The 325,754-nt window shown below is 68.0% G+C and carries 324 protein-coding genes, 4 tRNA genes and 2 pseudogenes (1 of these 330 running past the window's edge); 168 read left to right on the top strand and 162 right to left on the bottom strand.

Annotated features, from left to right (window positions below; all coding sequences use genetic code 11):
* Positions 1–290 (bottom strand): annotated as a pseudogene (locus BUB76_RS02850) (transposase); the annotation flags it as partial.
* Between the two features lie 37 nt (positions 291–327).
* Between BUB76_RS02850 and BUB76_RS02845 the strand changes: the two are divergent.
* Positions 328–687 carry an SLC5/6 family protein gene (locus tag BUB76_RS02845; protein ID WP_073126440.1) on the top strand — a complete coding sequence of 120 codons (360 nt, stop codon included), beginning with the start codon at positions 328–330 and terminating at the stop codon, positions 685–687.
* Positions 688–836: 149 nt separating this feature from the next.
* Positions 837–2,009: a mechanosensitive ion channel family protein gene (locus BUB76_RS02840; protein WP_084140504.1), complete on the top strand. Its 1,173-nt coding sequence runs from the start codon at positions 837–839 to the stop codon at positions 2,007–2,009.
* A 132-nt stretch (positions 2,010–2,141) separates the two neighbouring features.
* Here BUB76_RS02840 and BUB76_RS17860 read toward each other — a convergent pair whose 3' ends face one another.
* Genes BUB76_RS17860 through BUB76_RS02820 form a run of 5 tightly spaced genes read right to left on the bottom strand, consistent with a single transcriptional unit; the run spans position 2,142 to position 7,507 of the window.
* Positions 2,142–2,297, bottom strand: a complete 156-nt coding sequence (locus BUB76_RS17860; protein WP_175550256.1) for a hypothetical protein — start codon at positions 2,295–2,297, stop codon at positions 2,142–2,144.
* Positions 2,294–3,517, bottom strand: a complete 1,224-nt coding sequence (locus BUB76_RS02835; RefSeq protein WP_073126438.1) for a formate dehydrogenase subunit gamma — start codon at positions 3,515–3,517, stop codon at positions 2,294–2,296. The genes BUB76_RS17860 and BUB76_RS02835 overlap by 4 nt, the downstream gene beginning before the upstream one ends.
* Positions 3,514–4,110 carry a formate dehydrogenase FDH3 subunit beta gene (gene fdh3B, locus BUB76_RS02830; protein ID WP_073126436.1) on the bottom strand — a complete coding sequence of 199 codons (597 nt, stop codon included), beginning with the start codon at positions 4,108–4,110 and terminating at the stop codon, positions 3,514–3,516. The genes BUB76_RS02835 and fdh3B overlap by 4 nt, the downstream gene beginning before the upstream one ends.
* Positions 4,098–7,298 (bottom strand): formate dehydrogenase subunit alpha, encoded by a 3,201-nt coding sequence (locus BUB76_RS02825; RefSeq protein ID WP_073126433.1) that lies wholly within the window; start codon positions 7,296–7,298, stop codon positions 4,098–4,100. The genes fdh3B and BUB76_RS02825 overlap by 13 nt, the downstream gene beginning before the upstream one ends.
* 14 nt (positions 7,299–7,312) lie before the next feature.
* Positions 7,313–7,507: a hypothetical protein gene (locus tag BUB76_RS02820; RefSeq protein WP_073126431.1), complete on the bottom strand. Its 195-nt coding sequence runs from the start codon at positions 7,505–7,507 to the stop codon at positions 7,313–7,315.
* A 163-nt stretch (positions 7,508–7,670) separates the two neighbouring features.
* Here BUB76_RS02820 and BUB76_RS02815 point away from each other — a divergent pair, with 163 nt between their 5' ends.
* The 4 genes from BUB76_RS02815 to BUB76_RS02800 are packed head-to-tail and all read left to right on the top strand — an operon-like array spanning position 7,671 to position 11,732.
* Positions 7,671–8,675, top strand: coding sequence for a cytochrome ubiquinol oxidase subunit II family protein (locus tag BUB76_RS02815; RefSeq protein WP_175550255.1), 1,005 nt, complete (start codon positions 7,671–7,673; stop codon positions 8,673–8,675).
* Entirely contained in the window at positions 8,672–10,780 is a 2,109-nt protein-coding gene (locus tag BUB76_RS02810) for a cbb3-type cytochrome c oxidase subunit I (protein ID WP_073126426.1), read from the top strand. Before BUB76_RS02815 ends, BUB76_RS02810 begins: the two co-directional genes overlap by 4 nt.
* Entirely contained in the window at positions 10,777–11,394 is a 618-nt protein-coding gene (locus BUB76_RS02805) for a cytochrome c oxidase subunit 3 (RefSeq protein ID WP_073126423.1), read from the top strand. Before BUB76_RS02810 ends, BUB76_RS02805 begins: the two co-directional genes overlap by 4 nt.
* Entirely contained in the window at positions 11,391–11,732 is a 342-nt protein-coding gene (locus BUB76_RS02800) for a cytochrome o ubiquinol oxidase subunit IV (protein ID WP_073126420.1), read from the top strand. The genes BUB76_RS02805 and BUB76_RS02800 overlap by 4 nt, the downstream gene beginning before the upstream one ends.
* Positions 11,733–11,801: 69 nt before the next feature.
* Here BUB76_RS02800 and pedA1 read toward each other — a convergent pair whose 3' ends face one another.
* The gene (gene pedA1 / locus BUB76_RS02795; RefSeq protein ID WP_073126552.1) at positions 11,802–12,962 is read right to left on the bottom strand and encodes a lanthanide ABC transporter ABC transporter substrate-binding protein PedA1; all 1,161 of its coding nucleotides are present in this window, start codon (positions 12,960–12,962) and stop codon (positions 11,802–11,804) included.
* Positions 12,963–13,098: 136 nt separating this feature from the next.
* Here pedA1 and pedF point away from each other — a divergent pair, with 136 nt between their 5' ends.
* The 6 genes from pedF (at position 13,099) to BUB76_RS02765 (ending at position 19,126) form a co-directional block, all read left to right on the top strand.
* Positions 13,099–13,791: a cytochrome c-550 PedF gene (pedF, locus tag BUB76_RS02790; protein WP_073126549.1), complete on the top strand. Its 693-nt coding sequence runs from the start codon at positions 13,099–13,101 to the stop codon at positions 13,789–13,791.
* Positions 13,788–14,690, top strand: coding sequence for a substrate-binding periplasmic protein (locus BUB76_RS02785; RefSeq protein ID WP_073126418.1), 903 nt, complete (start codon positions 13,788–13,790; stop codon positions 14,688–14,690). Before pedF ends, BUB76_RS02785 begins: the two co-directional genes overlap by 4 nt.
* Before the next feature lie 79 nt (positions 14,691–14,769).
* On the top strand, positions 14,770–15,306 hold the full coding sequence (locus tag BUB76_RS02780) for an SRPBCC family protein (protein ID WP_073126415.1): 537 nt from the start codon (positions 14,770–14,772) through the stop codon (positions 15,304–15,306).
* 35 nt (positions 15,307–15,341) lie between these two features.
* Positions 15,342–15,827 (top strand): (2Fe-2S)-binding protein, encoded by a 486-nt coding sequence (locus BUB76_RS02775; RefSeq protein WP_073126412.1) that lies wholly within the window; start codon positions 15,342–15,344, stop codon positions 15,825–15,827.
* Between the two features lie 69 nt (positions 15,828–15,896).
* Entirely contained in the window at positions 15,897–18,263 is a 2,367-nt protein-coding gene (locus BUB76_RS02770; RefSeq protein ID WP_073126410.1) for a xanthine dehydrogenase family protein molybdopterin-binding subunit, read from the top strand.
* A gap of 74 nt (positions 18,264–18,337) precedes the next feature.
* Positions 18,338–19,126, top strand: coding sequence for an FAD binding domain-containing protein (locus BUB76_RS02765; protein WP_073126407.1), 789 nt, complete (start codon positions 18,338–18,340; stop codon positions 19,124–19,126).
* Between the two features lie 137 nt (positions 19,127–19,263).
* Here the strand turns inward: BUB76_RS02765 and BUB76_RS02760 are convergent, their stop codons facing one another.
* Together BUB76_RS02760 and BUB76_RS02755 are read right to left on the bottom strand one after the other, a co-directional pair.
* Positions 19,264–20,121 carry an FAD:protein FMN transferase gene (locus BUB76_RS02760; RefSeq protein ID WP_073126405.1) on the bottom strand — a complete coding sequence of 286 codons (858 nt, stop codon included), beginning with the start codon at positions 20,119–20,121 and terminating at the stop codon, positions 19,264–19,266.
* Positions 20,118–22,241 (bottom strand): 4Fe-4S binding protein, encoded by a 2,124-nt coding sequence (locus BUB76_RS02755; RefSeq protein WP_073126402.1) that lies wholly within the window; start codon positions 22,239–22,241, stop codon positions 20,118–20,120. The genes BUB76_RS02760 and BUB76_RS02755 overlap by 4 nt, the downstream gene beginning before the upstream one ends.
* Before the next feature lie 88 nt (positions 22,242–22,329).
* On the opposite strand from BUB76_RS02755, the gene BUB76_RS02750 reads away from it, so the two are divergent.
* Both BUB76_RS02750 and BUB76_RS02745 read left to right on the top strand, forming a co-directional pair.
* Positions 22,330–23,115, top strand: a complete 786-nt coding sequence (locus tag BUB76_RS02750; protein ID WP_073126400.1) for an ABC transporter permease — start codon at positions 22,330–22,332, stop codon at positions 23,113–23,115.
* Positions 23,116–23,345: 230 nt separating this feature from the next.
* Entirely contained in the window at positions 23,346–23,573 is a 228-nt protein-coding gene (locus BUB76_RS02745) for an EF-hand domain-containing protein (protein ID WP_073126398.1), read from the top strand.
* Between the two features lie 41 nt (positions 23,574–23,614).
* Here the strand turns inward: BUB76_RS02745 and ilvN are convergent, their stop codons facing one another.
* Both ilvN and BUB76_RS02735 read right to left on the bottom strand, forming a co-directional pair.
* Positions 23,615–24,172 carry an acetolactate synthase small subunit gene (ilvN, locus tag BUB76_RS02740; RefSeq protein ID WP_073126395.1) on the bottom strand — a complete coding sequence of 186 codons (558 nt, stop codon included), beginning with the start codon at positions 24,170–24,172 and terminating at the stop codon, positions 23,615–23,617.
* A gap of 87 nt (positions 24,173–24,259) precedes the next feature.
* A complete protein-coding gene (locus BUB76_RS02735; protein WP_073126393.1) occupies positions 24,260–26,014 on the bottom strand; it encodes an acetolactate synthase 3 large subunit in 1,755 nt (584 codons plus the stop codon).
* 387 nt (positions 26,015–26,401) lie between these two features.
* Here BUB76_RS02735 and BUB76_RS02730 point away from each other — a divergent pair, with 387 nt between their 5' ends.
* The 4 genes from BUB76_RS02730 to BUB76_RS02715 all read left to right on the top strand — a co-directional run bounded on the left by BUB76_RS02730 (position 26,402) and on the right by BUB76_RS02715 (position 31,926).
* Positions 26,402–27,259 carry a YihY/virulence factor BrkB family protein gene (locus BUB76_RS02730; protein ID WP_175550254.1) on the top strand — a complete coding sequence of 286 codons (858 nt, stop codon included), beginning with the start codon at positions 26,402–26,404 and terminating at the stop codon, positions 27,257–27,259.
* Between the two features lie 184 nt (positions 27,260–27,443).
* Positions 27,444–28,535 (top strand): TRAP transporter substrate-binding protein, encoded by a 1,092-nt coding sequence (locus BUB76_RS02725; protein WP_073126388.1) that lies wholly within the window; start codon positions 27,444–27,446, stop codon positions 28,533–28,535.
* A 120-nt stretch (positions 28,536–28,655) separates the two neighbouring features.
* Complete coding sequence (locus tag BUB76_RS02720; protein ID WP_073126386.1) at positions 28,656–29,570, top strand: TRAP transporter small permease subunit; 915 nt, start codon at positions 28,656–28,658, stop codon at positions 29,568–29,570.
* Position 29,571: 1 nt separating this feature from the next.
* A complete protein-coding gene (locus BUB76_RS02715) occupies positions 29,572–31,926 on the top strand; it encodes a TRAP transporter large permease (protein ID WP_073126383.1) in 2,355 nt (784 codons plus the stop codon).
* Positions 31,927–32,211: 285 nt separating this feature from the next.
* On the opposite strand, the gene BUB76_RS02710 is transcribed toward BUB76_RS02715, so the two are convergent.
* The 4 genes from BUB76_RS02710 to BUB76_RS02695 form a co-directional block, all read right to left on the bottom strand.
* On the bottom strand, positions 32,212–33,045 hold the full coding sequence (locus tag BUB76_RS02710; RefSeq protein ID WP_073126381.1) for an arginyltransferase: 834 nt from the start codon (positions 33,043–33,045) through the stop codon (positions 32,212–32,214).
* A gap of 79 nt (positions 33,046–33,124) precedes the next feature.
* Positions 33,125–33,568 carry an RDD family protein gene (locus BUB76_RS02705; RefSeq protein ID WP_073126379.1) on the bottom strand — a complete coding sequence of 148 codons (444 nt, stop codon included), beginning with the start codon at positions 33,566–33,568 and terminating at the stop codon, positions 33,125–33,127.
* 65 nt (positions 33,569–33,633) lie between these two features.
* Complete coding sequence (locus tag BUB76_RS02700) at positions 33,634–34,044, bottom strand: DUF2852 domain-containing protein (RefSeq protein WP_073126376.1); 411 nt, start codon at positions 34,042–34,044, stop codon at positions 33,634–33,636.
* A 101-nt stretch (positions 34,045–34,145) separates the two neighbouring features.
* The gene (locus tag BUB76_RS02695) at positions 34,146–34,631 is read right to left on the bottom strand and encodes a YbaK/EbsC family protein (protein ID WP_073126373.1); all 486 of its coding nucleotides are present in this window, start codon (positions 34,629–34,631) and stop codon (positions 34,146–34,148) included.
* A gap of 79 nt (positions 34,632–34,710) precedes the next feature.
* Here BUB76_RS02695 and BUB76_RS02690 point away from each other — a divergent pair, with 79 nt between their 5' ends.
* Positions 34,711–37,482, top strand: a complete 2,772-nt coding sequence (locus BUB76_RS02690; protein WP_073126371.1) for a [protein-PII] uridylyltransferase family protein — start codon at positions 34,711–34,713, stop codon at positions 37,480–37,482.
* 9 nt (positions 37,483–37,491) lie between these two features.
* Positions 37,492–37,767 (top strand): hypothetical protein, encoded by a 276-nt coding sequence (locus BUB76_RS02685; RefSeq protein ID WP_073126369.1) that lies wholly within the window; start codon positions 37,492–37,494, stop codon positions 37,765–37,767.
* Positions 37,768–38,014: 247 nt separating this feature from the next.
* On the opposite strand, the gene eda is transcribed toward BUB76_RS02685, so the two are convergent.
* Positions 38,015–38,656, bottom strand: coding sequence for a bifunctional 4-hydroxy-2-oxoglutarate aldolase/2-dehydro-3-deoxy-phosphogluconate aldolase (gene eda, locus BUB76_RS02680; protein ID WP_073126367.1), 642 nt, complete (start codon positions 38,654–38,656; stop codon positions 38,015–38,017).
* A gap of 25 nt (positions 38,657–38,681) precedes the next feature.
* Positions 38,682–40,487, bottom strand: a complete 1,806-nt coding sequence (edd, locus tag BUB76_RS02675; protein WP_073126365.1) for a phosphogluconate dehydratase — start codon at positions 40,485–40,487, stop codon at positions 38,682–38,684.
* A gap of 110 nt (positions 40,488–40,597) precedes the next feature.
* On the opposite strand from edd, the gene BUB76_RS02670 reads away from it, so the two are divergent.
* Entirely contained in the window at positions 40,598–41,809 is a 1,212-nt protein-coding gene (locus BUB76_RS02670) for an RSP_2647 family RNA methyltransferase (RefSeq protein WP_073126363.1), read from the top strand.
* Complete coding sequence (locus tag BUB76_RS02665) at positions 41,806–42,357, top strand: RSP_2648 family PIN domain-containing protein (protein ID WP_073126362.1); 552 nt, start codon at positions 41,806–41,808, stop codon at positions 42,355–42,357. Before BUB76_RS02670 ends, BUB76_RS02665 begins: the two co-directional genes overlap by 4 nt.
* 104 nt (positions 42,358–42,461) lie before the next feature.
* Here BUB76_RS02665 and BUB76_RS02660 read toward each other — a convergent pair whose 3' ends face one another.
* Together BUB76_RS02660 and BUB76_RS02655 are read right to left on the bottom strand one after the other, a co-directional pair.
* Entirely contained in the window at positions 42,462–43,145 is a 684-nt protein-coding gene (locus tag BUB76_RS02660; RefSeq protein WP_073126360.1) for a M48 family metallopeptidase, read from the bottom strand.
* A 150-nt stretch (positions 43,146–43,295) separates the two neighbouring features.
* Complete coding sequence (locus BUB76_RS02655) at positions 43,296–43,724, bottom strand: OsmC family protein (RefSeq protein ID WP_073126358.1); 429 nt, start codon at positions 43,722–43,724, stop codon at positions 43,296–43,298.
* A gap of 188 nt (positions 43,725–43,912) precedes the next feature.
* On the opposite strand from BUB76_RS02655, the gene BUB76_RS02650 reads away from it, so the two are divergent.
* A complete protein-coding gene (locus tag BUB76_RS02650; protein WP_073126356.1) occupies positions 43,913–44,389 on the top strand; it encodes a MarR family winged helix-turn-helix transcriptional regulator in 477 nt (158 codons plus the stop codon).
* On the opposite strand, the gene BUB76_RS02645 is transcribed toward BUB76_RS02650, so the two are convergent.
* Complete coding sequence (locus BUB76_RS02645; RefSeq protein WP_073126354.1) at positions 44,353–44,565, bottom strand: helix-turn-helix domain-containing protein; 213 nt, start codon at positions 44,563–44,565, stop codon at positions 44,353–44,355. The two genes, BUB76_RS02650 and BUB76_RS02645, sit on opposite strands and share 37 nt — an antisense overlap.
* Positions 44,562–45,104 (bottom strand): hypothetical protein, encoded by a 543-nt coding sequence (locus BUB76_RS02640; protein ID WP_139250755.1) that lies wholly within the window; start codon positions 45,102–45,104, stop codon positions 44,562–44,564. Before BUB76_RS02640 ends, BUB76_RS02645 begins: the two co-directional genes overlap by 4 nt.
* Before the next feature lie 67 nt (positions 45,105–45,171).
* Between BUB76_RS02640 and BUB76_RS02635 the strand changes: the two genes are divergently transcribed.
* Positions 45,172–45,753 carry a hypothetical protein gene (locus BUB76_RS02635; RefSeq protein ID WP_073126350.1) on the top strand — a complete coding sequence of 194 codons (582 nt, stop codon included), beginning with the start codon at positions 45,172–45,174 and terminating at the stop codon, positions 45,751–45,753.
* Between the two features lie 7 nt (positions 45,754–45,760).
* Here the strand turns inward: BUB76_RS02635 and BUB76_RS02630 are convergent, their stop codons facing one another.
* The 7 genes from BUB76_RS02630 to BUB76_RS02605 form a co-directional block, all read right to left on the bottom strand.
* Positions 45,761–46,057, bottom strand: coding sequence for a chorismate mutase (locus BUB76_RS02630; protein ID WP_373280043.1), 297 nt, complete (start codon positions 46,055–46,057; stop codon positions 45,761–45,763).
* The gene (locus BUB76_RS02625) at positions 46,054–47,238 is read right to left on the bottom strand and encodes a vWA domain-containing protein (protein WP_073126348.1); all 1,185 of its coding nucleotides are present in this window, start codon (positions 47,236–47,238) and stop codon (positions 46,054–46,056) included. The genes BUB76_RS02630 and BUB76_RS02625 overlap by 4 nt, the downstream gene beginning before the upstream one ends.
* Entirely contained in the window at positions 47,239–47,403 is a 165-nt protein-coding gene (locus BUB76_RS17855; protein ID WP_091843791.1) for a hypothetical protein, read from the bottom strand.
* Positions 47,400–48,776: a DUF2927 domain-containing protein gene (locus BUB76_RS02620; RefSeq protein WP_073126346.1), complete on the bottom strand. Its 1,377-nt coding sequence runs from the start codon at positions 48,774–48,776 to the stop codon at positions 47,400–47,402. The genes BUB76_RS17855 and BUB76_RS02620 overlap by 4 nt, the downstream gene beginning before the upstream one ends.
* On the bottom strand, positions 48,773–49,210 hold the full coding sequence (locus tag BUB76_RS02615; RefSeq protein WP_073126344.1) for a GNAT family N-acetyltransferase: 438 nt from the start codon (positions 49,208–49,210) through the stop codon (positions 48,773–48,775). The genes BUB76_RS02620 and BUB76_RS02615 overlap by 4 nt, the downstream gene beginning before the upstream one ends.
* Positions 49,210–50,109 carry an AEC family transporter gene (locus BUB76_RS02610; protein WP_073126341.1) on the bottom strand — a complete coding sequence of 300 codons (900 nt, stop codon included), beginning with the start codon at positions 50,107–50,109 and terminating at the stop codon, positions 49,210–49,212. The genes BUB76_RS02615 and BUB76_RS02610 overlap by 1 nt, the downstream gene beginning before the upstream one ends.
* A gap of 76 nt (positions 50,110–50,185) precedes the next feature.
* A complete protein-coding gene (locus BUB76_RS02605) occupies positions 50,186–51,025 on the bottom strand; it encodes an AAA family ATPase (RefSeq protein ID WP_073126339.1) in 840 nt (279 codons plus the stop codon).
* A 178-nt stretch (positions 51,026–51,203) separates the two neighbouring features.
* Between BUB76_RS02605 and dksA the strand changes: the two genes are divergently transcribed.
* Together dksA and BUB76_RS02595 are read left to right on the top strand one after the other, a co-directional pair.
* Complete coding sequence (dksA, locus tag BUB76_RS02600) at positions 51,204–51,626, top strand: RNA polymerase-binding protein DksA (RefSeq protein ID WP_073126337.1); 423 nt, start codon at positions 51,204–51,206, stop codon at positions 51,624–51,626.
* Between the two features lie 72 nt (positions 51,627–51,698).
* Positions 51,699–52,832 (top strand): FAD-dependent monooxygenase, encoded by a 1,134-nt coding sequence (locus BUB76_RS02595; RefSeq protein ID WP_073126335.1) that lies wholly within the window; start codon positions 51,699–51,701, stop codon positions 52,830–52,832.
* On the opposite strand, the gene tpiA is transcribed toward BUB76_RS02595, so the two are convergent.
* The gene (tpiA, locus tag BUB76_RS02590) at positions 52,829–53,575 is read right to left on the bottom strand and encodes a triose-phosphate isomerase (RefSeq protein WP_073126332.1); all 747 of its coding nucleotides are present in this window, start codon (positions 53,573–53,575) and stop codon (positions 52,829–52,831) included. The two genes, BUB76_RS02595 and tpiA, sit on opposite strands and share 4 nt — an antisense overlap.
* Before the next feature lie 108 nt (positions 53,576–53,683).
* Here tpiA and BUB76_RS02585 point away from each other — a divergent pair, with 108 nt between their 5' ends.
* A complete protein-coding gene (locus tag BUB76_RS02585) occupies positions 53,684–54,613 on the top strand; it encodes an isopenicillin N synthase family dioxygenase (RefSeq protein ID WP_073126544.1) in 930 nt (309 codons plus the stop codon).
* Positions 54,614–54,619: 6 nt separating this feature from the next.
* Here the strand turns inward: BUB76_RS02585 and BUB76_RS02580 are convergent, their stop codons facing one another.
* Positions 54,620–55,357 carry a DsbA family protein gene (locus BUB76_RS02580; protein WP_073126542.1) on the bottom strand — a complete coding sequence of 246 codons (738 nt, stop codon included), beginning with the start codon at positions 55,355–55,357 and terminating at the stop codon, positions 54,620–54,622.
* A 158-nt stretch (positions 55,358–55,515) separates the two neighbouring features.
* On the opposite strand from BUB76_RS02580, the gene BUB76_RS02575 reads away from it, so the two are divergent.
* The 4 genes from BUB76_RS02575 (at position 55,516) to prfB (ending at position 61,806) form a co-directional block, all read left to right on the top strand.
* Complete coding sequence (locus BUB76_RS02575) at positions 55,516–56,655, top strand: pyridoxal phosphate-dependent aminotransferase (RefSeq protein ID WP_073126330.1); 1,140 nt, start codon at positions 55,516–55,518, stop codon at positions 56,653–56,655.
* A 92-nt stretch (positions 56,656–56,747) separates the two neighbouring features.
* Complete coding sequence (locus tag BUB76_RS02570; RefSeq protein ID WP_084140500.1) at positions 56,748–57,998, top strand: N-acetylmuramoyl-L-alanine amidase; 1,251 nt, start codon at positions 56,748–56,750, stop codon at positions 57,996–57,998.
* A 108-nt stretch (positions 57,999–58,106) separates the two neighbouring features.
* Positions 58,107–60,602, top strand: coding sequence for a penicillin-binding protein 1A (locus BUB76_RS02565; protein ID WP_073126326.1), 2,496 nt, complete (start codon positions 58,107–58,109; stop codon positions 60,600–60,602).
* 76 nt (positions 60,603–60,678) lie between these two features.
* Positions 60,679–61,806 (top strand): peptide chain release factor 2, encoded by a 1,128-nt coding sequence (gene prfB, locus BUB76_RS02560; RefSeq protein ID WP_073126323.1) that lies wholly within the window; start codon positions 60,679–60,681, stop codon positions 61,804–61,806.
* 4 nt (positions 61,807–61,810) lie between these two features.
* Here prfB and BUB76_RS02555 read toward each other — a convergent pair whose 3' ends face one another.
* The 8 genes from BUB76_RS02555 to BUB76_RS02525 all read right to left on the bottom strand — a co-directional run bounded on the left by BUB76_RS02555 (position 61,811) and on the right by BUB76_RS02525 (position 70,022).
* The gene (locus BUB76_RS02555) at positions 61,811–63,991 is read right to left on the bottom strand and encodes a spermidine synthase (protein WP_073126321.1); all 2,181 of its coding nucleotides are present in this window, start codon (positions 63,989–63,991) and stop codon (positions 61,811–61,813) included.
* An 86-nt stretch (positions 63,992–64,077) separates the two neighbouring features.
* A complete protein-coding gene (locus BUB76_RS02550) occupies positions 64,078–65,328 on the bottom strand; it encodes a glycosyltransferase (protein WP_073126319.1) in 1,251 nt (416 codons plus the stop codon).
* A gap of 256 nt (positions 65,329–65,584) precedes the next feature.
* The gene (locus BUB76_RS02545; protein ID WP_073126317.1) at positions 65,585–66,157 is read right to left on the bottom strand and encodes a bactofilin family protein; all 573 of its coding nucleotides are present in this window, start codon (positions 66,155–66,157) and stop codon (positions 65,585–65,587) included.
* Complete coding sequence (locus BUB76_RS02540; RefSeq protein ID WP_175550253.1) at positions 66,147–67,457, bottom strand: M23 family metallopeptidase; 1,311 nt, start codon at positions 67,455–67,457, stop codon at positions 66,147–66,149. The genes BUB76_RS02545 and BUB76_RS02540 overlap by 11 nt, the downstream gene beginning before the upstream one ends.
* 182 nt (positions 67,458–67,639) lie before the next feature.
* Positions 67,640–68,458 carry a ferritin-like domain-containing protein gene (locus BUB76_RS02535; RefSeq protein WP_073126312.1) on the bottom strand — a complete coding sequence of 273 codons (819 nt, stop codon included), beginning with the start codon at positions 68,456–68,458 and terminating at the stop codon, positions 67,640–67,642.
* Between the two features lie 41 nt (positions 68,459–68,499).
* On the bottom strand, positions 68,500–68,958 hold the full coding sequence (locus BUB76_RS02530; protein WP_073126310.1) for a peroxiredoxin: 459 nt from the start codon (positions 68,956–68,958) through the stop codon (positions 68,500–68,502).
* A gap of 56 nt (positions 68,959–69,014) precedes the next feature.
* Positions 69,015–69,155, bottom strand: a complete 141-nt coding sequence (locus tag BUB76_RS17850) for a hypothetical protein (RefSeq protein ID WP_175550252.1) — start codon at positions 69,153–69,155, stop codon at positions 69,015–69,017.
* A 117-nt stretch (positions 69,156–69,272) separates the two neighbouring features.
* On the bottom strand, positions 69,273–70,022 hold the full coding sequence (locus BUB76_RS02525; protein WP_073126308.1) for a hypothetical protein: 750 nt from the start codon (positions 70,020–70,022) through the stop codon (positions 69,273–69,275).
* Between the two features lie 174 nt (positions 70,023–70,196).
* On the opposite strand from BUB76_RS02525, the gene BUB76_RS02520 reads away from it, so the two are divergent.
* The 6 genes from BUB76_RS02520 to BUB76_RS02495 all read left to right on the top strand — a co-directional run bounded on the left by BUB76_RS02520 (position 70,197) and on the right by BUB76_RS02495 (position 78,326).
* Entirely contained in the window at positions 70,197–70,457 is a 261-nt protein-coding gene (locus tag BUB76_RS02520; protein WP_073126305.1) for a hypothetical protein, read from the top strand.
* Between the two features lie 70 nt (positions 70,458–70,527).
* The gene (locus tag BUB76_RS02515) at positions 70,528–73,872 is read left to right on the top strand and encodes a YhdP family protein (RefSeq protein ID WP_073126303.1); all 3,345 of its coding nucleotides are present in this window, start codon (positions 70,528–70,530) and stop codon (positions 73,870–73,872) included.
* Positions 73,873–73,888: 16 nt separating this feature from the next.
* Positions 73,889–74,941: a tRNA preQ1(34) S-adenosylmethionine ribosyltransferase-isomerase QueA gene (queA, locus tag BUB76_RS02510; protein ID WP_073126301.1), complete on the top strand. Its 1,053-nt coding sequence runs from the start codon at positions 73,889–73,891 to the stop codon at positions 74,939–74,941.
* Between the two features lie 92 nt (positions 74,942–75,033).
* Positions 75,034–75,687: a protein-L-isoaspartate O-methyltransferase family protein gene (locus tag BUB76_RS02505; RefSeq protein WP_073126299.1), complete on the top strand. Its 654-nt coding sequence runs from the start codon at positions 75,034–75,036 to the stop codon at positions 75,685–75,687.
* Entirely contained in the window at positions 75,684–77,108 is a 1,425-nt protein-coding gene (locus tag BUB76_RS02500; protein WP_073126297.1) for a TolC family outer membrane protein, read from the top strand. Before BUB76_RS02505 ends, BUB76_RS02500 begins: the two co-directional genes overlap by 4 nt.
* 105 nt (positions 77,109–77,213) lie before the next feature.
* Entirely contained in the window at positions 77,214–78,326 is a 1,113-nt protein-coding gene (locus BUB76_RS02495) for a hypothetical protein (protein ID WP_073126295.1), read from the top strand.
* Between the two features lie 6 nt (positions 78,327–78,332).
* Here BUB76_RS02495 and BUB76_RS02490 read toward each other — a convergent pair whose 3' ends face one another.
* Complete coding sequence (locus BUB76_RS02490; protein WP_073126293.1) at positions 78,333–79,793, bottom strand: cobyric acid synthase; 1,461 nt, start codon at positions 79,791–79,793, stop codon at positions 78,333–78,335.
* 58 nt (positions 79,794–79,851) lie between these two features.
* On the opposite strand from BUB76_RS02490, the gene BUB76_RS02485 reads away from it, so the two are divergent.
* Complete coding sequence (locus BUB76_RS02485; protein ID WP_073126291.1) at positions 79,852–80,415, top strand: hypothetical protein; 564 nt, start codon at positions 79,852–79,854, stop codon at positions 80,413–80,415.
* 86 nt (positions 80,416–80,501) lie between these two features.
* Here BUB76_RS02485 and BUB76_RS02480 read toward each other — a convergent pair whose 3' ends face one another.
* The gene (locus BUB76_RS02480) at positions 80,502–80,819 is read right to left on the bottom strand and encodes a DUF6280 family protein (RefSeq protein ID WP_073126289.1); all 318 of its coding nucleotides are present in this window, start codon (positions 80,817–80,819) and stop codon (positions 80,502–80,504) included.
* A 217-nt stretch (positions 80,820–81,036) separates the two neighbouring features.
* Between BUB76_RS02480 and efp the strand changes: the two genes are divergently transcribed.
* A complete protein-coding gene (gene efp, locus BUB76_RS02475) occupies positions 81,037–81,600 on the top strand; it encodes an elongation factor P (protein ID WP_073126287.1) in 564 nt (187 codons plus the stop codon).
* Here efp and BUB76_RS02470 read toward each other — a convergent pair.
* Together BUB76_RS02470 and ygfZ are read right to left on the bottom strand one after the other, a co-directional pair.
* Positions 81,597–82,403: a fructosamine kinase family protein gene (locus BUB76_RS02470; protein ID WP_073126285.1), complete on the bottom strand. Its 807-nt coding sequence runs from the start codon at positions 82,401–82,403 to the stop codon at positions 81,597–81,599. The two genes, efp and BUB76_RS02470, sit on opposite strands and share 4 nt — an antisense overlap.
* On the bottom strand, positions 82,396–83,127 hold the full coding sequence (ygfZ, locus tag BUB76_RS02465; RefSeq protein WP_073126283.1) for a CAF17-like 4Fe-4S cluster assembly/insertion protein YgfZ: 732 nt from the start codon (positions 83,125–83,127) through the stop codon (positions 82,396–82,398). The genes BUB76_RS02470 and ygfZ overlap by 8 nt, the downstream gene beginning before the upstream one ends.
* Before the next feature lie 133 nt (positions 83,128–83,260).
* On the opposite strand from ygfZ, the gene BUB76_RS02460 reads away from it, so the two are divergent.
* Entirely contained in the window at positions 83,261–84,466 is a 1,206-nt protein-coding gene (locus BUB76_RS02460) for a pyridoxal-phosphate-dependent aminotransferase family protein (protein WP_073126281.1), read from the top strand.
* 142 nt (positions 84,467–84,608) lie between these two features.
* Here BUB76_RS02460 and BUB76_RS17570 read toward each other — a convergent pair whose 3' ends face one another.
* From BUB76_RS17570 to BUB76_RS02450, 3 genes are read right to left on the bottom strand one after another with little or no spacing between them, the layout of a single operon-like run.
* Complete coding sequence (locus BUB76_RS17570; protein ID WP_139209926.1) at positions 84,609–84,782, bottom strand: histidinol phosphate aminotransferase; 174 nt, start codon at positions 84,780–84,782, stop codon at positions 84,609–84,611.
* A gap of 36 nt (positions 84,783–84,818) precedes the next feature.
* Positions 84,819–85,928 (bottom strand): pyridoxal phosphate-dependent aminotransferase, encoded by a 1,110-nt coding sequence (locus tag BUB76_RS02455; protein ID WP_073126279.1) that lies wholly within the window; start codon positions 85,926–85,928, stop codon positions 84,819–84,821.
* Positions 85,925–89,074 carry a valine--tRNA ligase gene (locus tag BUB76_RS02450; RefSeq protein WP_073126276.1) on the bottom strand — a complete coding sequence of 1,050 codons (3,150 nt, stop codon included), beginning with the start codon at positions 89,072–89,074 and terminating at the stop codon, positions 85,925–85,927. Before BUB76_RS02450 ends, BUB76_RS02455 begins: the two co-directional genes overlap by 4 nt.
* A 141-nt stretch (positions 89,075–89,215) precedes the next feature.
* On the opposite strand from BUB76_RS02450, the gene BUB76_RS02445 reads away from it, so the two are divergent.
* Both BUB76_RS02445 and BUB76_RS02440 read left to right on the top strand, forming a co-directional pair.
* Entirely contained in the window at positions 89,216–91,519 is a 2,304-nt protein-coding gene (locus BUB76_RS02445; protein WP_073126274.1) for a xanthine dehydrogenase family protein molybdopterin-binding subunit, read from the top strand.
* On the top strand, positions 91,500–92,639 hold the full coding sequence (locus BUB76_RS02440) for a T6SS phospholipase effector Tle1-like catalytic domain-containing protein (protein ID WP_073126272.1): 1,140 nt from the start codon (positions 91,500–91,502) through the stop codon (positions 92,637–92,639). The genes BUB76_RS02445 and BUB76_RS02440 overlap by 20 nt, the downstream gene beginning before the upstream one ends.
* Here BUB76_RS02440 and BUB76_RS02435 read toward each other — a convergent pair.
* Positions 92,617–93,102, bottom strand: a complete 486-nt coding sequence (locus BUB76_RS02435) for a PaaI family thioesterase (protein ID WP_073126270.1) — start codon at positions 93,100–93,102, stop codon at positions 92,617–92,619. The two genes, BUB76_RS02440 and BUB76_RS02435, sit on opposite strands and share 23 nt — an antisense overlap.
* 67 nt (positions 93,103–93,169) lie before the next feature.
* Entirely contained in the window at positions 93,170–94,033 is an 864-nt protein-coding gene (metF, locus tag BUB76_RS02430) for a methylenetetrahydrofolate reductase [NAD(P)H] (protein WP_073126268.1), read from the bottom strand.
* A 93-nt stretch (positions 94,034–94,126) separates the two neighbouring features.
* Here metF and BUB76_RS02425 point away from each other — a divergent pair, with 93 nt between their 5' ends.
* Together BUB76_RS02425 and BUB76_RS02420 are read left to right on the top strand one after the other, a co-directional pair.
* Entirely contained in the window at positions 94,127–95,059 is a 933-nt protein-coding gene (locus tag BUB76_RS02425; protein WP_073126266.1) for a LysR family transcriptional regulator, read from the top strand.
* 148 nt (positions 95,060–95,207) lie between these two features.
* Complete coding sequence (locus BUB76_RS02420; RefSeq protein ID WP_073126264.1) at positions 95,208–95,996, top strand: inositol monophosphatase family protein; 789 nt, start codon at positions 95,208–95,210, stop codon at positions 95,994–95,996.
* Positions 95,997–96,029: 33 nt separating this feature from the next.
* Here the strand turns inward: BUB76_RS02420 and BUB76_RS02415 are convergent, their stop codons facing one another.
* The 3 genes from BUB76_RS02415 to putA are packed head-to-tail and all read right to left on the bottom strand — an operon-like array spanning position 96,030 to position 100,685.
* On the bottom strand, positions 96,030–96,764 hold the full coding sequence (locus BUB76_RS02415) for a rhomboid family intramembrane serine protease (RefSeq protein ID WP_073126261.1): 735 nt from the start codon (positions 96,762–96,764) through the stop codon (positions 96,030–96,032).
* Between the two features lie 31 nt (positions 96,765–96,795).
* Positions 96,796–97,296 (bottom strand): GNAT family N-acetyltransferase, encoded by a 501-nt coding sequence (locus tag BUB76_RS02410; protein WP_073126259.1) that lies wholly within the window; start codon positions 97,294–97,296, stop codon positions 96,796–96,798.
* The gene (gene putA, locus BUB76_RS02405) at positions 97,293–100,685 is read right to left on the bottom strand and encodes a bifunctional proline dehydrogenase/L-glutamate gamma-semialdehyde dehydrogenase PutA (RefSeq protein ID WP_073126256.1); all 3,393 of its coding nucleotides are present in this window, start codon (positions 100,683–100,685) and stop codon (positions 97,293–97,295) included. The genes BUB76_RS02410 and putA overlap by 4 nt, the downstream gene beginning before the upstream one ends.
* A 111-nt stretch (positions 100,686–100,796) precedes the next feature.
* Between putA and BUB76_RS02400 the strand changes: the two genes are divergently transcribed.
* On the top strand, positions 100,797–101,276 hold the full coding sequence (locus BUB76_RS02400; RefSeq protein WP_073126253.1) for an Lrp/AsnC family transcriptional regulator: 480 nt from the start codon (positions 100,797–100,799) through the stop codon (positions 101,274–101,276).
* Between the two features lie 53 nt (positions 101,277–101,329).
* The gene (locus BUB76_RS02395; RefSeq protein ID WP_073126539.1) at positions 101,330–101,872 is read left to right on the top strand and encodes a tetratricopeptide repeat protein; all 543 of its coding nucleotides are present in this window, start codon (positions 101,330–101,332) and stop codon (positions 101,870–101,872) included.
* A 38-nt stretch (positions 101,873–101,910) separates the two neighbouring features.
* Here BUB76_RS02395 and BUB76_RS02390 read toward each other — a convergent pair.
* A tRNA-Ile gene (locus BUB76_RS02390) sits at positions 101,911–101,987 on the bottom strand.
* A 158-nt stretch (positions 101,988–102,145) separates the two neighbouring features.
* On the opposite strand from BUB76_RS02390, the gene purM reads away from it, so the two are divergent.
* From purM to rnd, 3 genes are all read left to right on the top strand, one after another.
* On the top strand, positions 102,146–103,195 hold the full coding sequence (gene purM / locus BUB76_RS02385; RefSeq protein ID WP_073126251.1) for a phosphoribosylformylglycinamidine cyclo-ligase: 1,050 nt from the start codon (positions 102,146–102,148) through the stop codon (positions 103,193–103,195).
* Positions 103,192–103,785 carry a phosphoribosylglycinamide formyltransferase gene (gene purN / locus BUB76_RS02380; protein ID WP_073126249.1) on the top strand — a complete coding sequence of 198 codons (594 nt, stop codon included), beginning with the start codon at positions 103,192–103,194 and terminating at the stop codon, positions 103,783–103,785. The genes purM and purN overlap by 4 nt, the downstream gene beginning before the upstream one ends.
* A gap of 77 nt (positions 103,786–103,862) precedes the next feature.
* Complete coding sequence (gene rnd, locus BUB76_RS02375; RefSeq protein WP_073126247.1) at positions 103,863–105,020, top strand: ribonuclease D; 1,158 nt, start codon at positions 103,863–103,865, stop codon at positions 105,018–105,020.
* On the opposite strand, the gene BUB76_RS02370 is transcribed toward rnd, so the two are convergent.
* Positions 105,017–105,469, bottom strand: a complete 453-nt coding sequence (locus tag BUB76_RS02370) for a hypothetical protein (RefSeq protein WP_073126245.1) — start codon at positions 105,467–105,469, stop codon at positions 105,017–105,019. The genes rnd and BUB76_RS02370 overlap by 4 nt on opposite strands.
* A gap of 129 nt (positions 105,470–105,598) precedes the next feature.
* Between BUB76_RS02370 and BUB76_RS02365 the strand changes: the two genes are divergently transcribed.
* Both BUB76_RS02365 and BUB76_RS02360 read left to right on the top strand, forming a co-directional pair.
* The gene (locus tag BUB76_RS02365) at positions 105,599–106,012 is read left to right on the top strand and encodes a SufE family protein (RefSeq protein WP_073126242.1); all 414 of its coding nucleotides are present in this window, start codon (positions 105,599–105,601) and stop codon (positions 106,010–106,012) included.
* 71 nt (positions 106,013–106,083) lie between these two features.
* The gene (locus tag BUB76_RS02360) at positions 106,084–107,844 is read left to right on the top strand and encodes an ABCB family ABC transporter ATP-binding protein/permease (protein ID WP_308417655.1); all 1,761 of its coding nucleotides are present in this window, start codon (positions 106,084–106,086) and stop codon (positions 107,842–107,844) included.
* Between the two features lie 57 nt (positions 107,845–107,901).
* Here the strand turns inward: BUB76_RS02360 and BUB76_RS02355 are convergent, their stop codons facing one another.
* On the bottom strand, positions 107,902–111,657 hold the full coding sequence (locus BUB76_RS02355) for an efflux RND transporter permease subunit (RefSeq protein WP_073126240.1): 3,756 nt from the start codon (positions 111,655–111,657) through the stop codon (positions 107,902–107,904).
* Positions 111,654–112,871 carry an efflux RND transporter periplasmic adaptor subunit gene (locus BUB76_RS02350; protein ID WP_073126238.1) on the bottom strand — a complete coding sequence of 406 codons (1,218 nt, stop codon included), beginning with the start codon at positions 112,869–112,871 and terminating at the stop codon, positions 111,654–111,656. Before BUB76_RS02350 ends, BUB76_RS02355 begins: the two co-directional genes overlap by 4 nt.
* Before the next feature lie 231 nt (positions 112,872–113,102).
* On the opposite strand from BUB76_RS02350, the gene BUB76_RS02345 reads away from it, so the two are divergent.
* The 3 genes from BUB76_RS02345 to der are packed head-to-tail and all read left to right on the top strand — an operon-like array spanning position 113,103 to position 116,588.
* Positions 113,103–113,756, top strand: coding sequence for a tetratricopeptide repeat protein (locus tag BUB76_RS02345; protein WP_073126235.1), 654 nt, complete (start codon positions 113,103–113,105; stop codon positions 113,754–113,756).
* 19 nt (positions 113,757–113,775) lie between these two features.
* Positions 113,776–115,077 carry a PQQ-like beta-propeller repeat protein gene (locus tag BUB76_RS02340; protein WP_073126233.1) on the top strand — a complete coding sequence of 434 codons (1,302 nt, stop codon included), beginning with the start codon at positions 113,776–113,778 and terminating at the stop codon, positions 115,075–115,077.
* A 47-nt stretch (positions 115,078–115,124) separates the two neighbouring features.
* Entirely contained in the window at positions 115,125–116,588 is a 1,464-nt protein-coding gene (gene der, locus BUB76_RS02335) for a ribosome biogenesis GTPase Der (protein WP_073126231.1), read from the top strand.
* Positions 116,589–116,733: 145 nt separating this feature from the next.
* Here der and BUB76_RS02330 read toward each other — a convergent pair whose 3' ends face one another.
* The gene (locus tag BUB76_RS02330) at positions 116,734–117,429 is read right to left on the bottom strand and encodes a TspO-related membrane protein (protein ID WP_073126229.1); all 696 of its coding nucleotides are present in this window, start codon (positions 117,427–117,429) and stop codon (positions 116,734–116,736) included.
* Between the two features lie 71 nt (positions 117,430–117,500).
* Here BUB76_RS02330 and BUB76_RS02325 point away from each other — a divergent pair, with 71 nt between their 5' ends.
* Genes BUB76_RS02325 through BUB76_RS18325 form a run of 3 tightly spaced genes read left to right on the top strand, consistent with a single transcriptional unit; the run spans position 117,501 to position 119,024 of the window.
* Positions 117,501–118,565, top strand: a complete 1,065-nt coding sequence (locus tag BUB76_RS02325; RefSeq protein ID WP_073126227.1) for a DUF262 domain-containing protein — start codon at positions 117,501–117,503, stop codon at positions 118,563–118,565.
* Between the two features lies 1 nt (position 118,566).
* A complete protein-coding gene (locus BUB76_RS17565) occupies positions 118,567–118,869 on the top strand; it encodes a hypothetical protein (RefSeq protein WP_139250754.1) in 303 nt (100 codons plus the stop codon).
* Complete coding sequence (locus tag BUB76_RS18325; protein ID WP_373280042.1) at positions 118,821–119,024, top strand: hypothetical protein; 204 nt, start codon at positions 118,821–118,823, stop codon at positions 119,022–119,024. The genes BUB76_RS17565 and BUB76_RS18325 overlap by 49 nt, the downstream gene beginning before the upstream one ends.
* On the opposite strand, the gene serS is transcribed toward BUB76_RS18325, so the two are convergent.
* The gene (gene serS / locus BUB76_RS02320; protein WP_073126225.1) at positions 119,021–120,289 is read right to left on the bottom strand and encodes a serine--tRNA ligase; all 1,269 of its coding nucleotides are present in this window, start codon (positions 120,287–120,289) and stop codon (positions 119,021–119,023) included. The genes BUB76_RS18325 and serS overlap by 4 nt on opposite strands.
* Positions 120,290–120,394: 105 nt before the next feature.
* Positions 120,395–122,092, bottom strand: a complete 1,698-nt coding sequence (locus BUB76_RS18045) for a pentapeptide repeat-containing protein (protein ID WP_073126223.1) — start codon at positions 122,090–122,092, stop codon at positions 120,395–120,397.
* 146 nt (positions 122,093–122,238) lie between these two features.
* Between BUB76_RS18045 and yajC the strand changes: the two genes are divergently transcribed.
* The 10 genes from yajC to BUB76_RS02265 all read left to right on the top strand — a co-directional run bounded on the left by yajC (position 122,239) and on the right by BUB76_RS02265 (position 129,138).
* Positions 122,239–122,562: a preprotein translocase subunit YajC gene (gene yajC / locus BUB76_RS02310; RefSeq protein WP_073126221.1), complete on the top strand. Its 324-nt coding sequence runs from the start codon at positions 122,239–122,241 to the stop codon at positions 122,560–122,562.
* A 45-nt stretch (positions 122,563–122,607) separates the two neighbouring features.
* The gene (secD, locus tag BUB76_RS02305) at positions 122,608–124,269 is read left to right on the top strand and encodes a protein translocase subunit SecD (RefSeq protein ID WP_073126219.1); all 1,662 of its coding nucleotides are present in this window, start codon (positions 122,608–122,610) and stop codon (positions 124,267–124,269) included.
* A 1-nt stretch (position 124,270) separates the two neighbouring features.
* On the top strand, positions 124,271–125,239 hold the full coding sequence (gene secF, locus BUB76_RS02300) for a protein translocase subunit SecF (protein WP_073126217.1): 969 nt from the start codon (positions 124,271–124,273) through the stop codon (positions 125,237–125,239).
* A gap of 7 nt (positions 125,240–125,246) precedes the next feature.
* Complete coding sequence (locus BUB76_RS02295) at positions 125,247–125,999, top strand: TSUP family transporter (protein WP_073126215.1); 753 nt, start codon at positions 125,247–125,249, stop codon at positions 125,997–125,999.
* 12 nt (positions 126,000–126,011) lie between these two features.
* Positions 126,012–126,368 (top strand): Mth938-like domain-containing protein, encoded by a 357-nt coding sequence (locus tag BUB76_RS02290; protein WP_073126213.1) that lies wholly within the window; start codon positions 126,012–126,014, stop codon positions 126,366–126,368.
* Positions 126,365–127,000 carry a heme ABC exporter ATP-binding protein CcmA gene (gene ccmA, locus BUB76_RS02285; protein ID WP_073126211.1) on the top strand — a complete coding sequence of 212 codons (636 nt, stop codon included), beginning with the start codon at positions 126,365–126,367 and terminating at the stop codon, positions 126,998–127,000. The genes BUB76_RS02290 and ccmA overlap by 4 nt, the downstream gene beginning before the upstream one ends.
* Entirely contained in the window at positions 126,997–127,653 is a 657-nt protein-coding gene (gene ccmB / locus BUB76_RS02280) for a heme exporter protein CcmB (protein WP_073126209.1), read from the top strand. The genes ccmA and ccmB overlap by 4 nt, the downstream gene beginning before the upstream one ends.
* A gap of 72 nt (positions 127,654–127,725) precedes the next feature.
* Complete coding sequence (locus BUB76_RS02275) at positions 127,726–128,454, top strand: heme ABC transporter permease (RefSeq protein ID WP_073126535.1); 729 nt, start codon at positions 127,726–127,728, stop codon at positions 128,452–128,454.
* On the top strand, positions 128,454–128,603 hold the full coding sequence (gene ccmD, locus BUB76_RS02270; protein ID WP_373280041.1) for a heme exporter protein CcmD: 150 nt from the start codon (positions 128,454–128,456) through the stop codon (positions 128,601–128,603). Before BUB76_RS02275 ends, ccmD begins: the two co-directional genes overlap by 1 nt.
* Positions 128,596–129,138 (top strand): DsbE family thiol:disulfide interchange protein, encoded by a 543-nt coding sequence (locus BUB76_RS02265; RefSeq protein ID WP_073126204.1) that lies wholly within the window; start codon positions 128,596–128,598, stop codon positions 129,136–129,138. The genes ccmD and BUB76_RS02265 overlap by 8 nt, the downstream gene beginning before the upstream one ends.
* A 452-nt stretch (positions 129,139–129,590) precedes the next feature.
* On the opposite strand, the gene BUB76_RS02260 is transcribed toward BUB76_RS02265, so the two are convergent.
* Genes BUB76_RS02260 through BUB76_RS02250 form a run of 3 tightly spaced genes read right to left on the bottom strand, consistent with a single transcriptional unit; the run spans position 129,591 to position 131,651 of the window.
* Entirely contained in the window at positions 129,591–130,385 is a 795-nt protein-coding gene (locus BUB76_RS02260) for a metal ABC transporter permease (protein ID WP_073126201.1), read from the bottom strand.
* Positions 130,385–131,185 (bottom strand): metal ABC transporter ATP-binding protein, encoded by an 801-nt coding sequence (locus tag BUB76_RS02255; protein WP_073126199.1) that lies wholly within the window; start codon positions 131,183–131,185, stop codon positions 130,385–130,387. The genes BUB76_RS02260 and BUB76_RS02255 overlap by 1 nt, the downstream gene beginning before the upstream one ends.
* A complete protein-coding gene (locus BUB76_RS02250) occupies positions 131,175–131,651 on the bottom strand; it encodes a Fur family transcriptional regulator (protein ID WP_073126196.1) in 477 nt (158 codons plus the stop codon). Before BUB76_RS02250 ends, BUB76_RS02255 begins: the two co-directional genes overlap by 11 nt.
* Before the next feature lie 83 nt (positions 131,652–131,734).
* Here BUB76_RS02250 and BUB76_RS02245 point away from each other — a divergent pair, with 83 nt between their 5' ends.
* Positions 131,735–132,781 carry a zinc ABC transporter substrate-binding protein gene (locus BUB76_RS02245; RefSeq protein ID WP_073126194.1) on the top strand — a complete coding sequence of 349 codons (1,047 nt, stop codon included), beginning with the start codon at positions 131,735–131,737 and terminating at the stop codon, positions 132,779–132,781.
* 29 nt (positions 132,782–132,810) lie between these two features.
* Here the strand turns inward: BUB76_RS02245 and BUB76_RS02240 are convergent, their stop codons facing one another.
* The 5 genes and pseudogenes from BUB76_RS02240 to BUB76_RS02230 form a co-directional block, all read right to left on the bottom strand.
* Positions 132,811–133,887 (bottom strand): ABC transporter substrate-binding protein, encoded by a 1,077-nt coding sequence (locus BUB76_RS02240; RefSeq protein ID WP_073126192.1) that lies wholly within the window; start codon positions 133,885–133,887, stop codon positions 132,811–132,813.
* The gene (locus BUB76_RS18110; protein WP_236737841.1) at positions 133,884–134,441 is read right to left on the bottom strand and encodes a sensor histidine kinase; all 558 of its coding nucleotides are present in this window, start codon (positions 134,439–134,441) and stop codon (positions 133,884–133,886) included. The genes BUB76_RS02240 and BUB76_RS18110 overlap by 4 nt, the downstream gene beginning before the upstream one ends.
* Positions 134,442–134,583: 142 nt before the next feature.
* Positions 134,584–134,856: pseudogene (locus tag BUB76_RS18385) on the bottom strand (sensor histidine kinase); the annotation flags it as partial.
* Positions 134,829–135,236, bottom strand: coding sequence for a sensor histidine kinase N-terminal domain-containing protein (locus BUB76_RS18100; RefSeq protein WP_236737839.1), 408 nt, complete (start codon positions 135,234–135,236; stop codon positions 134,829–134,831). The pseudogene BUB76_RS18385 and the gene BUB76_RS18100, both read right to left, overlap by 28 nt.
* Positions 135,229–135,900 carry a response regulator transcription factor gene (locus BUB76_RS02230; protein WP_073126190.1) on the bottom strand — a complete coding sequence of 224 codons (672 nt, stop codon included), beginning with the start codon at positions 135,898–135,900 and terminating at the stop codon, positions 135,229–135,231. Before BUB76_RS02230 ends, BUB76_RS18100 begins: the two co-directional genes overlap by 8 nt.
* A gap of 162 nt (positions 135,901–136,062) precedes the next feature.
* On the opposite strand from BUB76_RS02230, the gene BUB76_RS02225 reads away from it, so the two are divergent.
* The 11 genes from BUB76_RS02225 to BUB76_RS02175 all read left to right on the top strand — a co-directional run bounded on the left by BUB76_RS02225 (position 136,063) and on the right by BUB76_RS02175 (position 147,184).
* The gene (locus BUB76_RS02225; RefSeq protein WP_073126187.1) at positions 136,063–137,055 is read left to right on the top strand and encodes a Bug family tripartite tricarboxylate transporter substrate binding protein; all 993 of its coding nucleotides are present in this window, start codon (positions 136,063–136,065) and stop codon (positions 137,053–137,055) included.
* A gap of 63 nt (positions 137,056–137,118) precedes the next feature.
* Positions 137,119–137,622, top strand: coding sequence for a tripartite tricarboxylate transporter TctB family protein (locus tag BUB76_RS02220; protein WP_073126185.1), 504 nt, complete (start codon positions 137,119–137,121; stop codon positions 137,620–137,622).
* 1 nt (position 137,623) lies between these two features.
* Positions 137,624–139,165, top strand: coding sequence for a tripartite tricarboxylate transporter permease (locus tag BUB76_RS02215; RefSeq protein ID WP_073126182.1), 1,542 nt, complete (start codon positions 137,624–137,626; stop codon positions 139,163–139,165).
* A 243-nt stretch (positions 139,166–139,408) separates the two neighbouring features.
* On the top strand, positions 139,409–139,744 hold the full coding sequence (locus BUB76_RS02210) for an NADH-quinone oxidoreductase subunit A (protein WP_236737838.1): 336 nt from the start codon (positions 139,409–139,411) through the stop codon (positions 139,742–139,744).
* Positions 139,741–140,643, top strand: a complete 903-nt coding sequence (locus tag BUB76_RS02205) for a condensation domain-containing protein (RefSeq protein ID WP_073126180.1) — start codon at positions 139,741–139,743, stop codon at positions 140,641–140,643. Before BUB76_RS02210 ends, BUB76_RS02205 begins: the two co-directional genes overlap by 4 nt.
* A complete protein-coding gene (locus tag BUB76_RS02200; RefSeq protein WP_073126178.1) occupies positions 140,640–141,503 on the top strand; it encodes a complex I subunit 1 family protein in 864 nt (287 codons plus the stop codon). The genes BUB76_RS02205 and BUB76_RS02200 overlap by 4 nt, the downstream gene beginning before the upstream one ends.
* Before the next feature lie 11 nt (positions 141,504–141,514).
* On the top strand, positions 141,515–142,111 hold the full coding sequence (locus BUB76_RS02195; protein WP_236737837.1) for an NADH-quinone oxidoreductase subunit J family protein: 597 nt from the start codon (positions 141,515–141,517) through the stop codon (positions 142,109–142,111).
* Positions 142,108–142,413 carry an NADH-quinone oxidoreductase subunit NuoK gene (gene nuoK, locus BUB76_RS02190; protein WP_073126174.1) on the top strand — a complete coding sequence of 102 codons (306 nt, stop codon included), beginning with the start codon at positions 142,108–142,110 and terminating at the stop codon, positions 142,411–142,413. The genes BUB76_RS02195 and nuoK overlap by 4 nt, the downstream gene beginning before the upstream one ends.
* Positions 142,410–144,314 carry an NADH-quinone oxidoreductase subunit 5 family protein gene (locus tag BUB76_RS02185; RefSeq protein ID WP_073126173.1) on the top strand — a complete coding sequence of 635 codons (1,905 nt, stop codon included), beginning with the start codon at positions 142,410–142,412 and terminating at the stop codon, positions 144,312–144,314. The genes nuoK and BUB76_RS02185 overlap by 4 nt, the downstream gene beginning before the upstream one ends.
* A 4-nt stretch (positions 144,315–144,318) precedes the next feature.
* Positions 144,319–145,791, top strand: coding sequence for a complex I subunit 4 family protein (locus BUB76_RS02180; protein ID WP_073126170.1), 1,473 nt, complete (start codon positions 144,319–144,321; stop codon positions 145,789–145,791).
* A 1-nt stretch (position 145,792) separates the two neighbouring features.
* Positions 145,793–147,184, top strand: coding sequence for an NADH-quinone oxidoreductase subunit N (locus tag BUB76_RS02175; RefSeq protein ID WP_073126169.1), 1,392 nt, complete (start codon positions 145,793–145,795; stop codon positions 147,182–147,184).
* 49 nt (positions 147,185–147,233) lie between these two features.
* Here BUB76_RS02175 and BUB76_RS02170 read toward each other — a convergent pair whose 3' ends face one another.
* From BUB76_RS02170 to BUB76_RS02135, 10 genes are all read right to left on the bottom strand, one after another.
* Entirely contained in the window at positions 147,234–147,512 is a 279-nt protein-coding gene (locus tag BUB76_RS02170; RefSeq protein WP_073126167.1) for a copper-binding protein, read from the bottom strand.
* A 16-nt stretch (positions 147,513–147,528) separates the two neighbouring features.
* The gene (locus tag BUB76_RS02165) at positions 147,529–147,951 is read right to left on the bottom strand and encodes a cupredoxin domain-containing protein (RefSeq protein ID WP_084140507.1); all 423 of its coding nucleotides are present in this window, start codon (positions 147,949–147,951) and stop codon (positions 147,529–147,531) included.
* 88 nt (positions 147,952–148,039) lie between these two features.
* Entirely contained in the window at positions 148,040–149,410 is a 1,371-nt protein-coding gene (locus tag BUB76_RS02160; RefSeq protein WP_073126163.1) for a multicopper oxidase family protein, read from the bottom strand.
* Complete coding sequence (locus BUB76_RS17555; RefSeq protein WP_139250753.1) at positions 149,407–149,736, bottom strand: hypothetical protein; 330 nt, start codon at positions 149,734–149,736, stop codon at positions 149,407–149,409. Before BUB76_RS17555 ends, BUB76_RS02160 begins: the two co-directional genes overlap by 4 nt.
* A gap of 17 nt (positions 149,737–149,753) precedes the next feature.
* Positions 149,754–150,527 carry a TolC family protein gene (locus BUB76_RS17550; protein WP_139250752.1) on the bottom strand — a complete coding sequence of 258 codons (774 nt, stop codon included), beginning with the start codon at positions 150,525–150,527 and terminating at the stop codon, positions 149,754–149,756.
* Between the two features lie 140 nt (positions 150,528–150,667).
* Positions 150,668–150,994, bottom strand: coding sequence for a hypothetical protein (locus BUB76_RS17545; RefSeq protein ID WP_139250751.1), 327 nt, complete (start codon positions 150,992–150,994; stop codon positions 150,668–150,670).
* Positions 150,995–151,047: 53 nt separating this feature from the next.
* On the bottom strand, positions 151,048–151,425 hold the full coding sequence (locus BUB76_RS02150; RefSeq protein WP_073126162.1) for a hypothetical protein: 378 nt from the start codon (positions 151,423–151,425) through the stop codon (positions 151,048–151,050).
* 130 nt (positions 151,426–151,555) lie between these two features.
* Positions 151,556–152,257: a TVP38/TMEM64 family protein gene (locus BUB76_RS02145; RefSeq protein ID WP_073126160.1), complete on the bottom strand. Its 702-nt coding sequence runs from the start codon at positions 152,255–152,257 to the stop codon at positions 151,556–151,558.
* Positions 152,254–152,688, bottom strand: a complete 435-nt coding sequence (locus tag BUB76_RS02140) for an ion channel (RefSeq protein WP_073126158.1) — start codon at positions 152,686–152,688, stop codon at positions 152,254–152,256. Before BUB76_RS02140 ends, BUB76_RS02145 begins: the two co-directional genes overlap by 4 nt.
* A 173-nt stretch (positions 152,689–152,861) precedes the next feature.
* Positions 152,862–153,119 (bottom strand): EF-hand domain-containing protein, encoded by a 258-nt coding sequence (locus BUB76_RS02135; protein WP_073126156.1) that lies wholly within the window; start codon positions 153,117–153,119, stop codon positions 152,862–152,864.
* A 152-nt stretch (positions 153,120–153,271) separates the two neighbouring features.
* On the opposite strand from BUB76_RS02135, the gene BUB76_RS02130 reads away from it, so the two are divergent.
* Genes BUB76_RS02130 through BUB76_RS02110 form a run of 5 tightly spaced genes read left to right on the top strand, consistent with a single transcriptional unit; the run spans position 153,272 to position 157,142 of the window.
* Positions 153,272–153,730, top strand: a complete 459-nt coding sequence (locus BUB76_RS02130; protein ID WP_073126154.1) for a c-type cytochrome — start codon at positions 153,272–153,274, stop codon at positions 153,728–153,730.
* 26 nt (positions 153,731–153,756) lie between these two features.
* Entirely contained in the window at positions 153,757–154,071 is a 315-nt protein-coding gene (locus BUB76_RS02125; protein ID WP_139250750.1) for a hypothetical protein, read from the top strand.
* 43 nt (positions 154,072–154,114) lie between these two features.
* Complete coding sequence (locus tag BUB76_RS02120; RefSeq protein ID WP_073126151.1) at positions 154,115–154,729, top strand: c-type cytochrome; 615 nt, start codon at positions 154,115–154,117, stop codon at positions 154,727–154,729.
* A gap of 2 nt (positions 154,730–154,731) precedes the next feature.
* Positions 154,732–155,685, top strand: a complete 954-nt coding sequence (locus BUB76_RS02115) for a c-type cytochrome (RefSeq protein WP_073126149.1) — start codon at positions 154,732–154,734, stop codon at positions 155,683–155,685.
* Between the two features lie 56 nt (positions 155,686–155,741).
* Positions 155,742–157,142, top strand: coding sequence for a multicopper oxidase family protein (locus BUB76_RS02110; protein ID WP_073126148.1), 1,401 nt, complete (start codon positions 155,742–155,744; stop codon positions 157,140–157,142).
* A 249-nt stretch (positions 157,143–157,391) separates the two neighbouring features.
* On the opposite strand, the gene BUB76_RS02105 is transcribed toward BUB76_RS02110, so the two are convergent.
* A tRNA-Ser gene (locus BUB76_RS02105) sits at positions 157,392–157,481 on the bottom strand.
* 151 nt (positions 157,482–157,632) lie between these two features.
* Here BUB76_RS02105 and BUB76_RS02100 point away from each other — a divergent pair.
* The 8 genes from BUB76_RS02100 to BUB76_RS02065 all read left to right on the top strand — a co-directional run bounded on the left by BUB76_RS02100 (position 157,633) and on the right by BUB76_RS02065 (position 164,817).
* A complete protein-coding gene (locus BUB76_RS02100; RefSeq protein WP_236737836.1) occupies positions 157,633–158,460 on the top strand; it encodes a DUF2059 domain-containing protein in 828 nt (275 codons plus the stop codon).
* A 187-nt stretch (positions 158,461–158,647) separates the two neighbouring features.
* Positions 158,648–159,364 (top strand): 50S ribosomal protein L21, encoded by a 717-nt coding sequence (locus BUB76_RS02095; RefSeq protein WP_073126144.1) that lies wholly within the window; start codon positions 158,648–158,650, stop codon positions 159,362–159,364.
* A gap of 13 nt (positions 159,365–159,377) precedes the next feature.
* Positions 159,378–159,647 (top strand): 50S ribosomal protein L27, encoded by a 270-nt coding sequence (gene rpmA / locus BUB76_RS02090; RefSeq protein WP_073126142.1) that lies wholly within the window; start codon positions 159,378–159,380, stop codon positions 159,645–159,647.
* Positions 159,648–159,738: 91 nt separating this feature from the next.
* Positions 159,739–160,347: a GNAT family N-acetyltransferase gene (locus BUB76_RS02085; RefSeq protein ID WP_084140497.1), complete on the top strand. Its 609-nt coding sequence runs from the start codon at positions 159,739–159,741 to the stop codon at positions 160,345–160,347.
* A gap of 4 nt (positions 160,348–160,351) precedes the next feature.
* A complete protein-coding gene (locus BUB76_RS02080; protein ID WP_073126140.1) occupies positions 160,352–161,398 on the top strand; it encodes a GNAT family N-acetyltransferase in 1,047 nt (348 codons plus the stop codon).
* Positions 161,395–162,432: a GTPase ObgE gene (gene obgE / locus BUB76_RS02075; protein ID WP_073126139.1), complete on the top strand. Its 1,038-nt coding sequence runs from the start codon at positions 161,395–161,397 to the stop codon at positions 162,430–162,432. The genes BUB76_RS02080 and obgE overlap by 4 nt, the downstream gene beginning before the upstream one ends.
* Positions 162,420–163,538, top strand: a complete 1,119-nt coding sequence (gene proB, locus BUB76_RS02070) for a glutamate 5-kinase (RefSeq protein WP_073126137.1) — start codon at positions 162,420–162,422, stop codon at positions 163,536–163,538. Before obgE ends, proB begins: the two co-directional genes overlap by 13 nt.
* Positions 163,539–163,551: 13 nt before the next feature.
* The gene (locus BUB76_RS02065) at positions 163,552–164,817 is read left to right on the top strand and encodes a glutamate-5-semialdehyde dehydrogenase (RefSeq protein WP_073126134.1); all 1,266 of its coding nucleotides are present in this window, start codon (positions 163,552–163,554) and stop codon (positions 164,815–164,817) included.
* Positions 164,818–165,071: 254 nt separating this feature from the next.
* Here BUB76_RS02065 and BUB76_RS02060 read toward each other — a convergent pair whose 3' ends face one another.
* Entirely contained in the window at positions 165,072–165,668 is a 597-nt protein-coding gene (locus BUB76_RS02060) for a histidine phosphotransferase family protein (protein ID WP_073126132.1), read from the bottom strand.
* A 45-nt stretch (positions 165,669–165,713) separates the two neighbouring features.
* On the opposite strand from BUB76_RS02060, the gene BUB76_RS02055 reads away from it, so the two are divergent.
* The 3 genes from BUB76_RS02055 to olsA all read left to right on the top strand — a co-directional run bounded on the left by BUB76_RS02055 (position 165,714) and on the right by olsA (position 167,623).
* Positions 165,714–165,887, top strand: a complete 174-nt coding sequence (locus BUB76_RS02055) for a DUF3553 domain-containing protein (RefSeq protein WP_373280044.1) — start codon at positions 165,714–165,716, stop codon at positions 165,885–165,887.
* Positions 165,888–166,043: 156 nt separating this feature from the next.
* Positions 166,044–166,808: an L-ornithine N(alpha)-acyltransferase gene (gene olsB / locus BUB76_RS02050; protein WP_236737835.1), complete on the top strand. Its 765-nt coding sequence runs from the start codon at positions 166,044–166,046 to the stop codon at positions 166,806–166,808.
* Positions 166,805–167,623, top strand: coding sequence for a lyso-ornithine lipid O-acyltransferase (gene olsA / locus BUB76_RS02045; RefSeq protein WP_073126125.1), 819 nt, complete (start codon positions 166,805–166,807; stop codon positions 167,621–167,623). The genes olsB and olsA overlap by 4 nt, the downstream gene beginning before the upstream one ends.
* Here olsA and BUB76_RS02040 read toward each other — a convergent pair.
* Entirely contained in the window at positions 167,615–168,229 is a 615-nt protein-coding gene (locus BUB76_RS02040) for a thiamine phosphate synthase (protein WP_073126122.1), read from the bottom strand. The genes olsA and BUB76_RS02040 overlap by 9 nt on opposite strands.
* A 99-nt stretch (positions 168,230–168,328) precedes the next feature.
* Here BUB76_RS02040 and BUB76_RS02035 point away from each other — a divergent pair, with 99 nt between their 5' ends.
* From BUB76_RS02035 to BUB76_RS02025, 3 genes are read left to right on the top strand one after another with little or no spacing between them, the layout of a single operon-like run.
* Entirely contained in the window at positions 168,329–169,075 is a 747-nt protein-coding gene (locus tag BUB76_RS02035; protein WP_073126529.1) for an RNA methyltransferase, read from the top strand.
* A 56-nt stretch (positions 169,076–169,131) separates the two neighbouring features.
* Positions 169,132–170,280 carry a heme A synthase gene (gene ctaA / locus BUB76_RS02030; RefSeq protein ID WP_073126120.1) on the top strand — a complete coding sequence of 383 codons (1,149 nt, stop codon included), beginning with the start codon at positions 169,132–169,134 and terminating at the stop codon, positions 170,278–170,280.
* Positions 170,277–171,746: a carboxypeptidase M32 gene (locus BUB76_RS02025; RefSeq protein ID WP_073126117.1), complete on the top strand. Its 1,470-nt coding sequence runs from the start codon at positions 170,277–170,279 to the stop codon at positions 171,744–171,746. The genes ctaA and BUB76_RS02025 overlap by 4 nt, the downstream gene beginning before the upstream one ends.
* Here BUB76_RS02025 and BUB76_RS02020 read toward each other — a convergent pair.
* From BUB76_RS02020 to BUB76_RS17540, 5 genes are all read right to left on the bottom strand, one after another.
* Positions 171,734–172,495: a glycerophosphodiester phosphodiesterase family protein gene (locus tag BUB76_RS02020; protein ID WP_073126115.1), complete on the bottom strand. Its 762-nt coding sequence runs from the start codon at positions 172,493–172,495 to the stop codon at positions 171,734–171,736. The genes BUB76_RS02025 and BUB76_RS02020 overlap by 13 nt on opposite strands.
* Positions 172,492–173,784 (bottom strand): HlyC/CorC family transporter, encoded by a 1,293-nt coding sequence (locus BUB76_RS02015; RefSeq protein ID WP_073126113.1) that lies wholly within the window; start codon positions 173,782–173,784, stop codon positions 172,492–172,494. Before BUB76_RS02015 ends, BUB76_RS02020 begins: the two co-directional genes overlap by 4 nt.
* Before the next feature lie 73 nt (positions 173,785–173,857).
* Positions 173,858–174,784 carry a tyrosine recombinase gene (locus BUB76_RS02010; RefSeq protein ID WP_073126111.1) on the bottom strand — a complete coding sequence of 309 codons (927 nt, stop codon included), beginning with the start codon at positions 174,782–174,784 and terminating at the stop codon, positions 173,858–173,860.
* Positions 174,781–176,289 carry a hypothetical protein gene (locus tag BUB76_RS02005; RefSeq protein WP_073126108.1) on the bottom strand — a complete coding sequence of 503 codons (1,509 nt, stop codon included), beginning with the start codon at positions 176,287–176,289 and terminating at the stop codon, positions 174,781–174,783. Before BUB76_RS02005 ends, BUB76_RS02010 begins: the two co-directional genes overlap by 4 nt.
* Positions 176,279–176,524, bottom strand: a complete 246-nt coding sequence (locus BUB76_RS17540) for a hypothetical protein (RefSeq protein WP_139250749.1) — start codon at positions 176,522–176,524, stop codon at positions 176,279–176,281. The genes BUB76_RS02005 and BUB76_RS17540 overlap by 11 nt, the downstream gene beginning before the upstream one ends.
* 23 nt (positions 176,525–176,547) lie before the next feature.
* On the opposite strand from BUB76_RS17540, the gene BUB76_RS02000 reads away from it, so the two are divergent.
* Positions 176,548–177,102: a shikimate kinase gene (locus BUB76_RS02000; protein ID WP_073126106.1), complete on the top strand. Its 555-nt coding sequence runs from the start codon at positions 176,548–176,550 to the stop codon at positions 177,100–177,102.
* On the top strand, positions 177,099–178,211 hold the full coding sequence (aroB, locus tag BUB76_RS01995; protein ID WP_073126104.1) for a 3-dehydroquinate synthase: 1,113 nt from the start codon (positions 177,099–177,101) through the stop codon (positions 178,209–178,211). The genes BUB76_RS02000 and aroB overlap by 4 nt, the downstream gene beginning before the upstream one ends.
* On the opposite strand, the gene BUB76_RS01990 is transcribed toward aroB, so the two are convergent.
* Complete coding sequence (locus BUB76_RS01990; protein WP_073126102.1) at positions 178,208–178,804, bottom strand: LysE family translocator; 597 nt, start codon at positions 178,802–178,804, stop codon at positions 178,208–178,210. The genes aroB and BUB76_RS01990 overlap by 4 nt on opposite strands.
* 79 nt (positions 178,805–178,883) lie before the next feature.
* Positions 178,884–179,399: a single-stranded DNA-binding protein gene (gene ssb, locus BUB76_RS01985; RefSeq protein ID WP_073126099.1), complete on the bottom strand. Its 516-nt coding sequence runs from the start codon at positions 179,397–179,399 to the stop codon at positions 178,884–178,886.
* Positions 179,400–179,558: 159 nt separating this feature from the next.
* On the opposite strand from ssb, the gene BUB76_RS01980 reads away from it, so the two are divergent.
* Complete coding sequence (locus tag BUB76_RS01980) at positions 179,559–180,158, top strand: lytic transglycosylase domain-containing protein (protein ID WP_073126526.1); 600 nt, start codon at positions 179,559–179,561, stop codon at positions 180,156–180,158.
* On the opposite strand, the gene BUB76_RS01975 is transcribed toward BUB76_RS01980, so the two are convergent.
* From BUB76_RS01975 to miaA, 4 genes are all read right to left on the bottom strand, one after another.
* Positions 180,155–180,994, bottom strand: coding sequence for a DUF1206 domain-containing protein (locus BUB76_RS01975; RefSeq protein WP_073126098.1), 840 nt, complete (start codon positions 180,992–180,994; stop codon positions 180,155–180,157). The genes BUB76_RS01980 and BUB76_RS01975 overlap by 4 nt on opposite strands.
* A gap of 60 nt (positions 180,995–181,054) precedes the next feature.
* Complete coding sequence (locus BUB76_RS01970; protein WP_073126096.1) at positions 181,055–182,719, bottom strand: ABC transporter substrate-binding protein; 1,665 nt, start codon at positions 182,717–182,719, stop codon at positions 181,055–181,057.
* Positions 182,720–182,833: 114 nt separating this feature from the next.
* Positions 182,834–183,637: a helix-turn-helix transcriptional regulator gene (locus BUB76_RS01965; RefSeq protein ID WP_073126094.1), complete on the bottom strand. Its 804-nt coding sequence runs from the start codon at positions 183,635–183,637 to the stop codon at positions 182,834–182,836.
* 87 nt (positions 183,638–183,724) lie between these two features.
* Positions 183,725–184,612, bottom strand: a complete 888-nt coding sequence (miaA, locus tag BUB76_RS01960; protein ID WP_073126092.1) for a tRNA (adenosine(37)-N6)-dimethylallyltransferase MiaA — start codon at positions 184,610–184,612, stop codon at positions 183,725–183,727.
* Positions 184,613–184,690: 78 nt separating this feature from the next.
* Between miaA and pyrH the strand changes: the two genes are divergently transcribed.
* The 13 genes from pyrH to lpxB all read left to right on the top strand — a co-directional run bounded on the left by pyrH (position 184,691) and on the right by lpxB (position 196,775).
* Positions 184,691–185,419 (top strand): UMP kinase, encoded by a 729-nt coding sequence (gene pyrH / locus BUB76_RS01955; RefSeq protein WP_073126090.1) that lies wholly within the window; start codon positions 184,691–184,693, stop codon positions 185,417–185,419.
* A gap of 95 nt (positions 185,420–185,514) precedes the next feature.
* Positions 185,515–186,078 carry a ribosome recycling factor gene (gene frr, locus BUB76_RS01950; RefSeq protein ID WP_073126088.1) on the top strand — a complete coding sequence of 188 codons (564 nt, stop codon included), beginning with the start codon at positions 185,515–185,517 and terminating at the stop codon, positions 186,076–186,078.
* A 30-nt stretch (positions 186,079–186,108) separates the two neighbouring features.
* On the top strand, positions 186,109–186,843 hold the full coding sequence (gene uppS / locus BUB76_RS01945) for a polyprenyl diphosphate synthase (protein ID WP_073126086.1): 735 nt from the start codon (positions 186,109–186,111) through the stop codon (positions 186,841–186,843).
* Positions 186,840–187,634, top strand: coding sequence for a phosphatidate cytidylyltransferase (locus BUB76_RS01940; protein ID WP_073126083.1), 795 nt, complete (start codon positions 186,840–186,842; stop codon positions 187,632–187,634). Before uppS ends, BUB76_RS01940 begins: the two co-directional genes overlap by 4 nt.
* Positions 187,634–188,797, top strand: a complete 1,164-nt coding sequence (gene dxr, locus BUB76_RS01935; protein ID WP_073126080.1) for a 1-deoxy-D-xylulose-5-phosphate reductoisomerase — start codon at positions 187,634–187,636, stop codon at positions 188,795–188,797. Before BUB76_RS01940 ends, dxr begins: the two co-directional genes overlap by 1 nt.
* Positions 188,798–188,831: 34 nt before the next feature.
* Positions 188,832–190,184 carry an RIP metalloprotease RseP gene (gene rseP / locus BUB76_RS01930; RefSeq protein WP_073126079.1) on the top strand — a complete coding sequence of 451 codons (1,353 nt, stop codon included), beginning with the start codon at positions 188,832–188,834 and terminating at the stop codon, positions 190,182–190,184.
* Positions 190,185–190,282: 98 nt separating this feature from the next.
* Positions 190,283–190,408 (top strand): hypothetical protein, encoded by a 126-nt coding sequence (locus BUB76_RS18245; protein WP_269085812.1) that lies wholly within the window; start codon positions 190,283–190,285, stop codon positions 190,406–190,408.
* 146 nt (positions 190,409–190,554) lie between these two features.
* Positions 190,555–192,867: an outer membrane protein assembly factor BamA gene (gene bamA / locus BUB76_RS01925; RefSeq protein WP_236737834.1), complete on the top strand. Its 2,313-nt coding sequence runs from the start codon at positions 190,555–190,557 to the stop codon at positions 192,865–192,867.
* Positions 192,821–193,510 (top strand): OmpH/Skp family outer membrane protein, encoded by a 690-nt coding sequence (locus tag BUB76_RS01920; protein ID WP_084140493.1) that lies wholly within the window; start codon positions 192,821–192,823, stop codon positions 193,508–193,510. The genes bamA and BUB76_RS01920 overlap by 47 nt, the downstream gene beginning before the upstream one ends.
* 79 nt (positions 193,511–193,589) lie before the next feature.
* Complete coding sequence (gene fabZ, locus BUB76_RS01915) at positions 193,590–194,036, top strand: 3-hydroxyacyl-ACP dehydratase FabZ (protein ID WP_073126077.1); 447 nt, start codon at positions 193,590–193,592, stop codon at positions 194,034–194,036.
* The gene (gene lpxA, locus BUB76_RS01910) at positions 194,033–194,830 is read left to right on the top strand and encodes an acyl-ACP--UDP-N-acetylglucosamine O-acyltransferase (RefSeq protein ID WP_236737833.1); all 798 of its coding nucleotides are present in this window, start codon (positions 194,033–194,035) and stop codon (positions 194,828–194,830) included. The genes fabZ and lpxA overlap by 4 nt, the downstream gene beginning before the upstream one ends.
* On the top strand, positions 194,827–195,654 hold the full coding sequence (locus tag BUB76_RS01905; protein WP_073126074.1) for an LpxI family protein: 828 nt from the start codon (positions 194,827–194,829) through the stop codon (positions 195,652–195,654). The genes lpxA and BUB76_RS01905 overlap by 4 nt, the downstream gene beginning before the upstream one ends.
* Positions 195,651–196,775 (top strand): lipid-A-disaccharide synthase, encoded by a 1,125-nt coding sequence (gene lpxB / locus BUB76_RS01900; protein WP_073126072.1) that lies wholly within the window; start codon positions 195,651–195,653, stop codon positions 196,773–196,775. Before BUB76_RS01905 ends, lpxB begins: the two co-directional genes overlap by 4 nt.
* A 123-nt stretch (positions 196,776–196,898) precedes the next feature.
* Here lpxB and mnmA read toward each other — a convergent pair whose 3' ends face one another.
* A complete protein-coding gene (gene mnmA, locus BUB76_RS01895; protein ID WP_073126069.1) occupies positions 196,899–198,035 on the bottom strand; it encodes a tRNA 2-thiouridine(34) synthase MnmA in 1,137 nt (378 codons plus the stop codon).
* A gap of 135 nt (positions 198,036–198,170) precedes the next feature.
* On the opposite strand from mnmA, the gene sciP reads away from it, so the two are divergent.
* The 4 genes from sciP (at position 198,171) to recG (ending at position 203,734) form a co-directional block, all read left to right on the top strand.
* On the top strand, positions 198,171–198,449 hold the full coding sequence (gene sciP / locus BUB76_RS01890; RefSeq protein WP_073126067.1) for a CtrA inhibitor SciP: 279 nt from the start codon (positions 198,171–198,173) through the stop codon (positions 198,447–198,449).
* A gap of 101 nt (positions 198,450–198,550) precedes the next feature.
* Positions 198,551–199,264, top strand: a complete 714-nt coding sequence (gene ctrA / locus BUB76_RS01885; RefSeq protein ID WP_073126064.1) for a response regulator transcription factor CtrA — start codon at positions 198,551–198,553, stop codon at positions 199,262–199,264.
* A gap of 82 nt (positions 199,265–199,346) precedes the next feature.
* A complete protein-coding gene (gene ligA / locus BUB76_RS01880) occupies positions 199,347–201,653 on the top strand; it encodes an NAD-dependent DNA ligase LigA (protein WP_084140492.1) in 2,307 nt (768 codons plus the stop codon).
* Complete coding sequence (gene recG / locus BUB76_RS01875; RefSeq protein WP_073126062.1) at positions 201,650–203,734, top strand: ATP-dependent DNA helicase RecG; 2,085 nt, start codon at positions 201,650–201,652, stop codon at positions 203,732–203,734. Before ligA ends, recG begins: the two co-directional genes overlap by 4 nt.
* A 605-nt stretch (positions 203,735–204,339) precedes the next feature.
* Here recG and BUB76_RS01870 read toward each other — a convergent pair.
* Positions 204,340–204,789 (bottom strand): iron-sulfur cluster assembly scaffold protein, encoded by a 450-nt coding sequence (locus BUB76_RS01870; protein ID WP_073126059.1) that lies wholly within the window; start codon positions 204,787–204,789, stop codon positions 204,340–204,342.
* A 67-nt stretch (positions 204,790–204,856) separates the two neighbouring features.
* On the opposite strand from BUB76_RS01870, the gene hisI reads away from it, so the two are divergent.
* Entirely contained in the window at positions 204,857–205,216 is a 360-nt protein-coding gene (gene hisI / locus BUB76_RS01865; RefSeq protein WP_073126058.1) for a phosphoribosyl-AMP cyclohydrolase, read from the top strand.
* Here the strand turns inward: hisI and gluQRS are convergent.
* Genes gluQRS through BUB76_RS01850 form a run of 3 tightly spaced genes read right to left on the bottom strand, consistent with a single transcriptional unit; the run spans position 205,197 to position 207,992 of the window.
* Positions 205,197–206,042 (bottom strand): tRNA glutamyl-Q(34) synthetase GluQRS, encoded by an 846-nt coding sequence (gene gluQRS / locus BUB76_RS01860; RefSeq protein WP_073126515.1) that lies wholly within the window; start codon positions 206,040–206,042, stop codon positions 205,197–205,199. The genes hisI and gluQRS overlap by 20 nt on opposite strands.
* 7 nt (positions 206,043–206,049) lie before the next feature.
* Positions 206,050–207,408, bottom strand: coding sequence for a methylenetetrahydrofolate--tRNA-(uracil(54)-C(5))-methyltransferase (FADH(2)-oxidizing) TrmFO (gene trmFO / locus BUB76_RS01855; RefSeq protein WP_073126055.1), 1,359 nt, complete (start codon positions 207,406–207,408; stop codon positions 206,050–206,052).
* Between the two features lie 47 nt (positions 207,409–207,455).
* Entirely contained in the window at positions 207,456–207,992 is a 537-nt protein-coding gene (locus BUB76_RS01850; RefSeq protein WP_073126053.1) for a DoxX family protein, read from the bottom strand.
* A gap of 197 nt (positions 207,993–208,189) precedes the next feature.
* Here BUB76_RS01850 and BUB76_RS01845 point away from each other — a divergent pair, with 197 nt between their 5' ends.
* On the top strand, positions 208,190–208,699 hold the full coding sequence (locus BUB76_RS01845) for a BLUF domain-containing protein (protein WP_073126051.1): 510 nt from the start codon (positions 208,190–208,192) through the stop codon (positions 208,697–208,699).
* Here the strand turns inward: BUB76_RS01845 and gyrA are convergent.
* The gene (gene gyrA / locus BUB76_RS01840) at positions 208,639–211,416 is read right to left on the bottom strand and encodes a DNA gyrase subunit A (protein ID WP_073126048.1); all 2,778 of its coding nucleotides are present in this window, start codon (positions 211,414–211,416) and stop codon (positions 208,639–208,641) included. The two genes, BUB76_RS01845 and gyrA, sit on opposite strands and share 61 nt — an antisense overlap.
* Before the next feature lie 197 nt (positions 211,417–211,613).
* On the opposite strand from gyrA, the gene BUB76_RS01835 reads away from it, so the two are divergent.
* Positions 211,614–211,877 carry an usg protein gene (locus BUB76_RS01835; protein ID WP_073126046.1) on the top strand — a complete coding sequence of 88 codons (264 nt, stop codon included), beginning with the start codon at positions 211,614–211,616 and terminating at the stop codon, positions 211,875–211,877.
* A gap of 7 nt (positions 211,878–211,884) precedes the next feature.
* Here the strand turns inward: BUB76_RS01835 and speE are convergent, their stop codons facing one another.
* The 3 genes from speE to speD all read right to left on the bottom strand — a co-directional run bounded on the left by speE (position 211,885) and on the right by speD (position 213,828).
* Positions 211,885–212,736 carry a polyamine aminopropyltransferase gene (speE, locus tag BUB76_RS01830; RefSeq protein WP_073126044.1) on the bottom strand — a complete coding sequence of 284 codons (852 nt, stop codon included), beginning with the start codon at positions 212,734–212,736 and terminating at the stop codon, positions 211,885–211,887.
* Positions 212,733–213,239 (bottom strand): 2'-5' RNA ligase family protein, encoded by a 507-nt coding sequence (locus tag BUB76_RS01825; RefSeq protein WP_073126041.1) that lies wholly within the window; start codon positions 213,237–213,239, stop codon positions 212,733–212,735. The genes speE and BUB76_RS01825 overlap by 4 nt, the downstream gene beginning before the upstream one ends.
* A 100-nt stretch (positions 213,240–213,339) precedes the next feature.
* Complete coding sequence (gene speD, locus BUB76_RS01820; protein ID WP_073126039.1) at positions 213,340–213,828, bottom strand: adenosylmethionine decarboxylase; 489 nt, start codon at positions 213,826–213,828, stop codon at positions 213,340–213,342.
* 387 nt (positions 213,829–214,215) lie between these two features.
* Between speD and rplM the strand changes: the two genes are divergently transcribed.
* The 4 genes from rplM to BUB76_RS01800 all read left to right on the top strand — a co-directional run bounded on the left by rplM (position 214,216) and on the right by BUB76_RS01800 (position 216,836).
* Positions 214,216–214,680 (top strand): 50S ribosomal protein L13, encoded by a 465-nt coding sequence (gene rplM / locus BUB76_RS01815; RefSeq protein ID WP_073126037.1) that lies wholly within the window; start codon positions 214,216–214,218, stop codon positions 214,678–214,680.
* Positions 214,680–215,168 carry a 30S ribosomal protein S9 gene (gene rpsI, locus BUB76_RS01810; protein WP_073126034.1) on the top strand — a complete coding sequence of 163 codons (489 nt, stop codon included), beginning with the start codon at positions 214,680–214,682 and terminating at the stop codon, positions 215,166–215,168. The genes rplM and rpsI overlap by 1 nt, the downstream gene beginning before the upstream one ends.
* Positions 215,169–215,267: 99 nt before the next feature.
* Positions 215,268–215,486, top strand: coding sequence for a tautomerase family protein (locus BUB76_RS01805; protein WP_073126032.1), 219 nt, complete (start codon positions 215,268–215,270; stop codon positions 215,484–215,486).
* Positions 215,487–215,552: 66 nt separating this feature from the next.
* Positions 215,553–216,836, top strand: a complete 1,284-nt coding sequence (locus BUB76_RS01800; protein WP_073126029.1) for a PQQ-dependent sugar dehydrogenase — start codon at positions 215,553–215,555, stop codon at positions 216,834–216,836.
* Here BUB76_RS01800 and trpE read toward each other — a convergent pair.
* From trpE to hemB, 4 genes are all read right to left on the bottom strand, one after another.
* On the bottom strand, positions 216,833–218,344 hold the full coding sequence (gene trpE / locus BUB76_RS01795; RefSeq protein ID WP_073126027.1) for an anthranilate synthase component I: 1,512 nt from the start codon (positions 218,342–218,344) through the stop codon (positions 216,833–216,835). The two genes, BUB76_RS01800 and trpE, sit on opposite strands and share 4 nt — an antisense overlap.
* The gene (locus tag BUB76_RS01790; protein WP_073126025.1) at positions 218,344–220,209 is read right to left on the bottom strand and encodes a peptidyl-prolyl cis-trans isomerase; all 1,866 of its coding nucleotides are present in this window, start codon (positions 220,207–220,209) and stop codon (positions 218,344–218,346) included. Before BUB76_RS01790 ends, trpE begins: the two co-directional genes overlap by 1 nt.
* Before the next feature lie 87 nt (positions 220,210–220,296).
* Entirely contained in the window at positions 220,297–220,854 is a 558-nt protein-coding gene (locus BUB76_RS01785) for a lipid-binding SYLF domain-containing protein (RefSeq protein WP_073126023.1), read from the bottom strand.
* A 133-nt stretch (positions 220,855–220,987) separates the two neighbouring features.
* Complete coding sequence (hemB, locus tag BUB76_RS01780) at positions 220,988–221,980, bottom strand: porphobilinogen synthase (RefSeq protein ID WP_236737832.1); 993 nt, start codon at positions 221,978–221,980, stop codon at positions 220,988–220,990.
* A 118-nt stretch (positions 221,981–222,098) separates the two neighbouring features.
* Between hemB and BUB76_RS01775 the strand changes: the two genes are divergently transcribed.
* The gene (locus BUB76_RS01775; RefSeq protein WP_073126019.1) at positions 222,099–222,626 is read left to right on the top strand and encodes a component of SufBCD complex; all 528 of its coding nucleotides are present in this window, start codon (positions 222,099–222,101) and stop codon (positions 222,624–222,626) included.
* Positions 222,627–222,643: 17 nt separating this feature from the next.
* On the opposite strand, the gene BUB76_RS17845 is transcribed toward BUB76_RS01775, so the two are convergent.
* The 4 genes from BUB76_RS17845 to hpt all read right to left on the bottom strand — a co-directional run bounded on the left by BUB76_RS17845 (position 222,644) and on the right by hpt (position 224,787).
* Positions 222,644–222,820: a hypothetical protein gene (locus BUB76_RS17845; RefSeq protein ID WP_175550251.1), complete on the bottom strand. Its 177-nt coding sequence runs from the start codon at positions 222,818–222,820 to the stop codon at positions 222,644–222,646.
* A complete protein-coding gene (locus BUB76_RS01770) occupies positions 222,817–223,713 on the bottom strand; it encodes a cytochrome c (RefSeq protein WP_073126017.1) in 897 nt (298 codons plus the stop codon). Before BUB76_RS01770 ends, BUB76_RS17845 begins: the two co-directional genes overlap by 4 nt.
* A gap of 10 nt (positions 223,714–223,723) precedes the next feature.
* Positions 223,724–224,188 carry a c-type cytochrome gene (locus BUB76_RS01765; protein ID WP_073126015.1) on the bottom strand — a complete coding sequence of 155 codons (465 nt, stop codon included), beginning with the start codon at positions 224,186–224,188 and terminating at the stop codon, positions 223,724–223,726.
* Positions 224,189–224,250: 62 nt separating this feature from the next.
* On the bottom strand, positions 224,251–224,787 hold the full coding sequence (gene hpt, locus BUB76_RS01760; protein WP_073126013.1) for a hypoxanthine phosphoribosyltransferase: 537 nt from the start codon (positions 224,785–224,787) through the stop codon (positions 224,251–224,253).
* 64 nt (positions 224,788–224,851) lie between these two features.
* Here hpt and BUB76_RS01755 point away from each other — a divergent pair, with 64 nt between their 5' ends.
* The 3 genes from BUB76_RS01755 (at position 224,852) to BUB76_RS01745 (ending at position 226,522) form a co-directional block, all read left to right on the top strand.
* Positions 224,852–225,295: a type II toxin-antitoxin system RatA family toxin gene (locus BUB76_RS01755; RefSeq protein ID WP_073126010.1), complete on the top strand. Its 444-nt coding sequence runs from the start codon at positions 224,852–224,854 to the stop codon at positions 225,293–225,295.
* A gap of 149 nt (positions 225,296–225,444) precedes the next feature.
* Complete coding sequence (locus tag BUB76_RS01750; protein WP_139250748.1) at positions 225,445–225,981, top strand: hypothetical protein; 537 nt, start codon at positions 225,445–225,447, stop codon at positions 225,979–225,981.
* A gap of 115 nt (positions 225,982–226,096) precedes the next feature.
* Positions 226,097–226,522 carry a hypothetical protein gene (locus BUB76_RS01745; protein WP_073126007.1) on the top strand — a complete coding sequence of 142 codons (426 nt, stop codon included), beginning with the start codon at positions 226,097–226,099 and terminating at the stop codon, positions 226,520–226,522.
* 80 nt (positions 226,523–226,602) lie between these two features.
* Here the strand turns inward: BUB76_RS01745 and BUB76_RS01740 are convergent, their stop codons facing one another.
* From BUB76_RS01740 to BUB76_RS01725, 4 genes are all read right to left on the bottom strand, one after another.
* The gene (locus tag BUB76_RS01740; RefSeq protein ID WP_073126006.1) at positions 226,603–227,781 is read right to left on the bottom strand and encodes an ammonium transporter; all 1,179 of its coding nucleotides are present in this window, start codon (positions 227,779–227,781) and stop codon (positions 226,603–226,605) included.
* Between the two features lie 156 nt (positions 227,782–227,937).
* Entirely contained in the window at positions 227,938–228,414 is a 477-nt protein-coding gene (locus BUB76_RS01735; protein ID WP_073126004.1) for a CinA family protein, read from the bottom strand.
* The gene (locus BUB76_RS01730; protein ID WP_073126002.1) at positions 228,411–228,902 is read right to left on the bottom strand and encodes a phosphatidylglycerophosphatase A family protein; all 492 of its coding nucleotides are present in this window, start codon (positions 228,900–228,902) and stop codon (positions 228,411–228,413) included. Before BUB76_RS01730 ends, BUB76_RS01735 begins: the two co-directional genes overlap by 4 nt.
* On the bottom strand, positions 228,899–230,071 hold the full coding sequence (locus BUB76_RS01725) for a bifunctional 2-C-methyl-D-erythritol 4-phosphate cytidylyltransferase/2-C-methyl-D-erythritol 2,4-cyclodiphosphate synthase (protein WP_073126000.1): 1,173 nt from the start codon (positions 230,069–230,071) through the stop codon (positions 228,899–228,901). Before BUB76_RS01725 ends, BUB76_RS01730 begins: the two co-directional genes overlap by 4 nt.
* A 206-nt stretch (positions 230,072–230,277) precedes the next feature.
* On the opposite strand from BUB76_RS01725, the gene dusB reads away from it, so the two are divergent.
* The 10 genes from dusB (at position 230,278) to hflX (ending at position 243,002) form a co-directional block, all read left to right on the top strand.
* Positions 230,278–231,252 (top strand): tRNA dihydrouridine synthase DusB, encoded by a 975-nt coding sequence (gene dusB / locus BUB76_RS01720; RefSeq protein ID WP_073125998.1) that lies wholly within the window; start codon positions 230,278–230,280, stop codon positions 231,250–231,252.
* Complete coding sequence (locus BUB76_RS01715; protein ID WP_073125997.1) at positions 231,249–232,328, top strand: two-component system sensor histidine kinase NtrB; 1,080 nt, start codon at positions 231,249–231,251, stop codon at positions 232,326–232,328. The genes dusB and BUB76_RS01715 overlap by 4 nt, the downstream gene beginning before the upstream one ends.
* Positions 232,329–232,331: 3 nt before the next feature.
* On the top strand, positions 232,332–233,702 hold the full coding sequence (locus BUB76_RS01710; protein ID WP_073125995.1) for a response regulator: 1,371 nt from the start codon (positions 232,332–232,334) through the stop codon (positions 233,700–233,702).
* Between the two features lie 112 nt (positions 233,703–233,814).
* Complete coding sequence (locus BUB76_RS01705) at positions 233,815–236,097, top strand: sensor histidine kinase NtrY-like (protein WP_073125993.1); 2,283 nt, start codon at positions 233,815–233,817, stop codon at positions 236,095–236,097.
* Positions 236,097–237,497, top strand: coding sequence for a nitrogen assimilation response regulator NtrX (gene ntrX / locus BUB76_RS01700; protein WP_073125991.1), 1,401 nt, complete (start codon positions 236,097–236,099; stop codon positions 237,495–237,497). Before BUB76_RS01705 ends, ntrX begins: the two co-directional genes overlap by 1 nt.
* Positions 237,498–237,504: 7 nt before the next feature.
* Positions 237,505–238,350 carry an alpha/beta fold hydrolase gene (locus BUB76_RS01695; RefSeq protein WP_073125990.1) on the top strand — a complete coding sequence of 282 codons (846 nt, stop codon included), beginning with the start codon at positions 237,505–237,507 and terminating at the stop codon, positions 238,348–238,350.
* Between the two features lie 84 nt (positions 238,351–238,434).
* Positions 238,435–239,811, top strand: a complete 1,377-nt coding sequence (gene trkA, locus BUB76_RS01690) for a Trk system potassium transporter TrkA (RefSeq protein WP_073125988.1) — start codon at positions 238,435–238,437, stop codon at positions 239,809–239,811.
* A gap of 43 nt (positions 239,812–239,854) precedes the next feature.
* Complete coding sequence (locus BUB76_RS01685; RefSeq protein WP_236737830.1) at positions 239,855–241,324, top strand: potassium transporter TrkG; 1,470 nt, start codon at positions 239,855–239,857, stop codon at positions 241,322–241,324.
* A gap of 123 nt (positions 241,325–241,447) precedes the next feature.
* Positions 241,448–241,687, top strand: a complete 240-nt coding sequence (gene hfq, locus BUB76_RS01680) for an RNA chaperone Hfq (RefSeq protein WP_073125984.1) — start codon at positions 241,448–241,450, stop codon at positions 241,685–241,687.
* A gap of 61 nt (positions 241,688–241,748) precedes the next feature.
* A complete protein-coding gene (gene hflX / locus BUB76_RS01675) occupies positions 241,749–243,002 on the top strand; it encodes a GTPase HflX (protein ID WP_073125982.1) in 1,254 nt (417 codons plus the stop codon).
* 219 nt (positions 243,003–243,221) lie between these two features.
* On the opposite strand, the gene BUB76_RS01670 is transcribed toward hflX, so the two are convergent.
* A complete protein-coding gene (locus BUB76_RS01670; RefSeq protein ID WP_073125980.1) occupies positions 243,222–244,007 on the bottom strand; it encodes an enoyl-CoA hydratase in 786 nt (261 codons plus the stop codon).
* Between the two features lie 59 nt (positions 244,008–244,066).
* Between BUB76_RS01670 and BUB76_RS01665 the strand changes: the two genes are divergently transcribed.
* Complete coding sequence (locus BUB76_RS01665) at positions 244,067–244,489, top strand: PaaI family thioesterase (protein WP_073125977.1); 423 nt, start codon at positions 244,067–244,069, stop codon at positions 244,487–244,489.
* Here BUB76_RS01665 and ocd read toward each other — a convergent pair.
* The 4 genes from ocd to BUB76_RS01645 are packed head-to-tail and all read right to left on the bottom strand — an operon-like array spanning position 244,486 to position 247,505.
* Positions 244,486–245,535 carry an ornithine cyclodeaminase gene (ocd, locus tag BUB76_RS01660; protein WP_073125976.1) on the bottom strand — a complete coding sequence of 350 codons (1,050 nt, stop codon included), beginning with the start codon at positions 245,533–245,535 and terminating at the stop codon, positions 244,486–244,488. The genes BUB76_RS01665 and ocd overlap by 4 nt on opposite strands.
* A 4-nt stretch (positions 245,536–245,539) precedes the next feature.
* Positions 245,540–246,457, bottom strand: a complete 918-nt coding sequence (gene rocF / locus BUB76_RS01655) for an arginase (RefSeq protein ID WP_073125975.1) — start codon at positions 246,455–246,457, stop codon at positions 245,540–245,542.
* A complete protein-coding gene (locus tag BUB76_RS01650; RefSeq protein ID WP_073125972.1) occupies positions 246,454–246,930 on the bottom strand; it encodes a disulfide bond formation protein B in 477 nt (158 codons plus the stop codon). Before BUB76_RS01650 ends, rocF begins: the two co-directional genes overlap by 4 nt.
* Complete coding sequence (locus tag BUB76_RS01645) at positions 246,927–247,505, bottom strand: YqaA family protein (RefSeq protein WP_073125970.1); 579 nt, start codon at positions 247,503–247,505, stop codon at positions 246,927–246,929. The genes BUB76_RS01650 and BUB76_RS01645 overlap by 4 nt, the downstream gene beginning before the upstream one ends.
* Positions 247,506–247,612: 107 nt before the next feature.
* On the opposite strand from BUB76_RS01645, the gene ypfJ reads away from it, so the two are divergent.
* Entirely contained in the window at positions 247,613–248,467 is an 855-nt protein-coding gene (gene ypfJ, locus BUB76_RS01640) for a KPN_02809 family neutral zinc metallopeptidase (protein ID WP_073125968.1), read from the top strand.
* Between the two features lie 28 nt (positions 248,468–248,495).
* Here the strand turns inward: ypfJ and BUB76_RS01635 are convergent, their stop codons facing one another.
* The gene (locus BUB76_RS01635) at positions 248,496–248,927 is read right to left on the bottom strand and encodes an NUDIX hydrolase (RefSeq protein WP_073125966.1); all 432 of its coding nucleotides are present in this window, start codon (positions 248,925–248,927) and stop codon (positions 248,496–248,498) included.
* An 80-nt stretch (positions 248,928–249,007) separates the two neighbouring features.
* On the opposite strand from BUB76_RS01635, the gene BUB76_RS01630 reads away from it, so the two are divergent.
* The 5 genes from BUB76_RS01630 (at position 249,008) to BUB76_RS01610 (ending at position 252,435) form a co-directional block, all read left to right on the top strand.
* A tRNA-Leu gene (locus BUB76_RS01630) sits at positions 249,008–249,093 on the top strand.
* 29 nt (positions 249,094–249,122) lie between these two features.
* Positions 249,123–249,209 (top strand) — tRNA-Leu (locus BUB76_RS01625).
* Between the two features lie 250 nt (positions 249,210–249,459).
* The gene (locus tag BUB76_RS17840) at positions 249,460–249,873 is read left to right on the top strand and encodes a trypco2 family protein (protein ID WP_073125964.1); all 414 of its coding nucleotides are present in this window, start codon (positions 249,460–249,462) and stop codon (positions 249,871–249,873) included.
* Between the two features lie 64 nt (positions 249,874–249,937).
* Positions 249,938–250,324, top strand: coding sequence for a hypothetical protein (locus tag BUB76_RS17530; protein ID WP_139250747.1), 387 nt, complete (start codon positions 249,938–249,940; stop codon positions 250,322–250,324).
* A gap of 557 nt (positions 250,325–250,881) precedes the next feature.
* Entirely contained in the window at positions 250,882–252,435 is a 1,554-nt protein-coding gene (locus BUB76_RS01610) for a restriction endonuclease (RefSeq protein ID WP_139250746.1), read from the top strand.
* A 407-nt stretch (positions 252,436–252,842) separates the two neighbouring features.
* On the opposite strand, the gene BUB76_RS01605 is transcribed toward BUB76_RS01610, so the two are convergent.
* From BUB76_RS01605 to BUB76_RS01590, 4 genes are all read right to left on the bottom strand, one after another.
* Positions 252,843–253,436, bottom strand: coding sequence for a recombinase family protein (locus tag BUB76_RS01605; RefSeq protein ID WP_073125958.1), 594 nt, complete (start codon positions 253,434–253,436; stop codon positions 252,843–252,845).
* Between the two features lie 440 nt (positions 253,437–253,876).
* A complete protein-coding gene (locus BUB76_RS01600) occupies positions 253,877–254,608 on the bottom strand; it encodes an abortive infection family protein (protein WP_073125956.1) in 732 nt (243 codons plus the stop codon).
* Positions 254,609–254,924: 316 nt separating this feature from the next.
* On the bottom strand, positions 254,925–255,116 hold the full coding sequence (locus BUB76_RS01595) for a hypothetical protein (RefSeq protein WP_073125954.1): 192 nt from the start codon (positions 255,114–255,116) through the stop codon (positions 254,925–254,927).
* Between the two features lie 4 nt (positions 255,117–255,120).
* Entirely contained in the window at positions 255,121–255,654 is a 534-nt protein-coding gene (locus BUB76_RS01590; protein WP_073125952.1) for a hypothetical protein, read from the bottom strand.
* 195 nt (positions 255,655–255,849) lie between these two features.
* Here BUB76_RS01590 and BUB76_RS17835 point away from each other — a divergent pair, with 195 nt between their 5' ends.
* On the top strand, positions 255,850–256,020 hold the full coding sequence (locus BUB76_RS17835) for a hypothetical protein (RefSeq protein WP_175550250.1): 171 nt from the start codon (positions 255,850–255,852) through the stop codon (positions 256,018–256,020).
* Between the two features lie 91 nt (positions 256,021–256,111).
* Here BUB76_RS17835 and BUB76_RS17525 read toward each other — a convergent pair whose 3' ends face one another.
* The 10 genes from BUB76_RS17525 to guaA form a co-directional block, all read right to left on the bottom strand.
* Positions 256,112–256,717 carry a hypothetical protein gene (locus tag BUB76_RS17525; protein WP_139250745.1) on the bottom strand — a complete coding sequence of 202 codons (606 nt, stop codon included), beginning with the start codon at positions 256,715–256,717 and terminating at the stop codon, positions 256,112–256,114.
* 268 nt (positions 256,718–256,985) lie between these two features.
* Positions 256,986–258,275 (bottom strand): tyrosine-type recombinase/integrase, encoded by a 1,290-nt coding sequence (locus BUB76_RS01580; RefSeq protein ID WP_175550249.1) that lies wholly within the window; start codon positions 258,273–258,275, stop codon positions 256,986–256,988.
* A 282-nt stretch (positions 258,276–258,557) separates the two neighbouring features.
* Positions 258,558–259,175, bottom strand: coding sequence for a TetR/AcrR family transcriptional regulator (locus tag BUB76_RS01575; protein WP_073125946.1), 618 nt, complete (start codon positions 259,173–259,175; stop codon positions 258,558–258,560).
* A complete protein-coding gene (ppk2, locus tag BUB76_RS01570; RefSeq protein WP_073125943.1) occupies positions 259,168–260,049 on the bottom strand; it encodes a polyphosphate kinase 2 in 882 nt (293 codons plus the stop codon). The genes BUB76_RS01575 and ppk2 overlap by 8 nt, the downstream gene beginning before the upstream one ends.
* 161 nt (positions 260,050–260,210) lie before the next feature.
* On the bottom strand, positions 260,211–261,191 hold the full coding sequence (locus BUB76_RS01565) for an alpha/beta fold hydrolase (RefSeq protein ID WP_084140490.1): 981 nt from the start codon (positions 261,189–261,191) through the stop codon (positions 260,211–260,213).
* The gene (locus BUB76_RS01560; protein WP_073125941.1) at positions 261,166–262,083 is read right to left on the bottom strand and encodes a homoserine O-succinyltransferase; all 918 of its coding nucleotides are present in this window, start codon (positions 262,081–262,083) and stop codon (positions 261,166–261,168) included. Before BUB76_RS01560 ends, BUB76_RS01565 begins: the two co-directional genes overlap by 26 nt.
* 59 nt (positions 262,084–262,142) lie before the next feature.
* A complete protein-coding gene (locus tag BUB76_RS01555) occupies positions 262,143–263,009 on the bottom strand; it encodes an ATPase (protein ID WP_073125939.1) in 867 nt (288 codons plus the stop codon).
* Between the two features lie 106 nt (positions 263,010–263,115).
* Positions 263,116–264,291: an OmpP1/FadL family transporter gene (locus BUB76_RS01550; protein WP_073125936.1), complete on the bottom strand. Its 1,176-nt coding sequence runs from the start codon at positions 264,289–264,291 to the stop codon at positions 263,116–263,118.
* 115 nt (positions 264,292–264,406) lie between these two features.
* The gene (locus BUB76_RS01545) at positions 264,407–265,312 is read right to left on the bottom strand and encodes a DMT family transporter (protein ID WP_073125935.1); all 906 of its coding nucleotides are present in this window, start codon (positions 265,310–265,312) and stop codon (positions 264,407–264,409) included.
* 150 nt (positions 265,313–265,462) lie between these two features.
* The gene (gene guaA / locus BUB76_RS01540; protein WP_073125934.1) at positions 265,463–267,049 is read right to left on the bottom strand and encodes a glutamine-hydrolyzing GMP synthase; all 1,587 of its coding nucleotides are present in this window, start codon (positions 267,047–267,049) and stop codon (positions 265,463–265,465) included.
* A 148-nt stretch (positions 267,050–267,197) separates the two neighbouring features.
* On the opposite strand from guaA, the gene BUB76_RS01535 reads away from it, so the two are divergent.
* Positions 267,198–268,745: a trimethylamine methyltransferase family protein gene (locus tag BUB76_RS01535; RefSeq protein ID WP_073125933.1), complete on the top strand. Its 1,548-nt coding sequence runs from the start codon at positions 267,198–267,200 to the stop codon at positions 268,743–268,745.
* Here BUB76_RS01535 and BUB76_RS01530 read toward each other — a convergent pair.
* Positions 268,738–269,031, bottom strand: a complete 294-nt coding sequence (locus BUB76_RS01530) for a DUF6477 family protein (RefSeq protein WP_073125932.1) — start codon at positions 269,029–269,031, stop codon at positions 268,738–268,740. The genes BUB76_RS01535 and BUB76_RS01530 overlap by 8 nt on opposite strands.
* Positions 269,032–269,535: 504 nt before the next feature.
* On the opposite strand from BUB76_RS01530, the gene BUB76_RS01525 reads away from it, so the two are divergent.
* From BUB76_RS01525 to lipA, 3 genes are all read left to right on the top strand, one after another.
* Entirely contained in the window at positions 269,536–270,369 is an 834-nt protein-coding gene (locus BUB76_RS01525; RefSeq protein ID WP_236737829.1) for a DUF6456 domain-containing protein, read from the top strand.
* A gap of 120 nt (positions 270,370–270,489) precedes the next feature.
* Positions 270,490–271,584, top strand: a complete 1,095-nt coding sequence (locus BUB76_RS01520) for a histidine kinase dimerization/phosphoacceptor domain -containing protein (RefSeq protein WP_084140489.1) — start codon at positions 270,490–270,492, stop codon at positions 271,582–271,584.
* Positions 271,585–271,705: 121 nt separating this feature from the next.
* Positions 271,706–272,659: a lipoyl synthase gene (gene lipA / locus BUB76_RS01515; RefSeq protein ID WP_073125931.1), complete on the top strand. Its 954-nt coding sequence runs from the start codon at positions 271,706–271,708 to the stop codon at positions 272,657–272,659.
* Between the two features lie 290 nt (positions 272,660–272,949).
* On the opposite strand, the gene mepK is transcribed toward lipA, so the two are convergent.
* Complete coding sequence (gene mepK / locus BUB76_RS01510) at positions 272,950–273,495, bottom strand: peptidoglycan L,D-endopeptidase MepK (RefSeq protein ID WP_236736939.1); 546 nt, start codon at positions 273,493–273,495, stop codon at positions 272,950–272,952.
* A gap of 364 nt (positions 273,496–273,859) precedes the next feature.
* On the opposite strand from mepK, the gene BUB76_RS01505 reads away from it, so the two are divergent.
* Genes BUB76_RS01505 through BUB76_RS01490 form a run of 4 tightly spaced genes read left to right on the top strand, consistent with a single transcriptional unit; the run spans position 273,860 to position 278,067 of the window.
* Complete coding sequence (locus BUB76_RS01505; RefSeq protein ID WP_236737828.1) at positions 273,860–275,446, top strand: L,D-transpeptidase family protein; 1,587 nt, start codon at positions 273,860–273,862, stop codon at positions 275,444–275,446.
* Positions 275,447–275,474: 28 nt separating this feature from the next.
* The gene (locus tag BUB76_RS01500) at positions 275,475–276,566 is read left to right on the top strand and encodes a UDP-3-O-(3-hydroxymyristoyl)glucosamine N-acyltransferase (protein ID WP_073125928.1); all 1,092 of its coding nucleotides are present in this window, start codon (positions 275,475–275,477) and stop codon (positions 276,564–276,566) included.
* A gap of 29 nt (positions 276,567–276,595) precedes the next feature.
* The gene (locus tag BUB76_RS01495; RefSeq protein WP_073125927.1) at positions 276,596–276,862 is read left to right on the top strand and encodes an acyl carrier protein; all 267 of its coding nucleotides are present in this window, start codon (positions 276,596–276,598) and stop codon (positions 276,860–276,862) included.
* On the top strand, positions 276,859–278,067 hold the full coding sequence (locus BUB76_RS01490) for a beta-ketoacyl-[acyl-carrier-protein] synthase family protein (RefSeq protein ID WP_073125926.1): 1,209 nt from the start codon (positions 276,859–276,861) through the stop codon (positions 278,065–278,067). Before BUB76_RS01495 ends, BUB76_RS01490 begins: the two co-directional genes overlap by 4 nt.
* A 121-nt stretch (positions 278,068–278,188) precedes the next feature.
* Here BUB76_RS01490 and BUB76_RS01485 read toward each other — a convergent pair whose 3' ends face one another.
* Positions 278,189–278,824 carry an invasion associated locus B family protein gene (locus BUB76_RS01485; RefSeq protein WP_073125925.1) on the bottom strand — a complete coding sequence of 212 codons (636 nt, stop codon included), beginning with the start codon at positions 278,822–278,824 and terminating at the stop codon, positions 278,189–278,191.
* Positions 278,825–279,239: 415 nt separating this feature from the next.
* On the opposite strand from BUB76_RS01485, the gene BUB76_RS01480 reads away from it, so the two are divergent.
* Both BUB76_RS01480 and BUB76_RS01475 read left to right on the top strand, forming a co-directional pair.
* Positions 279,240–280,778 carry a helicase HerA-like domain-containing protein gene (locus tag BUB76_RS01480; RefSeq protein ID WP_175550248.1) on the top strand — a complete coding sequence of 513 codons (1,539 nt, stop codon included), beginning with the start codon at positions 279,240–279,242 and terminating at the stop codon, positions 280,776–280,778.
* 9 nt (positions 280,779–280,787) lie between these two features.
* Entirely contained in the window at positions 280,788–281,492 is a 705-nt protein-coding gene (locus tag BUB76_RS01475) for a VIT1/CCC1 transporter family protein (RefSeq protein WP_073125924.1), read from the top strand.
* Here the strand turns inward: BUB76_RS01475 and BUB76_RS01470 are convergent.
* Complete coding sequence (locus tag BUB76_RS01470; RefSeq protein ID WP_073125923.1) at positions 281,489–283,960, bottom strand: penicillin acylase family protein; 2,472 nt, start codon at positions 283,958–283,960, stop codon at positions 281,489–281,491. The genes BUB76_RS01475 and BUB76_RS01470 overlap by 4 nt on opposite strands.
* Before the next feature lie 99 nt (positions 283,961–284,059).
* Between BUB76_RS01470 and BUB76_RS01465 the strand changes: the two genes are divergently transcribed.
* Positions 284,060–284,929 (top strand): NAD(P)-dependent oxidoreductase, encoded by an 870-nt coding sequence (locus tag BUB76_RS01465; RefSeq protein WP_073125922.1) that lies wholly within the window; start codon positions 284,060–284,062, stop codon positions 284,927–284,929.
* 79 nt (positions 284,930–285,008) lie between these two features.
* On the opposite strand, the gene BUB76_RS01460 is transcribed toward BUB76_RS01465, so the two are convergent.
* The gene (locus BUB76_RS01460; RefSeq protein ID WP_139250744.1) at positions 285,009–286,187 is read right to left on the bottom strand and encodes a type III PLP-dependent enzyme; all 1,179 of its coding nucleotides are present in this window, start codon (positions 286,185–286,187) and stop codon (positions 285,009–285,011) included.
* A 258-nt stretch (positions 286,188–286,445) separates the two neighbouring features.
* Between BUB76_RS01460 and mfd the strand changes: the two genes are divergently transcribed.
* The gene (gene mfd, locus BUB76_RS01455; RefSeq protein WP_073125920.1) at positions 286,446–289,928 is read left to right on the top strand and encodes a transcription-repair coupling factor; all 3,483 of its coding nucleotides are present in this window, start codon (positions 286,446–286,448) and stop codon (positions 289,926–289,928) included.
* On the opposite strand, the gene BUB76_RS01450 is transcribed toward mfd, so the two are convergent.
* The 6 genes from BUB76_RS01450 to BUB76_RS01430 all read right to left on the bottom strand — a co-directional run bounded on the left by BUB76_RS01450 (position 289,925) and on the right by BUB76_RS01430 (position 294,953).
* On the bottom strand, positions 289,925–291,130 hold the full coding sequence (locus tag BUB76_RS01450) for a multidrug effflux MFS transporter (RefSeq protein ID WP_073125919.1): 1,206 nt from the start codon (positions 291,128–291,130) through the stop codon (positions 289,925–289,927). The genes mfd and BUB76_RS01450 overlap by 4 nt on opposite strands.
* Complete coding sequence (locus BUB76_RS01445) at positions 291,130–291,669, bottom strand: methyltransferase family protein (protein WP_073125918.1); 540 nt, start codon at positions 291,667–291,669, stop codon at positions 291,130–291,132. The genes BUB76_RS01450 and BUB76_RS01445 overlap by 1 nt, the downstream gene beginning before the upstream one ends.
* An 88-nt stretch (positions 291,670–291,757) precedes the next feature.
* Positions 291,758–292,414, bottom strand: a complete 657-nt coding sequence (locus BUB76_RS01440; protein ID WP_073125917.1) for a DsbA family oxidoreductase — start codon at positions 292,412–292,414, stop codon at positions 291,758–291,760.
* A 175-nt stretch (positions 292,415–292,589) separates the two neighbouring features.
* Entirely contained in the window at positions 292,590–292,937 is a 348-nt protein-coding gene (locus BUB76_RS01435) for a CsbD family protein (protein ID WP_073125916.1), read from the bottom strand.
* Between the two features lie 68 nt (positions 292,938–293,005).
* Complete coding sequence (locus BUB76_RS18240) at positions 293,006–293,134, bottom strand: hypothetical protein (RefSeq protein WP_269085811.1); 129 nt, start codon at positions 293,132–293,134, stop codon at positions 293,006–293,008.
* The gene (locus BUB76_RS01430) at positions 293,124–294,953 is read right to left on the bottom strand and encodes an extracellular solute-binding protein (RefSeq protein WP_073125915.1); all 1,830 of its coding nucleotides are present in this window, start codon (positions 294,951–294,953) and stop codon (positions 293,124–293,126) included. The genes BUB76_RS18240 and BUB76_RS01430 overlap by 11 nt, the downstream gene beginning before the upstream one ends.
* A 330-nt stretch (positions 294,954–295,283) precedes the next feature.
* On the opposite strand from BUB76_RS01430, the gene BUB76_RS01425 reads away from it, so the two are divergent.
* Entirely contained in the window at positions 295,284–296,057 is a 774-nt protein-coding gene (locus tag BUB76_RS01425) for a 3-hydroxybutyrate dehydrogenase (protein WP_073125914.1), read from the top strand.
* 92 nt (positions 296,058–296,149) lie between these two features.
* A complete protein-coding gene (locus BUB76_RS01420) occupies positions 296,150–297,184 on the top strand; it encodes a patatin-like phospholipase family protein (RefSeq protein ID WP_073125913.1) in 1,035 nt (344 codons plus the stop codon).
* Here the strand turns inward: BUB76_RS01420 and BUB76_RS01415 are convergent, their stop codons facing one another.
* The 3 genes from BUB76_RS01415 to BUB76_RS01405 form a co-directional block, all read right to left on the bottom strand.
* Positions 297,185–297,886, bottom strand: coding sequence for a DUF502 domain-containing protein (locus BUB76_RS01415; RefSeq protein WP_073125912.1), 702 nt, complete (start codon positions 297,884–297,886; stop codon positions 297,185–297,187). It lies immediately after the preceding gene.
* A 61-nt stretch (positions 297,887–297,947) separates the two neighbouring features.
* Positions 297,948–298,883 (bottom strand): pseudouridine-5'-phosphate glycosidase, encoded by a 936-nt coding sequence (locus tag BUB76_RS01410; protein WP_073125911.1) that lies wholly within the window; start codon positions 298,881–298,883, stop codon positions 297,948–297,950.
* Complete coding sequence (locus tag BUB76_RS01405; protein WP_073126503.1) at positions 298,880–299,767, bottom strand: PfkB family carbohydrate kinase; 888 nt, start codon at positions 299,765–299,767, stop codon at positions 298,880–298,882. The genes BUB76_RS01410 and BUB76_RS01405 overlap by 4 nt, the downstream gene beginning before the upstream one ends.
* 235 nt (positions 299,768–300,002) lie before the next feature.
* Here BUB76_RS01405 and rpsB point away from each other — a divergent pair, with 235 nt between their 5' ends.
* Both rpsB and tsf read left to right on the top strand, forming a co-directional pair.
* Positions 300,003–300,863, top strand: a complete 861-nt coding sequence (gene rpsB, locus BUB76_RS01400; protein WP_073125910.1) for a 30S ribosomal protein S2 — start codon at positions 300,003–300,005, stop codon at positions 300,861–300,863.
* A 78-nt stretch (positions 300,864–300,941) separates the two neighbouring features.
* A complete protein-coding gene (gene tsf, locus BUB76_RS01395) occupies positions 300,942–301,817 on the top strand; it encodes a translation elongation factor Ts (protein ID WP_073125909.1) in 876 nt (291 codons plus the stop codon).
* Between the two features lie 89 nt (positions 301,818–301,906).
* Here tsf and aroQ read toward each other — a convergent pair whose 3' ends face one another.
* The 12 genes from aroQ to BUB76_RS01335 all read right to left on the bottom strand — a co-directional run bounded on the left by aroQ (position 301,907) and on the right by BUB76_RS01335 (position 313,244).
* Positions 301,907–302,341, bottom strand: a complete 435-nt coding sequence (gene aroQ / locus BUB76_RS01390; protein ID WP_073125908.1) for a type II 3-dehydroquinate dehydratase — start codon at positions 302,339–302,341, stop codon at positions 301,907–301,909.
* 323 nt (positions 302,342–302,664) lie between these two features.
* Positions 302,665–303,357 (bottom strand): phosphate regulon transcriptional regulator PhoB, encoded by a 693-nt coding sequence (gene phoB / locus BUB76_RS01385; RefSeq protein ID WP_073125907.1) that lies wholly within the window; start codon positions 303,355–303,357, stop codon positions 302,665–302,667.
* 2 nt (positions 303,358–303,359) lie between these two features.
* Complete coding sequence (gene phoU, locus BUB76_RS01380) at positions 303,360–304,070, bottom strand: phosphate signaling complex protein PhoU (protein ID WP_073125906.1); 711 nt, start codon at positions 304,068–304,070, stop codon at positions 303,360–303,362.
* A gap of 3 nt (positions 304,071–304,073) precedes the next feature.
* A complete protein-coding gene (gene pstB, locus BUB76_RS01375; protein WP_073125905.1) occupies positions 304,074–304,871 on the bottom strand; it encodes a phosphate ABC transporter ATP-binding protein PstB in 798 nt (265 codons plus the stop codon).
* Positions 304,872–304,883: 12 nt separating this feature from the next.
* The gene (gene pstA / locus BUB76_RS01370; RefSeq protein WP_073125902.1) at positions 304,884–306,242 is read right to left on the bottom strand and encodes a phosphate ABC transporter permease PstA; all 1,359 of its coding nucleotides are present in this window, start codon (positions 306,240–306,242) and stop codon (positions 304,884–304,886) included.
* The gene (gene pstC / locus BUB76_RS01365) at positions 306,239–307,702 is read right to left on the bottom strand and encodes a phosphate ABC transporter permease subunit PstC (protein WP_073125900.1); all 1,464 of its coding nucleotides are present in this window, start codon (positions 307,700–307,702) and stop codon (positions 306,239–306,241) included. Before pstC ends, pstA begins: the two co-directional genes overlap by 4 nt.
* 89 nt (positions 307,703–307,791) lie before the next feature.
* Positions 307,792–308,838 carry a PstS family phosphate ABC transporter substrate-binding protein gene (locus BUB76_RS01360; RefSeq protein WP_073125897.1) on the bottom strand — a complete coding sequence of 349 codons (1,047 nt, stop codon included), beginning with the start codon at positions 308,836–308,838 and terminating at the stop codon, positions 307,792–307,794.
* A gap of 107 nt (positions 308,839–308,945) precedes the next feature.
* Complete coding sequence (locus BUB76_RS01355) at positions 308,946–309,983, bottom strand: sensor histidine kinase (RefSeq protein ID WP_073125895.1); 1,038 nt, start codon at positions 309,981–309,983, stop codon at positions 308,946–308,948.
* A 3-nt stretch (positions 309,984–309,986) separates the two neighbouring features.
* Entirely contained in the window at positions 309,987–311,162 is a 1,176-nt protein-coding gene (locus BUB76_RS01350; RefSeq protein WP_073125893.1) for a trans-sulfuration enzyme family protein, read from the bottom strand.
* Entirely contained in the window at positions 311,159–311,695 is a 537-nt protein-coding gene (locus BUB76_RS01345) for a gamma carbonic anhydrase family protein (protein ID WP_073125892.1), read from the bottom strand. The genes BUB76_RS01350 and BUB76_RS01345 overlap by 4 nt, the downstream gene beginning before the upstream one ends.
* Positions 311,692–312,342, bottom strand: coding sequence for a guanylate kinase (gmk, locus tag BUB76_RS01340; RefSeq protein ID WP_073125891.1), 651 nt, complete (start codon positions 312,340–312,342; stop codon positions 311,692–311,694). Before gmk ends, BUB76_RS01345 begins: the two co-directional genes overlap by 4 nt.
* A gap of 8 nt (positions 312,343–312,350) precedes the next feature.
* Positions 312,351–313,244 (bottom strand): YicC/YloC family endoribonuclease, encoded by an 894-nt coding sequence (locus BUB76_RS01335; protein WP_073125890.1) that lies wholly within the window; start codon positions 313,242–313,244, stop codon positions 312,351–312,353.
* A gap of 158 nt (positions 313,245–313,402) precedes the next feature.
* Between BUB76_RS01335 and BUB76_RS01330 the strand changes: the two genes are divergently transcribed.
* Complete coding sequence (locus BUB76_RS01330) at positions 313,403–314,077, top strand: PAS domain-containing protein (RefSeq protein ID WP_139250743.1); 675 nt, start codon at positions 313,403–313,405, stop codon at positions 314,075–314,077.
* Positions 314,078–314,107: 30 nt separating this feature from the next.
* On the opposite strand, the gene BUB76_RS01325 is transcribed toward BUB76_RS01330, so the two are convergent.
* Positions 314,108–315,478, bottom strand: a complete 1,371-nt coding sequence (locus BUB76_RS01325) for a class II 3-deoxy-7-phosphoheptulonate synthase (RefSeq protein ID WP_073125887.1) — start codon at positions 315,476–315,478, stop codon at positions 314,108–314,110.
* 163 nt (positions 315,479–315,641) lie between these two features.
* Between BUB76_RS01325 and BUB76_RS01320 the strand changes: the two genes are divergently transcribed.
* The 4 genes from BUB76_RS01320 to BUB76_RS01310 all read left to right on the top strand — a co-directional run bounded on the left by BUB76_RS01320 (position 315,642) and on the right by BUB76_RS01310 (position 318,804).
* Positions 315,642–316,634 (top strand): GlxA family transcriptional regulator, encoded by a 993-nt coding sequence (locus BUB76_RS01320; RefSeq protein WP_073125884.1) that lies wholly within the window; start codon positions 315,642–315,644, stop codon positions 316,632–316,634.
* Positions 316,635–316,742: 108 nt separating this feature from the next.
* Complete coding sequence (locus tag BUB76_RS01315) at positions 316,743–317,939, top strand: ABC transporter substrate-binding protein (protein WP_073125882.1); 1,197 nt, start codon at positions 316,743–316,745, stop codon at positions 317,937–317,939.
* The gene (locus BUB76_RS18320) at positions 317,869–318,033 is read left to right on the top strand and encodes a hypothetical protein (RefSeq protein WP_373280040.1); all 165 of its coding nucleotides are present in this window, start codon (positions 317,869–317,871) and stop codon (positions 318,031–318,033) included. The genes BUB76_RS01315 and BUB76_RS18320 overlap by 71 nt, the downstream gene beginning before the upstream one ends.
* 171 nt (positions 318,034–318,204) lie before the next feature.
* Positions 318,205–318,804 (top strand): nucleotidyltransferase family protein, encoded by a 600-nt coding sequence (locus BUB76_RS01310; protein ID WP_073125880.1) that lies wholly within the window; start codon positions 318,205–318,207, stop codon positions 318,802–318,804.
* Positions 318,805–318,816: 12 nt separating this feature from the next.
* Here the strand turns inward: BUB76_RS01310 and BUB76_RS01305 are convergent, their stop codons facing one another.
* The 5 genes from BUB76_RS01305 to BUB76_RS18095 all read right to left on the bottom strand — a co-directional run.
* Positions 318,817–319,248, bottom strand: coding sequence for a hypothetical protein (locus BUB76_RS01305; protein ID WP_073125878.1), 432 nt, complete (start codon positions 319,246–319,248; stop codon positions 318,817–318,819).
* 65 nt (positions 319,249–319,313) lie between these two features.
* Positions 319,314–319,883, bottom strand: a complete 570-nt coding sequence (locus BUB76_RS01300; RefSeq protein WP_073125875.1) for a Hint domain-containing protein — start codon at positions 319,881–319,883, stop codon at positions 319,314–319,316.
* 412 nt (positions 319,884–320,295) lie between these two features.
* Complete coding sequence (locus BUB76_RS01295; protein WP_175550247.1) at positions 320,296–320,934, bottom strand: Hint domain-containing protein; 639 nt, start codon at positions 320,932–320,934, stop codon at positions 320,296–320,298.
* A gap of 444 nt (positions 320,935–321,378) precedes the next feature.
* Positions 321,379–322,521: a Hint domain-containing protein gene (locus tag BUB76_RS01290; protein ID WP_073125871.1), complete on the bottom strand. Its 1,143-nt coding sequence runs from the start codon at positions 322,519–322,521 to the stop codon at positions 321,379–321,381.
* A gap of 229 nt (positions 322,522–322,750) precedes the next feature.
* Positions 322,751–325,754 carry the final stretch of a DUF7467 domain-containing protein gene (locus tag BUB76_RS18095; protein WP_084140487.1) on the bottom strand. The gene runs 3,311 nt beyond the window's last position, so 3,004 of the gene's 6,315 nt are visible here — the last part of the coding sequence; its start codon lies beyond the right edge, outside the window; the stop codon is at positions 322,751–322,753.

Genomic DNA, 325,754 nt, shown 5'->3' with positions numbered 1-325,754 from the left:
ACGCGAGGGGCTCAGAAGTTTCCCCGGGCGGCCTCGCTCAGGATCATCTTGTCGAGGGTCAGGTCGGAGACAGCACGCCGGAGCCGCTGGTTCTCTGTCTCGAGCTCCTTGAGTCGCTTCAGCTGATCGCGGCTCATGCCGCCATACTGCCTGCGCCACCGGTAGTAGCTCTGCTGCGTGATGCCGACCTGGCGCACCGCATCACCGACCGACAGCCCTTGGCCTTGCAGCACCTCAACCTGCCGCAGCTTCAGAACGATGTCTTCGGGCTTCTCTCGCTTCCCAGCCATTCTCTGGTCCTCTCCATGACGGGATCATTCTATCCCAGTGGGCGGACCACTTCAGAGGGGGCATTTCACGTTCTGGACGATCCTGTTCGGGCTCGTCGTCGGAATTCCGATCTTCATCACGAAAGAGGTTTACAACATCTGGTCCAATCTCGGGCTGCCCGAGATCCATTACACGGTGATGTCGTCGATCATGATGCTGATCGCGATCGGGCTTCACCTGGGGATTTCGGCGGCCACCCGTCAGTCGCCTGAAGAAAACACCACGGACCTGGTCTGGAACTCCGGCGAGGCCCGGGAGGAATTGTTTCGCCTGGAAAGCCCGATCTACCTGGACCGGACGCTGCTTTCGGTCCTCCTGATTCTTTGCATGGGCGGGATGATCTGGTGGTTCTGGTAAACGAGTGCCGCGCCGACGCGTGATGCCCGGCCTGCGGCCGGGAGGTTCACGCGGGCGGCGCGTTCATCGCCCGCGTCAAGACCTTTCGTCGCGAACCCGCCCGTCACGATGAACCGGTCAGGGGACAGCGACTTTGCAGGAGCATTTCGATGGATTTCGATCTCAGCGAAACTCTGACATCGGCCTTGCCGGAGCAGTGGGCCCTGCATCTGACCGACGGTGTCAGCGCCCTGATCGTCCTGTCGCTCGCGGCCTGCGCGGCACTATTGCTACACGCGCTGTTGTACCGGGTGCTGCTGGCGCGCATCGAGAAGCGGTTCGGCATGACACGCTCGCTTTTGCGGCGGGCCCGCCGGCCGCTCAGCGTCGCCTTCGTCCTGGCCTCGCTGATCTTTACCGTGCCGCGCACCAACCTGGACCGGCAAGTGGAAGACGTGATCGAACACGCGGCGCTGGTCCTACTGATCGTCCTGGTCGGTTGGCTGCTGATCGTGCTGACCAATCATTTCGCAGACCGGTCCACGCGCCGCTTCAACCTCGACGTCGACGACAACCTCGGGGCGCGCAAGCATGTGACCCAGCTGCGCCTGCTGAAGCGGACAACGAATATCATCATCGTCCTGGTGACCGCGGGCGCCGCGCTGCTGACCTTCGAGGGGGTTCGGGAATACGGTGTCAGCCTTTTCGCATCCGCCGGCGCGGCCGGTCTGGTCCTGGGTCTCGCGGCGCGGCCGGTTCTCACCAATCTGATCGCCGGCATCCAGATCGCGATCACGCAGCCGATCCGCCTCGAGGATGTGGTGATCGTCGAGGGCGAGTGGGGCTGGGTCGAGGAGATCTTCGCCACCTTCGTCGTGGTGCGGGTCTGGGACAGGCGCCGCATGGTCGTGCCGCTGTCCTATTTCATCGAGCAGCCCTTCCAGAACTGGACCCGGGAAAGCGCGCAGGTGATCGGGGCCGTGACATGGAACCTCGACTACACCGTGCCGGTGCAGAGGATGCGCGACAAGCTGAACGAGTTCCTGGAAGAAAGCAGCCTCTGGGACCACGATGTTGCCAACCTGCAAGTCGTCGAGACCGGCGAGAAAAGCGTCAAGATCCGCGCCCTGATGACCGCGCGCACCTCGCCCCGGGTGTGGGACCTTCGCTGCGAGGTGCGTGAAAAGATGCTCGAATGGCTGCGCGATGCGTATCCGCAAGCCCTGCCGCGGATGCGCGGCGAGCTGGAGGTCGATGATGCGCGGCAGTCGGGCGAGACGCCGTCCGATGGCGGGCAGGACAGGAACGAGACGCGCGATCAGCAGTCCGAGCGTTCCGCCTGATCCGTTACAACGCCATCATCCCGCGCGCCGGCCAGCGAGGGGCCTGCTGCGGTTTGACAAGGACCCGTGGCCGGGCGGTGGTGACGGAAAAACGGCCGCGACCGCCGTGTCGGCGGACGCGGCGACGCGTGATCAGTGCGAGCTCGTGTACCGGTAGTCGAGATCGCCCACGTTCAGGGACGGGTTGTTCACCCTCTCGATCGAGGTGACGGAAAAGGTCGTCATGGCGATGTAGGTCCCGACCGCCAGGACCGCCGCGATTGTCGTTCCGGACAGGAAGCCGATCATTTCGAAGCCCTCCCTTCGACCTCGTCGAGCCACAGGTCGTGGTGTTCCCGGGCCCAGTTGCGGTCGACCTCGCCGTTCCACATGGCCCAGAAGGCGCCCTGCATGCCGACGCTGCCGATATAGATGTGACCGATGAAGATCGCGATCAGCAGCACGGCGAAGACCGCGTGCAGCAGCATCATCCAGCTCATCGCCTCGAGCCCGAGGAAGTAGAACGGGAACAGCAGAAAGAAGCCGGTCACGATCATCGCGCCACCGCCGAGGATCGCCGACCAGAAGATGAGCTTCTGGCCCGCGTTGAACTTGCGGGCCGACGGATGATCGGGCGTGTCGCTGAAGAACCCGCCACCGCGCTTCAGCCAGGCAATGTCGAGTTTCGAGGGAATGTTCTTGCTCACCCACATGACGAACATGATCGCCAGCCCCAGGACGAAGGGCGTCACGAAAAGCGCATGCCCCCAGGTCGCCAGCCAACCGACCGCCCCCAGGACATCGTGGCCGAAGGGACGGATCAGGGTGTCGCCGTAGGCGATGGAGATGCCGGTCAATGCCAGCAGGATGAAGGACGCCGACGTCATCCAGTGGGTCGCGCGTTCGACGATGTTGAAACGCTTGACCTTCTTGCCGGACTTGCCCTCCGCGATGGGCACCCGCCCGCGGATCGCCAGGAGCAGGGCGAGCATCAGGGAAAACCCGAGGATCGCGAAGGCCCCGATATGCGTCGCCACGTCGGCCAGGCCGAACCGCCAGTCACGGGCGAAGGGACGCTCGAACAGGTTGGCGTTCACGTAGGGCAGGGACGAGACGCCGATGACACGGTCCGACTGGCGCAGGATGGCCGCGGTCTCGTCGCTGGGAATACGCCAGCTTTCGGTCAGGATGCTTTCCGGGTCGTCCATCTCGACACTGTCCAGCAGCACCTCGGGCCCGATCTTGAATGTCTCACCGGGGCCGTCGGGCGACGGGCCGGTCAGGAAGCGTTCGTTCTGCAGGCGCGTGCGGTTCTGCAAGAGCTGCGATGCCAGGGCGCTGCCGCCGTTTTCCTCGGCATTGACGCCCCATCGCACCTCGGGGGAGGTCCGGTTGAAGCCGTCGAACAGCATCCAGACCTGCACCGCCAGCGCGATTATCAGCAGCACGGCCGCGATCGCGCCCGCGATACGGTAGCCCGTGAAGTCCTGCCCGCGCACGCGGACCGGTTCGCTCTCGTAGACGCTCATGACCGCTCCTCGGGATAGTATGCCGTCTTCCAGCCCCAGGCGCCGGATCCGTAGCCGCGCGAGATCACGCGCTCCTTGAAGATCTCGCCCACGACCTCGGCGTCGCCGGCCAGCAGCGCGCGGGTGGAACAGACCTCGGCGCAGATCGGCAGCTTGCCCTCGGCGATCCGGTTCGAGCCGTACTTGCGGTATTCCTCCTCGGATCCGTTCTCTTCCGGGCCCCCGGCGCAATAGGTGCACTTGTCCATCGTGCCACGCGATCCGAACAGCGTGGACTTGGGGAACTGCGGCGCACCGAACGGACAGGCGTAGTAGCAATAGCCGCAGCCGATGCAGGTATCCTTGTCATGCAGCACCACGCCGATATCGGTCTGGTAAAGGGTCGAGACGGGGCAGACCGCCACGCAAGGCGCGTCGGTGCAGTGCATGCACGAGATCGCCACCGACTTCTCGCCGGGCTCACCGTCGCCGATGGTCACGACGCGGCGACGCACCATGCCCCAGGGCACTTCGTGTTCGTTCTTGCAGACCGTCGCGCAGGCATTGCACTCGATGCACCGGTCGGTGTCGCAAAGGAATTTCAGTCGGGCCATATTGCCATTTCTCCGGTTGGTCGGATGCGGCACAGGGAGCACTTGGTTTCCTGCATCTGTGTCACGACGTCGTATCCGTAGTTCCAGATCGTGTTCGCCGCTTCGCCCGAGACGTAGGGGGCCGCACCTTCGGGATAGTTCCCGGTCAGGTCCTCGCCCATCCACATGCCGGCGAAGTGGAATGGCAGGAACACCGTCCCCGAGCCGACGCGGCGGGTCACGAGGGCCGCCACGCGGATCGCGCCCAGCGGGTTCTCGATCCAGACGAACTGTCCGTCCTCGATGCCCGCCGCCTCGGCGTCCGCGGGATTGATCTCGGCGAACATCTGCTGCTGGAACTCGGCCAGCCACTTGTTCGACCGCGTCTCGTCGCCGCCGCCCTCGTACTCGACCAGGCGGCCGGAGGTCAGGATCAGCGGGAACTCGTCGGCGTGGTTCACTTCCTGGATCGACTCGAACAGCATCGGCACACGCCATTTTCGCCGATCCGGGTAGGTCGCGTATTCCGGAAGAAGGTCGCGGCGGGTGGTGTAGAGAGGCTCGCGATGCAGCGGCACCGCGTCGGGGAAATTCCAGGCGACCATGCGCGCCTTGCCGTTGCCGTAGGGGGCCAGGCCGTGCGCCAGCATCACGCGCTGGATCCCGCCCGAAAGGTCGGTCTTCCAGTTCACCCGGGCGATCTTGTCCTGCAGGCTCAACTCGCCCTCTGGGTCGCTGCCCGGGTTGTTTTCCAGGTAGGCCTCGATCGCGGTCAGGGCGTTCTCGGGATAGTCGGGGAAGCGTTCCGGGACCGGCGCACGATCCTCGCTGTTCGAGCTGTTACCGCCGCCGGCCTGCCAGGCCTCCTCGATCTGGCCGCTCTCGGATCCGCCGGACAGGGCGTCGAAGGCGCGGATCGGGTTTTCGCCCTGGCGTGCCAGTCTTTCGGCTTCGCGCTCGAGGTCGCGGAAGGCGGTCTGTGCCTCGTCCTCGGGCATGTCGAGCAGCCGGAGCGAGAACCGGTCGGCCCCGACCGCCGCGATGACGAGCTTTTCGCGCGAGGTCAGTTCCGACGCCCAGCCAAGCGCGTCGAGCATGCCAACCGTGCCTTCGGGATAGCCGTCGCGGATCTCGGACCCGACGGTGAAGCTATCCTCGGCCAGCAGGTTCGCACCCTCGTGTTCAACGCCCCAGCGCGCGCGGAAGGGCAGGCCGCCTTCGCTCACGGGTTTCGAGGTGTCGTAGAGCAGGGGCGTGCCGCAATGACTTTGCTCGGGCGTGCCCCAGGCGGGCCAGGGCAGGCAGTAGTACTCGCCCTTGACCGGTTCTTCCTTGCCGAGCAGGGTGATGCTGTCGAACTTCTCCTGGTGCTTCATGTGAAGCTTCAGCCGTTCGGGCGACTGGCCGGTGTAGCCGATGGTCCAGGTGCCCTTGTTCAACTCGCGCAGGATGTCCTCGGCCACGGGCTCGGTCCCCTCGACCGCGATGTTGCGGAACATGCGGGCCTCGAAGCCCAGGGCGCGGGCCAGCAGGTAGGTGATCTCGTAGTCGGTCTTCGACTCCCACAGCGGTTCGAACACCTTGTCGCGCCACTGCACCGAGCGGGACGAGTTCGTGACCGAGCCGTGCATCTCGGCGGTGGTCGCGGCGGGAAGCAGGTAAAGCCCGTCGGTCTTTTCCGACATGATGGCCACCTGCGTCGGGTGCGGATCGATGACGCAAAGCAGTTCGGCGGTATCCAGCGCCTTGCGCTGGTCGGCCCCGCGCGTGATCGAGTTGGCGGCGTGGCCCCAGAAGATCATCGCCTTGACCGGGTGCGGCTGGTCAAGCGCTTCGGGGTCCTCGGTGATCGCGTCCATGTAGCGCGACAGCGGCATGCCGGGACGCTCCATCAGCTCCCGGTCCACGAAGCGGGATTGCAGCCAGTCGTAGCTTTCGCCCCAGACCCGCGACCAGTGCTTCCAGGCGCCCTGTTCCAGGCCGTAATAGGCCGGAAGCGTGTCGCAGGCGACGCCGAGGTCGGTCGCGCCCTGCACATTGTCGTGGCCGCGGAAGATGTTCGCGCCCCCGCCCGAGACGCCCATGTTGCCAAGGACAAGCTGCAGGATCGTCGCCGCGCGGGTCATGGACGACCCGATCGAGTGCTGCGTCAGGCCCATGCACCAGATCAGTGTTCCGGGCCGGTTCTCGGCCAACGTGCGCGCAAGGTTGCGAAGCTGTTCGGCGGGGATGTCGGTGACGCGCTCGACTTCCTCGGGCGTCCACTTGTCGGCCTCGGCGCGGACTTCTTCCAAGCCGTAGACGCGCTGGTCGATGTATTCCTTCGCCTCCCAGCCGTTCGCCAGCACCTCGCGCACCAGGCCCATCAGAAGGGCCACGTCCGATCCGGGACGGATGCGGACGTATTCGTGGGCGTGGGCCGCGGTGCGGGTGAAGCGCGGATCGACCACGATCATCTTCGCGCCGTTTTCCTTCGCGTTCAGCAGGTGCAGCAGCGAAACGGGGTGGGCTTCGGCCGGGTTGCCGCCGATGATGAAGATCGATTTCGACTTGCGGATGTCGTTGAAGGTGTTGGTCATCGCGCCGTAGCCCAACGTGTTCGCCACGCCGGCCACGGTGGTCGAGTGGCAGATGCGCGCCTGGTGATCGACGTTGTTGGTGCCCCAGTAGGCGGCGAACTTGCGGAACAGGTAGCTCTGCTCGTTCGAGAACTTGGCCGACCCCAGCCAGTAGGCGCTGTCGGGCCCGTACTCGTCGCGGATCGACATGAGGCGCTCGGAGATCTCGGAGATCGCCTGCTCCCACGAGATCCGGACCCATTCGCCGCCCTCTTTCTTCATGGGATACTTGAGCCGCCGCTCGCCCAGGCTGACCTCGCGCATCGCCGCACCCTTGGCGCAGTGGGTGCCCTGGTTGATCGGGCTTTCGAAAGACGGCTCCTGGCCCAGCCACGCGCCATTCTCGACCTCGGCCCACATGGAACACCCGACCGAGCAGAACTGGCAGATGGTCTTGTGGTAGGTGCGTCCCGTCGGCGCCGGCGTGGACTGGTCCTGCGCCTGCACCAGCCCCGCGGGCGTCCCCGAGGCCGCCAGCCCGCCGATGGTCAGGCCGGCGCCGCGCAGGAACCCCCGCCGATCTATGCCCGACGTGTCGACGGAAGGGGGAACCTTGCGGGTCGGGCGGGCGGTGGTCTTGCGCTTCAGCATGGTGGTCTCGTCTTTCAGCCCTTGGCGCTGTCGTAGTAGGCGCGGATATGCGGCGTGTCCTGCAACCGGACTTGCCGATGATCGGTGATCTCGGTCGGCGCTTCGGCCCGCGCGGGTCCCGAGGCCGCCAGCGCGGGCGCGGCCGCCCCGGCCATCAACAGCGACCTTCGGGTCAGGCCATTGCGATCATTGTCTTTCTCGGATGTCATGGTGCGGTCCCCTTCCGATGCCGGGAGCGCGACGTTTCGGCGCACTTGCAAGGGAAAGACATGGCGGTTCCCAACGGTTCCGAAATTCATCGGCAATTCTGAAAACCGACGGAACCCATTGCCGGCCCGCGCTTTCGGCAACAGCAATGAAGACGGCCGGGTGATGACAGTACTTTCCGAAATTCCGGCACGGATGCGTCGACCGTCCAGCGGGCATCGCATTGTTATTGCGATATTTTCCCTGGGGCTGCTCGCCGGGTGCATGGACAGCCCCGATGTGAATTTCCTCGATCCCGAAGGCTATGTCGCCCAGCAGCAGCGCGTGCATTTCTGGCGCATCGTCGCTTTGATGGGCCTGGTGGTGGGGCCGATTCTGGTCCTGACCCCATTAATCGCATATCGATATCGTTTCAGCGGAAATTCCACATATACGCCGGATTGGCATTTCTCGTGGATTTGGGAAGCCGCGATTTGGGGCGGGCCGATCGTGATCGTCACGATCCTGAGCTATTTCCTCTGGCAGAACACCACGGCCCTGGATCCGTTCGAGCCGCTGCCCATCGACGGTGAGCCGGTGCGGGTCCAGATTGTGGGCTACGACTGGAAATGGCTGTTCATCTACCCCGACCACGGCATCGCCACCCTGGACGAACTGGTGTTCCCCGAGGGCCGCCCGCTGAACCTGGAACTCACCTCGGAGACAGTCATGCAATCCTTCCACATCCCCGTTCTCGGGGGGCAGGTCTACGCGATGGAAGGGATGATTTCGAAACTGCACCTCGCCGCGGACCGTCCCGGCGTGTTCCGCGGGCGCAACACGCAATACAACGGCCACGGCTTCCACCGGCAGCAATTCGTCGCCCGGGCCCTGCCGGAGACCGCCTTTTCCGCCTGGCTCGACACGACGTCGACCGACGCCCGTCCGTGGAGCGACGCAGTCCACGACCGCATCGCCGAAAGATCGACGCTGCAAGAGATGACCGAGGGCGATGATACCGGCGCCGCCTTCCGCGACGTGCCCGGGGATCTCTTTTCCGGCATCGTCGGACCCATGGACCGCGACCCCGACTGGCGCAGCCGCGATCGGCGAGACGCGTCCGTCGAAGCCGGCCCGGCGGACGGACCCGTCGCGACCGCGACAGGCCAGGCCGCGGATCCCGCCCGATGAGCCTGACCGATTTCATCGACGCCCTGACGGGACGCATGACGCTCGAGGCGCTTCCGTTCTGGAAGATGGTCCAGAACCCGACGCCGGAAAACATCGTCAACGGCGCGATCGCGACCGGGGTCGCCGCCATTCTCGTGCTCGCGGCGATCGCCGTGCTGGCGCTGCTGACCTATTTCCGGCTCTGGCGCACGGTCTGGTTCGATTGGCTGACCACCGTCGATCACAAGAAGATCGGCATCATGTACATCGTCCTGTCGTTCGTGATGATGCTGCGCGGCGTGGTCGAGGCCAATTTCATGCGGGCCAACCAGGCCGTGGGCTTCGACGGGGGGTTCCTGTCGGCGGACCATTTCGGCGAGCTTTTCACGACCCACGGCACGATCATGATCTTCTTCGTGGCGATGCCGTTCCTGTCGGGGGTCATCAACTACGTCTTGCCGCTCCAGATCGGGGCGCGGGACATGTCGTTCCCGGTCACCAACGCAATCGGGCTGGCGCTGACGGCGTCGGGCGCGATGCTGGTGATGGCGTCGCTGCTGTTCCTGCCGTTCTCGATCGGCGGCTGGACCGGCTATCCGCCGTTCACGGGCAAGGAATACAGCCCCGACGTGGGACCCAATTACTGGATCTGGGCGGTGACGCTGTCGGGCCTGGGCACCACGCTGACCGGCATCAACGTGGCCTGCACCGTCTACAAGAAGCGCTGTCCCGGCATGGATTTCTGGAAGATGCCGATGTTCGTCTGGGCCTCGGTCACCACCGCGATCCTGATGATCTTCGCGCTGCCGCCGCTGACGGTGGCGACCGCCATGCTCGCGCTGGACCGCTACCTGGACTTCCACTTCTTCACGACCGATGCCGGCGGCATTCCGATGCTGTACGCGAACCTTTTCTGGCTGTTCGGCCATCCCGAGGTCTACATCCTGGTCCTGCCCGCCTTCGGTGTCTGGTCCGAGGTCTTTGCCACCTTCTCGGGCAAGACGCTCTATGCCTACCGGACGCTGGTCTGGGCGACGCTGTCCATCGCCGTGATCTCGTTCCTGGTCTGGGTGCACCATTTCTTCACCATGGGGCAGAGCGCCGGCATGAACGCGGTCTTCGGCATCGCCACGATGCTCGTGGGTGTGCCCACCGGCGTGAAGATCTACGACTGGCTGCTGACCATGTATCGCGGGCGTGTGCGGATCACGACGCCCATGGTCTACGCGCTGGGCTTCGTCATGCTGTTCGTCATCGGCGGCGCATCCGGCATCCTGCTGGCCAACCCGACCATCGATTACCAGGTCCACAACTCGGTCTTCCTGGTGGCGCATTTCCATAACATGGTGATCCCGGGCACGCTGTTCGGGATGCTGGGCGCCTACAGTTTCTGGTTCCCCAAGGCCTTCGGCTTCATGCTGGACGACTGGTGGGGCAAGCTGGGGGCATCGCTTTGGATCGTTGGGTTCATGCTGGCGTTCTTCCCGCTTTACGCCGTGGGTCTGCTGGGCCTGCCGCGCCGGTCGGTCGCCTATTCCGAAGCGGCCTATACGCCCTATACCGTGGTCGCCATGCTGGGGGCGCTGGTCGTGCTGGCCGCGCTTGGCGCGATGTTCTGGCAGCTTTACGTCAGCATCCGCAACCGTGACGCGCTGAACGTCTACGCGGGCGATCCGTGGGATGGACGCACGCTGGAATGGTCGATCTCGTCGCCGCCGCCGGTCTACAACTTCGCCGTCGGTCCCGAGGTCTTCGCGCGTGACGCATTCTGGGAAGAGAAGCGGGCCGGTCATGCCTACCAGATCCCCGATCAATGGGAGGATATCGAGCTGCCCGCCAATTCCTGGCTGGCGCCCATCCTGTTCTTCTCCAGCTTCACCCTGACGTTCGGATTGGTCTGGCACATGTGGTGGCTCGTGATCCTGTCGCTTCTCGTCGTCGTGGGGGCGCTTGTCGCCCGCAGCTTCGTCATCGACCGGGAGCGCACCATCCCGGCGGACGTCGTCCGCGAGGAGCACCTGCGCTGGCTCAAGGCCGTGCGCGAGGCCCCGAGCGCGCCGCGCGAGCTCGAGGTCGCGCCGGGCAACTGGGGCCGCCCCCAAAGCGAAGCGGGGGTTCCGGAATGAGCCAGGCACGTCACCCCGGCCTGAAGCTCGGCCACGAACACGATCCCGGATCGGGCGAGGTCGAGGCCCTCGTCTTCGGCTTCTGGATCTTCATGATGAGCGATCTGCTCATCTTCGGCTGCGTCTTCGCCACCTATGTCGTCATGCTGCCGCAGGTCGCGGACGGCCCCAGCGCCGCCGAGCTGTTCCACCTGCGCGGACCGCTGATCGAGACCACCCTGCTGCTGGCCTCCAGCGTCACCATCGGGTTCGCCTTGCTGGAAACGAAGCACCGGGCCGACAAGCGCCGCACAACGCTGTGGCTGGCGGTGACCTTCCTGCTGGGGGCGGGGTTCCTCTTCAGTTCCACGCATTCGCTGCTGGGGCACCTGGAAAACGGCGCGGGCCCGTCGCGCAGCGCGTTCCTGTCCGCCTACTGGCTACTGGTCCCGCTGCATGCGCTGCATGTCGCCATCGGGTGCCTGTGGATCGCCGTGGCGGCGGCACAGGTCCGGATTCGCGGGTTCGACTGGGTCACCACCGGCGGCCTGCTGCGCCTGTCGATCTACTGGCATTTCCTGGACATCGTCTGGATCGGCATCCTGTCCGTCGTCTACCTGGGAGCGATGATATGAGCCACATGGACAAGATCGACGAGTCGGGCGGCCAGATGGAAAGCCGCGCCGACGAGCGGTCATCCTATCTCAGGGGCGGCATCGCCAGCGTCGTCCTGACGGTGATCGCGGTTCTTGCCGTGGTGTCCGATGTCCTGCCGGACTGGGCCGCCTGGACGACCATTGCCGTGGCCGGCATCCTTCAGGCGGTCGCGCAGCTGCACTGGTTCCTGCATATCCGTCTTCATGGCCAGGCGTGGGAAGACCTGCAACTGATCTTCTTCACGATCCTGATCCTGGTCCTGATGGTGGGCGGCACGATCTGGGTCATGGGCGACCTGACCGCGCGCATGATGTGAGCGCCGGGATACCGGCCGATTGGCCAGGATATGCGTTCTGTCGCCTGTCCGGGAACGCCGGCTTATGGCTCAATCGGCGAAGGCGGTGCATTGGCTTTCGGGGGCGTCGCGGCCCAGCGTGTCCAGCTCGGTCACCGGGTGCAAAAAGCCGTCGAGCGGGGCCTGCGCCACCAATCCACGGGGATGGACCAGCGGGATCGGCTGACGCATCTGGCCGTTCCACGTGCGAAAGCTGAGGGGCCGGCCCAGGAAGCCGCCGAGCTCGAAATCCGGGCCCAGGATGTAGTCGCGCAGTGCCTCCGGCTCGGCTGAACCAGTGCGCGTGGCGGCTTCGCCGAGGGTCCGGATGGCAGCCCAGGCAGCATAGTCGCGCGGCTGCATGGCGCGGCCCGCGATCTCGAGGAAGCGGTTCTGCAACTGTCGCGCGCCCCACTGCTCGACCACCGGGTGCCAGCCCGTGGGCACCAAGCCTTCCGAGCCCACGATCGGCCGCGGCTCCCACGTGTTGTACAGCATGTAGCGGGCGAAATCGTGGATCTCGTCGGCGACGATCAGTGCATCGTAGCGGCCGAACTCCTGGGTGAAGAGCGGCATCTCGGTCGTGGCGGCGCGGCGGATATCGGTGTCGTAGCGCCAGTCCTTCCTGTCGCCGACGCGCAGCCCGAATTTCCCTAGCGATTGCTCGATGCTGGCCGCGAAGGCCTGGTCCGCCGGGTCGCCGCCCGTCACCATCGGCAGCTCGTCCCATCGCCGCAGCACCAGGAATTGCGCCAGCGCGTCGGTGCGCATGGCCGTGGAGGGCAGGGCGTGCAGCATGTTCGCGCGGCAGTCGTCCTCGCGCAGCCGATTGTCCGGCGCGGCGACATTGAAGACCAGCGCGTCGGCGGCGGCGGGCAGGTCCGTGACCGACAGCAGCCCGTCTGCGGGCGCGTCGACCAACAGCAGGTCCGTCCGCTCCAGAAGCGGCCCGGCGGCGGTCGCGATGTCCTCGCCCGGCGCGATGTCGACGAGGTCGAGCGCATAGGTCTGGCCGGTGAAGCGGCCGGTCGTGGCGTTGTCCTCGATCCCCAGGCGCGCGCCGGCAATGCCCAGGTCCGGCGGCGGCAGGTCCAGGTCCGACACGGTGGGCGGCGGCGTTTCCTGCAGGCGCAGGTAGCCGATGGTCAGGTCCTGCGCCCATGCCGGCGCGGCAAGAAGGGCGAGGGATACGGCCAATGAACGAAATTTCATCATCCGCTCAGCGTATGGTGCGCCGCGGGTCGGGGAATTCGACTTTGGTGCAGGCAGGCGAAGGTCGCATGGAGCGGAGGCGCCCGCTGCAGTAGCCATGGTGCCAACGCAGACCATGCAAGTGGAGGAGCAGATCATGCGGACCACATCGAAATTCGCCGTGGCGCTGACCGCCTTGGGGCTGGCCACCATGGCGTACGGCCACGGGGATGTCGCCCCGCAGGCCGTGGACACCGCCGGCCTGCCCGAGGTGGGCGAGGAATGGCTGACCGAGAACCCCTATCGCGTGGACGCGGCGGGCGAGGAGGTCTGGTTCAAGGCCATCCAGATCGGCGATTCGGGCTACAACCAAAACTGCGCCCGCTGCCACGGCCTGGGCGCCGTGTCGGGCGGGCTGGCGCCGGACCTGCGGTATCTCGAGGCCGAGGAATACGGCGACGAATGGTATGTCGAACGCTTCCGCCACGGGTACACCCAGAACGGCACCACCAAGATGCCGGCCTTCGGCGAGCTTCTGGGCCAGGAGGCCGCCTGGGCCATCCGCACCTATATCGAGACCCGGCCGGACGGCGAACAAGTGGCCGAGCACTCGGACACGCTGCGCAGCATCCGCGACCAGCTTGCGGCCTGGGCAGAGGGCAACGGCGACGCGGACCCCGACGCGGCCAAGGCCGAGCTCGACGCCATCGCGGCCGATATCGAGACCCTGTCCTATGCACCGGTGGCCGACTCGATCGCCTGGCGCGCGAGCCGCCAGATCGACGGCACCGACGCCGGCTACAGCACCGCCGCCGACACGCTGACCGTCGGCCTGTCCGCCGCGCAATGAGCCTGCGCGCCGTCCTGGCGGCGGGACTGATCTGCCTTGGGCTGTCGCTGCCGGCGGCGGCCCAGGACCCCTGCGCCGACTACGTCCCGCAGCCCAAGCCGCAGAATACTGGCCGGGACGAGGTCGGGCAGGATCTCGAGACGATCTTGGAGCGCGGGTTCATGACCTTCGCGCTCTACGAGGATTATCCGCCCTACAGCTGGGAAGAGGGCGGCCAGCCCCGCGGCGTCGATGTCGAGATCGCCAGGCTGATCGCCGAATACGTGGGCGTCGACCCGCAGTTCCGTTTTGTCGCGGCGGGCGAGAACCTGGACGCCGACCTGCGCAACAATGTCTGGAAGGGTGGCATCGTCGGCGGGGCGGTGTCGAACGTGATGATGCGCGTGCCTTACGACAGCGCCTTCGCCTGCCGCCACGAGCAGGTCGTCTTCACCGGGCAATACAGCGTCGAGCGCGTGGCCATCGCCTATCGCGAGGCGGAATATCCCGAGGAAAAGCCGGTGCCGGCCTATTTCCGCTTCGACACCGTCGCCGTCGAGAACGACTCGATCTCCGACTTCTACCTGTCGGCCTTCGCGGGCGGGCAACTGGCCCAGGGCGTGCGCCGCTTTCCCGACATGGAGGCCGCGATGGATGCCCTGGCGGCGGGCGAGACGATGGCGGCCATGGGGCCGCGCGGACAGCTGGAATGGGGCCTGACCGACGGGCTCGGGCTGCACGAGCCGCCCTTGCCGGGCCTCGCGGTCGGCGACTGGACGCTGGGCGTGGCGGTGAACTTCCGCTTCCGGCCGCTTGCCTATACGGTTGACGACGCCATCCGCGACGGGCTGCAATCGGGCGCGATCGCCGGGATCTACGAGTCCTACGGGCTGAGCCTCGAGACGCCCGCCTACCGCTGAGCGCGCAAATTGGCCATTGGTCCTATAGGCGGGGCCGGGCGCCGCGCCTAGCGTAACCAACATAAAGGGAGACCCACCCATGGAAATGACCGGAAGCCGCACGATCGAGGCGCCACGCGACGCGGTGTGGGACGCGCTTCTCGACCCCGAGGTGCTGAAGCAATGCGTGCCGGGCTGCACCGAGATGTCGGGCAACGCCGACGAGGGCTTCGAGGCCACGGTGGTGCAGAAGGTCGGCCCGGTGAAGGCGACCTTCAAGGGCGCCGTGACGCTTGACGACAAGGTGCGCCCGGAAAGCCTGACCATATCGGGCGAGGGCAAGGGCGGCGCCGCGGGCTTCGCCAAGGGCGGCGCCGATGTCACCCTGCGCGAAGAAGGCGACGCCACGGTGCTGGACTACCGGGTCGAAGCCAAGGTGGGCGGCAAGCTCGCCCAGCTGGGCAGCCGCATCATCGACAGCTTCGCCTCCAAGATGGCGGACCAGTTCTTCAACAGCTTCAAGGAGGCCGTCGAGGGACCATCGGCGCCCGAGGGCGAGGCCGACGATGCCGCCGCGCCCGTGGAGGCGCAGAAAGAGAAAAAAGGTTGGTTCGGCCGAAAGAAGGCCGCAACCTGACCGCGACGAAAATCGGACTATCCAGGGAGAGAGACATGAATTCCATCAAGCTGCGCGTGAACGGCAAGGAGGTGACCGGCCAGGTCGAGGGCCGGACCCTTCTGGTCGACTTCCTGCGCAAGGACCTGCGCCTGACCGGCACCCATGTAGGCTGCGACACCACCCAGTGCGGCGCCTGCGTGGTGCACGTGAACGGCGAGCCTGTGAAGGCCTGCGCGATGCTGGCGGCCGAGGCCGACGGCGCCGAGGTCGCCACCATCGAGGGCCAGGCCAATGCCGACGGGTCGCTGTCGGTCGTTCAGCAGGCGTTCCAGGACCACCACGGCCTGCAATGCGGCTTCTGCACGCCGGGCATGGTGATGGCGGCGACCGCGCTGCTGAAGGAGAACCCCAAGCCCTCCGAGGCCGAGATCCGCGAATACCTGGACGGCAATATCTGCCGCTGCACCGGGTACCACAACATCGTGAAATCCATCATGGCGGCCTCCGGTCAGGACGTGCCCGCCATGGCGGCCGAGTAATCCAGAACATCGTTTCAGGGGCCGGGATGTCGCGACGCGAGATCTGACCCCGCAGGGAGGAGATTCCACATGCCAAAAGACGGCGGCATCGGCAGCAGCACCAAACGGCGCGAGGACGTACGCTTCCTCAGCGGCACGGGGCGCTATACCGACGACATCAACCTGCACGGCCAGCTCTACGCGCATTTCGTGCGCTCGGACGTGGCCCACGGCAAGATCAACGGCATCAACGCGGACGCGGCCATGGCCATGCCCGGTGTGGTGCGCGTGTTCACCGCGAAGGATTTCGAAGGCGTGGGCGGCGTGCCCTGCGGCTGGCAGATCACGTCCATCGACGGCAGCCCCATGCAGGAGCCCAAGCACCCGGTCCTGGCCGAGGGCAAGGTGCGCCACGTGGGCGACCCGATCGCCGTGGTCGTGGCCGAAAGCCTGGGTCAGGCCCGCGACGCGGCCGACGCGCTCGAGATCGATATCGAGATGCTGCCGGCGGTCATGGACATGAAGGAAGCCATCAAGGACGGCGCGCCCAAGGTGCATGACGACCTGAGCTCGAACCTCTGCTACGACTGGGGCTTCGTCGAGGACAACAAGGATGCCGTCGCCAAGGCCATCGCCGATGCCGACCACGTCACCACGCTGGAGCTGGTCAACAACCGCCTCGTCGCCAACCCGATGGAGCCGCGCGTGGCCGTCGGCGACTACGACATGGCCAATGACGAGCACACGCTCTACACCACGTCGCAGAACCCGCACGTGATCCGCCTGCTGATGGGCGCCTTCGTGCTGGGCATCCCCGAGCACAAGCTGCGCGTGGTCGCCCCCGACGTGGGCGGCGGTTTCGGCGCCAAGATCTTCCACTACGCCGAGGAAGCGTTCTGCACCTTCGCGGCCAAGCAGCTGCGCCGCCCGGTCAAGTGGACGTCCTCGCGCTCGGAAGCGTTCATGTCCGACGCCCACGGTCGCGACCACGTGACCAAGATCGAACTGGCGATGGACAAGGACAACAACTTCACCGCCATCCGGACGGAAACCTACGCCAACATGGGCGCCTACCTGTCCACCTTCGCCCCGTCGGTCCCCACCTGGCTGCACGGCACGCTGATGGCCGGCAACTACAAGACGCCACTGATCTACGTGAACGTGAAGGCCGTCTTCACCAACACGGTGCCGGTCGACGCCTACCGCGGCGCTGGCCGCCCCGAGGCGACGTTCCAGCTGGAGCGGGTCATCGACAAGGCGGCGCGCGAGCGTGGGGTCAGCCCCATCGAGCTGCGGCGCCAGAACTTCATCACCGAGTTCCCCTATGCCACGCCCGTGGCGGTGGAATACGACACCGGTGACTACCACGCGACCATGGACCGCGTGCTCGAGATGGCCGATCACGCCGGCTTCGAGGCGCGCGCCGAGCAAAGCAAGAAGAACGGCAAGCTGCGCGGCTTCGGCATCGCCCACTACATCGAGGCCTGCGGCATCGCGCCGTCGAACCTCGTGGGGCAGTTGGGTGCCCGGGCCGGTCTCTACGAATCCGCCACCGTCCGGGTGAACGCCACCGGGTCGATCAGCGTGATGACCGGCAGCCACAGCCACGGGCAGGGGCACGAGACCTCGTTCGCACAGGTGGTGTCCGAGATGATCGGCATCGACGCCACGCAGGTCGACATCGTCCACGGCGACACCTCGAAGACGCCCATGGGCATGGGCACCTACGGCTCGCGCTCGATCGCGGTCGGCGGCTCGGCCATGGTCCGCGCCACCGAGAAGATCATCGCCAAGGCCAAGAAGATCGCGGCCCACCTGATGGAGGCCAGCGAGGGTGATATCGAGCTGAAGGACGGCCAGTTCACCGTCGCGGGCACCGACAAGTCGGTCGCCTGGGGTGACGTGACGCTGGCGGCCTACGTGCCCCACAACTACCCGCTGGAGGACATCGAGCCGGGGCTGGAGGAAACCGCGTTCTACGATCCGGCGAACTTCACCTATCCGAGCGGTGGCTATGCCTGCGAGGTCGAGGTCGACCCGGACACCGGCAAGGTCGACGTGCTGTCCTTCTCGGCCGCGGACGATTTCGGCAACGTCATCAACCCGATGATCGTCGAAGGCCAGGTCCATGGCGGTGTGGCGCAGGGCTTCGGCCAGGCGATGATGGAAAACTGCGCCTACGACGCGGACGGCCAGCTGATCTCGGCCAGCTACATGGACTATGCCATGCCGCGCGCGACCGATCTGCCGATGTTCAAGGTGGACCATTCCTGCCAGACGCCCTGCACCCACAACCCGCTGGGCGTGAAGGGCTGCGGCGAGGCCGGTGCCATCGGCTCGCCCCCGGCCTTCGTCAACGCGGTCATCGACGCGCTGCACCGGGGCGGCCACAAGGTCGAGCACATCAACATGCCGCTGACCCCCGACCGGGTCTGGACCGCCATCCAGAACAGCTGAGGCCCAGGAACTGAAGGCGGACCCCCGCGCGTGACCCGCGCGGGGGCAACCCGACCCAACAGGAGACAGAGAGAATGCAGAATTTCGAATTCGTCCGGCCCACCAGCGTCGCCGACGCGGTCGCGGCCCTGAAGGGCGACGAGGCGCAGCCCATGTCGGGCGGCCAGACCCTGATGCCCACCATGAAGGCCCGGCTTGCCGCGCCCGAGATCCTGGTGAGCCTGACCGCCATCGACGAGATGAAGGGCGTCCGCAAGGACGGCGACCAGATCTGGATCGGCGGCGGCACCACCCACGCCACCGTCGCGCGCGAGACCGCTGAAAGCTACCCGGCGCTGTCGTCGCTGGCGGGACGCATCGGTGATCCCAGCGTGCGGTCGCGCGGCACCATCGGCGGGTCCATCGCCAACAACGACCCCTCGGCCTGCTATCCGGCGGGCGCACTGGGGTCGGGCGCCACCATCGTCACCGACCGGCGCGAGATCGCGGCCGACGACTTTTTCCAGGGCATGTTCATGTCCGCGCTGGACGAGGGCGAGATCGTCACGGCGGTGAAATTCCCGGTGCCGCAGAAGGCGATCTACCAGAAGTTCATCCAGCCCGCGTCGCGCTTCCCGCTGACGGCCGTGTTCGTCGCCCATTTCGGCGACACTGTCCGCGTGGCCGTGACCGGGGCGTCGTCGGACGGCGTGTTCCGCTGGACCGAGGCCGAGGAGGCGCTGCAAGGCAACTTCAGCGCCGACGCGGTGTCGGGGCTGAGCGTGTCGGCCGCCATGATGATCTCGGATCTGCACGGCTCGGGCGCCTACCGCGCGCAGCTGACCAAGGTCATGACACAGCGGGCGGTGGCCGCGCTGGCCTGATCCCACGGGTGAGACAGGATCGGACGCCCCGCTGGAAACGGCGGGGCGTTTCGCGTTGCGCCCTCATGTGGACGGCGCGCGGGTCGAAAGCGGCTCGCCGAGTATTTGAAGACCAGTGATGCGATGGGCGTGGCGCGTCAGATCCGGCGGTGGCGGCCGTTGGCATCGACCGTGTGGATGGCCGTGGCGCCGGCGCCTTCCAGCAGGCCGGAAAGCTCCCCGGGCGCCATGAACAGCGCGGCGGTCGACAGGGCGTCGGCCAGGGTGGCGTCCGGCGCCTCGACCGACACCGTGGCGTGGCGGGACGCCCTGCCATCGGGCGCGATCAGGTGCGGCGCCGCGCTGGTGGTGGCGATGGCGCCACCGGTGAGGGTCGTCCGGGCGACGAGGCCGGCGGCGGGGTCGGCGATGCCCAGCTGCCAGGGGCCGCCAAGCGCCGCGAATTCCCCCATGTTGACCAGGATCTCGCCCAGGCCCAGCGCGGCGAGACGCGCGCGCACCCTGTCGGTGGCGAAGCCCTGGGCGATGCCGTTGAAGGTCAGCGACTGGCCCCGCTGCAAGGCCACGGTCCCGGGCGCGCGGTGGACGCGGTGCCACCCCACCGCGGCACGCGCGGGCGCCGGGTCGCGGCCTTGCGCCAGGGCCGCCCAGACGGCTTGAACGGTCGGGTCGAACACACCGCCGGTCAGCGCGTGCGCGCGGTCCACATGATGCGCGAGTTCGGTGAACAGCGGCGAGGGCCGCAAGATGCCCGAGGTGTTCAGCCGCACGAGCTCGCTGTCGTCGCGGTAGAGGCTGAAGGCCCGTTCGACGGTCTCGATCTCCTCGCGGGCGGCGGCGATGGCGTCGCGGGCGAGCGCCGGGGGCGCGCGCAGGGTCATCGACAGCTCGGCCCCCAGCCCGAAGCCGCGCCAACGGGTCTCGGGCCAGGCCGGGGTCGCGGCGGGCGCGGCCAGCGCCGCGGCGCTGAGGGCGAGGAAACGGCGGCGTCTCATTCGGCGGGCACCGGGCCGGCGTTGGGATGCGCGGCGGTCGCGCGGGCCCGCCGCTTGGCATCCACGATCAGCGGCACGCATTGGCGCGGGTCGTCGTGGATCGTCACGCAGTCGAGGCACTGGAAACATTCGGAATAGTCCACGCGGCCCGATTTCTCGATGCTGCCATAGCGGCATTTCACCCGGCAGAGCTGGCAGGGCGAGCCGCATTCCGCCCGCCGCGCGATCCAGTCGCGCCCGCGCAGGACGCCGCCGATGGCCATGAGCGCGCCCAGCGGGCAGACATAGCGGCAGAACCCCTTGAAGAGCGTCATGGACAGCACCAGCCAGAAGACGGCGTAGGCCACGTAGTACCATTCGCGCACGAAGAAGGTGGTGATCGCGGTCTTGAACGGCTCGACCTCGGCGGCCTTGTCGATGCGGGCGGGTGCTGTGAAGACGACGACAACCAGCGCCAGCAGCACCGCGTATTTCAGCCATTTCAGCCGCGCGTCCCACCGCGCCGATGGCTCGACCTGCGGCACGCGCAGCACGCGGCCCAGATGCGCGGCGAATTCCTGGAGCGCGCCGAAGGGGCAGAGCCACCCGCAGAACAGGCCGCGCCCCCAGGCCACCAGCCCGGCGATGGCCACGGCCCAGATCACCAGCGAGAAGGGGTCGTAGGCCAGGAACATGAAACTGCCGCCCTCGACGCCCGCGCGCAGCACGCCCATGGCCGTGACGATCGACAGCTGCCCCTGTCCCCACCAGCCGATGAAGACCGTGACGAAGGCCAGGATACCCAGCCGGATCGCCGTGAAGTGGCGATGCCCGGCCAGCCGGTTCATCGCCCCGCCCAGCAGCATCAGCAGCAGCGTGAGGAACAGGCCCAGCACGACCAGGTCGGGCGCACGGGTCTTCAGCGCCTCGAGCCAGGGCGGCGCGGGCTTGCGCAGCTCGGGCCTGTTGAAGAACCGTTCGGGCGTCGATTGCGTGCTGCTGAGCGTGACGGATCCCACCTCGGGCTTGAACATGCCGTGTTCGCGCACCGCCTTCACGTTCAGCGTCCAGTCCGACGCCGGGTCGAAGCCCAGACGCCGGTCGGTACGCAGGATCAGGGCGGATCCGAAATCCACCGCGTCGTGCAGCGCGTCGGGCACGTCGTCGGCCAGCGAGAACAGCAGGTCCGCATCGCGCAGCGCCACCGGGAAGCCGCCCTGCTCGGCGCTGATCCAGTCGGGCGACGTATTGCGCGTGAACCCGTCCGAAACGAGGCCGTGGCGCGCGGTCTCGGCCACGAGGATCGGCTCGTCGTCGTTCGAGATCTCGAGGAAGGACTGCAGCGCCGCGAAGCCATCCTCGGACAGCACGGCGCGGGCGATGGCGGGCGGGCCGAGGTCGACCACCCACAGGTCCATGTAGGGCGCGTCGGGGTCGTCGCGCGCGGCGGGGTCGTCATCCGCCCAGACGGTGCCCGCGAATTCCGCGTCGATCTCGGCATTCGTCACCGTCAGGCGCCGCACGATGCCCTGTTCGACCAGGTCGGCCCAGCTCAGCGCCTCGTCATGGGTCGGGTCGGGATAGGCGGGCGGGCCGCTGCTGATCCCGCCCATCTTCTCGCGCGCGATCTGCAGCGTGGCGGCCAGAAGCGACTCGTGCGCGATCCGGACCGAGGCGGTGGCCTTGGTCACCCCGTCCAGGTAGACCAGCGCGCTGCTCTCGTCCGCCTCGCCGTAGGGGTTGCCCACCACCAGCGTGTCCGAGATCGACAGCCCGCGGTACTGGTCGAAGAAATCGTAGAACAGGTGCTCGGGCAGGCCAGAGACGAAGATCGGCTCGTTATGGTCCAGGAGCCGGACGTCCAGGAACCGGCCGTCGAGATCCAGCACCACCAGCACGTTCACCGGCGCGCCGGAGAAGCCGGGCAGGGGGGCCATGGGCCGCGTCTCGAACACGTAGCCCGCCGCCGCGCCGCCCGAGTTCAGAAGGCTGTAGACCCCCTGGTCGTTCAGCGCCGGGCCCAGCTCCATGGGCGCGCGGATATGGGCGGCGATCTCGTCGCGCGGCGTGACCTCGGCGCGGGCGGCATGGGCCGCCACGGCCAGAGCAAGGGCAAGGATCAGTGACAGCACCCGCGACATGCGCCAACGCTACGTCCGCGCCGCGCGCGGTCCCATGCGACGAAGGTCGGGATGCGTTGCGCAGCCCCCACGGGCGAATGTCGGACCCATGCACCAGCACGCCTCCTCCGACCGCAATCCCGGCCCCGTGACCATCGCGGTGTCGCTGCTGGCGCTGGTCGTTGCGTGGGCGCTGGCGGCGCGGATCTCGGGCGACCCCGAGATCCTGCCGGGCCCGGTCGAGGTCTGGCGCATCTTCACCTCCGAGGTCGCGAAGGGCGCGCTGCAGTTCCACGTGGCGGCCACGCTGGCGCGGGTGGCGGCGGCCTTCGCCATCGCCATGGCGGCGGGCGTCGCGTTGGGGCTGGCGCTAGGACTGGTACCACGGCTGAACCGCTGGCTGGGCCCGTGGGTAGTGGTGGCGCTGAACGTGCCCGCGCTGGTGGTGATCGTCCTTTGTTATCTCTGGATCGGCCTGAACGAGGTGGCGGCGATCACCGCCGTCGCGCTGAACAAGACCGCCATGGTGACGGTAAACATCCGCGAAGGGATCTGGGCGCTGGATCCCCGCGTGTCCGAGATGGCGCGCGCCTTCCGCATGTCGCCCGCGGCGCGGCTGCGCCACGTGATCCTGCCGCAGCTCTGGCCGTTCCTGGCGGCCAGCACGCGCAATGGGCTGGCGATCATCTGGAAGATCGTTCTGGTGGTCGAGTTCCTGGGACGCTCGAACGGGGTCGGCTTCCAGATCCACCTGTATTTCCAGCTGTTCGAGGTCGGCTACGTCCTGGCCTACGCCTTCGCCTTCGTCGCGGTGATGCTGCTGATCGAGTACGCGTTGCTGCAGGGCTGGGAACGGCGGACCACCGCCTGGCGCAGGGCCGCCGTCACCGGCTGATCCATGCGCGGCCCGCCGCCGCTTGCCGGTGGGACCATCGGTCAGAACCCGCCTCAGGTAAGGGCGCCTCTCGAAGCGCGCGATACGGCGCCGAGCCAATCGCGGCATCGCGGCACGGCACCGCCGGAAGCGCTGCCGCAATCCCGTTATCGCTGACCGGGCGGCGCGTCCGGTCAAGACTGGGCTGTGACCGGGCGTTCCGCACAACGCCCCTTTGACCGGAGCCCCCCATGACCAGACGTCTCACGATACTCGCCGTCGCCGCGCTCGCGGCGGGCACCGCCGCCGCGCAGGAAATCGACGCCGACGGCGACGGCCTGCTGAGCCTGCGCGAGGCGCAGATCGCGATCCCCGGGCTGACCGAAGAGGTCTTCCTGCTGGCCGATACCGACGGCAACGGGCTGCTCAGCCAGGCCGAGCTCCTGTCGGCCAACGAGCGCGGCCTGCTGCCCGGCTGACCGGCCGGACCCCGTCCGCCGCCCGGCCGGCGGGCACGGGCCTAGCCGCGCGCCAGGGCCGCGACGCCGGTCCGCGCCATCTCGACCAGGCCCAGCGGGCGCATCAGGTCGGCGAAGGCGTCGATCTTGCCGGGCGCGCCGGTGATCTCGAAGGTGAAGTTCTCCAGCGTCGAGTCGACCACGCTGGCGCGGAAGATATCGGCCAGGCGCAGCGCCTCGACCCGCTTGTCGCCGCCGCCGGCCACCTTGAACAGGGCCAGCTCGCGCTCGACCGAGGCGCCCTCGACCGTCAGGTCGTGCACCTCGTGGACCGGCACGATCCGGCCCAGCTGCGCCTTGATCTGCTCGATGATGGCGGGCGTGCCGGCCGTCACGATGGTGATGCGCGAGGTGTGGCCGGTGTGGTCGATCTCGGCCACGGTCAGCGACTCGATGTTGTAGCCGCGTCCCGAAAACAGGCCGATGACGCGGGCCAGCACCCCCGCCTCGTTGTCGACGATCACGGCCAGCGTGTGCCGTTCGATGACGTCCGCATGCGGGTCGCGCAGGTCGTAGGCCGAATGCTTCGACGTGCCCTTCTTGATCTTCAGCGTGCTCATACTGTCCTCCGGCGCGCCGGCGCCTGCTTCATCTTTCCAGAAATACCTCGGGGGGCGCGGGGGGCTGGCCCCCCGCATCCCGGCGTCTCAGACCAGCACCGCGCCCGGGGCGGTGATCTGGCCCTGGGTCTCGGCGTTGGCCAGCAGCATCTTGTTGTGCGGCTCGCCCGACGGGATCATGGGGAAGCAGTTCTCGTGCTTCTCCACCAGGCAATCGAACAGGACCGGGCCGTCATGGGCGATCATCTCGCGGATGGCGTCGTCCAGATCGTCCGGGTCGCTGACCTGGATGCCCTTCGCGCCGAAGGCCTCGGCCAGCTTGACGAAATCGGGCAGCGCCTCGGACCAGCTGTGGGAATAGCGCTCGCCGTGCAGCAGCTCCTGCCACTGGCGCACCATGCCCAGGCGTTCGTTGTTGAGGATGAACTGCTTCACCGGCAGGCGGTACTGCACCGCGGTGCCCATCTCCTGCATGTTCATCAGCCAGGACGCCTCGCCGGCCACGTTGATGACCAGGGCATCGGGATGGGCCAACTGCACGCCGATCGAGGCCGGGTGGCCATAGCCCATGGTTCCGAGGCCCCCGGACGTCATCCAGCGGTTGGGATCCTCGAAGCCCATGTACTGCGCTGCCCACATCTGGTGCTGGCCCACCTCGGTGCAGACATAGCGGTCGTGGTCCTTGGTCAGCGCCTCGAGCCGGGCCAGCGCGTGCTGGGGCTTGATGGTCTTGGCCGAGGGATCGAAGGCCAGGCAGTTCACGGCGCGCCATTGGTCGATCTGCTCCCACCACTTGGCGATAGCCTCCTGGTTGGTCTTGCGGCCCTTGGCCTTCCAGATGCGCAGCAGGTCCTCGAGCACATGCGCCACGTCACCGAGGATCGGCATGTCCACGTGGATCACCTTGTTGATCGAGCTCGCGTCGATATCGATATGCGCCTTTTTCGAGTTCGGGCTGAAATCCTGGATGCGGCCGGTGATGCGGTCGTCGAACCTCGCGCCGATGTTGATCATCAGGTCGCAGCCATGCATCGCCAGGTTGGCCTCGTAGAGACCGTGCATGCCCAGCATGCCCAGCCAGTTCTTGCCCGACGCGGGGTAGGCGCCCAGCCCCATGAGGGTCGAGGTGACGGGGAAGTCGGTCTCGGCCACCAGCTCGCGCAGCAGCTGCGACGCCGCGGGCCCCGAGTTGATGACGCCGCCGCCCGAGTAGATGATCGGGCGCTTGGCCTTGGCCATGGCGTCGGCAAGCTCGGCGATGATGTCGGGGTCGCCCTTCACCTGCGGCTGGTAGCGGCTGACATTGGCCTTCTGCTTGGGCGTGTACTTGCCCGCGGCGAATTGCACGTCCTTCGGGATGTCGATCAGGACCGGCCCCGGGCGGCCCGAGGCAGCCACGTGGAACGCCTCGTGCAGGACACCGGACAGGGCGTCGGTCTCCTTCACCAGCCAGTTGTGCTTGGTGCAGGGGCGGGTGATGCCGACGGTGTCGGCCTCCTGGAAGCCGTCCGTGCCGATCATGAAGGTCGGGACCTGACCGGTCAGCACGACCAGCGGGATTGAATCCATCAGCGCGTCGGTCAGGCCGGTCACCGCGTTGGTGGCGCCCGGACCCGAGGTCACCAGCGCGACACCGACCTTCCCGGTGGAGCGCGCGTAGCCTTCGGCCGCGTGAACGGCCGCCTGTTCGTGGCGGACGAGCACGTGGCGGATGTCGTTTTGCAGGAAGATCTCGTCATAGATTGGCAGGACCGCGCCGCCGGGATAGCCGAAAACGACCTCGACCCCCTGGTCCCTCAGCGCCTGAACCACCATCTTCGCGCCTGTCATCGGCTTCGTCATCGTCCTGGTCTCCGCAATTCGCGCCATCTTCGGCGCATAAAAAAGCCCCCGAGGGTCAATCGAGGGCGCGTCCTTCCGTGATCGGGTCCGGCTACCGGTCCCTGCGCCCTGTCGGTCTGCGTACGACGTCAATAAGCGGCATCACGATCTCGATCCTTTCATCGGTCCTGAGCCTGATAGTCAGAGCCGAACGGAGGGTCAACCGCCTGTCGGGGAAAACATGTCCTCGAATTGCATTTTCTTGAACTTTTGTTGCGCGGCAGGGCTCGCTCATGAACTTTTGCGAAATACCGGCCAAGGGAGCGGCGTTTTTCCCGGTGTCGGAACGGCCCCGGCTCCCACGCGTTCGCAATTTGAGAGAAGGGGTGCCACGAGATGACGGACACGATGACACACAGCAGGGCCCGCCCGCAGGGCGTCATCTGGCTGGCCAAGGGCGTGAAGGCCGAGGCCGACCGGATGAAGCTGACGCTCGTCGGCGCCGGCGTCGCGTTCTTCGGCCTGCTGGCGCTGTTCCCCGGCATCGGCGCGATGGTCGCCATCGCCGGTTTGCTGGTCGATCCCGCCATGGTCGTCGACCAGATGGAGACCCTGTCGTCGGTCCTGCCAGCGGCGGCGGCCGAGATCATCGTCGGGCAGGCGCAGGAGGTCGTGTCGAACCGGTCCGGTGGGCTGGGGCTGGCGGCGGCGGCCGGCCTGCTCCTGTCGCTCTATTCCGCATCGAAGGCGATGCAGGGGATCATGGACGGGCTGAACCTGGTCCACGGGGTCGAGGAACAGCGCGGGCTGATCCGCGCGACAGTTCTGAAGCTGTCCCTGACGCTGGGCCTGATCCTCGGTGTTCTCGTCTGCGTCGCGGTGGGGGCGGTGGTGCCCGCGGTCCTGGCGTGGTTGCCGCTGCCCGCGGGGCAGGAAACCTTGATCATGCTCGTGCGCTGGCCGCTTCTGCTGATCATCGCCGGGGCCGGCATCGTGCTGACCTACCGCGTCGCGCCCGCGCGGCGGTTCCCGAGCTGGTCCATGCTCGTCCCGGGCGCGGCGCTGGCCTGCGTGCTCTGGATCCTCGGCAGCATCGGCTTCGCGATCTACGTGCGCAGCTTCGGATCCTACAACGAAACCTTCGGCGCCATCGGCGGCACGATCATCCTTCTCATGTGGATGTGGCTGTCGGCCTGCATCGTCCTTCTGGGGGCCGTGGTGTCGAAACTCCTGGAAGAGCGATCGGAGAAGAGCGACACAACCTGACATGGATTGACCTCTCGGCAACCTGAGCTTGCCGCCCGAAATCGAGACGACTGCGCAATAAAACTGCGCTGGCCTGTCGCGATTCGGTATTTATTCCTCTCGCACCCTTGGCTAGGGTCCGCCCACTGCAACCGATCCGGGCGGGGCGCCAAGACCCCGTGCCGATATCCTTGGGAGGAATGTAATGGATCGTCGCTCTTTTCTGAAAAAGTCCGCTCTGGGCGGCTCGGCCGCCGCCGCCGCCTCGACGCTGGCCGCGCCGCTCTACGCGCAGGGCAACCGGACGTTGACCATGGTGACCTCGGTGCCGGACGGCTTCGCGATCTTCGATGACGCCGCGCAGCTGGCCGCCGACTATATCACCGAAATGACCGACGGTCAGGTGACCATCCAGAAGAACCCCGCCGGTTCGCTGGTCGGCGCGTTCGAAGTGTTCGACGCCGTGTCCGCCGGCCAGGCCGACCTGTATCACTCGGCCGACTACTACTTCCTGAACCAGCACCCGGGCTTCGCCTTCTTCACCGCCGTGCCCTTCGGCATGACCGGCCAGGAAATGGCGAACTGGTACTACCAGCGTGGCGGCCACGAGCTCCACAACGAGCTGGCCAGCCTGTTCAACCTGAAGTCGTTCCTCGCCGGCAACACCGCCATGCAGCCCGGCGGCTGGTTCAACCGCGAAATCACCTCGGCCTCGGACCTGCAGGGCCTGCGCTTCCGCATGCCGGGCCAGGGCGGCCAGGTGCTCAGCCGTCTGGGCGCGTCGGTGCAGAACATCCCCGGTGGCGAAATCTACCAGGCCCTGTCGTCGGGCGCGATCGAGGGCGCCGAGTGGATCGGACCCTACGCGGACGAGCGTCTGGGCTTCCAGGAGATCACCAAGATCTACTACACCGCCGGTTTCCACGAGCCGGGCTCGGCCCTGACCATCGGCATGAATCTCGACGTGTTCAACAGCCTGACCGCCGCCCAGCAGAAGATCGTCGAGGTCGCCTGCGCCGCGGTGCACCAGCACAACTTGTCGCTGTCGCTGGCCGAGAACGGCGCCGCGCTTCAGCGTCTGCAGGACCAGGGTGTCCAGGCCAAGCAGTTCCCCGATGACGTGTGGGATGCCTTCGGCCGCGCTTCGGCCGAGGTCCGCGAGGAGAACATGTCGGACGAGCTGTATGCGAAGATCGCGAACAGCTACTTCGAGTCGATGAATGAATCCGCCAGCTGGGCCGACATCGCCGACAACGAGTACGTGCGTCAGCGCAACCGCGTGAACGCCAGCATGTAAAACCGGAGCCCGGGCCATCGTGGCCCGGGATCTTTGGACGCGGCGCTGCTCCCGATGGTTCGGGGGCAGCGCCTTTCCGCGAAACCGGCAACCATGGCCGGGCGCTGGAGGAGGGGCAAAATGTTGGACGCGCTCGTCTGGTTCGTCAGCAATGTCGGGCTGGGCTTTTACAACTTTCTGTATGCGATCACGCATCCCGCATCGTGGCTTGGCTGGGCCGACCGCGAGGCGCTGGTGCGCTTCATCTATTACGGCGCATCGGTCGAATTCTTCTTCGTGGTGTTCGACATCGTGCTGGTGCTGACGGCGATCGGGATCTGGCGGCAAAGGCTGCTCTGGGCCGGGGTGGTCACGCTCGAAGCGATTTCCAACGGGCTCGGCCGGGTGGTCGCCTGGGCGGGCCTCATCATGGTGCTGCAACAGATCGTCATCGTCTTCGTACAGCGGATCTTCGCGACCTCCAGCATCACGCTGGGCTTCGGCACGTCGGTCACCTTCGACATCAGCTGGTGGGCCGAGGGGCTGAAGTTCTACAACGCCCTGATCGTGGCGCTCTGCGTGTCCTACACCTTCGTCCAGCGCGGCCACGTGCGGGTCGACATCATCTATGCCGCGATCTCGTACCGCGCGAAGCGGATCATCGACATCATCGGCGCCATCATCTTCATGGTGCCCATCGTCGTGCTGATCTGGCTTTACAGCTGGTTCTTCATGTGGCGTCACCTGATCGTGCCCGCGCCCTCGGCGTCGGATACGCTCGACCGCCTGATCCAGCGCTCGCAGATCCTGCGCTGGAACGTCGAGACCACCGGCTTCGCGCCGCAGGGCTTCTCGGCCTATTTCCTCTTCAAGATCCTGCTGGTGCTCTTCGCCGCGCTGGTCTTCCTGCAGGCGGTGACCGTCATCTGGCGCGCCATCGCCGAGCTGCGCGAAGGCCCCGAGGGCGAAAACAAGTACCTGGATCTCGACGTGCTGGAAGACACGACCGCCGGCACGCCCCCCACTGAAAAAGAACTCCAGTCAGGAGCGAACTAAGATGCCATTCGGTCTGGACGGGGTCGAAGTCGCCCTGATCATCACCTTCCTGTGCCTATTCGGCGGGATCCTCTCGGGCTTCCCGGTGGCCTTCGCCATCGGCGGCGCGGGTGTCATTTCCTTCGGTATCGTCGCGGTGCTCGACAACGCGGGCCTGCTCATCCACCAGGCCATCGATACCAGCTCGGCCGAGTATACCGCGCTGGTGGCCGAGGGGGTCGCCCGCGATGCCATCTCGACCTTCCGATACCCCGACCTGCCACGGGTGAACGAGGCGATCTTCCCGCAAGGCTGGGAAGTCGCCATGGACCGCAACCTGTCCTTCGTGGTGAACCGCATCAACGAACGCGTGCTGGCGGGCCAGTCGATCGAGACGCTGCTGGCGGTGCTGATGTTCGTCCTGATGGGCATCACGCTGGAACGCTCGCGCATTGCCAACGACCTGCTGACCACCATGGCGCGGGTCTTCGGCCCGCTGCCCGGCGGTCTCGCCGTTTCGGTGGTCGTCGTGGGAGCGTTCCTGGCGGCCTCGACCGGCATCGTCGGCGCGACCGTGGTGACCATGGGCCTGCTGTCGCTGCCCACAATGCTGCGCAACAACTACTCGCCGGAACTGGCGACGGGCGTCATCGCGGCGTCGGGGACCCTGGGCCAGATCATCCCGCCTTCCATCGTCATCGTGCTGCTGGGCACGCTCGCGGGGGACCTCTACGCCACCGCGCAAGAGGCGCGGGCCCAGGCGCTGGGCTGCCGCGACGCGCTGACCCTGCTGGGCGAGGCGGCCGTGGTTTCGGTCGGCACCCTGTTCCAGGCCGCGCTGCTGCCGGGCATCTTCCTGGCGTTCCTCTACGGCGCCTACGCCTTCGGCTATGCCGTCCTGAACCCGCGCAAGGCGCCGCCGGTCGTGGTCGACGGCGGCTCGGGCGAGATCATCACCCGCAACGAGGCGCTGACCTGGTTCCTGGGCGTGCCCGTCGCGCTGATCGTCGGGCTTTTCGTGCTCAGCGGGGCAGGGATCATCGGCACCCAGACCCTCGGTGATCCGACGCAGGACACGACGGCCTCGGCATCGCTGCGCACCAACGTCTCCGAGCAGTGCCAGGCCTCGATGATCGAGCTGCACGGCCAGGACGCGTGGGACCGCGCGGTCGCCGAACAGGCGGCCATCTCCGAGGCCAGTTCCACCGCGACCGAGACCGCGGCGCCGACCGACGAAGAAGCCGCCGCCGCCGAAGCCGCGCGCATGGCCGATCTCGCCCCCATGGGCACCGGCATTGCCATCGGCCTTCTGCTGGCGGGTCTCGTGCTGGCCCTGGCACGGGGCGTGGCGCCCACCGCGGACCACCGTCCGCTGGCCGTGGGTGCGCTGGGTCTGGTGCTGATCGCCCTGTGCGACCTGGTCTTCGTGGCCCCCACGACGACGCCGGGCGTGACCTTCCTGATCGTCCTGCTGCCGCTCCTGCTGGTCCTCTACGGCCTCAAGGGCGCCGCGGGCCTTTTGGGCAAGAACGACCTGGTGCGCGTGGTCTTCCCGCCGCTGGTGCTGATCATCGCGGTGCTTGGCTCGATCCTGGGGGGCATCACCAACCCGACCCCGGCCGCCGCGCTGGGGGCGGGCGGGGCCATCATGCTGGCGGCCTATCGCCGGCTGCAGGAGGACGGGAAATCCGGCCGCATCATCCTGTGGACGACCTATGCCATCGTGCTGATGATCCTGATCGGGGTGAATTTCGATCTGCGCGTCAACGTGGGCGATGCCGGGTTCGAAACCTGGACGGCCTACATCCTGGCGCAGGCCGCGTATCTCTTCGCGATCTTCGGGATGCTCTACGCCTGCGCGGTGCTGTGGTTCGGCGGCGTGCTGCCGGCCGTGGTGCGCGAGACGGCGAAGGTCACGTCGATGGTGTTCACCATCCTCATCGGCTCGCAGCTGCTGAACCTGGTGGTGATCTCCTACGGGGGCGAGCACTATATTCAGCAGTTCCTGCGCAGCTTCGACAACGAGATGGTCGTCTTCCTGATCGTGATGCTGGTGCTGTTCTTCCTGGGCTTCGTGCTGGACTTCCTCGAGATCATCTACATCGTCATCCCCATCGTGGGCCCCGTCATCTACGGCGGCACCATGGACCCGAAATGGGTGACGATCATGATCGCGGTGAACCTTCAGACCAGCTTCCTGACGCCGCCCTTCGGGTTCGCGCTGTTCTACCTGCGCGGCGTTGCACCGAAGGAGGTCACGACGGGCCACATCTACCGTGGCGTGCTGCCCTTCGTGCTGATCCAGGTGATCGGCCTGGCGCTGCTCTGGACCTTCCCGGGCATCGTCACGCTGGTGCCGTCGCTGTTCCCGAACTGATCCCGGTGGCCGCGCCTTGCGCGGCCCCCGATCTCCGAAAGACAGGGGGCGCGCCGGAGAAATTCCGGCGCGCCCCCTTCCTTTTGCGGCACTGAAAGATGCCGACGCCAGCGAACCGGACCTGTCCGTACGAACAGCGGGGACCGCGTCTGTCCAGGGGCGCGCCCCGCCACATCACTGGTCTTCAAATACTCCGATCCGGCCATCTGCCGTCCGCAGACGATCGCCCGGATGGAAAGCCGAGGCTGCCTTGACGGCCGCCCGCGCGGAACGCGAGCAGGGTCGTCAGTCGCGCCCGTTCATCGTGTCGGGCAAGTCGATCCGGGCCACCTGTTCGGCGATGGGATCGGTCGACAGGGGCTGGGTCTTGGCCGAGAACGCCTCGGGCGAGGTCAGCGTCTGCCAGCGCCGGTCGGCATAGACCTCCAGCGCGTCGAACTTGGCCTTGTAGCCCATCTTGGGGCTGCCCGGCACCCAGTAGCCCAGGTAGACATAGGGCAGGCCGGCCTCGCGCGCGATCTCCACGTGGTCGAGGATCGCGAAGGTCCCCAACGAGTCGCCCGCCAGGTCCGGGTCGAAGAACGAATAGACCATGGACAGCCCGTCATCGAGCACGTCGGTCAGGCATACGGCTGCAAGGTCCGAGCTGCCGTCATTCGCGTCGGTCGCGGCGTATTCCACCACGCGGCTGCGAATGGGCGTCTCCTCGATCATCGCCGCGAATTCGAAGATATCCATGTCGGCCATGCCGCCATCGGCGTGGCGGCTGTCCAGATAACGGCGGAACAAAGCGTATTGATCTTCGGTCGCCCAGGGTGCGTTGGCCCGGCGGCTCAGATGCGCATTGCGCTTGAGAACCCGGCGCTGGGTGCGCGATGGCTTGAAATCCGCCACCCGGATCCGCGCCGACAGGCAGGCCGAGCATTCGGCGCAGCTGGGCCGGTAGAGCACGTTCTGCGACCGGCGGAAGCCCTGTTTCGACAGGCTGTCGTTCAGCAATTGCGCCTCGTCGCCCTGCAGGGACGTGAACAGCTTACGCTCCATGCGGCCCGGCAGATACGGACAGCTCTGGGGCGCCGTCACGTAGAATTGCGGCGCAAGTGGTAACGAATGACGCATGCGATCCCCTGGGCAGACGAACCAGAGCCTAGCAACGCATCATCTGCACGCCAAGCCCCGCCGTGGTCGCGTTTTCCGCTCAGCCCGCCGCGCGATTGATCGCCGCCGTGCCGATCACGTGGTCGGTCAGACCCTGCGCCCGGGGGGTGGCCAGCATCATCACGCCCGAGACCAGCTGCAGCGGGAAGACCGCCATCGAGGCCGCGTAGCCGGCCGTGTGAAGAAATGCCGCGGTCAGGTCCAAGGGAAGGCCGCGATGGTCACGGATCTCGATCGCCATGAGGCGCATGCCCCAGGTCGCCGATCCGCGTGCGAGGGTTGCCGTGCGATAGGCGAAGCCGACGCAGGCCGCGAAGAACGGGAAGTAGAAGATCGAGGTGAACAGCGTCAGCGGCGTCAGGACCAGCGACAGCGCGAAGATCGCGCAGATATCCACCAGCCACGCCAGGGCGCGCTTGGTCGGCACGCCCGCGTAGAACGCGTCGTGCAGGTCCGGGTCGGGCAGGCCGGGATGGGGCGTCATGTCGGGTCCTTCAACGGGGCGCCGCCCCTCGAGGGGGGCGGTGTCGCTTGTCTGGGTGATCGGGGTCATGCGTCTTCCGATTCACGCTGGTCGTTGTCGCGCTTCTTGGCGCGTTCGTCCATGAACTGGTCGAACTCGGCCTTGTCCTTCGCTTCGCGCAGGCGCTTGAGGAACTTCTCGAAGGCCTCCTGCTCGTCTTCCAGCCGGCGCAGCGTCTCGGTCCGGTAGGCGTCGAACGCGGCGTTCCCGCTCGACCCGTGCGCGGTGAACCGGGCCCGGCGCGTGGCGCAGCCGCCGCCCTGGAACTTGCCGCGGAACAGCATGAACGCCAGCAGCGCGAGGCCCACGGGCCAGAACAGGATGAAACCCAGCACCATGGCCGCAATCCAGGCGCCCTTGCCGCGGGCGTCGAGCCAGGCTTCGGTGCGCGACAGGTAACTGCCGGTCTGCTGCGGGACGTCTGCGAATGTGGTCATTGTCTTCGGTCCTTTCCGAATTGCCGTGAATGTAAATTCCTTTCACATCACTCCAGATGCGCATCCGGGGTCGACCCTGCAAGGGTCCATGTGAAAACAATTTACATTTCCGGTGAAGGACCCGCGAAATCAGCCACTTGCAGGCCGAATTTTTCGACCAGGACACCCGGCGCAATGGGGAAATTGTGGCGCGGGGTGCCGGCGGCGCACCAGATCACGTCGAAATCCAGCAACCGGCGGTCCAGAAAGGCCGGGCAGGGCGACAGGTGGCCCACGGGCGCGACCCCACCGATGGCGAAGCCCGTCTGCGCGCGGATCAGCGCCGCATCGGCCTTGCCCAGCGGCTCGCCCACCAGGGCAGCGGCGCGGTCCGGATCCACCCTGTTGCCGCCCGCGGTCAGGAACAGGACGGCCCGGTCGCTGTCCTCGGCGCGGAAGATGATGGATTTGCCGATCTGGTCGGTTTCGACCCCCAGCGCGGCGGCGGCCTCGGCCGCGGTGCGGGTCTGGGTCGTGGCCTCGGTCGGGGTGACGTCGAGACCGGCATCGGACAGTGCGCGCATCACGCGTTTCAGGCTTTTGCTCATGGCGCCAAGTGGTGCCAGCAGGCCGCACGGGCCGCAAGGGTGCTTGACCATTCCGGCCGGGCAGCGTCACGGTCGCCCCATGGATTTCGCCAGCCGCCTGTCCCGACAGCCCCGCCCCTACGACACCGACCGCGCCGCCGAGGCCGCGGCGCTGTTCGACGACCAGGCGCCGGTGCTGCGGGACCTTCTGTCCGGCACGGCGGGCTGCAGCCCGTACCTGTGGGGGCTGATGACGCGCGAGGCCGAGTGGCTGCGCGCGACGCTGGCGGGCAGCCCCGAGGCCGCGCTCGACCAGACGCTGGCCGCCATCGACGGTGACCTGTCCGTCGCGTTGCGGGTGGCCAAGCGGCGGGTGGCGCTGATTGCCGCGCTCGCGGATATCGGCGGGATCTGGAGCCTCGAGGACGTGACCGGCGCGCTCACGCGCATGGCCGATCGGGCGACGCACCTGGCGCTCAGCAGCGAGGTCGGCCGCCTGATCGACCGGGGCAAGCTGCCCGGCTTGATGGAGGCGGATGTCGAGACTGCGGGCGGGCTCACGGCGCTGGCCATGGGCAAGCAGGGCGCGTTCGAGCTGAATTATTCCAGCGATATCGACCTTATCGTTCTGTTCGACGACGACCGTTTCGCGCGCGACGACATCCCAGACGCGCGGGCGGGCTTCGTCCGGGCGACCCGCGCCGCCTGCAAGCTGCTGAGCGAGCAGACCGCCGAAGGGTACGTCTTTCGCACCGACCTGCGGCTGCGCCCCGATCCCAGCGTCACGCCCGTGGCCATGGCCATGTCGCGGGCCGAGCGGTACTACGAGTCGCTCGGCCGCACCTGGGAGCGGGCGGCCCATATCAAGGCGCGTCCCTGCGCGGGCGATCTCGTCGCGGGGCAGGGGTATCTCGACCGGCTGCGCCCCTTCGTGTGGCGGCGGCACCTGGACTTCGCCGCGATCCAGGACGCCCACGACATGCGCCTGCGCATCCGCGACCACAAGGGGCTGGGCGGGCCGATCACGCTGCCCGGGCACGACATGAAGCTGGGCCGTGGCGGGATCCGCGAGATCGAGTTCTTCACCCAGACCCGGCAGATCATCGCGGGGGGGCGCGATCCGTCGCTGCGGGTGCGCGGCACGCTCGAAGGATTGGCGCGGCTGGTCGACGCGGGCTGGATCCCGTCCGAGATCGCGGACGAGTTGACCGGGCACTACCGCTTCCACCGCACGGTCGAACACCGGCTCCAGATGGTCGCCGACGCGCAGACCCACGCGCTGCCCGATAGCGACGAGGGCTTTCACCGCCTGGCCGCGATGATGGACCGCGACGTGGACGCGCTGCGGGGCGAGCTGCGCGACCGGCTGCACCGCGTGTCCGAGCTGACCGAGGGCTTCTTTGCCGGCGACGACCGCGCCGTGGCGCAGATGCCCGAGCTGAGCGCGCAGCAGGAAGAGATGATGGAGGCCTGGCGCGGTCTGCCGGCCCTGCGCTCGGAACGCGCGCTGGACATCTTCGACCGGATCAAGCCGGCGCTGCTGCGCCGCCTGCTGGGCAGCGCACGGCCCGACCAGGCGCTGGCGCGGTTCGACGATTTCCTGCGGGGCCTGCCGGCTGGCGTGCAGCTGTTCTCGCTCTTCGAGGCCAACCCGCAGCTGATCGACCTGATCGCCGACATCGCCGGCACGACGCCCGACCTCGCCGGGTATCTGTCGCAGAACTCCTCGGTGCTCGACGCGGTGATCGGCGGGGCGTTCTTCGCCGACTGGCCGGGGCAGGCCGCGCTGGAGACCGCGCTGGCCCGCGCGCTGACCGAGGCCGACGATTACGAGGAACGGCTCGACGCAGCGCGGGCCTGGGCGCGCGACTGGCATTTCCGGGTGGGTGTGCATCACCTGCGCGGTCTCATCGACGGGGCCGAGGCGCAGCGGCAATACACCGACCTGGCCCGCGCGGTCGTGGCACAGATCTGGCCGGTGGTGATCGCCGATTTCGCCACCCGCCACGGCGCGCCGCCGGGGCGCGGGGCCATGGTGCTGGGCATGGGGTCGGTGGGGGCCGGGGCGTTGAACGCGCGCTCGGACCTGGACCTGATCGTGATCTACGATGCCGACGGGCAGGAGTCCTCGGACGGGCGGCGCCCCCTGGGCGCGCGGGTTTACTACACGCGGCTGACCCAGGCGCTGGTGACCGCGCTGCAGGCGCCCATGGCGCAGGGGCGGCTTTACGAGGTCGACATGCGGCTGCGGCCCTCGGGGCGTCAGGGGCCGGTGGCCGTGTCGCTGGCGTCCTTCCGCAATTACCAGCGCGACGAGGCCTGGACGTGGGAGCACCTGGCGCTGACCCGCGCGACGCCTCTGGCGGGCCCCGAGCCCCTGTGCCGCGCCGTCGACGAGGTGCGCGACGCGGTGCTGGCGCAGGATCACGCCCGGGCCGATGTCGCGCGTGACGTGTCCGAAATGCGCCGCCGCCTGCACGACGCCCGCCCCCGCGCGGCGTGGGAGGCAAAGGATGGCCCGGGCGGGTTGCAGGATATCGAGCTGCTGGCGACGGCGCTTGGCCTGCTGTCCGGCGCTGGCGGTCGCGACGTGGCGGGACAGGTGCAGGCGGGCCGCGCCGCCGGGCTGATTCCGCACGACCCGGCGGACGCCCTGCTGGCGGCCCACGCCACCCTGTCGGCGTTTCGCATGGCGGCAAGGCTGCTGGGCCCCGCCGCGCCCGATGCCGAGACGACCGGCAGCTCCGGCGAGGCGCTGATCCTGCGCGCGCTGGGGAAAGACAGCCGCGCGGAGGCCGGGCGAGAGCTGGTGACGTTGCAGGACAGCGCCGCACGCATCATCGAGGATTGCCTTGCGGGCTGGGCGGAATAAGACTTGGGCATGCGCCGTGACCCCGACCCCATGGACCCAAAGGGCCTGATCCGCGAATCCTTCGCGATCGAGGGAATCAGCCTGCCGGAATGCCGGTCGATCCTGATGGATTGGGCGCTGTCGCTGCCCGACGACATGCCGCCCGAACGCGCGATCCGCGCGTTGCTGTCACGCCACCAGGGCGCGCCCCGCGATCACCCGATGCAACAGGTCCTGCGCGAGGGGCTCAACACCCCGCCGGCGCCCCGCCGCCGGGGCGGGCGGGCCGGACGGCTGTCGAACTGATCCAGCGTCTTGACCGCGGCGAGCGGTCCGCCGTGAGTATTTCCGGACCAGTGATGCGGAGGGACGGCGCCTTCTTCGGGCGACGCTCCAAGACGCCGAAGTCGCGCCTGCTGTATCCGTCTGGATCAGGGATTTGGCAGACCAGTGATGCGGGACGCGCGGCCCGTCTCATCACTGGTCTTCAAATACTCCTGCCGGAGGGCCGCAACCGGTGCTTCGACCGAACCTTTCGCGCTTGCGGGGGCGATCAGCGCGCCAGCGCGGCGGCCTCGCGGGCCAGCTCGGTGATGCCGTCCCAGTCGCCCGCCTCGACCTTGTCCTGCGGCGCGACCCACGAGCCGCCCACGCAGAGCGTGTTGGACAGGCCAAGGTAGTCCGGCGCGTTCTTCAGGCTGACGCCGCCCGTGGGGCAGAACCGGATCTGCGGCAGCGGCGCCCCGATGGCCTTCAGCGCGGGCGCCCCGCCGTTTGCCTCGGCGGGGAAGAATTTCTGCACGGTATAGCCCCGCTCGAGCAGCGCCATCGCCTCGGTCGAGGTCGCGGCGCCGGGCAGCATCGGCAGCTCGGCCTCTTCGGCCGCATCCAGCAGCTTGGCGGTCGAGCCGGGCGAGACGCCGAAGCGCGCCCCGGCCTTCACCGCCGCCGAAACGTCCGCCGGGGTGAGCAAGGTGCCCGCGCCGACCGTGCCGCCCTCGACCGTGGCCATCTCGGCGATGACCTCGAGCGCGGCAGGGGTGCGCAGGGTGACCTCCAGCGCTGGAAGGCCGCCCGCCACCAGCGCGCGCGCGAGCGGCGCGGCGTGGGCGGGGTCGTGGACCACCAGCACCGGGATCACCGGCGCCAGGCGGCAAATCTGTTCGGCCTGGGCCGAGGCTTGGCTGGGGTTCATGCTCTGCTCTCCTGGTTGTCCTGTCTCAAACGACGGTGCCCGCGCCCTGGCTGGCCAGGCCCACGTTCTGGCGGAAGACCTCGAACAGTTCGCGGCCGACGCCGTGGCCGTTGTCGCTCAGGTCCGCCGTGGCGACCTCGCGGCTGTCGAGATCGACGTCCAGCACGTCGAGCGTGCCCTTGGTCGCGTCCACTCGCACCACGTCGCCGTCGCGCAGCCTTGCGAGCGGGCCGCCGAGCGCCGCCTCGGGCGAGACGTGGATGCAGGCGGGCACCTTGCCGCTCGCCCCCGACATGCGGCCATCGGTGACCAGGGCGACCTTGAGCCCCTTGTCCTGCAGGTTCGCCAGCAGGGGGGTGAGCGAATGCAGCTCGGGCATGCCGTTGGCGCGCGGCCCCTGGAAGCGGACGACGACCACAGTGTCTTCCGTGATCTCGCCCGCGCGGCACGCGGCCTTGACCTGTTCCTGGTTCTCGAAGATCCGGCAGGGCGCCTCGATCACGTGATACTCGGATTTCACCGCCGAGATCTTCATCGCGCCGCGGCCGAGGTTGCCCTTCAGATCCGCCATGCCGCCCGTGGGCTGGAACGGGTCCGACACGGGGCGCAGGATCTTGTCGTTGTGGGTCGTGCGGTCGGCATCTTCCCAGACGATGCGGTCGTCCTTCAGCTTCGGCTCTTTCACGTAATCCTTCAGCCCGTCGCCCATCACAGTAAGCGTGTCACCGTGCAGCAGGCCGCCGTCGATCAGCTCGCCGATCATGTAGGTCAGGCCGCCCGCGGCGTGGAAGTGGTTCACGTCCGCAAGGCCGTTGGGATAGACCTTCGCCATCAGCGGCACGACGGACGAGATGTCGGCGAAATCCTGCAGGTCCAACTGCACGCCCGCCGCCCGCGCCATGGCCGGCAGGTGAATGAGCAGGTTGGTCGACCCGCCCGTGGCCATCAGCCCGACGATCCCGTTCACGAAGGCCTTTTCATCCAGCACCTGTCCCGCGGGGCGGTAGTCGTTGCCCATCTGGGTGATCTGCGTCGCCCGTTCGACCCCGGCGACGGTCAGCGCGTCGCGCAGCGGCGTGTTGGGATTCACGAAGCTGGCGCCGGGCAGGTGCAGCCCCATGAACTCCATCAGCATCTGGTTGGAATTGGCGGTGCCGTAGAAGGTGCAGGTGCCCGGCCCGTGATAGGACGCCATTTCGGCTTCCATCAGCTTGTCGCGACCGACTTCGCCGGCAGCGAATTGCTGGCGCACCTTGGCCTTCTCGTCGTTGGGCAGGCCGCTGGTCATGGGGCCCGCCGGCAGGAAAATCGCGGGGATGTAGCCGAAGGTCGCCGCGCCGATGACAAGGCCCGGCACGATCTTGTCGCACACGCCCAGGTACAACGCCGAGTCGTAGCAGTTGTGCGACAGCCCCACGCCGGTGGCGAGCGCGATGACATCGCGCGAGAACAGCGAAAGCTCCATCCCCACCTGGCCCTGGGTGATCCCGTCGCACATGGCCGGGACCCCGCCCGCGACCTGCGCCGTGGCGCCGAAGTTGCGCGCCGCCGTGCGGATCAGGTCGGGGAACCGCTCGAACGGCTGGTGGGCCGACAGCATGTCGTTATAGGCGGTGATGATCCCGATATTGGGCTGGTTCTCGGTGGCGAGCCTGTCCTGGTCCTGTCCCGCGCCGGCGTAGGCGTGGGCCTGGTTGCCGCAGGTCAGGTGCGCGCGGCGGGGGCCTTCCTCGGCGGCGCGGGCCATGCGGTCGAGATAGGTCGACCGGCTGTCCTTCGAGCGTTCGACGATGCGGGCGGTGACGTCTGCGATCGTGGCGTTCAGGGGCATGGGAATCCTCCTCTGTCGGCACTGTGCGTCCGTCGGGGCGACGGCTCAACAGCATTCCAGATAGCGCTATCATGGAATGCGCCCGCTTTCCAAGCCCCGGCCCATCGCCTATGGCCGATGCCATGAACAGCGCCATCGATCCGCCCATCATCCGCCTGCGCCCCAAGGCCAACGCCCGCGCGATCCGCCATGGCTTTCCGTGGGTTTACGCCAACGAGCTGGTCGTCGACCGCCGCACCGGCAAGCTGCCGGCCTGGACCATCGCCCGTCTGCAGGATGCCGACCGCGCCGACCTGGGGCTCGTGGCGCTCAGCCCCGGCTCGCAGATCATCGCCCGGATGCTCGACCGTGATGCGGATGCCCGGATCGACGGCGACTGGCTGGCGGGCAAGGTGCGCCGCGCGCTCGCCCATCGCGACCGGCTCTACGACGCGCCCTTCTACCGCCTGATCCACGCCGAGGCGGACGGCCTGCCGGGCGTGGTGGTCGACCGCTTCGGCGACACGCTGGTGGTGCAGCCCAACGCCGCCTGGGCCGAGGCGTTGCTGGATCCGCTGACCGAGGCGCTGCGTGCCACCACCGGCGCGACCTGCATCGTGAAGAACGCCGCCAGCCGGGGCCGCGCGCGCGAGGGGTTGGACGATGTGACGAAGGTGATCCTGGGCGAGGCGCCCCGGGCGCCGATCCCCGTGCCCATGAACGGGGCGACCTACATGGCCGACATCATGGGCGGCCAGAAGACCGGGCTGTTCTTCGACCAGCGCGACAATCACCGCTTCGCCGCCGGTCTGGCCCGGGGCGGCCGGGTGCTGGACGTGTTCAGCCACGTGGGCGGCTTTGGGTTGGCCTGCCTCGCCGCGGGCGCCGAAAGCGCTTTGGCCGTCGACGGCTCGGCCCCGGCGCTGGAGCTTGCCGCGGCGGGCGCGGCGGCCTCGGGCCACGGCGACCGCTTCGCCACGCGCCAGGGCGACGCCTTCGCGACGCTCGAAGCGCTGGCCGAGGAGGGGGCGCAGTTCGACACTGTCATCTGCGACCCGCCCGCCTTCGCGCCGTCGAAATCCGCGCGCGAGGCGGGGTTGCGCGCCTACGAACGGGTGGCGCGCCTGGCCGCGCCGCTGGTGGCGCCGGGGGGCTACCTGGGGCTGTGCTCGTGCTCGCACGCCGCGGACCTTGCCGCGTTCCGCGGCGCCAGCGTGCGCGGCATCGGGCGGGCCGGTCGGGCGGCGCAGCTGATCCACACGGGCTTTGCCGGGCCGGATCACCCGCAGCTGCCGCAGCTGGCCGAGACGGGCTATCTCAAGGCCCTGTTCTTCCGGCTGTGAGGGTCTGTCTCGACGCCTGCGTGCTGTTTCCCACCGTCCTGCGGGAATGCCTGACGGGCTGGTCGGCGGCGGGGCTGTTCACGCCGATTTGGTCGGATCGCATTCTCGAGGAATGGGCCCGCGCCACGGTCAAGCTCGGCCCGGGGGCCGAGGACGTGGCCCGCGGCGAGATCGCGATGTTGCGCCAGGCCTTCCCGCGCGCCGGGGTCAGCCCCCGCGCGGGCGACATGGCGCGGCTGCACCTGCCGGACCCGAACGATATCCACGTTCTGGCCGCCGCCATCGCCGGGTCCGCCGACCTGATCTGTACCTTCAACGCGCAGGATTTCCCGCGCGCCGCGCTGGCCGAAGAGGGGATCGAGCGTGTGGATCCCGACCAGCTCGCCCGGCGCCTGCACGACCGGGATCCCGACACGGTCGCCGGGGTGGTCGGCCGCGTCCACGCGACCGCCGAGCGCTTGTCGGGCGAGACGCTGGACCTGCGCGCCCTGATGAAGCGCGCGCGGCTGCCCCGGCTGGGCAAGCGGCTGGCGCCCCCCGCATCCTAGGCCCCTACGCGCGCCGATCGGGCCGCGCGAGGACAGGCTGCATCACTGGTCGAAAAATACTCCTTGCCGACCGGTGCCGCCGCCGCCACGCCGGCCTGGCGCGGTCAGACCCGCAACCACTTCGCCTCGTTGGCCTCGATGGCGGCGACGCGGTCGGCCGTCTTCGGGTGACTCATCAGCCAGGCGGGCGCGCGGCCGGTGGACCCGGTCAAGGCGTCGAGCTTCGCGAACAGCGATTTCTGCCCCGCGGTGCCGATTCCGGACTTGATCAGAAGGGCCGAGGCATAGGCGTCGGCCTCGTATTCATCGCTGCGCGACAGGCCCGCGGCCAGAAGCGAGGCCAGGGCATTGGCGATCATCACCCCGATCCCGGGGATGAACCGCCCCAGGATCATGGCCAGCGCGGTGCGCAGCGCGTTCTGGCCCGAGAAGTCGATCATGCGCCGCCGCGAATGGCCCAGGGCCACGTGGCCCAGCTCGTGCGCGATCACCGACGCCATTTCCTCACCCGTGACCTCGCCGGCGCGGTACTTGTCGTAGAAGCCCCGGGTGATGAAGATGCGTCCGTCGGGCGCGGCAAGCCCGTTCACCGGGTCGATCTCGTAGATATGCACCTTGATCCGCTCGAGATCGAGCGCCTGCGCCATCCGGTCCGTCAGCTTGCGCAGGGCCGGATCGGCCAGCTCGGTCGATTTTGAATCCAGCTCCTTCGACGTGCGCCAGACCGAGAAGCGGTACATCGCCAGCGCGTAGAGGATGGCCAGCAGGATCGGGGTGAATTTCAACATGTATCGAAGATGGGGCGTGGTGCGCCCGCTTGCAATCGTCCGGACGGGCCCGCGCGGCGCTTGGCCGCGTGGCGCCGCACCGGAAACGACGAACGCCGGCCCATTCCGGGGCCGGCGCCTGCGTACTCCAGTTACTCGTCAAGTACCTTGTCAGGACATCTTGGCGTCCATCGTGATATCGGCACCGGCCAGCACCTTGGACACCGGGCAGCCTTCCTTGGCGGCGATGGTCGCGGTGTCGAACTGTTCCTGCGTGGCGCCCGGAACGCTGGCCGTCACGTCCAGGTGGATCTTGGTGATGGCGAAGCCGCCATCGACCTCTTCCAGGCTGACGGTGGCCTTGGTGTCGATGTTGTCGGCCGTCAGGTCGTGCTGGCCCAGGATCATCGACAGCGCCATGGAATAGCACGCGGCATGGGCGGCGCCGATCAGCTCTTCGGGGTTGGTGTTCGTCCCGCCTTCGAAGCGCGAGTTGAAGCCGTAGTTCTGGGCGTCCAGCACCTTGGTCTGGGTCGAGACCGTGCCGTTCCCGTCCTTCAGACCACCTTTCCAGTTCGCGGATCCGTGCTTCTTGATCATGTATCCTCCTTCGTCCGGTCGACCGGACGGCGTGTGTGTCGAGTCCCGAAACGCAAGAACGCGGTGTTCGTTCCTGCCGCTACGGGCGCCACCCGCATCTATCGCGGGCGATCTTGTCGTGGACGATGTAATTCCGCGGGCGGCGTGTCAAGCTTGCGACAAGATCGTGTGCGATCTAATGGTGCAGGATGAACGTGAACCTGCCCGACCCCTGCCTCACGCCCGAGGACATGCTGTGCTTCGACGTGCACGCGCTGAACCAGGCGTTCGGCCGGGTCTACAAGCCGCTTCTGGCGCCGCTGGGCCTGACCTACCCGCAATACGTGGTGATGTCGGTCCTGTGGGACGCCGCGCCGCTGGCCGTGGGCGGGATCGGCCGGCGCACGGGGATGGAGACGTCGACCCTGACCCCGCTGCTGAAGCGTCTCGAAGCGCAGGACCTCGTGACCCGCACCCGCGCGCGCGAGGATGAGCGCCGGGTCGAGATCGCGCTGACCGAGGCCGGGCAGGCCATGGCCGCGCGCACCGCCCACGTGCCGGAATGCGTGGGCCGCGCGACGGGCATGACCGAGGCCGAGATCGCCGGGCTGCGCGCCACGCTCGGCCGACTGCGCCGCGCGCTCGACGCTCAGTCCGGCGCGAATTCCAGCAGATCGGCGGGCTGACACTCCAACTCCGCGCAGATGCGCGCCAGCGTCTCGAACCGCACGCCGCGCACCTTGCCGGATTTCAGCAGCGACAGGTTCTGTTCGGATATCCCGATCCGCGACGACAATTCGCGTGACGTCATCTTGCGCCGCGCAAGCATCACGTCCAGCCGGACGATGATCTGTCCACTCATACGATTTCGCGCTGATCTTCCCAGAGGTCCGCCATCATCCTAAGCACCACGGCGAGAAAGGCCACCACCACAGTGGCGATCAGGCCCACCGCGTGCGCCGGGCTGATCCCGATGGCGATCATGCGCGACCCCGGTTCGGCCCCGAGCGTGGCCAGCAGCGACAGCGGCACTTGGCCCACGATGAAAAGACCCAGGGCCACCGACACCCAGAAGGTGGCCCGCGCCGCCGCCCGGGCGGGGGCCTGCGGGTCCTGCACCGTCCATCCGGCCGCGTCGAACAGGCAGGCCAGCGTCCCGAGCGCCGCCAGCCATGCCGCCAGGATCGCGGCCGTCACGATGACGATGCCCGCGCTCGCCATTCCCGAGATCGGATGCGCGGGATAGCCGAAGAACCGGGCCAGCCAAGCGCCGGTATAGGCGGGCTCGAGCATGGCCGAGATCACCATGAGGGCAAGAACGGCACCGAGCCCGAGAAAGAGGGCTTGCAACACCACGCGGCACAGGCGGGCACGGCGGAACAGGGAGGTCGGGTCTTCCATCTTGGGCTCCACGAGTTTATTGTTTTACGATAAATGATTCATGTTTTGATAAGGAGCCTTCAACGCCATGTCCATCCCCTTTGCTCTCGCGCGCCCCATGGCGGTCCTGTGCCTGCTGGTGCTGGCGGGCTGCGGCGACGTCACGCCGCGCGGCCTTCTCGCGGCGGCCCGGCTCGACCCGTTGGGCACCGACCCCGGGGCGATCGCCGCCGCGCTGGAGGTGCCCGAGATGCTGCGCCTGCGCTCGGGCGACGCGGTCCTTCGGCTGACCTTCCGCGATGACGACGACGCGCTGCGGATCGACGAGGCGGTGGAACTCGGCGTGGAGGAGGGGGCGCGTGGCCTGGCGCCCGCAGAGGGGACGCGGCTCTTCACGGCGACGATCGCCCCCGGGGACCGTGCCCGGTTTGCCGATGCGCAGGCGGCGATCCGGCGCCTGCGGGCCGAGGGCACGCGCGGCGCGGGCAGCCTGTCGGTCCGGGTCACGGGTGGGTGCCTGCAAGCGCCGCTCGCGGCGGGCCTTCCGGTCCGCACCTTCCTGTCGGTCGACGGTGGGGCCTTCGTTCCGCTGACCCGCCGTGCGAACCTGTTCGACCGGCTGAGCGCGGACGAAGCCCGCGTCTTGCGGGACCGGCTCGCGCCCTGCTGAAACGCGGTCAGTCGATCTCGCGCCGTTCGCGGGCGATGGACCATTCGATCAGTTCGGACCACAGGCGTTCCGCCAGATCGGGGTCCAGGTCGCGCGCTTGGGCCAGCGCGCGCACGTTCGCCACGACCTCGGCCACCCGGTCCTCGGCCCGGGCCCTGATGCCTTCGCCGGGCTTCAGGGCGATGGCGCGGTCGATATAGGTCGCCCGCTCGGCCAGCAGCGCGATCAGCTCGGCGTCCAGCGCGTCGATCTGGGTGCGCAACTCGGCCATGGTCGCGCAGTCATCGGCGGGGGTGCGGGTCACGTCAGCGCCTTCATTCCCTGGCTCAGGCCTTGCAGAGTCATGGGCACCATCCGCTCGGACCCGAAGATCTGCCGGATCATCTGGATCGACTGGGTATAGCCCCAGTATTTCTCGGGCGTCGGGTTGATCCAGAGATGGGCGGGCCACTGGTCGCGGGCGCGGGTCAGCCAGGTCTCGCCCGACTCGGCGTTCCAGTGCTCGTTCGCGCCGCCGGGATAGGCGACTTCGTAGGGGCTCATCGACGCGTCCCCCACGAAGATGCAGCGCCATTCCGGGCCATAGCGGTGCAGGATGTCCCAGGTGGGGGTCTGCTCGGTCCAGCGGCGGCGGTTGTCGCGCCAGACACCCTCGTAAAGGCAGTTGTGGAAATAGAACTGCTCGAGATGCCGGAACTCGGACTTGGCGGCCGAGAACAGGTCCGACACCGCGTGCACGTGGTCGTCCATGGACCCGCCCACGTCCAGGAACAGCAGCACGCGCACGGCGTTGCGCCGCTCGGGCCGTGTCTTGACGTCGAGGTATCCCTGCGACGCGGTCGAACGGATGGTGCCGGGCAGGTCGAGCTCTTCCGCCGCGCCCTCGCGCGCCCAGCGGCGCAGGCGCTTCAGGGCGACCTTGATGTTGCGGGTGCCGAGTTCGCGGTCGTCGTCGAGATTGCGAAACTCGCGCTTGTCCCAGACCTTCACGGCGCGGCGATGGCGGCTTTCGTGCTGGCCGATACGCACGCCCTCGGGATTGTAGCCGTAGGCGCCGAAGGGCGAGGTGCCGGCGGTGCCGATCCACTTGTTGCCGCCCTGGTGCCGGCCTTCCTGTTCCTTCAGCCGCTCGCGCAGGGTCTCCATCAGCTTGTCGAAGCCGCCCAACGCCTCGATCTCGGCGCGCTCCTCGGGGCTCAGGTGCTTCTCGGCCATCTTGCGCAGCCAGTCGCCGGGCAATTCCATCGCCTCGACCACCGCTTCGGGCGGGATGGACTCGATCCCCTTGAAGGCGGCGGCGAAGGCCTGGTCGAAGCGGTCCAGGTGGGCTTCGTTCTTCAACAGCGCGGTGCGCGCCAGGTAATAGAACCCGTCCACGTCGTAGGTGACGATGCCGGTCTTCAGAACCCCGAGGAAATCCAGGAATTCCCGCAGGCTGACCGGCACCTTGTGGCTGCGCAGCTGCTGGAAGAACGGCAGGAACATCTAGATCGACTTCTCCAGGATGATGGTCAGGATCAGTCCCAGAAGGGCGCCGGCGATGGCGGCGGCGGCGGCGTATTGCGCCATGTCCTTGCGGTTGCCGCCGCGACGGCGGGCCGTGGTGATGCCCCAGGCGATGCCGATGAGAACTCCGGCCAAAACGATCATGCGGGTGGTCCCTCGCGGTTGCGTGGCGATATGGCGACGATCTCGGCCAGGCGCTGGCGCACCTCGTCGTCCGAGCCGAACCCGTATCGCGCCCAGCCCAGACCCTCAAGCCGGAGGCGGGCCGCCTCGGCGTCGCGGTCCAGAAGCTCCAGCGCCTCGGCCTTGACGAGCAGCAGGGTGGCCAGCAGCGCCGCGTTCTCGGCGGCCATCACGGCGTCGGTGTTGGCGTCCACGATGCGCAGGGCCTGTTCGGCCTGGCCGGCCGACAGGGCGAAGGCGGCCAGTTGCATGGCGATATGGGCCTCGTGCACCTGGGTCGACGGGTCGGCGGCATAGATGCTGGCCGCTTGCAGGAAGCTGCCCAGGGCGAGTTCCGGCTCGGCCCCCAGCGACAGGCGCCCGAGCGCGAAAAGCGAGAAGGCAAGGCGGTTGTCGTTCCACCCGCTGGCCCGCGCGATGGCCACCGCGCGCTTGGCCGCCGCGCGCCGCGCGTCGAGCCCCGCCCGCGGCCCCAGCGCGCGTTCGACCTGGTCGATCCAGGCGCGGCTGGTTGCGGTCCGCCCCCGGCTGCCCCGGCCTTCGCCGGCCGGGTTCAGCCGGGCCAGGATGCCGGGCAGCCGTGCCGCCACCTGCGCGCGGGTCATGCCGTTGGACAGCTCGGGCGCGTAGTAGACCCGCAGGATCAGCATGTCGAAGCCGGTCAGCACGGTGTGGAAGTTGTCGTCGTTGAAGACCGAATCGGTCAGACGATAAAGGTCGTTCAGCGGACCCAGCGCCTGGGCCAGTTCCTCGTGCAGGCAATCGCGCAGCTCCTGCGGGGGCACGTCGCGGGGGATGAAGATCGCCAGCGTCTGCCGCTCGGTCAGGGTGGTCCAGTCGGTGACGCCGCCGCGGCGATTGGCGCGGAATTCGTCCCAGCTGGACACGCGGGGCACCACGAAGCAGGCCGCCTCGGGGACGGCGCGACGCAGCTGGGTGCGCGGGATCGTCTGGATGGTGACGTTGGCGCGCTGTGCGGCGGGCACGCGGCGGATGGTGATCTGCGCCTCGTCCCGCAGCCGCCCGAGCAGGCGCTCCAGGTCCCGGTCCAGCGACGGGGTGTTGCCCAGCACCCGCAGGCTCACCGGTTCGCTGAAGCGGGTGAAGACGGGCAGGGTGCGGCCCGACTCCAGCTGGAAGCTCAGGTCAAGGAAATCCTGCGCGATGTCGCGGTTGGACCGGGTGGGCCGGGTCACGCGCGGCCGCGCGAAGACCTTCATCGGCGGCAGCGCCACGCGCGTGGCTTCCGGCGCGCTGGCGGGGCGCGTGTCGACGGCGGCGCAGGCGGTCAGCCCGAGCGACAGCGTCAATGCGAGGAGGGAGCGGATGATCATGCCCTTTGATACTTGATGAAGGGCGTGCATTTGCCAATGCGGTCATAGAGCCGGCGGGCCACGTCGTTGTGCTCCTGCGTCATCCAGTACACATCGGGGCAGCCGTGGGCATCGGCGCGGGCATAGACGGCCTCGATCAGCGCGCGGCCCGCACCGGTGCCGCGCAGGTCGGGACTGACGAACAGGTCCTGCAGGTAACAGACGCGGGTCAGCTTCCAGCCGTGGACGTGGAAGTGGTAGTGAACGAGCCCGCGCGGCGCGCCGTCGACCTCGAGCAGCAGGCCCCGCATGGTGGTGTCGTCGTCGGACATCAGCCGCGCCCACTGCGCCTCGAAGATCTCGGGCGGCAGGGTGGTCTCGTAGAAGGCAAGATAGTCGCGCCAGAGCGCGTCCCATGCGGGGCGGTCTTCGGGGGTCGGGGGGCGGATATGCATCAGGCGAGCCAGGCGAGCGAGAACAGGGACAGGACCGAGGTCCAGACGATCACCGGAGCGATGGTGTCGGTGCGCACGCCGTAAAGCAAGGCCAGCGCGAAGGGCATGGCGCCCGACGGCCCGGCGGCGGTCAGCACCATCTGCGCCGACCAGTCCGACCCGGGCGCCAGCAGCGCCGCCAGCCCGAAGACCAGCGCCGGGAACCCCAGCAGCTTCAGCCCCGCGATGCCGGCGATGGCGGGGGTCGGCGCCAACGCGGTGCCTGACAAGATGACCCCCAGGGCGAACAGGGTCATGGGCGCGGCGGCGGGACCGGCGAAAGCCAGCGCGTTCAGCACCGGCTGGGGAAGGGGCACGCCGCCCACATTGACCAGTGCGCCCACGGCGATGGCCAACAGTACCGGGTTCAGCGCGATTCGGCCCAGGGTCGCCTTCCAGGCCTTGCCGCCCGCCATGACCTCCATGGAGAGGATGAAAAAGGAGAAGAAGATCGCCGTGTCGAGCAGCACCACCGCGGTGACCGGCAGAACGCCGTCCGCGCCGTAGATCAGCACCGTTATGGGCCAGACATAGAGCAGCGAGTTGACGAACATCGTCGCCATGCCCAGCAGCCAGGCCTCGCGCAGGTCGCGGCCGAAGACGCGGCGCGCGATGGTGAAGGCCAGCACGAACATCAGCACCTCGCCCAGCGCGTAGGCGGCGAGCGGGCGGGGCGCCACGCCGCTCAGGTCGGCGCCGGCCATGAGCGGGAAGATCAGCGCGGGCTGCAGGACCAGGAAGGACACGCGGTTGACCGCCCGCGCCTCGACCGTGCCCACCACGCCGCCGCGCCCCATGGCGAAGCCCAGCGCCAGCATGGCGAAGACCGGCAGGATGTCGTGGGTAAGGATATGGATCATCGACGGGACCAGCGGGGGCCAGCCCCCGCACCCCCGAGGTATTTCCCGAAAGATGAAGAGGCCGCGTCGGGCGGGATCATCCCTGTCGGCGGGCCATGAAGGCCAGGCGTTCGAACAGGTGGACGTCCTGCTCGTTCTTCAGGAGCGCGCCATGCAGGCGCGGCAGGGCCGCGGCGCCGTCGCGCTTCAGGTCCTCGGCGCTCAGGTCCTCGGCCAGCAGCAGCTTCAGCCAGTCGAGCACCTCGGAGGTCGAGGGCTTCTTCTTGAGGCCCTGCTGTTCGCGCAGCTCGTAGAACTGCGTCAGCGCGGCCGTCAGCAGCTGCGACTTGATGCCTGGGTGATGCACCTCGACGATCTTCTTCATCGTCTCCATGTCCGGGAAGCGGATGTAGTGGAAGAAGCAGCGGCGCAGGAAGGCGTCGGGCAGCTCCTTCTCGTTGTTGGAGGTGATGATGACGATGGGGCGCTGGCGCGCCCGCACCGTCTCACCGGTCTCGTAGACGTGGAACTCCATCCGGTCGAGTTCCTGCAGCAGGTCGTTGGGAAACTCGATATCGGCCTTGTCGATCTCGTCGATCAGCAGCACGCAGCGGTCGTCACGCTCGAACGCTTCCCACAGCTTGCCGCGGCGGATGTAGTTGCGCACGTCGTGCACGCGCGCGTCGCCGAGCTGGCTGTCGCGCAACCGGCTGACGGCGTCGTATTCGTAAAGGCCCTGCTGGGCGCGGGTGGTGGATTTGACGTGCCACTCGATCATGGGCAGGCCCAGCCCCGCGCTCACCTGTCGCGCGAGTTCGGTCTTGCCGGTACCCGGCTCGCCCTTTACCAGAAGCGGGCGTTCCAGGGTGATGGCAGCGTTCACGGCCAGCGTCAGGTCTTCGGTGGCGACGTAGCCGTCGGTCGATTCAAATTTCATCGCTGATGCGTCCCGGATGCCAGAATTTCGCGGACCATAGGTGTGGCAGAAAGAAGCCGCAACCGATGCAACATGAAGCGTGACAAGCATTTGTCCATGGGATAAGTCCCGCCGCAGGAGTAGCCAACGATAAGCGGTGCGGTGGTGGTCATCCCGCACCCGGTAGGGGAGAACGGGGATGAAATTGGATACCATTATTGCGGACGAGTACACGCCGAGTGACGACGAGCCGTTCATGAACGCACGGCAGACGGAGTATTTCCGTCGCAAGCTCATCGCGTGGCGCAACGATCTTCTGGACGAGAGCCGCAGCACCATCAACGGGCTTCAGGACGGCACCCGCAACATTCCCGACGTGGCCGACCGCGCCTCCGAGGAAACCGACCGCGCGCTGGAGCTGCGCACCCGCGATCGCCAGCGCAAGCTGGTCGCCAAGATCGACGCCGCGCTGCGCCGCATCGAAGAGGGCGAGTACGGCTATTGCGAGGTCACGGGCGAGCCCATCTCGCTCAAGCGGCTGGATGCGCGCCCCATCGCCACCCTCAGCCTCGAGGCACAGGAGCGGCACGAGCGGCGCGAGAAGGTGCATCGCGACGACTGAGGACGCGCCCATCGCGGGCCGATTGATGAACCGGGGCCCTCACGCCCCGGTTTTTCTTTGGAAAGGATCTCCATGGGCGAAGCGATCACCATCGTGGGCGGCGGGATCGGCGGGTTGACCGCCGCGATCGCGCTGGCCCGTCGCGGTTTTGCGCCGACGGTGATCGAGCGCGCGCCGCGGATCGCCGAGGTCGGCGCCGGCGTTCAGGTCAGCCCGAACGGCTTTGCCGTGCTGCGGGCGCTGGGCCTTGGCGACGCGCTGGGTGCCGTGTCCGTGCCGAGCGAGGCCGTGGCGCTGATCGACGGTCCCAGCGGGCGGCCCATCGCGCGCATGGACCTTGCGGGGCGCGACTATCACATGGTGCACCGGGCTGCGCTGATCGACCTGCTGGCGGGCGCCGCGCGGGAGGCCGGTGCGACCTTGCGGCTGGGCGACCGCGTCACCGGGGCCGAGGACGGGGCCGGGTGCCGGTTATCGTTCGGCGACCGCAGCGAGCAGCACCCGTTCGTGGTCGGCGCGGATGGCCTGAATTCCGTCCTTCGCGGCGCGCTGAACGGGGCGGACTCGCCGTTCTTCACCGGGCAGGTGGCATGGCGGGCCATCGTCCCGGCCGAGGCGCCGCCGCGCGCAACGGTCTTCCTGGGGCCGGGCCGGCACCTCGTGGCCTATCCGCTGGGCCAGGGCCGGCTGAACCTCGTCGCGGTGGAGGAGCGGTCCGACTGGGCCGAGGAAGGCTGGCACATCGCCGGAGACCCCGACGCGCTGCGTCGTGCCTTCGCCGGGTTCGGCGGGGCGGTGCCGGACTGGCTGGCGCGGGTCGAGACCTGCCACCTGTGGGGGCTTTTCCGTCACCCCGTGGCGCCGCGCTGGCACGGGCGGTCCATGGCGCTGCTGGGCGACGCGGCGCACCCGACGCTGCCGTTCCTGGCGCAGGGCGCGAACCTCGCGCTGGAGGACGCGTGGTGCCTGGCGCGGGCGCTGGACGCGCCGGACCGCGCGGCGGCGTTGGCGGCCTACCAGGCGCAGCGCGAGCCGCGGGTGACGCGCGCCATCGCCGCGGCCAACGCGAACGCCCGGAACTACCACCTGCGCGGTCCCGCGCGACTGGCCGCCCACGCGGCGCTGCGGGTCGCGGGGCGCGTCCCGGGTATGCTGCTGGGCCGGTTCGACTGGCTCTACGGCCACGACGTGACCGCCGGGGCCTAGCCCTCCAGCGCCGCGATGATCCCGCCGAAATCGTCGGCCTTCAGCGACGCGCCGCCCACCAGGGCGCCGTCGACCTTGTCCACCGCGAAGATCTCGGCCGCGTTCGAGGGCTTCACCGATCCGCCATAGAGCAGGGCGATCGCGTCGCCCGCATCTCCGAACCGCTCTTTCAGGCGGGCGTTCATGTGCGCGTGGACCTCGGCGATCTGCTCGGTCGTCGGGACCTTGCCGGTGCCGATGGCCCAGACGGGCTCGTAGGCGATAACGACGGTGTCGCCCGTGGCGCCATCGGGCACCGATCCGGCCAGCTGGGTGTCGATCACGTCCAGCGTCCGGCCCCCCTCGCGCTCGTCCAGCGTCTCGCCCACGCAGACGATGGCGACCAGGCCCGCGCCGATCGCGGCCTCGGTCTTGGCGCGCACGTCCGCGTCGGATTCGCCGTGGTCGGCGCGGCGCTCGGAATGGCCGGTGATCACGTGGCTCGCGCCCGCGTCGCGCAGCATGCCGGCCGAGATGTCGCCGGTATGCGCGCCCTTCTCGGCGGCGTGGCAATCCTGCCCGCCGACGGCGATCTTGCCGCCCGCGCGTGCGACCATGGGCGCGATCAGCGTGGCGGGCGGGCAGATCAGCACCTCGCAGCCCGCGTCGCCATGGGCGGCGACCAGCGCGTCGATCTGCGACAGCTCGGCGGTGGTGCCGTTCATCTTCCAGTTGCCGGCGGCAAGCTTGCGGCGATCGGCCATGGGGGATCCTTCCTGCTGTGGTTCCTGTCCGTTGCGCGAAAAGCTAGCGTGTTTGCGTGCGGGTCAAAAGACCACCATATGCAGGGCGTCGCCCCGAAGGAGTTCCGCATGATCCCCCGTATCGACGCCGCCCGCCTCGCCGACCCGGACGACCCGTCCCATGCCGCGCTGCTGCAGGACATGGCGCACGCCGCGACCGAGACGGGGTTCCTGACGGTCCACAACACGGCGCTGTCGGGGGAGGACGTGCGCGCGGTGATCGAGGCCTATCGCGCCTTCTTTCACCTGCCGGCCACCCGCAAGGCGCGGATCGACATGGCGGCGACGGGATCGAACCGGGGCTGGGGCGCGCCGGGGGCCGAGCGCGTCGATCCGAACGCCAATGCCGACTACAAGCAGGTGTTCGACATGGGGTTCGAGCTTGCGGCGGATGACCCGCTGGCGCGGCACGGGCTGAAATATTACGCGCCGAACCACTGGCCAGAGGGGCTGACGGGGTTTCGCGAAACGCTGGAGGCGTATTACGCGCAGTCCATGGGCGTGGCGCTGGATCTGTTGCGCGGGCTGGCGCGCAGCCTGCGCGCACCGCACGATTTCTTCGACGACAAGTTCGACCGGCCCATGGCGCTGTTGCGCGGGAATTTCTACCCCGAGCGGCCCGCCTGGGCGACCGAAAAGGATTTCGGGATCGGCACCCACACCGATTACGGCTGCCTGACCCTGCTGGCCACCGACGGCACGCCGGGGCTGGAGGTGCGCAAGCGGGGCGGTGGCTGGATCCCGCTACAGGCGCCGCCGGGCGAGTTCATCGTCAATTTCGGCGAGATGCTGGAGATGTGGACCGGCGGCCGCGTCCGCGCGACGCCGCACCGGGTGGTGGGCACCGCGGCCGAACGGATCTCGGTCCCGCTGTTCTTCAACCCGAATTACGACACCAACGTCGCGCCCATGGGCTCCGGCAAAACGGTGCTGGCGGGCGATCATCTGTCCCGCCGCTACGACGAGACGTATCTGCATCTGGCGAACGGAACGGGGTAGGGCGGTTCAGCCCTCGTCCCGCTCTTCGGCCACGATCTGGCGCATGGCTTCCAGGGGCACGTAACCGCGCACCATCTGGTCGCCGAAGACGAAGCTGGGCGTGCCCGAGATGCCCATGGTCTGCGCCAAGGCATAATTCTCGGCGATCTTGGCGTCGATCTCGGGCGTGCCCATGGCGCCCATGATGGCGGAACCGTCCAGCTCCAGCTCATCGGCCAGAGCGCCCAGGCTGTCGGCGGTAATGTCGCCGCGCATTGTCATCAGGGCATCGCTGACCTCGCCATAGGCCTCGCTGCCCGCGACCTCGAGCGTGGCCATGGCAAAGCGCGAGGCGAGGACCGACTGCTCGCCCAGGATCGGGAATTCCTTCACGACCAGGCGGATGTTGCCGTCGCTTTGCAGAAGCTCCGCCACCTCGGGATGGGCACGCTTGCAGTAGCCGCAGCGGTAATCGAGAAACTCGACCACGGTCACGTCGCCCTCGGGATTGCCGCCGACCCAGTCGCCTTCGGCCCGGAACAGCGCATCGGCATTGTCGGCCACCAGCTGGTTGTCCTGCGCGGCCTGCGCCTCGGACTCCTGCGCCTCGAGCGCGGCGACCGCCTCCATGATGACCTGCGGGTTCTCCATCAGGTAGGCGCGGACCCGCTCGCCGAACTCGGCATCGCTCATCTGCTGGGCCAGCGCGCCCTGGCCCATTGCCAACGCGGGGGCGAGGACGGCGGCGAGAGTGAGGGTCTTCATGGCATGGCTCCGGCGCTTGAAATTGTCGCGCGCATACTCGCAGATCGGGCCGCCGGCGCAACCGGCCATGACCCCAATGTGAAAGGCCCGCGCGGCTTGACGCCACCTTGGCTTCGCGCCAGTCAGGCGGCGGAAATCCGAAGACGGGAGAAGCTTTCATGCGGGTGTCGAAACGCGGCGCGGTCGATCCATTCCTGGTCATGGACGTGATGGAGCGGGCCCGCGCACGCGAAGAGGCCGGCCACCGCGTCATCCACATGGAGGTAGGCCAGCCCGGCACCCCCGCGCCCGAAGGTGCCCGTGCGGCCCTAAGTGCCGCGATGGCGGCCGGGCCGCTGGGCTATACCGTCGGCCTGGGCCTGCCCGCGCTGCGCCAGCGGATCGCGCGCCACTATGGCGAGACCTACGATGTCGATCTCGACCCGGGCCGCGTGGTGGTGACGGCGGGCGCGTCGGGCGCGTTCATCCTGTCCTTCACCGCGTTGTTCGAGGCGGGCGACAAGGTGGCGCTGGGGCTGCCGGGATACCCGTCCTACCGCCAGATCCTGCGCGCGCTGAGCCTTGATCCGCTGGGAATCGAGACGCGGATGGAAGACCGGTTCCAGCCGGTGCCGGACCAGATCCCCGCGGAGGCCCAGGGATTGATCGTGGCGAGCCCCGGCAATCCCACGGGCACCATGCTGGACCGTGCGGCGCTGGGCGCGCTGTCGGACGCCTGCGCCGCGCGCGATGTCGCCTTCATCTCGGACGAGATCTATCACGGGATCGATTACGACATGCGCCCGGTCTCGGCGCTGGAGCTCACCGACGACGTGCACGTGGTCAATTCGTTTTCCAAGTATTTCTCGATGACGGGCTGGCGCGTGGGCTGGATGGTGGTCCCCGAGGATCACGTGCGGATCATCGAGCGGCTGGCGCAGAACCTGTTCATCTGCGCGCCCCACGCCAGCCAGGTGGCCGCGCTGGCCACCTTCGACTGCCGGGACGAGCTGGATCGCAACCTATCCGTGTATGCGGCCAACCGGAAGCTGATGGTCGACGGCCTGCGCGCGGCGGGTTTCACCGCCTTCGCACCGCCCGACGGCGCCTTCTACATCTATGCCGACGTGTCCGACCTGACCGACGACGCTCTGGCGCTGTCGGCCGAGATCCTCGACAAGGCCGGGGTCGCGGTGACGCCGGGTCTGGATTTCGACCCCGGGCGCGGGGGGCGAATGCTGCGGTTCTCCTACGCCGGGTCGACCGAGGACATCACCGAGGGGCTGTCGCGGCTGAAGGCGTGGCGGCACAATCGATAGGCGATTTCGTCTTTCCCCGACCCCGGTCTTCGCGCTAGGCTGACCCCACAGAGGGGCGCAAAGCCCCCGGAGCAGGCGAAGCGAGGCACCAGATGGTCATTGCACGGGCCTTTCGAACAGTCGTGGCGCTTGGCGCCTTCACCTTCGCGATCGGGGCAGCGGTACCGGCTGCATCCTCCGAACCCGCGCAGCTGACCGCCCTTGCGCGCATCGACACCGAGACCAGCCGCATCGCCGATTTCGGATCCGATCTCCAGATCGAACTCGCGCTCAGCCAGCCGGTGCCGTGGCGCGTCTTCACCCTGTCCGATCCCAGGCGGCTCGTGGTCGATTTCGGCGAGGTCGATTTCACCGGCAGCGACCTGGCCGGGATCGTCGCCTCGGACGGGATCGAGGATCTGGGCCACGGGCGGATGCGTGACGGCTGGTCCCGTCTTGTCGTCACCTTGGCCGAGCCCATGGCGATCGAGACGGCGGGGCTGGTCATCACCGAAAGCACGGGGCGCGCGGTGTTGAAACTGTCGCTGGCGCCCAGCACGGACAAGGCGTTCGCCGCCGCCGCCGGTGCGCCCGAGTCCGGGCTGTTCGCCTTGCCCGAGCCGGCCGCGATGGACGCGCCGCTCACCCGGCAGACGGGGGACCGCCCGTTGCGCGTGGTGCTGGACCCCGGGCATGGCGGGATCGACCCCGGCGCCATGTCCGAAGGGTTGACCGAGGCCGACGTGATCCTGGGCATCGCCCACGAGCTTGGCGACGCGCTGCGCGCCGCCGGTCACGAGGTGACCCTCACGCGCGAGGATGACAGCTTCGTCTCTTTGGAGCGCCGGGTCAGCATCGCCCGCGCGGCCCGCGCGGACCTGTTCATGTCCCTGCACGCCGACGCCCTGACCGAAGGCCGCGCCTCGGGGGCCAGCGTCTACACGCTCAGCGACCGGGCCTCCGATGTGGCGTCGCAGAAGCTGGCCGAACGGCACGACCGCAGCGATCTTCTGGCCGGGCTGGACCTGCACAGCCACGACGACGAGGTCGCATTGGTGCTCATGGACCTGGCCCGGCGGGACACCGCGCCGCGCAGCGACCGGCTGGCCGCGCGGCTGGTGGACGGGCTGGCGAGCTACACGGGCGACCTGCACAAGCGGCCGCGTTTGCAGGCGGGGTTCTCGGTGCTCAAGGCGCCTGACATCCCGTCGGTGCTGGTCGAGCTAGGGTTTCTCAGCAGCGCGCGGGACCGGGCGAACCTGACCGATCCCGAGTGGCGGGCGCAGGCCGTCGCGGGCATCGTGCATGCCGTCGATGCCTGGGCGGCCGAGGACGCGGTCGAGGCGCGCGGCCTGCGGCAATGACCCGCCGGGCGCCGCGTTTCGTGAACCGGACGTCGCGTCAGTTCTTTTGATCTTTATCCCCGGCCAAGATAAGACGGGGCACCCGACGCGTACGAAGGCCCCCAGCCCATGATCCGTTTCATCCTGTCCATTTTCGGCGGTTTTTTCACCCTGGTGACCATGGGTGTGCTCGCCGTCGCGCTGACCATCGGGGCGGTGTTCTGGATGTACGGCGCGGACCTGCCCGACACCGATCAGCTGAGCCAGTACCAGCCGCCGACGATCAGCCGGATCTATTCCGGCGAGGGGCGGATCATCGACGAATTCGCCGAGGAGCGACGCCTGTTCACGCCGGCCAGCGATATACCCGACCTGGTGAAGCACGCCTTCATCTCGGCCGAGGACAAGAACTTCTATACCCATGCGGGCTATGACCCCCGCGGAATGGTCGCCGCGGCGATCGATGCGGCGCGTGGCCAGGGCGTGCGCGGCGCGTCGACCATCACCCAGCAGGTGATGAAGAACTTCCTTCTGGGCGGCGAACGCAGCGCCGAGCGCAAGGTGAAGGAACTGATCCTGGCCAGCCGGATCGAGGAGTCGCTGAGCAAGGAGAAGATCCTGGAGCTCTACCTGAACGAGATCTTTCTCGGCCAGAACTCCTACGGCGTGACGGCGGCGGCGCAGAGCTATTTCAACAAGCCCCTGGCCGCACTTCAGCCGGAAGAGGCCGCCTATCTCGCGGCGCTGCCCAAGGCGCCGTCGACCTATCACCCCGTCCGCGAGAAAGAGCGCGCGATCTCGCGCCGCAACTTCGTTTTGCGCGAGATGTTCGAGAACGGTTTCCTGGACGAGGACGATTACCGCGCCGCCCGGGTCGCGCCGTTGCAAACCGTGCAGAGCGGCGATTTCGACAGTTTCCGCTCCGAGATCCCGCCGCGCGACTACTTCACCGACGAGATCCGCCGCCAGCTGAGCCGCGACTACGGCGAGGGCGAGTTCCTGTCGGGCGGCCTGTCGGTTCGCGCCACCATCGACCGCGAGCTTCAGACCGTGGCCGCCCACAGCCTGCAGCGCGCGCTGGAGGATTACGACCGCTCCACCGGCCGCTGGCGCGGCACGGGCGAGACGATCGATCCGGCCGAACTGGACAACTGGGAAGAGGCGCTGGCCGGCACCGACGTGCCGCGCGACATCGACCTGGACAACCAGTGGTACCCGGCCGTCGTCCTGGACATCGCCGACCAGTCGCTGACCGTCGGCGTCGAGGGCGAGGGCGAGCAATCCGTCCCGCGCGACGATATCGCCTGGCTGCGCGGCGACTTCTTCGACAACTTCGAACGCGGCGACGTCGTCCATGTGCGCCGCATGACCAACGATAGCGACGGCAGCCTGATCCGCTGGAGCCTGCGCCAGGTCCCCGAGGTGCAAGGCGCCTTCATGGCGATGGACGTGGATACGGGCCGCGTGCTGGCGATGCAGGGCGGCTTCTCCTACCAGGACTCGGTCTTCAACCGTGCCACGCAGGCCACCCGGCAGCCGGGATCGAGCTTCAAGCCCTTCGTCTTCGCCGCGGCGCTGGATTCGGGCTTCTCGCCCGCGACGATCGTCGTGGACGCCCCGATCGAGATCAACACGCCGCAGGGCCTGTGGCGGCCTAAGAACTATTCCAACCGGTTCTACGGCCCCACGCCGCTGCGCACCGGGATCGAGCAGTCGCGCAACCTGATGACCGTGCGCCTTGCGCAGGAAGTCGGGATGGACGTGGTGGCGAGCTATGCCGAACGCTTCGGGGTCTACGACCGGATGGGCGGCTACCTGTCGGCATCGCTCGGGTCCGAGGAAACGACGCTCTACAAGATGGTGGCGGCCTACTCCATGTTCGCCAATGGCGGCGAGCGGGTGGAGCCTACGCTGGTCGACCGGGTGCAGGACCGCTACGGGCGCACCGTCTACCGTCACGACCAGCGCGAGTGCCTGGATTGCGACACCGCGCAGCTCGAGCCCGGATACGGGCCACGCATCGCGTCCGACCGCGAACGCGTCATGGACGCGATCACCGCCTATCAGCTGACATCCATGATGAAGGGCGTGGTCGAGCGCGGCACGGCGCGCGGCCGCGTCAACCTGAACGTGCCCGTCGCGGGCAAGACCGGCACCACCAACGACGCCAAGGACGTGTGGTTCGTGGGCTTCACGAGCAACATCGCCGCCGGCTGCTATATCGGCTTCGACCAGCCGCGCAGCCTTGGCAGCGGCGCCTCGGGTGGTGGCATGTGCGCGCCGGTCTTCGACCGCTTCATGCAGGAAGCCACGGCAAAATACGGTGGTGGTCCGTTCGACGTGCCGCCGGGCGGCCATTTCATCAAGATCGACCGGTTCACGGGCGCGCGCCTTTCGGACGGGGCCAGCGGCGACAACGTCGTGGCCGAGTATTTCCGCCTGGGCGAAGAGCCCGTCTTCGGCGTGGCCTTCGACGGCGGCTTCGCCATGGGCGCGAACCTTCCGCTGTTCGAGGAGGCGGCCGGCGGCGGCACGCAGCGCGTACGCAATGCCGACGGCTCGACAGCGACAATTCCGCAGAAGAAGGCCACGTTCGGCACGCTCAGTTCCGGCGGGCTCTACTAGCCGGGACGTCCCGACGCGGGCCGTTGCGGGCGGGCGGCGGCGTTGCTATCTGGTGCGCTGACAGGAAAGGCACCCAATGCGCGCAGAAACCCAGAACACCGTCGACGCCATCGAGAAATCGCTGGACCTGCTGCGCCAGCGCATGGATTGGGAGACGGCGTCCTACAGGCTCGAGGAATTCAACGCGCGCGTGGAGGATCCGACCCTGTGGGACGATCCCGACAACGCCCAGAAGCTCATGCGCGAGCGGCAGGCACTGGTCGATGCCATGGACCGCTACAAGGCCATGGCGCAGGAGCTTTCGGACAATATCGAGCTGATCGAACTGGGCGAGATGGAAGACGACGCCGAGGTCGTGGCCGACGCCGAGAAAGCCCTGGCCCGCCTGAAGGACCGCGCTGCCGCCGCCGAGATCGAGGCTTTGCTGAACGGCGAGGCAGACGCCAACGATACCTTCCTGGAAATCAATGCGGGCGCGGGCGGGACCGAGTCCTGCGACTGGGCGTCCATGCTGGCGCGGATGTATGTCCGCTGGGCCGAGAAGAAGGGCTACAAGGTCGAGCTTCAATCCGAATCCGCCGGCGACGAGGCAGGGATCAAGTCGGCCTCCTACAAGATCAGCGGCCACAACGCCTATGGCTGGCTCAAATCAGAATCCGGCGTGCACCGTCTGGTGCGGATTTCGCCCTACGACAGCGCCGCGCGCCGCCACACCTCGTTCAGCTCGGTCTGGGTCTACCCGGTGGTCGACGACAATATCGAGATCGAGGTGAACCCGGCCGATATCCGTGTCGATACCTACCGCTCGTCCGGCGCCGGCGGCCAGCACGTGAACACCACCGACTCGGCCGTCCGGATCACCCACGAGCCCACGGGCATCGTCGTGACCAGCTCCGAGAAGTCGCAGCACCAGAACCGCGATATCGCCATGAAGGCCCTGAAATCGCGGCTCTACCAGATGGAGCTCGACCGGCGGACCGCCGATATCAACGCCGCGCACGAGGCCAAGGGCGACGCGGGGTGGGGCAACCAGATCCGCTCCTACGTCCTTCAGCCCTACCAGATGGTGAAGGACCTGCGGACCAGCGTGGAAACCTCTGACACGCAGGGTGTGCTGAACGGCGATCTCGACCGGTTCATGGCCGCGACGCTGGCGCAGGACGTGTCCGGCAAGTCCCGCGCCGAGGCCAGCGCCGAGGACTGACGCCTCAGCGCAGCAGCAGCCCCAGAAGGTTGGCGTGATCGTCGGTCCACTCGCGGCCGCCGTCGTCCACCAGCGCCTGCCAGTCGGAGGCCGCCGTCGCCGACGCCAGCGTCCTTGGATCGCGGGCCAGTGCCACGACCGAGCTGGCATGGGCGTTCAGCTCGTCCTCTTCGGGCCGGTCGTAGCGATGCGCACCCGACAGCCCCAGCGCGCTGGCCGAACGGCCCAGCGGCACCGTCAGGTCGTAATAGCGGTTCGAGACGTGGTAGATCAGCAGCCCGCCGGGGTTCAGCCGGTCGAGGTAAAGCTGCATGGCCTCGGTCGTGGTCAAATGTACCGGCACGGCGTCCGATGAATAGGCGTCGATCACCAACACGTCGTAGGTCTGGTCCTGCCGCTCCAGCACCATCCGCGCGTCGCCCAGGTGAACGGGCGCGTCGGGGGTGCAGTCCGACAGGTAGGTGAACAGGTCCGGGTCGGTGGCGATGCGGGCCACGACCGGGTCGATCTCGTAATACTGCCAGTTCTGGCCGGGGGCGGCGTGGCAGGCCATGGCGCCCACGCCCAGCCCCACGATCCCCACGTCCCGCGCGGCGCGGCCCACAGACGAGGTCACCAGCTCGGCCAGCGGCAGGCCTTCGTGGTAGTAGCTCAGCGGTGTGGGCTTGCCCGGCTCGTCCAGGATCTGCGCCCCGTGCAGCGTCGTGCCATTGGTATAGCTGCGGGCGAACCCGTCCTCGTCGACCTTGTGCACGCCGAAAAAGCTGCGGTCGCGGAAGACGGCTTTGTCCGGCAGGCTTTGCATCGCGGGCCAGGTGAAGGCGGCCAGCGCCAAAAGCGCGGCGCCGATCCGCGCGCGCAGGGACAGCAGCAGCACCAGGGCCGTGACCAGCAGCAGGCACTTCGCGACCAGCTCGGGCTGCGGGGCGACGCGCGACAGGAGCAACAGCGCGAACCCGGCCAACGAGCCGAGGATCCAAGCCAGCACGGCACGGCGGCGGCGGATTGCGAAGGCCCGGGGGCTGAGCAGCAACGCGGCGGCCACGGCCAGCGTGACCGGCCCCTCGGCCAGCGTGTCGAACAGCGCGGGCGCGAGGACCGAGTTGAACAGCCCGCCCAGTGCGCCGCCCACCGACATGGCAAGGTAGAAACCCGTCAGATGCGCCCCCTCGGGCCGCGCTTCGTAAAGCCTGCGATGGGCGAAAAGCGCCACCGCGAAGAAGGCCGCCGCCATGGCGATGATCATGCCCAGCTTCTGGTGGCCGCCGGTCACGCCCAGGAACACGGCCCCCAGAAGGGCCAACGCCCCGATGGTGGCCAGGCGCAAGGCGGGCAGGGGCAGGACGGGCCTGGCGCGGAAGGTCAGCACGAAGGACAGCAGGTAAAGCGACAGCGGCACCGCCCAGACCAGCGGGATCGCCCCGATATCGGTGCTGATCTTGGTGGTGACGGCCAGCATCAGCGACGAGGGCACGAAGGCGAGAACCAGCCACAGCCCGATCCGCCGCCACGGCAAGGGGGTGGACGATGCGCGGGCGACGCGCCGGGCCTCGCCCCGCGCCATCAGCCCGGCGGCCAGCAACCCGGCGCCCAGAACGGCATAGCCCGCCGCGAACCCGGCGCCGATGCCGCTGGTGCCCCAGACCGGCTCGGCGACCAGCGGAAAGCCCAGCAGCGCGATCAGCGACCCGAGGTTCGACGCGCCGTAGAGGAAATAGGGATCATCTGCGGCCGCGCCGCCCGACCGGGCGTACCACGCCTGGATCAGCGGCGCGTTGGCCGACAGGGCCGCGAAGGGCACGCCCACACCCAGCGCGAACAGGGTCAGCGTCTGCCACGCGGCGGGTTGCCCGGGCGTCCAGGTCCAGCCCTCGGGAATCGCCAGCGGCAGGAAGAACAGGCCCAGCCCCCAGACCCCCAGGTGCACCGCCACCTGCGCACCCACCGGCAGGTAGCGCGTGATCAGGTGGGCATAGAGATACCCCGCCAGCAGCACCGTCTGGAAGAACAGCATCGCCGTGGTCCAGACCGCCGCCGCGCCGCCGATCTCGGGCAGAACGATCTTGGCGAAAAGCGGCTGCACGAAGAACAGCAGCCCCGCCGACAGGAAGATCGTGGCGGTGAAGACCACGGGCGCCACCCGGGTCAGGCCGGGGCGGTGGGACAAGGTGTCGGTCAGGGACATGGAGTTGCGGCTCTCGGATGGCGTGTCGCGGCGACAATCCCCGGGCAATGCGCCGATTGTTGGGCGAGATGGCGGTCTTTCGGGCTTCAAAACCGTGACATCATCAGGTCCGCCGCCCGGGCCGCGCCGTCCGGGATCAGCCGCGCGGCAACGGCTTGCGCGACGTCCGCCCGTTGGCACATGGCCTTAAGATCTTCCACCGCCTTCGGGCCGTCCACCTGCCCGCGCAAGCGGCGTGCCACGCCCAGACGTTCGGCCCGCGCTGCATTGTCCGGCTGGTCCGCGCCCAGCGGCAGGATCAGCTGCGGCACGCCCGCGTGCAGCGCCCGGCCCAGCGTGCCCATGCCGCCATGGTGCAGCACCACGCCCGCCCGCGCAAAAAGCGGCGCGTGGGGCGCGAAGGACAGGGCGAGGATATCGTCCCCCTGCGGGGCATCGACCGGCCCCGACAACAGGACTATCCGCATCCCGGCCGCGCGGCCCAATCGCACGGCCCGGTCCCAGAAGTCGCGCCCCGCCAGCCGGTGGGACACCGACCCCAGCGTGACCACGAAAGGCGGTGGCCCGGCATCGAGAAATTCCCGCAAGCCGACGGGCAGCGCGCCGTCATCCGGCAGCGCCGAGAACCCGGTGACCTCCACCGCCGCCGCGTCCTTTGGCGGCGTACCCAGCACGGGATCCCACAGTCCCAGCCGCAGCGCCGGCTCGAGCGCGTGGCCGAAGAACGGGACGGCGTTGGTCGGGGGAAGGCCCAGTTCCTTGCGCACCCGTGCCTGCGCCCGTCCGTGGCGGCGCCGCATTTCCAGGTCGACGATGCCCAGCCATATCCTGTTCCAGCCCACCGCCAATCGACCCCCGGGGCGCGGGATCATGGGCGGCACGAATCCCCGCAGGCGGGGCGGAGCGAGGGCCGAGCGCATGAGCATCGGCTGCAACAGGATCGGCACGTGCGGCACGCCCTCGAGTTCGGCCGCCAGCGGGGCCGCCATGGCCAGCGCGGTCCAGCCCACGGCCCGGCAGCCGCGCACGTGAGGCTGCATCTCGCGCGCGAGGTCGGCCAGCATCGGGTAGGTCGCGCGCCGCAGGATCGGCGACGGGTCGCGGAACACCTGCCGGGCGATGGCGTCGCGGTCCATCCCCAGCCGCGCGGCCACCGTCGCGCTGTCCGGTCCGAAAGTGGTCGCCTCGATCCCCAGGCCCGCCGCCGTGTCCCGGTCGTCGGGGCCGAGAAGAAGGCGCACGGGCTGGCCGCGCGCCCGCAGCGCCCGGGCCAGCGCCAGCGCCGGGAAGAGGTCGCCCAGGGAGCCAACCGTGCTGAGCAGGATCGGCGCCGTCATGCGGTGATGTCCATGGTGCCCCCGTGCGTTGGCCGGGCGCCGCTTGCGTCCCGGCCCGCGTTACCACATGCGGTGGCGGCGGGTCAGGGCAAGCCCGGGGATGTCCCACAGCACGCACTCGCACGGTCACCGGGACGCCGCGCGGATGCGCCGAAAGCGTGGCGACCCTTGATGGGGGTGCAAAAGAGAAAGGGCACCGCGACCTGCTGCCGCGATGCCCTTTCATGAAAGATATATGGCGCGACGCGCCCGACGATCAGCCCTTGCTGTCGCTGCCGCCGGATCCCGAGCCGGACGCAGAGCTTGCGGGGGCCGAGGATTGCGACGACTGCGCCGGCGCCGACTGCTGCGCGGGGCGCTGGCCGCCACCGGTGGTGTTCAGCGGATCGTCGCGACGGGCCACCGAGCCTTCGAAATGGGCGCCGGATTCGATCGCGATGGTCTTGTGGATGATGTCGCCCTCGACCCGCGCGGTCGAGGTCAGGCGCACCTTCAGGCCGCGCACGCGACCGACCACGCGACCGTTCACGACCACGTCGTCGGCCATGACTTCGCCCTTGACGGTGGCGCCTTCGCCGACGGTCAGCAGGTGGGCGCGGATATCGCCTTCGATGGTGCCTTCGATCTGGATGTCACCGGTCGTCTTCAGGTTGCCCTTGATGGTCAGGTCGGACGACAGGATCGACGCCGGCGGCTTCGATTTCGATCCGGGGCCGGGGGCGTCGGTATTGGTCTTGGGTGCGTTCATGGGACTCTCGCTTGTGGGTCGGGTCACAGCCTCGCCGCCCTGTTTGGGGCCGGGCTCGTTGATCTTGCTCTTAGAAAACATCTTGCGCTGCCTTGATATAGGTCATCGGATTGACGGGCTTGCCGCCGACGCGCACCTCATAGTGCAAATGCGTCCCGGTCGAACGTCCGGTATTTCCCATATCACCGATACGCTCACCGCGCGATACCCTTTGGCCGACTTTCACCCGTGCGCGAGACAGGTGGGCATAGCGCGTCTCGATGCCGAACTCGTGCTTGATCTTCACCAGGATTCCGTAGCCGGACAGCCGGCCGGCATGGGTGACGACGCCGTCGGCGGTGGCGTGGATGGGGGTGCCGTGGGCGCCGGCGAAATCGGTGCCGTTGTGCATCCGGCCCCAGCGCGGGCCGAATCCGCTGGTGAAGCGGAACGAGCCGTGGACCGGCAGGGCGAAGGGGGCCTTCTGCGCCGCCAGCCGGTAGAGGTTCATGCGGTCGAGCTTCTCGAGGATCGAGTTGGCGCGCTGGCCGTCGGCGTCGATATCGCCGCCCTTGGTCGAGAACGAGATCGGCGTCAGCGGACCGCCCTGGCCAGAATAGCCCCGCTTGACCTGGTTCAGCAGCGTGTCGGTGTTCAGCCCGGCCGAACGGAACATCTTGTCCAGCGGCGCGACCGAGATCGTCAGGGCGTCTTCCAGCTGGCTGAAGATCTGGTCGTTGCGGTCTTCCTTGAGCTTCGCCTCGTAGATCATCTCCTCGGCGAAGGTCTCGGCCTCCTGCGCTTCGAGAGCCATGGCGTCACGTTGACCGGCAGCGGCGGTCAGGGCCGAGGCCAGCAGGTCTACGGTGTCTTCCATCTCGTCCAGGCGCGCGATGTCGGCGGCGCCTTCGCCGTCGCCTTCGACCAGGGCGGCCAGGTCCTGTGCCTTGGCCTGCGCCGCGTCGCGCGCCAGCACGACTTCGCGCAGCTTGTCGTGGGTCACCGACATGCCGCGCTGAAGCTCGGTCAGGTCGGCCTCGGCCCGCAGAAGGTCGGATTGCATGCTGCTGACCTGGCGAAGCGCCGCGCTGAACCGATCCTGCGCGGCGCTGGCGTCCTGCAGCGCGGCGTCGCGTTCGGCCGACAGGGCGTTCAGCCGCTGTTCGTAAAGCGCCTGTTCGCGGGCGGCCTGGTCGCGGGACTGGTCGGCGCCGATGCTGTCCATCAGCAGGACGGCCGAGGCGATGATGCTCCAACCCACCACGGCGGCGACCCCGGTCACGGCGCACAGCTGCGTGCCGGGGGTCAGACGGACGTATCGGGTTTCGGTGTCGGACCGCAAGAACAGCCGTTTCTCGGGGAAAGCACGAGCCAGCGCCGCACTGAATAAACTCAACCGCATTGCTGTCAAAACGCTGTCCCTTCCGCTGTGTCTGCCATTTGCGCCCGATCTGCCGTGGGCGTCATATTGTTTCCAAGGTGCCTAGCAACCCAAAAACCACACCGCAACAATTTTGCCCTGCATTTGTGTGGTGGTTCCGGAAGCTGCCGGAAATCGGCGAGAATCTGCCGACTTCCACGGGGTTAGCGGTCGGCGCCCTCGGCGAGCGGCCAGTAGAAATCCGGTGGCAACCCGGCATCGGCGCGCTTCTCGACGTTGAAGGGCGGCTTCAACGCGCCGAGGAAATAGCGCCGGACGAGGTCGTGAAAGGTCGGCGTGGGGTCCAGGTTCCCGCGCCCGCAGAGGAAGTGGAACCACTTCGATCCGTAGGCCACGTGGGTCACCTCCTCGCCGTAGATGACCTCGAGCGCGGCGACGGCGTCCTTGGCGCCCGCGCGGCGGAAGATCTCGATCATGCCCGGCGTCACGTCGAGCCCCCGCGCCTCCAGCACCATGGGCACCACCGCCAGCCGACCCATAATGTCGTCCATCGTGTCCTCGGCGGCGCGCCACATGCCGGCATGGGCGGGCAGGGCGCCGTAATGGCTGCCCATTGCCTCCAGGCAGTCGCAGATCAGGTTGAAGTGTTTCGATTCCTCGTCCGCCGCCTGCACCCAGTCGTCGTGGAAGCCGGGCGGGAAATCCAGGTGCCCGAACCGCGCGACCATGTCCCAGTGCAGATCGACGGCGTTCAGCTCGATATGCGCGACGGCGTGCAGCATCGCGATGCGGCCATCGGGCGATCCGGGCTTGCGGCGGGGCACGTCGCGCGGGTCCACCAGTTCGGGCCGCGCGGGACGGGCGGGACGGTCGGGCGGCGCGCCACGTCCCACCGCCTCGCGGCCTGCGCCTTCGGCGCGCATCTCGCGCCAGCGGGCGGCATGGGCGTGGGACAGGGCGGTCTTCTCGCGGCCATCGGCGCAGGTCAGAACCTCGCAGGCCATCTGGGTCAGGGATGTCATGGCCCTTGGGTGACCCGACGCCGCCGCCCCGTCAACCGCGACTAGAGCGCGCGCGCCGCCTCCAGCACTTCGTCGACGTGGCCCGGCACCTTCACCTTGCGCCATTCACGCTTCACCGTGCCGTCTGCGCCGATCAGGAAGGTCGCCCGCTCGATCCCCATCGACGTCTTGCCGTACATCTTCTTCTCGACCCAGACGCCGTAATCCTCGCAGACCGATCCGTCTTCGTCGGCCAGTAGCGCGATCTTCAGCCCGTGCTTGTCGCGGAACTTTTCGTGCTTGGCCACGGTGTCGCGGCTCACGCCCAGCACGGTCACGCCCGCGCTAGCGAAATCCTCCACGGCCTCGGTGAAGCCCACGGCCTCTTTCGTGCAGCCCGGCGTGTCGTCGCGCGGGTAGAAGTAAAGCACCACCGGCCCATCGATGGCCGACAGCGTGACGGTCTCGCCGCCGTCGCGGGGCAGGGTGAAATCGGGGGCTTTCTGGTCCTGAAGGCTCATTCGGTCGCTCCTGTCGATGTCTCAGATCGGGACAGATAGGCCGCCGCGGCGCGATGTCAGATGTCCGATCGCCGCGTCTTGGGTGGCAGCAGCCGCGAGGTGGCGGGCACCTGTCCGAACCACGTCCCCTTGCCGGTCGTCGCCACCCGGAGGCCCGGCGTGGCCGCTTTTACCAGGCCGTAGGGCACCCGGCACATGGTCGCCGGGACCGGGCCCGCGGCGACCCTGAGCGACCGCCCGCAGCCCGTCCGGTCGTCGAAATCCGGGTCAACGCCAACGATCGTGAAGACATCGGTCCGAACGCTGCCACCGATCTACGCGGCCACCCACGGCACAGTGTGCGACAGCGCCCCGTGCACCGCATAGATCGACAATCCGAACATGACGACAGCCGGCCCCGCCACCTTCGGCAGCAGGCGCAGCCGCGCACCGGGTTCTGCGCCCGCCATGAAGACGGCTCCCACAGCCATCGCGGTCAGCGACGAAGCGGCGAAGGCCGGCAGCGGAACGATCGCGGCCCAGTCCGGCGCGGCAAGCGCCCTTGGCCCGAAGATGACGGGAAGTCCCAGCGCGAACGGATGCAGGGCCAGGACGGAAAGAGCCGCCCGGGTCACGGGGCGCTCCCTAAGCCGTGCGCGACCGCGCTCTCCGAGCTCATGCAGGGTCGGCGTGGGGTTGGACGGAGCGATCCCGGCGATGGCGCGCCCGGGCAGAACGAACAGCACCAGCAGCGGCAGGCAGACGGCGATCATCACCCAGGGCGAGACGCTCTGCGACAGGGTGCTGACCATCGCGCTCAGAAGCAGCAGCACGGCCAGTATGACGCGCGCGGCATTCGGGCCGACCTGCGCGGTCAGCGCCCTGACCAGCCGCAGGCCCCGTGACGGTCGGATCATCACCAGCGCGAAGGTGGCCACGATCAGGATGGAAACGACACGCAGGACATCGGCCACAGGCTCTACCCCGAGGTAGAAATAGGTGACGCGCAGCGCCTTGGCGGCGACGTAAAGGGCGACGACGCCGAATACGGCGATGAGCGGCGGGGCAAGGCGATCACTGGACATGCTCAAGCAGGTGACCCCGCAATGCGGTCGGAATGGGGCGACGCCGGCGCATCGTCGGGTCAACGCCCGGCGGCCGACGACATTATTTTCAGGGGCATCTTGCGTGGGGTCACGGCGGGGCCATTTACGCCGCACGCAATCTCGCGTGGCCCTTTTTTTGCAAGGCACTCCCCCATGACCCGTATCGGTCTTCTCTCCCTCTCCGCCGCCCTGTTCGCAGCCCCCGCTTTCGCCGACACGGTGACGGGCACCGTCCTGGCCTTCGACCGGATGGCACAGGTGATCGTCCTGGACGACAGGTCCGTCTGGTCGCTCGAGGATGGCGGCGCGACCGCGCCCGTGGGGCTGGTGGCCGGCGACACCGTGACCATCGATTTCCAGACCGTCAGCGACAACGGCCTCGGCAAGATCCTGGGCATCGCCGTCGCCGGGTAGCGCGGGTTCGTGATCGGCGTCACCGGGAAACCGGCTGGCGTGACCGCGCGGGTTGGGAAATAAAGTCCACATGACCGACCCCGCGGCCGATCCGACAGCGCCCGGCGGCCCCAAGCCGCCCAGGCCGCCCAAGCGCTGGCGGTCGCATGCCCGCCGCGCTCACGCCGTGGCCTGGGGCTGGGTCGCGGCCCTGTCCATCATGGCGGTCTTCCTCGTCTTCGCCCTGGCGTTGAGCGAGGCGCGCCTCACGCTGCCCGACAGCGTCGCGCGCGCGGTCGAAACGCGCGTGGCCCGCGCGCTGCCGCAGACCCGGCTGGAGATCGGCGGGATCGAGGTCGGGCTGGACCGGCGCGCGGTGCCGCGGGTCTGGATCACCGAGGCGCAGCTGGCCACGGATGCGGGCCAGCAGCTGGCGCAGATCGCGCGTATCGGGCTGGCCTTCGACCCGGGCGCCGCGCTGCGCGGGCGGCTGGCGCCCCGCGGGCTGCGCGTCTCGGGCGTGACGGTGACCCTGCGCCGCGACCGCCAGGGCGCGTTCCAGATCGCCTTCGGAGGTGGCGGCGTGCAACTGGGCGGCGGGTTGGCCGGTGTCCTGGCCGCGCTGGACGCCGCACTGGATCGCGCGCCGCTGGACCGGGTGGACCGGGTCGAGCTCGAGGCCGCGACGATCAGCGTCGAGGATGCCCGCACCGCGCGCGTGTGGCAGTTGACCGATGCCGGGGCGCGGCTGGCCCGTGACGCGGAGGGACTGGGCGGCACGCTGTCGGCCGACATCTTCAACGGCACGGACAGCCTCGGCCGGGTCGAGATCAGCGCGACCGCCCTGCCGGAAGCGGGCGGCGCGACGGCCTCGCTGCGGCTGTCGAACGTCCAGGCCCGCGATATCGCGCTGCAAAGCCCGGCGCTCAGTTTTCTCGGGGTGCTCGAGGCGCCGCTGTCCGGCGCGCTGCGCCTGTCGGTCGATGGCGAGGGCGCTTTGGAGGACCTGGCCGGCACGCTGGATATCGGCGCTGGCCGGCTCGCGCCGAGGGCGGGCGCGCAGCCGCTGTCCTTCGACCGGGCGCAGGCCTATTTCACCTTCGATCCGGCGGCGGGCCGTCTGCGGTTTTCGCAGGTCTCGGCCGACGGCGCCCTGGGATCGGGCACGCTGACCGGCCACGCCGACCTTGCCGATATCGGGCCCGACGGCTTCCCCCGCGCGCTGGTGGCGCAGATGACCGTGGACGCGTTGGACCTGGGCGCGCCCGAGCTTTTCGACGCCCCCCTGTCGCTCAGCCGTGGGCAGATCGACATGCGCCTGCGCCTCAACCCATTTGTGGCCGAGTTCGGCCAGATCGCGCTGCCCGACATGGGTGGCGCGCCCGGTCGCGACCTGATGCTGTCGGGGCGCGCGGCGCCGGGTGCCGACGGCTGGCGCGTCTCCGTCGACGGACAGGCGCAGAGCCTGGGGATCGACGCGCTGCTGCGGCTGTGGCCGCGCCCGATCTCGCCGAAGGCGCGGCAATGGCTGGTGGACAACATCCAGGCCGCCACCGCCCGCAATGTCGACGCGGCCCTGCGCTATGGACCCGGGGACGAGAAGCCACAGCTGAACCTGACCTTCGTTTTCGACGAGGCGCGGGTGCGGGTGATGCGCGACGTGCCGCCGGTGCAGGATGCCTCGGGCCTCGGGTCGATCATGGATCACCGGCTGGTCATCGACGTGGCCGCCGGAACCCTGCCGGTCGAAGGACGCGGCGCGCTGGACATCGCGGGCTCGACCTTCGTCATCCCCGACGGCCGGATCAAGCCCAGCCCGGCCGAGATCGCCCTGCGGGCGGACGGCCCGCTGCCCGCGCTGCTGGCGGTGCTGGACGGCCCGCGCTTCAACCTGCTGTCCCGCAGCGGTCGCGATGCCGACCTGGCCCAAGGCCAAGTCAGTGGGACCGCGCGGATCGACCTGCTGCTGCGCAAGGGCAACCGCCCCGAGGATATCGATTTCGCGGTGGACGCGACGCTGAGCGACCTTACCTCCGACCGGATCGTGCCGGGCCGGTCCCTGACCGCCGACAGCCTGGCGCTGACGCTCGAGGACATGGTTCTGCGGGCCGGCGGGCAGGCGACGCTGGACGGCGTGCCCTTCGACGGAGCCTGGCAGCTGTCGCTGGCGGGCGAGGACCGGGGGCAGGGCGAAGTCGCGGGGCAGGTGACGCTGGGCCCGGAGAGCCTGCGCCGCTTCGGCGTCAGCCTGCCCGACGGGTTGCTGTCGGGCCGGACCCGCGCGGACCTGGCCATAGACCTCGCCCCCGGAGCCCCGCCACGCCTGCGGCTGGCGTCGGACCTGGTTGGCGCGGGCCTGAGCATCGGCGCGGTGGCGTGGTCCAAGCCCGCCGGCACGCCCGCGGATTTCGACCTGACGATGGACCTTGGCGACACCCCGCGGGTCGAGCAGCTGTCGCTGAGCGCGCCCGGCCTGTCGGCGCAGGGCAGGGTGCGGCTGGCGCCCGGTCCGCGCTTCGAGGCGCTGGAGCTGTCGCGCGTGCGGCTGGGCGGTTGGCTGGACGGCGCGGTGACGGTGACCGCGCAGGGGCAGGGAGAGCCCCCCGCGATCCGCGTGACGGGGGGCGAGATCGACATCCGCCGCGCGAACCTGGGCTCGGGCGGCGGTGGCAGTGCTGCTCCGCGCGGGCCGGTCAGCCTGCGGCTCGACCGGCTGGTGGTGACCGACACCCTGGCCCTGAACGGCTTCGCCATGGATCTCGACCCCGGCCGGGCACTGGCCGGCGGGTTCCGGGGCGCGCTGAACGGTGGCGTCCGGGTGGCGGGCACCCTTGCGGGCACCGCGCGCGGCCCGGCGATCCGGGTGCAGGCCAATGACGCGGGCGCGGTTCTGCGCGATGCGGGCCTGTTCCGCGACGTGCGCGGCGGGACGATGGACCTGATCCTGCGGCCCACCGGGCAACGCGGCGAATACGACGGCACGCTGAGGGTGCGTGGCCCGCAGCTGCGCAACGCCCCCGCGCTGGCCGAGCTTCTGTCGGCGGTGTCGGTCGTGGGCCTGCTCGAACAGCTGAACGGCCAGGGCATCCCCTTCGAGGAGGTCAGCGCCGAGTTCCGGCTGTCGCCCTCGCGCATCACGCTCTACCGGTCGTCGGCCACGGGCAACGCGCTTGGCCTGTCCATGGACGGCCTCTACGACCCCAGGGCGCGGGTCATGGACATGCAGGGCGTGCTGTCGCCCGTCTATCTCTTGAACCGGGTGGGCGAGGTGTTTACCCGGCGCGGCGAGGGGCTGTTCGGCGTGAACTTCACCCTGCGCGGACCCGTGCGCGACCCGTCTGTGGGGGTGAACCCGCTGTCGATCTTCACGCCGGGCATGTTCCGCGAGATCTTCCGCCGCGCGCCGCCGGAGCGTCCCGCCGCGCGCGCCAACTGAGTTCGAGGAGAATTCGATGCGCTTGTCGGAGTTCGATTTCGACCTGCCCGAGGACCGGATCGCGGTGCGCCCGGCGCGGCCCCGGTCGTCCGCGCGGATGCTGGTGGCGCGCGGCGACCGCATCGACGATGCCGTGGTGCGCGATCTGCCCGACTGGCTGGCGCCCGGCGACCTGCTGGTGCTGAACGACACCAAGGTGATCCCGGCGCGTTTGTCGGGGCAGCGGACCCGCCACGGCGCCGAGGGCGAGACCACCGCCCGGATCGAGGCCACCCTGCTCGAGCCGCGCGCCGACGGCACATGGTCCGCCCTGCTGAAGCCCCTGAAGAAGGTGCGGGACGGCGAGGTCGTCGTCTTCTCGGACCAATTGTCGGCCGTCGTCGAGGGGCGGTCCGACGGCACCGCGCACCTGCGGTTCAACCTCGCGGGCGACGATTTCGACGCGGCGCTGGCGCAGGCCGGTGCCATGCCGCTGCCGCCCTATATCGCGGCCAAGCGGCCCGCCGATGCCCAGGATCACGAAGATTACCAGACCATCTGGGCGGCCCGCAGCGGCGCCGTCGCGGCGCCCACCGCCTCGCTGCATTTCGATCCGTTCCTGATGGAACGGCTGGCCGCGCGCGGGATCGAGATCGCCTATGTCACCCTGCATGTCGGGGCCGGGACCTTCCTGCCGGTCAAGGTCGATGACGTGAGCGAGCACAAGATGCACGCGGAGTGGGGCGAGGTGTCGCAAGGCGCGGCCGACGCGATGATGGCGACGCGTGCCCGGGGCAACCGGGTCATTCCCGTGGGCACCACCGCGCTGCGGCTCATCGAGACGGCGGCCACGGGCCGGGGCGAGATCGCGGCGTGGTCGGGGGACACCGACATCTTCATCACGCCCGGCTTCGACTTCCGGATGGCCGACGCGCTGGTGACGAATTTCCACCTGCCGAAATCCACCCTGATGATGCTGGTTTCGGCCTTCCTTGGGGCGGACCGGATCCGTCGCGTCTACGATCACGCGATCGCGAACGATTACCGTTTCTTCAGCTACGGTGATGCATCACTGCTGATCCCCGAGTGATTCTGGCCAGCGCGCCCCTATCCGGCGTTGCCCAGCCGGGGAGGCTGTGGCAAGCCTTGAAGACGGATGAACGAACGTAACGGTCGAGTACGATGGCAGATTACACTCAGCGCAGGCGCATGATGGTCGACACCCAGATTCGCCCGTCGGACGTGACCGAATTTCCCATCATCGACGCCATGCTGAATGTCCCGCGCGAGTTGTTCGTGCCCCAGGCCCTGCGCGAGGCCGCCTATTCGGGCGAGCATCTTCCGCTGGGCCAAGGCCGGGTCATCATGGACCCGCGCATCCTGGCCAAGCTGCTGGACGCGCTGGATATCACGCCCCAGGACCTGGTGCTCGACCTGGGCACCGGCATGGGTTACTCGGCCGCGATCCTGGCGCGGCTGTCGCAGGCCGTGGTCGCCGTCGAATCCGAGCCGGCCCACGTCTCCGAGGCGCAGGCGGCGCTGGTCGAGGTCGGCATCGACAACGCCACCGTGAACGAGGGCGCGCTGGCCGAGGGCGCCCCGGAATACGCGCCCTTCGACGTGATCCTGGCGCAGGGCGGGGTCGAGCAGGTGCCCGATACCATCATCGACCAGTTGGCCGAAGGCGGGCGCATCGGCTGCATCTTCATGGAACGGGCCAACGGCACTTGCCGTATCGGCCACAAGATCGACGGCCGGATGAACTGGCGTTACGCTTTCAACGCCACCGCACCCGTTCTGCCGGGTTTTGCCGCCAAACGGAGCTTTGCGCTATGATCGTCACGAACCTGTTCCGCTCCGCGCGCCGCCTGAGCGCCGCCGCCCTGTTGGCGCTGGGCACCGCGCTGCCCGTGCAGGCCGAGACGCTGGCCGATGCGCTGGTGTCGGCCTACCGCAATGCCGGGCTCATCGACAAGAACGCCGCCGCCCTGCGCGCCGCGGACGAGGACGTGGCCCAGGCGCTGGCCGCCCTGCGCCCGATCATCGACTACACCGCGTCGATCACGCGGACCTGGCAGTTTCCCAACGATCGCACAGTGAACACCGCGACCGGCCCCCAGCGGATCGAGAATACCGCCGAGACCTCGACCTCCATCGGGATCAGCGCGAACCTTCTGTTGTGGGATGGCGGCGCCACCCGGCTGCGCGGCGACGTGGCGCGCGAGCTGGTGCTGGCCACGCGGCAGGGCCTGATCAACGCCGAGCAACAGGTGCTGCTGAACGGCGTGTTGGCCTATCTGGGCGTGCGCGAGGCGATCGCCTTCGTGAACCTGCGCCAGAGCAACGTTCAGCTGATTTCCGAGCAGCTGCGCGCGGCGCAGGACCGTTTCGAAGTGGGCGAAGTGACCCGCACGGACGTGGCGGTGGCCGAGGCGGCCCTGGCCTCGGCGCGGTCGAACCTCGCCCTGGCGCGGGGTGACCTGGAACAGGCGCGCGCCGATTTCGTGCGTTTCGTGGGCCGCCAGCCGGGCCAGCTGCAGGATGTCTCGGCCCCCGCGCCGGCCGCCGGGTCGCTGGACGCCGCGCAGCGCGTGGCGCGGCGGTCGCACCCGCTGATCCGCCAGCAGATGCGCCTGGTGACGGTGGGCGATCTGAACGTCCTGCGGGCCGAAGCGGCGATGAAGCCGTCGATTTCCGCCAACGCGCGGGTCTCGGTCGCCGACGAGTTCGGAGAGCAGGCCTCGGTCGGCGTCACCATGACCGGTCCGATCTACCGCGGCGGCCAGCTGTCGTCGCTGTATCGCCAGGCGGTGGCCAACCGCGACGAGACCCGCGCCGACCTGCACATCACCACCGACGACGTGCTCCAGCGGGTGGCGCAGGCCTGGGCGCAGCTCACGGTGTCGCGGGCGCGGATCCAGGCCAGCCAGCTCGAGGTGCGGGCCGCGACCCTCGCGTTCCGGTCGGTCCAGGAAGAAGTCCGCTTCGGCACGCGCACCACGCTGGACGTGCTCGACGCCGAACAGGACCTCCAGGATGCCCGCGCGAACCTGATCTCGAGCCGCATCGCCGAGATCCGCGCCTCGTACCAGTTGCTGTCGTCCATGGGATTGTTGACGGTCGAGCACCTGAACCTGCCCGTGGTCACCTATGATCCCTCTGCCTACTACAACGCCGTCAAGACCGCGCCGGTGCGCAAAGTGTCCCCACAGGGCGAGAAACTGGATCTCCTGCTGAAATCGCTGGGAAAAAATTAAGTCCCGCGTGCCAGGCTGAAGAGGGGTCGCGCACGCGAACGTTGTGCGGCGCCCTGCAAGCGGCTAACCTCGTTGAAAAGGCACGAGCGACAAAGAGGCAGGTAAATGTCCGACCCAGCGAAAACGCCCGAAATCGAAGACGTGCTGGCTTCGATCCGCAGGCTCGTCTCGATCGATTCCCAGTCCGGTGGTGGCAGGCCTCGTCCCGCGACCCGGGCGCCGGCCTCGAAACTCGTCCTGACCTCGGATCAGAGGGTGGGTACGCACGGGTCCGGCGATGCCGCCCCGGCCAACCGCGCCTTCGCCAACGGGGTCGGTCGCGATGCCGGAGCGGAGCCCGGCGATGCCGCGGCCCGGAGGCTGGAGGATGATCCGGCCGGTGCGCTGCGTGACACCCTGGATGACACCGCCCACGATCGGCCGACCCGGCAAGACGCGCGTCGGGTGACTGAGCACGAGACGCCCGCATCCGCCGGCGCGCGTCCCGCGGCCCGGTCCCTCGATGACATCGCGCTCAGGCTCGTGGGCGACGGACGCTCCGGCGGATCGTCCAGTCTCGAGGATCGTATCGCGCAGTTGGAAAGCGCCGTCTCCTCCGGTGCGGATTTCGAGCCTGACGGCAGCGAAGACCAGAAGCAGCATATCCCCACCGCTTATCCCAGCTTCCGCACCCGGAGCGGTGCGGGCGCCGCAGACTCCGCGTCGATCGAGGCGCTGGTGCAGCAGGCCGCGTCGCAATCCGATGGCGCGGATGCGCTGTCCGGTGACGAGCTGGGTGTGGCGAACGATGACCACGCCGAAACCGGGTCGTCCCTTGAGACACCCGAGACGTCCGACCCGACCCCGGCCTTCCGCCATCGCGCCATGCAGGGCAGCCGGTCCCACGGCGCCGAGGCGACTTACCGCGACTCCGGCCCGGCGGACCCGTTCGCCGGGACCGAGGATCAGGCCGACATCGACGACGCGCCCGATGACACCTTGCGCGCGGAAGGCCGCGCCCGGCCGCAAGCCGAGCCCGCGTCCGATGCGCCGAACGGGTTCGAGGACGACGACATGGCCGAGGATGGCATCCTGGACGAATCCGCGCTGCGCGACCTCGTGGCCGAGATCGTGCGCGAGGAATTGCAGGGCGCCCTGGGCGAACGGATCACCCGCAACGTGCGCAAGCTGGTCCGGCGCGAGATCATGCGCGCCATCACCGTCCGCAATTTCGAGTAATCCGGCCTAGCCGACCGTCGCCGCCAGCGACAGCAGGCGGTCGAGGTCCATGTGCCGTTCCAGATGATCCGCCAAGGCGTCCAGCGTGGCGTCGACCCCGTCGTCGAAGCCGACCTCGGACGGGGCAGCGCCCAGACGCTGTAGATACCAGCGCCGGAAATCGTCCCCGTTGAACAGCCCGTGCAGGTAGCAGCCCAAGACCCGCCCGTCGGGCGAGGCCGCGCCCTCGGGCCGACCGTCCAGCCGCAGCCAGGCCCGGTCGCCGTCCGGACCCTCGGTATGGCCCAGGTGGATCTCGTAGCCGCTGACCGGCAGGCCGGTGTCGGCGTGGGTGGCGTGCGAGACCGACAGGCGCTTCTCGGGGCGCATCCGCGTGACCACGTCCAGGTGACCCAGCCCGTCGACGCCACCGGGCGGGCCCTCGATGCCGTCGGGATCCTCGATCCGGCGGCCCAGCATCTGGTAACCGCCGCAGATCCCCATCACGTGGCCGCCGCGCCGCAGATGCGCGGCCAGGTCGATGTCCCAGCCCGCCGCGCGGAAGGCGGCCAGGTCGGCGATGGTCGACTTGGATCCCGGCAGCAGCACCAGGTCCGCGTCGCCGGGCAGCGGCTGGCCGGGCGCGATCATCCTCAGGGAGACGCCCGGCTCGGCCGCCAGCGGGTCCAGGTCGTCGAAATTGGCGATCCGGCCCAGTCGCGGCACGGCGACAACCAGCGCGCCCGCGTTGCGGGCCGGACGGTCGAGGTCCAGCACATCCTCGGCCGGCAGGCGCCACGCATCGTCGAACCAGGGGACCACGCCCAGGCCGGCCCAGCCGGTGCGCGCGGCGATCATCTGGTAGCCGTCGTTGAACAGCCGCGTGTCACCCCGGAACTTGTTGATGGCGAAGCCGCGGATACGGTCGCGGTCGGCGGGCGGCAGCACCGCGTGCGTGCCCACGCATTGCGCGATGACGCCGCCCCGGTCGATATCGCCCACCAGCACCACGGGCACACCCGCGGCCTCGGCGAAACCCATGTTGGCGATGTCGCCCGCGCGCAGGTTCACCTCGGCCGGGCTGCCCGCCCCCTCGACCACGACCAGGTCGGCGGTGGCGGCCAGGCGGTGGAAGCTCTCCAGCACGCGCGGCATCAGTTCGGCCTTGCGGCTGCCGTATTCGCGCGCGCGCATGGTGCCCACGCGGTGGCCCTGCACGATGACCTGCGCGCCTTGCTCGGATTCGGGCTTCAGGAGGACAGGGTTCATGTCCACGCGCGGTGCAAGGCCCGCCGCGCGGGCCTGGAGCGCTTGCGCGCGCCCGATCTCGCCGCCATCCTCGGTCACGGCGGCATTGTTCGACATGTTCTGCGGCTTGAAGGGCGCCACGCTCAGGCCCCGGCGCAGCATGGCCCGGGCGATACCCGCGACGAGCATCGACTTGCCCACGTTCGACCCCGCGCCCTGGATCATGATGGCCCTGGTCATGTCCGCCCCTTCAACCCTGCCATCGCCCTAGCGGGCGGGCCGCGAAAGGAAAAGAGCCGTGAATACCCCGACCCACCTGATCATGGGCGCCGCGCTGTTCAGCCGGGCGGGCGACCGGGGCCGCACCTGGGGCGCCATCGCGGGGTCCTTCGCCCCCGACCTGTCGCTTTACCTGATGGCGAGCGTGGCGCTGGCCATGGGCATCCCGGCGGGCCGCGTGTTCGGCGAGCTCTATTACTCGGCCGCGTGGCAGCAGGTCTTTGCCGTCGACAATTCCTTCGTGCTGTGGGCGCTGGCCTTTGCCATGGCATGGTGGTCGGGGCGCGGCTGGGCCATCGCCTTCACCGGGGCCGCGCTGGTGCACCTGGCCTTCGACTTTCCGCTGCACAGCCACGACGCACGCGCCCATTTCTGGCCGCTCACCGACTGGAAGTTCATCTCGCCCATCTCCTACTGGGAGGGGGAGGGCGGCCGTCTTGTCGGGATGCTGGAGCTTGCCCTTGTCGTGGTGCTGGGGGCGATCCTGCTGGTGCGCCACTCCGATTGGCGCGCGCGGGCCGGTTTCGTCGCCATCGGCGCCGCGCAACTGGCGCCCGCGATCCTCTGGCCGCTTCTGCTCTGATCCGTCCCGACTGCCGGGCGCCGCACGAAAAAACGCCGCGGGGTTCAGCCGCGGCGTTGAAAAGGGGTCGTGCAAGTGTCGTCGGCTCAGGCGGCTTCGGCCTGGGCGGCGTTGCGACGCTCGCTTTCCTCGCGGCTCAGCGCGACCGAGGTGCGCACGCCTTTCGACACGAATTCCATCAGCCCCGACACGACGCGTTCGTTCGGGTCGATACCGGCGCAGCTCAGCACTTCGCGACCGTCGCGCGACCGCGCCCAGCGGGCAATCTGCTCGGGGCCGTTGCCATATTTCTTGTCATCGGCAATCGCATCGTCCAGCGCAGCCAAGACCACGGCGGCAAACAATTTGCGCGCGCGATTGCCCTGCTCGTGGTTGAATGCGGTTCCGTCAACGAAGTCGGTCATACGACGATCCTTATTGCTCTTTCCGTTTGCACTTGCGGCGTGACGGCCCTTATGGACCATTTGGACCGCTTTTGTCACCTTGTTTCGGAATACCAGCCATGCGCTGCGAGCATAGCCGCAGGATCAAGCACCCCAGATCGGCCATGTTGCAGCCGTTTCGAACCACAGATATAGGTGCCCCGAATAGTCGATCAACCTTTTGTCACGGTTTTGCCCAATGCCTAAAATCAACGGAAACGAGATCCGCCCCGGGAACGTCCTGGAGCACAATGGCGGCCTCTGGGCCGCCGTGAAGGTGGATCACGTAAAGCCCGGAAAGGGCGGCGCTTTTGCCCAGGTCGAGATGCGCAACCTGCGCAACGGCTCGAAGCTGAACGAGCGCTTCCGCAGTGCCGACAAGGTCGACCGCGTGCGGCTCGAGCAGAAGGACCAGCAGTTCCTTTACGAGACCGACGGCATGCTGGTCTTCATGGACAACGAGACCTTCGAGCAGATCGAGCTTCCGGCCGACATCCTGGGCGAGCGGAGGCCGTTCCTTCAGGACGGCATGACCATCCAGATCGAGTACTACGAGTCCGAGGCGCTGAACGCGACCCTGCCGCAGAAGGTCACCTGCAAGGTGGTCGAGACCGAGCCGGTGGTGAAGGGCCAGACTGCGGCCAACAGCTTCAAGCCCGCAATCCTCGACAACGGCGTGAAGGTCATGGTGCCGCCCTTCGTCGGACAGGACGAGGATGTCGTCGTCAACACCGAGACGATGGAATACGCCGAGCGCGCCTAGACGCCCGCGCGGTCCAGTAGCCCGTCCACCATCCCGCGATAGCCCGCGCCGAACAGGCGCAGATGCACCAGCGCCGGCCAGAGCTGGTAGATCGGCCGGCGGTCGTCCCAGCCCGGCTCCAGCGGGCCGTATGCGTCCCAGAAGCTGGCGGGCGGATTGCCGAAGACCGTCAGCATGGCCAGGTCCACCTCGGCATGTCCGTGGTAGCAGGCCGGATCGATCAGGCCGGAAAAGCTGTCCCCCGACAAAAGCACGTTGCCCTGCCACAGGTCCCCGTGCAGCAGGCCGGGCGCGGGGTCTTTCGGCAGCAGGTCGGGCAGGCGCGCGGCCAGCCGCTCGACCCGGCGAGCCGTGTCGCGCGGAAGGTGTCCGGGCCAGGCCAGCAGGCGTCTCTCGGCCCAGAAGGTGGTCCAGTCGTCGGTGGGCGCTGCGGGGCAGGGGACATGGCCGAAGGCGGTGTCTGCGTGCCAGCCAAACTTGTCACCCTGCGCCGTGTGCATCGCGGCAATGGCGCGACCCGCCTCGGCCCAACCCGCATCGCTGCCACGGGCTTCCTCCAGTTCGGAGAGAATCAGCAGGTCATCCCCGTGCCAGAGCACCTTCGGGGCCGGGCACCCCGTCGCGGCGATGGCGTGCAGCATCTCGGCCTCCGTGCCGGCGTCTCCGCCGCTTTTCGCGATGACACGCCGTCCGTCTTCCAGGGTCACGCGGGCGACGCTGGACAGGTCACCCCCCTGGAGGCGCACGCTGTCGCTGACCGCGACCCCCAGGGCCGTCGCCACGGATGTGGCCAGGTCAGCCATCGTAGGCGACGACCGCGTCCCCCGCCTGCATGCCCGCGCCCGCCCGGTCGAACCGCAGCCAGGCCAGCGCCCGCTCACCCGACTGGGTGAACAATGTGCCCGCGGGCTTGCCCGCCGCGGTGATCTCGGTTCCGGGCTTTGCCGCACCGGTCACGGCCACCTGCACCAGGCCCTTCTTCAGCTGGGTCTTGTGTTTCATCCGCGCCGTAACCTCCTGGCCCACGTAGCAGCCCTTGCGGAAGTCGATGCCGTTCAGCCGGTCCAGCCCGAATTCCAGCGGGTAGCTGTCGTTCGGCCGCAGCTCGATCCCCGATTGCGGCACGACCAGCGCGACGCGCAGCGCGTCCCAGTCGGTCGCGTCGCTCGCGTCCGTGTCGCCGATCATGCGCCAGCCCAGGTCCGGATGCCGCGGGTCCGCCAGGGCGCCCTCGGGGGCCGCGCCGGTCCCGCGCGACACCACCAAGTCGGTCATTTCCAGGCCCACGTCGCGGCGGAGGCGATACATGGACAACCTCTGCATCAGCCCCTCGGCCAGATCATCGGCCACGTCGATCAGCATCGCGTCGGCCCGGTGCGAGACGAAGAAATCCGCCAGGTACTTTCCCTGCGGCGTCAGCAGCGCGGCATAGACCAGCGCGCCCGGTTGGGTGACGTCGTTCGTCACCATGTCCTGCAGGAAGTCGACGCGGTCCTTCCCCGTCAGCGCGATCACCTTGCGGCCCATGGTCAGTCTGCCCCCTCTGGTTTGCCTCTGCGGCATTAGCTGGGATGCCGGGCGTCCGCGGTCAATGCGCAATTGACGCCGCCGCGCCCCGCGCCTACGCGAAGATCAAGTCATCGTTGAAGGATTCCGATCCATGTCGCTTGCCAATGGCCGCTCCTACCTTGCCATTCCCGGCCCCTCGGTGGTGCCCGATGCCGTCCTGCGGGCAATGCACCGCGCCGCGCCCAACATCTATACCGGCGAGCTGCGCGAGATGATGCCGGGGATCATCGCGGACCTGAAACGCGTTGCGAGGACCGAAGCGCACTGCGCCATCTACATCGCCAACGGCCACGGGATCTGGGAGGCGGCGCTGGCCAATATCCTGTCGCCCGGCGACCGGCTGCTGGTGCCCGCCACGGGGCGCTTCGCCCATGGCTGGTCCGATATCGCGCGGCGGCTGGGCGCCGAGGTCGAGATCCTGGATTTCGGCAAGCGCGACCCCATCGACGCGGCCCGCGTGGCCGAGGTGCTGCGCGCCGATACCGAGCATCGCATCAAGGCGCTGCCGGTGGTCTATGTCGACACCTCCACCGGCATCCGTAACGACATCGCCGCCATCCGCGCGGCGCTGGACGAAACCGGGCATCCCGCGCTGCTGCTGGCCGATTGCATCGCGTCGCTGGCCTGCGACCCGTTCGAGATGGACGCCTGGGGCGTCGACGTGACCATCGCGGCCAGCCAGAAGGGGCTGATGACCCCGCCGGGCATCGGGTTCGTGTGGTACAACGACCGCGCCGATGCCGCGCGCGAGACGGCCGGCTGCGTCACCCATTACTGGGACTGGCGGCCGCGCACCGATCCGGATCAGCTCTATCTCTATTTCGACGGCACCGCGCCGACCCATCACCTCTACGGTCTTCGCACGGCGCTCGACATGATCCACGACGAAGGGCTCGACCGCGTGCTCGCGCGGCACGCGACGCTGGCCCGCGCCATCTGGGCGGCGCTCGATGCCTGGGGGCAGGGCGGCCCGCTCGAGGTCAACATGGCCGACCACGCGCATCGCAGCCACGCGGTCACCGCGATCCGGCTGGGGGGCGACCGGGCCGACCGCCTGCGCCACTGGTGCGAGTTCACGGGCGGCGTGACGCTGGGCATCGGGCTGGGCATGGCCGAGCCGGGCAGCCCCGAGGCGGGCGGATTCTTCCGCATCGGCCACATGGGCCACGTGAACGCGCACATGGTGCTGGGCACGCTGGGCGTGATGCAGGCCGGGCTTCTGGCCTGCGACATTCCCCACGGCCCCGGTGCGCTGGACGCCGCCGCCGCCGTCTGCGCGGCGGCAGACCCCGGCTAGGGGCGCCGCATCCCATCACTGGTCCTCAAATACTCATGGCCGGCGACACGCCATACCGGAACGCGGCTTTGGCCGCGCGTCCGGCCGGTCCCATCACTGGTCCGAAAACACCCGTGGCGCCCCACGCGCTGCGTGCGCGACGTCAGGACCGGCGCGCCAGCCGCGTGATCGCCTTGTCGGACGCATAGGTCACGCCCAGGGCGGCCAGCAGCCCCCAGATCACCCAGATCGCCATCAGCGCGATGAACACCAGGGGCGCGAGCGACACGAGGAAGGCGCGGGTATAGTCGGGGGCGGGCTGACGCGGATAATCCATGTCGCGTAGGTTAGCGCGCCGCGGATTTCTGTCACGTTACTTTTTCGTGGCCATTTCCAGCGCGATCGGCAGCGCCTGCTTAAGCGTCACCATGTCCCGGTCCGGCCCGCAGGAGACGCGGATGCAACGGTCGAGCGGGGCCACGCCGGGCATCCGGATGAAAACGCCGCGCTCGGCCAGCGATGACAGCACGCGCCGGGCGAAATCCCCGTCGCGCCCGCACTCCAGCGTGACGAAGTTCGTCGCCGTGGGCAGCGGCTCCAACCCGTTCGCGCGCCCGATTGCGGAAATGCGCTCGACGCTTTGCGCGATCATCTCGCGCACCTCGTCCAGGTAGTCGGTATCGGCGAGAGCGGCGAGCGCGCCGGTCTGGGCGATGCGCGACACGCCGAAATGATTGCGCACCTTGCCGAAGCCCCCGATCAGCGATTTCGGCCCCACGGCGTATCCGATCCGCGCACCCGCCATCCCGTAGGCCTTGGAGAAGGTCCGGAAGCGGATGACGTTCGGATGCTCCGGCGCCCAGGCGGGCGCGCTTCGGGCCGCACTGCACTCGGCATAGGCCTCGTCCAGCACCAGCACGCAGGTCTCGGGAATGCGGTCGATGAAGGCGGCGATGCTGTCCGCGTCGTGCCACGAGCCCATGGGGTTGTCGGGGTTCGACAGGTAGATCAGCTTGGCGCCCGTCTCCACGGCCTTGTCCAGCAGCGCGTCCAGGTCCTCGGCATCGTCGCGGTAGGGGACCTTGTGCAGCACCCCGCCGAAGCCCGCCACGTGGTAGTTGAAGGTCGGATAGGCGCCGTCCGAGGTCACGACCGCGTTGCCCCGGTCCACCAGCAGCCGCACGGTCGAGCCCAGCAGCCCGTCGATGCCGGCGCCGACCACGATGTGATCCGCGCCGACGCCGTGATGCTGGGCCAGCGCCTGGCGCAGCTCGTGGTTCTCGGGGTCGGGATACATCCACGCATCCTGCGCCGCGCGGGCCATGGCCTCGACCGCCTTGGGGCTGGGGCCGAAGGGCGACTCGTTCGCGCCCAGCCGGGCGCGGAACGCCGCCTTGGCCGCGCGCTCCTGCGCTTCGGGCCCGACGAAGGGAACGGTGTCGGGCAGCGCGGCCGCCAGAGACGTCAGGCGCGGATCGCTCACAGCTCGGCCAGCCGCGCAGCCGCGGTTTCCAGCCGCTGCTTCTCGTCGGTCTTCTCGGCCAGCAGGGCCTTGGTCTCGGCCACGACCTCGTCCGGCGCGCTGTCGAGGAACTTGGGGTTCTTCAACCGGCCGTTCAGCCCGCCCAGGTCCTTCTCCAGCTTGCCCAGCGTCTTGGCCAGGCGCGCCTTTTCCGCCTCGACATCCACGATGCCGGCCAGGGGCAGGGCAAACGTGCCGCCCTTGACCGCGATGGTCAGGGCGCCCCTGGGCAGTTCGGACGCCTCGGTCAGCGTCTCGATCCGCGCGAGGCGCTGGATGATCTCGGCATTGGCGGCCCAGACCGCGCGGCCCGCGTCGTCCAGCTCGATCTGCAGCAGCTCGACCTTCAGGCCGGCGGGCACGTTCAGCTCGCCCCTCACCGAACGGATCGCCTCGATCAGCGCGATGACCCAGCTGATCTCCGCGTCGGCGGCGGGATCGACAAGGTCGCTCGCGCCCTCGGTGGGCCACTCGCTGACCGCCAGCATCCGGTCGCCGGCCCACAGTTCCTCGGTGATGAAGGGCATCATCGGGTGCAGCAGCGCCAGGCAGCGGTCCAGGACGAAGGCCAGCGTGGCGCGCGTCTCGGCCACCAGCGCGGCATCGTCGCTGGAGAAAAGCGGCTTCGACAGTTCGAGATACCAGTCGCAGACCACGTTCCAAACGAACTTGTAGATCGCGTCCGCCGCCTCGTTGAACTTGAACCCGGCCAGCGCCGCGTCCACCGCGTCGCGCGCGCGGCCCGTCTCGCCCAGGATCCAGGCGTTGACCGCGTGCGACATCTCGGGCCGCGCGCCGCCCTGCATCTCGAGCGCGCCGTTCATCTCGGCGAAGCGGAACGCGTTCCACAGCTTGGTCGAGAAGTTGCGATAGCCCTCGATCCGCTTCTCGTCCAACCGGATCGTGCCGGTCATCGTCGCCATGGCGGCGTTGTTGAAGCGGTAGGCGTCGGCGCCGTATTTCTCGACCAGGTCAAGTGGATCGACGACGTTGCCGATGCTTTTCGACATCTTCTGCCCCTTGGCGTCGCGGACGAGGCCATGGAGGTAGACGGTGTCGAACGGCTTTTGGTCGACCACCGCGTATTGCATCATCATCATCCGCGCGACCCAGAAGAACAGGATGTCGCTGCCGGTGATCAGCACGCTGGTGGGGAAATACCGCTCCATGAAGCTCTGGTCGTCGTCGCCCCAGCCCAGCGTCCCGATCGGCCACAGGCCCGAGCTGAACCAGGTGTCCAGCACGTCGGGGTCACGCCAAACCGGGTAGACCAGCTGCGTGGGGTCCTGCGCGACCGCGTAGTCGGCAAGGCTTTTCGCCATCATGTGCAGCGCGTCGTCGCGGCTTTCGACCTCGACCACGCGGGCGTGGTTCAGGGGCGTGGGCAGATCGTCCAGCAGGTCGCCGAAGCGGGACTTCACCGTGTCGAAATCGGCGGCGCAGTGCGGCTTCAGCTCGCCGTTCGACAGGCTGTCGGACGACAGGATGCGGCCCAGTTCGACCTCGTCCAGCGCGCCGTCGCCCTCGTCGTCGCGGAACCCGTTCGCGTGCAGGTCGAAGCCGTACCAGACCGGGATCCGGTGGCCCCACCACAGCTGGCGCGAGATGCACCACGGCTCGATGTTTTCCAGCCAGTGAAAGTAAGTCTTTTCACCGCTTTCCGGGATGATCTTGACCTCGCCCGAGCGCACGGCGTCCAGCGCGGGACCGACGATCTTGTCGGTGTCCACGAACCACTGGTCGGTCAGCATGGGCTCGATCACGACCTTCGAGCGGTCGCCGAAGGGCTGCATGATCGGCTTCGACTCGACCAGCGGGGTCAGCTGGTCCAGCCGCCGCTCGCCGCCTTCTTCCGGGGCCAGCGCCTTCGCCGGCTCGCCCAGGCGCGGATCGGTGGGCGGCACCATGACGGCCAGCCCTTCCTCGGTGATCTGCTCGACCACCGCGTTGCGCGCCTCGAACCGGTCCAGCCCGCGCAGGTCGTCGGGCACCAGGTTCACGCTGTCGGCCTCGGCCTCGCCCAGGGTCCGCTCGCCCTTGGCCACGGCCATGGCGATGGCGGCGGCCTCGGCGTAGGGGGCGCCGTCGTCGCGCATGGCGCCCTTCATGTCCATCAGGCGATACATGGGAATGCCGCCGCGCCGCGCGACCTCGTAGTCGTTGAAGTCATGCGCGCCGGTGATCTTCACCGCGCCCGATCCGAAATCCGGGTCGGGATACTCGTCGGTGATGATCGGGATCAGGCGGCGATGCTCTTTCGGGCCGACCGGAATTTCGCAGAGTTTCCCGACGATTGGCGCATACCGCTCATCCGACGGATGAACCGCGACAGCGCCGTCGCCCAGCATGGTCTCGGGCCGGGTCGTGGCGATCGAGATGTAATCGCGCTCTTCCTCGAACAGGACGTTCCCATCCTCGTCCTTCTCGACATAGGTATAGGTCGCGCCCCCGGCCAGCGGGTACTTGAAGTGCCACATGTGGCCCGGCACTTCCTTGTTCTCGACCTCCAGGTCGCTGATCGCGGTCTCGAAATGCGGATCCCAGTTCACCAGCCGCTTGCCGCGATAGATGAACCCTTTCTCGTACATGTCGACGAAGACGCGGATGACGGCGTCGTGGAAATTCGGGCCGTCCTCGGGGCTGGGGTCGCCCGGCGCGCCCTGCATGGTGAAGGCCTCGCGCGTCCAGTCCATGGAACAGCCCAGCCGCTTGTCCTGCTCGACGATCTTGCCGCCCGACGTGGCCTTCCATTCCCAGACCTTGGCGACGAAATCCTCGCGGCTCAGGTCCGTGCGCTTGATGCCCTGCTCGGACAGCTGGCGTTCGACCACCAGCTGCGTCGCGATGCCGGCGTGGTCCAGACCCGGCTGCCACAGCACGTCATCGCCCTTCATCCGGTGCCAGCGCGTCAGGATATCCATCAGCGTGTGGTTGAACCCGTGGCCCGCGTGCAGGAAGCCGGTCACGTTGGGCGGCGGCAGCAGGATCGAGAAGGCCGACGCGCCCGGTTTCGCCCCGGCGCCCGCCACGAAGCAGCCGGCCTTTTCCCAGGCGTCGTAGAGGGCGGGCTCGCGCGCGGCGGCGTCGAACGATTTTTCCATGGGCATCGGCGGTATTCCTTCGCAAAACTTGAGGCAGGGGATAGCCAAAAGCCCGGCCAAGGGAAAGGGCGCGCAAGGGCCGCATGCAGGGTGCTGGAAAATCCCGCGCGGACGGGTAGTCTGCCGGTAAATCAGCGAGGATCAGTCATGCAGAGTTTCGGGAAAAGCCAGTCGGTGACGCGCCGCGAGGACCAGCGCCTTTTGACGGGGCACGGGCGCTACGTGGATGACATCGCGCCCGAGGGCGCGCTGTTCGCCGCGTTCGTCCGCTCGCCCGTGGGCCACGCCGAGCTGCGCGGCATCGACACGGACGAGGCCCGCGGCATGTCCGGTGTCGTCGATATTCTGACCGCCGAGGATTGCGCCGCGATGGGGCTCACGCTGGGCATGAAATTCACCTGCGTGCCGACGCAGGACGGCGGCAAGGGCACCGCGCCCGAGCGTCCCTTCCTCGCGCGCGGTCGCGTGCGTTTCGTGGGCGAGCCGGTGGCGATGGTGCTGGCCGAGACCGAGTTGCAGGCCCGCGATGCCGCCGAGGCCGTGATGCTCGACCTCGAAGACCTGCCCGCGCACATGGATCTGTCCACGGGCGGCGAGGCGCTGCACGACGTGGCGCCCGACAATCTCGCCTTCGACTACGGCAAGGGCGACGAGGCGGGCGTGGCGCGGGCCGTGCGCGAAGCGGCCCACGTGGTGCGCCTGAGGGTCGAGGACAACCGCATCATGGTGTCGTCGATGGAAGGGCGCGGTTGCTGGGCGGAATGGGCCGACGACCGGCTGCATGTCTGTTTCTCGGGCCAGGGCGTTTGGGGGCTGAAAGGCGAGCTCGCCGCCAATTTCGGGCTGAAGTCCGAGCAGGTGCGCACCAGCAACCCCGACGTGGGCGGCGGCTTCGGGATGAAGGGCTTCAATTACCCCGAGTACTTCGCCGTCGCCGCGGCGGCGATGAAGACCGGCCGCCCGGTGCGCTGGATGTCGGACCGGACCGAGGCGATGCTGTCCGACAATGGCGGTCGCGACCTGGTGCACGACGCCATGCTGGCCTTCGATGAGGATCTGAAGATCACCGCCTACAGCGTTGAGAACACGTGCAATATCGGCGCCTACAACTCGAATTTCGCGCAGATGATCCAGACCGAGCTGTTCAGCCGCGTGCTCATGGGCACCTACGACGTGCAGACCACGTGGCTGCGCACGCGCGGGATCTATACCAACACCGCGCCCGTGGACGCCTATCGCGGCGCCGGACGGCCCGAAGCGATCTTCACGCTCGAGCGGGTCATGTCGCGCGCCGCGCGCGAGCTGGGCGTCGATCCGCACAAGCTGCGGCGGCGCAACTTCATCAAGCCGGACCAGTTTCCCTATGTCTCGGCCACGGGCGAGACCTATGATGTGGGCGATTTCGCCGCCACCATGGCCAAGGGCGAGGATATCGGGGACATGGCGGGCTTCGACCAGCGCCGCGCGGCGTCCGAAGCCGCGGGCAAGCTGCGCGGCATCGGCAGCTGCTACTACATCGAGTCGATCCTGGGCGATCCGACCGAGCACGTGAAGATCGCCTTCCACGATGATGGCACCGCGTCGATTTTCGTCGGCACCCAGTCGAATGGGCAGGGGCACGAGACGGTCTTTCCGCAGTTCCTGTCGGACCACACAGGCATCCCGGTCGACAAGATCCACTTCGTCCAGGGCGACTCGGACGCCATTCCCAAGGGCGGCGGCACCGGCGGGTCCCGCTCCGTCACGGTGCAGAACAACGCCACCTACGGCACGGCCAAGCGCATGATCTCGGAATTCTCGGCCTTCCTGGCCGACGAGATGGGCGTCGGGCCGGATGACGTCAGCTTCGACGACGAACGCTTCCGCGTGACGGGCAGCAACGACGCCCCCACCATGCTGGACCTGGCGGCGCTGGCGCGAGAGCGCGGGCGCGAGGATCTGCTGACCTTCACCGGCTCGGAGAAACTGCCGGGCCGGTCCTATCCCAACGGCCTGCACCTGGCCGAGGTCGAGATCGACCCCGAGACCGGCGACACCCGCGTCGTGAAATACAGCGTCTGCGACGATTTCGGAAATCTTATCAACCCCATGCTGGCCGAAGGTCAGGTGCATGGCGGCGTCGTGCAGGGGATCGGGCAGGCGATCCAGGAGCGCGTGGTCTACGACGAGGACGGCCAGCTTCTGACCGCCAGCTACATGGATTACGGGGTGCCGCGCGCGACCGATGTGCCGATGATGGCGTTCTCGACCAACCCGGTGCCCTCCACCGCCAACCCGCTTGGCATGAAGGGCTGCGGCGAGGCGGGCACGGTCGGTGCGCTGGCCGCCGTGGCGAACGCGGTCGAGGACGCGCTGTGGGACCGCGGCGTGCGGCAGGTGGACCTTCCGTTCACGCCGGCCCGGGTCTGGACCCTGCTGAACCACGCCCAAGATGCCGTCGCCGCCGAATGAGGACAGGCGCCCCCGGATCAATACCGGGGGCCTGGCCCGGCAGCTGCTGTCGTGGCTTGGACGCGGGCGCCATCTGGAACAGACGGCGCCCACCGCGAGGCGCGGCCCCGTCACCCATGTGGTCATCCTCGACGGCACCATGTCCTCGCTCGAACCGGGGCGCGAGACCAATGCCGGGCTGACCTGGAAACTGCTGCGCGAGCTGTCCCCGGCAGCCGACCTGTCGGTGCGGTACGAGCCGGGCATCCAGTTCACGTCCTGGCGGCAGGTGCGCGACGTGGCCGAGGGGCGCGGGCTCAACCGCCAGATCCGCCGCTCCTACGGGTGGCTGGCGTCGCGGTATCGGCCCGGCGACCGGATCTTCCTGTTCGGCTATTCCCGCGGCGCCTATGCCGTCCGCTCGCTCGCCGGGGTGATCGACCGTATCGGGCTGCTGCGTCCCGAGGCCGCGACCGAGCGCAACGTGCACATGGCTTACCGGCATTACCGCACGATCCCCGACAGCCATGGCGCCCGCGAATTCGCGCGGCTGTTCTGCCACGCCGCGGTCGAGGTGCAGATGATCGGGGCCTGGGACACGGTGAAGGCGCTGGGTCTGCGACTGCCCGTGGTCTGGCGCTGGTCGTCGATGGCGCACCGGTTCCACAACCACGCGCTGGGGCCGACGACCCGATCGGGCTTTCACGCGCTCGCGCTGAACGAGACGCGCGAGGCCTACCGCCCGGTCATGTGGCGGCTGGACGGCGCCTGGGACGGCGACTGCGAGCAGGTCTGGTTCCCCGGCACCCACGGAGACGTGGGCGGGCAACTGGACGGCGTGCGCGCGGCGCGCCCGCTGGCGAATATCTCGCTGGTCTGGATGCTGCAGAAGGCGGAGGCGCAGGGCCTGCGCCTGCCCGAGGGATGGCGCGCCCGGTTCGGCACCGATCCGCAGGCGCCGTCCATCGGGCTGAACCGTGGCTGGGGCCGGATCTTCGTGGCTCGTACCCCGCGCGTCGTCGGGGCTGACCGTTCCGAGCGGCTTCATCCCTCGGTCCTCGCGCGCGGTGCCTTGGGCCCCGATGCCGAAGGCTTGCCGGTGGCCGAGGATGCGGCCGTCAGACGACCGGCAGCGCCATGATCAGGCAGGTGGTCGACCCGGTGGCGTAGAGCCGCCCGTCCTTCGCGCCCCGGATTTCGCCAGTGGCGACCCCGGTGGACCGGCCCGCATGCACGACGGTTCCGGTGGCCACGATCTCGGTGTCCGCGGGCAGGGCGCGGGTGATATTCACCTTGTATTCCAACGTCGTGTAGGTCGACCCGCAGGGCACCTTGGTCATCACCGCGCAGGCCATGGCCGAGTCCAGAAGCGTGCCGTACCAGCCGCCATGGACCCCGCCCATCGGGTTCAAGGTCTGGAAATGCGGCGTGCCGGTGAACCGTACCAGCCCGTCCTCGACATGATCGAGCGCGAAGCCCATGGCGTAGCCGATGGGCGGTCCGGCCCGCTCGCCGCTCAGGATCGCCTGCATGAATTCCAGGCCCGACTGCCGCCGCAGATCTTCGATATCGGCAAGGTCTGCGGCGCTGGCGGCGGTTTTCATGGGCTCGGGTCCTTCGGGCTGTGGTGCGCCCGGACCCTTGCCCAGATTTTCGGCAATGGAAAGCCGGTCAGGCGACCTTCTCCAGCTGCCGCTCGGGGGCGAGACCCAGCGCATGGACCACGTCGCGGGTCAGCTGCGGCTTGTTCAGCGTGTAGAAGTGCAGGTGCTCGACACCGTCGTCGAGCAAGGCCGAGCACATCTCGGTCGCCAGCGCCGTCGACAGCAGCTCCTCGCGGCCGTCGCGCTTGGCGGTCTCGAACGCGTCGTCCAGCCAGGCGGGGATCGGCGTGCCGCAGGCGGTGGCGAACTTGCGCACGCCGGCCCAGTTCTCGATCGGCAGGATGCCCGGGATGATCGGCGCGTCGATGCCGGCCGCGACACAGCGGTCGCGGAACCGGAAGAACGTGTCGGCCTCGAAGAAGAACTGGGTGATCGCCGCATCCGCGCCCGCGTCGATCTTGCGCTTCAGCCAGTCCACGTCGGCGGTGTCGGTTGCCGCCTCGGGATGGCGGTCGGGATAGGCGCCCACGCGCAGGGTGAAATCGCCGGTCGCGGCCAGCGCCTCGATCAGCTCGACCGAGTTGGCGAAGCCCTCGGGGTGGGGCTGGAACGGCTTGCCGCCCGGCATGTCGCCGCGCAGGGCCACCAGGTCGGTCACGCCCGCAGCCGCATAGCTGCGTGCGATCTCCAGCGTCTCCTCCTTGCTGGCGTTCACGCAGGTCAGGTGAGCCGCCACGCGCAGGCCGGTGGTCTTGCCGATGGTGGTCACCGCCTCGTGGGTCAGCGCGCGGGTGGTGCCGCCGGCGCCGTAGGTGACCGACACGAATTCGGGGGCCAGCGGGGCCAGCGTGTGGATCGTGTCCCACAGGCGGAACGACGCTTCGAGCGACTTGGGCGGGAAGAATTCGAACGAGATCGAGGGGGCGGTCATGACGGTGTCCTTGCAGGTTTGGACCCTTGTCTCACGGCGCGGCGCATGAGACAAACTCATAACTTTCAACATCAACATGAGGCGAAGGCGCGGATGCACATCGAATTCCGCCATTTGCGCACGATCAAGGCCATCCACGACGAGGGCGGGCTGGCGCGTGCGGCCGACCGGCTGAACATCACCCAAAGCGCGCTGAGCCACCAGGTCAAGGGCCTGGAGGAACAGGCCGGGGTCGAGCTTTTCGTCCGCCGGTCGAAACCGCTGAAGCTGTCGGCGGCGGGCCAGCGGCTGCTGCGCGCGGCCGAGCGGATCCTGCCCGAGGTCGCCGCGCTCGAGGCCGAGTTCGCGGGCCTGCAATCGGGCAAGTCGGGCCGGCTGCATATCGCCATCGAATGCCATGCCTGCTTCGAATGGCTGTTCCCGGTGCTCGAGAAATTCCGCCACGCCTGGCCCGACGTGGATGTCGACATTCGCCCGGGCCTCGCCTTCGGTGCGCTGCCCGCGCTCATGCGCGAAGAGGTCGACCTGGTGGTTTCGTCGGATCCCGAGGACCTGGCCGATGTGGATTTCACGCCGCTGTTCGACTACGAGCCCGTCTTCGTCGCCGCCTCGCGCCATCCCCTGGCGCAGAAGCCCTTCATCGAAGCCGAGGATTTCCGCGACCAGACGCTCATCACCTACCCGGTGGACCGCGCGCGGCTGGACGTGTTCAGCCAGCTTCTGACGCCCGCCAAGGTCGAACCGGCGGCGATCCGGCAGGTCGAGCTGACGGCGGTGATTCTGCTGCTGGTGGCGTCCATGCGCGGAGTGGCCGTGCTGCCCGACTGGGTGGTGCGCGACGTGCGGCTGCAATCCGACTACGTGACGCGGCCCCTGACCCGGGGTGGCCTGACCCGCCGTCTCTATGCCGCGACACGTTCGGCCGAGACCACGGCGCCCTTCATGGCCCACCTGCTGAGGCTGGCCAAGACCGAGCCGGTCAAGCTGCAACGCCAGTTCCACGGGGGCGACGCCGCGCCGGGCTGATCGCCGCGCGCGCTGCATCACCGGTCCCGAAAAACCGCGAAACCGCGACCTGCCCATCGCGGGCCGCCTGCCACTTGGCATCCCGCGCGCGCTGGCGTATGCGGGCCCACCATTCCACGACCGACAGACCGACCGAGAGGTGACCGCCATGCAGGGCAGCGCGAATCTGAACATCATGATGAAGGCCGCCCGCAAGGCCGCGCGGGGGCTGGTGAAGGATTTCCGCGAGGTCGAGAACCTGCAGGTGTCCAGCAAGGGCGCGGGCGACTTCGTCAGCCGCGCGGACATCGCCGCCGAGACGGCGCTGCGCGACGCGCTCCTGGGCGAGCGGCCGAACTACGGCTGGCTGGGCGAGGAAACGGACGAGATCGCCGGCAAGGATCCCACCCGCCGCTGGATCGTCGATCCGCTGGACGGGACGACCAACTACCTCCACGGCCTGCCGCACTGGGCGATTTCCATCGCGCTCGAGCACAAGGGCGAGATCGTGGCCGGCGTGATCTACGACGCCGCCAAGGACGAGATGTTCACGGCCGAGAAGGGCGGGGGAGCCTTCCTCAACGACACGCGCCTGCGGGTGTCGGACCGTCACCGCATGATCGAATCGATCTTCGCCACCGGCCTCCCGTTCGGCGGCCGTCCGCAGCTGCCCGCCATCCTCAAGGACCTGGGCCGCGTTCTGCCGGCCAGCGCGGGCGTGCGCCGCATGGGCGCCGCGGCGCTCGACCTCGCCTACGTGGCCGCCGGCCGCTACGACGGCTACTGGGAGCGGGGGATCAAGCCGTGGGACGTGGCCGCGGGCCTGCTGATCGTGCGCGAGGCGGGCGGCTTCGTGGCGCCCATCGGCGAGGCCGGGTCGATCTTCGACAGCGAAACCATCGTCGCCGCCAACGGGGCGATCTTCGAGACCTTCGCCAAGGTCATCCGCGATAGCTGACCGGCGGGTCCGACGCTCCCACCTCCGAAAGATTTAGCGGCGGCGGTCGACCTTCGGGATCGACGTGCGACGCATGCGGTACTGCGCCTCGGGATGGGGCGGCGTGCCGTGGGTGGTGCGCCAGAACGCGGGACCGCCCAGCCGCCGCCACAGCGGAAAGGTCAGGGCCAGCCCCGCGACGAAGCCCCCCGCGTGCGCCCAGTAGGCCACGCCGCCCACGCCCGCGGGCGTGGCCGCGCCCGATCCGATCTGCAGCGCGAACCACAGCCCCAGCACGACCCAGGCCGGGATCGCGAAGATCCGGAAGAAGATCAGCAGGATCACCAGGATATCGATGCGCGCGCGCGGGAACAGAAGCAGGTAGCCGCCCATGACCCCCGCGATGGCGCCGGACGCGCCCACCATGGGGATGGTCGAGCCCGGCTCGCTCAGGCTTTGCGCCAGCGCCGCCGCCACCCCGCAGGCCAGGTAGAAGCCGAGAAAGGGGAAATGCCCCATCTCGTCCTCCAGGTTGTCGCCGTAGAGCCAGAGGAACCACATGTTGCCGGCCAGGTGGAGAAGGCCGCCATGCAGGAACTGCGAGGTGACGAAGGTCACCGGGTCCGACACCGCCGGGATCACGGCGAACCGGACCAGGAAGTCCTGCGCCGCGGCCTCGTTCGACAGGGCGGGCAGGGTGGTGAAGAAGACCACCACGTTCACCGCGATCAGCGTGAGCGTGACCCAGGGAACGGTCTGCGACGGGTTGTGGTCTCGGATCGGAAACATGGAGGTCAGCTAGGCCCCGGCGCCGGGCCGGTCAAGCAAGCCCGCGCCCGAGATCGACCTGTTCGAGCGCTTGTCCGAAAGCGTGGACCGGCTGGCGTCTCTCCTCGGCAAAGCCCCGCCGCTGATAAAGCGCCAGCGCGGCGGCGTGCCGGGTGAAGGTCGACACGACCATGCGCTTAAGGCCCATGGCCCGCGCATGGTCCAGCGCGCGGTCGAGCATCCGGCCCCCGAGGCCGGTCCCCCGCAGTGTCGGGTCGAGATAGAACAGCCGCAGCCTGCCGGCCGCGTCGTGATGATCGTCGGGCGACAGGAACAGCGACCCGCGCGGGGCGCCACCAGTTTCGACGATTTGGAAGAGGCTGCGGGGATCGTGGGCACGATCGTTCAGCGCCGCGATGGCGCTGTCCACGGCGGCGGCAAAGCTGGTGTCGAAGCCTTCGACCCGCTGGTAGTGTTCCAGATGGACCGCGCGTAACCAATCCCCGTCCCCCGGGCCGTAGGGCCTGAGGGACGGGGCAGGGGCATCGCTCACTCGGCGGCCATCTTGTGCGGGTCGTCGGCGGCCACCTGCGCCAGCAGCGCGGCGTTGCCGCCCGACGCGGTGGTGTCGATGCACAGGTGGCGTTCATGCATGACGTCCGGCACCGTGATCGAGCCGGTGACAAGCCGCAGCAGCGGGCCGTCGCGGCGGGCGAGCTGCGCGGCAAGCTTGCGCGCCGTGTCCTCGTCGCCCCACCAGATCGCGCTGCCGAAGGCGTCGGCCTTCTCGAGATCCGGCACATCGGTCATCGGCTTGGCGATCCCGCCCAGCGCGTTCACCGCGGCCACCTGCGCCCGGCGCTGTTCGTCGCTGGGACCGAGACACAGGACCGGTGCCCGCGGCTCCAGCGTCAGGCGGTTCGATTCGCCGGTGGGCCCGGGCATCTCCATCATGAGCTCGGGGACGTCGGGCGTCTTCGCCTCGGCAAAGCGCGGCAGGTAGAACGGGCCGCCCGCCTTGGGGCCGGTGCCCGACAGGCCCTCGCCGCCGAAGGGCTGCGAGCCCACGATGGCGCCGATCTGGTTGCGGTTCACGTACATGTTGCCGGCCTCGATCCGGTCGGTCACGTGCTGGACGCGGTCGTCGATGCGGGTGTGCAACCCGAAGGTCAGGCCGTAGCCGGTGCTGTTGATGGCATCGATGACCTTGTCGATGTTCTTGGACTTGAACGTCGCCACGTGAAGCACCGGGCCGAAGACCTCGCGCTCCATGTCCTCGATGCCGTTCACGCGGATCAGCGTGGGCGACAGGAAATGGCCCTTGTCTGGCGACGCGGTCTGGTGGATCAGCCGCCCTTCCTTGCGGGCCTTCTCGACGTAATCCGAGATCTGGTCATACGCCGCCTGGTCGATCAGCGGACCGCTGTCGGCCTTGATCTGCCACGGATCGTCCAGGCGGAACACGTCCATGGCGCCCTTCAGCATGGCCAGGAATTCCTTGGACACGTCCTCTTGCACGTAGAGGCAGCGCAGCGCCGAGCAGCGTTGGCCCGCCGACTGGAACGATGATTGCAGGATGTCGCGGATCGCCTGCTCGGGCAGGGCGGTGCTGTCCACGATCATGGCGTTCAGGCCGCCGGTTTCCGCGATCAGCGGGGCGCCGGGGTCGCAGTGCTCGGCCATGGCCTGCTTGATCTTGCGGGCCGTCGCGGTCGAGCCGGTGAAGGCCACGCCCTTGATCCGCGCGTCCGACGTCACCGCCGCGCCCACGTCACCGCCGCCGGGCAGCAGTTGCAGCGCCGTGCGCGGCACGCCCGCCTCGTGCATCAGCGTGGTGGCGAAGTGGGCGATGACCGGCGTCTGTTCGGCCGGCTTGGCCAGCACCGCGTTGCCGGCCGCAAGACCCGCCGCGACCTGGCCGGTGAAGATGGCCATGGGGAAGTTCCAGGGCGAGATGCAGGTGAAGGTGCCCAGCGCCGGCGCGTCCAGATGCTCGATCTGGGCGGCATAGTATCGCAGGAAATCCACCGCCTCGCGCAGCTCGGCCACCGCGTCCGTCTGGGTCTTGCCGGCCTCGCGGGCGAGGATCGCGAAGACCTGGCCGAAGTTCTCCTCGTAGAGATCGGCGGCGCGGTTCAGGATCTCGGCGCGCTCGGCCGGGCTGGCGTCCCACGGCCTGGCCTTGGACAGCGCGGTTTCCACGTCCTCGGGGCTGGCCGTCTGCACGCGCGCCACCAGGCTGTCGGGATCGGCCGGGTTGAACCGCTCCATGGGCTCTCCGCCCGACACGTCACCCGCCAGCAGCGGGGCGACTTCGAAGATCGTCTCGCGATAGGGGGCGCGCGCCGCGTCGATCTCTTCCAGGTGCGACGTGCAGGCCAGGTCCCAGCCCTTGGAATTGCGCCGCTCGGGCAGGAAGATGTCGGTGCCGGGCGTCACCGGCGGGGTGTAGCCCAGGGCCTCGAACGGGTCGGCGGCGACTTCCTCGGGCGGGACCGACACGTCGACGATCTGGTTCACGAAGCTCGAGTTGGCGCCGTTTTCCAGCAGGCGACGCACAAGGTAGGCCAGCAGGTCGCGATGCGCGCCCACGGGGGCGTAGATGCGGCAGCGGACGTCTTCCATCTTCATGGTGATGTCGTAAAGCGCCTCGCCCATGCCGTGCAGGCGCTGGAACTCGTACTCGTCCTTGCGCACGCCCATCTTGCTTGCCATCTGCAGGACGGCCGCCACGGTATTGGCGTTGTGAGTGGCGAATTGCGGATAGATGTGGTCGCGCAGCTGCAGCAGCTTGCGCGAATTGGCGATGTAGCTCACGTCGGTGGCGGGCTTGCGGGTGAACACCGGGAAGCGTTCCATCCCCTGCACCTGCGCCAGCTTCACCTCGGTGTCCCAGTAGGCGCCCTTCACCAGCCGCACCATGATCTTGCGGTCCAGCGCCTTGGCCTGGTCGGCGATCCAGTCGATCGCATAGGACGCGCGCGGTCCATAGGCCTGCACGACCACGCCGAAGCCGTCCCAGCCCTTGAGCCGGCGGTCCTTCAGCACACGCCCGATCACCTCGAGCGACAGGGTCAGGCGGTTGGCCTCCTCGGCGTCGATGTTGAAGCCGATGCCCAGCCGCGCGGCCTTGGCGGCCAGGTCGGCCACCAGCGGCGTGAGCTCGTCCAGGATCTCGTCGTGCTGCGCCATTTCATAGCGCGGGTGCAGTGCCGAGAGCTTGACCGAGATGCCGGGGTTCTTGGCGATGCTGTCGTATTTCGCCTGGCGCGAGATCGACTCGATCGCGTTGTCGTAGCTTTTGTAATAGCGGCGGGCGTCTTCCATGGTGCGCGCGGCCTCGCCCAGCATGTCGTAGCTGTAGGTGTAGCCCTTTTCCTGCTGGGCCTTGGCGCGCTCCATCGCCTTGTCCATGGTCTGGCCCAGCACGAACTGCTGGCCCATGACGCGCATGGCCTGGCCGGTGGCGGTGCGGATCACCGGCTCGCCCAGACGCTTCATCGCGCCCTTCAGCGCCTTCACCGGCGACGGGCGCTTCTTGTCCAGCACGCGGCCCGTCAGCATCAGCGCCCAGGTCGAGGCGTTGACCAGCGGCGAGGACGAGTGGCCCATGTGCGTGCCCCAGTCGCCCGGCGCGATCTTGTCCTCGATCAGCGCGTCGATGGTGGGCGCGTCGGGCACCCGCAGCAGCGCCTCGGCCAGGCACATGAGCGCGATGCCCTCGTCGGTGCTGAGCCCGTATTCGGCAAGGAAGACTTCCATCATGCCCGGTTCCGCATCGTTGCGGATGCGGCGGACGAGATCCGTGGCCCGTGCGTGGATCTGCTTGCGATCCTCCTCCGACAGGTCGGCCATGGCGATGAGCTTCTTCAGCTCGGTATCGGCATCCGGGTAAGGATCGATCGGCAGGATCGCGGGCGGCAGAACGGTATCTCGCGGCATATCTCTCTCCTAGGCTTTTGATCAAAGTAAGTTAATGTGGTCGGGATGACGGCCCGCAATCGCCCGATCTTGCGGGAGCATCGCCTTTGTTTCCAGCCTAGGGCACCACGAATGAAAGACAACGGCCTGGATCAGTTCGACTTGGCGATGCTCGATGTGCTGGGCGTCGAGGGTCGTATCAGCGTGACCGAGCTTGCCAGCCGCGTCGGGCTGTCGAAAAGCCCGGTCCAGGCCCGGCTCAAACGGCTGGAACAAAGCGGTGTCATCACCGGCTATCGCGCGCTGATCGATCCCGTGCGGCTGGACCGCGAACACGTGGCCTTCGTCGAGGTCAAGCTGACCGAAACCCGCGAGTCGGCGCTGGCGGCCTTCAACGAGGCGGTGCGCCTGATCCCCGAGGTCGAGCAGTGCCACCTGATCGCCGGCGATTTCGACTACCTTCTCAAGGTCCGAACCGCGGACATGGTGACCTATCGCGCGGTGCTGGGGGCGCATATCTCGACGCTGCCCTATGTTGCCCACACGTCGACCTACGTGGCGATGCAGTCGATCAAGGACAGCGACAGCACGCCGGCCAAGCCGCCGGGGTGATCCGCGACCTCGCGTCGCTTGACAGCCGCGGCCCGCGGCGGCCCAATCGAAACATGCTCAAGCACGTTACCCTGCTGGTCTGCCTTGCGGGTCCCGCCGTCGCCCAGGAATGCCCGCCGGCGCCCGACCGTTCGGGCGAGCTGGCCTTCCTGTTTAATCGCGCCAACGCGGCACGCAGCCCGATCGAGGCGCGGCCCATCGCCGACGCCATGTGGTCGATCTGGGCCGACGCGCCCGACGACAGGGCGCAGGCGCTGCTGGACGATGGCCGCGAACTGATCGGCGAGGGCGAACTGGACGACGCGACCGAGATGTTCGACGCGCTGGTGGACTACTGCCCGGACTACGCCGAGGGCTATAACCAGCGGGCCTTCGCCGCGTATCTCCAGGGGGAATTCGCGGCCGCGCTGGTCGATCTGAACGCCGCGCTGGAACGCCAGCCGCTGCACGTGGCCGCGCTCAGTGGCAAGGCGCTGACGCTGATCGGGCTCGGCCGCGGGGTCGAGGGGCAGCGCGTGCTGCGCCAGGCGCTGAAGCTGAACCCGTGGCTGTCGGAGCGCGCGCTGCTGCGCGAAATGCCCGAGGACACGTTCTAGACCGGTCCGGATGTTCGCGGGGGATCAGCGCGCGGCGATGGTAGGCCCGGCAGGACTTGAACCCGCAACCAAAGCGTTATGAGCGCTCTGCTCTAACCAATTGAGCTACAGGCCCGCAGCGAGTTGATTAGAAGGCGGCGCGAGGCCCGTCAAGATTGCGTGACCGGGTCGCGCAGGCGAGATTCTCGTCCCGACAATCCGCCCCGCGTTGCGCGACGCGTCGATTGACGCTATCGCGGCGCCAAGCATGAACTCCCCCGAAAGGCGCGCGGCATGAGCGAGGACAAGACCGGACTGACCTACGCCGGGGCGGGCGTCGATATCGACGCCGGAAACGCGCTGGTCGATCGCATCAAGCCCGCCGCCGCCGCGACCAAGCGGCCCGGCACCATGGCGGGGCTGGGCGGGTTCGGCGCGCTGTTCGACCCGCGCGCGGCCGGCTATTCCGACCCGGTGCTGGTTGCAGCGACAGACGGCGTGGGCACCAAGCTGCGGCTGGCCATCGACACCGGCCACCTGTCCGGCGTGGGCATCGACCTGGTGGCCATGTGCGTGAACGACCTGGTCTGCCAGGGGGCCGAACCGCTGTTCTTCCTCGACTATTTCGCCACTGGCAAGCTGGACACCGAAAGCGCCGCGCGCGTGATCGAGGGCATCGCCGAAGGGTGCCGGCGGTCCAACACCGCGCTGATCGGCGGCGAGACCGCCGAGATGCCCGGCATGTACGCCGGCGGCGATTTCGACCTCGCCGGCTTCGCCGTCGGCGCGATGGAGCGGGGCAGCGACCTGCCGGCCGACATCGCGGCGGGCGACGTGGTGCTGGGCCTTGCCTCGGACGGGGTTCATTCCAACGGCTTCTCGCTCGTGCGCCGCGTGGCCGAACACGCGGGCCTCGGTTGGGACGACCCGGCGCCGTGGGAGGACGGTCCTTCCCTGGGCCACGCGTTGCTCACGCCGACGCGGCTCTACGTGACCTCGGTGCTGGCCGCGATCCGCGCGGGCGGCGTGCGCGGGCTTGCCCACATCACCGGCGGTGGCCTGACCGAGAACCTGCCGCGCATCCTGCCCGAGGGCCTTGGCGCGCGGATCGACCTGTCGGCCATGCCCCTGCCGCGGGTCTTCGCCTGGATGCGCGAGGCGGGCGGCATCGCGGATGCCGAGATGCTGAAGACCTTCAACTGCGGGATCGGCATGGTCGTGGTCGCCGCGCCCGACCGGGCCGAAGACCTGGCGCGCCTGCTGATCGACGCGGGCGAACGGGTCGTGCCGCTGGGAACGGTCGAGCCGGGGCAGGGCGTGTCCTACGAGGGCGCGCTGTCTTGAGCCTGCGGGTCGCGATCCTGCTGTCGGGCTCCGGCTCCAACATGGCCGCCCTGGCCGACAGCATGACCGGCCTGCATCCCGCGCGGCCCTGTCTGGTGCTTTCTAACGTCCCCGGCGCCGGTGGCCTTCAGCGCGCGGCCGAGCGGGACATCCCCACCGCGACCGTGGATCACCGCCCGTTCAAGGGCGACCGCGCGGCGTTCGAAGCCGCGCTGCAGGACCGGCTGGTCGAGGCCGCGCCGGATCTGGTGTGCCTTGCCGGGTTCATGCGCATCCTGACCGCGCCCTTCATCGCCAACTGGGAAGGGCGGATGCTGAATATCCACCCGTCGCTGCTGCCGAAATATCGCGGGCTCGATACCCACGCTCGCGCCCTGGCCGCCGGCGATACCGAGGCGGGCTGCACCGTGCACGAGGTGACGGCGGAACTGGACGACGGGCCGATCCTGGGACAGGCGCGGGTGCCGATCCGGCCCGGCGACACGCCCGACAGCCTGGCCGCGCGGGTGCTGAAGGCCGAGCACGAGCTCTACCCCTCGGTGCTGCGCCGCGTGGCCGAAGGCGAGCGGTCGCCACTGCTGCTGGGCTGAGGCTTTTCTTCCGCCCGTTTCCCGATTATCACGCCCGAACGCGGGGGATAGCGAGCGAAAAGGAAACCGACGACCCGATGATCACCATCACGACGACCGAAGAGCTGAACGCCTTCTGCACCCGCGCCCGCACCCATCCCTATGTCACGGTCGATACCGAGTTCCTGCGCGAGCGGACCTATTATTCCAAGCTTTGCCTGATCCAGCTGGCCGTGCCCGGCAACGACGACGCCGACGCCGTCCTGGTCGACCCGCTGGCCAAGGGCCTGTCGCTGGAGCCGCTTTACGAGCTGTTCCGCGACCCCGGCGTGGTCAAGGTGTTTCACGCCGCGCGCCAGGATCTCGAGATCTTCTGCATCGACGGCGACGTGATCCCCGCGCCGCTGTTCGACACGCAGGTGGCGGCCATGGTCTGCGGCTTCGGCGAGCAGGTGGGCTATGAGACGCTGGTGCGCAAGATCGCCAAGTCGAGCATCGACAAGTCGTCGCGATTCACCGACTGGTCGCGCCGCCCGCTGACCGACCAGCAGAAGGCCTATGCCTTGGCCGACGTCACGCATCTGCGCGTCATCTACGAACACCTGGCGGGCGAACTGGCGCGCACCGGCCGCACCGCCTGGGTCGAGGAAGAGCTGTCGATTCTCAGCGACCCGGAGACCTATCGCGTCCGGCCCGAAGACGCGTGGAAGCGCGTGAAGACCCGCACCCAGACTGGCAAGTTCATGGCCATCCTGCGCGAGCTTGCCGCCTTCCGCGAGGAATACGCGCAGACCAACAACGTGCCGCGCAACCGGGTTTTCAAGGACGACGCCATGGTCGAGCTGGCCTCGACCAAGCCGCAGAGCGAGAAGGACCTGTCGCGCGCCCGTCTTCTGTTGCGCGAGGCGCGCAAGGGCGAGATCGCCGACGGCATCCTGGCCGCCGTGAAACGGGGCATGGCCATCGAGCCAGCGGATTACCCCCAGCTCGACCGGTCGCGCGAGAAGCTGCAGGTGAACCCGGCGCTGGCCGACCTGCTGCGCGTGCTGCTGAAGGCCAAGGCCGAGACCGCGGGCGTGGCGCAGAAGCTGATCGCGACCTCGTCGGACCTGGACCTGATCGCCGCGGGCGACCGCGACGTGCAGGCGCTGTCGGGCTGGCGCGCGAAGGTGTTCGGCCGTGACGCCCTGCGCATGGTCGACGGGCGCCTGGGCCTGAAGGCGCAGGGCAGCGACGTGGTGGTGTTCGAGCTCTAGCGGCGGACGGCGCGGGCGTTGCGCGCGCCGGACACCCGGATCTCGCGGATGCCGCCCAGCTGCCGGTTGGTCAGGTACTCGGCCACCGTCACCTCGCGCGAGCGTTCGGTGCTGACGCGTGTCGCGGTGGGCGGTGGCGCGGCCCGGAATTCGTAGGCCAGTACGCCCGGCTCTGTGCCCGGGACACGCAGCAGCGCGCCCTCGTAGAAGCCCTGCCGGTCGGCCACGCCCGTTGCGCGCACCACGGCGCCGCCGGGGTTCTGCGTGACCTCGAGCGTGGCGATCTGGTCGATCAGCGGCCGGGGGTCGGCGGCGGGCGCATCGGACAGGGTCACCGCTGCCGGCGCGGACCGCGAAAACCAGTTGAACGGGTTCAACCGCGAGTCGGCCACCCGGCCGCATCCCGCCAGAAGGCCGATCACCATCACACCCGTCACGACTGTCCGCATTTTCGTTCCCCGCTGGTCGCCCTCGTCACGACTAGCCCAGCCCGTCCGGTTTGAAAAGCGCGCCCGCGCTTGCAAGGCCGGAACCAACCGCCTAGGTCCATGGCAGACGTTAGAAAACGGGACGGTACCATGGCCCAGGCCGAATTCGACGAGATTGCCGAGACCTTTGAGTTTCTCGACGACTGGGAAGACCGCTATCGCCACGTGATCGAGCTGGGCCGCGATCTGCCGCCGCTTGACGACAGCTTGAAGGGCCCGGCCAGCAAGGTCGACGGCTGTGCCAGCCAGGTCTGGCTAGTGCCCAAGCTGGAAGGCGACCGCTTCGATTTCGACGGCGACAGCGATGCGATGATCGTGAAGGGGCTGATCGCCATCCTGCACGCGCTTTATGCCGGGCGCCCGGTGGCCGAGGTGCCGCAGGTCGACGCGCTGGCAGCCATGTCGCGGCTGGGCCTGGATGAACACCTGTCATCCCAGCGGTCGAACGGCCTGCGCGCCATGATCGACCGGATCCGGCTGGTGACCGCGAACGCGGCGGCGTGAGGTCGCTGTCACGCGGCCGCACGGGCGGCCCTACCTCCACCGATCCCGACCCGTCCGCGGGCGGGTTCAGCATCATCGCCCGCGTGGCGCCCTATCTCTGGCCGGAGGGCGAGCCGTGGGTGAAGCGCCGCGTCATCATCGCGGTCGCCGCGCTGGTGCTGGCCAAGCTCATCGCCGTGGCGACGCCGTTTTTCTACAAGACCGCCGTCGATGCGCTGGCGGGCGAGGGCACCCAGCCCGCGTGGTTGCTGGGCGCGGGCGCTATCGGACTGACCATCGCCTATGGCGTGGCGCGGGCCATGAACACCGGCATGCAACAGCTGCGCGACGTGGTCTTCGCCGCCGTGGGCCAACGCGCGCTGCGGGCGCTGGCGCTCGAGACCTTCACCCATATCCACCGCCTGTCGCTGCGCTATCACATCCAGCGCAAGACGGGCGGGCTGTCCCGGATCATCGAGCGGGGCGTGCGCGGGGTCGAGTTCCTGCTGCGGTTCCTGCTGTTCTCGATCGGCCCGCTGGCGCTGGAGCTGCTGCTGATTGCCGGCATACTCGCCTGGCTGTTCGACATCTGGTACCTGGTGGTCGTGGCCGCCACCATCGCGGCCTATGTCTGGTTCACCTTCACCATCACCGAATGGCGCGTGAAGATTCGGCGCGAGATGAACGAGCAGGACAACGACGCCACCCAGAAGGCGATCGACAGCCTGCTGAATTTCGAAACAGTGAAGTATTTCGGGGCCGAAACGCGCGAGGCCGCGCGCTATGACGGCGCCATGGCCAAATACGTCGCCGCCGCGCTGAGGACCTCGTACACGCTGGCCGCGCTGAACCTGGGACAGGCGGTCATCATCACCACGGGCCTTGTCGTCGTCATGGTCATGGCGGCCATGGGGGTGCAGTCGGGGCAGCTGACCGTGGGCGATTTCGTGATGGTCAACGCCTACATGATCCAGGTCACCATGCCGCTGAACTTCCTCGGCACGGTCTATCGCGAAATCCGGCAGGCGCTTGTGGACATGGGCCAGATGTTCGGCCTGCTGGATCAGCCGCCCGAGGTGCAGGACAAGCCGGACGCTGGTCCGCTTGCGGTCTCCGACGGTGCGGTCGAGCTGCATGACGTGCACTTCGGCTACGATACCGACCGGGTGATCCTCGACGGCATTTCGCTGACGGTTCCCGGTGGCAGCACCACGGCCATCGTCGGCCCCTCGGGGTCGGGGAAGTCCACCATCGGACGGCTGCTGTTCCGGTTCTACGACGTGACCGAGGGCGCGATCCGCATCGACGGTCAGGACCTGCGTGACGTGACGCAGGACAGCCTGCACGCCCAGATCGGCGTGGTGCCGCAGGACACGGTGCTGTTCAACGACTCGATCCTCTACAACATCGCCTACGGTCGCCCCGACGCCACCCGCGACGAGATCGAGCAGGCGGCCCGCGCCGCCCGCATCCACGATTTCATCGCGGGTCTGCCGCAGGGCTATGACACGCAGGTGGGCGAGCGGGGTCTGAAACTGTCGGGCGGCGAGAAGCAGCGCGTGGGCATCGCGCGCACGCTTCTGAAGAACCCGCCGATCCTGCTGCTGGACGAGGCGACCAGCGCGCTGGATTCCGAGACCGAGGCCTCGATCCAGTCCGAGCTGAGGCTACTGGGGCAGGGGCGCACCACGCTGGTGATCGCCCACCGCCTGTCGACCATCGCCGACGCGGACGAGATCGTGGTGCTGGAGCAGGGGCGCATCGTCGAACGCGGGACCCACGACGCGCTGTTGGCGCGCGGCGGGCGATATGCCGCGCTGTGGCAACGCCAGCAATCCGAAGACGCGGCCTGAAAGACGCCGGCGGCGGCGGCGCGCGACCGGGACCATGCCCGACCGCGCGGCCCGCCGTTACTCGGCCGCTTGCAGCGGCGCGACGATGCGCGGGGGGTGCCCCGTGGGATCGTCGCGGCCCGGGTCGGTGCCGTCGTCGATCCACTGGATTTCGGGCGCCTTGGCCTTGCGCGCCTTCCGGGCCAGCCGCATGTCCTCGCGCACCTTGAGCACGCTCAGCGATTTGAGGCTGCGCACGCCCTTGTAGGCCCCGCGCGAGATCCAGACCCGCAGCGCCAGCGCCGAGGGCGTGAAGACCAGCGTCAGCACCGTCGCGATGCCAAGACCGAACACCACCGCCGTGGCCAGCTGCTTCCACCACAGCGCCGTGGGGCTGTCGATGGAATAGCCCCCGGCGATGAAGTCCAGGCTCAGACCGAACATCATCGGCGCCAGGCCCGCCATGGTGGTGATGGTCGTCAGCAGCACCGGGCGGATGCGATCCTCGGCCGTGCGGATGATCGCCTCGATCCGCGGCATGTAGCGCGAGTATTCCTGGTAGGTGTCGATCAGCACGATGTTGTTGTTCACCACGATCCCGGCCAGCGCGACGATGCCGGTGCCGGTCATGATGATCGAGAAGGGCTGGTTCATCACCAGCATCCCGATCAGGCAGCCAGCGGTCGACAGCACCACGGCCAGCAGCACCAGCACCGCGTTGTAGACCGAGTTGAACTGCGCCAGCAGGATGATGAACATCAGCCCCAGCGCGCCGGCGAAGGCCTTCATCAGGAAGGCGCCGCTTTCGGCCTGGTCTTCCTGGTCACCGGTCCATTCCCAGTTGACGCTGCCGGGCAGCGGGTTGTCGGGCCCGTTCAGCCATTCGGTCAGCACGCCGATGCGCTCGTTCGCGTTGGCGGGCAAGGCGCTGAGGGTGCCATTTTCCAGACCTTGCGACAGGTCCGAGACCGAGGCCGCGGCCTGGAGCGATACGATGCGCTGCGGCTCGCCGTTCAGGGTCAGCCCGCCGTCCGGTCCGTCGCCCGTCACGGGCGCGACGAAGCCCGCGATGACGCCTTCGTCGTCCACCAGCTTTTGCAGGCCGGGGACCACGTCGGCCTTCACGTCGAAATGCCGGGTCTGGTCCACGCGGTCGATCTGGCCCAGCGACGGGACGGGCTTGCGGGTGATGAAGTTCGAAAGCGGCACCAGCCCGTCGGCGGTCCGCACCTTCAGACTGTCCAGCGTCGACAGGACGCGATCTTCCTCGGGCAGACGCACGCGGATGTCGATTTCCTCGTCCGAGCTGTCCACGCGCATGGTGTCGAGCAGCAGGCCGCGGGTGACCAGCTGCACCATGCCGCCCACCGTGGCGACGTCGGCGCCGAACTGGCCGGCCTTCTCGACATCGACCTCGATCTCCCAGTCGATGCCGGGCAGGGGCAGGGTGTCCTCGATATCGATGAGGCCCGGGGTGTCCTCGAACTTCAGCCGGGCGATGCGCGCGGCGTCCTGCAGGTCGGCCCAGTCGTCGCCCAGCAGACGCAGGTTCACCGGTTTGCCGCTGGCCGGACCCTGGGCCAGGTTCAGCGTCTCGGTCACCACGCCCGGCAGGCGGTCCAGCTGGTCCTGAAGGTTGGCAAGGACCACGTCGCCGTCCAGCTGCTCGATGGTCACGTCCTCGCGCGCGTTGGCGAAATCGGGCCGTTCGTCCCACGGGATCAGCTCGATCTGGACCTGCCCGATCGTGTCGAGCGGGGCTTCGGCGCCGCCGGTATTGCTGTTGAGCCCACCTTCCCCGGCGAAGGCGAAGGCGGATTCCACGCCGAAGGTGTTCAGCGCGATGTCCTCGGCCTCGCGCAGCAGCGCGTCCTTTTCCGACAAGGAAAGGTTGCCGCGCGCCCGGACATAGACGATCGCCTGTTCGGGCTCGGATTCGACGAAGAATTCGACGCCGTTGTTGTTCGCCGCGTAGTACATGTAGGTCGAGACGACGAAGGCGCTGACCGCGCCGATGGCGAGCACCGGCATGATCGGGTTCGCCACGATCATCTTGATGACCCAGCCAAAGGGCGTGCGGCCACGGCCCGCGCGCACCTCGCGCGGGGCGCGGTTCCATTTCACCGATCCGAGCGTGATGCCCAGCGCCACGGCGCCGCCCAGGAACAGGACCGCGCCGGGCAGGAAGGTGATGGGACCGGGCAGGGGCGAGGGGCCGCCGAACAGGTAGCCGTGGTTCAGCGACTGCATTGCGCCGATGAACACCACGTAGGCGGCCACGACGGCCAGTGCGGCGCGGACCACCCACGGCAGCATGCGGCGCAGGGCGTTCGACCCGCCCTCGAAGGCGCGGCTCATCCGGCCGGCGACGCCACCCATCACGGGCAGGTAGATCAGCGCCACGATCAGCGATGCCGACAGCACGAAAATGAGCGTGACCGGCAGCATGCCCATGAACTCGCCCGGAACGCCGGGCCAGAACAGCATGGGCAGGAAGGCGCAAAGCGTCGTCGCGGTCGAACTGACGATGGGCCAGAACATCCGCTTGGCGGCCTCGGTGAAGGCGGTCATGGGGCCGGCCCCTTCCGAGATCCGGCGGTCGGCATATTCCACGACCACGATCGCGCCGTCCACCAGCATGCCGACGGCCAGGATCAGGCCGAACATGACGATGTTGGAAATGCTGATGCCCATGATGCCCAGCAGGATGAAGCACAGCAGGAACGACGTGGGAATCGCGAAGCCCACCAGCAGGGCCGAGCGGATGCCCAGCGCCGCCAGAACCACGATCATCACCAGCGCCACCGCGGTCAGGACCGAGCCTTCCAGCTGGGACACCATGGATTCGACCTGCGTAGACTGGTCGTTCGAGGTGTTCACCCGGATCGCCTGTTGCAGATCCTCGGGCCACTCGGCCTCGGCCGCCGCGACCTCGTCCCGGATCAGCGCGGTGGTGTCGATCAGGTTGAAGCCCTTGCGCTTGACCACCTGCAGGGCGACGGTTTCCTCGCCGTTGAACCGCGCCGTGCCGGTCCGGTCCTCGAAGGTCAGGCGGATGGTCGCCAGATCGCCCAGCGTCACCACGCGGTCGCCGTTCACCTTCACCGGCAGGTCGTAGATGTCGCGCTGGTCGTCGAAGGACGACGGGATCTTGACCGCGAAGGCGCCGCTTTCGGTCTCGACCTCGCCCGCCGCGATCAGCTGGTTGTTGTTCTGCACGACCGAGATCAGCTCGCCCGCCGTGACGTTGTAGGATTCCAGCCGGAGCGGGTCGATCAGGACCTCGACCATCTCGTCCCGGTGGCCCGCCAGCCCGGCCTCGAGAACCGGCTCGAGCCCTTCAAGCCGGTCCTGAAGGTCCTGCGCCACCCGCAGCAGCGTGCGCTCGGGCAGGTTGCCCGTGAGCGATACGATGATGATCGGAAATTCCGAGAAGTTGATCTCGTTGATCGAATACTGTTCGGCCCCGTCGGGGAAGTTCGCCTCGGCGTTGGACATGGCGTCGCGCACGTCGGCCATGATCTTGGTCTTGTCCCAGCCGAACTCGAACTCCATCGCGACGCCGGCGTAGCCTTCCGAGGCCGTGGCGCTCATGGTCTTGAGACCGTCGAGATCGCTCAGCTCGGTCTCCATGGGCTTGACGAGCAGGCGTTCGCTGTCCTCGGCCGAGATGCCGGGGAAGGGCACCGACACGAACAGGGCCGGGATCTCGATATCCGGCTCGCCCTCTTTCGGCAGCGTATCGTAGGTGACCCAGCCCACCGTCAGTGACAGTACGATGAAGGCCAGGACCATCCGCGCGTGTTGCGCGGCCCAATCGACGATTCCGGTCATGATCCGTCCCCGCGCATGGTGATGGTCAGCGGCACGCCGTCGGCCACGTATTCCTGGCCCACGACGATCACCCGCTCGGTCGGGTCGAGGCCGCTGACATAGATGCCGTCCACGGTGTCGCGCACCACGGTGACGGGCTTGAACAGCGCGGTGTCATCCTCGGTGGCGACCCGCACGCCGAGCGCGCCGTCATCGTCCAGCGTCAGCGCGGATTGCGGCAGCAGGTGCGCCTGGCTTCCGTCGCTCTGGATCATGATTTCGGCGGTCTGACCGTCGCGGATCTTCAGATCTTCGTTCGGCACCGAGACCTCGACCCGGAAGGTGCGGGTCTGGTCGTCGGCCGAACGCGACAGGAACGTGACCTCACCCTGGACTTCCTGCCCCGAGGCCAGGCGCGCACCGGCCATGGCGCCGGTATCGATGCGGTCGACGGCGGTTTCTGGCACGAAGCCCACCAGCTTGATCGGGTCGAGTTGCAGGATCGTGGCGCACAGCCCACCGGGTTGCAAAAACGCCCCCAGCTCGGCCGTGTCGGATTCGAGAAGGCCCGAGAAGGGGGCGGTGATCTTCAGGCGATCGAGCTCGGTTTCTGCGGCGGCCACGGCGGCCTCGGCGCTCTGAACGGTGGCGGCGCTGGCTTCCAGCCCGCCCCGGGCTGCCTCGATGGAAGCGAGGGCCGATTCGACACCCGCGTCGGCGCCGGCCACGCGGGCGTCGGATGCGAATCCGTCCTGCGAAAGGCGCTGCGCGGCGTTCTGGTCGATCCGCGCCTGCCGCAGGGCTGCCTCGGCCTCGGCCAGCCGGGCGCGGGCCGATGGCGCGCTGGCCCTTGCTTCGGCCAGCCGGGCTTCGGCCTCGGCCAGGGCCACGTCACGGGTGCCGGGATCCAGCTCGCACAGCAGGTCACCCTCGGCCACGGTCGCGCCCTTGCGCAACGGGTCCGAGATGATCTTGCCGCTGGTTTCGGCGCGAACGTCGACCTGGCGCGCCGCCTCGGTCCGGCCGCGCGTGATGACGGCGGTGTCGATGGCGCGCGCCTCGGACTGCATGGCGACCACCGAAACGGCGCTGGCGTCCGACAGGGTGTCGGTCTCGCCCTCGGCCCCGACAAGGCTGTCGGTTCCGGCGAGTTCCAGCACGGTGTCGCGTTCGAAGACGAGGAGATACAGGCTCGCCGCGACGACCAGTGCTATCAGGATCGAGACAAGTCTCATGGCGCAGTCCCGTAATAGAGAAAAGACGTGGTGTTGAGCGCTGACATAAGGGCCGGTGCCAACATAAGAAAGGGTGCAAGGTAAACTAATCGGTTCACTTTTTGCGACAAGGTCGCGGCGCCGCGGCATTTTGGCCGGGAGGAGCCGCCCGAACGGGCACGAGAACCGGGTCTTTGCATTGGGCGCACGCCCGGGCTAGAAGGTCGCGAACACCGGGGACGAGGCCAGAAATTGAGCAACAACGACAGTTTCATCGACGAGGTCAGCGACGAGCTGCGCCGTGACCGTCTGTTCGGGATGCTTCGCCGCTACGGCTGGATCGCCATCGCGCTCGTGCTGCTGCTGGTGGGCGGGGCCGCCGTCTACGAATACCAGCGGGCCCAGGACCGGGCGGAGGCACAGGCGTTCGGCGACGCGCTTCTGGCCGCGTTGGGTGAGGATTCGCCCGAGGCCCGTCGCGAGGCGCTGATGCAGATCGAGGCCGAGGGCACGCGCCGCGCCCTGATCGCCATGCTGGCGGCCGACCGGCTGGAAGGGGACGAGGCGCGTGCCGCGACCCGCACCGAGCTCGACGCCGTCGCCGCGGATGACAGCGTGCCCGCGCTCTACCGCGAGCTAGCGGTGCTGAAATGGGCGATGATCGCGCAGGATACGGTTGACGCGCAGGAGGTCATCGACCGCTTGTCGCCGCTGACCATCCCGGGCGCGCCCTATCGCCTTCTCGCGCTAGAGCAGCAGGCGGTGGCCCGCCTGCGCGCGGGCGAGACCGACGCCGCGCTGAGTGACCTTCAGACCATCATCGCCGACGAGGCCGTGACGCGGGACTTGCGCCAGCGGGCACGGCGGTTGATTGTGGCGCTGGGTGGGTCGCTTGAAGCGGCATGAGGCAAGGACAGGGCACGGCATGACGCGCAAGACACGGGCATTGCTGGGTATTTGCGCAGCCGCTTTGATGGCCTGCGGTGAACAGGAAACCATCCTGACGGGCGAACGCCTGAGCCTGCGGGCCCTCGACGGTGCCGAGCAGACCGTCGATCAAAGCCGCCCGATCAACCTGCCGCCCATGCAAACGCTCGCCGATTGGGGCCATCGCGCCGCCAATGCGCGCCACGCGATCCCGCACGCAACGCTGTCGGCCCAGCCACAACTGATCTTCTCCAGCGCCATCGGGCAGGGCGACAGCCGCAAGCACCGGATCAGCGCCGATCCGGTCGTGGGCGGTGGTCGGATCTACACCGTCGACAGCCGGGCCCGCGTCATGGCCCACGCGCCGAACGGAGCCGCGCTGTGGTCCGCCGACGTCACGCCGGCGGGCGAGCCGTCGGACGACGCCTCGGGTGCCGGGCTCGCCTATGCCAACGGGCGGCTTTACGTCTCGACCGGTTTCGGCCAGGTCCATGCACTGGATGCCGCGACGGGGCGGACGTACTGGACGCAGGACCTGGGCGCCTCGGCCGCGGGCGCGCCCACCGTCGTGGGCGATCGTGTTTACGTGGTGGCCCGCGACGCGACGGGCTGGGCGCTGGATGCCGCGACGGGCCGCGTCGACTGGACCGAGCAGGGCTCGCCCTCGGATGCCGGCGTGGTCGGAGGCGCGGCGCCGGCCGTATCGGGCGATACCATCGTCATGCCCTTTGCCAGCCGCGAGCTCGTGGGCCTTCTGCCCGGCGGCACGCGGACCTGGGTCTCGGACGTGGCCGGAACGCGGCTGGGCCGGGTCTATGCCACCATCACCGACATCACGGGCGATCCCGTCATCGTGGGCGATACCGTCTACGCGGGCAGCCCCTCGGGCAGGACCAATGCCGTGGATCTCGCCTCGGGCGAGGTGATCTGGTCGGCCGAGGACGGCGCGATGTCGCCCGCCCTGGTCGCGGGCGGATCGGTCTTCACAGTGTCCGACCAGTCCGAACTGGTCCGTCTCGACGCGGCCACGGGCGACCGGATCTGGGCCACGCCCATGCCCTTCTTCCAGCGTAACGCACCGAAGAAGCGTCAGGGGATCTATGCCCATTACGGCCCCATCCTGGCCGGCGGACGGCTCTGGGTCGCGTCCGGCGACAACCTTCTGCGCGCGTTCTCGCCCGAAACCGGCGCGCTGGCGGCGCAGGTTCCGCTGCCGGGTGGCGCTGCCACGAACCCCGTTGTGGCGAACGGCACGCTCTACGTCGTATCGTCGAACGGACGGCTGCTGGCCTTCCGCTGAGGATGGGTATATGCGGCGCGCCTGATCCCTGACCCGAGGCCAGCGCCATGAGCTTCACCCTTGCCATCGTCGGTCGCCCCAATGTGGGCAAGTCGACCCTGTTCAACCGCCTTGTCGGCAAGCGCCTGGCGCTGGTGGACGACCAGCCCGGCGTGACCCGCGACCTGCGGGAAGGCGACGCGCGGCTGGGCGACCTGCGCTTCACCGTGATCGACACCGCGGGCCTGGAGGATGCCACGGACGATACGCTCCAGGGCCGCATGCGGCGCCTGACCGAGCGCGCGGTCGACATGGCCGATGTCTGCCTGATGCTGATCGATGCGCGGACAGGCGTTACGCCGGTGGACGAGACGGTGGCCGACATCCTGCGCAAGCGGGGGCGGCACGTGATCCTGGCGGCGAACAAGGCCGAGGGGCGCGCGGCGGATGCGGGGATCATCGAGGCCTACGGGCTGGGGCTGGGCGAGCCGATCCGGCTGTCGGCCGAGCACGGCGAGGGGCTGAACGATCTCTACGGCCAGCTTTTGCCGCTGTCCGAGGAATTCGCGGCGCAGACTCAATCGGATACGCCCGAGACGGATATCACGGTCGACGAGGAGGACGCCGACGCGGATGCCGTGCGCGTGCCCACCCGCGACAAGCCGTTGCAGGTGGCGGTGGTCGGGCGGCCCAACGCCGGAAAATCCACGCTGATCAACAAGTTGCTGGGCGAGGATCGGCTGCTGACCGGGCCCGAGGCGGGGATCACGCGCGACGCGATCTCGGTGCAGATGGACTGGGACGGGTTGCCGGTGCGGATCTTCGACACGGCGGGGATGCGCAAGAAGGCCAAGGTCCAGGAAAAGCTGGAGAAACTGAGCGTCAGCGACGGGCTGCGGGCGGTGAAGTTCGCCGAGGTCGTGGTCGTGCTGCTGGACGCGGCGATTCCCTTTGAACAACAAGACCTTAGGATCGCGGACCTGGCCGAGCGCGAGGGGCGGGCGGTGGTGATCGCGGTCAACAAGTGGGACGCCGAGGAAGAAAAATCCGAGAAAATCAAGATGTTGCGCGAGGAATGCGCGCGTCTGCTGCCGCAGCTTCGGGGCGTGCCGCTGGTCACGGTGTCCGCGCTGACCGGAAAAGGGCTCGACCGGCTGCGGCAAGCCATTGAAAAAGCGTACGAAACCTGGAACCGGCGGGTGACGACGGCGAAGCTGAACCAGTGGCTGTCGGGCATGGTCGAGGCGCATCCGCCCCCCGCGCCGGGCGGGCGTCGGATCAAGCTGCGCTACATGACGCAGGCCAAGACGCGGCCGCCGGGATTCGTGGTCATGTGCTCCAACCCCGAGAAGATGAGCGACGCGTATTCCCGCTATCTTGTCAACGGGTTACGCGACACGTTCGACATGCCGGGCACGCCCGTGCGGCTGTGGATGCGGTCGCAATCCGAGGCGAATCCCTACAAGAATCGCACGAAATCCACGCCCTCGCGGCTGCGCAAACACCTGGGCAAGGGCCGCGCGGACGAATAGGCGGCGGGGCGTGCACGGGGCGTCCCCCGTCCGTCGGCGCGGCGTACACCGGGCGTGCAGCGCGGGTGCACGGACGGGCACCAGGGGTCGGACGATTGGCACACCATGTCGGCGCGGCGTGCACGGCGCGTCGGACGGGTGGTGATCAGGCCGTTTTCGGCCCGCGCAGCCCCTTCACCGACCAGAACGCGAAGCCGAGCGCGGCGGCGCCCGAGATCACCATGAGCCCCGGCGCCAGACCCGCGTTCTGCGCGGCGATGCCCACCAGCGCCCAGGCGATGCCCGCCGGGTAGCCCGCGCCGGGGCGGCGCCACTGCACCAGCGCGCCGATCCCCAGCGCGAGGCACAGGGCGACATAGGCGGCGGGCAGGGCGCCCAGCACGCCGTAGCCCGCCAGCAGCAACCCGACCGAGACCGAGGAGGCCGCCGTCAGCCACCCTGCGTAAAGGCCCACGGGCCCCTGCGCGAAACCCCGGTCGCGCCGGGGGGTGCGTAGGTAGGCGACGATGGCGGTGACCAGCATGACCCAGATAAGGACCGTGGCCCAGACGGGCGACCGCTCGGCCACCGAAAGCCAGACGGTGCCCACGGCCAGGCTGAGGCAGAGCGGCGCGCGGTAGGCCTGCCAGGACGGGGCATCGCGCTTCTTCCACAGCCCGACGCCGGCCCCGAGGATGAGCCACAGGTAGATCGGCCCCCAGATCGCGAAGGCCCACCCCGCCGGCTGCACCGGCGGGTTGCGCTGCGGCACCGGGTAGAGGTTCGGGTCGAATCCGTCGAACGGGACGAAGACCGGGGCCGCCGCGAAGGCGAGGGCGAGGAGGAGGGTGAGGTGGGGCATGGGTTGAGCTTGCTTCATAAAGGGCTGGATGCAACAGTGAAAACTTAAGGTCCCCAACTTTTGGAAAAAAAATGTCTGCCCTGCTCGATGACGATCCTGAACTTGCTGGCGACGAAACCGAGATTTTGTCTGATGAGGATGTCGTATATCAGATCAATACTTTCGGAGCAGACTTCACAGTTGATGGACTTATAAAGAGGTTTGAGAAGGGGACAATCTTCAAACCAGAATTCCAACGAAACTTTGTATGGAGTTTGCCCCAAGCCTCCAAATTTGTTGAGTCGATCCTCCTCGGTTTGCCGATTCCGAGCATTTTCCTTTATCGCGAAGAAGAGACGCAAAAGCTTTTGATTATTGATGGATTGCAAAGGCTGACGACTCTTCATGCCTTTTACAAGGGGCGGCTTCCGCATAATGATCGAGTTTTCAAGCTGACAAGAGTGAAATCTCAATATGAGGGTAAGACGTTTGACGAGCTTTCGTCAGAGGATCAGTTGAGGTTTGAAGATGCGGTTATACACGCAATGATCGTCCAGCAGCTTGCTCCAGACGACAGTAATAGCTCAGTCTTTCATATCTTCGACCGCCTTAACTCAAATGGGACACCGCTTCAGGCCCAAGAAATGAGAGCAGCTATCTATCACGGCAAGTATCAGAATCTCCTTGGTACTCTTAACAAGAACCCCGATTGGCGGGCGGTGTTTGGTAAGGAGCACAAGCGAGCGAAGGACCAAGAACTGATCCTTCGATTTTTGGCTCTATATTATAATGCCGATAGCTATTCCAAGCCAATGGCCACTTTTCTAAATGACTTTATGAACGAATACAGAAATCCCTCAGATCAAGTTGTCGAAACACATGGCGCGCTGTTCGAAGATTCAATCGGCAGAGCCAGAGCTGCGTTTGGCGAGAGAGCGTTTCGTCCGCAAAGAACCTTCAACATCGCTGTATTCGACTCAATGATGCTTGGGATTGCGAGGAATCCTCAAGCGTCGGCAGCGCAGATTGCATCCGCCTATGAAGGGTTGTTAGAGAATGGAGATTTCAGGCAGGCGATAAGCGAGGCGACATCCGATGAGAATAGTGTTGAGCGACGGATCAATCTAGCCTGCGAGTATATCGAGCATGCCCCCTGACTTGGATGCAGAGATCAAGCGCCTGGATATGCTCACTAAAACGCTTTTTTCCGGCATTGGGGATCTTGATCCATTATTTCAGAATGTCGCGGCCAATCATCTTTGCCTGGCGGGCGCTGGACTTGTTGAGAAAAGCGTTGCGATAGTCGTTGGGGAATACGCCGGCCAAAGAGGAAATTCTCAACTTCGTAGGTTCTCTCTCATAAACAAGTTGAGCGCCAGAACTCTCTTAATTGCTCCAAAATCGAAAGTTTTTTGGGCTTGTTCGACCCAAATTGGTGGCGAGAAGTCTGTCTTAGTTTAGATCCAGAGGACTTGAGTGCAATCGACAGCTTGAAAACATTAAGAGACAAGATTGCTCACGGCAAGCCAAACGGGACAGGATTTGTGACGATCCGCAATTATTGCGGAGGGGCGAAAAGATTCGCCAAACGCCTTCCGGAAATCGTTTTAACTTAAAGCCGCTCCACACCCCCCATATACCCGCGCAGCACCTCCGGCACCACCACGCTCCCATCCGCCTGCTGGTAGTTCTCCAGCACGGCGATGAGGGCGCGGCCGACGGCGAGGCCGGAGCCGTTGAGGGTGTGGACGAATTGCGGTTTGCCGCCGCCCGCGGGCTTGAAGCGGGCGTTCATGCGGCGGGCTTGGAAATCGCCCGTGGTCGAGACCGAGCTGATCTCGCGGTAGCGGTCCTGGCCGGGCAGCCAGACCTCGATATCGAAGGTGCGGCGGGCGCCAAATCCGGTATCGCCCGAGCAGAGCTTCACGGTGCGGTAGGGCAGGCCCAGCGCCTCGAGCACGCCCTCGGCGCAGCCCAGCATGCGCATCTGCTCGTCCTCGGAGGCGTCGGGATGGGTGACCGACACCATCTCGACCTTTTCGAACTGGTGCTGGCGCAGCATGCCCGCAGTGTCTTTGCCCGCGCTGCCGGCCTCGGAGCGGAAGCACAGCGTGTGGGCCACGTAGCGGCGCGGCAGGTAATCCTCGTCGACGGTGTGGCCGGCGACGATATTGGTGAGCGTGACCTCGGCCGTGGGGATCAGCCACCAGCCATTGGTGGTGCGATAGCTGTCCTCGGCGAATTTCGGCAGCTGCCCGGTGCCCAGCATCGCCTCGTCCCGGACCAGCACGGGGGTCATGGTCTCGGTGAGCCCGTTCTGCGTGACGTGGTGGTCGAGCATGAACTGCGCCAGCGCCCGGTGGAGCCGCGCGACCGGCCCCGACAGCACGGCGAAGCGCGAGCCCGACAGCTTGGCGGCGGTTTCGAAGTCGAGCCCGTCGGCGGCGGGGATCTGGTAGTGCTCGAGCGGCTGGAAGTCGAAGGCGGGGGGCGTGCCGTGGCGCTTGACCTCGACATTGTCGTCCTCGTCGGCGCCGTCGGGCACGTCGTCGGCCAGGATGTTGGGCAGCCCCATGAGCAGGTCGGTGAGCTGGGCGTCGAGATCCTTGGCCTCGGCCTCGGCCTCGCCGATGCGCTGCTTGGCCTGGGCGAGCTCGGCGCGCAGGCGCTCGAACTCGGCCTCGTCGCCCTTGGCCTTGGCGGCGCCCACCTGCTTGGACGCGGCGTTCTGGGCGGCCCGGGCGGTTTCTGCCGCGTGGATGGCGGCGCGTCGGGCGTCGTCGAGCTTGAGGATGGGGGTCGAGGCGTCCGAGAGGCCCCGGCGGGCCATGGCGGCGTCGAAGCCGGCGGGGTCGTCGCGGATCAGGCGGATGTCGTGCATGGGGGCCTCCGGGGAATTGGTCGCGACCGGATATGCAACAGGTTCGGGGCGGGGGGAAGGGCGGCGGCCGGGGAAGAGGTATTTTTGGAAAGATGAAGCCGGGGGTCAGTCTTGGGGAGTGTAGCCGTCGGGCAGAAGGTCGGGGTGGTGTTCGGCCTGCCAGCGGCGCCAGGCTTGTTCGAACTCTTGCCAGTCGAGATTTTCGGCGGGCCAATGGGAGAGGGGGGCTTCGCCTGCCTTGAAGCGCGCGGGCAGTTTGACGGTGGCGTCGCCGAAGGCTTCCGTGAAGGTTTCGTTGCCGATGTGGGTAATATCCACGTCCCTCAACCCGGCACCTCGGAGCGTAGCAGGGTTGAGGGATGTCCGGTCGTCGAACTGCGCCCCGTCGAGGTCCGCACCCTCCAGATGAGCCGCTTCGAGGTCTGCCCCCTCCAGATCTGGCCCGAAGAGGTCCGCCCCTTCCAGATGCGCCCCTAAGAGGCGCGCCCCCTCCAGATGCGCCTCGAAGAGGCTCGCCCCTTCCGAATGCGCCCCTAAGAGGCGCGCGCCCTCCAGATGCGCCTCGATGAGGCGCGCCCCCTCCAGATGCGCCTCGATGGGGCGCGCCCCCTCCAGATGCGCCCCGAAGAGGTCCGCCCCCTCCAGATGCGCCTCGAAGAGGCTCGCCCAGGATAGCTCGAGCCCGGCCAGGTCGGCGCGGCGCAGATTACTGCCGCGCAGATCGAGGCGATAGGTGGCCGTGCCCGTTGGATCCTGCTCCAAAGCCCGTTGCGCCGTGCTGCGCCGGCCGATGACGGTGAGGGCGGTCTGGATGTCGACGCGGGGTGGCGGGAGTTTGCGGACCCATAGGGCGACCATGTTCTCGACGGTCATGTCCTTGGGGCTATCGCCGTAGGGGCGCAGCTTCTGGAACGACGGGTGGTTCCAGGCGGCTTCCTCCGGAACCGCCGCTGATCCGTCCTCGGGCTCCACCAGCGCCCAGAAGACGTGGTGTGGATTGTCCTGCTCGCCCGGTGCGGGGGCGTTCTGGCGGATATAGGCGCAGAGGATTTCCATGATCTGGATATGATCGCGCGGGCTGTCCTCGGCGATGCGAGCGAGCGCGTGGATGGCGCCGACGCGGACTTCGAGGTTGGGCTGGGTCTGGGGGAAGCTGGACCACGGGTCGTTGGTCAGCATGCGCTCGCCGTCTTGGATATCGTGGTCCGGGAGGGGCCGTTCTTCACCCTGCCATTCGAAGGAGGAGTGGTCGGTGCCGTTGATTGTATAGCGGACCGTGCGACCAAGGCGGTTCACGACCTTGTCTTCGCCGAGATTGCGCAGGGCTGCGTTGATGCGGTCGGTGATGTGGCCCTGTTCGGCCGTGAGGGTCTGGCGCTCGGTCACCCAGACCTTGACCAGCTGGAAGATCAGCGTGGCGGCGGCGGCCAGCGCGCCCAGCAGAAGGGCGGTGGCCTGGCCGATATTGCGGATGGCCTCGGAATTGTCGCCCGGGGCCGAGGACAGCACGCGCAGCCGGTCGATCAGGGCGCGGACGATCAGCGCGGCCTCGGCCAGGTAGAAAATCAGCGCGAGCGTGCCGAGCGTCACGCCCAGCAGGATCAACACCAGCCAGTAATATTGTCGCAGCCAGGGGAGCGTATAGCGGAGCGGGACGCGCCGCCCGGCACGGGGGCGCAGTCGGGCGGCCACCCCGCTTCCGCGCAACGCAAGGGCCGCGATGCCCGCAAGCGCACAGAGAAGGATCAGCGCGCCAAGGATCGCCGCAGAGCGCGGATCGGCCGGAAGGGTCGGATCGTTCATCCCCGCTCACGCCCCGTGAAATCCCCGTCACCCTGACGCAGGTCCCCTTGCTGGACAAGGCCCGCCCCCACAGATAAGGGTCTGGCCGACCAAAGGGGGCGCCGCCCGCGCGCGTGCGCCCCGATCCCACGACCGAGGAAGTCCACATGCTTGTCACCCCTGCCTATGCCCAGGCCGCCGGCGGCGCCGGAGGCGCGTTCGCCAGCTTCGTGCCGCTGATCCTGATCTTCGCCATCATGTATTTCCTGCTGATCCGCCCGCAGCAGAAGAAGGTGAAAGAGCACCAGAAGATGGTCGAGGCGCTGCGCCGGGGCGACCAGGTGGTCACCGCCGGTGGGCTCGTGGGCAAGGTCGTGAAGGTGGACGAGGGCGAGGCCACGGTCGAGCTGGCCGAGAACGTTAAGGTCCGCGTCATCAAGTCGACCATCGCGCAGGTGCGCAGCAAGACCGAGCCTTCGGACGCCTCCTGAGCGTTCCCCTGACCCCCTGACACCGCGCCCGGAGGCGCCGCCGACATGCTGCAGATCCCGACCTGGAAGCGGATCTTCATCTGGGCCGTCGTGGCCTGCGGGCTGATCCTGGCGCTGCCCAACGCCTTCTATTCCCGCGTGGAGCAGGCCAACGACGCCCGCGCCGCGATCGAGCAGTCCGGCGCCACCGCCGCGCTCGAGGAGCAGGCGGCGGGCTGGCCCGATTTCCTGCCCTCGGGGCTGGTGAACCTGGGGCTGGACCTGCGGGGCGGTGCCCACCTGCTGGCCGAGGTGCAGGTCGAGGATGTCTACGCCAGCCGCATGGACGGCATCTGGCCCGAGTTGCGCGACGCCCTGCGCGACGCCCGCGACGAGGTCGGCACCATCCGCCGGGTGGACGAGGGCGGCGATCAGCTGATCGTGGCGCTGTCCGATCCCGCGGGCCTGCCCCGCGCCATGGAGATCGCGCGGGGGCTGGCGCGGCCGGTCTCGACCATCTCGGGCGTGGGCGCGCAGGACCTGAGCGTCGAGGGCCGCGATGGCCAGCTGATCGTCCAGCTGTCGCCCGAGGAACAGTCGGCCACCGACGACCGCACCATCCGCCAGAGCCTGGAGATCATCCGCCGCCGCGTGGACGAGGTGGGCACCCGCGAACCCACGATCCAGCGCCAGGGCGAGGACCGGATCCTGATCCAGGTGCCCGGCATCGGCTCGGCCGAGGAGCTGAAGGCGCTGATCGGCACCACCGCGCAGCTGACCTTCAACCCCGTGATCTCGCGCGGGGGGGACCCGGACGCGGCATCGTCGTCGCGGCAGGTGGTCTATCCGCTGCTGGACGAGCCCGAGACCTACTACACGCTGGAACGCACACCGGTCGTGTCGGGCGAGGACCTGGTGGACGCGCAGCCGTCCTTCGACCAGAACGGCCGGCCCGCCGTCACCTTCCGCTTCAACCCCACCGGCGCGCGGGCCTTCGGCGACTACACCGCCGAGAACATCGGGTCGCCCTTCGCGATCGTGCTGGACGAGGAAGTGATCAGCGCGCCCGTGATCCAGAGCCACATTCCCGGCGGCAGCGGCATCATTACCGGCAACTTCACGGTCGAGGAATCGACCCAGCTGGCCGTGCTGCTGCGCGCGGGGGCGCTGCCGGCCGAGCTGACCTTCCTGGAAGAACGCACCATCGGCCCCGAGCTGGGGCAGGACAGCATCGAGGCCGGGCAGATCGCCTGCCTTGTGGCCTTCGTGGCGGTGCTGGTCTTCATGGCGCTGAGCTACGGGCTGTTCGGTATCTTCGCCAATATCGCGCTGCTTCTGAACGTGGCGCTGCTGTTCGGGCTGCTGAGCCTGATCGGCGCCACGCTGACCCTGCCGGGCATCGCGGGGATCGTCCTGACCATCGGCATGGCGGTGGACGCCAACGTGCTGGTGTTCGAGCGCATCCGCGAGGAGCTGAAGACCGCGCGGGGGCCCTCGCGCGCGATCTCGCAGGGGTACGAACGGGCGCTGAGCGCCATCGTCGACGCCAACATTACCACCTTCATCATCGCGGCGATCCTTTTCACCCTGGGATCGGGTCCGGTGCGCGGCTTTGCCGTGACGCTGGGACTGGGCATCATCACGTCCGTCTTCACGGCGATCTTCGTCACCCGGCTGCTGATCGTGACGTGGTTCGACCGCCGCCGCCCCAAAACCATCGAGGTCTGAGATGCGTCTGAAACTGGTTCCGGACGACACGAATATCGACTTCTTCAAGCACGCGAAGGCGACGTTCGGTGCGTCCTGCGTGGCGATGGTGCTGAGCCTTGTCGTCTGGCTGATGCTGGGGCTGAATTTCGGCATCGATTTCCGCGGCGGCACGACGATCCGCACCGAAGGGAGCGAACAGGTCGACGTGGCGGCCTACCGCGCGGCGATCGAGCCGCTGGAGCTGGGCGACGTTGTGATCTCGGAGGTCTTCGACCCCAGCTTCGGCGACGACCGCAACGTGGCCATGGTGCGTATCCAGGCTCAGGAGGGACAGGAGAGCGTGGCCTCGGACACCGTCGCGGCGGTCGAGGCGGCGCTGAGCGAGGTGGACCCCTCGATCACCTTCCCGTCGGTGGAATCGGTGGGGCCCAAGGTCTCGGGCGAGCTGATCAACACGGCGCTTCTGGCCGTGGGCGCGGCGCTGGCGGCGATGCTGTTCTACATCTGGCTGCGGTTCGAGTGGCAGTTCGCCGTGGGCGCGGTGGGCGCGCTGGTGCACGACATCCTGCTGACCATCGGGATCTTCTCGCTGTTCCAGATCCGGTTCGACGTGGCGACCATCGCCGCGCTGCTGACCGTGTTGGGCTATTCGATCAACGACACCGTGGTGATCTTCGACCGGCTGCGCGAGAACCTGATCAAGTGGAAGCAGCGCGAGCTGCGCGACGTGATGAACCTGAGCGTGAACGAAACCCTCAGCCGCACGGTGATGACCAGCGGCACGACGCTGCTGGCGCTGATCGCGCTGCTGGTGCTGGGCGGCGACGTGATCCGGGGCTTCGTCTTCGCCATCACCTGGGGCGTGATCGTCGGCACCTATTCGTCGGTCTTCGTGGCCAAGAACATCGTTCTGTTCCTGGGCGTGAAGCGCGACTGGTCCAAGCCCGACAAGACCGACGGCAACCAGTTCGCCAATATCGACAGCTGACGCGGCCATGCCGGCGCTGATCGACGCGGCGCTGGCACAGCCCGGGCTGTGGCCCATGGTCCTGGCGGCGGTGCTGGCCGGGATCGTGCGCGGCTTTTCGGGCTTCGGCACCGCAATGGTGTTCCTGCCCGTGGCCGGGCAATACCTGCCACCCGTCGCCGCGCTGAGCGTGCTTCTGGCCATGGACCTGCTGGGACCGTTGCCGAACGTGCCCGCCGCGTGGCGATCCGCCGAGCGGCGCGACCTGGGTCGGCTGGCTCTGGGCCTGCTGCTGGGGCTGCCGCTGGGCCTGGGCCTGCTGGTGGTGATCGCGCCCGAGGTCTTCCGCTATGCCGTGTCGATCACCGCGCTGGTCCTGCTGGCGCTGCTGGCCGCCGGGGTCCGCTACCGCGGTACGATGACGCCGGCGCTCGTCACCGGTGCGGGCCTTGTCGGCGGGGTCTTCGGCGGCGCGGCCGGGATCGGCGGGCCGCCCGTCATCCTTCTTTACATGGCGTCGACCAAGCCGGTGGCCGTGATCCGCGCCAACCTGCTGCTGTTCCTGGTGATCGTGGACATCGCGTCGCTGGTTCTGCTGGGGATCTGGGGGCGGTTGCAACCCGGGCCGGTGGTGCTGGGGCTGGCTTTGACGCTGCCCTACCTGCTGGCGAATATGGCAGGAGCGGCTATGTTCCGGCCCGAACGGGCGCGCCTCTATCGCGGGGTGGCCCAGGCGATCATCGCGGCATCGGCCATCCTGGGCCTGCCGCTCCTGGACTGAGGAAAGGACCCCATGGAACTGCACGAAGTCCCCTTCGAGGGTGAGCGTCCGGTCGACGGCTACGGCCCCAATTTCTTCCGCGTGGGCGGCAAGGTGCACGAGGGCGCCATCGCCGTGCTGCCGGGCGGCGTGGCCGCCTGGGGCGGGTTCGAGGACACCGAGACGGTCCTGCAGGCCGCCGAGCGCATGGACGTGGTCTTCGTCGGCACCGGCGCCGAGATCGCCCATGCCCCCGCCGGGTTTCGCAGCGCCCTGGAAGACGCTGGGCTGGGCGTCGAGGTCATGGCCTCGCCCGCCGCCTGCCGCACCTATAACGTCCTGCTGAGCGAAGGCCGCCGCATCGGCGCGGTTCTGCTGCCCGTCACGTGAGCGGCCTTGTCGCAAGCGACCTGGCCGTGGCGCGCGGCGGTGTGCCGCTGCTGGCGGGCGTCACCTTCGACGTGGCGCCGGGCCGCGCGCTGATCCTGACGGGGCGCAACGGCATCGGGAAGACGACGCTTCTGCGCACGCTCGCCGGGTTGCAGCCGCCGCTGGCGGGCCGCGTCGCGCCGGGGGGCGAGCACATCGCCTACGGCGCCCACGCGGACGGGATGAAGGCCACGCTGTCGGTGGCCGAGAACCTGGGCTTCTGGGCCACGTTGCACGGGGCCGGGGACATCGCGCCCGCGCTTGCGGCGTTCGACCTGGACGACCTGCGCGACCGCGCGGCGCAGCACCTGTCGGCGGGGCAGCGGCGGCGGCTGGGCCTTGCCCGGATGCTGCTGACGGGCCGCGACATCTGGCTGCTGGACGAGCCCACCGTGTCGCTGGACCGCGCCAGCGTCGCCCGGTTCGCCGACGCGGTGCGCGCGCATCTGGGGCGCGGCGGGATCGCGGTGCTGGCGACCCACGTGGAGCTGGGGATCGAGGCCAAGGGGCTGGATCTCGAACGCTACCGCGTGACCGGCGCGACAGGCGGGCCGGGCGGCGGCGACATCTTCGCCGAAGGGGCCGTGGAATGATCCGCATCCTGTCGCGCGACGTGGCCCTGGCGGTGCGCGCGGGCGGCGGCTTCGGCCTGAGCCTGGCGTTCTTCCTGATCGTCGTGGTGCTGGTGCCCTTCGGCGTCGGCCCGGAAACGGCCGTGCTGGCCCCCATCGCGCCGGGCATCCTGTGGCTGGGCGCGCTTCTGGCCTGCCTGCTGTCGCTGGACCGGGTCTTCGCGCTGGACCGCGAGGACGGGGCGCTGGACCTGCTGGCCACCGCGCCCGTGCCGCTGGAGGGCGTGGCGCTGGCCAAGGCCGGGGCGCATTGGCTGACCACCGGCCTGCCGCTGTCGCTGGCCGCGCCGTTCCTTGCCGTGCTGCTGGGCCTGCCCGCGCCGGGGCATCTGTGGCTGGCGGTGTCGCTGCTGGTGGGCACCCCGGCGCTGAGCCTGATCGGCACCTTCGGCGCGGCGCTGACCGTGGGGCTGAAGCGCGGCGGCTTGCTGCTGTCGCTGCTGGTGCTGCCGCTTTACGTGCCCACGCTGATCTTCGGGGCTGACGTGGCGCGGCGCGGGGCCGAGGGGCTGGCGCTGGGACCGCCTTTGGCGCTGTTGGGGGCGGTCACGGCGGGCTGCGTCGCGCTGCTGCCCTTCGCCACGGCGGCGGCGCTGCGGGTGTCGCTGCGCTAGGGCGTGCCTGCGGCGTCACGACCCCGTCAAGGCGCCTTGAGGCGCCGCGCGGGCGCATATATGCAAACCGAGATGTCCTTGTGGTCCTACGCAAATCCCACGCGCTTCATGGCGACGACCCGGCCGCTGCTGCCGTGGCTGTCGGCGTTGGCGGCCGCGTGCCTGGTGGTGGGGCTGATCTGGGGGTTCTTCTTCACGCCCGATGACTACCGCCAGGGATCGACGGTCAAGATCATCTACCTGCACGTGCCGTCGGCCCTGATGGCGATCAACGCGTGGTTCATGATGCTGGTGGCGTCGCTGATCTGGCTGATCCGCCGCCACCACGTGAGCGCGCTGGCCGCCAAGGCTGCGGCGCCGGTGGGCGTGACCATGACGCTGGTGGCGCTGGTCACCGGCGCGGTCTGGGGCAGCCCCATGTGGGGCACCTGGTGGGCGTGGGACCCGCGGCTGACATCGTTCCTGATCCTGTTCCTGTTCTACCTGGGTTACATGGCGCTCTGGGCCGCGATCGAGGACCCGGACACCGCCGCCGACCTGACGAGCGTTCTGTGCGTTGTCGGCTCGGTCTTCGCGGTGCTGTCGCGCTATGCCGTGAACTTCTGGAACCAGGGGCTGCACCAGGGCGCGTCGCTGTCGCTGGACGCCGAGGAGAACGTGGCCGACGTGTTCTACTTCCCGCTGCTGGTCTGCATCGCGGGCTTCGTGTTGCTGTTCGTGGCGCTGGTGCTGGCGCGCACGCGGACCGAGATCCGGGCGCGCCGCCTGCACGCCCTGCAACTGCGCGAAAGGATGGCGTGATGCCGGACCTGGGCAAATACGCGGTCGAGGTGGGCGCGGCCTACGGGCTGAGCGCCGTGCTGATCGTCGGGCTGGTGGCCCTGACCCTGTGGCGCGGCAAGCGGGTCAAGCGCGCGCTGGACGCGGCGGAGGGCCGGCGCAATGCCTAGGGTCCCCGTTCTTGCCATCGTGCCGCCCGTGGTCTTCGCCGCGCTGGCGGGCCTGTTCTTCGCCGGGATGCAGCGCGAGGATCCCGACGCGCTGCCCACGACTTTCGCAGGCAAGGCCGCGCCTGCGATCGAGGCGACGCCGTTCAACGAGTTCGAGGGCTTCGACCGCTCCGTTCTGGAAGAGCCGGGGGTGAAGCTGGTGAACTTCTGGGCCAGCTGGTGCGGGCCGTGCCGGGTCGAGCATCCGAATCTCGAGGCGCTGGCCGACGAGGGCATCCCGATCTACGGCGTGAACTTCAAGGACCGGCCCGACAACGCGTCGGCCTTCCTCGCGGAACTGGGCAACCCCTATGCCGGGGTCGGTGCCGATGGCGAAGGGCGCATCGCACGCGACTGGGGCGTCTACGGCGTGCCCGAGACCTACGTGATCGACGGGCAGGGCCGCGTGATCGAACGGCTGGCCGGCCCCATCACCCAGCGCACGCTGGAAGGTCAGATCCGCCCGGCGATCGCCGAGGCGGCAGGCGGCAGTTGACGGTCGGCTAACCGCCGACCGCAACGTGCAACAGGGCCATCAGGCATATACCCGTTTCCAGTAAAGGCAGCGGAAACTGGATTTTTCGCGCGAACGCAGTGATCGGTGAACTCATACTCATTGCCCCCCAGCAATACGGTCAAGATGTTAACCAAGTGTTGCCACATTACGAGGAAACAATGCGTTTCAGGCGACCTTCCAAGGAAGGGTTCCCTTGTCCGGCGACCGCATCCGGCGGACGGGCAGGGCGCTGATATCGTGCATTCCTCCCATGAAATGAACGGCTTGGCCCGGTTCACCGGCGTTTCGAGGGACGGCGCGCACCGTTTCGCGCGTTGCCCATGACGGATGGACAATATGGCCGTCGTTCGCGAATCGGTGACGCCGGGGAAACAGTCCGCCCTTGTCGTCCGTCGGAAAGACCGCGGAATCGGCACCAATGCGGGGATTGGTTACCCTGCGCGGCGGAGGCTTGAGACCACCGTCGACAGGCTGAACAGCACCGCCGCCACGCAGACGATGGTGGGGCCGGTCGGCGTGTCGAGCATATACGACGCCCGCAGCCCGACCCACGCTGATGCCATTCCCACCATCGCGGCCAGCACGCCCATCCGCTCGGGCGTGGTCGCGAAGGGGCGCACGGTGGCGGCCGGGATGATCAGCAGCGCGGTGATGAGGAGCACGCCCACGACCTTGATCGCCATGGCCACCACCACGGCCAGGGCGAGCGTCAGGACCAGCTGTTCCCGCCTGGGGTCGATGCCGGCGGCGCGGGCCAGGTCGGCGTTCAGCGTGGCGGTGAGCAGCGCCGACCAGCGCCAGCCGATGAGGGCCAGCACCAGGACCGCACCGCCCCAGATCACCGCGAGGTCCGCGCGGGACACCGCCAGGATGTCGCCGAAGAGATAGGCCATCAGGTCGATGCGCACGCCGTCGATGAAGGTCACGCCCACCAGCCCGAAGGCCAGCGCCGAGTGGGCCATGACGCCCAGCAGCGTGTCCATGGCATAGCCGCGCCCCGAGATCAGCGTCACCACCGTGGCCATCACCAGCGCGACGACCAGCGCGCCCGCGACCACCGGCAGCGACAGGGCCAGCGACAGCGCGACGCCGAGGATCGCGGCATGGGCGGTCGCGTCGCCGAAATAGGCCATCCGGCGCCAGACCACGAAACAGCCCAGCGGCGCGGCGGCCAGCCCCGTGCCGATCCCGGCCAGCGCGGCGCGGGTCATGAAATCGTCCAGCATCAGTGAGGGGCGTCCTTGGAGTGGTCGTGATCGTGGCCGTGATGGTGCGCGTGGCCGGCCGCGTGATTGTGGAAATGCGTGTGGTCGTGGTGGTGCCGATAGAGCGCCAGCGCCCCGCGCGTGCCTTCGCCGAACAGGCGGCGGTAGTCGGGGGCGTTGGCGACCACCTCGGGCGTGCCCTCGCAGCAGACATGGCCGTTGAGGCAGATCACGCGGTCCGAGGCGCTCATCACCACGTGCAGGTCGTGGCTGACCATCAGCACGCCGCAGCCGGTTTCGCGGCGCACGTCCTCGATGCGGCGATAGAAGGCGGCGGCGCCCGGCTGGTCCAGCCCCGCCGTCGCCTCGTCGAGGATCAGGAGCTGTGGCTCTTCCAGGATGGCGCGGGCCAGCAGCGCGCGCTGGAACTGGCCCCCGGACAGGTCGGCCATCTGCCGCCCGGCGATGTCGGGCACGCCGGCCTGCGCCAGCGCCGCGTCAACCCGCGCGGCCGACGCGCGGCGGGGCAGGGACAGGAACCGCGCCACCGTCATGGGCAGGGTCGGATCCAGCACCAGCCGTTGCGGGACGTAGCCGATCCGCAGCCTGGCCGCCCGTTCCACCCGGCCGCGGCTGGGCCGCACGCCGCCGAGGATCGCGGCGATGAGCGTCGATTTGCCCGACCCGTTCGGACCGACCAGCGTCACGATCTCGCCCGCGTTCACCTGCAAGTCCACATCGTGCAGCACGGTGGTGTCGCCGAAGCGGACGGTCAGGTCGCGGGCGGAGATCAGCGGGGCGGTGACGGTATCACGCGGCATCGGCACACTCGGGGCACAGGCCCTCGGCCTCGCGCACGGCGCGTTCGATGACGAAGCCCGACTTCTGTGCCGCGCGGCCGATTTCGCCCTTGGCAGGGTCGGATTCGGCCTCGACCACGCGGTTGCAGGACCGGCAGATCAGGAAGATCGGCGCGTGCGGGTCGTTCAGGTGCGAGCAGGCGATGAAGGCGTTCAGACGCTCGATCCGGTGGGCGAACCCGTGCTTGGTCAGGAATTCCAGGGCCCGGTAGGCCACCGGCGGCTGCGAGCCCAGCCCCTCGGCGCGCAGCACGTCCAGGATCTCGTAGGCGCCCATGGCCTTGTGATCGGACAGCAGGATCTCGAGCACCCGTTGCCGCACCTTGGTGAGTTGCAGGTTGCGCGCGGCGCAGGATTGTGCGGCGGCCGCGACACCGTCGGCGATGCAGCTTTTGTGGTCATGTGCCTGGAACGCCTGCTGGGTCATGGAAACTCCGGCCTCGGGGTATTGATATGTTATACTATACGGTATATTGGACTCGAGATGTTATATAATCACAGGGTTCCCCGATGTCCATGAAGCTTGGCCTGCCATTGTCCGGTGTCGTTCTGTCCGCATTCGTCGCCACCGGCGCGGCGGCGGAGGTGCCCCGGGTCGCGACCGATATCGCGCCGGTTCACGGGCTCGTGGCGCGCGTGATGGAGGGGCTGGGCACGCCCGAGATGATCGTCGAGGCCGGTGCGTCGCCGCATGGCTATTCCATGCGGCCCTCGGAGGCGCGCGCGCTGGAGCGCGCGGAGGCGGTGTTCTGGGTCGGATCCGCGCTCGAGCCGTGGCTGGAGGGTGCGATCGAGACATTGGCCGAGGGGGCGGCGGTGATCGAATTGCTCGACGCGCCCGAGACCCGGACCCTTGCGTTCCGCGAGGGGGCCCGCTTCGACGCGCACGCCCACGGGGACGAAGAGCATGACGGCGGCGACGACCACGGCCACGACGCGCACGATGAGGGCGGCCACGCGGACCATGACGATCACGCGGAGGCCGAGGATCACGCCGGAGAAGAGAGCCATGCCGACCACGAGGGGCACGATCACGACGGCATCGACCCCCACGCCTGGCTGGACCCCGAGAACGGCAAGGCCTGGCTGGGCGTCATTGCGGACACGCTCGCCGACCTGGACCCGGAGAACGCCGAGACCTATCGCGCGAACGCTGAAGCCGGTCAAAGCGAGATCGACGCGGCCGTGGCGGACGTGCGGGACATGCTGTCGGCGGCGGAGGGGATCAGCTTCATCGTGTTCCACGACGCCTTCCAGTATTTCGAAAGCCGCTTCGACATCGCGGCGGCGGGCGCGATTTCGCTGAGCGATGCGTCCGATCCCGGCCCCGCGCGCATCGCCGAGGTGCAGGAAACCGTGCGCGACCTTGGCGTGACCTGCGTTCTGGCCGAGCCGCAGTTCAACCGGCAGCTGGTGGATACGGTGACCGAGGGGACCGAGGCGCGGGCCGCGGTGCTGGACCCGCTGGGCGTGGACCTGGAGGCCGGGCCGGGGTTCTATCCCGCGCTGATCCGGACGCTGGGATCCGGCATCGCCGACTGTGCGAATGCCCCGTGACGGGCGGGTGATCGGACGGCCGCCGGCGCTCAGTCGGCGTCGCCGGCGTCGCCCGCTCCCAGCGTGCCGCGCCAGGTGTCGATGAACGCTGCGCGCGTTTGCGCGTCCATGGCGACCAGCATCGCCAGGGAAAGGGGAATGTACCGTGACGCGGCACTGGTGTCGGACGGCACCTCGAGCGTGTCGCCTTCCCGCGCGTCGAGTTCGGCCCAGAGCCGGGCCTGCGCAAGCGCGCGCCGCCCGGCATCCGACAGGAGATAATCCAGAAGCTGGCGCGCGCCGGCCGTATTGGCGGCACCGCTTGGGATCATCGCGGCGCGCGACAGCAGCAGGGTGTAATCGCTGGGCGCGACGATGCCCAGGCGTGGCTCGGTCGCGGCGCGGCCCAGCGCGTAGGAGCCCAGCACGTTGTAGGCCACCAGGTAATCGCCGCGCACCACGCCGTCGATGATCTCGGCCGAGCAGCAGGTCGCCACCGCGTTGCTGCCCCCGAACCCTTCGAGCAGGCCGCCGAAGGTCGTCGCCTCGAGCGAGTCGGCGAAGGCCAGGAGAAAGCCGAGGCCCGACTCCTCGATATCGCAGGTCGCGACACGGCCCCGGAAGCGGCTGTTGTCGGGGCGCATAAGGTCCAGCAGGTCGAAGCGCGAACGCGGCACGTCCCAGGCCGGAACCAGGTCGCGGTTGTAGACCATCACCACGGGTTCGCGGGTGAGCCCGAAAAGCTCGTCGCGCCAGATCAGGTCCCGCTCCAGCCGCTGGGTCTGGGGCGAGACGTGCGGGCTGGCGCAGCCGTCGTTGACCAGCGCGACCATGTGATGGACGGCCGAGCTGATGATCAGGTCCGCCCCGGGCGTATCCGCGGCGCAATCCGCGCGCGTCAGCCGCAGCAGGTCGTTCGAGCCCCATTGTTCATAGCGGATCGCAAGCGGCCCGGCGTCACCCAGATATGTTTCGAGCACGGGGGCGAGCACGTCGAAATCGGTGGTGGTGCGCAGGGTGACGACGGGCGCGCCCGGGTCCGTGCTGCCGAGCGTGGCCTCGTACTCGGCGCCCGCGGCGGGCAGGGCGACGCACGCGAGACAGGCGATGAGGCGCGGCAGGATCATGGAAACTCCAGCGACGCGCGGAAGCCGCCGGGGCGGTGGGCAAAACGCAGCGCGCCCGCATGGGCGCGCGCCACGTCATGGGCGATGGCAAGGCCGAGACCGCCCGAGGGGCGTCCGCCCGCGTGGCGCGTGGCAAGGATCTCGGGGACCTCGGACGGGCCGGGGCCGCTGTCCTCGACGAAGATCGCGGCGGGCGATTGCGACACGCCGATGCGGATGGGCGGGCGCCCGTGCTGAAGGGCATTGATCAGGAGGTTCTTGCCGGCCTCGGTAAGCGACAGCATGTCGCCTTCGATTGGCACGGGCGCTTCAGGCAGGCGCAGCTGAACGCGGCCTTCGTCCGGCGCGACCAGGTCGTCGCAGGCTTCGAGCCCCTCGATGGCCACGTCGCGCAGATCCACGGTTTCGCGCAGGACGGCATCGGCGCGGTGGTTCACCATGGCGTGGGCCAGCATCTGGTCGAGCAGCCGGTTCAGCGCCTCGGTCCGCCGCTCGGCCCGGTCGAGCGCGGCGCGCCTGTCGTCGGGCCCGGGCGCATCGGCGGCCAGTTGCAACTGCGCCCGGAATCGCGGCCACGGGCGAGCGCAACTGGTGCGCGGTGTCCGCGATGAGCTTGCCGCTGGCCTCGGCCTGGCGGCTGAGGCGATCCATGAAGGCGTTGAGCGAGGTTTGCACGGCGGCGATCTCGCGCGGGGAAGCGCCCGAGACCGGGGTAAGATCGGTGGGCGCGCGTTCGGCCAGCCCGGCGCTGAGACGCGAGAGAGGCGTCATCGCCCGGGCCACGGCGATCCAGGCCAGCGCCGAGATCCCGATGCCCGCCAGCGTGAGGCCCAGCAGGGCGTTGCGCGCGATCCGCCAGGCCAGCGCCTGCCGCGCGCGCAGGGTCTGGCCGACGATCACGCGCACGGGGCCCGAGAAGCTGCGCTCGGCAAAGCGGCGGGTCAGCGCGACATAGCGGCGGGCTCGGTTCCGAAGGCTGCGTCGTAGAAGACCGGCCCCGCGCCGCCGCGACGGGGGCGGGGCGTCTGCGCGTCGCCGGTGACGGGCGTGCCGTCGGGCGCCAAGATCAGGTAGCGCACGCGGTCGTCGGGGGCCTGGCCCAGCAGCTCGAAGGCGGAAACCGGCAGCACGACGCCGGGCGCACCGTCGCGGATGAAGATGGCCTCGGCGATGTCGCTGGCGGCGCCGACGAGGATGCCGTCATAGACCTCCTGCGCCGCCTGGCGCCCGTAGAGAAACGTCGCGACCAGCACCACGGCGCCGCCGAGCGCCAGCACCGTGGCGACCGCCGCGTGGACGCGCAGCCTGAGCGAAAGCGTGGGCCGGATCGCGGCTGTGGTGTCAGCCATCGGGCACCGTGAGCTGGTAGCCGAGCCCGCGATAGGTCACGATGGCGACGCTGGATGCGGCGAGCTTCTTTCGCAGCCGCGCGACGTAGAGCTCGACCGTGTTGAGCCCCACGTCCTCGTCCATAGAGAACAGGCTTTCGAGGATCTTCTCTTTCGCGATGATCCGGTCGCGGCGGGCGACGAACAGGCCCAGCAGCGAGATCTCGCGCCGCGTCAGCGCGACCGGCGCGCCCGAGACATGGGCGGTCTGGGCGGCGGGGTCGAATTCGAGGTCCCCCAGGGCGATGCGCGCGCTCGCGGCGCCCGCGCCAAGCCGCGCTAGAACGCGGATCCGCGCCTCGAGCTCGCGCAAATCGAATGGTTTCACGAGATAGTCGTCGGCCCCGGCATCCAGCGCGTCGACCCGGGCCGAGACGTTGAACTCGGCCGTCAGCATCAGGACCGGCGTGCGGTTCTTGCCGACCCTGAGCTCGGACAGGATCTGGCGGCCGTCTCCATCGGGCAGGTGAATGTCGAGCACGATCACGTCGTAGCTTTCCGCCGACAGGAAATGACGCGCGTCGCTGGCCGTCGACGCGCGGTCGCAGGCCATGCCGCGCCGCCCGAGCGCCGCCGCGATCGCCTCGGCGACGTCGGCGGTATCCTCGACGATCAGTATCCGCATCCTCCGGGACCCTCCCTGTCCCGGCAGGAAGCGTAGTCCGGCGGGCGGGAGACCGAAAGTTCGCACATGACAGGCGCGTGACAGGTTGGTGACAGCTTCGGATGCTAGCCCCTTCCCAGTTCCGCGGCGGGAGGCGGCGGACGTACCATTGGGAGGACATCCATGTCTTTTGAATCGATCCGCCGCGGCATCGCGGCGGCCACCGTTGTCGTCGCGGCCCCCTTCGCCGCTGTCGCGCAGGACTTCACCCCCGACAACCCCGAGTGCATCGCGCCGGCCAACCCCGGCGGCGGCTGGGACTTCACCTGCCGCCAGGTCGGCAAGTCGCTGCAGGACGCGGGCCTGATCCCGTCGACCATGCAGGTCGTGAACCTGTCGGGCGGCGGCGGTGGCGTGGCCTTCGCCGAGGTCGTCAACAAGCGGAGCGACGACAATGACCTGATCGTCGCCGCCTCGTCGGCCACCGCGACCCGCCTGGCCCAGGGCGCCTATCCGGGCAACTCCATGGACCAGGTCCGCTGGCTGGGCTCGATCGGCGCCGACTACGGCGTGATCGCCGTGGCCGCCGACAGCGAGATCGACACGCTGCCCGAGCTGCTGGAGCAGGTGCAGGAAAACCCGTCCGAGGTGAACTTCGGCGGCGGCTCGGCCGTGGGCGGCTGGGACCACCTGAAGGTCCTGATCGCCGCGCAGGATGCCGGCGTCGAGGACGTGCGCGACGTGAAATACATCGCCTTCGCGGGCGGCGGCGAGGCGGTCACGCAGCTGCTGGCCGGATCGCTCCAGGCGTTCACGGGCGACCTGTCCGAGGCCCAGGGCTTCGTCGAGTCGGGCGACATCAAGGTGTTGGCCGTTCTGGCCCCCGAGCGCCTGTCGGGCGAGGTCTCGGAGATGCCGACCGCGCGCGAGCAGGGCATCGACGCCATCGGCGCCAACTGGCGTGGCTTCTACGCCCCGGGCGACATGTCGGACGCGGCCTATGACTACTGGGTCGGCCAGCTCGACACGCTGTACGACAGCGACGAATGGAAGGCGGTCATGGAGGCCAATGGCCTCGCGCCGCTGGACCTGCACGGCGCGGAATTCGAAAGCTTCGTGGCCGAAAGCGTCTCGAACATCGAGAACCTGAGCCGCGAAATCGGCATCCTTCAGTAAGCCACATCACGACCCCGGCGGCCGCTGTCGCCGGGGTCCTTTCACTTTCCTCGGGAGGGGACCATGAGCGACCGCATCTTCGGCGGCATCGGCCTTGTCTTGGCGATCATCTACGCCTGGGCCGCCGCGGGCATACAGGAAAGCTTCCTGACCGACGAGGTCGGGCCGAAGGTCTTTCCGTGGATCATCGCCGTGATCCTTGGCCTGTCGTCCGTCTGGTTCCTGCTGAAGCCGGACCCCGATCCCGAATGGCCCAGCTGGGGGCGCATCGCCGAGATCGGGCTGGCCGCGCTGGTGCTGGCGATCTACGCCGAGGCGCTGCCGGTCTTCGGCTTCCTGCTGCCCACCGCGCTGGCATCGGGCTACCTGACCTGGCGGCTGGGGTCGCGCCCGCTGGAAAGCGTCGTGATCGGCGTCCTGACCGCCCTGGGCATCTACCTGATCTTCCGCTCGCTTCTCGGGCTGAGCCTGCCCCGCGAAGGCCTGGAGCTGGCCATCGACGCGTTCTTCTCGACCATCGGCGACCTGTTCGGAAACGAGCCCGCAACCGCACCGCAGGGAGACTGACATGGAATTGCTCGGCAATCTTGGCGACGGCTTCCTGATCGCGCTGACGTGGGAAAACCTGTTCCTGGCGCTCATGGGATGCTTCCTGGGCACGATCATGGGCGCGCTGCCCGGGCTCGGGCCCTCGAACGGCGTGGCGATCCTGATCCCGCTGGCCTTCACCCTTGGTCTCGGCGCGACGCCGTCGCTGATCCTGCTGACCTCGGTCTATTACGGGGCGATGTACGGGGGGCGGATCTCGTCCATCCTGCTGAATATCCCGGGCGACGAGCCGGCGATGATGACATGCCTCGACGGCTATCCCATGGCGCAGGCCGGCCGCGCGGGCGAGGCGCTGGCGCTGTCGGGCATCGCGTCCTTCGTCGGTGCCTTCTTCGCCACCTGGGGGCTTGTGCTGCTGGCGCCGCAGCTGGTGAAGGTGGCGCTGCTGTTCGGACCGGCCGAATATTTCGCGCTGTTCACGCTGGCCTTCGCCACGCTGGGCGGCATCGCGGCGACGAACCAGGCCAAGTCCGCCTTCGCCGCCGCGCTTGGCCTCGGCCTCGCCATGATCGGCGTCGACACCCAGACCGGCGTGCCGCGGCTGACCTTCGGCGAGGTGCATCTCTATGACGGGATCGACTTCCTGATCGCGATCGTCGGCCTTTTCGCGCTGTCCGAGGTCTTCGTCTTCCTCGAGCATCGCGGCACGGACCGCGACATCTCGACCAAGCCGCCGACCGCCGTGGGCCGCATCGTGCCGTCCTGGTCGCTGATCCGGTTCTGCATCCCGACCATGGGCCGCACGACCGTGCTGGGCTTCATCGCGGGCGTGCTGCCGGGGGCAGGGGCGTCGCTGGGGTCCTTCATCTCGTACTCGATGGAGAAGCGGCTGGTGGACAAGGACAAGACCTTCGGCACCGGAGATCCGCGCGGCGTCGCGGCGCCCGAGGCCGGCAACAACGCCGCCGCCGGGGGCGCGCTGGTCCCGATGCTGGCGCTCGGCGTGCCGGGCTCGGGCACGACCGCGGTGCTGCTGGCCGTGCTGCTGGCGCTAAACATCACGCCGGGGCCGCTTCTGTTCACGCAGAACCCGGACGTGGTCTGGGGCCTGATCGCCGCGCTGTTCATCGGCAACGTGATGCTGCTGGCGATGAACATCCCCATGGTAAGCCTGTTCACCCGGGTCCTGCTGGTGCCGCCGCGGATCCTGATGCCGGTGGTCGCGATGATCTCGTTCGTGGGCATCTACGGCATCTCGGGCTCGCCCTTCGAGCTTCTGATGATGGTGGGCTTCGGCCTGCTGGGCTGGGTGCTGCGCAAGCTCGACGTGCCGCTGGTGCCGGTGATCCTGGGCACGCTCCTGGGCAACGAGATGGAGGTGAACTTCCGCCGCGCGGTCGAGATCTCGAACGGTGACTACTCGGTCCTCGTGGGCTCGCCGCTGGCCATCGGGCTCTGGACCGTCGCCATCGTGGGCTTCGTCCTGCCGATCGTCGTCGGCGGCCGGATCAAGCGCCGCATGCCCATGGCCCGCGACGAGGAAAGCGCGATCTCGGACTGAGCCACGACGCGTCGAAGGAAAGGGTTCAAGCGGCCGTCCGGTGTCACGGGCGGCCGCTTTTGCCGTTTTCGGGGAGCGGGGCAGGGACGCAGGAAGTCGTCCGGTTGGTGTCCCCGTTTCCCAAGCTGAAATGCCGGATCTTGGAACCGGCCCGCGGCCGGACGCCTTTTTTCCATGTAATTCACTAACAAAGCCCATGATCGGAACAGGGGGCCGGATGACCAGACGCGGAGATCGCAGATCGTGGTGACACTCGCCGTCATCCTCGGCTGGACGGGCCTTGCGGTCGTCTTCGCCGTCGCGCTTGCGCCGTCCGCGAAGGCGTCGGCCCCGCAGGCGATGCCGTTCCTCGGCGGCGGGTCGGTCGAGACCCATGCCTGGCAACGCTTCCACTTTCGCCCCTACACCATGTCGCTGCTGTTCATCGCCTTCGAGATGGAGATGATGTTCATGTATCCGTGGGCGGTCGTCTTCGTGTCCGAGGGCATCAAGGCGCTGGCCGAGATGGGGATGTTCCTGGCGATCCTGTCGGTCGGCATCCTTTATGGCTGGCGCGAGGGGATCTTCCGGTGGCAATGATCCGCGATACCCTGGCTGCGCGCGCGCCCGCCGCGGTCTTCGCCGCCATCGGGCCGGGACGGCAGGCCGACGCCGAGCGGCTGTTCGCCCGGCGCGACATGCGCCGTGCCTCGACCCCGCGCGACGCGTCTGTCCTGCTTGTCGCCGGCGATATTCCCGCTGAAGCGTCCGAGGCGCTGGCCCGCGTCCACGACCAGATCCCGCCACCGCGTGCGACCGTGCAGTGGCAGGGCGAGGACCCGGACCGGATCGCCGCGCGCGTGGCGGAGGCCCTGAAGGACCTTCGCGGGACAGGGACAGGCGAGGCGGATCGCCTGCCGGACGAACCGCCGAACGAATGGAAGGGGATCGGGCCGCACGGACAGGGCGGCAAGGGCATGATGGGTGGCACGCCCTACGGCCGCCCCATGGCGATGACCGGCCCCGACATCCGCGACGGCTTGCAGCTGGACCGCTACACCGCCCGGATCGGTCCCTTCGCGCCGATGCTGCCGCCCGGCCTGACGCTGGAGGTGACGCTCCAGGGCGACGTGATATGCGACGTGAGCATCGACAGCCCGCCCTTCGCGCAGCCCGCCGATGCCGATGCGCCCGACCTGTGCCTGGCGCGGGTCCTGCGCCTGCTGGGCCTGGACCGCGCGGCCGACCGCGTGCTGGGGGGCAAGCGGCCGGGCGCGCTGTGGGTGCGGGGCGCCATCCCGCGCGGGCTGGGCCGGATCGACGGCACGGATATCCGGGGCAGGGTGGCCGCGTGGCGAAAGGGCGAGGCGGCACCGCTCGGCCCCTTCGATCTGCCACAGCTTCTGACGGGCGCCGAGTGGAGCGAGGCCATGCTGATCCTCGCGTCCCTGCCGCCCTCGGCCCTTATCCGCGCCGCGCGGGCAACGGAGGCGGCATGACGGTTCTGCTTCTTGTCCTGGCCGTGTGCGCCACGCTTCTTGCCGGCGTCGTGCTGGCCGCCGTTCTGGACCGGGCGCTGCCCGAGCTGGCCGGCACGATGACCCGCCAGCGGATCGAGACCGAGGCGCCGGACCGGATGAACCGCGACCTGGCGCCGGCCTTCTACCTTGCGCTCGCGGCGGAGGGCCTTTCGGTGGTGCCCTTCGCGCCGGGACTGGCGCTGATCGACAGCCCGGTGGGCGTGGTCATCTGGGGCGCGTGCGAGGCGCTGACGATCATCGTCGTCTTCCTGCACGGCTGGTCGCCGAACGCGCCGTTCCCGCTGATCGGGGCCTATCGCTATGCCGCCATCGGGCTGCCGGTGATGCTGCCCTCGATGTTCGTGCTGATCGCGGCGGCCCTGCCCGCCGAAAGCCTGTCGCTGGTGGCCATCGTGGACAGCCAGCGCGAGATCTGGAACGTCCTGCGCCAGCCGCTGGGCCTGCCGCTGTTCCTGGTGGTCGCGCTGGCGCTCACGTTGCGGGGGCCCATGGATTACGCCGATGCGGCCGACATCGCGGGCGGCACATCGGCCGAGGACAGCGGCGCGGGCCGGACGCTGTGGCAGGTCGCGCGGCTGGCCATGCTGGTGTCGGTCTCGGCCGTGGCGGCGACGGTGTTCCTGGGTGGCCCGCTGGGGCCGGTCCTGCCGGGGCCGGTGTGGTTGTGGCTGAAGACGGCCGTGCTGATGGCGGTGCTGATCTGGCTTGGCAACCGCGTCGCGCGCACCACGCCCAGCCGGATGCTGACGATCCTCTGGGTCGTGCTGCTGCCGCTGTCCTTCGCCGACCTGATCATTTCGGGGGTGCTGGCGCTGTGACCGATCTGTGGGTGGCCCTTCTTGCACTCTTCGCCGTCTGGACCGGCTGGCGCGTGTTCCGCGTGGACAGCATGGTGCGCGCGTCGTTTTCGCTGATGCTGTCCTTCATCGCGGTGGGGGCCATCGGAGTGCTTCTGTCCGCGCCCTATATCGGCGTCGCGACGGTGTTCATGATGGCGGTCGAGATGATGGTGATGGCCATCTTCATGGTCATGTTCATGATGAACCCGGCGGGGCTGAACCCGATGGTCATGGTGCACCAGCACCGCCTGTCCATCGGCGCGGGCGTCGTGGCCGCCCTGTCTCTTGGGGCCGCCGTGCTGTTCTCGCGCCCGCCCGACGACGCGGTGCGCGCCGAGGCCGACGTGGTGGCCGAGCTGGGCCACGAGCTGCTGGGCCCCTCGATGCTGATCTTCGAGACGGCGGGCGTCACGCTGCTGGCCACCATGGTCGGCGCGGTGATCCTGTCGTCGCGGCAGGGCCGGTTCGGCGCGGCGGACGAGGGATCGCGCCCACCGGGCCTGAGCGACGGCGGCGCGCCCGCGGGTCGACAGCCCGAGGGCGGCGGCGGACATCATCACCACCATCACCACGGGGGCCATGGATGACCCTGACCATCGTTCTTCTGGGCGCCGCGGCGCTGATCGGCATCGGGCTTTACGGCGCGCTGAGCCAGCAAAGCTTCGTCATGCTGATGATGGGGCTGGAGCTGATGCTGAACGGCGCGCTGCTGGCCGTCATCGGCTTCTGGTCGCTGTCGCTGGGCGGCATGCCCGAGGGGCAGCTTCTGGCAATCATCGTCATGGCCGTGATGGCGGTCGAGATGGCCATCGGTTTCGCGCTGGTAGTGGCCATCTACCGCAAGCGGCAGGCCGACATGACCGAAAGCATCGGGACGCTGAAAGGGTGATCTGGTCGCTGGCATATCTTCCGGCGCTGGCCGGGCAGGCGATCTGGGCCCTGGGTGGCCCGCGCGGACGGGTCGCGACCCTGGCGCTTGGCGCGGCGGCGGTGACGCTGGCGCTGGCGGTCGCGGTGGGCGGCAGAACGGGCGCGTTCGCGTGGTCGGATGCGATCGCGTTGCAGGCCGCGCTGCCCCCGCTGGCGCAGGCGGTCGCGATCCTCGTCCCGGCGGTCCTGGGGCCGATCATCCTGTTCGCCGCGTCGCACGAGGACGCGGCCGGGCTGCCGCGTCTCCTGGGCCTGATGCTGGTCTTCACCGGCGGGATGGAGCTGATCGTCATCGCCGCCGACCTGGTCACGCTGCTGATCGGGTGGGAGATCGTCGGCGCCTGTTCCTGGGCGCTGATCGGACACAAGTGGCGGCAGCAGGCGCCGGGACTCTCGGCGAATTTTGCCTTCGTGATGACCCGCGCGGGCGACTTGGGCCTGTTCCTGGCCGTGATGGCGACCTTCGCGGGGGCCGGGCGTGTCGGCTACGACGCGCTTGGCGCGCTGGACGGGTGGGCGCAGGCGCTCGCCGCGTTCGGGTTGCTTCTGGCGGCGGCGTCGAAGGCGGGGCAGGTGCCCTTCGCGCCGTGGCTGTTCCGCGCCATGGACGGGCCGACGCCCGTTTCGGCGCTGCTGCACTCGGCCACCATGGTGGCGGCGGGGGTCTATATCCTGGCCCGACTGCATCCGCAGCTGTCGGGCGCGCCGGGCTTCGCCGCCACCGCCATGGTCGTGGGGCTTGGCACCGCGATCCTCGGCGGCGCGGTCGCGCTGCGGCAGGGCCACGCGAAGAAGCTGCTGGCCGGATCGACCTCGGCGCAGATGGGGCTGATGATCGCCACCGTCGGCGCGGGCTATCCGGTGGTCGCCGTCCTGCACCTGATCGTCCACGCCACGACCAAGGCCGCGCTGTTCTGCGCCGCGGGGCTGGCGCAGGGGGTCACGGGCAGCTTCGATCTGAAGGACATGCGCCTTGGCCGCCGGGTACCGGTGGCGGCCGCGCTGGCGGGCGTGGCGGCGCTGTCGCTGGCCGCCGTGCCGTCGCTGGCGGGCGGGTGGAGCAAGGAGGAGATGGTCAAGGCCGTCGAGCATGCCGGTCCCTTCTGGACGGCGGCGATGGTGATCGCGGGCGGGCTGGGCGCGGCCTACGCGACCCGGTTCTGGGTGGCGGCGTTCGGCCCCGGTGACGACGACGCGCCCGCGGTGCCGCGGGGAGAGATCGGCGCGCTGTCCGCGCTGGCACTCGCCACGCTGGCGCTGTCGGCGCTGTGGCTTCCGGCGGTGCACGACCCGGTCGCAAGCTGGTTCGGCATCGCGCTGCCCGAAGGCTCGATTCTGGGGCAGGTCGCGTCGCTGACCGCCGTGGCCATTGGCGTGCTGGCCGGGCTGCGGCTGGCGCGCACGGGCCTCGAAGCCCAGTCGCGAGACTGGCTGGGTCTGCCGGAGCTTTACCAGCGCGGCGTCATCGAGCCGTTCCACGCGCTGGCCAACACCTTTGCGCGGGTCGACGACGCGATCGTCGACCTGATCCCGCGCGGCGTGGCCGGGATCGGCTTCGCCGCCGCGGGCCGGCTGTCGCGCGCCGATGACGACGCCATCGACGGGCTGGCGCCCGTGGCCGCGCGCCGGGTCGGACGGGGCGCGGTCGCCCTGGCGGTCCGGTCCACCGAGGCGCTGGCGTCTCTGGGCGCCGGGATCGGCGAGCGGCTGAGCGACCTTATCCCCACCGCCAGCGGGCGGCTGACCGGCATGGCCGGGGCCGACCTGCGCGGCCTGCAAACGGGCCTTGCCCACCATTATTACACCATCCTTACGGTCGGCATCGCGCTGGCCGTGGGCCTCATGAACTTCGGAGGCTGATCCCGTGCTGACACTTGCCGTTCTCATCCCGCTTCTTGCCGCCGCCGTGCTGGCGCTGGCGCCCGTCGGCGCGGGCGCCGCCCGCTGGACGGCCACGGGCGCGCCCGCGCTGTCGCTGCTGGCGCTGATCGCCGTCTGGGCCGGCGGGGGCGAGGGGTTCCGAGCCGTGTCCGAGGTGCCGTGGATCCCGACGCTGGGCATTGCCTGGCGCGTGGGCGTGGACGGCATGTCGCTGGCGCTGGCGCTGATGAGCGCGCTGATCTTCGTGGCGGCCTCGGCCTGGCCGATGGAGCTGCATCACCCGCGCAGCTACTACGCGTGGATGGCGTTCCTCGCCGGGGTCTCGATCGGGCTGTTCGTGACGCTGGACCTGATCATCTTCTACGTGTTCTTCGACCTGAGCCTCGTGGGGATGTATTTCCTGATCGGGCGCTGGGGCCACGGCGAGGCGCAGCACGCGGCGCTGAAATTCTTCGTCTACACGCTGGCCGGGTCGCTTCTGATCCTGATCGGAATCATCGTGCTGGCGCTGAACATGCCGGAGATGACCTTCGACATGCGCGCCATCATCGACAGCCCGCCGCTGGCCGCCGCGGGCATGGTCCCGGGCCTGATCTTCCTGGCCTTTGTCGTCGGGTTCGGGATCAAGACGCCGGTCTTTCCGGTCCATACCTGGCTGCCGCCCGCCCACGTGAACGCGCCGGGGCCGGCCTCGGCGATTCTGGCGGGGGTGCTTCTGAAGATGGGGACCTACGGGCTGATCCGGATCCCGATGCAGATGATGCCCGAGACCTTCGCGCGATGGGCGCTGCCGCTGGCCGTGGTGGGCGTCATCTCGATCCTGTGGGGCAGCATCGTCGCCTTCGCGCAGGACAACCTGAAGCGGCGCATCGCCTACACCTCGGTCAACCACATGGGCTATACCGTGCTGGGCATCGCGGTGGCGGGATCGGCGCTGGGGTCCGAGGCCGCGCGGCAGATGGCGCTGACCGGCGCGGTGGTCGAGATGATCGCCCATGGCCTGATCACCGGCGCGCTGTTCCTGGTCGCGGGTGCGGTCTGGCAGCGGGCGGGCGACTATCACCTGCCCAATTTCGGCGGGCTGGCGGGGCCCGCGCCGCGCCTGACGGGGGCCGCGACGCTGGCGGCCTTCGCGTCGCTGGGGCTGCCAGGCCTGGCCGGGTTCGTGGCCGAGCTGCATATCTTCCTCGGCACATTCGCCGTCTATCCGTGGCTTGGGGCGATCGGCCTTCTGGGCATCCTGATCACCGCCGCGCTCTTTCTGCGGATGATCCGGCAGATGTTCTTCGGCGACATGCCGAAGGAGCGGGCGGGCTTCACCGACCTGACCGGGACCGAGACGGCGCTTCTGGCGGGGCTTCTGGCGCTGGTGGTGCTGATCGGCATCTGGCCCGCCTGGCTTCTTGAGCTGATCGACGCGGCGGCGCTGATCCCCGCGCTTGGCCCGGGGGGCTGACATGCCCATCGGCGATCTCGCCCCGGAACTGACGGTCCTGCTGACGGCGGTGGCCGTGTTGCTGCTGGCGATGGTGCTGCCGCAGCGGCGCCATGGCTGGTGCGCCGGGCTGGCCGTGCTGGGCCTTGGCCTGTCCATGGCGCTTGCGCTGGGGCAGGCGGGGGCCGAGCGGCTGACCTTCTCGGGCACCTATGCCCTGGACCCGGGGACGACATGGGCGCGGCTGGCGATCCCGGGTCTTGCGATCCTGTGCGCGGGGCTGGCGCCGCGCTGGCTGGCCACCGACCGGCGGCACGGGGAATTCTACGCCATGCTGCTGTTCTCGACCCTGGGCGCGCTGGCCATGGCGGGCGCGGCCGACCTGATGCAGCTGGTCATGGGCGTGCTGCTGTCGTCGGTCACGGGATACGTGCTGGCCGCCTACCACCGCGACTGGGAGATCTCGCTGGAAGCGGGGATGAAATACTTCCTCGTGGGCGCGCTGGCGAACGCGTTCCTGGTCATCGGCGTCGTCTTCGTCATGGGGATCGCCGGGAGCACCGATTACGCGACGCTGTCGGGACAGATCTTCGAGGATCCGCTGGCGCTGATCGGTCTGACGCTGGTGCTGACGGGGCTGTTCTTCAAGCTCGGCGCCGTGCCGGTGCACACCTGGGTCCCCGACGTGGCCGAGGGCGCGCCGGTCCCGGCGGCGGCGTTCCTGACGGTGGTCCCGAAACTGGCCGGGGCGGTCGCGCTTTTCCGGCTGGTGCACCTGGCGCCGGGGCTTGCGGCGCTGCCGCTGCTGATTGCGCTGGTCGCGGCGGCGACCATGACGGTGGGCAATCTCACCGCGATCTGGCAGGACGACCTGCGCCGGCTGATCGGCTGGTCCTCGGTCAGCCAGACCGGCTATGCGCTGATGGCCGTCGCGGTGGTCGGCGTGGCGCCCATGGCGCTTCCCGCGCTGCTGGGCTTCATGACGGTCTATGGCCTGGCCAACGTCGTGGCCTTCGCCGTGGTGGCCGAGCTGCGCGGGCGCACGCGGATCGCCGATTACCGCGGGCTGTTGCGGGCGCGTCCCGGTGCCGTGGTGGCGCTGACGCTGGCCTTCCTTTCGCTGGTGGGCATCCCGCCGCTGGCCGGGTTCCTGGGCAAGTTCGCGCTGTTTTCCGCAACGCTCGGCACCGGGTTCGGCTGGCTGGCGGTCGTCGCGGTCGCCAACACGGTCGTGTCGCTGTTCTATTACCTGCGGGTCATCGCGCCCGCGGTCTTCGCGGCGCCCGAGGGCCCGGTCGAGACGCTGGGCGGCTTGGCGCGGGCGGTGCTGTGGATCTCGGTCGCGATCCTGGTCGGCGCGACGGTCCTGTGGGCGCCGTTCTGGGCATCGCTGGGGCAGGGGCTGCTGCCCTGAGCCAGCGCGCGCGACCGGCCCGGCGTTGGGGCCGGGCCGGTCGGGCGGGTTACCTGGCCATCTCGACCACGGTGAGCTTGCCGTTCACCCGGTCTGCCGCGAAGGAAATCCGGTCACCTTCCGCAAGGTCGTCGATGGCGACGCTCTCCGAGACCTCGAAGACCATCCTCATGGCGGGCATGTCGAGATTGGCCAGCGGGCCGTGGTCGATGGTCAGCTTGTTCCACTGCGGGTCGATCTTGGTGATCGTGCCGTCGGCGAAATGCCCGTCGGCGAGGGCGGGGGCGGCGGCCAGGGCCAGCGCGGCGGCGAAGACGAAGTGTTTCATGCGAGATGTCCTTGGTTCAGTTGACGATGAGGGGGCCGTGCATGCCGGCCTCGTAGTGGCCCGGGATGAGGCAGGCGAACTGGAAGGTGCCCGCCTCGGCGAAGGTCCACAGGATCTCGCCGCTTTCACCCGGTTCGAGATGCACGGCGTTGGGGTCGTCGTGCTCCATCTCGGGGAAGCGCTCCATCAGGGCCTTGTGCTCTTCGACGTTGGGCAGGGTATCCATGACGAATTCGTGGGGAAGCGCGCCGGTATTCGTGATCGCCAGCCGCACGGTTTCGCCTTCCGAGACGTCCAGCACTGCGGGCTCGAAAATCATCCGGCCGTCCTCGGTCTCGGCCATTCGGATCTCGATGGTGCGCGTGGGCTCGCTCTCGGCGGGGCTGCCGATGGCCATGGCCGCGTGGCCATGTCCGCCGGCATGGGTGCCCGCGGCCATCAGGCCGGTGGGCAATGCCGAGGCGACCAGCGCCAGGGCAAGGAAAGGTCCGTTTATTCAGGTGTCCTTCGTGTCAAAGAGGATCTTCTCATCCGTTGCCATGTCCGCCGTCCCCGCCATGGGCCGGCGGCGTGACGATGGTTTCGGGGGAGCTCTGGCGGGCGTGGTCCGGCAGTCCGCCGGTCCATTTCCAGGCTTCGGTGCCGGGCGGGTTCTGATACCAGCCGGGATCGGTGTCGTCGCCGGGCGCAATGCCGTCGCGCACCTTCACGACCGAGAACATGCCGCCCATCTCGAGCGGGCCGTGCGGGCCCCAGCCGGTCATCATCGGGATCGTGTTGTCGGGGATCTCCATCGACATCTCGGCCATGTCGGCCCTGCCCGCCGTGCCCATGGGCATGTAGCCTGGGGTCTGGCGGCGGATCATCCGCGTCAGCCGCGACTTGTCGGCCCCGATGAAGGTCGGCAGGTCGTGGCCCATGGCGTTCATCGTGTGGTGCGACCTGTGGCAGTGGATCGCCCAGTCGCCCTCGTGCACGGCGTCGAATTCGTAGGCACGCATGGCGCCCACGGGAATGTCGATGCTGACCTCGGGCCAGCGCGCCGTTTCCGGCACCCAGCCGCCATCGGTGCAGGTGACCTCGAAATCGTAGCCGTGCATGTGGATCGGGTGGTTGGTCATCGTCAGGTTGCCGCAGCGCACGCGCACCTGGTCGCCCCTGGCCACCACCAGCGGGTCGATGTCCGGAAAGATCCGGCTGTTCCAGGTCCACATGTTGAAGTTCGTCATCTCGGCCACGCGCGGGATGTAGGTGCCCGGGTCGATGTCGTAGGCCGCCAGCAGGAAGGCGAAGTCACGGTCGACCGGCATGAAGTCCGGGTCGCGCGGATGCACGATGAACAGGCCCATCATCCCCATGGCCATCTGCACCATCTCGTCGGCGTGGGGGTGATACATGAAGGTGCCGGATTTCGTCAGGTCGAACTCGTAGACGAAGGTCTTGCCCGGCGGGATGGCGGGGTGAGACAGCCCGCCCACCCCGTCCATGCCCGATGGCAGGATCAGCCCGTGCCAGTGCACCGACGTGTGTTCGGGCAGGCGGTTGGTGACGTAGATGCGCACCCTTTCGCCCTCGACCGCTTCGATCGTCGGGCCGGTGGACTGGCCGTTATAGCCCCACAGCCGCGCGATCATGCCGCTGGCCATGACCCGTTCCACCGGCTCGGCCACGAGGTGGAATTCCTTCACGTTGCCGTTCACCCGCCAGGGCAGCGACCAGCCGTTCAGCCTGACCACGGGGTTGTAGTCGGGGCCCTGTCCCGGGCGCGGCGGCACCTGCGTCGCCGCGTCGTTCACCACGGCCAGTTCCGGCAGGTCGCGGAACCGGGTCTGGGCGGTGGCGGCCGAGGCCAGGACGGCGCCGGCCCCGGCGGTGAGCATCTGTCTGCGGTTGATCATTCGGTGTCTCCTTCCGCGGCGCCGCCCCAGATCGCCGCCGAAACGGCAACCTCGGCGCGCCAGTAATCCGCCTTGGCTTCGGCCGCGCCCAGCTCGGCCTCGAGGGCTTCGCGCGCGTCCGCGATGAGCTCGAAGGTCGAGGTGAGCATGCCGTTGTAGCTTTTGAGCGCCTCCTCATCGATGGTGCGGCGCAGCGGCAGCACCTGGTCGCGCCAGTGCCGCGCGATGTCGTAGCGGCCTTCCACGGCGGCATGGGCCGCGCGCGCCTCGGCCCGCGCGTGGATCGCCGTCTGCGCCAGCGCGTTGGCGGCGTGAAGATAGGCCATCTGTCCCCGCCGGCCCTTCAACGCGGCGGTGTCATAAAGCGGGATCTCGAACCCGATCTCGAGCACCGGGGTGGTCTCGGTCTCGCGGCCAGCGCGATGTCCGAGATCATGCGCGTCTGTCCGTCGAGCCGGTATTCCCGGGCCACGCGGTCCAGCGCGAGGCGACCGGCCGCGATGTCCACGCGGTGCTCCAGCGCCATGCGTTCCACGTTGGCGCGGCCCGGACGGCGGCCGGGCGGGGCGGGCAGCCGGTCGGGCACGTAGAAGGTGACTTCGGGACCGCTGAGCCCCATGAGCCGCGCCAGCTTTTCCTTGGCCAGCCGCGCCTCGAGCCGCGCCCCGGCGCGTTCCGCGCCCAGCGCGGCGGTGAAGGCGTATTCGCGCGCCTGGTCCGATACGCTCAGGGCGCCGGTGCGGCCCAGCTCGGCCGCCAGTTCCGACGCGGCGTCGGCCGTGCCCTGCGCGCGCCCGACGAGGGCGGCGGCCTCGAAGGCCGCGACCGCGTCGATCCAGGCCAGCCGCGTCTCCCACGCGAGCGCAAGCGTCGCCGCCAGGACCTCGAGCTTGGCGATCTGGAAATCGATCATCGCCAGCGCGCCGCGTTGCTTGCGCGTGGCGAGATCCAGGAGCGAGCCGACGTTGACGGCCTCGAAGGTGTCGGCGATGCCGACCTCGCCGATCCCGCTGATCCCGAGGCCGAGCGCCGGGTTGGGGCCAAGCCCGGTTTCCCAGACATCGGCGGCGGCGAAGCCGAGATCGGCGAAGGCCGCCTGCAAGCCGCGGTTGTTCATCAGCGCGACCTGCACGGCGGTATCGGGCCCGATGGTCTTGCCCGCGACCAGCGCCTTGGCCCGTGCCTCGTTCGCGGCCAGCTCGGCGCTGTTCTGCGTCCAGGTGGGGCTGGCGCCCGTCGCCTCGCGCGATTTCGAACTCAGAAGCGCAAAGCCCGGCCGCGGGTCCGAGCCGGCGCCGACCAGCGCGGTGTCCGCGCAGGCGGCGAGCAGGGCGGGCAGGGCGAGCGCGGTGGCGGAAAGCAGCCTCGTGATCCGCCCCCCGGGGCCTGGCGGTCGTTCAGCCGCCGCCAGTCGCCGGGCGCCTCGACCCGCCGTGGCTGGTAGGACAGGACCGGTTCGGTCTGGGCGGTTCCCGTGGCGCGCGTGTCGGCCGGTGCGATGAAGGCCGCGCTTTGCGGAAGGTCCGGCAGCGGCGCGCAGCCGGCCAGAAGAAGCGGCACGGTGGCCGCGAGTCGGAAAGTCATGAATTGCCTCTGGGTCTGAGTAACGTTCGCGCCGGGGGGCCGGCTGGACGCACTCAGCCCTTCGGAGGCCTTCTCAGACCGATCGGGTCGGTAAGGTTCGCGCCTGCGGCGACCATGGGATCATGCTTGGCCACGGTCAGCCGCGACGCGGCGGTGTCGATGGACGGCAGGATCTCAGTGGCGAACCCGCAGGTCCCGATGCAGCACATGCCCGAGACGGTCTGCTGCGTGTCGGCGTCCGGCAGCGCGGTGTCGGCGCCGTGCATCCCCGCGTGATGGGCCGTATGCGCCGCGTCCGCCAGGGTATCGACGGCCACGGTTGGCGCCATGCAGTCAACCGCGCTTGCCCGCGCCAGCACGGGCTCGATGCCCAGGACCAGCAAGGCCAGGACAAAGGTCAATCGGGTCAGGAAGGCGCGAACCAAGGTCATATCGGCCGCCGGATTGCCGCGTTCCGGGCATCTGGCGAGATGTTTTCGTGAGGGCGGGCGAAAGGCGCCGTCACTTGCGCGTGATGCCGCCGGTGCCCGGCCTGCCTTTTCTTCCGGCGATGGGCCGCGCTCATTCGGGATCTTCCGGCCCGACCCCTTCCCGCCGATCCGTCCTGCGGCGCAGGGCGAGGACGACCAGCGGCAGGGCGGTCAGCAGGCCGAGCCCGATGGCGAGCCATTCGGCCGCCCCGGCATCCCCGTCCATGGCGACGCTTCCGAAATGCGCCAGCACGAAGCTTGCCGGCAGGATACCGGCCAGCGTGGCCAGCGCGAACCGCCAGAAATGCAGGCGGCTGAGCCCGGCCGCGTAGCTCATGGCGTCGAAGGACACGAAGGGCAGCAGGCGGCTGGCGAAGACCGTCAGCGTCAGCGCGTTCTGCGAGCCCAGCAGACCGTAATCGGCCTTGTCGCCCAGGATGCGCTCGACCGTCCGGCGCCCCACGAACCGGGCGATCAGGAAGGCCGTGATGGCCCCGATCTCGGCGCCGATGGCGACATAGACCGCGCCCGCGTAATGGCCGTAGGCAGCGCCCGCCGCCAGGGCGATCGGCGCGCTGGGGATCGGGCTGGCCACCACCGCGGCCGTCATCAGGCCGATCACCGCGACCGGCCCCCAGGGCCCGGCCGCGTCCACCCAGCGGGTGATGGTGGTCCTGTCGATGCCGGTGGGCAGCCAATCCATCAGCCATGCCAGCAGCAGCCCGGCGAGCAGCAGGGCGCCCACGCCCGCGGCGAAGCGGCGCGCCGTCAGCCCTGCGGCGGCCTGCGTCATTCCTGCTCGGCCTCGCGCCAGCTTTGGCGGCAGACGCTGAACAGGTAGGTGGCCGACCATGTCAGCAGCATGAGACCCCCGAGCGACTGAAGCATGGTGACGATCCGGATGTCGCCCGTCAGGTTGATGCGGGCAAGCCCCAGCGTGGTGAAGTTCACGCCGGTCAGGTAGATCACGTCGGCCCAGTCGAGCGGACCGGACGTGGTGCCCCCCAGGGCCTCCCAGCGCAGGAGCCACCGGTTCACCAGCGCGAAGACCAGGATCTCGGCCAGGTGAAGCAGCAGAAGGCCAAGGAAGGTGACGTGCACCGCGCGCGACGAGCCGGCTTGCGGGTTCGGCGCCAGCCGCCCCAGCGTGGTCAGCGCGTGGTGGTGCACATGCCCCATGGCCGCGACAAGGCAGGTTCCGATGAGCAGCGCGGCGAGGGTCATGCCCGGGCCCTTTCCGCCCGATCCAGCGGGCCACGATCGGTCTTTCCGTGCGCCCGAGGGGATGTCGGCGTGTCTGAGCCGGGATGAGAATGCTGGCGCATCTGGGATGTCCCCCTGTTTCGATCTGGCCCGGCCGCGCGGGCCGGTCCACCCTGCAACGCGCCGTCGCCGGATCAGTTCTGATCGGGCGTGCCTCCGATCGGGCTGCCGCCCCGCATGCCTCCCAGCATCCAGCCCGCGCGCCCGGCGAAGCTGTCCACCTCGTCCGGGGTCACCGAGCCGTCGGCGTCTGCGTCGAGATGCTGGAACCGGTCGACCATGCGCTCGCGCATCATCGTGGCGTGCCATTGCGCGAATTCATCCAGGCTCAGCGCGCCGTCGTCGTTCACGTCGAATTCGCCGAGCCGTTCCCGCAGACTTTCGGCGCTCATGCCCGCGACGCCGGTTTGACATCCCTATTTTGGAATATGATATGATGCCGCAACGGTCAAATGGGCCTGCGGAGGGATGACAAATGATGTGGGGTAGCGGGTGCCCGTTGCGGCATCCGCCGATGATCCCGCGATGAGACGAAGGACGACGCATGGACAAGTTGACCATTGTGGTGGCGGGCGTGCTGATCGCCGGGATCGGTGCCGTCGGCTGGCAGATGTTCGCCGCCGGGCCGCAGGGGGCGGGCCATTCGATGGCCCCGCCTGATACGGCCGCCCTGGCCGAGGGCGCGCCGATCGTCGAGGTGCGCCTGCCCGAGGCGCTGTCGGGCAACGCCGCGCTGGGGAAATCCATCTTCGAGGCCAAGTGCGCCGCGTGCCACGGCCAGAACGCTGCGGGACAGAACGGTGTCGCCCCGCCGCTGGTCCACCAGATCTACGAGCCCGGCCACCATTCCGACATGGCCTTCGTGATCGCGGCCCGGAATGGGGTGCGGGCGCATCACTGGCGCTTCGGCAACATGCCGCCCGTTGACGGGGTCACGCAGGGTGACGTCAAGATGGTGACAGCTTACGTTCGGGAACTGCAACGGGCCAACGGGATCGAGTGATGATAGCGCGGTATGCGGTAGTCCTGTTGAACGCGTTCGTTCTTGGCGCCTTGCTGCTGTTCGCGGCCGAGGCAAAGGCCGGGATCGGGCATGGTGACGACCGAACCGTCGTGGCCCACGTCGCGCCCTCGGCCGACGCCCATGCGGGCGACCATACCCACGACGACCGCATCGACCATTGCCACCCGGGCTTCGACTGCTTCAGCCCCGTGGTCGTCAGCCTGCGGGTCGATGTGCATCCGCCGGAAGCGGTGACCGCCGCCGATTACCTTTCCACCTGCCACGCCTATGACGGCATATCGCCCGGGCTGGACCTTCCGCCACCGCGCCTCCGGGCCTGATCTTGGACCACACCGAAATCAGACCTTGCGGAGACGAGAGACAATGAAGATCACCACCACCCTGGCAGCGATTGCCATGACCGGAACTGCCGTGGCCGCGCTGGCCCATAGCGGCGCGACCGGCATCGTGAAAGAGCGTATGGACGCGATGAAGGCCATGGGCGACGCCGTGAAATCCGTCGCGCCGATGATGCGCGGCGAGATGGACTACGACGCCGACGCCATGCGCGCGGCCGCCCGCACGTTCCAGGAACACGCGGGCGACGCCATGACCGAGCTGTTCCCCGAAGGCTCGGGCGGGATGCCGTCCGAGGCGAAGGACGCCGTCTGGGAGGACTGGGACGCGTTCGCGGAGCTTGCCGACCGGCTGGCCGTCTATGCCGAGGGGCTGGAAGGCGCCGCCGGAAACGGCATGGGGCAGGGCGGCCAGATGGATACCGGCGCGATGATGGGCGGCGACGCTGGGTCGATGATGGGCGGCGGGTCCATGATGGGCGACGCGTCGGGCATGATGGGCGGCAGCGCGATGATGGGCGAGGGCGGATCCGGGATGATGACCGCCGAGCACATCGCCGAAATGCCGACCGACGCGGCCTTCACCATGACCACCGAGGTCTGCTCGGCCTGCCATTCGCGGTTCCGGGCGGAAGACGGCTGAGCATGCGCAGGATCGTCTTGTGGACGGCGGGCGCGGCGGCATTCGCTGCCGCCGCGCTGAGCGCCGTGATCGCCTGGCCCGTGGGCAGCGCGCCCGGACCCATCGGGCTTCAGGGCAACGCCCAGCGGGGCGCCTACCTCGCGCGCGCGAGCGGGTGCATCGTATGCCATTCGAATTTCGACGAAGGCGGTGCCCCCCTTGCGGGCGGGGCGCCCCTGCAAACCGATTTCGGCACCTTCTATCCGCCGAACCTGACCACCGAGCCCGATCACGGGATCGGCGACTGGACGGCCGAATCCTTTGCCAAGGCCGTCCGGCAGGGCGTGGCCCCGGATGGCGACCCCTATTACCCGTCCTTCCCCTATCCGTTCTACGCCGAGTTCTCGGACCAGCAGATGGCCGACCTGTGGGCCGCGTTCCAGACCGTCGCTCCGGTGGCCGAGTCGGCGCCCGACCACGATGTCGGCTTCCCCTTCGATCAGCGCTGGGGGCTGAAGCTGTGGCGCGCGGCCTTCTTCTACGACCCGAAGACCGACCCGGTGCCGGGGCGCAGCGAGGCGTGGAACCGCGGGCGCGAACTGGTGCGCGGCGCCGCCCATTGCGGGGCCTGCCACACCCCGCGCAACCTGGCGGGGGGGCGTGACCTGGGGGCGGTCTTCGCGGGCAATCCCGCGCTTCCCGGCGAGGGCAAGGCGCCGTCGATCCGGCCCGGCGCGCTGGCCGAGGGCGGCTGGACGGTGTCGTCGCTGTCCTACGCGCTGAAATCCGGCCTCACGCCGTCGGGCGACGCCTTCGGCGGCAGCATGGCCGAGGTCGTGCGCGAGGGGACGCGGTTCCTGTCCGACGCCGACCGCGACGCCATGGCGACCTACCTGCTGGAAGGCGAGGACGGCGGGCGCGAGCGCCTGGCCCAACGCGGCCCGGTCGCCGCCAGCGCCACCGGCCAACCCGAATGATCAGACCGCGGGATGCACGCACACGAGGCGCCCCGCGTAGCAGATGGAGCGACAAGATGATGTTTGGCAGACGCGATGTCCTGCGCATGGCCACGGCCGCGGGACTTGGATCGGCCTTGCCGGGCGGCGGGCTTGCGGCCGCGACCGATGCGGGGATCGAGGAACTCCGGGCGCGGGTGACCCCGTTCCGGCTGTTGCCCGACGACTATCCGATGACCGAGATCTGGGGCTATGGCCCGACCGCGCCCGGCCCCGAGATCCGGGTGCGGCAGGGGGAACGGGTCGCCCGCCGTTTCGTCAACGACCTGCCGCAGGGCAGCTCGATCCACTGGCACGGCATCCGCATCGCCAACGGCATGGACGGTGTCTCGGGCCTGACGCAGGAGCCGGTCGCGCCGGGTATGCGCTTCGACTACGATTTCGAGGCGCCCGATGCGGGCACCTACTGGTATCACGCGCATAACCGGTCGTGGGAGCAGGTCGCCCGGGGCCTGCACGGCGCGTTGATCGTCGAGGAAGCCACCCCGCCCGACGTGGACCGCGAAGAGGTCATGGTGTTGGGCGACTGGCTGCTGAACCCGGAAACCGGGCAGATCGACGACAGTTTCGACCACCCGATGATGATGAGCCACGGCGGACGGATCGGGAACTATATCACCGTCAATGGCCGCTCGGACCTGACGCTGCCCGCGCGCCGGCACGAGCGGCTTCGCCTGCGGCTGATCAACGCCTCGAACGCGCGGATCTTCCCGCTGACCCTTCCGGGGCTGGCGGGCTGGGTCGTGGCGCTGGACGGCATGCCGCTGGACGCGCCCGAGCCGATCGGGGACGTGCTGGTCCTGGGGCCCGCGCAACGGGCCGACCTGATCGTCGATGTCGTTGCGGATGCGGGCGGGCAGGCGGGCCTGGCCCAGGTGGAGGAGGACGGTGACTACTTCCTGGCGGCGTTCGACGTCGCCGGCACGGCGGCGCAGACCCGGCGCGGCACGCCCGCGCCCCTGCCGCCCAACCCGAATACCGGCTTGCCCGACCTGTCCGCCGCGACCCCGCTGCGCCTCGTCATGGCGGGCGGTGCCATGGGCCGGATGCAATCGGCCGTTCTGAACGGCACGCGCATGGGCTTTCGCGAGCTGATCGCCGAGGGCCGGTTCTGGGCGCTCAACGACATGGCCGCCATGACCGATACCCCGCTGGCCGAGCTGGGCCTGGGCGAGCCGGTGCGCCTGGAGATCGTGAACGAGACGGTGTTCCCGCACGCGATGCACCTGCACGGCATGCATTTCCGCGAAGTCACCGCCGACGGCGCGCTGGGGCCGTTGCGCGATACCCTCCTGGTGGGCGGGCAGGAAACGCGCGAGATCGCGTTCACGGCCGACAATCCCGGCGACTGGCTGTTCCATTGCCACATGCTGAGCCACGCGGCGTCGGGCATGACGACCTGGCTGCGGGTCACGTGAGGAACGCGGTCTGCAAGGGCTTGGCGTGCTTGTCGCGGCGGTCGGGGCCTTGGTTCCTGCCGTCTCGATGAGCCTCGACGGGACACTGGCAGCTTGCCGACGATCTTCGAAAAGGCCACCGCGCTTGGGCCTCTCATCGGACTAGTTCGCACCGTGCCGAGCGCTATCGCTGCGGTGACCGCGCTTCGTCCGGAGACTTGGCAGCTTTTCGGCTCGTAGCCACGAAAAGCGACATTATCAGCGTGTAAATGGCGGAGAGACAGGGATTCGAACCCTGGGACCCCGTGAAGGGTCAACGGTTTTCGAGACCGCCCCGTTCGACCACTCCGGCACCTCTCCGCGGGGGTCTGCGCGGCGTTTAGGACGGCAGCGCACGGGGTGCAAGCGGTTTTCGCGGGGCGTTGCGAAATCGGTTTGACCTTGCGGGGCGGGGCGGGGCGCATATCTTCTTGAGAGCCCCGCCGTTCCTCTTCCTCGACTGGACCTTGCCATGACTCTCCGCCTCGCGCTGCCGCTGATGACACTATGTGCCGCCCCGATCCCGGCGCTCGCGCAGGACGAGGAAGGGGCACAGGCCCTGTTCGACGCCATGCGCCTGGGCGACATCATCGCGGTGATGCAGGACGAAGGCGTGGAATACGGCGCCGACCTGGAAGACGAGATGTTTCCCGGCCAGGGCGGTGCCGCGTGGCGCCGCGTGGTCGAAGGGATTTACGACACCGAGCGGATGGAGAGCCAGCTGGTCTCGGGGCTGGAGCGGGGCCTTTCGGATGCCGATACCGCGCGGCTGGTCACGTTCTTCACCTCGGACCTGGGGCGCACGATCACCGACCTGGAAGTCGCGGCACGCCAGGCGCTGCGGGACGAGACGGTCGAGGACGCGGCCGAGGAACGCGCGGCGCGGATGCGCGCCGAAGAGGCACCGCGCATCGCCATGATCGAGACGCTGATCGAGGCGAACGATCTGCTGGAGATGAACGTGGCGGGGGCGCTGAATTCGAACTTCGCCTTCTACCGCGGGCTGGATGACGGCGATGCCTTCCCCGAGGCCATGGGCGAGTCGCAGATGATCGCGGATGTCTGGGCGCAGGAGCCCGAGATCCGCGGCGATACCGAGCAGTGGCTCTATGGCTTTCTCACGCTGGCCTACGAGCCGCTGAGCGACGCGGATCTCGACGCCTACATCTCGCTTTCGGAAACCGACACCGGCCAGGCGCTGAATTCGGCGCTGTTCGGGGCGTTCGACCGGGTCTTCGTCGACATCTCGACCGACCTGGGCCGCGCGGCCGCGCAATTCATGCAGGCGCAGGATATTTGAGCGCCGCGGCGCTTGACACACGGGCCGATCCCTTGGATACACCGCCGACCTGATCCCGGCGCGAGTCGGTGTCGGGTTTTACATATTTATGACGCTCCGATCGCGGGGCGCGCTGTCCGAGGCGGGGCTGCCCCCGAAAACACCGCAGGCGCGGGGCCACAGGACGCGGAAGACAAAGGAAGACGACATGTTCGCGGTTCTGAAAACCGGCGGCAAGCAATACAAGGTCCAGTCGGGCGACGTCCTGCGCGTGGAAAAGCTTGCGGCGAATGCTGGCGAAAAAGTCCAGTTCAACGACATCCTGATGGTCGGCGGCACGGTCGGCACCCCCCTGGTGGAAGGTGCGGGCGTCCAGGCCGAGGTCATCGAACAGATCAAGGGCGACAAGGTCATCCACTTCGTCAAGCGCCGCCGTAAGCACGGCAGCAAGCGCACGAAGGGCCACCGCCAGCAGCTGACCCTGCTGCGCATCGGCGACATCCTTGAATCGGGCGCCGACAAGACCGGCGTGAAGGAAGCCATCGGCGCGGGCATCGCGGGCTTCACCGGCGTCGCGGCGGACAAGGGCGACTACGTCCAGAACCGCACCGGCCAGTCCGAGATGAAGAAGCGCGCGGCCACCGGCCAGGCGGCCGAGAAGGTTGCCGCCAAGACCGACGCGGGTGACACCGACGCCACCGCGAAGCCGGGCAACCTGCTGACCGAACCGCGGGACGGCAAGGCGGATGACCTGAAGACGCTGAACGGCGTGGGCCCGGCCATGGAGAAGAAGATGAACGCCGCCGGCGTCTATCACTTCGACCAGATGACCGCGTGGTCCGAGGCCGAAATCGGCTACGTGGCCGACCAGATCGGTGCCGGCGCCAAGCTGGCCGATTGGGTCGCCGAAGCGAAGAACCAGTAAGGAGTAACGACAGATGGCACACAAGAAAGCAGGCGGTTCCAGCCGCAACGGTCGCGACTCTGCCGGACGCCGCCTTGGCGTGAAGCTGTTCGGCGGCCAGGAAGCCGTCGCCGGCAACATCATCGTGCGTCAGCGCGGCACCAAGTGGTGGCCGGGCGAAGGCGTGGGCCTGGGCCGCGATCACACGATCTTCGCGACCGTCGATGGCCGCGTGACCTTCCACAAGGGCCTGAAGGGTCGCACCTTCATTTCGGTCCTGCCCGAGGCCGAAGCGGCCGAGTAAACCGGCACCGCGCCCGATCGAACAAGGGACCGGCCGGTTCGGCCGGTCCTTTTCGTTTTTCCGGGCGGCGCTTTGGGAGGAGCCCGATGCCATGGACCGCAAAGCCAACGTCATCACCCGGGCCGTGCCGGACCCGGGCGGCCTGTCCGCCCCGCAATGCAAGGCGCGCGACGCGATGATCGACCAGCCTACCTACCGCACCGAGCGGCTGATCCTGCGCCCGGTCGAGATCGGCGATACCGGCCTGCTGGAGCTGCACCGCGCCGATCTGCGTGTCGCGCGGGCCACCCAGACCATACCGCACCCGCTGCCCCCCGGCGCGACCGAGGCGTTGGTGCGCCAGGCGCAGCACCCGGACCGGACCGAGGATGTCTGGATCATCGACGCGAGCCCCATGGGCCAGTCCCATGTCTCGGGCGTCGTGCGGCTGAAGCGGTTGGACCGGGCGCAGTCGAACCTGTTCTACTGGGTCGCCCCGCCGGCCTGGGGCGCCCATATCGCGTCCGAGGCCATCGCCGCGATCCTCGAGGGCAACCCGCACCAGGCCACGGCCCTGTTCGCCGAGGTGTTCCAGGACAACCCGGCCTCGGCGCGGGTGCTGACCAATGCCGGGTTCGAGTGGCTGGGCGACGCCGAGACCTACTCGGTCGCGCGGGGCGCGATGGTTCCGACCTGGACCTATTCCCGCCGGATGGTCTGACGCGGTGGCGGGGGTCGCGCGCAGCCTTCGCACCGCGCGGCTGACCTTGCGCCCGCCCACGCCGGAAGATGCGCCCGCCATCGCCGCCTCGATGGGCAATTACGACGTGGTGCGCTGGCTGGCCGCGCCACCCTATCCTTACGACCGCGCGGATGCCGAGCGGTTCATCGCCGAAACGCGCGCGGGCAGCGCGCCGGTCTGGGCCATCGACGACGCCGACGGGCTGTGCGGCCTGATCGGGGTGGACCCGGATTTGGGCTATTGGCTGGACCGCCGGGCCTGGGGACGGGGATACGCGACCGAGGCGGGGGACGCGGTGATCGACGCCTGGTTCGCGGGCAGCGGCGCGCACGCGCTGCGCGCCAGCCACATGCAGGGCAACGACCGGTCCCGCGCGGCGCTGCTGCGCATGGGGTTCCGTGACGACGGCCCGCGCGAGATCTGGTCGACGCCGCTGTCGCAGATGATGCCGGCCCGCGAGCTGGTGATGTCGCGGACGGACTGGGCGGCGTCGCGCCGGTATCGCCTGCGGACCCTGCGCCTGCGCCTGCGCGAGCTGCGGGACGGTGACGTGCCCGCGTTGGCCCGGATCGGCGGCGACGCGCGCGTTGCGCCGATGATCTTGGGCGCCACGTCGCCCTGGCCCGAGGCCGCGGCGCACCGCTGGGTGCAGGCGTGGAAATATCGCGGGCGGCCGGGCTTTCGCGCGGCCATCTGCACGCGGCTGGGGCGGCTGATCGGCACGATCATGGTCGCGCCCAACGACACCGCGGGCGAGGGCACGACAGCGTGGTTCATCGACCCCGACTACTGGGGGCGGGGGCTGTGCACCGAAGCGGCGGGCGCGTTCCTGCCCGACGTGATGGACCGCTTCGGGCTCAAGACCCTGGTGGCGGACCACTTCGCCGACAACCCGGCCTCGGGCGCGGTGATGCGCAAGCTGGGGTTCCAGCAAACAGGGCAGGGCCTGGGCCGCTCCTCCGCGCGGCTTGAGCCTGCGCCCGTCATCCTCTATCGCCTCGAGCGAGCAACCCTGAAGGTCTCCCCATGAAATTTCTCGATCTGGCCAAGGTGCATATCCGCTCGGGCAGCGGCGGGGGCGGTGCGATCTCGTTCCGGCGCGAGAAGTACATCGAATTCGGCGGCCCCGACGGCGGCGATGGCGGCCGGGGCGGTGACGTGGTGGTCGAGGTGGTCGACGGGCTGAACACCCTGATCGACTTCCGCTACCAGCAGCATTTCTTCGCCAAGAACGGCCAGCAGGGCATGGGCAAGCAGCGCACCGGCGCCGATGGCGACGACATCGTGCTGCGCGTGCCGGTGGGCACCGAGATCCTGGACGAGGACGAGGAGACCGTCATCGCCGACCTGACCGAGGTGGGCCAGCGGCTCGTGCTGGCGCGCGGCGGCAATGGCGGCTGGGGCAACCTGCATTTCAAGTCCTCCACCAACCAGGCGCCGCGCCGCGCCAATCCCGGCCAGCCGGGGGTCGAGCGCACGGTGTGGCTGCGGCTGAAGCTGATCGCGGATGCAGGCCTTCTCGGGCTGCCCAACGCGGGCAAGTCGACTTTCCTCGCCGCGACCAGCAACGCCCGGCCGAAGATCGCCGATTACCCCTTCACCACGCTGCACCCCAACCTGGGCGTCGTGGGCGTGGACGGTGCCGAGTTCGTGATGGCCGACATCCCCGGCCTGATCGCCGGCGCGCACGAGGGGCGGGGCATCGGTGACCGCTTCCTGGGCCATGTCGAGCGCTGCTCGGTCCTTTTGCACCTGGTCGACGCCACCGCCGAGGATCCGGCCGCGGATTACCGCACGATCATCGACGAGCTCGAGGCCTATGGCGGCGTCCTGGCCGAGAAACCGCGTATCACCGCGCTGAATAAGATCGACGCGCTGGACGAAGAAGAGCGCGCTGCCGCGAAGAAATCTCTCGAAGCGGTTGCGGACGGTCCGCTTTGGCTTATGTCGGGCGTCTCCGGCGAGGGTCTGACCGAGGTGTTGCGCGCCGTGCGCGCCGAGATTTCGGACGACAAGCTGCGCCGGTCCGACGCAAACGACAAGGACGACACATGGCAACCCTGACCCCCTCACTCCGGGACGCAGAGCGACTGGTGATCAAGATCGGCTCGGCCCTTCTGGTCGATCGCGGGGATGGAACGCTGCGGCTGCCATGGCTTCTGGGCCTGGCCGAGGACGTGGCCGAACTGAAGGCCAACGGCACCGAGGTGCTGCTGGTCTCGTCCGGGTCGGTCGCGCTGGGGCGCGGTGTGCTGGGGCTGGGCAACGGGCCCTTGCCGCTGGAGCAGGCGCAGGCCGCCGCGGCGGTGGGCCAGATCCGGCTGGCCCGCGCCTACCAGGAGGCGTTGTCGCCCCATGGCGTGACCACCGCGCAGGTGCTGCTGACGCTGGAGGACACCGCGAACCGCCGCCGGTACCTCAACGCGCAGGCGACCATGGGCACGCTTCTGAAGATGGGCGTCATGCCCATCGTCAACGAGAACGACACCATCGCCACCGACGGGATCCGCTTCGGCGACAACGACCGCCTGGCCGCGCAGATCGCCGTGACCGTGGGCGCCGACCAGCTGGTGCTGCTGTCGGACGTGGACGGGCTTTACACGGCCAACCCACAGAAGGACCCGAACGCCGAGCACCTGCCGCTGGTCGAGGAAATCACCCCCGAGATCGCCGCCATGGCGGGCGAGGCCGCGTCGCACCTGTCGAAGGGCGGGATGCGCACCAAGCTGATCGCCGCGCGCACGGCCATGGGCGCGGGCTGCGCCATGGCCATCGCGCAAGGCGACCAGTCGCACGCGTTGCGCAAGCTGGCCGATGGCGGCCGGTGCACCTGGTTCCGCTCGAAAACCACGCCGCAGGCGGCCTACAAGGCCTGGATCTCGGCCATGAAGTCGGTGGGCGAGATCACCATCGACGACGGCGCGGTCAAGGCGCTAAGATCCGGCAACTCGCTGCTGCCGGCGGGGGTTATCCGCGTCACCGGCACGTTCGAGCGGGGCGACAGCGTCACCATCGTCGACAGCAAGGGCGCCCACCTGGGCTATGGCCTGACACGTTACAACGCGGACGAGGCGCGCACGATTGCGGGCGCCCGGTCCGAGAAGATCGCCGACCTGCTGGGCTATCCCGGCCGCGCGGCGCTTATCCACCGCGACGACATGGTCGTCTGAAGGAGGACGAAAGATGAAAGATACCGACGATATCGCGGCCCTGATGGCCGACATGGGATCGCGCGCCCGCGCGGCGGCCAAGCAACTGGCCATCGCGCCCGCCGAGACCAAGACCCGCGCGCTGAACGCCGCGGCCGACCGGCTGGAAGCGGCCGAGGCCGAGATCGTGGCCGCCAACGCCCAGGACATGGAGTTCGGCCGCGAGAAGGGCCTGAGCCCCGCCATGCTGGACCGGCTTATGCTGGACGGCGACCGCATCAAGGCGATCGCGGGCAGCCTGCGCGCCATCGCGGCGCAGGATGACCCGGTGGGCGCGACGCTGGACAGCTGGGACATGCCCTCGGGCCTTGCCATCGAGCGGGTGCGCACGCCCATCGGTGTCATCGGCGTGATCTACGAATCGCGCCCCAACGTGACGGCGGATGCCGGCGCGCTGTGCCTGAAATCCGGCAACGCGGTGATCCTGCGCGGCGGGTCCGAATCGCTGCATTCCTCGCGCGCGATCCATGCCTGCATCGTGCAGGGCCTGGCCGACGCGGGCCTGCCCGAGGACGCCGTCCAGCTGGTCCCCACCCGCGACCGGGCCGCCGTCAGCGAGATGCTGGCCATGACCGACTATATCGACGTGATCGTGCCCCGTGGCGGCAAGGGCCTTGTTGGACTTGTCCAGCGCGAGGCCCGCGTGCCGGTCTTCGCCCATCTCGAAGGCATCGTGCATATCTACATCGACAAGGATGCCGACCCCGAGGCCGCGCTGAAGGTCGTGCTGAACGCAAAGACCCGGCGCACCGGGATCTGCGGCGCGGCGGAATGCCTGCTGATCCACCGTGACGTGCTGAAGACCGTGGGGCAGGGCGTGGTCCGCGCGCTGCTGGATGCCGGTGTCGAGGTGCGCGGCGATGCCGACGTGGCCGCCATCGACGGCGTGGTCGCGGCGGGCGAGGATGACTGGGGGCGCGAGTTCCTGGACAAGATCATCGCCGCCCGCGTGGTCGACGATATCGACGGCGCCATGGCCCATATCTCGCGCTACGGCTCGGACCACACGGATTGCATCATCACCGACGATGCCGATACAGCCGCGCGGTTCCTGAACGAGGTCGACAGCGCCATCGTCATGCACAACGCCTCGACCCAGTTCGCCGACGGGGGCGAGTTCGGCATGGGCGCCGAGATCGGGATCGCCACCGGGCGGCTGCACGCCCGCGGCCCGGTGGGCGCCGAGCAGCTGACCAGCTTCAAGTACAAGGTGCGCGGCACTGGCAACACGCGCGGCTGAGGCATTCGGCAGATCGGGGCGGCGACTCAGGTGCCGTCCCGACCCGTTTCATGAACCCAAGGCGGTTCGCTTTGCCGGCCGGAGGCGAATTTTCCCGCTTCGGAGCCGTCTTTACCGTCTGACCCCCATGATCTTGGCTTGCCCTGAGGCTTCGGAACCCGCCGCAGCATCGCGCCGCGGCATAGTTAGATCCGACCCGCTCAGCCATCCGGACGAGGCGTCGCGTGAAGGCAGCGTCGCCGCGCCTGAGCGGCTCACACAGCGATGTCGATCCGCCCATCCTCGACCACGGTGTCGATCCTGCGCCCGGTTTCGGCGGCGGCAAGCCGCGCCAGGGGGAACTGGATCTCGGACGCTTGCGGGACCTCGGCCCCGTCGGTGTGGAGCTGGCGCCAGAGCGCGGGATCGTGGCGCATCCGCTCGGCCCTGGCGCGCAGCACGATGCGGGCGCCCGAGGGTTCGATCTGGACATCGCCGCCATAGGGCAGCGCGGTTTCCAGGCAGAGAAGCAGCAGGAAGATCAGCCGGGCATCGTCGCGCGCCATGTCGGTGATCGGGTCCCAGCCGATGGTCAGCTGCCGGGCCTGCCCCATGGGCCGCAGGATCGACGCGATCTCGCCCGCGCTGATCCGCTGATCGGGATTGCCGGCGCCGAAGGCCACGCGGAACAGGCGGATGCGGGCATTCGCGTTCTCGACGCTTTCGCTGATCAGCGACAATTCGGCGCTGTCGGCGGCGCCCGACATCTGCAACAACTCGACACCATTGCCGATGGCGCCCAGCGGCGAGATCAGGTCGTGGCAGATGCGCGACCCCAGAAGGGCGCTGAGCTTGGAGGTGTTCATGGTCATGGACGCCCCGCGCGAAGGACGGAAGGAAGGTGACGCGTGTCCGGAATGAATGCCCTGCTCGAGCCCGGGATGCTCGTCCGCCACCCCACGCAGCCCGACTGGGGCTTGGGGCAGGTCCAATCGAATATCGGCGGGATCGTCACGGTCATGTTCCAGCACGAGGGGAAAGTGGTCGTCGACGGCAAGCGCATCGACCTGATCCCCGTTTTCGACGAGTAGCGCGGAGCGCCACGTCATTAGCGCACGGGGAGGTTAACGGAGTGTCAACACAAGCGGCCCGCCGTGTAAACCCGGGCGGCCGCGCGGGCGCGCCTTGCCAAGCGCGAGGGGTCCGCCTAGACCCGTGGCGCCCCGACAACCAAGATGGCGCAGACGATGCCCGAGCCCCTTTTTGAGCTGTCCCTGGCCAGCGGCCCGGATGACCTCGCGAAGGCCCAGCGGCTGCGCTATGCCGTGTTCGTCGAGGAACTGGGCGGCGATGGCCCGCTGGTCGATCACGCCGCCCGGCGCGAGGCCGACCGGTTCGACCCCTATTTCGATCACCTGATTCTGCGCGACCGCAATCGCCCCGGCGACGATGACGTGGTGGGCGTCTACCGCGTCTTGCGTTGCGAGGCGGCGCGCGGGGCGGGCGGGTTCTACAGCGCCGATGAATATGACTTGTCGCCGCTGCTGGACTCGGGGCGCCGGCTGATGGAGCTCGGCCGTTCCTGCATCCATCGCGATTACCGGGGGGGGATGGCGATGTTCCAGCTCTGGACCGGGCTGGCCGATTACGTCCGACGGCACGAGATCGACATCCTGTTCGGCGTGGCCAGCTTCCACGGCACCGACCCGGACGCGCTGGCCGCGCCGCTGTCGATCCTGCACCACCGCCACCTGGCCCCGCCCGAGCTGCGCGTAACGGCCCGCCCGCCCGGCGCGGTGGCCATGGATCGCGTGCCCGAGGCCCAGATTGACCGCGCGGCCGCCATGCGCGCGGTGCCGCCGCTCATCAAGGCCTACCTGCGGCTGGGCGGCTTCGTGGGGCAGGGCGCGTTCGTCGATCGTGACTTCAACACGACGGATGTGTGCCTGGTCATCGACACCGAGCGGATGAACGCCGCGCAGGCCGCGCGCTACACCGGCCCGCGCCCGTGAGCGGCTGGGACAACGCACCTTACCCCGACCATCCGCCCTTCACCTGGGGCGACCGGCTGCGCATCGCGGCGCGCATCCTGCCGCTGGCGCTGCTGGTGTTCGGTGGCCTTATCCTGCTGCTGACGGTGCGGCTGGTGGAGCGTCCTTTGTCCGGCGCGTCGCGGCCGGTATCACCCAGGATCACGCAAGGGGTGTGCCGGGGGGCGGTGTGGCTCTGCGGGCTGGACTGGCGGTCCGAGGGTCGAATGATGGATCGCCCCGGCGCGCTGGTGGCGAACCACGCGTCCTGGCTGGACATCTTCGTGCTGAATGCCGCCGGGCCGCTCTACTTCGTGTCGAAAGCCGAGGTGGCCGACTGGCCCGGCATCGGCTGGCTGGCGCGGGCCACGGGCACGGTGTTCATCCGGCGCGACCGGCGCGCGGCGGCGGCGCAGCGCGATACCTTCGTGGGCCGTCTGCGAAACGGACACAGGTTGCTGTTCTTCCCCGAAGGCACATCGACCGACGGGCGCAGGGTTTTACCGTTCAAGACAACGCTTTTCGCCGCGTTCTTCACAGATGACATGAAGGCGCGGATGGCGATCCAGCCGGTCAGCGTCCGCTACTCCGCGCCCGAGGACCAGCCGCCCGAGTTCTACGGCTGGTGGGGCGACATGGAGTTCGGGCTGCACCTGCTGCGGGTGCTGTCGGCCCGCCATCGCGGCGCGGTGCGGGTGGATTTCCACGCCCCGCTCGGCGTCGCCGACTTTCCCGACCGCAAGGCGCTGGCCCGCGCGGCCGAGGTGGCCGTGCGCGGGGACCGGCCCTCAGAATAGGGCGTGAAGCTGGGCGAGCCGGGCGGCGGGGTCGTCGGCCGACCAGACTTCTTCGCCGAGCGCGATGAAATCGCTCACCGGGCTCAGCGCCGCGATGCGATCTTCGGACAATCCGCCCTCGGCCACGACGGGCAGCTCGATCATCTCGGACCACCAGGCGAACAGATCGTCGTCGGCCAACGTGCCCTCGGCCGGCGCCGCGCCGCCCACGGGGCCGAAACTGACGTAATCGGCGCCCGCTTCGCCCGAGTTCATCCCGTCGTGGCGCGAGGCGCCGCAGAAGGCGCCGACGATTGCGTCCGCACCCAGCGTCTTGCGCGCGGCCCGAACGTGACGCGCACCGCCCGACAGGTGCACCCCGTCAACGCCGGCGCGCTGCGCGATCTCGGTCGCGTCACGCAGGACAAGTGCCACGTCGCGCGGCTCGGTCACCGCGCGGGCGGCGTCGCAGGCGCGCAGCAGCGTGTCGGCATCGCGCGACGTCAGGTCCAGCCGCAAACAGGCCACCGGCGCGGCGTCGAGCAGTCGGGCGAGGTCCTCGGGGAACGTCTCGGGCGTGATCTGCGGCGGCGAAATCAGGTAAAGCTGCGGGGCGTCGTCGCTCATCGCGCGGTCTCCTTGGGGCGGTTCAGGCGGCCTTCTAGCGTGGCCGGACGGGATTGACCACGCTTGCCCGTCACCGCCCGGGACCCTATCAGCACCGCCATGGAACAGCCCGCCGACACCCCGCCCGCCATGATCCTGGTCCGCCCGCAGATGGGCGAGAATATCGGCGCCGCCGCGCGCGCGATGCTGAATTTCGGGTTCACCGACATGCGGCTTGTCGCGCCGCGCGACGGCTGGCCCAACCCCAGGGCCGAGGCGCTGGCCTCGGGCGCCGTGGCCGTGCTCGAAGGGGCGAAGGTCGCGCCGACGCTGCCCGAGGCGGCCGGGGATTGCAGCTTCACCTTCGCCACGACCGCCCGCAGCCGCGAGCTGACCAAGCCCGTCTTCACACCCGAAGAGGCCGTGGCCGAGGCGCGGGCGCGCATGGCGGCGGGCGAGCGCATCGGCTTCATCTTCGGGCCCGAGCGTGCGGGACTGGAAAATGACGACGTGGCACAGGCCAACGCCATCGTCACGGTCCCGGTGAACCCGGCCTTCGCGTCGCTGAACCTGGCGCAATGCGTGCTGCTGGTGGCCTACGAGTGGCGCCGGCAGGCCGATCTGCCGCCGCCCGCGCCCGAGCGCGCCGCCGAGCCGCCGGCCACCGCGCTCGAGGTCGAGCGGTGGGCCGAGCATCTGAACGACCGGCTGGACGACGCGGGCTTCTTCTTCCCGCCCGAGAAGGCACCGCACATGCGGCGGAGCCTGCGCAACCTGTGGAGCCGGATGCCGCTGCAGAAGGCCGATGTACAGCTTCTGCACGGCGCGCTGCGGCAATTGGTGCGGGGCCGGTCCCAGGGGGGCTGACTTGCGGGGCAGGGGCGGCGGGCATAGGGTCTGCGCGAGCGAAAGACGGGGGATACATGGCCACCAAGCGGTCCATTTTCGAAGAGGTCGATAGCGGCGGAAAGCCGGCCGAGGCGCCCAGGGGCGGCATGATCGACGCACGGCCCCGCGGCGCGCGCCGCGCGGTGCGGATCTGGCTGATGATCCTTTTCGCGCTGGTCGTGGTGATGATCGCCGTGGGTGGCCTCACCCGCCTGACCGACAGCGGATTGTCGATCACCGAGTGGGCGCCCGTGACCGGGGCGATCCCGCCGATGAACGAGGCCGCGTGGCAGGCCGAGTTCGACAAGTACCGCGCCATTCCCGAGTACCAGTTGCAGAACAAGGGCATGACCCTGGAGGAGTTCCAGTTCATCTACTGGTGGGAATGGGGCCACCGGCAGCTGGGCCGGCTGATCGGGCTGGTCTGGGCCCTGGGCTTCGTGGGCTTTCTCGTCACCCGCAACATCCCGCCGGGCTGGACCGGGCGGCTGATCGGCATCGGCGCGCTTGGCGGGCTGCAGGGCGCCATCGGCTGGTGGATGGTGAGTTCCGGCCTGACCGGGACCGCGCTGGATGTCGCGTCCTACCGGCTGGCCACGCATCTGGGCCTGGCCTTCGTGATCCTCGGCCTCATCGCGTGGTGGACCTTCAGCCTCGGCCGGCCAGACGCGCAGCTGATGCAGGCGCGCCGGTCGCGCGAGGCGGGGCTGATGCGGCTCGGTGGCTGGCTGGTCGGGCTGACCTTCCTGCAGATCATCCTGGGCGCCCTGGTCGCGGGGATCGACGCGGGACGGGGCTATACCGACTGGCCGTTGATGGCGGGCGGCTTCTTCCCGCCCTATCCGTTCGACATCCAGCCGGTCTGGCGCAACTTCTTCGAGAATGACGGCTTGGTGCAGTTCATGCACCGGATGAGCGGTTATGTCCTGCTGGCCTTCGGCATCTTCGTGTTCCTGCGCGCCCGCCGGTCGCCGTTCACCGCCACGCGGGGGGCCTTCGGCGCGATGCTGGGGATGATGTTCGTGCAGATGCTTCTGGGCATCGTGACGGTCGTGCATGCCGCGCCCTGGCACCTGGCGATCCTGCACCAGTTCGGTGCCGTGGTCCTTTGGGTTCTGGTCCTGCGCGCCCGCCACCAGACGGCCTATCCGCGCGCCCAGTCCGTGCGGGGCGCCACCGCATGAGCGCCTATGACGAGCTGATGGCGTTCCAGCGCGACACCCACGCGCTGGCCGAGGTCACGGGCCGCCTGGGCTGGGACCAGGAGACGGTGATGCCGCGCGGCGCGGCCGAGCAGCGGGCCGAGGAGATGGGCGTGCTGTCGGCGATGCTGCACGACCGCCGGACCGATCCCCGCGTGGGCGACTGGCTTGCGGCGGCCGAGCCCGCCGACGACATGCAGGCGGCGCAGCTTCGCGAGATCCGGCGCGGCTTCGACAAGGCGCGCATGGTGCCGGGCAAGCTCGCCTCGGAAATCGCGCGGGTGACCAGCACGGCGCAGGGCGTCTGGGCCGAGGCGCGGGCGACGGACGACCCCAAGCCGTTCCTGCCGATTCTCGATCGGGTCGTGGCGCTGAAACGGGACGAGGCGCAGGCGCTGGCCGACGGGGGCGACCCCTACGACGCGCTGCTGGACGATTACGAGCCGGGGGCCACGGCGGCCACCCTGTCGGCCATGTTCGACGCGCTGCGCCCCCGGCTTGTCGCCTTGCGCGACGCCGCGATGGACAGCGCCGTGCAGCCCGCGGCTCTGACGGGCCGCTTCGACCCCGAGGCGCAGTTCCACCTGTCGCGCGAGCTGGCCGGGGCGTTCGGCTACGATTTCACCCGCGGGCGCATCGACCGCGCGGTGCATCCCTTCAGTTCGGGCTCGGGCGACGACGTGCGGATCACCACCCGCACGGTCGAGACCGATCCGTTCAACTGCCTGTATTCCACGATCCACGAGGTCGGCCACGCCACCTACGAGCAGAATATCGACCGCGCCTACCTTATGACCCCGCTGGGCGGGGGCGTGTCCATGGGCGTCCACGAAAGCCAGAGCCGGATCTACGAGAACCAGCTGGGCCGGTCGCGGCCCTTCACCGGTTGGCTGCACGGTCGCATGGCCGAGGTGTTCGGGGATCCGGGCCTCGACGCCGATGCCTTCTACGGCGCGGTGAACCGGCTGCATCGCGGCTTCATCCGGACCGAGGCGGACGAGGTGCAGTACAACCTGCACGTCCTGCTGCGCTTCGACCTGGAGCGTGCGCTGATCGCCGGCGACCTGGCGGTGGGCGACCTGGAAGGCGCGTGGAACGACCGGTTCGCGGCCGATTTCGGCTACCCGGTCGACCGGCCGTCCAACGGGTTCCTGCAGGACGTGCACTGGTCGGTGGGGCTGTTCGGCTACTTCGCCACCTACACGCTGGGCAATGTCTACGCGGGATGCCTGAACGCTGCCATGCGGGCGGCGGTGCCGGACCTGGACGATCACCTGGCGCAAGGCGACACGGCGCCCGCGACAACCTGGCTGCGGGAAAACGTCCAGCGGCACGGCGGGCTTTACGCGCCGCGCGAATTGATCACCCGCGCCTGCGGCACCGCGCCAAGCGAGGCGCCGCTGCTGGACTACCTGGAAACGAAGTTCGGGGCGCTCTACGCGCTCTGACCCCAGGCGCCACGCTCGGTCATCACGTCGCGCAGCACCTTGGGCTGGTCGGTCATCACGCCGTCCACGCCCATGTCGAACAGGGCGTGCATCTGGTCGGGCGCGTCGATGGTCCAGACATGCACCTGGCTGCCGCGCCGGTGGGCCGCCTGGATCAGCCGGGGCGTGACCACGGCGATCCCGTTCCAGTGGGTGGGCACCTGCAACGCCGGCGCGAACCGCACGGGCAGGCGCAGGCGCGCGGCGAACCACGCCTTGGCGACCCCGCCCATGGCCGGCGACCAGCAGAGCTCGGGCCCAAAGCGCAGGCGCAGCGCGTCGGTGCGGGCCTGCACGAAAGACGCCGCGCAGACCCGGTCCTGCGCCCGCGCGGCGGCGATGGCGTCGCCCATGGGGCGTACGGCATCGTCGGTCTTGGCGTCGAGGTTCAGCCGCAGCCGGGGGAAGGCGCGAAAGACCTCGTCCAGCCGGGCGACACGGCCGCCGCCCGCAAGCTCCAGCCCCGACAGCGTGTGCCAGTCCAGGTCCGCGATGCGGCCCTTGCGGCCCAGCAGGCGGTCGGTGGTGTCGTCGTGGAACAGCACCGGCACGCCGTCGGACGTGGCCTGGATGTCCGTTTCCACGTGGGTGAAGCCCATGCCGACGGCGCGCTCGACCGCCTCGAAGCTGTTCTCGGCGTGGCGTTCGGCGGCGCCGCGATGGGCGAAGGCGATGGGGCCGGGGGCGTCGAGATAGGCGTAATGACTCACGTCAGAGGCCGGATCTTCAGCTTGGTGATGCGGTTGTCCTGCCGCTCGATCACCTCGAAGCGGAAATCGTGGAAGCTGAACACCTGGCCCTGCGTCGGGATCGTCTGCGCCTCGTGGATGACGAGGCCGGCGATGGTGTTGGCCTCTTCGTCGGGCAGCGACCAGTCGGCGGCGCGGTTCAGGTCGCGGATCGTCATGCCGCCGTCGATGATGTAATCGCCGTCCTCGGTGCGCTTCAGCGGCTGGTCTTCCTCGAGGTCGAATTCGTCCGTGATCTCGCCCACGATCTCTTCCAGGATATCCTCGAGCGTCACGAGGCCCTGCAATGTGCCGTATTCGTCCACCACCAACGCGAAATGGGTGTGCAGATGCAGGAACTGGCGCATCTGGTCTTCGAGCGTGGTGGTCTCAGGCGTGAAATACGCCTCCATCGCGACCTCGGTGATCTCGAACCCGTCGAAGGCATTGTCGGCGCCGTTGGCCGCGATCCGGCGGGCGTAAAGCGCGCGCAGCAGGTCCTTGGCGTGGACGACGCCCAGGATGTTCTCGTGCTTGTCGCGGTAGATCGGCAGCCGGGTGTGCGGGCTGTCGAGACATTGCTGCAGGATCTCGGAGGCCGGGCGGTCGGCATCCACCATCTCGATCTTCGAGCGGTGGAGCATGATTTCCTCGACCGTGCGCTCGCTCAGGTCCAGCGCGCCCAGGATGCGGTCGCGTTCTTCCTTTTCCACCGCGCCCTCGGAGTGGCCCAGGTTCAGGGCGCCCTCGATCTCTTCGCGGATGGCGAGGATGTGGCTGTCGGGGTCGGTCTGCACGCCGAACAGCCGCAGGATCCCGCGCACGAGCATGCGCACCGCGCCGACCACCGGCGCGAACAGCTTGACCACGATCTTGATCGGCGCCGACACGGTCGCGGCGGCGGACTCGGCGTTGGTGATGGCGTAGGTCTTTGGCAGCACCTCGGCGAAGATCAGCACCAGCAGCGTCATGATGAGCGTCGCCAGCGCCACGCCGCTGTCGCCGAACAGCCGCGTGAAGAGCGCGGTGGCCAGCGACGTGGCGAGGATGTTCACCAGGTTGTTGCCCAGCAGCACCGAGCCGATCAGACGCTCGTTGTCCTCGGTGATCTCGAGCGCGCGTTGCGCGCCCTTGCTGCCCCGATCGGCCTGGGACCGTAGCTTGCCGCGCGAGGCGGCCGTGAGCGCGGTCTCCGAGCCGGAGAAGAAGCCCGAGCAGACCAGCAGGCCAAGGATCGACAGCGAGGTGATCCAGAAAGCGGCGTCATACATGGGGCGGGGTCTTTACCGATTTGGCCAATGTCAGGGGCGTGAACTCAGGTTATGGGGCGGGGATGCGCCCGCTTCAACCCTTGGGCGCCGCAAGCGGGTGATGATCCAGCACCAATTCCTGCAACCGGGCGTCGAGAATGTGGGTGTAGATCTCGGTCGTGGCCACGTCGGCGTGGCCCAGCAATGTCTGGATCGCCATCAGGTCGGCGCCGCCCGCCAGAAGATGCGTGGCGAAGGCGTGGCGCAGGGTGTGCGGCGTCACCTTGGCCGGATCGACCCCGGCCGTGACCGCCAGTTCCTTGATCAGGACGTAGAACCGGTGCCGCGTCAGGTGGCCCGATTTCCCCCGTGACGGGAACAGGAAGACCGAGGCCTTGGCGCCCTTGGCGACCGCGTCGGCATCGGCGGTATCGCGCACCGACAGCCACGCCGACAGCGCGGCGCGCGCCGGTTCCGACAGCGGCACCATCCGTTCGCGCCCGCCCTTGCCCCGGATCAGCAGCATGCGCGGATCGCCCCGCGCGGCGCTGACCGGCAGGCCGACAAGCTCGGATACGCGCATCCCCGTGGCGTAGAGCAGCTCGGTCAGGCAGGTGTTGCGCAGCCGGTCGGCGGTGGAGCGTCCGGTGCGGCGCGCGGCATCCAGCAGGCGCTCGACCTCGTCGACCTCCAGCGTCTTCGGCAGGCGGCGCGCGCGTCCCGGTCCCTTGATCTGGATCGCGGGGTGATCGTCGCGCCAGCCCTCCTCGACGGCGAAGCGGAAGAACTGCTTGATCGCCGACAGCCGCCGCGCGCGCGTGGCCACCGAAAGGCCCTGGGCGTCGCAATGCACCAGGTAATCCTCGATCTGGCCGCGCTGCGCCTGGGTCAGCCGCGTGTCGTCCAGCCAGTCGGCGAAGTGCTGCAGGTCGCGCGCATAGGCCAGCTGCGTGTTTGTGGCCGCGTCCAGCTCGGCGGCCTGCGCGTCGAGGAAGGTGGCGATGTCGCTGGCGTCACTCATGCATCGGGTCCCAGTATGGCAAGTTCTATGGCCGCGCGGCGGGCCGCGTCGTGGAAGCCCGCGGCCACGAGGGTGGCAAGGCCCTGGCGGATGGCGTCCAGGTTGCCCTCGGCCCCGTCATCCAGCAGGGCGGCGGCGTCGATGGCGGCGGAGGCGCGGCGCCCCTCGGCGATGGAGCGTGCGGCCCGGGCCGGCGGGGCCGTCACCCGAAGACCGTCCGCGATCGCGGCTTCCAGCGGGGATTGGGCGGGCAAGGGGGCATCGCCGCCCTCGACCAAGGCGGCGACGAATGGCAGCAGCGGCGTGGTCGCGGGCGCGCCGGTCAGGGCGGACAGTTGCGCGGCAATGTCGCGAGCGGGTCCGGTCAGGGGCAGGCGGCCCAGGTCGTCGGCATAGCGCGCGGCAAGCGCGTGGGTCAGCCCCGCCGCCTGCATCGCGTTCCACACCTGCGGCATCAGCGCGCTGACCCGGGCGGGTTCCGCCGCCTCGACGGCCGCGTCGAGCTGCTGCGCCAGGTCCACCCGGTCCCACAACGCGCCCGAGGCGGCCGGAGCCCGCTCGCCGTAGATCTGCCACAGCCGGTCGGCCGTGATGGCGCCGCGCCGGGCCAGCCGTTCGGCGGCGTCGAGCCGCAGCTTCCAGCCGGTGATCGGCCTCAGGTCGGCATGGGCGAAGGCCAGCGGCAGGGCAGGGGTGCGCAGCGGCTCGCCCACAGCGGCCAGGATCGCGAAGTCCAGCGGCGAGGGCGAAACCGGCGGGGGCAGCATCAGCGGATCGGCCAGTTCGTCCAGGAACAGGCGCAGACGCTCGGCCTCGGCGGCGGTGATGACATCGAGGCTGCGCGCCGTCTCGAGCGTCAGCTCCGCCGCGCGCCAGTCGCCGCCGCGCGCCAGGCAGAAGATGCGCGCGGGGTAGGTGGGCGTGATCTGCGGCAGCCGCCGCATGGCCGAACAGCCCGCGTTCTCCTGCCCGGTCAGCAGCGCGATGTCGAACCAGCGCCGGAACGACCGCGGCCGGTCGCGCCCCGCGAGATCGAGCATGGATCGCGCGGTATCGAGCTGGCCCAGCCCCATCAGCGCGTCGACCCGTTCGAGGAACAGTGCCTCGTCCGCGTCGTCGGCACCGCTGCGTCCCGGGTCGGCGGCCAACAGGTCGTGCAGCAGACGTTGGCTGGCGGCGAGGGTGGCCGGGCGGATGGCGTCAAGCTCCGGCTCGGCCCCCGTTGCCCACAGCTCGGACGGCAGCCCGCGCGAGGCGGGCGAGAACAGGCCAAGGGCCGCGGGCGGCGCGTCGGGGCCATCCAGCGGACGGACCGTCACCCGGCCGGGCAGCGCGTTCGACGCCACCGGCGGCTCGGCCGCATCGGGGGCCACGGGGCGCGGCAGCGCGGCGGGCAGGGTCACGGAATCCGACAGCCACCCGATGGCCGACAACGGCACACGGTCTTGCGCCGCGGCGGCCACGGGAAAGGCGCAGGCCATGAGAAGGACGCGGCTATTGACCATCCAGTGTGACGGGAACCGATTGTTGCGACTGATCGGGCGACATGTCGCCCAGATAGGCGTAACCCACAAGCCCGATGAAGCCGAGGATCAGAAGGAAAATCAGTGCCTTGAAAAGTCTGAACAAAAGCTGTGCCCCTTGCTGATCCTGCCCCGGCCCGCGGCGTTCTGAGCGCCGATTGCCGCTTTTATAACTGGTCTTTTCGGCAGTTTCACGCCATTCAAGGCCGGATTGCAACAATATGAGCGGGGGAACGCCGTTTGAGCCGCACCTTGCAGAAAACCGTCGCGCTCGTGGGCATGATGGGCGCGGGAAAAACCGCCGTCGGCACGGCCATGGCCCGCCTCCTGGATGCCCCCTTCGTCGATTCGGATGCCGAGATCGTCAGCGCCGCGAACCTGTCGATTCCCGAGATCTTCGATCGCTACGGCGAGCCCTATTTCCGCGAGAAGGAAAGCCAGGTCCTGTCGCGCCTGCTGGACGGGACGCCATCGGTCCTGTCCACGGGCGGCGGGGCGTTCCTGGCCGAGCGCAATCGCCAGATGATCGCCGCGCGGGGCATTGCCGTGTGGCTGCGCGCCGATCTCGAACTCCTCTGGTCCCGCGTGCGCCACAAGGACACCCGCCCCCTGCTGCGCACGCCCGACCCGAAAGCCACGCTGAGCGAGCTTTGCGCCAAGCGCGAGCCGGCCTATTCCCAAGCCGGCGTCATCGTCGATGCCGACGGGCGGCTGAGCATCGAGCAGATGGCACAGAAGGTCATCGCGGCACTGTCGGTGCATGGCGGGGTGCTGGGCGCGGAGGTCGAGCTGTGAGCGGCGGCGTCGTTCACGTGGACCTTGGCGCGCGGTCCTACGACGTGCGGATCGGTCCGGGGCTGATCGGTCAGGCGGGCGCGCTGGTCGCGCCGCTGCTCAGCCGCCCGCGCGTGGTGGTCGTCACCGACGAGACGGTCGCGGCGCATCATCTCGCGCCGCTGCAAGCCGCGCTGATGGACGCGGGCATCGCCTCCGAGGCTTTGACGCTGCCGCCGGGGGAGGCCACGAAGAGCTGGGCCCGCCTGCAGGAGGTCGTGGAATGGCTGCTGGCCCAGAAGGTCGAGCGGCGGGACGTGGTCATCGCGCTCGGCGGTGGGGTCATCGGTGACCTGGTGGGCTTCGCCGCCGCGATCCTGCGGCGCGGCGTGCGCTTCGTTCAGGTGCCCACGTCGCTGCTGGCGCAGGTCGACAGCTCGGTCGGCGGCAAGACCGGCATCAACTCGCCCGCCGGCAAGAACCTGGTGGGCGCGTTTCACCAGCCGAGCCTGGTCCTGGCCGATACGGATGTGCTGGACACGCTGACGCCGCGCGATTTCCGGGCCGGCTACGGCGAGGTCGCGAAATACGGCCTGCTGGGCGACGCGGAGTTCTTCCGGTGGCTCGAGGCGAACGGCCCCGCGCTGGCCGCCGGGGACGGCGCGCTGCGGGCGCAGGCCGTGCAGCGATCCGTGCAGATGAAGGCCGATATCGTCATGCGCGACGAGACCGAGCAGGGCGACCGCGCGCTTCTGAACCTGGGCCACACCTTCTGCCACGCGCTCGAGGCGGCGACCGGCTATTCCGACCGGCTTCTGCATGGCGAGGGCGTGGCCATCGGCTGCGCGCTGGCGTTCGACCTGTCCGCGCGGCTGGGGCTGTGCAGCCAGGAAGAGCCCAGCCGCGTGCGCGCGCATCTCGAGGCCATGGGCATGAAGCGGTCGCTGGACGACATCCCGGGCGCGCTGCCGCCGTCGCAGGCGTTGCTGGACCTGATGGGCCAGGACAAGAAGGTGGTGGACGGCGTCCCGCGATTCATCCTCGCACGCGGGATCGGCCAGGCCTTCGTCACCGCCGATGTCCCGGCCGAGGCCGTTCTGGCCACGCTCGACGCGGCCCGCGCGGCCTAGGCCAGCAACATCCACAGGGCCACGCCGGCCAGCAGCACCGCGAAGCCGGTGTTCAGCCGCGCCGCGTCCTGTTCATCGGCAAAGCGGGCGGCCAGCGCGTCGCCGGCCCATGTCCACGCCAGGAAGGCCAGCAGGTTGTTGAGGGTGAAGACCGTGGCGATCAGCAGGACCGGGGCCAGGGTTCCTGTCGCGTCGGTCCCGAGGAACTGCGTGAACATCAGCGCGATGATGACATAGGCCTTGGGGTTCAGAAGCAGCAGCACCGCGCCATCCACGAACCCCGCCGGGCGCGCGGCTCGGTCGCTGTCGTGGCGCCCCGCGCGGGCCAGCCGCCAGGCCAGCCACAGCACGTAGGCCGCCCCGGCGGTTTTCAGCGCGGCGAAGATCTGCGGGTGCCGCGCCGTGGCAGCGAGGAATCCCATACCGATGGCCGCCGTCACGATCCAGGTGGCGAGGTGATAGCCCGCGTTGGCGGGGAGCGTGGCCCGAAGGCCGAATCGCGCGCCGTTGGCTGCGAAGAACAGGTTCCCGGGCCCCGGGCTGTAGGCCAGGGGCGCGAGGAAGAGGATCAGGGCGAATGCGGTCTGCACCATGGCCAAGCCTTTCGAGAAGCCTGGCCCATGGATCGGTCACCGGGCCGCGCGGGGCGACCCGGATCCTGCGCAATGGCGATCAGAACGGGATTTCGTCGTCCATGTCGCTGGCGGGCGGGCCGCCATAGCCGCCACCCGAACCGCCGCGGCCGCCGCCGCCCGACCCGCCGCCGTAGCCGTCGTCGCGGTCGTCGGAGTATCCGCCGCCGCCACCGCCGTAGTTGCCGCCACCGCCGCCGCCGTCACGGCCGTCGAGCATGGTCAGTTCGGACTTGTAGGGGCGCAGTACGACCTCGGTGGAATAGCGGTCCTGGCCCGACTGGTCCTGCCATTTGCGGGTTTCCAGCTGGCCCTCGATATACACCTTCGAGCCCTTCTTCAGGTATTGCTCGGCCACGCGGGCCAGGGGCTCGGAGAAGATGGCGACGGAATGCCACTCGGTCCGCTCGCGCCGTTCGCCGGTATTGCGGTCCTTCCAGTTCTCGGACGTGGCGATGCGCAGGTTGCAGACCTTGCCACCGTTGCTGAACGTCCTGACCTCGGGGTCGCGGCCCAGATTGCCGATCAGGATGACCTTGTTCACGGAACCCGCCATTGGGGTGCCTCCCTTTTTGTCTTGCGTGTGATGTGTCGGCGCTGCGCTCCGCTATATCCGTCAAAGCCGCCCGCCAGCAACCCGCCCATGGCCCGGGACTTCCCGAATCGCCACTTCGGGTTATAGTCGGCGGCAACAGGGACAGGGATGGGGGGCGCGATGCGACGCGCGATCTTCCTGGCGGGGCTGCTTTCCGCCGCGATGACCACCACCGCGTCTGCGGACGCGCTCAGCATGTCGTCCAAGAGCGGGCGGGCGCTGTTTCTCGACAAGCTGGACGTTCTGGATGGCCGCGCCTCGAGCCAGTATCGCGGGTCGGACAAGCTGAAGCCCAAGATCGCGAAGCCCGTGACCCGTGCGGGCGACATGCCTGTCCAGCGCTTCACCGGCAAGTATCGCGGCGAATACCTGCCCGTGGCACGGGCCAGCGCGCGCAAGCACGGCATCCCCGAGGACCTGTTCCTGCGCCTGGTCCAGCAGGAGTCCGGCTGGAACCCCAACGCGGTGTCGCACAAGGGCGCGATCGGTCTGGCGCAACTGATGCCGGGCACCGCGGCACGGCTGAAGGTCGATCCGCGCCGGCCGCGTCAGAACCTCGACGGCGGCGCGCGCTACCTGCGCCAGCAATACGACACGTTCAAGTCGTGGCGGCTGGCGCTCGCCGCCTACAACGCGGGGCCGGGCGCGGTGCAGAAGCACGGCGGCGTGCCGCCCTACCGCGAGACGATGAATTACGTGAAGATCATCCTGGGCGACTAGGCCGCCTTCTGCTTGAATTTGGCCTTCAGCGTGTCGAGGCTGCCATGGCTGGCCTTCGGCACGATCCGGTAGGCCGCGTTCACGGCACAGAACAACGCGAACCCCAGAAGCCCGACGCAGAGCAGGCCCACCAGCACGCGCCCGTAGGGCTGTCCGCTGAGCCAGTCGAAGGTCTTGCCGAGCCCGCCGGCCTCGCTGCCCGAGGCGGTCATGGCGGCGTAGACCAGGAAGCCGCCGATCACCGTCACCACGAAACCTTGCGAGGCGACGCCGCCGCGCAGGGCCGGGTCGAAGTTGCGCGTCACGGGATTGCCGATCAGGTGCGTGCGATATTCGCGGTTCCAGGCCTTTTTCAGGTAATAGAGGCCCGCGCCCACGGTCACGACGCCCGCCGCGCCGACCAGCAGGCGCCCGCCGGGCCAGCCCATCACGGTGTTGGCCGCCTGCGCGATGGTCGAGCCGCCGCCATCGCCCGAGGCCGTGAAGACCAGCAGCAGCGCGCCGATGCCGATGCCGAGGTGGATCAGGCCGGTGACGACCATGCCGATCCGGGCGATCAGCCCCTTGCCGTCGCTGCCGTAATCCTCTAGATCCCAGGCCGCGTCGATCAGGCGCCAGACCGCGTAGGACAGCATGCCCACGAAGATGGCCAGCAGGATCAGCGTGCCGTAGGCCGTCCGTTCCAGCGATTGCAGCGCGGTCATCGTGCCCTCGGCCTGCCCCCCGCGGCTGACGGCCCAGAGCGAGAAGCCCGCGACCACGAGATAGACAAGGGCGCGGCCGGAATAGCCTGCGCGCATGATGGGGATGGACCAGTCGAGATCGTTCTGCGCCATTGCCGCGTCCTTTCGCCGGAGATGACGGTCCAACGGCGCAGGCGGTCGTCTGTTCCGCGATCAGGCGTCGTCGGTGAAGGCCAGCTTGTAGGGATGGATCTCGAAGGCCACGTGCATGTCGGCGCCGACCACGCCTTCGACGTGGTGACGGAAGAGCGACCGCCAGTAGGGCTGGATGATCACGCCCTCTTCCTGGAGGATGCCCTGCAGAGTGCGCATGCTGGCGCGGCGCTGGTCCGCGTCGCCGATGCCCAGCGCGTCGTTCAGCGTCTCGTCGAACGCGGCGTTCGAGAAGCCGGTCTCGTTCCACGGCTCGCCCGAGCGATAGGCGAGCGCCATGACCTGAACCCCCAGCGGACGGTGGTTCCAGTTGGTCGAGGAAAACGCCCACTGGTCCCATTTCGGCAGGTAGCTGGCGGCGGGCAGCACCGTGCGTTTCACCGGGATACCCGCATCGCGCAACTGTGCCGCAACCGCGTCGGTGGTGGTGCGGCGCCAGTCGTCGTCGATCGACACCAGCTCGTGTTCGAACGCGGCCAGCCCGGCCTCGGCCATCATCTCGCGCGCGCGGGCGGGGTCGGGACCCAGCTGGGGCAGCTCGGCGTATTCGGGGTGCACCGGGGCTACGTGGTGGTTCTCGGCCACCGCGCCGCGCCCGCCGTAGCCCAGCTCGAGGATGACATCGTTGTCGACGGCCAGCTGCAGCGCCCGGCGCACGGTGCGGTCGGAATAGGGGCGGCGGCCGTCGACCTCGGCCAGCTGGTTGGGACGGATGACGATGGTGGCGGCGGTCAGGATCTCGGATTTCCGCAGGCCGATATCGTCCATGATGCCGATAAATTCGCCGACCGATTCGTAGTTCATGTCGATCTCGCCCGCCTCGAAGGCGCGCAGCCAGTTCAGCGGATCGGTGCCGTAATCGATAAACTCGATCCGGTCGAGGAACGGGCCGCCGTAGATCTCGGTGCCCCACCACGGCCGCGAGGTGTCGCGTTCCAGCACGGCGCGTTCGCCCGGAAGATGCTCGGCGATGCGGAAGGGACCGGTGCCGATGGCGGTCTCCGTCTCCTCGGGGTCATAGCTTTCGTGGACGATGGCGGCGGGGTAATCCGCCATGCCCGGGATCAGTGTGATGTCGGGACGCCGCAGGCGCAGGGTGACGGTCAGGTCATCCGTGACCTCGGCCGCGCCGTCGATGAGCTTGCCCGTCCCCTCGTCGATCAGAGTGGCCATGCGCCCGGCCATGGAGTTGCCAGGGACCGAGCGGTCGCACCAACGCTCGATATTGCGGACCACGTCGGCGGCGGTGAACGGGTCGCCGTTCGACCACGTGATGCCGGGCCGCAGGTTCAGGACGATCCGGGTGGCGTCGTCCGAGACTTCCCATCCCGACAGCAGCATGCCGCGGAAGCTGCCGTCGTTGTTGTACTCGATCAGGTATTCGAGGGTTCCCCGGGTCAGGTTGGCGATGGGCGACCAGTCGTAGGTGCGGGTGTCCTTCAATGGCCGCACCTCCTGCTGGATGCGCAGCGTGCCGCCCTGCCGGACATGCCCGGCGGCCCGGGCGAGGCCGGGCGCCCCGATCAGGCCCAGCGCGGTGGGCGCCGACAGACCCAGCGCGGTGGCGCGTGACAGAAATTCGCGCCGGCCGAGCAGGCCGTGCCGATGCTCGGCCGCAAGCGTGCGGGCGAAGGGATGCAGGCGGCGGGGCCGGTTCTTGTTCATCGTGCCGTTCCTTTCCTGCGCGGGCTTCACAGAATGACGCCGCCGGACCGATCAGGTTCCGCACGCAACGCGACGACGGGCCGGTGCCGGGACCACCCGGGGCGGCGCGGCCGGCTACCCGCCGCGGCGGAAGGCGCTTGGCGTCTGGCCCGTGCGCTGCTGGAAGGCGCGGGTGAAATAGGCGGCCGAGCGGAAGCCCAGCGCCTGCGCCACGTCCTTCACCGGCAGCGACGTTTCCCGCAGCAGGCGCCGCGCCTCGTAATGCAGCCTGTCCTGCAGCAGGGCCGAGGCCGGGCGTCCCGACGCGGCCTTGCAGGCGCGGCTGAGATGGGTGGGCGTGATGCCCAGCTGCGCGGCGTATTCCGCCACGGTGCGGCCCCGGCGGAAGTCGCGTTCGAGCAGGGCGGTGAACGCGGCGGCCAGGCGGCCGGCGCTGCCTCCGGGCTCGGCGCCCTCCTGCCAGTCCGGGCCGGCCTGTCGTTCGAGCCACAGAAGCATCAGGCCCGCGTGGTGCAGCAGCGCACGGTCGGACGCCTGTGCCCCGCGGTCGAGCTCGCGCTGGATATTGTCGACCTGAAGGTTCAGCTCGGCCTGGAGCGTCGCGTCCCGCAGGCGCAAGTGGATCGCGGTCTCGGGTACGTCGAGCGAGGGGTCGGGCCGCAGGAAGATGGCGCTGCCGGCCACCTGTCCCAGCGTGTCGAAGCCGTGCATCGTGCCGGGCGGCAGGAGAACCGCGTTGTGCGGGCCATAGCCGTGGGTCGCCCCCTGGATCGTGATCCGGCCCTGTCCGCGGGTGAACCAGTACAGCACCGGCTGGGCATAGCTGCGCATGGCCTCGGTCCGCCAGCGCCCGCCCTTGGCGATCTGTTGCAGGGGCGTGATGCGATATCCGGGTGTGGCGATCCCTGTTTCCAGCATGGCGGCGATGTCTCCGGGTTGGCAGCGGATGGCGAGACGGTAACCCAGCCCGGCCCGCGGTCAAAGAAAAACCGCGCGCCGTTTCGATCATGTCGACAATGGCACGCCGCGCCAGCCGCGCATCCGCTTGGCGAACCATGTCCTCTGGCGCTTGGCGTATTGGCGCGTGGCGATCACCGCCGCGTCGCGGGCCTGCTCCAGCGGGATCCCGTCGCGCAGGTGGGCGGCCAGCTCGGGCGCGCTGATGGCCCGGTCGGCGGGGCGCGCCGGATCGAAATCGGGCAGGTTGGCGCGCATCTCGTCCAGCGCGCCCGCCTTGAGCATCGCGTCGAACCGCTGCTCGATCCGGGGGGTCAACACGGCGGGAGGAGCGTCCACGCGGAAGGCCACGCAACGGTCCAACGGCAGCAGGGGGGCGGGCGTGGCGTCCTGCCAGGCGGCAAGGCCCCGGCCGGTCGTCTCGAGCACCTCCCACGCGCGCTGCACGCGGGCGGGGTTGCGGGTGTCGATGCGCGCCCTGGTCTTGGGATCCAGCGCGTCCAGCAGCGCGGCCAAACCGTCCTCGGCCAGGATCGCGTCGGCCCGCGCGCGAATCCCGGGCGGCGTGGCGGGGATGTCGGCCAGCCCCTCGGTCAGCGCGGTGAAATAGAGCCCGGTGCCCCCGGTCACGATGGGCCGGATACCACCGTCGATCAGCGCCGCCACCTCGCGCAGCCAGTGGCCGACCGAGTAGTCCTGGGTAGCCGCGACGTGACCGTAAAGCGCGTGGGGGGCGCGGGCGGTCTCGGCCGCGTCGGGCCGGGCGGTGAGGATACGCCAGCGGCCATAGACCTGGAGCGCATCGGCATTGACCACCGTGCCGCCGGTCGCCTCGGCGATGGCGAGCGCGAGCGCCGACTTCCCGCTGGCCGTGGGACCCGCGATCAGCACCGGCGCGTCCCGGCCCGCTTCGCCCACCAGCCTGTCGATCTGCATTTTTCGCGTCCGCGCCCCGTTGTCACCGCGGCCCTTTTGCGACAGTTTGCGCCGCAACGCAAAAGCCCGGGGGTCCGCATGTCCGAGACATTGTCGAAACGCACATTCGACCGGGTTCTTCTGAAAATCTCGGGCGAGGCATTGATGGGCGACCAGGGCTACGGCCTGCATCCGCCCACCGTGCAGCGCATCGCCCGCGAGGTGCAGTCGGTCTACGACCTGGGGGTCGAGATCTGCATGGTCATCGGCGGCGGCAACATCTTCCGCGGGCTGCAAGGCTCGGCGCAGGGGATGGAGCGGACCACGGCCGATTACATGGGCATGCTCGCCACGGTGATGAACGCGCTGGCCATGCAGTCGGCGCTGGAAGAGCTCGGGATCCACACCCGGGTAATCTCGGCCATCACCATGAACGAGGTGGCCGAGCCCTATATCCGCCGCCGCGCGGTGCGGCACCTGGAGAAGAAGCGGGTCTGCATCTTCGCGGCCGGGACCGGCAATCCGTATTTCACCACCGACACCGCCGCCACGTTGCGCGCCTCCGAGATGGACTGCCAGGCGATCTTCAAGGGCACCAAGGTGGACGGCGTCTACGACAAGGACCCGACCAAGCACGACGACGCCAAGCGCTATGAGAAGATCACCTACGACGAGGTGCTCCAGAAGCACCTTGGCGTGATGGACGCCTCGGCCATCGCGCTGGCGCGCGACAACGATCTGCCCATCGTCGTCTTCTCGCTGGACGAACCCGGCGGCTTCAAGGGCATACTGGCCGGGGAAGGCACCTACACGATTGTGCGTGGCTGACCGCGCGGGGCGTGAACTCGGCTGTGGCGATTCCGCACGGTTTGCGCTAGAGACCGCCTGAATGTGACCGAGTAACAGACGGAATTCGACTGCCCATGTCCGACGACTTCATGCTGGATACCGACGATCTGCAACGGCGGATGGACGGCGCCATGGCCAATCTGCGCAGCGAGTTCGGCTCGCTCCGGACCGGGCGGGCGTCGGCCTCGATGCTCGAGCCGGTGATGGTCGAGGCCTACGGCCAGGCCACGCCGATCAACCAGGTCGGCACCGTGAACGTGCCCGAGCCGCGCTTGGTCACCATCAACGTCTGGGACAAGAGCCTGGTGGGCAAGGTCGAGAAGGCGATCCGCGAAAGCGGGCTGGGCATCAACCCCCAGCTCAACGGCACGATCATCATGCTGCCCATCCCCGAGCTGAACGAGGAACGCCGCCGCGACCTGTCGAAGGTGGCCGGCCAGTACGCCGAGAACGCCCGCGTCGCCATCCGCAACGTGCGCCGCGACGGCATGGACCAGATCAAGAAGGCCAAGGCCGACAACCTGTCCGAGGACGACCAGAAATTCTGGGAAGCCGAGGTGCAGGAAATGACCAACACCTACATCAAGAAGGTGGACGAGGCATTGGAGTCCAAGCAGGCCGAGATCATGCAGGTCTGAGACCTGCATCGCGGGGAAGGAGAGCCTGAAATGGCCACGGGTGAGCAGAATACCATTCCGGACAGCGGGCCGCGCCACGTGGCCTGCATCATGGATGGCAACGGCCGCTGGGCCAAGTCGCGCGGGCGGCCACGGCTGTTCGGGCACCACATGGGCGCGCGCCGGGTGAAGGAAATCGTCCGCGCCTGCCCGGACCTGGGCGTGAAGTACCTGACGATCTTCGCCTTCTCGACCGAGAACTGGAAACGCACCCAGTCCGAGGTCGCCGGCCTGATGAAGCTCTTCCGCCGCTATATCCAGCGCGAGGCACGCGACCTGCTGGCCGAGGGCGTCCGGGTGCGTTTCATCGGCGACCGGGTGCGGCTGGACGACAAGCTCGTGCGGTTGATGGACGAGCTGGAGCTGCTGACCTCGCGCAATGACCGGGTGCATCTCACGATCGCGCTGAACTACGGTGGTCGCGACGAACTGGGCCGCGCGACGAAGCGCCTGGCCGCCGAGGTCGCGGCCGGACGGCTCAGCCCGGCGGACGTGGACGAAACCACGCTCGCGCGGTTTCTCGATACCCATGTCCTGCCGGACCCGGACCTGGTGATCCGCACCAGCGGCGAGGCCCGGATCTCGAACTTCCTTCTGTGGCAGTCGGCCTATGCCGAGTACGAGTTCATCGACACCCTGTGGCCCGATTTCACGAAGGCCGAATTCGCTCGCGTCCTGGGCGGTTTCGGCGCCCGTGACCGCCGTTTCGGCGCCGTGACTGCATGAGCGACGCCGGGCGCTGGTCGGACCTGGGGCCGCGTTTCGGCGTGGGCGCCCTGATCGCCGTGGTGGGCCTGATCTGCGTCTGGCTGGGCGGTCTGCCCTTCCTGGCGCTCACGGTCCTGATCAGCGGTGTGATGGTGTGGGAACTGGTGCGCATGCTGGACCCCGAGGCGCCGGCCGTCGTGCTGGCCTGCGCGGCTGGCCTGGCCCTGACGATCGCCGATCTTCTTCCGGCGGGGTACGCGCTGCCGCTGGTGCTGGCCCCGATCTTCGTGGGCGTGGGGCAGTTGGGCCAGCGGCGCGCGACGTATTCGATCTTCACGCTTGCGATCCTGCTGGCGGGCTTCGGCATGTATTCCCTGCGCGAAAATTACGGTGCCGTGTGGATGATGTGGCTCGCGCTGGTGGTCATCGCCACCGACGTGATGGGCTATTTCGCCGGACGCTTCATCGGCGGCCCGAAGATGTGGCCGCGCGTCAGCCCCAAGAAGACATGGTCGGGGACCATCGCGGGCTGGATCGGCGCGGCGATCGTGGCGCTGTTCTTCGTGCTTTACACCGGCGCCAACGCTCAGCTTCTGGGCGTGGCGGTGGCGCTGTCGATGGCGTCGCAGATCGGCGACATCGCCGAGTCCGCGGTCAAGCGGCGGGCAGGGGTCAAGGACAGCTCGTCCCTGTTGCCGGGGCATGGCGGTCTCTTTGATCGCTTCGACGGGATGCTGGGCGCATCGGTCCTGATGCTGATGAGCGCGCGGCTGATCGACTTTCCGCCCGGCCTGACCGCCGCACAGTGATGCGCCGGATCACGGTACTGGGCGCCACCGGGTCCATCGGGGGCAATACGCTGGACCTGATCGGTCGGCGGCCGGACGAGTTCCAGGTGGTGGCGCTGACGGGCGGGCGCAACGTGGCACGTCTGGCCGAACTGGCGCGCCGCCACCGCGCCGAGCTGGCCGTGACCGCCCACGAGGATTGCCTGGACGACCTGCGCGCCGCGCTCGACGGCTCGGGCATCGAGGTGGCGGCCGGGGCACAGGCCATCACCGAAGCCGCTGCGCGCCCGGCGGACTGGATCATGTCGGCCATCGTCGGCGCCGCGGGCCTGCCCCCGGGACTGCGCGCGCTGGAGCAGGGCACGACCCTGGCGCTGGCCAACAAGGAGTCGCTGGTCTGCGCCGGTCCGCTGCTGATGGACACCGCCCGGCGCCACGGCGCAACCGTGCTGCCCGTGGACAGCGAACATTCGGCGGTCTTCCAGGCCCTCATCGGCGAGGACATCGCGGCGGTCGAGCGGGTCATCATCACCGCCTCAGGCGGCGCTTTTCGCGACTGGACGGTGGACGAGATGACGCGCGCCACGCCCGCGCAGGCGGCCAGCCACCCGAACTGGGACATGGGGCAACGCATCACCATCGACAGCGCGTCACTGTTCAACAAGGCGCTGGAGCTGATTGAAACCCATGAATATTTCGGCATCCCGCCCGAGCGGATCGAGGCGCTGGTCCATCCCGAATCCATGATTCACGCCATGGTGGGGTTCCGCGACGGCGCGCTCATGGCGCATATCGGCCCGCCCGACATGCGCCACGCCATCGGCTTCGCGCTGAACCATCCCGACCGCCATGACCTGCCGGTCGAGCGGCTGGATTTCGCGGCGCTGGGGCAGTTCACCTTCCGCGCGCCGGACGAGGTCAAGTACCCGGCGCTGCGGCTGGCGCGCGAGGTCATGGCGGCGGGCGGGCTGTCGGGCGCGGTGTTCAACGCCGCGAAGGAACGGGCGCTGGACGGGTTTCTCGACGGGCGCGTCAGTTTTCCGCAGATGGCCGAGGTCGTCGAGGCAACGCTCGACACCATGTCGTCAAGTGGCCTTGGAATTGCCGTTCCGAGCCTTGATATGGTTCTCGACATCGACGCGCGGGCGCGCGCCACGGCAGACAGGGTGATGGCGGAGCTTTGACAGGGCCCGCTCGCACCACCAGGAAGGAAGTTTGATGGACCTGATCGGCCTGATCCCGAGCTTCGGCTCTGCCCTCTACACGGTCGCGGCCTTCGTCGTGGCGCTGAGCGTCATCGTGGCGATCCACGAATACGGCCATTACATCGTGGGGCGCTGGTCGGGCATCAAGGCGGATGTCTTCTCGATCGGGTTCGGGCCGGTGCTGTTCGCGCGCACCGACCGGCATGGCACACGCTGGCAGATCGCCGCGTTGCCCTTCGGCGGCTACGTGAAATTCGCGGGCGACGCGGATGCCACCAGCGTCAGCCAGTCCGACACGGTGGGCGCCGACGGCACCGCGCCGCGCCACACCATGCACGGCGCGCCGCTCTGGGCGCGCGCGGCGACCGTGGCGGCGGGCCCGGTCTTCAACTTCATCCTCTCCATCGCGATCTTCTCGGCCGTGCTCATGTTCCGGGGCGTCGCCACCGATCCGCTGGTGGTGGACGAGGTGCAGCCGCTGCCCTCGGTCGCGCAGGGCGTCGTGCCGGGCGACCGCCTGCTGGAAATCGCGGGGCGCGAGACGCCCGAGCTGGACGGGCTGGACGCCTTCATCGACGAGCTGCCGATGCAGCCGGTCCTGGACTACACCGTGGCGCGGGATGGCTCGGACGTCACCGTTGCGGGGGCCTATCCCGAACCGCCGCTCGTGGGGGGCGTCACCCCGCAATCGGCGGCCTTCGAGGCCGGGATCGAACGCGGCGACGTCATCACCCGGATCGACGGGCAGGAGGTCTTCGCCTTCTCGCAGCTGCGCGACATCGTCGGCAACTCGGACGGGCGGCCGCTGGACGTGACCGTGTGGCGCCCGGATCCGGACGGGCAGGGCGGCGAGACGCTGGAGATGACGCTGACGCCCAAGCGCATGGACCTGCCGCTGTCGGAGGGCGGGTTCGAGACGCGCTGGCTGATCGGGATCACCGGCGGGCTTTACTTCTCGCCCCGGACCGAAACGCCGGGCCCGTTCCAGGCGCTGGCCTATGGCGCGGACCAGACGGTGTTCATCGTGCGCGCGTCGCTGTCGGGGCTCTATAACATGGCGGTGGGCGCGATCAGCAGTTGCAACCTGCGCGGCCCCATCGGCATCGCCCAGACCAGCGGCGCGGCGGCCAGCCAGGGGGGATTGTCCTTCATCTGGTTCATCGCGGTGCTGTCCACGGCGGTGGGCCTGCTGAACCTGTTCCCGATCCCGGTGCTGGATGGCGGGCACCTGGTGTTCCACGCCTACGAGGCCGTGCGCGGCAAGCCCCCGGGCGACTGGGCGCTGAACGTGCTGATGGCCATCGGGCTGGCTCTGCTGGGAACGATGATGGTCTTCGCGCTCTTCAACGACATCTTCTGCCCCTGACAACACGGGGCTGTCCCGCAGGGCAGCGCGCCCGGCCTGTTTCCTCAATTCGGTCACAATCGGCTGCTACTCCGATTCTGAACGAGTAGGGGAATGCAATGGAATATATCCAAAGCGGATCGCGGAGCCTGTCGCTGATCTATCGGTTGAATTCCGATAAACTGCTGTACCTGGCCACGATCGGTTTCGCGCTGTGTTTCGGGGCTTTCATCGGGTCGCTCTGAGCGGCCGGATCACCCACATCCAGGCTCGACCGAGGGGCCCGCGTCGGAACCGGACGCGGGCCCTTTGGCGTTTTGACAAGGTGTCGCAATCCCGCTAGTCAGATTCCACCTAGGGGCAGGATCGGGACACGGGTATGGATTACGCGATGGGCAGGTGGGGAACCGGGCTGCGCGGTTGGCTTTCGATCATCGGCCTCATGGCTCTGCTGGCGACGGCTTTCTCGGCCGGCGACGCGCGGGCGCAATCCTTTCAGTTCAACGATATCCGGGTCGAAGGCAACGAACGCGTCGACCCCAATTCGATCGTGTCGCTTCTGGATCTGCCGCGCGGCCAGACCGTCAGCGCGGGCGAGTTGAACGCCGCCTACCAACGCCTTCAGAACGCGGGCCTGTTCGAGACGGTCGAGATCGCGCCGTCGGGCAGCACCCTGGTGGTGCGCGTCAACGAATGGCCGACCATTCGCCGCATCAACATCGAGGGCAACAGCCGCCTGGACGACGAGGAACTGACGGCCCTGATCGAGTCGACGCCGCGCCGCGTCTACGCGCCCAACGTGGCCGAAAGCGACGCCGCCGCCATCGCCGATGCCTATCAGCAAAGCGGCCGCCTGGCCGCGACCGTCACCCCGCGCATCATCCGCCGCGGCGACAACCAGGTCGACCTGGTCTTCGAAGTCGCGGAAGGCCGCGTGACCGAGATCGAGCGCCTGTCCTTCGTGGGCAACCGCGACTTCTCGGACCGGCGCCTGCGCCGGGTGCTGGCGACCAAGCAGGCCGGGCTGCTGCGCGCCATCATCGGCCGCGACACCTTCGTTGCGGACCGGATCGCCTTCGACCGCCAGCTGCTGACCGATTTCTACCAGTCGCGCGGCTATGCCGATTTCCGCATCCTCAGCGTCACGAACGAGCTGGCCCGCGACCGCGGCGCGTTCTTCATCACGTTCAACGTCGAGGAAGGCCCCAGCTTCGATTTCGGTTCCGTCACGGCGTCGAGCGAGATCCCCGGCCTCAATGCCGCCGAGTATCTGGCCGTGTCGCAGATCGACCCGGGCCAGACCTATTCGCCGCAGGCCGTCGACAACGCCGTCACCCGGATGGAACGCCTGGCGATCCGCAATGGCCTGAACTTCGTGCGCGCCACGCCGCAGATCACCCGTGACCCGCGCAACCTGCGCCTGAACGTGAACTTCGTGCTGGAGCGTGGGCCGCGCATCTTCGTCGAGCGTATCGACATCGAGGGCAACGCCACCACGCTGGACCGCGTCATCCGCCGCGAGTTCACCATGGTCGAGGGCGACCCGTTCAACCCGCGTGAAATCCGCGCCGCGGCCGAGCGCATCCGCGCCCTGGGGTATTTCTCGAACGCCGATGTCGAGGCCCGCGACGGCACCGGCCCGGGCCAGGTCATCATCGACGTGGACGTGGAAGAGCAGCCCACCGGCTCGCTGTCGCTGGGCGGCGCCTACAGCACCGACAGCGGGATCGGCCTGAACGTGGGCTACCAGGAAAGCAACTTCCTGGGCCGTGGCCAGACGCTGAGCTTCAACATCTCGACCGGCACCGATGCGACCTCGTCGAACCTGACCTTCGTCGAGCCGTATTTCCTGGGACGCGACCTGGCCGCGCGGTTCAGCGTCTTCTACGACACCTCGGATTTCGACGAGGCCGAGTACAACACCCGCGTCGTGGGCTTCAGCCCGGCACTGACCTTCCCGGTCAGCGAACGCGGCCGTCTTCAGCTGTCCTACCGCCTGGCCAAGGAAAGCATCCTGGACGTGGACGCCAACAGCTCGCCCATCATCCAGCGCGAGGAGGGCGCGGCCTACACGTCGTCCATCGGGTATACCTACACCTACGACACCCGCCGGACCGGGCTCGACCCCAATACCGGCGTTCTGCTGCGCTTCGGCCAGGAGCTTGCCGGTCTCGGCGGCGATAGCGAATACATCAAGACCACCGCCAGCGGCACCGCCCAGACCCGAGTCTGGAACGAAGAGGTCACCCTGCGCGCCACGCTGGAAGGCGGGGCGATCAACGCGCTCAACGGCGACACGACCCGCATCACCGACCGGTTCTTCCTCAACACCCGGCAGATGCGCGGCTTCGAGCGGCTGGGCCTTGGTCCGCGCGACACCAACGCGCCGAACGAGGATGCCCTGGGCGGCAACATCTATGCCGTGGCCCGGCTCGAGGCGGACTTCCCGCTGGGTCTGCCCGAGGAATACGGGATTTCGGGCGGCGTCTTCTTCGATGCCGGCTCGGTCTGGTCGCTCGACGACACCGCAGGGTTCGGCGGCAACGCGGTCGATGACGGCTTCTCGCTCCGCACGGCGGTGGGTGTGTCGGTCTTCTGGACCACGCCGCTGGGGCCGTTGCGGTTCAACTTTGCCAAGGCCCTGTCGAAGGAGCCCTATGACCGTACGCAGGTCTTCAACATCTCGGTTTCGACCTCTTTCTGATCTGCGCGCCGTCGCGCTGTGCCTGCTGGGCCTTGCCGTTCTTCTGGCGGGGCCCGCAGCGTCTCAGAGCGGCGCGGTGCCGTCCGATCCCGGCCGTCTGGCCGTCGCGGTGGTCGACCAGGAGCGTCTGTTCAACGACAGCCAGTTCGGCCAGCGCATCCTGGCCGAGATCGACCGTGCGTCGACCGCGCTCGCGGCCGAGAACCGGCGCATCGAGGCCGATCTGGTGGCCGAGGAACGCCGGCTGACCGATGAGCGTCCCACGCTGGACCCCGAGACGTTCCGCGCCCGCGCGCGCGACTTCGACGACCGCGTGACGACCCTTCGGCAGGAGCAGGACGCCAAGCTGCGCGCGGTGGGGCGTCTGCGCGATGACGCGCGGCAGGTCTTCTACGGGCGGGTGGGTGCCATCCTGCGCGACATCCTGGCCGAGCGCGGCGCACTGGTCCTGCTGGACCGCCGCGCGGTCCTGAGCGTGCTGGACTCCGCCGACATCACCGACATCGCCATCGCCCGCATCGACGCGACGATCGGCGACGGTGGCGACCTGCCGATCGTGGCCCCCCAGATCGAACCGCAGTCGTCCGGAGCCGGAGACGATGCCGCGCCCGGGCCGATCCTGCCGCAGGATACCGCGGACTGACCGCGCGCCCGGCGCCCGTTTCTTGCGCCGCCCGGGTTGGCTTGCTAGGCACGCGCAAGCCTTCAGCAAAGGATGATCCATGACCCAATCGGCCGATATCCACCTGATCCAGCGGATCATTCCCCACCGCTACCCTTTCCTGCTGGTGGACCGGGTCGAGGATATCGAGGGCCACGACAGCGCCCGCGGCATCAAGAACGTCACCTTCAACGAGCCGCATTTCCAGGGCCATTTCCCCGGCGCGCCGATCATGCCCGGCGTCACCATCATCGAGGCCATGGCCCAGACGGCGGCGGTCATGGTGGGTGTCGACATGGACCTGGCCGACAAGAACTTCCTCGTCTACTTCATGGCCATCGACAGCGCCAAGTTCCGCCGCAAGGTCATCCCGGGCGACCGGCTGGAGATGCACATCACCACAAAGCGCGGCGGCGGCAAGGTCTGGAAGTTCCACGGCCGCGCCGAGGTCGAGGGCGAACTGGCCTGCGAGGCCGAGTTCACCGCCATGATGGAGCTGCCCAAGTGAGCATCGCGGCGACGGCTGAAATCCATCCCCAGGCGGTGGTCGAGGACGGCGCCGTCATCGGCGAGGGCGTGACCGTCGGCCCCTTCGCGGTCATCGGGCCGCAGGTCAGCCTGGCCGAGGGCGTGACCGTGAAAAGCCACGCGCTCGTGACCGGGCAGACCAGCGTCGGGCCCGGGACCACGATCTTCTCCTTCGCGTCGGTGGGCGAGATCCCGCAGGACCTGAAATTCGCGGGCGAGGAGACCCGGCTCGAGATCGGCGCACGCTGCCGCATCCGCGAGCACGTGACCCTGAACACAGGGACCGAGGGTGGTGGTGGCCTGACCAGGATCGGCGACGACTGCCTGCTGATGACCGGCTGCCACGTGGCCCACGATGCCATCGTCGGCGACCGGGTCATCATCGTGAACCACTCCGCCGTGGCGGGCCATTGCCGGATCGAGGATGATGTCATCATCGGCGGACTGTCGGGCATCCACCAATGGGTGCGCATCGGCCGTGGCGCGATCATCGGCGCCGTCACCATGGTTACCCATGATGTCATCCCCCACGCGCTCGTGCAGGCGCCGCGGGGCGAGCTTGACGGGCTGAATCTGGTGGGACTGAAGCGCAAGGGCGTGGCACGTGGCGACATCACCGCGCTGCGGGCGGCGTTCCAGATGCTCAAGCAGGGCGAGGGGGCGTTCCAGGACCGCGCCTCGCGGCTCGCCGCCGAGACGGAAAGCGACTATGTCCGCCAGATCACCGATTTCATCCTGTCGCCCAGCGACCGCGGCTTCCTGACGCCCAAATGACTCTGTGCCTCGTCGCGGGGCAGGGCCGCCTGCCGCACCTGCTGGCCGAGCGCGTGCAACCGGACCGGATCGCCGCGTTGGAAGGGTTCCTGCCGGACGGGCTGGAGGTCGATCACGTCTTCCGGGTCGAGACGCTGGGCAGTTTTCTCAAGACCCTGGGACGCGCGGGCGTCACGCGGATCTGCTTCGCCGGGTCCATCCGCCGGCCCAAGCTCGACGCCAAGCGCGTGGATACGGCGACGCTGCCGCTGGTGCCGAGGATGATGAAGGTGCTGGGGCAGGGCGACGACGCGGCCCTGCGCATGGTGCTGGGCCTGTTCGAGGATCGCGGCATCATCCCGGTCGGCGCGCACGAGCTGCTGCCGGAGCTTCTGCCGCCCGAGGGCGTCGCGGTGGGCACGCTCCCCAAGGGAGCCGAGCACGATGCCGGCCGCGCGTCGGCGATCCTCGCGGCCATGGGCGGCGCGGACGTGGGCCAGGCTTGCGTGGTCGCGCGCGGCCAGGCGCTTGCCGTCGAGGCACTGCCCGGAACTGACTGGATGCTCGACACCGTCATCGCGGCGCGCGGTGAGCAGGGAGAGGGCGATACCAACCCGCTCTACCGCAAGCTTCCGGCGGGGGGGATGCTTTTCAAGGCGCCGAAGCCGGGGCAGGACCGCCGCATCGACCTGCCGACCATCGGCCCCGGCACGGTCGCGCGCGCGGCCAGGGCTCGGCTCGAAGGGATCGTGATCGAGGCGCAGGGCGTCATGGTCGTGGACGCGGACGAGACGATGGCGCTGGCGCGCGACCGGGGTCTCTACCTCTGGGTCCGGCCGCGATGAAGGTGTTCCTGATCGCGGGCGAGGCGTCGGGCGACCGGCTGGGCGCCGCGCTCATGGCGGGACTGAAGGCCCTGCGCCCCGATGTCACCTTCAGCGGTGTGGGCGGCGCGCTGATGCAGGCCGAGGGGATGGAGAGCCTGTTTCCCATGGACGAGCTCAGCGTCATGGGGCTGGCCGAGGTGCTGCCGAAATACCCGCATCTGCGGCGTCGCATGATCCAGACGGCGGACGCGGTGCTGGACCGCCGGCCGGACGTGCTCATCACCATCGACAGCCCCGATTTCTGCCTGCGCGTGGCCGAGCGGGTCCGCCGCAGCGCCCGCATCCGGACGGTGCATTACGTGGCGCCGTCGGTCTGGGCCTGGCGGCCGGGCCGCGCCGCGAAGATGGCGCCGCATGTGGACCAGGTTCTGGCGCTGCTGCCGTTCGAGCCGCCCTTCATGGAGGCCGCCGGCATGCGCTGCGACTTCGTGGGCCATCCCGTCGTGTCCGAACCGTCGCCGGACCCCGCGGACGTGTCGCGGCTTCGGGACGGCACCAGCCCGTTGGTCCTTGTCCTGCCGGGGTCGCGCCGGTCCGAGGTCACGCGGCTCATGCCGATCTTCGGCGCGGCGCTGGACGACCTGCGAAAAGCGCATCCCGGGATGCGCCTGCTGCTGCCGGCCACGCCGAACGTGGCCGACGCGGTGCGGGATCTTTCGGCGGGCTGGCAGGGCCTTACCATCCTCGACGCCGCGGATACCGGCCTGAAACGCGCCGCTTTTGCCGCCGCCGACGTGGCGCTGGCGGCGTCGGGCACGGTGTCGCTGGAACTGGCACGCGCCCGCACGCCCATGGTCATCGGCTACCGGATGAACTGGCTCAGCTGGCAGATCATGCGGCGCATGGTGCGCATCGACACGGTGACGCTGGTGAACCTCGTGGTGGGCGAGAAGATCGTCCCCGAATTCCTCGGCCCCGCCTGCCAGCCCGCGCCGATCGCCGCCGCGCTTGACCGGCTCATCGCGGCGACCGAGGCACAGGACGCGGCGCTCGCCCGGACCATGCAGGCCCTCGGAGAGGATGGCGAAGCCCCCGGCCTGCGGGCCGCCGGGGCGGTCCTGGACGGGCTCGGCGCCTAGCATACAACGGCAATCGCACCTGGTCCGAGCGCAGCGCGCGCCACGTCCATCCTGACTGCATCACTGGTCTCGAAATGCTCACGGCGCACCGCCCGTCGCCAAGCGACCGGGTGGCAGCGGAGATTACCCGCGGTGGATCCAGCCCCCGCCGAAGATCCGGCTGCCCTCGGGCGCGTAGAACACGCAGGCCTGGCCCGGCGACACGCCTTCCTCGGCCACGACCAGTTCGACCTCGGCCTCGGTCTCGCTCAGCGGGCGAATGACCGCCTCGCGCGGCGGGCGGGTCGAGCGGACCTTCACGCCCAGGTGCCATTCCTCTTGCGAGGTGAAGGGCGCGTCGCCCAGCCAGTTGATCTCGCGCACCGGGACGCGGCGCGTGGCCAGCAGCTCTTTCGGGCCGACGACGACGCGCCGGTTCTCGACGTCCAGCTTCACCACGTAAAGCGGCTCGGTCAGGCCGCCGATGCCAAGGCCCCGGCGCTGGCCGACGGTGTAATGGATGACGCCGCGATGTTCGCCCAGCACCCGGCCGTCGGCGTGGACGATCTCGCCCGGATCGGCGGCGCCGGGGCGCAGCTTCTCGATCACGCTGGCATAGTCGCCGTTCGGCACGAAGCAGATATCCTGGCTGTCGGGCTTCATCGCCACCGACAGCCCGTGCTTCGCCGCCAGCGCGCGGGTCTCGTCCTTGGTCGCCAGGTGCCCCAGCGGGAAGCGCAGGTAATCGAGCTGTTCCGGGGTGGTCGAAAACAGGAAATAGCTCTGGTCGCGGTTGGCGTCGGCGGCCGAATGCAGCTCGGGGCCGTGGGCGCCGGACTTGCGCTGGATGTAGTGGCCCGTGGCCATGCAATCGGCGTCCAGGTCCTTCGCGGTCTCCAGCAGGTCCTTGAACTTCACCCGCTCGTTGCAGCGGATGCAGGGCACGGGCGTCGCGCCGGCCAGGTAGCTGTCGGCGAACTCGTCGATCACCGCTTCGCGGAACGTGTTCTCGTAATCCAGCACGTAATGGGGAAAGCCCATCGCCTCGGCCACGCGGCGCGCGTCGTGGATGTCGCGCCCGGCGCAGCACGCCCCCTTCTTGGCCAGCGCCGCGCCGTGATCGTAAAGCTGCAGGGTCACGCCCACCACGTCATAGCCCTCGGCCGCGAGCTCGGCCGCCACGACCGAGCTGTCGACGCCGCCAGACATCGCGACCACCACGCGGGTCTGCGCGGGGGGCTTGGCAAAACCGAGCGAATTCACGGAAGCATCGAGCGCCATGGCAAGGGGCCTTTGGTCAATGGGGTAGGTCGCACGGAATATAGGAAAATGCCCCATACACACAAGGGCCGGGTTTCACCGGGCCTTAAGGCTGCGATCGCTATCACCACCGGGCTGAAACACATGGGGTGAGACATGTACCTGAAAAAAATCGACGGCCCGCGCGCCGTGACGCTTCCGGGGGGGAAGGTCATGACCCGCGCGGACCTGCCGGATCCGAAGACGAAACGATGGGTGGCCAGCCGGAAGGCCGCCGTTCTCAGGGCCATCGAGGCCGGGCTGATCGACCGGGACGAGGCTTGCCGCCTTTACGTCCTGTCGCCCGAGGAGCTGGACAGCTGGGCGTCTGCCGTGCAGCGACACGGCGAGGCAGCGCTGAAGGCCACCAGGTTGCAAAAATATCGACAACTTTAAGCTGATGCTGATTTTTTTGACGGCCCATGAAGCCGTGCCAGTAACGAGCCGTTAACCTTTCCGGGCCAGTTTGCTGGCAACGGAAATACGCGGAGACCACGATGCGGGTTTTGCTTGTCGAGGACGATCCCACCACGTCGCGCAGCATCGAGCTGATGCTGACTCATGCCAACCTGAACGTCTATGCCACCGACATGGGCGAGGAAGGCGTGGATCTGGCCAAGCTCTATGACTACGACCTGATCCTTCTGGACCTGAACCTGCCGGACATGCACGGCCACGACGTGCTGCGCCAGCTTCGGCTGGCGCGCATCAACACACCGATCCTGATCCTCACCGGGTCCGACGACACCGAGACCAAGATCAAGGGGTTCGGCTTCGGGGCGGACGACTACCTGACGAAGCCCTTCCACCGCGAAGAACTGGTGGCGCGGATCCACGCCATCATCCGCAGGTCCAAGGGCCATTCGCAGTCGGTGATCGCCACGGGCAAGATCGTGGTGAACCTCGACGCCAAGTCGGTCGAGACCGAGGGCCGGTCGATCCACCTCACCGGCAAGGAATACCAGATGCTCGAGCTTCTGAGCCTCCGGAAGGGCACGACGCTCACGAAAGAGATGTTCCTGAACCATCTCTACGGCGGCATGGACGAACCCGAACTCAAGATCATCGATGTCTTCATCTGCAAGCTGCGCAAGAAGCTCAGCGAGGCGACGGGCGGCGACAATTACATCGAAACCGTCTGGGGCCGCGGCTATGTCCTGCGCGACCCCGAGCCTGCCGCGGACGCGAATCCCATCGCCGCAACCGGCTGACGGGTCCCGCGGCGCGGTCGCCTTCTGGACGGGGTCGCGCGCCCGTCCTAGAACCAGACCGGATCAGGTCCGGAGGGCGTAGATGGCCGAAACAGGCGGCGAGGCAGGGCGCGAGACGCGCGACAGGGCGACCGACCCTTCGGCCGATTTCGACGTGGGCGGGCTGACCCGCGAAGACGCCGACGCCGCGCTGGATGCGTTGGCCGCGCGCCTGGGCCAGGCGAACGCGGCCTACTACCAGGACGATGCCCCGTCGCTCAGCGATGCCGAGTACGACACGCTCAAGCGTCGCAATGCCGCCATCGAGGACCGGTTCCCCGACCTCAAGCGCGCCGATTCGCCCAGCGAACAGGTGGGCGCGTCGCCGTCGGACGGGTTTTCGAAGGTACGCCACGCGCAGCGAATGCTGTCGCTGGGCAATGCCTTCGACGAAGACGACGTGGCCGATTTCGTGCGCTCGGTCCGCAGCTATCTCGGGCTTGGGGCCGATGACCCGCTGGCCTTCACCGCCGAACCGAAGATCGACGGGCTTTCGCTGTCGCTTCGCTATGAAGACGGCGAACTGGTCCAGGCCGCCACCCGCGGCGATGGCGAGGTGGGCGAAAACGTGACCGCCAACGCCCGCACGGTGGACACGATCCCCCAGCGGATCGAGGGCGCCCCCGACGTGCTTGAGGTGCGCGGCGAGGTCTACATGCGGCACGCCGATTTCGCTGCGCTGAACGACCGGCAGCGCGCAGCGGACCAGAAGACCTTCGCCAACCCCCGCAACGCCGCCGCCGGATCGCTGCGGCAGTTGGATTCGTCCATCACCGTCGCGCGTCCGCTGGCCTTCTTCGCCTATGCTTGGGGCGAGGTCAGCGCGCCCCTGGCCGACACCCAGATGGAGGCGCTGGAGCGGCTGCGCGCCATGGGCTTCGACGTGAACGACCGCACGGTCCTCTGCCACGACACCCGGGCTCTCATCGACCACTATCGCGGGATCGAGGCGGATCGCGCCGACCTCGGCTATGACATCGACGGCGTCGTCTACAAGGTGAACGATCTTGTCTACCAACGGCGCCTGGGCATGCGCTCGACCACGCCCCGCTGGGCGGTGGCGCACAAGTTCCCGGCGGAGCTTGCCTGGACGCGGCTCAACGCGATCGAGATACAGGTGGGGCGCACCGGCGCGCTGAGCCCCGTTGCCCGGCTCGAACCCGTCACGGTGGGCGGCGTGGTCGTGTCGAATGCCACGCTGCACAACGAGGACTACATCGCCGGGCGGGACAACCAGGGCCAGCCCATCCGCGACGGCCGCGACATCCGCGAGGGCGACCTGGTGCAGGTCTACCGCGCCGGCGACGTGATTCCGAAGATCGCGGACGTGGACCTGTCGAAACGTCCCGACGAGGCCACGACCTACGCCTTCCCGACCGAGTGTCCCGAATGCGGCTCGGCCGCGATCCGCGAGCCCGGCGATTCGGTGCGCCGCTGTTCGGGCGGGCTGATCTGCCCCGCGCAGGCCATCGAGAAGCTGAAGCACCTGGTCAGCCGCGCCGCCTTCGACATCGAGGGGCTGGGCTCGAAACTGGTGGAAGAGCTCTATCGTGACGGCTGGATCGCCGAGCCCGCGGACATCTTCACCCTGAAGGATCGCTACGGTCCCGGACAGATGACCCAGCTGAAGAACCGCGAGGGCTGGGGCGAGAAATCGGCCGAGAACCTGTTCCAGGCCATCGAGGACCGGCGGCAGATCCCGCTGAACCGCCTGATCTTCGGACTGGGCCTGCGCCACGTGGGCGAGGTCGCGGCCAAGGACCTGGCGCGCCATTACGAATCGTGGTCGGCCTTCGTCTCGGCCTGCGACGCGGCCGCCCCCGCCGCGCGGCGCTATGAACGCGCGGAGGAGGCCGAGGCGGCCGAGCGTGCCGCCGCCGCCGCCGAAGGGCGCCGCGCCAGCATCAAGCCGGTGAAGGACGCGATCTGGGCCGAGGATCCGCCGATCGACGACGCGAAGGCCGCCTGGGACGACATGACCGGGATCGACGGCATCGGTGCGGTCCTGGCCGCGAGCCTCGTGACCAGCTTCGCGCAGGAGCGTGAACGCGCCTCGATCGACCGGCTGGCCGCGCAGCTCGACGTGCAGGAGGTGCGGGACGAGCGCGCCACCGACAGCCCCGTGGCCGGCATGACCGTGGTCTTCACCGGGTCGCTCGAAACCATGACCCGGGCCGAGGCCAAGGCCCGGGCCGAGGCGCTGGGGGCCAAGGTCTCGGGCTCGGTGTCGTCCAAGACGGACCTGCTGGTGGCCGGTCCCGGCGCGGGGTCGAAGGCCGACAAGGCGGCGAAGCTGGGGGTCCGGACCGTGGACGAGCAGGGCTGGCACGACCTGATCGGCGGCGCATGAGCCGCCCCGAATCCCTGTTCCCGCTGTTCGCGGACCTCACCAAGCTGGATGGCGTCGGCCCCAAGACCGCCCAGCATTTCGCGCAGATGCACGTGGAAAAGCCGCGCGACCTGCTGTTCATGCTGCCCCAGTCCGGCATCGACCGCACGCGGCGCAACTCGATCCGCGACGTGGTGCCGCCCGCCACGGTCACGGTCGAGGTCCTGGTGGGCCGCCACATCCCGGCCGCCGGCAAGGGACCCACCCGGATCGAGGTGCAGGATGGCGAGACGTCGTTCTACATCGTCTTCTTTCACGCCAAGGGCGACTGGCTGTCGAAGCAGCTGCCCACCGGCCAGCGCCGCGTGGTGTCGGGCCGGGTCGAGCTGTTCGACGGCGTGGCGCAGATGGCCCATCCCGACCATATCCTGCGCCCCGAGGAAGCCGATGCCATCCCGGCGTTCGAGCCGGTCTACCCCCTGACCGCCGGCGTCACGCAGCGCGTCATGGCGCGGGCCGTCGCCTCGGCCCTGGACCGGGCGCCGCGTCTTGACGAATGGATCGATCCGAACCTGGTCACGCGCGAGGGCTGGCCCGACTGGCGCGGGGCGCTGACGGCGGCGCACGCCCCCGGGACGCCGAAGGACCTGTCGCCCGCGACGGCGGCGCGCACGCGGCTGGCCTATGACGAACTGCTCGCCCACCAGATGACCCTGGCGCTGGCCCGGGCGCAGCGACGTGCGCGGCCGGGGCGCGCGACGCGGGGGGACGGGCGGCTTCGGAATCGCGCGCTGGCCGCGCTGCCCTACCGCCCGACCGGCGCGCAGGCCCGCGCGATGGAGGATATCGCTGCCGACATGGCCGCGACCACCCGTATGAACCGGCTGCTGCAGGGCGACGTGGGGTCGGGCAAGACGCTGGTGGCCTTCGCCGCCCTGCTGGTCGCGGTCGAGGCGGACGGGCAGGGCGTGTTGATGGCCCCAACCGAGATCCTCGCCCGCCAGCATCTCGAGGCGTTGCAACCGCTAGCGGAAAGCGTGGGCGTGGTGCTCGAGATCCTAACGGGCCGCGACAAGGGGGCCGAGCGGACGGCCAAGCTGACGGCATTGGCGGCGGGCGACATCCAGATCCTCGTGGGCACCCACGCGGTGTTCCAGGACGATGTCGCCTTCGCGGATCTGCGCCTGGCCATCGTCGACGAGCAGCACCGCTTCGGAGTGCGCCAACGGCTGCAACTGGGCGCCAAGGGCGACCGGGCCGACGTCCTGGTGATGACCGCGACGCCGATCCCCCGGTCGCTGAGCCTGGCGCAATACGGCGACATGGACGTGTCGGTGCTGGACGAGAAACCGCCGGGCCGCAAACCGGTGCAGACCGCGCTGGTGAACATGGCGCGGCTGGACGACGTGATCGCGCGGCTGCGCGGCGCCATCGCCGAGGGGCGGCAGGTCTACTGGGTCTGCCCGCTGGTGGACGCCTCCGAGGTCAGCGACCTGACCGCGGCCGAGGACCGGTTCAAGGCCCTGGCCGCGGCATTGGGCGAAGGGCAGGTGGGGCTGGTCCACGGCCAGATGCCGCCCGCCGACAAGGACGCCGCCATGGCGCGGTTCGTGGCGGGCGAGACGCCGGTCCTCGTGGCGACCACGGTGATCGAGGTGGGCGTGAACGTGCCCAACGCGTCGATCATGGTGATCGAGCGAGCCGAGAGCTTCGGCCTCGCGCAATTGCACCAGTTGCGGGGGCGTGTCGGGCGTGGATCGGCCGCGTCGACATGCCTGCTGCTCTACCAGGCGCCGCTGGGCGAGACGGCACGCCGGCGGCTGGAAATCCTGCGCGAAAGCGAGGACGGCTTCCGCATCGCCGAGGAGGATCTGGCCCTGCGCGGCGCGGGCGACCTGATCGGGCACGCGCAATCGGGCCTGCCGCGATTCCGCATTGCCGATCTCGAGGCGCAGGCCGGGCTCATGGCGATGGCGCAGGACGACGCACGCGCCTGCCTTGCCGCCGACCCCGACCTGTCGGGGCCGCGCGGGCAGGCCATGCGGACCCTCTTGTGGCTGATGGAGCAGGACAAGGCGATCCGTTTGATTTCAGTAGGTTAGTATTTTGTTCACGTTTGTTCCGCAAAAGTTCTTGCTTGAATCGGCGCGATATGAGAACAAAAGAATAACACGACGAGGAGATGCCGACATGATCGAACAAATCACCAAGACGGTCCGCCGCTGCGACACGCTGGTCGAGGATGTGATCGGCCTGTCGGCGCTGGTGGCGATGCTGATCGCCGCGCTGCATTTCCCCGTCCTGTCCTGACCCTGTTTTCTGCCCCGCGCTTGTCCTGATCGGCCACGCGTACCGTCGGTTTCCCAATCCCGCCGGTGCCATCTCTGTCCCAAAGCCTCCGGGGTGCCTCAGCCCCGTTCTGGCCGATCCGACCTGCGTCCCTTGCCCGCCGCCATCCGCACACACGGATGCGCGGCGGATTTTTTTGGGGGGGTGGTGCGGCATCGAGCGATCAGCGTCTCGCACCGGTGCCGCCTGGAATCAGATCGAGCGTTCTGGATGGTCGGAGGCGTGGGAGGGGCCTGCACCAGAAGGACTCACGGCTATCGGTCTGGATCGTCACTCAACCGAAGACGACCCGCACAGACAGCGCTCCAGGCGCGCAGCCGGCGATCCCAGGTAAGACGCTTGCCAGAAGGCTCGGCGCTCAGGCGCAGGCGCTTTGCTCGATCTCGGCAAAGGCTTCGGACGCCGCGTCGAGGGTCAGCATGATGGACGCGTGGCGGTTCTTGTAATCCTTCGCGGGCATGAGGACATGCAGCTCATCGAAGGGTGCCTCGGGCGCGGGGCCGTCGGATTTCAGCATCGCGCGCAGCTGGTCACGCGCCGTGTCCACCTGTTCACGGGTGCAGCCGATGATCGCGTGCCCGACGACCGCCGCGGATGCCTGGCCCAGAGCGCAGGCCTTCACGTCCTGTGCGAAGGCCGAGACGCGGCCATCCTCGACGCAAAGATCGACCGTCACGGTCGAGCCGCAAAGCGGCGAGCGCTTGCGCACGGTGGCCTGCGGCGACTCCAGCCGGTCGGTATGGGGAATGTCCGCCGTCAGTTCCAGGATTCGCCCGGAATAGAGCTTGATCATGTCGCTGTCGGCCATGGCTTCCCCTTTCGCGGCTTGACCCCTAGATAGGGCCTTCATCGCCAAACGCCAACGGGACCTTTGCATGGCTTTCGACCCCGCGACCCTGACCTTCGACGCCGACGGATTGCTGCCCGCCATCGCGCAGGACGCGGAGAGCGGCGAGGTCCTCATGCTGGCCTGGATGAACGCCGAGGCAGTCGCCAGGACGCTGTCCTCGGGCCGCGTCACCTATTGGAGCCGCTCGCGCCAGTCCTTCTGGATCAAGGGCGAAACCAGCGGGCACGTACAGCACCTGGTCGAGATGCGGGTGGATTGCGACCGTGACTGCCTGCTGGTGCTTGTCCGGCAGGAGGGACCCGCCTGCCACACCGGACGGCGCAGCTGTTTCTACACCGCGATCCGCGATGGTGACGAGGTCGAGATCATGGCGCCAGAGGCGTGATCGGCAGGGGCGGCAGCATCGCGATCAGCTCGGCATGGCTGACGCCTTCGTCGCGATAGCGCGCGAGGGCCTTGGACCGATCGATTTTGGCCAGCCTGCGACCGGTCTCGTCCGTTACAAGGGCGTGATGGTGATAGATCGGAACCGGCCACCCCATGACTGTCTGGATCAGGACATGAAGCGGCGTGCTGTCCCACAGATCGGCCCCGCGGATCACGTGGGTCACGCCCTGCGCCGCGTCGTCATGCGGACAGGCGAGGTCGTAGGCGATATCGCCGGTGCTCCGGCGGCGCAGGACCGGATCGCCGATACGGTCGATCAAGGTATCCGGATCGGGCTGGTGCGTGCCTGCGTGCAGGGGGCCGGTTTCGGTAAAGGCGGGCAGGGCGCCCGCGTGTTCCAGGGCCCGGGCCACGTTCAGGCGCAGCGCATCGCCGTCCTGCGCTTCGGACATGGGGCGGTGCCGGCAGGTGCCGGGATAAACGAGACCCTGCAGCCCCAGCTTGGCCCCCGCGCGGGAAATGTCGGCCCGGGTGCAGGAGCAGGGGTAGATCAGCCCGCGCCGGGCCAGATCCTTCAGCGCGGCGTTATAGGCAGCCTGGTGGTCGGACTGCGTACGGACCTCGCCCTGCCAGTGAAACCCGAGCCAGCTCAGATCGTCGAGGATCTGCGCCGCGAATTCCTGCCGTGACCGCGTGCTGTCGGTATCCTCAAGGCGCAGCAACACGCGTCCGGCGTCTCCGGCCAGCGCCTGGATCGTCAGCGCCGAATAGGCGTGGCCCAGGTGAAGCGGGCCCGTGGGCGACGGCGCGAAGCGGGTGACGATCACGCCGTCATTCGGCGGCGAGCTGCGCGTCGCCCGCGGCAAGCCAGCTCTGCCAGTCGGCCTTGGCGCGATCGGTATAGGCCTTGTAGCGCGCGGGCCGGTTGCGCCGCCCGCCCTTCAGGTCCACGGGCGGGAACAGTCCGAAATTGACGTTCATGGGCTGGAACGTCTTGGCCTCGGCGCCGCCGGTGATGTGCGTGACCAGCGCGCCCGTGGCGGTGGTGTCGGGCACCGGCGGCAGGCTGCGACCGGTCAGCTCGGCCACGGCCAGCCGGCCCGCCAGCAGGCCCATGGCGGCGGATTCGACGTAGCCCTCGACCCCGGTGATCTGACCGGCGAAGCGGATATGCGGCGCGCTGCGCAGGCGCATCTGGTCGTCGAGCAGCGTGGGCGAGTTCAGGAACGTGTTGCGGTGGATGCCGCCAAGCCTTGCGAAGCGCGCGTTCTCAAGTCCCGGAATCGTCCGGAAAACATCGGTTTGCGCGCCATACTTCATCTTGGTCTGGAAGCCCACGATGTTGTAGAGCGTGCCCAGCTTGTTGTCGCGGCGCAGCTGGACCACGGCATGCGGTTTCACATCGGGCGCGTGGGGGTTGGTCAGGCCCACGGGCTTCATCGGGCCGTGGCGCAGGGTTTCGCGCCCGCGTTCGGCCATGACCTCGATCGGCAGGCAGCCGTCGAAATAGCCCGCGGTCTCGCCCTCGTGGAACTCGGTCTTGGGGGCGGCCAGCAGCGCGTCGATGAATGCGTCGTACTGCGCCTTGTCCATGGGGCAGTTCAGGTAGGCGGTGCGCTCTTCCTCGGTCTCACCCTTGTCATAGCGCGACTGCATCCAGGCCTTGGACATGTCGATGCTGTCGTGGTGGACGATGGGCGCGATGGCATCGAAGAAGGCCAGCGCGTCGGTGCCCGTCTCGGCCGCGATGGCCTGTCCCAGCGCGGTCGAGGTCAGCGGGCCGGTGGCGATGATCCAGTGGCCGTCGCGGGGCAGCTCGGTGATCTCGCCCCCCTCGACCCGTACGCGGGGATGGTCGCGCAGGGTCGCGGTGACGGCTTGGGCGAAGGCCTCGCGGTCCACGGCCAGCGCGCCGCCCGCGGGCAGGCGGTGGCGGTCGGCCATGGCGATCAGCAAACCGCCCGCCGCGCGCATTTCCCAGTGCAGAAGGCCCACGGCGTTCTGTTCGTCGTCGTCCGACCGGAACGAGTTCGAACAGACCATCTCGGCAAGGTCGCCGGTCTGGTGGGCGAAGGTGCCGACCTTGGGCCGCATCTCGTGGATGACCACGTCGAGCCCCGCGTTCGCGGCCTGCCACGCGGCCTCGGATCCGGCCATGCCGCCGCCGATGATATGAAGTGTCTCTGCCATGACGCCGATGTAAGGCAGCGGGCGGCGCTATGGAAGGGCGGCGAGGGTCAGATCGGCTGGTCGCGGAAGATGTTGTCCGATGCCTCGGTCGTCGGGCGGGGCGTGCGCAGCGCGGCGGCCACGCGCGCATCTGCGCGGGCGTCCTGTCTCAGCTGGGGTCTGCCGTCGATGGGATTGCGCACCACGTTCAGCCGCCGCGGCGTCGTGCGGCGCATGCGGAGCCGTCGCTCGGGCGATATTTCGGCGATCAGCAGGACCGCGCCGACCAGCGCCATGTCCTGCCAGAACCCGGTCAGGTTGGCGAGGGTGAAGTCCGGCGCGTATTGCAAGTAGCTGCTCCAGAAGAAGAACACCGCCAGGATCAACGCGGCGGGGCGCACGAAGATGCCCAGCATGACCGCGAGGGACGTGCCGTAGAGCACGAAGGCGGTGACCATCTCGGCCAGCTCGACGGGGATGACGACGGACAGCAGGTCGACCCCCGCGAAACTGTCGATCAGCCCGATGCCCGCCAGGAAATACGACCCGATCAGCAGGCGCACCACGGGCAACAGCATCGATTTGAGCGGCGAGTATGGCAGCACCCCTGACCCCCTTTCGGTAGCTCCTTGAACAATGGTGGAATCCGAGGGCAAATTTGTGACGCTCGCCGCGCCGAACTGCGGCGGGTGGCTGTCTCCGGGCGGATTTCCTGTGGAAAAGACGGTGACGCAGGGTCAATTTTCTTGATCTCGTGGCCCCGGTCGCTCCTAATCGCCTTGAACGGGAAGGAGGAGCCCGGATGCAATACCTGGTTTATCGGAGCACGGCGCTGGTGGCGCCGGGCGCGGCGCGCTACGCGTCCATCCTGCGGTCGTCCATGCGCAACAACGCGCGGGCCGGCCTCACCGGCTACCTGCACTACGAAGAGGGCGAATTCCTCCAGTATGTCGAGGGGCCCGCCGAACCGCTGTCGGCGCTCTGGGCCCGATTGGCCCGTGATCCAAGGCACCGCGATATCCTGCTTTTGGCAAGCGGCGCAGTAACCGAACGTCGTTTCGAGGATTGGCGCATGGGCGTGTCGGACCCGACGGTCCTGTCGCTTTCCACCTTCCTGCGAGACGTGGATCATCCGCAGGGCCGCCCGGGCGCCGACGGCGCCGAGGCGATCTATTTCCTGCTGTCGGTCTGCCAGCGGATCGAGCTGGGGCTGGCCGACCCGCCACGTCCAAGACGCGGCGGGCCCAGGCCTCAGCTTTCGCCGGTCTCGTCGGTGGTGCCGCCTTCGGCGTCGGCCTCGGCGTCGCTCTGATCGGCGATCCAGGCGACACTGACCACTTCTTCGCCCGCGCCGGTATTGAACACGCGCACGCCGCCGGCCGCGCGGGAGCGGAAGCTGATCCCGTCCACCGGCACCCGGATCGACTGGCCCTTCGAGGTGGCCAGCATGATCTGGTCGTCCATCTCGACCGGGAAGCTGGCCAGGAGCGGGCCGCCCCGCATCGCCTTGTCCATCGCCATCACGCCTTGACCACCGCGGCCGCGCACGGGATAGTCGTGCGAGGATGACAGCTTGCCCGAGCCGCCCGCGGTGATGGTCAGGATCAGGTCCTCGGCCGCCGACATCTCGGCATAGCGTTCCTGGCTGAACTCGGCGGCGTCGCCGGCCACCTCGTCCTCGTCGGGCTCGACCTCGGCATCGTCGCCGAGGCCGGCCATCGCCCGACGCATCTTCAGATAGGTCGCCCGCTCGTCCGGGGTGGCCTCGAAATGGCGGATGACGGCCATGGACACGACCTCGTCGCCATCGGCCAGCCGGATGCCGCGCACGCCCAGCGAACTGCGCGAGTTGAAGACCCGCACGTCGGTGGACGGGAAGCGAATGGCGCGGCCCTGCGCCGTTACCAGCATCACGTCGTCATCGGGCGACGCGATGCGCGCGTTGATGAGGCGCACGCCCTCATCCTCGCCCTCGAACTTCATGGCGATCTTGCCCGCGCGGTTCACGTTGGTGAAATCGCTCAGCTTGTTGCGCCGCACGGTGCCCGCGCTGGTGGCGAAGACGATCTGCAGGTCGTCCCAGTGATCCTCGTCGCGGTCCACCGGCATGATGGCGGCGATGCTGACGCCCTGGGGGATCGGCAGGATGTTGACGATCGCCTTCCCCTTCGAGGTGCGGCCGCCCAAGGGCAGGCGCCAGGTCTTGAGCTTGTAGGCCATGCCGTCGGTGGTGAAGAACAACAGCGGCGTGTGCGTGTTGGCGACGAACAGGGTGGTGACCACGTCGTCGTCCTTAAGCGCGCCGCCCGAGACACCCTTGCCGCCGCGCCGCTGGGCGCGGAAATCGGCCAGGGCCGTGCGCTTGATATAGCCGGACTGGGTGACCGTCACGACCATTTCCTCGCGCTCGATCAGGTCCTCGTCTTCCATGTCGCCGGACCAGTCGACGATTTCCGTGCGGCGCGGCACCGCGAAATCCTCGCGCACCTCGCGCAGTTCGTCCGCGATGATGCCCATGATCCGGTCGCGCGAGCGCAGGATGTCCAGGTAGTCCTTGATCTTGCCGGCCAGCTCTTCCAGCTCGTCCGTGACTTCCTTCACGCCCAGCTGGGTCAGGCGTTGCAGCCGCAGCTCCAGGATGGCGCGGGCCTGCGCCTCGGACAGGTTGTAGGTGCCGTCGTCGTTCATCGTGTGGCTGGGATCGTCGATCAGCCGGATGAAGGGCGCGATCTCCTCGGCGGGCCAGCGCCGCTCCATCAGCTTGATGCGGGCCTCGGGCGCGTCGGCCGAGGCGCGGATCGTCGCCACGACCTCGTCCACGTTGCTGACGGCGACCGCGTAGCCGCACAGGATGTGGCTGCGTTCCCGCGCCTTGCGCAGCTCGTAGGCCGTGCGCCGCGCGACGACATCCTCGCGGAAGGTGATGAAATGCGTGAGGAAATCCCGCAGGGTCAGCTGCTCGGGGCGGCCGCCATGCAGCGCCAGCATGTTGCAGCCGAAGCTCGTCTGCATCGGCGTGAAGCGGAAAAGCTGGTTCAGCACCACGTCCGGGGTGGCGTCCTTCTTCAGTTCGACCACCACGCGCACGCCGACGCGGTCGGATTCGTCCTGGACGGCCGAGATGCCTTCCAGCTTCTTTTCCTTCACCAGGTCGGCGATCCGCTCGACCAGCGCGGCCTTGTTCACCTGGTACGGAATTTCGTCCAGCACGATGGCGAAGCGGTCCTTGCGGATCTCCTCGACGCGCGTCTTGGCCCGCAGGATGACGCTGCCGCGCCCCTCGAGATAGGCCTTCCGCGCGCCCGAGCGGCCCAGCATGATGCCGCCGGTCGGGAAGTCGGGACCGGGAATGATCTCCATGATCCGTTCCGAGCTCAGATCCGGATCCTCGATCAGCGCCAGCGTGGCATCCACGACCTCGCCCAGGTTGTGGGGCGGGATGTTCGTCGCCATGCCCACGGCGATGCCGCCCGCACCGTTGACCAGCATGTTGGGGAAGCGGGCGGGCAGGACCGTCGGCTCAAGCTGCTTGCCGTCGTAGTTGTCCTGGAAATCGACCGTTTCTTTCTCGATATCGGTCAGCAAAGCGCGGGCGGGCTTGTCCATCCGCACCTCGGTATAGCGCATGGCCGCCGCGCTATCCCCGTCCATGGAGCCGAAATTGCCCTGGCCGTCCAAAAGCGGCAGCGACATGGAGAAGTCCTGTGCCATCCGCACCAGCGCCTCGTAGATCGCGCTGTCGCCGTGCGGGTGATACTGGCCCATGACGTCGCCCACGGGGCGCGCGGACTTGCGGTAGGGCTTGTCGAAGGTGTTGCCGGTTTCGTGCATGGCGTAAAGGATCCGCCGGTGCACGGGTTTCAGGCCATCGCGCAGGTCGGGGATCGCCCGCGACACGATGACCGACATGGCGTAGTCCAGGAACGACGCCTGCATCTCGTCCACGATGTCGATCGAGGGGCCTTGCGGGCCGGGGCCTTCGGGGCCGTTTTCGTCAATATCCTTTGGGGGATCGGGCCGGTCGCTCACGCTGGATCTTCCTTATCGCTCGCTCAATATCTTGTTGAAATTTCTATATCAGCACATGGATATGGGGTGCAATGATTGCGTCTTTTCGGCCATGGCAGCCAAGCCTGGCGAGTGATAACAAACTGTTTTCATTGACCTTTCATCGCACCGTGGCAGCATCGAGGGGCAAGGGGGGCATTCTGTAAGGGGATCCCGTGATGACCGAAACCGAACTGATGCTGAAGGGCTATGGGCTGACGACTGCCGAATTCTACTACCGCATGCCGGATTATCGTAACGTTCTCAACAGCTTCGTCTGGCAGGACTACGATCTGGCGCCCGACCACCCGCGGTTGTTCGAATTCGTCGAGTACTGGCAGCGCGAGATAGAGGGGCCGCTGCATTCCGTGCGCTTCACCCATCGCAAGATGATCGCGCCCGGCGAATGGCGGAACGTGACGGGGGAATTCAACCTGCACTAGCCGCGCGTCAGGGGAACAGCTTCTTCACGTAGCCGGGCAGGGCGAAGGCGGCCTTGTGGACTTCGGCGCTGTAGTAGCCGAAGTCGAGCCCGCTTTGCGCGACACGGTCCGTGAGAAGCTCGAGCGGGACATGCCGCGCGTCGCTGTCGGTGCCCCAGCCGAAGGCCATGGGCCCCCCGGCATAGGTGGGCACGGTCGCGAGGTAGCAATAGGCGTCGGCGAACAGCGTTCCGAAGGCGCGCAGCGTGCCGGTCAGCTCGCCGCCCTGCATGAAGGGCACGCCGTTCTGGGTCACGAGGATGCCGCCGGGCGCCAGCGCGCGCTTGGCGTGGCCGTAGAAGTGGTCGGTGAACAGCACTTCCCCCGGGCCCACCGGATCGGTCGAATCGATGATGATGACGTCGAAGCCGCCATCGGTGGTCTTCATGAACTCGGCCCCGTCGGCGATCTGCAGATCGAGCCGCGGGTCATCGAAGGCGCCGGCGCTGATCGACGGCAGGTATTCCTTCGAGAAATCCACCACGCCGCCGTCGATCTCGACCATGGTGACGCTGTCGACGGGATGGCGCAAAGCCTCGCGCGCCATGCCGCCATCGCCGCCGCCGACGATCAGCACCCTTTTCACCGCGCCGTGGGCGAAAATCGGCACGTGGGTCAGCATCTCGTGGTAGATGAAATTGTCGGCCTCGGTCACCTGAACCACGCCGTCCAGCGTCAGCACCCGCCCGAAGGTGGGGTTCGCGATCACGCGCAGCCGCTGGTGGTCGGTCTTGTTGTCGTAAAGCACCTCGGACACGCGCAGGGCCTGGCTGTGATCGTCGTGAAGGCGCTCGACGCTCCATCCGGTCATGTCGGTCATTCTCGGTCCCCCTGCAGCGGTACGGTTGCGATGTGTTCCCACGGTCCGCCGCGGTAGTGCCACAGGTGCAGCCGGTCCAAAAGACCCTCCCACGGTGAAAATCCCGCCCGCAGCGTGGCTTGGGCCGCCAGCGCGGTATCCCGGTCCACCTTGTTCTGCACCGTCACGTGCAGCTTGCTGCCCCGGTCGTCGCTGTCGCTCAGGATCTCCTGCCAGCTTTTGCGCAACCGCTGCTGGAGCGCCTTGGCGGGCGGACATTCCAGGTCGATCGCGGCGCCGCCGCCGAAATCGAGGATGCCGGTGGCGGTGAAGGGCAGGGCGGGCCCGCGCCCCTCGGCCGCGAGGTCGGCCAGGATGCGCGGCAGGTGATCGGGCGGCAGCTGCTGGAACAGGGTGACGTGGACCGGGATGAAATTGCGCGCGGCCGGGAAATGACGCTGCCGGAGTGGCTCGAGCCGGGCGAAGCTGGCGGCGTCGAAGCCGAATGTCAGGATCATGGCCATGGCGCGCGATGTATTCCGGGGCCATCGTCCGGCAATCGCGGGGCCGGAACGAAAACGGGGGGCCGTTGGCCCCCCGATGGAAAACGCTGTCGGGCGGTGCTCAGGCGGCGACGGTTTCGGTCACCAGGCCATCGCCCCGCAGCAGTTCCTTCACCCGCACGTCGGGCGTGGCGAAGGCCTTCTTCAGCACGTCGACCGCCAGCCAGGGCTTGGCGTCGCCGCACATGAACACGTCGAACGCGCCATAGCCGATCTCGGGCCAGGTGTGCACGCTGATGTGGCTTTCGGCCAGCACGGCCACGCCGCTCACGCCCTGGGGGCTGAACTTGTGGGTGTGGATGTGCAGCAGCGTCGCGCCGCAGGTATCCACGCAGTCGCGGAACGCCTGCTGGATGCGGGCCTCGTCATCCAAACCGTGGCCGTTCACGACCTCGATGATCAGGTGACGGCCCGCGAAAACGCGGCCTTCGTCGTCACGAATGAAGTGATCGTCGCGCTCTTCGTCAAAAAGATCGCGTGCGGTGATGTCTTCCGCTTGGGCGCCTGTCTCCAGACCGATCCCCAGTTGGAAGAGGTTGGCTCCGTCCATAGGAACTCCCCTTTCAGCCAGTAGATTGAATCCGTGGGTCCTTAGCGCCCCCCCAGGTCGTATCGTATAACGTCGCCCGAAGTTGGGATCGTCCCCGCTCGTGAGGCGCACCTAACGATGGTGCCCCCACCGCGCAAGAGAAAACTTCCGAAAAATCCCGCGGCTGGCGGTCCGTTGCGACAGGCGCACCCTCTAAGGGCCGGAATATTCGCCGAAATATGTGGGGTAAATTGATACCTTAATTGCAAACCATTGTTTTCACGTCCCTAAAACAGGAAGGTGCGCATTGACGCGGGTGGTCTCCGGTCTTAGAACGCCGCCATCGAACGCCACAGGCGGCAGGGCCTTCGCGCCCCGTCGCCCGGACATCCGAGAACAGGACCGACAATGAAAACCTTTACCGCTACCCCGGCGGATATCGAGAAGAAGTGGTACGTGATCGACGCCGAGGGCGTCGTCCTGGGCCGCCTTGCCTCGATCATCGCCATGCGTCTGCGCGGCAAGCACAAGCCGTCGTTCACGCCCAGCATGGACATGGGCGACAACATCATCGTCATCAACGCCGACAAGGTCCAGCTGACCGGTCGCAAGCGTGACAAACCCAACTACTGGCACACCGGCTACCCGGGCGGCATCAAGTCCCGCACCACCGGCCAGATCCTGGAAGGCGCCCACCCCGAGCGCGTGGTCATGCAAGCCGTCAAGCGCATGCTGCCCGGCGGCCCGCTGAGCCGTCAGCAGATGACCAACCTGCGCGTCTATGCAGGCACCGAGCACGGCCACGAGGCCCAGAAGCCCGAGATCATCGACGTGAAAGCGATGAATTCCAAGAACACCCGGGAGGTCAAGTAATGGCTGAAGAAGTCACCTCGCTCGAAGAGCTGAACCAGGCCGTCTCGGGCAGCTCGGCCGAAGTCGAGTCCGAAGCCCCGCGCGAGCCCGTCCGCGACGAGCTGGGCCGGTCCTACGCCACCGGCAAGCGGAAGGACGCGGTCGCCCGCGTCTGGATCAAGCCCGGCTCGGGAAAGGTCACCGTGAACGGCAAGGACGTGAACGCCTACTTCGCGCGTCCCGTGCTGCAGATGATCCTGAAGCAGCCCTTCACCGTGTCGAACACCGAAGGCCAGTTCGACGTCATGGCCACCGTCAAGGGCGGCGGCCTGTCGGGCCAGGCCGGCGCGGTCAAGCACGGCGTGTCCAAGGCGCTGCAGCTTTATGATCCCAGCCTGCGCGGCGCGCTGAAGGCCGCCGGCTTCCTGACCCGCGACAGCCGCGTGGTCGAGCGCAAGAAGTACGGCCGCGCGAAAGCCCGCCGGAGCTTCCAGTTCTCGAAGCGTTAAGTCGCGTCCAACCGGACACACGAAAGGGACCGCCTCGGCGGTCCCTTTTTTCGTGCCGCTCTGGTACAATCGCCCTCGTGTCATGACTGGAGGGCTCCCATGCCGCTGATCGATATTCAGGTGATGGAAGGCGTGTTCGACGCCGCCGAGAAGGAAGCCATGATCGCCGAGGTGGTGGCCGGTTTCGGCCCCGTTGCCGGCGCCGCCATGGCCGATGCCACATCCGTGCGCATCCACGAGGTGGGCACCGGCGCCTGGGGCGGCACCAAGGGCGTCTGGACGACCGAGCGCGCGCTGGCGCTGAAGGCCGAGGGCTGAGACTGGCCATCGCGGCGTCGCGCACCACCCTTCCGGTAAAGCTCTGACCGCGGAGGAGGTCTGCCGATGCCAGCGCCCCGTTTTCTTGCCGCCGGCCTTTTGCTGGCCCTCGCGGGCTGCGGTGCGCCCCCACCCGCGCCGATGTCCACGGTCACGGGACCGGACCCGCAATTGCCCGCGCCGCGGCAGGGCCTTTTGCCGACCGTCAACATCGCACCCGCCCGGGGGTGGCCCGCGGGCGAGACCCCGGTTGCCGCGGCGGGCCTGACGGTGAACGCCTTCCACACCGGGCTCGACCACCCGCGCTGGATGCATGTCCTGCCGAACGGTGACGTCTTGGTGGCCGAGGCGAACAAGCAGCCCGCGACGCCCACATCGCTGCGCGGGGTGGCCGAGCGGGTCGTCATGGGCATCGCCGGGGCAGAGGCCCCCACGGCGGACCGGATCAGCCTTCTGCGCGACGCCGACGGTGACGGCGTGGCCGAGGGGCGCACGGTCCTGCTGGAGGACCTGACATCGCCCTTCGGCATGGCGCTGTTGGAGGGGCACCTGTACGTCGCCAACACCGACGCGCTGGTCCGCGTGCCGTTCCGCGTGGGCCAGACACGGGTGGACGCCACGCCGGACGTCGTGGTGCAGCTACCTGCGGGCGCCCCGAACCGTCACTGGACCAAGGGGCTGCTGGCGCACGGGGGGCAGCTTTACGTCTCGGTCGGGTCGAACTCCGACCACGGCGAGAACGGGCTCGCGGCCGAATGGGACCGCGCCGCGATCTGGCGGGTCGACCCCGACACCGGCCGCGCGGTGGTCTTCGCACGCGGGCTGCGTAACCCGGTGGGCATGGATATCGAGCCCGCGACCGGCGCGCTCTGGACCGTGGTGAACGAGCGGGACGAGCTGGGCGACAACCTGGTGCCCGATTACCTGGCGCAGGTGCGACCGGGCGACCATTTCGGCTGGCCCTGGATCTATTACGGCGACCGGCGCGATCCGCGGGTCGATGCGCCCGGGGCGCCCGCGGAGGTCGAACGGCCGGCCTACGCGCTAGGCGCGCATGTGGCGCCACTGGGCCTGACCTTCGCCGATGGCGCGCGGCTGGGGCAGGGACCGGGCGCCTATGTGGGGCTGCACGGATCGTGGAACCGGGTGCCGGCCTCCGGCTACTCGGTGGTGTTCGTGCCCTTCACCGACGGTAACCCCGTGGGCCAGCCGCGCGACGTTCTGACCGGGTTCCTCGACGGTGACGAGAACGCGTTGGGGCGGCCAGTGGGCGTCGAGATCGCGGCGGATGGCGCGTTGCTGGTGGCCGACGACGTGGGCAACACCATCTGGCGGGTCAGCCGCGACTAGCTGTTGCCCCGCCCGGCGAAGCGCGACGCATCCTCGGCCGCCCGACGCAGGGCGCGGGACTTGTTCACCGTCTCCTGGAACTCGGCCTCGGGGTCGCTGTCGTAGACGACACCGCCGCCCGCCTGGATGTAGAGCTTCGCGTCCTTCACCACCGCGGTGCGGAGCGCGATGCACATATCCATGTCGCCCCGTGCGCTGAAATAGCCCAGGCCGCCGCCGTAGATGCCGCGCTTTTCGGGCTCCAGCTCGTCGATGATCTCCATCGCGCGCACCTTGGGCGCGCCCGAGACCGTCCCGGCGGGAAGGCCCGCCAGCAGCGCCGACAGCGCGTCGTGATCGTCGCTGAGTTCGCCCACCACGTTCGACACGATATGCATCACGTGGGAATAACGCTCGATGATGAATTCCTCGGTCGGGCGCACGGTGCCGATCTTGCTGACCCGGCCCGTGTCGTTGCGGCCCAGGTCCAGCAGCATCAGGTGCTCGGCCAGCTCCTTCTCGTCCGAGAGCAGGTCCTTCTCCAGCGCCAGGTCCTCTTCGGGCGTGGCACCGCGCGGGCGCGTGCCCGCGATGGGGCGGATCGTGACCTGCCCGTCCATGACCCGCACGAGGATCTCGGGCGAGGCGCCGACGACCTGGAAACCGCCGAAATTGAAGAAGAACATGAAAGGCGACGGGTTGGTGCGGCGGAGCGAACGGTAGAGTGCGAAGGGCGGCAGGTCGAACTCCTGCGTCCAGCGCTGGGACGGCACCACCTGGAAGATGTCGCCGGCGGCGATGTATTCCTTGGCCCGCTCGACCGCCGACAGGTATTCGGCGTGGCTGAAATTCGACACCGGCTCGCCCACGGGGGCCGAGTCGCCCAGGTCGCGCGCGTCGGCGGGGGTGGGGCGGTCAAGGTCGCGCAGCGCGTCCATCACCCGCTCCGCCGCCTGGGCATAGGCCGCGCGGGCCGACAGGCCCTGTCCGGCCCAGGCGGGGGCCACGACCGTCACCTCGCCTTTCACGCCGTCCAGAACGGCCACGACCGACGGCCGCATCATCAGCGCGTCGGGCACGCCGATGGGGTCGGGGTTCACGTTGGGCAGGCGTTCCACCAGCCGGATCATGTCGTAGCCCAGGTAGCCGAACAGGCCCGCGCTGGCGGCAGGCAGGTCGGCGGGCAGGTCGATGCGGGATTCGGAGATGACCTCGCGCAGGGTCTCCAGCGGATCGCCCGCCATGTCCTCCCAAGCGTCGCCGTCGAACCGGGCCTGCCGGTTGACGCGGCTGTCGGTGCCCCGGCATTCCCATAGAAGGTCGGGCTTCAGCCCGATGATGGAATAGCGCCCGCGCACCTCGCCGCCGGTGACCGATTCCAGCATGAAGCTGTCGCGCCCCGCCTGGCCCAGCTTCAGCATCAGCGAAACGGGCGTGTCCAGGTCGGCGGCGATGCGGGCATAGACCACCTGGCTTTCGCCCGCCTCGTAGCCGGCGGCGAAGGCGTCGAAATCGGGCGTCAGCTTCATCAGTTGAACTGCTGGTTCACGGCGGTGACCGCCTGCTGGTTCAGCTGGATGCCCTTCTGACGCTCCAGCGCACCGGTGAACGCCTCGGTCACGTCCTGCGCGACGCCCTGTCCGGCCGACTGGCGCAGGCTGTCCTTGATCTCGGTCGCCTCGGGCGCGTCGGGGTCTGCGGGGTTCACCGCGTCCACCCGCAGCACGATGGCGCCCGTGTCGGTGGGCACGACGGCAAGGCCGCCTTCCTCGAGGTTGAAGGCGGTTTCCACCAGGCTGTCGGGCGTGTTCTCGAGGAAGGCATCGCGCAGGACGCCCAGCTCCTGCACGGCCGTGCCGGGCTGCTCGGAAAGCTCGGCGCCGCCCTCGACCTCCGCCACGATGGACTCGGCCCGGTCGGTCAGGCGCGCGCGCTGCTCGGCGGCGTCCCAGGCCTCGATCACTTCGACCTCGACATCCGCGAGCGGTTGCAGGGTCGGCGGCACGATCTCGTCCACGCGCAGGGCGAACAGGCCGCCATCCTCGAGCTCGACCAGCTCGGGGAAATCGCCGGGCTCGGTCCGGGCCGCGGCCTGGCGGAAGGCCTCGTAGGCGTCGATATCGGCGCCGGTCACCGACGGCGTTTCGGGCGAGAACAGGATCTCGGCCGTCTGGAACGGCGTCTCGTCCCCGATCTCTTCCAGCGTGGCGCCACCGGCCAGCAGGTCCTCGATCGGCTCGCGCTCGACCTCGACGGCGCGGCGGGCGGCGTCGATGGCGAACTCGGCCCGCAGGTCGTCGCGCACGTCCTCGAACGGCGTCTCCTGCGCGCGCAGAATCGCGTTCACCCGGAAGAGCGCGGGACCCAGCCCGGTCTCGACGGGCCCGGCGATCCCGGTGGAGCCCAGGCCGAACACGGCGTCGGCGGCATCGGAGGACAGGTCGTCGCGCGCCACTTCGCCCAGGTCGACATCGTCCAGGCTCAGCCCGCGGTCCTCGACCAGCGTGTCGAAGTCGGTTTCGCCCGCCTCGATCGCGTCGGCAGCGGCCTGCGCGGCGTCGAGGTCGGAGAAGACCAGCCGTTCGACCAGCCGCCGCTCGGGCTGGTTGAACTCGGCCGCGCGGTCCTCGTAGAGGCGGCGCAGCTCGTCTTCGGAGACGGGAAGATCGTCCACCAGCATCTCCGGTGTGAGCCAGGCATAGGTGATGCGCTTGCGCTCGGGCAGGGTGAAGCGGTCGGGGTTCTCGTCGTAGAAGGCCTGGAGGTCGGCGTCGCTGGGCGCCGGGATCGGCTCTTCCAGGTCGCTACGGGTCAGGCGCAACAGGGTCAGGTCGCGGGTTTCCCGCGCGTAGCCGTAAAGCGTGTCGACGAAGGTCTCGGGCGGCGCGATCCCGGCGACCACGGCGCCTTGCAGAAGGGTGCGCGAAATCTCGTCGCGCAGGCTCTGTTCGTATTCCGAGACGCTCAGCCCCGCGTTTTCCAGCGCGAATTCATAGGCTTCCCGGTCGAATTGGCCCGACACGCCCTGGAAGGCCGGTGTCTGCAGGACCTCGTCGCGGATCTCGGCGTCGCCCACCGAGATGCCGATGCTGTCCGCCTCGTCCTCGAGCGCGGCCAGCGCCACGAGCCGGCGCAGCACCACGCGATCCAGGCCCAGCGATTGCGCCTGCTGGAAGGTCACGCGCTGCCCGGTCTGTGCCTCGAAGCTGCGAAGCTCCTGCTGCACCGCGCGGGCGTAGCGGTCGATGTCGATCTCGGTATCGCCGACGCTGCCGATCGAGCGGGTCGAGCCGCCGAAGTTGGTCGCGCCGAAGCCCGCCAGACCAACGATCAGCAACAGCAGGATGACCCAGACGATCCCCCTCGTGATCGGGTTGCCACCGCTTTTGGCCATGCTTGTCTCTCCGCCCGAATGAACCTTTCGGGCGGGCTTAATGGCTTCGCGCGCCGGTCGCAAGAAGCGGCCCGGACGCGGTCCCGATTACGGGATGATGCGGGTGTATTTCGTGCCCTTCAGCGACGCGCCGGCAATCAGGCCGGCCTGCCCGAAGACCACGCCGATGACGGGGCTGAGCGACGTCGTGGTGCTGGCCTGCAGGTTGCCGCCCTGGTCGCGCAGCGCGTATTCGATATCCGCGCCGGCTTCGTACCCGGCCGAGTTGCGGAACGTGAACAGCGCGTCGTCGGTCATGAAGAACAGCACGTGGGCGTATTGCTGCGCGCCGATCTGGAAACCGACGCTGGCCTGCGCGGCCGAGTAGTAGTCGATGGTCATGCCGTCGACGAGAAGCGCGCCGCGCCCGTAGCTGCCGCCGACGCCAAGGCCCGCCTTGGTGATGAGCGGCATCACCAGCATGCCCGCAGCCTTGTCGCGCAGGTCCATGGTGCTGGGATACGTGTTGTAGAGATAATTGAGCGTCGATTGCACGCGTGCATCGATATTCGCGGCGCCGGGGCTGGAAATGCCGTTGCCGCAGCCGGCCAGCGCGACCGTGGCCGCGCCGCCTGCCAGGAATACCCGGCGGGTTTGGATGGTCATGGGGGATGTCCCTTGTTACTGCCGTTGCCTGATGACGGCCTTATGTGGCCGTTCTGCATCGCAGCTTATCGGCGGAAACGCGCCCTGTCACCCATAACCCCGCCCGATGGGCAATCCCTTGCCGTCCGGACGGTCACTCTTGCAGCAGGCGGGCCACGCGCGGGGCGAAATAGGTCAGGATTCCGTCGCAGCCCGCGCGCTTGAACGCCGACAGGCTTTCGACCATCACCCGGTCGCCGTCGAGCCAGCCCCGCTCGGCCGCGCCCATCAGCATCGCGTACTCGCCGCTGACCTGGTAAGCGAAGGTCGGCACGCCGAAGGTGGACTTCACCGCCGCGCAGATGTCGAGATAGGGCATCCCCGGCTTGACCATGATCATGTCGGCGCCTTCCATCAGGTCCCGCTCGACCAGGCGCATGGCCTCGTCGCGGTTGCCGAAATCCATCTGGTAGGTCTTCTTGTCGCCCTTCAGGGCACCCGACGCCCCCACCGCGTCACGGAAGGGTCCGTAGAAGGCCGAAGCGTATTTGGCAGTGTAGGACATGATGGCCACGTCCTTGTGGCCGTTCGATTCCAGCGCGGCGCGCATGGCGGCCACGCGGCCGTCCATCATGTCCGATGGGCCCAGGATATCGGCGCCCGCGTCGGCCTGCGCCAGCGCCATCTTGACCAGCGCGTCCACGGACTCGTCGTTCAGGATAATCCCGTCGCGCACGATGCCGTCGTGGCCGTTGGCGTTGTAGGGGTCCAGCGCCACGTCGGTCATGATCGAGATGTCGAGCCCCGCGTCGCGGATCGCGCGGGTGGCCCTGTTCGACAGGTTGTCGGGGTTCCAGGCCTCCTCGCACTGCTCGGTCTTCAGCGACGGGTCGGTATAGGGAAACAGGCAGATCGCCGGGATGCCCAGGTCGGCGGCCTCGCGCGCCGTCTCGACCAGCAGGTCGATGCTCAGCCGTTCCACCCCGGGCATCGACGGCACCGCGTCGCGCTCGTTCGTGCCGTCGCGCACGAAGACCGGCCAGATCAGGTCATCGACGGTCAGGGTCGTCTCGCGCACCAGCGCGCGCATGGCGGGCGTGCGGCGCAGGCGGCGGAAGCGGGCGGCGGGATAGGGGGCCTGCGTCATGGGCTTTCGGATCCATTTGCAACGATTTTCCGGGCATGGCTTGCGTTGCATGGATTTCCCCCCGGCTCAAGTGTAGGGCTTGGCCGAACCGCGACCGCAGCAACGCCCGAGGCCGAACTTGGACTGGTACGAAACCGTTTTCGAGCTGATCGACATGCGGTCGTTCTCGAATCTGTGGTTCTGGATCGCGCTGGCCGCCGTCTGGTCGACCGCCAGCCATTACGTCATCGGCGTCCCTTTCGACATGGTGCCGCGCGCCGCAAAGCATGGCGGCCAGTCCGAGCGTGACCTCGAGACGTTGGTGCAGATCCGGGTGAACCGGCTTCTGTTCATCGCGAAGGTGTCGGGCCTGTGGCTGGTGGCGCTGACCACCGCCGTTCTCTCGACGCTGTTGGTGCTGGGGTTCTGGTATGGGATCGAGTTCGCGCAGGCGGTCGCCCTGATCGCTGTGCCCATGACGCTTGTGGGGCTTCTGAGCCTGTCGACCGCGCGGCTGATCCACATGGCCGACCTGCATGGCGAGGCGCTGCGCAAACGGCTGATCCGCCACCGTCACGCGACGCAGGTGATCGGCATGATCTCGATTTTCGTGACCGCCATGTGGGGCATGTACCAGAACATGAACGTGGGTCCGCTGGGCGGCTGAGCGGCGGGCGCTGCCGGCTAGCGCGGCATCCGCCCGACATTGTCGGGCGTCAGCCAGTCCGGCCAGCCCATGATCCGTTCGTAGGCGAAAAGCGCGATACAGACGGCGATGATGGCCAGCACGAATTTCACCTGCTTCGCCGAGGGCGGGTTCTGTGCCCAGCGCTTTGCGCGCAGCATCCAGTGAAGGTTCATGGCTGGCCGGCCTCCGGTAGCGCCTTGAGATAGGCGACGATCGCGTCGATGTCGTCCTCGGGCAGTTGCGCGAGCTTGTCAATCACGGCCACCATGGACCCGCCCGCGCTGTCGTAATCCGGGGTGAGGCCCGAGGAGAGGTAAGCCCGGATATCCCCTGCCGACCAGTCGAGCTGCGCCGGCGTGATGCCCGGGATGCGGCCTTCGCCCGAGGGGTTCTCCGCCCCCGTCAGCCACGCATCGACCCTGAGCCCGCCCAGCGCATTGCGCGGCGTGTGGCATTCGCCGCAATGGCCCAGCGCCTCGACCAGGTAGCGGCCCCGCCGGAGCGTGTCGTCATCGGCCACGCTGTCGGGCACCACCCAGTAGTCGCGCAGGAACAGCGGCTTCCAGAACCCCATGAGCCAGCGCTGGTTGAACGGGAAGGCAAGGTCGTGCGGCTGCGACGGCACGTCCGAGGCGGGCAGGGTGCGCAGATAGGCCACCATGTCCGCCATGTCGTCCGGCCGGGCCTTCACATAGGCGGTGTAGGGCAGCGAGGGGAAGTAGTGCGCGCCCGCGGGCGAGACGCCGTGCATCACCGCGTTGACGATCTGCGCATCGGTCCAGTCGCCGATCCCGGCCGCGGCATCGGGCGAGATGTTGGGCGCGTAGAACGTGCCGAAGGCGGTTTCGAACGCCTCGCCGCCGGACAGGACGGGCGGGCCGTCCTCCTCGGTGTCGGGGGCGACGTGACACGACGCGCAACCGGCGGCGGCGAAGACTCGCGCGCCGGCCTCGGCATCGCCCCGGGGCAGGGCGGCGGCATCGGCCAGCGGTGCCGGGACCGTCACCGCCCAAAGCGCCGCGGCGATGCCTAGCGCGGCCGCACTCGTCCACAGGATCAGGCGCATGGGCTTCGGATCATTCGCGCGGTTTGCGATAATCCTCGTGGCAGGCGCCGCAGGCCTGTCCCAGTGCCTGCATGTTGGCTTGCACCTGCTCCACCCCGTCGCCGGCCACCGCGGCCATCGCCTCGGCCGCCGCGTTCAGCTCGTTGGTCAGCGCCTGGTAGTCGTCCATCTGCTCGAACAGCACCGGCAGGGCCCGCGAGTCCTCCATCTCGTCGCTGCTGGTGCCGGCGGGGTAATATCCGGCCTGCGTCATCGCGGACAGCGCCACCAGCCGGTCGGCGGCGGCCTGCGCCAGCGCGGCATCGTATTCGCGGTCGCCCTTCGCCATGTCGCCCAGCGTGCCCAGGTTGAAGCCATAAAGCTGCATGTGTTGCTTGCGGGCCTTCACCGGGCCCTCAAGGTTGGCCTGCGCCGTTGCCGACACGGCGACGAGAATGCCCGCCACGACGGCGATCTGTCCGAAATAACGTTTCATATTGCCTCCGATCAAAATGACCGGATCAGGCTAACACGGATCGCGACCCTGCCAACGCGCGATTACGTGAACCGCACCGTGCCGATATAGGGCAGGTTCCGGTTCCGCTGGGCATAGTCGATGCCATAGCCCACGACGAACTCGTCTGGGATCTCGAAGCCGGTCCAGGTGGCCTTCACATCGACCTCGCGCCTTGCGGGCTTGTCCAGAAGGGCGATGGTTTCCAGTCGCGCGGGCGCGCGGGCGCGCAACAAGCCCAGCACGTGATGCAGGGTAAAGCCGGTGTCGACGATATCCTCGACCACCAGCACGTCACGCCCCGCGATCTCGCCGCGCAGGTCCTTGAGGATACGCACCTCGCGGCTCGACTCGGTTGAGTCGCCGTAGGACGACGCCTCGAGGAAATCGACCTCCACGGGCAGGTCCAACTCGCGCACCAGGTCGGCGATGAACACGAACGAGCCGCGCAGAAGCCCCACGACCACAAGTTTCGAGGTGCCTGCGAAATGGCCGCCGATCTCGTCCGCCAGCGCCTCGATCCGCGCGGCGATCTGCTTGGCCGAGATCATCTCGTCTATCACGTAGTCGGGCTGAGCCATCGAGTCCCCTTGAAATCACCGGGCCTCAGGCGACATTTACCGCACTCACTGCCCGAAGGACCTTATGCCCAGCCATCACGAGACCCGCAAGCTGCCCTACACGGCGCAACAGATGTACGATCTGGTGGCCGACGTTGAGAGCTATCCGAAGTTCCTTCCCTGGACGGCCGCGGCGCGCATACGCTCGCGCAAGCCGATCGAGGGCGGCGAGGTCATGGAGGCGGACCTCGTGATCAGCTTCAAGGTCTTCCGCGAACGCTTCGGCAGCCGCGTGACCCTGCGCCCCGACGACATGAAGATCCATACCGAGTATGTCGAAGGGCCGTTCAAGCACATGAATTCGACCTGGACCTTCCGTGACCTCGACCAGGGCTGCGAAGTCACGTTCGACGTGGATTTCGAGTTCAAGAGCCGCATCCTCGGCTCGGCGGCGAACATGTTCTTCAACGATGCCATGCAGCGAATCGTGCGGGCGTTCGAGCGGCGGGCGGCCGAGCTCTACGGCTGATTGCGGCGCGATTCGGGCGCGGCGCCCGCAACCCTTGGGCGAAAGACCCTGTGTTTATGGACAGGTGCACGGGATCGGTGCGGTTCTGACACCGTCTCGCCGCATTCCTCGGCCCTAAGCGCGGGCGGGGGCGTTAAGGGTAATATGTGATGATTAGTTCAATCTTGTCTCGTCCGATCTATTCGCCGCCGCCGGAGCAGCCCGCTGCGTCGGCGCCCGCACCGCAGACCGAGCCCGAGCCTCAACCGGCGACCGAAAACAAGACCGGCTCCGATACGAGCGCCACGAACCCGACCGACGGGGCAGGAGGCGCCGAGAAGACGGCCGCCACCCAACCGGCCCCGTCCGAAGCACCGGCGACGACCGCGCCGAAGGCTCAATCGCCGGGCGAGATCGTGGTCAGCGCGCAGGTCGCGGCCGAAGCCGAAGGCGGCCCCGACATGTCGCAGCTGCGCCGTGAGGCCGAGGCGGCGCGCCAGAGCTATCTGTCCGACGCCCTGATCTCGAGCGTGGCCAGCGCGGCCGAGGCCAAGAGCCCGCTGACCGAGATCGCCGACAAACCCAAGGCCGAGACCGACGCCGCTGTGGCCCCGGCCGCGTCGAACGCCAATGCGGCGCGCGCGGCGGCAGACGCGGATCCCGCGAGCCCGAACCGCGAACCGCGCGGGATGGACATGACGATCTGATCCCGTGGCGGCAGGGCCCCGACCGGCCCGCCGCCACCCTTCACCCGCAATCGCCCCAGAATCGCCATTTTTACGCGTTAAAGATGAAGATGGTGGGGCCGTGCAGGAGTTAGTCATGGTCTTTTCCGTGCCCCCCAATTCCCCTGTATCGGACCGCTGGTCCGAGATGATGAAATACATCGCGTCGAAGCCCGTGCCCTTCGTCTCGGCCGCCGAGCCTGCGAAGGACGCCCTGTCGCAGGGCAAGGCCGCCGACGCGGCCAGCCTTGCGCGACAGGCAAGCGTTGTGGACGGCACCGCCTCCGCCGACCCGGCGGCCAAGCCCGAACGGGCCGCGCCGTTGCCGACGGGCGACACGTCGCTGGTGTCCTCCGGACCCCCGGCGAGCACGGTCACCAAGGGCATGGGCCAGGTGCGCCGCGAGTCGGTGGCGATCACGCTGGCCCTGGCCGGATCGGTCGCCGAAAGCCCGCCCGCCAAGGCCTATCCAAAGCCGGATCCGGCTGGGAACCCGCCCCGCGGCGTCGACATCAAGGCCTGATCGCGCCGGTCCGGAAATCGGAAAACGGGCGCCCGATCCCTCGGACGCCCGTTCTATCCTTGCCGTCCCTTTCAGGGCCGTCACGAGGCCATGTCGTAGGCCCGCTCGCCGTGCACCGCGAGGTCGAGGCCGTTGGTCTCGGTCTCGGGATCGACCCGCATGCCGATGACGGCCTTGCAGACCAGCGCGATCACCACCGTCATCACCACCGTGAAGACGCCCACGATCGCCAGCGCGCCCAGTTGCGCGGCCCATGTGCCCGCGCCGAACACCGCGATCATGATCGTGCCGAAAATCCCGCCGACACCGTGAACGGCGAACACGTCGAGCGTGTCGTCGATGCCCATCCGGTTGCGGATCAGGTTCACGGCCTCCTGGCACAGAACGCCGGCGATGCCGCCGATGATGAGGGCCTCGACCGGGCCGACGAAACCGCTGGCCGGCGTGATCGAGGCCAGCCCCGCGATGGTGCCGGTGACGATGCCGACAAGGGACGCCTTGCCGTGCTTGATCCGCTCCCACAGCGCCCAGCTCAGCGACGCGGCGGCGGCCGAGACATGGGTGACGGTCAGCGCCATGGCCGCGCCGCCATCGGCGGCCAGCTGTGATCCGCCGTTGAAGCCGAACCAGCCGACCCACAGCATCGCCGCGCCGATCATGACCATGCCCGGGTTGTGCGGCGGCTTGGATCGGTCGCGCCGGGCGCCTAGCATCATCGCGATGACCAGCGCGGCCAGCCCGGCGGTCTCGTGCACGACCACGCCACCCGCGAAATCCTTCACGCCGGTCTCGCCGAGGATGCCGCCATCCGACAGCATCCCGCCGCCCCAGATCCAGTGCACCACCGGCGCATAGACCAGCAGCATCCACAGCGACGAGAACAGCAGAACGAAGCCGAAGCTGATGCGCTCGACGAAGCAGCCGACGATCAGGGCGGGCGTGATGATGGCGAAGGTCATCTGGAAGGCGAAGAACAGGACCTCGGGCAGGGTGCCCGACAGGCTGTCCGCCGTAACGCCCGCCAGGAACATCTTGCCCAGGCCACCCCAGATCGCGTTGCCGTCGCCGAAGGCGATGGAATACCCGGCGACCAGCCACAGGATGCTCATCAGGCAGGCGATGGCATAGCATTGCATGAAGACGCTCAGCACGTTTCGGGCCCGCACGAGCCCCCCGTAAAACAGCGCCAGCCCCGGCAGTGTCATGAACAGCACCAGCGCGGTGGCGACGATGATCCAGGCGGTATCCGCTCCGACCATGGCTTTTCCTCCCTCGTTACACAATCGCGGTGCATGAAGCGTGCGATTGCCGCGAAAGGAAGCAGGGCGGCGCCCAAGGACTGGGCGGTTTGCGAAGTGCGATTAATTTAGGCGGTGATAACGGGTTTCGCCCGCGAAACGGGCGGTGCGCGAACGTCAGGCCGGGCCGCTCAGCGCTCCAAGCAGCAGGGTCAGCGCGTGGTCGCGGGTGGCCGCGCGCACACCGTCCCGGCCCAGCGGCCCGAACCGCACCGTTTCCGTGCGGGTGCCTGCGGGACCTGCGATCCCGAAACAGACCATGCCCTCGGGCTTGACCTCGGTCCCGCCGGGGCCGGCCACGCCCGTCACGCTGACCGCCAGGTAGGCGTCGGAGGCGTGCCGCGCGCCCTCGGCCATCTCGTGCGCGACCGGTTCGCTCACCGCGCCATGGGCCTCGAGCGTTTCCGCCAGGACCCCCAGCATGGCGATCTTGGCGGCGTTGGAATAGGTGACGAAGCCGCGGTCGAACATCTCGGACGCGCCGGGCGGATCGGTCAGCGCCGCCGCGATCATGCCGCCTGTGCAGCTTTCGGCCGTGGCGACCGTCACGCCCTTTTGTCGCGCGAGATCAAGGATCTGCGCGGCGAGGCTCATGCCAGCATCACGCCGTGGGCGATGGCGGCCAGCACCACGACCCCGAGTGCAGCGAAGATCCCGGCGATCACGTCGTCCAGCATCACGCCCAAGGGGTCGCCGCGACGGTCGGCCCATCCCACCGGCCCGGGCTTCCAGATGTCGAACAGCCGGAACAGCAGGAACGCCGCCACCCAGCCCGGCCAGAGCGCGAGGATATCGGCGCCGGTGCGCATGGCCCCGAGGCTGAGCGGCAGGATCGCGATCCACTGGCCCGCGACCTCGTCGATGACGATTTCCGAAGGGTCCTTGTCGGCGCTGCCCGCCGTGCGCGCGCGCGTCGCCGCCCAGCCCCCGAAGAAGGCGGCGGCGATGCCGAGGGCCAGGGCCACGGTACCGCCCGCCAGGTGCAGCGCCCAGCCCACGGGCAGCGCGGCGAGCGAGCCCCAGGTGCCCGGGGCGGGGCGCAGAAGGCCCACGTAGAAGAACGTCGCGACCAGCCGGTTCATCGCGCCACCAGCGTCGCTGTGGCGATGGCGGCGATGCCTTCCTCGCGTCCGGTGAAACCGAGGCGCTCCGAGGTCGTGGCCTTCACCGACACGCGGTCCGGCGAAATGCCCAGCAGCTCGGCCACGCGGGCAGCCATCTGGGGCGCGTGGGGGCCGACCTTCGGCCGTTCGCACACCAGCGTCACGTCGACATTGCCGATGGCGAAACCCCGCGCCGTGGCGCGGTCGCGCGCGTGGACGAGGAAGATGTCACTTTCAGCGCCTTTCCAGCGGGAATCGGAGGGCGGGAAATGTTGCCCGATATCGCCATCGGCCAGCGCGCCGTAGATGGCGTCGGTGATGGCGTGCAGCCCCACATCGGCGTCGGAATGACCCAGCAGCGCGCGGTCATGCGGGACCGAGACGCCACACAGCGTGACGTGGTCGCCCTCGGTGAAGGCATGAACGTCATAGCCGTTGCCCAGCCGGATATCGGTGATCGGATCGCCCATGCGTCCCCTTAACAGTCTTTCGGCGCGGGCGAAATCGGCCGGGCCGGTGATTTTCAGGTTGTCCGGGTCGCCCGGCACGATGGTCACGTCCAGCCCGGCGGCCCGCGCCACGGCCACGTCATCGGCAGCACCCCCGGGATGGGCGCGATGGGCGGCGAGGATCGCGTCGAAATGGAAGCCCTGCGGGGTCTGCGCCCGGAAAAGCCCGTCGCGGTCGCGGGTGCCGGTCACCCGCCCGTCCCGTCCTGTCCAGAGCGCGTCGGTGACGGCAAGGGCAGGGGCGGCCGCCGGACCCTTCTCCAGTGCAGCGAGAACGCCGTCGATCAATCCGGGCGAGACGAGCGGGCGCGCGGCGTCGTGGATCAGCACGAAATCGGGCGCGACCTCGGCCAGCGCCTCGAGCCCGTTCAGAACCGATGCCGCCCGGTCGGGTCCGCCCGCGACGGCGTCCATGCGGCAATCCTCGCGCGCGGTATAACCTGCGGCCATGGCCATGTCGTCGGGGTGGAGCACCAGCACGATCCGGTCGCAGCGCGGGTGGCCCGCGAAGGCGTCCAGCGTGTGGGCCAGCACGGCGCGTCCGGCGAGCGGGCGCCACTGCTTGGGCGCACCCGGACCGGCCCGAACGCCTCGGCCCGCCGCGACCACGACCACCGCGACGGATGCCTGTGCGTTCATGCCATTCCCTTAACCTTTTCGGCGGGCAGTCTTAGGCAGCGGTCCCGTGGCTGGCAATCCCAAGGGAGTTTCGCCATGGGGGCGCCCAAATTTTGAGCAAGGCGTGTTTGATGCCGCACCCACGGGGTCGTGAAATTGCAGTTGTGCCGACCTCTGGATAGATGTTTTGGCAGTTGCTTATGTTTTACGCAGAAATTGGCCGCTCCATGACTCCCTTGCCGCTCGGCATAGCACCACCCGTTCTTCTGGCGCCCATGGCCGGAATCACCGACCTGCCGTTCCGGCGGATCGTTGCCGGTTTCGGGGCTGGTCTGGTGACCTCGGAAATGGTGGCCAGCGGCGAGATGACGACAGATGGCCGCGACGCGCTGGCCAAGGCGGTTCCGGGGCAGGGCGAGGGCATGGGGGCCGTGCAGATCGCCGGGCGCGAGGCCGCGCCCATGGCCGAGGCGGCGCGCCGGATCGAGGGCGCGGGCGCCCGGCTGATCGACATCAACATGGGCTGCCCGGCCAAGAAGGTGGTGAACGGCTATTCCGGCTCGGCGCTCATGCGCGACCTCGATCACGCCCTGGGGCTGATCGAGGCTGTCGTGGGCGCGGTCAGCGTGCCCGTGACCCTGAAGACGCGGCTGGGCTGGGACGACGCCATGCGCAACGCCCCCACGCTCGCGCGGCGGGCCGAGGCGGCGGGCATCGCCATGATCACGATCCACGGGCGCACCCGCTGCCAGTTCTACAAGGGGCGGGCCGACTGGTCGGCGATCCGCGCCGTGAAGGAGGCCGTGTCCATTCCTGTCATCGCCAATGGCGACATCACTACCGCGGCAGATGCCCGCGCGGCCCTTGCCCAATCCGGCGCCGATGGCGTGATGGTGGGGCGCGGTGCGCAGGGACGGCCCTGGCGGCTGGCACAGATCGCGTCGGCCCTGTTCGACACGCCCGCACCGCGCGTGCCCACGGGGGCCGCGCTGGCGGACCTCGTTGCAGACCACGTGGACGCCTCGTGCCGCTTCTACGGTCGCGAACTGGGCGCGCGTGTCGTGCGCAAGCACCTGGGGTGGTACATGGATCACGCGGGCACCGATCCGGGCCTGCGCCGCCTGGTCCTGACCGCGAAATCGCCCGAGGCGGCGCAGCGTCTTCTGCCCGACGCGTTCGCCCCGGCGCAGGTGGCGGCATGAGCGCGGACCTGAGCGCCGTTCTCTGGGCGTCGATCCCGGTGCCGGTGCTGCTGGTCGACCAGGACGACATGATCGCCGAGGCCAATTCCGAGGCCGAGGATTTCCTGATGGCCTCGGCCCGGTCGCTGCGCGGGCAGCCCCTGTTCGACCGGATCAGCGTCGACAGCCCGCTGGACGAGGCGTTCGAGCGGGTCCGCAGCAACCGGGCCGCGCTTTATATCAACAACGTGGACGTGAGCGGCGGAAATCGCCCACCGGAGAATTGCAACCTCCAGATTGCACCGCTTCAGGGCGTGGATGGCGGTCTTTTGGTGATGATGACACCGCGCCAGATGGCGGGGCGGCTTTCGAATACCGGGTCGGTGAAATCCTCGGCCCGGTCGGCCATCGGCATGGCCGAGATGCTGGCCCACGAGATCAAGAACCCGCTCGCCGGCATCACCGGGGCCGCGCAGCTCCTGTCGATGAACCTGACCAACGGGGACCTGCAACTGACGGACCTGATCGTGGCCGAAAGCCGCCGCATCGTCGCGCTGGTCAACCAGTTCGAGGAATTCGGCAACCTGCGCCCGCCCCAACGCTCGGAAGTCAACATCCATGACATCACCGACCGGGCATTGCGCACCGCCGGGGTGAGCTTTGCCGCCCATATGCGGCTGGTGCAGAACTACGACCCGTCGCTGCCAGCCACCTTCGTCGACGCCGACCAGATCCAGCAGGTGTTCCTGAACCTGATCCGCAACGCCGCACAGGCCGCCGAGCCGGACGGCGGCACGATCACGATCAAGACCTTCTACGACCACGCGCTGCGGGTCCGACGGTCCGATGGGTCGGCGGCGGCCCTGCCGCTGCAGGTCGAGGTGATCGACGACGGCAAGGGCCTGCCGCCCGAGCTGGCCGATGCCGTGTTCGACCCGTTCGTGTCGGGGCGAGAGAACGGCACCGGGCTGGGGCTGGCGCTGGTCAGCAAGATCATCAGCGAACACGACGGGCTCATCACCGTCGAGTCGCATCCGGGCCGCACGGCGTTTCGAATTTCGCTGCCGCTGGCCCCACCGCAATCGCAGAAGGAGTAACCCATGGACGGTACAGTCCTTGTCGCAGATGACGACCGCACCATCCGCACGGTGCTGACCCAGGCGCTGACCCGCGCGGGCTGCAAGGTGCACGCCACGTCGTCCATGGTGACGCTGATGCGTTGGGTGGATGAGGGGAAGGGCGACCTTGTGATCTCGGACGTGGTCATGCCCGACGGCAACGGGCTCGAGGCGCTGCCGACCATCGGCGCCAAGCGGCCGGGCCTGCCGGTCATCGTGATCTCGGCGCAGAACACCATCATGACGGCGATCCAGGCGGCCGAGGCCGAGGCCTATGACTACCTGCCCAAGCCGTTCGACCTGCCGGACCTGATGAAACGGGCGGCCCGGGCCCTGGACGCGCCGCGCAAGCCCGCGCAACCGTCCGAGCCGCGGGACTTCACAGCCGGCGACACCGACCTGCCGCTCGTGGGGCGCACGCCGGCGATGCAGTCGCTCTATCGCCTGGTCGCGCGGGTGATGAACACCGACCTCGCCGTGATGATCACGGGCGAGTCGGGCACCGGCAAATCGCTGATCGCCCGCGCCATCCACGACTTTTCCGACCGGCGCAGCCAGCCCTTCGTCGTGGCCAGCACATCGGACCTGTCGAACCCCGACCTGGCCGCCGCCGTCATCGGCCGGGCCCGCGCGGGGACGGTGTTGCTCGACGAGGTGGGCGACCTTGGGCCCGAGGCGCAGGCGCGGGTGGTCCGGATGCTGGATGCGCTTGGCGATGGCGCGCCCAGGATCATGGCCACCAGCCAGAGCGACCTGTCCGAGCGGATCGACGACGGGGTTTTCCGCGCCGACCTGTTCTACCGCCTGTCGGGCGTGCAGATCACTGTGCCGGCCCTGCGCGACCGGGTCGAGGACATCCCCCTGCTGGCCGAACACTTCCTGGCGCGCGCCGAGCGCGAAGGGCTTCCCGCGCGCGTTCTGTCCGACGACGCCCTGGGGCTGATCCGTCGCTATTCCTGGCCGGGCAACGTGCGGCAACTGGAAAACACGATCCGGCGGCTGGTCCTGACCGGCGCCGATGACCGGATCGGCCGGGACGAGACCGAGACAGTTTTGGGCAACCAGCCGGCGATGGAGCCGATGTCGTCGAATGGCGGCACCGACAAGCTGCAAGGGGCGGTGGCGCAACACCTGCGGCGTTATTTCGACTTGCACGGCGGCGTCCTGCCGCCCCCGGGGCTGTATCAACGCATTCTTCGGGAAATTGAGACGCCCCTGATCGAGATCGCCCTCGACGCGACCGGCGGAAACCAGGCGAAATGTGCCGATCTGCTTGGCATCAATCGAAATACGCTGCGGAAAAAGATCACGGACCTCGATATCCGCGTGACACGCCGCCGTAAGTTGATGTAAAACCGCAACAGAAGCGTGGCACGGCGGCATAGGTTGCCAACAGAACGATCACGCCAGAACGAGCGGTTTGCGCGACTAAATCCCGCGCGACATCACATCGGAGGTTCCGCCCATGGCGCATCCCGCAAGGATGCTCAATTGGGATACGCTTGCGCGTTTGCGCCGTCAGCGCCGCGTCCGGAACGCGGCCACGGTCGGGCTGGTCATCCTTGGACCGTTCCTTGCCCTGGCGACGTACCTGGTGCTGGGCCCTCTGAACCAGGGCCAGTCGTCCTTGTCTCTGCGCCTGGTGATCCTCGCCGATCTTGTCTACGTCATCGCGCTGGCCACGCTGGTGCTGTCCTCGGTGGCCCGGGTGGTGGCGGCGCGGCGCGCGCAATCGGCCGGATCGCGGCTCCATCTGCGGCTGACCCGCGTGTTCGCCCTGCTCGCGCTGGTGCCCACGGTGACGGTTGCCGTCTTTGCCGCGCTCACCATCAATTTCGGGCTGGAAGGCTGGTTCTCGGAACGGGTCAGCCGCGTGGTCGGCGCGTCGCTCGAAGCGGCCGAGGCCTACGAAGAAGAGCAGCGCCGCGACCTGTCCACCGATGCCGAGGCGCTGGCCAACTTCCTGGAAAGCGCACGCACCAACAGCTTCCTGCTGAGCGACGGCGAGCTGCGCCAGCTTCTGAGCCAGGGCCAGAGCCAGATCCAGCGCGGCCTGCGCGAAGCCTATGTCATCAACGGCGCGGGCGAGATCCAGGCCCGGGGCGAACGCTCGTACCTCTTCGACTACGAAAGACCGGATGCCGCGGCCCTCGAGCAGGCGTTGCGCGGTGACACGGTCGTCATCGAGGACTGGGACATCAACGAGTTCCGCGCGCTGGTGAAGCTCGAGGGGCTCGGCGATCGGTTTCTGTATGTGAGCCGCGCCGTCGACGGCGAATTGCTGGCCCTGCTGGACGACACGCAGGACTCGGTCCGGCTCTACAACCAGCTGGAAAGCGAACGCGGGCGCATCCTGTTCGAGTTCGGTCTGCTCTACCTGGGTTTCGCCGTCATCCTGATCCTCGCCGCGATCTGGCTGGGGCTGTGGTTCGCCGAACGCCTGTCGCGCCCGGTGGGCCGGCTGGCGGGCGCGGCACAGCGCGTGGGCGGCGGCGACCTGGACGTGCGCGTGCGCGAGGAAGAGGGCGACGACGAGATCTCGATGCTGGGCCGGATCTTCAACCAGATGACGGCGCAGCTGAAGGCGCAGCGCGCGTCTCTGCTGGCGACCACCGACCAGATCGAGCGGCGGCGCCGCCTGTTCGACTCGGTGCTGGGCTCGGTCACGTCGGGCGTTGTCGGGCTGGATCCCGACGGGCGCGTGACCTTCGTCAACCGCTCGGCCGAACGGCTGTTGCAACTGGACGAGGGGGCGGGCCAGTCGGTGCCGCTGTCGGTGGCCGTGCCCGAGTTCGGGACCATGTTCGACAAGCTGAAGGCGGGCCGTGGGGACGTGCTCCAGGGCGAGGTCAAGGTCAGCCGGGGCGGCGCGCTGGAGTCGCTCCTGGTCCGCATGGCCACCCGCACGGCCGAGGACGGCACGCTGGAAGGCTACGTTGTGGCCTTCGACGACGTGTCGGACCTGGTCGCCGCCCAGCGGATGGCGGCCTGGGGCGACGTGGCCCGCCGCATCGCGCACGAGATCAAGAACCCTCTCACACCCATTCAGCTGAGCGCCGGGCGCATCCGTCGCAAGTTCAGCGCCGAGGTCGAGGATGCCGAGGCGCTGGCCACGATGACCGACGTGATCGTGCGCCAGACCGAAGGCCTGCGCCGCATCGTGGACGAGTTCAGCCAGTTCGCCCGGATGCCCACGCCCGAGCGGCGCCGCCACGACCTGACCGCCCTGGTCCGCGACGCCGTGTCCTTGCAGCAGGCGGGGCAGGAGGGTGTGACGATCACCGCCGACCTGCCCGACGGCCCGGTGAAGGCCGAGCTGGACGAGGACATGATCGGCCAGGCGCTGACCAACCTCATCAAGAACGCGGGCGAGGCGACCCAGACCCTGGCCCAGCGCGGCGCACCCGAGGGCTGGTCGCCCGAGATCCGCGTCGAGATGCAGTCGGAAAACGACGGCGTGGTGATCGGTATCTCGGACAACGGCGTGGGCCTGCCCGAGGACCGCGCGCGCCTGTTCGAACCCTACGTCACCACCCGCGAAGAGGGCACCGGCCTGGGCCTGCCCATCGTGAAGAAGATCATCGAGGAACATGGCGGCACGCTGACGCTGAGCGACGCGGCCGCCTTCGACGACACCGGCCATCACGGCGCGCGGGCCGAGATCCGCCTGCCGGTCGAATCCGAGGCCGACACCGGCCGGGCCGACGCGGACGCATTGAAAAAACTGGCAGAAGAGGACGCAGAGTAATGGGCGACATCCTGATCGTTGATGACGAGCGCGATATTCGCGAGCTGATTTCGGATATCCTGAAGGACGACGGCTACAGCACGCGCCTGGCCTCGAACTCGTCCGAATGCATGGCCGAGATCGAGAAGGAGCCGCCCAGCCTGATGATCCTGGATATCTGGCTGAAGGACAGCGACATGGATGGCATCGACATCCTGAAGATCGCCAAGCGGGATTATCCCGGCGTCCCGGTCATCATCATCTCGGGCCACGGCAATATCGAGATCGCCGTCGCCGCGATCAAGCAGGGCGCCTATGACTACATCGAGAAGCCGTTCAACATCGACCAGCTGATGGTCGTGATCGCGCGGGCGATGGAGACCTCGCGCCTGCGGCAGGAAAACGTCCAGCTCAAGCGCCGCGACGCCGCGCCTGCAGTTCTGGTCGGCCAGAGCCCTGCCTTCCGCAACCTGCAATCCTCGCTCGACAAGGTCACCAAGTCGAACGGCCGCGTGATGCTCACCGGCCCATCGGGCGCCGGGAAGGAGCTGGCGGCGCGGTATATCCACGCGAATTCGGGCCGCTCCGACAAACCCTTCGTGGTCGTCGCCGCCGCCTCGATCGAGCCCGAGCGCATGGAGGACGTGCTGTTCGGACGCGACGGTCGCGAGGGGGCCGAGCCGGGGCTTCTGGAGCAGGCCGATGGCGGCGTGCTGTTCTTCGACGAAATCGCGGACATGCCGCTGGGCACCCAGTCCAAGATCCTGCGCGTCCTGGTGGACCAGGCGTTCCAGCGCGTCGGCGGGTCCGAGAAGGTGCGCGTCGATATCCGCGTCATCAGCTCGACCAACCGCGACCTCGAGGCCGAGATCGCCGCCGGCCGGTTCCGCCAGGAGCTGTTCCACCGGCTGGCCGTGGTGCCGGTGGCGGTGCCGTCGCTGGACGACCGGCGCGAGGACATCCCGCTTCTGGCCGGGTTCTTCCTGGAGATGTTCAACAAGACCCAGGGTCTGCCCGCGCGCACCCTGAGCGAGGAGGCCGTGGCGCTTTTGCAGACCACATCCTGGCCCGGCAACGTGCGCCAGCTGAAGAACATGATGGAGCGGGTCCTGATCCTGGGCGACGGCAAGGGCGAGATCTCGGCCGCCGAGCTGCCGGGGGCCGAGGGCGGCGCACCGCAGGAGGAAGGCCGCGTGGTTCTGTCGGGCAGCCTTGCCACCCTGCCGCTGCGCGAGGCGCGCGAGCTGTTCGAGCGGGAATACCTGCTGACCCAGATCAACCGCTTCGGCGGCAATATCAGCCGCACCGCCAGCTTCGTCGGCATGGAACGCAGCGCGCTGCACCGCAAGCTGAAGTCGCTTGGCGTCGTCACCTCCAGCAAGCAGGGCAGCCGGATGGCCTATCTCGACCGGGCCGAGTGACCGGGCGATGCCCTTCACCGACCATTTCGTCACCGTCGAGGGGCGTCCGGTCGCCTATGTGGACGAGGGCCCCCGCGACGCGGCGCCGGTCATCCTGCTGCACGGGGGCGGATTCGACCACGCCGAGCTGACCTGGCGGATCACCACGGCCGATCTGCGCGACCGGTTTCGGTTGGTGGTGCCAGACATCCCCGGCTACGGACGCTCGCCCGGGTTCGACGGCCCGCATGACCTGCCACGGCTGGGGCGCTGGCTGGTCGCGTTCCTGGACGCCATGGAAATCGCCCGGGCCGATGTGTGCGGCGTCTCCATGGGCGGGGGCATGGCGCTGTGGCTGGCGCTGGAACATCCCGACCGCGTGCGCCGCCTGGTGCCGGTCGGCTCCTACGGGATCATGCCGCGGGTGCCGATGCACCGCGTGGCGCACGGCATCCTGCGCACCCGGCTGACCTGGCTGATCTACAACGGGGCCGGCCGCAGCCGGATGCTGGCGCGGGCCGGGCTTGCCGCGTCCTACGGTCGGCGTCAGAGGGTCACGGAACGCGCGGTGGACGAACTGATGGACGTGGCGCGTGATCAGGGCCGGCGGCGCAGCTTCGACGCGTTCCTCGCGGCCGAGATGGATGCGCGCGGCTTGAAATCCGATCTGACTCCCCGGCTGGGCGACATCGCGAAGCCCGTCCTGCTGGTCCATGGCAGCGAGGACCGCGTGGTCCCGGTGCGCCATGCGCGCCGTGCGGCGGCCCGGATCCCCGATGCGCGCTACCTGGAGCTTGCCACCGGGCACTGGCCCATGCGCGAACGGCCCGACCTGTTCAACCCGGCCCTGGCCGATTTCCTTGCGTCCCCCTGAGGCATCGGCCGCGCCTGGTGCCTTGAAGGCGCCGCCCGGCCCGTGCAACAACGGCAGTCATACAGCCCAGCCCGAAGGCCCCCTATGAAGATCATCATTTGCGGCGCAGGCCAGGTCGGCTGGCAGATCGCGCGCCACCTCGCGGGCGAGCGAAACGACGTCACCGTGGTCGACAACAATGCCGACCTGGTGCGCCAGGCCACCGATATCCTGGACGTCCAGGGCATCGCCGGGCACGCCTCCTATCCCGACATCCTGGACCGCGCCGGCGCGCGCGACGCCGACATGATCATCGCCGCCACCCACTCGGACGAGGTCAACATGGTCACCTGCCAGGTGGCCCACTCGGTCTTCGCCGTGCCGCGCAAGATCGCCCGGCTTCGGGCGCAAAGCTATCTCGACGCCATCTACTCCGATCTCTACCGCCGCGACCACATGCCCATCGACGTGGTCATCAGCCCCGAGAAAGAGGTCGCTGAGGCCGCGCTGCGCCGGCTGTCGGCGCCCGCGTCCTTCGACACCCAAAGCTTCATCGGCGGCAAGGTCCAGCTGCTGGGCATCGTGCTGGACGACGACTGCCCGGTGCTGAACACGCCGCTGAAGCAGCTGACGGACCTGTTTTCGACCCTGCGCTCGCTGGTGGTCGGCATCCGGCGCGGCGGCCTGCTGTTCGCGCCCAGCCCGGGCGACCAGCTGTTCGCAGGCGACCAGATCTACCTGTGTTCTCACCGCGAGGACGTGGCCCGCGCGCTGGAGATCTTCGGCAAGGACACCACCCCGCAGGAGCGCGTCGTCATCATCGGCGGCGGCAACGTGGGCCTGGCGGTGGCGCGCGCGCTGGAATCGAACCACCGGCGCATCCGCGCCAAGATGATCGAGCGCAACCGCACCTGCGCCGAACGCGCCGCCGACGCGCTGGACCGGACCATCGTTCTGCACGGCGACGGCATGGATATCGACCTGCTGAACGAGGCCAATATCGCCCGCGCCGACGCGGTCCTGTGCGTGACCGACGACGACCGGGTGAATTTGCTGAGCGGCGTGCGCGCCAAGCAGGCGGGCTGCAAGTCGGCCATCTGCCTGGTGAACGATCCGACCTTGCAGCCATTGATGCAGCCGCTGGGCATCGATGCCTACATCAACCCACGCTCGACCACGGTCAGCTCAATCCTGCGCCACATCCGCCACGGGCGCGTGCGCGGCGTCTATTCCATTGGCGATGCCGAGGCCGAGGTGATCGAGGCGCAGGTCCTGTCGACCTCGCCCATCTCGGGGCAGGTGATCCGCGACATCGACTTCCCGGAGGGCGTGCTGGTGGGCGCGGTGGAGAAGGACGGCAAGGTGATCCGCCCCAAGGCCTCGACCCGGATCGAGGAGGGCGACGTGATCGTTCTCTTTGCGCTGACCAGCGACGTGCCGGCGGTCGAACGGTTGTTCCAAGTGTCGATCGACTTCTTCTGACATGCCGGGGCGCATCGAACGCAGCCCGTTTTTCCTGGTGCTCATGGCTATCGGTTCGGCGGCCATGCTGGTCCCGGCGGTCCATGGCTACCAGTCGCGCGAGCTCGAGGTCGCGCGCGCCTTCTTCTACGGTGCCGTGCTGTTCGGCGTTCTGACCCTTCTGGTGGGGCTCGCGGTCGGTCGCCAGAACCGCGACCGCCCGGTGCGCTCGGACCTGCTGGCGCTGACCTGCGGGCTTCTGGTGCTGCCGCTGATGCTGGCCCTGCCGTTCCACCAATCGCTCGAGGGGATCCCCCTGCGCGATGCGTGGTTCGAGATGGTCTCGTGCCTGACCACCACGGGCGCGTCGCTGTTCCTTCGGGTCGAAGGGCTGCCCGATACGCTGCACCTGTGGCGCGCCATGGTGGGCTGGCTCGGGGGGCTGTTGTTCTGGGTGGCGGCGCTGGCGATCTTCGCGCCGCTGAACCTGGGCGGCTTCGAAGTGGTCGTGGCCGAGCAGAGCCGCGCCAACCGCAAGTCGCTGTCCGAGACGCGGATGCGCGACAGCACCCATCGCCTGACGCGCTATACCGCGCGGCTGACGCCCCTCTACGCCGGGCTGACCGTCGTTTTGTGGATCTTGCTGGTGCTGAGCGGGATGGAGCCGTTCCGCGCCTCGATCGCCGCCATGTCGACCCTGTCGACCTCGGGCATCACCGCGGGTGGCGAGGGCGCCACCGGCGGTGTCCTGTCGGAACTGGTCATCTTCGCCTTCCTGCTGTTCGCGGTGTCGCGCCTGACCTTCAGCTCGGACAACACGCGGCGCGCGCCGGGATACCTGTGGCGTGACCCCGAGGTGCGGCTGGCCGCCACGCTGATCGTGCTGGTGCCCGCCTTCCTGTTCCTGCGCCATTTCTTCGCCGCCTTCGAATACGCGGGCGCCGAGGACCTGGGCCAGAGCCTGCGGGTGCTGTGGGGCGGTCTCTTCACCACGCTCAGCTTCCTCACCACGACGGGGTTCGAGTCGGTCGCTTTCGCCGATGCCCGGATCTGGTCCGGGCTGACCACGCCGGGGCTGATCCTCATGGGGCTGGCGTTGATCGGCGGCGGCGTGGCGACCACCGCCGGAGGGGTCAAGCTGCTGCGCATCTACGCGCTCTACCGTCACGGCATCCGCGAGATGGAACGCCTGATCCACCCGTCGTCGGTGGGCGGATCCGGCTCGGCCGCGCGGCGGCTGCGGCGCGAAGGCGCCTTCGTGGCCTGGATCTTCTTCATGCTGTTCGCGATGTCGGCGATCATCATCATGGCGGCGATCACCCTGGTCGGCCCGGGCTTCGAGACGGCGATGATCCTGACCATCGCCGCGCTCAGCACCACGGGACCGCTGGCGCAGGTGGCGGGCGAGGCCCCCATATTCTACGATACGCTCACCGACGGCACGCGCGTGATCCTCGCGCTGGCGATGGTGCTGGGGCGGCTCGAGACACTGGCGTTCATCGCGCTCTTCGATGCCGGTTTCTGGCGCGAATGAGGCCAGGTGCTTGACGCCGGTGCGTTTTCCGGTGGAAGGTCCGCCGTGAGTCATTCATAAACAACGAGATTTGCGCGCCCGCGCGAGGCGCTGCCAACAAGAAAAGCGACAGGGACACCCGACATGGCCGGCGAGAAACAGAACCTGCAGGAAACCTTTCTTAACCACGTTCGCAAGACGAAGGTGCCGGTGACGATCTTCCTGATCAACGGCGTGAAGCTTCAGGGCGTGATCACCTGGTTCGACAATTTCTGCGTCCTGCTGCGCCGCGACGGGCAGTCCCAGCTGGTGTTCAAGGGCGCGATCTCGACGATCATGCCCAGCCAGCCGATCCAGCTTTACGAAGGCGACGACGGCACCTGACCACGCTGCCGCGCCCCGGCGCACAATTGACAGTACCTGCGGCGGGTGACATGTCGCGCCCATGATGCGTGCCTGGGTCATCCATCCCGAACTCCTGTCCGACCGCGACCGCCGTGATGCGGGTCCCGCGCTGGACGAGGCCATGTCGCTGGCCGCCGCGTTGCCCGACCTGAAGGTCGCGGGCGGCGAAATCGTGCGCCTGCAGCGGCCGCACCCGGGCCACCTGTTCGGCACGGGCAAGCTGGACGAGATCAAGGCGCGGCTGGAATCCGAGGATGTGGGCCTCGTGCTGATCGACGGGCCGGTCAGCCCGGTGCAGCAGCGCAACCTGGAAAAGGCCTGGGGCGTGAAGCTCCTGGACCGCACCGGCCTGATCCTCGAGATCTTCTCCGACCGAGCCGCCACGCGCGAGGGCGTGTTGCAGGTGGAGATGGCCGCGCTCAGCTACCAGCGGACACGGCTGGTGCGGGCCTGGACCCACCTTGAACGCCAGCGCGGCGGCCTGGGCTTCGTGGGCGGGCCGGGCGAGACCCAGATCGAGGCCGACCGCCGCGCCATCGACGAACAGCTGAACCGCTTGCGCAAGCAGCTGTCGAAGGTCGTGAAAACGCGCGAGCTGCACCGCGCGGCACGCGCCAAGGTGCCGTTCCCGATCGTCGCGCTGGTGGGCTATACCAACGCCGGGAAATCCACGCTGTTCAACCGCATGACCGGTGCCGACGTGATCGCCGAGGACATGCTCTTCGCCACGCTGGATCCGACCATGCGCGCGGTGGACCTGCCGTCGGGCAAGCGGGTGATCCTGTCGGACACCGTGGGCTTCATCAGCGACCTGCCCACGCAGCTGGTCGCGGCCTTCCGCGCCACGCTGGAAGAGGTCCTGGCCGCGGACCTCGTGGTGCATGTGCGCGACATCAGCCATCCCGAGACCGAGGAGCAGGCCGAGGACGTGCGCACGATCCTGGCCGATCTGGGCGTGCTGGAAACCACGCCGCAGCTGGAGGTCTGGAACAAGACCGACCTGCTGGCGCCCGAGGCGCGCTCGGCGGCCGAGGCCATCGCGGCCCGCCGCGACGAGGTGCTGACGCTTTCCGCCCTCAACGGCACCGGGATGGAGGCGTTCACCGACGCCATCGCTACCGCGCTGGACGACAAGCGCAGCCGCAAGACGGTCGTGCTGCCCTTCGAGGCCGGCAAGCGGCGCGCCTGGCTCTACGAGCAGGGCGTGGTCGAGGACGAGCGGCAGACCGAGGACGGCGTCGCGCTGGACGTCAACTGGACCGCCCGCCAGGCCCGCGCGTTCCACGATATGTGAGCGCCGCGCCCGGCCGATAGGGCCGGACCGAGTATTTCAAGACCAGTGATGCTGGGGAAGGCACCCCGTCGCACGGTGCGCCAGGTTTCCGTGTCGGAATTGAGTATTTCTGGACCAGTGATGACAGGGTGTGACCGCCGAACGTCGCGAGCGGCACCATGGCATCACTGGTCTTCAAATACTCACGGCGCGCGGTCTGCAAAACCGGGCGCGGGGGGCCTATTGCGTCCAGCTCGGATCCCGCTTTTCCAGGAAGGCGGCGATGCCTTCCTCGGTCTCGTCGAACGCCATGTTCATCGCCATGACCGCGCCGGTATGGGCGTAGGCGTCGGCCAGGGTCATCTCCGACTGCTCGTAGAACGCGCGCTTGCCCACCCGCACCGCGCGGCCGAGCTTCGCGGAGACCGTCTCGGCCAGTTCACGCACCGCGCCGTCCAGGCCCGGTGCGGGCACCGCCCGATTGATGAGCCCCAGTTCGGTGGCGCGGTCGGCGTCGATCAGCCCTCCGGTGGTCAGCATCTCGAACACCTGCTTGCGGGGCATCACGCGGCTGAGCGCCACCATGGGGGTCGAGCAGAAAAGCCCGATATTCACGCCGTTGACGCCGAAGCGGCAGTCGTCGGCGGCCACCGCCATGTCGCAGGTCGCCACCAGCTGACAGCCCGCCGCGGCGGCCACGCCGTGGACCTGCGCGATGACCGGCTGGGGCAGGCGCACGATCTGCTGCATCACGGCGCTGCACCGGGTGAAGAGATCGCCCCAGGCCGCCGCGCCGCCATCGGGGGCCTGGCGCGCGGCCTGCATTTCGCGCAGGTCGTGCCCGGCGCAGAAGGCACGGCCCGCGCCGCGCAGGATGACCACGCGCGTTTCGGTGTCGTCTTCCAGCGCCGACAACGTCTCGGAAAATTCGGCCAGCATCGCGTCCGACAGCGCGTTCAGCTTGCCCGGATCGTTCAGCGTCAGGGTCGCGATCGCCGCGCGGTCTTCGCGTTCCACCAGTGCCATGCTTGCCCCCGTTCGTTGGTTTCGCCAAACCTTGGCGCATGAGGGGTGGAGGAACAAGTATGCCGATCGTGATGGACGTGGACGCGCTGATGGAATTCCTGCGGCGTGAGTTTCCGCAGGTCTCGGAGGACTTCGTCATCGAGGAGGTCACCGAGGAGCTGACCACCGTGCGGCTTGCGGTGGGCGAACGTCACCTGCGCCCGGGCGGCACGGTGTCGGGGCCGACCATGTTCGCGCTGGCCGATGTGGGGATCTACCTCGCGATCCTCGCGCGGCTTGGGCCGGTGGCGCTGGCCGTGACCACGAACTGCTCGATCGATTTCCTGCGCAAGCCCGCATCGGGGCGGGACCTGGTCTCGAAGACCCGGATCCTGAAGCTCGGCCGCGTGCTGGTCGTCGGCGACGTGCTGATCTACTCGGAAGGCGACGACCGCCCCGTCGCCCGCGCGTCCCTGACCTATTCGATCCCGCCGCGCGCCTAGGGCGCCGCGCGCTGGAGCATGCCGAAAAGGTCGCGCGGATCGTCGGGATCGGCCAGCAGGTCGAGCTTGTCGAACAGGTCCGTCCCTTCGAGCTTGTCGCGCACGTAGGTCAGGGCGCTGAAATCCTCGACCGCGAAGCCCACCGAATCGAACAGGGTCAGCTGGTCCGGCCCGGTCCGGCCGGGCGCGTCGCCGGTGATGACCTGCCAGAGCTCGGTCACGGGGTGGTCGGGGTCCAGCTGCTGGATCTCGCCCTCGATCCGGGTCTGCTCGGGATATTCGACGAAGATCGTGCTGCGCGCCAGGATATCGCGGTGCAGCTCGGTCTTGCCGGGGCAGTCGCCGCCCACCGCGTTCAGGTGCACGCCCGCACCCACCATGTTGTCGGTCAGGATGGTGGCGAACTGCTTGTCGGCCGTGCAGGTGGTGACGATCTGCGCGCCTTCCATCGCCTCTTCGGCGCTGGCGCAGGCCACGACCGTCAGGCCCGATCCCTCGAGATTGCGCACCACCTTGTCCGTGGCCCTGCGGTCGATATCCCACAGCCGCACCGTATCGATACCGCAGACGGCCTTCATCCCCAGCGCCTGGAACTCGGCCTGCGCGCCGTTCCCGATCATCGCCATGACCCGCGCGTTGTCGGGGGCGAGGTGCCGGGCTGCCATCGCGGACATGGCGGCCGTGCGCAGGGCCGTCAGCACCGTCATCTCGGACAGCAGCACCGGGTAGCCCGTCTCGACCGAGGCCAGCAGGCCGAAGGCGGTCACGGTCTGCAGTCCATCCTTCATGTTCTTGGGGTGGCCGTTCACGTACTTGAAGCCGTAGGTCTCGCCATCCGAGGTCGGCATCAGTTCGATCACGCCATCGGCCGAATGGGCCGCCACGCGCGGGGTCTTGTCGAAAAGCGGCCAGCGGCGGAAATCGTCCTCGATCCGGTCGGCGAGTTCCTTGAGAAATGTCTCGACCCCGACGCGGTGGACCAGCTTCATCATGTTTTCCACCGACACGAAGGGCACGTAGGCCAGCGGTGAGGGGGTGAGCGCCATGGCCTCAGGCCCCGAAGCTTTGGGTGGGCCGGTCGAAGATCCGGCGGCCCATGAGCGACGCGGTCAGGTCCACCATGAGCGACGCGGTGCGCCCGCGCTCGTCCAGCGCCGGGTTCAGCTCGACCAGGTCCAGCGAGCTCACGAGGCCCGATTCACTGAGCATCTCCATGACCAGGTGCGCCTCGCGGAAGGTGGCGCCCCCCGGAACGGTCGTGCCCACCGCCGGTGCGATGGAGGGGTCCAGGAAATCCACGTCGAGCGAGACATGAAGGTCACCGCCCGCCTGCGCCACGTGCGCGAGGAACGAGCGCAGCGGCATGGCGATGCCGGTCTCGTCGATCTCGCGCATGTCGTGGGTGGTGACGCGGGCGGCGGTGACGGCGGTCTTCTCCGGCCCGTCGACCGAGCGCAGGCCGATCATGCAGACCCGGTCGGGCGGCACGGGCGCGGGCGGCGCCGGAAAGGCGTCGAAGCCGGGCTGGCCCGTGAAATAGGCCACGGGGCAGCCATGCAGGTTGCCCGACTGGGTGGAGTGCGGCGTGTGGAAATCGCTATGCGCGTCCAGCCACAGCACGAAGAGCGGCCGGTTGCGATCCTGCGCCCGCGCCGCCATGCCGGCGACGCTGCCCATGGCCAGCGCATGGTCGCCGCCCAGGAAGATCGGCATCCCGTCGACGGCGCGCCCGGCCTCGATCAGGGTGCCGGTCCAGGCGACGTTCTCGGCCAGATCCACCAGGTGCGCGGGGCCGCTGACCTCGGGCAGGGGGCCGGGGGCGAGGTTGCCGGCGTCGGTGACGGCATGACCCAGCTCGGCCAGCGCCTCGGCCACACCGGCCACGCGATAGGCATCGGGCCCCATGAGGCACCCCTTGCGGTCCTTCCCGCAATCGAGCGGGACCCCCAACAGGGTGATATCGGTCATAGGCGGGACTCCTTCAGGCTCTGGCGGGCGGCGAGGATCCAGATCGCGGCGAGCAGGAACGAGAACAGCGCGTTCCACGACGGCATCGACAGGCCGAAGAGCGCCCAGCTGACCTCGTCGCACATCACGACCTTGTCGAGCACGTCGGTCGACAGCAGATCCGCCCCCGTCAGCCCGGTGATGTCGCCCCCGCCCGAGCACGAGGAGGGGCCTTCCCACCAGTCACGCTCGACCCCGGTGTGGTAGACGCCGATGAGTGCGGTGGTCAGGGCGGCCAGCGCGCCCGCGATGGCGACCGGAAGCCGGGCTAAGAACAGTGCCGAAACGCCCAGCGCGATCGCCACCATGTGCGGCCAGCGCTGCCAGAGACACATCTGGCACGGCGCGTAGCCCAGCGCCTGGAAGATGTAGGCGCCGCCCAGCAGCGCGGCCGAGCCGAGCCCGGCCAGGATCATCAATCTACGTGCAGTCACAGATACCTCAGTGCGAAGAAGCCGCCCAACAGCAGGACCATGAAGACCGAAAACACGAGGCCCAGCCGCCGTTCGATGAAATCGCGGATGGGCGGACCGAATTTCCACAGCAGCGCCGCGACGATGAAGAAGCGTGTCGCCCGTGCGATCAGGGACGAGACGATGAAGATGGGTATGGACAGGCCGGTCGCGCCCGACAGGATCGTAATGACCTTGAACGGGAACGGGGTGATGCCGGCCACCAGCACGGCCCAGGCGCCCCAGGCGTTGTAGGCGCCGGCGAACTCGTCGAAGCGGTCGTCCTTGCCGTAGAATTCCAGCACCGGGCGGCCGATCTGCTCGAACGCGGCGGAGCCGATCCAGTAGCCCAGCAATGCGCCGGCCACCGAGGCCAGCGTGCAGACGCCCGCGATCAGGAACGCCCGGCGCGGGGCCGCGATGATCATCGGGATCATCAGGATGTCGGGCGGGATGGGGAACACCGACGACTCGATGAACGACACCAGGGCAAGGGCCCACAACGCGTGAGGATGCGCGGCCAGCGACAGGGTCCAGTCATAGAGGCGTCGGATCATGCGCCCCATGCAGCACTTGGCGGGGGTGGGGTCAAGCACAACCGGCTTGGCGTTTCGCGGGGTCTGGACCACGATGGCGTGACAGCGGGCGGCAGGAAGGCGCGGCGATGAAATGGCGTGGAAGACGGGGCAGCCGCAACATCGAGGATCGCCGTGGACGCGGTATCGGTGGTGGTGCGGCCGTGGGGGGCGTCGGTGGGCTTGGCTTGCTGGTGGTCGTCATCGGATGGTTTTTTGGCGTCGATCTGACGCCGCTTCTACAGGACGGTGCGGTGGCGCCGGATCGAAGCAGCGGCGGCCCGATCACCGAGGCCGACCGCCAGGCTGGTGAGTTCGTTTCCGTCACCCTGGCCGACACCGAAGAGGTCTGGTCCGACATCTTCGCCCGCCAGGTGGGCGAGCCCTATCGGCCCGTCACGCTGGTCCTGTTCACGGGCGTCACGCAAAGCCCCTGCGGCGGGGCCTCGGGCGCGACGGGGCCGTTCTATTGCCCCGTCGACCGCAAGGCGTACCTGGACACCGCCTTCTTCACGACGCTGTCACGGCAGCTGGGTGCGTCGGGCGATTTCGCCGCCGCCTACGTGGTCGCGCACGAGGTCGCCCACCATGTCCAGAACGAGCTCGGCATTCTCGGCCAGGCCAACCGGATCCGGGCCCAATCCTCGACCGAGCGGTCAAACCAGATCAGCGTTCGGCTGGAATTGCAGGCCGACTGCCTGTCGGGTGTCTGGGCCGCCGCCGCGCGGGACCGGTTCGGCTCGATCGAGCCCGGCGACATCGCCGAGGCCATGAACGCGGCCGCCCGGATCGGCGACGATACCCTGCAACGCGGGGCCGGGCGTGTGCCGCGCCCCGAAACCTTCACCCACGGCACGTCCGAGCAGCGCCAGTCCTGGTTCGCCACGGGATACGAGACCGGCGACATCACCGCCTGTGACACGTTCAGCGCCGAACGGCTCTGACCCCCGCAGGATTGGGCCCTCGGGCCGCCTATCCGGACCCGAGCCGCGTGGGGGTGGCCCGCACGGCAAGCTCGTAGAGGGCACGAACCTGAGGGCTGGAGGGCAGGTCCGGCAGCCGGTCGCGGTGAACCCAGCCCGCCTCGAGCGCATCGTCGGCGGCATGGGGCGTGCCGTCCACGTAGTCGCACAGCACCGCAGCCAGTAGGTAGTGGTCCAGAACCGCGCCGTCCGATCCGCGATGGATGTCGAGATTCGTCAGATAACCGCGCGGGGTGGCCGTGACGCCCGTCTCCTCCAGCAGCTCGCGGGCGGCGGCATCCAGCGCGGTCTCGCCCCATTCCACGTGGCCGCCGGGATAGCCCCAAAGGCCTGCGTCGGGCGGGTTGCCGCGGCGGACCAGCAGGACCGACTCACCGCGCAGGACCACCGCGATCGCCCCCAGGCGTGGTATTTTCTCCATCGGCGTCGTCCTTCCTGCCACTCGGGCCTTTTCTCACGCGCGCGCCCGGTCTACACCCCGATCTGCGGCGGTGACCCGATGCCCGTGTGGCGGAATGGTAGACGCAGGGGATTCAAAATCCCCCGCTGGTGACAGCGTGCCGGTTCGAGTCCGGCCACGGGTACCACCGCCGCCGCGGCGCATGTCGCCCGCGGCGCGGGCGTGATGGAATGGTAGACATACCAGACTTAAAATCTGTTGGGGCGTAGCCCCGTGTGGGTTCGAGTCCCACCGCCCGCACCACAATACCAATCTAAGCCATTGATATATGGCGATTAATCGGAATTACGGCAATCTAATGTACCGGGTTTTGTACCCGGTCAATCGACCTTAAACGTGGGCAACCCGCTTTGACCGGGGACCGCTGACGCGGTCGGTCACCGCCTCCACGGGATTGCTGAGCCGGGCAGGGTGCTTCTACGCCACATCGACAGGGTGGCCCTGTACCTGACCAGACAACCGGCTAACCTGTCCTTCCCAACAGGAGGCGAGCATGGATCTGAAGGACTTCGTGAAAGAGACGATCAGCAGCATCGTGGAGGCCACGAACGAGCTGCAGGATGAATGGGGCGACCAAGGCGTGATCGTGAACCCGCCAGTCTCAACCTTGGCTCCGGGGACGTATAAGCAGAATAGCAGCACGCACACATTCCGGGCAATTCAGACGATCAAGTTCGATGTCGCGGTCACCGCAAGTTCCCAGACAGGCGGCGGCGGAAAGGTTGGGGTAAAGGTCTGGGTTTTCGAGGCTGGAACTGAAGGAGAGCATGCACGGCACCACGAAGAGGTCAGTCGGGTACAATTCGAAGTGCCGCTGACCCTGCGCCCTAGTGAGACGGAGACCACGAACCGTGATCATCAGCAGGCAGAAAAGGGAAAGGCGAAGCTCGGAGTCCGTGGCGGTTGAGAAACACCTTTTTCACTTGGAACGATAGAGCTTGGTTGGATTGACAGAATGTAAGGAGTGGTTTGTGTTCAATCTATTTGGCGACAGAAGAACTAAGCAGCTAGATCAGGTGATAAACCTTATCGGGACTTCCTCTGCTAGTAATCAGGCAGTGGTCCTACATCGCTTGAAGGCCGCGTCACTTCATTTCACCGAAGCGTTTCCACAATGCGAGAGCTTCGAAGAGCTGAAATTCGCCCTGCGGCCAGACCAGTGCGAGGCAATGGCGAGCAAGGCTGAAGACTTGGTCGAGAAGGTGAGGGTTTCTCGCCAAGGCGACGAGATTGATGAACTTGTTTTTCGATTGCTCGCCGCTTCCCTAAGACACAAGGCCGGGGCGAAGTGGGTCCTCGATAAGCAGTCGAGGTTTATCGACAATATGATACGTGCCGCAGAGGGCAACATTGATTGACGCAGTGATGGATGGTGCCCGCGTCAGCTGGGATCGTCCTTCGACCCGCGCAAAACGACTGGTGAACAGTTTCCCGTGATGGAGATGGGCGACGCCTGACCAATTAGGATCGTGGGCATCTGGTCGCCTCGGCAGATCTAGACCGATGGGCGGTCGATCGTTGGACCGACCTTGACGACGATACTCGTCATCTTCGTGGGTTTCCGACGCCGCCGTATTCGAATGCTTCAACCAGATAGGCGTTAACTAGGCTATCGAATTGGTCGCGGACGGCCTCGACGATGCGGACGGCATCGTGTTCACATGAGCTGGTGTCTTCTGTGAATTCATAACACATTGCCCTTGTAGAGGCCTGCGTGGTTTCCTAGTCTCTTTAGACGGTGTTTAGCCCCCCCCCAAACCCGTGATTGGCATACTTTCAGTCAGCTTACAATAAAAGTCGAGTGCGAGATGAAGAAATTTTTTAACGCCCTTCTAAAAGGTGGAAGTCACGCTAAAGAAAAGAAAATTAATCCGCCAAGGCCCCCCCCTCTAATAAGGGGGGACTCGGAAAAGAGTTGCATTCCGAAAGCGATCCGCTTTCTGAAAGCGATCTGAGAATACTGCTCGATGCCTTCTTTATCCCCGGCGATCGCGCTTCAATTTATTTCGCTAATTGCCTTGGATTCATATCCAACGATTTAGGCGATGGTGACCTTGATGAGATCCACGATCTGATTCTTGACCATGACCCATCCGATGTAACTGATGAGGGGAAGGGACGAGGTCTAAATTATCTTTCTACACAGATTTTTTGTCTCTCACCGGATGAGTTTGGCTCAGGTTCAGGCCTCACGCTCAATTCAGATAGGGCGTCAACCGATTTTACCTCTCACAGACCAGAGAGACTCGAGTATGTTTTAGATCGAATTCGTAGCGATGGCGAGATGGATTTATCTTTGTTGTTCCCTGACATCGACACAAGAGATCTGGTCTTCAGATATGTTAGCGCACTTCGCCAGCACGATAACGAGCTGATTTGGCTAGAGGTGAACAAAAGAAAGGATGCAATCAAGAGAATATTTCAACCGCTCAAAAATTCGCGGATAAATAAGTACGGCGACGAAGATTTAGGGCCAGAACTATCTGAGGTGATGGAGTTCCTCAAGTACGCCTTTGATGATGAGCAATTTAACTTTTACTACAGTGTTAAACCGCTATTTCTTACCCTCAGCATGATTGATCAGCTTTTCAAAACTGGTGACGCTGCTCCGGAAATTCCGGTTGATGCTATTGAGTTTGAGCATTGGTGCGCCGATCAGCTAAGGGAGCAGGGTTGGGACGTATCGGTTTCAAGGGCTTCGGGAGATCAAGGTGTCGACGTGGTGGCTTCACGAGAGGGCGCTTCTGTAGCAATTCAGTGCAAGCGATACACTAACCCAATAGGGAACAAGGCGGTGCAAGAAGTGTTTACGGGGGCTCAGGACACCGGCTCCGGTCATTCTTGTGTGATTGGCACAGGGGGGTTCACGAACTCAGCGGTCAAAATTGCCAAGTCGACTGGCGTAATATTGATGGATGCACGCGAAATTGAGTCTTTTTCCGAACTATTCGGCTTTGTTCCGAGCAGGGCCGTGGATCCTGATCGGGACGATACTGAACTTGTAGACGTCGAGCAGACGTCAATCCGGATTATTTTTCCCGGCGAGGTAGGGAGCCTTATTTGCTCTTTAGTCGTCCATTACTTAGAGACTCAAGGCCCTGAGGAGATGGGTATAGACGCAGGTACCGTAGAGTACTTGATTGATGAGATGGGTGGGACGACAGACGATACAGTTATCGAAGTTGATAGGATCACTGCGGGCAGAATTCTATATATCGCCGCTATCACCCTGAAGGCAGAAATCTACTTGGATACTACGAACGCAGAAGTGCTCAAGCGGAGCCGCTTCTATGATAGGAGCCTAATCGACCGGTCAATGGATGAGGTTGTGCTTCTAGAAAGATTACTCGCTGGCACCTTTCGCGGGAATGCCCACAAATTTCTGTCCGATAAGGTCGAAGATCTCGGCCCTATCCTGAAGGAGTTTATTGGCGTGAAAGTAATCGAAGTTCTTGTTAATCGGCCGTGATCGGTTAATTTTACACTCTTCATAAGTACTAGGTGGAATCTAAGTTATATGATGCTGGAATCGATAATTGAAATTAATGTTACTTGCGGGAGTTGCTTTGCAACCCATTTGCAGGTGCTGTGCGTATGACCTGCCGCCGGCCCATACCCCCGCATTGGGACCCCAGTGTCACAGAATTATAAACGCGATGCCAGATCACGCATGCAGCGGTCGAGGCGTTAAGCTCACCTTAACCAATTCGGGCGCGTCGGGCGGTGGTCGCGCCGGGTAGGTTGTAGGCCGATCCCGACCCGCTGACGCGGGCACCCAACCCCACCAGCAGCGATCCCGAGACAGCAAATCATCCGTGTCAGGAGGTCGCGACGATGGTGTGTCAGGTGCGCTGGCAGGGCGGTGCAGTGCCGCTGTCAGGCGGCGGGGTGGTCCTTAAGGATACGGTACACGCTGGCCCGGCTTATCCCGACGACCTTCGCGGTCTCGTCAGGTGTCAGTCCGCGTGAACGTGCGCTCAGGACCTTGTCTGTCTTGGCGCGTGCGGTGGGTGCGCGACCCTTGTACTTGCCCTCCGCCTTGGCCTTGGCGATCCCATAGGCGCGGCGCTCCGCCAGCCGGTCGCGCTCGAACTGGCCCACTGCAGCCATCATGCGAACTAGGAGCATCTGGACAGGGTCGGACGGGTCCAGCGGGTTGGGGGAGAGGTCTGGCAGGTGCCAAATGACGTGAGGATTGTCGCCCTTGGTGATGGCCGCGTCAGCGGCTATCAAGTCCCGGAAAGCCCGATCCATCTTTGCGGCGCAGATGCAAATGCGCTTTGTTTCATTGGCGTTCTGAGCCGCTTCGCGCATCATGGCATCGAAGACAGGGCGCTCGCCACGGGTGCTGGCCTCTTCCTCGAAGATCCGGGTGCAGCCCAGCTCTTTCAGGACTCGGTGCTGTTCTGCCCATCCTGCGGCCTGTGTGGCGCGATCTACGCTGACCCTCACGTATCCCCATTTTTCCATGGCGTGACTCCTGTCTCATATGACTCCGTGAGGAATGAGATAGTCTCACATGGATTATTCCACAAGCCTTATGAGACGGATTCCTACGGGAATCTCGCATGCCGCTAGGGACGTCCCTAATGAGACTCGCCGCTGGACAGGGTCGACTTAGATGTTCATGTTACGTTCTCTTCGATGGGTTGATGATGTATGTGATCTGGATCGAATGTCGCTGCGGCCATGTAGGAGCTGTGCAGTCGGAGGAGGCGGTGCGCCTTACCCGTGAGGACCTCTTGCGCCGGTCCCGGTGCGGGCGGTGCAATACCTTCGGGGCGGTCGAGGTGCGACGGGGGTGGGCCTGTGTCGATCCCCGCCATGGCGATCATGGGCCAGACGAATAGGCCCGAATCGGACCTAAAATGTTGCATGGGCGACGGTCGCCTGCCGCTGGGAAGGCAATCTCAATCCTCGAAGTGCCGCCCGTCAATTGCCTTCGAGTATCGAAGAAACGCCGCGATACTATCGAAGATGAACCTAGCCTCCTCCATCTCAACAAGGTCAGGGTTGTCATGCGCAAATGACTTATCGTTTCGAATGCTGTTCATCGCTTCGAAGACGCTGATCGAACTCTTCATGATCCGTTCGGATATCTGGTTAAGGTTTCTTTGCTCTTGCAGGAGCTTTACGTATTTCCCTACACGTGAATGCAATGGATCGTCTTTGCCGCACTCGCCCCCGTGTTTCCTGACGAGCGAAGCGAAGCGCTTCATGCAGTAGGTGTGTAGACGGTCGAGGGCCGCTTGAGGCTTTTTCGCTTCGAGGTCCCTTTTGATAGAAGCAACCAACTCCTCCAAGGTTTCACTTGGCTCAAAGGTCTCAATCGCAGACGTGTCGATTGCATCCGACTTACCCTCAAACAGGGCAACAATCGAGAAATAGTTCTCGCGGAGGCGCTCTTCTACGTCACCAGACTTTCCGTGGTAGGTAGATCCCCTGTATTCCCAAAGTTCGCGTAAGGTCTTCGCCACCAAAGCCGGTTGCGCTCTTTCGATAAAGGATCGGAGCCGCTTTGCCTTCGAAGAGCCTCGCGAAGAAAAAAGGGAGCTGTTCACCTCAGGGTCGATCCCAACAGTCTCGTAGAAGAAGTCATTGAAGGTCCGGTCGCTGAAATCGAGGACGTAGCCGCTCTCCATGCCGAGCGCATTCTCAAAGTCCTGCCGATGGCGACGTGGGATTAACTGCTCGTATGTTTTGGAGCGCAATTCAGTTGCCTCAAAGTTTTTTCTCTACCAGAAGGCGTCAGATATGACGAAGGCTTGCATTCCACAAGGCGATGCCCGCTTACGGGGGATGAGTGCGAGACGGTAGAAGAGGTAGGCATGGACGAAACAAGGGTACCGACACTGAAGGACGTGATCGGCAGTTGGTTTCGCGCCTTCGAGACAACGATGGCGTTCATCTTCAGGTCGGAGATGGTCAACAACCGGGGTACCGACAACCAGTAGAGGCCTACCCCGCTGACGCGGGTGGGCATGCCTCGGACAGGGCGCTGTCGGTCAGGGTCGCGACCACGGCGCTTGGCAGGCGGGCCACCATTTCTTCCGTCATCGCGATCCCTTCGCGGCGGGCATCGGCGATGATCTTGGTTGATACGGCTTCGAACCGGGCGGCGTCGCGGCCCTTCAGAGTTGTGTGATCCATGGGGCTACGCGGCCTCCTGATTGATGTTGTTGAGGTTGAATCGGGGGTCCCACCGCGCATGGCGCAGGGCGAACCCGCTGGCGATCTCTTCGAACTTGGGCGGGGTGGCATCGGGGTCGGGGTGAAGCAGGAATATCAGCGTCTCACGCTGCAGCGGCAGAAGGTGATGAAGAAGAGAGAGGTACGGCGCGAGTTCGTCGCTTCCGACCAGCGTGTCGCACAGGGCGGCGTCGAACAGCTTCCGCGCCCTGAACAGTCGGGCACGCTGACCTTGGTCGAGCGCAGCGTTCAGGGTGGTGGCAACCGTGATCGGGTCCGGCCCCACGTCGAAGGGGTCGCTGGACGCCTTGCACCCGCGCAGAAGTCGTGGCCAACCTGCCGCCCGGTCGGGGGCGGGAACGGTGGGCAGCACCGCCGCCAAAGGATACCGGCGGGGCCAACTGTCAGGGACGTAGACGGATGATTTCAGCCTTTCGCAAGCGGTTGCGCGGCGCACGGACAGGCAGTCGGCATAGTCCGACTGGTAGATCGTAAGCATGGTCAAACCTTTCGGGGATATACGAAAAAACATACTTGACTTTTACGCAAGAGTCAATATCGCGACCCTAGAACGGTCACGAATTGGATCGACGACCCCGACAGAAATTCTGTCCGAAAGGTAAATATATCGCTTGTTTACAGTGATATAGGGGGCGACTACAGGTGGCGCAAAAATCTGTAGGAGGCCCGAATCATGCTGAACCACCCACCGCTCAGGACCCTGACCGACGCCGAGCTGGACCAGATCCGCGACGAAGCATCGGCGCTCATCAACACTGTCGATGACGTCGCGATGGAGCGGGTCTTGAAGGTCGAAGCCGAACAGGCTGCCAAGCGCGCAGAGCTGGGAACGAAGGCCCGCTAACGCGGACAAGCGCTGATGATGGCCCCCAAACGTCGATATCAAGCGGCCATTCGCAGATCGGCGTGTGCCTACCGGAACATAAATGAAATCTTCATGGTGAAGTACTCAGGCAGCGTGGGGCATGGGACTCGCCGCCGCATACGAAGGCGTCGAAGGCCGACTGGACCTCCGGGGCGCTGAAAAAGTATATCACCTCAACTGCGGACAGAGCGCCTAAAACGAAAAAGAACCCCTTTCTCAAAGCGGACATTCTGGTGAGTACGACAATGCTCAACATGACTAACATCCCTATGGCGAAATAGGATAAAAGGCCCGGCCCAAACAAGATGGCAATCAACGCGAATAAGAATCCATCTAAGCATCCGAATACTACTCGCGTTGAAAAAGCGGCGATTTGTAGAAAGCCCTGATGCGTGCCCCACTCCGATCTGAGTATAGTATACGACCAAACTGGTCCGAGCGATGCGCCGATGATGACGGCGTTGATTATCTCTGGTGGGATGCTTGGAAAGCCAATTAAAGTTGCGATAGCAGCTCCCAACTGTGCCGCGATAGCGTTCCAGCGCATGAGAATTTGATTAACTAATGCTGTTAGATCAAGAACTGAAAACGGCAAGTAGCTAGAAAGAAAAGTGAGAAGAGCCATGGCAAAGGCCGCGCCGCGAATGAACTGCGAAGTTTTAAATAGCTGTCGCATACGACCCATCTCCCATTTTTTCGTTTTTCGCTCGACACCACGGGTCAGGCGATACGCACCGTAATGATTTATCGATGGGCAAACAGATACGTCTATACCTACGCATTGCCAAACTGCCGCATCCGTACATTGATTGAGTTGGATTCCATCTCGCTGTCGGTTTCGTCTAGTGGAATTGTTCGGCGTACCGCAGCAGTATAGCCCGCCCGGGGCCTTTTCTGGTGTAGGAAGTAGGCGAGGTGCGCCCGTCAGGGGGCCGGGCGCTCAATCACCCCTTGTCGCGATCATCCGGCGAAAAAGTAGGTTCATCTAGAATGTCTGCCTTTTCCAAGCTGTCACGGTACCAGCGCCCCAATTCGGTGGGGGTCATCGGTCCGCCATGTTCAGCGTCTCGGAGAATTGCTCGCATTTCTTTCTCATGATCGGTGTCAGACGCTTCCCTGATTTTCCGGAAAGCTCTGTCGTGGGCGGATTCGCCTGTGATGTAGTCCGCCCACAGTCCCATGACTTCACGACGAACCTGAAGCATATCGGACCGGAAGTAGGCCGCCTGCACCTTGCTCTTCGTCTGGTGCGCGAGGCACATATCGGCGGTTTGGATGTCGCAGATGCCGTTTTCCAGCGCCCAGTCGGTGAAGGTGGACCGAAACCCATGCCCCGTCGCCGGGATGCCCTTCCGCTTGAAATAGTTGGTAAATGCGTTTTCCGAGAGCGTCGGATTCTTCTGCTTGTAGTCGCTGGTAAACAGGTATCCTGAGTCGTCCCGTTGTCCCTGTAGCAACGGCAATGCTTGAGGAGGTAAGGGCAACCGGAAGGGTTGTTCGGTTTTCATTCGTTCGGGAGCCAGCGTCCAAAGCATCGCCTCGGTGTCGAACTCTTCAGGCTTGGCGAAACGCACCATCGCTGTCCGGGCTACCGTCAGAAGCATCAACTGCAGGGCGCGGCCCATGGACGTGTCGGGGATTTCCTTGAACATAGCGGGCACATCCTGCCACGGCAGCGCTCTATGGGAGACCGCCACGTGTTTCGGCTTGCCCAGCTTGGCACGTGCCGCTTCCAGTTTGGTCAGGTCAAACGGCTCCATTTCCGATTTTCCGTAGCGCAGGATCTGGGCCATCCGGCTGAAGGCCTTTTCGGCGGTGGACCGCTTTTTGTGCCAGAGTCCTTCATGTTGGAAATTGGCAACGATGTCATCGACGGTCAGGTCGCGGAGAGTCTTTCTGCCCAGACGGGGTAGAACGTGCAGCTTCACTGGTGACCACCAGCGCCCCGCGACGCCACCGCCCTTCAACTCGTGCTGACGCACGGTGTCGAAATACTCCTGTGCGATAGTTTCCAGCGTCCGCCAAACATGCCGTTCCCGTCCTTCCCGTTCGCGCTTTACCGCGACAGGGTCTTTACCCTCAGCCTTCTGCGACCTGTAGAACATGTGGAGTTCGCGAGCACGCTTCAGGGTAATGGACGGATAGCCGCCCAGACCTATCGAGGTCTCGCGCCCGTGGCGGGAGTACTTGTAGAGCCACTGAGCGCTTTCAGGGCTGGTGACCTTGAAGGTCAATCCCCCCCCCGTCATGGATGGACTTACGCTTCCCTGCCAAGAGGGCGGCGCGTATTTCGCGGTCGGTAAGCTTGTGAAGGGCGATCCCCGATCCGTAGCCGAGAACGTACACGTAATCCAGATATTTTGTACCCGGATTTATACCCGTTTTATGCTTCTCTGCCCCCGATATATCCCGATAAATAACTGTTATATATAGGTAAAAAATTTAGGTTAGGTGCGCACCGCCCGCACCATCCGATCCTGTCTCATGCTCTGCCCTGAGAAATCAGTCCCGTACCCTCACTCGTCCGGGGCCAGCAGGCCGAGCCCGCGCAGGTAGATGCCGATTCCCGACTCCAGCAGATCCTCGGGCGGGAAGGGCACCTGCGTCCCGGGCGAGTTGCGCGCGAAGAGCTCGACCACCCCGTGGGACATGGCCCAGACATGCGCGCTGAACATCTGCGGCGGCGGGCGCTTGCCCTCGGGGATACGCTTCGACAGGGCCTCGGCCGCGCGTTCCAGCACGCCGCGCGCGCGCGCGGCCGCGCGGTGCAGATCCGGGTTGCGGGCTACCGCCACGCCGGATTCGAACATGGCGACGTAATGCCCGGGATACTTCCGGGCGAAGGCCAGGTAGGCGCGGCCCGTGGCCTCGAACGACGACAACGCCGAGGGTTGGCCGGATTCGTAGGCGTGCTCCATCAGGTCTCCGAAGATCTCGTAGCCCTGTCGCGCGCATTCGGCGATCAGCTCGTCGCGGCCTTCGAAATGGCGATAGACGGCGGCGGGGGTGACGCCCGCGTTCTTCGCCGCCTCGGACAGGGTGAAGCCGGTCGGCCCCTTGTCGCGGATCAGGTCGAGCGCCGCGTCCACCAGGGCCTGGGCGAGATTGCCGTGGTGGTATCCGCGCTTAGCCATTGTCGCCATGGGGCCAGATCCCGGGGCCGCCACAGATCGACGGGTCCGGCGACGACGAGACCGACGGGTCCTTGCCCGCGAAGTCCACCCGCGACAGCACCGACCGGATCGCGGCAAGGCGGGCGCGGCGCTTGTCATCGGCGCGGATCACGGTCCAGGGGGCGTGGTCGCTGTGGGTGCGGGCGAAGGTCTCGCCGATGGCGGACGTGTAGGCATCCCAGCGCTTCAGCCCCTCGACGTCGATCCAGCTGAGCTTCCATTGCTTCAGCGGATCGCCTTCGCGGGCGAGGAAGCGGCGCAACTGCTCGGCCCGGCCCACGTTCAGCCAGATCTTCACCAGGGTAATCCCGTCGCCGACCAGCATCCGCTCGAACGGGCCCACCTGGTCGAAGAACCGCGCCCGCTGTTCGTCGGAGCAGAAGCCGAAGACCTTCTCGACCACGGCGCGGTTGTACCACGACCGGTCGAAGAGCACGATCTCGCCCGCCGTGGGCAGGTGCCGGACGTAGCGCTGAAAATACCACTCGCCGGCCTCGGTTTCGGTGGGTTTCGGCAGGGCGACGACCCGGGCCACGCGGGGGTTCAGGTTCTCGCGGAACCGCTTGATGGACCCGCCCTTGCCGGCGGCGTCCCGGCCTTCGAACACCACGCCCACGCGTTTGCCGGCTTCCTTCACGTCGGCCTGGAGCCGGGCGAGCTGATGCTGGAGCGCCTCGAGCTGATCCTCGTAGTCGTCCTTGTCCATGCGGCGGTCGTAGGGATAGCCGGGGTCGATCACGTCACCCTTGCGCAGGTCGTGCAGGGCTCCGCGCAGGGGCTCTGGGGCCTCGGTTTCGTGAAAACGGCTGATCGCACCGTCGAAGGGCAGGGTCATGGGCGGCACTCGGCGTGTCATCTGGGTCAGCCGACCGACCCTAGGCGCGGCGGGCGGGATTGGCAAACGGCGGGTCTCGCCGCCGTGCCGCCATCCGCAAGATCGTTGCGCCGGGGCCATGCCATGTTTCTAAAGGTGTCTTACCTTCGGGGCCGGGACTTTCACAGCACCCCGGCCCGGCGGGCGGCGCGGTCGATGGCATCGGCCACCGCCTCGGCCGCCACGTGGTGGGGCATGTGGCCCACGCCCTCGAGCCGGGTGAGCCGCGCGCCCGGCACCTGCTCGACCAGCCCTTCGGAGTGGATGTCGATGGGCACAACGTCATCGGCGGTGCCGTGCACGATCTCCAGCGGCAGGTCCAGCTGGCCATAGCGCGGCTGCATCTCGACCACCTGAGGCCGGAGGGTGTTCACCTGTCGCGCATTGGCGCGGAACGACGCGGGCCGCAGGGTGAGCGGCGCGCCCACGTAGTCCAGGTAGCCCTCGGGCGGGTCCTGGGGCGCGAAGATCGACGCCACCGCGTCGCGCACGAGCCCGTCCGTCGCGAAGGCCGAGATCAGCGGGACCACCGTGCTCCCGCCCAGTTTCGATCCGTTCACGGTGTAAAGCGGCCCCAGCCCGCCGGGCCAGGGCTGCGTCGCGCCCGAAATCACCACCGCCGCGGCCGGTGCATGGTTCAGCGCCCAGGCCATGGTCACCGCGCCGCCGTAGGAGTGGCCCGCCACCACCGGCCTTTCGACGCCGATCGCCCGCGCCGCACCGGCCAGAAGCGCGGCCTGGCTTTGCGGCGTTTCGCCCCGGTCGCCCCAGGGGCCGACGAGCGCCGGGTCGACCTGGGTGTAGCCCAGGCCCGGGCGGTCGAAGACGGTGACGCGGAACCGGTCGGCCATGCGGTCCGCGAAGGCGAAGGTGAAATCGCGCAGGTTGCCGGAGGCGCCGTGGATCAACACGAGGTCCGGGCCCTGTCCCATCTGGCGGTAGTGGACGCGGCGGCCATCGACCTCGACGAAATCGCCCAGCGGCGGGAATGCCGCCTCGGCCCGGTCGACGCGGCTGTCGATGCGCCGGTCCACCAGCGCCGTGCAGCCCGCCAGCAGCAGGCCCGCGACGGCGAGCTTACCGACCAATTTCGGAAGGGTCATAGGGAACGCTTTGGTAAATTTCGTTGATCCAATTGCCATATAGAAGATGGGCATGGGACCGCCAGCGGTTCAGCGGCGTCTTCGTCGGATCGTCGTCGGGATAGTAGTTGTCGGGAATGTTGATCGGCGTGCCGGCGGCGACGTCGCGATCGTATTCCTGCTTCAGCGTGTCGTCGTCGTATTCGAAGTGGTTGAAGATATAGGTCGCGCGGTGGCCGGGATCCTCGACCAGGGCGGGCCCGGCCACATCGCTGGTCAGCAGCGTCCGCAGCCCGGGCGCGCGGTCGATATCCTCCTGCCGCATCTCGGTCCAGCGGCTGACCGGGATCACGCAATCGTCCGAGAACCCGCGCAAAAGCGGCGTGGTGGTGTCGAGGTTGCGGTGGCGGAAACACCCGAACAGCTTGGCGCCCAGCAGATGCTTCGGCACGCCGTGGAAATGGTTGATCATCGCCATGCCGCCCCAGCAGACGCCGAAGGTGGCGTGCACGTTGGTCTGGGTCCAGTCGAAGACCTGGCGCAGCTCGTCCCAGTAGGTGACATCGCCGAAATCCAGGTGCTCGATCGGGGCGCCCGTGATGATGACGCCATCGAACTTCTCGTCGCGTACATCCTGGAAGGGGCGGTAGAAGGTCTCCATGTGGTTGGCGGCGGTGTTGCGGGTCTGGTGCTCGGTCATCCGGATCAGCCGCAGGTCGATCTGGATGGGCCCCGCGCCGATCAGGCGGGCGAACTGGTTCTCCGTCTGGATCTTCTTGGGCATCAGGTTCAGCAGCCCGATCTTCAGGGGCCGGATGTCCTGGCGCGCCGCCTCGGCCTCGCCCATGACCGCGACGCCCTCGGATCGAAGGACGTTATAGGCGGGCAGGTCTGAAGGCAGTCGGATCGGCATGGGGCTCTTTCGCGCGGCGAAGGTCGGGACGCATTAGCTAGGGTGGCGGTGCGCCATCCTCAAGCCGTGGCGCGTGCGTCGATGTGACGGGCGACCAGGTCATCGAAGGCGGCCGGGTCGCGCAGCCGGGCCACGTCGTCCGCGTCGATGGTGATCCCGCGCTCGGCCATGGCGGCATAGCGCGGCTGGCGATGGGCGAGCGCGCGGGCATAGGTCCAGCGCACGAAATCGTCCGGGTTCACGCGGTCGGGCGGATCGCCGCTGAGCGCGCGGTAATCGCTCCAGGCCTGCGCCAGGAATTCGGGCTGGTAATACATGGGCTTGGGCGCCCGGTCGAAACGGCGGACCAATTCGGCCGTGTGATCTTCGCTGCCCTTCAGCCAGACCAGCAGCAGGTTGTCCTCGAGCAGTTTCAGCGTCGGATCCTCGGGGTCGTCGGGATCCACCACCTCGCAGATCGACCCCGAGGTGTCGCAGACGAAATTGCCGTAGCCGTAGATGTCCTGCGCGCGCTGGATGAAGCGCACGGTGTCGGCCATGGCCAGGATCTCGGCCTCGCGGTGCTGGGCCTGCCGGGCCGAGTACTCGGTGAAGGGCAGGCCGCCCAGGTCCGGGTTGCCCGGCTTGCCGAGATAGGTCGACAGTGGCGCGAGGTTGTCGAAGGTGATGTTCGACGCCACGTAGATCGAGTCGCTGAGCAGCAGCTCGCGCAGCAGCGGGACCTTCATCGCCTCGCGCTTGAAATTGTCGGCGATGTATTCGCCCATGTAACGGGTGCCGATGCGGTAATCGACCGAGTAGTGGAACCACCCGCCCGCGTCGCGCAGCATGGTCGACAGGTAGGTCTTGCCCAGCCCCGACATGCCGAAGAACAGCACCCGTTTTTGCGGCGCATCGCGCCATTCCTGTCCGGTCTCGTAGATCATGGCGGCCTCATATCCGGTGGGGGCCGGGCTGCCTAGGCCCGCCGCGCACGAAAAAGGCCCCGGGCGCGCGCCGCGGGGCCTTTCCGTTGGTCCGACAGGGATCGGATCAGAAGCTGTAGCCGACCGAGAAACCGACGGCGAAGACATCGTTATCGGTGAAGTTGGCGCGCGCCGTGTCGGGCGTGCCGGTTTCGGGCATGGCATCGCCCAGCTTGGCGTAACGCACGCCGCCCGACAGGTTGAACTGCTCGGTCACGTCGTAGCTGAGGCCCAGCGCGATGGACTTCACGCCGTTGGTCGGCGCGAGCGGCGACACCAGGTCGTCGCCCGAACGCTCGTAGCCGAAGGCGATCGAACCGCTCAGCTTGTCGGTGAAGCGGCGTCCGACGCCGATGTTCAGCGCGTAGCCGTCGTCGATGTCGGTCAGCGAGTCGCCATCGACCACACCGTCCTGGATGGTGTCGAAGAAGGTCGGCGAAACGATCGTGTCCTCGTACCAGGCATACCGGACCGAGCCGAAGAGCAGGGTGTCTTCCATGATGCCGGTCTGGAAATCGAGGTTCAGCGCCTCGGGCGTGTCGACCTTGGTGACCGAGGTGGTCGAGAAGGGGTTGATCGGCAGGCCCAGCGCCGCGGCCGGCAGAGCGCCGACGCCGACGCCGTTCAGCGTTTCCGACGTGGGCAGGTCGTGCGACGTGCCGCTGAAATAGGTCAGGGCGACGCGCAGCGCGATCTCGGGGCGTTCGTAGGCGGCACCAAGGACGTATCCCAGGTCACCGTCCGAATCGAACTGGGCCCGGTAGCCGTTCAGGGGACCGTAGGCCGCGCCGCCCAGGGTCACGTCTGCCTGGATTTCCTGGTAGCGCAGACCGCCGTGCACGCTGAAGCCGTTGTTCAGCTTGTAGCGGGCCAGCGCCTGGATCGACCGGCTGTCGACAACCGCCCGCGTGCCGCCGAGGGCGACCGAGCTGGTCGGATAGTTCACGTTCGAGCCATAGGGCTGGTCGAAGTTCAGCGAGAAGGACAGCTGGTCGTTCAGGTCGTATTTCACGCCCAGGCCGACCTGGGAGAAGTTGTTGGCAACCTCGCCGGTCGCGCTGCCGCCGAAGGCGGCGACATCGTTGCCGTCCACCGACGGGAACACCCGGCCGAAGCTCAGCTCGGCGTAGTTGCCATCTTCGAACAAAAGGGTCACGGGCTGGCCAGAGCGGTCCAGTCCCAGCGCGCCGGCCATGGCGGGCGCGAGTGCGAGCACGGCGACAGTGCCGAACAGCTTCTTCATAAGGGTCTCCTCCCAGACGCGATATACGTGCGGTTGTCCGGTTTTATGTCGCCTCCGCCTGCGCGGCGATACTATGACCCCACGTCAGAAATCGCGGACCCTTGAAGATTTGCAACTATGCAACAGCTGCGGTGCGGCGCGCGCGGTTCTCGACCCAGATATTCACGTAATTGGCGCCGAAGATCAGCGCGGCGCCCAGCAGGACGTAGCCGTCGAACGGCTCGCCGTAGAACATCATCCCGATGGTGGCGATCACCGGCAGCCGCAGGAAGTCGAAGGGAATCACCAGGGTCGCCGGCGCGATGGACAGCGCGCTGGTCAGGCAGAAATGCGCCGCAAGGCCGGCGCAGCCGATCAGCACCAGCCAGGGCGCGGTGGCGGGCGAGGGCAGGGCCAGGTCCCCGTCCCAGCCCGCGCAGACCAGGCCGAAGACGGCCTGGATCACCGTCAGCCAGAACAGGATGCAGGTGATGGTCTCGGTCCGGGTCAGCACCTTGGTGAAGACCGCCGAGCCCGCGAACCCGATCGCCGCGCCCGCCGCCGCGATCTGGCCCACCCCGATCCCGTCGACATTGGGCCGTGCCACCACCAGCACGCCGACGAACCCGATCAGCGCCGCCAGCATCCGCATCCGGGTGAGCCGCTCGCCCAGCAGCAGCGGCGCGGCCAGCGCGACCCAGATCGGCGACGTGAACTCCAGCGCGAAGACCTGCGCCAGCGGGATCACCGTGATCGCGTAGAACCACAGGTTCTGGCCCGAGAAGTGAAAGACGTTGCGCACCACGTGCAGGCCCATCCGGCGGGCGCGCACCTGGTTCAGCGTGCCGGCCAGGCGCGCCACCGCCACCACCAGCACGATGCCGATGAACGAGCGGTACATCATCAGCTCGAAGGTATCGAGCTCGATGGACACCGCGCGTCCCGCCACCGCCATCGAGGTGAAGGACACGATGGCGCCCGTCATCCACAAGGCCGCCCGCATCGTTTGCGGCGCCGGCGTGTCGGTCGCGGACAGGGTCATGGCTGCACCTGGAATGGGACGCTCATGGCGGCAGATGCACCTATCGCGCGCACAAATACAAGGCAGACTGACGACAGCCACGCAGACCAAGGCTGTGGACGAGAGACCCGCACGCTGTCTTGGCTCAGGCGGCCCCGGTCCGCGCGGCGACTATTCCCACTCGATGGTGCCCGGCGGTTTCGAGGTGATGTCGTAGGTCACCCGGTTGATGCCCGGCACCTCGTTGATGATGCGCGTGGCGGTCTCGCCCAGGAAATCGTGGCTGAACGGGTAGTAGTCCGCCGTCATCCCGTCGACCGAGGTCACGGCGCGCAGGGCGCAGGCGAAATCGTAGGTGCGCCCGTCGCCCATCACGCCCACGGTCCGCACCGGCAGGATCGCCACGAAGGCCTGCCAGATCTCGTCGTAGAGGCCGTGCTTGCGGATCTGATCGATATAGACGGCGTCGGCCTCGCGCAGGATCTCGAGTTTCTCGCGCGTGATCTCGCCGGGGCAGCGGATGGCAAGGCCGGGGCCGGGGAACGGGTGGCGGCCGATGAAGTGCTTGGGCAGGCCCAGCTCGGCGCCCAGCGCGCGCACCTCGTCCTTGAACAGCTCGCGCAGCGGTTCGACCAGCTTGAGCCCCATCTTCTCGGGCAGGCCGCCCACGTTGTGGTGGCTCTTGATCGTGACCGACGGCCCGCCGGCGAAGCTGACGCTTTCGATCACGTCCGGGTACAGCGTGCCCTGCGCCAGGAACTTGGCGTTGGGGATCGTGTCGGCGTGCTTCTGGAAAACGTCGATGAACAGCTTGCCGATGGTCTTGCGCTTCTGCTCGGGGTCCGACACGCCGTCGAGCTGGCCCAGGAACAGGTCGCGTTCGTCCGCGTGGATCAGCGCCATGTTGTAATGGTCGCGGAACATGGTGACCACTTCCTCGGCCTCGCCTTTACGCAACAGGCCGTGGTCCACGAAGACGCAGGTCAGCTGGTCGCCGATGGCCTCGTGGATCAGCACGGCGGCGACGGAAGAATCCACGCCGCCCGACAGCCCGCAGATCACGTGGGCGTCGCCCACCTGTTCGCGGATCGCGGCGATGGCCTGGTCGCGATAGGCTTCCATGGTCCAGTCGCCGGTGAAGCCCGCGATCCGCACGAAGTTCTGGTAGAGCCTCTTGCCGTTCGGGGTGTGATGCACCTCGGGGTGGAACTGCACCGCGTAGAAGTTGCGATCGGTATCGGCGGTCACGGCGAAGGGGGCGCCGGGCGAGGTGCCGCAGACCTCGAACCCGGGGGCAAGCCGGGCCACGTGGTCGCCGTGGCTCATCCAGACCTGCTCGCGTCCCTCGGTGAACCAGCCGTCCAGCAGCTTGGTCTGCTCGTCCGCCTTGGTGACGTAGGCGCGGCCGAACTCGGCGGTGCCGTGGCCGCGCTCCACGTGGCCGCCCAGCATCTGCATCATGACCTGCTGGCCGTAACAGATGCCCAGGACCGGCACGCCCAGCTCGAACACCTTGGCGGGCGGGCGCGGCGCGCCCTCGTCGCGGACCGATGCCGGGCCGCCCGAGAGGATCACGGCCAGCGGCGCGAATTCATCCAGGAACGCGTCGGTGACCGCCTGGAATGGGTGGATCTCGCAATAGACGTTCAGCTCGCGCAGGCGGCGGGCGATCAGCTGCGTCACCTGGCTGCCGAAATCGACGATCAGCAGCTTCTGGTGGTCGGCCTGGTGGGCGGGGGCGATGGGCGTGTCACTCATGTGACGGCTCGTAATCCAGCCCGGCACCCCGCGCAAGCGCGCCGCCCCGCGCGATGTCGTTTCCAAACGCGAAAGGACGCAAACCGGCGATGACGGAGGCACGGCGTGCACTAATCAGGGCGCAGAACGCCGAAAAGGAGTCAGCCCCATGAGCGATACAGCCACCCGCAGACGCAGCCGCGGGGCAGGGGGCGGCGCCGCCCGCCGGGCCGAGCGCAGCGCGATCAGCTTCGAGACCGCGAAGTTCATCACCCGCAACGTGCCCAATTACGAGGTTCTGACGCCCGAGGCGCTGGACATCATCGAGGCCAACGCCGAGACGCTGCTGGAAGAGATCGGCGTCAATTTCGTCGAGAACCCCGCCGCGCTGGATCGCTGGCGCGCGGCCGGCGCGATGGTCGAGGGCGAGCGTGTGCGCTTTCCGAAAGGCATGGTGCGCAAGCTGTGTGAAACCGCGCCCGAGACGTTCATCCAGCACGCCCGCAACCCCGAGCGAAGCGTCGAGATCGGCGGGCGCAACCTGGTCCTGGCGCCGGTCTACGGCCCCCCCTTCGTGCGCGACGGGGACAGCGGCCGCCGCTATGCCACCATCGACGATTTCCGCAAGCTGGTGAAGCTGGGCTACATGTCCAAGTGGCTGCACCATTCCGGCGGCACGGTGTGCGAACCCACGGATATTCCGGTGAACAAGCGCCACCTGGACATGCTGCTGGCGCACATGACGCTGTCCGACAAGCCGTTCATGGGATCGGTGACCGAGCCGGGCCGCGCCGAGGATTCGGTCGAGATGTGCCGCATCCTGTTCGGCGAGGACTTCGTGCGCGACAACTGCGTGCTGACATCGCTGATCAACGTGAACTCGCCCCTGACCTTCGACGCCACCATGATGGGCGCGCTCGAGGTCTATGCCGCCGCCGGGCAGGCCTGCATCCTGTCGCCCTTCATCGTCGGCGGGGCCATGGCGCCCGTGACCGTCGCGGGCACGCTGACGCAGGTGCTGGCCGAGGTCATGGTGGGCGTCGCCTATTCGCAGCTGATCCGGCCCGGCGCGCCCATGATCGGCGGCTGCTTCGTCACCTCGATCGACATGAACTCGGGCGCCCCCACCTTCGGGACACCCGAGGCCTCGCTCATCACCTATGGCGCGGGTCAGCTCATGCGGCGGCTCGGTCTGCCCTATCGCAGCGCCGGGTCGTTCAACGACAGCAAGCTGCCGGACGCGCAGGCGGGGTACGAATCCGCGAACTCGCTGAACGCGGGGCTGATGGCGGGGGTGAATTTCATGCTGCATGCCTGCGGCTGGCTCGAGGGCGGGCTGGTCACCAGCTTCGAGAAATTCGTCATCGACGCCGACCAGCTGGGCGTGCTGCACGGCATCGCCCAGGGCGTCGACATCAGCGAGAACGGCCAGGCCATGGATGCCCTGCGCGAGGTGGGCCCGGCCGGGCACTTCCTCGGCTGCGCGCACACCCAGGCGAACTTCAAGACCGCGTTCTGGCGGACCGAGATCTTCGACCACAAGCCCTACGAGACCTGGGCCGACGAGGGCGAGCGCGACACCCGTGCCTTCGCGACGGCGCTGGTGGCCAAGCGGCTGGCCGACTACCAGCAGCCGGCGCTGGATCCCGAGATCGCCGCGCGGCTGGAAGCCTTCGTCGCGCGCCGCAAGTCCGAGATGGCCGACGCCTTCAGCTGAGCGATGCGGCGGCCGGGGCGGTCGCCGCCGGCTCGGCCAGCAACGCGATCAACACCTCGACGTGCCGGCCGGCGCTGTAATCGGCCGCGCGATCCGTCCGCGCGGCCTCCAGCTCGGCCTCGAGCTGCACGAGCTCGGGCAGATAGTTCATGTCGTCCAGCGGCGCGGCCAGTCCCAGGATGCGGGGCAGGGCGGCGGCGCGGTTGTATCCTTGCAGCCCGAACCGCGCGGCGCTCAGCAACAGGCGGGGACGGCGAATCTGGGGCAGGTGGGTCTGGTCGGTCATGGCGGATCTCCGGGATTTCTGGATACCGACTAGTATCGCCAGCCCCCGGGGCTGTTGCGCCCGCACCACAACACCCGCGCGGAAGCCTAACCCAAGGTTAACAAACCAAGGTGAAATTGAGGCAATCGACCAGCCCGTTAACACTCTGCTAATCGTTTCAACTAACGGTTGCGGAGTGGCGCCGACATAACCTTTGAAAATCACGGGTCTATGCCGGGCGGGATGGTTGTGCTGAACCAGGGGAAAGACATGACGAAAGAGGCGCACGGTTCCTTCGGGGGCTGGGTTCCGACTGCGGCGCGCGTTTACTTGCAGCACGTTGTCGACGGCAAATCGATCAGGGCCTTGGCGCGCGACGCCGACTGCCATGCCTCGACGGTCCTGCGGCAGGTGCGGCGGTGCGAGGAATTGCGTGACGATCCCCTTATCGACCACGCGCTGCGGCGACTGTCCGTCCAGCGTTCCCGGGGCAGCCACCCCGGCAAGCCGGCAAGAGACGTTACCATGAAGCACGACAAGACGATCACGACCTCGCCCAAGCCGACCGCCCCGGTCCAACCGCCCGAGATCTACAACGCCGCCCGGCGGGTGCTGCGCCGAATGGCCGAACCCGGCGCCTGCCTGGCCGTTGCCGAAGGCATGGAGAAGGCCGTGGTCGTGCGCGAGACCGACGACGGGCAGACCATCCGCACCGCGGTGGTCGACACCCCCGTGGCCGAGGCGCTGGCGCTCGCGGGCTGGATCGCGGCCGAGGACACCGGCCGGATCACGCGGTATCGCATCCGTCCGGCGGGCCGCGTGGCGCTGAAGGACATGCTGGACCAGGTCGAGGCGGGCCTGCGCGCCGACGACGCGGAACGGGATGGCGAGGACACGCGCGGCACCGGCGCCCGCTACGGCGCGCCGGAAAGCCCGCTGATGATGCTGTCCCGCCGCCGCGACAAGAACGGCCGGGTCTTCCTGACGCCCGACCTGGTGCGCGTGGGCGAGCGTCTGCGCGAGGATTTCGAACTGGCGGGCCTGGAGGCCGACACGGATCGCGACACGTTCGATGCCTTCATGGCCGAGCCGTCGGCGCCGACCCTGTCAGCCGATGATCTGCGGGGGCCGGGACCAAAAGCCGCACGCGCCCGCCTGCACGCCGTGATGCAGGACCTTGGCCCGGGTCTTGGCGATGTCGTCCTGCGCGCCTGCTGCCTGCTGGAGGGCATGGAGCCCATCGAGCGGCGCATGGGCTGGGCCGCGCGGTCCGGCAAGATCGTGCTGCGCATCGGGTTGGAACGGCTCAAGCGTCACTACGTCGAAACCCAGGGAAGACTGGCCCCGATGATCGGCTGACAGCCACTTCGCGCAGCATTCCGCCCATCATCTTGTCACCCCTTGCGCAAGGGGCTAAGCGCAATGGCATATTCGGGTTGGCAAGCGACCTGGTGCCAAGCGGTTAGGTTTAAAGGGTGAATGCTGGACATGAACGACATCGCCGTCGATCCTGAAACGGTCGCGAACCGCCATCGCCTGGCCGCGCTGCGCAGTTTCGCGATCGACGGCGTCGATGACCGCAAGCCCTTCGACGACATCGCCCGCATGGCCGCGACCCTGACCGGCCAGCCCATCGCCATCGTCTCGGTGGTCGAATCCGAGCGTCAGTGGTTCCTGGCGCGCCACGGGCTCGAGCTTGCCGAGACCCCGATCGAGCAATCGATCTGCCGCCACATCATCCACCTGGACAGCGTGTCCGTCATCGAGGACACGCGCACCGACCCCCGCACCCGCGAAAACCCGCTGTGCCTCGGGGACCAGGGCATCCAGTTCTACGCGGGCGCGCCGCTGGTCACCGATACCGGCCAGCGCCTGGGCGCGCTCGCGGTGCTGGGGCATGCGCCCTCGTCGCTGACCGGCTTCCAGACCGAGCTACTCGAGATGCTGGCGCGGCAGGTGATGGCCCAGCTGAACCTGCGCCGCGCGCTGCGCCGGTCCGAGATGATGCGCCGCGAGGTCGATCACCGGGTCAAGAACTCGCTTCAATCCGTGGCGGCCATGACCCGGATCCAGGCCCGCGCCGTCACATCGGACGAGGCGCGCGAGGCGTTGGAGAATGTCAGCCGGAGGATCAACACGGTCGCCGCGCTGAACCAGCAGATGTATCGCTCGGGCAGCGACCGCGAGGCGCTGATGCAGCCCTTCATGAGCTCGATCTTCGACCTCATGCGCGACGGGCTGCCGGACCGCATCACCCTGAGCGTCGACGTGGACGAGATCACGCTCGACTCGCGCAAGGCGGGGGCGGTGGCCGTCATCGTGAACGAGTTCGTCACCAACTCGGTCAAGCACGCGTTCAACGAGGAGGCGGGCACCGTCACCGTCAGCCTGAAGAACCGGCCGGGCAACGAGATCGAGCTGATCTGCCGCGACGACGGCCCGGGCCTGGGTGAGGTGCTGCCGTCGGACCGGCTCGGCCTCGCGATCATCGACTCGGCCATCGACCAGCTGAACGCGGTGAAGACCGACATGGAAGGCCCCGGCCACGGCATCCGGGTCATCCTGCGGCCCTGATCCGGCGCGCCCGCGCCCGCGCGGGCCATGCAGGTGCGGCAAGGCGGTCATGTCGCACCGTCGACGCCTTGGACATGGGCGCGCGAATACCCTAGTTACCTTGGCAAGGAAGGACTTATCCATGCCACGCGACCTCAAGATTCCCGATCAGCGCCACCCCGAGAAGGCCCGCAAGCCCGAGACCCCGCGCCTGAAGAAGCCGGACTGGATCCGGGTCAAGGCGCCGTCCGGCAAAGGCTATTCCGACACCAAGGCCATCATGCGCGAGCATAACCTCGTGACAGTCTGCGAAGAGGCGGGCTGTCCCAACGTGGGCGAATGCTGGTCGCAGGGTCACGCCACCATGATGATCATGGGCGAGATCTGCACCCGCGGCTGCACCTTCTGCAACGTGGCCACCGGTCGCCCCGACGCGCTGGACGTGTTCGAACCGGGCCGGGTGGCGGACGCGGTGAAGAAGCTGGGCCTTAACCACGTGGTCATCACCAGCGTGGACCGGGACGACGTGGATGACGGGGGGGCCGAGCACATCGCCCAGACCATCCGCGCGACCCGTCGGCAGTCTCCGGGCACCACGATCGAGGTGCTGACGCCCGACTTCCTGCGCTGCGGTCCCGAGGCCCTGGAAACCGTGGTCAAGGCGCGGCCCGACGTGTTCAACCACAACCTCGAAACCGTCCCGGGGCTCTACCCCGAAGTGCGGCCCGGTGCGCGGTATTTCCACTCGCTGCGCCTGCTGCAACGGGTGAAGGAGATGGACCCGACCATGTTCACCAAGTCGGGGATCATGGTGGGTCTTGGCGAAGATCGGCAGGCCGTGATGCAGGTCATGGACGACATGCGCGCGGCGGATGTCGATTTCATCACCATCGGCCAGTACCTCCAGCCCACGTCCAGGCACCACGCGGTCGCCCGCTACGTCACGCCCGAGGAATTCGCCGGCTACGAGAAGGCGGCCTGGGGCAAGGGGTTCCTGATGGTGTCGGCCACGCCGCTCACGCGGTCGAGCTATCACGCGGGCGATGATTTCGCCCGGCTGTCGGCGGCGCGCCAGGCGAAACTGGGCAACGGCTGAGAACGCTGACCGGCCTTGCCGGGCTGCGTCCGAGATTTCCCGGCTTCATGACAGATCGAGAGCGGCGACAGGCAAGGCCTTCGCCGCTTTCGCGTCTTTACGGTCATGTCGTGAAGGGGGAAGGCCGCCGGGTTGCCGGTGTCACGCCTCCTTGGCCGGATGTGACACTGCGGGCCGGTCAAACGCGCCCGGTCAGAGACACCTCTTCCACGGCCTGTCAGACCAAGGACGCCAACGAAAAAGGGCCCGGCGCAATGCCGGGCCCCAATCTGTTGGCGGGACAGGTCGGTTCAGCTGCCCCAGCTGCGCACCGGACCGCAATCCATGTGCACGAAATTCGACGAGGTATAGCGCCCGACGCCCCCGGCGGCGCAGGCCGACGCGGCGCGGTACATCTGCGCGACCGAGCGCGAATTCATCCGCAGGTCGGCGGCTTCGCCCTTCAGGTGGCGCGAGTTCTTCGCCACGCCCGACGAGCGGCTGCGCAGCATCGCGTTGGTCTGGGGCGAACGATAGCCCGAGATCAGCAGGTACGATTCGGTCGTATCCATCAGGTTGTGCGCGGCGGCCATGATGTCGAGCGTGCGGGTGTCGATCGACTTGACCTGGTTGTTCCGCCAGTCGCGCATGACGTGGTTCACCTCGGCCAGCGCGTCCTTGATGTAGCTTCCCTCGATCCAGTAGATCGTGTCGAGGCTCTCACCGGTCCGGCCGTTGTAGATCTTCAGCCTGCGAATGTCGCCCGCACCACGCAACAATCCGAAAGCGTTCGAATAGGTGGGTGCCGCTGCCAGAGCCGTTGCTGCGAATGCACCCAGCAAGCCGCGCCTGGTCATGCCAGTCGTCCGTGAAGTGTCCATGAAGGTAACGTCCCGTTTTTAAGTTGCCCTGCCAGCCCCGTTGGTCGGAGCTTGGTCTTTGCCTCTGCAAGACGAGTCATGGCACAAAGCGGACCGTTCAGAAAGGCCCCGAAAAGCCAAACGCCATTTGGTTCCATAATTCGGCAGATTCTTGCTTAACTCCGCTGCGTTACCGTAAGGTGAAAAAAACGTATCAAAATGTTGCGCGGACATCACTTTCGAAGATGTGAAATGACATGGCCGCCAAACCAAGATCTTGTGGAACCAAACGCCGTCGATCAGGTGTTTGATTGGAGACAGAAATTTTGACGATGGGATATCGCCTATGCGTGCTGCCTTGATGACCCGCGGCCTGGTGGCCGGTTTCGCGATCTACGCCGGTGTGGCCGCCCTCGCGCCTGCCGCCGTGGCGCAGGTGACCGCCTTCAAACAAGCCGTGGCCGTGGCCGCCGCCGAGGATGACGACCTCGCCGCCTTCTACCGCGACGGCGGCTACCAGCCCATCTGGGTCGGCGACGACGCCGATGACCGGGCCCGGCGCGAGGCACTGCTGTCCATCGTGGGAAAGGCCGACCTGCACGGCCTGCCGCGCGGACGCTACGACGCCGACACCCTGCGCGACCTCATGACCAGCGCCCGCAGCGAGCGTGACCGCGGCCGGGTCGAGGTCGAGCTCAGCCGCCTGTTCCTGCGCTTTGCCACCGATCTGGAAACCGGCATCCTGACGCCCGCGCAGGTCGACAACAACATCAAGCGCGAGGTTCCGACCCGCGACCGGCTGGAACTGCTGCGCGCGTTCGAACGCGCGCGGCCAAACACCTTCCTCAACAACCTGGCGCCGGCCTCGGCCGAATACACGCGGCTGGTGCGCGAGAAGGTCAAGCTGGAACGCCTGATCGCCGATGGCGGCTGGGGCGGCCCACTGACCGTGGGCAAGCTGTCGCCGGGCGACACCGGCGATGCGGTCATCGCGCTGCGCGACCGGCTGATCGCCTTCGGCTATCTCGACCGCAGCGACACGCGCCTGTTCGACGCCTCGATGACCCGCGCGGTCGAGCAGTTCCAGGCCGATCACGGCCTGGTCCAGGATGGCATCGTGGGCGGCGACACGCTGACCGAGATGAACCGCAGCCCCGTGGACCGGCTGGGCCACATTCTTGTTTCGATGGAACGCGAGCGGTGGATGAACCGGGACCTTGGCGACCGGCACGTGTCGGTGAACCTCACCGATTTCCGCGCCAAGATCATGGTCGATGGCGAGATCTTCTTCCAGACCAAGTCGGTCATCGGCAAGGACCAGGACGGTCGCCGCACGCCCGAGTTCTCGGACGAGATGGACCACATGGTCATCAATCCCAGCTGGTACGTTCCCCGCTCGATCGTGGTGAACGAATATCTGCCCCAGCTGCGGCGCAACCCCTATGCGCTCAGCTACATGGAAATCACCGACAGCCGCGGCCGCAAGGTCAACCGCGGGCGGGGCTTCAGCCAGTACACCGCGCGCAGCTTCCCGTTCTCCATGCGCCAGCCGCCGAGCGACCGGAACGCCCTGGGCCTTGTGAAGTTCATGTTCCCCAACAAGTACAACATCTATCTGCATGATACCCCTGCAAAAAACCTGTTTTCGCGCGACGTGCGGGCCTTCTCGCACGGCTGCATCCGGCTGAACGACCCGTTCGAATTCGGCTATGCCCTGCTGTCCATGCAGACCGACGATCCCGAGGGCGAATTTCAACGTCACCTGCGCTCGGGCCGTGAAAGCCGCGTGAACCTCGAGAACCCTCTGCCGGTGCACATCATCTACCGCACGGCCATCGCCAAGCCCGAGGGCGGCATGGAATACCGCCGCGACGTCTACGGTCGCAACGGTCGCGTGCTGGCCGCCTTGATGCGCGCCGGGGTGGTCCTTCCGGGGGCGCAAAGCTAGGGTCCGGCCCGACACACCGGAGGATCCCATGCAGCTGACACTGGCCGCAATCGCGAGCGGGCTCGACGCGCGTCTCGAAGGCGATGGCGATGTCCCGATCACCGGCGCGGCCGAACCCGCCGACGCGGGCCCGGAAGACTTGGCGCTGGCCACGGCGCCGAAATACGCCGAAGGTCTGTCCAAGGGCCGCGCCCGGGCGGCGATCCTGTGGGAAGGGGCCGACTGGCGGGCACTGGGGCTTGACGGCGCGCTCTACGTTCAGCGCCCGCGCGTCGCCATGGCACACCTGAGCGCGCTGGTGGATCCTGGCCCCGAGATCGCGCCGGGCATCCATCCCACCGCGATCATCGATCCCGAGGCCGAGATCGGCAGCGACCCCGCCATCGGGCCCTTCGTGGTCATCGGACGCGGCGCGCGGATCGGTGCGCGCGCGCGGATCGCATCCCACGTGAGCATCGGTGTGGACAGCCGGATCGGGGCGGACGCGATCCTTCATCCCGGCGTCCGCATCCAACACGGCGTCAGCATCGGCGACCGTTTCATCGCCCAGCCGGGTGCGGTGGTCGGGGCGGACGGTCTGTCTTTCGTGACCCCCGAGCAGTCGGGCGTCGAACGTGCGCGCCAGTCGCTCGGCGATCAGGGCGAGATCAAGGGGCAAAGCTGGACGCGCATCCACTCGCTCGGCGGCGTGACCATCGGCGACGACGTGGAACTGGGGGCCAACACAACCATCGACCGTGGCACCATCCGGGACACGCGGCTGGGGGACGGCTGCAAGCTGGATAACCTCGTGCATATCGCTCACAACGTGGTCATGGGGCGCGACTGCCTCTGCGCGGCGCAGACCGGCATCGCCGGCTCTACCGTGATCGGCGATCGCTGCGTCTTCGGCGGGCAGTCGGGCGTCGGCGATAATCTGAAGGTCGGCGACGACTGCATCATCACCGGCGGCACGGGCGTGTTGTCGAACGTGCCCGCGGGCCGCGTCATGGCCGGGACGCCGGCGGTGAAGATGGACGCCCACGTGGAGATGTACAAGGCGCTGCGCCGCCTGCCACGCCTGCTGGACCGGCTGAAGCCCGGTCAGAAACCGGTTTCAAATCCGCCCGACAGTGACTAAATCAGCCCCGTGACCAAAGGGGCGATCGCATGGCCGACGACGTGAAAACCAAGGTGATCGAGATCCTGGCCGAGCAGGCCGTGCTCGAACCCGGGGATATCGCCATGGACCAGACGCTGGAAGACCTGGGCATCGACAGCCTGGGCCTGGTGGAGTCGATCTTCGCCATCGAGGAGGCCTTCGACATCTCGGTGCCGTTCAACGCCAACGACCCGCAGGCGGGCGATTTCGATATCTCGTCCGTTGCCGCAATCATCGGCGCGGTCGAAGGTCTCGTGGCGGCGCAGAAGGGGTGAGGCGGGTCGTCATAACGGGTGCCGGGACCATCAACGCGCTTGGCGCGTCGGTGGCAGAGACCCTGGAGGCCATGCGCGAAGGGCGCTGCGGCATCGGCCGGCTGGATATTCGCGACGTGGACCGCCTGACCGTGCAGATCGGCGCGCAGGTGCGCGACTACGACGAAGCGGCCCATTTCAACCGCCAGCAGATCGCCCTTTACGACCGTTTCACGCAGTTCGCGCTGCTCGCGGCGGACGAGGCCATCGCGCAATCGGGGCTGACCTTCGAAGGGCCGCTCGCGGCCCGCGCGGGCGTGGTCATGGGCACCTCGGGCGGCGGGCTGAACACCCAGGATGAAAACTACCGCGCCGTCTACGAGGACGGGAAGAACCGGGTGCATCCTTTCGTGGTGCCCAAGCTCATGAACAACGCGGCCACCAGCCACGTGTCCATGCAGCACAACCTGAAGGGGCCAAGCTTCACCGTCGCCACCGCCTGCGCGTCCAGCAATCACGCTATGGGCCAGGCCTTCCAGATGATCCGGGCGGGCATGACCGACGTGATGGTCACCGGCGGGACCGAGGCGATGCTGTGCTTCGGCGGGGTGAAGGCGTGGGAAGGCTTGCGCGTCATGTCCAAGGACGCCTGCCGCCCGTTCTCGGCCACGCGCAACGGCATGGTTCAGGGCGAAGGCGCCGGCATGTTCGTCTTCGAGGAATACGAGCACGCGCGCGCCCGCGGCGCCGAGATCCTGGCCGAGGTCGCCGGCTTCGCCATGTCCTCGGACGCGTCTGACATCGTCATGCCGTCGAAACAGGGCGCCTCGCGCGCCATCGCGGGCGCCGTCTCCGACGCTGGCATTCCGCTGGAAAGCGTGGGCTACATCAACGCCCACGGCACCGGGACGGCGGCCAACGACAAGACCGAATGCGCCGCGGTGGCCGACGTGTTCGGGCACCACGCCAATGACCTGATGATCTCGTCCACCAAGTCGATGCACGGGCACCTGATCGGTGGCACCGGCGCGGTCGAGCTGCTGGCGTGTCTCATGGCGCTGCGCGACGGGGTGGTGGCGCCCACGATCGGCTACGAAGAACCGGACCCGGAATGCGCGCTGGACGTGGTGCCGAACGAGGCGCGTGAGGCACGGGTGGACGTGGCGCTGTCCAATGCTTTCGCCTTCGGCGGGCTGAACGCGGTCCTGGCGCTCAAGCGGGCCTGACGCCGCCGGTTCGCGTATCGTCTTTCGCAGGAGTGGGTTCGACCCGCGCGGTCCAGGGGATCGTGCCGCCGTTCGGGGTTGCGCCGGGCCGCCCCCGTGACGGGCGGCCCGATCAGCGGGATCAGTTCGTGTTCGCTTCTGCCACCGCTTCATAGCCCGCGGTGAAGCCCGACAGGGACACCGTCAATTCGATGGTCTGGTCGGGGGCCGCGGCGGGCGCGATGGTCAGGGTGCCCTGCGCGCCGCGCTTGAACGACTCGACCTCGGCGCCGGTCAGACCGATGCGGGAAAAGCAGCCGGCAGCTGCGCAGAACTCGAACGGGTAGCGCTTGGCCTGGCCGCTGTCGATCTGCAGTGTCAGCGCACGGGTCAGCAGGGTTTCCAGCGGCGTGATGATCGTGGCACCGGCCTGCGCCTCGCGGCCCGGGGGCAGGGGGAAGACGCTCATTTCGGCCACCGCGTTGCCGTCACTATCGCGCAGCAGCTGGTAGAGCTGGCACGGATCGCTGCCATCCTCGGTGCGGATGCAACGCTGCTGCCAGTCGCCGAACTCTCCGGCGGTGTAGGATCGGCCGGGGGCGTTCTCGTCCTCGACCGGGGCGCCCATCGACAGCCCGTCGGTGCCCGAGGGTTCGACCACCTGGGGGGCGCTTTCGGTCTCGGCGCCGTCGGTGGCGGCCGCGTCGTCCTGGGCGTGGGCGCCGAAGGGCAGGGCCAGCAGGGCCGCAAGCGACAGGGAATACATCAGTTTCGGCATGGGACTTCCATCTTTCGTGTCTGGTGTGCTGGCGCAGGCCATAGCAAATCCGGCCCGGGGTGTCAGGCCCGTTTTCCAAGGGGCCGGACACGAAAAAGGCCCCGGAAACGGGGCCTTTGACGCTGGTGTTATCTCCCTGCTGGACTGGCCAGCCTGTTATTGCCGAGGACGCTAGAAGCAATTGCATAGTCCGTCAACTGACATTTTCGCGCAGCCATGACCGGATTTTGGGCAATTTTCCTGCGATCCGCAGCCTCAACAAGAAAAGGGCCGCGCCGGGTGCGGCGCGGCCAGTCCAACAGGGAGAAACCGATGCGGTGACCCGTGGCGGGCCAGTCATCGGTGCCGTCAGACTGGCACGATCGGGTTAAGCATGTATTGCTAACGCAAATACGACGAACACGGGGGCGTGATCATGGACGATATCTTTGTCGGGGGCGGCGGCGAGGGATACGGCACGCCCCAACCCCTTCTGCGGAAATACGCCAACCGCCACGGCCTGATCGCGGGCGCGACGGGCACCGGCAAGACGGTCACCCTGCAGATCCTGGCCGAGAGCTTTTCGGCGCGCGGAGTCCCGGTGTTCCTGGCCGACGTGAAGGGCGACCTGTCGGGCCTGGCCTCCGCCGGGCGCGCGGATTTCAAGCTGCACGAGGCGTTCACAAAGCGCGCGGCGACCATCGGGTTCACCGATTATGCCTATGACGCCTTCCCGGTGACCTTCTGGGATCTGTTCGGTCAGAACGGCCATCCCGTGCGCACCACCCTGGCCGAGATGGGGCCGCTGCTGGTCAGCCGGCTGCTGGACGCGACCGAGGCGCAGGAGGGGATCATCAACATCGCCTTCCGCCTGGCCGACGAACAGGGCTTGCCGCTTCTGGACCTGAAGGACCTTCAGGCGCTTCTGGTCTGGGTGGGCGAGAACGGCGACGCGCTGTCGCTGCGCTATGGCAATGTCAGCCGGGCGTCCATCGGCGCGATCCAGCGCCGGCTGCTGGTGCTCGAGAACCAAGGCGGCGCGCAGCTCTTCGGAGAGCCCGCGCTGGAGCTGTCGGACATCATGCGCACCGATCCCGACGGGCGCGGACGGATAAACATCCTGGACGCGGGCACGCTCATGTCCTCGCCCAAGCTCTACGCGACCTTCCTGCTGTGGCTTCTGTCCGAGCTGTTCGAGGAGCTGCCCGAGGTCGGCGATCCGGACAAGCCCAAGCTGGTCTTCTTCTTCGACGAGGCGCATCTGCTGTTCGAGGACGCGCCCAAGGCCCTGGTCGACAAGGTCGAACAGGTCGCGCGGCTGATCCGCTCCAAGGGCGTCGGCGTCTATTTCATCACCCAGGATCCCGACGACGTGCCCGAGGATATCCTGGGCCAGCTCGGCAACCGCATCCAGCACGCGCTGCGAGCCTTCACCGCGCGGGACCAGAAGGCGCTTGCCCGCGCCGCGCAGACCTACCGCTCGAACCCGCGCTTCGACACCGAGGACGCGATCCGCGAGGTCGGCGTGGGCGAGGCGGTCACGTCGCTGCTGGCGGACAAGGGCGTGCCGGGCGTGGTCGAGCGCACGCTGATCCGGCCGCCGTCGGCGCAGCTGGGCCCGATCTCGCAGGCCGTGCGGCGCGAGGTCATGGACACCTCGCCCATCGCAGGGAAATACGAAGCCGTGCGCGACCGCGAAAGCGCCTTCGAGATCCTGAGCGCGCGCGCCGACAAGGCCGCCGCCGAAGCGGCGGAAGCCGAAGCCGAGGAAGAGGCCGCCGCCGAGGCGGAGCGCGAATACCGCGCGGCCCGACGCTATACCGGGCAGCAGGTGAAGCGATCCACCTCGCGCCGGTCAAGCAGTCTCGACAGCCTGGGCGAGGCGATGACCAAGGCGGTCATCAAGGAGCTGGGTGGAACCACCGGGCGCCGCCTTGTCCGTGGCATCCTCGGCGGCCTGTTCCGCGGGCGCTAGGCCTGCGGCATGGAAGAACACGGCCACAGCCCCGAGGAGATCCGCACCCGCATCGGCGCGCCACGCGGCCGCGGCTACCTGCGCGACGTGGTCTACGGTGCCATCGACGGCGGTGTGACGACCTTCGCGATCGTGGCGGGCGTGGCCGGGGCCGGGCTGTCGCCGCTGGTGATCGTCGCGCTGGGGCTGGCGAACGTGTTCGCCGACGGGTTCTCGATGGCGGCGGGCAACTATTCCGCCACCAAGTCCGAGGTCGACGACATCAGCCGGCTGCGCGCGGTCGAAATGCGCCATATCGCCACCGACCCCGAGGGCGAGCGCCGCGAGGTCCGCGAGATCCTGCGCCAGAAGGGCCTGTCGGGCGACGTGCTCGAGGAGGCGACCGCGCAGATCACATCCCGCCGCGAGCCCTGGCTGCAAATGATGCTGGAAGGCGAATACGGGCTGGGATCGGTCGCGCCGCATCCCATGCGCGCGGCGCTGGCGACCTTCGCGGCCTTCCTCGTCACGGGCATGGTGCCGCTGCTACCGTTCCTTTTCGGAATGGAGGACGCCTTCCGCGTGTCCAGCGTCGCGACCCTGACGGTCTTCTTCGCCATCGGCGGGCTGAAAAGCCTCTGGTCGCTGGCGCCCTGGTGGCGGTCGGGCCTCGAGACCCTGTTGATCGGCGGGGCTGCGGCGGCGGTCGCCTACGGGATCGGATCGCTGTTCTAGCGCGCGGGCTCGATCCGCGTGACGCCCACGGCGGCGGCGCGCGCCAGTTCCGGGTCGAGCGTCATCGGAATGTATTCGCCGCGGCGCCACAATTCGCCCAGGTCGTCGTAATGCCGCGACAGCGGGTGGCCCGATTGCCCGGTCGAGATCACGAAAAGCGACGAGTCGGGATCAGCGAAATCGTAGATCCCGCGATAGCCCGCCGCGCTCACGTTGCGGAACGGGTTCGGCCCATCGCCCGCCGTGCGGCCCCGTTGCAGCGTGTTGTCCCCGCCCGAGGTGGACTGGCGGATGTTGAACAGCCACGAGAGGCCCGAAACTTCGCCCAGAACGGGATGCTCGTGCACCGCCTCGTGCGCGTCGCCCCAGCGCAGGGATTCCAGCGCGGTGCCATAGCGCTCGGAGATCCAGATCAGCGCGTCGTCCAGCGCAAGCCGCGCCATGTCGGAACAGGTCTCGACCCGGGCCGACTGCACCACGTCGCACCAGACAGACGCGCCGTTCACGTCGCGGTAGACCCGCTCGATGAACAGGGGCTCGAGCCGCGCGAATTCATCGGCGAGCGGTCCCAGCTCGTCTGTTATCAGGCGCGATTGCAGCGCGCGCATCCAGGCGGCGTAGATCAGCGGCTCGGGCAGGTGTTCGTTCATCTCGCCGTTCCAGCTGGCCACCAGGTCCAGCGCGCGCTGGCGCAGCCGTTCGGGCGTGCCCTCGGGCGCGGCCTCGCCCGTGAACCACAGGTCCGCGCCGATCAGCGGCAGAAGCGACCGGGCGGTGAAGCTGACGGTGTCGAGCTGCGCCTCCATGAAGGACTCGCGGGTGTGGACTTCGCGGCTTTGCATCAGGCGCCGCCAGCGCTGGACCCGCTGGGTGTCGCCCCAGGAATACGAGACATGCAGCGGGAAGGGCCGGTCCACGGTCTTGTTGTTGGTGTTGCCCACGATGCCACCGGCGGGCCCGACGAATTCGGGATTGGTGGTATAGGGCAGGCGGCCGTCCCAGCGGTTGTCGGCGATCCAGCCCGGCGTGGGCAGGCGGCCCTTGGACTGGTGGCCGTCGGCGCGGCGCGGGGCGGCGCCAATCATCTTCATGCCCACCGTTTCGCGGTCGACCAGCGTCAGGTTCTGACTGGGGGCAATGAAGCCTTCCATGGCGTCGATGGCATCGGGCACCGTCTTGGCCTTCAGCAGCTCCAGCCCGGCCGAAACGGAAGTGTCGGCGGGCGACAGCACCGTCCAGCTGACCGACGCGACGTGACCCGGCGGCGTGATGGTCTCCAGGTCGAAATGGCGGCCGGGCAGGACCGGGCCGTTATCGGACCACCGCAAGGTCAGGGTGATCGGCTCGGCATCCTTGATGAGCACGATGGAGGTCCGTTCGCGCAGCGGCTTCCAGCCCTCGGGCGTCAGGACCTCTTCGGGGTTGTCGGGGTTCAGCCGCTCGATATGCACATCGACATCGTCGAGATAGGACGAGGTCAGCCCCCAGCCCAGTTCCGACGACCGGCCCAGCAGGATCGACGGCACACCGGGCAGGCTGCCGCCGATGACGCCGCCCGATTCCAGCTCCAGCCGCGCCAGGTACCAGACCGACGGCGCGGTCAGGCCCAGGTGCGGGTCATTGGCCAGAAGCGTGCCGCCCGAGGCCGAGCGACTGGTGTCGGCGGCCCAGGCATTGGACGCGCCACCCAGGCCCAGCGGCTTCACCGGATACAGCGGATCCTCGGGCGGCAGGGACGCCAGCCGCGTGCCCGGCGCGTCCTCGGCCCCCGGCACAAGCGACGCGTATTCGGGAAGCGTGGCGATCCCGTTGCCCGCGGGGCTGGGCATGATGTCCTCGACGCGTGGGTCGTCCATCTGAAGCGACACGCGGGCGCGCAGGACTTCGTTCGGAAGGTGCGAGTTCAGCTGCAATGCCATGAGCTTGGCCAGCGCGATGCTGTCGGCGGGCTGCCACGGCGCGATCTGCGGCGAGAACAGGAAGAACTCGGGCGCGCCGCGCCCCATGGCGCCGTCATTGACCTGCGCCAGCCACGCGTTGACCCCGTCGGCGTAGGCGCGCAGCGCCTCGGTCGCGTAAGGCGTCTGCACGTCCACCGAACGAGTCGCGAGGTTGTAGAGGTCGAGCCGGCGCAGCAGCTCGTCCGTGCGCACGGTCCGCTGGCCGAAGATCTCGGACAGACGCCCCTGGGCCGTGCGCCGCAGCAGCATCATCTGCCACAGCCGGTCCTGCGCGTGGGCGAACCCCAGCCCGAAGAAGACGTCCGGATCGCTTTCGCCGAAAACATGGGGCACGTTGGCGTTGTCGCGCACGATCTCGACCGGGCCGGACACGCCGTCGAGCCGGTAGCTGGCGTCGTAGTCGGGCAGGGACCGCGACGCGAACCACAGGGCGATCACCACGGCAAGGATGGCGAGGCCGGCCAATGCCAGAAACAGCCTCAGCGACCAGCGAAAGATCGATGCCATTGTGCCCTTGGTCCCCCCGTGCGCGTGCGGTGGGTATTGGATCGCACCGCCCCAAGCGTTAGCTAGCCGCATAAGATATTTGAAAGCGGAGGTGAAGGCATGGCGAAAGTAGCGTTTCTGGGACTGGGCGTGATGGGATACCCGATGGCGGGGCATCTGGCCGCCGCGGGGCACGAGGTCTGCGTCTACAACCGGACCGAAGCGAAGGCCGAGAAGTGGACCGAAGAGCATTCGGGCACCCACGCATCGACACCGGGCGCGGCCGCGGCGGGCTGCGATTTCGTGATGGCCTGCGTTGGCAACGACGACGACCTGCGTTCGGTCTGTCTTGGTGAAGACGGCGCCTTCGCCGGAATGACGGGCAACGCCATTTTCGTCGACCACACCACCGTGTCAGCCATGGTCACGCGTGAGTTGGCCGCCGAGATACCGGGCCGCTATGTCGACGCGCCGATCTCGGGCGGGCAGGCGGGGGCCGAGAATGGCCAGCTGTCCATCATGTGCGGCGGCGACGAGGCGGCCTTCGCCAAGGCCGAGCCGGTGATGGAGGTCTATTCCAAGATCTGCCGCCGGCTGGGCGACGTGGGCGCGGGCCAGATGACCAAGATGTGCAACCAGATCGCCATCGCGGGCCTCGTGCAGGGCCTGAGCGAGGCGCTGCATTTCGCCCAGACCGCCGGGCTCGACGGCCGCGCGGTGGTCGAGGTCATCAGCCAGGGCGCCGCCGGCAGCTGGCAGATGTCGAACCGTTACGAAACCATGCTGGACGACAAGTTCGACCACGGCTTCGCCATCGACTGGATGCGCAAGGACCTGGGCATCTGCCTGGCCACCGGCGACGAGATCGGGGCGGCCCTGCCGGTGACGGCGCTGGTCGACCAGTTCTACAAGGACGTGCAGAACATGGGCGGCGGGCGCTGGGATACCTCGGCGCTGATCAAGCGGCTGGCGGCCTTGTCGAAGGACTGACGCGCGACAGATTGCGAAACGAGAACGCCCCGGCCATCGGCCGGGGCGTTTTTCTGTCAGGATGCCCGGGGCCGGGTGGTCAGATCACCATGACGTCCAGCGGCGGGAAGCCGTTGAAGCCGACCGAGCTGTAGCTCGAGGTATAGGCGCCGCAATTGCGGATCACGACGCGGTCGCCGGCGCGCAGGCTCACGGGCAGCGAAACGGGACGCTTTTCGTACAGCACGTCGACGCTGTCGCAGCTGGGGCCCGCAAGGATGCAGGGGCCGGCCTCGTCGCCATCGCGAGCGGTCTCGAACTGGTAGCGGATCGCCTCGCCCTCGGTCTCGGCCAGGCCCGAGAAGCGGCCCACATCCAGATACACCCAGCGGTGCAGGTCGTCGTCGCTCTTGCGGCTGACCAGCAGAACCTCGGCGGCAATGGCGCCGGCATCGGCCACCATGCCGCGACCCGGCTCGGCCATGATCTGCACGGCGTCGCCGAAGCGCGCGCGCACCTGGGCCATCACGTCGCGCGAGTAGGCTTCCAGCGGGTCCACGTCGTCGCCGTGGAAGGCGGGAAAGCCGCCACCGATGTTCAGCAGGCGCAGGTCGAAACCGGCGGCGCGGACGGCGTGCCAGGTGGCGGCCACCTGATTCAGCGTGTCGGACCACATATGCGCGTGACGGGTTTGCGAGCCCACGTGGAACGACAGCCCGATGGCATCGAGGCCCAGATCGCGGGCATAGGCCAGCAGGCCCTCGACCCGGGCGGGCGCGCAGCCGAACTTGCGGGTGAGCGGCCAGTCGGCGCCCGTGGGTTCGACGATCAGGCGCAGATAGACCTGCGCACCGGGCGCATGCTCGGCGATTTTCTCAAGCTCTTCCTCGGCATCGGCGGCGAACATGGTGATGCCCGCGCGATGGGCGAAGGCGATGTCGGTCGCGCGCTTGATGGTGTTGCCGAAGCTCACATGCTCGGGGCGGGCACCCATGCTCAGGCACAACTCGATCTCGCCGCGCGAGGCGGCATCGAAATGGCAGCCCAGCATCGCCAGGCGCTCGATCACCTGGGGTGCGGGGTTGGCCTTCACGGCATAGTGGATCGACGCATCGCCCAGGCCGCGCTGAAGGGCCTGGAAGTTCCGGGACACGATGTCCAGGTCCAGGACCAGAGTAGGCCGGTCAAACGTGGTCGCGGCGATGGCCGCGTCCAGACGGTCGGTGATGGAATCGGTACCGCGCAGAGCGCGGTCTGTGGCAAGGGCGGTCATGGGCATCTCCAGTGGACCCGGAGGGACTGGTTCAGCCCCCCGAAAGTGACAGCGGAGACGTTACCGTCGCTGCGTGAGGGCAATGGCCCGAACAGAGGCGCGTGCGTTGGCGTCTTGGTCGCGCATATGAGGCCCAACCGTCGTTGGATCAAGGGGAAATTTCCTTCGATTGCCCGAAACTTCCGCATGCCCGACAGGCGATGCAGGCAGGTCACGGCGCACTGGCGATTGACACCGGGCGCGGGGCCGTTACCTGAGGCGTCCATGTCAAAATCCGGCTTCATCACCATGGGCGGCGCGCCCGAAGGGTTCGACGCGCGCCTGGTCCTGTCCGAACTGGCGAAGGCCGATGGCGCGCTGGTCCACGTGGCGCGCGACGACAAGCGGCTGGCGGCGATGCAGGCCGCGCTGGCCTTCTACGACCCGTCGCTGCCCGTCTTCACTTTCCCCGCCTGGGATTGCCTGCCCTACGATCGCGTGTCGCCCAACGCCGACATCTCGGCCGCGCGCATGGCGACGCTGGCGGCGCTGGTGCACGGGATGCCGAAGCGCTTCGTGCTGCTGACCACCGTGAACGCCGCGACCCAGCGGATTCCGCCCCGCGACGTGCTGAGCGGCTCGGCCTTCACCGCGCGGGTGGGCGACCGGATCGACGAGGCCGGGCTGCGCGATTTCTTCGTGCGCATGGGGTTCACCCAGGCCCCCACGGTGATGGAGCCTGGCGACTACGCCATTCGCGGCGGCATCATCGACGTCTGGCCGCCGGGCGAGGGCGGTCCGGTGCGGCTGGACCTGTTCGGCGACGTGCTGGACGGCGCGCGCCGCTTCGACGCCGTCACCCAGCGCACCACCGAGAAGCTGGACCAGGTCGAACTGGCCCCGGTCAGCGAGGTGATCCTCGACGATGCCGCGATCACCCGGTTCCGCCAGGCCTACCGGATCGAGTTCGGGGCAGCTGGCACCGACGATCCGCTCTACGAGGCCGTGAGCGCGGGCAAGAAACACGCGGGGATCGAGCACTGGCTGGGCTTCTTCCACGACCGGCTGGAGACGCTGTTCGACTACCTTCCGGAGGCAGCGATCACACTCGATGATCAGGTCACGCCCGCCCGCGTCGCGCGGTGGGAAATGGTCACCGACGCCTACGACAACCGCCGCGACGCGATGACCAAGAAGGGCCGGGTCGATACCGTCTACAAGCCCGCGCCGCCGGAGCAGCTGTACCTGGACGACGACGCGTGGGAGCAGGCGACCGAAGGCCACCGCACCATCCGCTTCCATCCGCTGGCGCAGGCGTCGGGGCCGAACGTCGTCGACGCGGGCGGCCGCATCGGGCGCAATTTCTCGCCCGAGCGCCAGCAGGAAAGCGTCAGCCTTTTCGGTGCCTTGGCGGACCACATCAAGGCGAAACGCAAGGATGGGCAGGTCATCGTTGCCTCCTATTCCAGCGGTGCGCGGGAGCGGCTGGCCGGGCTGCTGGAAGACGAAGACGTCGACGGCGCGACCGAGATCCGCGACTTCCGCGACGTGCCCGAGGGCAAGGGCGGGCTATACCTGGCGGTCTGGGGCCTCGACCACGGGTTCGAGGGGCCGTACGAGGACGGCCGCCTGACGGTGATCTCGGAACAGGACGTGCTGGGCGACCGGCTGGTGCGCAAGACGCCCAAGAAGCGCCGGGCCGAGAACTTCCTGACCGAGGCGCAATCGCTCAGCATCGGCGACCTGATCGTCCACGTGGACCACGGCGTCGGGCGCTACCAGGGGATGGAGGTCGTCTCGGCCCTGGGCGCCGCGCATGAATGCCTCCTGCTGGAATACGCGGGCGGCGACCGCCTGTATCTTCCCGTCGAGAATATCGAACTCCTCAGCCGGTTCGGCCACGAGGAAGGAATGCTCGACAAGCTGGGCGGCGGGGCCTGGCAAGCCAAGAAGGCGCGCCTGAAGGAACGCATCCGCGAGATCGCCGACCGCCTGATCCGCGTCGCGGCCGAGCGGCTCTTGCGCAAGGCCCCGGTGCTGGATCCGCCCGACCACGCCTGGGAGGATTTCAGCGCCCGCTTCCCCTATGACGAGACCGACGACCAGATGTCGGCCATCGAGGACGTGATGGGCGATCTGTCCTCGGGCACGCCCATGGACCGGCTGATCGTCGGCGACGTGGGCTTCGGCAAGACCGAGGTCGCCATGCGCGCCGCCTTCATCGCCGCCATGTCGGGCGTGCAGGTGGCCGTGATCGCGCCGACGACCCTTCTGGCGCGCCAGCACTACAAGTCGTTCAGTGAACGCTTCAAGGGCTTCCCGATCGAGGTGCGCCAGCTGTCCCGCTTCGTGTCGAAGAAGGACAGCGACATGGCGCGGCAACGGATGGCCGATGGCGGCTGCGACATCATCATCGGCACCCACGCGCTGCTGGCGAAATCGGTGAAGTTCAAGAATCTCGGCCTGCTGGTCATCGACGAAGAGCAGCATTTCGGCGTCAGCCACAAGGAGCGCCTGAAACAGCTGCGCACCGACGTCCACGTCCTGACCCTGACCGCGACGCCCATCCCGCGCACCCTGCAACTGAGCCTGACCGGCGTGCGCGACCTGTCGATCATCGGCACGCCGCCCGTCGACCGCCTGGCGATCCGCACCTACGTGTCCGAATTCGACGTGCTGACCATCCGCGAGGCGCTCCTGCGCGAACACTATCGCGGGGGGCAAAGCTTCATCGTGGTCCCGCGCATCAAGGACCTGGCCGAGATGGAGGAGTTCCTGAAGAACGAGGTGCCCGAGATCACCTATATCGTGGCCAACGGCCAGATGGCGGCGGGCGAGCTCGACGACCGCATGAACGCCTTCTACGACGGCGCCTACGACGTGCTGCTGGCCACCACCATCGTCGAATCGGGCCTCGATATCCCCACGGCCAACACGATGATCGTGCACCGCGCCGACATGTTCGGGCTGGCGCAGCTCTACCAGATCCGGGGCCGGGTGGGGCGCGCCAAGACCCGCGCCTATGCCTACCTGACCACCAAGCCACGCGCCAAGCTGACCCCCACGGCCGAGAAGCGCCTGCGCGTTCTGGGATCGCTCGACAGCCTCGGGGCGGGCTTCATGCTGGCCAGCCAGGATCTCGATATCCGCGGCGCGGGCAACCTCGTGGGTGAGGAGCAATCGGGCCAGATCCGCGAGGTCGGCTACGAGCTTTACCAGTCCATGCTGGAAGAGACGATTTCCAAGCTGAAGGCGGGCGAACTGGAAGGCATCGACGGCCTGGGCGAGATGGGTGAATGGTCGCCCCAGATCAACCTGGGCGTCGCCGTGCTGATCCCCGAAGACTACGTGCCCGATCTCGACGTGCGACTGGGGCTCTACCGCCGCCTGTCGGACCTGACCTCGAAGGTCGAGCTGGAAGGCTTCGCCGCCGAGTTGATCGACCGCTTCGGCAAGCTCCCGAAAGAGGTCAACACGCTGCTGCTGGTGGTGCGCATCAAGGCCGAGTGCAAGCGCGCCGGCATCGCCAAACTCGATGCAGGGCCGAAGGGCGCGACGATCCAGTTCCACAACGACAAGTTCGCGAACCCGCAGGGCCTGGTGAAGTTCATCAACGACCAGAAGGGCCAGGCCAAGGTCAAGGACAACAAGATCGTCGTGCGCCGGGACTGGAAAAAGGACAGCGACAAGATCAAGGGCGCCTTCTCGATCGCCCAGGACCTGCGCCGCGCGCTGGACGTGGGCCAGAAGACGCCCGAAAAATCCTAGCTTTCCACCGTGCGCCGCATGAGCAGGTAGGCCAGCGCCGAACAGACGCCCGTGCCGACATAAAGCGGCATGGGCGAGCCGTTGAAGGCCAGCCCGATCGGCACGGCGATGACCACGCCCAGGATCGTCGAGATCGCGCCGATCACCGACGCAGCCGTCCCGGCGATATGGCCCAGGGGCTGCAGCGCCAGCGAGTTGAGATTGCCGAAGGTCAGGCCGACCATGAAGAAGACCGACACCGACCAGGCGAAGAACACCGGAAACGCCGCCTCGGCGGGCACCAGCCCCGCCACCTCGGCCGCAACCAACACCAGCGAGATCACCCCCTGCGCCGCGTAGGCCGTGATCGCCAGGCGCCGCATGCCCAGCCGCATGACCAGCGCCGCGTTCACGATCGTGCCCGTGCCGGCCAGCAGGGCGGTGGCCATGAACCAGAAGGCGAAGCTGTCCGCCATGCCCAGCGACTGGTCATAGATCGGCTGGACCGAACTGATCAGCGCGAACATCTGCCCGGTGCCCAGCGTCAGCACGGCGATATAGAGCCGCACCTCGGGCCGCCGCAGCGTCTCCTTCAGCGCGAGCCACACGATCCCGATACGCAGCGGGTGGCGCCCCTCGCGCGGCAGGGTCTCGGGCTGGCGCAACGCCAGCCAGGTGCCGCCGAACAGCGCGAAGATCACGAAGGCCCAGAAGATCGCGCGCCAGCCGAAGCCGTCGATGACCAGGCTGCCGGCCGCCGGGCTCATCGCCGGCACGAGGATGAAGATCATCATCACGAAGGACATGATCTGCGCCATTTCGCGCCCCTCGAACCGGTCGCGGATCATGGCCTGGCTGACGATCCGCGGCCCCGCCGCGCCCAGGCCCTGCACCACCCGCGCGGCCATGAGCGTCTCGAGCGTCTGCGCCCGGCTCGCCAGTGCCGCGCCCAGGATATACAGCCCCAGCCCCCCGAGGATGCCCGCCTTGCGCCCCACGGTGTCCGAGATCGGCCCGGCGAATAGCGTGCCGACCCCCATGCCGAAGATGAACGAGGTCACCACGAGCTGCGCGCGGTTCGGGTCGTCCGGGGTCAGCGTGCCGGCGATCTCGGGCAGGGCGGGCAGCATCGTGTCGATGGAAAACGCCAACGTGGCGAACAGGACGGCAACCATGGCCACGAACTCGACGCGGCCCGGTTGCGTCAACGAATTTTGGGACATCAAAAGAACCTGACTTGCGACGCGTAGTCCCCGTAGTCGGGATGCCTGCGCGCCATGAACCGATCCTCCACGTGGCTCGCATAGATCAAGGCGGCACTGCCGGCAACCGCCGCCAGCCCGGCCCAGGCCGATCCGCCCAGAAGGGCCAGGCCCAGGAGCGACAGGACCTGGCCCGCGTATTGCGGATGGCGCCGCCGGGCGTAAGCGCCCGTGGTCACCACACCCACGTCCCAGCCGCTGGTGCCCTTCAGCCCCAGGTCGGTGATCCCGCGCCCCTGCACCCACGTCGCCGCGACCGACAGCGCGACGCCGCCCACGCCCCAGCGCAGCCACGCGGGCAGGTCCAGCGCGTTCCAGTCCGCCGTCGCGGTGCGGATGAGCCCCATGTAGATGGCGATGGTCAGAAGCCAGGCGGCGATCCCGGTGATCCAGTTGCCCCGCGCCGGCGGCCAGATCTGGGCCATGCCCCTGTCCGACACGAACAGCACCACGCCCCACAGCGCCGAAGCCCCCAGCGACACCAGAAGCCAGGTGACCATCACGCGGCCCGCCCCGGCTTCATCTTTCCGCAAATACCTCCGGGGGAGTCCGAAGGACGGGGGCGGAGCCCCCCCCATGGCGGCGGTCTCATTCCGCGTCGGCCTCGGCCTCGGCGGCCTGGCGCTCGAGATCGTCCAGCACGTTGTGCCACAGCTCGGGCGGCTGCGCGCCGGGGACCGCGTGGCGCTCGGCGATGATGAAGGTCGGCACGCCGGTTACTCCGCGCGCGCGGGCGTGGGCGTCGCGCGCCGCGATGTCGGCGCGGTCGGCATCGCTATCGAGCAGCCGCGCGGTCATCTCGCGGTCCATGCCCACGTCGCCCGCCAGGGCCAGCAGCGTGTCATGGTCGCCGATGTCGCGGCCCTGCATGAAATACGCGTTGAACAGCGCGGCCACCATGGCCGCCTGCCGCCCCTCGAGTCCCGCCCAATGGATCATGCGATGCGCGTCCAGCGTGTTGGGCGTCCGCTCGATCCTGTCGAAGGCGATGTCCAGCCCGGTGGCCTCGGCGGCCTCGACCACGGGGGCATAGGCTTTCACCGCGCCCTCGCGGCCGCCGAACTTGGTCTCGAGATAGTCGCGCCGGTCCATCCCCTCGGGCGGCATGTCGGGGTTCAGCTGGAAGGGGTGCCATTCGATGGTGAAGGGGTGGTCGGGCCGGTCCTGCAGGACCTGGTCCAGCCGGGTCTTGCCGATCAGGCACCAGGGGCAGATGGGGTCCGACAGGATGTCGAGCTTGATCATGGGGCGCGCTCCGTGTCTGTCCGGCCCGGCGCGCGCGGGGCGCGGCGGGCCTTCGTTGACCGCCTATGTAACCCTTGAAGCGCGCACCGCAACAGGATGACGACCACGTTGCGGCCGCATCATCTTTCCGGAAAGACGCATGGCGGGACGCGGGACTCCCGCGGACGACGCCCGATCAGGTATCGCGGCCGATGGGGCGCGCCGTCTTGTTGTCGTCGCCGAAATCCTTGTCGTCGGCATAGACGTCTTCGCCCACGCCGATATGGGCGGCCGAGGCGCGGATGTTGTCGCCATCGCGGGTCTCGTCCATCACCGCGTCGGCGGGCGCCGCGCCCTGTTCCCAGGCGGTCAGCTGCTCATTGGCCTCGGCGCGGGTCAACTCGTGCCGCTCGGCCAGGTAATCCACCAGCCGCTCGCGGTTCCCGTCCAGCGCCAGCAGGTCGTTTTCCTCGGCCCGGTCCCAGCGCTGCATGATCGGCGCGATGAAGGCGGGCCAGTCGCGTTTGATGGTGTCCCATTGCATGGCAGGTCGTCCCCTTTGCGTGATGTGTCACGGGGGAAATGCGGCGCCGGGCCGGTGGTTCCGCGCGATCAGAAGGGGGCGGTCGCCAGATCGACGGTCATGTGCGCCATGTCGGCGGCCACGCGCACCGGGGTGCGGACCAGCGCGCAGCCCGACAGGGCGACGACCATCACGGCGAGGATCAGCTTAGTCTTCATCGTACCACCATACGTCGGGAAGGAATCCGAGGTAATCCCCGTAGGCGGGAAGGGTCTCGGGATAGTGCAGATCGGCATCATGGGCGATCAGGCTGTCGGGGCGGAACCACAGCGGGATCACGTAGCGCCCGGAGGTCAGCACCCGGTCCAGCGCGCGCACGGCGGCCACGTAATCTTCCTGGCTGGGCGCCGACAGCATGGCGTCGATCAGCCCGTCGATGGCCGGGCTGCGGACGCCCATCCAGTTGCGCGAGCCTTCCTGGTCGGCCGCCTCGGACCCCCAGTAATACCGCTGCTCGTTGCCGGGGCTGAGGCTCAGGGCACGGCTGTACTCGGTCATGTCGAAATCGAAGGCGTCGGTGCGGGACTTGAACTGCGCGTCGTCCACCAGGCTCACGCTGGCCTCGATCCCCAGCCGTTCCAGCGCCGCGGTGTAGATGTTGATGGCCTGCCTCGTGCCCGCGACGAGGTCGCCATTGGCCAGCAGGATCTCGAAGGACATCGTCTCGCCCGCATCGTCGACCAGCGCGCCGGTGCTCCGGTCGATGGTCCAGCCCGCCTCGGCCAGCAGGTCCATGGCGCGGGCCAGGTTGGCGCGGTTGCGCTCGGACCCGTCACCCTCGGGCTGGGTGTAGCCCTCGATCGCGCCGGGCAGCAGGTCGTCGGAATAGGGCTCGAGATATTCGAGGACGCGGCCCGAGGCCGGGCCGTCCTCCATCCCGAGCACCGAGTTCGAGAAGTAGGACGTGACCCGGGGCAGGCGGCCGTCGTTCAGCACCTGGTTGATGAACTCGTAATTGAAGGCGGTGATCAGCGCCTCGCGCACGCGCCAGTCGTCGAAGGGCGCGCGGCGGGTGTTCATCACGAAGCCGTAGATGCCCGAGGGCCGTTCGTGCGGGATGACCGATTTCTCGACCTCGCCGTTCTGCACGCGCGGGAAATCGTACTGCGTTTCCCATTTCTGCGCGTCGGCCTCGCGCATGATGTTCAGGGCGCCGCCCTTGAACGCCTCGAACATGGCGGTGCTGTCGCCGTAGAACTCCATCCGGATCTCGTCCAGGTTGCCCTGGCCGTTCATGAAAGGCACGACGCCGTTGCCCCAGTAGTCGGGGTCGCGGCGCAGGGTGACATGGCGGCCCGGCTCGAAATCGGTGACCACGTACTCGGCCGACGAGATCGGGATCTCGTCCACGCCCGAGTCGGTGAAATCCTTGCCCTCCCACTGGGCCTTCTTGAGGATCGGCCGCATCCCCATGATCAGCGCCAGCTCGTCGTTGCGCTCGGAGAAGGTGAAGCGCACCGACCGCTCGCCCGTCTGCTCGGCCGAGGCGACCTGCGCCCAGGTGCCGCGATAGCGGGGGTGCCCCTCGGTGCCCAGCGTCTCATAGGACCACAGAACGTCCTCGACCGTGACGGGGCTTCCGTCCGAGAACCGCGCCTCGGGGCGCAAGGTAAACTCGACCCAGGAGCGGTCGGGCGCGGTCTCGATGGACTCGGCCAGCACACCGTACAGCGTGAACGGCTCGTCGTAAGACCGGCCCATGAGCGATTCGTGCGCCAGGAATCGCAGCTGCCAGGGGGTTTCGCCCTTCAGGATATGCGGGTTCAGGCTGTCGAAGGTACCGACCTCGCCCTGCACCAGCCGCCCGCCCAGCGGCGCGTCGGGGTTGGCGTAGGGCAGGGCGGTGAAGCCCTCGGGCAGGGCCGGTTCGCCATACATCGCGATGCCGTGGCTGGGCTCGGCCGCCGCGGGGCTGGCCAGCCCCAGGCAGATCGCGGTTGCCGCGCCGGCGAAGGTGCGGGAGAGTATTGTTTCCATTGGGGAACCTGTCTGCTGCGCCGTTTCTTGTTTGGCCCAGATTACGGGGGCTTGCGGCGAACAGCAAACTTTTTGGATTTGATCTGCGCGGAGAATGGCGTATAAGAAGGACACTGCTCGATAGGTTTCTTGCCTGTATGAAACCTGCCTCAATAACTTAACGCCCGCCTTGCGCGGGCGTTTTTTTATTGGCTTCAAGCTGACTCCTAGGTCCTTGGCGCACCACGATTTTTGGACGAATCGCCGGTTTCGTGAACCAAATCGGGCTGGATTCGCTTAGTTTGCAGGTGCAGAAACGCGCCAGCGAAGTTTTGCAGACAGGAATTCGACATGCAGCTGAAGGGCAAGACCGCCGTCATCACCGGCTCGAACTCGGGAATCGGGCTGGGCGTGGCGCGCGAACTGGCGCGCGCGGGCGCCAACGTGGTGCTGAATTCGTTCACCGACCGCGACGAGGATCACGCGATTGCGCGGGAAATCGCCGACACGTTCGGCGTGACGGCACGTTACATCAAGGCCGATCTCAGCAAGGCCGACGAGGCCCGCGCCCTGGTCGAGCAGGCGGGCGCCTGCGACATCCTGGTCAACAACGCCGGCATCCAGCACGTGGCCCCGGTGGACGAGTTCCCGACCGAGAAATGGGACGCGATCATCGCCATCAATCTCAGCTCGGCCTTCCATACCACAGCCGTGGCGCTGCCGATGATGCGCAAGGCGGGCTGGGGCCGGATCGTCAACATCGCCTCGGCCCATGGCCTGACCGCGTCGCCCTACAAGTCGGCCTACATCGCCGCCAAGCACGGCATCGTCGGGCTGAGCAAGACCGTCGGGCTGGAAACGGCGCGCGAGCCGATCACCTGCAACGCGATCTGCCCCGGCTACGTGCTGACACCGCTGGTCGAGGCGCAGATCCCGGACACCGCCAAGAAATACGACATGTCCGAGGACGAGGTGAAGCAGAAGGTCATCCTGGAGCGCCAGCCCAGCAAGGAATTCGCCACCGTCGAACAGGTGGGCGGCACGGCCGTCTTCCTGTGCTCGGACGCGGCCGCGCAGATCACCGGCACCACGATCAGCGTGGATGGCGGCTGGACCGCGCTGTGATCGAAGGGCGCGCCCGGGTCGTCGGGCGCGCCATGGGTATTTGTTGAAAGATGAAGCAGGGGCGGGGCGCACCGCCCCGGACCGGGGGCGACATGACGAAGCCACGGATCAATCTGGCCCTTCAAGGTGGGGGCGCGCATGGCGCCTTCACCTGGGGTGTGCTCGACCGCATCCTGGAAGGGGGCGAGGTCGAGATCGCCGGTATTTCCGGCACCTCGGCCGGGGCGCTGAACGGCGCGGCGCTGAAGGCGGGGCTGCTGTCGGGCGGGGCCGAGGCCGCGCGCGAGAACCTGGCGTGGCTCTGGGGCCGGATAGGCGCGTTGGGCAGCCTTGACGGCACGCCCTGGGTCAACGCCCTGCTTCCGTCGACGCCGTTCCTGGGCCGCGCGATCGAATATTCGCCGGGCTATGCCATCGGCGACTGGCTGGCGCGGGCGACCAGCCCTTACGGGTTGGGGCCGTTCTACGTGAACCCGCTGCGTTCGATCCTCGAGGACCTGCGCTTCGACGAGGTGTGCAGCGTGGCGGGCCCCGACCTGTCGGTCTGCGCCACCAACGTGCGCACCGGCAAGATCCGCGTTTTCCGGCGCGGCGAGATCGGGGTCGACGCGCTGCTGGCCTCGGCCTGCCTGCCCACGCTGTTCCGCGCCGTCGAGATCGCCGAGCCCGACGGGACGGTCGAATCCTACTGGGACGGTGGCTATTCCGGCAATCCCGCGCTGTTCCCGCTTTACGAGCCGCATCTGCCCGACGACGTGGTGATCGTGAACATCAATCCGCTGGAGCGGGCCGAACTGCCCTATACGGCGCAGGAAATCCTGAACCGGGTGAACGAGATCAGCTTCAACAGCGCGCTTCTGTCCGAGCTGCGCGCCATCGCCTTCGTTCAGCGCATGATCGCCGAGGGAAGCATCCCCGAGGGGCGGATGAAGCGGGTGCTGGTCCACATGATCGCCGATGACGATACTATGACCGACCTGTCGGTGGCCACCAAGACCGTGCCCCAGCCCCTGATCCTCGCGCGGCTGAAGGCCGCGGGGCGGGCGGCGGCCGAAAGCTTTCTCGACGCGCACATCGACAAGCTCGGGCAGGCATCCTCGGTCAACCTCGCCGAGATGTATGGCTGATCACTCGGCGGCGTGGGCGGGCTGATCGGCCGGCCGGGTCGGGTCTTTGGCGTTCGGGTAGACGAGCCCGGCCGAGATCACCAGCTTGGCGGCGTCCTCGACGCTCATCTCCAGCTCGATCAGGTCCGAGCGGCGGGCGAAGAGCAGGAAGCCCGAGGTCGGGTTCGGCGTGGTCGGCAGGAACACCGCCACCTTCTGCTCGGTCGACGGGATGCTCTCGTCGATCTCGCCCCGCGCGTCGGTCGAGATGAAGGCGACGGCCCACAATCCCTTGCGCGGGTATTCCAGCAGAACGGCGCGGTCGAAGCTTGTGTCGGACTGGGCGAAGACCGTCTCGGCGATCTGCTTCAGCCCGTTATAGACCGACCGGACCACCGGCGTGCGCGCCACGAGGCTTTCTCCCCAGCGCAGCAGCGACCGGCCGATCAGCCCCTTGGCCAGCCAGCCGATCAGCACCGTGAAGACCAGGAAGAACACCACGCCCACGCCGCGCAGGTTGATGCCGATATACTGCTCGGGCTTGAACCGGTTGGGCACGAAGGGCAGCACGAAGCCGTCGACCCAGCCGATGACGGCCCAGATCAGCCAGATGGTCAGGCCGATGGGCGCGATCACGACGAGGCCCGTCAGGAAATTCGCGCGCAATCCCGCGAACAGCGACTTTCGCTTGGGCGGCTCGGGATCGGCGGGGAAATTGCTCATGAACGGGCCCTGATCGGTCTCGGCCTTTCTTAGGGGCGGTGCGAAACAGGCACAACCGCGATCACGCCACAGGCCCCCCCGCGCGGCGCAGGGCGCCAATTTCCTGTGCAATTTCAGCGGCCAGACGCGCGTTGTTCAGCACCAGCGCGATATTGGCCTCGAGCGACCGGCCCTCGGTCAGCTCGAAGATCCGCGCGAGCAGGAAGGGCGTCACCGCCTTGGCCGCGATGCCTTGCGCCGCCGCCTCCTCCAGCGCTTGGTCGATCACGGGGGTCAACGCCTCGGCCGGGATCTCGTCTGCCGCGGGAATCGGATTGGCCACCAGCTGTCCGCCGGGCAGCCCCATGGCGCCCCGCATCACGTGGGCCGCAGCGATCTCGGACGCGCGGTCCATGCGCAGGGGCGCGGGATGGGGCGAGCTGGCCGACCAGAAGGCCGGGATGCTGTCCTGTCCCACGGCGATGACGGGCACGCCCAGCGTCTCCAGCACCTCCCAGGTCTTGGGCAGGTCGAGGATCGCCTTGGCCCCGGCCGCGACAACGGTGACGGGCGTTTCGGACAGCTCGCGCAGGTCGGCGGAGATGTCGAAGCTGTCTTCGGCGCCGCGATGCACACCGCCGATTCCGCCGGTGGCGAAAATGTCGATGCCCGCCAGCCGGGCGCCGATCATGGTCGCGGCCACGGTGGTGGCGCCGGTGCCGCCGGTGGCCATGCAGGCGGCGATGTCGGCCCGGCTGAGCTTGGCCACGCCGTCGCGCTGCGCGAGATCCTCGAGCCGCGCGTCGGTCAGCCCCACGTGCAAGGTCCCGTCGATCACCGCGATCGTGGCCGGCACCGCGCCGCCCGCGCGCACCGTCTCCTCGACCCGGCGCGCGACGTCCAGATTCTGCGGCCACGGCATCCCGTGGGTGATGATGGTGGATTCGAGCGCGACGACCGGCGCGCCGGTGCGCAGCGCGTCGGCGACCTCGTCCGACTGGATCATGGGCAAGCTCATTCCGGATCATCCCCTGCAACGAAGGCGGCCGCCGCCACCAGCGCGGCATCCAGCGTCGCGCGACCGGTCAGGCCACGCAGCTCCGCCGCGATGTGGGCGGCCATGAAGCTGTCGCCGGCGCCGGTCACGCGCGCCACGGTGACCTCGGGCGGCGTGGCGGTGACGCAGAGTTCGGCGTCGGCCATGGCGGCGGGCCGGGGCCCGTCGGTCACCAGCGCCCGCGCGGCGCCCCGGACAACCAGCGCCTGCGCGGCCGCCGCGCTGTCGGCCGGGGTTTCGCCCAGCAGCAGGCCGGCTTCTTCGAGATTGACGTAGAACGTCGCCTTCGGATGGCGCAGCAGCGGCAGCAGGCGCAGCGCCTTGCCGGGCGAGGCGGGCGCCACGCGCAGGTCGGCCGCGGCCAGCCACGGGCCCTTGGCGATGGCGGTCAGCAGGTCCTCGGACAGGTTGCCGTCCAGCGCGGCGCAGCCGGTATAAGGCGCGTCCTCACCGCCCAGCCGCCCGTCCAGTAGCGGCGCCAGGATCTTGTCGCCCGCCGCTTCGAGCGAATGAGCATCGGCGATGGCCGCGACCAGCCCGCCCGCGCCCTCGATCGCCATGTAGCGGTCGGTTGGCAGGTCGTCCGAGACGTAGACCATGTCGCAATTGATCCCGCGGGATCGCGCGGCGGCGAGGATCGCGTCCCCGTCCATGTCGCGGCCCACGGCGCTGAGCAGGGCAGGGGACAGACCCAACCGCACCAGCCCCATCGCCACGTTCAACGCCACGCCGCCCGGATCGCGCGTGATCCGGCCCGGCACGTCGTTGCCGATGGCCAGCGGCCGCGCCGTTCGCCCGATCGTGTCCCACAGGACCGATCCGATGCACAGAACCGAAGTCTCCATGATCCACCTGTTGATCCAGTCGGCGGGCGGGCGCAAGGGAAACTGGCCAAGCCGCGCGATTGCAGGTGCGACGGTGCGCGCGCGGGCTTGCATTCCGGGCGAATCCGCCGTAACGCAGCCGCACTTCGCAGGCGGAGCTCGGGTCTATCGGGGGAGACATCCCCGGAGATCCACCGGTTGGCCCATCCGGGCTGAACAGCACCGCCGAGGCATGAAACCGGAAAAGGATAAGCAAATGGCTCTTCCCGAGTTCTCTTTGCGTCAGCTGCTGGAAGCTGGCGTGCACTTCGGTCACCAGACCCAGCGGTGGAATCCCCGCATGGGCGAGTTCATCTACGGCGACCGCAACGGCATCCACATCATGGACCTGACGCAGACCGTCCCGATGCTGGACAAGGCGCTGCAGGTCATCCGCGACACCGTGGCCAAGAACGGCCGCATCCTGTTCGTCGGCACCAAGCGCCAGGCCCAGAAGCCCATCGCCGACGCCGCCGAGCGCTGCGCGCAGTATTACATGAACCACCGTTGGCTGGGCGGCACGCTGACCAACTGGCAGACCGTGTCCAAGTCCATCGCCCGCCTGAAGGAAATCGACGAGCGCATGGCCGAGGGCGCCGAGGGCCTGACCAAGCGCGAGCGCCTGTCGATGGAGCGTGACCAGGCCAAGCTGAACGCCTCGCTGGGCGGTATCCGCGAAATGGGCGGCGTGCCGGACCTGCTGTTCGTCATCGACGTCAACAAGGAAGACCTGGCCATCGCCGAAGCCAAGAAGCTGGGCATCCCGGTCGTGGCCGTGGTCGACACCAACTGCTCGCCCGATGGCGTGGACTACATCATCCCGGGCAACGATGACGCCGCGCGCGCCATCGCCCTGTATTGCGACCTGGTGAGCCGCGCCGCGCTGGACGGCATGTCGGCGCAGCTGGGCGCCGCCGGTGTCGACGTGGGCGCCATGGAAGACGCGGGTGAAGAAGTGGTCGAGACGCCCGCCAACGCCGAGGACACGCTCGAGATCAGCGACGAGGCCGTCGCCAACGACGCGGTCGCCGAAGGCGCGCCGCTGGATCTGGACAACAAGGAAAAGGGCGAGGCGTAAGTCCCCGCGTTCCTTGCAAATCTTCAGGGGCGGGCAGGGGTCCGCCCCGTTCATTTCAAGACTTGAGGAGAGCCCGAGATGGCGATCACCGCAGCAGACGTGAAGAAACTCCGCGAAGCCACCGGCGCGGGCATGATGGATGCCAAGAAGGCGCTGACCGAAACCGACGGCGACATGGAGGCCGCGGTGGACTGGCTGCGCACCAAGGGCCTGGCCAAGGCCGCGAAGAAGGCCGACCGCACCGCGGCCGAGGGCCTGGTGGCCGTGAAGGTCGATGGCGGCAAGGGCGTCGCGGTCGAGCTGAACTCGGAAACCGACTTCGTCGCCAAGAACGCCGAATTCCAGCAACTGATCGGTGACATTGCCGGCGTCGCGCTGACCGTCGATGACGTGGCCGCGCTGTCAGAGGCCGACATGGGCGGCAAGCCCGTGAAAGAGCGGATCACCGACGCCATCGCCAAGATCGGCGAGAACATGACCCTGCGCCGCATGGAAGTGCTGACCGGCGAAAACGTGGCCGCCTACGTCCACAACGCCGCCACCGACGGCATGGGCAAGATCGGCGTGCTGGTGGCCTTCACCGGCGACAACGCCGAGGTGGCCCGCCAGGTCGCGATGCATATCGCCGCGGTGAAGCCCGCGTCGCTGTCCGAGGCCGATCTCGACCCGTCCGTGGTCGAGAAGGAAAAGCAGGTGCAGATGGAAATCGCCCGCGAATCCGGCAAGCCCGAGCAGGTCATCGAGAAGATGATCGAAGGCCGCATGAAGAAGTTCCTGAGCGAGGTGACCCTGGTCAACCAGGCCTTCGTGGTGAACCCCGACCTGACCGTCGGCGCCGCCGCCAAGGAAGCCGGGATCGAGATCACCGGTTTCGCCCGCGTCGAAGTGGGCGAGGGGATCGAGGTCGAGAAGGAAGACTTCGCCGCCGAGGTCGCCAAGGCCGCCAAGGGCTGATCCGCACGACATGCCAACGGCAAAGGGCGCTCCGGTCGGGGCGCCCTTTTTCAATGAGTAATCAGAAATTTACAGCGCATTTCGCGCCCTCAGCCACGCGTCGCTATATGCCGCAACGCCAGCAGGTATCCGTCCGTGCCGCAGCCCACGATGACGCCGTCCGCGCGGCCCGAAATGTGGGAATGGTGGCGGAAGGCTTCGCGCTTGTGAATGTTCGAGATGTGGACCTCGATCACCAATCCGTCGAACAGGTTCAGCGCATCCAGGATCGCGATCGAGGTGTGGCTGTAGGCGCCCGCGTTGATGACGATGGCATCGGCCGTGCCGCGCGCGTTCTGGATCATCGTCACCAGGTCGCCCTCGGAATTCGACTGCGCGCAGTTCACGCTTAGCGACAGCTGGTCGCCAAGCTTGCGGCAGGCGTCTTCGACATCGGCCAACGTCTGGCTGCCGTAGATCTCGGGCTGGCGGGTCCCGAGGGTATTCAGGTTCGGTCCGTTCAGGACCAGCACGGTTTTGGACATTGGGGGCGCCTTGCGATTGCGTTCCCGGACTTATCGGAAGTGCGATGGTGCGATGCAAGGGCGGACGACAGGGCGACCGCTCGGCTGGTCGCGCCGCGTTGAAGGCACAACAGCGTGGGGTCGGGATCGGTGTAACGGTTTGCCGCTGTGCACAGGATCACCGGACGGAGAAATCACCGCTGGTAAGGGCGCAGGGGCGTTCGGCGCTGTAGCCATGCATAAGTCGTATAATCGTGATTATGTAAATTATCCGATCGGTGCGAACGGTGCCCCTTGGCCGGATTCCCTCAATAATATCAGTCACCTGCGCAGCCCTGCGCATGTCACCCCAGCGCGTATCCCGCGCCGCGCACCGTGCGGATGGGATCCGGCATCGCGTCGGCGCCCAGCGACTTGCGCAAGCGCCCCACGTGCACGTCCACCGTGCGGCTGTCGACGTAGATGTCGCGCCCCCAGACCCGGTCCAGCAGCTGTTCACGGCTGAAGACGCGGCCAGGACGCTCCATGAAGGTCGACAGCAGACGAAACTCGGTCGGTCCCAGTTTCAGCTCCACGTCGCCGCGGTGCACCCGGTGCGTTTCGGGATCCAGCGTGATGTCGTCGAACTGAAGGATCTGACCGACCGCCGCCGGACGCGTGCGGCGCAGATGCGCGCGCACCCGTGCCATGAGCTCGGCCACCGAATACGGCTTGGTAACGTAATCGTCGGCCCCGGTCTCGAACCCGCGCACGCGGTCGCTTTCCTCGGTGCGCGCCGACAGCATGATGATCGGCACCTCGCGGCTTTCGGCACCGCGTTTCAGCTGGCGGCAGACCTCGATCCCCGAGACGCCCGGCAGCATCCAGTCCAGCACCACCAGGTCCGGCGTGCTGGCGCGAAACACCTCGAGCGCCTCGTCGCCGCTGGCCGCGCGGGATACGGAATATCCCTCGGATTCAAGGTTGTAGGCCAGGATTTCACGCTGCGAGGACTCGTCCTCGACGATCATCACGTGGGGTGCGTGCTGGGCGGCCATGGTCAGACATCCAGCGGCGCGACCGAGGTGATATCCCCCTTGCGGCGCGCGTCGTCCGGCGTCTGGCCGGTCACGGTATAGTAGATCTGGTCGGCGATGGACGTGACGTGGTCGCCCATGCGCTCGATGTTCTTGGCGATGAAATGCAGGTGCATGCAGGCCGTGATGTTGCGCGGATCTTCCATCATGAAGGTCAGGAATTCGCGGAACAGCGCGTTGTACATCTGGTCCACGTCCGCGTCGCGGTCGCGCACTTCGAGCGCGGCCTCGGGGTCGCGCTGGATGTAGGCATCAAGCACGTCGTGCAGCATGTGCTGCACCTCGCGCGCCATGCGGCGGATGGATTGCGGCGCGCCGTCCTGGGTCGGCAGCTGGTTCAGCACGACCGTGCGCTTGGCCATGTTTTTCGCATAGTCGCCAATGCGTTCCAGGTTGGCGCTGATCTTGATGACGCTCAGGACCAGCCGCATGTCCGACGCGATGGGCGCGCGCAACGCCACCAGTTTGGCGGCTTCCTCGTTGATCTGGTCTTCCAGCGCGTCGATGGCCTTGTCGCCCTCGCGCACCTTCTGGGCCAGGTCCTCGTCGCGGCTTTCCAGCGATTTGGCGGAGTCGAGGATCGCTTCCTCGGCCAGGCCGCCCATCTTCATCAGCAGCGCCTGGAGAGCTTCGAGATCGCGGTCGAAGGCAGAAGAAATATGTGTGTTGTTCATGGCCTAGCCGATCCGTCCGGTGATGTAGCTTTCGGTTTTCGGGTCTTTCGGGTTGGTGAAGATCTCGTCCGTGTCGCCGTACTCGATCAGGTTGCCCAGGTGGAAGAACGCGGTCTTCTGGCTGACGCGGGCGGCCTGCTGCATCGAGTGGGTCACGATCACCACCGAGTAGTCGCGGCGCAGCTCGTCGATAAGCTCCTCCACCTGCCCCGTCGCGATGGGATCGAGCGCCGAGCACGGCTCGTCCATCAGCAGGACCTCGGGCTCGGTCGCCACGGCCCGCGCGATGCACAGGCGCTGCTGCTGGCCGCCCGACAGGCCTGTGCCGGGCGCGTGCAGGCGATCCTTCACCTCGTCCCAGATGGCGCCACGGCGCAGCGCGCGCTCGACGATATCGTCGAGATCACCCTTGTTCTTCGCCAAGCCGTGAATTTTCGGACCATAGGCCACGTTGTCGTAGATCGACTTGGGGAACGGGTTTGGCTTCTGGAACACCATGCCGACCTTGGCGCGCAGCTGCACCGGGTCGACGCGGGCATCGTTGATATCCTCGCCGTCGATCCGGATGTCGCCGGTGACCCGCGCCACGTCAATCGTGTCGTTCATCCTGTTGATACACCGCAGGAAAGTCGACTTGCCGCAGCCCGACGGGCCGATGAAGGCGGTCACCGTCTTGTCCAGGATGCTCACGTCCACGTCCTTGATGGCGTGGGTGGTCCCGTAATGCACGTTGACGCGCTTGGCTTCGATCTTGATGTCGTCGGCGGTCACGGCGCTCTCCGATGCACGATTGTCATACATGGCTTACTCCTTTTACCAGCGCCGCTCAAACTTGCGGCGGAGGAGGATGGCGATGGCGTTCATGGCGAAGAGGAACACCAGAAGAATGATGATGCCGCCCCAGGCCCGTTCGTAATAGGCAGGGTCGGCGCGCTTGGCCCATTCGTAGATCTGCGCCGGCATGGCCGAGTTCGGATCCAGGAAGCCCGAGGCCACGCCGTCGGGATAGTTGGTCGCAATGTAGCCCACCATGCCGATCAGCAGCAGCGGCGCCGTTTCGCCCAGGGCCTGCGCCAGGCCGATGATGGTGCCGGTCAGGATGCCGGGCATGGCCAGCGGCAGCACGTGGTGGAACACCGCCTGCATCTTCGAGGCCCCTACCCCCAGCGCCGCGTCGCGGATGCTGGGCGGCACGGATTTCAGAGCCGCGCGGGTCGAGATGATGATCGTGGGCAGCGTCATCAGCGTCAGGACAAGCCCGCCCACCAACGGGGCCGATTGCGGGAACTCCATGAACTGGATGAAGACGGCCAGCCCGAGGATGCCGAACACGATGGACGGCACGGCGGCGAGGTTCGAGATGTTCACCTCGATGATGTCGGTCAGGCGGTTCTGCGGCGCGAATTCTTCCAGGTAGATCGACGCGGCCACGCCGATGGGCAGCGACAGGCCCAGCACCACCAGCATCATGAAGAACGAGCCCAGCATCGCCACGCCCATGCCGGCCTGTTCCGGCCGCGACTCGGACGCGTCGGCGCCGAAGATGAAGTCCCAGTTGAAGCGCTTGACCACGTCGCCCTCGGCGCGGAGTTCATCAACGATATCAAGGTGTCCCGCGTCGATGTTCTTGTCCCGCGCGACGCTGTCGCGGGTGACGCGGTCCTTCAGGTACCCGTCCACCCGGCTGGAGGCGAGGATGTTGAAGGTGACCGTCTCGCCGACCAGCTCGGGGTTCGCCAGAACGCGGTCGCGCACCTGCGCCACCGCCGCGGCCGAGAACAGCGCGTCCATGTCGCCGGGGTCGATCTCGGTCTCGATCCCGCGCTCCTCGACCAGCGCCGCCATGGCGTCGACGACGATCGGCTTGTAGGTGAAGGTTGTGGCCGAGCCCATTTCCTCGGGGTCGCGGTTGCCGTTCGGGTCCACCGCCTCGGGGTTCAGGTAGACGGGCACCTGGATGAAGGTCTGCTGGAACGCGGTCACGCCGTTCAGAAGGATCGAGCCCAGCAGGACCACGAGGCAGGCGATGCCGGCCAGGATGGCGGCGATGCCGTACATGCGGAACCGTTTCTCGGCCGCGTTGCGCTTCTTGGTGCGGTCGTCGGTGGTGATGATCGACTTGCCCGCGGGGCGCGCGGCACCGCTGGACGGGATCTGGGTCGCGTCGGTCATTCGTACTGCTCCCGGTATTTCCGCACGATATAAAGGGCGAAGACGTTCAGTCCCAGCGTCAGCACGAACAGCGTCATGCCAAGCGCGAAGGCCACCAGCGCCTCGGGCGACGAGAAATCGGCGTCGCCGGTCAGCTGGCTCACGATCTTGGCGGTGACGGTGGTCATCGCCTCGAACGGGTTGGGCGAGATGCGGGCCGCGGCCCCTGCCCCCAGCACGACGATCATCGTCTCGCCGATGGCGCGGCTGGCGGCCAGCAGGATGGCGCCCACGATGCCCGGCAGGGCGGCGGGCAGCACCACCTGGCGCACGGTCTCGGACTGCGTGGCGCCCAGCCCGTAGGAGCCGTCGCGCATGGACTGCGGCACCGCGTTGATGATGTCATCGCTCAGCGACGACACGAAGGGGATCAGCATGATGCCCATGACCAGCCCCGCGGTCATCACCGCCGTGCCCGCCTGCATCCAGCCAAGGCCGCCATCGCCGAAGACCACCATCAGCGCGGGGCCGACCGTCAGCAGCGCGAACAGGCCGTAGACGATCGTCGGAATACCGGCGAGAATTTCCAGCGCGGGCTTGGCGATGCCGCGCACGCGCGGGCTTGCGTATTCCGACAGGTAGATCGCGGCCATGAGACCGATGGGCACCGCGACCGCGAGCGCGATCAGCGAGATATAGAGCGTGCCCCACAGCAGAGGCAGGATGCCAAGGCTCGATCCGCCGCCGAAGGACGGAAACCACGTGGTCGAGAAGAAGAACTCGGATGCGGGATAGATGCTGAAGAACTCGATCGTGTTGAAGATCAGCGACAGCACGATGCCCAGCGTCGTCAGGATCGCGATGCAGGCCGCGCCAAGCAGCAGCGCCAACACGCCCTGCTCGACCACGTTGCGGGCGCGGAATTCGCCATCGGTCTCGCGATAGGCCCAACCCAGCCCCAGCAGAAGCACGGCCAGCACGGCGACGCTGCGCAGCGTGTCACCGGTGGACGACAGAGCGCGATAGCGCTGCGCGGCCCGCAGCACCGGCTCGGACACCTCCGAGCCGAGCGCCACGCCCGCCGCGCCCAGACGTTCGCGCACATTTCCGTCGCCCGCCGCGATATCAGTCGCCTCGCTGGCCGTCATCGTGCCGGTGGCCACGGCGGTATCCAGCCCGTCCGCGACGCGGCGCACGTCGACCATGACCAGCCCGAGATCCCGCGCCTCGGAGACGGCTAGATCCGACACGATCGAGGACACGCGCCACTCGACGAACAGCGGCTGCGCGATCAGCCAGAAAACCAGCAGCCCGAAGGCCGGCACCGCGCCTTTCAGCGCGACGTTCATCCCGTAGAAGTTGGGCAGCGAATGCAGCCTGCGCTTGTCGCCGCCCACGCTGGCGACGGCCTTCCTGCGGCCCAGCACGTAACCCGCGGCACAGAGCAGCGCGATGATGGCGAGCGTCCAGTAAAACGGCATTGGCGCGATCTCTCCGGCTTCGGTCTTCGTAAAAAAGTGACGGGGCGACCATCAGGCCGCCCCGCGTTTGCCTGGGTCAGGGCATGGTCTTAGGAACCGGTGCCCATGGTGGTCTCGTTCTCGATCTTGGCCTGGGTCTCGGCCAGTTCGGGATCGGGCACAAGGCCATAGTCGGCCAGCGGGCCGCCGTTGCCGGCAACTTCGTTGGACACGAAGAACGAGGCGTATTCCTTCAGGCCGGGGATCACGCCGATATGGGCCTTCTTGATGTAGAAGAACAGCGGACGCGACACGGGGTATTCACCGGTCGAGATGGTGTCCACGGTGGGCTCGACGCCCGACATGGTGGCGACCTTCAGGGTGTCGGTGTTGTTCTCGTAGAACGCCAGGCCGAACACGCCCACGCCCTCGGGGTTCGAGCTGATGCGGGCCAGGGTTTCGGTATAGTCGCCGTCGATGTCGACCGACGCGCCATCGGTACGGACCGCCATGCAGGCGGCTTCGGTGGCGTCTTCGTCCATGCCCATGTCCATCATGGCCTGCATGGCGCCGGTGTCTTCGCAGCCCTGAAGCAGGACCTTCTCTTCGAAGACTTCGCGGGTGCCGTGCTTGGTGCCGGGGATGAAGGCGGCGATGTCGACGGCGGGCAGATCGCCGTTCACGTCCGACCACTGGGTGTTGGGGTTGGCGACCATGGCGCCGTCCTGCGGCAGCTCGGCGGCCAGCGCCTGGAACCAGTCGGAAGGCTCGAACGCGTTGAAGGCCGGGCCGTCGATCTGGCTGGCGAAGACGATGCCGTCATAGCCGATGCGGACTTCGATGATCTCTTCCACGCCGTTGGCGGCGCAGGTCTCGACCTCGCCGGCGCGGATCGCGCGGCTGGCATTGGCGATGTCGATGGTGTTTTCGCCCACGCCCTCGCAGAAGCGCTTGAGACCGGCCGACGAGCCGCCCGATTCCACGACCGGGGTCGGGTAGTCGAAGTTCTCGCCGAAGGCTTCGGCGACGATGGACGCGTAAGGCAGAACGGTGGACGAGCCTGCGATTTGAACGTTGTCACGGCTCTGCGCGATGGCGCCGGTGGCAGCGGCGGCCAGGATCGCGGTGCTCGCGATGGTCAGTTTGGTGGCAGACATGGAAGCTCCTGTTTCTCCGATGGACGCCGCTTCGCTGCGGCGTTGGGGCCGGATTTAGGCGCGCCGCGCGTCACATTTGTAACGCCGATGTAACAGTTCCATGACAATCACGGATCCGGGGCGAATTTCGCCGGCAGCAGGACCGAGAACCGGCTGCCCTGCCCCGGCTGCGACGACATCCGCAGCCTTCCGCGATGGCGCGACACGATATGCTTGACGATGGCGAGCCCCAGCCCGGTCCCGCCGACCTCGCGCGACCGGTGGGTATCGACGCGGTAGAATCGCTGGGTCAGGCGCGGAAGGTGGATGCTGTCGATGCCCGCGCCGTTGTCGGTCACGTCGACGCGCACGCCCGGTCCGCGCAGCGCGGCCATGCGCGGGTCCACGACCATCTCGATGCGCACCCGGTTGCCGCCGTACTTGATGGCGTTCTCGACCAGGTTGCTGAAGACCTGCCGCAACTGGTCCTCGTCGCCCTGCATCGTCACGGGCATCTCGGGCCGTTCGAAGGAGATCTCGACATCACGCTCCTGCGCCTGGCTCGACAGCAGCGCGATGGATTGCGAAACCACGGCGGTCAGGTCGACCTCGCCGGTGGGCCTTAGCCGCGCATCGGCCTCGACCCGGCTCAGCGACAGCAGGTCACTGACCAGGCGGTTCATGCGCTGCGCCTCGGCGGCCATGGTCGACAGGAACCGCTCGCGCGCCGCGGCATCGTCGCGGGCCGGGCCTTGCAGCGTCTCGATATAGCCCAGCAGCGCCGTCAGTGGCGTGCGTAGCTCGTGGCTGACATTGGCCACGAAGTCGCGCCGCATCTGGTCGGCATCCTGCGCCGCCGTCCGGTCCTCGAAACTGACCAGCAGACCGGTGCCCGCCACCGCCACGTGGGCGGCGAATGTCGTGTCGTGGTCGCCATCATGGCTGAAATACTCGACGCTGCGCGCGACGCCGTCCCGCATCACCGTCTCGATCGCGTCTAGCAGCGCGGGCTGGCGCAGCGCGGTGATATAATGGCGCCCCTCCAGCCCCGCGCCCAGCAGGTGGACGCCCAGCGTGTTCATGGCAAGGATCCGCGACCCCTGCCCGATCACCAGCGCGGGCAACGGCAGGGCGGACAGCAGGTCGGCAAGATCCTCGGACGTCATGGCTCAGGCCGCGGCGGCCCGCACCGCAGCCTCGAACTCGCGGCACAGCAGATCGGCCGGCTCGACCCCCACCGACACGCGGAAAGAACCCTCGGACAGGCCGAGGGCCGCGCGGCCCTCGGGCGTCAGGGCCCGGTGCGACGACGTGGCCGGATGGCTGAGCGTGGTGCCGATATCGCCCAAGGTCGGCGCGAAGGCGATGTTGCTGGCCGCGCGGACCAGCTTGTTCGCCGCCTCCCGGCCGCCCGCGATCTCGAACGTCACCATGTTGCCCGTGCGCTCACCCAGCAGGCTGGCGACGCGGTTGTGGTCCGGGTGGTCGGGACGGCCGGGATAGATCACCCGCTCCATCCCCGGCAGGCCGTGCAGGTGGTCGGCCAGGGCGCGGGCGTTCTCCTCGGCCCGGTCATAGCGCAGCTCGAACGAATAAAGCCCGCGTTCGGCCAGCCAGCAGTCGAAGGGACTGGCCGTCAGCCCCAGCGTCTGGGCGAAGCCCAGCATCGCCTCGTTCAGGGCGGCGTCACGCGCGCCGACCCAACCCAGCGTGGCGTCGGAATGACCCGCCAGCAGCTTGGTGACCGAGTGAATGACGATGTCGGCGCCGTGGTCGAACGGTTTCACCGCACGCGGCGTGGTGAAGGTGTTGTCCACCGCCAGAAGGATACCACGCGACTTGCAAAGCTGCGCGATCCCGTCCAGGTCCGCCACCCGCAGCGTGGGGTTCGACACGACCTCGATCAGCACCATCCGGGTGTTCGGGCGCAACGCGGCCTCGATCGCCGCGACGTCGGTCGGGTCGGCCAGCGATGTCTCGATCCCCATGCGCGGCAGCTCGGTCGACATCATGCGCAGGGACCGGCCGTAAAGCTGGTTGCCGCCCAGCAGGTGGTCGCCCGCTTTCAGGTGCGCCAGCAGTCCCGCCGTCACCGCCGCCATGCCCGAGCCCACGGTGATGCCGCCCGTGCAGCCTTCCATGCCGTCGATCTTGGTGGCCAGCACGTCGGCGTTCGGGTGCCGCTCGCGCGCGTAGGAATAGCCCGGGGCGCGCCCTTCGTAGAGGTCGTCCAGCCGGTCGGGGCTTTCGGCGGCATAGACGACCGACGGCTGCAACGGCGTGCCGACCGCGCGGCTGGAGCTTTCGGGCCAGGGGGTGCGGCGCACCAGCGTGTCGTCGCTCATTTGCCGTCCTCCAGCAGGGTCAGTCCCTTGGCATAGCGCGCAGCGTTTTCCTGGTAATGCAGGGCCGAGGCTTCGAGCATCTTCTCGCCCTCGCCGTCCACCTGCCGCACGATCTTGCCGGGCGCGCCCATGACCAGGGAATTGTCGGGGATCTCCTTGTCCTCGGTGATGAGAGCGCCGGCGCCGATCAGGCAGTTGCGCCCGATCCTGGCGCCGTTGAGCACTGTCGCCCCCATGCCGATCAGGGAGTTGTCGCCGATGGTGCAGCCATGCAGCATTGCCTTGTGACCGATGGTGCAGTTGCGCCCGATGCTCAGCGGAAAGCCCATGTCGGTGTGCAGCACGCAGTTTTCCTGGATGTTCGAGCCCGCGCCCACGCGGATTTCCTCGTTGTCGCCGCGCAGGGTGGCGCAGAACCAGACCGAGGATTTGCTTTCCAGCACGACCTTGCCGATCACGTTGGCGTCGGGGGCGACCCAGACGGTGCCGTCGGGGTCGATCATCGGCGTGTGGCCGTCCAGGTCATAGATCATTGGCTGTCCTCAAACTCGGATTGAAGCTTGCGCACGTGGTCCGTCAGGCGCGGCTGCTGGGTGCGGCGCAGGCGTGCGGCGGTGATGATGGATTTCAGGTGCGTCTCGGTCTGTGCCAGGTCGGCGTTCACCAAAACGAAATCGTAGCCGTCCCAGTGGCTGATCTCGTCCCAGCTTTTCTGCATCCGCCGCGCGATGGTCTCGGCGTCGTCCTGGCCGCGCGATTCCAGCCGGCGCTTGAGCTCGGGGATCGACGGCGGCAGCAGGAAGATCGACAGCGTGTTGGTGTTCAGCGACGAATTCCGGATCTGCTGCGCGCCCTGCCAGTCGATGTCGAAGAGAACGTCCTGCCCCTGCGCGATCGCGGCCTCGACCGGCCCCTTGGGCGAGCCGTAGAAGTTGCCGAAGACATGGGCGTGTTCCAGCATCTCGCCCTCGGCCACCATCTGCTTGAATCGCTGCTCGGTGACGAAATGGTAGTCGCGCCCGTCCACTTCTCCGGCCCGCGGGGTGCGCGTGGTGGCCGAAACCGAGAAGCGGATCGTCGGATCCCAGGCCCTGAGCGCGCGCGCCAGCGTGGATTTGCCAGCGCCCGAGGGGCTGGAAAGGATGATGAGAAGTCCCCGGCGCGGGGCAACGTCGGCCATGGCTCGGATCACTCCAGGTTTTGGACTTGTTCGCGCATCTGATCGATGACGGTCTTGAGCGCAAGGCCCGTGGCGGTCAGCGCGGTGTCCTGCGACTTGGAGCACAGGGTGTTGGCCTCTCGGTTGAACTCTTGCGACAGGAAATCGAGTTTCCGGCCCACGGGCGCGTCCTGTGCCAGCATCTCGCGCGCCGCCGAGACATGGGCGCGAAGGCGGTCGATTTCCTCGGTCACGTCCCCTTTCACGGCCAGCAGGGCGAGCTCTTGGGCGACGCGGTCCGGGTCGGCGCCCGGCGCGCCGTCCATCACCCGCGCCAGTGCCGCGTTCAGCGCCTCGCGTGCGGCGCCGGCGCGGTCCGTGGCCTGCGCGGCGGCAGTCTCGACCAGGCCGGCGATCTCGTCCAGTTGCGCGGCCAGGACATCCGCGATGGCCGCCCCTTCGGACGCGCGCATGGCAAGGAAGAGCGGCAGCACGTTGCCGGTGAAATCCGCCACCAGCGCCTCGCGCAGTGCCGCGATTTCCTCGGGCGTCGACTGGACGGGGCCTTTCGACTGCGCCAGCGCCATGACATCGGCGGCGCGCGCCGCGGCCAGCGACATCCCCTGCTGCGCCGCGCGCGCCTCGACCGCGCCGATCTGCGCCAGCGCCGCGTCCAGCGCGGCCGGGTCCGGCCCATCGCCCCCGGCGGCCTCGCGCGTCAGGCGCAGCGACAGGCTGACCGATCCACGCGCCAGCGCCTGTTGCAGCGCACCCCGCAGCGCGGGATCCAGACCGTCGATCCAGTCGGGGGTGCGCGGCCGCAGGTCCAGCCCGCGGGCGTTCACGCTGCGCAGCTCCCACGTCCAGGAAAACGGTCCGTGCGCGCCGGTGCCCGAGGCATAGGCCGTCATCGACTGGGGCATACCGGTTAACCTTTTGCTCTCTTTTTGTACCAAATTGCGCGGGCTTCGGTGTAGTCTGACAGGTATCGGACGGCCCCCGCGCCCGAGCGATACCAGAGCCAACCGGCCGTCACAATGACGGCGCCGGGACATGGCAAACGTTGAAAAAGGCCAGCGCCATGACGACCAGCAGCGATGACACCGTCGTTCCCATCGGGCGACCGCGACAGGCGGATCCAGCCGCACCCGGATCGCCCGACGCGGCACAGCGCCCCGACCCGTTCGTGACGCTCGAGCGGTACTGGCTGCGCGTCGCGGCGGGCCGCATCATGCCCCACCGGGACGAGATCGACCCCCGCGCGCTGAGCGGTATCCTCGACCGCGTCTTCCTGCTGGAGCGGATGGCGCCCGGGGTTGCGCGGTTCCGGCTGGCGGGCGAGCGGCTGAACGGCCTGCTGGACATGGACATGCGGGGCCTGCCGCTGACCAGCCTGTTCTTCCCGGCCTCGCGCGATGGCGTGAATTCGTCGGTGCGCGCCCTGTTCGACGACCCGGCGCGGATCGACATGACGCTGGACGGCCCGCGCGAAGGCCGCAGGGGGCGCGTGGCGGCCCGTCTGCTGATCCTGCCGCTGCGCGACCGGGACGGCGCGGTGACCCGGGCCATCGGTTGCCTGTCGGCGGGTGGCGCCACGATCAAGGCGCCGCAGCGGTTCGATATCGTCGCCGAAGCGCGCCAGACGCTGTTGGGCTATGGCACCCTGCCCGACCCCGCGGTGCACGCAACGAAAGACGCGCCGAACCCCATGGGGCCGGCGCGTCCTTACCTTCGACTGGTCGTCGACAACATTTAAGCCCGGGGCCGTCGCGGCCCCGGCCCCGGATCAGCCCGCCGCACGGGCGCGGGCGGCGTCGCCCCGGCTGCGCAGGAGTTCCGCCACGAGGAAGGCCAGCTCCAGCGCTTGGCTCGCGTTCAGGCGCGGATCGCAGGCGGTGTGGTAGCGATCCGACAAATCCTCGTCCGTCACGGCGCGCACGCCGCCGGTGCATTCGGTCACGTCCTTGCCCGTCATCTCGAAATGCACGCCGCCGGGGATCGTGCCCTCGGCGTTGTGGACCTCGAAGAACTCCTCGACCTCGCGCAGAACGCTGTCGAAGGGCCGGGTCTTGTACCCGCTGGCCGACTTGATCGTGTTGCCGTGCATCGGGTCGCAGGTCCACACCACGTTGGCGCCCTCGCTGCGGACGGTCTCGATCAGGCGCGGCAGGTGATCGCCCACCGTCCCGGCCCCGAAGCGCGAGATCAGCGTCAGGCGGCCCGCGTCGTTGCGGGGGTTCAGCGTCCAGATCAGCCGCTTCAGGTCGTCCTCGGTCATGGACGGCCCGCATTTCAAGCCGATCGGGTTCGACACGCCACGGCAGTATTCCACGTGCGCGCCGTCGGGCTGCCGGGTGCGGTCGCCGATCCAGATCAGGTGACCCGATCCGGCAATGGTCGCGCCAGAGGTCGAGTCGACGCGAGTCAGCGCCTCTTCGTATTCCAGCAGCAGCGCCTCGTGCGAGGTGTAGAAATCCACCGTCGACAGCTCGGCGTTGCGGTCGGCGGTGATGCCGGCGGCGGTGATGAAGTCCAGCGTGTCCTGGATGCGGTTGGCGATGTCCCGGTACTTGCCCGCCTCGTCGTCATCGGTGAAGCCCAGGGTCCACGCGTGGACGCGGTGCACGTCGGCGAAACCACCCTTCGAGAAGGCGCGCAGCAGGTTCAGCGTCGCGGCTGCCTGGGTATAGGCCTCGAGCATCCGGTTGGGATCGGGGATGCGCGCCTCGGGCGTGAAGTCGAACCCGTTGATGATGTCGCCGCGATAGCTGGGCAGCTCGGTGCCGCCTTGGGTCTCGGTGGGCGCGCTGCGCGGCTTGGCGAATTGCCCGGCCATGCGCCCGACCTTCACCGTGGGCACCTTGGCGCCGTAGGTCAGCACCATGGCCATCTGCAGCATGACCTTGAACGTGTCGCGGATGCTGTCGGCCGAGAACTCGGCGAAGCTTTCGGCGCAGTCGCCGCCTTGCAGGAGGAACGCCTCGCCCCGCGAAACGGCCGCCAGTTCCTCGCGCAGGGTCCGCGCTTCGCCGGCAAAGACCAACGGCGGGAACTTCGACAGGCGCGACTCGACCGCCTGCAGCGCGGCGGGGTCGGTATACTCGGGCATCTGGATCCGCGGACGGCTGCGCCAGGAGGATTTCTGCCAGTCTGCCATTGGGCGTTCCTTTCGTCGAATTGCCGGGCGTGTATAGGGCGATCAAACGGCATTGCAAACCGGCAAAAAGCCCCTGACGTGCCGTGGCGGCATCGTCGTCTCTTGCGCCTCCCCCGCAACGGTGCTTGGCTCACCTTCGGTCCACGGTCGAAGGCGGCTTTGAATGGTTGAACACCCGGTTTCCAGCACGGCGCCAGACGAACCCGCGCGCAACGTCGCCTTCCTGCTGCTTCCGGAGTTCTCGCTGTTGGCCTTCGCCAGCGCGGTGGACTGCCTGCGTATCGCCAACCGGCTGTCGGGGCGACGTCTTTACAACTGGCAGATCGTATCGGACGGGGGCGCGCCCATGGCCTGTTCCGCCGGCACCCGCTTTGCCGTCGACGGCGACCTGCCCGAGTTGCCGCGCGACACCCTGATCGTCGTGTGCGGTGGGCTCGGCGTGGCGGCGGCCAGCAGCAAATCGGTGCTGAACTGGCTGAGACGCGAGGCCCGGCGCGGCGCGGCGGTCGCGGGGCTTTGCACCGCGTCCTACACGCTGGCCCGCGCGGGCCTGCTGGACGGCAAGCGCGCCACGATCCACTGGGAAAACCACGACGGCTTCGCCGAGGACTTCCCGGATGTGACCCTGGGCAAGGAGATCTTCACCATCGACGGCGGCCGCATGACCGCGGCCGGCGGCACGGCGTCCATCGACCTGTTCCTGAAGCTCCTGGCCGAGCATCACGGCCCCGACCTGGCCAACGCGGTGGCCGACCAGCTGATCTACAACACCATCCGCACCGATCAGGACACCCAGCGGCTGAGCGTGCCCACGCGCATCGGCGTGCGGCACCCGAAGCTCGCCCAGGTCATCGGCGTGATGGAAGCCCATATCGAGGACCCGATCAGCCCCGCGACCCTGGCCCGCGACGTGGGCATGAGCACGCGCCAGCTCGAGCGGTTGTTCCGCCGCTACCTCGGCCGCAGCCCCAAGCGGTATTACATGGAATTGCGGTTGCAGAAGGCGCGCAACCTGCTGATGCAGACCGAGATGAGCGTCATCAACGTCGCCCTGGCCTGCGGGTTTTCCAGCCCCTCCCATTTCTCGAAATGCTACCGCGCGCATTACGACACCACGCCCTACCGCGAGCGCGGCAGCCAGCCGTCGCGCGTCTAGCGAAAGTGCACCCTGCCCCTGCGGCAACCGGCAGGGTCATTGCCAAGCGCCGACCTTGCTGGCAATCATCGCGGCACAAACACGAAAAAAGACAGGGAGTCTTTCACCATGAAGAAGTTTCTGATGGCCACGGCCATGGGTACGATGGCCGCCACCGGCGCCATTGCCGCCGAGCATGAAGGCCCGATCAAGATCGGCATCATCCTGGGCTTCACCGGCCCCATTGAATCGATCACGCCCGGCATGTCCGACGCCGCGCAGCTGGCGATCTCCGAAGTGAACGAGGCCGGCGGCATCCTGGATGGCCGCATGCTGGAAGCCGTGACCGCCGACAGCACCTGCGTCGACGCCGCCGCCGCCACCGCCGCGGCCGAGCGTCTGGTGACCTCGGACGGCGTGGCCGGCATCATGGGCGCCGATTGCTCGGGCGTGACCGGCGCGATCCTCGCCAACGTCGCCGTGCCGAACGGCATGGTCATGATCTCGCCCTCAGCCACGTCGCCGGGCCTGTCCACCGCCGAGGATAACGGCCTGTTCTTCCGCACCGCGCCGTCGGATGCGCGCCAGGGCGAAGTGCTGGCCAACATCCTGTCCGACCGCGGGGTCGAGTCGGTGGCCGTGACCTATACCAACAACGACTACGGCAAGGGCCTGAGCGACAGCTTCATCGCCTCGTTCGAGGAGGCCGGCGGCAGCGTGACGCTGAACGCGGCGCACGAGGACGGCAAAGGCGACTACTCGGCCGAAGTCGGCGCGCTGGCCTCGGCCGGTGGCGACGTGCTGGTCGTGCTGGGCTACGCCGACCAGGGCGGCCTGGGCATGATCCGCTCGGCGCTCGACTCGGGTGCGTTCGACACCTTCATGATGGGCGACGGCATGTATGCCACCGCGCTGCTGGACACCATCGGCGACGCCATGAACGGCTCGTTCGGCGCCGTGCCGTGGTCCGAGGGGGAAGGCACCGAAGCGTTCGCCGCCAATGCCGAAGCCGCCGGGTTCGACCCCGCGACCTCGTATACCCGCGAAAGCTATGACGCGGCCGCGCTGCTCGCGCTGGCCATGCAGGCGGCGGGCTCGACCGACCCGAACGAGTACAAGGACTCGATCCTCGAGGTGGCCAACGCCCCGGGTGAGCAGATCCTGCCGGGCGAGATGGAGAAAGCGATCCAGATCCTCAGCGAAGGTGGCGACATCGACTATGTCGGCGCGACCAATGTCGAGCTGATCGGCCCGGGTGAAGCCGCCGGCACCTACCTGGAATACACCGTCACCGACGGTGCGTTCGAGCAGCAGCAGATCCGCTGACGCGACTGCCGACCGCAGACACGAAACGCGAAAGCCCGGCAAGCATGACGCTTGCCGGGCTTCCTTTGACAGGGCCAGGCCAAGTGATCCGTAAGGGACGAACCGGATCCCCAGGGGAGCAGGGACATGACCTCCGGTGGGACCGGCAGTCAAACCACTTTTGCAGCTTTCGCGCTGTCACTCGGGCAACGTGCAATGGCCGGGCCAGTTCCCCCTCGGGCTGCATAATGACGCCCCTTTCGGGATGGCGCAGGCCCCCTGCCCAATGACCGCATCCGCGCTGCCCGTCATCGCCATTCTCGCCGCCGGCGGGTCGACCCGGATGCGCGGCCGAGACAAGCTGCGCGAAACCGTCGGTGGCATGCCGCTGCTGCGGCTGGTGGCGCGGCGCGCGCTGGAAACCGGCGCGCCGGTTCTCGTCACCTTGCCCGTGACCCGTTCGCGTGACGACGCGTTGGAGGGGCTGGCGGTGGATCTGGTGCGCGTCCCCGACGCCGATACGGGCATGGCGGCGTCGTTTCGCGCGATCGCGCCCTTGGCCGAAGGGCAGGCCGTGATGGTGGTCCTGGCGGATATGCCCGACATCACCGCCGCCGACATGCGCGCCCTGATCGCATGGTGGCAAGGCGCCCCCGACACGCCGCTGCGTGCCGCCACCGCCGACGGCCAGCCCGGCCAGCCGGTGATCTTCCCCGCCTCGCTGGTCCCCAGCTTCGCCGAATTGCAGGGCGATGCGGGCGGGCGCGCGTTGTTGTCGGGACAGAAGGTCGAGCTGCTGCCGCTGGCAGGCGACCGCGCCGTGACCGACCTGGACACGCCCGAGGCCTGGGACGCGTGGCGCGCCCGGACCGGTCAGCCGCGATAGGCGCTCCGTGCGCTAGTCGATGACGCCTTCCTGGTGCATCGCCCGGGCCCAGAGCCACAGGATCAGCGACAGCACCGTGGCGCCGACCATGACCCAGACACCGACCGGCCCCACCAGTTGAACCAGGGACGGGTCGGCCGAGATCGCCAGCCAAAGCGTCAGAACCAGGGTCGCCAGGAAGCTCGCCGCCAGGATCAGCGGCGCGAAACCGGTGCGGAACGCCATCAGAAGGACCCCCGCGAGGCCGGCCCAAACCGACACGGCCCAAACGGCGTCGACCCAGTCCGGCATGGTCGAGATGAACTGGCGCTGCGTTTCGGTCGCCATGGACATCCAGAACGCAAGATCCAACTGCGTGGCGGTGTAATCGATCACCCCGAACAGGTGCCAGATCAGGGCAATGGTCAGGACGGGCCAGAAATGCCAGGGCGTGGGGTGAAACATGGAAAACTCCGGGTCAGGTCGGGCTCAATCTGCCCTGCCCTGTCCCGAACGTCCAGATGCCGCGCTCAGGCGCCCGCGACCAGCTGCGCCTCGAAACGCTTGAGCACGCGGCGCGCGGGGGCGCCGTGGCCGTGGACCACGCGGCCCGGCTCGGCGGTTTCGGCCCAGGTGCCGTCGGTCAGGATCACTTCGTGGAAATCGGTGAAGATCGCGACGAAGCCGGCCGCCGGCGCCTCGGCCCAGTCGAAGCCGGGCTGGCCCACCATGTCGGCGGCGGCGACCAGGACCTCGGTGTCGTCCAGCAGCAGGTTGGCCCGCTCCGAGCAGATCAGCAGGCGGTAATCGGCAGCGACGACCATGTCCTGCATCGGCAGGCCGTGACCCAGGGCGCCCTTGGCGATGCGAACGGCCGATTTCTCGGCGGTGGCGGCTTCGATGCGCTCGATCCGGCGGATCGGCTGGGCGCCGTTGTCGCGGGTGAAGACCTTGTCGCCGACGGCCAGGCTGCCGGCCGGCTTCTCGCCCGCCATGGTGGCGACCAGGGTCTCGGCCGAGATGCCGATCATGCGACCGCGGCCTTCGGCGATCTGGCGGTCGGTGGCGATCTTGCGGGCTTTGGCGGTCGAAACGGTCATACTGGTCTTCCTTCACTTGGTCCGCCGGTTCGGGCGATCCGCTGAAACTTGTTGCCTTGTTTTAGCCAAATTGGGCGGACCGAGCCAGAAAAGTGTCACGATTGTGGTCGGCGCGGCGCCGCATTCGGCCACATTTGACCGGATCCGGCCACAAATCGGACCGATTGGACCGGGCCATCGCGACAGTCGAAAGGGAAGGAGGAAACCGGAAAGCCGGGGCAAACAATCGCATATTTCCGCCACATTCGCGGAAACGAACAAAACCGCCCGGATGGGCGGCTTTGTTTCAGGATCTCATGCTCGGGATTCGAATCGAGGCCGTGCTGGCGCGGCGGAGGACACCGTTTTCGGGCGCTCGATTCGCCTTGGTGCCGGGAATGGGGCGGAAAGAAGGCCCCCTGCCCCGGTCTGCTCAGCCGCCGAGCAGCCGGGCCTCGCGGCGCGTCAGCACACGGCGCACGGGGGAAAAGCCATCCATGCCATCATGCCCCCTGAGATCGGGGAAGATCTCGAAGATGGCGTCGCGCTGGCGGCGATCGAGGCCGCGCAGCGTATAGTCGCCGGCCTGGAAGCTCTCGGACCACAAGCCGTCCGACAGGACCAGCTCGTGCTTCGCGAACATGAAGTGGATGTAGGTCACCGATTTCACCTTGGCCTGGGTGATCCCCGGCTTCCACGTCAGGTGCCGGGCCGCGGCCATGACCTCGGTCTGCGGGAAATGATGGGTGACGTAGAGATCGTTGAACAGGACCCGGTGATTGGGGCTGAGCAGCATGTCACGTGCCGGGCGGCCCGGCCCGAGGCAGCCGGCGCGCAAATGCACGGGCCGCATGGCCGGCTGCGCGCGCAGATCCTCCTCGGTGAGGGTGGTCTTGCCCACCCAGCGCACCACCTGCATGCCGCGATCGCGCGTGATGACGCGATCACCGGCCCGGAGCGTCTCGACCCGGCGTTCGCCCTTGCCCGTGGCGATCACCGTTCCCGGCGTGAAGCACGGCAGCACCCCCTCGATATCCGCGAGGCTCAGCTTGACGGCGCTATCGGCGTTCACGGACGGATCCTTGACCCGTCGCCGCGTCACACGCGGTGTGCGCCCCGTCCGAAACTCGGCCAGCCCGTCCTTCGTCACCGTGTCGCGGCGTGCCCGTGTCTGGACATCAACCACGGACGTCGACTTCGATTTATCGTCGGATCGCATCATTTCGGAGGCTCCTGCAGTTCTGCATTGAAAGCGGCACCTCAAGACTTGGAACTCGGTACGCGGCACATGCCGGAAAGCGCCTTCTATAAATACAACCTGAGGGAGATTTCTCGCCTATACAAGAAGATAATGCGTGATTTGGCGCGACCGAATACAATCAATGGGTGTGCGCCGGACTGGGTAGAAAGTCGAAACAGAGGCCGCTTGACGCTGCGGAAAATCTGGGCGGACCGGGGATATTGCAGCCCGGTCGCGCGCGCTCGTTCACTACTACTCAAAAGCCCGGACTTGGGCTCAACCCTGCAGCAGCTTGACCTCGTGCCGCTTCAGCGTCCGGCGGGCCGACTGGTAGCCCTCGATCCCCTCGTGGTTCTCGAGCTCGGGGAACAGCGTCAGGATCTCGGCGCGTTGCACGTCGCCGATGCCCTTCATGCTGTAGTCGCCGGGCTGGAAGCTTTCCGACCAGGTACCGTCCGACAGCACCACCTCGTGCTGCTGGAACATGAAGTGGATGTAGCTAACGCCCAGGGCCTCGACCTGGTCGACGCCGTCGGTGTCGATCAGGTGCTTGGCCGCGACCAGGACCTCGCGCTCCTCGAAGTAAAGCGCCGTCTTGTCGTTCGCGACCAGCATCCGGTGGTTCGGGCTGACCAGCATGTCCCGCTCGGGCAGGCCGTTGCCCAGCGACCCGGCCTGGATCAGCACCGGCTTCAGCTCGGGCTGGCGCATCAGCTCGCCACGGTCCAGGCGCTTTTCGCCGATCCAGCGGATCTCCTGGATGCCGTTGTCGCGGGTGATGACGCGGTCGCCCTCGCGCAGGTCCTCGACCCGACGCTCGCCCTTCGGCGTCGCGATCAGCGTGCCGGGGGTGAAGCAGGGGATGATCTTCTCGATGTCGTTGTAATTGATGTTGAACGACCGGCCGTCGGTCGAATTGACGAGGCGGATCTGGCCGGAATAGCTGGCGATGCCGTTGTCGTTACCATCGGGATTCTGCGTCTGGAGGTCGATCTCGAACCCCTGCGCCAGGACCTGGCGCAGATCGATCGCATCGCCGGTCACGCTGTTGCCGCCATCGATCAACAGGTCGCCGCCGTTGACGGTGCCGGGGAGCGGGATGAAGGTATCGTTCCCGTCATCACCGTACAGCTTGTCGTTCTCGCCATAGCCGACGAGCGTATCGTCCCCCGCCCCACCGGACAACTGGTCGGTGTCGTTCAGCCCGGTGCCGGCATCGATGTAATCGCGCCCGTCGCCCCCGAAGAGCCTGTCGGCACCCGACCCGCCCGCGATCTCGTCGTCGCCGTTTCCGCCGTCGATCAGGTCCGCGCCGGCACCGCCGTCGATCGTGTCATTGCCGCCCAACCCGTTGATCGTGTCATCGTTGCTGGTCCCCGGAAGCGAATTGTCGCCGCCATCCCCGTTGATCAAAGCCATCGCACCGCCCCCCAAAAGCGTCCGCAGCTGAATCCAGCCCCGATAATACCCGGGATCGCCCCGCGTTCACGAATTATGCCGTGAACACGGCAATTTAGCGGCGGCGGCAAGGCAGATAACGATCAATTCCATCGGAACCGCCGGTTTTGTTGCCAGACTGCGAAAAAAGAAACCGGCCGACCGCATAAGCGGCCGGCCGGCGTGATTCGCGTGTTTGGCCAGATGGTTTCTAGCGTGTCAGCAGCTTGGCCTCGTGCCGCTTCAGCGTCCGGCGGGCCGACTGGTAGCCCTCGATCCCTTCGTGGTTCTCGAGCTCGGGGAACAGCGTCAGGATCTCGGCGCGTTGCGCGTCGCCGATGCCCTTCAGCGTGTAGTCGCCGGGCTGGAAACTTTCCGACCAGGTGCCGTCCGACAGCACCACCTCGTGCTGCTGGAACATGAAGTGGATGTAGCTGACGCCCAGGGCCTCGACCTGGTCGACCCCGTCGGTGTCGATCAGGTGCTTCGCCGCGACCAGGACCTCGCGCTCCTCGAAGTAAAGCGCCGTCTTGTCGTTCGCGACGAGCATCCGGTGGTTCGGGCTGACCAGCATGTCCCGCTCGGGCAGGCCGTTGCCCAGCGACCCGGCCTGGATCAGCACCGGCTTCAGCTCGGGCTGGCGCATCAGCTCGCCGCGGTCCAGGCGCTTTTCGCCGATCCAGCGGATCTCCTGGATGCCGTTGTCACGGGTGATGACGCGGTCGCCCTCGCGCAGGTCTTCGACCCGACGCTCGCCCTTCGGCGTCGCGATCAGCGTGCCGGGGGTGAAGCAGGGGATGATCTTCTCGATGTTCTCGAAGGTCAGGGTCCCGGTCTGCTTGCCGGCAGCATCGAAGAACTGGATTTCGCCGTCGATCCCGTCATTGGGGCTGTCGCCGTCGATGGTGTCGCCGGGATCGTCGTCCTCGGTGACGTTCACCAGCTTGTAGCTGCCGCCGTTCAACGACCCGGTCAGGTCGAGCACGTCAAAGTCGTCGCCGCCCGAACCGCCGAGGATGCTGTCACCCACGGTCACGTTGGAGAAGGTATCGCGGTCGTCGCCACCATCCATCGTGTCCGGGCCGTTCCCGCCCGAGATCTGGTCGTTGCCCGTGCCGCCGGTGATCACATCGCCGCCGCCGAAGCCGTCGATCGTATCGTCGCCCTCGCCGCCTTCGATGGTGTCGGCGCCCGTACCGCCCTGGACACTGTCGTTCCCGGCCCCGGCATCCACGAGATCGTTGCCGCCGCCCGCGTCGATGGTGTCATCGCCGCTGCCCGCGATCAGCGTATCGTCGCCCTGGCGACCCGACAGAAGGTCGTTGCCGTCGCCGCCCTCGATGTAGTCATCATCCTGACCACCGTAGAGGACGTCGTTCCCCTTGCCGCCCGACAGGTTGTCGTTGCCACCGCGACCCGCGAGGGTGTCGTTGCCGTCACCGCCCACAAGCGTGTCATCGCCATCGCGCCCGGTCAGCAGGTCGTCGCCCTGCCCGCCGGTCATGAAGTCGTTGCCGCCGCCGCCGATGATCGTGTCGTTGCCGGCATTGCCGATCAGGCTGTCATCGCCATCGCCGCCTTCGATCGAGTCGTTCTCGCCGTCGCCCTCGATGGTGTCGTTCCCGGCGCCGCCCAGAAGCGTGTCCTCGTTGCCGCCGCCGATGATGCTGTCATCGCCGTCGCCACCCTCGACCAGGTCGTTGCCGAACCCGGCATTGATGGTGTCGTTGCCGTCACCGCCCAGCATCGTGTCGTCACCGGTGCCGCCATCGAGCGAGTCGTCGTCGATGCCGCCGTCGATGAAGTCGTTGTCGGCGCCGCCGAAGATGGTGTCGTTGTCATCCTCGCCGTAGAGCACGTCGTCGCCATCGCCGCCGCGGATCAGGTCCGTGCCATTGTCGGGCTGCGGATCGGTCGCGTCCGGCTCGTTGCCGACCACGCCGGGCGGAACCGGCGTCGGGCCGTAGCCACCGTAGATGGTGTCGTTGCCGTCGTTGCCGTCCAGCGTATCGGCACCGTGACCGCCGATGATGCTGTCATTGCCGGCACCGCCGGTGACCTCGTCGTCGTCGATCCCCGCGTCGATGACATCGTCGCCACCGCCGCCGATGATGGTATCGGCATCGTCGCCCGTGGTGATCGTATCCGCACCGTCGCCGCCGTCGACGAAGTCGCGGCCGTCATCGGGATTGGGATCGCCAGACCCGAAGAACGGGTTGGGCGAGCCATCGGCCAGCTTCGGCTGGTCGTTCGGGTAGTCCGACAGCGTGTCGGTGCCAGCGTCGATCAGGTCGTCGCCATCGTTGCCGAAGATGCTGTCCGAGCCCTGCACGTCGGTGATCGTGTCGTTGCCCGCACCGCCGATGACGGTGTCGTCGTCGATGCCCGATTCGATCGAGTCGTCGCCGAAGCCGCCTTCGATGCTGTCGGCGTCATCACCGGTCAGGATCGTGTCGTTGCCGGCGCCGCCGAAGACCGTGTCCCGGTCGTCGTTCGGGTTGGGATCCTGGTCGAGCGGGAACGGCACCAGGGGCACATCCGCGTCGATGGCACCGTTGGGGCCCGAGGCGTCGATGTAGTCGTTGCCCTGCCCGCCGTCGATCTCGTCGCTTCCGGCGCCGCCGGTGATGCTGTCGTTGTCGGCACCGCCGGCCAGCACGTCATCCCCGTCATTGCCCGAGATCGTGTCGTCGCCCGCGCCACCGGCGACGGTGTCGTCGCCCTCGTTGGCGTGGATCGCGTCGTTGCCGGTGCCGCCGGCGATCTCGTCATCGCCCTGGCCACCGGTGACCGAGTCGTCGCCAACGCCGGCATCGATCGTATCGTTGCCCTGGTTGGCATTGATGGTGTCGTTGCCGGTGCCGCCGGTGATCAGGTCGTTCTCGGTGCCACCGTTGATGCTGTCGTTGCCGTCGCCGCCGTCCAGCGTGTCTTCGCCGGCGGCGCCGCGCAGGGTGTCGTCCCCCGCGCCGCCCGAAAGCGAGTCGTCACCGGGGCCGCCGTCGAGCGAGTCATTGCCCTCGCCACCCGACAGGGTGTCGTCGCCAGCCTGGCCGCGCAGCGTGTCGTTGCCGTCTTCGCCGTTGACGATGTCGTTGCCGTTGTCGGCTTCGACCAGGTCGTCGCCGGTGCCGGCGGACACGGTGTCGTCACCCTCGAGGCTGCGCACGGTGTCGTTGCCCGCGCCGGCCTCGACGACGTCGCCGTCGGTGCCG

Source organism: Palleronia salina, from assembly GCF_900141995.1.
GTDB lineage: Bacteria > Pseudomonadota > Alphaproteobacteria > Rhodobacterales > Rhodobacteraceae > Palleronia > Palleronia salina.
Note: the sequence above shows the minus strand (reverse complement) of the source record. Positions and strands in the feature narration are given on the sequence as shown.

Bases quoted from the DNA above. Each gene is read 5' to 3' on its own strand.
- BUB76_RS02340 (WP_073126233.1), top strand. From the start codon at position 113,776: ATGACGCGCAAGACACGGGCATTGCTGGGTATTTGCGCAGCCGCTTTG.
- BUB76_RS01765 (WP_073126015.1), bottom strand. From the start codon at position 224,188: ATGAAACGTTATTTCGGACAGATCGCCGTCGTGGCGGGCATTCTCGTC.
- BUB76_RS17570 (WP_139209926.1), bottom strand. From the start codon at position 84,782: ATGGATTATCCGCGTCAGCCCGCCCCCGACTATACCCGCGCCTTCCTC.
- BUB76_RS01545 (WP_073125935.1), bottom strand. From the start codon at position 265,312: ATGACCCTGTCCGCGACCGACACGCCGGCGCCGCAAACGATGCGGGCG.
- BUB76_RS02490 (WP_073126293.1), bottom strand. From the start codon at position 79,793: ATGACCAGGGCCATCATGATCCAGGGCGCGGGGTCGAACGTGGGCAAG.
- BUB76_RS02225 (WP_073126187.1), top strand. From the start codon at position 136,063: ATGTCTTTTGAATCGATCCGCCGCGGCATCGCGGCGGCCACCGTTGTC.
- BUB76_RS02460 (WP_073126281.1), top strand. From the start codon at position 83,261: ATGTCGCTTGCCAATGGCCGCTCCTACCTTGCCATTCCCGGCCCCTCG.
- BUB76_RS02620 (WP_073126346.1), bottom strand. From the start codon at position 48,776: ATGATCATCCGCTCCCTCCTCGCATTGACGCTGTCGCTCGGGCTGACC.
- BUB76_RS02550 (WP_073126319.1), bottom strand. From the start codon at position 65,328: ATGACGGCGCCGATCCTGCTCAGCACGGTTGGCTCCCTGGGCGACCTC.
- BUB76_RS17525 (WP_139250745.1), bottom strand. From the start codon at position 256,717: ATGCGACAGCTATTTAAAACTTCGCAGTTCATTCGCGGCGCGGCCTTT.
- BUB76_RS01495 (WP_073125927.1), top strand. From the start codon at position 276,596: ATGGCCGACGACGTGAAAACCAAGGTGATCGAGATCCTGGCCGAGCAG.
- BUB76_RS02200 (WP_073126178.1), top strand. From the start codon at position 140,640: ATGACGGTTCTGCTTCTTGTCCTGGCCGTGTGCGCCACGCTTCTTGCC.
- guaA (WP_073125934.1), bottom strand. From the start codon at position 267,049: ATGAGTGACACGCCCATCGCCCCCGCCCACCAGGCCGACCACCAGAAG.
- BUB76_RS02130 (WP_073126154.1), top strand. From the start codon at position 153,272: ATGGACAAGTTGACCATTGTGGTGGCGGGCGTGCTGATCGCCGGGATC.
- BUB76_RS01485 (WP_073125925.1), bottom strand. From the start codon at position 278,824: ATGCCGAAACTGATGTATTCCCTGTCGCTTGCGGCCCTGCTGGCCCTG.
- BUB76_RS01555 (WP_073125939.1), bottom strand. From the start codon at position 263,009: ATGATCTACGAGACCGGACAGGAATGGCGCGATGCGCCGCAAAAACGG.
- BUB76_RS01480 (WP_175550248.1), top strand. From the start codon at position 279,240: ATGGACGATATCTTTGTCGGGGGCGGCGGCGAGGGATACGGCACGCCC.
- BUB76_RS02525 (WP_073126308.1), bottom strand. From the start codon at position 70,022: ATGTCCAGTGATCGCCTTGCCCCGCCGCTCATCGCCGTATTCGGCGTC.
- BUB76_RS01695 (WP_073125990.1), top strand. From the start codon at position 237,505: ATGCCCTTCACCGACCATTTCGTCACCGTCGAGGGGCGTCCGGTCGCC.
- BUB76_RS17840 (WP_073125964.1), top strand. From the start codon at position 249,460: ATGGATCTGAAGGACTTCGTGAAAGAGACGATCAGCAGCATCGTGGAG.
- BUB76_RS01715 (WP_073125997.1), top strand. From the start codon at position 231,249: ATGAGCGCGGACCTGAGCGCCGTTCTCTGGGCGTCGATCCCGGTGCCG.
- secD (WP_073126219.1), top strand. From the start codon at position 122,608: ATGCTGCAGATCCCGACCTGGAAGCGGATCTTCATCTGGGCCGTCGTG.
- lipA (WP_073125931.1), top strand. From the start codon at position 271,706: ATGCCACGCGACCTCAAGATTCCCGATCAGCGCCACCCCGAGAAGGCC.
- hpt (WP_073126013.1), bottom strand. From the start codon at position 224,787: ATGGCTCAGCCCGACTACGTGATAGACGAGATGATCTCGGCCAAGCAG.
- pyrH (WP_073126090.1), top strand. From the start codon at position 184,691: ATGTCCGAGACATTGTCGAAACGCACATTCGACCGGGTTCTTCTGAAA.
- rpsI (WP_073126034.1), top strand. From the start codon at position 214,680: ATGGCTGAAGAAGTCACCTCGCTCGAAGAGCTGAACCAGGCCGTCTCG.
- ilvN (WP_073126395.1), bottom strand. From the start codon at position 24,172: ATGAGCACGCTGAAGATCAAGAAGGGCACGTCGAAGCATTCGGCCTAC.
- BUB76_RS01965 (WP_073126094.1), bottom strand. From the start codon at position 183,637: ATGCTGGAAACAGGGATCGCCACACCCGGATATCGCATCACGCCCCTG.
- eda (WP_073126367.1), bottom strand. From the start codon at position 38,656: ATGAACCCCAGCCAAGCCTCGGCCCAGGCCGAACAGATTTGCCGCCTG.
- BUB76_RS01565 (WP_084140490.1), bottom strand. From the start codon at position 261,191: ATGACCCTTCCGAAATTGGTCGGTAAGCTCGCCGTCGCGGGCCTGCTG.
- BUB76_RS02610 (WP_073126341.1), bottom strand. From the start codon at position 50,109: ATGATCCATATCCTTACCCACGACATCCTGCCGGTCTTCGCCATGCTG.
- BUB76_RS02575 (WP_073126330.1), top strand. From the start codon at position 55,516: ATGCGGGTGTCGAAACGCGGCGCGGTCGATCCATTCCTGGTCATGGAC.
- fabZ (WP_073126077.1), top strand. From the start codon at position 193,590: ATGACCCAATCGGCCGATATCCACCTGATCCAGCGGATCATTCCCCAC.
- BUB76_RS01290 (WP_073125871.1), bottom strand. From the start codon at position 322,521: ATGGCTTTGATCAACGGGGATGGCGGCGACAATTCGCTTCCGGGGACC.
- sciP (WP_073126067.1), top strand. From the start codon at position 198,171: ATGTACCTGAAAAAAATCGACGGCCCGCGCGCCGTGACGCTTCCGGGG.
- BUB76_RS01315 (WP_073125882.1), top strand. From the start codon at position 316,743: ATGAAGAAGTTTCTGATGGCCACGGCCATGGGTACGATGGCCGCCACC.
- BUB76_RS02725 (WP_073126388.1), top strand. From the start codon at position 27,444: ATGGATCGTCGCTCTTTTCTGAAAAAGTCCGCTCTGGGCGGCTCGGCC.
- BUB76_RS02805 (WP_073126423.1), top strand. From the start codon at position 10,777: ATGAGCCAGGCACGTCACCCCGGCCTGAAGCTCGGCCACGAACACGAT.
- BUB76_RS02095 (WP_073126144.1), top strand. From the start codon at position 158,648: ATGTTCGCGGTTCTGAAAACCGGCGGCAAGCAATACAAGGTCCAGTCG.
- BUB76_RS02145 (WP_073126160.1), bottom strand. From the start codon at position 152,257: ATGACGCAGGCCGCCGCAGGGCTGACGGCGCGCCGCTTCGCCGCGGGC.
- BUB76_RS02245 (WP_073126194.1), top strand. From the start codon at position 131,735: ATGTCCATGAAGCTTGGCCTGCCATTGTCCGGTGTCGTTCTGTCCGCA.
- BUB76_RS02060 (WP_073126132.1), bottom strand. From the start codon at position 165,668: ATGACCATGAACACCTCCAAGCTCAGCGCCCTTCTGGGGTCGCGCATC.
- BUB76_RS02445 (WP_073126274.1), top strand. From the start codon at position 89,216: ATGCAGAGTTTCGGGAAAAGCCAGTCGGTGACGCGCCGCGAGGACCAG.
- BUB76_RS01740 (WP_073126006.1), bottom strand. From the start codon at position 227,781: ATGGTCGGAGCGGATACCGCCTGGATCATCGTCGCCACCGCGCTGGTG.
- BUB76_RS02760 (WP_073126405.1), bottom strand. From the start codon at position 20,121: ATGAGACGCCGCCGTTTCCTCGCCCTCAGCGCCGCGGCGCTGGCCGCG.
- BUB76_RS02370 (WP_073126245.1), bottom strand. From the start codon at position 105,469: ATGCGGACAGTCGTGACGGGTGTGATGGTGATCGGCCTTCTGGCGGGA.
- BUB76_RS01415 (WP_073125912.1), bottom strand. From the start codon at position 297,886: ATGAGCAATTTCCCCGCCGATCCCGAGCCGCCCAAGCGAAAGTCGCTG.
- BUB76_RS02520 (WP_073126305.1), top strand. From the start codon at position 70,197: ATGACCCGTATCGGTCTTCTCTCCCTCTCCGCCGCCCTGTTCGCAGCC.
- BUB76_RS01325 (WP_073125887.1), bottom strand. From the start codon at position 315,478: ATGGCAGACTGGCAGAAATCCTCCTGGCGCAGCCGTCCGCGGATCCAG.
- BUB76_RS17845 (WP_175550251.1), bottom strand. From the start codon at position 222,820: ATGAACCTTCACTGGATGCTGCGCGCAAAGCGCTGGGCACAGAACCCG.
- hisI (WP_073126058.1), top strand. From the start codon at position 204,857: ATGGCTTTCGACCCCGCGACCCTGACCTTCGACGCCGACGGATTGCTG.
- hflX (WP_073125982.1), top strand. From the start codon at position 241,749: ATGATGCGTGCCTGGGTCATCCATCCCGAACTCCTGTCCGACCGCGAC.
- BUB76_RS02545 (WP_073126317.1), bottom strand. From the start codon at position 66,157: ATGTTTTCTAAGAGCAAGATCAACGAGCCCGGCCCCAAACAGGGCGGC.
- tsf (WP_073125909.1), top strand. From the start codon at position 300,942: ATGGCGATCACCGCAGCAGACGTGAAGAAACTCCGCGAAGCCACCGGC.
- BUB76_RS01710 (WP_073125995.1), top strand. From the start codon at position 232,332: ATGGACGGTACAGTCCTTGTCGCAGATGACGACCGCACCATCCGCACG.
- BUB76_RS02745 (WP_073126398.1), top strand. From the start codon at position 23,346: ATGACCAGACGTCTCACGATACTCGCCGTCGCCGCGCTCGCGGCGGGC.
- BUB76_RS01835 (WP_073126046.1), top strand. From the start codon at position 211,614: ATGACCGAAACCGAACTGATGCTGAAGGGCTATGGGCTGACGACTGCC.
- yajC (WP_073126221.1), top strand. From the start codon at position 122,239: ATGCTTGTCACCCCTGCCTATGCCCAGGCCGCCGGCGGCGCCGGAGGC.
- mepK (WP_236736939.1), bottom strand. From the start codon at position 273,495: ATGACCAGGCGCGGCTTGCTGGGTGCATTCGCAGCAACGGCTCTGGCA.
- BUB76_RS18100 (WP_236737839.1), bottom strand. From the start codon at position 135,236: ATGGCTGACACCACAGCCGCGATCCGGCCCACGCTTTCGCTCAGGCTG.
- BUB76_RS02695 (WP_073126373.1), bottom strand. From the start codon at position 34,631: ATGAGCAAAAGCCTGAAACGCGTGATGCGCGCACTGTCCGATGCCGGT.
- BUB76_RS02735 (WP_073126393.1), bottom strand. From the start codon at position 26,014: ATGACGAAGCCGATGACAGGCGCGAAGATGGTGGTTCAGGCGCTGAGG.
- BUB76_RS02400 (WP_073126253.1), top strand. From the start codon at position 100,797: ATGAAAGACAACGGCCTGGATCAGTTCGACTTGGCGATGCTCGATGTG.
- BUB76_RS17855 (WP_091843791.1), bottom strand. From the start codon at position 47,403: ATGATCGTTTTGGCCGGAGTTCTCATCGGCATCGCCTGGGGCATCACC.
- BUB76_RS01920 (WP_084140493.1), top strand. From the start codon at position 192,821: ATGACCGTACGCAGGTCTTCAACATCTCGGTTTCGACCTCTTTCTGAT.
- BUB76_RS02120 (WP_073126151.1), top strand. From the start codon at position 154,115: ATGAAGATCACCACCACCCTGGCAGCGATTGCCATGACCGGAACTGCC.
- queA (WP_073126301.1), top strand. From the start codon at position 73,889: ATGCGCTTGTCGGAGTTCGATTTCGACCTGCCCGAGGACCGGATCGCG.
- rplM (WP_073126037.1), top strand. From the start codon at position 214,216: ATGAAAACCTTTACCGCTACCCCGGCGGATATCGAGAAGAAGTGGTAC.
- secF (WP_073126217.1), top strand. From the start codon at position 124,271: ATGCGTCTGAAACTGGTTCCGGACGACACGAATATCGACTTCTTCAAG.
- BUB76_RS02580 (WP_073126542.1), bottom strand. From the start codon at position 55,357: ATGAAGACCCTCACTCTCGCCGCCGTCCTCGCCCCCGCGTTGGCAATG.
- BUB76_RS02645 (WP_073126354.1), bottom strand. From the start codon at position 44,565: ATGAGTGGACAGATCATCGTCCGGCTGGACGTGATGCTTGCGCGGCGC.
- BUB76_RS17555 (WP_139250753.1), bottom strand. From the start codon at position 149,736: ATGGCCTATCTTCACGCCGCCAACGCGCTGGCGCAGACGGCGATCCAC.
- ctaA (WP_073126120.1), top strand. From the start codon at position 169,132: ATGGCCACCAAGCGGTCCATTTTCGAAGAGGTCGATAGCGGCGGAAAG.
- BUB76_RS02500 (WP_073126297.1), top strand. From the start codon at position 75,684: ATGATCGTCACGAACCTGTTCCGCTCCGCGCGCCGCCTGAGCGCCGCC.
- BUB76_RS02250 (WP_073126196.1), bottom strand. From the start codon at position 131,651: ATGACCCAGCAGGCGTTCCAGGCACATGACCACAAAAGCTGCATCGCC.
- BUB76_RS02700 (WP_073126376.1), bottom strand. From the start codon at position 34,044: ATGACCACATTCGCAGACGTCCCGCAGCAGACCGGCAGTTACCTGTCG.
- BUB76_RS01410 (WP_073125911.1), bottom strand. From the start codon at position 298,883: ATGAGCTTGCCCATGATCCAGTCGGACGAGGTCGCCGACGCGCTGCGC.
- trpE (WP_073126027.1), bottom strand. From the start codon at position 218,344: ATGAAGCTGACGCCCGATTTCGACGCCTTCGCCGCCGGCTACGAGGCG.
- BUB76_RS01360 (WP_073125897.1), bottom strand. From the start codon at position 308,838: ATGTCTGCCACCAAACTGACCATCGCGAGCACCGCGATCCTGGCCGCC.
- BUB76_RS02010 (WP_073126111.1), bottom strand. From the start codon at position 174,784: ATGAGTGACGCCAGCGACATCGCCACCTTCCTCGACGCGCAGGCCGCC.
- BUB76_RS02820 (WP_073126431.1), bottom strand. From the start codon at position 7,507: ATGACATCCGAGAAAGACAATGATCGCAATGGCCTGACCCGAAGGTCG.
- pstA (WP_073125902.1), bottom strand. From the start codon at position 306,242: ATGACCGACGCGACCCAGATCCCGTCCAGCGGTGCCGCGCGCCCCGCG.
- BUB76_RS02565 (WP_073126326.1), top strand. From the start codon at position 58,107: ATGATCCGTTTCATCCTGTCCATTTTCGGCGGTTTTTTCACCCTGGTG.
- BUB76_RS01445 (WP_073125918.1), bottom strand. From the start codon at position 291,669: ATGGTCACCTGGCTTCTGGTGTCGCTGGGGGCTTCGGCGCTGTGGGGC.
- BUB76_RS02165 (WP_084140507.1), bottom strand. From the start codon at position 147,951: ATGGCCGCGGGCACCCATGCCGGCGGACATGGCCACGCGGCCATGGCC.
- BUB76_RS01530 (WP_073125932.1), bottom strand. From the start codon at position 269,031: ATGACCGACCAGACCCACCTGCCCCAGATTCGCCGTCCCCGCCTGTTG.
- BUB76_RS02325 (WP_073126227.1), top strand. From the start codon at position 117,501: ATGTCTGCCCTGCTCGATGACGATCCTGAACTTGCTGGCGACGAAACC.
- BUB76_RS02730 (WP_175550254.1), top strand. From the start codon at position 26,402: ATGACACACAGCAGGGCCCGCCCGCAGGGCGTCATCTGGCTGGCCAAG.
- BUB76_RS02205 (WP_073126180.1), top strand. From the start codon at position 139,741: ATGATCCGCGATACCCTGGCTGCGCGCGCGCCCGCCGCGGTCTTCGCC.
- BUB76_RS01300 (WP_073125875.1), bottom strand. From the start codon at position 319,883: ATGACCGTTTCGACCGCCAAAGCCCGCAAGATCGCCACCGACCGCCAG.
- miaA (WP_073126092.1), bottom strand. From the start codon at position 184,612: ATGCAGATCGACAGGCTGGTGGGCGAAGCGGGCCGGGACGCGCCGGTG.
- BUB76_RS01905 (WP_073126074.1), top strand. From the start codon at position 194,827: ATGACTCTGTGCCTCGTCGCGGGGCAGGGCCGCCTGCCGCACCTGCTG.
- BUB76_RS02215 (WP_073126182.1), top strand. From the start codon at position 137,624: ATGGAATTGCTCGGCAATCTTGGCGACGGCTTCCTGATCGCGCTGACG.
- BUB76_RS02450 (WP_073126276.1), bottom strand. From the start codon at position 89,074: ATGCCCATGGAAAAATCGTTCGACGCCGCCGCGCGCGAGCCCGCCCTC.
- BUB76_RS17860 (WP_175550256.1), bottom strand. From the start codon at position 2,297: ATGATCGGCTTCCTGTCCGGAACGACAATCGCGGCGGTCCTGGCGGTC.
- BUB76_RS02260 (WP_073126201.1), bottom strand. From the start codon at position 130,385: ATGCTGGACGATTTCATGACCCGCGCCGCGCTGGCCGGGATCGGCACG.
- BUB76_RS01525 (WP_236737829.1), top strand. From the start codon at position 269,536: ATGAAGCACGACAAGACGATCACGACCTCGCCCAAGCCGACCGCCCCG.
- BUB76_RS01980 (WP_073126526.1), top strand. From the start codon at position 179,559: ATGCGACGCGCGATCTTCCTGGCGGGGCTGCTTTCCGCCGCGATGACC.
- BUB76_RS01310 (WP_073125880.1), top strand. From the start codon at position 318,205: ATGACCGCATCCGCGCTGCCCGTCATCGCCATTCTCGCCGCCGGCGGG.
- BUB76_RS18245 (WP_269085812.1), top strand. From the start codon at position 190,283: ATGGAATATATCCAAAGCGGATCGCGGAGCCTGTCGCTGATCTATCGG.
- aroQ (WP_073125908.1), bottom strand. From the start codon at position 302,341: ATGTCCAAAACCGTGCTGGTCCTGAACGGACCGAACCTGAATACCCTC.
- BUB76_RS02770 (WP_073126410.1), top strand. From the start codon at position 15,897: ATGCCAAAAGACGGCGGCATCGGCAGCAGCACCAAACGGCGCGAGGAC.
- dxr (WP_073126080.1), top strand. From the start codon at position 187,634: ATGCGCCGGATCACGGTACTGGGCGCCACCGGGTCCATCGGGGGCAAT.
- BUB76_RS01460 (WP_139250744.1), bottom strand. From the start codon at position 286,187: ATGCCCATGACCGCCCTTGCCACAGACCGCGCTCTGCGCGGTACCGAT.
- BUB76_RS02435 (WP_073126270.1), bottom strand. From the start codon at position 93,102: ATGAAAACCGCCGCCAGCGCCGCAGACCTTGCCGATATCGAAGATCTG.
- BUB76_RS01755 (WP_073126010.1), top strand. From the start codon at position 224,852: ATGCCCAGCCATCACGAGACCCGCAAGCTGCCCTACACGGCGCAACAG.
- rpmA (WP_073126142.1), top strand. From the start codon at position 159,378: ATGGCACACAAGAAAGCAGGCGGTTCCAGCCGCAACGGTCGCGACTCT.
- BUB76_RS02505 (WP_073126299.1), top strand. From the start codon at position 75,034: ATGGCAGATTACACTCAGCGCAGGCGCATGATGGTCGACACCCAGATT.
- BUB76_RS02440 (WP_073126272.1), top strand. From the start codon at position 91,500: ATGCCGTCGCCGCCGAATGAGGACAGGCGCCCCCGGATCAATACCGGG.
- BUB76_RS01560 (WP_073125941.1), bottom strand. From the start codon at position 262,083: ATGCCGATCCGACTGCCTTCAGACCTGCCCGCCTATAACGTCCTTCGA.
- BUB76_RS01595 (WP_073125954.1), bottom strand. From the start codon at position 255,116: ATGGATCACACAACTCTGAAGGGCCGCGACGCCGCCCGGTTCGAAGCC.
- fdh3B (WP_073126436.1), bottom strand. From the start codon at position 4,110: ATGGCCCGACTGAAATTCCTTTGCGACACCGACCGGTGCATCGAGTGC.
- BUB76_RS02750 (WP_073126400.1), top strand. From the start codon at position 22,330: ATGCACCAGCACGCCTCCTCCGACCGCAATCCCGGCCCCGTGACCATC.
- recG (WP_073126062.1), top strand. From the start codon at position 201,650: ATGAGCCGCCCCGAATCCCTGTTCCCGCTGTTCGCGGACCTCACCAAG.
- BUB76_RS02840 (WP_084140504.1), top strand. From the start codon at position 837: ATGGATTTCGATCTCAGCGAAACTCTGACATCGGCCTTGCCGGAGCAG.
- BUB76_RS02420 (WP_073126264.1), top strand. From the start codon at position 95,208: ATGCAGGGCAGCGCGAATCTGAACATCATGATGAAGGCCGCCCGCAAG.
- proB (WP_073126137.1), top strand. From the start codon at position 162,420: ATGGCAACCCTGACCCCCTCACTCCGGGACGCAGAGCGACTGGTGATC.
- rpsB (WP_073125910.1), top strand. From the start codon at position 300,003: ATGGCTCTTCCCGAGTTCTCTTTGCGTCAGCTGCTGGAAGCTGGCGTG.
- BUB76_RS17850 (WP_175550252.1), bottom strand. From the start codon at position 69,155: ATGTGCCGGGTGCCCTACGGCCTGGTAAAAGCGGCCACGCCGGGCCTC.
- BUB76_RS01605 (WP_073125958.1), bottom strand. From the start codon at position 253,436: ATGGAAAAATGGGGATACGTGAGGGTCAGCGTAGATCGCGCCACACAG.
- obgE (WP_073126139.1), top strand. From the start codon at position 161,395: ATGAAATTTCTCGATCTGGCCAAGGTGCATATCCGCTCGGGCAGCGGC.
- BUB76_RS01330 (WP_139250743.1), top strand. From the start codon at position 313,403: ATGACGACCAGCAGCGATGACACCGTCGTTCCCATCGGGCGACCGCGA.
- BUB76_RS02685 (WP_073126369.1), top strand. From the start codon at position 37,492: ATGCGCCGTGACCCCGACCCCATGGACCCAAAGGGCCTGATCCGCGAA.
- BUB76_RS01500 (WP_073125928.1), top strand. From the start codon at position 275,475: ATGCAGCTGACACTGGCCGCAATCGCGAGCGGGCTCGACGCGCGTCTC.
- BUB76_RS02135 (WP_073126156.1), bottom strand. From the start codon at position 153,119: ATGAGCGCCGAAAGTCTGCGGGAACGGCTCGGCGAATTCGACGTGAAC.
- phoB (WP_073125907.1), bottom strand. From the start codon at position 303,357: ATGGCCGCCCAGCACGCACCCCACGTGATGATCGTCGAGGACGAGTCC.
- hemB (WP_236737832.1), bottom strand. From the start codon at position 221,980: ATGACGCAGGCCCCCTATCCCGCCGCCCGCTTCCGCCGCCTGCGCCGC.
- olsB (WP_236737835.1), top strand. From the start codon at position 166,044: ATGCCCGAGCCCCTTTTTGAGCTGTCCCTGGCCAGCGGCCCGGATGAC.
- BUB76_RS02110 (WP_073126148.1), top strand. From the start codon at position 155,742: ATGATGTTTGGCAGACGCGATGTCCTGCGCATGGCCACGGCCGCGGGA.
- BUB76_RS17835 (WP_175550250.1), top strand. From the start codon at position 255,850: ATGCTGAACCACCCACCGCTCAGGACCCTGACCGACGCCGAGCTGGAC.
- BUB76_RS02765 (WP_073126407.1), top strand. From the start codon at position 18,338: ATGCAGAATTTCGAATTCGTCCGGCCCACCAGCGTCGCCGACGCGGTC.
- BUB76_RS01665 (WP_073125977.1), top strand. From the start codon at position 244,067: ATGCCGATCGTGATGGACGTGGACGCGCTGATGGAATTCCTGCGGCGT.
- edd (WP_073126365.1), bottom strand. From the start codon at position 40,487: ATGCCCCTGAACGCCACGATCGCAGACGTCACCGCCCGCATCGTCGAA.
- BUB76_RS02035 (WP_073126529.1), top strand. From the start codon at position 168,329: ATGGAACAGCCCGCCGACACCCCGCCCGCCATGATCCTGGTCCGCCCG.
- pstC (WP_073125900.1), bottom strand. From the start codon at position 307,702: ATGCCGTTTTACTGGACGCTCGCCATCATCGCGCTGCTCTGTGCCGCG.
- mnmA (WP_073126069.1), bottom strand. From the start codon at position 198,035: ATGGCGCTCGATGCTTCCGTGAATTCGCTCGGTTTTGCCAAGCCCCCC.
- BUB76_RS02710 (WP_073126381.1), bottom strand. From the start codon at position 33,045: ATGCGTCATTCGTTACCACTTGCGCCGCAATTCTACGTGACGGCGCCC.
- BUB76_RS02775 (WP_073126412.1), top strand. From the start codon at position 15,342: ATGAATTCCATCAAGCTGCGCGTGAACGGCAAGGAGGTGACCGGCCAG.
- BUB76_RS01405 (WP_073126503.1), bottom strand. From the start codon at position 299,767: ATGGAGACTTCGGTTCTGTGCATCGGATCGGTCCTGTGGGACACGATC.
- BUB76_RS17550 (WP_139250752.1), bottom strand. From the start codon at position 150,527: ATGAACAACCGCGGCTTGCAGGCGGCCTTCGCCGATCTCGGCTTCGCC.
- BUB76_RS02415 (WP_073126261.1), bottom strand. From the start codon at position 96,764: ATGTTTCCGATCCGAGACCACAACCCGTCGCAGACCGTTCCCTGGGTC.
- BUB76_RS02085 (WP_084140497.1), top strand. From the start codon at position 159,739: ATGGACCGCAAAGCCAACGTCATCACCCGGGCCGTGCCGGACCCGGGC.
- metF (WP_073126268.1), bottom strand. From the start codon at position 94,033: ATGACCGCCCCCTCGATCTCGTTCGAATTCTTCCCGCCCAAGTCGCTC.
- ntrX (WP_073125991.1), top strand. From the start codon at position 236,097: ATGGGCGACATCCTGATCGTTGATGACGAGCGCGATATTCGCGAGCTG.
- BUB76_RS01590 (WP_073125952.1), bottom strand. From the start codon at position 255,654: ATGCTTACGATCTACCAGTCGGACTATGCCGACTGCCTGTCCGTGCGC.
- BUB76_RS17545 (WP_139250751.1), bottom strand. From the start codon at position 150,994: ATGACTTTCCGACTCGCGGCCACCGTGCCGCTTCTTCTGGCCGGCTGC.
- BUB76_RS02395 (WP_073126539.1), top strand. From the start codon at position 101,330: ATGCTCAAGCACGTTACCCTGCTGGTCTGCCTTGCGGGTCCCGCCGTC.
- BUB76_RS01535 (WP_073125933.1), top strand. From the start codon at position 267,198: ATGAGCGATACAGCCACCCGCAGACGCAGCCGCGGGGCAGGGGGCGGC.
- ccmD (WP_373280041.1), top strand. From the start codon at position 128,454: ATGCCGGACCTGGGCAAATACGCGGTCGAGGTGGGCGCGGCCTACGGG.
- BUB76_RS01845 (WP_073126051.1), top strand. From the start codon at position 208,190: ATGCAATACCTGGTTTATCGGAGCACGGCGCTGGTGGCGCCGGGCGCG.
- BUB76_RS01600 (WP_073125956.1), bottom strand. From the start codon at position 254,608: ATGGAGAGCGGCTACGTCCTCGATTTCAGCGACCGGACCTTCAATGAC.
- BUB76_RS01940 (WP_073126083.1), top strand. From the start codon at position 186,840: ATGAGCGACGCCGGGCGCTGGTCGGACCTGGGGCCGCGTTTCGGCGTG.
- BUB76_RS01735 (WP_073126004.1), bottom strand. From the start codon at position 228,414: ATGAGCCTCGCCGCGCAGATCCTTGATCTCGCGCGACAAAAGGGCGTG.
- BUB76_RS01350 (WP_073125893.1), bottom strand. From the start codon at position 311,162: ATGAGCGACGACACGCTGGTGCGCCGCACCCCCTGGCCCGAAAGCTCC.
- BUB76_RS01825 (WP_073126041.1), bottom strand. From the start codon at position 213,239: ATGGCCATGATCCTGACATTCGGCTTCGACGCCGCCAGCTTCGCCCGG.
- BUB76_RS01685 (WP_236737830.1), top strand. From the start codon at position 239,855: ATGGCTATCGGTTCGGCGGCCATGCTGGTCCCGGCGGTCCATGGCTAC.
- speE (WP_073126044.1), bottom strand. From the start codon at position 212,736: ATGACCGACATGACCGGATGGAGCGTCGAGCGCCTTCACGACGATCAC.
- BUB76_RS02255 (WP_073126199.1), bottom strand. From the start codon at position 131,185: ATGCCGCGTGATACCGTCACCGCCCCGCTGATCTCCGCCCGCGACCTG.
- BUB76_RS02595 (WP_073126335.1), top strand. From the start codon at position 51,699: ATGGGCGAAGCGATCACCATCGTGGGCGGCGGGATCGGCGGGTTGACC.
- dksA (WP_073126337.1), top strand. From the start codon at position 51,204: ATGAAATTGGATACCATTATTGCGGACGAGTACACGCCGAGTGACGAC.
- BUB76_RS01770 (WP_073126017.1), bottom strand. From the start codon at position 223,713: ATGCGCCTGATCCTGTGGACGAGTGCGGCCGCGCTAGGCATCGCCGCG.
- ssb (WP_073126099.1), bottom strand. From the start codon at position 179,399: ATGGCGGGTTCCGTGAACAAGGTCATCCTGATCGGCAATCTGGGCCGC.
- prfB (WP_073126323.1), top strand. From the start codon at position 60,679: ATGCGCGCAGAAACCCAGAACACCGTCGACGCCATCGAGAAATCGCTG.
- BUB76_RS02355 (WP_073126240.1), bottom strand. From the start codon at position 111,657: ATGACCGGAATCGTCGATTGGGCCGCGCAACACGCGCGGATGGTCCTG.
- BUB76_RS01345 (WP_073125892.1), bottom strand. From the start codon at position 311,695: ATGATCTATGACCTGGACGGCCACACGCCGATGATCGACCCCGACGGC.
- BUB76_RS02535 (WP_073126312.1), bottom strand. From the start codon at position 68,458: ATGACATCCCTGACCCAGATGGCCTGCGAGGTTCTGACCTGCGCCGAT.
- BUB76_RS02265 (WP_073126204.1), top strand. From the start codon at position 128,596: ATGCCTAGGGTCCCCGTTCTTGCCATCGTGCCGCCCGTGGTCTTCGCC.
- BUB76_RS02530 (WP_073126310.1), bottom strand. From the start codon at position 68,958: ATGAGCCTTCAGGACCAGAAAGCCCCCGATTTCACCCTGCCCCGCGAC.
- purM (WP_073126251.1), top strand. From the start codon at position 102,146: ATGAGCGAGGACAAGACCGGACTGACCTACGCCGGGGCGGGCGTCGAT.
- BUB76_RS18240 (WP_269085811.1), bottom strand. From the start codon at position 293,134: ATGAAGACTAAGCTGATCCTCGCCGTGATGGTCGTCGCCCTGTCGGGC.
- BUB76_RS02065 (WP_073126134.1), top strand. From the start codon at position 163,552: ATGAAAGATACCGACGATATCGCGGCCCTGATGGCCGACATGGGATCG.
- BUB76_RS01750 (WP_139250748.1), top strand. From the start codon at position 225,445: ATGATTAGTTCAATCTTGTCTCGTCCGATCTATTCGCCGCCGCCGGAG.
- BUB76_RS02570 (WP_084140500.1), top strand. From the start codon at position 56,748: ATGGTCATTGCACGGGCCTTTCGAACAGTCGTGGCGCTTGGCGCCTTC.
- serS (WP_073126225.1), bottom strand. From the start codon at position 120,289: ATGCACGACATCCGCCTGATCCGCGACGACCCCGCCGGCTTCGACGCC.
- BUB76_RS02670 (WP_073126363.1), top strand. From the start codon at position 40,598: ATGGCCGATGCCATGAACAGCGCCATCGATCCGCCCATCATCCGCCTG.
- BUB76_RS01790 (WP_073126025.1), bottom strand. From the start codon at position 220,209: ATGGCCAAAAGCGGTGGCAACCCGATCACGAGGGGGATCGTCTGGGTC.
- BUB76_RS02715 (WP_073126383.1), top strand. From the start codon at position 29,572: ATGCCATTCGGTCTGGACGGGGTCGAAGTCGCCCTGATCATCACCTTC.
- BUB76_RS02640 (WP_139250755.1), bottom strand. From the start codon at position 45,104: ATGGAAGACCCGACCTCCCTGTTCCGCCGTGCCCGCCTGTGCCGCGTG.
- nuoK (WP_073126174.1), top strand. From the start codon at position 142,108: ATGACCCTGACCATCGTTCTTCTGGGCGCCGCGGCGCTGATCGGCATC.
- BUB76_RS02815 (WP_175550255.1), top strand. From the start codon at position 7,671: ATGACAGTACTTTCCGAAATTCCGGCACGGATGCGTCGACCGTCCAGC.
- BUB76_RS01970 (WP_073126096.1), bottom strand. From the start codon at position 182,719: ATGAACAAGAACCGGCCCCGCCGCCTGCATCCCTTCGCCCGCACGCTT.
- BUB76_RS02175 (WP_073126169.1), top strand. From the start codon at position 145,793: ATGCCCATCGGCGATCTCGCCCCGGAACTGACGGTCCTGCTGACGGCG.
- BUB76_RS02705 (WP_073126379.1), bottom strand. From the start codon at position 33,568: ATGACGCCCCATCCCGGCCTGCCCGACCCGGACCTGCACGACGCGTTC.
- BUB76_RS02330 (WP_073126229.1), bottom strand. From the start codon at position 117,429: ATGCCCCACCTCACCCTCCTCCTCGCCCTCGCCTTCGCGGCGGCCCCG.
- BUB76_RS01335 (WP_073125890.1), bottom strand. From the start codon at position 313,244: ATGCCCCAGTCGATGACGGCCTATGCCTCGGGCACCGGCGCGCACGGA.
- BUB76_RS02720 (WP_073126386.1), top strand. From the start codon at position 28,656: ATGTTGGACGCGCTCGTCTGGTTCGTCAGCAATGTCGGGCTGGGCTTT.
- ygfZ (WP_073126283.1), bottom strand. From the start codon at position 83,127: ATGGGCCGCAAGGTGATCGCGCTGACGGGGAAGGACCGCGTCGACTTC.
- BUB76_RS02585 (WP_073126544.1), top strand. From the start codon at position 53,684: ATGATCCCCCGTATCGACGCCGCCCGCCTCGCCGACCCGGACGACCCG.
- BUB76_RS01785 (WP_073126023.1), bottom strand. From the start codon at position 220,854: ATGACCATCCAAACCCGCCGGGTATTCCTGGCAGGCGGCGCGGCCACG.
- BUB76_RS02150 (WP_073126162.1), bottom strand. From the start codon at position 151,425: ATGACCTTGGTTCGCGCCTTCCTGACCCGATTGACCTTTGTCCTGGCC.
- BUB76_RS01425 (WP_073125914.1), top strand. From the start codon at position 295,284: ATGCAGCTGAAGGGCAAGACCGCCGTCATCACCGGCTCGAACTCGGGA.
- BUB76_RS02365 (WP_073126242.1), top strand. From the start codon at position 105,599: ATGGCCCAGGCCGAATTCGACGAGATTGCCGAGACCTTTGAGTTTCTC.
- BUB76_RS02690 (WP_073126371.1), top strand. From the start codon at position 34,711: ATGGATTTCGCCAGCCGCCTGTCCCGACAGCCCCGCCCCTACGACACC.
- pedA1 (WP_073126552.1), bottom strand. From the start codon at position 12,962: ATGAAATTTCGTTCATTGGCCGTATCCCTCGCCCTTCTTGCCGCGCCG.
- BUB76_RS01475 (WP_073125924.1), top strand. From the start codon at position 280,788: ATGGAAGAACACGGCCACAGCCCCGAGGAGATCCGCACCCGCATCGGC.
- BUB76_RS02100 (WP_236737836.1), top strand. From the start codon at position 157,633: ATGACTCTCCGCCTCGCGCTGCCGCTGATGACACTATGTGCCGCCCCG.
- lpxB (WP_073126072.1), top strand. From the start codon at position 195,651: ATGAAGGTGTTCCTGATCGCGGGCGAGGCGTCGGGCGACCGGCTGGGC.
- BUB76_RS02660 (WP_073126360.1), bottom strand. From the start codon at position 43,145: ATGTTGAAATTCACCCCGATCCTGCTGGCCATCCTCTACGCGCTGGCG.
- BUB76_RS01465 (WP_073125922.1), top strand. From the start codon at position 284,060: ATGGCGAAAGTAGCGTTTCTGGGACTGGGCGTGATGGGATACCCGATG.
- BUB76_RS02040 (WP_073126122.1), bottom strand. From the start codon at position 168,229: ATGAGCGACGACGCCCCGCAGCTTTACCTGATTTCGCCGCCGCAGATC.
- ctrA (WP_073126064.1), top strand. From the start codon at position 198,551: ATGCGGGTTTTGCTTGTCGAGGACGATCCCACCACGTCGCGCAGCATC.
- frr (WP_073126088.1), top strand. From the start codon at position 185,515: ATGTCCGACGACTTCATGCTGGATACCGACGATCTGCAACGGCGGATG.
- BUB76_RS02470 (WP_073126285.1), bottom strand. From the start codon at position 82,403: ATGGCTGACCTGGCCACATCCGTGGCGACGGCCCTGGGGGTCGCGGTC.
- BUB76_RS01670 (WP_073125980.1), bottom strand. From the start codon at position 244,007: ATGGCACTGGTGGAACGCGAAGACCGCGCGGCGATCGCGACCCTGACG.
- BUB76_RS01705 (WP_073125993.1), top strand. From the start codon at position 233,815: ATGGCGCATCCCGCAAGGATGCTCAATTGGGATACGCTTGCGCGTTTG.
- BUB76_RS01430 (WP_073125915.1), bottom strand. From the start codon at position 294,953: ATGGAAACAATACTCTCCCGCACCTTCGCCGGCGCGGCAACCGCGATC.
- BUB76_RS02025 (WP_073126117.1), top strand. From the start codon at position 170,277: ATGAGCGCCTATGACGAGCTGATGGCGTTCCAGCGCGACACCCACGCG.
- BUB76_RS02275 (WP_073126535.1), top strand. From the start codon at position 127,726: ATGTCCTTGTGGTCCTACGCAAATCCCACGCGCTTCATGGCGACGACC.
- pstB (WP_073125905.1), bottom strand. From the start codon at position 304,871: ATGTATGACAATCGTGCATCGGAGAGCGCCGTGACCGCCGACGACATC.
- BUB76_RS02480 (WP_073126289.1), bottom strand. From the start codon at position 80,819: ATGACCGACTTCGTTGACGGAACCGCATTCAACCACGAGCAGGGCAAT.
- BUB76_RS02555 (WP_073126321.1), bottom strand. From the start codon at position 63,991: ATGTCCCTGACCGACACCTTGTCCCACCGCCCCGGCCTGACCCGGGTG.
- BUB76_RS01505 (WP_236737828.1), top strand. From the start codon at position 273,860: ATGACCCGCGGCCTGGTGGCCGGTTTCGCGATCTACGCCGGTGTGGCC.
- phoU (WP_073125906.1), bottom strand. From the start codon at position 304,070: ATGAACAACACACATATTTCTTCTGCCTTCGACCGCGATCTCGAAGCT.
- BUB76_RS02625 (WP_073126348.1), bottom strand. From the start codon at position 47,238: ATGTTCCTGCCGTTCTTCCAGCAGCTGCGCAGCCACAAGGTGCCGGTC.
- BUB76_RS01550 (WP_073125936.1), bottom strand. From the start codon at position 264,291: ATGAAGAAGCTGTTCGGCACTGTCGCCGTGCTCGCACTCGCGCCCGCC.
- ligA (WP_084140492.1), top strand. From the start codon at position 199,347: ATGGCCGAAACAGGCGGCGAGGCAGGGCGCGAGACGCGCGACAGGGCG.
- BUB76_RS02015 (WP_073126113.1), bottom strand. From the start codon at position 173,784: ATGTATGACGCCGCTTTCTGGATCACCTCGCTGTCGATCCTTGGCCTG.
- BUB76_RS02835 (WP_073126438.1), bottom strand. From the start codon at position 3,517: ATGAGCGTCTACGAGAGCGAACCGGTCCGCGTGCGCGGGCAGGACTTC.
- speD (WP_073126039.1), bottom strand. From the start codon at position 213,828: ATGGACGGAGCCAACCTCTTCCAACTGGGGATCGGTCTGGAGACAGGC.
- BUB76_RS02515 (WP_073126303.1), top strand. From the start codon at position 70,528: ATGACCGACCCCGCGGCCGATCCGACAGCGCCCGGCGGCCCCAAGCCG.
- BUB76_RS02650 (WP_073126356.1), top strand. From the start codon at position 43,913: ATGAACGTGAACCTGCCCGACCCCTGCCTCACGCCCGAGGACATGCTG.
- rseP (WP_073126079.1), top strand. From the start codon at position 188,832: ATGGACCTGATCGGCCTGATCCCGAGCTTCGGCTCTGCCCTCTACACG.
- BUB76_RS02800 (WP_073126420.1), top strand. From the start codon at position 11,391: ATGAGCCACATGGACAAGATCGACGAGTCGGGCGGCCAGATGGAAAGC.
- BUB76_RS01725 (WP_073126000.1), bottom strand. From the start codon at position 230,071: ATGAACGCACAGGCATCCGTCGCGGTGGTCGTGGTCGCGGCGGGCCGA.
- BUB76_RS02240 (WP_073126192.1), bottom strand. From the start codon at position 133,887: ATGATCCTGCCGCGCCTCATCGCCTGTCTCGCGTGCGTCGCCCTGCCC.
- BUB76_RS01575 (WP_073125946.1), bottom strand. From the start codon at position 259,175: ATGGCTAAGCGCGGATACCACCACGGCAATCTCGCCCAGGCCCTGGTG.
- BUB76_RS02495 (WP_073126295.1), top strand. From the start codon at position 77,214: ATGTCCGACCCAGCGAAAACGCCCGAAATCGAAGACGTGCTGGCTTCG.
- dusB (WP_073125998.1), top strand. From the start codon at position 230,278: ATGACTCCCTTGCCGCTCGGCATAGCACCACCCGTTCTTCTGGCGCCC.
- BUB76_RS02425 (WP_073126266.1), top strand. From the start codon at position 94,127: ATGCACATCGAATTCCGCCATTTGCGCACGATCAAGGCCATCCACGAC.
- BUB76_RS02755 (WP_073126402.1), bottom strand. From the start codon at position 22,241: ATGTCGCGGGTGCTGTCACTGATCCTTGCCCTTGCTCTGGCCGTGGCG.
- bamA (WP_236737834.1), top strand. From the start codon at position 190,555: ATGGGCAGGTGGGGAACCGGGCTGCGCGGTTGGCTTTCGATCATCGGC.
- trkA (WP_073125988.1), top strand. From the start codon at position 238,435: ATGAAGATCATCATTTGCGGCGCAGGCCAGGTCGGCTGGCAGATCGCG.
- BUB76_RS01635 (WP_073125966.1), bottom strand. From the start codon at position 248,927: ATGGAGAAAATACCACGCCTGGGGGCGATCGCGGTGGTCCTGCGCGGT.
- tpiA (WP_073126332.1), bottom strand. From the start codon at position 53,575: ATGGCCGATCGCCGCAAGCTTGCCGCCGGCAACTGGAAGATGAACGGC.
- pedF (WP_073126549.1), top strand. From the start codon at position 13,099: ATGCGGACCACATCGAAATTCGCCGTGGCGCTGACCGCCTTGGGGCTG.
- uppS (WP_073126086.1), top strand. From the start codon at position 186,109: ATGGCCACGGGTGAGCAGAATACCATTCCGGACAGCGGGCCGCGCCAC.
- trmFO (WP_073126055.1), bottom strand. From the start codon at position 207,408: ATGGCAGAGACACTTCATATCATCGGCGGCGGCATGGCCGGATCCGAG.
- BUB76_RS01320 (WP_073125884.1), top strand. From the start codon at position 315,642: ATGGTTGAACACCCGGTTTCCAGCACGGCGCCAGACGAACCCGCGCGC.
- BUB76_RS02005 (WP_073126108.1), bottom strand. From the start codon at position 176,289: ATGGTCAATAGCCGCGTCCTTCTCATGGCCTGCGCCTTTCCCGTGGCC.
- BUB76_RS02170 (WP_073126167.1), bottom strand. From the start codon at position 147,512: ATGAAACACTTCGTCTTCGCCGCCGCGCTGGCCCTGGCCGCCGCCCCC.
- putA (WP_073126256.1), bottom strand. From the start codon at position 100,685: ATGCCGCGAGATACCGTTCTGCCGCCCGCGATCCTGCCGATCGATCCT.
- BUB76_RS02290 (WP_073126213.1), top strand. From the start codon at position 126,012: ATGGAACTGCACGAAGTCCCCTTCGAGGGTGAGCGTCCGGTCGACGGC.
- efp (WP_073126287.1), top strand. From the start codon at position 81,037: ATGCCTAAAATCAACGGAAACGAGATCCGCCCCGGGAACGTCCTGGAG.
- gmk (WP_073125891.1), bottom strand. From the start codon at position 312,342: ATGGCCGACGTTGCCCCGCGCCGGGGACTTCTCATCATCCTTTCCAGC.
- BUB76_RS02350 (WP_073126238.1), bottom strand. From the start codon at position 112,871: ATGAGACTTGTCTCGATCCTGATAGCACTGGTCGTCGCGGCGAGCCTG.
- BUB76_RS01520 (WP_084140489.1), top strand. From the start codon at position 270,490: ATGCTGGACATGAACGACATCGCCGTCGATCCTGAAACGGTCGCGAAC.
- BUB76_RS02780 (WP_073126415.1), top strand. From the start codon at position 14,770: ATGGAAATGACCGGAAGCCGCACGATCGAGGCGCCACGCGACGCGGTG.
- BUB76_RS01745 (WP_073126007.1), top strand. From the start codon at position 226,097: ATGGTCTTTTCCGTGCCCCCCAATTCCCCTGTATCGGACCGCTGGTCC.
- ocd (WP_073125976.1), bottom strand. From the start codon at position 245,535: ATGGCGCTCACCCCCTCACCGCTGGCCTACGTGCCCTTCGTGTCGGTG.
- BUB76_RS18045 (WP_073126223.1), bottom strand. From the start codon at position 122,092: ATGAACGATCCGACCCTTCCGGCCGATCCGCGCTCTGCGGCGATCCTT.
- BUB76_RS01435 (WP_073125916.1), bottom strand. From the start codon at position 292,937: ATGCAATGGGACACCATCAAACGCGACTGGCCCGCCTTCATCGCGCCG.
- BUB76_RS01730 (WP_073126002.1), bottom strand. From the start codon at position 228,902: ATGAACCGGCTGGTCGCGACGTTCTTCTACGTGGGCCTTCTGCGCCCC.
- ppk2 (WP_073125943.1), bottom strand. From the start codon at position 260,049: ATGACCCTGCCCTTCGACGGTGCGATCAGCCGTTTTCACGAAACCGAG.
- BUB76_RS01975 (WP_073126098.1), bottom strand. From the start codon at position 180,994: ATGGCGCAGAACGATCTCGACTGGTCCATCCCCATCATGCGCGCAGGC.
- rnd (WP_073126247.1), top strand. From the start codon at position 103,863: ATGATCACCATCACGACGACCGAAGAGCTGAACGCCTTCTGCACCCGC.
- ccmB (WP_073126209.1), top strand. From the start codon at position 126,997: ATGATCCGCATCCTGTCGCGCGACGTGGCCCTGGCGGTGCGCGCGGGC.
- BUB76_RS02605 (WP_073126339.1), bottom strand. From the start codon at position 51,025: ATGAAATTTGAATCGACCGACGGCTACGTCGCCACCGAAGACCTGACG.
- BUB76_RS02295 (WP_073126215.1), top strand. From the start codon at position 125,247: ATGCCGGCGCTGATCGACGCGGCGCTGGCACAGCCCGGGCTGTGGCCC.
- rocF (WP_073125975.1), bottom strand. From the start codon at position 246,457: ATGACCGATATCACCCTGTTGGGGGTCCCGCTCGATTGCGGGAAGGAC.
- BUB76_RS01870 (WP_073126059.1), bottom strand. From the start codon at position 204,789: ATGGCCGACAGCGACATGATCAAGCTCTATTCCGGGCGAATCCTGGAA.
- BUB76_RS01420 (WP_073125913.1), top strand. From the start codon at position 296,150: ATGACGAAGCCACGGATCAATCTGGCCCTTCAAGGTGGGGGCGCGCAT.
- BUB76_RS02540 (WP_175550253.1), bottom strand. From the start codon at position 67,457: ATGCGGTTGAGTTTATTCAGTGCGGCGCTGGCTCGTGCTTTCCCCGAG.
- BUB76_RS02655 (WP_073126358.1), bottom strand. From the start codon at position 43,724: ATGATCAAGAAGCACGGATCCGCGAACTGGAAAGGTGGTCTGAAGGAC.
- BUB76_RS01355 (WP_073125895.1), bottom strand. From the start codon at position 309,983: ATGACGTCCGAGGATCTTGCCGACCTGCTGTCCGCCCTGCCGTTGCCC.
- BUB76_RS02615 (WP_073126344.1), bottom strand. From the start codon at position 49,210: ATGCATATCCGCCCCCCGACCCCCGAAGACCGCCCCGCATGGGACGCG.
- BUB76_RS02055 (WP_373280044.1), top strand. From the start codon at position 165,714: ATGAATGCCCTGCTCGAGCCCGGGATGCTCGTCCGCCACCCCACGCAG.
- BUB76_RS01990 (WP_073126102.1), bottom strand. From the start codon at position 178,804: ATGGTGCAGACCGCATTCGCCCTGATCCTCTTCCTCGCGCCCCTGGCC.
- BUB76_RS01645 (WP_073125970.1), bottom strand. From the start codon at position 247,505: ATGATCCGACGCCTCTATGACTGGACCCTGTCGCTGGCCGCGCATCCT.
- ypfJ (WP_073125968.1), top strand. From the start codon at position 247,613: ATGAAATGGCGTGGAAGACGGGGCAGCCGCAACATCGAGGATCGCCGT.
- BUB76_RS02230 (WP_073126190.1), bottom strand. From the start codon at position 135,900: ATGCGGATACTGATCGTCGAGGATACCGCCGACGTCGCCGAGGCGATC.
- BUB76_RS02785 (WP_073126418.1), top strand. From the start codon at position 13,788: ATGAGCCTGCGCGCCGTCCTGGCGGCGGGACTGATCTGCCTTGGGCTG.
- BUB76_RS02220 (WP_073126185.1), top strand. From the start codon at position 137,119: ATGAGCGACCGCATCTTCGGCGGCATCGGCCTTGTCTTGGCGATCATC.
- BUB76_RS01450 (WP_073125919.1), bottom strand. From the start codon at position 291,130: ATGTCCCAAAATTCGTTGACGCAACCGGGCCGCGTCGAGTTCGTGGCC.
- BUB76_RS01470 (WP_073125923.1), bottom strand. From the start codon at position 283,960: ATGGCATCGATCTTTCGCTGGTCGCTGAGGCTGTTTCTGGCATTGGCC.
- der (WP_073126231.1), top strand. From the start codon at position 115,125: ATGAGCTTCACCCTTGCCATCGTCGGTCGCCCCAATGTGGGCAAGTCG.
- BUB76_RS02140 (WP_073126158.1), bottom strand. From the start codon at position 152,688: ATGACCCTCGCCGCGCTGCTCATCGGAACCTGCCTTGTCGCGGCCATG.
- BUB76_RS02115 (WP_073126149.1), top strand. From the start codon at position 154,732: ATGCGCAGGATCGTCTTGTGGACGGCGGGCGCGGCGGCATTCGCTGCC.
- BUB76_RS02635 (WP_073126350.1), top strand. From the start codon at position 45,172: ATGTCCATCCCCTTTGCTCTCGCGCGCCCCATGGCGGTCCTGTGCCTG.
- BUB76_RS02160 (WP_073126163.1), bottom strand. From the start codon at position 149,410: ATGATCAACCGCAGACAGATGCTCACCGCCGGGGCCGGCGCCGTCCTG.
- hfq (WP_073125984.1), top strand. From the start codon at position 241,448: ATGGCCGGCGAGAAACAGAACCTGCAGGAAACCTTTCTTAACCACGTT.
- BUB76_RS01800 (WP_073126029.1), top strand. From the start codon at position 215,553: ATGCCAGCGCCCCGTTTTCTTGCCGCCGGCCTTTTGCTGGCCCTCGCG.
- BUB76_RS02825 (WP_073126433.1), bottom strand. From the start codon at position 7,298: ATGCTGAAGCGCAAGACCACCGCCCGCCCGACCCGCAAGGTTCCCCCT.
- mfd (WP_073125920.1), top strand. From the start codon at position 286,446: ATGTCAAAATCCGGCTTCATCACCATGGGCGGCGCGCCCGAAGGGTTC.
- BUB76_RS01305 (WP_073125878.1), bottom strand. From the start codon at position 319,248: ATGTTTCACCCCACGCCCTGGCATTTCTGGCCCGTCCTGACCATTGCC.
- BUB76_RS02810 (WP_073126426.1), top strand. From the start codon at position 8,672: ATGAGCCTGACCGATTTCATCGACGCCCTGACGGGACGCATGACGCTC.
- BUB76_RS01440 (WP_073125917.1), bottom strand. From the start codon at position 292,414: ATGATCAAGCTCGACATCCTGTCGGACCCCATCTGCCCCTGGTGCCTG.
- BUB76_RS01805 (WP_073126032.1), top strand. From the start codon at position 215,268: ATGCCGCTGATCGATATTCAGGTGATGGAAGGCGTGTTCGACGCCGCC.